Raw genomic sequence first — 451,819 nt, forward strand, 5'->3', positions numbered from 1 at the left:
GGGCCGAGGCCCTTGGGATACTGTTCGGTGGCGAAGGCGGGCACGCCGAGCAGCGCGGCGCCCTTCAACAGCGTCGCGGCGTTGCGCTCCACCCGCGCGGACTCGGCGATCGACGGCATCAGCTTTTCCTGGATATCGACCACCACCAGGACGGAGCGTTGGGAAGAAAGAAGCATCGCAGGACTGCCTTTTTTGATTGTCCGGTCCGGAGGGCGAAAATGGCCGCAGGAGCGTCCACAACCGCCGCAAGGGCCGGATTTCCGCGGTTTTTACGGCCTTTTCACAGCCTAGCCGAGCGGGCGCGACGCGCCAAGCGGCCCGTCCGGACACGCGCGATGCGCGATTCCATCACAAGGTCTATTGACAGCGCCCTTTGACTTCATATTCTGCCGCACCATCTACTCGTCGGGCCGTACCGGCACGATTTTCGCACTCCAGACAGAAACAGGTTGGATGCTCTTTTCGGAACTTGGGCTTGGACCTGACGTCCTGCGGGCAATCGAGGACAAAGGTTACACCCAGCCGACGCCAATTCAGGAACAGGCCATTCCCTGGGTCCTGCAAGGCCGCGACGTGCTCGGCTGCGCGCAAACCGGCACCGGGAAGACGGCCAGCTTCACCTTGCCGATGATCAGCATTCTGGCGTCGGGCCGGGCCCGGGCGCGCATGCCCCGGTCGCTCATCCTGGAGCCGACTCGCGAGCTGGCGGCGCAGGTCGCCGAAAGCTTCGAGACCTACGGCAAGCATCACAAGCTCAGCATGGCGCTCCTGATCGGCGGCGAGACCTTCACCGAGCAGGTGAAGCGGCTGGACCGCGGGGTGGACGTGCTGATCGCGACGCCGGGCCGTCTGATCGACCTGTTCGAGCGCGGCAACATCATGCTCAACGACATCAAGGTCTTCGTCATCGACGAGGCGGACCGGATGCTCGACATGGGCTTCATCCCGGACATCGAACGCATCGTCAGCAAGCTGCCGAAGCTGCGCCAGACGCTGTTCTTCTCCGCCACGATGCCGCCGGAAATCCGCCGTCTGGCCGACGCCTTCCTGTCGAACCCGAAGGAAGTGACCGTCGCACCGCCGGCTTCGCCGTCGGAGACGGTGACCCAGGCCATGGTCCTGGTGCACGAGGAGGACAAGCGCAAGGCGCTGCGTCACCTGCTGCGCACCGAGGACGTGAAGAACGCCTTCATCTTCTGCAACCGCAAGCGCGACGTCGCCATCCTGCAGAAGTCGCTGGAGAGCCACGGCTTCAACGCCGGCGCGCTGCACGGCGACATGGTGCAGTCGAAGCGGATGGAGACGCTGGACGCCTTCAAGAAGGGCGAGATCACGCTGCTCGTCTGTTCCGACGTGGCGGCGCGCGGCCTGGACGTGCAGGGGCTCAGCCACGTCTTCAACTTCGACGTGCCGATCAGCGCGGAGGACTACGTCCACCGCATCGGACGCACCGGCCGGGCCGGCCGCTCGGGTCGCGCCTTCACGCTGGCCAGCCCGCTGGACGGCAAGCAGGTTTCGGCCATCGGCCGCCTCATCAAGCGGGAGATTCCGTTGATCGCCATTGACGGGCTCGAGTCGGCCGAGTTCCTCAGCGAAGACGAGGCGCGCCGTGGCCGCAGCCGTGGCCGTGGCAAGGAGAAGGAGCGCGGCGACCGCGGCCCGTCCCGGGCCGAGCGCGCCGAGCGTCCCGACCGCGAGGAGCGGGCCCCCCGCGAGGAACGTCAGGCCCGCGAGGAGCGGCAACCGCGTGAGGAGCGGCCCAGCCGCGACGAGCGCCCGGTGCGTGAGGAACGGGTGCGCGAGGAACGGCAGCCCCGTGAGGAGCGACAGCCGCGCGAATCGCTGGCCGCCGCCGAGAGCCGCCGCCAGGAGCCGCGCCGGGATCGTGACCGCGACCGCCGCCGCCGCCGCGACGAGGACGAGGACGACACACCCGTGATCGGCTTCGGCGACCATATGCCGGCCTTCATGCTCCGCTCCGCGCGGCGCCCGGCGCCGGCCGAACCCGCCGAGCAATCCTCGCAGGAGGGCTGACCGCCATGCAGACCATCTTCGTCATGGTCAAGTGCGAGCTGGGCAAGGCTTATCAGGTGGCCGATCAGGCCGTTCAGGACATCGAGCAGGTGTCGGAGGTGCACTCCATCTCCGGCCAGTACGACCTGCTGATGAAGTGCTATCTGCCCCAGGATCTGGACATCGGCCGATTCGTGACCGAGAACATCCAGACCCTGACCGGGGTGCGCGACACCTTCACCCTCATCGCCTACAAGGCCTTCGCCTGAGGGGTGGGCGGCGGTCGCGCCGCCTCGGATAAGGCCGGAAAAAAGGGGACGTCCGCCTGTCGCGGCCGGTCCCCTTTTTCATGCCTCGCCCGGCCGGCAACAGACATCGGACAATTCGCGAAACATGCCGCGAAACCGTTGACTTGGCCGGTTGGTTACCTCAAACGTTCCGCATGTCCCAGCTCCCGTCCCGACATGCCCGGCGCGCCCGCGCCACCAGCCCGAAGATGCACCGCCCGTTGGACCGCCGGTCGCTGGTCCTGCGATCCGGCATCGTCGCCCTGATGGCCGCCTGCGGCATCGTCCTGGCCGATCTGGCCGACGCGCAGCAGCCTCCCGCTCCGGCGCCTCAGGCGAACGGCGCGCCGCCGATCGGGGCAGCGGACCAGGGTGGGCGGCTCGAAGTCGTCGTTCCCGCACCCCAGCCGGCCGCGGGCAAGCCGCAGGACCCCCCGGTCCTTCTGGGAGCGGATTCGGTCACCTTCGACGAGGCGAACAGCCTCGTGACGGCGTCGGGCAACGTGGAGCTGTCGCAGGGCGCGCGGACGGTCCATGCCGACACGATCACCTACAACCAGCAGACCAAGGTGGTGATCGCCTCCGGCAATGTCCGTCTGGTCGAGCCGTCGGGCGACATCCTGTTCTCCAGCTACGCGGAACTGACCGACGACATGCGCGACGCGTTCGTCGAGAACGTTCGCGTGCTGATGACCGACAACAGCCGCATGGCCGGCACCGAAGGCGAACGCCGCGGCGGGCGGCTGATCCGCCTGAACCGCGCCGTCTACAGCCCCTGCGAGCTGTGCAAGTCTGATCCGACCCGCGCCCCGGTCTGGCAGATCCGCGCCGCCCGCGTGGTGCAGGACAACGAGGACCACGAGGTCCGTTACCGCGACGCCTTCATGGAAATGTTCGGCGTTCCGTTCTTCTACACCCCGTATCTCTCCCACCCCGATCCGACGGTGGATCGGCGCTCCGGCTTCCTGACGCCCAGCTTTCGCAACAACTCGAATCTCGGCTTCGGCGCCATCACCCATTACTACTGGGACATCGCGCCGGATCAGGATGCGACGTTCGATCTCGGCGGCTATTCCGAACAGGGCCTGTTCCTGGGCGGCCAGTACCGCAAGCGCTTCGAGAACGGGCGGCTGCAGCTCGACGCGTCGGGAACGCAGGGTGAAATCCCCAACGGCACGCTGAAGGGCGCCGACGACCGGCGCTGGCGCGGCCACGCCTTCGCCAGCGGCCTGTTCGACATCGACGAGACGTGGCGCTGGGGCTTCAACCTGAAGCGGGCCAGCGACGAGCTGTATCTGCGCCGCTACTTCAACATCCGCGACGAGGTGCTGACCAGCCGCGCCTTCATCGAAGGCTTCAACGGCCGCAACTACGCGGCGGTCAACGCCTACAGCTTCCAGGACCTGCGCTGGGGCAACAGCGTGCAGGAGCCCTATGTGCTGCCCGAGGCGCGCTACAACGCGCTGGGCGAGCCGGGCAGCCTGATGGGCGGGCGCTGGTCCCTGGACAGCAGCCTCCTGGCCGTCGCCCGGCCGGGCAGCGGCGGTCCCGACACCCAGCGGCTGGCCGTCCAGCCGGGCTGGCAGCGGGACATCTACTCGAACCTGGGTTTCGTCACCACCATCGAAGGCAGCGTGCTGCTGGCCGGCTACACCGCCCAGCGGTTCGATCCGAACGATCCGGGCGGCGGGACCGGCAACGACAGCGTCCAGCGCCTGCGCTTCTTCCCGCAAGCCACGACCACGGTCCGCTACCCCTTCGTCCGCTATGGCGAGAGCAGTTTCCAGACCATCGAGCCCATCGGACAGGTCAGCTTGGCGCCGAATGTGGACAACGATCCGGCCTTCCCGAACGAGGACAGCCTCGACGTCGAGTTCGACGAGGTCAACCTGCTGATGCCCAACCGCTTCACCGGCATCGACCGGCTCGACGGCGGGCTTCGCGCCACCTATGGCCTGCGCACGACGTTCCAGGGCTACAAGACCGGGTCGGCCAGCCTGTTCGTCGGCCAGAGCTTCCGCGCCGACGATACGGAGAATTTCCGCGGCGGGTCGGGCCTCGACAAGAAGTCGTCGGATTACGTCGGTCGCCTCGATCTCCGTCCGGCCGATTGGCTTGATGTGAATTACGGCTTCCGCATCGACCACGACACGCTGAAGCCGCGCCGGCATTCGGTCAACGCATCGGCCGGCGTGCCGCTGCTGCGCGTTTCCGGCACCTACACCTATGTCGACCAGACGGAAAACCCCTACGTCGTCGAGCGTAACGAGGTGGAGCAGGCGGGCATCTCGGTGTCGTCGCAGTTTTCGCAACATTGGTCGATCGGCGTGTCCCATTCCCAAGCCTTCCGTCCCGATGCCGGGCCGCGCTCCAGCTCGGGCGTGCTGCGCTATCAGGACGAATGCCTGATCTTCGAAACCATCGCCCAGCGCGACTACACCGTCATCCAGAACGGCGAGCAGGAAGGAAACACCATCTTCTTCCGCTTCGTGTTCAAGAATGTCGGCGAGTTCCGCACGCCGGGCATCAGCGCCGGGTTCCTCGGCCCGTCCGGAGCCAGCAACTGACCTGAAAGGGCTTTTCCTGCCAAGGTCAAGGGGTTGCATCGGACGGCCGATCTGGGTAGCCATAGCTCCCTCCTCTTCCGCTCGGGTTTGCTGCACATGGCCTTGGGACGCTACGACTACGAACGCCGTTATCGCCGCCGCTTCTGGGCGGGGTTCGCGAAGTTCGGTCTGTTCGCCGCCGTTCTCCTCGGCGTCGGTCTGTTCGCCTACCAGATGGGCATCGAGCAGTTGAAGGGCCGCGACGTCACGCTGCGGGAGGAGATCTCCACACTGTCGCGTCAAAAGGCGGAACTGGAACTGCTGGCCAGCCAGATGCAGCACGCCGCACGCACGGCGGAGGCCCGCGCGACGGATCTGGAGGCCCGGCTCCAGCGCGAGGTGCCCTCGGGCGACCTCGCCCGCCTGGCCGGACTGGTGTCGGAGCGTCTGAAGGGCGGCATGGACCCCAACCGCCTCGCCTTCGTGATCGCCCAGGTCCAGGCGGTGCGCAACTGCCAGCCGGCGGAGACCAAGCGCTTCGCCCTGGCCACCCCGCTCCTGAAATCGGGCAACCGCAGCACCAGCTTCAACAACGGCGCGGTGACGGTCAGCGGTGAGGGCCAGTCGTCGCGCAACGCCCAGGGCAACGCCGAGAGCTGGTACGATCCGGCGCAGCCTGTGACCATCAAGATCTCCGGCATGGGCGGCAAGGAGACGGTCGCCAAGGGGGTCCTGCCGCTTCACCAGACGGTGGTGATCGACAGCACCGAATACCGCTTCACCTTCGCGCCCGGCGCTCGCTCCTTCGTGGACGTGACCGCCGACCGCTGCCCCTTCCCCTAACCTTCGTCCGGGACGGCGAACGGGCGGGGCGTCCACCCCGCCGCGTGGATGTCCCACATCGTCGCGTAGGCGCGCTCCAGGGCGCGGGCGAAACGGTCGGTGTCGAACAGCGGTGCGCGGCCCCGCTCCGCGGCGAGGCGGGCCTTCAACCGGGCGATTCCGTCCGGATCGCCGGCCAACCGCAACGCCGTGGCCTCGTAGTCGTCGAGCGAGCGCACCGCCAGTTCGGGCAGCCCGGCGGCGCGCAGCAGGCTCGCCCCGACGCGGGACGCGAACCCCTCCCCCAGGACCGTCAGGACCGGCACCCCCGCCCACAGCGCGTCGCTGGCCGTGGTGTGGGCGCCGACCGGGGTGGTGTCCAGGAACAGGTCGGCCAGACGGTAGCGCGCCAGATGCTCCGCCGGAGGCCGCCGGGGGGCGAAGACCAGCCGCTCCGCCGCCACGCCGCGGCGTGACGCCTCCCGCCGCAGGGTCGCGCTCGCCTCGGGATGGCTGTCGAGCAGCCACAGCACGCTGTCCGGCACCGCACGCAGCAGGCGGCACCACCGTTCGAAGAGGTCCGGTGTGATCTTGTAGGCGGCGTTGAAGCAGCAGAAGACCGTGCCCCGCTCCGGCAGGCCGCAGGCCGCGCGCGACGGCGTCGGGCCGATCGGCCGGCTGCGGTCGTTGGGCTGGTAGCAGACCGGAAGCTGAACGATGCGCTCCGCGTAGAAGGGCTGGTGATCGAACGGCGTGACCAGCGGATCGCCGATCACGTAGTCAATGAACCCGGCACCCGTCGTCCCCGGATAGCCCAGCCACTGCACCTGCACAGGGGCGGGGCGGTGGGCGGCGATCTCCGGCCGGGCGTGCTGGGTGTAGCCCTTGAGATCCACCAGGATGTCCACCCCGTCCGCCCGGATGCGCGCCGCCGCGTCGGCGTGGGAGCAGGCAGCGAGGTCCACGAATCGGTCGAAACCGGCGGACAGCCGGCGCCGCATCGGGCCGCCATCGTCGGGCCCATAGCTGTAGCCGACGACCTCAAGCCGGTTCCGGTCGTGCCGCTCGATCAGTTCCGCGATGAGGGCGGCGGTGGCGTGTTCGTGATAGTCGGCGGACAGATAGCCGACGCGCAGTCGGCCGCGCGGGCCGGAGCCGCGGCGGGCGGGCATGGCGGCGATGCCCTGCGTCCGCCAGTCTGCGTAGCGGCGGGCGCAGTCCTGTTCCGCCGCCGGGCCGGCCCCCTCGCCAAGGAAGATCCAGGGATGGACCTGCCGCGTCGCCCCGCCGCGCACCAGGGCGGCCAGTTGGGTGGACCGCTCCGCCAATCCGTCCCAGCGGCCGAGGTGCCGCATCTGCTGGACGAGTTGGGCGAGCACGCCGCCGGCGTCGGGCAGGCCGAGCGCCAGGGCGCGCTCGAAGGACGGCAGGCTGTCGGCAAGCCGCCCGGCCTCCTTCAGCAGCAGCCCGAGATTCGCGTGGGATTCGGCCAGATCGGGGCGCAGCGCCAGGGCGTTCCGGTAGCAACCGGCGGCGGCCTCCGCCGGGACGTGCCCTTGAAGCACCGCGCCGAGGTTGAGCCAGCCGGGAACCAGCGTGGGGTCGAGCGCCACGGCCCGGCGCAACGCCGCTTCCGCCGCCTCGCGCTGCCCGAGCGCGCGGAGCAGGACGCCCTGGTTGCACGGGGCCGGGGCGAAGCGCGGCATCAGCCGGGCGGCCTCGCCGTAGGCGTCCGCCGCCGCCGCGGTGCGGCCCAGCGCCTGGAGGGTCAGGCCCAGATTGAAATGGTTGCCGCCGAAATCGGGCAGCCAGGACAGGGCCGCGCGATGGTGCAATTCGGCCTCGGCCGCCCAACCCTGCCGCCGCAGCGCCTCGCCGAAAGCGGAGCGGGCCACCGCCTCCTCCGGCGTGCCAGGCTCGCCCAGCGCGTCGAGCGCGCCGAACAGCCCGGCCAGCGCCGCGGAATCGCCCGGCGCCGCGGCCAGGGCGGCGCGGCACGCCCCGATCCGGGCGCGGAGTTCGGCGATCCTGGGCGCCGTCATGGAACGGGCAGGCCTATTTGCGAACCCAACGCCCGCCCGACAGCACATACTGACCGGCGGGGGTCCGCTCGATCAGCTGCTTTCCGGCCAGCGCCTGGACCTGATCCACCGACGTGCCGTTGCTGCCGGCGATCTCGCGATAGCGGGCGATGCGCTGGGCGTTGACCTGCTCGGCGAGTTGGGCTGCGGCGGCCGGCGCACCGGGAACCGCCCCGACCAGCCCGTCCGGCCGCTCGCCGATCTGCCCGGCGGCCTTGGCGGCGCCCAGGGCGTCCTGGGCCGACGCCGTCGCGGGCCCCGACAGGGCGAGCGCCAGAACCAGCCCGGCGGCGGCAAACATGCGCTTCATGGCTTCTTCCCTCCCTTCGCGCCGCCCAGGCTGTCCTGGGACGGCGGCAGGCCGAACAGGGCCGGATCGTCCGCGATGGCCTTTTCCAGGTCGCGTTCGACCTTCACCCGGACTTCCTGTTCGATCCGGATGTTCAGGTTGATCTCGATGGGCCTGTCGGGCGCCTCGACCTTGACGGTCGGGGTGCAGGCGCCCAATCCGGCCACCAACCCGGCGAACAGTGCGGCGGTCGGGACGCGCCGGCTTCGAACCGTGTGTCTCATGGATTCTTTCGTTGAAACTCCGTCATGCGGTCGCGCACCGTCTCGGGGATGCGGTAGGTATCAAGGCTCTGCCGCAGGATCCGGTCGAGCGCGCCGCTCACCTTAAGATTAAGCGCGACCGGATAGCCATCGTAGAATGCCGGGTTGGAACCGCGGATGGCGATGCCGACCGCCAGCTCGCCGCCGGCCTGCCCATCGACCGTGGCGGTCAGCGTGTCGTAGCGGAAGTCGGTCAGCGCCCCCATCAGCAGGGCCGTCGGGCTGCCCTCCTCCCCCTTCAGGAAGCCGGGCGGGTTTTCCGGGTCGTAGCGCAGCGTGCCGGGGGCGTCGGCCTCCAGCAGCCCGCCGTCGAGATGGACGTTGTCGGCTCCGATGCGCACCGGCAGGCGCCCGCTGACCGTTCCGCTGGCCTCCAGCCCGTCCACCGCGACCATCGCCAGCATCGGGCCGAGATGCACGCGCTCCGCCCGCAGCGTGACCGTTCCCTGCGGCGCCACCGGGTCGATGGCGAAGGGGTCGGCCCGCAGCACCCCGCCGGCCCAATGCCATTCGGCGCGCTCCACGCTCAGCCGCCCTTTGGTGCCGTAGCCGAAGCGGAGGGTCCCGTCGGTCAGCGGCAACCCGACGTCAAGCAGCTTCACCGCCAGCGTCTGGCCGGGCGCCACCACCGGTGGGAACAGGCTGGGCAGCGACAGCACGCCGTTGATGCCGCTGGCCGACACCGGCCCGAACCGCCCGGCGAGATCGGCGAGCAGAAGGTCGCCCTGCGCCTTCAGCGCCGATCCGTCCCAGGTGAGGCGCGCCTTGGCGGTCAGGGTGCCCACCGTCTCGGCGATGGTGCCGGCGCCCGTCCAATGGGTCAGGACCGGCAGTCCCTTGGCCGAGGCGGTCAGGGTCGCCTGCCCGCGGTGCAGCGCGCCGTCGCGGGTCATGGTCAGGCGCAGCGTCCCGTTGGCCGTGCCCCGCGGAGTCGCCAGGGTCACCGCGGCATCGCCGAGCCGGATGGTGTCGATGGGGATCGCGAAGCTCTCGCCATCCGCGGCGCCGCGGTCGCCTCCCGCCGCTGGGGAGCCGGTCAAGGGATAACCGGCGATGCGCAGGCTGCCGTCCTTGGCCACGTCCAGCCTCAATCGGGCGCCCGAAAGATCCAGGCTTTCGATTCGCCCCTCTTGGAGGGCGTCCAGCGGGTGGCGCAGGGTGAGGGTAGCCCCGACCGCCCCCGGCCGGTCCAGCCGGACCACGGCGCGGGTCTGCTCCGCCGACAGCTCGGTCACCGCCACGGTGGCGTCCGGGAAGCCGGCGCGGCGCAGCGCCTGCGTGGCGGCGGTGCCGGCCAGATCGGTCCGGTGCTGGACGGCGAGGGCGACCACTCCACCGATCAGCGCCAGCTTCACCAGCACCAGCCATCGTCTCAACCGCCGCACGCTCTGCTGCCGCACGCCCCAACCCCCTTGCCATCGGTCACTTTCGGGTATGAACACCCCGAAGGCAGTCTATCGTCCATCCCAGGCCGGGCGCGACCGTGCAGCGTTGGGACAATGATGAGGCGGCGGCGGAGGTGGCACCGGAGGGCGCCGATGAAGGCAGCCCCGCAGGGCGTCTTTGCATCCGCGCCGGTTTCCCCTATGGTCGCGTCCGCGGAATCGGCACATCGGAGTGTTTCGCATGTTGCGGTGGACGCGCATTCTCATGGTGGCCCTGTTCGCCACTTTCTTTTTCGCTCAGGGGGAGGCCAAGGCCTTGGATCCGGAAAACACCCTCTACCTCGACCTCAAGGACGGCCGCGTGGTCATTGAACTGCGCCCCGACCTGGCACCGAACCACGTCGCCCGCATCAAGGAGCTGACCCGTCAGGGCTTCTACAACGGCGTCGTCTTCCACCGTGTGATCGACGGCTTCATGGCCCAGACCGGCGACCCGACCGGCACCGGCACCGGCGGTTCCGGCAAGAAGCTGAAGGCCGAATTCAGCAACGAGCCGCACGTCCGCGGCACGCTGTCGATGGCCCGCACGCCGGACCCGGACAGCGCCGACAGCCAGTTCTTCATCTGCTTCGCCCCGGCCTCGTTCCTGGACAAGCAGTACACCGTCTGGGGCAAGGTCGTCGAAGGCATGGAATTCGTCGACAAGATCAAGAAGGGCAGCCAGTCCCGCAACGGTCAGGTCAGCGACCCGGACAAGATCGTCAAGATGCAGGTTGCCGCCGACGCCAAGTAACGGCGTCAAGCAACGGGGCCGGGCCAGGATCGTCCGTTACGGCGATCCTGTCAGGTGTTCCTGTTCAGGTGGCTCTGTCCAGGTGACTGGGGCGGTGAAACCGCGCACCGCCCCGTTTCCGGCCGCACGCCCCCGGATGCTCAACCGGGCGCTCAGGGCCCGTTCAACGCCGCGGTCAGCGCCACCAGGAGATCCCGCATGCTGCGGGGACGGTCCTGCCAGCGCATCGACAAACCGCTCAACAGCACCTTCTCGAATCCCGGCGGCACGGTCGCGCCGCTTTCGGCCAGACGGGGCACCCGGTCGTTCATGAAGCGGCTGGTGGCGTCGGGCGGGGTCTTGCCGGTCAGTGCGTAATGGATGGTCGCGCACAGCGCGTAGACGTCCGTCCAAGGCCCCTGCTTGCCATCCGGCGCGTATTGCTCGGGCGGCGCGTAGCCCGGCTTCAGGATCACCGTCAGATCGGCGCTCTTCCCCGCCGCGTGGCGGGCGGCCCCGAAATCCAGCAGTTTGCGCTCACCGCCGCTCGTCAGGAAAATGTTGTCGGGGCTGATGTCCCGGTGAATGAGCCCCTGCTCGTGCACGGCGTACAGCGCCTTGATGATCGGCGACAGCAGGGTCAGCGTCGGGCGCGCCGCGATCCGCCCACCGTTTTCGGAGACGTGCCGCTTCAGGGTCCGTCCGTCGAGAAGCTCCATCACGAGGTAGGCGGTCTCGTTCTCCTCGAAGAAGTCCTGAACGCTGACGATCTCCTTCACCTCGCGCAGGCGGGCGAGCATGCGCGCCTCCTCCAGGAACTTCGCCAGCCCGGCCGAGAAGCCCCGCGCGTGGTCGTCGGAGAAGGGGACGACTCCCGACGATCCGGCCCCCCGGGACACCAGATTGGCCGGGTAGAACTCCTTCACCGCGACCTTGATCTGAAGCCGCTCGTCCCAGCCGAGATAGGTGGCGCCGAACCCCCCCTGCCCCAGGACCCGGCCCACCAGATAGCGGCCCAGCAGCTTCGTCCCGGGAAGCAGGTGGACACCGACGCGGTTCTGGACGCGGACCGGATAGCCGCACTCCCGGCACGCCTCGCGCGGCGCCTTCGGCACGAAACAGGCCGGGCACAGCCCCGGCGCGGCACTGACGGCGGGAGCCTCCACCGTCACGGCGGCCGTCACGGCGGCGAGGCTGGCCGGCACAGCGATGCCGCGCACCGGCGGCGCCACCACGGTCGGCAGCGCCGTCGCGCCGCAGGGTTCGAAGGACGCCCCGGTGCCGACCGGCGCGGCCGCCGGTGCCGGCTTGGCCGATGGCAGCGGCATCTGGCTCAGCCGGTCGAGCAACTCATAGAGACGGCGGACCTCCGCCTGGGCGATGTCGTCGCCCTGGGACCCGGCCAGTTCGGTCTGGAACGCCGGTTGGCGGACCGTTTCCAGAATGTGCTGGCGCAGCACCGAAATCGCCCCGTCATCGCCGACCAAGCCGGAGCAGGCCAGCTCGGCCAGCCGGATGATCCGGCGGCGCGGCAGCGGCTCGATCTGGCGCAGCCGCTGGACGAGGCGGCCCCGGCGGGCGAACTCGTCGACCACCGAAGCCGCGCGGGCGGCGATCCGTTCGCGGTCGTGCTCCGCCAGGGCCGAACCGCGGATGGCCTCCACAGCACCGGTCAGGGCCTGCCGCACCAGCGCCGTGTCCGGCGTCTGGAGCACCATGTTCTCCACCAGAAGCTCGTTCTTCAGCGCGGCATCCAGCGCGTCGACGATTTCGCCCATGTGCCGCTCCGCGGCGGGCACCGCGGAGACGGCCGCCAGATAATGGATCCGGCAGATCAGGTCCGGCTGGGTTTCGCTGAGCCCGACGATGGACCGCCGGTAGGCGCTCGCCCCGCCCTGCTCCAGGCGACGGGAATAGCGGACGGTCAGGGCGTCGGCCATGGCGGCCCCGCCGGTCAGCCCCACCGGGGACAGCAGATGCCCCGTCAAGGTCCGCAACAGCTCCGATTCCTGATCCGCCGTGCCGCGCCCGAGCGGCTGCGGCGCGCGGAGCTGGCGCCGGATGCGCTCCAGCACCATGGCGCGGGCGGCGGGCAGACGGCCCTGGCGGAACAGGCCGTTGAGGACGCCCAGCCGGTTCGGCCCGAAGGCGTCCATCGGCACGCGCCCGAACAGGAGGTTGCACAGCATGACCAGCGGCGCCCCGCCGGCCGGCGTGCTGCCGAACAGTTCCTGGGTGGCGGCGGGCGAGGCCAGCACATCGCCGATCACCTCGTCGAGCGCCGCGCACAGCGCGTCCTGCCGCTCCGCCGGGAACAGCTGAATCAGCGCGTCGAGCTTCGACGTCCAGGTGCGGCATTCCTCCAGTTCCATGGAGAGCGCCACGCGCAGGTCGAACCCGGCGTCGCCGGTCGGCGACTTCCCCGGCGCGCCGCGCAGGATGGACTCGATCAGGCTGCGCCCCTGCGCCGCGCCGGAAAAGGCGGTGTGGGCGGCGCGCGCCTTCGCCGTGGTTTCCGACACCGCATTGTCCAGCGCGCGGCGGCGGGCCTTCACCTCCTGGCCGGGAAGGCGGGCCTGCACCGTGGCGATCCGGCCCAGGGCGGCCTCCATCAGCGTGGTCTTGGCCTGGAGCGCCTTCAGATGCCGGCTGTTGTGGATCAGCTCCGTCGGGGTCAGCACGAGGCCGTCGAGATGCTGGCGCAGGACGATGCCGACGACCATCCGCGCCGGTCCGCCATGGTGATCGGCGAGCGTGTGGCACAGCGCCGCCTCGTCGAGCGCGCCGGCGGGGCCGGGCGCCCCTGCGGGAGCGGGTGTCCTGGAGGCGGGCATTGACACGGGTGGCCTTCGGGCGGAATCGGCGCGGCGCGCGGATGGCGTGGACGGTGCATCATCCGGGCGATCCGGTAAACAGCCGGTATACAGGGGCCAAAATGACTGATCGGCCCGGTTGCGCAACACACTGAGCCGTTTGCGCAAAGGTGTTGCAAGAGGCCATAGGGCTTGGCCCATGGCACACCTTTGCGCGCAGCCCTGCCCTTCCCTTCCCCTGCGGGCTGTGCGATACCCGAACGATACCGGCGTCCAACCACCGCCGGCAGGAGGTCCGGATGCAGCAGGTCGAGTTCGACCAGGGAATCGGCGCCCACACCCTAACCTTGAATCGCAGCGCTGCGAACGGTTCTTTGGAGTGCACACTGTGCCCGGAGCGGGGCGGCGTCGTGACCCGCCTCGCTTGGCACGGGGCGGACGGCACCATCGACCTGCTTCGTCCGGCTTCCGATTGGGCGCTGCGCCACGGTTCGGCCACCGACATGGGCTGTTTTCCGCTGGTGCCCTTCTCCAACCGCATCGCCGGCGGGGAGTTCACCATCGACGGTCGGCGGGTCCGGCTTCCGCTCGACGGGGACGGCAACCCGCACGTCATCCATGGCCATGGCTGGCGGGCCGGCTGGACGGTGGAGGACGCCACCGCTTCGGCCGCGCGCATGGTCTTCCGGCACCGCGCCGACGCTTGGCCCTGGCGCTACCGCGCGACGCAGACCGTGGTGCTGGAGGAGGATGGAGCCAGCCTGACCCTCTCGCTGGTCAACGAGGACGACCAGCCGATGCCCGCCGGGATCGGACTGCACCCCTATTTCCCGAAGCCTCCGGGCACCCGGCTGACCGCCCGGGTCCATGGTGTCTGGCTGAACGGCCCGACGATCCTCCCGGTGGAGCATGTCGCGGTGCCGCCCCGCTGGGCCTTCACGGATGGGATCGTCATGGACCGGACCGTCCTCGACAACGGCTTCACCGGCTGGGACGGGGTGGCGGCGCTGGACTGGCCGACGCTCGGCCGGCGGCTGTCGATGGAGACGGAGGGGCCGTTCGGTCATCTCATCGTCTACGCGCCGCCGGACGCGGACTATCTCTGCGTCGAGCCGGTCTCCCACATGACCGACGCGGTCAACCGGCCGGAGGAGCCCGGCAATGGTCTGCGCCGTCTGGAGCCGGGCGAGGAGCTGAGCGGCACCCTGCGCCTGCGCCTGGAACCGCTCGCCCGCTGAGCGCCAGTCATCTGAAGAACGACCGTCTGAAGAACGGTCCGCAGGGTCAGCGGCAGCGGACGAAGGTGGCGCCGAAGGCCGGCGGGTCGAGCGTCAGGAACAGCCGGTCCAGCCGCGGCGCCTCGGCGGTGTCCAGCCGCAGGACGCCTTCCGGCAGCCCCTCCTCCCCGCCGAAGGTCAGCCCGTCCGCCAGATCGCCCTCGCCGGGCGCCAGAGGGCCTTCCAGCGGAAAGGCGGCGATGCGCGGGTCGTGCAGGCTGAAGCCGCCATCGCCGGTGATCTCCAGATAGGAGGTCCGGCAATCATCGATGGGCGTCCGGGTTGCCGGGTCGGCCTTGGCCCAGCGGCCGGTCAGGGCCGGCAGGTCCGCCGAGCGCTTCACCGGGCCCGGTTTCGGCTGGCCCTGAGTGACGGCGGCAACCGGGCGCGGCGGGGCGGACGCTGAAACGGTCAGCGGCTCGTCGGCCACCGGGGCGCGGCGGGCGGCCAGTTCGGTTTCCAGCGCCTTGGTCCGCTCGGCCATCTGGCGCGCCAGACAGGCGGCGCGGTCCTTGCCCTTCTTCGCATCGGCCAGATCGGCCTCCGCGACCGGGCAGGCGGCGTCCCGCCGCTGGATCCAGGCGCGCTGGCCTGCGGCCACCGCCTCCTCTCCGGCCTTCCCCGCCTCGTCGGACAGCGCCCGCAGCGCCGACTCGAGCTTCTCGGCAGCGGTGGCGAGCGTCGCGTCTCGGCAGAGGAGAAGCGCCACCGGCGCGTCCCCGGCGCAGTCCGCGGGCTTGGCGGCCTCCCCGCTGGTGTCCGCCGCCATGGCCGTTCCGGCCATCAGCATGCCCGCCAGAAGAATCGCTGCCCGCATCGCACAAAATCCCTTACGCCGGAAACGCTTCCAGGACGGCCTTCACCTGCCGCTGGAAATCCTGGTCGCTGCGATAGCGCGTCAGGACCGTCTTGTCACGCTGAACGAGGAAAAAGATGTCCTCGCGGCTGGGCAGCGAGCGCGGGTTGGGCTTGTCCAGAAGTTCCCCGTTCCAGCCGATCCGCGCCATGAAATAGACAGCGCGCGAGTTCAGCATGAACAGCTTGTTGTCCGGCGTCAGCTTCTCCCGGCGCAGCAGCGCGTAGAGGTAATAGTTGCGCCCATGGAAGTAGTTGACGTAGATCGCCTGCAGCGCGGCAAAGCGCTCGTCGGGGCTGGTGTATTTCTTGATCTGCCGTTCCAGCTTGAAACCGGCGAAAAAATACTCCCGGGCTTCGTTCTCGAAGGAAAAGGCGGAGCCGCGGATCTGGGTAAGCTGCTCTCCATACTTGCGCAGGACGCGCCCCATCAACAGTTCGAGGAAGCGCCGCTCCGCCGCGAGATCATCGGGGGGCTGCAGAATCATCTCGAAGACGTGGCGGAGATGATAGGGGTGCCGGACCACGATGACCGGAGCGCTCGACGCGGGACGCTTTTCCCGCTCCCCCAGCATGGTCGTCGCCGGCGACACCGAGGCGATCACCGAGGAGATGGTGTCCTGGATCTTCCAGCGCTGCTTCACCTGCGCGGACTGCTTACCGATGTGGAAACGCGCGAGCCGGCGCTGCCAACGGCTGCGCCACGTCTCCTTCGGCGCCTTGTGTGTCGGCAGGTTGGCAACGACCAGCGGGTTGCCCAGCACGTCCGGCGGCGGCGGCAGCGGGTTGAAGTTGAAGTATTTGCCGGTGACGACGCCGCGCGTGCCGCCGCCGGGCGCCCCGTCGCCCGCCGAAGCACCGCCACCCATGGACAGGCCCGCCAGCGTCGCCATTTCCGATTCACACTCTGCCTGGGTCGCTCCCGCCCGGCGGACAGGGCCGACGGTCAGGGATCGGGTCTTTATAAAGCGGGCGGAGCGGTGATGAAAGACGCAACCGATCCACTCTGACATTGCATGTTTTTTGTGCAACCAGTTCGTGCCGCGTCTGCGAAGCCACTCTGGTCTGCGCGAACTCTTCGATGGTACTATGCCCTTGACCGTGCGGCGGAGAGCCGCAGGGGACCGGCCAGCGCAGACAACGGGTGGAACTTCATGGCGATCCACGTCGCTCTCAACCACAAGACCGTCTACCGTTACGACCGTTTGGTCAATCTGGGGCCACAGATCATCCGGCTCCGCCCGGCCCCCCACTGCCGCACCCCGATCCTCAGCTATTCGCTGCGCGTCACCCCGAAGCATCATTTCCTGAACTGGCAGCAGGACCCGCAGTCCAACTATCAGGCCCGTTTCGTCTTCCCGGAGAAGACCCGCGAATTTGTGATCGAAGTCGATCTCGTTGCGGAGATCGCGGCGATCAACCCGTTCGACTTCTTCCTTGAGGAGAAGGCCCAGACCATCCCCTTCGCCTACGAACCCTGGCTGGAGCGCGAGCTGCGCCCCTATCTGGAGGTCGAGGAGCCGGGGCCGCTGCTGGCCGACTACATGACCGGCATTTCGCGGGAGCCGGCGGCGTCGATCAATTTTCTGGTCGACATCAACCAGCGGCTCCAGAAGGACATCGGCTACGTCATCCGCCTGGAGCCCGGCATCCAGACCTGCGAGGAGACGCTGGGCAAGCGCACCGGCTCCTGCCGCGATTCGGCGTGGCTGCTGGTGCAGATCCTGCGCAACCTCGGTCTCGCCGCGCGGTTCGTCTCCGGCTACCTGATCCAGCTCACCGCCGACCAGAAGGCGCTCGACGGACCGTCCGGTCCCGAAGAGGACTTCACCGACCTGCACGCCTGGACCGAGGTGTTCCTGCCCGGCGCCGGCTGGGTCGGCCTCGACCCCACCTCGGGCCTGCTGGCCGGCGAGGGCCACATCCCGCTGGCCTGCACGCCGGACGCCTCCTCGGCCGCCCCGATCTCCGGCCTCATCGACGAGTGCGAGGTGGAGTTCGGACACGAGATGTCGGTCACCCGCATCTACGAGGCACCGCGCGTCACCAAGCCCTACACCCCCAAGCAGTGGGCGGGCATCGAGGCGCTGGGCCACCGCATCGACGAGGAGCTGACCGCCGGCGACGTGCGCCTGACCATGGGCGGCGAGCCGACCTTCGTGTCGATCGACGACATGGACGGGGCGGAGTGGAACACCACCGCGCTCGGGCCCAACAAGCGCAAGATGGCCGCCGACCTCGTGCACCGGCTGGCCAACCGCTTTGCGCCGGGCGGGCTGCTGCATTTCGGCCAAGGCAAATGGTATCCCGGCGAATCGCTGCCGCGCTGGGCGATGACCGTTTACTGGCGCCGCGACGGCGAGGCGCTGTGGGCGAACAGCGACCTGCTGGCCCGCGAGGACACCGACTACGGCCACACGGCGGAGGACGCCGGCGCCTTCCTGGTCACGCTGGCCAAGAAGCTGGGGCTCGACCCGGCGCTGGTGCTCGCCGCCTATGAGGACCCCTGGCACTACCTGCGCCGCGAATCGCTGCTGCCGGTCAACGTCGATCCGCTGGACAGCAAGCTGGAGGACAAGGAGGAGCGCGCGCGCCTCGCCCACGTCTTCACCCGTGGGCTGAACGAGCCGGTGGGTTTCGCCCTGCCGATCAACCGCAAGATGACTCAGCAGGGGCCGGTGTGGCTGTCCAGCGCGTGGCCGCTGCGCCAGGAACGGCTGCTGCTGATGCCGGGCGACAGCCCGGTCGGCTACCGCCTGCCGCTCGGCTCGCTGCCCTGGGTATCGCCGCAGGACTATCCCTACTCCTGGGAGACCGACCCGTTCGAGGAGCGGGCGCCGCTGCCGCCCAACCGGGTGCCGCTGCGCCAGCACGCGCTGCGCGAGGAGGCCGGGCGCCAGGACGCCTCCCGGCGGAACGAGCGCGTCCAGCGCGCCATGGCCGAGGTGCGCAGCGAAATGCCGGAGCACGGCAAGTCCGCCTGGTGGGTGGTCCGCACCGCCCTGACCTGCGAGGCGCGCAACGGCCGCATCCACCTGTTCCTGCCGCCGATGAACACGCTGGAGGACTATCTGGCGATGCTGGCGGAAATCGAGGCGACGGCGCTCGAACTGGACATGCCGGTGGTGATCGAGGGCTACCAGCCGCCGAAGGACCCGCGCCTGAACTCGCTGGCCGTCACCCCCGACCCCGGCGTGATCGAGGTGAACATCCACCCCTCGCACAACTGGGACGAGCTGGTCCGCAACACGCTGGAGCTTTACGAGGACGCCCGCCAGTCGCGGCTGGGCGCCGAGAAGTTCATGATCGACGGGCGCCACTGCGGCACCGGCGGCGGCAACCACGTGGTGATGGGCGGCGCCACCGCGGCGGACAGCCCCTTCCTGCGGCGGCCCGACATGCTGCGCAGCCTGATCACCTTCTGGCAGAACCACCCGTCGCTGTCCTACGCCTTCTCCGGCCTGTTCATCGGCCCGACCAGCCAGGCGCCGCGCGTGGACGAGGCCCGCGACGACGCGCTCTACGAGCTGGAAATCGCCTTCAACCAGATCGACAAGGCCGCCGCGACCGGCGATTGCCCGCCCTGGATGGTCGACCGCGTGCTGCGCAACCTGCTGACCGATGTGCAGGGCAACACCCACCGGGCCGAGTTCTGCATCGACAAGCTCTACTCCCCGGACAGCTCCACCGGGCGGCTCGGGCTGGTCGAGTTCCGCGCTTTCGAGATGCCGCCGCACGCGGAGATGAGCCTGACCCAGCAGCTTCTGCTGCGCGCCCTGGTCGCGCGCTTCTGGAAGGCGCCTTACAAGGGCAAGCTGGTGCGCTGGGGCACGGAGCTGCACGACCGCTTCATGCTGCCCTACTTCGTGCAGCAGGATCTGGCGGACGTCGTCGCCGATCTGCGCGACCATGGCTATCCCATCGAGGAGCGCTGGTTCGACCCGCACATGAACTTCCGCTTCCCGGTCTACGGCCACGTCAACCAGCGCGGCATCGCGCTGGAACTGCGCATGGCGCTGGAGCCGTGGAACGTCCTGGGCGAGGAGCCGGGCGGCGGCGGCACCGTGCGCTACGTCGACAGCTCGGTCGAACGGGTGCAGGTGCGGGTCACCGGCCTGACCGACGCGCGCTACGCCATCACCTGCAACGGCCGCCGCGTGCCGCTGATCCCCACCGGGACGGAGGGCGAGTTCGTCGCCGGCGTGCGGTACCGGGCGTGGCAGCCGCCCTCCTGCCTGCACCCGACCATTCCGGTGCACACGCCGCTGGTCTTCGACATCCTGGACCTGTGGGCGGGTCGCTCCATCGGCGGCTGCACCTACCACGTCATGCATCCGGGCGGGCGCAACTACGACACCTTCCCGGTCAACGCCAACGAGGCGGAAGGGCGGCGCCTCGCCCGCTTCTTCCCCTTCGGCCACACCCCCGGCCCGATGGACAGCCCGGCGGAGGAGCGCAACCCGCAGTTCCCGATGACCCTGGATCTGCGGCGCGGCTGATCGGTCCTCCCCTTCCCCCGGCCGGAATACGCCTTTCGGCCGGGGTCCGCCGATGCGCCGCTTGCATCGGCGGGGGCGGGCGTTCACACTTGCTGCGCATTGCACCGCCGTGAACGTACGATCCGAACCTTGGCCGACCGCGAATCCCCCTTTCTTGACCCCAGCGCGCCCCCTCCTCCGGGGCTGCGGCCGGTGCCGTTCCTCCAGGGGTCGCTGTTCGGCGAGGCCGACGCCATGGGTTACGGCCGCGGCGAGGTCTATGACGAGATGGTCACCGGCCAGGGGCGCCTGCGCCCGCACTGGCAGACCTTCATGGGCACGCTGGGCCCCCTCGACCCGGAGCTGATGGCCGAGCGCTGGGAGGAGGCGCGGCGCCTGCTCCACCAGAACGGCGTCACTTACAACATCTATGGCGATCCCAAGGGGATGGAGCGGCCCTGGCCGCTCGACATGGTGCCGCTGCTGATCCCCTCCCACGAGTGGAAGGCGGTCGAATCGGGCCTGATCCAGCGCGCCACGCTGCTGAACGCGGTGCTGGCCGACATCTACGGGCCGCAGACCCTGACGCGCAGCGGGCGGCTGTCCCCGTCGGTGATCCACGCCGACCCCGGATTCCGCCGCGCCGTGCACGGCATCCCGGTGCCCAACGACATCCACCTGCATTTCTACGCCGCGGACCTCGCCCGCGCGCCGGACGGGCGCTGGTGGGTGCTGTCCGACCGCACCCAGGCGCCGAGCGGCAGCGGCTACGCGCTGGAGAACCGGGCGGTGCTGGCGAAGGTGCTGCCGGACAGCTTCCGCCACTGCCAGGTGGAACACCTCACGCCCTTCTTCGAGGCGTACAAGGAAACGCTGCTGTCGCTGAGCCCGCGCCGCGACCAGCCGCGGATCGTCCTGCTGACGCCCGGCCCTTACAACGAAACCTATTTCGAGCACGTCTATCTGGCCCGCTACCTCGGCATCACGCTGGTGGAGGGGGCAGACCTGACCGTGCGCGACCGTCAGGTCTATCTGAAGACCCTGTCGGGGCTGGAGCCGGTGGACGTCATCCTGCGCCGCCTGGACGCCGACTTCGCCGATCCGCTGGAGCTGCGCGCCGACAGCTCGCTGGGCGTGGCCGGTCTGATCGAGGCGGTGCGCGCCGGCAACGTCGTCGTGGCCAATTCCCTCGGCTCCGGCTTCCTGGAATCCATGGCGGTCAAGCCGTCGCTGCCCATGCTCTGCCGCCATCTTCTGGGCGAGGAGCTGAAGATGCCCGGCGTCGCCGTCTGGTGGTGCGGCAACGACGATGAGCGCGCCTACGTCATCGAGCATCTGGACGGGCTGGTGGTGAAGCCGGCCTTCCCGTCCCTGTCCTTCGAGCCGATCTTCGGCGCCGACCTGTCGTCGGCGGAGCGCGCCGCCCTGGTCGAGCGCATCAAGGCCCGCCCCTGGTGCTACGTCGCGCAGGAGCGGCTGGCCCTGTCCACCGCACCGCTCTGGCAGGGCGGACGGCTGCAGCCGCGCCCGCTCGTGCTGCGCGTCTTCCTCTGCGCCCGGCCGGACGGCAGCTACACCGTCATGCCCGGCGGCCTCACCCGCGTGTCCACCGAATCCGGGAAGCTGGTCGTCTCCATGCAGCGGGGCGGCGGCAGCAAGGACACCTGGATCCTCTCCGGGCGCCGGGCCGAGGCCACACCGGCGACGCCGCGCCCGCAGCCGGCCCAGGAACCGCAGCCGGTGCCCAAGGCGGCCTCCGCCGACCTGCCCAGCCGGGTGGCCGACAGCCTCTACTGGCTGGGCCGCTACGCGGAGCGGTCGGAGGGCACGGTGCGCCTGCTCCGTTCCACCCATTCCCGCCTGACCGACGGCAACGTGCCGGGGGCGTCGCTCCAGCTCCGCCCGCTGCTCCATCTGATGGCCTGGGAGGGCATGATCCCCTGGGACCTGACGCGGGTCACGTCGCTCGGCGGCGGACGAGCGCTGCGGACGGCGCTCTACAGCTCGGTCGTCGATCCGGACCATCCAAACAGCCTGCGCGCCCAGGTGCAGCGGGTGCACCGCACCGCCTATTCGGTGCGCGACCGCCTGTCGCTCGACATGTGGCGGGTGGTGACGATGCTGGAGCGGCAGAGCCAGCCGCCTGCGCACAAGCTCGACGCCGCCGCCATGCTGCTGCGGCTGGACGACCTGATGACCTGCCTTGCCGCCATCGCCGGGCTGGAGCAGGAGAGCATGACGCGCGGCCAGGGCTGGCGTTTCCTCGACATCGGCCGGCGCATCGAACGGGCGCTCCACATCATTTCGGTGATGCGCGGCATTCCGGTCCACACGCTCGACCGCCAGGATGAGCCGGTCCAGGTGGCGACGCTGAGCGTGCTGTTGGAACTGGGGGAAAGCGTGATGACCTACCGGTCCCGCTACCTGACCAGCGTGCGCCGCCGCCCGGTTCTGGAATTGCTGCTGGCCGACGAGTCCAACCCGCGCGCGCTGGATTTCCAGTTGGCGGCGCTGGAACGGCACGTCGCCGCCCTGCCCAGCGGGTCGCAGGCCGTGCCGGGCGACACGGCGGCCTCGGCCCGCTCGATCCTCGGCGCCGCCCGCGCCTCGCTGCGTGCGCCGGACGCGCTGGAGTCGGGGACCGCCCTGCACACGCTGCTGGACACGCTCGCCTTGTCGCTGCCCGAGATTTCCAACCTCCTGACCCACGCCTATTTCAGCCATGCCTTTGCCCGACCGGCCTGACCTCTCCCCGACCGTGGCCGGCGCGGCCCCCGCTGACGATCACTCCGGCGACGGATTCGGCGTGTGCTTTCGCGTGCGCCACACGACCCGCTACGACTATGCGGAGGACGTGTCGGTGTCGCACCATCTGCTGCACCTGACCGCCCGTCCGCACCCGCGCCAGCGCGTCCACCACAGCGCGCTGACCATCGTGCCGGCGCCGGCGGTGCAGTCGTCCCACACCGACTATTTCGGAAACACCGTCACCTACGTCGCGATGCAGGAGCCGCACCGGCACCTGATCGTCACCGCGGAGAGTGAAGTGGAGGTCGGCCCGCCGCCGCCGCTGGACGCCGCCGCGACGCCATCCTGGGAAAGCGTGCGGGACTCGCTGGGCGGCCTGAGCGGGCCGGAGGACGGGGCGGAGGTGGTTCAGTACCGCTTCGACAGCACACTGGCGGCGGCCAGCCCGACGCTGCACGACTACGCCGCCCAGTCCTTCACGCCCGGCCGGCCGTCCGCGGAGGCCGCGCTGGACCTGATGCGGCGCATCCACGACGACTTCACCTTCGATCCGGCTGCGACGACGATCGCCACCCCGCTGGCCGAGGTGATGCGGCACCGCCGCGGAGTCTGCCAGGACTTCGCCCACATCGTGGTCGGCTGCGTGCGCGCCATGGGGTTGCCCGCCCGCTACGTCTCCGGTTATTTGCGCACCCTGCCGCCGCCGGGCCGGCCGCGTCTGGTCGGCGCCGACGTCAGCCACGCCTGGGCGTCCGTCTGGTGCGGCGCCGAGGCCGGTTGGATCGACGTCTGCCCAACCAACGCGCGCCGCGCCGACCAGGACTTCATCACCATCGCCTGGGGCCGCGACTACGACGACGTCAGCCCCGCCCGCGGTGTCCTGATGGGGGCCGCCGGCCACACGCTGTCCGTCAGCGTCGATGTGGAACCGCTGAACGGGCTCGGGGCGCCCTGATGTCCTTTCAACCCTCTCCCCACCGGGGAGAGGGTGGCCCGGAGGGCCGGTGAGGGGGTTGCGCTTTTGCCGGACGTACTGCCACGCGCAACCCCCTCACCCTAACCCTCTCCCCAGAGGAGAGAGGGGATTTGCGATGAACCCCAATGCTTGGCGGTCACTCCGCCGGCTGCGGGTGCGCGCCTGTGGGCGGATGGCCGGTCGGGTGGCTGGCGGAGCCGTCCACCGCCGGGAGGGGCTTCTTCTTGGCGATGTAGCTGTAGACCGTCGGCACCACGAACAGCGTCAGGAAGGTGCCCAGCAGCATGCCGCCGACGATCACCGCGCCGATGGCCTGCCGGCTCTCCGCGCCGGCCCCATGGGCGTTGGCGAGCGGCACGGCGCCCAGCACCATGGCGCCCGTGGTCATCAGGATCGGGCGAAGGCGCAGCACGGCGGCCTCCTCCACCGCCTTGCGGATGTCCACCCCCTCGCGCTGGAGCTGGTTGGCGAACTCCACGATCAGGATGCCGTGCTTGGTGATGAGGCCAACGAGGGTCACCAAGCCGATCTGGCTGTAGACGTTCATCGTCCCGCCGGTGAAATGCAGGGCGGCCAGCGCGCCGGTCATCGACAGCGGCACCGTCAGCATGATCACGAAGGGGTCGATGAAGCTTTCGAATTGCGCCGCCAGCACCAGATAGATGAAGGCCAGCGCCAGGATGAAGACGAAGTACAGGCCCGTCGCCGATTCCCGGAACTCGCGGCTCTGCCCCGCATAGTCGGTCTGGGCGGTGGCCGGCAGCACGCGGTTCGCCGCCTCTTGGAGATAGCCCAGCGCCTCGCCCAGCGAGGTGCCCGGCGCCAATGTGGCGGTGATGGTGACGGAGCGCAGCTTGTTGAAGTGGTTCAGCTCCTTGGGCGCCACCCGCTCCTCGATGCGGACGAGGTTGGCGAGCGAGATCATCGCCCCGGTGCTGGTGGCGACCCCGGCCTCCGCCGCCATGGTCGGCGTGCCGCGGACGTAGATGGAGGCGATGTCGTCCGGGTTGCGGCGGTCGACGTCGCCGACCTGCACCACGACGTCGTACTGCTTGCCCTCCTTCTTGAAGCGGGTGACCTGCCGCCCGCCCAGCAGGGTTTCCAGCGTCCGGCCCACCGTCTCCACATCCACTCCGAGGTCGGCGGCCTTGTCGCGGTCGATGGTGATGCGCAGCTCCGGCTTGTTCAGCTTGAGGTCGGTGTCGAGGTTGGTCAGGCCGGGGAACTTCCGCGCTTCGGCCATCAGCCCGTCGACCATCTTCTGAAGCTCGTCGTAGGGAAGCGAGCTTTGGATGACGAAGTTGACCGGCTTGTCCACCGGGCTCTGGCCCAGCGAGGGCGGGTTGGTGACGAAGGCGAGGATGCCGGGGATGCCGAACATCTTGGGGAAAAGCTGGGCGGTGATCGCCTGCTGCTTCACGTCGCGCTCGTCCCAGTCGATCAGGCGGACGAAGGATATGCCTTGATTGACCACCGGGAAGCCGACCACGACGAAGAACTTCTCGACGATGGGGATCTGGCGGAACAGGTCCTCCATCCGCTTGGCGTAGCTCTCCGTGTAGTCGAGCGTCGAGCCCTCCGGCGCGATGGCGATGCCGACGATGGTGCCGCGGTCCTCGACCGGCGCCAGTTCCGACTTCAGCCCGGTGAACAGCGTGTAGCTGAGCCCCGCCACCACCGCGCCGACCAGCAGCACCAGCGGGCGCGCCTTCAACGACACGCGGAGGATGGACCGGTAGCCGTTGGTCAGCCCGTTCAGCAGCCGCTCGATGGCGTTGTAGAGCGCGTTGTGCTTGGTCTGGTGCTTCAGCAGCTTGGAGCACATCATCGGCGACAGCGTCAGGGCCACGAATCCCGACACGATCACCGCCCCCGCCAGGGTCAGGGCGAATTCGGAGAAGAGACGGCCGGTGCGCCCGGTCATGAAGCCGATGGGCGCGTAGACCGCGGCCAGCGTGATGGTCATCGCGATGACCGCGAAGCCGATCTCCCGCGACCCCTGCAAGGCCGCCTGGAAGGGCGGCACGCCTTCCTCGATGTGGCGGTAGATGTTTTCCAGCATCACGATGGCGTCGTCGACGACGAGGCCGATGGCCAGCACCATGGACAGCAGCGTCAGCGTGTTGACCGAGAAGCCGAAGGCGTACATCAGCGCGAAGCCGCCGATCAGCGACACCGGGATGGTCACCAGCGGCACCAGCGTGGCGCGGAAGCTGCGCAGGAACACGAAGATGACCAGCACGACCAGGACGATGGCCTCGAAGATCGTGCTGAACACCGCGTCGATGGACTTGGCGATGAAGACGGAGCTGTCATAGCCGACATCCACCCCCATGCCGTCGGGCAGGGCGGCGCGGATCTTCGGCAGCGCCTCGTTCACCGCCTTGGAGACGTCCAGCGGGTTGGCGGTGGACTGCTTGACCACGCCGATGGCGACGGCGCCGCGCCCGTTGAAGCGGGCGCTGACCCGCTCGTCCCGCGCCCCCAACTCGGCCCGGCCGACGTCCTTCAGCCGGACCAGATAGCCGCCGTCGTCGCGCAGGATGATGCGGTCGAACTCCTCCGGTGTGCGCAGGTCGGTCTCGGAGACGACGGTGAACTCCCGCGCCTTGCTCTCGACGCGGCCCGCCGGAATCTCGACGTTCTGCTTGCGCAGCGCGTTCTCCACATCCTGCGGAGTGACCCGGTAGGCGGCCATGCGCTGCGGGTCGAGCCACAGCCGCATGGCGAAGCGCCGCTCGCCGAAGATGCGCACCTGGGCGACGCCGGGCAGATTCTGCAGCCGGTCCTTGACGTAGCGGTCGGCGAAGTCCGTCACGTCCAGCGGCGAATGGCGGTCGGAGGAGAAGGCCAGATAGATGATCGGCTGCGCGTCGGCCTCCACCTTCGCGATGACCGGCTCGTCGATCTCGTTGGGAAGCTGGGCGCGCACGCGGCCGACGCGGTCGCGCACGTCGCTGGCCGCCGTGTCGACGTTGCGGTCCAGGCGGAAGCGCAGGGTGATCTGGCTCTTCTCGGCGCGGCTGATCGAGGACATCACGTCGATGCCCTCGATGCCCGACAGCGAGTCCTCCAGGATCTGGGTGACCTGGCTTTCGATGATCTCGGCCGACGCGCCCTTGTAGGTGGTCTCCACCGTGACGACGGGCTCGTCGATCTTCGGGTATTCGCGCACCGACAGGCGCTGGTACGACACAATGCCGATCAGCATGAGCGCGAGGCTCATGACCGTCGCCAGGACGGGCCGGCGGATGGAGATGTCGGAGAGGACCATCGGCTCAGCTCCCCGCCGGCTTGTTGTTGACGACCATCACCGGGGCGCCGTCGCGGATCTTCAGCTGACCGGCGGTCACCACCACGTCGCCGGGCTGCAGGCCCGCGGTGATCTCCACCTCGGCGTTGCGGCGCTCGCCCAGCGTGACGGTGGTCTGCACCGCCTTGCCCTCCACCACCTTGAAGACGAACTGTTTGTTGCCGAAGGCGCTGACCGCCTGCTCGGGCACCAGCACGGCGTTTGGGGTCTGGTCCAGCGTCAGGGCCACCCGGGCGAACAGGCCGGGGCGCAGGGCGCCGTCGCTGTTGGGGACGCGGGCACGGATCACCACGGCGCGGCCGTTCACGTCAACCAGCGGGTCGATGGCGTAGACCGTGCCGTCGAAGGTCCGCCCACCGAAGGAGTCCACGGCGACCTTCAGAGTCTGGCCGGTGCGGACGGTCGGCAGATACAGCTCCGGCACCCGGAAATCGAGCTTCAGGATCTCGATGGCCTCCAAGTTCACGATGTCCTTGCCCGCCGCCACGACGTCGCCCACCGAGACCTTGCGCAGGCCCAGCACGCCGTCGAATGGGGCGGTCAGGGTCAGCTTCTCCAACTGCGCCTTGGCGAGTTGGACCGCCGCCTCGTCGGACTGGAGCTTGGCGAGCGCCTGCTCGCGGTTGCGGGCTGGGCCGGTGCGCTGGCGGTACAGCTCGTCGGCGCGGGCCAGCTCGGCACGGGAAAAGGCGATGCTCGCCTGCGCCTGGGCCAGCGTGGCGCGGGCGATGGAGTCGTCGAGCCGGATCAGCACCGCGCCCTTCTTCACCGCCTGCCCTTCCAGGAAGGCGATCTCGGAGACCTTGCCTGCCACCTCGGGCCGGATGACCACCGATTCGCTGGACAGCAGCGAGCCGACCGCGGTGACCTGACGCGACACGGTGCCAATCTTGACCGGCAGTGCCTCCACCGGCATCGGCGGCGCGCCGCCCGGCGGTCCGCCCGCCGCCGGACCCGCGGAGGCGCCGCCGGGGGACGGAACCTTGCCGGCAAGCAGCGTGTTGATGGTTCCGCCCTGCTTGACGAAGTACCAGTAGGCGCCGCCGCCGAGTGCGACCAGAACCAGAAGGGCGACGATGCGAAGCGTGTGGCGCATGGATACGGAACCCGCACAGGCCCGCCGGCCCGCCAGGCGGGCGCGCGGGGCGTTTCGTGTCAACCGGGCCGCTGTGAGGGGCGGACGGTAAACTAAACTATATCGTTCAGTTCAGTTCCGGAGTCGAGACGGTTGCAAGGGTTCAGGCGCGGGAGTGCGGAGGATCGGGTTGCACAACCCGGCCCTTCTCCATCTCCAACCGCGCGCCATCGGGAAGAATCACCGTCAAATCAGCGGGTTGACCGGGGCCGACCGCGGTGCAGCCACCGCGCGGGAGAACCGGCCCGCCATCGAGGCACAGGCCGGGCGCGCAACAGGGCGCCTCGCCCGCCGGTAGAACCGCACGAATCCGATCGCCTTCGATGCGAACATCGGCCAGCAGGGCGCCGTCCGCTCCGGGTGGCGGGGCGCCCTCGCCGAGGTCCGGGGAGGCGATGCGGGCGCGCTTCAGCCAGAACTTCCCGGACGCCAGCAACCGTGCGAGCAGGCAGGAGGAGGTGGACGCGCTCATTCCCCGATCCGATGCTGTGGCGGCGATACGGTCGTTCGGCCGATGGCTCAGCCTGTCACGGAAGCGTAAAGGAAGTTTTGCTCCGGTTGGACTCTTGAAGACATCCGGGAAATCGGCGATGTGACAATCCTTGGTCCTCCGACCCTCGCGTCCCCAGGGGTGCCCGATGCTGATCGCCCAGATGTCCGACCTGCATGTCACGGCCCCCGGCACCGCCCCGACGACCGGTTACGACACCAACACCCGGCTCGCTGCCGCGGTGGCCCACCTCAACGCGCTGGTGCCGCGCCCCGACCTCGTCCTGATCACCGGCGACCTCGTCAACGGGCCGAAACCCGGCGAGTACGAGACGCTGTCCGCTCTGCTGGAACCGCTCGCCATTCCCTTCCGCGTGCTGCCAGGCAACCACGACGACCGCGCGGAACTGCGCCGGACCTTCGCCGGCCGCGGCTGGATGCCCATGGAGGGTCCCTTCCTCCATTATGCCATCGAGGAGTTTCCGGTCCGCATCCTGATGCTCGACTCGGTCGTTGCCGGATCGGCGGTGGGCGGCCTGTGCGCCGACCGGCTGTCCTGGCTGGCGGAGCGTCTGGCCGAGCAGCCGGAGCGGCCGACGGTGCTGGCGCTGCACCACCCACCCTTCGACACCGGGCTGGCCTTCCTGGACACGCTGCGCTGCCTGGAGGGCGCGGAGGAGTTGGGGCGGCTGGTGCGCAGCCATCCGAACATCCGGGCCGCCCTGTGCGGCCACACCCATCGCCAGACCGCGGTCGCCTGGAACGGAGCGCACGGTTATGTCGCGCCGTCGGTGGCCTACCAGATCGCCCTGGACCTCGCGCCGGAGCCGCCCTACCGCTGGACGGACGAGCCGTCCGCGCTCGCCCTCCACCTGTTCCGTCCGGACGGATCGGTGGTCACGCATCTCAGCGTGATCGGCGACTACCCCGGCCGGGAGTTTTCCCGCAAAGCCAGGAACTCCTGAAAATTGGCGCAGCGTCCGGCGGCCTGCGCGGCCATGTAGGCGGCGTTCAGGGCGCGCTTGGCGCCCAGGGCGGCGGCGAAGCGGTGGCGCAGCGCGGCGTCGGCGATCCGCAAGCCGTCGGCGGACAGACGGTCGAGCACGTGGCGATAGCAGAGTTCGGCCCGCGTCCCGCTGTCGGCGGAACAGGTGATCGACCCCTCCCGCTGGCGGTATTCGTAGAGCGGCTCCAGCACGAGCGGCAGTCGGCCCACCCGGTCGAGGACCTGGATGTTGAAGACCACGTCGTCGCAGAAATCCACCCCCTCCTCCCAGCCGGGGACAAGGTCGCGGCGGACCACGAAGAACATCGGGACGGAGGTTTCCAGGAAGGCCGCCGCGTCCAGCGTGGCGGTTCCTGTCCCGGATGGGAACAGGGTGGAGAGCGGCGCACCGTCGCCGTCGCGCACCACCGCCACGTTGTCCGCCGCCGCCCCCTGCGCCGCCGCCAGCGGGGCCAGCCGCGCCAGCCGGTCCGGTTCGAACCGGTCGTCGGCGTCCAGCGGGGCGATCAGGGCCAAGCGCGCGCGGCGCAGCCCGGCGTTGCGCGCCGCCGGGGCGCCGGACCCGACGCGGCCGGTTCCGGTGAAGGTCAGGCGCGAGTCGGTGATGCCGGCGGCTTCCAGGACCGCGCGGTAGTCGGCGCCGTCGTCGCTGACCACCACCGCTTGCCAGTGGGAAAAGCTCTGCGCCAGAAGGCTGGACACGGCGCGGGCGATGGTGAATTGCGCCCGGTAGGCCGGAATGATGACCGAGACGCCGCCACCGCTGTCCCTTTCCATGCACCGCCCCCGATTGTGCAAGTGGCAGTGTGCCTCTCCTTCCCGATGGTCGGCAAGCGGCGATCCGCACCGATGCGGCCAGCCTGAGCGCGACTATGACGATCCGGGGGTGGGATTTGGCGTCGCGGCCCGTTGAACAAGGAACCGATACGGGCTATGTGGAGAAACGAGTGGCGTGGTTCGGTCCCCATCCGACATCCCAGGCCCCCGCAAGCCAAAGCCCCCCGGTAGACACGCCGACCTCAGGGAGTTCAAAAACGATGGCGCAAGACGGATACACCCGCTTCGACGACGAACCCGAGCAGGAGCCGGACGAGAAGTCGAAGGAAAGCGCCCCGCCGCCGTTCGCTGCCGTGCAGTCGAACCTGTTCAAGGCGCGCACGGTGCTGATCTTCGGGCAGATCGACATGAAGCTGGCGCAGGCCGTCTCGGCCCAGCTGCTGGCTCTGTCCCACGAGAGCAACGACGACATCACGGTCGTGGTGAACTCCCCCGGCGGCCACGTCGAGGCGGGCGACACCATTCACGACATGATCCGCTTCGTGAAGCCGCGCGTGAAGATGCTGGGCACCGGCTGGGTTGCCAGCGCCGGCTGCCACATCTTCCTGGCCGCGAAGAAGGAAGACCGCTACTGCCTCCCGAACACCCGCTTCCTAATCCACCAGCCGCTGGGCGGCACCGGTGGCCGGGCGACGGACATCGCCATCGAGGCGAAGGAAATCATCCGCATGCGTGAGCGGCTGAACCGCATCATCGCGCGCGAGACCGGCCAGCCGGTGGAGAAGGTGTCGAAGGACACCGATCGGAACTACTGGATGCTGGCCGACGAAGCCCGCGAGTACGGCATCGTCAGCCACGTCATCGACACCTTCGACGAGCTGAAGTAAGCGGTCCTCCGGAACGCACGAAGCCCCTCTCCAGCGAGAGGGGCTTTTTTTATGGCCGCGGCGTGGCTGGAACGATCGAGCCCGTCGGCTCAGCCGCTCACACGACGATGTTGAGATTCTGCCCGCGCGTGGCCGTGACGTTCCCGCCGGCCGACGCGCCGTCCGAGCCGCCCTGGAGCAGCGTGGCGATCGCTTGGTCCTGCTGCTGCGCGGTCTGGTTCAGCGTCTTAACGCCGAAGTCGATCTGGCCCTGCGCCTGCCGCAAGCCGACCGCGGCACCCAGGGTGGAGGAGGAGATGTCGAGACCCATCGGAGGATGCCTTCACAGAAAACAGGCGGCCCAAGGAAACAGGCGAACGGCGCCCTGTTGTCCGCATCGCGCCGGTCAGATGACCACGTTTACGGAACCGGCCCCCGCCGAGGGAGCGGCCGCCGCGTGGGCCACCATCGGGGTCGAGGCTACCACCGGCGAGGCGTGCGCGGAAGTCCCCTGTGACGGGCTGGTGCGGCCTCCGCCGGCCCCGGAGTGGCCCGCAGCCCAACGGTGCACGGGCGAGCCGTTGGCGGAGGCTCCGCCCTGGCCCGCGCCGTTCGGCTGGTCCTGGCCGTCCGAACCGCCAACCAGAAGCTCAAGCGACGCCTTGCCGCTCTTCCGGTCCTTCTGCGCCTCGCGGTACTGGCGCAGCGCCGCCTCGGTCGGGATCTGGTCGAGGGTCGCGCCGTCCTCCGGGCTGCGGAACAGCAGCACCAGCCGCGACGCGTCGGCATCGTAGCGGTAGGCGGTCTTCGTGTAGCGTCCGGACAGCAAGGTTTCGGACTGCCCGGTGGCCGGGTCCCCCCTAGAGGGAGTCCCGGTGTCGGCCGCGTTATCAACAGCGTCGCTGTTGCGGGCCGTCATGAAGGCCAACGGCCTTGCAGCCGTTGCGGTGGCGAGGGCCACGTTCATGACATTACACCGATGGTTGGACAATCCAGATCATATATTGCAGCCGCACTCGTGCATTGTAAAGGGTTCGTTCACCTTTTTTCCGGCTAGTCCGAAGGGCGGGCGCCCACAGGCTGTTTGCAGCACCAAGGTTTCGCATTCCAGGACCATCGGGACCGCTCCCCACCCTTTCTCACAGCCGTGACACTTGCGGAGGGGCGCCGGGGTGCTTAAGCCTGTAGGCATGGTTACGATCGCGGAAGCGCTGGCGCTCGCCCTGGAGCATCACCTGGCCGGCAGGCTGGCCGAGGCCCAGCAGCTCTACCACCGCATCCTGGATGTGGACCCGGACCAGCCGGACGCCCTGCATTTCCTGGGGGTTCTGGCCGGACAGGTGGGGGAGCAGGCGCTCGGCCTGCAACTCATCGCCCGCGCCATCGCCCAGCGGCCCGAGGCGTCGGACATGCACGCCAACAGCGGCAACATCCGCCGCTCCTCGGGACAACCGGAGGCGGCGGTGGAGGATTACCGGCACGCCGTCGCCCTCCAGCCGGATTTCGCCGAGGCCTGGACCGACATGGCAAACGCCCTGCGCAGCCTGGGCCGCTCCGCCGGAGCCATCATGGCGCTGGAACGCGCCGTCGCGTCCGCTCCCGGCCTTGCCATCGCGGTGGAACGCCTGGGCGCGCTGCGTCACGAGGAGGGGCGTCTGCTGGTCGAGCAGGGGCGCGGCACCGAATCCCTGCCGCCGCTGGCCCGCGCCGCGGAACTGTTGCCGCTGGATGCCGACATCGCCTTTCTCTACGGCAACGCGCTGTTCGCCATGGGTTTGCGGGAGGATTCCACCCTCGCCTACCGCAACGCCCTGGCCATCACCCCGGATTTTCCGTCCGCCGCCGTCAATCTGGGGATCGCCCTGGGGGTCGTGGGCCGGCTGGAGGACTCCGCCCGCGCGCTGGAGCGGACCGCCCGTCTGGATCCTCGTCATCTCGACGCCATAGATCGGCTGGTCGTCGCCCTCGCCTTCCTCGGCCGGGACGACGAGGCCGCGGAATGGGGGGAGCGCGCGCTGGACCTGAAGGATCGGACGGCCATCGACACGGCCCCCACCCTGCCCCCGCTGCCCGCCCAGCCGCGCGGCGTGGAGCGACGGCACCGCAACGTCATCGCCTTCAGCCTGTGGAGCAGCCAGCCGGCCGGTGCCCACGATCCGGTCGAGATTCTGCGGCGGACCGTCGCGCTGTATCCGGGTTGGACCTGCCAAGTCTATCACGACGACGGTCTGGCCGACGACCGGTTGGCCGAGCTGGCCGCGACGGGGGCCGACCTCGTGGCGGTGACGCCCACCGCGCCGACCGGCGGCCCTTATTGGCGGCTGGCCGCCGCCGACGACCCGACGGTGGCGCGTTTCCTCTGCCGGGACTGGGACGCCCTGCCGTCCGCCGACGGAAAGGCGGCCGTCGATGCCTGGATCGCCTCCGGCCAGCCCTTCCACGTCCTGCGCGACGGGGTGCTGCACACCGAGGTGATGGCGGGCGGTCATTGGGGCGGCGTCGCCGGGCTGCTGCCCGACCTGCTGCCGCTGGCCGAGCGGCACGCCGCCGCCGAGCCGGACCGGACGCAGGATCACCGGTTCCTGCGCCGCATCGTCTGGCCGATGATCCGCGACCGCGCCCTGGTCCACGACCGGACCCACCCCCGGCACGGCCGGCCCTTTCCCACGCCGTGAGCGGCTACAGCACCTGCTTCGGCAGGGACAGCAGCTCCTTGCGGATCTGGCCCATGCTCGGCCGGTTGTCGGGACCGAAGGCGATGGGGCGGCACAGATGCATGGCGGTCAGACCGACCCGCGCGGTCAGCAGGCCGTTGATCACTCCCTGCCCCATGCGGGTGGAAATGGCCGCGGCGATGGAGCCGCCCAGCGCCTCGACGGCGACGTGGTGGGCGCTTTCCGCCACCCCGGCGACGGCGAGGTTGGCGAGCATCCGCCGCAACAGCCGCAGCGACCCGACGTAACCGGGCCGCGCGCCGTAGAGCGCCGCGATCTCGCGCACCAGTTTCAGGTTGCGCCACAGCACCACCGCGAGGTCGACGACCGCCGCCGGGCTGAGCGCCGTCGCCACCGCCGTGTCGCGCGAGGCGCGCAGGACGGTCTGGTAGGCGCGACGGTCCAGCGGCCCCATCACCTCGCGGTCGAGCAGGCGCAGGATTTCCGCGTCGTCGTGGGCGTCGGTCACATGGTCGCGCACCCGCTCCAGCGCGGGCGTCAGATCGGGACGGCCTTCGTAGAGGCGGGTCAGCGACCCGGCGAAGCGCTCGGCGTGGCCGGGCTCCCCGGCCTTGGTCACGATCTCCGTGGACAGACGCCCCGCCTCGCCGCGCAACTCCTCGATCTTGCGCAGGCGGCGCAGCGCGCGCAGTTCGCGCAGCAGCATCGCCAGCGCCGCCCCGCCCGCCACCGCCACGGCGGCGGCCACCAGCACGCCCAGCGCGGCGCTGGTGGCGAAGGCGCGGTTGAACAGGTCCCAGGTGTCGAAGCCCAGCGCGATCAGCACCAGCGCCGCGACCGACCCGGCCAGCCAGCGGCCGAACCGGCTGCGCGGCCGGTCCTCCGCCAGCAGCGCGGGCAGACGCTCCGCCGCTGAACCGGACAGGGGGCCGGCCAGGGGGCCGGCGATGATCGCCTCCTCCTCCGCCGCAGGCACGGCGGCGGCGCGGGTGGGGTCCAGCTCCATCGGCGGGACCCAGTGGCGGTCGCGCGTGCGCTCGCTCATTCCAGATAATCCCCCAGCAGGAACTGCATGGCCTGATCCAGGCGGATGTGCGGCAGACCGCGCGCCTCGCGGGCGAGGTCGGCCGGCGGCTGGAAAGCCATGAAGTTGTACGGCCGCTCCTGCCCCGGCGGAAAGTCGGCGTCCTCGGGAATCTCGCCGGGGAACAGCACGGTCGGACGGTCGCGACCGAGCGGGACGCCGCGCACGCAGCGCAGTTGCCGTCCTTCGTGCTCGGTCACCACCGTCTCGGTCGACTTCAGGGCGGCGATGGCCATGGTCTCCACCCGCGCCCCTTCGAAGCGGATGCCGGCGCGGGCGTCGGACACCAGCCGGTCCAGCAGGTGGCGCAGGCTGTTGTGCTGGTGCGAGGCGACATGGTCGGCCTTGGTCGCGGCGAACAGCACACGGTCGATCTTGCGGCCCAGCAGCCAGTCCAACCAACTGCTGGACCCGTGGCGGAAGGGCTCCAGGCTCAGTTCCAGGGCGCGCTTCATGTCCGCCATGCCGGCCGGGCCGGAGTTCAGAGCCCCCAGCACGTCGATGAGGACGATCTGGCGGTCGAGCCGGGCGAAATGCTCGGCGAAGAAGCGACGGACGACCTTGGACTTGTAGGCCTCGTAACGGTCCTCCATCAACGCCCACAGGCTGCCGCGGGTGCGCGGACGGTCGCCCGGCAGCGGGCAGAAGGTCAGCAGCGGCGCGTTCGCCATGTCCCCCGGCTCGACGAAGCGCCCCGGCTGGATCAGGCTCAGCAGATTGTCGGAGCGGCGGCAGGCGTGCAGATAGTCGGTGAACAGCGCCGCACCACGCCGCGCCTGCTCCTCCTCCGCCGGGGCCGCCGTGTCGATGGTGGCGAGCCAGCCGCGCCAGGACACCGACAGCTCGTCGCGCGGTGCCCGGCCGGCCAGCTCCAGGGTCAGCGCGCTCCATTCCGCGAAGGACTGGTGCAGCAGCGGCAGGTCGAGCAGCCATTCGCCGGGATAGTCGACGATGTCGAGATTCAGCGTGGCGACCGGCTGCACCGTGCGCTTCAGCACCGCGTTCGGGCGGTAACGCATCGACAGGCGGAGCTGGCTGATGCCCTGGGTTTCCTTGGGCCAGCGGGGAATGGGCCCGGTCAGCTCGGCCAGCCGCTGCTCGACCTCGAAACGGGGCACCTGGGCGTCGGGCTGGGGGCGCAGGCGCGACGCCTGGAAGCGCCCGGACGATACCACGTCGAGGAAGGGAAGCCGCCCGGCCTTCAGCAGGTTGTCGACCAGCGAGGTGACGAACACGGTCTTGCCGGCCCGCCGCAGACCGGTGACGCCGAGACGGACGTCCTGCTCCAGGATGCCGCCGGAAACGAGATCGCCGGCCCGCCCCAACAGGCGCGAGCCGGCGTCGTACAGGTCGTTGAAAATGGGCACGCGCACGGTCAGCCGGTCAGTGGATGGAAGGGCGCCCTTCTATATGGGGGACCGTCCGTCCACGCCTATACCCTGACCGGCGCTTTAGGAGGCCCCGAAGTCGAGGTTCCAGGCCTCGTAGCGCTCCGGATCGTTCTCCCAGTCCTCGCGCACCTTGACGAACAGCATCAGGTGGACGCGCTGCTCCAGCATCTCCTCCAGCTCGGTCCGGGCGGCCTGCCCGAGCGCCTTGATGCGGGTGCCCTGCTTGCCGAGCACGATGGCCTTCTGGCTGTCGCGCTGGACATAGACGACCTGGGAGATCTTGACCGACCCGTTCTCGAACTCCTCCCACTGCTCGGTCTCGACCGTCGCCGCGTAGGGGAGTTCCTGGTGAAGCTGCTGGAACAGCTTCTCGCGGGTGATCTCCGCCGCCAGCAGGCGCATCGGCATGTCGGAGATCTGGTCCTCCGGGTAGTGCCAGGGGCCTTCCGGCATGCGGGCGGCCAGGAAGCCGCGCAGATGCTCCACCCCGTCGCCGGTCGAGGCGGACAGCATGAAGATGTCGGTGAAGATGCCTTCCTGGTTGAAGCTGTCGGCAAGGCCCAGCAGCTTCTCGCGCGGCACGAGGTCGATCTTGTTCAGGATCAGGATGGCCTTGCGCCCCTGCTCCTTAAGGCGGGCGATGATGCCCTGGGTGTCCTGGTCGATGCCGCGGCGCGACACGTCGAACAGCAAGCCGACCAGATCGGCGTCCTCCGCCCCCTGCCAGGCCGCCGCCACCATGGCGCGGTCCAGCCGGCGCTTCGGCTTGAAGATGCCGGGGGTGTCGACGAAGATGATCTGGCTGTCGCCGGCGATGGTGATGCCGAGCACGCGCGTGCGGGTGGTCTGCACCTTGGAGCTGACGATCGACACCTTGGAGCCGACCATCGCGTTCAGCAGGGTCGACTTGCCGGCGTTGGGCGCGCCGACCAGGGCAACGAAGCCGCAGCGCGGGTTCTCGGGCACATAGACGGCCTCTTCGGCGACGGCCTCTTCGGCGCCTTCTTCAGCACCGCTGTCGGCACCCTCATCCACGCTCTCGCTCACGCCCTCGTCCTTATCGTCGAAATCGTCGTCTTCAAACTTGTCGCGGCCGTCAGTCATCGACCTGCACTCCCAATTGGCGCAGCAAGGCGCTGGCCGCTTTCCGTTCGGCGACCCGCTTGGACGGGCCGGTGGCCGTCACCGGTTCCATGCCCTTCAGCCGGACCGCGATGCGGAACACCGGCTCGTGCGCCGGGCCGCTCTGCTCGATCAGTTCATAGGTGGGGATGGGACGCTTGTTGCCCTGCGCCCATTCCTGCAACGCCGTCTTGGAATCCAACGGCGGCGGGTCCGCGCGGTCGATCTGTCCGGCCCAGGCCCCGCGGATGAAGTCCCGCGCCTTGTCCATGCCGCCGTCCAGATAGAGCGCCCCGATCACCGCCTCGCAGGCGTCGGCCAGGATGGTGCGGTTGCTGCGCCCGCCGCCCTGCGCCTCCGCCGGGGACAGGCGCAGGTAGCGCCCGAGTTGCAGCGTGTCGGCGACGCGGCTCAGCGCCTCCCGCCGGACCAGCGAGACGTGCCGCTTGGCGAGCGCGCCCTCGCGTTCGTTGGGGAAGCGCTCCAGCAACCATTCGGCGATGACGAGGCCGAGCACCCGGTCGCCCAGGAACTCCAGCCGCTCATAGGCGAGGCCGGGTCCCTGCTCGGGCCGCCCGCCGTGGGCGTTGCGCTCCAGCCCCATCAGGCTGGGATGGGTGACCGCGTCGGCCAACCGCTGCGGGTCGGCGAAGCGATGGCCGACGGCCGCGGCCAGCTCCGCTAGGTCGGCGGAATCGGCGCTCACGTCCGGATCGGACGCCATGGGGGTCCCCCGTTCTTCAGGGCTCACAATAACAAATCTCCGCGCCCCAGTGCTCGACGGGGCTCACTTCACAGCGTTGAACAGGCGGCTGAACCGCAGGTCCGCCGGCCAACGCCACACTTCGAAGAAGCGGGTCCCATCCTCCAACGAGAAGAACAGGAATTCGGCGCGCCCGACCAGATTCTCCATCGGGACATACCCCACCTGCGACGGGACGCGGCTGTCCAGCGAGTTGTCGCGGTTGTCGCCCATCATGAACAGATGGTTCGCCGGCACCTTGAAGGCCGGAGTGTTGTCGAGCGGACCGTTGTCCGACTCCTCGATGATGCGGTGGCTGCGCCCGCCCGGCAGGGTTTCCACATACTGGGCAATGCGGACCTCGCGGCCCAGCGCGTCGCGAGACACATAGTCCTCGATGCGCTCGCGCTTCACCGGCTGGCCGTTGATGTGCAGGACGCCGCCGGTCACCTGGACGGTGTCGCCCGGAAGGCCGATGACGCGCTTGATGTAGTCGGTCTTGTTGTCGCGCGGCAGCTTGAACACGGCGACGTCGCCGCGCTCCGGCGCGTGGCCCAGGATGCGGCCCTCGAACAGCGGCAACCCGAAGCCGACCGTGTACTTGCTGTATCCGTAGGAGAACTTGGACACGAACAGGTAGTCGCCGATCAGCAGCGTCGGGATCATCGACCCAGACGGGATGTTGAAGGGCTCGAAGGCAAAGGTCCGCACGCCGAAGGCGATGATGACCGCGTAGAAGACCGTCTTCACCGTCTCGGCAAAGCCGCCTGTCTCTTTGGATTTGCCGGTCAAGGCGGTCTCTCTGTTCATGGTCATGCGGAGGGTGCCGTGGAGGTGGTGATGGGGGTATCGGCGGAAGCGTCGGCCGGTTCGGCGCTGATGATGACGAAGGCCTCGGCCATCGGATACTCGTCGGTCAGCGTCACGTGGATGCGCGCCTGCATGCCCGGCGGGGTCATCGCCTGCAGCCGCTCCAGCGCGCCGCCGGTCAGGCGCATGGTCGGCTGGCCGGAGGGCAGGTTCACCACCCCCATGTCGCGCCAGAACACGCCGTCGCGGAATCCGGTGCCCAGCGCCTTGGAGCAGGCCTCCTTGGCGGCGAAGCGCTTGGCGTAGGTCGCGGCCCGGGCGCTGTGCTTGCCGGCGGCGCCGGCGCGGCGCTCCGACTTGGCGCGCTCCACGTCGGTGAAGATGCGGGCGATGAAGCGGTCCCCGAAACGGTCCAGCGACTGCTCGATCCGGCGGATGTCGATCAGGTCGTTCCCGATGCCAAGGATCATGAGACGCCTCCGCTTGCCAAACGGGCGTCCTTCATGACGGCGCGCATGCGCTGGAGCGTGTTGCCCAGCCCGACGAAGATCGCCTCGCCGATCAGGAAATGGCCGATGTTCAGCTCGACGATGGTCGGTATGGCGGCGACCGCGCCGACCGTCTCGTAGCTCAGCCCATGGCCGGCGTGGCACTCCAGCCCGATGGCCTCGGCGTGAGCCGCCGCCCGGACGATCCGCTCCAGCTCCGCCGCGCGCTCCGCCCCGGCGGGCGCGTCGCAGTAGGCGCCGGTGTGCAGTTCCACCACCGGCGCGCCCAAGGCCTTCGCTGCGTCGAGTTGCGCCGGTTCCGGGTCGATGAACAGCGAGACGCGGATGCCTGCGGCGCCGAGTTCGCCGACGAAGCGCTTGAGGGTGCCCATCTGCCCGGCGACGTCCAGCCCGCCTTCGGTGGTGACCTCGGTGCGCTTCTCCGGGACGAGGCAGCAGGCGTGCGGCCTGTGGCGCAGCGCGATGCCGAGCATCTCGTCCGTCGCCGCCATCTCCAGATTCAGCGGCAACCGGATCTCCGCCATCAGCCGTTCGATGTCGGAATCGATGATGTGGCGGCGGTCTTCGCGCAGATGGGCGGTGATGCCGTCGGCCCCGGCCTCGGCGGCGAGCTTCGCCGCGCGCACGGGATCGGGGTGACGCCCGCCCCGCGCGTTGCGGACGGTCGCCACATGGTCGATGTTCACGCCGAGGCGCAGAGGGCGGGGCATAGGCTCGAAACTCCGGTGTCGCGCCGGTCCCGCATCCTGCATCCGGCGGGCACCGGTTCTCCCTGCTATATAGCGGCGGTGCAGCGTCGCGTCACGCCGTCATTCGACGACGTGATGCGCGACGATCCGCTCGGCGAGCGCCTTCAGCTCCTCGATGGGCGGGTCATGGCGCGGCCAGACCAGATCGGCGCCGTCGTTCTGATAGCGCGGCACCACATGCACGTGGATGTGCGGCGCCGTCTGCCAGCCCGCCGGTTTGTTGGTCTGGAGAATCGTGACCCCCTCCGGCGAAAAGGCCGCCTGGACGGCGCGGGCGACCTTGTGGACGGTGCGGAACAGGGCCGCCGCCTCGTCCTCCGTCACGTCCAGAATGGTCGGGGCCGGGCGCTTCAGCGCCACCAGCACATGGCCGGGATTGACCTGACCGGCGTCCATGAAGGCGAAGGTCTCCGCATCCTCGTACACCACCGCGCAGGGCAGCTCCCCGGCGATCAGGCGGCTGAAGATGGTCGGACTGGACATGCTTCCCTCGCTTCCGATGGGCGCGACCGGGCGGGCGCCCTCACCGCCCCCGCGCCCGCTCCACCGCGTTGATGGCGGGGGTGGCGCGCAGGGCCGCCATGATGTTGGTCAGATGCTTGGCGTCCTTCACGTCGATGTCGATCAGCAGCTCGAAGAAGTCGGTGTTGCGGCTGGTGATCTTCAGGTTCGTGATGTTGCCGCCGTTCTTGCCGATGACCGTGGACAGCGTGCCGAGAGAGCCCGGCTCGTTGTTGACCACCAGCGAGATGCGCCCGACATGCTCCTCGGGGCTGTCCGGTCCGATGTCCCAGGCGACGTCGATCCAGCGCTCCGGCGACTCGTGGAAGCTCTCCAGCGTCTCGCAGTCGATGGTGTGGATGGTCACGCCCTTGCCGGTGGTCACGATGCCGACGATGCGGTCGCCCGGCAGCGGGTGGCAGCAGCGGGCGTAATGGACCGCCATGCCGGGGATCAGACCGCGGATCGGCAGCGGCGCGTTGTGGCCCTTTACCTTCGGCTTGGGCTTCGGAACCGTGATGGCGTTCTTGTCGTCGCCTTCCTTCGTCGTCGCCACATGCGGCTTGTGGCCGGGGAAGACGGCGTGGAAGACCTCGCGGCCCGAATGCAGCCCCGACCCGACGCTGGCCAGCAGATCGTCGGCGCTCGGCTGCTGGAAGATCTTGATGACGCCTTCCAGCGCCTTTTCCGAGAACTCGTAGCCTTCCGACTTGAACTGGCGCTGCAGGATGGCGCGGCCCAGCTCGATGTACTGGGTGCGCTGCTGGGTGCGCAGGAACTTGCGGATGCGCGCCCGCGCCTTGCCGGTGACGACGAAGCGCTCCCAGCCCGGAACCGGGGTCTGGGCTTTGGAGGTGATGATGTCGACCTGATCGCCGTTCTGCAGCTGCGTGCGCAGCGGCAGCATCCGCCCGTTGATCTTGGCGCCGACGCAGTGGTCGCCGACCTCCGAGTGGACGGCGTAGGCGAAGTCCACCGGGGTGGCGCCGCGCGGCAGCGCGATCAGATCGCCCTTCGGCGTGAAGCAGAAGACCTGGTCCTGGAACAGCTCCAGCTTGGTGTGCTCCAGGAACTCCTCGGGCTTCTGGGCGTGCTCCAGGATGTCCAGGAGCTCGCGCAGCCAGCGGTACTCGCGCCCCTGCTGGGTGCGCGGCTCGCCCTGCTTGTAGGCCCAGTGGGCGGCGACGCCGAGTTCGCAGATCTCGTGCATGTCGCTGGTGCGGATCTGCACCTCGATCCGGTTGCGCTCCGGACCGATCACCCCGGTGTGGAGCGAGCGGTAGCCGTTGGGCTTGGGCGTCGAGATGTAGTCCTTGAAGCGTCCCGGAACGACCGGGTAATGGGCGTGTATGACGCCCAGCGCTTGGTAGCATTCCGGCACCGTGTCCACCATGATCCGGAAGGCCATGATGTCGGACAGCTGTTCGAAGCTGACATTCTTGCGCTGCAGCTTGCGCCAGATCGAGTAGGCGGTCTTCTCGCGCCCGGTGACTCCGGCGTTGGGCAGCCCCTCCTCCGCCAGCGTGCCGCGGAGTTCCTGGATGATCCGCTGGACGCGGTTCTCGCCTTCGGTGCGCAGGCGGGAGAGCTGGGCCAGGATGCTGTCGCGGGCGTCCGGATTCAGCTCCGCGAAGGAGAGATCCTCCAGTTCGTCCTTGACCTGGTGCATGCCGATGCGCTCGGCGAGCGGCGCGTAGATCTCGATCGTTTCGCGGGCGATGCGCTTGCGCTTGTCCGGATTCTTCAGATGGAACAGCGTGCGCATGTTGTGCAGCCGGTCGGCCAGCTTCACGAGGAGGACGCGGATGTCCTCCGACATGGCGAGCACCAGCTTGCGGAAATTCTCGGCTTGCTTGGCCTGCTCGCTGTGCAGTTCCAGGCGCGACAGCTTGGTCACGCCGTCGACCAGACGGGCGATCTCCTTGCCGAAGTGCTTCTCGATGTCCTCCAGCGTGGCGACCGTGTCTTCGACCGTGTCGTGCAGCAGCGCCGTCGCGATGGTCCCGGCGTCCAGCTTGAGCTGGGTGAGGATGCCGGCGACCTCCAGCGGGTGGAGGAAATAAGGGTCGCCCGAGGCGCGGGTCTGCGAGCCGTGCGCCTTCATGGAGAAGACGTAGGCGCGGTTGAGCAACTCCTCGTCCGCCGAGGGGTCGTACGCCTTGACGCGTTCGACAAGCTCATATTGCCGGATCATGCCACCCGACCCGGCGCAGCGTGCGCCATGAAGTTTCGCAAATGATTGGTTTGTCGACGGAATAGGGGGCCGTCGGCCCCCAAGACCGGTCGCTGTCGGTCAGCGTCAGAGATCCCCGTCCGCATCGCGGCCGACGACATCGTCCTCGGTCTCGCCGAAGGCCGCCGCCGGATCGCTCTCCATGTCGGACATCAGATCGTCGCCTTCGCCGACCTCCTCCGCCTCGCTCATCCCGTCCTCGTCCTCCAGCGACGTGTCGCCGCGGGCGGCCCAGTCGTGCTCGCCGGCCATAAGCTCGACGATCTCCTCCTCGGGCTCGTCCGGCTCGACGTGCTTCTGGTGGCCCTTGATCAGGGCATTCTTCAGATGCTCCAGCATCACCGTCTCATCGGCGATCTCGCGCAGGGCAACGACCGGGTTCTTGTCGTTGTCGCGGTCGATCGACAGCGGGGCGCCGGACGCGATCTCACGCGCGCGCTGGGCCGCCATCATCACCAGCTCAAACCGGTTCGGAACCTTGAGGACGCAATCTTCGACGGTAACGCGGGCCATACCAAACCAACTCCGGGATCTGCGAAGGGAACCGAATATATTGATGCGTTCGCGCCGGCGCAAGCGCTTCGAGCCTCGTCGGGTCCACCCGCCGTACCCCGCCCGCAGAGGCCCCATGCCCGCGCGCCCCCTTGCTCGCGCGTAGACGAACCCCTACGTTACTTATCTGGTGAATCGCAATTTCGCGTATGCCTGAGATATAATTCAATCCATCGTGGAAGGATTACGAAATTGGATCGCAATACGACTTTGCCGAAAGATGTTACGAAGCTCTTTTATAAGGAAGAGCGTCTGGCGATGTTCATCGACGGAGCCAATTTGTACGCAGCCGCCCGGTCCCTGGGCTTCGATATCGACTACAAGCGCCTGCGCGACGGCTTCGCCTCGGAAGGAAGACTGGTGCGCGCCTTCTACTACACCGCGCTGGTGGAGGATCAGGAGTACTCGCCGATCCGGCCTCTGGTCGATTGGCTGGACTACAACGGCTACACCATGGTGACCAAGCCGACCAAGGAGTTCACCGACGCCTCGGGCCGCCGCAAGATCAAGGGCAACATGGACATAGAGCTGGCCATCGACGTCATGGAGATGGCTGAGCGGGTGGACCACATCCTGCTCTTCTCGGGCGACGGCGATTTCCGCCGGCTGGTCGAGGCGGTGCAGCGCAAGGGCGTGCGGGTCAGTGTCATCAGCACCGTGCGCTCCCAGCCGCCGATGGTCGCCGATGAGTTGCGCCGTCAGGCCGACAACTTCATCGAGCTCCAGGACCTCGCCCCGAGCATCGCCCGCGTCCATCACCACCGCGAGCCGATGGGCAATCCGGGTTCCCCGGGCTCCCCGGAAATCCCCAGCCAGGGCGGCCCCTACGCCAACTTCTGATAAGCACTATTCACCGCGGGGCGTGCCTGACCGGTCAGCGCCCCGCCACGGTGGGCTTGAGCGCGTTGGCCGGAAGCTGGAACATCATCAGATAGGTCCGTTGGAGCGGGCTACGGTTGTCGTCGGAAACGACGTAGACCAGCAGATCGCCGTCCGGGCCGGGGCGCACCGCCAGCCCTTCGAAATTGTCGGTCAGCAACGGCGGTTCCAGACGCGCCAGTTCCACACCATCCATCGTCGCACCGCCGCGCAGCGAATCCGCCGGCACATGGACGATGCGCGCCGCCCAGCCGCCCAGCAGGGATACCCGCCGTTCCAGCACCAAGACCCCGCCGTCCGGCAGGGGCGCCGCCGCCGTGGGGCGGAAGCGCGGCGCGGCGCGGTAGGTCAGCGGTTGCCAGTCCCCGCGCTTCTTCAGGTCGGTGGGAGCAATCCAGGCGTGGCGTTCCCGGACGCCGTTGTCGTCCCCTTCCTCGATGGCGAGAATGCGGCCGTCGGCCAGCGCCGCCAGAGCCTCGACCCCGCCGTTCGACGGCGCCGACTCCAGGCCGGGCGGAGTCGGGAGCTTGCGCGGCGGCCCCTCGGGTCGGGCGGCGCCCTCGTAACGGAGGATGCGGTGGTTGCGTTCGAACGGCACCAGCCAGCCGCCGTCCGGCAGGCGGGCAAGGTCTTCCGAATCATTGAGCCGGCCACGGTAGTCTGGGTCCTTGTCGAGGGCGAGCGGGCGGACATCATACTGTCCAGCGCCCGCCAGACGGCCCTGGGCGTCGTAGGACAGGCGTCCGGTGACGCTCTTGCCGAGGTCGGACACCGCGACGAAGCGGTCGCCCGAGTCGCTGACCCAGAGGCCGGACAGGCCGCCAACCCCCGCCCCAGCGGGCAGGCGGAGGGCGCCACGAAATCGCAGGGCGCCGACCTCCGAAAGATCGGGACGGTCGCGGTCGAGCGCAACCGGAACGGACGACTCGGCGGGCCCGCCGTTGCCGGCCACCGCGGCGCAGCCGCCGGCCACGGCCAGCAGGGCGCAGAAGGGAATCACCAAGGTTCTCAAACGCATGGCGGCACTCATGCCACGACGGGACGGCCAGGGGAACGCATTTTCCGGCTTGCCCCGCCTGCCCATGCTTCCGACCTTTCGTCCGCCGGCCGCATAAGCCCTGCCCCTCCGTCCGAACGTGGACGAACGAATTGGATATGCGCAGAGGGTTAATTCCTCAGAACCAATTCGGGAGTGGGTTCAAGCGCATAAATTGTTCTGTACCTAAGTAAAACATTGCCCAGCTTCAGCCGAGAATTGCGTGATGCCCAATCCCCTCCGGTCCCGGCCGGTCGCCCTGCCTGCTGATCGCCCCGCCACCGGTTCGGGAGCGCCGGAGGACCCAATCGCGGAACGCATCCGCGAGTTGGAGGCTGAACTGCGCGAGCTTCAGCACCGGGCCAAGAACAGCCTCCAGCTCGTCATCAGCCTGCTCAAGCTGCAGACGGGCCGCATCCGCGACCCGGACGCGCGCGCCGCCTACGAGCAGACGCTGGTGCGCATCGAAGCGCTGGCCATCCTCTACCGCCAGCTCCACGAGTCGGGCACCGGCACCCATGTGAATCTGGGCCGCTACATCGAATCGCTGGCCGACGCGGTGAAGCACGGGACGCCCGGCGGCCTCGCAAACGTGCCGATCGAGGTGAAGAGCGATCCCATCCAGATCGGCCTCTACGAGGCCATGCCGCTGGGACTGATCACCGCGGAGCTGATCACCAACAGCCTGCACCACGCCTATCCCGAACAGGGCTGGATCCGCGTGTCGATCACCCAGGAGCAGAACGGCCGCGCCCGCCTGATCGTCGAGGACAACGGGCGCGCCCTGCCCGCCGGCTTCGACACGACGGCGGAGGACGGGCTGATGCTCGCCGAGGCTCTGGCCGCCCAGCTCGGTGACACGCTGAACACGGAAAGCGACGCCGCCGGGACCACCGCCAGCGTGTCCTTTCCCGTCTGATGACGGCGGCGCCTGGATGATCTAGGCCGGCGTCCCGTGGCGCTCCTGCGGGGTGTCCCCGGGGCCGTGGTCGTGATGCTCGTGGGGATGCTCGGGCGACGGCGCGGTCTTGACGGCCCCCGCGAACCAGTCGCGGATCGCCTGCGCCGGGTCGCTCTCCAGCGTGGTCACCGGCTCGATGCCGCGGCGCTTCATGTGGTTGATGAAGCCCTCGCCGGAGGAGCCGGTGATCACCACCCGCACCGCGTCGATCGGATGGGGGCGGCCGTCGCCGGCGAGGTGGAGCACCTCATCCTCGGCCAGTTCGATCCGCGAGACCTCCACGGGCTCGCCGCCCGCCTCGGCTTCGAAGACCAGGAAGCGGCGGGTGCGTCCGCCATGGGTGGCGATGCTGCGGTAATCCTGCGTGCCGACGGCGAACCTCATCCCACATCCCCCTCAAAGCCCAGCAGCCTTACCGTGGCACGGCGTCCCGCCGCGCACACTGAGGGAGGTCAATGCGCGTCAGAGGATTTCCGTTTCGTCGGAGCGGATGACGTCCGTCCATTTGCGCTCCAGACGGCGCAGCGTGCGGTAGGTGACCTCGAAATCCTGGCTGTCGCCGTCGGTGCGGATCAGCCCGTCGGAGTGGACCGACGCCATGTGGCGCAGCCGCTCGCACAGCTCCAGCCCGCGGGGCGACAGCTTCAGCCGGGCGGCGCGCTTGTCGCGCGGCGAAGCGGAGCGGTCGACATAGCCGCTGTCCACCAGCTGCTTCAGGTTGTAGGAGGCGTTGGAGCCGAGGTAATAGCCGCGCTCGATCAGGTCGCGCACGCTGATCTCGCCGTTGGAGATGTTCAGCAGCATCATCACCTGCACCGGGCTGATGTCGTCGATGCCGATGCGGGACAGCTCGATTCGCAGAACGTCGAGAAACCGGCGGTGCATCCGTTCGATGATCCGCGCCACCTCATGGTACATCTGGGTGGCGGAGGCCTTGCGCTCAGCGTCGGTGCGCTCGGCATCTTCGGTCGGCTGGGGCTGAACGAGCGTCGTCATGGGCCTCGGTTCTGCGTGGGGATCGGGAAATATGGCCTGCCTTGCCCAACGCACCGTAGGGACCTAACTGTTTAATTTATATTAACTGTGATGGCGGCACGAAGGCGCACCGGACCTTTCCCAAAGGTTGGCACGCCTTCCGCCAAGGACTGGATAAGGTCAGATCCAGCTGTCGTCTCCACCGCCATCGCCGCCGCCGTCGTCGAACGAGGAGTCGTCGGCCTGATAGTCGACATTCTGGAGGTTGTTGTCCTCCGGCGGGAAGCCTTGGTCGGCCGCCTGATCCGCGGAGTCGCCGTAGTAGTTGTTGATGATCGTCTCGCCATGGCTGGCCGTCTGGCCCGCCGCCGCAGCAGCCTCGCCGAACGGTCCCGGCGAGTGGCTGAGCATCGAGGAGATGGCGCTGGCCGCCAGCATGCCGCCGGCCACGCCCGCCGCCGTCTGCGCGGCACCGCTCAGGAAGCCCCCGCCGCGCGGCGCATAGCCCTGCGGGGCGAATCCGGGCGGCGGGGCATAGCCGGGCTGGGGCGGATAGGCGGGCTGTCCATAACCAAGCTGGCCGCCGGTCTGCGGGGCGGCGCCCCACGGGCTGCGCGAGGGCGCGGCCGGGGACTGCATCGGTGCCGGAGCGGATGGCTCCGCCGGACGGTTGCCCCCGCCGGCCCACGGGCTGCGCCCCAGCCCCAGCGCGTTGGAGAGGAAGCTGCCGCCGGACGGCTGGGCCTGGGTCTGCTGGGCGCGGGATTGCGCCTCCTTCACCTGCCGCTCCAGATCCTCGATGCGCTGCTGGGCAGCGGTCAGCGCCTGCTGCTGCACTAGGACCGACTGCGCCATGTAGTAGGCGGCGGCAGGCTGGCCCTGGATCATCTGCTGGATGAAGCGTTCCGCCTCCGGATCGCGGGGTTGGTTCTCCACCTCGCGCAGGTGCGTGAACAGATCGGAAAGGAGGGTGCGTTCCTCGGGCGTCATGATCGTCTCCTGTGCGCGCTCCGTGCGGGCGCGCCATTGATGTGGCGCACCGCACCCCCGGTGCGCAAGGGGCCCGGCCCCTGCGGAGAACGCTACCCGGCCTTGCGCTCCACCGCCTCCGCGGAGGGCTCCGGCACCAGCGCCGCGCGGACGGCGTCGTCCACCCGCTCCAGCCAGACGAAGCTCAGCCGCTCGCGCACCGCCGCCGGGATGTCGTCGAAATCCTTGCGGTTGCGGGCGGGCAGCATGACCGTCTTCAGACCGGCGCGCTGGGCGGCCACCACCTTCTCGCGGATGCCGCCGACCGGCAGAACCAGACCGCGCAGGCTGATCTCCCCGGTCATCGCCGTGTCGGAGCGGATGCAGCGGCCGGACAGCAGCGACACCAGGGCCGTGAAGATCGCCACGCCGGCGGACGGCCCGTCCTTCGGGATGGCGCCGGCCGGGACGTGGATGTGGATGTCGAAACGGTCCAACCCCTCCGGGTCGAGGCCGAGGTCTTTCACCCGCGACTTGACGAGGCTGAGGGCGGCCTGGGCGCTCTCCTTCATCACCTCGCCCAGCTGGCCGGTCAGGATCAGCCGCCCCGAGCCGGAAAAGCGGCTGGCCTCGATGAACAGGATGTCGCCGCCGACCGGCGTCCAGGCGAGGCCGGTCGCCACGCCGGGCACGCTGGTGCGCATCGCCACGTCGTTCTCGAAGCGCGGCGGCCCGAGGATCGCCGTCAGGTCCGCCGGCTCCACCCGCATCCGCTCGACCTCGCCCTCGGCAATGCGGACGGCGGCGTAGCGCCCGACCGCGCCGATCAGCCGTTCCAGTTGGCGGTTCCCAGCCTCCCGCGTGTGGTCCCGGATGATCGCGCGCAGCGTGTCGTCGGGGATCTCCAGCTGCTCCGCCGTCAGCCCGTTCGCGGTGAGCTGACGGGCCAGCAGGTAGCGCCTGGCGATCTCCAGCTTCTCGTCCTCGGTGTAGCCGGACAGCTCGATCACCTCCATGCGGTCGCGCAGCGGGCCGGGGATGGTGTCCAGCATGTTGGCGGTGGCGATGAACATCACCTTCGACAGGTCGAAGGGCACGCCCAGGTAATGGTCGCGGAAAGTCGCGTTCTGCTCCGGGTCCAGCACCTCCAGCAGGGCGGCCGAGGGGTCGCCGTGGAAGCCCTGCCCCAGCTTGTCCATCTCGTCGAGCATCAGCACGCAGTCGCGCGTTCCGGCCTTGCGGATGGCCTGGACGATGTTGCCGGGAAGCGCCCCGACGTAGGTGCGGCGGTGGCCGCGGATCTCGCTCTCGTCGTGGACGCCGCCCAGCGAGACGCGGGCGAAGGCCCGCCCGGTCGCCCGCGCGATGCTCTGGCCGAGCGAGGTCTTGCCCACCCCCGGCGGGCCGACGAAACACAGGATGGGGCTGCGCCCCTCCGGGTTCAGCTTGCGCACCGCCAGGAATTCCAGGATGCGGCGCTTGACCTTCTCCAGCCCGTAATGGTCCTCGTCGAGGATGCGCCGGGCCTCGGCGATGTCGATCCGCGATTCCGACCGGCGGTCCCACGGCATCTCGATCAGCCAGTCCAGGTAGCTGCGCACCATCGAGTACTCCGCCGCCGCCTCCGGCATGCGCTCCAGCCGGCGCAGTTCCTTCTCGGCGTGCTCGCGGACGTCGGGCGGCATGCCGACCTTGGCGATGGCGTCCTGAAGCTCGCCGATCTCGGCCTGACGCCCCTCGTCGGCCTCGCCCAGCTCCTTCTGGATGGCGCGGAGCTGCTCGCGCAACAGGTATTCGCGCTGCCGCTCGTCCATCGCCTCGCGGGTGCGCTCGCGGAGGTCGCGCGACAGCCGCAGCACCTCGATCCGCCGGGCGAGCAGGCCGCCGACCTTGTCGAGCCGCTCCGGCAGGTCAACGGTCTCCAGCACCTCCTGTTTCTCGGTGGGCTTAAGGTCCATGTAGCTGGCGGTCATGTCGGCCAGCTCACCGGGGCTTTCGAGCGCCTGGACGGCGGCCAGCAGCTCCTGCGGGGCCTGGGGCAGCAGTTGCAGCGCCTCCACCGCCTCGTTGCGCAGGTTCAGGAAGCGGGCCATGACCTCCGGTGTGGCGGCGTCGCTCTCCTCGATCATCTCCACGCGGGCGGCCATGAAGGGATGGCCCGGCACCCACTCGACGATGCGGAAGCGCTGCTGCCCCTGGCACACCAGATGGTGGGAGCCGTCGGGCGTGGTGACGTAGCGCAGAATGCTGGCGGTCGTCCCGACGCGGTGCATGTCGGCGCCGGTCGGCTCCTCCACCGCCTCGTCGCGCTGGAGCAGGATGCCGACCGGCCGCTCGGTGCGGGCCGCCTCCTGCGCCGCGGCGACCGAGCGCGCCCGACCGACCGTCACCGGCAGCACCACTCCCGGAAACTGCACGAGGTTGCGCACCGGAATGACCGGGATCACGTCCTCCGGCAATCCTGAGATGGGCGGCGCGGCGGATGACGCCTGGGACGTTGGCGTCGCTTCGGCGGCATGTTCATCAGTCATTCCGACGTCCTTCATCCCATCTTGTCGAGCGTCAGGACAAGGCAGCCCGCCGACAGCTCGCGCCGTCCCATGCGGAAGGCCCCGGCGGGCAGCTCGATCCGCCGCTCGAAGCGGCCATGGGGAATCTCAAGCCGATGGATGATCCCATCGCAGCCCAGCGGCAGCGTCCGCTCCCCGGCAACCACCAGAACGCCGTCCTCGACGGCGACGTGAAGCTGCTCCGCGCCGACGCCGGGAAGGGCGACCACGATGGTCACCGCATCCTCGGTCTCGTAGACGTCGACGGGCGGAGTCCAGCAGGCGCGGCGCAAACCGGGCGGGGCCGGGCGGAAGAACTGGCGGTGCAGCCGCTCGGCGCGGTCCAGCAGTTCGACAGCCTCCGACCACATGAAGGACGCGGGATCACGGCGGGGCGGCATGGCGTCTCCTTGGGGAACGGGTGTGGCGGACGTCAGATGCCGGCGCCGGAATCCGCGGAGGCTCGGGCGGGAGTGCCGGGATCGGAGGCACCCGGATCGGGGCCTTCGTTCTTCGCCCGCTCATCCTCCTCCTGGAGTTCGCGGCAGGCGCGCTCCCAATGCTCGGCGCGGCGGCCTTCGGGGCGCCCCTCCTGCTCCCAGATCTCGTAGGCACGGTGGCGGATGCGGTGCTCGTCCATCGCGGCGTTCCCCTCCTTCCCGCCCCGGCCGCAGGCATGGCCCGTCCGGCCGCAAGAACCGGGGCTCCTTCGTCCCTTCAGCAACGGCGGGGAGTCGCAGGCGTTCCGCCGACCATGCGGACATCAGACGGAAGAAAGGCCAATGGCCCCTTTTGAGTTCTGGTTTTTTAAAGGCGGTCCGGCCCGTCCGTGGGGTCGGGACGGCCCGCCGCCTCGTCGTGGCCGCTGCGGTTGCTGAGGAAGACCAGGGCCATCAGCCCGATGGCGACGGCGCTGGTCAGCACGGCGCCGCCAACCAGGGCGAGCAGGCCCGGCAGGCTGAGGCCGAACAGGTCGAAGCCCGTTGCCGCCCAGGCGGCGAACAGCGCCGCCAGGACAATGGCGGGACAGGCGATCAGGAAGACGCGGAGCCAGGACATGCACGCTCTCCAGCCGGTGCCGGGACAACCTCTAGATGGCCGCCCGGCATGGCGGAGGAAAGCCCGCGACTCCTTTCCGTCTTCCGGACGGTGTCAGTGGGAGAGCAGCAGCGGCACCGGGCAGGTGCGCAGGACATGGCGCGTCCCGCCGCCGCGGTGCAGGAAGGGGAAGCCGTAATGGCCGTGCGCGCCCATCACCAGCAGGTCGGCACCGGAGTCGATGCTGCGGGCGAGAAGCGCGTCCATGGCGCCGATGTCGGTCACCGTAAAATGCGTCTGGTCGGCCGTCACGCCGTGCAGCGCCAGATGGTCGAGCAGGCCGATGCGCTGCGGCTCCGTCCCGGCCGGCGGGGCGGCCTGGGTCAGCACGGTGATGACCGTGACCTCGTCGGCGCCCTGGAGGAAGGGCATGGCGTCGGACAGGGCGCGGGCGGCCTCGCGCTCGGCGTTCCAGGCGACGGCGACGCGCTTGCCGATCACCGGGAAGGTGCCCGCGAAGGGCAGAACCAGCACCGGGCGGCCCGAATTCAGCACCACCTGCTCGTTCAGCTCCTCCGGCGCCACGCCGTCGGCGGGGGCGCTGCGGTCGAACTGGCCGAGCACCGTCAGGTCGGCGAAGCGCGACCAGATGATGACCTCGCGGATGACGTGGTTGTGCTCGCCATGGGTCAGGCCGTGCCACTGGCCCTGCAGGCCCGACGCCTGGAGCTTGTCGCGGAACATCGCCTCGCTGCGGGCGGCGGCCTGCTCCAGATGGTCGCTGGAGCGGCGGGCGATGACGCTGGTGGCGCTGCGGTCCGGCTGGGCGAACAGGCCGCGCAGGAAGGCGCCGCTGGTCTTCGCCAGGGCGATGGCCGCGTCGAGGCGCGTTTCCACCTGCGAGCCGGAATCGAGATGCACGAGGATGTGCTTGTAGGCCATGAAACTCCTCCCTTTGTTGTTGTCCGGGCCGTTGTTCTTGTTCGGGCGGGCGTGCCCGGAGGCGACGCACCGGCACCGATTGTTCCTCTTGCGGCGCCGCAACGCCAGCAGGAAAAAGCCCTCCGGAAGGATGGAACAAGCGTTTCCTCAGAAGCTCATCCGCAAGCGGGCGGTGAAGGCGTGGTTATGGCCGTCCGCCCCCGACAGTTCGCCGCGGTAGCCGACCGTGGCGCTGACCGCCTGCCAGAGCTGGGCCGACAGGCCGGCGCCGATCACCAGGGAGTCGCGGCCGTCGCCGCTGGGACTCACGCTGTTGGCCGCTCCGCCGGGAAGGCGGACGGTGACGGTGCGCGCGTCCTCGGCGAACTGGTGTTCCCAGGCGATGCCCAGACTGGGCTGGAGGATCGCGCGCCCGATCTCCACGACCGTGGAGGCTTCGGCCCCGACGCTGCTCTCCAGCGATTCGGCGCTCTGCCGCTCGACGCCGAGCGACAGCAGGCCGGCGCCGCTCTCCTGATAGCCGTCGATGCGCGTGTGGATGTAGCGCAGGCCCAGCCGCGGCCCCAGCGCCACCGGCCCGAGCTGCGCCGTGTAGCCCCCGGCAACCGACAGGGCGTAGGTCCGCCCGTCCGTGTCTGCCGAGGCGTTGGGGAACGGCGCGAAACCGGTGGTTCGGTCGATGTCGCCGTAGCGGTCGAAGGAGACGCTGCCCGCCACGGCCAGTTGGAAGCCCCGTGCCTCGGTCACCGCGTGCAGGCCGATGATGGTGCTGGTCATGTCCAGCGTGCCCGCCCCCTCGTCCAGCCGGGCGCGGCCACGCGACCCACCGACCGACAGGCCGATGCGCGAGGCCGGCCCGACCGGCAGTTCGGCGCCGACACCGCCCGACTGGGTGTTGAAGCGGAAGCCCTGGCGCTCCGGCGTGCCGCCGAGCCGGCCCCAGGCGGCGTCGCCGATCAGGAACGCCCTCAGTTCCCCGTTGCCGAGCGGCGCCTCCACCCGCGTCGCGGCGGGGCCGGCGATGGAGCCGAGCAGAGCGCGGTGCCAGCTCCGCGTCGCCTCGAAGGCCAGTTCCGGCTGCATCGCCACCGTCTCCGCCGCATCGTTCAGCGCGAGCAGGGCGCCCTGCATGTATTGCGCGATCAGCAGATGGGCGGCGCGGGTCGGGTGGATCTCGTCCCAATAGACGGTCTGGTCGGCCTGGGCCTCGGTCCCGCAGGCGCCGGTCGGCGCGTTGTTCGACAGGCAGGGCGTGACGGTGTTGGTGAAGCCGTAGGCCGTCGGGTTGGCCGCCACCGCGCGGTACAGCGCGTTGACGTCGGCCACCACGACGGTGACCCCCAGCCGCTTCTCCACGTCGGCCATTGCCTGCGACAGCAGCGTGTTGTGGGAGGCGGTGACGGCGTTCAGCACGGTGGCGCGGTCGGAATTGCGGGTGTCCGGAATCGTGCCGAGGTCCGGCAGGTTCGGCACCAGGAAGGTCTTCCCGCCGAGCGCCGCCAGACGTTCCACCGTGGTGACGATGTTGCCGACCGTCTGGGTGACGAGGCCGGACGGGTCCGACCCGGCGGAGACCCGGTTGAAGTAGTCGTTGCCGCCCGCCCAGACCGCGAACAGCCCGCTGTTGGTGCCGCCCGGGCGGCTGAGCAGAAACTGCCCGACCTGCCCCTGGATGCCAGGGACGCCGGTCTGCGACAGGGTGCCCGTCTCGGCACCGCCATAGGCGAAGTTGGTCTTCTGGTCGGGTTGGCTGCCGATCAGCGGGGCCAGCCGCTCGACCCAGACGGGTCCGTTGGAGAAACGCCCGTCGTAATAGGGCGGGCTCTGCGGAATGGCGCCGCGCGTCAGCTCATAGACCCGGCCGGTGTCGGACAGGCTGTCGCCAAAAACGAACACCCGGTCGAACGGCACCGCCCCGGCGGGCGCCGACGCCAGCAACGCAGCTCCCGCCGCCATACGAATCACCTTGCCCGTCACCGCTTCACCCTCCCCCGCTGGACAGCCGGAAAACAGGGGCGATGCGTCAAAGCGGGGGGCGGTACCGCCATTGCGTCGGGAAGAGAAGCCGCTTGGGCGGGTTCATCAGACCATGGGGGACCCGAGCATGGGTCCATCCATGGAGGAGGCAGGACCTCACCACTCGGCGGGCGGCGCTCACCGGCACTCCGGTGCCGGCGCCTCCCGCCCTTTTCTCAGCTCAGCGGTTTCCCCAGGGAAGCATGCGGCTCAGCGTCCCGTCCTTCAGCACATACTGGTGGACCAGGGCAGCGACCGCGTGCAGGCCGGCCAGCACGATGATGGCCGTGCCGAGAAGCTCGTGCAGCTTCTCCAGCGTGTCGCCGAAGGCATGGTTTTCCGCCACCAGCGTCGGCAGGGTGAACAGGCCGAAAAAGGCGACGGGATGGCCGTGGGCCTGGGTCATCGTCACGCCGGCCAGCGGTACGGCGATCATCAGGGCGTAAAGCGCCAGGTGCCCGGCCTTGGCCGCCAGCAGGAGCAGCGGCGCGGTGTCGGCGGGCATCGGCGGCGGCGGGCTGACGGCGCGCCAGACCATGCGCAGCGCCACCAGCGCCAGCACAAGGACACCGATCGAGCGATGGATATCCATCAGGGCGGTGCGCTCCGGCCCGCGGGGCACCAGCCCACGCCCCTGGGCGATGGCGAAGGCCACGAGAATCAGAAGGGCGACGCTCCAGTGCAGGAACAGCATCATCCCGTCGTACCGGGTCTTGACGGGGCGGGTCTTGACGGGCGGCCGGGCGGCGGCCTCGGAGTAAGCGTTGGACATCGGAGGTCCCCTCATCGGCAGAAATGGACAAGTCCTGCCGATCCTGTCCGGGGGCAACTGAACCGAAGCTGAACGGCGGAACCCAGGACTGAGATGGGGGCGCAGGGCTGGTCCGCGCCGGGGTCTCACGGATGACCCGGCGCACCAGCCGGGTCACCACCAACAGGGAGAAGCGCCGGTATACCGGCCTTGGCCGGACGGCGTCACACCGCCGCTTCGGATTCCGGTGCCAGCTCGGCGGCGGGCAGCAGCCGGCGGACGGTCAGGCAGACGATGTCGCCGGTCTGCCCGCCCACCCCCACATGAGCCTCCACCGCGCGCAGCAGCAGTTCGGAGCGGTCGCGTGCCGACAGGCCGCGGCCCTGGTGAAGGATTGCGGCCAGACGCTCCTCGCCGAACGGCTCGCGCTGGGCGTTCACCGCGCGCAGCACGCCCTCGGTGCACAGGAACAGCGTGTCCTCCTGCTCCAGCCGGGTCACCGCCTCGCCGTAGGGAATGCCCTTGCGCACGCCCAGCGCCGGACCGCCGGCGTCCGCCAGGGTCAGGACGCTGCCGTCCGCCCGGATGCGGCAGGGCGCGCGGTTGCCGGCGCTGGAATGGCTGAGCATTCCAGTCTCGCGGTCGTAGAGGGCGACGAAGGCGGTGGCGAAGCCGTCGAAGGGGCTCTGCCCGCACAGCCGGTCGTTGGCCGCCGCCAGGATGGCCGCGGGGGTCAGGCCCGGCCGGGCCGCCGCCTCGCGGATCGCGCCGCGCACCAGCAGCATCAGGAAGGCCGCCGGCACGCCCCAGCCGGACACGCCGGCCACCACCAGCAGGCAATGGCGCTCGTCCAGCTCGATCACGTCGTAGAAGTCGCCGCTGACCGCCGGGCCGGGCACCAGCAGGCCGAAGAACTGGCTGTCGCGCCCAGCGGGAAGCTGCTGCGGCAGCAGGTTCGCCTGCACGTCGCGGGCGGCGCGCTGCTCCTCCTCGATCAGGTGTTCGGCGGCGGCCAGCTTCTCGGTGCGGGTCTCCAACTCGGCCGTGCGCATCAGAAGCTGGGCGTCCAGCGTCTCCTCGCGGTAGGACGCCTCCAGCGCCATGCTGCGGAACACGCGGGCGAGGCGGCCCATCTCGTCGTTGCGCTCCATCGCCTCGTTCAGGGTGAACGGGTTGAAGCGCCCGGCCTCCACCGCGGCGACGGCCTCGCCCAGCCGCTCGATGGGGGCCATCTGGCTGCGCGCGAAGCGGACGGCGCCGTAGACGCCCAGCGCCAGGGCGAGCAACCCGACCACCACGCCGATCTTCACATGGCGGCCGACCACCGAGGACAGGTCCTCCGCCGGCAGGCGGACCACCGCGATGCCCGCCCCCTGCCCGGCTGCCCCCTGCCCGGCCACAGCCGGAACCGGGGCGAAGGCGGTGAGACGGTCGCCCTCGCGCAGCAGGCCGGTCTCGCCGGCCGCCGCCGCGGCCTTCGCCGCCTCCACCGCCCGCTCCGACAGCGGTCCGGCGCTGGGGCCGGTGGCGTGCGCGGCGAGACGCCCGTCGCGCTCCAGCAACCACGCGCCCTCCACCGTGCCGCCGGCCAGCAGGGAGGCCATCACGCCGTCCACCCCGGCCTTGCGGGCGATGTCGGCCAGCCGGCGCACGTCGGCGCCGACCTGGACGATGCGCGGCTTGTCGACGCCGGCCACGCCGGCGAACTTCATCAGCTTGCCACCTTCGGTGGCGGCGTCGGTCACCACCTTCTCCGGCGCGCGGTTCAGCAGGCCGTAATAGGGCGCCTGGCGCGGCTGCGCCCGCGCGTCGGGGCCGAAGGTGATGTCGGGGCCGGGGATATTGTGCAGATAGGCGCGGCCCCGGTTGTCGGTGACCCAGATCTCATCCGGCCCGCCGCCGTCCGCGACGGCCTTCAGCCGGTCGGTCACCGCCTTGGTCGGCGCCTTGCCCGCCTCCATCACCGCGACGAGATGGGCAGCGAGCGTCGCCTCCGACAGCAGACGGTCGCCCAGCAGCGCCTCGACGTCGCGCGGAACCTCGCGCGCCAGCGTGGCGCTGCGGGCCAACAGGGTCGCCGCACCGCGGCCGTCCGCTTCCACCCGCGTCTGGATCGCCGAATGGGTCGTCCAGGCCAGCAGAATCGTGACCAGCGCCACCGCCAGCGTCACCAGCCCGGAGATCAGGAGGACCAAACGCCCTTGAAAGGTCATGGAGGGGACCCGCCTTTTGTAGCCAACCGACCGCCGCGGGCGCTCCGCCGTCCCCGGACAAGCCTGGGGTTTGGGAAAATTGCCCGACCGCGCCCGTCGGTTCTACCCAGCCGGGCACCCCGAGTCCAGGAGTGGCGGACGCCGGCCCTGTAACCTCAGTACCAGTAGCCGCCGATCCGGTAGCGCGGGCGGCGCAGCGCCGCCGGCATGGCGAGGTGCGGCCGGGCGTGCAGAGGGTGGGCGTCGAGCCCAGGCAGGACCGGCGGCGGGGTGCGCAACGCCATCAGGCGGCGCACCCGCTCCTCGGTGTCCGGGTGGGTGCGCAGCAGGGACGGGATGTTCTGCGCCCGGCGGCGGCCAGGAAAGCGCAGCCCCTCCCACGGGCTGTGCTGAAGCCGCTCGATCCGGGCGAGCGCCGAGGCCACGCCCTCCGGGTCGCCGGTCAGGTGAGCGGCATCGAGGTCGGCGTCGAATTCCCGGGTGCGCGACAGGGCGAGTTGCAGAAGGACGCCGATCCAGGGTGCGGCGATAAGCAGCAGCACCAGCAGCCAGGGAACTCCCTCCTGCCACATCATCAGCAGGGGCAGGTTGAGAATCAGCAGGGCCATCCCGAAGACCGACATCAGCCGGGTCAGGCTGGTCACCGTGTCGGCCAGCCCCATCACGGTCAGGTCGTTGTTGCGCACGTGGCTGACCTCGTGGGCCAGCACACCGGCCAGTTCGCGCAGGCTGAGCGCGCGCAGCAGCCCGTCGGTGACCGCGATGGCCGACTGGTGGCGGCTGCCCACGGCGAAGGCGTTCAGCGCCGGGCTGGCGACGTACCACAGCTCCGGCACCGCGGGCAGTTCCGCCCGCCGGGCGATGACGGCCAGCGCGTCGAACAGGACCGGGGCCTCCGCATGGGTCAGGCGGCGGGCGCCGAACATGCCGAGCACCATGCGCGGCGACAGGCGCGGGCTGAACAGCAGGCTGACGGCGCCGCCGAGCAGCGCCCACAGCACCCCCTCCACCCCGGCCAGGATCATCCCGCACAGAGCCAGCAGCAGCACCATGCCGCCGAGCAGGAGGAGGGACTGGAGCACATTCGCGGTCTTGTGACGCCGCCGCAGGTCGGCGACGGCCTGGTCGGTGGGCATGAAGAACGGGTGCGTGCGCGGCATGTCGTGGGGTCCCTCCCTCACCAACTCCTTTTCGGGGCTCCTTTCGGGAACATTCAACCGGAAGCAAGTCCGGCCCGCACTATATTGGCGCTTTCGACCCGGTCGCCATCCCGGCCGCAAGCACAGGCACCGTGCGCCGTATGGATGGGCCGCCCTCTTGATTTGCGGGGAGGCCTTGTACACATACACGTCACACGTGCTCACCCTTTTGCCGCTGACCCCCGCTTTTCACTGACGGTCATCGCCATGAGCAATCCTTACGAGATTCTGGGCGTATCCCCCACCGCGTCGGACGACGAGATCCGCAAGGCCTACCGGAAGCTGGCCAAGAAGCACCACCCCGACCTCAACCCCGGCAAGGCGGAGGCCGAGCAGCGCTTCAAGGACATCAGCGCCGCCTACGGCCTGCTGTCGGATGCCGACAAGCGTGCCCGCTTCGACCGCGGAGAGATCGACGACTCCGGTCAGGAACGGCCGCAGCGCCACTATTACCGCGACTTCGCCGAAGGCCCGGCGGGCGCCCGCTACGCTCATGCCGAGGGCTTCGCGTCCGACGATCTCGAGCACATCTTCGCCGACCTGTTCGGCGCGCGCGGCGGCGCGCGTGGCGCCGCCATGCCGATGAAGGGCGGCAACCTCGGCATGGCGCTGACCGTCGACTTCCTGGCGGCGGCCAAGGGCGGCAAGCGCCGCGTCACCATGCCGGACGGCAAGACGCTGGAGATCGACCTGCCCGCCGGGCTGGAGGATGGCGGCACCATCCGCCTGAAGGGTCAGGGCTTGCCCGGCAGCAACGGCGGTCCGCCCGGCGACGCGCTGGTGACCGTCAAGGTCACCCCCCACCCCTGGTTCCGGCGCGACGGCGACGACATCCAGCTCGACCTGCCGGTGACCCTGGCCGAGGCGGTGCTGGGCGGCAAGGTGCGCGTGCCGACCATCGACGGGCCGGTGATGCTGACCGTTCCGAAAGGGGCGAACAACGGCACGCGGCTGCGGTTGAAGGGCAAGGGCCTTCCCGGAGCGAACGGGGCGCGCGGCGACCAGTATGTGACCCTGCGCATCGCCCTGCCCGACGCGCCCGACCCGGCGCTGGAGGCGTTCGTCCGGGATTGGAAGACCGACCACAACCCGAGACGGGATATGGAGGCCGCATGAGATGGACCGGAACGGCATGGACCAGGACGGCGTGGCATGGCGGACCGACGAAGTGCTGACGATCTGCCGGCGCGTCTCCTCCGCCCAATTGACGGTGTGGGTGGAGCGGCATTGGCTGCGGCCGCGTCACGAGGGGACCGGTTTCGTCTTCAGCGCGGCCGACATGGCCCGGCTGGAAATGATCTGCGATCTGCGGGAGGACTTGGCGCTCGACGACGAGGCGATGCCGGTGGTGCTGTCGCTGCTCGACACCGTCTATGGGCTGCGGCGGCGCCTGCGCGTGCTGGCCGAGGCCATCGGCGATCTGCCGCCAGAGGCCCGCTATCTGCTGCAGGACGAACTGCGGAAGCGGGAGGAAATGGAGGAGTAGGTCAGCTCCGGACGCCGAAGGCCCGTCCGCTCAGCGCGATGTCCTGGTTGAAGCCTTCCGCGACCCGGTCGTTGCCGCCGGACTGCATGCACAGCGTCACGTTGATGGCGCTGAGGATCGCGTGGTCGATCTGCTCCGGCTTGGCGTTGTGGCGTTTGATGGCTTGAAGCGCGCGGGTCACGGATTGGGCCATGGAGCAGGTTCCGTTCGTTCTGGCAGGCTGGCCGGGTTGATCGGGGGGTTGATCGATGACGGCATCATGCCGCCGTTTCGCTCATCCCGCTGTGCACCGGGCCACACCCGCCGCACGGACCGCCTCTCGCAATGGCGAGAGTCCTAAGGCCCAAATTCTTAATCAGGTGTAAACGTCCGGCCGAGCCCAAAAGGCATAACCCTTCATGCCTTTCCTGGAAGCTCCATCAAACCAAGAGCATAGCTCAAGCCATTGGTTTGGTATTACCATTCATTAATGTCAAATGCGACACTTTGCCCGGGACCGCTGGCCACTCGCCAGGGAGGCATCGTCCCTCAGAGGTCCCCGTCCTCCGCCAGGAGTCGGCGATGGATGGCGGTGGCGGCGATCGCGGCCTGTCCCATGGCGACCGAGATCTGGTTCAGCCCCTCCACGATGTCCCCCGCGGCGTAGAGCCCCTCGATCCCCGTCTGCTGGTGCCCGTCGGTGACCAGCCGTCCGCTCGGCCCGATGCGCACGCCCAGCCCCTTCACCGCCTCGTTGCGCGGGTGGCAGCCCAGGGCGGAATACAGAGTGTCGAAGGTCAGCCGCTCCCCGGACGCCGTGGTCAGGGCGGCGATCCGCCCGCCCTCGGTGTGGATTTCCACCACCGGCTCCTCGACGGCGCGCAGCCCGGCCTCGGCCATGCGGCGCTCCTCCGCCTCCTCCAGATTCATCGGCTCGCCGAGCGTCAGGACGGTGATGTCGCGGGAATAGGTGCGCAGGAACAGCGCCTCCCCCAGGGCTCCGGTGCCGTGGCCGATGACGCCGATGCGGTGGCCGGTCACCTCGAACCCGTCGCAGATCGGGCAATGGCGGACCAGCCCCCGCTGAACCGCCTGATACAGGTTGGGCAGTTCCGGCTCACGGTCAATCACGCCGGTGGCGGCCAGCACGGTGCGGGCGCGGAACAGCCGGCCGTCCTCCGTCCGCACGCGGTAGCCCTCGTCGCCGCGCTCCACCGCGGTCACCGTTCCCGGCACAATCCGGGCGCCGTAACGCTCCGCCTGGGCGCGCATGCGGGCCAGCAGCTCGTCGCCGGTCACCCCGTCCGGAAAGCCCGCGTGGTTGTGGGACAGCGGAATCCAGGAGGCGCGGCTCGCCCCGGAATCCACCACCAGGAAGCGGCGGCGGTAGCGCGCCAGATAGATCGCCGCGGTCAACCCGGCGGGGCCGCCGCCGACGATCAGGGTGTCCAGACTCTGTTCTTCGGGTGCGGCGGTCATCGCTCGGGCGTTCCAGCGGTCGTTGGCGACGTTGGGGAACAGGCTGCGCCTTCCCAGGTTCCGCGACCGGATGCTGCGGCGCCGAAGCGTCCATTCGTCGCGCCGGGCCCGGCTTGACCGGGTTGAATTGCCACACGCACTGTACGGCCATACCGTGTCCTGCCGGAAGCCGTCGCCGTGCCCCAGCCGCCGTCCAGCCAGCGCGAAGCGCACCCGGCAGACCTCCCGCCGTCCGACCGGGACATTCTCGATGTGGAGCCGATGCTGCGCAACTTCGGCGGCCCTGGCCCGACCGTCACGATGCTCTACGCCCTGTTCCTGGAAAACGCCGACGCGCTGTCACGCTCCTTGAAGGAGCGGCTGGCCGCCGGCGACCTGGATGGTGTCCGGCTGGCCGCCCATTCGGCGGCCGGCGCCGCCCGCAGCGCCGGGGCCGGGCGTCTCGCCGACCTGTTCGGCTCGGTGGAGGAGGCGGCCCTGCGCGGCGACGCGACGATCGCGCGGCGGGACGCGGCGGCCCTCGACCGCGCGCTGGCCGACGTGAAAATTTTGATTGCACGCATTTGAGTTTCTTTCGCGCTGATATATCATGCGGGCGTAACCCTTAGGGGTGTCCACGGGACGAAGCGCGAGGGTGGCCGTGTCGTTCAATTCGTGCGCGGTGCTGGTCGTTGAGGACGAGGTGGTGACCCGCAGCGTCTCGGTGCGGCTGCTGAAGCAGTTGGGTGTCGGCACGGTGATCGAGGCCGCCGACGGGGCGGAGGCGCTGGCCCGCTGCAACCGGGTCGATTTCGACGCGATCTTCTGCGACGTGGACATGGCGCCGATGGGCGGCCTAGCCTTTCTGCAGGCCTTGGACGGGCGGGCGCCGGTCATCATGCTGACCAAGCACGACGGGTCGGACGTCGTCCTGTCGGCCCTGCGCTCCGGTGCCACCGGCTATCTGGTGAAGCCGCTGACCCCGGTCGGCCTGCGCGAGAAACTGGAAAAAGCGCTGTCCGCGAAAGAGTAGAACCTTGACCGCGACATTATACTTTTCGTAACCACGGCGGAATTATTCTGTACACGGTGCATTGCTGCACCCTTGTGCGGATTGCCGGGAGATTCCGCATGCCCATGAACGTTCTGGAAGTGGCGATCTACGCCATGGTGCTCACCGCGTCGCAGCCGCGCCCCTATGAGTGCGTGGCGGTTCAGCCGGAGGGGGTGAACTGCACGAACGGCCTCGCCGTGGCGTCCGAGACGCCGAACGGCGTCATGGCCTTCAACACGGGCGTGCAGGTCATCAAGGACAACCAGGGCCGCGTGCGGCTGAGCAACGGAATCACCACCCATTTCGACGCCTCGGCCTGGGTGGCCTTCAAGAATCCCGGCGGGCAGACCCTGGTCAGCGTGCGCAAGACCGGGCCCTTCCGCTTCAAATTCTCCAACAGCTTCCAGTGCGAGATGATCGGGCCCAACCAGGACATGGCGCGCTGCTACAAGCCCTGACCCCGATCACCCCTCCCCTCATTCAAAAAGTCACCCCACCGCGTCACGGCCGTGCGGCGCGTCGAGGTCCAGCGCCGGCCCCTTCGGCACGATGCCGGTCGGGTTGATCATGGTGTGGCTGGCGTAATAGTGCCGCTTGATGTGGTGGAAATCGACCGTCTCCGCCACGCCGGGCACCTGATAGAGGTCGCGCAGATAGCCGGATAGGTTCGGATAGTCGGCGATGCGGCGCAGGTTGCACTTGAAGTGGCCGACATAGACGGCGTCGAAGCGCACCAGCGTGGTGAACAGGCGCCAATCGGCCTCGGTCTGCCGGTTCCCCAGCAGATAGCGCCGGTCGGCCAGCCGCTCGTTCAACTCGTCGAGCGCCGCGAAGAGGGCGTCGAACGCCTGCTCGTACTTCTCCTCACTGGTCGCGAAGCCGGCCTTGTAGACGCCGTTGTTGACACGGTCGTAGACGAAGGCGTTGAGGCGGTCGATCTCCTCCGCCAACTCCGCCGGGTAGAAGTCCAGCGAGGCGTCGCCGAAGGCGTCGAATTCCCGGTTCAGCATGCGGACGATCTCCGCGGACTCGTTGCTGACGATGGTCCCGGTCTTCCTGTCCCACAGCACCGGGACGGTGACGCGCCCCGAGTAGGTGGGATCGGCCTTGGTGTAGACCTCGTGCAGGCGGGTGGAGCCGGTGATCGGATCGGGCTCGGGGAAGGTCCAGCCCTCCTCGCGCATCAGGGGATCGACCACGGTGACGCCGATGGCGTCCTCCAGCCCCTTCAGCTTGCGCAGGATCAGCGTGCGGTGCGCCCAGGGGCAGGCCAGCGACACGAACAGGTGGTAGCGCCCGGCCTCCGGTTGGAACGGGGTCGAGCCGTCGGCCCGCACCCAATTGCGGAACTGGGTCTCCGGACGGACGAAGGCGCCGCCGCTGTTCTTGGTGTCGTACCACTGGTCGTGCCAGCGGCCGTCGATCAACAGGCCCATGCCCTGAACTCCCCTTCTTGCGGCCTCCCTCCCCCGCCCGGACGGCGGGAGAGGGTGCTCCGCCTCAACCGTGCAGCTTCTTGGCGATCTCCGCGACGTGACGCCCCTGGTAGCGGGCGCCGTCCAGTTCGACCGCGCTCGGCTGGCGGGAGCCGTCGCCACCGGCGATGGTGCTGGCGCCGTAGGGGCTGTTGCCCATCACCTCGTCCACGCCCATCTGGCCTTGGAAGCTGTAGGGCAGGCCGACGATCACCATGCCGTGGTGCAGAAGCACCGTGTGGGTGGTGAGGATCGTGCTCTCCTGCCCGCCGTGCTGGGTGGCCGAGGAGGAGAAGGCGGCGCCGACCTTGCCGACCAGCGCGCCCTTCGCCCACAGGCCGCCCGTCTGGTCGAGGAAGTTCTTCATCTGGCCCGGCATGTTGCCGTACCGCGTCGGCACGCCCAGGATGATGGCGTCGTAGTTGGCCAGCTCGTTCGGGTCGGCGATGGGAATGTTCGGCTCTTCCTTGAAGTGCGCCTTCTGCCGCACCTCCTCGGGGACCAGCTCCGGCACGCGCTTCACCGTCACCTCGGTTCCCGGAACCGAGCGGGCGCCCTCGGCCATCGCCTGCGCCATGGTGGAGATGTGGCCGTAGCTGCTGTAGTAGAGCACCAGAACCTTCGCCATGTCTCGTCTCCCCTCTGTCGTTGCGGCCGCGCCGGAGGCTGCGGCGTCCCAAAAGATAGCGCGTTGCCCCGTTTCGGCAAATCCAGGGCGCTGGAACTTCATTGTTCCCAGGTGTAGAACAATGGCATGGACCGCCTCGACGACATGATGGCCTTTATCAAGGTCGTGGACACCAAGAGCTTCACCACCGCGGCGGAGCGCCTGAACCTGTCCAAGTCCGTGGTTTCCCGCCGCATCGCGGAACTGGAGAACCGGCTGGGGGCGCGGCTGCTGAACCGCACCACGCGCAAGCTCAGCCTGACCGAGGTGGGACAAGCCTATTACGAGCGCTGCACCCGCATCATCGCCGACCTGGAGGAGGCGGAACAGGCCGTCGCCGACCTGCACGCCGCCCCGCGCGGGCGGCTGAAGGTCAACGCGCCGGTGTCCTTCGGACTGCTGCATCTGGCCAAGGCGGTGGCCGAGTTCCTTGAGCGCTATCCGTCCATCGAGATCGAGATGGACCTCAACGACCGTTACGTGGATCTGATCGACGAGGGCTACGATCTGGCGGTGCGCATCGGGCGGCTGCGCGACAGCTCGCTGATCGCCAAGCGGCTGGCCCCCAACCGGCAGGTGGTCTGCGCAAGCCCGGCTTATCTGGAGAAGCACGGCACTCCTCAGACGCCGGATGAGCTGTCCAATCACAACTGCCTGATTTACACCAATGTTCCGACTGCTGAGCAGTGGCAGTTCCGCGTTGGCGACGCCATGCGCTCCGTCCGGGTGTCGGGCTCGCTGCGCACCAACAACGGCGACCTGCTGCGCGAGTCCGCTATCGCCGGGGTCGGCATCATCGTGCTGCCCACCTTCCTGTGCGGCGAAGCGCTGTCCAAGGGGCAGCTCCAGTGCCTGCTGCTGGACTATTACATGGCGGAGTCGAACGTCTTCGCGGTCTACCCACAGAACCGGCATCTGTCGCCGAAGGTCCGCGTCTTCGTTGATTTCCTAGCTGAGCGTTTCGGCCCGCGCCCCTATTGGGACTGCGCCCTGCTCAGCCTGCAGCCGTTCCGGGCGGAGGCGTGACTCACACCCCCGTCCCGAGCGGCGTCTTTGTCAGTTTTCCGGCTTCTCCAATATAAAGAGCAGCCCCGGCACACCGACGCCCTTCTCCCGGCGGGGGGAGCAGGGCTCCATCAGCCGCACCGTCAGGCCCGCCGCCGCCGCCGTCTCGCGCAGATAGGCTTCGGTGTGGGCGTAGCGCCGCGACGGGCCGAGCGCATGGCCGGCGCCCGCCGCGTCCCCCTCCAGGCGCTCCACCGTCGCGGCGAAGCGGCCCGCCGGCCGCAGAGCCTTGGCGGCGCCGTCAAACAGCGCGGTCAGGTTGCCGAGATAGACCAGCACGTCAGCGGCGACCAGCAGGTCCCAGCTTCCCGGCGCCGGTGCCAGCGCCGCGACCACGTCGCCGACCGCCAACTCGTCATAGAGCGCGCGGGCGCGGGCCTTTTCGACCATGCGCGGGGCGAGATCGACCCCGGCGAGATACGCCGCCAAGGGGCGGAACGCCACGCCCGCCAAGCCGGTGCCGCAGCCGAGGTCCAGCACCCGCAACCCAGGTGCCCCAGGTTCGGAAGCCCCAGGTTCGGAAGCTCTAGGTTCGGAAGCTCTAGGTTCGGAAGCCGGCCCCAGCCGGTCCACCGCCTCGCGCAGCAGGGCCGGCGCGGAGTAGCCCAGCTTGCCCACCAGATCCTGGTCGAAGCGGTCGGCGTAACGGTCGAACAGGGCGCGCACATAGGCGGCCGACAGGTCCTCTCCCGCGCCGCCCTCCAGTGCGGAAATCAACGCCGCGCAGCCGAGTCGGCCGTCCGGGTCGAGGTGTTCGGCACGGCGCAGCGCGGTCAATGCCTTCGCCGGCTCCTGCAGCGCGATCCAGGCCCGCCCGATGGCGGCGTGCAGGTCCGCGTCCTCCGGGTCCCGGCGGGACAAGGGCTGCAGCAGTTCGACCGCGCCCAGCGCGTCGCCGGCCTCGACCAGCAGGGCGGCCAGTTCCAACGCCGCCTCGCGGTCGCCGGGGCGCAGAGCCACGGCCTCGCGGTACTCCTCCAGCGCGGCGTCCCGCCTGCCCGACGCCGCCAGGGCACGGGCGAGGCCGAGCCGGGCCGTTGCGGAATCCGGCCGTTCCGCCGTCAACACCCGCCCGGTGGCCACGGCCTCCTCGAACCGGCCAGCGGTCCGCAACGCCTCGGCCAGCGCGATCCGCCAGGGCCACACGCCGGGGTCGAGCGCCACCGCCCGCCCGCAGGCGGCCAGAGATCCAGCGGCCTCGCCCGCGTCCCGCGTGCTGTCGGCCAAGGCGCCCCAAGCCTCACCCGACGCCGGGTCGGCGGCGCAGGCAAGGCGGAAGGCACGCGCCGCCCCCACCGCGTCGGCGGCGTAGAGTCGGTCATAGCCAGTCTGGAACAACATGCCCGGAACGTCTCCGGGTTGGACGAGGGGGGCTGCCCCCTCCCGCTCGGCTTGAGCCGTTGAATCGCGATCCACGATCACTTCGCTATGGGAGATGCGCCGGCGCCGTCCCCCTCCGGGAGACTCCGGACTGCGAGAGACGACGTGAACTCCTGCACCAGCTTCGAGACGCGCGCAAGAGGCATCCGAAGGAGGTCATCCAACCACGAATCGAGCGTCAGACCGTCGCATTAGGCCGTTTGGAGGAAATTGTACGTCTTTTGCACAATCCACCACTTTCGGTTTTTCAAACGGCTTCGGAATCAGTGCCTTAATGGCTAAGTCCGAGGCGGGGAGTCGGCTTTTCCAACGGCCTTGTGACATCGTTCGAGCGAAAGGCGTGGTATTACCGGGCCGCAAATAGATTGACGCTGTATAAAATTTTTGGAAGTGTGGCTTCGGCGCCCGATGGTGGGCGCTGAACTTTCGGGTAGGAGGCGGTCACCGTAAGCGACTCGGTGACCGGTAATGGCGGCCCCGCGCGGGGGGCCAAAACGAAGCCGGATGACCCCGGCAACGAACGAGGGGACCGAGGATATGCAGGATCGAACTCAGCGCGTGCGACGCACGTATGGCGGCTGGATCGCTCTTGCACTGGGCTTAGCCGCCGCTCCGGTCCTCCTCGCCAAGCCCGCCGCCGCCCAGGACAGCAGCTGCGTCTCCCACGCCGTGGAGGCCGAGCGCAAGTTCAACATCCCCTCCGGCCTTCTCGTCGCCATCGCCCTGGTGGAAAGCGGGCAGGACGGCGCCCCGACCCCCTTCGCGATGAGCGTGGAAGGCCGTCCGGTCTACGCCCGCAACGCCAATGACGCCGCCCGGCACCTCCGCGACAAGCGCGGCCAGCTTCGGCAGAACGTCTATGTCGGCTGCATGCAGATCTCGCTGGGCACCCACCGTGGCGAGTTCCAGCCGGTGGAGCGGATCGTCGACCCCCGCGAGAACGTCAACTACGCCGGCCGCCTGCTGCTTCGCCTGCACGGCGAGCAGGGCAGCTGGAAGACCGCCGTCGCCCGCTACAACGGCGGCTCCACCCGTCAGGCCCAGAACTACGTCTGCAAGATCTGGCAGCACCTGAACGAGCTGGACCCGAAGAGCGCCAAGCTGCTGGAATCCGCCCGTTGCGGCGACTCCGAACCGGCCAGCATCGCGCCGAGCACCCGCCGCACCTTCCGCAACGCCCAGCAGGTCGCCTCCCTGGACTGATCCCGGCGTCGCGCCCGGCATCGTCATGACCCGCTCGCAGGGGATGGCGCGGAACGCCCCGATGGGCTAAATCCCTGCCCCATGAACTACCGTCACATTTTCCACGCCGGCAACCCCGCCGATGTGATGAAGCACGCCGTCCTGGCGCTGATCATCGATCATCTGCGCGCCAAGCCGGCGCCCTTCTGCGTGCTCGACGCCCACGCCGGCATCGGGCGCTACGACCTGGACTCCGAACCGGCGCGCAAGACGCTGGAGTTCCAGGGCGGAATCGGACGGCTGTTCGGCCGGCCGGCGCCGCACCCGGCGCTGCGGCCCTATCTCGACGCGGTGTCGGCTCTGAACCCGGACGGGCGGCTGCGCTGGTATCCCGGATCACCCCGGCTGGCCCGGGCGCTGCTGCGCGAGCAGGACCGGCTCCTCCTCAACGAGCTTCACCCCGACGACTGGCAGACCCTGAAGACGGAGTTCGCCGGGGACCGTCAGGTCTCGGTCTTCAAGACGGATGCCTATCAGGCGCTGAAGGCCCATCTGCCGCCGCGGGAAAAGCGCGGCCTCGCGCTGATCGACCCGCCCTTCGAGCAGCCGGACGAGTTCGCCCGCATGGCCGAGGGGCTGAAGGCCGCGCACAAGCGCTGGTCCACCGGCATTTACGCCCTGTGGTACCCGATCAAGGAGCGTGCCGCCGTCTGGCGCTTCCAGGAGGCGGTGGAGAACACCGGCATCCGCAAGATCCTGAGGGTCGAGCTGACCTGGCACCCGGAGGACACCCACCTCCGGCTGAACGGCTCCGGCCTTCTGATCGTCAACCCGCCCTGGACGCTGGACGACACGCTGCGCGACCTGCTGCCGGCGCTGCACGCCGCCCTGCCCTCCACCGGCGGTGGCTGCACGGTCGACTGGCTGGTTCCGGAAGGTTGAAACCGCAAATTTCAACGGGAAAGCGTCAACCGGTCACAGAGGTTGCCGTTGCAACCGCCCCGCCAATCGCCCTAGGCTGAACGGGATTACTCCGTTCCGGCAAGGCCACGATGTCCCGTTCCAACGAATTCGCCAGCAGCTTCATCAAGGCTCACGCCGACGCCGGGTTGGAGCGCGTCTCGATCGCCCACATCCTCCAGACCATCCAGAAGGACCCGGCCTTCCTGTTCAGCGAGGAGTTGCGGCGCGGCGGCGGCCAGTGCCCGATGCACGCAGCCCCCAACGCCGACGACGCGGACAAGGTGACGGTCAACACGCTGCTGGCCTACCTGTTCGAACGGCTGCGCGACCATGTGGCGTCCAAGCTGCCGCTGGACGAGCGCGGACAGGTGATGCTGCCGATCCCGCCGCGCTCCCCGCACGGCATCAACCCGGCCGACCGCGCCGCGATGGCGGCCGCGCCGCTCGACGTGATGGCCTCGGTCCTGCGCGACGCCACCTGTCACCTGCTGGACGGCCTCATCACCGGCTGGGCGGCCGACCTGCTGTCGGAGGAGGAGCATTACCGGGCGCAGGGCACGGGCGAAATCTCCGCCGCCGCCGCCGCCACCTTCATCCTGCGCACGACGCTGGAGGATTCGCCGCTCTACCAGCGCGCCGGCTACGACATGCTGTCGATCACCAAGACCGGCAGCCACACCGCCATCCACATCTGCTGGGCGATGGTCGAGGCCGCCCCCCTGCTGCTCCCGGACAAGGACGCGGCGGCTTACGACGACCTCGTGCGGCGCAGCCTGAAGCAGGTGGTGCCGCTGTCGATGGCCAGCCTGGGCATGCTGGTCCATTACATGGAGGCGTCGGGGATCGAACCCCACGACGGCCTCGCCATCCACCTGCTGCCCAAGGACCAGACGGCCTTCGTCCTCGACGAGGCCGGGCTGATCTGCCTGAACCCGGAGCCGATCACCCGCTTCGCCAAGCCCGACGAGCGGCACTACACCGGCTGCCCGGCCTTCTACACGCCCGGCTTCATCAAACTGTATCTCGACATCGTGGCCAGCATCGCCATGGACTACGGCGTCTACGACCGGCTTCGCGACCGCTGACCGTCCTCACCCACGAGATTGACGCCCCATCATGGCCCGCTCCAACGACTTCGCCCTGACCTATCTCGCCGCGCATGAGGAAGCCGGGATGACCCGGATCAACCTCGCGCCGATCCTGCACCGCATCACCGAGGACCCGAACTACCTCTTCACCGAGGAGCTTCAACGCCTCGCCGGCCAGTGCCCGGCCCACGCGGACACCCGCAAGGAGGATTACGAGAAGGTCGCGATCAACACGCTGCTGGCTTTCCTCTACAACGACCTGCGCGACCACATCACCAACCGCATGCCGCTGGACGCCGACGGCCATCTGCAATTGTGCAACCCGCCGGACTCGCCGCACGGGCTGGACGTCGCCGACGCCGCCGGGCTGGACGCCGCCTCGGCGGAGACGCTGATCGGCTTCCTGCGCGACAGCGTGTGCCACCTGCTGGACGCCATCATCAAGGACTGGGCGATCAAGGTGACCCTGGAGGAGGAGCGCTGCCGGGCGGAGGGCGCCATCACCCCGCTCGCCGCGGCCAGCTTCGTCCTCGCCAACACGCTGGAGGCGTCGGTGCTGCACGCGCCGTCCGGCTACGACATGCTGTCGATCACCAAGACGGGCAGCCACACCGCGCTCCACGTCTGCTGGAACCTGTGCGAGTCGGCGCCGATGCTGAAGCCCGGCCTGACCCCGGCCGAGTACGACGACCTGTCGCGCCGCAGCCTGAAGCAGGTGCTGCCGCTTGCTATGGGCAGCCTCGGCATGCTCTGCCAGTTCATGGGGGCCGGCCACATCGAGGCCGACGACCACCAGGCCATCCACCCCCTGCCCCGCCACCAGACCGCCTTCGTCTATGACGCGGAGGCGCCGGGCGGCATGATCGTCCTGAACGCCGACCTGATCGAGCCGACCGCGCAGGCGGGCGAGCGCCACTACACCGGCTGCCCGGCCTTCTACGCCAACGGCCTGATCAATCTCTACATGGAGATCGTGCTGTCGCTGGCCGCGCGGTACGACATCTACGGGCGCGTCCTGCGGGCCGGATGACCAAAGCGCCGCACAGCCCAGCGGTGCGGCGGCCTTGACGCCACGCAAAGTGTGCCTATCTTGGCGGCCTTGTCGATTTGGAGACTGCTGCGTGGCCACCACCCGGAAGATGTTGCGCCGTTACACGACCACCGCCCTGGCCGACGGGATCAAGCGGGCGCGCGGGCGCATGGTCTCCCCGCTGCAACGGGCGCTCGGGCATGTCGAAAGCGTGTTCATCGACCACGCCTGCTTCCGGCTGGTCTATTCGAACACCCACCGCATCTCCCCCAACATGTACCGGGCGAGCCAGCCCTCGCCCTCGCACATCCGGGAAGCGGCGCGGCACGGCGTGAAGACCATCCTGAACCTGCGCGGCGGCCGCGACTGCGCCTCCTACATCCTGGAGGCCGAGGCCTGCCGGGCGGCCGGGCTGACGCTGGTGGACTTTCCCGTCAACTCCCGCGACATGCCGAAGAAGGAGACGCTGCTGAAGGCCCGCGACCTGTTCGCGACCATGCAGTATCCGGCGCTTCTCCATTGCAAGTCGGGGGCGGACCGCGCCGGTTTCATGTCGGCGCTCTACCTCTTCATCCACGAGGGCGTGCCGCTGGAGCGGGCGACCAAGCAGCTCCATTGGAAGTACGGCCACTTCAAGCAGGCGAAGACCGGCATCCTCGACTATTTCTTCGAGCTGTACGCCGCCTACAACGAGAAGCGCCCGATCGCCTTCTGGGACTGGGTGGAGCGCGTTTACGACCCGGTGGAGGCCAAGGCCAGCTTCCGCTCCCGCGAGTGGGCCGACACGGTGGTCGACCGGGTCCTCGGCCGGGAGTGACCCGGCGGGCGCGTCACTTCGCGCCGACGAAGTGGCAGTAGGGGAAGTTCAGGAAGTCGAAGCGGCGCACCCGGATCGGTTCGTGGCGATTCAGCCAGTCGAGCACCGCGTAATGGGCCATCTGGTCCAGCATCCAATAGACCTCCGCTCCCGCCAGGAAATGCCCGATGTAGGCGCCGAGCAGCGACAGGAAGCGGTCGCCGCCCGGCGTGTTGTTGTAGACGTTGAAGCAGACGGTGATTTCCCGCGACGGCCCACGGCGGCGCCCGTCGATGAGGAACCCGACGTCATGGTCGGCCATGTCCTCCCGCAAGCTCCGCAGGTCCTGGGCGATCCGCGCGTCGGTGTCGATCACCATCAGCGGGCGGTCCAAGCGGCGCAGCCACTGCAAGGCGCGGAGGAAGCGGGCAGAGGCGTAATAGGTGACGCGCTTGATGTCGGTCCATCCGGCCATGTCCGGCCGGTCCAGCGAGAAGCCCACGCTCAATCGGCCATCCCGGCTCCAACGGGCCATGGCCTGCTCCGTCTCCGGCGAGGGCGCCACCACATGGACGGCGACCGTGGCGCCCGGCATCCGCTCCGCCAGCGACTCCAGCAGCGCCGGGGCGAACCGGCGGAAATAGACGTCGTCGCAGCAGAAGAAGACCGCCGGCTCCCCGGTGGGTCCCGGCACCGGGGCGATCCGGCAATCCAGGGGGGCCATGCCCTCCAGCACCGTTTCGACCGGCGGCAGGGCGCGGAAGAAGGCGTCGTCGGCGCGCAGCATGGTCCATAGGCCCAGCTCATGCTCCCGGGCGACCTCCGCCGCGGTGAAGCGCCGGCGGAAGCGCCGGCCCAGCCAGGAGGCGAGGACGAGCCGGTCCCGGCGGTAGGCGTGGAAGCCGATGACCGACGCCGCCACCGTGTCCTTGGGGTGGCGCCGCAGGCGGACCCAGGCGGCCCGCGCCCCGTCGCGCAGGACCGCGTCGGACGCCAGACCCACCTGCACCAGCGTCGCCACCGCGGCGACGTGCAGCCAGTCGGCCTCGTCATCGTCCGGGCGGGCGGCGACGGCCCGGCGCAAGGCGCCGATGGCCTCCTCGACCAGCGCCCGGTCGACGGCGAAGGGCTTGCCGTCCTGCACCCCCATCGCCCCGCTGCGCTCCAGCAGCAGGCGCCCCAGCAGCCGGTTGGCCCGGTGGTTCCCGTCATCGCGGTCCAGGGCGGTGCGCGCCATCGCTTCCGCCGTCGCCGGATCGCCGACCGTCACCAGGGACTCCGCCGCCGCAACCCGGGTTTCAGCGTCCGCCAAGGGGAGGCGCGCCGCGGCGCTCCGCCGCTCGGCCTCGTCCAGGCGCGCGCCCCACTGCTCACGCAACGCCGCCCGGTTGCCCGCCGCCCCGGCATGGCCGGGTTCAAGATTCAGGGTCCGCCGGTAGCTCCGCTCGGCGCCGGCCGCCTTCTCCTGCTGCTTCAAGCCGTTGCCGAGGTTGAACCAGGAGGCCGCGTGCGCCGGGTCGAGGGCCAGCGCCCGATGCAGGCAGCCGATGGCCTCCGCTCCCTGCCCGGCCAGACGCAGGGCGGCGGCGAGGTTGCTGTAGCCGGCGACGCCGCCGGGCTCCAACCGCAGGATGGTTCGGAAATGGCCGACGGCCTCGGCAGGACGCCCGGTCTGCACCAGAAGCATCGCCAGCATCTGCAGCGCGCCGCGATTCGCCGGCTCGCGCTCCAGCACGGCACGGTAAAGCGGCTCCGCCCCCGCGTGGTTGCCGGATTTGTGCAGGCGGATCGCATCGTCGAGGGAAGGTTCCATGAGGCGGGACCATAGACCGGATCGGCCCCGGCGCCAATTGCCGGCGGGGCATCCGGGGCCCCTTCCCTGGGCGGGTCGATGGATTCTCAACCGATTATTGTGTGGTATGATACAATCCGGTTTAGAGATGCCAAGCAACCGGTGACCCAGGGGTGGCCTGCGAAATGCCTCGGTACGTTCGGACCGGACACGTCTCCTTGATCGATGGCCCCGATAAAACCAAGCCGTTTCATGGACTTCGAGGGATGAGAGCGCGCGCTGCGGTGCCGTCCGGACCGCGAGGAACCACCCGCGACGAAGCCCCCCGCCGACTCGGTCGCTGTCCGCAAGCGATCCGACACCGGGTTGTGTTCGGACGCCGGCCGATTCGATGACCCCCAATCCGATGATGCCACCGCGGCCGACGGCTTGGCTGCGCCCGCAACGGGTCCGGGGCTGGCTCGTCCTGCTCGTCATGGCGGTCGCCGTGCCGCTGGTCCTCTTCTCGGTGTTCCTCCTCATCCGCAACGTCGACGCGCAGGCCCGGCAAACGGAACAGCTCGTCCTCGACCGGACGCGCCTGTTGGCGGAGGATGTGGAGCGCGAGGTGAGCCGCCTGATCGCCGCCGCCGAGGTGCTGTCCACAACGGAAAGCCTGACAACAGGCGATATGGCCGCTTTTTACCGGCAGGCCGCCGGCACGCGCGACCGGCTGGGCACCAACGTGGTTCTGCGCGATCCGCAGGGCCGGCAATGGGTCAACAGCCGGGTGCCCTGGGGCGAGGAGCTGCCGGACCGCACCGTGCTCGATGCCGATCAGCGGGTGATGGACACGGGAAGACCGCAGGTCACCGGACTGTTCATCGGCGGCGTAAGCCAGATGCCGCTTCTCGCGATCGTCGCCCCGGTGATCCGCGACGGCCAGATCCGCTACCTGCTGAGCCTCAACATTCCCCAGGACCGGATTCAGGCCATCGTGTCGCCGGAACGCATCCCGGCGGGCTGGCGGGCCGGGGTGATCGACCAGGACGGCGTCGTCATCGCCCGGTCGCACCAGACCGAGCAGTTCGTCGGCAAGCGCCTTCCCGACTCCTTGTGGACCGGGATGCAGCGGGTACCGGACGGCTTCCACAGCGCCGTCAATCTGGAGGGTGTGGAGGCGATCCAGACCTACAACCGATCCCGCAGCTTCGGCTGGGTGGTCGCGATGAGCGTCCCCACCGCCCTGGTGGCGACCCCGGCGCGCCACGCCCTCCTGCTCTTCACCGGCGGCGGCGTGGTCCTTCTGCTGATCGGGGTCGCGGCGGCGATCCTGCTTGGGCGGCGCCTGACGCGATCCGTCTCCCAACTGGCCGAAGCGGCCCAGGCCCTGGGCGCCGGACGCACCGTGCCGCCGCCCGGCGGCGGCGTGGCGGAGATCGAGGCGGTGGGCCGCGCCATCCGCGGCGCGGCGGATCTCATCCGGCGACGCGAGGCGGCGCTGGCGGAAAGCGAGGCACGCCACCGGGCCATCGTGCAGACCGCAGTGGACGCCATGCTGGTGATCGACGAGACCGGCACGATCCAGAGCTTCAACCCGGCGGCGGAGCGCATCTTCGGCTACGAGACCGGCGAAGCGGTCGGCCGGAACATCCGCATCCTCATGCCGGAGCCCTACCACTCCGCCCATGACGGCTATCTCCAGGCCTACCAGAATACGGGCGAGAGGAGGATTATCGGCATCGGGCGCGAGGTGGAGGGGCGGCACAAGGACGGTTCGATCTTCCCGATCGAACTGGCGGTCACCGAATGGACCGCCGGGGAACGCCGCTTCTTCACCGGGATCGTCCGCAACATCACCGAGCGCCGCCGCGCCGAGGATGCCCTGCGCGCCTCGAAGGCCGAGGCCGACCGCGCCAACGTCGCGAAGTCCAAGTTCCTCGCCGCCGCGAGCCACGACCTGCGGCAGCCGGTCCAGGCGATGATGCTGTTCCAGTCGGCGCTGGAGGAACGGCTGGGCGGGCACCCCGCCGCCCCTCTTCTCGATTCCATGGGGCTGGCCATGGACGGGCTGCGCATGCTGCTCGACAGCCTGCTCGACGTGTCCAAGCTGGACGCCGGGCTGATCGTGCCGCAACTGCAGGATCTGGCGATCGGCCCGATGATCGAACAGCTCGCCGCCGAGTATCACCCCCAGGCGCAGGCCAAGGGGCTGCGGTTGCGCGCGGTTCCCTGCGCCCTGACGATCCGCAGCGACCCGGCCCTGCTGATGCGAATCCTGCGCAACCTCGTGGAAAACGCGTTGCGCTACACCGAACGGGGCGGCCTGCTGATCGGTTGCCGACGCCGGGGCGACCGCCTGCGCATCGAGGTGATGGACTCAGGCATCGGCATCCGGTCCGACAAGCACGAGGAGATTTTCGAGGAGTTCTTCCAGGTCGCCAACCAGGAGCGGGACCGCAGCAAGGGGCTGGGGCTCGGCCTGGCGGTGGTGCGCCGCCTCGCCCGCCTGCTCGGCCACACGATCCATCTGCGCTCGCGGCCGGGACGAGGTTCCGCCTTCTGCATCGACGTGCCGTTGGTCACCCGCCAAGCCACCGGCGCCGCGCCGCCGGAAGCCCGTCTGGTGACGGGCGACGGGCGGGGCATGATCCTGGTGATCGACGACGAACCGCTGATCCGCCTAGGCCTGCAGGCGATGCTGGAGGGCTGGGGGTATCGGGTGCTGACGGCCGGCTCCATTGAGGACGCGGTCCGGCACGTCGAGAGCGGCGAATGGCCGAGCGCCATCCTGGCCGACTACCGCCTGCGCGATGGCAAGACCGGGTTGGACGCCATCCGGGCGGTCTGCGACCGGCTGCGGGCGCCGGTGCCGGCGACGATCATCACCGGCGACACCGCGCCGGAGCGGCTGGCGGAAGCCCGCGCGGGCGGCCACACCCTGCTGCACAAGCCCATCGCCGCCCAGGAGCTGCGCAACGCCGTGGTGGAGATGCTGCCCGCGGCGGAATGACCGCGGGCCGGCCACATTCCGACCCGCCCGTTCAGTTCACGGGGTCAGGGCGCCAGCAGGGCGGCCTCACCGTCCTCGCCGAACTGGAGCTTGCACAGGCGGGCGTAGGTGCCGTTCTGCGCGATCAGGGCGTCGTGGGTGCCCTGCTCCAGAATGCGCCCGCCCTCCATCACGACGATCCGGTCGGCGTTGCGCACGGTGGCCAGACGGTGCGCGATGACCAGCGTCGTGCGCCCCTGGGTCAGCCGCTCCAGCGCGCCCTGCACCAGCCGCTCGGACTCGCTGTCCAGCGCGCTCGTCGCCTCGTCGAGCAGAAGGATCGGCGCGTCCTTCAGGAAGGCGCGGGCGAGCGCGAGGCGCTGCCGCTCGCCGCCCGACAGCTTCACGCCGCGGTCGCCGATCACCGTGTCGTAGCCCTCCGGCAGCCGGGCGACGAAGTCGTGCGCGGCGGCGGCCTTCGCGGCGGCCACGATGTCGTCGAAGGGGGCGTCCAGCCGGCCGAAGGCGATGTTGGCCCGCACCGTGTCGTTGAACAGGACGGTGTCCTGGCTGACCAGCGAGATCACGCCGCGCAGGCTTTTCAGCGTCACCGCCCGCACGTCCTGCCCGTCGATCAGCACCTGCCCGCCGGTCGCGTCGTAGAGGCGCGGGATCAGGTTGAACACCGTGGACTTGCCGGCGCCGCTGCGCCCGACCAGGGCCACCGTGGCCCCCGCCGGAACCTCCAGGTCGATGCCCTTCAGCGTCTCCGTTCCCTCCTCGTAGGCGAAGCGGACGTCGCGCAGGGACACGGCGGCGCGTTCCACCGCCAGGGGCTTGGCGCCGGGCTGCTCGGTGATGGTCGGCTTCTCGTCCACCAGCTCGAAGATGCGTTGGGCGGCGGCCAGACCTTCCTGGAGCACGGCGTTCAGCGTGCCGATGGCCCGCACCGGCTGCGCCGCCATCAGGAGCGCGCCGACGAAGCCGGAGAAGGCGCCGACCGAGCCTTCGCCCACCGCCATGCGGTAGCCGGCGAAGGCGATCACCCCGGCCACCGCGGCGCCGCCCAGAACCTCCATCATCGGGTCGATGCGCGAGCGGGCGCGGGTCGCCTTCATGGTCAGGGCGAAGTTGTCCTCGAAGGCGCGGGCGGCGCGGGCGCGCTCGTACTCCTCCAGCGAGTAGGTCTTCACCATGCGGGCGCCGGCCAGGCTTTCCGTCAGCAGGGCGGTCATGTCGCCCATCTGCGCCTGGGTGTCGCGCGACACGCGCCGCAGCCGCTTGCCGATGTTCACGATGGGAATGGCGGCGATCGGGTAGATCAGGAAGACGATCAGCGACAGCACCCAGTCGAGATAGAACATCGACCCGACCAGCGCAATCACCGTCAGGATGTCGCGCACCAGCCCGGTCAGGGTCCGCGACAGGGCGTTGCGGATCAGGTCGACGTCGCTGATGAAGCGGGAGGTCAGCGTCCCGGTGGGGGCCGCGTGAAGCTGCGCGGTGTCGGACCGCAGCAGATGGTCGAACATCGACAGGCGCACGTCGGTGATGATCCGCTGCACGATGTCGGTGGTCACCACCGTCTGGGAATACATGGACAGCGCCTTGACCGCCGTGACCACGATGATCAGCAGCGGGATGACCAGCAGCATGCCGCGGTCCTGCTCGGAGAACATCGAATAGGCCTGGTCGATCAGCAGCGGATAGGCGCCGGTCGCCGCCGCCACCACGGCCATCAGCAGGAAGGACACCATCAGCTTGCCGGTGTAGGGGCGCACCCATTCCCGCAGCATGCGGCCGACCAGCCGTTCCGTCGCCGCGTCGAGGCGCAGCCGTTCTCCGCTCTTCTTGCTCACGTGCACGTCTTCCTGTAGCGCAATCGCGATGGCTTAGCCGATGGCGCCGGTGCTTGTCCACCGGGCCTTACTTCACCAGACCTTATCCGGCGGGCCTTGTCCGGCGGGGCGGAACCGATCAAGCTTCCTTAACCGGGCGGATGGCACGATACCGACCGGAACGCGCTCCACCCCGTGCAAAGGAGGCGCCATGGCGGCGGACGGCGGAAACGGACAGGGTCCCGGCAATCGCTACGGCCAGCACCATCACCGACCGCGCATCGGTCTGGCGCTGGGCGCCGGGGTGGCCCGCGGCTGGGCGCACATCGGCGTCCTGCGGGCGCTGGCGCGCTACGGGATCGAGGCGGACATCGTCTGCGGCAGTTCGGTGGGGGCGCTGGTCGGCGGTCTCCACCTCGCCGGCAAGCTCGACGCGCTGGAGGAGTGGACGCGCAGCCTGACCCGGATGAAGATCGTCGGCTATCTGGACCTGCGGCTGCGCCAGGGCGGCGGGCTGATCGGCGGTGACCGGCTGGTCGCCGAGATGCGTCACCATCTGGGCGACGTCCGGATCGAGGAGCTTCCCAACCCCTTCGCCGCCATCGCCACCGATCTGGTCACCGGGCACGAGGTGTGGATGCGCAACGGCCCGCTGGTGGACGCGTTGCGCGCCTCCTTCTCCCTGCCTGGGGTCTTTCCACCGGTGCGCTTCGAGGGGCGCTGGATGGTCGACGGCGCCCTGGTCAACCCGGTTCCGGTGTCGGCCTGCCGGGCCCTGGGCGCCCAGATGGTGATCGCCGTCAATCTGGCCGCCGACATCATCGGCAAATCGCGGCGCCCCGGCGCCGCCGTGCCGACCGCGGCGGGGTTCGATCTCCTGAAGCTGATCGACGAGGAGCAAGGGCCGGATGGCGAGTCCAAATCCCGCGCCGGCTTCCGCGTGCCCATCGGCGCGCTGAGCCGCCGCATCTTCCGGCGCGACTACGAGGGGCCGAGCCTGTTCGGCGTCATGGTCTCCTCGCTGGGCATCGTCACCGACCGCATCGCGCGGTCCCGTCTGGCGGGCGAGCCGCCGGACGTGCACATCACGCCGCGCCTCGGGCACATCGGCCTGTCGGAGTTCGACCGGGCGGACGACTGCATCCGCGAAGGCGAGGCGGCGGTCGAGCGCGTCCTCCCCGACCTTCAGGACGCGTTGAGGGTGTTCGGCTACGCGCCCCCGGTCTGAGCGGTGCCAAGCTATCAGGCGGTCAGGTCGACCGCGGCGCCGCGCCGGTCCTGCTCGCCGGTCAGTTGGCGCTTCAGTTCCTCGGCGATCTGCTTCTCGATGGCCGCCCGCTTTTCCGGCGGCATCTCCGCGAGGGACTGCTCGTCCAGCTTCATCCGGGCCAGCAACTGGTCGCGGATGCGCTGGGCCGGTGATTTCCGCGCCTCCTTGAGGAAGGCGTCGGCGGCGCTGACGCCGCCGCTCTCCTTCTCCGGTTCGGTCTTCTCGGTCTTCTCGGTCTTCACCGCGAACTTGGCGACGACGCGGGAGACCTCGGTTAAATAGCTGCCGATCTGCATGACGGTTTCTCGTGACCGATGGGTTGGAGATCCGACAAGCAAGTTTTGTGCAACCATAAATATGCTTGGCAATCAACCGCGTAAGTGGGATTCCTGATGGCCCCAATGTGCCGGTCGGCAAAATTGACCGGCCCATGATTTGCCGGCTTCCCCGCCCGGCCCCTTCCGCAGAGGCGATGAATGGACCCCATCACCACCGAGCGCCTGATCCTGAGACCCTTCCGGGACGGGGACGCGGCGGACCTGCTTGCCTACCTGCGCCATCCCCGGGCGAATTGTTTCCTCTCTCTCAAACTGGATGACCTCGACGCGGCGGCCGCGGAGGTGGACGCGCGCAGCCGCAGTGATGAACACGTCGCCGTGTGCCTGCGCAGCACCGGCCGGGTGATCGGCGACCTGTTCCAAATGCCCGAACCGCCGGACACCCATTCGGTCGGCTGGAACTTCAACGCGGAGTTCGCGGGAGCGGGATACGCCGCCGAGGCCGCGCGGGCCTTCTTCGATCAGCTGTTCGCCGCGAGGCAGGCGCGTCGTCTCTACGCCTATGTCGAGGACACCAACATCGCGTCGCAGCGCCTGTGCGAACGGCTCGGCATGAGGAAGGAGGGGCTGTTCGTGGAGTTCATCTCCTTCACGACGGACGGTGACGGGGTCCCGCTCTACGAGAACACCATGCAGTACGCCATCCTGCGGAAGGAATGGCGGGCCTGACAAAGCGAAAGCGCGCCGCACCGGATCGGTGCGACGCGCTTGTCGTCATCGGCAACGGACCCTGTCCGTTGCGTCCGGTCAGCGATCCAGGGCCGTGCCCAGGGCGGCGCCGCCCAGGCCACCGATGATCGCGCCACGCTTGCCGTCCACGGCGTAACCGCCCGCGGCGCCAGCCGTGCCACCCACCACGCCGCCGGTCGAACAGGCCGCGAGCGTCAACAGCGCAATGGCGGTCCCGATCAGGCGCAAACGAGACATGTCCAAACCCTCCTTGTGGTGCATCTCGCCCCTATAAACAGGCGAGAAGGCCATTTGCTTCCACGACACCGCGATTCCGTCGGGAAACCACCCTTGGATAAGGGCGAAAGAGGCATGTCGAGCCCATTCGGGCCAAGAATCAGAACAGAACGCGGGTCCCGACGCGCAGCATCGTGCTGTCCGACGGGTCACCGCCGTAGGTCATGGTGCCCAAATCGGCGGTGACGCTCACCTTCGGCGACATGCGGAAGCGCAGGCCTGTGGACCAGGCCTCCTGCGGAGCCTCGTTGCCGATCTGGCTGTGGGCCAGCCGCCCCATCACCGTCCAGCCGCGCAGCGGCGTGCCCTGCTCCAAATAGAGACCGGCGTTGAGCGTCCGCCGCGCCACGCCGTCGTCGGGCAGTTGCTCGCGATAGCCGGCACCGACCGTGACGCCGGGCAGCGTCACCTGACCACCGACCACCCAGGACCGGCGCGGCGTGCCGCGGTCCTTGGCGACGGCGGCCTTGCCCGCCCCCGCAGTGATCCGCAACCGGGCCTTGCCCAGCCGGCCGTCGTGCCGCACGACGCCCTCCACCACATGGCGGGCGAGCGGATCGGCCGCACCCAGCTCCGTCCGCACGGGTGTGTAGCCGAGACCGATGTTGAACCCATGCAGCCGCGGCGAATAATAGGTCGCCCGCGCGTCCGGCCCACCGAAGGCGCCGTCGTTCATGAAGACCGGGTCGGAGAACCATTGGTCGCGCACCGGCGTGGTCACCACCATCCGGCGCGACGCGCTCTCCGTCTGGCCGACCTCCAGGGCGCCCCAACCGCCAAGGTCGATGGCCTTCTTGTCGAACCGGATCGGCGTCGTGCCGCCGCCCGCCGCCGTGCGGTCCAGATCCGGCAAGGCCCCCGCCATCGCCGCGGCGGAAGAGGACAGAACAAGGATCAGGGCTGCGAGGGGTGGTGTCGGAATACGCCGTGTACGAAACATGAAATGCCCCCTCGCCCGTTGCATTAACCCGGAAGGATTGTAGCCCGCCGCAATGCTGCATTGCGGGAGACATTTCTGTATTATTTTAGGAACATTGGGAAATTTTGGCCGCTGCGTTGCACTCGTGCCCAAGAATTGCCAAAATCGGATGACCGCAAAGGCGGCATCATCCCCATTCCGGCGCGAGGACTATGGAGACGGCGAGCACCATCATCCTGATCGGATCGTCGCTGCTGATCGTCAGCATCCTGACCAGCTATCTGGCGCTGCGGATCGGCACGCCGCTGCTGCTGATCTTCCTGGGCGTCGGGCTGTTCGCCGGCGTCGACGGCGTCGGGGGCATCAGCTTCAACGACGCGGACAGCGCCTTTCTGATCGGCTCCATCGCGCTCGCCGTGATCCTTTTCGAAAGCGGCCTGGACACCAAGCTGTCGAGCTACCGCGCCGCCGCCTGGCCGGCGCTCAGCCTCGCCACCTTCGGGGTCGCCATCACCTCCGGGGTCATCGGCGTCGCCGCGCATGTTCTGCTGGGCCTGCCCTGGATCGAATCCTTCCTGGTCGGCGCGGCGGTCAGCTCCACGGACGCGGCGGCGGTGTTCTTCCTGCTGCGGGTCGGCGGCATCACCATCCGCGACCGCGTGCGCTCGACGCTGGAGATCGAGTCCGGCAGCAACGACCCGACGGCCATCCTGCTGACCGCGATGCTGGTGGAGGCGGCGCTGCACGGCTGGGGGACGCCGCTGGAACTGGCCGGCTTCCTGGTCAAGCAGATCGCCGGCGGAGCGGTCCTCGGCGTGCTGGGCGGGGCCGGGCTGGCCGCCTTCATCAACAAGGCCCGCCTCGACCCCGGCCTGAACCCGGTGGTCACCTTGGCCTTCGCCCTGTTCCTGTTCGCCGGCACGAACGAGCTGGGGGGCAGCGGCTTCCTCGCCGTCTACGCCGCCGGCCTCGTCGCCGGCAACGTGAAGCTGCGCGGGGCGCTGGGCCTGCGCCAGTTCCACTCGGGCCTGACCTGGCTCAGCCAGATCGTCATGTTCGTCATGCTGGGCCTGTTCGCCACCCCGCACGATTTCGGGGCGATCGCCCTGCCCGCCCTGGCGCTGGCTGTCCTGCTGATCCTGCTGGCGCGGCCGCTGGCGGTGTGGCTGTGCCTGCTGCCTTTCCGCTTCTCGGCCAACGAGAAGACCTTCATGGCCTGGGTCGGGCTGCGCGGCGCCGTCTCGATGCTGCTGGCGCTGGTGCCGATCCTGGGCGAGCTGCCGGGTGGTCAGGTGATCTTCAACACCGCCTTCCTGGTGGTGATCGTGTCGCTGGCCGTTCAGGGCTGGACCATCGGCCCGATGGCGCGCTGGCTGAAGCTGATTGTGCCGCCGCGGCGCGGCCCGGTCGAGCGGTTCGAGCTGGAGCTGCCCGGCGGGGCCGACCAGGAGATGGTCGCCTACACCGTTCACCCCAAGAGCCCCGCCGCCCGCGGTCAGCGCACGCCGCGTTTCGCCCGCCCGTCCCTGGTGATCCGCGACGGCCGCGTGGTGCCGCTGCACAAGGCGCGGACGCTCCAGGCCGGGGACATGGTCTATCTGTTCACCCCGCCCAGCCAACTGCCGCTGATCGACAAGCTGTTCGCCGAAAGCCGGCCGCTGGACCAGGACGACCGCGCCTTCTACGGCGATCTGGCGCTGAATCCCGACGCGACGGTGGAGCAGATCGCCGAGATGTACGGCCTGCCCCTGTCGCTGGCCAACGCCCAGCGCTCGCTGCGCGACCTGCTGCGCAACGAGTTCGGCGGCGCCTGCGAGTTGGGCGACCGGATGCGGATGGGCGGTGTCGAGCTGATCGTCCGCGACATGCAGGACGGGCAGATCACCTCGGTCGGCTTGGCACTGGAGCCGTCGGCGATGGACAAGCCCCGCGTGCCGCTGTTCCAGGGGCCTGAACGGCTCTGGCAGACGATCCTATCCTGGTGGTCGAAACGCTCCTTCCGCCGCTGGCAGCGCCGGGAAACCCGCCGCGAGCGCCTGCCCGCCCGCGCGATCGAGGCGCCCACCTTGGCCGGAAAAGAACCGGAACGGCTGGAGGGGTGATCCCCATCCAGCCTCTTCCGCCGGCTGGTCAGGCCATCGCGGGCTGTTGGGCGCGGATCATCGCCGCGAAGGCGTCGGGGGCGACGGGGCGGCCGAACAGGTAGCCCTGGAGCAGGTCGCAGCCCACCGACACCAGGAAGTCGCGCTGCTCCTCGGTCTCGACCCCTTCGGCGACGGTGACGAGGCCGAGGCCGTGCGCCATGCCGACCGCGGCGCGGACCAGCGCCCCGTTTTTCAGGTTGTCGGGGATGTCTTCCATGAAGGCGCGGTCGATTTTCAGCTTCGACACCGGAAGCTGCTGCACGTAGCTGAGCGACGAATAGCCCGAACCGAAATCGTCGATGGCCACCTGGACATCGATGGCCTCCAGTTCCGTCAGGGTCTGCACGGCGGCCTTCAGGTCGCGCACGGCCGCCTGCTCGGTGATCTCCAGCCCCAGGCAGCCGCGCAACTCCGGATGGCGGCCCAGCAGTTCCTCCAGACGGGCGCTGAGGTTGCCACGCAGGAACTGCGGCCCGGAAACGTTGATGAAGATCTGCTTGGGCAGGGTGCCGGCCTTCTCCCAAACGGCCATCTGCGCGACCACGGCGGTCAGCACCCAGTCGGTGATGGGGACGATCAGGCCGCTTTCCTCGGCGACCGGGATGAACTCGCCCGGGGAGACCGGCCCCAGCGTGTGCTGGTTCCAGCGCAGCAGCGCCTCCGCCCCGACGATCCGGCCGGAGCGGGCCTCGACGATCGGCTGGTAGGCCATGTGCAGCTCGTTCCGCTCGATGGCGTGGGCGAGATGCATGGTCAGGAACATGCGCCGGGTCGCCGCCGCGGCCATCTCCGGCGTGTAGAAGCAGACGGCGTTGCCGCCGTTGTGCTGGGCCGCCTGGAGCGCCAGCTTGGCCTTGGCGTTCAGCTCCTCCAGCGTGCGGATGTCGGCGTCCTGGACCGCGGCGCCGATCGACAGCCGCAGCCGCACCCAATGGCGGTCGGCGTAGATGGAGGCGGTCAGCCGGTCGTGCAGCAGATCGGCCAGGGTCTCCGCCTGCTCGGCGCTCTCAACGCGGGACAGGGCGGCGAACTCGTCGGCGGCGATGCGGCAGACGTAGGTCTGCTGCGGCAGCACCTCGGTCACCCGGCTGACCATCGCCTTCAGCGCCGCGTCGCCGACGTGGAAGCCGAACGCCTCGTTGATGTCGCTGAACTGGTCGACGTCGAGCGCGTAGAGCGCGAACAGGCCCCCTTCCTGGCCGGGGAACGGCGCGGACAGCACGGCCTCGCATTCCTCCAGAAAGGCGGTGCGGGTCAGAACGCCGGTGAGCGGGTCGTGCCGGGCGAGATAGGTCGCTTTCTGCTCCGCCGCCAGCCGTTCGGAGATATCGCGGATGATGCCGACGAACACGACCTCGCGCGCCAACTGGGCCTGCCCGACGCTGAGATGGATCGGGAACACCGCGCCGTCCTTGCGCCGTCCCAGCGCGTCGCGCCCGATGCCGATGATCTTGGCGCGCTCCGTCTCCAGATAGCTGCCGATGTACTTGTCGTGGTCGCGGGAGAAGGGCGGCGGCATCAGGACGGAGACGTTCCGCCCGATCAGCTCCTCCTCGTCATAGCCGAACAGCGTGCGGCAGGACCGGTTGACGGTGCGGATGATGCCGTGGCGGTCGGCCACCACCACCCCGTCCACCGCCGCGTCGAGCAGCGTGGTCACGAAGGGGTCGCGGCGCAGGACGAAATCGGCGATGCGGGCCGGGTCCGTCACATCCTGGAACAGCCCGAGAAAGCCATGGCCCCCGTCGCCGGTGCGGTGGGGAAGGACACAGCCGGTCAGCACGCCGCGACCGCCGTCCGCGCGCTCGACCTCGCAATCCACCGGAGCGGCCTCCCCGGTCTGGCCGGAGCGGTCCAGCGCCTGGACGACGGCGCGCGCCAGCGGATGGTCGAATTCGGCCAGGGTCCGCCCGGTCAAGGCAGCGGGCGCCGTCCGCAAGACGGCCGCGAAGCTTGGGTTGGCGAACAGGCAGCGCCCGTCGGCGTCGGCGTAAACCAGCGCGAAGGAAGCTTGATTCATAAGGCTTTCGGCCAGCGACGCCAGGAACGCCGACGTGGTCGGCATTGCCGGTGCGGACGGGCCGTCAGGCCCCTGATGCTCTGCCGGAGACACGTTGGACAAAACCGTACCCGCTCACCAAGGCGCCCGCGAACATCGAGACGTGGCCCGATACCCAGGGGTGCACAGAAACCGAGTTGTCATTATGACGGCTTGTGGACCGATTTCCAACAAATTGCGGCGAAATCACAACATCTGCTGCATCCAGGGCTCCCCGTACCACAACTTCAGGCAGGAGAACGGCGCGCCGCCTCACCCGGAGGAATGGCACCAAGGGCTGGCGCCAACCCTCCAGGAGATACGCCTTTCGATATACACCAGGGCAGAGCGCGAGGCAACGCGCCTCCCTTCAAGTCCCCCTCAAGCCGCTGCGGCGAGTTCCCGCACCCGCTGGGACAGCTTCTGGAAGGCGCGCTCCTCGATCTGGCGGATGCGTTCGCGGCTGACGTCGTAGACGGCGGCCAGATCCTCCAGAGTCTTCGGCGAAGGGCTGAGGCGGCGGGCGGTCAGGATGTCGCGCTCGCGGTCCTTCAACACCTCCATCGCGTCGCGCAGCAGGGCGCTGCGGTGCATCGCCTCGTCGCGCTCAAGCAGGCTGTCCTCGGCGTTCGGGCGCTCGTCGGGCAGGAAGTCCTGCATCTCCGCGGTTCCCTCCCCGGCGGAGAGCGGTGCGTTCAGCGAGGCGACCGGCTGGACGAAGCGTCGGTTCACCGCCACCACGTCGCTTTCCGGAACGTCGAGTTCCTGGGCGATGCGGGACACGCTCTCCGGCTTCAGGTCACCGTTGCCGAACTCGCCCAGCTTGCGCTTCAAGCGGGACAGGCCGAAGAAGAGCTTCTTCTGGGCGCCGGTCGTGCCCAGCTTCACGAGGCTCCAGGAGCGCAGGATGTAATCCTGGATCGACGCCTTGATCCACCACATCGCGTAGGTGGACAGGCGGAAGCCGCGGTCCGGCTCGAACTTGCGGACGGCCGTCATCAGACCGATGTTGCCCTCGCCGACCAGATCGGTCATCGGCAGGCCGTAGCCGCGGAAGCCGGTGGCGATCTTGACGACCAGACGCAGATGGCTGGTCACCAGCTTGCGGGCCGCCTCCATGTCGCCATGCTGGCGCCACGCGGTGGCCAACACATACTCCTCCTCCGCGCCCAGGACGGGGAAGCGGTGGACCTGCTCGATGTAGCGGGACAGCGACTCACCGGGAAACGGGGTGGTCAGTGCCAATGCGGTGCTCATGTCACATCCTCTTGAAAGCGATATGACCCAATCGACCGATCCCCGTGATGGGCGACCGGCACCTTCTTCGTGAAGGCGCCCCCAGTTTACGCGCACGGAACGCCAAGTCAACGCCGTGCGATCGCGGGTGCGGGGTGCCCTGACGGGGATGCATGGCCGTCCCCGCTCATAAACGGGACGTAAACCACCCCCGCCTTATTCAGATCGGAAAATCGCAAACCCGAACAATCGTCCAAGAGAGGGCAGGCTCCGATGGCAGACATCCTTGTCGTCGATGACGACCCGGTATCCCTCAGCATCGTCAGCAAAATCCTGGAAAAGGAAGGCAACAGCGTGACCGGCTGCACCGACGCGCGGGCGGCCATCGAATCGTTGACCTTCCATGAGTTCGACCTGCTGGTCACCGACCTCATCATGCCGGAGCATGACGGGTTCGAGGTCATCCAGGCGGCCAGAAGCCTTCGTCCGGACCTGCGGATCATCGTCCTGTCCGGAATCGACGAGCGGGTGCCGCCGGAGCTGACCATGCAGGCCCTGACCAAGCTGGGCGTCGCCCGGATGGTCCGCAAGCCGATCAAGCCGGCGGTCCTCGCTTCGGAGGTGCTCGCGGTTCTGATCGCCGGCTGACGGGCTTTTACCAGGGGACAATGGCTGGGCGGCGTATGGCTTCCTTGCGGTTGCGTCGGAACGGGGCTTCCCTCACCCTGCCCTCTCCGCCCGCCCTCCTCCCTGGGAAGCCCGCATGATCCGCACCGCGCTCGCCACCGCTGTCTCCGCAAGCCTCCTCGCGGGTGCCCTGTCCGTCGCCGGCCCCGCCGCGGCGGAGGCGCCGGCTTTCGCGCTGCCGCTCGCCTGCCAGGTCGGGGAGACCTGTTTCGTCCAGAACTACGTCGACGAGGACGCCGGCCCCGGCTGGCGCGACCACGCCTGCGGGCGGCTGAGCTACGACGCCCACGACGGAACCGACTTCCGTCTGCCCGACTACACGGCCATGGACAAGGGCGTCGCCGTGCTCGCCGCCGCCGCCGGCACCGTCCTGCGGGTGCGCGACGGCATGGAGGACGTGAACGTCAATGTCATCGGCCGCGACACGGTGATGAAGGTCGGGGGCGGCAACGCCGTCATCATCGATCATGGCGACGGCTGGCAGACCGCCTACCTGCACATGAAGCGCGGCAGCGTCGCGGTCACCCCCGGCCAGCGGGTGGAGGCCGGGCAACGGCTGGGCCAGGTCGGGCTGTCGGGACTGACCGAATTCCCCCACCTGCATTTCGGCGTGCGCCACAACGGCGCGGTCGTCGACCCCTTCGTCGGACAGCAGCCCTTCACCGCCTGCGGCCAGGCCATGGCGCCGTTGTGGAACGCCGCCACGGCCAAGGCCTTGGCCTACCGCCCGACCGCCGGCCTCGGCGCCGGCTTCGCCACCAGACGCGTCCCGGAGGCCGAGCCGGCCCGCCACGGCGAATTCGCCGGCGAGACGCTGACCCGGGATTCCCCCATGCTGGTTCTGTGGTCCGACATCATGGGCGTCCGCGACGGCGACACCCAGAGGATCCGCATCCTCGACGGCGACGGACGGCCCCTGTTCGACAACAGCAAGGGCATCACCGGCGACAAGGCCGTCTGGTTCTCCTACCAGGGGCTGAAGCGCCCGGCGGCGGGATGGCCGAAGGGACCCTACCAGGGCATCGTGACCCTGGCCCGTGACGGTAAGACGGTGGTCACACTGGAGCGCCGGCTGGAGGTTCGCTGACTCTCGCCCCCCCATCAGCGGGCCGACCCCGCCTTCATCGTGTCGGGAGCGCTCTGCGTCAGCAGCGTGGTCAGCCAGCGGAAGTTCGGGGCGTTTTCGGCCTGGAGCGCGCTCTGCACCACCTGCATCGCCTCCTCCGCGTTGGGCGCCGGCATGTCGGGTGTCTGTCCTTCGGCCTGACCGGCGGACGCCGTGCCGGCATCGCTCTGCGCGAAGACGCTGACGGCGCCGACGCCGAGCCGATGGGCGATCGCCGAGCTTCCCGTCACCGGACCCGCCGTGGAGGACGCCATCGGGCCCGCCGCGCCATCCTCGCCGCCGACGCCGTTCAGCTGCTCCAGCATCGCGGCGAACTGGCCGGCGAGTTCCCCCGCCTGCCGGGGCGCACCCGTGCCTTTGCGCTCCAGAAGCTCTTCAGCCCGGATGCGCATCAACTGGGAAGCGTCGGCGTTGGCCGGTATCGACATGGCGCGTGGACCCTGCGGCGTTCGGCTACCGGATCAGGGCAAGCAAGGGACGGGCCATCGTCGGACGATGCGGAAGGCCGGGTGGCGGGGCCCTCTCGCCACCCGCGCACCCGGCAAAAATTTCCGCCCCACCCGGCAAGAATGACCCGCCGCCCGGCAAGAACGGCCCCGTGGAGCCCTTGCCGCCGGTCAGTCGCGGAAGTTTCAGTCGCGGAAGTTCAGGTACTGCAGGGGCTGCTCGATCTTCAGCCCGCGCACCAGCGCGATGGCGTCCTGGAGGTCGTCGCGCTTCTTGCCGGTGACGCGCAACTCGTCGCCCTGGATGGAGACCTGGACCTTCATCTTGGCGTCCTTGATCGCCTTGACGATGGTCTTGCCGAGGTCCTGGGCGATGCCCTGCTTGACGGTGACGACCTGGCGCAGCGCGTCGCCCGCCGCCCGCTCCGGCGGCTTGGAATAGTCCAGGGCACCGGCGTCCAGCTTCCGCCGGGTGACGTAGACCCGCAGCAGTTCCTGCATCTGCTCCAGCTTGGGGCCATCGTCGGCCAGCAGGGTGATGTCGTTCTCGGTGCGCTCCACGGTGCAGCGCGAGCCCTTGAAGTCGAAACGGGTCTCGATCTCGCGGCGCATGCCGTTCAGCGCGTTGTCGATTTCGTGGATGTCGGTCTTGGACACGATGTCGAAGGACGGCATGGGACTCTCTTTGCTCAAGCGGGGTGATTCGCGGAACCGTAGACGAGGCCGCACCCCGCCTTCAAGGGGCCTTCACGGAGGCTGTGACGGAAAGCCGCCGGAAGGCCCCGCCAACCGACCACCGGTTGTCAGGTCGGCTGGCCGGGATGCTGGAACTCGATTCCCGGATTGCCGCCCGGTCCGCCGTTGCCGGGCGCGTTCTCATAGGGCTTGTCCGGCATCTTCGGCTGCGGCTGCGCGTAGAAGCGCGGTTCCCGGTCGTCCCAGGACCGCTCGAAGGGCAGGCGCATCATCGGGTTGGTGCCGTTGCGCTGGGCCTCGCGCTGGGCCTCCTGCAACTGCTCCGCCATGCGGCGGTCCCAGGGCAGGCGGTAGAGGTTGGGCGCCTGCTCCCAGAGCAGGGTGAGGTAGATCGCTTCGTTCTCCACCAGCGTGGCGCTCAGCACCTTGGCCTCGCGCACATTGGCCCCCATCCATTCCAGCGTGACCGGCTTCGCCCGGCCCAGCAGCGTCGCCGGCGCCGCGTAGGCGGCCGGCAGCAGCAGGGCGAACAGCAGCAGGATCACCACGCGGGCCATCGGGCTGCGCGTCCAGCGCAAAGCCGACAGCACGAGCAGCAGGGTGACGACGGCGACGAAGCCGAAGATGACGGTCAGGCTTTCCATGGCGCACTCCCGGTCCGGCGGGTCAATTCTTGGCCGAGCGCAGCGGCTTGAACACGGCGTTCAGGGACCCCGGCACCAGTTCGCCCCGCTCCGTCAGGGTGAAGCGGAAGGCGGTGATCTCCTGCCCCTCGTGGTCCAGCCGGACGCGCGTGGCGGCGATGGTGGCGGCCCCCGATTCATGCTCCGCCTTGACGCGGGCGACCACCCGGACCCAGATGGGAAAGACGTTCTCCAGATTGCGGAACATGTGCACGTTGACGGTGTATTCCCCCGGAGGAATGCCGCGGGAGTAGGAGGTCTCGAAATTGATCTCCGTGGGATCGGCGTAGGCCCCCAGATCGTCGCGCAGCAGGTTGAAGATCAGCCCCGACTTGTTCGAATAGCCGACCGGCACGTCGCCCGGCGCCTGCACCCACAGATCAACGTCGCTGCGCAGCTTGTCGTCCCAGCGTGCCTCGATGATGACGTTTCCCGGCGGCTCCATGCCCGCGGCTGCGGACGAGGAGGACTCGTTCTGCTGGTTGGCCTCGGTCTTCTTGGCCTCATTGATGAATGGGACCGCCAGAACCGCGCAGGCCACGAAGCCGCAGAGCAGCAGCGTCAGCAAGTCCCGCGCGACGAGCACACCGGTTTGGTCCTCGCCCAGGAAATCGTTCATGATGTGGCCTCACCGCCGAGCGCGCCGTAGGGGGCCGCCTGCGGCGCGGCGAAGTCCGGTGTCCCGGACCGCGACCCGGCTTGCGGAGCGATGCGCGAGCGGGCGTGGGCCTCGTCCATGATCAGCGCGCACAGCGACGCCGTCGCCCCGCGCAGGAGCTGCAGGTTGCAGGTCGTCCACAGGCACAGGGCGCCGCCCAGCATCGTGGCGTAGATCGCCACGCCCAGACCGCTGGCCAGCGTGGTCACCATGGCGCCGGCCGAGGCGGCGTTGCCCACCATGTCGGGCGTGATGTTCGCGGCGAACAGGCTGAAGCCCCAGGCCGTGCCGATCAGGCCGAGCATGCCCAGCGCGTTGGCGATGTGCTGAAGGTGCGAGATGCGGGAGAACAGGCGGATTTCCAGGGCGCGTTCGCTCTCGACCTTCATCAGCCGCCCGCCGCCGAGCTTGGCCTTGTCCAGCTCGCCGCCGATCTTCCACACCCGGTAGGCCGACATCACCAAGCCGACGACGAAGACGATCCCGATGATCGCGGTCGCCACGGCGATGTGCCCGGTCAGCACCCGGTCCAGCCACCCCTGCGCATAGAGAACGAAGACGAACGCCGAAATCGTCAAATTGAAGGCGACAAATTTCGCCTTGAGGAGCCACTGTTCTTCCATGGTTTTGACCCTGTGACGGTTGCGTGTGTCTCCGGATCGTCATGGTCAGGCGGCAATGGCGCGTAACGGCGGCGCCGCGGAAAGCCGGGCGGCGATGGCGGGATCAGGAGAGCGGAGGGCAATTCGGGACGGCGTGCGCTGGCGGTCCCGGCGCTGTCGGTCCGGGCGCGGGTGGCGGGACGGCTCCGTGTCGGCCATCGGTTCATCGGCGCACCTTCGCCGGAATTGCGCGACGACGGAGCCTTTCAGGAGTCATCCGTCACGTCATGAACCCCGGCCCCGGCCAAGAGTTCCCGACGCCCGGCGACGGCCGGGCCGGGGCAACGCGCGATGCGGGTTGATAAAACCCCGCTGTCGGACAGAACAAGGCAGCGCTCCGCGACATCCCGTGCCGTTGACCGGCGACGACGATCGCGTCGGGAGTCAGAGGTTTAGCGGATCGACCGCCCCGATCCTGGGAGGACGCGCACGGCCATGGCCGTCCTTCGAGAAATGGCCCTTTACCCCACGCCATTTTCCTTCAGGAAGGGGCCGTACTTCTTGTCGGTACCCTGGATGTGCTTGATCAGCCAGTTCTTCAGGAAGTTCATCACCTCCATGCTCAGCGTGGCGGTGGCGCCGGCGTGATACTTGCGCTGCACCTCCAGAACCTGATTGGACAGCGCGTCGTGCTCCGCCTTGTGGGCGTCGCGGTCCGGATAGCCGAGGCGGGCGAAATGCTCCTCCTCGTGGGTGAAGTGCGACTTGGTGTAGGCGACGAGGCTGTCGAGGATGCCGCCCAGCGCCTCCTTGCTGCGCCCCGCCTGGACGGCGTCGAACAGCTCGTTGACCAGGGCGACCAGTTGCTTGTGCTCCTCGTCAAACTGCGCGATTCCGACGCTCAGCTTCTCGTTCCACACCATCAGCGGCATTTCGTTCCGTCCCCTCGCGCTGGGCCCCTCATGACCGGCCGGGAAAACCCCAGCCCGCGGAAGGGTAACGCCTTCTGGATGAGGCTTCAACGACGCTTCAACCACCGGCACCGGTCGCCGGCACTGGTCAACCCCACCCATCTTCGGGAACCAATCCCCTGGGCGGGCTGTTCGACAACCGTTTCCAGCAAAAAGGAACATTTCATGAACGAGAAGCGCAGCAACGACCATGAGCGTCGCCCGCAGTCCCATCGTGAAGGCGCGCCGACTCCGGAGAGCAACCCGAAGACCGCGCCCGTTGGGGATGCCGATCACTCGAACCGAGAGAAGGACCCCGACGACTGGACCACGGGCGACGAGCCGATGACCGGCGCGCAAGCCTCCTACTTGAAGACGCTCAGCGAGGAGGCCGGCGAAGGCTTCGACGGGGACCTGACGAAGGCCGAAGCCTCCAAGCGCATCGACGCCCTGCAGGACAAGACCGGCCGCGGCGCCTGACGGGCGACGCCGCGGCCCCCTGGGCCTCAGCGGACCTCAGGCCATCTCTTCCGCGAAGTGGCAGGCGACCAGCCGTTCGTCCACGGGGCGCAGCGCCGGCACCTCGGTCGCGCAGCGCTCCGTGGCGTGGGGACAGCGCTTGTGGAACGGGCAGCCCGGCGGCGGGTTCAGCGGCGAGGGCAGTTCGCCCTTGGGGATCACCCGCTCCGCCCGCAGCGCCGGGTTCACCCGCGGCGTGGCGGCCATCAGGATGCGCGTGTAGGGGTGGCGCGGGCGGGAGTAGACCACGTCCTTCGGCCCGTGCTCCACCGGCCGGCCCAGATACATCACCATGACCGCGTCGGCGATGTGCCGGACCACGCTGAGGTCGTGGGAGATGAACAGGTAGGCGAGGTTCAGCTCCTCCTGCAGATCCATCATCAGGTTGAGCACCTGCGCCTGGATCGACACGTCGAGCGCCGACACCGGCTCGTCCGCCACGACCACCCGCGGATTCAGCATCAGCGCGCGCGCGATGGCGATGCGCTGGCGCTGGCCACCGGAGAACATGTGCGGGTAGCGGTCCACCTGATCGGGGCGCAGCCCGACCTTCGCCATCATGGCGACAGCCCGCTCCCGCCGCTCCTGCTTGCCCATCGGGGTGTTGATGACCAGCGGCTCCGACAGGATCGAGCCCACGGTTTTGCGCGGGTTCAGCGATCCGTAGGGGTTCTGGAAGACCATCTGGACGGTGCGCCGCAGCTCCTTCATCTCCGAGGCGGTGCGCCCGACCACGTCGCGCCCGTCGTAGAGGAGCTGTCCCGAGGACGGCGGCTCGATCATCGTGACGGAGCGCGCCAGCGTCGACTTGCCGCAGCCGGACTCGCCGACCACCGCCAGCGTCTTCCCGGCTTCGAGCTGGAAGGACACGCCGTCCAGCGCCTTGACGGTGGCCGCCGGCTTGAAGGCGCCACGCTTCACCGCGTAGTGCTTGCGCAGGTGGATGGCTTCCAGAACCACCGGGCCGGTGGCCGGCATGACGTCGGTGAGGATGTCAGTCATCACAGAACCTCCCCGGCGCCGACCGGAGCGTCGGCGAGCGGATAGAAGCAGCGCGCCTTGCCGGCATCCACGTCGAACAGGGCCGGCCGCTCGATGCGGCAGCGGTCGTTGGCGAAGCGGCAGCGCGGGTTGAACAGGCAGCCCTGCGGCCGGTCGCCGATGCCCGGCACCACGCCGGGAATCGTCGGCAGCCGGCGCTTGCCCAGCGCCCGCTCCGGCAGCGCGTCGAGCAATGCGCCGGTGTAGGGGTGGCGCGGCGCCTTGAACAGAGCGTCCACCGGGCGCGTCTCGGCGACTTGCCCGGCGTACATGACGACCACCCGCTGCGCCGTCTCCGCCACCACGCCCATGTCGTGGGTGATCAGGATCAGCGCCATGCCCCGCTCCTTCTGGAGGCGGACCAGCAGGTCGAGGATCTGCTTCTGGATGGTCACGTCCAGCGCCGTCGTCGGCTCGTCCGCGACCAGCAGGCGCGGGTTGCAGGCGATGGCGATGGCGATCATCACGCGCTGGTTCATGCCGCCGGAGAGCTGGTGCGGAAAGGCCGACAGGCGGCTTTCCGGGGCCGGGATGCCGACCTGCTCCAGCAGTTCGATGGCGCGGTTGCGCAGCGCCTTGCCGGACAGCCCCTCATGCACCTTCAGCGTCTCCATGATCTGGAAACCGACGGTGAAGCAGGGGTTCAGGCTGGTCATCGGCTCCTGGAAGACCATGGCCACGTCCTTGCCGGTGATCTTCCGGCGCTGCGACGGGCTCATCGCCAGCAGGTCCTTGCCGCCGAAGTGCATGCGGTCGGCGACCACCGTGCCGTTGGAGCCGAGCAGGCCCATCACGGCGAGCGAGGTCACGGACTTGCCGGACCCGGACTCGCCGACGATGCCCACCACCTCGCCCTCGTCGACGGTGAGGTCGATCCCGTCCACGGCGCGGAAGGTCCCGGCGCGCGTGGTGAACTCGACGGACAGGTTCTTGATGTCGAGAAGAGGCATGGCAGGCATCAGCGTTTCAGCTTGGGGTCGAGCGCGTCGCGCAGCCCGTCGCCCAGCAGGTTGAAGGCCAGCACCGTCACCAGGATGGCCACGCCGGGCCAGGTGACGACCCAGGGGGCGCGCTGGAGGAACTGGAGGGAGGAAGCCAGCATGGTGCCCCACTCCGGAGTCGGCGGCTGCGCGCCAAGGCCGAGGAAGCCCAGCGCCGCGGCGTCGAGGATCGCCGTGGAGAAGCCGAGCGTCGCCTGGACGATCAGCGGCGCCACGCAATTCGGCAGGATCACCACCAGCATCAGCCGCAGCGGCCCGGCCCCCGCCACGCGGGAGGCGACGACGTAGTCCTTGTTCGTCTCCGCCATCACAGCGGCGCGGGTCAGGCGGGCGTAGTGCGGGATGACCACGATGGACACGGCCAGCATGGCGTTGACCAGCCCCGGCCCGAGGATCGCCGCCACCACCACGGCCAGCAGCAGGCTGGGCAGCGACAGCAGAATGTCCATGAGGCGCATGACCAGCGCGTCGGTGACGCCGCCGAAGAATCCGGCGATCATGCCCAGCGCCAACCCGACCGCCAGCGACAGCGTGACGACGATCAGGCCGATCATCATCGACAGCCGCGCCCCGAAGATCAGCCGCGACAGCATGTCGCGCCCGATGTCGTCGGTGCCGAGAAGGAAGGCCCAGCGCCCGCCCTCCTGCCAGACCGGCGGCACCAGGATGGCGTCGCGGTACTGGATGTTGGGGTCGTGCGGCGCCACCAACTCGGCGAACAGCGCCACCACGGCGATCAGCAGGATCACGGCGAGGCCGGCCATGGCCCCCTTGTTCTGCCGGAAATGGTACCAGAACTCGACCAGCGGGTGCGGCGGCTGGGAAACCGGCGGAGAAGCGGCCGGAAGAGTCTCCGGAACGCCCGTCGTCGTAGGAGTCGTCATGGCTCACCTCACCGCGAATGGCGGATGCGGGGGTTCAGGACGCCGTACAGAACGTCCACCAGCAGGTTCACGGTCATCACCGTCGTCGCGATCAGCAGCACCCCGCCCTGGAGCGCCGGATAGTCGCGACGGTTGATGCTCTCGATCAGCCACTTGCCTACGCCGGGCCAGGAGAAGATGGTTTCGGTCAGGATCGCGCCGCCCAGCAGCGTGCCCACCTGGAGGCCGATCACGGTGACCACGGGGATCAGCGCGTTGCGCAGGGCGTGCATGCCGATCACCCGCTTGCCCGCCAGCCCTTTGGCCTTCGCGGTGCGGATGTAGTCCTCGCCCAGCACCTCCAGCATGGCGGAGCGCGTCATGCGTGCCACGACGGCCAGCGGAACGGTGCCGAGAACGATCATCGGCAGGATCAGATGGTGCAGCGCCGACCAGAAGGCGCCGTATTCGCCGGCCATCAGCGTGTCGATCAGCATGAAGCCGGTCACCGGCTCCACGTAATAGAGCAGGTCGAGCCGCCCGGACACCGGCGTCCAGCCCAGCCCCACCGAGAAGAACAGGATCAGCAGCAGGCCCCACCAGAAAATCGGCATGGAATAGCCGGTCAGGCTGATGCCCATCACGCCATGGTCGAAGATCGAGCCGCGCCGCACCGCCGCGATGATTCCCGCGGGCAGGCCGACCACGGTGGCGAACAGCATGGCCAGCGCCGCCAGTTCCAGCGTAGCCGGGAACAGCGTCACGAATTCGCTGAACACCGAATTGCGCGTCACCAGCGACACGCCGAGGTCACCCTGGAGGACGCCGCCGATGTAGTCGAGGAACTGGTGCCACAGCGGGCGGTCCAGCCCCAGCTCGTGCCGCAGTTCGAGAAGCCGTTCGGGGGGGATTCCGCGCTCACCGACGCGCACCTCGATGGGGTCGCCGGGGACAAGGCGGATCAACAGGAAGGTCAGGAAGGTGACGCCGAGAAAGGTCGGAATCACCAGGCTCACCCGAGTCAGGATGAAGCGTAGCATCGGATCGTCACCGGGGGCTCGAAACGAAAGCAAGGGGGCCGCGGCCCCCTTTTTTTACCTCTGCATCCGCAAAGGGAAGCCGGGGGTTTAATGCCCCGGCCACCGCTTTGTAAAGCCGCTTGCTACGCTGAGTTTATTGTTTCAAATCGACGCCGTAGAAGCGATGGATGCCGAACGGGTCCATCTTGTAATCGACCACATTCTTGCTCAGCGCCATGTGCACGACCGAGTGCGCGACGGTCAGCCACGGGGCCTCTTCCTTGAAGATGACCTGCGCCTGCTCGTACAGCTTGGTGCGGGCGGCGATGTCGGTGGTGCGCTTGGCCTGAACGACGAGGTCGTCGAACTCCTTGTAGCACCACTTGGCGATGTTCGACCCGCCCGGACGCGCGGCCTCGCAGCCGAGCAGCACGTGCAGGAAGTTGTCGGGGTCGCCGTTGTCGCCGGTCCAGCCCAGCATGCCCATCTGGTGCTCGCCGGCCTGGAGGCGCTTGCGGTACTCGCCCCACTCGTACTGCACGACCTTGGCCTTGATGCCGACCTTGGCGAGGTCTGCCTGCATCATCTCGGCCATGCGCTTGGCGTTGGGGTTGTAGGGGCGCTGCACCGGCATGGCCCACAGGTCGGTCTCGAAGCCGTCCGGGAAGCCGGCCTCGGCCAGCAGCTTCTTCGCGCGTTCCGGATCGTACGGGTAGTCCTCAATCTCCTTGTTGTACGACCACATGGTCGGCGGGATCGGGTTCTTCGCCGGGACGCCGGCGCCCTGGTACACCGCGTCGACCACGGCCTTCTTGTCGATGGCCATGTTCAGCGCGCGGCGGACGCGCACATCGTCGAAGGGCTTCTTGGTGACGTTGAAGGCGAGATAGCCGACGTTCAGGCCTTCCTGCTCCATCAGGGTGATGGCGCTGTCCTTCTTCATCGCCTCCAGATCGGCCGGGTTCGGGTACGGCACGATGTGGCACTCGCCGGCCTTCAGCTTGGCGTAGCGGACGGCGGCGTCCGGCGTGATGGCGAAGACGAGGTTGTCGAGTTGCGCCTTGCCGCCCCAGTACGGCTCGAACGCCTTGTAGCGGATGACCGCGTCCTTCTGATAGGCGACGAACTGGAAGGGACCCGTGCCGATCGGCGCCTGATCGATCTTGTCGATCTGGTTCTTCTTCTGCAGGGTCTCGGCGTACTCGGCGGACTGGATGGGCGCGAAGGGCATCGCCAGATTGGCGATGAAGGGCGCCTCAACCTTGTTCAGCGTGAACTTGACCGTGTAGTCGTCGACCTTCTCGATCGACTTCAGCAGGTCGGGCATCGCCATGTCGTTGAAGTAGTCATAGGCGCCGCCGGACACCTTGTGGAAGGGGTGATCCTTCTTCCACTGACGGTTGAACGACCACAGAACGTCGTCCGCGTTGGCGTCGCGCGTCGGCTTGAAGTCGTTGTTGCTGTGCCACTTCACGCCCTTGCGCAGGTGGAACGTGTAGGTCAGCCCGTCCTCCGACACCTCCCACTTCTCGGCGAGGCCGGGGACCACCTTGGTGCCGCCGTACTCGAACTGCACGAGGTTGTTGTACACGGGCAGCGAGACGTCGAAGCTCGTTCCGGTCGTGTTGACCATCGGGTTGAAGTTTTCGGGGCTGCCCTCGGAGCAATAGACGAGGGTCTTGGCGGCCTGGGCCGGCGCAGCGAGCGCCAAGGTGGCGGCAACGCCAAGCCCGGCACCCAGCAGGATGCGCTTCATTCCTAACAACCTCCCGTGTTCGGTCGAATGGCCGCCCGTTCTTTTCGGCGGCCGGTGATGCGGGTTCATTTGGCGCGTGGCCGAATCGTCTGTCAACACGCAACCAAGCGGCATCACGCAAGCTCCACGGCAGGCGTCAGGCCAAGCGGAATTTCAATCGCGGCCCGATCTCCGTGAAGCCCTCGCGCTGGTAGAATCGCAGAGAATCCGGCCATTCCGCGGCGGACGGCGCCCCCACCTCGACCCGCGACCAGCGATGGCGGCGGCCATGGTCAAGAACGGCCCGGATCAGCACCCGCCCCACCCCGGCGGAGCGCGACTCCGGTGTCACGTACAATTCCCGGATCGTCCCGAACCGGCCCAGGGCGGAGATACAGGCCCCTTCCGACAGGGTCGCGACGCCGAGCGGGCGCCCCGCCGCGTCCTCGGCCAGGAACACCGTGTAGGACTCGCCGGCGGCGTCCAACAGGGATTCGGCGACGGCCAGCATGACGGCGCGCGGCGTGTCGTTCTGCCCGGCAGACAGTTCCGACAGCAGCGCCGCGACGAGGCCGGTGACCACGCCCGCGTCGGCAAGACCAGCCTTTCGCACACGAACGTCATCCATCACCGGCCTCCCCCATCCTTTTTCTTGTGGTCAGCAAGCCTCCGCTTCGATGGTCAGGCTGTCCAGGAGAAAGCTGCCGTCCTCCAGGATGTCGAAGTGACAGCGCACCTCGTCGGAGGCGAGGTCCTGGAGGGCGCGGATGGCCTGGGCGCGCAGGTCGGGGGTGGAGGTGCGGGCGGTCCAGACGGCGAACTCCATGCGCAGGCGGCGCGGTGTCAGGCCGGTCACCGCGAAGCCGGCGCGCGACAGGGCGGCCATCCATTCCGCGGCGCTGTAGTTGCGGACGTGCGAGGTGTCGCGCAGCAGTTCCACGGCCTGGAGATGGGTGTCCAGCAGCGGATGCCCCGGCGACACGATGTCCACGAAGACCGCCCGCCCGCCGGGGGCCAGCACCCGCCGCGCCTCGCGCAGGCCGGCCTCGGCGTTCAGCCAGTGATGGGCGCTGAAGCGGCTCAGCACCACGTCGAAATGGCCGTCCGCGAAGGGCAGACGCTCGGCGGGGGCCTGGGTGGTGGTGATGTTGGTCAGGCCGCGCTCCGCCGCGGTGCGGGCCACCGCCTCCAGCATCGGGGCGGTGACGTCCACCGCCACCACCTCGGCGGCGTGGGGGGCGGCGCGGTAGGCGACATGGCCGCCGCCGCAGCCGAGATCCAGCACGCGGCCGGCGTTCCTCCCGCGCAGCGTATCCTCGATCTGGTCCAGGTCCGCGCCCGAGGCGTGGACGGCGCTGGTCACATAGGCGTCGGCGCGCTGGCCGTATTGCGCGGCGACGACGCCGTGGTGGCTGTTGGTCATGGTGGCGATTCCGTTTGTGCTTGTTGGGGCGTGTCCGTTGTGATGACCCAGCATCAGGCTTCCGGCAAACTGGTACAAGGCAAGCGCTTATCCTGGTATAAGCGCTGCCACCATGAGCTCCGACGACGACACGCGGCACCGGCTGGGCGCCTTCCTGCGCGCCCACCGGGAGCGGCTGACCCCGGCCGAGGCCGGCATCCCGCAGACCGGTTCCGCCCGCCGCCGCACGCCCGGCCTGCGGCGGGAGGAGGCCGCTCAGCTCTGCGGCCTCAGCCCGACTTGGTACACCTGGCTGGAACAGGGGCGCGAGGTCTCCGTCTCACCGCAGGCGCTGGCGCGCATCGCCGGGGCGCTGCGGCTGACCGCGGCGGAGCGCGCCTATCTGTTCGAGCTGTCGCGCAAACGCGACCCCGACGCCGACGCGACGGACGGATCGGACCAGCCGCCGGCTCCGCTGCTCGCGGCGCTGGAGTCGATGACGGCGCCGGCCTATCTGCTCGACCGCGTCTGGAACGCCCGCGGCTGGAACGCTCCCGCGGCGCATCTCTTCTCCGGCTGGCTGGGCGGGGCGGAGCGCAACCTGCTGCGCTACGTCTTCCTCGATCCCACCGCACGGGTTTTCATCGCGGACTGGGAGGACCGCGCCCGCCGGCTGCTCGCCGAGTTCCGCGCCGACACCGCCCGCCGCGCCGGAGATGCGGAGGTGACCGCCCTGGTCGATGGCCTGCGCGCGGCCTCGCCCCGCTTCGCCCGGCTGTGGGAGGACCAGGGCGTGCTGGAGCGGGAGGGCGGCACCCGCGGCTTCACCCATCCCCAGGACGGGACGCTGGTCTACGAACAAGTGACGTTGTGCCCCGCCGGACGATCCGACTACAAGCTGGTGATGCTGCTGGGGCCGCAGGCTCCGTAAGACGCCCACCGACACGCTCCGGACGCCCCATGGACCGCCAGCCGCGCAACGCCGTCTTCATAGCCTACAGCCTCTATCTGCTCTCCTCGGCCTTCTTCGCCTCCAACGTGGTGATCGGGCGGGCCGCGGCGGCCATCGTGCCGCCGGTCGGGCTGGCCTTCTGGCGCTGGGTGCTGGCCTTCCTGATGATCCTGCCGCTGGCCCTGCCCGGCCTGATCCAGCACCGCCACGTCCTGCGCGCCTCGTGGAAGCGCTTTCTTCTGCTGGGCGCGCTGGCCCAGGGCGTGTGCGGCGCCGTCGTCTACATGGGGCTGGAGCGCACCAGCGCCACCAACGCCGCCCTCATCTACGCCACCAGCCCGGTCATCATCCTGATGATCGCCGCCCTGTGGCTGCGCGAGAAGGTGACGCCGCGGCAGGCCGCGGGAATCGCCGTCGCGATGGCCGGCGTGCTGGTGATCCTGACCCGCGGCGACGCGCAGGCGCTGCTCCATCTGTCCTTCAACGCCGGCGACCTGCTGATCCTGGTGGGGTCGGCGACCTGGGCGGTCTACACGGTGCTGCTGCGCCAGACCCGCAGTTCGCTGCCGGTGGTGACGGTGTTCGCGGCGAACGCGCTGGCCGGTGTCGTCGTGCTCGCCCCCTTCTACGCGTGGGAGACGCTGGCCCTGCGCCCCGTCCCGCTGAGCCTGGACGCCGCCATCCGCATCGCCGGGGTGGCGCTGTTCGCCTCGGTCCTGGCCTTCCTGACCTATCAGAAGACGATCAACCTGATGGGGCCGGCGCGGGCCGGCACCTCGCTCTACGTCATGCCGCTGTGGGCGGCGGTGGCGGCCTGGGCGCTCCTGGGGGAGCAGCTCCAGATGTTCCACCTGCTCGGCGTCCTGCTGGTTCTGCCGGGGGTGGCGCTGGCGACCCTGCCGCCGCGCGCCGCCCCCGCAAAATCCATCAGCCGATCATCGGAAGCGTGAGCCCCTTCTCCTTCGCGCAGTCCTTCGCGATGTCGTAGCCGGCGTCGGCATGGCGCATCACGCCGGTGCCCGGATCGTTGGTCAGCACCCGCTCCAGCCGCTTGGCCGCGGCGTCCGTCCCGTCGGCGACGATGACCATGCCGGAATGCTGGCTGAAGCCCATGCCGACGCCGCCGCCATGGTGCAGCGATACCCAGGTCGCCCCCGAGGCGCAGTTCAGCAGCGCGTTCAGCAGGGGCCAGTCGGACACCGCGTCCGAGCCGTCGATCATCCCCTCCGTCTCGCGGTTCGGGCTGGCAACGGAGCCACTGTCCAGATGGTCGCGCCCGATGACGATGGGGGCCTTCAGCTCGCCCTTCGCCACCATCTCGTTGAAGGCGAGGCCGAGCCGTGCCCGGTCGCCCAACCCCACCCAGCAGATGCGCGCCGGCAGGCCCTGGAAGCGGATGCGCTCGCGCGCCATGTCGAGCCAGTTGTGCAGGTGCGGGTTGTCGGGGATCAGCTCCTTCACCTTGGCGTCGGTGCGGTAGATGTCCTCCGGATCGCCGGACAAGGCGGCCCAGCGGAAGGGGCCGATGCCGCGGCAGAACAGCGGCCGGATGTAGGCGGGCACGAAGCCGGGGAAGGCGAAGGCGTCGGCCACCCCCTCGTCCTTGGCGACCTGCCGGATGTTGTTGCCGTAGTCCAGCGTCGGCACGCCCATGGCGTGGAAGTCCAGCATGGCGCGGACATGGACCGCCATCGACGCCTTGGCCGCCGCGACCACCGCCGCCGGGTCGCTGCGGCGCTTCGTCTCGGCCTCCTCCATCGTCCAGCCGGCGGGCAGGTAGCCGTTCAGCGGGTCGTGGGCGCTGGTCTGGTCGGTGACCGCGTCGGGGCGGAAGCGCGGGTCGGTCTTGGCGCGGCGCACCAGCTCCGGGAACACCTCCGCCGCGTTGCCGAGCAGACCGACCGACACCGCCGTGCCCGCGGCCTGGGCCTCCCACAGGATCGCCATGGCCTCGTCGAGGCTGGTGGCGGAGCGGTCGAGATACTTGGTCTCCAGCCGACGCTCGATGCTGCGGGCGGAGCATTCCACGGCCAGCATGGACGCCCCGGCCATGGTCGCGGCCAGCGGCTGCGCGCCGCCCATGCCGCCCAGACCGCCGGTCAGGATCCAGCGACCCTTCAGGTCGCCGCCGTAATGCCGCCGCCCAACCTCGACGAAGGTCTCGTAAGTGCCCTGCACGATGCCCTGGCTGCCGATGTAGATCCAGGACCCGGCGGTCATCTGGCCGTACATCATCAGGCCCTTGGCGTCCAGCTCCCGAAAATGGTCCCAGGTCGCCCAGTGCGGCACGAGGTTGGAGTTGGCGATCAGCACGCGCGGCGCGTCGGCGTGGGTGCGGAAGACGCCGACCGGCTTGCCGGACTGGACCAGCAGCGTCTCGTCCTCGTTCAGGGTCTTCAGCGACGCCACGATGGCGTCGAAGCAGTCCCAGTTCCGCGCCGCCCGCCCGATGCCGCCATAGACCACCAGCTCGTCCGGGTTCTCCGCGACGTCGGGGTCGAGGTTGTTCATCAGCATGCGCAGCGGCGCTTCGGTCAGCCAGGACTTGGCGGACAGCTCCGTCCCGTGCGGTGCCCGGATGACGCGGCGGTTGGCCGGCGGCTTGGTGTCGGACATGTGACTCGTCCCTCTCGAATTTTGCTTGATGCGTTTGTTGTTTTCAGACGTGCACCGTGCCGCCACCGAGGAGGACGGTCAACGCCTCCCAAGGGGTGGAGCGGGTGCGGGCGCGCAGACGCTTGTCCAGCGTGACGAGCGGTGCGCCTCGCGCTTCGGCGAGCGCCAGATAAGCGCAGTCATACACGGGATGATCCAGTTGACGGGCGATGCGAAGCGCCTGTGACCATACGACGGTCGGCGGAACCAGTTCGGTCAAAGCGCGGGGAATGCGCTCCACGATGCCTTCGGCCTGCTCCGCCTGAATGCCGCCGCGTCGCGCGATCTTCCAGACGGCGTTGGCAACTTCGATCAAGATGAAGTCCGGAGCAATCAAGGGCCGGGATGACAAAAGAAGGGATTCCGCCGTTTCCGCCAGCGGGTCTTCGACCCCCCACAGCACCGCGACACTGGCATCCACCACCAGAGTCATCGCTCGCGTCCCTCGCGAATCACGGCCGCGACATCGATGGGGGCACCGGGTGGCGTCAACGCGCGGATTTGTCGAAACTCCTCGACCAGCGCGCTGCGGTCGGGAGGCGGCGCGGCCGTCGCTTCCTCGACAATCCTGCCAATTTCCTCTTCGACGGACCGACCGGCGATGCTGGCCCGCATCTTCAAGCGGTCGAGCACATCTTCCTCAATCCTGAGCGTGATCTCCCCCATCGCCGCCTCACCTCCGTCCGCGTTGCCCCGATGATATCTTACCCCTGGAGCGATTTCACCAGCCGCCCGTCCCGCACCACCGCCGAGCAGGGGTTGGCGCCCAGCCAGTAGCACAGCTCCGCCGGGTCGCCGACGTCCCACACCGCCAGATCGGCGGCCTTGCCGGGCTCCAGCGTTCCGTGGGTGGCGGCCATGCCCAGAGCCTGGGCGGCGTTGCGGGTGACACCGGCCAGCGCTTCCTGCGGGGTCAGGCGGAACAGGGTGCAGGCCATGTTCAGCATCAGCAGGAGCGACACGGCGGGCGAGGTGCCGGGGTTGCAGTCGGTGGACACCGCCATCGGAACGCCGTGGCGCCGGAACAGGTCGATGGGAGGCAGTTTGGTCTCGCGCAGCGTGTAGAAGGCGCCGGGCAGCAGCACCGCCACCGTCCCCGCGGTGGCCATCGCCCGAGCGCCCTCCTCGCCCGTGTGCTCCACATGGTCGGCGGACAGCGCGTTGTAGCGGGCGGCCAGCGCGGCCCCGCCGCCGTCCGACAGCTGGTCGGCGTGCAGCTTCACCGGCAGGCCGAGCCGCCGCGCGGTGTCGAAGACGCGGGCCGTCTGCTCCGTCGAGAAGGCGATCCGCTCGCAGAAGGCGTCGACCGCATCGAGCAGCCCCTCCGCAGCCAGGATGGGCAGGATGTCCTCGCAAACCAGCGCGATGTAATCGTCCGCCCGCCCGGCGAACTCCGGCGGCAGGGCGTGGGCAGCCAGCCCGGTCGTCCGCACCGTGACGGGGAATCGCTCACCCAACGCCCGCGCCGCACGCAGCATCCGCCGCTCCGTGGCGAGGTCGAGGCCGTAGCCGGACTTCACCTCCACCACCGTCACGCCCTCGGCCAGCAATGGTCGCAGGCGAACGGAGGCGCTGGCGATCAGACTTTCCTCGTCGGCAGCGCGGGTCGCGGCGACGGTCGAGGCGATGCCGCCCCCGGCGCGCGCGATCTCTTCGTAGGTCGCGCCCTCCAGCCGCATCTCGAACTCGCGGGCGCGGTTGCCGCCGAAGACCAGATGGGTGTGGCAGTCGATCAGCCCCGGCGTGACCCAGCGGCCACCCAGGTCATGCTCCTCGGCGGCGCGACCGGCGGGGCGGTCCTTGGCGGCGCCGATCCACGCGATCCGCCCGTCCTTTACGGCGATCACGGCGTCCCGCAAGACGCCTCCCGGAGCCATGGTGGCCGCATGACCGTTGAACCACAGGCTGTCCCACTCCATCATCCCCTCCCCGGCTTCGCGCCGCTGTCCGTCCCACCTTACCATCGCCATGGCCGACACCGACACCACCCCAGCCCCGCGTACCGCGCATCCGGTCCTGCTCTGCGCCGATGACTACGGCCTTGCGCCCGGCGTCAACGAGGCCATCCGCGACCTCATCGCCGCCGGACGCCTGACGGCGACCTCGGTCATGTCGCTCTGTCCTTATTGGGCGGAGGGCGCCGCGCCGTTGAAGGCGTTGGCCGACAAGGCGGACGTCGGGCTGCATTTCACCCTGACCGACCAGCCGCCGCTGGGTCCTCTGCCCAAGCTGGCGCCGGATGGGAAGCTGCCGCCGCTGGGGCGGCTGATGAAACTGGCCTACAGCGGTGGCCTCGATTCCAAGGAAATCCGGGAGGAACTGGCCCGCCAGCTCGACGCCTTCGCCGCGGCCTGGGGCGGCCCGCCCGCCTACATCGACGGCCACCAGCACATCCACCAGCTTCCCACCGTGCGCGACGTGGTGGCCGACGCCCTGGCCGCCCTGCCCGGCGCCTATGTCCGCCTGTGCGGGGAACCGGTCGGTGCCGTCCTGCGCCGCGGGGTGGCGGTTCCGAAGACGCTGCTGATCGGCGGGCTGGGCGGCGGGCTGGCGCGGCTGGCGCGGACGCGCGGCATTCCCGCCAACGACCGCTTCGCCGGGGTCTACGACTTCTCCGGACACCAGCCTTTCCCGGACCTGATGGCGCGCTTCCTCGACCGTCCCGCCGGGCGGCTGCTGGTGATGGTTCATCCCGGCATCCCCGACGAAGCCCTGCGCCGTGCCGACCCGCTGGTGGAGCAACGCCGGGTGGAGCACGACTATCTGAGGAGCCCGGCCTTCGCCGCCCTGCTCGCCGAGCGGAACATCCGGCTCGCCCGCTTCGCCGGGTTCCCGGCGCCCTGACACAACCTCCCGCTTCCCCGCCCCCTCCGGCGGCATAGTCCCGCCGGTCATTCTTGACCGCTGCGATTGTTCGCCCCTACCATCATTACGACACGGTCGGGTCGAGGGGGCTCTTCCTGGCGAAGAGACGAACAACAAAATCCCCTCGGCAAGAAACGGCCCACAAAAAGGGATGCGGGACATGCAGAACAACAGGGTGTCGTCCGGTTCACCGGGCGGCCAGGGTTCCAGCGGCTGGGTCGATTTCTGGAACCGGCCCAACGCCATCTACGCGAACCAGCGCAATCTGGAGGCGCATTTCGCCTGCCTGCAGAACGACCTCGACACCCATCTTCCGGAAGGGGGGACCGTTCTGGATTTCGGCTGCGGCGACGCACTGGCGGCGGAAGCCATGGCCAAGCGCTGCCGGAACGTCTGGCTCTACGACGCCGCGCCTGCGGTGCGGCAACGCCTGCGCGAGCGGCTGTCCGGCCATCCGCGGATCCGGATTCTCGACGACGACGATCTCGCCACTCTGCCGACGGGCAGCGTCGATCTGGTGCTGGCCGTCTCCGTGCTGCAATACATCCCGCGCGAGGAACTGGAAGGCGTCCTTCACCGCTGGCGCCACCTGATCGGCGCGCGGGGGCGCATCCTGATCGCCGACGTGGTGGAGCCCGACACGCCGATGCTGCGCGACATCGCCAGCCAGCTCAGCATGGCGCGCCGGCACGGCTTCCTGATGGCGGCGCTGATGGGGTTGGGGCGCATGGCCCTGTCCGACTACCGGCGCATCCGGCGCGAGGCCGGCTTCTCCACCTACACGCCCGCGGAGTTGCAGACCCGGCTGTCCGCCGCCGGGTTGCGGGGCGACCGCCTGGCGAAGAACATCGGCCCGACGCCGCACCGCCATTCCTTCGTCGCCCGGCTCCATGCTCAGGCGGCCGGCGATCCGTCCTTGAAGGTCCAGTAGCGGTTCGCACCGAAGCTCCACAGCATCACCAGCCCCGTGGCGGTGAGCTGGGCCAGCAGGTAATGCAGGCCCAGCCGCTGCGCCAGGGCCCACATGATGGCGCTGTTCACGCACAGCCCCACCGCCGCGACGGCCACGAACTTCGTGGCGGTGGGCAGATGATCCTGCTCGCTGCGGAAGACATGGCCGTAGTTCAGCAGGTAGCTGATGACGCCGCCGACGAGGAAACCCACCGCCGAGGCCAGGACCGGCGGCGCCGCCGCCAGCTCCGACAGGGCGATCAGCACGCCGTAATGGCCGACCGCCGCGGCGCAGCCGACCAGCGCGAAGAGCAGGAACTGCACCAGCGGCGGGTGCGCCGCCCGGTCCCCAGTGAATCTTCCCCCGGTCAATCCTCGTTCTCGACCCATTCCCTCTGCCGCAGCTTGTAGCGCTGGATCTTGCCCGTTTCCGTCCGCGGCAACTGCTCCAGGAACTCCACCGCGCGGGGGTACTTGTAGGGAGCGATCCGGTCCTTGACGTAGCATTGCAGCCGCTCCGCCAGATCGTCGCTGGGCCGCACGCCGTCGCGGGTGACGATGAAGGCCTTGGGGATGGAGCCGCGCAGCGGGTCGGGCGCCGCGATCACCGCGCACTCCTCCACCGCCTCGTGGCCGAGCAGGACGTCCTCGACCTCCAGGCCGGAGATCTTGTAGCCGGCGGAGACGATCAGGTCGTCGGTCCGCGCGTGATACCAGAAATAGCCGTCCTCATCCATGCGGAAGGCGTCGCCGGTCAGGTTCCAGCCGCCCTGCACGTAATTCTCCTGGCGCGGGTCGTCCAGGTAGATGCAGCCGGTCGGGCCGCGCACGGCCAGCCGCCCGATCTGGCCGGGGGGCAGCGGGGTCAGGCTGTCGTCGACCACGCGGGCCTCGTAGCCCGGAACCACCGTCCCGGTGGCGCCGGGCCGGACGGCGCCGGGCGGCGAATGCAGGACGGCGTTCAGCATCTCGGTGGTGCCAAAACTGTCGAGAATCTCCATCCCGGTCACCGCCTGCCAGCCTTCCAGCGTGGTCGCAGGCAGCGGTTCCCCCGCCGAGACGCAGGCGCGCAGCGTGCGCAGCCCCTCGGCCAGGGACGGCTCCTCCTCAATGCGCGCGGTCATGGCGCGGTAGACGGTCGGCACGGTGAACATCACCGTCGCCTTGTGCTTCGCGGTCACCTCCAGCAGCCGCTCCGGCGTCGCCCGGTCCAGCAACACGACCGACGCCCCCACCCGCAGCGGGAACAGCAGCATTCCCCCCTGCCCATAGGCGAAGGCAAGCGACGGGGTGCCGCAGAACACGTCATCGCCGCCGGTCTTCAGCAGCGATTGCGGCGACAGGTCGGCCACCGCCAGAAGGTCGCGGTGGAAATGGGCGGTCGCCTTGGGCTTGCCCGTGGTGCCGGAGGTGAAGGCGATCAGCGCCACGTCGTCGGCGGCGGTGTCCACCGCGGCGAAGCCGGTTTCGGTCTCCTCCAGCCGCCCTTCGAGGTCGCCGCCGTTGAAGGTCACGACGGGCATGCTCCCGTCCATCGATTCCGTCGCTGCGTTGAGATCCTTGGCGAAGCGCGCGTCGCACAGCGCCAGCGAGACGGCGGCGCGTTCGAGGATGCTTTCCAGTTCCGTCGCGCGCAGCAGCGGCATGGTCGGCACCACCACCGCGCCGGCCTTCAGCACCGCCAGCCAGCAGGCGGCGAGCATCGGCGTGTTGGTCCCGCGCACCAGAACCCGGTTGCCGGGAACGATGCCGAACCGCTCGGTCAGGAGGCGCGCGATGCGGTCCACCGTGTCGCGAAAGCGGCCATAGCTCCACACGTCGCCGTTTCCGATGACACAGGGGCGGTCGTCCCAGCCGCGCTCCCGCCAGACGTCCAGCAGGGCCGCCGCGGCGTTCAGACGGTCAGGATAGGTGAGTTCGGGGCGGTCGTAGGAGAAATCGGGCATCTGCTCCGGCGGCGGCAGCCGGTCGCGCGTGAAATTGTCGATATGACCGGACCGAATCATCCCCTGACGCCTCCGCCACGCACCGTGTTCTTGAGCTTTCCCAACAACCCCATCAGCTGGACCACATCGCCGTGGGGCATTCCCTCCGTCAGCTCGGTCAGCCAGCGGCGTTGCGCCGCCATGATGGCCTGCGCCAGGGCGCTGCCTTCGGGGGTGATCCGGACGAACTGCATGCGCCGGTCGTTCGACGCCGCGGCGCGCGTGACCAGCCCGTCCGCGGACAGCCGTTCTACAATGCCGGTGACGTTGCCGTTGGTGACCATCATGCGCTTCGACAGCTCGCCCATGGTCAGCCCTTCCGGCTGGCGGTCGAGCAGGCACAACAGGTCGAAACGCGGCTGGGTGGTGCTGAACTCGGCGCGCAAACGGCTGCGCAACCGGGCGCCGATCAGAACGGCGCACGCCGAAAGACGCAACCAGAGGCGCATCTCCGGGGAGGCGGCAAGGTCAGCCGCAGCCTCCACATCGACCGACACGTCCCCCTGCGCCTCGGCCGATGCGTCGGCCGCTGCGGTGGCGGGTCCCTTCACGGTCTGTCTCCACTCCCGATGGGAGGCATCCGCCGCAGCGCCGCCTCTTCTTCGTTCGAAGGCTTACTGTAGTTGGACGCTCGGCCTTTGAGCCATGCAAGGAAGGAATGCTTGATGCACAAGCAATAATCATCTGCGCAGAGATAAGGCGCTTTTTCCCTCAGCGCCGCGTCGGTTACTCGGCGCTGAGGTACAGATCGATTTCGCGCTGCTCCATGACGTGCGCGGTGCCGTGGATGATGCCGTTGGCGACCTGAATGATTCGATGGATCATCGCCACCGAGGTCTGGCAGTCCAGCCGCAGCTTGTCGCTCGCCCCATCTTGGATGTCGACGGACACGCGCTCCAGCGTGTGGCGGACCACCTGATGCGCCTGGGCGATGGTGTCCTCGAAAGGCCGTTTGAACTTGGCCGGAACGTGGCCGTACGCCTCGATGGCGAGATCCTTGTCCGAGAAACCGCTGTCGCGGAAATGCTCCGGGTAGCTCTTGGGCTGCCAGATCAGGCATTCCTCCAGCATGTCGGGCATGTCCGGAATCATCTCGATCAACATCACGATCTCGTTGAAGTGATTGAGATAATCAGTCGCCAGCAGGGTCTTGTCGGAAATGTTGGTGCCGACCACGCGCTGCCGCCAGGCGTGAAAATCCGCCAATTCATCCGGCGCGACATCGTCGGTCACCGAAGGATCGGAATCGGGCGGATGAGAGTCCGATGGGTCGAAGTCTGGTTCGGTCATTCGCGACTCTGGCATGCGCGGCCCTGGCATACACGGTTCGACAGGAACGGGTCTGGCGAGGCGGCGTGGACGGTTTCGACGCCGTTCCATCACCGGTGCGTGACGCCGGGGACAGTCAGTAATATCGCACTCATCCCTGTGCAAGCCCACGGGCGCGGTTTTTTTTGGTGCCGCGCAAAAAAACGCCGCCGGCGCGTCCTCGATGGGACAGGCGCTGCGGCGGCAGTGACTGGCGGTTCAGGGAGGAATCACACCATTGGCAATCCCAACACCCTCCCCTTGCCGATTGTTCCGTCACCACGCACATGCAGCGGACCGCGGGACGACGAAGCGCCCGGAAGGGCCCGGAGCCCAAGCGGACGAAGTATGACGTCGCCCGACCGGGGACCGGATTTAATCCGATCAAGCTATCCCGAATAACCCTTTCGTCATCACTCCCGATACGGCGCGAACTGCGCCATATGAACTTAACTTTGTAAGGGATCGGACGGGAACATTCGGCACAGTCCGGGAAACGCGGCAGGCAAGCCAGCGCCCCTTCGGCGGTCCGCACTGGCTGGAGGTACGGGGAAAAAGTCATGGATCAGAACACCCGCCACCTGATGGAACATCTGCCTTATCTGCGACGCTACGCGCGGGCCTTGACGGGAACGTCGACGCAGGGGGATGCCCTGGTGACGCGCACATTGGAATGGTATCTGGACGGGCCGGGTGGATCGGCGGCGGTCGACTCGTCGCGCGGCTCGCTCTACCGCTATCTGAACCAGCTGCAGGACAGTTCCGGCGCCCGGGCCGGCGCGCCCGGCGCCCATCCGGTCGAGGCGGCGCTGCACAGCCTGGACGAGATGGACCGCCGGCTTTACCTGCTGGTCAACCTGGAGGACCTGCCGGTCGCCGACGCCGCCACCGTTCTGGGCATCGCGCCGGAAGACGCGGTGGAGCGGTTGAACTTCGCGCGCGAGCGGGTACGGTCGAAGCTGACGGCGACCATCCTGATCGTCGAGGACGACGCCATCATCGCCTTCGATCTGGCGGAAACGGTGCGCGGCATGGGCCACACCGTCTGCGGCAACGCCGCCACCATGGACGAGGCGCTGACGCTGGCAGGCCGCCATGCGCCGACGCTGGCGCTGATGGACATCCGACTGGCCGAGGGCGACAACGGGATCGAGGTGGCGCGGGAGCTTCGCCGCCAGCGCTTCCTGCCGGTGATCTTCGTCACCGCCTTCCCCAATGAGCTGGCCAAGCAGGGGCTGGAGCATCTGGGCCCGGTGATTCCCAAGCCCTTCACCCGCGAGCAGATCGAACAGGCGATCACCCGCGCCGTCTTCACCCCCCACCCCGAGGAAGCCTCGCTCGCCATGAAGCACTGAGAGTCCGCGGGTGGAGGGCGAGCCGGCTTTGCCGGAAGACCGCCCTCCCTGACCAGCGCCTTACTTGAACCAGCGCCTTACTTGAAGACGACGGTGCGCCCGCCGTTCAGCAGGACGCGGTGTTCGACGTGGTAGCGGACCGCCCGAGCCAGCACGATGTTCTCGATGTCACGCCCGATGGCCACCAGGTCGTCGGGCGTCATCGTGTGGTCGACGCGCTCCGCCTCCTGCTCGATGATCGGCCCCTCGTCGAGGTTCGAGGTGACGTAATGGGCGGTGGCGCCGATCAGCTTCACGCCGCGGGCGTGCGCCTGATGGTACGGCTTGGCGCCCTTGAAGCTGGGCAGGAAGGAGTGGTGGATGTTGATGACCCGCCCGGCCATCCGCTCGCACAGGGCCGGGGACAGCACCTGCATGTAGCGGGCGAGCACGACCAGATCGATCTTTTCCTGCTCCGCGATCTCCAGCAGCCGGGCCTCCTGCTGGGCCTTGCTGTCGTTGTTCACCGGCAGGTAATGGAAGGGAATGTTGTGCCACGCCGCAAGCTGGTAGAAGTCGCGGTGGTTCGACACGATGGCCGGGATTTCGATCGGCAGATAGCCGGTCCGGTAGCGGTACAGCAGGTCGTTCAGGCAATGCCCGAATTTCGAGACCATGATGAGCACCCGCTGGCGCCGCCCGGCGTCGTGCAGCTTCCAGGTCATGCCAAAGCGCTCGGCCACCTGCTCGGCGAAGGCCGCCTGAAGCTCCGCCTGCGACGGCCCCGACGCCTCGGCGGAGAAATGGATGCGCAGGAAGAACAGATTGGTCCCGCGGTCGCCGAACTGCGCGCTGTCGATGATGTTGCACGACCGCTCGGCCAGGAAACCCGACACGGCGTAGACGATGCCCACGGCATCGGGGCACGAGACGGTGAGGATGTATTCAGAAGCGGTGCCGGACATGCGCGCCTACCGTTGCGACCTGGAATCGAGGGCGGATTCCCTAGCACGATCGTCCGCGGGATGCATCGTGCAATGTCGGAATACCGGAACGCCCATCCGGCAGCATTTGGTAAGGATTCCCATGCGACAATGCACCGTTTCGGCATTGGACCGACCGCGGAGGCGAGCCATGGGCATGGGCGGCAAGATCATCGGCGAATACGCCAAGGGCAAGGTTGACAAGCTGCTGACGCCGGAGGCGGCGGAAAGCACGTCGCGGCACCGGATCATGCACTTCCTGGAGAACATGGAAGCGGCGGTGCTGGAAGCGAACTGCGAGGTGATGGGGCGGGAACTGCCGAACCTCGACCAGACCGCCTTCCTGCGCATGGCCGTGCGGGTGGCGGAGCTGCGGGCCGACTATCTGCGCGCCGGGCTGAAGGTGGCGGATCACCGGCATCCCAACGCCGCCGCCATCGAGGAGCTGGCCCGTGTCCGCCGCGCCTACGAGGAGATGCAGGCGGTCTTCGAAGCGGCGGAGCGGGTGATCGAGCGGGGCTACGTGAAGCTGGGCTGAGAGAGCCTCCTTCCCAGCGTCACGGCCCGGTCGATGCCAAGGCATCAGGCGTCCATGCCGGGGTGGCGGTAGACCATCGGCCCCGGCCCGCCCTCCTCGCCGTTCTTCTCCGGAAGCTGCGGCTGCGGCAGGGCGTAGAATTTCGGCTTGTCGGGATCCAGCGTCTTCTCGAAGGGGAGCGTCATCGCCATGCCGGAGCGGTTCCTCTCCGCCTCGCGCATCGCCTGCTGGAGCTGTTCGGCCAGCTTCTGGTCCCAGGCCAGCTTGTAGTAGCGCGGCTCGGCCCCGCCCTCCAGCTGGAGCCACAGGTAGATCCCCTGCCCCTCCTTGATCTGGGCGCCCAGAATGGTGGCCTGGGCGGTGGCGCTCTGCGCCCATTCCATGCGGACCGGCTTGGGCTTGCTCAGCAGGTCGGCCATGCCGGCGTAGGCGACGGGCATGAAGCCGATGGAGACGGCGACCGCCGACACCTTCACCCACAGCCGGCGCGGTGCCCAGATGGCAATGGTGGCGAGCGTGGCGGCCAGCGCGACCGCGGCGACCTGGAAGTCGAGCAGTTGGGTCATGATTTCCTCCCGCTGCGCAGGGGCTTGTAGAGGCTGTGCACGCTGTCGCCGACCAGTTCGCCGGCCTCCGTCAGCTTGAAGCGGAAGACGGTCAGCTCCTGCCCTTCCCGGTCCAGCTGGACAGTGGTGGCGAGGAGCTGGCGCGCGTTGTCGCCGTCCGGCCGCTTGGCGCTGACCACCACGGTGACCGGGACCGGGAAGACCATCGCCTTGTTCCGGTAGAGATGCAGGTTCACCGCGTATTCGCCGGGCGGGATGCCGCGGCTGTAGCTGGCCTCGTAGTTCAGCTTCGTCGGATCGGCGTTGCGGCCGAGGTCGTCGCGCAGCAGGTTGAAGATCACGCCGGACTTGTTGGAATAGCCGACCGGCACGTCGCCCGGCGCCTCCACCCACAGATCGACATCGGCGTCCAGCTCGTCGGGCCAGCGGGCCTCGATCATCACGTTGCCGGGGGCTGCGACGCCCACCGCGTCGGCCTGCTTGGCCTCCGGCCGGATGTGGGGAAGCAGCAGGATGACCACCGCCACGAAGCCGCAGAGCGCCAGCGTGATGACGTCGCGGAAGACGGTGCCGGCGTCGTCCTCCTCGAACTGGTCAAGGGCCTGCATGGCGTTCCCCCACGGCGACGATCTCGGTGATCAGGTTCACCGTGGCGCCGGACAGCAGGCCGATGTTGATGTTCAGCCAGATGTTCAGGACGCCGCCGACCAGCGTGGTGTAGAGCGCCACGGCCATGCCCTCGATCAGCTTCGACACCATCGGGCCGATGGCGGCGACGTCGCCGGCCTTCTGCGGGTCCACACCCGACAGGGCCATGATGAAGCCGATGACCGTGCCGATCAGGCCGAGGATCACCAGGGTGGAGGAGATCTGCCGCACCGTGCCGATGCGCGCCGACATCTTGAATTTCAGGCACGACGCGGCGATCGACCGAGCCCCGGAATCCCGTCCGCGGACCTCCGCCAGATAGCGCGCGGCCCGCGACGGGATTGACGGGTCGAACTCCTTGGCGCGGTTCAGCTCGCGGCTGGTGCGCAGGATGCGCTGCGCCGACAGGCCCAGCCCGGCCAGGAAGACTAGAAAGATCAGCAGGCAGAGATGCGTGCTGTCGGTGGCGATGATGGGATCAATCAATCCTTCCGCCCAGGCGGCGGCGAGAAGCGTGAAGCCCACGGCGTTGACGACCGCGAAGCGCAGAAGCAGCAGGTAACGTTGCGACACCAGCGACAGGCCGGCGGTCAACTGGCCGCCACGGCGGCGGCGCACGGTGGGCACGAGGGAATGAACGGGGACGTTCTGGGCGTCATCGGCCATGGCGTCCGAAACAGCGTCCGACATCGGGCAGCCCTCCATCCAGGGAGCAGGGAGCGTTCGGACTGGCACTCCGCAACCGGCGTGCCAGCGGTTCGTCATCGGTCCCACCCAATCCCGCAGCCCGCCGCTCCGGCCCGTTCATGTGCTTGGCCGGATGGGATAAATCGCCCCTGTGACAAACAGGCTACTCCGGAAGTCTGTCCGCAGCGCTTGAACTCTCCATTGCTTTGGATCAATGGATTCCGCGATTTCGCGCGACGCGGTGATTAAATTGTAGTCAAGGTCCAGGACCCGGCCCATTCATTGCTTACGAAATAAGCAAAATTATGCTGCACCGCAGCATGGCAATGACACACGCGTTGCAGGCGACGCGACGCTCGCGCGAATACAGAAAACCCCTTTCCCGCCATTGCGGGAAAGGGGTTTGCGGATGGCATCGTTCGTATTCGTGCGATCAGGCGTCGCGGTAATGTTCCAGTTCGCGCCGCAGGTCGGTAACTTCGCGCTGCAACGCAACCACCCGGCCGACGTCGGGAGCCGTGCGGCGCTCTTCCTTTTCGAGTTCGTCTTCGACCTCGCGCTGCTCCTGCCGGATGATGTTGAACAAGGCTTTCCTCAACATCGCCACCTCCCGAGCTTATTTCTAAAATTTTAGCGCTTTCGACCATCATCATCAAGGAATTCTTGGAAAGAGTCGAATCTTCATAGGGTGGCGACGCCCTCCATGACGGCGTGGCCGCGACAATTGGCGGAGCTAACCCGGCCGACCTTGACAACCCTTTTGCGCGTCCCCATTGGTTAACGCTCACACCTTGGGCTCAACCTCAGGCCTCTCCAGGCCGGTCGCCGCCTTTCCGATCGCGCTCAGGACTTTTGGTTTCGGCGGCCCCAACTCCTTGCGGAATCAGGGGCGAATGGAACGCAGACGTCTTCTCCAGCTGGCGCTGACCCTCCCCCTCGCCGGGGCCGGCGCCTTGCTGCTCCCGCACACCGCGGGAGCCCAAACCAAGGCCCGCCCGGCGGCGCGCCCGCGCATGGTGGTGCTCGACCCCGGCCACGGCGGCATCGACCCGGGGGCCATCGGCGCGCGCGGCACCCGGGAAAAGGACATCACCCTGCACATCGCGCAGGAGGTCGGGCGCCTCCTGTCGCGCCAGCACAAGCTGGGGGTGACCCTGACCCGCGACGGTGACCGCTTCCTGGCGCTGGGCGAGCGGGTGGACGCCGCACGCGCGGCGCGCGCCGACCTGTTCGTGTCCATCCACGCCGACAGCGCGCCCAACCGCGAGGCCCGCGGTCTCTCCGCCTACACCCTGTCCGAGAAAAGCTCCGACTCCTTCGCGGCGGCGCTGGCGCACAAGGAGAACGCGGTGGACCGGCTGGGTGGCGTCGACGTGAAGGACGCCAAGAAGGCCGTGAAGGAAATCCTGCTCGACCTGACGGCGCGCCACACCAAGCACGCGGCGCTGGTGGCCCGCCACGCGATCGTGAAGGGCGCTGGGAAGGACATGCTGCTGCTGGACAACCCGATGCGCTCGGCCAACTTCGCGGTGCTCAAGGCGCCGGACATTCCGTCCGTCCTGCTGGAGACCGGCTTCCTGTCGAATCCGAAGGACGAGGCGATCCTGCGCGACTCCAAGGCGCGGCAGAAGATCGCCCGCGTTCTCGCGCGCGAAATCGCCGGGCTGGTGACGCGCGCGCCCTTCGCCTAGCCCGGATTCCTTCGCGCTCGCAGCGAGTGAAACATTCGTGCATCACCCCGGGACAAAACCACGATGAAGCCTGACACCACCAAGATTCCCCATTGCCAACGCACCTGCGGCATGACTTTTTCCGCCCGCCCGTTCTTTCGGCGGGCCGGGGATCGGAGGCAGAGCGTGTCGGGGTTTGGCCGCCTTTGGGCGCTGGTCGGGATGGCCGCTGTGGCGGGCCTTGCGTCTGGCTGCGCACCCGTCGTGCTGGGCGCCGCCGGGGGGACCGCCGTCGTCGCGGCCAGCGAGCACCGCGGCCTGTCCGGCTTCGCCTCGGACACCGAGATCAAGGCCCGCATCAACCACCTGTGGTTCCAGCACTCGCTGGAGATGCACAGCCGCATCGGGCTGACGGTCGACCAGGGCCGCGTGCTGCTGACCGGCCGCGCCACCGACGCGCAGATGCGCCTCGACGCCGTGCGCCTGTGCTGGCAGGTGGAAGGGGTCAAGGAAGTCATCAACGAGATCCAGGTGGACACCGACTCGGGCATCATGGACAGCGCCCGCGACACCTGGATCACCACGCAGCTGCGCACCAAGCTGACCTTCGATTCACAAATTCATAGCCAGAATTTCAGCATCGATACCGTCAACGGCGTCGTCTATCTCATGGGTCTGGCCACCCACCAGGGCGAGCTCGACCGCGTGATCGAGCACGCCCGCACGCTGCCGAACGTCCAGCGTGTCGTCAACTACGCCCGCGTCCTCTAGCGCACCAGGGTCTCCGCACCGCCATGGCCATCCTGCCCGCCTTCGCCCGCCGTCTTGCCGCCTCCGCCGCCATGAGCCTGCTCATGGCGCTGGCGGCGTTCACCGTGGCGGCGGGGGGCGCCGGCACCCCGGCGGCGGCACAGCAGCCGCAGCCCGACCAGGGGCCGGCCAACCGCCTGTTCGTCCAGGCGATGCAGATGATCCGGCAGGCGGACAACACCTACGACATCGCCGAGGAGAGCCGCTTCCTGAAGGAGGCGGACCGGCTGCTCAACGAGATCGTCGTCAAGTTTCCGGACAGCGCGCTGGCCGTCCAGCTCGTCACCAACCAGTTCGTCGGCGACTTCGACTTCTTCGAGTTCCGCTCGCGCATCCGCTCGCTGGTGTGCAACGAGCCGATGACCTCGCTGTGCTTCCTGCACCGGGTGGCGGAGATGCTGCCCCCGGTGGAGACGCCGATCACCGCCGCCCGGTGGGACTGGCTGTCGCTGGCCGTCGCCTACAACACCATCGGCGACACCGCGCGGGCCAAGGAGATCATCGCCCCCTTCGTCAGCGCGGTGCGCCGCGGGACGGCGGCCGACGGAGCCGGCCAGGACCTGTTCGTCGCCCGCGCGCTCGCCCTGATGGGGCAGAACCAGCTCGCGCTCGACATCACCCGGCAGATCCCGGAATGCTCGACCCGCATCTACAACCTCGCCGACATCGCCAAGGCGGCGGCGTGGCGCGGCGACATGGCGCTGGCGGGCCAGCTCGCCGAGGAGGCCAAGGCCTACGCCACCGCCCGCAACTGCAGCTGGGAGCTGGGCCTGGTCGCCCAGACGCTGCTGCGCGCCGGCAAGGAGGGCGCCGCCCGCACCCTCTTCCTGAACACGGTGGAGACGCAGTTCTCCAAGTTCCGCGAGACCAAGACCGATTGCTGCCCGCCGGAGCTGGCGGTCGCCGCGTCGGAGCTGGGCGACACCAATCTGGCGCTTGGCCTGCTGCGCACGGTGCAGGACGAAAATCCCTGGACGATCCCGGCGGTGCTGGGCCGCATCGCCCGCCGCTCCGACGCCTCGGTGGCGCTGTCCTACGCCGAGCAGGTGCAGGACCTCGACATCCGCGGCGAGGCTCTGGCCGAGCTGATCGAGGCGGCGCTGAAGCGCGGCGACCCGACCAGCGCGAACGAGCTGATGAAGCGGCTGACCCGTCTGGTGGATGATTCCGCCGGCCGCCGGCCCGGCCTGCTCGCCCAGAAGGCCAAGGCGGAGAAGGTGATGTACGGCGACGACCGCTGGCGCAAGAGCTTCCAGGGCTCGCTCAACGCCGCGGACCGCGCGAGCAACTTCGTGCGCCGCGACATCGGCGCCCCCCTGCTCGCCGCCCTGGTGCGGATCGAGACCGGCCTGCCGATGCTCGACTGAGACCGGCTTGCGGCCCCGTCAGGGCCGCGCCGCCAACACCACCAGCCCGGCCACCGGCGCGCCGCTCTCGTGGCGCAGCGTGTCCGGGGCGAAGCGTAGGACGATCAGACCCGCGGCGGTCAGGACGTCCCGCACATGGCCCTCCGTGTGGGCGTAGCGGCCGTGCGGGCCGACCCGCCAGGGCGCTTCGCCCTCCTCCAGCCGCTCCACCGTAAAGGCCAGCCGCCCCCCCGAACGCATCGCCGCGGCCGCCCGTGCCAACACCCCGTCCAGAGCACCGAAATAGCAGAGCACGTCCGCGGCCACGATCAGGTCGAAGGAGGCCGGGCGGGCGTCCAGGAAGGCGCCGAGTTCCGCCTCCTCCAGCGCGTCGTACAGGCCGCGGGCGGCGGCGCGCTCCAGCATGCCCGGCGACAGGTCCACCCCGATCAGACTCCGCGCCGCGCCGCGCAGGAAGGGACCGCACAGGCCGGTGCCGCAACCGGCGTCCAGCACGTCCAGAGCCCCGTCCGCCATGATCCCGGCATCGGTCACCGCCTCGGCGAGCAGCGCCGGGGCGCGGTAGCCCAGCTCGCCCAGCAGCTTGTCGTCGAATTCCCCGGCGAACAGGTCGAACACCTGCCGGACATAGGCGTCGGACGCCCGCTCCCCGGCGTCCAGCCCGGCGATGGCGGCGCCGATGTGGCGGGCCACCGGATGGTCGGGATGATCGCGCAGCCACAGCCGGGCGAAGCGCGCCGCCTCCTCGTTCCGCCCCGCCTCGTGAAGCAGGTAGAGGGCTCCGGACAGGTTGTCGTGCGCTTCGTCCCAGTCGGGCCGCAAGGCCAGAGCCCGGCGGTAGGCCATGGCGGACTCGGTCAGCCGGTCGCCGTCGCGCAGCAGGTTGGCGAAATTGTTGAACGCCTCGGCATAGGCCGGTTCCTCGGCCAACGCCCGGCGGAAATGCCGCTCGGCCGGCGCCGCGTCGCCCGCCGCCTTCAGGGCCGAGGCCAGATTGTAATGGACCAGCGGGTGGTCGAGGCCGCAGGCCAGCGCCTCGCGATAGGCTGCCACCGCCTCCTCCGCGCGGCCCAGCGCGCGCAGCACGTTGCCCAGGTTGTTGTGCGCCTCCGCGAAGCGCGGGTTCAGTCCCAACGTGCGGCGGTAGGCGGCCTCCGCCTCCACGGCCAGCCCCTCGGCGGCCATGGCGTTGGCCTCCGCGTAGAGTCGCATGGCCTGAGCGGCCAGACCGCCGAGCCTCCCCGCGCCACGGGCGAGCAGGCCCGGACGCGGCGACGGGGGGCGGGGCGGATCGCTCGGCTCGGACACGGAACGGCTCCTGAATGGGGCGTGGGCTGACAGCATCTTTCTAACAGCATCTTTACCGGGAACCGGTGAACATGGCACTCCCTTCCGGCAACAGTCCGGCGGCAACAGGCCGTCGGCAGGCCCAGCAACCCGGGGCCGGATCGGGCAGACGGAAAAGGCGAACCCCATGACCCAGCCCACCGACCAGGATTCGCCGACGACGCCCGACGCCCTCGCCGCCCGGCTCGGCCGCGCCGTCGACCACCATCGGGCGGGCCGGCTGGCCGATGCGGAGCGCGACTACCGCGCCGTCCTGGCGGCCGACCCGCGCCACCCCGACGCGCTGCACCTGCTGGGCGTGCTGGCGCTCCAGGCCGGGCATCCCGGCCCCGCCGTCGAGCTGATCGAAGAGGCCATCCGGCAGGCCGGCGGAATCGCCGACTACCACGACAATCTGGGAAGCGCGCTCGCCGCGCTGGACCGCCACGCCGAGGCGGCGCAGGCCCACCGCATGGCCGCCGCGCTGAATCCGCTGTCGGCCCGGCCGCGCCACAATCTGGGCAACGCCTTCCAGGCGCAGGCTCTGCCCGGGCTGGCGGCGCTGGCCTTCACCACGGCGGTGGAGCTTGAGCCGGGTTACGCGAAGGCCTGGTACAATCTCGGCAATGCGCTGCGCGCCCAGAAACGCCTGGGCGATGCCGTGCGCGCCTTCGCCCGCGCCGCGGTGCTGGCCCCCGCGATGGCCGAGGCCCACACCAACCTCAGCGACGCGCTGAGCGCCGCCGGGCGGCCCGACGAGGCGCTGGCCCAGGCCCGCGCCGCGCTGCGGCTGCGGCCGGACGATCCGAAGGCCCACCACAATCTCGGGGCCGCCCTGCAGCGCAAGGGCGCCTACGAGAGCGCGGAGATCGCCTACCGCGAGGCGCTGAAGCGCGCTCCCGACAGCCTGACGACGCTGATCGACCTGGGGGGCGTTCTGCTGACGCTGGGGCGCCCCGCACCGGCCGAGCAGTGCTTCCGCAAGGCGCTGAGCCGGGACCCCCACGCCGTGGAGGCCATCCATAACCTCGGCAAGGCGTTGCAGGCCCAGGGGCATTACACCAAGGCGGAGGCCTGCTACGAGGAGGCGCTGGCCCACGCCCCCAACCTCGCCGCCGCCAGCGACAGCCTCGCCATCATCGCTCTTCTGCACGGCCGGCTGGAGCGCGGCTGGGAGGGCCACGAGCGGCGTTTCGCCGCCGGCCGGGCCCGGCCGGACCGGCGGATCGACGCGCCGCGGTGGCGGGGCGAGGGGCTGCGCCGGCGCCGCCTGCTGGTCTGGCGGGAGCAGGGAGTGGGCGACGAGATCCTGTTCGCCTCCTGCTACGGCGATGTCATCGCCTGGGGCGGCGGGCCGGTGACCATCGAGACCGACCCGCGGCTGGTCAGCCTGTTCGCACGCTCCTTCCCGCGCGCGACGGTGCGGGCGGAGACCATCGATGCCGATGGACGGGAGACGGCGGTTCCCCTGGATGCCGACCTCCAGATTCCGGCGGGCAGCCTGCCCGGCCTGCTCCGGGGAACGCTGGCCGCCTTCGACCAGTTCGACGCGTGGCTGAAGCCCGATCCGGTCCGCACGGCCCTCTGGCGGGAGCGGCTGGACGCGCTGGCGCCGGGGCTGAGGGTCGGTGTCGCCTGGCGCAGCCATCGGACCACGCCCGAGCACAAGGGCGCCTACACCACGCTGGACCAATGGGCGCCCCTGTTCGCCCTGACCGGGGTGGTGTTCGTCAACCTTCAGTACGGCGACTGCGCCGAGGAGATCGCCGCGGCGGAGGCGCTCTTCGGCGTGACCATCCACCGCTGGGACGATCTTGACCTCAAGGACGATTTCGAGGGCGCGGCGGCGCTGACCGCCAACCTGGATCTCGTCATCACCCCGGCGACGGCGGCGGGCGAACTGGCCGGCGCCCTCGGCGTGCCGGTCTGGCGCTTCGGACACCGGAGCTGGAGTCAGCTCGGCACCGCGGTGCGCCCCTGGTTCCCGGCGATGCGCCTGTTCGAGCCGCGCCCCGGCGAGACCTTCGACCATGTCCTGACCGGCATGGCGGATCGCCTCGCCGCGTTGCGCCCCGCCCCGGCACGCCCGGCCGCGCCACCTCCGCTGCCACCGGTGACGGTGCCGACCACTCCGCCGGCCGATCCGGACGCCGTGCTGAACGACGCCATCGCCCTGCACCGCTCCGGGCGGTTGGACGCGGCCATGACGGCCTACCGCGCGGTCCTCGACCTGGAGCCACGGCACAGCGACGCGCTCCACCTTCTCGGCCTGATCCAGCATCAGCTCGGTCATCACGCCGAGGCGGAGGAGCACATCGCGGCAGCGCTCCGGATCGATCCCGAGTTTCCCACGGCCTGGAACCATCTCGGCCTCGTCCGGCAGACCCTGGACCGCCCCGAGCAAGCCCACGCCTGTTTCAGCCGCGCCATCGCGCTGCGTCCGGACTTCCCCGAGGCGATGACCCACATGGGGCTCAGCCTGAAACAGCCGGACCGGCTGGACGAAGCCAAGCGCTGGCACCGCCGGTCGATCCGCCTTGCCCCGGCCAACCCGGCTGCCCACACCAACCTCGGCTATGCGTGCGAGGTCGAAGGGCGCTTCGAGGCTGCGGCGGGCCATTACCGGCGGGCGCTGACCCTGCGGCCGGACTCCGCCGACACCCTGAACAACCTGGGCACGCTGGCCAAGATGGCGGACCGGCCGGCCCTCTGCCGGCATTTCCTCGACCGCGCCCTGCGGGTGTCCCCCGGCCTCCCCCTCGCCGCCTGGAACGTCGGACTTCTCGCCTTGGCGGACGGCGACCTCGCCACCGGCTGGGCCGGCTATGAGCGCCGCTTCTCCGCCCGCCAGCTTCAGCGGGCGCGCCGCATCGCGCTCCCGGTGTGGACCGGCGAGCCTCTGCGCGGGCGCCGCCTGCTGGTCTGGCCGGAGCAGGGGCTGGGCGATGAAATCCTGTTCGCCTCCGTCTTCGGCGATCTGAAGGACAGCGGCGGGACGGTGGTTCTGGAATGCGACCCGCGTCTGGTCACCCTGTACGCCCGCGCCTTCCCCTGGGCAACCGTGCGGGCGGAGTCCGTCGCCCCCGACGGGCGGGAGCGGTTCGACCCGCCGGACTGCGACCTGCAGATCGCCGCCGGCTCCCTGCCAGCTCTGCGGCGAGACCGGCTGGAGCGTTTCCCGCCCCGCCCCGCCTTCCTGACCGCCGATCCGGAGCGGGCCGCCGTCTGGCGGGCGCGGGTGGAGGCGCTCGGCCCCGGCCTGAAGGTCGGCATCAGCTGGCGCAGCCAGATCGTGACGGCGCACCGCGAGGGCGCCTACACCCGCATCACCGACTGGCTGCCGCTGCTGGAGGTGCCGGGAGTCCACGTCGTCAACCTGCAATATGGGGACTGCGCCGCCGAATTGGCCTCCATCGAGCCTAGGGGCGTCCGGCGCGTCCATCGCTGGGACGATCTGGACCTCAAGAACGACCTGGAGGGGGTGGCGGCCCTGATGGCGGCGCTCGACCTCGTCATCCTGCCCGCGACCGCCGCCGGGGAGCTGGCGGGCGCCCTGGGCGTGCCGGTCTGGCGGCTGGGGGGCCGGGACTGGACCTGGATGGGCAGTCGGGTGCGGCCTTGGTTCCCCACCCAAAGGCTGATCGCCCCATACCCTGCCGAGACCTCCGCCGACATGATCTGCCGGATCACCGGGATGCTGGCCCGGATGGCGCCGAACCCTATCCCCGACGGGGTATGACGACGCAAGAATGCGCAGACTTTCGGTCTAATCCCGCAACGAAAGGCACGGGGCAGGCCTATGCGGCGAATTGTCCTACCCCCCCATCGTAAGGGGCGGTCATTCCCCGTCTTTGGAGTACTAGGACAAAAGTTTGGGGTTGTTTGGCAGCACGGATGGGTGAACACTATGGTTTCCGGCCTGCCGGACTTGGCAGGAGCCGGTTCGATCTGACGGAGAGCAGCCCATGCACACTGATGCTCGCCTATCTTCCCTGCAGGAAAAGCACCTGCGTCTCGACCGCGCCATCCTCGACGAGGAGAAGCGTTCGTGGCCTGACGATAGTGCCATCAAGCGGATGAAGCTTGAGAAGCTCCACCTCAAGGAAGAAATTGATCGTTTGGCCAGAACCAGTCACAGGGTGAATTAACACCCTTCCGGATCGATCCGATTCGTAAAGTCGGGGGCGGCGGACGGTTCGCTCCCGGCTTTCTTTATGCGGCGCTGTCTATACTGGGCCTTGTTCATACTGGGCGAAGCGCGGCCAGACGGCGCGCGATCGTCGGCAAGGCACCGGACGCCGCCTCTCCCGCCGGCGCCGGGATCAGCGCCATGCTCGGGAACCAGGGGCGGACGCCGGTGCCCAGCGCCGTCCAGTCGCCCCGCGGCCCGAACCGCCAGACCGGCACCCCCAGCGCCCCCGCCAATTCCCCCACCGAACTCGCCGGGGTGACGACGAGGTCGAGGGCCGTCATCAGGGCGGCCACGCCATCCAGGTCGTCCTTGAGGTCCAGATCGTCCCAGCGGTGGAGGGTCACCCCGAAGCGCCGCTCCGCCTCGGCGATCTCGGCGGCGCAGTCCCCATATTGCAGCGTGACGAAGACCACGCCGGTCAGCGCGAACACCGGCCCCCAAACGTCCAGCGGCGCGTAGGCCCCGCGGCGTTCCGCGGTCATCAGCCCGCTGCGCCACGCGATTCCCACCTTGAGGCCGGGGCCGAGCGCCGTCACCCGCTCGCGCCAGCGGGCGGCCCGCTCCGGGTCGGCGGTCAGGAAGGACGGGCGCGACGGAAAGCGCTCGAAGCGGGGCCGCAGCCAACGCGGCAACGACCCCATGGCGACGTGACGGTCGATCCCGGCGCAGGGCGCGTCCGGGTGCGCCGGAGCCGGGCGCCAAGCCGCCTGGGGAAAGGACCGCGCGAACAGCGGCACCAGCCGCCGGTCGCACTCCACAACCACCGCGGCGGCCCGCGCGACCAGTTCGTCCAGGCAACCGGCAAACATTATCTCGTCACCGATCCCCTGCTCCGCCCAGACCAGCAGGCGCAGGCCGGCGGGATCCTCTCCCTCCCAGGCGGGCACAGGGACGACACGGGCGCCGCCGGACAACTCGCGGGCGCGGAAGCGGGCGTCATAGCCGCGCCACCCCGATTCCAGCCTGCCACGGGCCAGATCCAGAAGCCCGAGGTTGAACGCCGCCGCCGGCTGCCCCGGCTCAACCGCCAGGGCGCGCCGGCACCAGCGTTCCGCCGCCGCGGAATCGCCCCGGTCGCGCAGCAGACGCCCCAGATTGCCCAGCCCATCCCCAAGGGCCGGGACCAGGGCCAGCGCACGGATCAGCGCCCGCCCGGCCTCGTCCAACCGCCCCGCCCGGCGCAGCACCACCCCCAGATTCAGCCATCCATCCGCGCGGTCCGGAGCCAGGCGCAGCGCGTGGCGGTGGCGCTCCTCGGCCAAGCCCAGCGCACCGAGCCGGGTCAGTACCGCGCCCCAATTGTCGTGCGCCTCCGCCAGCGCCGGGTCGGCCAAGGTCGCCCGGCGGTGGGCCTCGGCGGCGGCGCTCAGGTCGTGCGCCGCCTCCAGCGCGTTGCCGAGATTGGTCAGGGCCGCGGCGGCGGCCGGTTGCAAGGCGAGCGCGAGACGAAAACGGCGCACCGCCTCCGGCGCGCGGCCCAGCGCCAGCAGCACGGTTCCCAGGCTCGAGTGGGCGGCGCCGTAGGCGGGCAGCACGTCCAGCGCACGGGCGATGCGCGCCGCCCCCGCGGCGGAATCGCCGGTTTGATGCGCCAGCAACCCCGACAGGTGCAGGGCGACCGGGTGGTCCGCCTTGACCGTCAGCACCCGCTCGTACAGGGGGGCCGCCTCGGCCAGCCGGCCGTCCCGGTGGTGGGCGGCGGCGGTCTCCAACAGCCTGTCCGGATCGTCCGGACCACCCTGCGGCAATCCGCCGGGCGGTGGGTCGTCGTCCGGGGGCATGAGCCGGCGCAGCGTGTTCGCCATCCGGCCCATGACGTCGGCCAGCCCTTCGCCGGGGCGGGGCTGGAACAGGCGCATGGACGGGAACCAGGGGCGCACCCCGGTGCCGAGCTGGGTCCAGTCGCGGTGCCCGATCCGCCACACCGGCACGCCGAGGGCGCCGGCCAGTTCGCCGGTGGAGATGGCGGGGGTGATGACGAGATCCAGATTGGCGGTCAGCGCCGCCGCGCCCTCGAAATCGTCCTTGAGGTCGAGATCGTCCCAGCGGTGGATGGTCACCCCGAAGCGCGCCTCCGCCGCGGCAATCTCCGCCGCACAGTCACCGTATTGAAGATTGACGAACACCACCCCCGGCAGAGCGAACAGCGGCACGAAGGCGTCAAGCGTGACGTAGGCGGCGCGGCGCTCGCCATCCATGATCTGGCTGCGCCACGCGATGCCGACCTTCAGCCCCGGTCCCAGAGCGGCCAGCCGGTCGCGCCAGCGGTCCAGGCGTCCGGGATCGGGCACCAGCCAGGGCTGGGCCGGGAACCGCTTCCTGTCGGACCGCAGCAGCCGCGGCAGGGACGCGGCGGCAACCTGCACATCCACGTCGCGCGGCTCCACGGTCGGCGCGCGAACCGTCGCGCCGGGGAAGGAGCGCGCGAACAGCGACACCAGACGGCGGTCGCATTCGACCACCAGATGCCCGGCGCGGCGCAGCAGATCGGGATAGCAGGAGGCGAAGAGGATCTCGTCGCCGACCCCCTGCTCCCGCCAGACCAGCAGGCGGGAGGACGCGATGTTCTCGCCACGCCAGGACCGTGCCGCGACGTGGCGTTTCTGGCCGTGGAACTGGGGGGTGTCGAACCGCCACTCATGCTCCAGCCATCCGGAGCGGAGTTCTCCCTGTTCCAGCAGCAGGAGCGACAGATTGTAATGGGCGGTCGGCAACGCCGGATTGAGCCGGATGGCTTGGCGGTAGGCGTCGATGGCCTCCGCCGGGCGCTGCCGCCGCGCCCAATGCAGGGCGAGGTTGGCCTGCGCCTCGGCCATCTCCGGCGCCCGGTCGACGGCCCGGCGGTGGCAGGCCAGCGCCTCTTCGACGCGGCCGAGCCGGTCGAGCGCGCTGCCACGGTGGCTCCAGGCCGCGGCGGAGTCCGGAGCGCTCGCGGCGGCACGGCGCAGCAACCGCTCCGCCTCCGCCGGTCGGTCGGTGCGCAGGCGGAAAGCGCCGAGGCTCACCAGCGCATCGGCGTCCGACGGCGCCAGGGCGAGCGCGCGTTGGTGACTCCGCTCCGCTCCCTCTCGGTCCTCACGCTCGGCGAGCAGGTGGCCCAGATGGGCGTGCGCCACGCCGAGCTGCGGGCGGGTCCGCAGGGCCCGCCGCGCGCAGGCCTCCGCTTCGGCCCCCTCGCCCGCCCCACGCAGCAGGGCGGCGCGGTTGAGCCAATGCTCCGCCGCGTCCGGGCGGAGCAGAATGGCGTTGCGTTGCGCCGCCCGTGCGGCGTCGTGCCGCCCCAGCGCCTGCCAGGCATCGGCCAGGGCCGCGTGCGCGGCGGCGTTGCCGGGGTCGGCCGTCACGGCAAGGGCCAGCATCGCCGCCGCACCTTCGGCGTCGCCCTGGCGAAGCCGAAGGATCCCCGACAGGTGAAGGGCGACGGAATGCTCCGGCACGGCGTCCAAGACCGCGCGGCACCGGTCTTCCGCGTCCTGCAAGGCTCCGGCGCGATAACGGGCGACGGCCTCGGCGATCAGCGGTTCGACGTCCGGCGCCGCCGCGGGCGCCACGGATGGGCTGCTCGCCGCGGCCTGGACCGGCCGCGCGAGATCGCTGAGGGTCCGGGCGACGCGCGCCATGACGGTCTCCAACGTCTCGCCGGCGCGCGGTTGGAAGAGGCGCATCGACGGATACCAGGGACGAACCCCGGCGCCCAGTTGGGTCCAGTCGCGGGCGCCGATGCGCCACGCCGGAACGCCCAGAGCCCCGGCCAGTTCGCCGGTGGACACGGCCGGGGCGATGACCAGATCGAGCGCGGCGGTCAGGGCCGCGGCGCCCTCGAAATCGTCCTTGAGATTCAGATCCTCCCAGCGGTGGATGGTCACGCCGAAGCGCGCCTCCGCCGCGGCGATCTCCGCCGCGCAGTCGCCGTACTGGAGGTTGACGAGACTCACCCCGGGGATTGTGAACAGGGGGGCGAACGCCTCCAGAGTGATGTAGGCGGCCTTTCGTTCGGTCGTCATCAGCTGGCTGCGCCAGGCGATGCCGATCCTCAAGCCAGGCCCCAGGGCGGCCAGCCGCTCGCGCCACAAGGCAAGGCGTTCCGGGTCGGGCACCAGCCAGGGACCGGTCGGAAAGCGCGCCAGATCCCGACGCAGAAGGCGCGGCAAGGCACCAGCGGCGATGTGGGCGTCGCAGTCGGCCGGGACCGGCGCCTTCGCCCCGTCGGCGGCGCTGGAGTCCGCCCGGACAGTGGCCCAGGGAAAGGAGCGGGCGAACAGGCTGACCAGCCGATGGTCGCACTCCAGGACAACCTGACCGATCCGCCCCGCCGCCACGCGATCCGCCAGGGTGGGATAGCAGGAGGCGAACATGATCTCGTCCCCCACCCCCTGCTCGCGCCAGACCAGGAGACGAGGCACGGCCGCTCCGTCGTCCTGCCAGAGCGGCGCGCCGATGGCGCGCTCGGGAAGGTCCTTGGCCTTGAAGCGGTCCTGATAGGCCGGCCAGCCCTCCCGCAGATTGCCCGTCGCGAGGCTGACCAGAGCGAAGTTCAGCCGTGCCGCGGCCAAGGTGGGGTCGGTGTGCAGGGCGCGGCGCAAAGTCCGCTCCGCTTCGGCCACGCGCATCGATTGCCATTGCAGCATGCCGAGGTTGGCGTAGGCCTCCGCATGAGCGACGTCGATGGACAGGGCGCGCCGATGCGCGGCTTCCGCCTCGCCGTTCCGTCCCAGCATGTTCAGGGCAAGGCCCAGGGTGGTCAGCGCGATGGCGCTCCGTGGCGCGAGACGCACCGCGCGCCGGTGAAGGCGCAGCGCGCCCGGCCAGTCGTCGCCGTCCTTGAGGACGTTGCCAAGGTTGGTGTAGCTGTCGGGATAGTCCGGCTGGACGATCAGCGCGCGCCGGTACAGCGCGGCGGCGGCCTCGGCCCGGCGCGCGACCCGGTGGGAGTTGCCCAGATTGTTCAGCGCCTTGCCATAGTCCGGCTGGATCGTCAGGGCCCGCTGGAAGACCCGCGCGGCCTCGGCGGGCCGGTCGATGCCGTCAAGGCCGGTGCCCAGGTTGTTGAAGGCCACCGCGTCGGTGGGATGCAGCGCGAGGCAGGTCCGCAGCGCCGCCACCGCGGCGGTGTGGTCCCCCAGGTCGAGCAGGGCGACGCCGAGATTGTTCCACCCCCCCGCCAGCAACGGGTCCTTGGACAGCGCATCACGGTAACGGGCCACCGCCTCCGCCAGCCGTCCCTCCCCCTGGAGCGCGCTGCCCAGATAGAAGATCAAACGGGCGTCCTGACCGGCGTCGGCCTCCACCGCCGGAGCCAGAACCGTCACGGCGTCGGCGAAGGCGCCCCGGCCGTTCAGAAGCGTTCCCAGGGCGCGCGCCACTTCGCGGTCGGTCGGGTCGTCGGCCAAGGCGCGGCGCAGGCACAATTCCGCGTCGGCATGGCCCAGGACCCACAGCACGAGCGCCAGGCTGCGCCACGCCTCCCTATGGTCCGGCCGCGCCTGGACGACGCGGTAGAAGGCCAGGGCGGCCTCGTCGAGACGGCCGAGGCGCCGATAGAGAACCGCCAGATCGAAGCGCGTCGCCGGACGTTCGGGATCGGCGCGCAACGCCTCTTCGTAAGCCGCGACGGCGTCGCCGATCCGCTCCTGGGCCTGAAGAAGAAGACCAAGATTGCCGAGCGCCTCGGCGTAGCCGTCCTGAAGCGCGATGGCGCGGCGGTAGGCGCGGCCGGCGTCGTCCGGACGGGCCCGGTCGGCGAGGAGGTTGCCCAGGCTGTTGTAGGCCGGGGCGAAGGACGGTTCGATCGCCAGGGTCAACCGAAAGCACGCCGCGGCCCGCTCAGGCTCGCCGGCCTGATAGGCGGCGATGCCCGACAGGTGACGGGCATCGGTATGATCCGGATCGGCGGACAGGATGCGGCGGTAGAGCTGCTGCGCCTCGTCCAGATTGCCCGCCCGGTGCCGGGCGACGGCGTCGGACAGAAGCGTGTCTGCGGATTGGCCGCCCCACCCCTCGACGGCGGCGTCGGTCACGGTGCCGGATCGGCCGCCGGGCTTTCCGCCGTCCCGTCCGGGGCGTTGGACGAGGCATCACCGCCCTTGAACATCTTCCGGCAGATTTTCAGCGCGCGGTAATAATTGCGGGCCTCCACGAGCCGTTCGATCTCGTCGAGATCATCGCGGCAATCAGGACGCGCGTCGCGCGTCTCGCCCAGTATCGAGGCGAAGCGCTGCAGGTTGAGCACCGCGTCTTCTGGAAAGATATAGATAAGCTGGATGACGAAGTAGAGTTTCTTCTCGATGCAATCGATCTGCTCTTCCTTCAACACCTCGCGCCCGCGGAGAAAGTTGGCGGTGTTGTAAAGAAAGAACGAGCCGGGACGGTCACCGGCCCCGATGACCGCACCGTTGATGATGACCTTTTCATTGGGGCGGAGAACGAACTTCAGAGGCATGAAACGGACCCGGTCCTTGTCTCGGCGGCGCGCGGAAGCGAAAAGCGCTTGCCGGAAAGCGCCGCACAAATGAAACGGGCGGCGGCTCGCGCCGCCGCCCGCCGGGCGTAATCCTACCCGAACTCTCAGGCTTAGAACAGACGCAGGATCGACTGCTGCGACTGGTTGGCCAGCGAGAGGGCGATGGTTCCGAGCTGCTGACGGGTCTGCAGCATCAGCAGGTTGGCGCCTTCCTCGTTCTGGTCGGCCAGCGTCAGCTTGCTCGCGCCTTCCGTCAGCACGTCGCTGAACTCCTTGGTGAAGTTCTCACGGGTCGTGATGACGTTCAGGTTGGTCGACAGCGTCTGCGAAGACGACCGCAGGTTCTGCTTCGCGTAGTCGATGCTCGCGACCGCCTTGTCGATGTCGGCGCGGTCGGTCCAATCGTTCTGCGCGTAGTCCAGACGCAGGCCCTGGCCGCTGGTGGTCAGGTTCTGGGCCTTCACCGTGATCGCGTTGGTGTTGCGCTCGTTGAGCTGCACCGTCAGATCGTTCGAGGTGTTGGCGTCGGTCACCTGCACCGAGACCAGGTTGGCCGCGGAGTTGGCCGCCGCCGCCTGCTTGATGTTCTTCTGGTCGACGTTGAAGCGCACCGTGCCGGTGTCGAACGCGTAGGCGTTCTCGCCGTCCGCCAGCTTGCCCTCGCCGCGCTTGGACATGCCGTCGCGGGTCACCGTGGCGCCGCTCAGGTTGCTGACCTGGATCTGGATGTCGACCTTCTTCTCGATGGTCGAGATGCCGTTGCCGTTGTTGGCGGCCTGCTCCAGAAGGTTGCGGTCCACCGTGAAGGACACGATGGTGCCCGACGCGAAGCTCTCGGAGATGCGCTTGGTCAGGGCGTTCTCGGACGTCGCCTTGACGGTCATCTCGCGAGCGGCGTTGGTCGTCGTCGCGCCCGACAGCGTGATCGTGCCGGTGGCGTTGGACGTGACGGTCTGGACGTCCTTGCCGCTGAGGCGGCCGTTGGCGCCCAGCGCGTTGTTGATCGACGCCTTCAGCTGGTTGGCGATGTTGACGCGGGCGGTCTGGCCCGTCGCCACGTCGCCGGCGGTGGCGGTGTAGGTGAAGGTCTGGTCTTCGACGGTGATGGTGAAGCTGTCGCCGGCCTCGATCGTGCCACCCATCGACACCTGGGTGATCTGCGCGGTGCCCGACTTGGCCGCGGTCGTCGTGTTGGCGGCGATCGTCTGGCTGTTGTCGAAGTAGGTGATCGTGCGCGACTCGTTGCCGTCCGTGACGATGAACGACCGCTCGCGGCCCTTGGCGCCGCGGACTTCGATCTGCACGTCGGAGAAGCTGCCCGCCGACGTCGACATCGTGCCGGAGAGCTTCAGGCCGACCAGGCCGTGGGCCATCTCAGCGCTGTTGATCTCGCCGGCCGCGCCCTCGATCGAGCCGTCGCCCTTGACGCGCACCGTGTAGGTGTCGGTCGACACGACGTTGGTGACGCGGGCGTTCTCGATGCCCTGGATGGTGTTGACGGCGCGGCGCGATTCGCTGGTGGAGTCCAGACGCAGGCCGTTGCCGGTCAGCAGGTTCTTGCCACCGTAGGAGGAGTCACCGGCCAGCTTGTCGATCTGCTCCTTCAGCGCGTTGAACTGGCCGGAGAGCGACTTGCGGGTGGCGACGGAGCCGGCGTCGGTGCCGAGCGCGGAATAGGCGGCGGTGGTCAGGCCGCGCGCCTGCTCGATCATGTCGTCGATCGAGGTCAGGCCCTTGTCGGCGGCCTTGATGGTGCTGATGGCCTGACCCATCGTGTCCTTCAGCGCGGTCAGGTCGCCGGCGCGCTGGGTCAGGTTCTTCGCGGCGAAGAACGACGTCGGGCCATCGAGCGCCGAGTTGATCTTGTTGCCGGTCGAAAGGATGTTCTGCTTCTTCGCGATCGAGTCCTGCACGCCCTGCAGCTGCAGCAGGTTCGTGCGCATCGACGACGAGAGGGAGATGTCGCTGGTAGCCATGGAGTCACTCCTTTTGGAGGATGTCGATCCGCACGACGGTGCGCGTACGGAGAGGGACTAATTCCCTCGGGCTACCGGTAGGCAATAAATGGGCCAGATCGAATTTGCCGCCTGAGTGAGGAAAATCCTGCCTCTGGGCAAATCAGGGGCCGGCAATTTTTGCCGGGCACTCGGCAAGATTTGCCCGCTCCCCGGCACCCTTTGCCGGTTGCGCATCCGGCCCGGCAGATTCTGCCGAGCTTGCAGGGAGCGTGATCACCTCGCAGACGGCGAGCGGGCCGGCGGTCAGCGCAACGCTTCCCCACGACCAGCCGACACCGAACCCCGAGAGCAGAAGGCGCAGCGCCCCCCCGTGCAGCGCCCCACCCAATTCCGACGCCAGCGCCAGGGGGATGGACGCCGAACTGGTGTTGCCGAACCCGGCGAGCCCGACCACCGTCTGCGCGGGAGTCGCCCCGAGCTTCTGCGCGAGGTGGCGGATCATCTGGGCGTTGGCCTGATGCAGCACCAGACGGTGCACCGTCTCCATCGCCCAGCCCGCGCGCTCCAGAACCGCGCGGATGTTGCCCGGCACCTCCCGCAGGGTGAAGGCGAAGACCTGGGTGCCGTCCATGAACAGGTGCGCCGGCTCGCCCGGCCGCCGCAGCCCACCGCCGGGAACGGCGAGGTAGGGGGCACCGGCGCCGTCGCTGCCCAGCGCGAAGACCATGGGCGGCGTCGCCTCCGCCCCCGCCTCCGCCGCCTCCAGCGCCGTCGCCGTCGCGGCGTCGCCGAACAGAGGCGCCACGGCGCGGTCGTCGGGGTCGATCACGCGCGATGTCGTGTCGCCGGCGACCAGCAGCGCCCGCCGCCCGCCCGCCGCCTTCAGCATCGCCGACGCAGTCCACAGACCATGGACGTAACCCGAGCAGCCGAGCGTCAGGTCGAGCACCGCGGCGCCCTTGCCCAGCCCCAGCCGTCGGTGGAGGAGATAGCCCGAGGCCGGCAGGATATGGTCGTGGGTCTGGGTGACCATGACCAGGAGATCGACGCTGTCAGCCGCCCAGCCCAGCCGGTCGAGCAGGCGCCGCGCCGCGGCCTCGCCCAGGTCGGAGGTGCATTGGTGCGGCGGCACGAGATGGCGGGCCTCGATGCCCGTCGCCTTGGCGATCCGGCGGGCGGCGTCCTCGCCGAAACGGGCGGCCAGATCCTCCACCGTCTCGCGTCCCTCCGGAACGCAGGCGACGAGTCCGGTCAGGGCGACGCCCTCGATCACGCTGGCCACCATGGGGCGTCTCCTTCCGTCAGCCGGTGATGCCGCCGTCCACGACGATGGTCTGGCCGGTCACGAAGCCCGCCCCGTCGCCCAGCAGGAACCGCACCACCGGAACGACGTCGGCCACCGCGCCCAGCCGGCCCAGCGGGGTGCGCCGCACGATCTGGTCGCGCTGCCCGTCGGCCAGCGAGCCGGACATCTCGGTGTCGAGATAGCCGGGCGCAACGGAGTTGACGGTGACCTGGAGCCGCCCGACCTCGCGGGCCAGCGCGCGGGTCAGCCCGTCCATTCCGGCCTTCGACGCCGAATAGGCGGACAGGCCGGTGTAGCCCCGCTGCCCGATGATGGAGGAGATGTTGACGATCCGCCCCGGCCCCCGCTTGACCAGCTTGGCGCGCAGGAAGGCGCGGGCGACCTGGATGGCGCCGGTCAGGTTGACCTGGACGACCTCCTCCACGTCGATCTCCGGGAAGGTCGCCAGCACGCCCTCGCGCGCGATCCCGGCGTTGTTGACCAGCCCCCAGAGCGGCGACGCGCCGCCCCATTCCAGCGCGGCGTCCGTGAAGGCGCGCACCTGCTCCCCGTCGCCGATCCGGCAGGCCTGCCAGAACAGGTCCGGCCCGGCCAGCCGCTCCAGCGCCGCGCTCGGCGCGCGGCTGCAGGTGGAAACCCGGTAGCCCTCGGCGAGCAGCGCCTCGACGATCCCCAGCCCGAGCCCGCGGCTGCCGCCGGTGACGATGACGTGCCGTTTGCCGCTCATGCCGTTCCCTTCCGCGTCTTCTTGCCCGCCGCCCCCAGGGCGATGCTCCCGGTCATGGTCACCAGACGGGGGCGCGCCGCGGGCGGCAGGTCGGCCACGGCGGCGCGGATCGCGGCGCGCAGGGCCGTTTCCTCCACCCCCGGCGCCGGGACCACCAGGGCGGTCAGGATGTGGCCGGTCACCGGGTTGGCCGCGGCCTCGACCAGGGCGTCCCGAACGCCCGGCACGTCCAGCAGAATCTGCTCCACCACCTCCGGGGAGACCTTGACGCCACCGACATTGATCCGCCCGTCGAGCCGCCCGGCGAACAGCGCGCGGTCGCCGCGCCGTTCCACGATGTCGCCGGTGGACAGCCAGCCGCCGCCATGGCCGACCTCACGGCCAATCTGAAGGCCGAGCATCGCGCGGGGGCTGTTCACCTCCAGCACGCCATCGCGGACACGCAAACCCACCCCGTCGACACCGCCGTCGAGCCAGGCGGCGGGGAAGCCCGCCTTGCCGTCGCCCACCGCGAAGAGGGACCCGGCCTCCGTCGAAGCGTAGATGTGCCGCAGCTTCGCGGTCGGGAACCGCTCGGCCAGCCGGTCGAGCAGCGGCTGGTCGGCCACCTCGCCGCCCAGCGTGATGGCGGCCAGCGGCGGCGCGGCGCCGTCGAGCGCCAGCAGGAAGGCGCGCCAGAAGCTGGGCGTCGCGCTGATGTGGGTGACCGCGTGCGCCACGGCGAGGCGCGCCAGGTCCGCCGCCCCGGCGCCGGGCGCCGACACCAGGGTCGCCCCCGCCACCAGCGCCGTCAGGATCACCTGCAGCCCGGCGAAGGCCGCCGGCTCATAGGCCAGCAGCCAGCGCGCGTCCGGATCGGCGGCCCCACGCAGGCGCCCGCGCAGGCGCTGGAAGTCGTGCCGGACCAGCTTCGGCGTGCCGGTGGTGCCGGAGGTCTCCAGCAACACGGCGAACCCCGGTTCGCCGGGCTCGCTCGCCGCGTCCGCAGGCATGGCACGGCGCGACAGATGCAGCTCCACCCCGGCCCGCTCGGCGGCGACCAGGGCGGCGACCAGGGCCGGCACGCCTTGCGGCGGCAGGACCACCCTCCCCCCCGAGGCGCGGAACGCCGCCTCGAAGGCGTCGGCCTGCGCGGCGATCCCCGCCCAGCCGACGCAACGCTCCGCCTCGATCAGACGAAGGCCGGGATGCAGCCAGGAGGGCGGCGGCTGGCTCATGCGGACCCGGCGGGCAGGCCCGGATGGTGAAGCGTCGGACGATAGAGGGCCGCAAGCTCCCCGACCGTGTGGAACTGGACGAAGCCGGCGCGGAACGGGTCCTGGCCGGTGCGCTGCTCCAGCACCACCAGAAGGGTGGCGAGGTCGAGGGAGTCGATCGGCAGATCCCCGCCCAGGAAGCGCGTGTCCGGGCCGAGCGTCGGCAGGGATTCCCCCTTCTCGGCGGCGATGCGGGCAAGCTCTTCGGCGATCAGCGCGAACATGGAGTCGGTCATTGGGGGGAATCGGTCATTGGGGGTCGCATGCGGAAAGAAAGTCGCGGAGTGTGGCCGTGACCGGGGTAGCCGCCTCACTATGCGGCAAGTGCCCGGCCTTGTCGAAGAGATGAAGCGGTGCGCCGGGGGGCAGGCGCTCGGCGCTCGGCACCGGGATGATGCGGTCCTCCCGTCCCCACAGGAGCTGGATGGGCATCGGAAACGCCGCCCAGTCCACCGGGCCGGGCGACCGGTGCGCCTCCGCGAAGGAGCCGGCGATGATCCGTTCCAGGGCGGCGCGGCGGCGCGGATCGGCGGCCTGGGCGTGCATCACCTCGCCGACACGGCCCGCCAGCAGCCAGGGCCGCGCGAACAGCCGCGCGGCACAATCCCGCCCCTCCTCCACCGTCTCAAGCGCGGCGACCCGCCGCAGGAACTCCAGGTCGAAGTCGGGGCCGAGACCGGCGCTGGCGACCAGCGACAGGCTCGCCACCCGCCCCGGGGCCAGACGGGCCAGTTCCAGCGCGACGTAGCCGCCCATCGAATGGCCGACCGCGTGGACCCGCGGAATCTCCAGCGTGTCCAGCAGGCGCAGCAGCCAGGGCGCGAAGGCACCGACCCGGCCGTCCCCGACCTCCAGGGTCGAGGCGCCGTGCCCCGGCAGGTCGACCGCCAGGACCCGGCGGTGGGCGGCCAGAGCCGCGGCGTTGAATTGCCAAGTCAGGGAATCCCCGGCGAAACCGTGCAGCAGCAACGCCGGAACGCCGCCCCGCCCCATCGACAGATAGGAGGCGGGACCGCCCTCGATGTCGGCCCGCCCGCGGCGCGGCGAACGCTCGACCTTTGCCGTCACCGGAACGTCAGGCCGTGACGGCGATGCCGGCCAGAGCGAGCAGGTCGTCCACCGTCTTCGCCTTGACCAGCTTCTCGCCCTCCACGACGTGGCCGAGCTTCTCGTCGACCAGCGCGATGAAGCTGATGACGGCCAGCGAGTCCCAGCTGTCGATCGAGTCGAGTTCTTCAGCGCCCGTCAGGGTGCCGGCGTCCAGCTCCAGCATCTCGTCGAGCGCGAGCAGGAAATCCTTGCGGTCCATGGTGGTGTCTCCGTTTCAGTGGAGCGTGTTCTGACGCACGCTGCCGTTCAGGTCGGCCCATTCAGGGTGGTCGCGCAGGACTTTGCAACAATCCTGCCAGCCGAAGTCGGGATTTTCGGGAAGCAGCGCCCCCAGCAGGCGACGCACCAGTTCCAGATCGGCCTCCTCGTCCACGCACCAGCGCTGGTCGATGACGCTGCCGTCCTCCGGCGCCAGGGGGGCGCCGACGCGGAACCGCTCCGGGCGGCGGTAGAGGTGGGCGGTGACGTGCTCGCGCTCCGCCGGCTCGGTGGCCCCGGCGGCCGCCGTGTCCAGCGCGGCGCGGGTGAGAACCTCCGCATCCAGCCCGCGCGGGAAGCGGGTGACGTCCAGGCTGAGATAGTCGAGCGGCGGCGCCGCGTCCAGGAAGGCGCTCACCACGCGGTCCACCAGCGCCGGGTCGATCAGCGGGCAGTCAGCGGTGACCCGAACCACCACGTCCGCCCCGGCCATGGCGGCGGCCCCGGCGAAGCGCCCGAGCACGTCCTGCTCGTCACCGCGGAAGACCGTCGCGCCGAGCGCCGCCGCCAGTTCCGCCACTGGGTCGTCGGTGCCGTTCACCGTGGTCGCCAGCACCAGCGCGTCGAGCGTCCGGCAGCGCGCCAGCCGGCCCAGATGATGCGCCAGCAGCGGCTTCCCCGCCGCCTCGATCAGGACCTTGCCGGGCAGGCGGGTCGAGGTCATGCGGGCCTGCGAGATGCAGACGACGCGCGGCTTGGCCGGGTTGGTGTCCATTCAATCCTCCGGGGCCAGCATGTCCCAGCGCAGCGGCTCGCCGCGCGTCAGCGCGCGGGCGGCGCGGCGGCCGAGGACGGCGGGGAGATGCTTCGGCTCCAGGCCGAAGCCGGGACGGATGGAGCGGACGCTGGCGGCGCTCAGCGCCTCACCCGCCGCCACGTCGGCGGTGACGTAGAGGGACCGGCGGTAGTCGCGCCCGCCCGCCTCGCTTGGCTTCACCCCGTAATGGACGCGGCCCAGCGCCGCCCAGGCGGTGCGGACGGACTCGGCCATCGCCTTGAACTCCGCCGGCTCCAGCGAGAAGGCGCTGTCCACCCCGCCGTCGGCACGGGACAGGGTGAAGTGCTTCTCGATCACCACCGCACCCAAGGCCGCCGCGGCGACCGGCACCGCCGTGCCGTGGGTGTGGTCGGACAGGCCGGCATCGACACCGAAGGCCTGCGCCAGATGCGGGATGGTGCGCAGGTTGCAGTCTTCGGGCGTCGTCGGATAGCCGCTGACGCAATGGAGCAGCACGAGCGGCGCGTCGCCCGCGGCCTCCACCGCCTCGCCGATCTCGCCCAGCGTGGCGAGGCCGGTGGAGAGGATCAGCGGCTTGCCCGAGCGGGCGGCCCGGCGGATCAGCGGCAGGTCGTTCAGCTCGAAGGAGGCGATCTTGAAGGCCGGGGCGTCCAGCCGCTCCAACAGGTCCACCGCCGTCTCGTCGAAGGGGGAGCTGAAGATGGTCAGGCCGAGGGCACGGGCGCGCTCGAACAGAGGGCCGTGCCACTCCCAGGGGGTGTGGGCCTCGCGGTAGAGGTCGTGCAGGGTGCGGCCCTTCCACAGCCCGCCCTCCAGCAGGAAGCCCGGCCCGTCATGGTCGATGGTCAGGGTGTCGGCGGTGTAGGTCTGCAGCTTCACCGCGTCGGCGCCGGCCTCCTTGGCGGCATCGACCAGGGCGAGCGCCCGGTTCAGGTCGCCCTTGTGGTTGCCCGACATCTCGGCGATCAGGTAGGGCGGATGGCCGGGGCCGATGGGGCGGCCGTTGATGATGACGTCGCGCGGCACGGAGGGCGGTCTCGCTGTGGTGGTCGGGCGTCACTCTGGCACGGAAGCGGACGGCGGGTCTTCCTTTTGTGCACCCGCCTTGGCCGCGGCGCGCAAAAGGTCCCGCGCCTCCTCGCCGTAGGCCAGCAGCCGTTCGGCGCAGCGATGGCGGTCGCCGACGGTCCGGAAGCGCGTGAGCGACAGCTCAACCTGCCGCTCGCGCAGCGCGGGGTCGGCGACCAGGGCGGCGGCGCGCTCCACATAGGCGGCGGCGTCCGGCACGGGAATGCCGGTCCCCGCCACGCTCGCCACATCGCCCCAGGCCAGCGTGACCACCGGCAGCCCCTCGGCGATGGCGTAGGCGGCGCTGCCGCCGCCCCCCTGGCGGGACGGGTTGAGGTAGGCGTGGCAGCGCCGGTAAAAGGCGCGGATGTCCTTGAGATGGCCCAGGCTGCGCATCCGCGCGCCGTTGCGCGCCGCCTTCAGCCGGGCCGGCAACCGCTCGACCTCCCCGGCGAAGACGATCACGGCGCCGGGGCAGCGGTCGAGGATGGCATCGGCGAGCGCGAGGAACTCCGCAGTCACCTCCAGGTCCAGGCGGGTGCCGACCACGGCGAAGACGAAGTCCGCATCGCCGAGGTCGAGCGTGCCCCCGACTCCCGCCGTGGGGGGTGGGGAGAAGCCCAGCGTGAAGGGCCGGAATCGCTGCGCGAAGGGGCCGCGGTAGAGCGCCGGCATGGCGTCCGTGTGGTTGCCCTCCTCATAGCCGAGGACGAGATGGGCCAGCGAGATGGTCATGCCGGAGGTGGTGGGCAGGCACACCACCGGCCGCGAGCCGCTCACCGCGAAGAGGTCGCCCACCACGTTGGCCCCGCCGAAGGTGACCAGCAGGTCGGGATCGTAGCCGTCGATGGCGCCGACGATGGTTTCCAGCTTCTCCTTCGAAAACGCCCGGTCGGTGAAGGACGCCATCTTCACCTGCCGACCGAACATCGTCAGCGCGAAGACGCCCTCGTAATCGGTGACCAGCTCCGCGATCATCGGCGGAACGAACAGGTTCTCGGCCCGCAGCGGCATGGTGTTGCAGTTGATGATGGCGACGTCGAGCCCGAACGCGTCCTGGAGCCGGCTGGCGTAATCGAAGCAGTCGCGCGAGGGCTGGTGCTGGTCGTTGGTGAACTGGTTGGTCAGAACGGCCACCCGGCGGATCGGCCCGTCGCGCGGCGCATGGCGCGGCGGAACGACGCCCCAGCGCCGCGCCACCGCCCGCACCAACTCCTCGTGGAAGCGGAACAGGTCGCAGGGGCCGAAGGCGGCCAGCTTCTCCGGCGCCGACGCCGCCAGGAAGAGCTGCCGGGCCATGCACCAGTAGGTGTAGTGCATCATCTGCGGTCCGACCCGCTCGCCGCCGAGCAGCAGGTAATGGAGAATCCGTTCGTAGTGGTAGAGGTCGCCGGTGAGCTGGAACAGCACGGAGTGGAGCAGCACCGTCTCGCCGGTCGGCGGATCGCGGCGCAGCTCCTCGGCGATGGACAGGCGGGCGTCCGGGTCCAGTTCGCGGCGCATGCGCTCGCAGTGGGCCGTCAGGGTGTTGAGCCGGTCGGCGTTGAACTGGCGCTCGGCCAGCAGGGCTTTCAGCGTGGCGGCCTGGTCCCCGGCGATGTCGGACATGCTGTTCCCCCAACCGGCGCCTGTGGTGCGCCTCGCCTCCTGATAGCCCCGACGTGGTTAAGGTTTCAAGAATGCGCGGCGGTTCGCTCCGCCAGCGCCGCCGCGGCCTCGGCGGCCACCGCGGCCCAATCGCCGGGCCGGGGCTGGCGGAACAGGCGGGCGGTCGGGTACCAGGGGCTGTCGGCGCGGTCGAGCAGCCAGCGCCAGTCCGGCGCGTGGGACAGCAGCACCCACACCGGCACCCCCAGCGCTCCGGCCAGATGAGCGGGAGCGGTGCAGGAGGACACCACCAGATCGAGCGACGCCATGATCGCCGCGGTGTCGGCGAAGGCGCTGATCTCCGGCGCCAGATCGGTGAAGGAGGCCGGCATCGCCCGCCCCGCCAGCTCGTCGTGGCCGGGGCCGAGTTGCAGCCCGAAGAAGCGGCAGCCCGGCACCGCCAGCAGCGGGGCCAGCGCCGCCAGCCCCGGCGACCGCTCGCGGTCCCCGGCGAATTGCGGGTTGCCGGCCCAGACCAGCCCGACCGTGAGCCCCTCAGCGGCCAGCCGTTCCCGCCACGCCGCGACGCGCGCCGGGTCGGCGGTCAGGTAGGGCACGGCGGCGGGGATGGTCTCCAGCCGGGTGGCGAAGGCCCGCGGCAGGCTGAGCAGTGGGCACTGCCAGTCGAACGCCGGCAAGGGCTCACCGCGCGCGACGACCCGCTCCACTCCCGGCAGACCGCGGAACAGCGGCACCAGATCGGCGCCGGTCTCCAGCAGCACGCGGGCACCGCGGGCAGCGACCAGGGGGGCGTAGCGGACGAACTGGATGGCGTCGCCGCGGCCCTGCTCCTCGTGCAGCAGGATGGTCTGCCCGGCGATGTCCTCGCCGCTCCACAGCGGTTGCGGCAGGCCGCGCGGCCTGGTCGGGAAATCGGCCACGCCCCAGCGCGCCTCGTAATCCTCCCACCCTCCGATCAGGTCGCCGGCCAGCAGCCGCGCCAACGCGCGGTTCCAGCGCGCCTCGGCGCTCGACGGCTCAAGGCGGACGGCCCGGTCGTGCAGGCGCAGCGACGCCGCGACCGCCCGCCGGTCCCGCAGACGGTTCGCCAGCCCGCTCAGCGCGCTGCGGTGATCGGGCCGGAGGACCAGCGCGCGGCGCAGCGGTTCCAGGGCGCCGGGCTCGGACAGGGAGAGCGCGTGCCAGCCGTTCGCCGAGTCCGGACGCAGCCGCAGGGAACGGCGCAGCACCCTCACCACACCGTCTTCCCCGACCGCCCTTCGCTGGGCGGCGGCGAGAAGCTCCAGCGCGCCGTCATTCGCCGGGTCGAGCGCCAACGCGCCGCGCAGGGCCGCAATGGCGGCCTCCCAACGCCCCGCGTCGTAATGGGCACGGCCAAGATTGAGCCGGACCGTCGCGTCCTCCGGCAGCAGGGCCGCAGCCTGGGCCAACGCCGTCGCCGCGTCCGGCTCCCTGGTCCGCTGGAGCGCCACGCCGAGATGGTGCCAAGCCTCGCCATGGCCGGGGCGCAGCCGGACGGCGCGGCGCAGGGCCGACGCCGCCTCGCTGGTCCGTCCCGCGTAGCGCAACAGGATTCCGGCCTGGGCCATCGGCTCGGCAAGGTCGGGCTGGATGAGGGTGGTGCGGCGGTAGGCCGCCAGTGCGAGCCCGCCATCCCCCGCCTGACGCGCTGCACCCGCCAGCGGGAAGGCGAGCGCCGCCGAATCGGGGCAAAGCCGCAGGGCGGTCCGGTATTCCTCCGCGGCGGCGGCGGGGTTGCCGCGGGCCTGATGCAACGCCGCGAGGTTGGCACGGTACTCGGTCTGGCCGGGACGCAGCGCCACCGCTTGGCCCAGCAGATCGGCCGCCTGCTCCAGCCGGCCGCTCTGGGCACAGAGAAGCCCATAGAGGTGAAGGGCGTTCGGTTCGTCCGGAACGGCGTCGAGGATGCGCCCGTAGAGGGTTTCCGCCTCCTCCGTCCGCCCGGCGGTGTGGAGGTCGAGCGCGATGGCCAGCGCCTCGTCCAGCGTCGCCACGGCGCCCGCTCCGCTCAGGTCTCGCGGCCGCCGATCACGCTGGCGGCGACCGCCAGACTCTCCGGCGTGCCCATGTCGATGAAGCGGGCCTTGGCGATGTGTCCGTGCAGGGTCCCCGGCGGCATCTTGTGCAGCACGTCGCGGGTCAGCGAGCTGGCCCCGGAGGCGGCGAGGCGGTCGAGGAAGGCCGCGGAGAACAGATACACCCCGGCGTTGATGACGCCGCGCCCCGGCGCCTTGTCGAGGAACTGGCGGACCCGGCTGTCCGGCCCGACCTCGACCCGGCCGAAGCGGGCGGCGTCCTCCACCTCCACGCACAGCACCGACGCCTCCGCCCCCGACAGGCGGTGCGAGGCGACGAAGGCGCGCAGGTCGGCGTCGAGGAAGGTGTCGCCGCTCATCACCAGGACGGTGCCGGCCTTCAGGTCCTTGCGGATGTAGGCGAGCGCCGCGGCGGAGCCCATCTGGCTCGGCTCGATCTGGCAGACGACGTCCAGCGACCGGTTGGTGTCCCCCTGGGCCAGCCAAGCCGTCACCCGGTCGGCCAGATGGCCCAGGCACAGCACCACCCGACGCGCGCCGTAGGCCGCCAGATGGTCCAGCAGATGTCCGAGAAAGGCGCGGCCCGCGATGGGAGCCAGCACCTTGGGCGTGTCGCCCGAGACGCCCCGCATGCGCGAGCCGAGACCACCGGCAAGCAGCGTGACGTCGATGTCCGTCAAGGCTTCCTCAGGCCGCACCGTGCTTCCCCTCATGCTCCCGGCGCCTCGGCGCCGCCCCCACCCCCGCCGCATACCGCGTCGGCGGTGGATTGGTCAAACATTCGGTGGGGGTGACGGCGAACTTTCCCGGCCGACCGCCCAACGTAAGCCCCCCGCCGCTTGGCCTATTCCGCGAAGGCGGCCAGCGTGGTTTCGCGCGGGAAGAGACGTATATGCCCCTCCCACTCGCTGCGCAGCGTTTCAAAGACATAGACGTCGTGAAAACGGCCATATTTGTGGACATGTTGCCGCAGCACGCCGACCTCACGTGTTTTCAGCACGCGTTGGATGCGGATGACCGTGTCGTTCCCTTCCATGAAATAATTGACGATCTTGTTCATCCCCATGCCGTAGTAGCAATAATCCATGATGAAATTGTGCAAAAAGCCAGCGAGCTTCCGGCGGTCCTTCTCCTCCGCGATGTAGGAACCGGAGGAGCAGCGCAGATGCACCCAGTCGATATCCGAATAGGAGAGATAGCCGATGGGGCGCCCCTCATGCTCGATGATGAAATGGCGGAAGTCCCGGCGCGCCTCGATCGCGGCCAGCCACGCCCGCTGCCGGTCCACGTCCGGGTTCTCCAGATCGGTGAACATGAAACGGGTGATCGACGGCTCGGTGCGCCAGCGCAGAAGCATCTCGGCGTCGTCGGCCGTTGGACGGCGGAATCGAAACATGAAGACCTACCCCTTGCGCTCGCGTGGTATCACTTCGCCAAATAGCCGCCGTCCACCGGCAGCGTCACCCCGTTGATCCAGCGGGCGGCGTCCGACAGCAGGAAGGCGATGGCCGACGCCACGTCCTCCGGCTTGCCGAAACCCATGGGGTGGGCGGCGCGGATGGCCTCGAACTGCTCCGCCGTCGTGGTCTGGCGGAACCGTTCCATCATTTCCGTCTCGACCATCGCCGGGGCGACGCAGTTGACCCGGATGCCGTCGCGCAGGAACTCCATGGCGAGCCCGCGGGTGGCCGAGACCAGCCCGCCCTTGGCCGCCGAATAGACCACGTTGCCCGGCTGCCCGATCTCCGCGGCGACGGAGGACACGAGGACCAGCGCCGCCCGATCGGCATGGCAGCCCTTTTGACGCAGGCCACGGGCCAGTGCCAGGGCGCTCAGAAGGTTGGCGTGCAGGATCGTGTCGAAGAAAGCCTGATCGACGCTGCGCACCGGCTTGCCGATCTGAACGCCCGCGCAATGCGCCAACCCGTCGATGGGACCGGCCTCCGCCGCCTGAAGCTTCACCCATCCCGGAATGGAATCGACGTCCGACAGGTCGAAGGCCGCGATCCGATGCCCGTGACCATCCAGCCGGGCCAAGGTTTCGGAAAGCCGCCCCTCGTCCCGCCCGTTGAGGGTGACCCGCGCGCCGAGGCTCGCGGCCGTGGCCGCCGTGGCCCGCCCGATCCCCGACGACGCGCCGGTCACCAGCACATGGCGCCCGGAAAGATCGCCCAGCGGCGTCATTCGTCGGCCATGCGGGCGAACCACGCCCGGTGGAAGGCCGCGATGCGCTCTTCGCAGGCGCCGAGGGCCGCGGGAACACGCACCTGCTTCAGCCCGCGATGAGCGGATTCGGCGACGATCCGGTCCTCATCGAGAACCTGGCGGTTGAACCCGCAAACGTTGGCTTCCACCGCCTTGCGCGTCGGGCCGCCGATGCTCTTCGGCTTCGACGTTTGACCAAGGAACAGCCGGAAATGCAGGTTGCTGCGCTCCGGTCCGACGGGATCGTAGGTCTGCACGCTCATCAGCGCGCCGTGAGTGACGCCGATGGCGAGATTGGGGAAGATCATGAAATGATCGTAGTTCCGCAGCGTCTCGCTGCGCGGCAGCCCCAGCCGCTCGATCACGCCGTCCCACCAGCGCGCGGAGGTGTCCGACAGATGGGTCGTGCCGCGCGAATGCTCCCCTTCATAGGAACAGATCCAAACCTTCTTGGCGAACTTCTTGAAGGTTTCCGGGTGGGTCGCATCGACGTGATAGACCTCCAGCGCGCTTTCCAGCGCCGCCTTCCAGTTCGCCTGCCAGGGAAGCACGTCCTCGTCGATCCGATCGGTGAACATCGCCGACAGATGGTCGAGAATCGCCCCATAGGCGCCAAGCTGCTCGTCCAGTCCGGGTCCGCCCGGCTCCAGCCGGACGAAGACGAAACGGCCCCGCACCGCCACCTCGAAACGCGGCAGGGCGAGACGCTTCTTGTCCGCGTCGTCGAATCCGAAATGCTCGCGGTTGCCGGGAATGCCGACCGGCACGCCGTCGCGGTTGAAGATCCAGCCATGATACGGGCAGACCGGCTTGCCGTTGCCGCAGGGCCGCAAGTGGATTTGCGCGTAGCGGTGGGTGCAGACGTTATGAAAGGCCCGCAGTTCGCCGTCGAAGTTCTGGACCAGCACCGACGTTCCGGCGATGTCCGCGGTGATGAAATCGTTGTCGTTCGTCAGATCATTGGCAAACCCAACGAACATCCATGACCGCCGGAAGATTTTGTCGACTTCTTCGGCAAAAGTCGCATCACCGGAATATCGCTGGGGCGGGATAACGGAGTCCGGAGGGTACGCGAGCTGTTTCACCTGAACCCGGTCATCCATGGCTGATCCCATTTATCGGTTCGTTAATCACTCGACCCTAGCGTTCTTTCGGTTAATAGTCTCCGAATTCGCCCAAGTCCAGGACGGACGGAAGGGCGGCGGAGGGAGGGAGCATCCGGTGAAGGCCATCATCGAGGGCGTGCGCATCGCGGGTTTCCGGGCCGCCGTTCCGCCGCACCGCCATTCCTTCCTGGAGGACCACTCCCTCTTCACGGCGGAGGAGGCGGAGAAGCTGCTCGCCACCACCGGCGTATACGAGCGGCGCATCGCCGCACCGCACATCTGCGCGTCGGACATGTGCGTGGCGGCGGCGGAAGGGCTGCTCGCCCAGCTCGGCTGGGACCCGGCCAGCGTCGACGTGCTGGTCTTCGTGTCGCAGGACCCGGACTACAACGTGCCGGCGACCTCCTGCGTCATGCAGAAGCGGCTGGGGCTGGCGACGGGGGCGGCCTGCTTCGACGTCAATCTGGGCTGCTCCGGCTTCGTCTACGGGCTGTGGATGGCCGGGCGCCTGCTTGGCGGGTCGACGGGCCGGCGGGCCATCGTGCTGTGCGGCGACACCAGCTCGCGCCACCTCGTGCCGGGCGACCGCTCCACCCTGCCGCTGTTCGGCGACGCGGGCGGGGCCGTGGCGCTGGAGGTCAGCCAGGGGGCGACGCCGATCCACGTCGTCGTCGGCACCGATGGCGGCGGGGCCAAGAACATCTGGGTCAAGGCCGGTGGCCGCCGCAACTCGCTGGTGCCGGGCCGCGAGCCCTGGCCGGCGGACAAACAGGAACAGATGTTCACCGACTCGCGCCTGTCGCTGAACGGGGCGGAGGTCTTCGCCTTCACGCTGCGCGCCGTGCCGCCGCTGATCCGCGAGACGCTGGAGTTCGCCGGGGTCGGGGTCGAGGACATCGACCTCTGCGTGATGCACCAGGCCAACGCCTTCATGCTGGAGCATCTGCGCAAGAAGACCAAGTTCCCGCCGGAAAAATTCCTCGTCGACATGCACGATTTCGGCAACACCAGCTCCGCCTCCATCCCGCTGGCGGTCAGCCACCGGCTTGGCGAGGCGCTGTCCACCGGCACGCGCAAGATGCTGCTGGCCGGCTTCGGCGTCGGCTGGTCCTGGGGCGCCGTGGTCGCCGACGTCGGGCCGATCCCCGCGCCGGAGGTGCAGGAAATCCCCGACGATTTCCCCCTGCTGACCCCCTGAGCCGCCGGACCATGCGCAACCCGCTCGACCTCACGGGACGGCGCCTGCTGGTGACCGGGGCCTCCGCCGACAGCGACATCGGTCGGGAGATCTGCCGGACGCTGGCCGGGCTGGGTGCCGCGCTGACGCTGGTCGGCCGGCGCGCCGACGCTCTGGAGGCCACCCGCGCCCTGCTGGACGGGCCGGAGCGGCACAGCGTCGCTCCCTTCGACCTGACCGACCTCGACGCCATTCCCGGCTGGATGAAGGGGCTGGCGGAGTCGGGCGGTCCCTTCGCCGGGCTGGTCCATTCCGCGTCGGAGCAGGGCTACTCCGTGCTGCGGCAGGTCAACCGGGCGCAGTTCGACCGCTATTTCACGCTGAACGTCGGGGCGTCGCTGATGCTGGCCCGCGCCTTCCACCAGAAGGGCGTCGTCGCGCCGGGCGGCGGGTCGATCGTCTATGTCGGGTCGGTCGCCGGGCTGAAGGGTCAGAAGGGCCGCTCGCTCTACGCCGCGAGCAAGGCGGCGCTGGTCTCGGTCGCGCAGTCCTTGGCGCTGGAACTGGCCGACAAGCGCATCCGCGTCAATGTGGTGGCCCCGGCGGTGGTGCTGGGCGCCAAGGCGGAGAAGCAGTTCGCCATGCTGCCGGCGGAGCAGAGCGCCGCGCTCGCCGCCGCCCACCCGCTGGGCTACGGCGCGCCGCAGGACGTGGCCGATGCCGTGGCCTATCTGCTGGCCGACAGCGGACGCTGGGTGACCGGGACGGTGCTGCCCGTGGACGGCGGCTTCACCGCGGGGTAAGAGCGCCGACTGTCATCGCCCTCGCCCCTCCGGGGAGAGGGAGGGGACCCGCGCCGCAGGCGTGGGGAGGGTGAGGGGGATGCCCGTGGCGGCACGTCCGGCAAAAGCGCATCCCCCTCACCCCCCCCTCTCCCCAGAGGGGAGAGGGTTAATGCGAGCGCCGGAGTTTATAACGGCCTCCGCCAGTGCCCGCGCGATGCGCAAGGCGCCCTGGCCATCGACGATCCCCGCCAGCTTGCCCGCCATGGTCCCCCGCCGCGCCGGATCGGCCCACAGCTCCAGCGCGACGTCCGCGATCCGCTCCGGAGCCCCCTCGGTCTGTCCGGGCACCAGGGCACACCAGCCCAGAGCCTCCGATTGGCGGGCGGCCTCCAACTGGTTGTCGGCGATGGTGACGAGCACGGCAGGCGTGCCGATGGCCGCAAGCTCCCCCGTCGTGGTGCCCGCCGCCGAGACGGCCAGCCCGGCCTGCGCCATCAACTGCCCCATGCGCGGCGTGTCGCGGTGCAGCCGCACGCTGTCTTTGAAACGCCCCGCTGCAGCCTCCACCGCAGCCGCGTCGCGCACCGCCCCGCCGATCGCCACGTCCAGCCAAACGCCGGGCGGCAGGCGGGGGGCGAGGCGTTCGATCACCGGAGCCGTCAGCCCCAACGGGTCGGAGCCGCCGAAGGTGACCAGCAAGCTGTGGCGTTCCTCCAACGGCGGCTTGGCGGCCGTCGCGGCCTCCCGCACCTCCCGCCGCAGCGGCGCGTGGGCGGGGCCGAGCAGCAGCCGGGCGTCGGGGTTGCCCTTGTGGTAGGGCAGCGACGCGGCGTCCGGCGCGGCGTTGACGATCAGCCCGGCGTGGATCGGCTCCCCCGTTCCGGCGTCGTCGAAGGCCAGGATGGGCAGCCCCGTTTCGGCCAGCCCGGCCCGCCAGCCGTCGGAGAATCCATAACCGTCCAGCACGATGGCCGTGGTACCGGCTTCCACCGCAATGGCGCGCGTCGCGGCAAGGTCGGCGGCGCTGCCGGGGGCCGCGTCGGTCCGGTGAACGGCCATGCCGGCAGCGCGCAGACGTTCCTCCAAAGCCGATGGCAGGCTCGCCGCGGCGAACAGGGCGTCGCCGCCCAGTTCCTGCACGGCCTCCGCCACGGCGAGGCAGCGCATGACGTGCCCGGCCCCGATGGAGGCCCCGGCGTCGGCGCGGAACAGCACCCTCACGGGCCGTTTCCCGGCCTTCAATGCAGGGTCGGCGCGTTCGGCCCGGTGGGGCGCAGCCGCGTGCGGGCCGAGGACAGGCAGAAGGCATGCCAGTAGAGCGCGACCAGGGCGCCCGGCATGCTGTCCAGCTCATGCCCCGGCAAAGCCGTGATGTTCGCCGCGTGGGCCATCGCGGCGTTGGCGGCGTTGAGGCTGTGCTGCGCCGCCGGACCGATCAGCGCCAGCGTCTCCGCCAGCGCGCGGGCGTCGAGGCGCAGGGTCGCCGGGGCGACGGTCACCTGGGCGGTCCCGTCGCGCAGGCGCCCGATGGCGATGTAAGCCTCCAGAAGGTCCGGCCGGTCCTCCGGGCGGATCACCGCGGCGACCACACGGTTGCCGGTCAGCGGGCCGGTGCCGTCGAACTCGAACACCACGGCGCGCTCGGCCTGCCGGGCCTCGGCCAGGGCGGCGGCGCGCTCCCCGGCGGACACTCCGGCCAGCCGCATCGCCTCCTCGAACATCTCCGGCCGCCCGCCGCCCTCGGCGTGGACGACCAGCGGCGCGTCCATCGTCGCGGCGATGGCGAGACGGCGCGCCATGATGTTCACCGCCTCCTCGGCCGCGTCCTCGGGCACCGTGCTCTGCAGCAGTTCCGCGCCCTTGCGCAGCATCACCTCGGCGAAGCTGATGTCCGGGGCGGTGTCTGGGGTCATGGCGCGGTCTCCGTCGGAAGGGGTCGGCTGTTGTACGCCAGGGGCAGGCTCCGGCTCAATGGCAGCCGCCATCAATGATAACCGATGGCGCCCGTCACCTTGCCGCGGAAAACCCAATAGCTGTAGGCGGTGTAGATCAGGATCGTCGGAATCAGGAAGGCCATGCCGATCAGCAGGAAGACCTGGGTCTCCGGCGGTGCCGCCGCCTGCCAGATGGTGATTCCCGGCGGGATCAGCACCGGCCAGAGGCTGATCGCCAGCCCCAGATAAGACAGGGCGAACAATCCCATGGCAAAAGCGAAGGGCAGCACCTCCCGCCCCTCGTCCAACGCCCGCCACAGGCCGAAGGCGAGGAAGCCGACCATCAGAGGCACTGGCGACAGCAGCAGGATGTTGGGAACCGAGAACCAGCGCGCGGCGATGGAGGCGTCGAGGAAGGGCGTCCATAGGCTGACCGCAGCGACCAGAAGCAGAACCACGATGAGGAGTCGCCGCGCCACGCGGAAGCACCAGTCCTGAAGAATGCCGATGGTCCGCCAGATCAGCCACGTGCTCCCCAGCAGCGCGTAGCCGGCGATAAGCGCCACGCCGCAGAACAGGCTGAAGGGGGTCAGCCAGTCCAGCATGGTCCCGGCGAAGTTGCGCCCCTCCACCTCAATCCCCTGGATGAAGGAGCCGAGAACCACCCCCTGCGCGAAGGTGGCGAGCAGCGAGCCCAGGAAGAAGGCCTTGTTCCACAGATGGAGGCTGCTCCGCGCCTTGAAGCGGAACTCAAAGGCGACGCCGCGGAAGACCAGCGCGATCAGCATGACCAGCAGCGGCAGATACATGGCCGGCAGGACGACGGCGTAGGCGATGGGAAAGGCCGCGAACAGCCCCGCCCCGCCGAGGATCAGCCACGTCTCGTTGAAGTCCCAGACCGGCGCCACCGAGTTCATCATGACGTCCCGCGCCTCCTCGCTGGGGGCGAAGGGGTAGAGGATGCCGATGCCGAGGTCGAAGCCGTCCATCAGCACATACATGAAGACGGCGAAACCGACGATGGCGACCCAGGCGAGGGTCAGCAGGCTGCCTTCCATGGGCGTCACTCCGCGGGTTCGATGGATTCGCCGGGCACCGACAGGGGCCGCTTCGGCTGGTGGCCCTGCGCCACCGCCGGGACCTCCAGATCCTCGTCGTTCAGCCGCGCCGGGCCGATGGTCAGCAGCCGGAACAGGTAATAGGTCCCGGCCCCGTAAATGATCGTGTAGACCACCATGAAAACGATCAGCGAGGTCAGCACCGCGCCGCCGGTCAGCGCCGGGGTCACCGCGTCCGCCGTGCGGATCATGCCGTAGACCACCCAGGGCTGGCGCCCGATCTCGGTGGTGAACCAGCCGGCCAGGATGGCGATGAAGCCCAGCGGCATGCAGCCGACCAGGAGCTTGTGGAACCAGTGCGGGCTGTAGAGCTTTCCGCGCACCCGCTGCACCAGATGGATCAGCGCCACCGCCAGCATGATCATGCCGATCCCCACCATGATGCGGAAGGTCCAGAACAGGATTTCCGGGTTGGGGCGGTCCGTCACCGGGAAGTTCTTCAGGCCGGGAACCACCCCGTCCCACTCGTGGGTCAGGATCAGGCTCGACAGGGCGGGAATGGCGATTTCGGCGTGGTTGGTCTCCGCCTCGTTGTCGGGGATGGCGAACAGGATCAGCGGCGCCCGCGCCCCACCCTCCCAATGGCCTTCCATCGCGGCGATCTTGGCCGGCTGGTGCTCCAGCGTGTTCAGCCCGTGCAGGTCGCCGAGGAAGATCTGCAAGGGCGCCAGGATGGTAATGAGCGCCAGCGACATGCTGAGGCCGACCCGCGCGTGCTCCAGGAAGCGGTTGCGCAGCAGGTAAAAGGCGCTGATGCCGGCCACCACGAACCCGGTGGTCAGGAACATCGCGGTCAGCATGTGGGCCAGCCGGTAGGGGAAGGAGGGGTTGAACACCACCGCCCACCAGTCGGTGACGAAGAACCGCCCGTCGCGCAGCTCCGCCCCCGCCGGGGTGTGCATCCAGCTGTTCGCCGACAGAATCCAGAAAGAGGACAGCACCGTGCCGGTCGCCACCAGAACCGCCGCCAGGAAATGGATGCCCCGCGGCACGCGGTCCCGCCCGAACAGGAGGATGCCGAGGAAGGCGGCCTCCAGGAAGAAGGCGGTCACCACCTCGTACTGGATCAGCGGACCCAGAACGTTGCCGACGATGTCGGACCAGCGGCTCCAGTTCGTGCCGAACTGGTAGGTCATCACGATTCCCGAGACCACGCCCATGCCGAAGGAAATGGCGAAGATCCGAGTCCAGAATTCCGACAGGCTGCGGTACAGCGCCTTGCCGGAGATCAGCCAACGCGCCTCCAGAACGGCGATCCAGCAGGCGAGCCCCACCGTAAAAGAGGGGAAAAGAATGTGAAAAGAAATCACGAAAGCGAACTGGATTCGTGACAGAAGCAGCGGATCGAGGTCCATGGGCGTGGCCCTCCGTTGGCGGTCACTGGGCCGATTCCGACCGGCCCGACCGACCCCCAACGCGGTCGTTCCGGGGGAGTTCCCGTTTTTCGGCTGCGGATACTTTCTTTCCCCCCACCCCTTGAACCGCGCCGGCGATCTCTTATTTCTAAGCTCTTGCCGACATCCACACAGTCACGGCCGGCCCTGGGCCACAGCCGATCCCACCCCGCTCCGATGGCCCCGCCGGCCAGCCGGGCCAGGGAGCATCGGTCCATTGCAGGGTGTTTCCCGAGGATGCCGGAATCAGGAGAAGCTCTTTGACGGAACTGGCAGTTTCTGGCGAACCCCTCACCCTCTTTCTAAAAGAAACCCGCAAGTACGACTACCTCACCCCCGAGCAGGAACGCGACCTCGCCATCCGCTGGCGGGAGCGGCAGGACCGCCGCGCCCTCGACAAGCTGATCGGCAGCCACCTCCGGCTCGTTTTCAAAATGGCCCGCGGCTATCAGGGCTACGGCCTGCCGCTGTCCGACCTCATCGCCGAGGGCAACGTCGGCGTCATGCAGGCGGCGCAGAAGTTCGACCCCGACAAGGGATTCCGCTTCGCCACTTACGCCTCCTGGTGGATCCGCGCGGCGATCCAGGAATATGTGCTGCACAACTGGTCGCTGGTGAAGATCGGCACCACGGCGGCCCAGAAGAAGCTGTTCTTCAGCCTGCGCCGCCTCAAGGCCCAGTTGCAGGACGCCGAGAACGGCACCTTCGGCGGCGACCTGTCGCCGGAAGCGGTGGAGAGCATCGCGACGACGCTGGACGTCTCCCAGGCCGACGTGATCGAGATGAACCGCCGGCTGGGTACCGACCGCTCGCTGAACGCCACCCTGGCCGAGGATGGCGACAGCGAATGGCTGGACCTGCTGGCCGACGAGGGCCCCGACCAGGAGGCGATCCTGGCCGGCGCGCAGGAGCGTAAGCGCCGCCAGCAGTTCCTCAAGCTGGGGCTGGGCGTTCTCGACGACCGCGAGCGGCAGATCCTGGTGGCCCGCCGCCTGCGCGACGAGCCGCTGACCCTGGAGGAGCTGAGCCAGCACTTCCATGTCTCGCGCGAGCGCGTGCGCCAGCTCGAGGTGCGCGCCTTCGAGAAGGTTCAGAAGGCGGTGATGGCCCAGGCCCGGCAGGTGCCGGGCACCACGGGCAAGGCGCTGCTGCCGGTGTAACCGGCGGCAGCCTCCCCATCGGCGTTAAGGCGTGACGAAGCGCGGCGGCTCCGGCAGCACGGAGGTCCGCCGCCGCACGCCGCGCAGCGCGTGCTCCACCGTCGCGATCTGCTCCTCCACCGAAATCAGGATCTGCGACGTCACCTCCAGCGAGCGGTCCTCGTAGACCCAGCCGTCGGGATGGCGGTCGCTCCAGGCGGCGACCGTGCGGTCGCGCTCCTCCAGCAGGCTGAGAATCTGCGGCCGGAACAGCCGCATCATCGCGGTGATCCAGCGGTTCGCCGGCCAGGACGGCCGGGCGTGGTCCACCGTGAAGCTATCGAGCATGCGGATCACGTCGTCCGCCGCGTACCAAGTCTCGCCGGTCACCCAGCGGTTCGTCGTGAACAGGCGGACCGGCTGCCCCGCCACGTCCATGGCGATCCCCACCAGATGGGACAGCGCGTCGTTGGGGTTGTCCGGCTCCTCGTAGTCCCGCAGCGGCAGCGGCACCATGCCCGGCGGCATGCCGAGCGGGCGCAGGAAGGTGTGGAAGTGCCCGTGCTCGCCGTCGGGCCGCTCGTCCTCGGGGTGGCAGTGGTAATAATACTGGGCGTGATACTCGGCGTCGTAGACGTCGCCCGGCGGGTAGTGGCGCCATTCGTAGAGCGTGCCGTGCCCGCGCAACAGCTCCCCCACCACCGTGTCGCCGGTCTTGGCGAGCACCCGCTGGCACAGCCGGACCTCCCGCGCTGCCTCCGACATCGCCTGCAATTCGTCGCGCGAAAGCTCCGAAAGCTCCATCATCGGATGCTCTGCCCCGTCAGCCCCTGCCCGTCCCACATCCCTATTACGTATGAGGCTTTGTACGCATAGCAAGCGCTTTCCTTAACGGGAGCCCGCCGAACGGCTACGGCCGGCCTCCGCACGGAACACTGCCTCGCCCCGCCGCAGCGTCCAATCCACCAAAGCGCCCTCAACCTGACCCAGCGCCGTGTTGAAAGCGGCGATCACGTCGGTGAAGTCCGCCCCGCGCACCGGGACCACGGCGTCGAAGGTCTCGCCCGCCTCGATGGTCCGATTGGGCATGGCGACCAGCTTGGCCGACAGCCGCACCCGCACCCGGTCCGGCGCCGTGGCGTTGGCGTCGCTGAACTCCGCCTGGAAATCGCGCAGTTCCGTCTTCAGCAGGAAATCGGAGCGCAGCCCCGCCGAATCCCGCCCGACCGAGACGATCCGCCGGCTGTCCTCGAAGGATTGGACGATCAGCCCCTGCACCATGTTCGGCGCCCGGTCGGCCCAGGATACCCCGGCGAAGTAGTCGAGCGCGGTGGCGGAGCGGGTGACCGCGATGCGCGGCGTGTCGATGCCGGCGCTGGCCGCAGGAGGCTCCACCAGCAACTGCCAGCTTACCGGCGGCGGCCCGGACTCCGCCACGGTTCCCGGCGTCAGCGTGTACAGGCTGGGTGCTGTCGGGTTCAGCGCCGCGCAGCCGCTCATCAGGCCGGCCGCCAGCAGCGCCGCCATCGCCTTCATCAAACGGCTCGTCACCAAACGGCTGGTCACCAAACGGCTCATCATCGTCCACGCACCTCCACGCCCTGGCGGGTTCCGCCGAACAGGAAGTTCGACGGGTCGTTCTCGATCCGCGTGACGACGCGGGACAATTGCCCCGACAGGTCGCGCAACTGCGAGATCAGCAAGGTCAGTTCATACAGCCCGCCGCCGGTGAAGTCGCGGACCGCCCCGCGATTCTCGCCGATCATGGCGTTGAGCTGGTTGGCGGTTTTGTTCAGCGACCCGGCCAGCGTGCTCAGATCGCCGGTCAGCGTCTTGGTGCCGCTCTCCACCGCGGCCAGCGTGCGCTGCGCTTGCTCCATCGTCTGGCCAAGCTGCGGCCCGACCGTCTCGAAGCCCTGGAGCGTGCGGTTGGCCTGGGCGAGCGTGGTGTCCAGCCCCTGGCTGGCGCGGGCCAACTCGCCGGTCAGCGTGCGGGTGTTGGCCAGGATCTCGGCGATGGCCGCCTGGTTCTGCGGGGTCAGCAGGTCGGCCACCCGGTTGGTCAGATCGAGCGCCCGGTTCAGAAGCTGCGGCGCGGCGTCGACGAACACCGTCAGCGACGACGGGCGCGACGGGATCACCGGGATGCCGCCGTCATGCGCTGTGCGCAGAAGCTCGCTCATCTCCGTGCCGCCGGAAATCTGGACGTAGGCGCCGCCGGTGATGCCCTGCACCTCCAGCGAGGCGATCGAGTCGGTCTTGATCGGCGTGCCTTCCTGCACCTCGATCCGCACGCGCACGCGGCTGACGTCGTTGGGGTCCAGGCGAATGTCGGTCGCCGTGCCCACGGGAATGCCGCGGTAGCGCACCGGGCTGCCCTCCTGAAGGCCGGTCACCGAGCCGGTGAAGTAGATGTAATAGGGCTGGCGCGTCTCCTCCAGCTGGATCTTGGCGACCCAGACCGTGAAGACGAAGAGGCCGGCGAGCAAGGCCAACACGAAGCTGCCCACGAGGATGTAGCTGGTGCGGGTTTCCATGGCGTCCGGTCAGCTTTCTGCATGGCGCGCGGCGCGGCCGCGCGGTCCGTGGAAATAGTCGTGAATCCAGGGATGCGGGTCGCGGAGATGCTCCTCCAGCGTGCCCACGCGAATCTTCTTGTCCACCAACACGGCGATGCGGTCGCAGATGGAGGTCAGACTGTCCAGGTCGTGGGTGACCATGAAGACGGTCAGCCCCAGGCTGCGCTGAAGGTTGCGGATGAGCTGGTCGAAGGCGGCGGCGCCGATGGGGTCCAGCCCGGCCGTCGGCTCGTCGAGGAACAGGATGTCGGGGTCGAGCGCCAGCGCGCGGGCCAGACCGGCGCGCTTGATCATGCCGCCCGACAGCTCCGACGGGAACTTGGTCCCGGCGTTGGCCGGCAGGCCGGACATGGCGATCTTCACCCGCGCGATCTCCGCCGACAGCGCCGCCGAGAGGTCGGTGTGCTCGCGCAGCGGAACCATGACGTTCTGCGCCACGGTCATGGAGCTGAACAGCGCGCCGTTCTGGAACAGCACGCCGGTGCGCGCCTGGAGCGCCACCCGCTCCGATTCCGGCAGGCCGGCGGTGTCACGGCCCAGCAGCTCGATCCGGCCGTCCGCCGGGCGGATCAGGCCGAGGATCTCCTTGAGCAGGACCGACTTGCCGGTGCCGGAGCCGCCGACCACGCCCAGCACCTCGCCCCGCCGCACGTCGAGGTCGAGCCCGTCATGGACCACCTGCGGGCCGAAGCGGGTGACCAGCCCGCGCACGCGGATCACCGCCTCCTGCGCACCGGTCCGTTGGTCATCGTCGAAAGGCGCCACGGTCCCTCACAGCCTGAGGAAGGAGAACAGGACGGAGAAGACCGCGTCCAGGACGATCACCAGGAAGATGGACTCGACCACCGACTTGGTGGTCAGCGTGCCCACGCTCTCGGCGCTGCCGGAAACCTTCAGACCCTCGTAACAGCCGACCATGGCGATCACCAGCGCGAAGACCGGCGCCTTCACCAGTCCAACCAGGAAATGCGGCAGCGTGACGGCGCCGTGAAGCTGGCGGATGAACTGCCCGAAGGTGATGTCCAGCGTCGCGTAGCTCATCACCGCACCGCCGAACAGCCCCATGATGTCCGCGTAGAAGGCCAGCAGCGGCAGGGTGATCATCAGGGCCAGCGCGCGCGGCACCACCAGAAGCTCCACCACGTCCAGACCCAGCGTGCTGATGGCGTCCACCTCCTGGTTCACCTTCATGGTGCCGATCTGCGCGGTGAAGGCGGAGCCGGAGCGCCCCGCCACGATGATGGCGGTCATCAGGATGCCGATCTCGCGCAGGATCGACACGCCCAGCAGATTGACCACGAACAGCTCCGCCCCGAAGCGGCGGAGCTGGTCCGCTCCCTGGAAGGCCAGAACCACGCCGATCAGGAAGGAGAGCAGCCCGAGGATCGGCAGGGCGTTCAGCCCGGTCTGCTCGATGTGGAACATCACCGAGCGGAAGCGCAGCCGCCGCGGATTCACGATCAGCCGTCCGAAGGTGATGGCGATCAGGCCGAGGAAGGACAGCAGGTCCCGCCCCTCGCGCAGCCCGTCGACGGCGGTGCGCCCGGTGCGCTCGAGCATGTCGAGGATGGGGCGGTGCGTCTGCGCCCGCTCGACCGGCGGGGGACCGACCTCGCGCACGGCGTCGAACAGGGCGGCGTGCTCCGGGCGGATGGCGGCCAGATCGACGCCGTGGCCCGCCGCCTTCAGCCGGTCGGACAGGGCGGACAGCAGATAGGCGCCAACCGTGTCCATGGCGTCCAGCCGCGACAGGTCGAGGCTGACCGCCCCGCCGCCGTCCAGCGCGAAGCCGTCGAGCGCGCCCGAGAGCCCGCCCGCGGCCTTCAGGTCCCAGTGGCCGAGAGCCGTCAGCCGCCATTCACCGTCGCCGGCGCGCGACGATTCCAACCACGCCCTTTCGCGCGCCATGCCCCGTCCTGCCCTTCCCTTCCGGTGCCGCGATGCGGCAATGCTCGTGCTTGTGGAGAGGAACTTGGCCGCAAGCCCCCCCGATGGTCAACCTCAAGCCGGGGAAAAACAGCCGCGCAGCGGCGGTTTGCACGCGGACCGCCGCCCCGATAGTATGGCGCCGCCGTTGCACAGGAACCTTTTCACCATGCCGAACCCCATCGATCTGAAGAACCACATCCGCGGCATCGCCGACTTCCCCAAGCCCGGCATCCTCTTCTACGACATCTCCCCGCTGCTGGCTCACGCCGAGGCGTGGAAGGAAGCGGTGGACCAGCTCGCCGAGGCGCTGCGCCCGCACAAGCCGGAGCTGCTGGTTGGCATCGAATCCCGCGGCTTCCTGATCGCCGCCCCGCTGGCCCTGGCGCTCGGCACCGGCTTCATCATGGTGCGCAAGCACGGCAAGCTGCCCGGCGACAAGGTCGCCCATTCCTACGACCTGGAGTACGGCACCGACACCATCGAGGTTCAGGCCGACGCCGTGAAGCCCGGCCAGCGTGTGGTCGTCCTGGACGATCTGCTGGCGACCGGCGGCACCATGGCCGCGGCGATCAGCCTGCTGCGCCGCGTCGGCGCCGACGTCCGCGCCGCCGCCTTCCTGGTCGAGCTGACCTTCCTCAACGGCCGCGACAAGCTGGACGTGCCCAGCGTCTCGCTGATGAGCTACGATTCGTAAAACCGCCTTCCGGAGAGGCGTCTGCCCATCGTTTAAGCATCCTCTCCCGCCCCGGGAGAGGGTGGCGCCGAAGGCGCCGGGTGAGGGTGCTGCCAAGGATCAGACACCAACCTGTTGCCGGTACCCTCACCCTTCCCGCGCGTTGCGCGGGCCCCTTCCCTCTCCCGGGGCGGGAGAGGGAACGTCGCGACGGCCATCCGCCGGTCATGGCACAGCGCTTGCGAGAGTTGCCGGTCACAGTTGCTCGGCAGGGCGCCCCATGACCCATATGGCCCCGGTGATTCTCGAACAGCCGCCTCTCCTGGCCGTCCGGCCGCCCGAAACCGTTTCCATGCGGACGCGCGACGGAGTGCGGCTGGACGCCGACCTCTACCGTCCCGACGGGGTCGGCCCCTGGCCGGTCCTGCTGCTGCGTCTGGCCTGCGGGCGGCGCACGGCGATGACCAGCCATTACGCGCACCCGCGCTGGTACGCCGCCCGCGGCTACGTCGTCGTGGTGCAGGATGTGCGCGGGCGGGGCACGTCGGAGGGCCGGTTCCGCCCCTTCGAGGCGGAGCGCGAGGACGGCGCCGACGCGGTGGCCTGGGCGGCCTCCCTGCCCGGTTCCAACGGCACGGTCGGCCTGTACGGCAGCGGCTACGCCGGGATGGCGCAGCTCCTGGCCCTGGCCGAGCGGCCCGCCGCTCTGCGCGCGGCGGTTCCGGCGCTGGCCGGCTGGGATGTCTTCACCGACTGGGCGACGGAGGGCGGCGCTTTCCGGCTGGCCGACGCGATGGGCTGGGCGTTGCACTGCGCGGCGGAGTCCGCCCGCCGGCTGGAGGATGGCGCGGCTTACCGCGCGCTCCTGGAGGCGATCCGCAGCCTGCCGCTCGACGACGAGATTCCGTCCCGTCCACGGGTGCTGCGGGACTATGCGCGCCACTGCCATTACGACGACTGGCTGACCACGCCCGGTCCGGGCGGAAGCTGGGACGATCTGTCCCCCCGCCACGCCCTGTCCGGGGGCGTCGGCGAGGTCTCGGTCCTTCAGATCGGCGGCTGGTACGACCCCCGCCTGACCGGCACGCTGGCGGCGCACGAGGCGCTGTCCGCCGGCGGCGACGGCACCGTCCGTCTGCTGGTCGGCCCGTGGGACCGCCATGGCGTGGCCGTCCATGCCGGGCTCGACAGCCCGAAGCCGACCGATCTCCCGTCCTTCGATGCCCTGCAACTCGGCTGGTTCGAGCGTTTCCTGAAGGGGGAGATGAACGGCGCCGACCGCGGCGGGCCGATCCGCCTGTTCGACGTTCTGGAGCGCCGCTGGCGCGACCTGCCGGCCCTGCCGCCCGCAGCGCAGCCGTTGCATCTGTCGAGCGACGGCCTCGCCGCGCGGCGCGGCGGCACCCTGTACGACGACGCCCCGGATGAGGCGTTCCTCGACGTGCTGGTCCATGACCCGCGCGACCCGGTGCCCACCGTGGGTGGCCACGCCGTGCCGGACGCCGGCCCGCACGACCGCGCCGCCACCGACGCCCGCCCCGATGTGGCGGTCTACGACACCGCCCCGCTCGCGGCGCCGCTGACGCTGGCCGGCCGCATTGCCCTGGAAGTCTGGGTGGAAGCCGACGCGCCGTCCTTCGACGTCAGCGCCGTCCTGTCCGCCGTGCTGCCCGACGGGCGCGTCCTGCCGCTCAGCCAGGGGCACGCGCGGGTGGAGCCGGGCGGCGAGCAGCGCCCCATGCCGGTGGCCCTGCGCGCCCTCTGCGCAACCCTGCCAGCCGGCGCGGCGCTGCGCCTCAGCCTCGCCGGGTCCTGCTTCCCGGCCTACCCCGTCAATCCGGGAACCGGAGCGGAGCCGGGCGAAACCCGCTTGGTCGACGCGCAGCCGATCACCCTGCTGATCCACGGCGGCGGTTCCCGCCCGTCGCGCCTGCTGCTGCCGGCCCGCGGCTGACGTCAGACGGCCTCAGGGGCGCCGGCCGTAACCGTCCTCGTAGCCGTCGTCAAGGGCGGCGCCGAGGCCGCCCTCGTCGTCATCGGCCGCTTCGAAATCGCGGAGGGCGCGGGCGGCGCTGCGCAGGCACAGGTTCAGGCTGCGGTCGAGCAGCCGCATCATCAGGTCGCGGAACGGCGTCTTGTCGCCCAGCGACCAGGCGCGCTCAACCATCGCGCCGTACATTTCGCGATCCTCGTCGGTCACCACCACCGGCGGGAAGCCGGCGCGGTTCAGGATCAGGTTGCACAGCAGAAGCGCGGTCGCGGCGTTGCCCTGGAAGAAGGGGCGGACGCTCATCAGCCGGTGATGCGCCTCGAAGGCGGCCTCCGGCCCCGCTTCCGTCCGGCGCAGCCAGCCCGACAGAGCCGACATCGACACCCGCACCTTCGCCGGATCGGGGGAGGCGCCGGCGTCGTCCTTCAGCGGGCCCTCCCGGTAACGCCCGGCGTTGGTGTCGATCCCCTGGTACAGCACGCCATGGAAGGCCGCGATGGTGCGCTCCGTCACCACGCCGCCGCCCTGGAAGGACAGGCGGGCCATCAGTTCCAGCGCGGAGCGGTGGTTGAGCACGAGGCGCTGCGGGTCGGCCGGACGGCTGCGCAGCACCGCGCCACGGTCCAGCACCATGCGGATGTCGTCCGGGGACAGTTCCACCCCCTCGACGAGGAGACAGGCGGTGGTCAGGCCGCGTTCGAAACGGTCGGCCAGATCGCGGACCACCGTCAGCGGCATCGGCCGGGCGTCGTCCAGAACCCGCTTCTTCTCCAGAATATCGTCCAGCAGCGCCATCGTCCCGAACTCCGCAGATCCCTTGCATTTTCATAATGCCTGGACGGCGCGCGGGGAAGCACATCCTTTGCCGGCCCACAAGGTCACAGGGTGCGGCGCAACCTCCGGCCTGCGGTTTTTTGCCGCTTGTGCCGCCGCGGTTGCCGGTTTTAACATCGCATCCCAAGATTTCCGCGCCCCCTATACTCGGCTGACCCGGCCCTCTGGAAGGATTGATCCGATGCAACATGTTGCCTGGGATAAATCGATGAGCGTCGGCGTCGAAGTTCTCGACGACGACCACAGAAAATTGCTCGACATGTTCAACCATCTACTCAGGGCCGGCATCGCGGAGAAGGACCGCTCCAGCCTGTCCGGGCTGCTGGGGGGCTTGCAGGAATACACGACCGTGCATTTCGCGCGGGAGGAGGCGCTGATGGAGCGGCAGGGCTATCCCGGCCTCGATGCCCACCGGGCCGCCCACCGCTACTTCATCGACGAGGTGCACAAGCTGTCGCTGGACAACGACGACGACAACGAGATGATGCTCCGCATCGACCTGATCCTGCTTTTGAAGGAATGGTTCATCGAGCACATCCAGTCGGTGGACAAGCAATACAGCCCTTTCATGGCCGAAGACGCCGGCAGCACCACCGCCCATTGACCGGACGCGCCAACGCCCCCGCGCTGGTCGGTGCGGGGGCGTTCCGGCGGCGCCTCGGTGGCGGACTCAGAAAGCCATGGTGCCGCCCGGTTCACGCAGGCGCAGGTTGTTCTGGACGTGGCGTACTCCGGAAATGGCGTCGGCCAAATCCTCAGCGCGGCGCTTCGCCATGCGGTCGTCCACCGTGCCGTCCAACGTGACCTCGCCGCCCGACACGGACACCGCGATGTCGCTGGCGTCGAGATAGGGGTCCTCGGTCAGCCGGTCGTTCAGATCGTCGCGGATCCGCTCGTCCGAGCGGGTGTAGCCCCGTGGGCCGCGCCCGCGGAACTGGGCGCGCCGCTCGTCCTCTTCGCGGCGGCGTTCGGCGTCGTCGTTGCCGAACCAAGAGGCGACCTCGTCACCGGCCTGCTCCCAGAAATTGCGTTCCCGAGCCATGCCGATGGGTTCGTCGCGGTAGCGGTCACCCTGTGTCCGGTCATCGCGCATCCGGTCATCGTGATGCCATCCACGCTCGGCGTGGCCCCAGTCGCTGCCCCAGCGGCGGCTGGGATCGCGCCCGCCGGAACCGCCACTTTCGTAGTCACTCCGGGGATAACCGCCTGCGCCGTAGGCGCCACGCCCAAATTCGTTGCGCTCGCGGACGTCGCGGCGGTCGTCCTCGTCCACGTTGCGGGCCTCGTCCTTCCACCGGTTCTCGTATTGAGCCATCGTGCCAGACTCCCGTTCGCCGTTGCCCGCCGCCCGTCCGGACGGCTCTTTGGCAACAGGGCGGCGGCGCTCTGCGTTCCTCTTTCGGCGCAACGCCGGCGTGTCCGCACAATCTGGCACGCGGATTGCTGCGCTGCACACAGTCATCCACGCAGCCTTGGCCCCGGTCTCCCCTTTGGACCGGGGCTTCTTTTTTCCGGAAGACCTCTCAGGCCGCGCTGACCCAGTGGCGGATCGGGCTGCGCGACAGGGCGGAATTGCTGTAGGCCGCCCGGTGCGTGACCTCCGCCCCCACCCAATCGGGAAGTGGGACGACCTGGTCGGCGTGGGACAATTCGACCTCGGCGATCACCAGACCGGCGTTCTCGCCGCCGAACACGTCGATTTCCCAGCAGAGACCATGATGGTGGACGAGGTAGCGGGTCTTCTCGATCAGGCCGCCGCGGCAACTGTGGCGCAGCAGGCCGAGGGCGAGGTCGAGGGGAAGCGGGTGTTCGACCTCGTCGCGGCACAGGCCGCGGCGGGGACCCTTGACGGTCAGGGTGGCGTCCGGGCCGGCGACCCGGACCCGCACCGTCCGGCCATCGTCGGAGGGCAGATAGCCCTGGATGATGGACAGGCCGTTTCGGCACAGGGGACGGATGTCCCTCCGCACCAGAAAGCGCCGTTCGATCTCAACCGCCATGACACCGGCCTTTCGGCATATCGGACACCGCCGAGGATAGTCGTCCGCCACGCTGCGGTGCAACCATGCCCCATACGCATGAAGTCCATCCCTGCGTTGCGGTATTACCATTTGGACACATCACCGAACAAGCGTCGAGGGCATGGCTCCCGCCGCTCCGTGGTGGGAGCGGCCACCCGTTTTGGGGTAGCATGCCGCCATGGCACAAGACCTTGCACCCTGGCTGATCCTGTTCGCCTTGTACGGCGCGCCTCTCCTTCACGTGATGCTGTCGCGGCGCGGTGGTCCGTGGCGTCCCCCGCCCGGCACGCGCTGCCCCTTCGGCCCGCGGGCCGGCTGGGTGGTGATGGTGCTGATTCTGGGGCCGATCGGCTGGCTGATGTTCGTCATGCGCAACGGGCGCCGTTCCCGTCCCGGCCGCAGCCCCGGAGCGTGACGCCCAGGGGCCGGTGGCGGAACGGGAACGGCGCCCGCGCCGGTAAGCCGGTGTGGCTTGCCCGTCAGATCCGGCCCATCAGCAGAAGCACGATCAGGACGATCAGCAGCACGCCGAGGATGCCGCTGGGGCCGTAACCCCAACCGCGGCTGTGCGGCCAAGCCGGAACCGCGCCGATCAGAACGAGAATCAAAATGATGAGCAGAATGGTGCCGATGGTCATGGCGTCCCCCTAAATGTGGAGCTTTCGCTGAGAAGAACGCGAGCTTGACCGGCTGGTTCCTGTACCCCGCCTGTTCTTTGGCGCCTGCCCCCTCCATTCGTGGCACCGACGCCCTATCCTTCCGGTCTTCCTGTAAATTCCATTTCCACCGGATCAGAAGGGCGGCCCGGCGCGGCGACTCGGGCGCTCCCAGACCTTCCCCAGCAGCGCCAGCTTGCTCCGCCCCGGCAGCCGCTCGTCGGACAGGGCTTCCAGGAAATCGGCCAGCCGCTTGGACCGCATCACGCTGAAGGCGATCAGCCCGACCGTCGCCAGCAGGACGAACAGGAAGAACAGTACGCGCGCCGGCAGCGGGTCGTCGGCCATGGCGAGCAGGTTCATGCCGAGGAAACCGGTGACCAGCGTGCCGATGGTGCTGACCACCGTCACCACGGTCAGCCGCAGCACCGTGTTGGCCTGCCGCCGCAGCCCGTCGCTGTCGAGGTAATCGGACATGTCCTGAACCTCGTCCCGCACCTCGGCGTAGAGACGGTCGGTGCCGAGATGCCCGGCCCACAGGCGGAACAGGTCGCGCAGCGGCCCCTGAATCGACAGCTCGTGGAACCAGTAGCGGTGGGTGAAGCGCAGGAAGATCTCGAACACTTGCCGGATGTCGCGCTTGAACCGCTTCACCGACTCCACGGTGCCAATGTCGAGTTGGCTGACCGCCAGCACCAGCCGGTCGGACAGCATCACCAGGGCCGCCCGGTGGAAATGCACGACCAGCCCCAGCAGGAAATACTGGTGCCGGAACTGGCCGAGCAGCCCGGTTTCCGCGTCGGTGAAGAAGGCGTCGCCCTCCGGCCCCACCATGACCAGTGAATGGCCGCAGCACAGGATGCGGCTGCGCGTCCAGGCGCCGGGTGCCCGCGGGTCCCAGTAGCGGTCGTAGCAGTAGCGTTGCTCGAACCCCTCCAGGAAGGCCGGGGCGAAGGGCATCGCCTCCCCCGGCCCCGGTCCCGGCCCCGATCCCGGCCCGGGCGACGTGGCGAAGCCCAGCCGCACCCAGTCGGCCCGCTCCAGCCGTTCCGGCTCGTCCAGCGACAGATAGGCCATGGCCGGCATCCGCTGATATTCAAGCTGGCGGTAGCGCAGCAGCCCGGTCTCCTCCGAATGGTGGTGGACCAGGGGGCGCAGAAGGAACGACCAGTGGGCGGCGATGCGCGGCGCCCGGTGGCGGCACACGAAGGACAGGTAATCGGCCTTCCGCTCGTAGTCGGAAACGGCGAGCACGGCGCCGTCGGCGCTGATCCATTCGACGCGGTGCGGGCATTGCGCCGCGCTGCCGTCCGGCTCCCAGGCGGGCGGATAGGTGCGGCCCAGCCGGAACAGCGTGTCCTGCACGCGGTCCAGCGGCAGGTCCTCGCCGAACAGTTCGACGACGAGGATCGCCACGTCGACGTCGTGGAAGAAATGCAGATCGACATGGGCGATGGTGAAGCGCAGCGGCGCCTGCCCCCGCCGCAGGGTGACCGCCAGCGCCGCCACGTCGCGCCGCCGGAAAACGCGGATCGGAGAACCGCCATAGCCGGGCCGATGGTCGCGCGATTCCCCCTCGCCATAGAGAAAGCGCTGCACATAGGGCAGGAAGGACACGAACTCGCTGTAATGGCGCTCGCTGAATTCGCCGGGGTCCTGGGTGAACTCGTCCGCGACCTCCTGCCAGGGGCAATCCGGCCCGCCCAGCCATTCCCAATGGTTCTGGATCTGTGCGCCCGCCTTCAGCGGCATCAACTGCACCGGCCACAGCAGGATTTCGCGAAACCGGCGCACGCGGATCGGGCTCTCGTCCATGGCGCCCCTCCCCCTTGTCCTTCTTTTCCCACATCCTAACAGAGTCCGGACCGGCGAGAACGCCGCACCGGGATTGGAGTGGCCGGACGTTCGCGCCATCCCGTTCGCCGCGGACCATTAACCAGGACGAAAGCCCGGCCCTGGTAGCGTCCCCTGTTCAGATCATGCGCCGGAGGAGGGTTGATGTGCCGATGACGCGCCGAATCGGGCTGTTTCTTCTGGTGGCCGGGCTGGGGACCGCCACACCCGCCCTGGCCGTGGAGGGTCCCGTCTCCGATGTCGTCTGCGCCGGTGAGGGCACCGGGCAGCGCTGCACCGTGTCCGCTGTCCAGCCCTTCGCCGACAACCGCGGCGGCCTCGGCGAGTTGAGCATCAGCGCGGTGCGCGACGCGGCCTGCACCTCCCTCTACATCCTGTTCGACGAGCCCATCGCGCTTTCCCGCCCCGTCACTCTGGCGGTCGACGGCGCCCCGCCGCAGCGCTTCTACACGCCACGCCAGCTGTCCGACCTCGCCAACGCGCTCGACGCCGACGCTCTCGACGCCGACGCTCTCGACGAGGGGCCGCAGACCGGCGCCGCGGCGGAGGCGGCTCCGCCCGAATTCGCCCGCTTCCTGGCCCAGGTCGCCGCGGGCACGATCGCCGACGAGGACGCCGGGACGGAGATGCTGAGGCGCTTCGCCGCGATCAAGGAGCCGCGGCGGATCGGCCTGACCTGCGGCCCGATGGAGCGCCTGATGCCGCTGGTCCGCTCCGACCGCCCGTTGCGGCTGGAGTTCCAGAAGCAGGCCGGCGGCGCGACCCAGCTCTATCACTGGCCGCGGCTCGACCGGCGAACCGTGGAGTTCCGGTTGGGCGGCCTGCTGGAGGCGCTGGACCGGGCCATGCCCGGCTCCTGACGCCACCGCCGAAGCGACGCCATCCGGAGTAACCATTCCGGCCCCTTGACGGCACCTCCTCTTTCCAGTCCGACTCGCCCCAATGGGATGAATTGGCGACGCCGGGCCGGGCAAGCGGGTGTGCGACTTGAGTGCGCGCGCCACCATCCCCATCCTGTCAAGGCAGGACCCACCCATCAAGGACGGAGGAGAGCGGAGCGTGTTCGGCTTTGCGCGCAAACTGTGGTCGGACCCGGAACCCGTCGCGAGCCATGTGCCGCGGGGCGTGCGCGTCTACGCGGTGGGCGACATCCACGGACGCCTGGATCTGCTCGACCAGCTGCTGGCGCAGATCGACCGCGACGCGACGAGCGGCGCCGACCTTGTCAAATATCTTGTCTTCCTCGGCGACTATGTGGACCGCGGGCCGGATTCCGCGATGGTCATCGAACGGCTGTGCCGCGAGCCCCTGCCCGGCTTCGGCGCCATCCACCTGCGCGGCAACCACGAGGCGGCGATGATGGACTTCATCGACAAGCCGGAGGCCGGGCCGGACTGGCTGGAGTATGGCGGGCGGGCGACGCTGGCCAGTTACGGCGTTCCGGCCCCCGTCGAGGACGCCCCGCCGGAGCATGTGGACGAAGCCCGCCAGCGCTTCGCCGCCGCCCTGCCGCCCCATCACCGGGCCTTCCTGGCCGGGCTGCGCTCCAGCGTCGCCATCGGCGACTATCTGTTCGTCCATGCCGGCATCCGTCCCGGCCTGCCGCTGCACCGCCAGCGCGACGAGGACCTGCTGTGGATCCGGCGGGAGTTCCTGACCTCCCACCTCGACCACGGCAAGCTCGTCGTGCACGGCCACACCATCGTCGAGCAGCCGGACATCCGCTCCAACCGCATCGGCATCGACACCGGGGCCTACGCCTCCAACCGGCTGACCGCGCTGGTCCTGGAGGGCGGGGAGCGCCGCTTCCTCTGCACCGTCTGACTCTCTACGGAGCGGCCTGACGGCGCCAGTCCTTGAGGAAGTCGAGAAAGGCGCGCAGCGCCGCCGGCGGCTGGCGGCGCGACGGGTAGTAGAGGAAGGGGCCGGGAAAGCCCTGGCTCCAGTCCTCCAGCACGGCAACGAGGCGGCCGGACGCGAGGTGATCGGCCACATAGCCGTCGAAGGTCAGCAGGAAGCCCAGCCCGTCCAGCGCCGCGCGGACCTGAACGCCGACATGGCCGGCGTGGAAGGGCCCGCCCGGCTGGACGCGCACCACGCGCCCGTCCCGCTCGAACTCCCAGGGCGGGTGGGCGCCGCTGGCGTAGACGACGGAGATGGTCGGCTTGCCCAGCAGGTCCTCCGGCTGTTGCGGCACTCCGAAACGCTCCAGAACCGACGGCGCCGCGCACAGCACGTAGCGTTGCGGCGAACCGAGCGACACCGCGATCATGTCCTGCGCCAGATGTTCCTCGTAGCGCACACCCGCGTCATAGCCCCGCGCCACGATGTCGATCAGCGCCATGTCTACGGTGATCTCCAGCTCCACCTCGGGGAAGCGGCGCAGGAAGGGCGTGACCATCGGGGCCAGCACCAGATCGGCCGCCGGGGCCGGAGCGTTGATGCGCAGCCGCCCCGCCGGTCGGCCCTGGCGCTCCCGCAGGTCGGACAGGGCGCCGGCCACCTCGCCCAGGGCCGGTTCCAGCCGGCGGAGAAGCTGCTCCCCGGCCTCGGTCGGGGCGACGCTGCGCGTCGTGCGGTTCAGCAGGCGGACGCCGAGATGCTCCTCCAGGTCCCGCATCCGCTGGCTGAGGCTGGAGACGGACACCCGCTGCTCCAGCGCCGCGCGGCGGAAGCTGCGAAGACGCGCCACGGCGGCGAAGGCGTGCAGGTCGCGCAGGTCGGTGTCGTCCATTTCCGCGGTCCGATTGTTCGAAGCAGCGAACAGCCCGTTCGGCATTGTCCATCTTATCGGATCAATGGCGCCGGGTCATCATCCAGGGCACGGCGCCACCGGACCGGCGCCGCGACGGACGGAGAGGATCTAAACCATGGAACAGCGCACGCTTGGGGCCGCCGGCCCCGTCAGTTCGGTCATCGGTCTCGGCTGCATGGGCATGTCGGACTTCTACGGCCCCGCCGACCAGGAGGAGAGCATCGCCACGATCCACGCGGCGCTCGACGCCGGGATCACGCTGCTCGACACCGGCGACTTCTACGGCATGGGGCACAACGAGCTGCTCATCCGCGACGCCCTGCGCGAACGCGACCGCGACGGGCTGCTGATCAGCGTGAAGTTCGGCGCCCTGCGCGATCCGCAGATGGGCTGGAACGGCTACGATTCCCGCCCGGTGGCGGTGAAGAACTTCCTGACCTATTCGCTGCGCCGGCTGGGGGTGGACCACATCGACATCTACCGACCGGCCCGCCTCGACCCCAGCGTGCCCATCGAGGACACGGTGGGCGCCATGGCCGACTTGGTGAAGGCCGGCTACATCCGCCACATCGGCCTGTCCGAGGTCGGACCGGACACCATCCGCCGCGCCGCCGCGGTGCACCCGATCAGCGACCTGCAGATCGAATACTCCCTGATCTCCCGCGGGATCGAGGAGGCCATCCTGCCGACCTGCCGGGAGCTTGGCATCGGCGTCACCGCCTATGGTGTGCTGTCGCGCGGCCTGATCAGCGGCCATTGGAGCAAGGACCGTGCGGGCCAGGATTTCCGCAGCCGCAGCCCGCGCTTCCAGGGCGAGAATCTGGACCGGAACCTGGCGCTGGTCGAGCGCCTGCGTGACATCGCCCAGCGCATCGGCGGCTCGGTGGCCCAGGTCGCCATCGCCTGGGTGGCGGCGCAGGGCCGCGACATCGTCCCGCTGGTCGGCGCCCGCCGCCGCGACCGTCTGGCCGAGGCGCTGGGCGCCCTCGACCTCACCCTGTCGGCGGAGGATCTGGCGCAACTGGCCGAAGCCCTGCCGCCGGGTGCTGCGGCGGGCGAGCGCTACCCGGCGGCGCAGCTCGCCCATATGGACAGCGAGACGTACAAGAAGCCGTAAGGTTTGCCCCCACCCCGGCCCTCCCCCGCTGTCGCAGGGGAGGGAGATAGGTCCCCTCCCCTGCGACAGCGGGGGAGGGTTAGGGAGGGGGCAACCGAACCGCCGCCCGCGCCTTACCCCTCGACCTGCACCACGCGCAGGTTGTTGGTGGTCCCCGCCTTGGCGAACGGAATGCCGGCCACCACGACCATCTGGTCGTTGGGCTTGGCGAAGCCCTCCTCCTTGGCGAAGCCGAGCGCCCGCTCGACCATCTCCTCGTAGGTGTGGATGTCGGCGGACAGGACGCTGTGCGCGCCCCAGAGCAGGGACAAGCGGCGCGACACCGCGGCGTGCGGCGTGATCGCCAGGATCGGCACCGCCGGGCGACGGCGGGCGATGCGGGCGGCCGTGGTGCCGCTGGAGGTGTAGGCGACGATGGTCGAGGCGTGGATCACCTCGGCCAGATCGGCCGCGGCGGCGGCCACGGCGTGCGGCGCGGTCTGCTCCTCGCCGGGGTCCGACGCGTCGATGATGGAACGGTAGAGCTTGTGCTGCTCGGTGCTGCGGATGATGCGGTCCATCATCTCCACGGCCTCGACCGGGAAGGCGCCGCTGGCCGATTCCGCCGACAGCATCACCGCGTCGGCGCCGTCATAGATGGCGGTCGCCACGTCCGACGCCTCGGCCCGCGTCGGGGTCGGCGCGTTGACCATGGAATCGAGCATCTGAGTCGCCACGATCACCGGCTTCACGGCGAGGCGGCAGGCGCGCACCAGCTCCTTCTGGCGGCCCGGCACCTCCTCGTGCGGGATCTCGACGCCCAGGTCGCCGCGGGCGACCATGACCGAGTCCGACAGGCGGATGATGTCGTCGATGCGGTCGAGCGCCGCCGGCTTCTCGATCTTCGACATCAGCCCGGCGCGGTCGCCGATCAGCCCGCGGGCCTCCAGCAGGTCGGCGGGCTTCTGCACGAAGGACATCGCCACCCAGTCGACACCCAGTTCCAGACCGAAGGCAAGATCGACGCGGTCCTTGGCGGTCAGCGGCGACAGCTCCAGCACCGTGTCGGGCAGGTTGACGCCCTTGCGGTTCGAGATGGTCCCGCCGATCACCACCTTGGCATCGATGTAGTCGTCGCCCAGCCCGGTCACGGCGACGCGCACGCGCCCGTCGTCGATCAGAAGATTGTGGCCCGGCATCACCGCGGCGAAGATTTCCGGATGGGGCAGCGGGATCGCCGTCTTGTCGCCGTCGGCGCCGGACAGGACGAAGCGGATCGATTCGCCGGCGGCGACGGTGATCTTGCCGTCACGGATGGTGCCGACGCGGATCTTCGGGCCCTGCAGGTCCTGAAGGATGCCGATGGGGCGGCCCATCTCGGCTTCCAGCGCGCGGATGGCGGCGTGGACCTTGGCGTGGTCCTCGTGCGTCCCATGGCTGAAATTCAGGCGGAAGGTATCGACGCCGGCCAGGAACAGCCGCTTCAGCATCTCAGGCGTGTTGCTGGCGGGACCGACCGTGGCAACGATCTTCGCGCGGCGGTGACGACGCATATAAATTCGGCCTCTAGGGCCGCCTCCTTGATGGAGTGTCGAACGGCGGGCATGCCGGGTGGGAACCGGGCGGTCCTGGAACCGCCCGGCTGCCGTTCACATTGGTGGATGAGCGCCCGCTGACAACCACCAGGGCCGCAATAAAGCCCCGCCTGTGGCACGGCCGCCGCCGGCGGGCCGCGCCCCGCGTCCGTTCGTACACCCAATCATCACCGATCCGTCACCGAACGGTCACGCAAGGCCGCTATCACTCGCGCCGGCTGAGCGCGCGCCGCGGATTCGACCGCCGCGCGCGCCGACCTCCTGCCCGCAAGACATTCTCGCCATCGACCGCGTCATCTCAGGGAGTGTGACCATGCCGACCCGCCAGGGGCTCTTGGCAACCACGGCGCTGCACGGCTGCGTGGGCCTTCTGCTGTTCGTGTCCAGCCCGGCGCTGGCCCAATTCGCGGTGACGGGCGGAAGCACGGTCACCGGGTCGCAAACCCTCTCCGGCAGCCAGACCGGCACCGTCGCCGCCGGCGGCACGCTGCAGACCTCCGGCGCTGCCGTCACGCAGAGCGGAACCGCCAGCAATGTGATTCTGGACAACGCCGGCACCATCCGCTCGACCGGCGGGCGCGGCTTCGACACCTCGGGCGGCAACACGGTGCGGACGCTGACCCTGACCAACCGGGCCGGCGCGCTGATCCAGTCGGACGCCAACGACGCGGTCCGCATCAACACCAACATCACCAGCGGCGGGGTCACCATCGACAACGCCGGCACCATCCGCGCCGCCGCCCCCACCGATCCGGCAAGCGCGGTGCAGGGCCAGGCGCTGGACCTGCGCACGATGAACACGGCGGGCGTTCCGCTGAGTGTCATCAACCGCGCCACCGGCGTGATCGAGGCGCTGAACGACGACGCCCTGCGGCCCGGCCTGAACGCCACCATCGACAATTCCGGAATCATCCGCAGCTTTGGCGCCAACACCAGCGGCGGCGCCAACGGCACCGCCGACGCCATCGACGCGGGCGGACGGACCGGCGTGACCGTGACCAACCGTTCGGGCGGCCTGATCTCCGGCGCGCGGCACGGCATCACCGCCGACACCGACATCACCGTGGTCAACGAGGCCGGCGGCACCATCGTCGGGCGCAACGGTTCGGGTGTCGGGTCCGACGGCAACGGCACGGTCATCAACCGCGGCCTGATCTCCGGCGACTACGCCGGCGCCGGCAACATCGTCAACAGCAGCGGCGCCGCCTCGACCAACGGCGATGGCGACGGCGTGGACATCGATTACATCGGCACCATCGTCAACGACGGGACGATCCGCGGCACCGGGGCCGGCGGCGTCGATTCCGGCGGGCGCCCGAACGGCGCGGACGGCATCGCCATGGGCGGCGGCACCATCACCAACGCCGCCGGCGGCGTCATCTCCGGCACCGGCCACGGCATCATGATCGACGACGGGGCGGAGGGGGCGGCCTATGGGGTCACCACCATCACCAACGCCGGGCGGATCGAAAGCCGCGACGGCCCGGCCATCACCCTGATCGGCCCCTACGCCAACACCATCACCAACTCCGGCACCATCACGGGCGGCGGCGGCGACCCCATCGCCATCGCCTTCGGCGCCGGCAACGACCGGCTGGTGATCCAGGGCGGCGCGATCCTTGGCAGGGTGCTGGGCGGCGGCGGCACCGACGCGCTGGAGGTCCAGCTCGGCAGCGGCGGGCGCTACGTCATCGGCGTGCGGGACGCCTACAGCGGCTTCGCCACCGCAACGGTCGGCCGCGGCACGCTGGTGGTCGACGGCCCGCTGGCGCTCGGCAGCGCCCTGACGGTCGCCTCCGGCGCCACGCTGGCCGGCACCGGCAGCATCACCGTCCCGGCGACCACCGTGGCCGGCACCGTGGCGCCGGGCACCGGCACGTCCGGCACGCTTGCGATAGCGGGCAATGTGTCCTTCGCCGCCGGCTCCCGCCTCCAGGTCGGCATCGACCCCGCCGGCACCGCGTCGAAGCTGGCGGTCGGCGGAACAGCCACGCTGTCGAACGGCGCCACCGTCCAGGTGACGGCGGCCGACGGGCTGTACCTGACCGGGCGCAGTTACGAGATCCTGACCGCCTCGGGCGGAGTCACCGGCCAGTTCGGCGCCGTCGAGCGGCTGAACCCGGCGCCGCTCGGCGCCGGCACCCTGGCGCTGAGCCAGACCGGCAATGCCATCCTGCTCCAGCTCAACCCCGGCAACCCGTTCAACGGGCAGCGCAACAGCGTCAACATCGCCAACATGGACGTCGGCTTCGCCATCGCCGGGGCGGGCAGCGGCGACAGCCTGACGCTGGAGGGCAACTCCACCGTCCGCGCCGACGTCACGAACCTCGCCCAGCTCCAGATCGGCACGAGCACCGGCACGGCAACCGGCGTCGCGCTGGCCTCCGGCACCCAATCGGTCGCCGCCACCACGGTGAAGGCGAACGCCCAGCTGGCGGTCAACACGCGCCTCGCCAGCCCGACCGTCACCGTGGAGCGCGGCGGCCTGCTGTCGGGCGACGGGCGGATCACCGGCGCGGTGAGCAACGGCGGCACGCTCAGCCCCGGCAACTCCCCGGGCGTCCTGACCGTGGAGGGCGCCGTCGCCAACGCCGCCGGATCGACCCTGCGCGTCGAGATCGACGGGCCGACCGCCGGGACCGGCGCCGGCTTCCACGATCAGCTGGCGGTCGCCGGCACGCCCGGCCTCTTCGCCGCCGGCGGTACACTGGTCCCGGTCACCCGTGGCATCAGTGGCGTCGCAACCAACGCCTTCACGCCGCGCCTCGGCCAGGGCTTCACCATCGTCACCGCCAGCGGCGGCGTGACCGGCGCCTTCGCCGGCATCGCCCAGCCCGCCGTCGGTCTGCCCGCCGGCACGCGGTTCGACACCGTCTACGGCCCGAATACGATCACCCTCACCGCCACACCGGCGAGCTACGCCCGGCTGGCGGCGGCGGACGTGCCGGCCACGGCCAACCAGTCGGCGGTCGGCGCCGCGCTGGACGCCGTCCGCCCGGCCGCCGGCACCCGCCCGTCCGACGCGGCCAAGCCGCTGTTCGACGCCCTCTACCCGCTGTCCGGCCAAGCCATCCCCGCGGCGCTCGACAGCCTGGGCGGCACCGTCCATGCGGAGGCGGTGACCGCCGCCCGCGACACCGCCCGCCTGTTCGGCGACGCGGTCCAGGGCCGCATGGCCGCGCTGCGCGCCGACGGCCTCGCCACCTCCATCGCCCCGCTGGCCATGCCGGAGGCAGAGCACGGGACGGCGCTCGGCCTGTGGGCGCGGGCACTGGGCCGCTTTGCCAACTCCGACGGCGACGGCAACGCCGCCGGCACCCGGCAGCGCAGCGGCGGCATCGCGCTGGGCGCCGACCGCGACCTTTCCGACACGATGACCGCCGGCGCCGCCTTCGGCTACCAGCGCACGGCGGTGGATGTGCGGACCAGCGGCGACCGGACGGACATCGACAGCTACAGCGCCGCGCTCTACGGCACCTACCGCGTCGGCGCCTGGTTCGTCGACGCCCAGGCCATGTACGGATTCGGCCAGTACGACAGCCGCCGCGTCCTCCGGATCGGCGCCCCGGGCGGAGTGGAGCACCGCGCCGATGGCGACAGCGACGGCCACGGCTTCGGGGCCGCCATCGGCACCGGCTACACCGTGACCTGGGAGGGCGCCCGCATCGAGCCCTTCGCCGGGCTCCGCTTCGACCGGGTGACCCGCGACGGTTTCACCGAGACCGGCGCCGGCGCGCTGGGCTTGGCGGTGGACGATACCGACCTGAGCACGCTGCGAACCAGCCTGGGCCTGCGGACGAGCTGGCGCCTGAAGGCCGGCGAGACGGCGCTGGAGCCCGAACTGCGCGCCCGCTGGGACCACGACGTCCTCGACGTGGCTGCGCGCAGCGGGGCGCGCCTGCTGGGCGCCTCCTACACGGTGTCCGGCGTCCAGCCGGGGCGCGACGCCGCGGTGCTGGGGGCGGGCCTGACGGCGGCGCTGGGCGAGCGGTTCCAGGCCTATGGCAGCTACGACGCCGACCTGCGCCGCGACGCCACCGGCCACACGCTGAGCGCCGGCCTGCGCTACCGCTGGTGACCGGTCAGACGTTGAGGTGGCGGCGCACCGCCAGGGCGGCCTGCAGGACGGCCCCGTGCGCGCGGTCGACCAGACGGGTTGCCGTGGCGAAGGAGTGGGGCAGCCCATCATAGACGGCGAGCCGGTGCGGAACCCCCGCCTCGGCCAGCCGCTCCGCCAGACGGAGCGTGTCATCGCGCAGGCAATCGAGGTCCGCGGCCAGCAGCAGCAGGGGCGGCAAGCCACGCAGGTCGGCGAGCAGCGGCGCCGCGCGCGGGTCGTCGGGGGAGGCGGCGCCGAGATACTGGTTCCAGTACCAGCGCATCCGCGCCGTCGTCAGCCCGTACCGCCCGTCGCCGAAACGGCGGTGCGACAGGGTGTCGAAGTCGTGGGCGAACATGCCGTAGAACAGCAGCCCAAAGGCCACCCGCGGTTCGCCCCGCCCGCGCGCGGCCAGGGCGAGGACGAGGGCGAGGTTTGCCCCCGCGGAATCACCGCCGACCGCGATCCGCTCCGGATCGATCCCGTGCGATGCGCCGGCGGCGGCAACCCAGCGCAGGGCGGCCAGCGCCTCCCCATGCTGGTACGGAAAGCGGCGCTCCGGCGCCAGGCTGTAGCGCACCGCGCAGACCACCGCGCCGCTGTGCCGGGCGAGCAGCCGCAGCAACCGGTCGTGGGTTTCCACGCTGTTCACGACGAAACCGCCGCCATGGAAATAGACCATGACGGGCAGCCGCTCCGTCCCGCGGCCCGCCGGGCGGTAGAGCCGCAACGGCACAGGACCGGCGGGGCCGGCCACCGTCGCCTCCGTCACCTCCGCGGCCAGCGGCGTGGCGCCGTTCAGGAAGGCGTGATAGCGCTCCGCCGCCGCGCGGGCCTCGGCGAGCGGGAGGCTCAAAGGATCGGCGGGGGCGGCGCCGAGGCGGGCGGCCGCCTCGTTCATCGCGATCACCTGCGGGTCCAGGCGGTCCGCCGCGGGCCGCAAAATGCTGTCCGGCATGACATCCTCCTTCTCAACCGAAGCGACGGCGCACAGCCGCGCGGACCGGGAGCGGTGCCGGTCAACCGGATGGGACCTCCGGATGCCGGATGGAAATCAACACTGGACGTCATGATAGACACAAAAATCTATCATGAAAATAGGCTTTATGAACATAAAATAACACTACAAAAATGTTTTTATTAAGCGGGGCTTTTCGTGAGGTGGCGGCGGGCGAGAGCGAGCGCGGCGTCCGCGCACTGGCTGCGCAGTTCGGGAACCGCGGTCATCTCCCAGAAGGGCGCGCGGCTGACCGGGCCGAGCGCGAAGAGACGGTCGGACACCGCCCCGCCCTCCCCGATCAGCGCCCCCTCCTCGGTGACGTCGAGGCCGAGACGCAGCGGGTCGGGCCGGGCCAACCCCTGTTGGAGCAGGGCGCGCATCAGCGGATGGCGGATGCGCCCGAAGTCGCATTCGGTGCCGGTCGCGTTGACGATGGCGCCGACCGTCCGCGTCCACTGTGCCTCGTCGGCACCCCGCGCGCGGATCGTCGCCTCCACCCCGTCGGGGGTCGCGGCCAGCGACTGGAGGCGGCCGGCGCGGACGGTCAGTTGCCCACTCGCCCGCAGGGCCTCGATGCGCGCGGCCACCTCCGGCGCCATGCGGTGGCGGTGCACCTCCCAATAGGGCCGGGCGTGGCGCAGGAAGCGCTGCCGCTCCTCCAGGGGCAGATGTTTCCAGATCAGCGGGTGGAAGGGCCGCAGGGAATCGAAGGCAGCACGCCAGTCCAGCCCCTCCTCCCGCGCGCGGCGGACGTCGGCCTTCAGGGCGATCAGCACGTCCAGCACCGTGCCGGGCAGCGTCTGGGGATGGACGAAGCTCTTGAAGGGCCGCGTCTCAAGATGGGTGGTGGGCAGCAGCCCGCGGCGCGACAGCGCCAGGATCGGGCCGCGGTGGCCCTGGTTCTCCAGGGACAGCACCACGTCGACCATCGTCAGCCCGGTGCCGAGGATCAGCACCGGCGTGTCCGGATCGATGGCGGCGACGGCCTCGCGGTTCCAGGGGTCGCCGACGAAGCGGTCCGACGCGAAGACCTCCGGCGCAGGGATCGACGGCGGCGAGGGCGGAAAATGCCCGACGCACAGCACCGCCCGGTCCACCGCGAGGCTTGTCCCGTCGGCAAGGCTCAACCGGACGCCGCCATCCACCGCCGCATCGACGACCTCCGCCCGCACCGTGTCGAGCGTCACATGGGCGGGGGCCTCCGCCTGGGCCTCGCGCAGCACGTCCTGGATGTACGCGCCGTACAGCCGGCGCGACACGAAGGCGTGGCCGCTGGGCGGCACCTCGCCGCCGAGGTCCTTCGCCCACAGCCAGCGCAGGAAATGGCGCGGGTCGTCGGGATAAGCGCTCATGTTGTAGGCCCGCACGTTCAGCAGATGCGCCGCGCTGTCCGTGGAATAGGCCAGCCCGGTGCCCAGCGTGCCGGCGCGTTCGATCAGGTGGATGCGCGTCGGCTCCTCCACCTTGCGCAGAAGGTGGGCCGCCAGGATACTGCCGGTGAAGCCGGCGCCGACGATGGCGATGCTGTGCGCGGTGTCGTGGGACGGCATGCTCGTCGTTCCTCTCCCTGTGTCCAGCACCCCGCGGGGCGCCCCCGAATTGCCATCATTAGAGCACCATGAATCCCTATTTAACAAGTTGGCTTTTGCTGTATCGCATGTGCTTTCATATGTCGTGCGCCAAAAACAACTCGTAGAATTTGTTGATTCCCCTCGACCAAAAGGACCCGAACCGCAGAATGACCATGGGCAAGCGTGCACCCTTCGTCGTCGGAATCACCGACCACATGATCCCCCCGCCGGACCTGGAGGCGGCGGTTCTCGACGGCTGTGCCGAGGTGGATTTCCTCGACACCCGCCGCGAGGAGGATCTGGACCCGGAGCGTCTGGCCCGGCTGGACGCGCTGCTGGTGTGGAGCACCCGCATCGGCCCGGCGACGGTGGCCAAGCTGCCGCGCTGCCGCGTCGTCGTGCGGTTCGGGGTCGGCTACGACAAGGTCGACGTGGCGGCGCTGGAGGCCGCCGGCATTCCCTTCTGCAACAACCCGGATTACGGGACGGAAGAGGTGGCCGACCACGCCGTCTCCCTGCTGCTCTCCCTGCAGCGCCGCCTGTGGGAGCATGACGCCCGCGCCCGCGGCTACAGCACGACGTGGCAGGCCAACACGCTGACCCCGCTGCGGCGCTCCAGCGCGGCGACGGTCGGCGTCGTCGGCGTGGGGCGGATCGGCACCGCGGTGGTGAACCGGCTGAAGCCGTTCGGCTACCGCATCCTCGGCTACGATCCGCAGCAGCCCGCCGGGCACGAGAAGGCGGTCGGCTACCGCCGCGTCCGCCGGCTGGACGAGTTGCTGGCCGAATCCGACATCGTGACCTTCCATTGTCCGCTGACGCCGGAAACCCGCGGCCTGATCGACGCGGAGTTCCTGGCGAAGCTGAAGCCCGGCGCCCTGCTGGTCAACACGGCGCGCGGCGAGATGTTCGCCGGCCTCGACCCGCTGGAAGCGGCGCTGCGCAGCGGCCAAGTCGCCGCGGTGGGGACGGACGTGCTGCCGACCGAACCGCCCGCCCCTCACCCGCTGCTGGACGCGTGGCGCCGCCGGGAGTCCTGGCTGGAAGGCCGTCTCGTGGTCACGCCGCACAACGCCTTCCATTCCGACGAGGCGGCGATCGAGATGCGCCGCAACGCCGCCGAGACCGCCCGGCTGTTCCTGGAGGACGGGGTTCTGCGCAACCGCATCCTGCCCTGACCTCAACCCGGTCAGGCCACCAGGAAGGCCGGAACGTCGAGGCCGAGCGCGCCCCCGATCCCATGCAGGGCGCGCACGGTGTCGGGGTCGAGCGCGATGCCGCGCTCCGCGGCCAGCGCCCGGCTCCGCCGCTCCGGCCCGCCGGGCACAAGCACGCCGTCACCGCCGGGTACCGGCGGGGTGTCCTGGATGTGGTCGAGCACCGCGTCGGTCAACGCCTGCCAGTTGCCATTCTCCACGTCGCCCCCAGACTCGGCCACCCGCGCCGGGTCGATCAGGAAGGCCAGCGCGTTGTTCACCACCCGCCCCGGACGCAGGTTCTCCGGCAGGGCCGGCAGCCCGCCGGCCAAGGCTCCGGCGAGGATCTCGCAGGCGAGCGCCAATCCGTAGCCCTTATGCCCGCCAAAGGGCAGGATGGCGCCGGTCGGGTCGCGGAACATCACGCCGGGGTCGCGGGTCGGCGCCCCCCGCTCGTCGATCAGCAGGCCGTCGGCGACCTCCTTCCCGGACGCGGCGGCGACACGGCACTTGTTGGCCGCCACGGCGCTGGTCGCGAAATCCAGCAGAAAGGGTGGATGGCCCGGCGTGGCGGGAACGGCGATGCAGATCGGGTTGGTGCCGAGCCGCGGCCGCCCGCCGCCATGGGGTGCGGCCAGCGGACGGCTGACCACGTTGACGAAGAAGACCCCGATCGCGCCGGCCGCGATGCACTGCTCGCCGTAGGAGCCGACCCGCCCGATGTGATGGGCGTTGCGCAGGGCGAGCACACAGGCCCCGCCGGCCTTGGCCCGCGCGATGGCGAGGTCCGTCGCCTCGCGCGCGATCACCTGCCCATAACCGACCTCCCCGTCCACCACCAGGAACGGCGCCTCGTCGCGGACGACGCGGGCGTGCCGGTTGGGTTGCAGATGACCCAGCTCCAGGCTCTTTGTGTAGACCGCGATCTGGCACACGCCGTGGCTGGCGTGGCCGGTCGCGTCGGAGTCCACGAGGTTGGCGGCGACGATGGCCGCCTCCTCCGCGCTGCTGCCAGACCGTTGCAGAATGGCGTCCACAAGGGCCACCAGACGGTCCGCCGCGTAAGGACCACTCATCCTCAGAACACCAAATAGTCGATGGGCTGGTGACGATCGAGCGTCCGGTGGACCGGCGGCAGCGAGTACTTCAGCCCGGTCGCGCAGTTGAACAGCACGGCGCGCTCGTCGCGGCCCACCCGCCCGTCGGCCAGCGCCTGCTTGTAGGCGGCGTAGGTCGCGGCGCCCTCCGGACACAGCAGGAAGCCCTCTTCCCGCGCCGCCTCGTCCAGGGCCGCCTGGATGGCCTCGTCGGGCACGGCGACGGCGAAGCCGCCGCTCTCCCGCACCGCGCGCAGGATCAGGAAGTCGCCGACCGCCTGCGGCACGCGGATGCCGGACGCGATGGTGTGGGCGTCCTGCCAGCGCGGCGCGTGCTCCTCCCCCGCCTCATAGGCGCGGACCATCGGGGCGCAGCCGGCGGCCTGCACGGCCACCATGCGCGGGCGCTTGGAGCCGATGAAGCCGATGGCCTCCAGCTCGGCGAAGGCCTTCCACATGCCGATCAGGCCGGTGCCGCCACCGGTCGGGTAGAAGATGACGTCCGGCACCTCCCAGCCGAGCTGCTCGGCCAGCTCCAGACCCATGGTCTTCTTGCCCTCGATGCGGTAGGGCTCCTTCAGGGTGGAGACGTCGAACCAGCCAGCCTTGGCCTTGCCCTCCCCCACGATCTTGCCGCAGTCGTCGATCAGCCCGTTGACGCGGTAGACCGTGGCGCCCTGGAGTTCGATCTCGGAGACGTTGACCTCCGGCGTGTCCTCCGGACAGAAGATCGTCGTCTTGATCCCCGCCCGCGTCGCGTAGGCGGCCAGCGCCGCTCCGGCGTTGCCGTTGGTCGGCATGGCCATGTGCGTGATGCCGAAAGCCTTCGCCATCGACACCGCCATGACCAGCCCGCGCGCCTTGAAGGAGCCGGTGGGCAGGCGCCCCTCGTCCTTCACCAGCAACTCGACGGCCCCCAGCTTGGCGGCGAGCTTGGGCAACGCGACCAGCGGGGTCACCGCCTCGCCCAGGCTGACGATGTCCTGCACCCGGCGCACCGGCAGCAGTTCGCGGTAGCGCCACAGATCCTGCGGGCGTTCGGCCAGCGCGTCCTTGGTCAGCGCGCCGCGCACCCCCTCCAGGTCGTAACGGACGAGCAGCGGCTTGCCCGCCTTGGACAGGTTGTGGACGGTGTCGGCCTCGTACCGCTCGCCGGTGTAGGCGCAGTCCAGATGCGTGACGAAGGTCGGGCGCTCGGTGGTCAGGTTGCTGTCGAAAGGCACGGATGGATTTCCTTGCTGAAGGCTCACGTCAATCCCCTCTCCCCTCCGGGGAGAGGGTTAGGGTGAGGGGGATGCGCGGTTTGGTGCGTTCGGCAAAAGCGCAACCCCCTCACCCGGCCCTTCGGGCCACCCTTTCCCCAGAGGGGAGAGGGCTTATCGGACCATTCCCCACTTGCGGACGGTGTGGGTCTCGATCCAGCGGAAGACGACGTTCTCGACGACGAGGCCGATCAGGATGACGGTGACGAGCCCGGCGAACACCTTGTCGATGTACAGCTCGTTGCGGTTCTGGAAGATGAACCAGCCCAGCCCGCCCTTGCCCGACGAGACGCCGAACACCAGCTCCGCCGCGATCAGCGTCCGCCAGGCGAAGGCCCAGCCGACCTTCAGCCCGGTCAGGATCGCCGGAAAGGCCGCCGGGATCAGCATGGTGACGACGTAGCGGATGCCGCTCAGCCCGTAATTCCGCCCGGCCATGCGCAGCGTCTCCGACACCGAGGTGAAGCCGGCGTGGGTGTTCAGCGCCAGCGGCCACAGCACCGCGTGGACCAGCACGAAGGTCAGGCTGACCGCCCCCAGCCCGAACCACAGCATGGCGATGGGCAGCAGCGCGATGGCCGGTAAGGGGTTGAACATGGAGGTCAGGGTGGACAGCACGTCGTTGCCGATGCGTGTGGACACCGCGAAGCTGGTCAGCACCACCGCCAGCACCACGGCGATGGCGTAGCCCTTCAGCAGGACCGACAGCGACACCCAGGCCATCGACAGCAGGTTCTCCCGCCAGATCGCCTCCCACAGCGCGGTGACGGTGGCGGTGAAGGTCGGGAACATCAGCGGGTTGTTCTGCCACGTCGAGGCGATCTGCCAGAGCAGCGCCACCGCGGCCAGCACGGCGAAGCGGCGAAGCGCGGTGATGTTGCCGATCCGCTCCCACAGGGACAGCGGACGGGCCACGTCGCCGATCGGGCCGGTGGTGGCGACCGTCCGCTCATACTCCGGGCGGACGGGCGGCACGCGGCGGCCCTGCGGAGCCAGGGACAGGCCGGTCATGAGCGCGGCCCCTTCACCGTTTCCACCTCGTCGGCGAACAGCATGGTGTGGATGCGCTGGGCGGTGTCCTGGAACGCCGGGCTGCCCATCGCGATATGGTCGTAGCCGTCGCAGTTCAGCTCCGCCTTCACCTGTCCGGGATGCGGCGACAGCACCAGGATGCGCGAGCCGACGACCAACGCCTCCTCGATGGAGTGGGTGACGAACAGCACGGTGAAGCGCAGATCGTCCCAGAGCTGGAGCAGTTCCTCCTGCATCTTGCGGCGGGTCAGCGCGTCGAGCGCGGCGAAGGGCTCGTCCATCAGCAGGATGTCCGGCTCCATCGCCATGGCGCGGGCGATGGCGACGCGCTGCTTCATCCCGCCCGACAGCATGTGCGGATGCACGTCGGCGAACTTGGACAGGTTCACCCGCGCGATGCAGTCCAGCGCCTTCTCCTCGGCCTCCCGGCGCGACGCCTTGCCGCTGGCGAGCAGTGGGAACATGACGTTCTGTTTCACCGTCTTCCAGGGCGGCAGCTGGTCGAACTCCTGGAACACCATCATGCGGTCCGGTCCCGGCCCGGTCACCGCGCGCCCGTTCAGGCGGATGGCGCCCTCCACCGGCGCCAGGAAGCCGCCCACCGCCTTCAGAAGCGAGGACTTGCCGCAACCGGACGGCCCCAGCAGGACGTAGCGTTCCGCCTGGAACACCTGGAAGTCGACGCGGTAGGTCGCGGTCACCAGATGGCGGCGCGTCTTGTACTGGAGCGTCACGCCGGACACGTCCAGCAGTGGGCGTTCGGACACGCCGGCGGTGCCCACGCCGTCGGTGTCCACGCTGGCGGGATAGGTGAAGGCGTTCATCGGCTCAGCCCCCGGTTTCGCCGTGCAGGTCTTCGAAGAACAGGTCCTTCCAGGAGGCCGGCTTGTTCTTCATGGCACCGACCTTGTGCATGAAGTCGGCGAAAGCGCCGACGCGGGCGGGGGCCACGGTGAACTGGTTGTCCGGGTCGTCGAGGATGCTGACGACGAAGGCCTTGTCGAGGTCGCCCCGGTTCTGCGCCAGATAGATGTCCGCCGCCGCGGAATGGTCGGCGTTGATGACGTCCATCGCCTCCTTCAGCGCGCCGAGGAAGGCCTGATAGGTCTTGGGATTCTTGGTCCGGAAGGCTTCCTTCGCCCAGATCAGGTTGAAGGTGTGCGGCCCGCCCAGCACGTCGTAGGAGCTGAAGACCTTGTGGATCTTCGGGTCGCGAAGCTGCTGGTACTGGAACGGCGGCCCGGAGATGTGGCCGGTGATCTCCGACGATCCGGACAGCAAGGCGGCGGTGGCATCGGGGTGTGGCAGCGAGACGGTCAGCTTGTCGAGCGCGTCGAACTTGCCCTCCCCGAACTCCTTCTCCACGGCCATCTGGAGCACGCGGGCCTGGACGCCGACCTTCACCGCCGGCAGGGCGATCCTGTCCTTGTCGGTGAAGTCCTTGAGCGTCTTGACGTTGGGGTTGGTGGTCGTCAGGAACAGCGGCATGCTGTTCAGGGCGGCGATGGCCTTGACGTTGGCGTTGCCCTTGGTGCGGTCCCAGATGGTCAGCAGCGGACCGACGCCCGCCGAGCCGAGATCAATGCTGTCGGACAGCAGCGCGTCGTTCATCGCCGCCCCGCCGGAGAGCTGCACCCACTCCACGGTGACGTCGAGACCCAACTCCTTGCCATGCTTCTCGATCAGCTTCTGGTGGCGCAGCACATGCAGCGGCAGATAGCCCAGCCCGTACTGTTCGGCGATCCGTATCCGGCCTTCCGCCGCCGCCGGACCGGCCAGCGCTGCGGCGGCGAGCCCCAGCCCGGCCAGGGCGCAAAGCGCGCGGCGGATGACACGTCCAGGCTTAACCATACGAACCTCCGATAAATTTTACCTAATCTCTAGTAGGAAAATGACATCATGATTCCACGAATGATTCAACTGAGAAAATCGGATCTATTAACAATTTACTTATGTAAAATTTGCATGTGCAAAGACGGGACCGGCATGGGGAACCGCGCCCCCACGCCGGTCCCGGCCAGACGATCAGGCGGCGATGCTCGGCTTGCGGCCGAGCACACGGGTCACGCTGGCGCGGCCGTCGACGCCGACCACCACATCGCCGGCCACCGTCGTCCGGCGGACGACGCGGGGTCGGCTGCCGTAGTCGTCGACGGCGCGGTGGATGGTGGCCCGGTTGTCCCAGATCGCCACGTCGCCCGGAGACCAGTGCCAGCGCACCGTGTTTTCGGGACGGGTGGCGTGGTCGGTGACGATGCCGATCAACCGGTTGGAGTCGGAGGTGCCGAATCCGATCAGCCGTTGCAGGAAATGCCCGACCAGCAGGGTGCGCTCACCGGTGACCGGATGGACGGAGACCAGCGGATGCTCCGTCTCGTAGACGGTCGAGGTGAAAACCTCGTTGAAGCGCTTCAGCCCGTCTTCGCGCACCGTCCCCCGGTCACCCGCGTAGTCGTACTGGTTGGTGTGGATCGCCCGCAGCTTGTCGGCCAGATCGCGCAACGGCTCCGGCAGTTCGGCGTAGGCCGCCGCCGTGTTGCCCCACAGCGTGTCGCCGCCGCGGTCCGGCAGCTCATGCGGGCGCAGGATGGTGATGCTGGGATAGGCGTCGAGGAAGGTGATGTCGGCGTGCCAGGAGCTGGCGCGCTCGCCGCGGGAGCCGTCCACGTCCAGGATGCCTTCGGTCCCGCTGAGCGACGGGACGGTCGGGTGACCGACCAGCCTGCCCCACAACCGCCCGAAGGCCTCCTGCCGGGCGTCGTCGAGGTGATGCTGGTCACGGACGAAGACCACCTTGTGCTCGTACACGGCGTCCTGGATCGCTTTCAGCACCGCCGGGTGCAGGTCGCCGGACAGGGCGACACCGCGCAGTTCGGCGCCGATGTTGCCGTTGATGGGCTTGATGTCGAAACCGCTGGGAAGGCTCATCGGACAGGCTCCTGTGGGAAGGGATGGACGGGCAGGCGGAGATGAAGGGCGGGGAGCGGCCGGCGTCAGGCCGCGTGGAACCAGGCGAGCAGCGCGACGGCGCCGAAGGCCAGCAGCACGAAGGCCCCCGACAGGGTGTGCAGACGCCCAAAGTCCAGCGGCGGATCGGTCTCGCCGGTGTCGGACATCAGCAGCCACAGCGCCATGGCCTCGGGAAACGGCAGGCAGATCAGTTCCACTGGCGGTTCACGGTCGCCGGGCATGGGTCAGCTCCCCGTTTCGTTGTGGAGAATCGGGAGGGTGTAGTCCTTCCACGAGGCCGGCTTGGTCTTGATCGAGCCGACGCGGTGCATGTAGTCGGCGATCACGCCGGTGTTCTGCGGGATCTGGGAGTAGCTGATGTCGGGGTTGTCGAGCAGCGCCACGACCTCGTCCCGGGTCAGCTTGCTGCGCTCCTCCGCCAGATAGATGCGGGCGGCCTCGGCCTTGTCGCGCTTGATCAGCGCGAAGCCGTCGCCCATCGCCTTCACCACGGCGGCGGTGAGCTTCGGGTTCTCGTCGTAAAACTTCTGCGTGGTGTAGCTCAGCACCAGCGTCGCCTCGCCGATGACGTCGCGCGAATTCAGGATGCGGTGGACGTTTGGGTAGGCGAGCTGCTGCGATCCATAGGTCGGGGTGGTGATGTGGCCGGTGATTTCCGTCTTGCCGGAGACGAGCGCCGCCGTGGCGTCCGGGGGGCTCAACGTCGTGGTCAGCGGCTCGAAGTCATACTGATGGCCGGGCCCGAACTCCTTCTCCGCGGCGATTTGGAGAATGACCGAGTTGATGGAAACCTTCACCGCCGGCACTGCGATGCGGTCCTTGTCGGTCAGGTCGCGGATGCTGCGGACGTTCGGATTGTTGCTGTTGATCCAGTAAGCCGAGGAATCCAGCCCGGAGATCGCCTTCACACCGAGGCCGCCGCGCGTCTTGTCCCAGACGGTCAGCAGCGGCGCGATACCGGCGGAGACGATTTGCGCGCTTCCGCTCAGCAGCGCGTCGTTGGCGGCCACACCGCCGTTCAACACCAGCCAATTGACCTTGACCGGCCCGATGCCCTGCGCCTCGGCATGTTTCTCGATCAGCCCCTGATTCTTGGCGATCATCAACGGCAGGTAGCCCAGCCCGTACTGGATGGCGATGGTCAAATCCGTCGCCTCGGCCCGCGCGCCGCCCGCGGGGACAAGGGCTACACCCGCCGCCAGGGTCAGGCCGAGAAAAGCCCGTCTTGCGGTGGAACCGATGCGTTTCGCATCCGCTGTCATTGAAGCCTCCCAAGAAAGCGCGCCGGAGTTGATCGACAACCCAATCACAGCAATTTTATGAGGCTTCGTCAATTATAATCTACTTAACAAGTAGATTTTTACGAGATGGTAATACAAAAAATTAATGCTTAATATCCATTCGGTTCGGCTTTGGCTGCTCCGCACGGCACAGGGCGGCCTTGTGTCTGTTGCGCTTTGAGCGAATGAAATTGGCGCGCTGGAGGGCGAAGCGGTGAGAAATCAAGGGGCTGGACAGCCCGAGTCCATCACGATGGCGGTTCGATGTGGGACCATTGCGTCGGCGTTGCTCATGGCGGCCTGCGCCAACCTCAGCCCACCGCCACAAGCCGCCCCGGAACCCGGCGCGGTGAGCGCGCTGAATCGGCTGAGTTCGAATTCGTGCAACCCGGTCGTGGCGTCATCCCTCGCCGGGGTGCGCATACCGGTGTCCGAGGTGCGTTATCTCGCTTACGGTCTGTATCGTGACATCCGGAGGGGCGAGATTGTCGGCTACGATGCGTGGATGGGGCTGAACAGCCAGCCGGGGGCCGTCGTGGTGCAACTCGATGCGCTTTGCGCACCTCAGCAGATCTATGCCCGCGGCGGCGCCCGGCTGCCAGATGCCCGGTGATCGACGTGGCGGGACAGATGCCGGAGGAGTCAGGCGCTCCGGGGCGCGGACCGCAAGGTCCAGAAACGAAAACGCCCAAGCAACTGAGTTGCTTGGGCTGAATTCGTGGCGGAGGGGATGGGATTCGAACCCACGATAGGGGTTTGAGCCCCTATAACGGTTTAGCAAACCGCCGCCTTCAGCCTCTCGGCCACCCCTCCTACCGGGGCGGCGCTCTGTGGCGCCGCCGGCGTGGGTGCGTTCTAACGATCCGGATGGGGCCTGTCAACGCTTACTCTCCAAAAATGTGATCGCGTGGAGAAAGATCGAAATCTGTATAAAATTTTATGTACTTTTTAGAAAATCAAAGGTAGCTTACCACCAGAACGCGATAGCAATCCTTGCTCGGGGGGACGCCATGAGCCTGTCACGCCGCTGCGCCGAAACGCTGATCGATCTGGTCGAGATCAAGCTGAGCTGTCTCGAGATCACCGACCGCGAGGATCTGCGCGAGAAGGAGCTGCTGTTGCGCTGCGTTCAGGAGCTGAAAGCCGAGGTGCAGGGTGAAAGCGGCGCCACGGCGGCCTTTGCCCCACCCAAGCGGCGCGGCCGCCGCCCCAAGCATCTGCAGTTCCAGGACCTTCACATCTGACGCGGCCCGCCGCCCGAACCGGCGAGTCCGTCAGACCGGGACCGCCGGCCCCGGCTCGGGCGATGGAACGGCCTCCGGGGCGGTTTCCCGCGCGACATGGCGCGGCAATCGCAGGGTGAATCCCGTGCCCTGCCCGGCCGCCGACCGCACCGCCACCGTCCCGCCCAGCACGCCCGTCACCGTGCTGTGCACGATGTGGAGACCAAGCCCCGAGCCGCCCTCGCCCCGTTTGGTCGTGAAGAAGGGCTCGAACACCTTCGTCAGATGATCGTCGGGAATGCCGAACCCATCGTCGGAAAAATCGATGACGACGTGATCGTCGCCATCGGCATGGGCCGCGATGCGGATGGTGCCCCGCTGGTCGTCGCCATAGGCGTGAATCAGCGCGTTGATCACGAGATTGGTCAGAACCTGGCTCAGCGCGCCCGGAAAGCTGTCCATCTCCAGCCCCTCCGGACAGTCCACCTCCACCGCCACCAGCGTGCGCTTCAGCCGGGGTCGCAGGGAGAACAGCACCTCGTCGACGTAGGTGCGCAGATCGAAGGAGCGCCGCTCGCCGGAGGTCTGGTCCACCGCCACCCGCTTGAAGCTCTGCACCAGCGCCGCCGCCCGGTTCATGTTCGACACCAGCAGGCGCGCGGCCTCCGTCACCGTGTCGAGATACTCGGCCAGATTCGTCTTCTTCAACTGACCCGAATCGAAACGGACGCGCAGATCGCGGGCCTGTTCGGCGATGTGGCTGGCGGCGGTGAGGCCGATGCCGATGGGCGTGTTGATCTCATGCGCGACCCCGGCGACGAGTTGCCCCAGCGAGGCCATGGCCTCCGCCTGGATCAGGCTTTCCTGGGCGGCGCGCAGGTCGGCAAGCGCGCGCTCCGCTTCGTCGCGGGCGGCGACCATGGCGGCCTCCGCCGCCTTGCGGTCGTTGATGTCGTAGAGCCAGGTCAGCAGCGCCGGCTCCCCGTCCATCTCGATCTCACCCCAGCTCGACAGCACCCAGACGATCGTCCCGTCCGGCTTGCGGAAACGCACCTCGGCGTCGCGGAAGGGCCCCTCCCGTTCGAAGCGGTCGATCAGAGCCTGACGGTCGGCCGGATCGGCGTACAGCCGCTCAGCCGGCATCGGCAACAGGTCGTCGCGCGACCGGCCAAGGATGATCTCGGACTGTGTGTTGCAGAACACCAGCAGGCCGTCGCGGCGCGTGATGTTCACGGCGATGGGGCTGGCCTCCAGGATGCGCAGCAGCCGTTCCTTGCCGGCGCGGACCTCCTCTTCCTGGCGGCGGCGCTCGGTGATGTCGGTCATGATGCCGACATAGCGCACCGCCTGTCCGGAAGCGTCGCGAATCGCCCGCCCCTGCGCGGCGATCCACATCCAGCCGCCATCGGCCCGGCGCAGCCGGTAATCATAGGCATAGGCCGCGGTCTCGCCGCGCAGATGGGCGTCGATGGTGGTCAGCACGCGCTGACGGTCGTCGGGATGCAGGCGCCGATCCCAGAAGTCGGCGGGCATCTCCGGCGGCTCGGCGTAGCCCAGCATGCGCGCGAAGCTGTCGGACCACCAGCAGGTCCCCCGCGGGATGTCGGTGTCCCACACCGCCGCCCCGGTGGCGTCCAGGGCCATTTCCAGACGGTCCGCCAGATCGCGGCGCACCGCGTCGGCCTTCTTCTGCTCCGTCAGGTCGTAGAACCAGCTGATGTGGCAGCGCTGCCCTTCGAACTCGATGACGGTCGAACTCAGCGAACCCATGCAGGTTTCGCCGTCGCCACGGCGCAGCAGCACCTCCTGCCCGTCGAAGCGCCCCTCGGCGTAGAGACGATCGATGGCCGCCCGGCGGTCCCCCGGGTCATGGTAGAGCGGCCACATGCCGTCGCGCTGCAGCTGCTCGCCGCTGACTTTGAAACAGGTGGCGGCGCTGGGGCTGTGGTAGAGATTGTCGCCGTCGCGCGTGTTGATGAGAACACCGATGGGAGCGGTGTCCAGGATGGCGCGCAGCCGGTCTTCCGTTGCCGCGGAGGAAGGGGTCGTCCTGTCGACCCGGAAGCGGCCCGCCACGCGCCGAGCCGCCAGCACGCCGGCGAGAAATCCGGCCAGGAGACCGGCGAACAGCGCGAACAGCGCCACCGTCAGCGAATTTGCAATCATCGGGCCTCCCGCCGGCTCCAATTGAAACCGACGGGAGAACAAAATCAATGGCTATGACGCCGCACCGTGTTCCGGCGCGGCATCACGGCCGTTGCCGATCAGCCCTTCAGCTTGGCCATCAGGATTTCGTTGACCAGGGCCGGATTGGCCTTGCCCTGCGTCGCCTTCATCACCTGACCGACGAAGAAGCCGAACAGCTTGTCCTTGCCCGAGCGGAACTCCGCCACCTTGTCGGCGTTGGCGGCCAGCACGGCGTCGATGGACGACTCGATGGCCCCGGTGTCGGTGACCTGGCGCAGGCCCTTCTTCTCGACGATGTCGGCCGGCCTCTCGCCGGTCTCGAACATCGCCTCGAACACCTCCTTGGCGATTCGGCCGGAGATGGTGTTGTCGGCGATCAGGTCGATCAGGCCACCGAGGTTTTCCGCCGAGACGGGGCTCTCCTCGATCTCCTTGCCGGCCTTGTTCAGGTAGCCGAACAGCTCGCCGGTGACCCAGTTGGCGGCCAGCTTCGGGTCGCGCCCCTTGGCCACGGCCTCGTAGAAATCGGCGCGGGCCTTCTCCGACACCAGCACGTTGGCGTCATAGGGCGACAGCTTGTACTCGCTGATGAAGCGGGCCTTCTTGTCGTCCGGCAGTTCCGGCAGGGTCTTCTTGATGTCCTCGACCCATTCGGCGTCCAGCTCCAGCGGCAGCAGGTCGGGATCGGGGAAGTAGCGGTAGTCGTGCGCCTCTTCCTTGGAGCGCATGGAGCGGGTCACGAACTTGGTCGTGTCCCACAGACGCGTCTCCTGGTCGATCTTGCCGCCCTCCTCGATGATCTCGATCTGGCGGCGCGCCTCGTACTCGATCGCCTGCATGACGAAGCGGATCGAGTTGACGTTCTTGATCTCGCAGCGCGTGCCGAAGGGCGCGCCCGGCTTGCGCACCGACACGTTGACGTCGCAGCGCATGGAGCCTTCCTCCATGTTGCCGTCGCAGGTGCCGAGGTAGCGCAGGATGGAGCGCAGCTTGCGCACATAGGCGCCGGCCTCCTCCGCGGTGCGCATGTCCGGCTCCGACACGATCTCCATCAGCGCCACGCCCGACCGGTTCAGGTCGATGTAGGTCTTGGCGGGGTGCTGGTCGTGCAGCGACTTGCCGGCGTCCTGCTCCAGATGCAGGCGCGTGACGCCGACCGTGCGGGAGGAGCCGTCCGGCAGGTCCAGCACGATCTCGCCCTTGCCGACGATGGGCTGCTGGAACTGGCTGATCTGATAGCCCTGCGGCAGGTCGGCGTAGAAGTAGTTCTTGCGGTCGAACACCGAGTGCAGGTTGATCTGCGCCTTCAGCCCCAGGCCGGTGCGCACCGCCTGCTCGATGCAATGCTCGTTGATGACGGGCAGCATGCCGGGAAAGGCGGCGTCGACGAAGCTGACCTGGCTGTTCGGCTCCGCGCCGAAGGCGGTGGCGGCGCCGGAGAACAGCTTGGCGTTCGAGATGACCTGGGCGTGGACCTCCAGCCCGATCACGATTTCCCAATCGCCCGTTTCGCCCTGAATGTACGACATCGGTCTCTTCTCTCGTCCGGCTCAGGCCATGAACGGCGGGGTGGCGGTGACGGCGGCGGCCTTCTCGATGACCTGACCGACGCGCAGGACGGTCTCCTCATCGAAGGGCCGGCCCAGGAGCTGGAGCCCCAGCGGCAGCCCGTCCGACCCGACCCCCGCCGGGACCGACATGCCCGGCAGGCCGGCCAGCGAGGCCGGGACCGTGAACACGTCGTTCAGGTACATCTGGATCGGGTCGTCCATCTTCTCGCCGATGGCGAAGGCGGTGCTCGGCGCGGTCGGCGTCAGGATGACGTCGCACTGCTTGAACGCCTCGTCGAAGTCCCACTTGATGCGCGTGCGCACCTGGCGGGCCTTGTTGTAGTAGGCGTCGTAATAGCCCGCCGACAGCACGTAGGTGCCGATCAGGATGCGGCGGCGGACCTCCTTGCCGAAGCCGGCGCCGCGGGTGTTCTCGTACATGTCCTTCAGGCTGGCGCCCTCGACCCGCAGGCCGTAGCGCAGGCCGTCGTAGCGCGCGAGGTTCGACGACGCCTCGGCCGGAGCGACGATGTAGTAGGTGGCCAGCGCGTACTTGGTGTGCGGCAGGCTGATCTCCACCGGCTCGGCGCCGGCCTGCTTCAGCCATTCGATGCCCTGGTCCCAGATCGCGGCGATCTCGGCGGGCATGCCCTCCACCCGGTACTCCTTCGGAATGCCGACCTTCAGGCCGCGGATGTCGCCGGTCAGCGCGGCGCGGAAGTCCGGCACCGCCATGTCGACCGACGTCGAATCCTTCGGATCGAAGCCGCACATCGAGCGCAGCATGATCGCCGCGTCCTCGACCGTGCGGGTCATCGGGCCGGCCTGATCCAGCGAGGAGGCGAAGGCGACCACGCCCCAGCGCGAGCAGCGGCCGTAGGTCGGCTTGATGCCGACGATGCCGGTGAAGGCGGCGGGCTGGCGGATCGAGCCGCCGGTGTCCGTGCCGGTGGCGCCCAGAGCGGCGCGCGCGGCCACCGCCGCGGCCGAGCCGCCCGACGAGCCGCCGGGGACGATCTGGCGCGACCAGTTGCCGACCTCGCCCGGGCTCCACGGGCTGATCACGTTGCCGTGGTGGGAGGTGATGTTGGCCGAGCCCATGGCGAACTCGTCCAGGTTCACCTTGCCCAGCATGACGGCGCCGTCGCGCCACAGGTTGCTGGTGACGGTGGACTCATACTCCGGCTTGAAGCCGTCGAGGATGTGGCTGGCCGCGGTGGTCAGCACGCCCTTGGTGCAGAACAGGTCCTTCACCGCGATGGGCAGACCCTCCATCGGACCGGCCTCGCCCTTGGCGCGGCGGGCGTCGGAGGCCTTGGCCATCGCCAGCGCCTGCTCCGGCGTCTCGGTGATGAAGGCGTTCAGGGGGCGGATCGTCTCCACCGCCTTGACGTGGGCCTCGGTCAGCTCGACCGCGGTGAATTCCTTCTTGGCGAGGCCGTCGAGGGCCGCCGCCATGGTCAGATGCGTAAGACCGGTCATCACTCGACCACCTTCGGAACGACGTAGAAGCCTTCGGCCGTCTCCGGGCCGTTGGAGAGGACGGCGTCGCGGTAACCGCCATCGGTCACCTCGTCCTTGCGGCGGCGCAGGGTTTGCGCGGCCACGCTGGTCATCGGCGGCACGTCCTGCGTGTCGACCTCGCCCAACTGTTCGACGAAGGTCAGGATTTGGCTCAGCTCACCCGCCAGGTGATCCAGTTCATCGTCCGGCACCTTGATGCGGGCCAGATGCGCGATCTTGGCCACGGTGGCCTTGTCGAGCGACATGCCTTCCACTCTCTTCCGAAACGTCTGGAAAAACGGCTTGGAAGCTATCACCCGAATTCTATTACCGCAATGATTCAGGGATATCCCTTCCACCGGCGCGCGCGCCGAGCGGCGGTGCAGAGGTGCAGGGAGACGGAGGCGCGGCAAAAGGCTTCCGCAGCCGACACCGCATGGTGCGGCGTCCGATTCCCTGTTAGATTGACCAACATACAAATCAAATTCGTGCCGAAGCCATTTCATCTCACTCAACCCGGCAGGCCTCCGATGACAGCATCACTGACGCTGGCGAAACGTCTTTTCCTCGGCTTCGGCATCGGCGTGGCGGGCTTCGCCGCCGTCGCGCTGTTCAACACCATCGCCATGACGCGGCTGAGCGATCTGCAGCAGGAGGGGATGCGGCGGGTCGCCGACGCCACGACGCTGACCGAACTCGCCGGTTATGACGGGCGCCTCTACAAGATCGTCGCCGACGCACAGATCAACGGCTACGCGCCGCAGCACGACGAACAGTGGAAGACCGTCCGCGGGAACGCCGAACTCTACATCCGCAGGACCGCCGAAGTGATGGACACGCCGGACGAGCGCGCTTGGGCGGACGAGGCCGAACGGCATTTCCGGGCCGCCGTGGACATCTTCGAGACGGAGATGCTGCCCATCCTGCGCAACGGACCCGCCGACGCGCGGACCCGCGCCATGGACGACCGCATCGACCGCGAGCTGGCCGCCATGTCTGACCTCTACGAGAAGATCAAGCTCTCCACCGCCCGCGAGGCCAGGGAAGCGGACGAGGAGTACGACACCACCGCCGACCGCTACGGCGCGATCGGGGTGGCGATCTCGCTGGGCATGACGGCGATCCTGCTGCTCACCGCTCTGCTGACCACCCGCGCAGTGGCCCGGCCGGTGCGCGCCATGACGGAGGCGATGCGCCGGCTGGCCGACGGCGATCTCTCCATCACCGTCCCCGCCCGGAACCGGCGCGACGAGATCGGCGCGATGGCCGGCGCCATGCTGGTCTTCAAGGACAGCCTCCAGCGCAACCGCGCCATGGAGGAGGAGGCCCGGCAGGCCGACCAGCGGGCCGCGGCGGACAAGCGGCGGCTGATGAATGAGCTGGCCGGCTCCTTCCAGACCGGCGTCCAGGGCATGGTCGGCGCGGTCGCCGCGGCGGCGGGCCAGCTCCAGAGCAGCGCGCGCAGCATGACGGCCATCGCCGAGCGGACGACGGCCCAGGCATCCTCCGTCGCCACGGTGACCGAGCAGGCGTCGGGCAACGTCCAGACCGTCGCCTCCGCCACCGACGAGTTGAGCGGCTCCATCGCCGAGATCGCCCAGCAGGTCGACGGCGCGGCGCGCACCAGCCGGACCGCGCTCGACGAGGCGCAGCGCACCAACGCCACGGTGGAAAGCCTGTCCGGCACGGCGGAGCGCATCGGCAGCGTGGTCCAGCTCATCCAGCAGATCGCCTCGCAGACCAACCTGCTGGCGCTGAACGCCACCATCGAGGCCGCCCGCGCCGGGGAGGCCGGCAAGGGCTTCGCCGTCGTCGCCAACGAGGTGAAGGGCCTCGCCAACCAGACCGCCCGCGCCACCGAGGAGATCGCCGCCCAGATCCAGGCGATCCAGGAGGAAACCCAGGACGCCGTGTCGGCGATCCGGGGCATCGCCGACACGGTGCGGCAGGTGAACGACATCGCCGGGTCCATCGCCCTGTCCGTGGAACGCCAGACCACGGCGACCGGGGCGATCGCGCGCAACGTCCAGCAGGCCGCCAAGGGGACCGCCGACGCCTCGCACAGCATCCGGCAGGTCAACGACGCCTCCCGCGAGGCCGGTCAGGCGGCGGCCGATGTGCTGCAGGCTGCCAACAGCCTCGGCGACCACGCCCAGGCCATGCGCCGGTCGGTGGACGAGTTCGTGCAGCGCATCCGCAATGCCTGAGGCGCCTCGCGCCCTGCGCCGCCGGGCTTGCCGTCCGGGCTTGCGGCTTCTATGGTTCGCGGCATGATCCACACGCTTCCCGAACTGGCCGCCCGCCTGGGCCGGGGCCAGCGCCTGCTCGGCCTCGACGTCGGCACCAAGACCGTCGGCATGGCCGTGTCCGACCCCAACTTCGTCGTCGCCTCGCCGATCGGCACGCTGAAGCGCACGAAGTTCACCCAGGACGCCCGCGAGCTGTCGCGGACGCTGCGCGATTACGGGATCGGCGGGCTGGTGATCGGCCTGCCACTGAACATGGACGGGTCGGAGGGGCCGCGCGCCGAGTCCACCCGTGCCTTCGCCAAGAACCTGATGGAGCGGTCCGACCTGCTGGGCTGGGACGCTGAGATCGCTTTCTGGGACGAGCGGCTGTCGACCTCCGCGGTGGAGCGTTTCATGATCGGCGAGGCCGACATGACCCGCAAGCGCCGGGACGAGGTCGTCGACAAGATGGCCGCCGCCTACATCCTGCAAGGCGCGCTGGACGCCCTGGCCCACATCCGCCGCATGGAGCGGGAGCAGCGGGAGCGCGACGAGTACGACAACGACATCGGCGGCGACATCGGCGGCGGCGACAGCAGCGGCGGGGACGCCTGACGACCCCATGCTGCCCATCGCCGGGGCGCTGGCTCCGATCTTCCTGCTGATCCTATTCGGCCAGGGGTTGCGCCGCCGCGCCGTGATCCCCGAGTCCGCTTGGCCGTCGCTCGACCGGTTGACCTATCTTCTCTTCTTTCCCTGCCTGATCGTGGACGAGCTGACGCGGAGCGATCTGCGCGCTCTGTCCATGGGCCCGATGGGCGGGACGATGGCGGCGGGGATCTTCGCCGGCGCCGTCCTGGCGCTTGCCGTCCGGCGCCCGATCGGGCTGGACGGTCCGGCCTTCACCTCGGTCTTTCAGGGGGCGATCCGGCCCAACACCTATGTGGGGCTGGCCGGGGCCGGCGCCCTCTACGGCTCCGCCGGGCTGACGCTGACGGCGGTGGGCATCGCCGTTGTGGTGCCGTTGGTCAACCTGCTCTGCGTCACGGCGATGGTGCGCTATGGACGGGTGGCGGACGGCGTGCCACAACGCAATGGCATGGGCGCGGTCGTCTCCGGCATCCTGCGCAACCCGATCATCATCGCCGTCGCCATCGGCGCCGTCCTGAACCTCAGCGGGATCGGCCGGATTCCAGTGATAGGCGACGTGGTGGGCATCCTGGCGCGGGCCGCCCTGCCCATGGGGCTGCTCTCGGTCGGCGCGGGGCTGGACCTTGCCGCGGCGCGCAGCGCCGGGCTCGGCGTGGCGCTGTCCAGCGTCCTGAAGCTGCTGCTGGTCCCCGCCGCGACGGCGCTTGCCGGGCTGTGGCTGGGCGTGGACGGGCTGCCGCTGACCATCGCGGTGCTGTTCAACGCCCTGCCCTGCTCGGCCAGTTCCTACGTCCTGGCCCGGCAGATGGGTGGCGACCATGCACTGGTGGCCGGCATCATCACCGTCCAGACTCTCGCCTCCGCCGCGACGCTGCCGCTGGTCGTCGCCCTGGCGGGCTGACGGTCCGTCGCCGTTCATAAGCGGCCATTCATGGTTCGTTAGGAATTGCCCGGAAACACTACTCTGGCTAGTTTTTCCTGGGAGTCGCACAGCCATGACCATCAGCCAGACGACAACTCACAGCCATACATTGTCGTCGGCGCCTCGGGAAGCGATCCTGGGCAAGCCCTTGGGAAGCATCTCGGTGGCGACGCGGTCCTCATCGGCCGAGCCTCCCGCCTCCGGACCGGTGGACACGGTCAGCCTGTCCGCCCAGGCTCAATTCCGGATGAGCGGCGCCACCCGAATGGCCGTGACCGCCGACTCGCTGGCTCAAGCGGCGGCGGCCGCCGAAACGGTGCCGGGACTGAACGCGGATGCGGAACTCTTCACACCCGAAGCGTTGGCGGCCCATGCCGATTGGCGGGAAAAGCACAACGAGTACCGGGGGAAGGTTCGCAGCCTCGTCGACCAGACCTTCGGCTTGAGCGCAGACGGGAACAGTTGGGCGGCGGGCGGAGCCGCGCTGACCGCCATAAAGAATCTCGCGGAAAAGAACGGGCTGGTCGAACCGGACATGCCCCCGGCCGTAGCCAAAATGCTGCAGACGACGGGCGAAAGCATGTGGACTGATAAAAGCGGCGTGTCCACCGGCATGTTCGACGTGACGTTCCTCCCGAAGGGCACGGAGAAAGGCGGGAACCTCCGCATCCTGTTCGACGGCGCCAGGAAACCCGACGCCGACACGTCCCTGGTCGATTTGAAGACGGGGGGCCTGAAGGCTCAAGCCGCCCTGTCGAGCATCCGGGCCTCGGCGCTGGGTGCGGCGCTGGACAGCGTGGGCGGCTGGACTCCGGGCAGCGCGGCCAACGCCTACGCCATCACGAACGGCACGGACAGACGCGGCGGGGTCGTTGGCATGGTGATCGCCAACGGCGTGGAAGATGAAGCCAGGGAGCGCTCCGCCACCATTCTCAAGACGCTTCAGAGCCTGATTCCGTAAGGCGGAGAACCCGACAGCCCGTTATCGCCTGATCAGCGCGAACACACCCCATCCCAGATGCTCACGCGTGTGGGTGGCGTAGCGCTCGGGCTCCGAGGTCAGTTTGTCCCGGACCTCCGGCGCAAGCCCGTCGTCGGGGTTGGCGTCGAGCCACCGGCGCATGGTCAGCCATTTGGCCGCCTCGTAGCGGTCCCAGCCGTCCTGGTCGGCGAGCATCATCTCGACGACGTCGAAGCCAAGCTCGCGGAAGGACGCGAGAAGGCCCGGCAGCGTGAGAAAGTCGGAAACCGCCCGGGCAAGACATCCCCGGGCGACGTCGTCGGTGGGCGGCAGGCGCCGCCAGTAGGGCTCGCCGACGAGGATGATGCCGCCGCGGCGCAGGCTGCGTTCCAGCAGGTCGATCGTGCCGGCGACCCCACCGCCAATCCAGGTGGCCCCGACGCAGGCCGCCACGCCGACCGTCTCGGCGGAGACATAGCCCGCGGCATCGCCATGCACGAACGATACCCGGTCGGCGACGCCGAGTTCCACGGCGCGGCGCTTCGCCTGCTCGGTGAACAGCCGGCTCATGTCGATGCCGGTGCCGACGATGCCGTGGTCGCGCGCCCAGGTGCACAGCATCTCCCCCGACCCGCTGCCGAGGTCGAGGACCCGCGTCCCGGGCTCCAGACGCAACGCCGCGCCGAGCGTGGCGAGCTTCTCCGGGGTGATCGGGTTGTGGATGCGGTGGGCGCTTTCCGTGATGTTGAAGATCCGCGGAATGTCCATCACCGTATCCCCCGAGAATGATGCGAATAATTCTTTCCAGAACCCGAATAGTCTTGGTGAAAACATCCGAGTGGAATCAGGCTAGCATGATTCCACGCTCGATAGCCGGAGTTTCAGGGCCAGCGCAATAATGTGCGACGACTTGTCCCGCCACTTATGGCGGCTCGGGAGCGCCCTGGGGGAAGCGCTCCAGACCGTCGTCGATGGTGTAATAGTCCGCCTTGTCCGCCACATGGATGTGCCGCAGCGTGGCGAGGCCGGTCGGCTGGTCCAGGCTGCCGGCGGCGACGTCGAACAGGTTGGACCCGTCGCCGTTCCAGAACAGCGAAGACCCGCAACGCGCGCAGAATCCGCGTTGCGCCTTCGCCGACGAGCGGTACCAGGACAGGGTGCCCTCCGCGTCGGACACCGCCACCGCCGTGCGGGGGACGGTGATGTAGGCGCCGAAGTGGCCGTGAAAACGCCGGCACTGGCCGCAATGGCAGTTCACCACCCCCATGGGCCGCTCGGTCACCGTGTAGCCCAAGGCGCCGCACAGGCATCCACCCGCCAGAACACCGCCCACCAGAACTCCGCCATCGCTCATCGGTCCGCTCCCGTCCGTTTCCCAGATGGAATTGCCTCAGCCCTGCCAGAAGGGCTTGTCGGCCTCGGTCACCGCGTCGGCGCGGGACAGGCCGATGTCCTGCAACAGATGATCCGGCAAAGCCTCCAACGCCCGCCGCTGCCGCCGCCGCTCGTTCCAGGTCGCCACCGTGTCGAACAGGGCGACCAGCGCACCGCCGATCCCCTGGCCGGGCCGCTCCTGGGCGTCGGTGCGGGTGTTCAAGCCGTCATTCATGCTCTGGGCCATGACCGCGTCTCCTCGTGTCTCCGGTGGTCGTTGGCGTCTGTCGCCCGACGTTCCGGACTGTGTTCCGTGACTGGAGGATGAGCCACCCGGTCCTTGCGCACAAACGACGCTTTCTCATAGTTTGGATTAGGAAAACTAATCCGAAGCCCGTGTCCCGGAGTCGCTCCATGGCCCGCCGCCTGCCGCCGCTGAACGCCCTGCGCGCCTTCGAATCCGCCGCGCGGCACCTGTCCTTCACCAAGGCGGCGGAGGAGCTTCACGTCACCCAGGCCGCCGTCAGCCACCAGATCAAGGGGCTGGAGGAATGGCTGGGCATGCCGCTGTTCCGCCGGATGAACCGCGCGCTGATCCTGACCGAGACCGGGCAGTCCTACCTGCCGCCGGTGCGCGACGCGCTCGACACGCTGTCGCACGCGACGGAGCGGCTGTTCCGCATGGACGGGTCCGGCGCGCTGACCATCTCGACCATGCCGAGCTTCGCCGCGAAGTGGCTGGTCATGAGGCTGGGCCGCTTCCAGGCCCGCCATCCGGAGCTGGAGGTGCGGCTGCACACCACCCCGCAGCTCGTGGATTTCACCCAGCAGGACGTGGACATCGGCATCCGCTTCGGCGCCGGCAACTGGCCCGGCCTGCGCTGCGAGCGGCTGATGACCGAGGACATCTACCCGGTGTGCAGTCCGTCGCTTCTCGACGGCCCCCGCCCCCTGTGCTGCCCGGAGGACCTGCGCCACCACACGCTGCTCCATGACGACTACTTCATCACCTGGGGCACCTGGGGCGAGGCCGCGGGCATCGGCGGGCTGGACCACGCCCGCGGCCCGCGCTTCGACGATTCGGCGCTGCTGCTCCAGGTCGCGGCGGAGGGCGGCGGCGTGGCTCTGGCCCGCGGCGTCCTGGTGGCGGACGATGTCGCCGCCGGGCGGCTGGTGCGGCTGTTCGACGTCCATCTGCCGGGCAACTACGCCTATTACGTCGCCGCCCCGCCCCATTACTTCTCGCGCCCGAAGGTGAAGGCGTTCCGCGACTGGCTGTTCGAGGAGGCCGCCGCCGATCCTACGGACGCTCACAGCCGGACCTTGTCCGCGGCGGAGTCCGCCACAACCTCTTCCCCAGACGCCTGAACAGACGCCTGACCGGGGAAAGGTTGCGCCATGACGCCCGCACGCCCACTCGCCCTCGCCACCCTGCTGTCCGCTTCGCTGGCCTGGCCCGCGGCCGCCCACCATGGCTGGGGCGGCTATGAAGCGGGACAGGAGATGACGCTGACCGGCACCGTGCAGCAGATCGCCTTCAACAACCCGCACGCCATGCTGAACCTCCAGGCCGACGGCAAGGCCTGGCACGTCGTGCTCGCCCCGCCCAGCCGGATGAGCACGCGCGGCCTGCCCGCCGATTCGATCAAGCCCGGCCAGACCGTGACGGTGGTCGGCTATCCCGCCAAGTCCGACCCGGCGGAGTTGCGGGCGGAGCGCATCACCGCCGCCGACAAGACCATCGAGCTGCGCTGACGGCGGCCCCCGCGCCCAGTCGCTCAGCATGGACCACGATCTCGCCCCCGCCGGCCCCGGCTGGCTCGTCGCGCTGGAGACGTCCGGGCTCGGCGAATCGCTGCGCCAGTCGATCTGGCTCTATCCGCTGGTCGAGATCACGCACATCCTCGGTTTCGCGCTTCTCGTCGGGTCCATCCTGGCCTTCGACCTGCGTCTGATCGGGGTCCGGGCGCCGCTGCTGCCGGCGGATGCGCTGGCGCGGCTGCTCCTGCCGGTGGCGGTGACCGGCTTCGCGCTGGCGGTGCCGACCGGCCTCCTCCTCTTCACGACGGAGGCGACGGCGCTGGCGGGCAACCCGGCCTTCCTGGCGAAGCTGGCGCTGATCGGGCTGGCCCTGCTCAACATCCTGGCCTTTCACCGGCTCGCCGGCCGTCGGATGGCGGAGTGGAGCCTTGCGGACCAGCCGCCACCGGGTGCCCGGTTCGCGGGCGCTGCCTCGCTCGCGCTGTGGGTCGGCGCCCTGGCCTGCGGGCGCCTCATCGCCTACCTTTAAAAAGGTCATAGGGCGCGCTTGCGGGCGTCCGGGACCGCTCCTATAGTCGCGGCCCATGACCGGATCGCCCCATTCCACGACGGTTTTCCCGCACCGCCACCTCCTTGGCATCGAGGGGCTGACGGCAGGCGAGATCACCACCATCCTCGACCTCGCCGACGGCTACGTCGAGCAGAACCGCCAGCCCACGAAGAAGTCGTCGCTTCTCGACGGCCGGACGATCGTCAACCTCTTCTTCGAGAATTCGACCCGCACCCGCACCAGCTTCGAGCTGGCCGGCAAGCGGCTCGGCGCCGACGTCATCAACATGTCGTCGGACGGCAGCTCGGTGAAGAAGGGCGAGACGCTGATCGACACGGCGATGACGCTGAACGCCATGCACCTCGACGCGCTGGTCGTTCGCCACGCCGATTCGGGGGCGGTGAAGCTGCTGGCCGACAAGGTCAACTGCTCGGTCATCAACGCAGGCGACGGCCATCACGAGCACCCGACGCAAGGGCTCCTGGACGCGCTGGCGATCCGCCGCCGCCTCGGCAGCCTCGAAGGGCTGATCGTGGCGATCTGCGGCGACATCCTGCACAGCCGCGTCGCGCGCTCCAACATCCATCTGCTGAACGCCATGGGTGCCCGCGTCCGCGTCGTGGCGCCGCCGACGCTGATCCCCTCGCAGATCGACCGGCTGGGCGTCGAGATCCACCACTCCATGGCGACCGGCCTGAAGGACGCCGACGTGGTGATGATGCTGCGTCTCCAGACCGAGCGGATGAGCGGCCAGTATGTCCCCTCGACCCGCGAATACTTCTACTTCTACGGCCTCGACTACGAGAAGCTGGCGGTGGCGAAGCCGCACGCGGTGGTCATGCACCCCGGCCCGATGAACCGCGGCGTCGAGATCGATTCGGAGGTCGCCGACGACCTCAAGCGCTCCATGATCCTCGATCAGGTGGAGCTGGGCGTGGCCGTCCGCATGGCCGTGCTCGACCTTCTCACCCGCGACCCTACTAAAAATGAAGGCCGGGGTTCCAATGCCTAATTCCAACGCACCCCGCGTCGCCTACCGCAACGCCCGCCTGCTCGACCCCGCCAGCGGCCTGGACCAGCGGGGCGACCTGCTGACCGAAGGCGCGAAGATCGCCGACTTCGGCCCGTCCCTGTTCGCCGACGGCGTGCCGGAGGGGATCGAGGTCGTCGACCTCCAGGGCCAGTGCCTCGCCCCGGGCCTCGTCGACATGCGCGTCCTGATCGGCGAGCCCGGCGAGGAGGAGAAGGACACCATCAAGAGCGCGTCGCGCGCCGCGGTGGCCGGCGGCATCACCGCCGTGGTCCTGCTGCCCAACACCGATCCGGTGACCGATGAGGTGGCGAGCCTGGAGTTCATCGCCCGGCGCGCCCGCGAGGTGCGTCTGGTCAAGGTCTTCGCCTACGCCGCCGCCACCCGCGGGACCGAGGGCAACGAGATCACCGAGATGGGCCTGCTGTCCCGCGCCGGGGCCGTGGCCTTCACCGACGGCACCAAGGCGATCGCCAGCGCCAAGGCGATGCGCCGCGCGCTCAGCTACGCCCGCACCTTCGACAAGCTGATCGTCCAGCATCCGGAGGAGCCGAGCCTCGCCAGCGGCGGCATGATGAATTCGGGCGAACGCGCCACCCGCCTCGGCCTCGTCGGCATCCCGCGGGAGGCCGAGATCATCATGATCGAGCGCGACCTGCGCCTGCTTGAACTTTCCGGCGGCCGGCTGCACTTCGCCCACGTCTCGACCGGCGAGTCGGTGGACCTGATCCGCCGCGCCAAGGCGCGCGGGCTGAAGGTCACCTGCGACACCGCCCCGCACTACTTCGCCCTGACCGAGACGGACGTCGGCGACTACCGCACCTTCGCCAAAGTGTCGCCGCCGCTGCGCGGCGAGATGGACCGGCGGGCCATCGTGGAAGGTCTGGCCGACGGCACCATCGACGCCATCGCGTCCGACCACACGCCGCAGGACCAGGACCAGAAGCGCCTGCCCTTCGCCCAGGCAGCCTGCGGCGTGATCGGGCTGGAGACGCTGTTCCCGCTGACGCTGGAGCTGGTGCACAAGGGCGCCATGCCGCTGCTGAAGGCGCTGGCCTGCGTGACCGTGAAGCCGGCCGAACTCCTCGGCCTGCCGCTCGGCCGCATCGCCAAGGGGGCGCCCGCCGACCTGATCGCCTTCGACCTGGACGTGCCGTGGAAGGTGGACGTGGCCGCCTTCAAGTCGAAGTCGAAGAACAGCCCCTTCGAGGACCGCCCCGTCCAGGGCCGTCCGCTGCGCACCGTGGTGGACGGGCGCACCGTCTGGCAGTTCGAGGGCTGATCCGGTGACCCTCCTGATCTCGGCCCTGCTCGGCTACCTGCTGGGTTCGATTCCCTTCGGCTTGGTGCTGACCCGGCTGGCCGGGCTGGGCGACATCCGCAAGATCGGCTCCGGCAACATCGGCGCCACCAACGTGCTGCGCACCGGCAACAAGCCGCTCGCCGCCGCCACCCTGATCCTGGACAGCGGCAAGGGCGCCATCGCCGCCCTGCTCGCCCTCGCCTGGGCGGGGCCGGAGGCCGCGGTCTTCGCGGCGGGCGGCGCCATGCTGGGCCACAGCTTCCCGGTCTGGCTCGGCTTCAAGGGCGGCAAGGGCGTGGCGACGGCGCTCGGCGTGCTGCTGGCGGTGTCCTGGCCGGTCGGCGTGATAGCCTGCGCGACGTGGCTCGCCATGGCCTTCCTGTTCAAAATTTCGTCGCTGTCAGCCCTGACCGCCCTTGGCCTCAGCCCGATCTTCGGCTGGATCTTCGGCGGGCCGCTGGTGGCGGGTCTGTGCCTGTTCATCGCCGTGCTGGTCGCCATCCGCCATTCCGCGAACATCAAACGCCTGCTGAAGGGCGAGGAGCCGAAGATCAGCTTCGGCAAGAAGAAGGCCTGACCACGTCCGGTCAGGTCTTCAGGAACACCTGATCCATCGCCGCCAGAAGTTCCCCCGCCAGGACGGGCTTGCGCAGGATCACCAGCGGTCCGCCCTCCCCGTCCTGCAAACCGGGGATTCCGTCCTCGGGCGGAGAGGCGGACAGCACGACGATGGGCAGGTCGGGCCAGTTGCGGCGCAACTGGCGGATCATCGCCTCGCCACCCAGGCGCGGCATGACCAGATCGGTGATGACGGCGTCGAAGCGGCCCTCGGCCAGGGCGCTCAGCCCGGCTTCGCCGTCCGTCACGGTGGTCACCGTGCAATGGGCCATTTCCAGCATGCGGGCCATCGCCATGGCGGTGAGCGAATCGTCCTCCACGAGAAGAATCTTGAGCGGCCTCGCGAAACGCACCGGTAACCTCCACGGGTGGCGAACGGGCCGACACATTCTACGAAGGCCGATGTCTTCGCTCCTGCAAAAAAGTGTGCCGGGGTGCGTTATTTAGGACGCCGGCTTTCCCGTTCCAGGGGATGGCGTCCGGCGGGCCGGTTTCGAAAAGGCCGTGACCGACCCCGCCCCTCGGCCCTTGCGGCGGCTCGACCAGCGGTATTGCGGGTCGTCGGCGATCAGGTGCAGGTGATCGGAGATGCGGTTGCGCTCCAGCCAGCCGAGGGCGGCCTCAAGCTCCGACAGGGTCATCTCCGACCGCGCCTTGTTCATGCAGCGCTTCAGCACGGCGTTGTAGGTGTGGTAGCTGACCGGCCCTTCGGCGACGAGGTTGTTGTCCTGGTCCTCGATCACCTGGGCCGCCACGATCTGGCCGATGCGCTGGCGCAAATGATGCTCAACCGCGCTGGGCACCTGCACCCCGTCCTTTGACGGGCGCTCGGCCGAGGGGCGGTCGGCGGAATCGCGCCCCGGCGGCGGGTTGCCGAAATCGGGGCCGGGCGCCACCACGGCGAAGCGCAGGGCCGTCGCGTTGGATTCCAGCGGGATGATCTCCGGCTCCGCCTCCACCGTGCGCTCGAAGGGCAGTTCGTGCTGGCGCCGCATCTTGACCATGGCACGCGTGCCCTGCTGGGTCTCGACCATCTGGCGGAACCGCTCGAACATCATGTCGGAGGGGTGGTAGATCACCGCCCGCTGCTGCTCGTAGGCGCCGGCGTGGGGATCGACGCGGGTGGCCCGCGCGATGGCCTGCTCCAGCCAGGGGCGGGAGCGGATGTGGGTCAGACAGGCGACGTGCGAGATGGCCGGCGCGTCCAGCCCCTCATAGGCCATGGCGACGGAGACCAGAACGGCGGGTTCGGGGCGCAGGCGGAAGGCGGCCACCACCTCCTGCGCGTCGCGCCGTTCGGAAATGGCGATCTGCGCCATCCGCGCCGCCTGCGCGCCGGGCATCCAGCCGCGCAGCGTGTCGAGGTAGTTGCGGGCGGTCTCCTGGTCCGGCGCGATCACCAGCAGCTTGCCCAACCCGGCGCCCTCATGCTCCGCCCCATTTGGACCGGTCGCCGCCGCGCGCCGCTTCGCCCGGTGCTCGCGGCAGGAGCGGTAGGCCTCGCGCAGCATGGCCTGGGCGAAGCCGGTGCGCAGCGCGGTGAACAGGGCGTCGCGGGTGTTCTCCCCGGCGCGGGACAGCGCGTCGACGCTGCGCGTCGTCCGCTCCGCGTCCAGCCATGTCGCGGTGCCGTCCATCGCGCCGAAGGTCACCGGAAGGATAGCCTTCTCGGCCAGCGCCTGCCGCCGCGAATAGCCGACGATGGCCCACCCCGGCGCCTTGAAATCGATCTCGCGCACCCGCCGAACCCCCTGCGGGGTGCGGTAGGGCAGCCAGAGGATGGGGCGCCCGTCCGCCCGCTCCAGGGTGCCGCTCATCAGCAGCCGGGCGGCGGCGCTTTCCAGAAGCGGCAGGATGGAGCGGCTCCAGGCGGTCTCGTCCTCCGCCGTGGACGCCGCACCGCTGTCGGCGACGGCGGGCAGGTGGTGCAATTCGTCCACGGCCAGCAGATAGCGGTGGCGGCGGAACTCCTGAAGGTGCAGGTCCGGGGCCGCCGCGACCGCCTGATAGGTGGTGACGTAGCCCTGGAGGCCGCGGCAGGGATCGCGCCCGTTCTCCGCCGCCCGCAGTGCGATCCCGTGACCCAGCGCCTCGCGCCAGCGCGGATCGGCGAAGGCCTCCTCCGCCTGCCGGCGCAGGCTGTCGCGCGGCACGATCCAGCAGATGCGGTCGATCAGCCCGGCGCGCATCAGCGCCGCCCCCATGATGACCGGCAGCAGCGACTTGCCTCCACCCGGCGTCACCGCGGCCAGCACGTCCCGCACGTCCGTCTGCCGCTGCGCGATGGCCGCGGCGACGCCGGCGACCATGGTCTGGTGGCTCCTCAACGCTGGCATGCCGGCCTGACGCCCCTCCCTGACGGTTTTGCGCGGTACGGACCGGCAAGGCTAAGCTGCGGGGAGTCATCGGGTCACGGATTCAATCGTAGGTAGACATCCTCCAAAGGAGGGGGGCTGCTCGCCAAAGGAGTCCGAAGGAAAGGCGCCGGATGCGCTTCGGTCTGGGCGCGGCTCGGGCTTCGTGGTACACGAATTGTTCTTTTGAAAAGTCCCCAACGAGACGAGCAACGAGGGCACCAGACGATGAGCACCCGTCCGCAGGCGGTTTCCACCCAGCATGTCGAGAACGAGCGCACCCGCGTCACCGAATGGCGTCTGGTGCCGGGGGCGGAAACCGGCGCCCATGTGCACGGCTACGACTATGTGATCGTTCCGGTGACGGCCGGCGCCTTCACCATCGTCGATCCGGACGGCAACGCCCGCCAGTTCCCGCTGGAACCGGGCCGTTCCTATTTCCGCAAGGCCGGCGTCAGCCACAACGTCATCAACGACGGCGACAGCGACATCGTCTTCGTCGAGGTCGAATTCCTCCAGCCCGGCTGACCCCTCACGCCCGATCCGACTGACCGATGCACCGCGGCTCCACCATGTTCGACTATGGCCAGGACGGCGACGAGCCGCTTCCCGACGCCGTCATCCGTTCCGGCGGGCCGCGGTCCGTCCAGCATTTGCTGCTCTCGCTGTCGCCCGAAAATCCGCTCTACCTCTACGCCGACGCGGCGGACGCCGGAGGCGGGGCCTATTACCGGGACTCCCGCGAGGTCTGGCAATCGCTGGCCGACGGGGAGGGGCAGCGCTGGCGCTGGTTCGTCGGCAGCCAGGGCCGCGTCGTCGAGGCCGCCCCCGGCGACGTCCATGGCCTGCGCCGCGCCGCACCGGTCGCCCTGACCATCACTTGGTACAGCCTGCCGGACCGCGAAAGCGTCGGGCGGGTGCGCAACGCCCTGCGCGCCATCGGCGCCACCTGCAGCCGCGGCCCGGCGGGCTGAGGGCGTGCCTCCATCGCGGACGCCTGTGAACGCATAGGGGCCATGTCATTTCGGAATCCCTCTTGATCAGGCCGGGATTGTGTGGGCGCGACTTCTGTCCTAGTGTTAGGAACCAGGAATCCGGGAGCAAACGACAGAGTGGCCGTCACCCAGGCACAGCCTTCGCGCGTTCTGACGCCCTGTGCCTCATCGCTCGTCCCGCGGTGACCGCCCATGATGGCCTCTTCCCACATGATCGTCGGCGGGGCGGCGTGGTTTTACGCCTCGGCGCGATTCGGCCTGCCCTTCGATGTGGTGGCCTTCGGGGCGGCGGTGGTCGGGTCCCTGGCACCGGACATCGACCATCCCAAATCGACGCTCGGCCAGTTGATGCGGCCCCTGTCGAACGTGATCTCCGCCGTCTTCGGGCATCGCGGCGTCACCCACTCCACACTGGCCATCGCGGGATGCTTCTGGGCCCTGCACGAGTACGCGGACTACTCGCACCTGATCCTGCCCTTCCTGATCGGTTATCTGACCCATCTGGCCGGCGACCTGCTGACTCCGGCGGGGCTGCCGCTGCTGTGGCCGATCAAGCGGCGGCGCAACTTCGCGCTGCCCATCCTGAAGACCGGCGGATTCTCGGAGCAGTTGGCGGTCACGCTGCTGGCCGGCTGGATGATTTCCGGCCTGTTCTCCGCCTCCTGGCCGGGCCTGCCTCTCGACCGCCTGCCTTTCGACAATTGGATCGCGATGGACCGCCCGTGGCGCTCCGCCGTCGTCGCGGCGCAAGGTTTCCTCGGAGAGGAGGGGCGGGAACGCAGCGCGCCCCCCATCCCCGCGCGCAAACCCGCCGAGCCGGCGAAGACCCGACCGCTGAAAGGCTGAGTCATGACCGCCCGGGTTGTGTTTTTAATGTAACGGTCAATGAGTCATCTTTGCTTTCTGTTTCATCAACCTTGTTACATTTCGTCATAGAGCCCGCGAAAATCTGTCTTTGTCACCGCTTAGTGATTCGTTAGGCTTTTTAGGCATATTCTAACAACCATATCCAATCGATCTTAGATTGAAATTCCACACGCATCGATGCGGATGGGTCCGACCATGGCAAAGCTCCGGATGTCGAAAGAGACGCAGGCAGCCGACGGCGCTCCGCCCGATGCGGTGACGGCGATGCCACCGCTGCACCTCTCGCTGTCCGGCCTGCCCGGCGGGCAGGACAAGAGTCTGAAGCGTGTGTCGGACGTGCTGGCCCCGCTGGACCATGGGCAGAAGCTCCAGCTCTACAAGATGATCCGCGACGGGTATCTGGAGGACATGGCCGAGCCGGTCGCCCAGATGCTGGTCACCATGCTGAACGGGCGGCGGTCGGAGCACGCGCGCCGCGTCTGGACCGGCCTGTTCGACGCGCTGATCCTGCGCGACGATTCGTTGCTGACCAGCGGGGTGCGGCTGGCCGGCGCCCTGCACCTGGCGGACGTCAGCGCCTGGTGGTTCGCCCTGGCCCCGCGCCTGGAGCCGGCGGTCGGCCGCGTCCAGGAGACGGTGGCGCGCCTCGCCAAGGACCAGCCGCTGAACGAGATCTTCGCCTCCGCCGAGGCGCAGGTCTGGGCCGACGAGCTGCGCCAGCGCAGCCTTGCCGTGCTGGCCCGCCTGCGCGCCACGCCCGCGGAGGCGACCGCCTTCCTGGCCGAGGTGTCGGGCTTCCGCGCGCAGATGTTGAAACGCCACGGCGTGCGCCAGCGCGAGGGTGTCGCCCGTGCGGAGCTGGAGCGGATGGAAACCATCCTTCTGGCGGCCCCGGCCTGGGCGGACCAGCCCCTGCCGTCGCTGCTGCACGGCGACCCGGTGCGTCTGGGGCGGGAGATGGTGCGCCGCGGCGACTGCACGCGCGAGGGGGCGGCCATGTTCGCGGTGGCCGGCCTGCACCGGCGCGACGACGCCGCCCTGGCGATCCGCCTGTTCGAAGCCTTCCCCGTCGCCGTCGCCAAGGACGCCATCATTGGCCGCCTTCTGGTCGCCGCGGAGGCGCTGAAGGCCACGCTGACCGGCAGCTTCCTCAGCAAGCCGGGCCTGCTGGTGGCGGACGCGGTCGACGACCGCGACCATCCCTCCGCCCAGCTGCAGCATTTCCTGGCCTGGTACGACGCCGTCCACGCGCTGGAGCTGGACACCACCGACCGCGAACGCAACATGGTCCATCAGGCGTTCCGCGAGCTGAGCAACGCCGTGCACGAGGACCTTGCCCCCGTCCTGGCGCGGCGGATCGAGGCGCTGACCATGCACAGCGTGCTCGACCCGCTGATCGAGCGCGTGCGCTTCGTCAACGAATTTCAGTCGCAGCTGGCGCGGCGCGGCATCGTGTCGTCGGGCAAGCCGTGGCGGGCGGAGGACGGCAACCACGTCGCCACGGTGTTCCGCCGCCTGTCCTCCACCGGCGCCGCCGAAGGGCTGCGGGCGCTGGGCCAGCTCGCCGATCTGGCGGACATGCTGAGCTACCCCATTGAGATCACCGCGCTCGACATCGCGCTGGCCGGGGTGATCGAGGCGGCCCTGCGGCAGCAGAAGACGTTCGGCGACTCGGAATCCCGCCTGATCGACCGCGTCATCGCCGTGTCGAGCGACGAGCGCAAGCGCTGCCGCTGGTGGGTCGCTCCGGAAGTCGTCACCCTGCTGGACGCCGCGGAGAAATCCGGCATCGCCGGCACCGCGAAGAAGTAACCGCGGACCACCGATCCCACACTTCCTCTGCCTGTTCCCAAATTGCGGGTGCGCCTGTTCACGGCCGGTTCGTTCCGGCTGCGGAACGGCGGTGCCAACCTCCTGTTGTCCGGACATGTGAAGTCGGCGCAGCCCGTTATCATGGCGGCGTCCGGCGCTCCCCCGCAGATCCGGAGTCTCCATGGCACCGCTCAAGGCCAGCCCGCGCCCGGCCGTCGTCCCGCCGCCCGCGCCGATTCCCGTCACATTGACCGTCAACGGGGTGGAGCGGACGCTCCATCTCGCTCCCTGGACGACCCTGCTCGACGCGCTGCGCCTGCATCTCGAGCTGACCGGCACCAAGAAAGGCTGCGACCATGGCCAGTGCGGGGCCTGCACCGTGCTTGTGGACGGGCGGCGCATCAACGCCTGCCTGACGCTGGCGGCGATGCAGGACGGCCGCAAGGTCACCACCATCGAGGGGTTGACCACCGGCGACTCGCTCCACCCGCTTCAGGACGCCTTCATCGAGCATGACGCCTTCCAGTGCGGCTACTGCACGCCGGGCCAGATCTGTTCGGCCGCCGGGCTGATCGCCGAAGGCAAGGCCACCACCGACGATGAGATCCGCGAGTTGATGAGCGGCAACCTGTGCCGCTGCGGGGCCTATCCCAACATCGTCGCGGCGATCCGGCAGGCCATGACCATCGCCGGCCCGAAGGCGGAGGGCGCGCCATGAGGTCCTTCACCTACGCCCGGGCCGACAGCGCGGCGGACGCCGTCGGGCGAGCCGGCGCCTCCGGGACGGCCTTCGTCGCCGGAGGAACCAACCTGCTCGACCTGATGAAGGCCGACGTGGCCCGGCCGGGCGGGCTGATCGACATTTCCCGCCTGCCGCTGGACCGGATCGAGGAGACGGCGGGGGGCGGCCTGCGGCTGGGCGCGCTGGCCCGCAACGCCGACACCGCCTACGACGAGCGCGTGCAGACCCGCTACCCCATGCTGTCCAAGGCGATCCTCGCCGGGGCCTCGGCGCAGCTCCGCAACATGGCGACCAACGGCGGCAACCTTCTGCAGCGGACCCGCTGCTACTACTTCTACGACACGGCCACCCCCTGCAACAAACGGGAGCCGGGGTCGGGTTGCGGCGCAATCGGCGGGGTAAACCGCATCCACGCCATCCTGGGCGCCAGTGACCAGTGCATCGCGGTTCACCCATCCGACCTCTGCGTCGCTTTGGCCGCCCTCGACGCGGTCGTCCAAGTGCGTGGGCCGGACGGCGAGCGCAGCATCCCCTTCGCCGAGTTCCACCGCCTGCCCGGCGACCGGCCGGAGATCGACACGACCCTGCGGCCGGGCGACCTCGTGACGTCCATCGACCTGCCGGCCAAGGGCTTCGCCGAGCATTCGACCTATCTGAAAATCCGCGACCGCGCCTCCTACGCCTTCGCGCTGGTGTCGGTGGCGGCGGGACTGGAGCTGGATGGCGGCACCGTCCGCGACGCCCGTCTGGCGCTGGGCGGGGTTGCCCACAAGCCCTGGCGCGACCCGGAGGCCGAAGCCGCCCTCATCGGCAAGCCCGCCGCGCCCGACAGCTTCCGCGCCGCCGCGCGCGTTCTGCTGCGCGACGCCAAGGGGCACGAGCACAACAGCTTCAAGATCGAACTCGCCGAGCGCGCCATCGTCCGCGCCTTGAGCGAAGCCGCCGACCGCAAGGGAGCGTCCCACCCATGACCGCCATTCCCAGCATTCCCGGCTTCCTGAAGGAGCCCAACGGCCCGATCGGTAAGCCCGTCAGCCGGGTGGACGGACGCAAGAAAGTGACCGGCGACGCCCACTACGCGGCCGAGTTCACCCTGCCGGACCTCGCCCACGGCTACATCGTCTCCAGTGCCATCGCGCGTGGTCGGATCACCCGGATCGATGCGTCCGCGGCGCTGGCCCTGCCCGGCGTCATCCACGTTTTCACCCACGAGAACCGGCCGAGCCTCGCTTGGTTCGACCGCAAATGGAAGGACGACGACGCGCCCAAGGGATCGCCCTTCCGCCCGCTCTACGACGCGGAAATCCACCACGCGCTCCAGCCGGTGGCGCTGGTGATCGCCGAGAGCTTCGAGCTGGCCCGCTACGCCGCCCGCCTCGTCCACATCGAGTATGAGGCGGCTCCCCACCAGACCGACCTGCGCGCCAACCGCGCGAACACCTTCACCCCCGGTAAGGACAAGGGCGGTTTCGAGCCCCCGCCGAAGCCCCGCGGCAACCCGGAGCAGGCCTTCCTGGACTCGCCCGTCCAGGTGGACGCGGAGTTCACCCAGGCGGCGGAATACCACAACCCGATGGAGATGCACGCCACCACCGTCCTGCACCACGACGACGGCACGCTGACCGTCCACGACAAGACCCAGGGCGCGCAGAACTGCCACACCTACATCTGCAACGTCTTCGGCTTGTCCAAATCCGCCGTGCGGGTGATGTCGCCCTTCGTCGGCGGCGCCTTCGGCTCCGGTTTGCGGCCGCAGCATCAGCTCTTCATGGCCATGCTGGCGGCGACGCAGTTGAAACGCTCCATCCGGGTGGAGCTGTCGCGTCCGCAGATGTTCAGCTTCGGCCACCGGCCCGAAACCATCCAGCGGGTGGCGCTGGGCGCCGAGCGCGACGGCACGCTGCGGGCGCTGATCCACGAGGCCGTGCAGGAAAGCTCCCAAAACGAGAACTATGTGGAGATCGTCGTCAACTGGTCGGGGCAGCAATACGCCTGCGACAACGTCCGCCTGGACTACAAACTGACGCGGCTGGACGTGCACACGCCGCTGGACCAGCGCGCGCCGGGGGCGGCGACCGGCGTCCCGGCCCTGGAAATCGCCATGGACGAGTTGGCCTTCAAGCTCGGCATGGACCCGCTGGAGCTTCGCCTGAAGAACTACGCGGAGACCGACCCCAACACCGGCACCCCCTTCTCCAGCAAGGAGCTGCGCGCCTGCTTCCGGCAGGGGGCGGAGCGGTTCGGCTGGGCGAAGCGCAGCCCCGCGCCGCGCTCCATGCGCGAGGGGCGGGAGTTGATCGGCTGGGGCATGGCGGCGGGGGTGTGGGACGCCATGCAGGGGCAGGCCGCCGCCAAGGCGGTGCTGGGCGTCGACGGCAAGCTGGTGGTGTCCAGCGCCACCGCCGACATCGGCACCGGCACCTACACCGTCATGACGCAGATCGCCGCCGACGTTCTGGGCCTGCCGATCGAGGAGGTGACCTTCTGCCTGGGCGATTCCTCGCTGCCCACCGCCCCCATCGAGGGCGGGTCCTGGACGGTCTCCACCGTCGGGTCGGCGGTGAAGGCGGTGTGCGACCGGGTGCGCTCACAGCTGTTCACGCTGGCCGGCAAGCTTGAGGACAACCCGCTGAAGGGCGTGGCGGAGGCGGATGTGCTTTTTGCCGATGGCCATCTGATCGTCCGGGACGACCGGTCGCGGCGGCTGTCCATCACCGACGTGATGCGCGGCTCCGGCACCCTCAGCATCGAGGAGGAGGCGCGCGCCCTGCCCTATCTGCTCGCGCGGGCACGGCACACCTTCGCCACCCATTCCGCCGTCTTCGTGGAGGTCCGGGTGGATGAGGATCTCGGCACCATCCGGGTGGCCCGCGTGGTCAGCGCCATCGCCGCCGGGCGCATCATCAACCCCAAGACGGCGCGCAGCCAGATTCAAGGCGCCGTGGTCTGGGGCATCGGCATGGGTCTGGAGGAGGAGGCCTTCACGGACCACCGGCTGGGCCGGGTGATGAACCACGATTACGCGGAGTACCATGTCCCTGTGAACGCCGACGTGCCGGACATCGACGTGCTGTTCGTCGAGGAGCACGACGACATGGTCAACGCGCTGGGCGCCAAGGGGGTCGGCGAGATCGGCATCGTCGGCGTTCCCGCCGCCATTGCCAACGCCATCCACCACGCGACCGGCGTGCGCGTGCGCGATTTCCCGATCACGTTGGACAAGGTGCTGGCGGGGCTGCGCTGACCGGATTGGGTGGTCGCGACGGGCTCCCACCCAATCCCCCCCGCTGACGCAGGGGAGGGCTTTTCTCCTCCCCCTGCGATAGCGGGGGGAGGCCGGGAGGGGGGCCCTACACGACCACCTCCCGTACCACTCCCCCTTACGCCGCCGCGACGGCCTCGACCGGCGCCATGCGGATCAGATAGTCGAAGGCCGACAGGGCGGCCTTCGAGCCCTCGCCCATGGCGATGATGATCTGCTTGTAGGGCACCGTCGTCGCGTCGCCCGCCGCGAAGACGCCGGGGATGGAGGTCTGGCCGCGGGCGTCCACCTCGATCTCGCCGCGCGGGCTCAGCGCCACCGAGCCCTTCAGCCATTCGGTGTTGGGCACGAGGCCGATCTGCACGAAGATGCCTTCCAGATCGATCCGGTGCACCTCGCCGGTGTTGCGGTTCTTGTAGCTGAGGCCGGTCACCTTGGTGCCGTCGCCATGCACCTCGGTCGTCAGGCCCGAGGTGATGACGCGCACGTTGGGCAGGCTGCGCAGCTTGCGCTGGAGCACCTCGTCGGCGCGGAGCTGGCTGTCGAACTCGATCAGCGTCACCTCGGCGACGATGCCAGCCAGATCGATGGCCGCTTCCACGCCGGAGTTGCCGCCGCCGATGACCGACACGCGCTTGCCCTTGAACAGGGGGCCGTCGCAGTGCGGGCAGTAGGCCACGCCCTTGTTGCGGTACTCGTCCTCGCCGGGGACGCCCATCTGCCGCCAGCGGGCGCCGGTCGACAGGATCACCGTCTTCGACTTCAGCGAGGCGCCGTTGGCGAGCTGGACCTCGATCAGGCCGCCCGGCCCCTCGGCGGGGATCAGCTTTTCCGCCCGCTGCAGGTTCATCACGTCGACCTCATACTCCTTGACGTGCTGCTCCAGCGCGGTGGCCAGCTTCGGCCCCTCGGTGTGGGAGACGGAGATGAAGTTCTCGATGGCCATGGTGTCGAGCACCTGACCGCCGAAGCGCTCCGCCGCAACGCCGGTGCGGATGCCCTTGCGCGCCGCGTAGATCGCCGCCGCGGCGCCGGCCGGGCCGCCGCCGATCACCAGCACGTCGAAGGCGTCCTTGGCCTTGATCTTCTCGGCGTCGCGCTGCGAGGCGCCGGTGTCGATCTTGGCGAGGATCTGCTCCAGCCCCATGCGGCCCTGTCCGAACGGCTCGCCGTTCAGGAAGATGGACGGCACGGCCATGATCTTGCGCGAGTCGACCTCCTGCTGGAACAGCGCGCCGTCGATGGCGACATGCTTGATCCGCGGGTTCAGGACGCTCATCAGGTTCAGGGCCTGCACCACGTCGGGGCAGTTCTGGCAGGACAGCGAGAAGTAGGTCTCGAAGCGATACTCACCCTCCAGCGCCTTCACCTGCTCGATGACCTCCGCCGACTCCTTGGAGGGGTGGCCGCCGACCTGCAGCAGGGCGAGGATGAGGGAATTGAATTCATGGCCCATCGGCAGGCCGGCGAAGCGGACGCCGATGTCGGTGCCGGTGCGCTTGATCGCGAAGGAGGGCTTGCGCGCGTCGTCGTCGGTGCGGACGAAGGTGATCTTGTCCGACAGGGACGCGATGTCCTGCAGCAGAGCCTGCATGTCCTGCGACTTGGCGCCGTCGTCCAGGGAGGCGGCCAGTTCGATGGGCTGCGTGATCTTATCGAAATAGGCCTTGAGCTGGCCTTTGACGTTGCTATCCAACACGGCGAGGGCTCCCGAAAGTGGTTTTTCGAAGCGAGCCCGGTGGCGCCAGGGCGGGTCCGGGCAGCAGAGTGTCTTTGAACAGACTTTTTTTGAACGGATGAAGGCCACTCGTGATCCGGGCCCGGAATCGATCCGGGCCCGAAACCGTGGCGCCGCGGCCAGCGTGGCCGCGGCCGAACCGTCCGGCCGCGGTAGCGGCCGGCGGTTCCCAGAGGATCAAGCCGGGGAGGCTTAGATCTTGCCGACGAGGTCGAGCGACGGGGCGAGCGTCTTCTCACCCTCTTCCCACTTGGCCGGGCAGACCTCGCCCGGATGCGAGGCGACGTACTGGGCGGCCTTCACCTTGCGGAGCAGCTCGCGGGCGTCGCGGCCGATGCCGCCGGCGGTGATCTCGACGATCTGGATCTTGCCGTCCGGGTCGACGACGAAGGTGCCGCGGTCGGCGAGGCCCTTCTCCTCGATCAGGATCTCGAAGTTGCGGCAGATCGTGGCGGTCGGGTCGCCGACCATGGTGTACTCGATCTTGCCGATGGCCGGCGAGGTGTCGTGCCAGGCCTTGTGGCAGAAGTGGGTGTCGGTCGAAACGCTGTAGATCTCAACGCCGAGCTTCTGGAACTCGCTGTAGTTATCGGCCAGGTCTTCCAGCTCGGTCGGGCACACGAAGGTGAAGTCCGCCGGGTAGAAGAAGACAACCGACCACTTGCCCTTCAGGTCGGCGTCGCTGACGTCGATGAACTTGCCGCCCTTGAAAGCGGTCGCCTTGAACGGCTTAATCTCGGTGTTGATCAAGGACATGATTTCTCCATCAGTCTGAATGATTGGAGCAAGCGTCACTCCGGTGTCCTGCCCGCTTGGCCCCGTCTTCCCAATGGTTTCCCATATGGGCTACCGGTGCCGCGGCATCCCTGCCGGAAGTCTGCTCCCCCCTCGTTGGTCGCTTGACACCAGGGAAGTTAGGGGCAATGGGTCAGCGATGGAAGCGAAAAATACCAATCGCTTTGATCGATAAAACCGATTATTGTGCAGTGCATGAAGCCCCTCCCCACCTTACGTCAGCTCCACTACCTCGTCGCCGTCGTCGATCGCTGCCATTTCGGCAAGGCGGCGGAGGCGTGCCTCGTCAGCCAGTCGACGCTCAGCGCCGGCATCCAGGAGTTGGAGAATCTGCTGGGCGCCCCGCTGCTGGAGCGCACGCGGCGCACCGTCCTGCCGACCCCGCTGGGCCGCGAGATTGCCGACCGCGCCCGCCTCGTCCTGAAGGGGGCGGAGGAGTTGGTGGACATGGCCCGCTCGGTGGAAGACCCGATGTCGGGGCCGCTCCATCTCGGCGTGATCCCGACCATCGGCCCCTTCCTGATCCCCCGCGTGATGCCGGCGCTGCGCGACAGCTTTCCCAAGCTGAAGCTGTTCCTGCGCGAGGACCAGACCGCCCGGCTGCTCGACCGGCTGGAATCGGGGGAGCTGGACGCGGCCATCCTCGCCCTGCCCTACCCCTCCGGCGACGTGGAATCCATCGACATCGCCGAAGACCGCTTCTCCGTGGTCTGCACGCCCGAGCACCGGTTGAGCGACGTCACCACGCCCCGCCCGTCCGACGTGGCGCTGGACGATCTGCTGCTGCTGGAGGACGGGCACTGCCTGCGCGACCACGCGCTGGCCGCCTGTTCCATGGAAGGGGCGCGGCAAAGCGCCGCGTTCCAGGGCACCAGCCTGCACACGCTGGTCCAGATGGTCGCCAACGGGCTGGGGGTGACGCTGCTGCCGCAGATGGCGCTCGACTCGGGGATTCTGCGCGGTTTGGATGTGGTGGTCCGCCCGCTGGGCGGGGAGCGGCCGTTCCGTCGGATCGGGCTGGTCTGGCGCCGCACCTCCGGCCGCAAGGAAACCTTCCGGCAACTCGCCGCCGCCCTGAAGACGGAGATGTCCCGCGACAGCGGTCCGCAGGCCCCCGCCAACGGCGACGCCAGCGTGCGGACCGCCGCCTGATCCAGGGCCAGAGAACGCCAGAATCAGAGAACGCCGGAATCAGAAGACGTAGGTCATCACGAGATACAACAGCGCCTCGCCGTCACCCACGTTGCGGTAGGCGTGGGGGGCGTCGGCGTCGAACTGGATCGTGTCGCCCTCCTCCAGCCGGTGGGTGCCGTCGCCGGTCTCGATCTCGACCACACCGCGCCCGACCAGGATGTTCTCCACGGTGCCGATGGTGTGGGCGTCGGCCCGCTCGTCGGTGCCGGGAGCGAGGCGCAGCTCGTAGAATTCGACCTGCCGCTCGCCGTGGAAGGGGAACAGCGCCCGTGAGCTGAAGCGTCCGTCGCGCGAGGCCAACGGCCGGCTGTCCGCCCGCCGGATCACCGTGGTCCCACCGCTGCCCCCACTGCTGAGCAGGCTGGAGAAGGGCACGTCGAGCGCGCGGGCGATGGTCCACAGGAAGTCGATGCTGGACGGCCCCCGCCCGGCTTCGATCGCCGTCAGCTCGGCCCGGCTGTTGCCCGACAGCTTGGCCAGCGCGTCGACGGACAGCCCCTGGCGGAGCCGGAAGTTGCGGATGTTCTCGGCGATCACGCCGGTCAGCGCGTTGGCATCGCCGTCCGCCGTCCGGGAGTCCGTGCTCCGGGGGGTCGATGTCGTGCTCATGGTGTTTGGCCCTCCCGTTCCATCACTGCGTGCTCTTGTCCTGGGCTTCAGCGGGGCGCCGACTGGAGCTGGTCAAACAGGGCGCCCTCCGCGAAGTGGGTCGACTGGGCCTTGCGCCAGCCGCCGAAGACGTCGTCCACGGTCACCAGCGCCACCGGGGAGAAGCGCCCGGCGTACTGCCGCGCCAGCTCGGGATGGCGGGGCCGGTAGAAATTCCGGGCGGCGATTTCCTGCCCTTCGCGGGTGTAGAGATACTGCACATAGGCTTCCGCCACCTTGCGGGTGCCCTTGCGGTCGACCACGCTGTCCACCACGGCCACCGGCGGCTCGGTGAGGATCGACAGGGACGGCACGACGATCTCGAACTGGTCGGCGCCGAACTCCTGAAGCGACAGGAAGGCCTCGTTCTCCCAGGCCAGAAGAACGTCGCCGACGCCCTTGCGGGTGAAGGTCAGCGCGGCCCCGCGGGCGCCGCTGTCCAGCACCGGGACGTGTTTGTAAAGGTCGGCGACGAATTGCCTGGCTTTTGCCTCGTCGTTGCCGTTGGTCTTCAGCGCATAAGCCCAGGCGGCAAGGTAGTTCCAGCGCGCGCCGCCCGAGGTCTTTGGATTCGGCGTGATCACCTCCACGTCCGGCTTTACCAGATCGTCCCAGTCCTTGATCTCCTTCGGGTTGCCCTTGCGGACCAGGAACACGATGGTGGAGGTGTAGGGGGAGCTGTTGTTTGGCAAGCGCTCCCGCCAATCCTTCGCGATCAGCCCGGCGTCGGCGATGGCGTCCACGTCGTAGCCAAGAGCCAGCGTCACCACGTCGGCGTCCAGACCGTCGATGACCGAGCGCGCCTGCGCGCCCGATCCGCCGTGCGACTGGTGAATGACCACCGTCTCCCCCGACGCCTCCGCCCAGGTGCGGGCGAAGGCTGGGTTGAACTCCTCGTACAGTTCCCGCGTCGGGTCGTAGGAGACGTTCAGGATCGTGCTGCGGCTCGCGGCGCTGGCGGTCGCCAGGGCGGCCAAGGTCACCAGCCCGACGGCGATGAGGCTCTGGCTGAAGCGCGACGGCATGAACGGTGTTCCCCAGGCTGACGGTCGATGGCGTGATGCCGGGGATTATTGAACACGGGCGATCCCTATCAGGCAAGTCGTCTTTTGCTGCTAGGTGTGTAATTCACATATGTCCGATTATCATTTATCGGAGTTTTAATGTGAAAATAGGTCGTCAAACGGTTGCGCCAGCCGAACGGCGCAACCGGACCGGTCAGGCCTGCTTGGCGTCGATGATGCCGCGGCGGATGGCGCGGGTCTTGGTGAAATGGTCCTGCAGCTGCTCCCCCTCGCCCCAGCGGATGGCGCGCTGGAGGGCGGTCAGGTCCTCGGTGAAGCGCTGGAGGATTTCCAGGACCGCTTCCCGGTTGTTCAGGAACACGTCGCGCCACATCACCGGGTCGCTGGCGGCGATGCGGGTGAAGTCGCGGAAACCGCCGGCCGAGAACTTGATGACCTCGGACTTGGTGTCGTCCTCCAAGTCGGACGCCGTGCCGACGATGGTGTAGGCGATCAGGTGCGGCAGGTGCGAGGTGATGGCCAGCACGCGGTCGTGATGGTTGGCGTCCATCAGTTCCACGGTGGAACCGATGCGGCGCCACATCGTGACTACCTTGTCCACCGCGCCCTCGTTGGCGCCGGGCGGCGGGGTGACGATGCACCAGCGGCCCTGGAACAGGGTGGCGAAGCCGGCCTCCGGCCCCGAATGCTCGGTGCCCGCCACCGGGTGGCCGGGAATCAGGTGCACGCCGTCCGGGATGTGAGGCCCGACGTCGCGCAGCACCGCCTGCTTCACCGAGCCGACGTCCGTCACGATCATGCCGGGCCGCAGCAGCGGCCCAAGCTGCTCCCCCACCTCGGCGAAGGCCCCGACGGGAGTCGCCAGGACCACCACGTCGGCACCCTCCAGGGCTTCCGCCAAATCGGTGGTGGCGCGCTCGCCGATGCCCAGTTCCATCGCCTTGGCGCAATGCTCCGGGCTGCGGTCCGCGCAGACGACCTGACGAGCCACCCCGTAATGCGTGAGCGCCCGCGCCAGGGACGAACCGATCAGACCCACGCCGACGATGGCGACGCGGTCGAACAGGGGGGCGGCCAAGGGGGCTGCGGTCTCGCTCATGATCTCAAGGCACCGGCTGCGGATGGGTTGCAGAACGCCCCGCTATAAAGCACCAAGGCGCCCTGTGACCAAGGGAAAGTTTGCCCGGCCGCTTCGTGAGGAAACGCGCGCAACGGCGCGCCCCCCTCTCCCGCCCCGGGAGAGGGTGGCCCGAAGGGCCGGGTGAGGGTAGCGCAAGGATCAAGGCGCTGATTCTTGTCTATACCCTCACCCTCCCACCGCTTCGCGGCGGGCCCCTCCCTCTCCCGGGGCGGGAGAGGGAAAACCACTCCGGCCTTACGCTGCCAGGAAGTCCTCCAGCGCCTGCACCACCTCGCGCATTTCGGCCTCCGTGCCGATGGTGACGCGCAGGCAGCTCGGCAGGCCGTAGGCGGGCATCTGGCGGACCAGGATGCCGCGGCCCTTCAGGAACAGGCGCGCCGCCTCGGCGTCGTCCTTCCCGGCGGTCTGGCCGGCGAAATCGACCAGGACGAAGTTCGTCACGCTGGGATGGGTCTTCAGGCCAAGGTCCTGAACCTGCTGGACGAACCACTCCCGCCATTCGATGTTGTGGCTGCGCGAGCGCTCCAGGAATTCGGTATCCTCCAGCGCCGCCACCCCGGCGATCTGCGCCGCGGAGGAGACGTTGAAGGGACCGCGCACGCGGTTAAGCACGTCGGCGATCCCCGCCGGGCAGTAGGCCCAGCCGAGCCGGACCGAGCCCAGCGCGAAGATCTTCGAGAAGGTGCGGGTCATCACCACGTTGGGGAAGCGGTCGACCAGCTCCTGCCCCGCCGAATAGTCGTTGTGGTTCATGTATTCGGCGTAGGCCGCGTCGATGACCAGGATGGCGTTCTCCGGCAGGCCGGCGTGCAGGCGGGCCATCTCGTCGGCGGTGATGTAGGTGCCGGTCGGGTTGTTCGGGTTGGCGACGAAGACCAGCCGGGTGCGCGGCGTGACGTGGGCCAGCAGCGAATCCACATCGGTGGTCAGGTTCGTCTCCGGCGCCTGGACCGGGGTGGCGCCGACCGACTTGGCGCCGATCGGGTACATCAGGAAGCCGTGCTGCGAGTACAGCACCTCGTCCCCCGGCCCGGCGTAGGCGCGGATCAGCAGGGCGATCAGCTCGTCGGAACCGGCGCCGCAGACCACGCGGTCGGCGTCCAGGCCGAAGCGCTCGGCGATGGCCTTGCGCAGCTTGGCGGAGCCGCCGTCCGGGTAGCGGTGCATCTCGCCTGCGGCGGCCTTGTAGGCCTCCACGGCGCGCGGGCTCGGGCCGAGCGCGCCTTCGTTGGAGGCGAGGCGGATGTGCCCCGCATGCTCGCCACCGACATAGGGGGCGATGTCGAGAATCCCCGGGCGGGGCGCCGGGCCGTTGTTCGGCTGGGTCATGTCAGGTCTCAGACCTTGCGGGCGTCGTGGGAGAAATGAAGCGGGACGGCGTAGCCGCCCACGATGTTGATCCGCACCGGGATCTCGCCCAGCCGGCCGGCGAAGGCAGCCAGGCGCGGGTCGGTGTGGTCGACGAAGTCGGCGACCTCGACCAGATGGATCGACGGGCCGGACGGGTCGCGGGCGTGCCAGGTGCAGAAATAGGTCGGGGCGAGGCCGCTCGTCTCCAGATGGTCCTTGAGCCGGCCGCGGCTGAGGTCATGCCCCAGCTCGATCCCCAGCAGGGTGCGGTCGTCGCCGGTCGGCTCGTGCGGAACCAGCGCGATGGCCAGCGCGTCGCGATCTTCGCCGCGGGCGTTGCCGCGCCCGGCGAAGGGCAGCCGCGCCACCACGCGCGGCGTGCGCGCGTCGGACGACACCAGGAAGCGCCACCAGGGGTCCGCGTCGTCCTCAGCCGGGTAGGGAACGACGCCGACGGTGGCCGTGCCCTCCGACACCGCGCGGATGGCCGCGGCGGGGGAGTTGACGGCGGTCATCGGGACGACGCTGCCGAAATGGTCGCGGGCCACGTCCCAGAATCCGCGGCGGTCCTCCGGCGCGTAGACCGCAACGGCGAAGGGGCCCTGGAGCCGGGTGAAGGCGGTGATCATTTCCCGCCACATGCGGGTGACGGCCATCGCCGGAAAGGAGCCGGCGTGGCGCGCCATCAGGCGGCGCAGGATGACCGCCTCGCGCGCCGGGCGCAGATAGATCGGGGTCTGGGGGTTCCCGCTGACCTGACCTTCCGCGGCCTCGATCTGGCTTTTCACGACGCCGACGCGCTCCACCACCGCGGCGCGGCGCATCAGCAGGTCGTGGATCGTATCGTCGATGTGATCGATCTCGCGGCGCAGATCGTCGAGCGGGGACTTGGGCGGAGGCATGGGGCGGGAAACCGTCAAATCCAGGGCGAATCCAAAGCCGGATAGTAGTAGTCCGCAAGCGGCACGAAATCAAAGAAAACGTTGACACTCCCAACCGCCGGTCCGTAGCTATGAACGTCCGTTTTCCGGAGGCTCCCGACCCGTCATGTCCGCGCCGAACCCCGCCGCCGCCGTGTCTGGCGCCGTCTCTGCCGCCGTGCCTGCCGAGCCCGCGACGATGCCCGGCCACCGGGTCACGCTCGGGGTGGAGCGGCCCATGCGGCTGGACAGCGGCGCGGAGCTGGGTCCCTTCGAGGTCGCCTATCAGACCTACGGCGCGCTGAACGCCGACCGGTCGAACGCCATCCTGATCTGCCACGCCCTGACCGGCGACCATTACGTGCTCGACCAGCATCCGGTGACCGGCAAGCCCGGCTGGTGGGAGATGCTGGTCGGACCCGGCAAGCCGGTCGACACCGACCGCTACTTCGTCATCTGCTCCAACGTCATCGGCGGTTGCATGGGCTCCACCGGCCCGAAGGAGACCGATCCGGCGACTGGCAAGCCCTACGGCCTCGGCTTCCCCGTCATCACCATCGGCGACATGGTGCGCGCGCAGAAGCTGCTGGTGGAGCATCTCGGGATCGACCAGCTCTTCTGCGTGATCGGCGGCTCGATGGGCGGCATGCAGGTGCTGCAATGGGCCGTCGCCTACCCGGAGTCGGTCTTCGCCGCGGTGCCGATCGCCACGGCCGCCCGCCACTCCGCGCAGAACATCGCCTTCCACGAGGTCGGCCGGCAGGCCATCATGGCCGACCCGGACTGGGCCGGCGGCAACTATCTGCTGGAGGGTACCCGCCCCCACCGCGGGCTGGCGGTGGCGCGCATGGCCGCGCACATCACCTACCTGTCGGAACCGGCGCTGCACCGCAAGTTCGGGCGCAATCTGCAGAACCGCCAGACCGTCACCTACGGCTTCGACGCCGATTTCCAGGTGGAAAGCTATCTGCGCCACCAGGGCATCACCTTCGTGGAGCGGTTCGACGCCAACTCCTACCTCTACATCACGCGGGCGATGGACTATTTCGACCTCGCCGCGGATTACGGGGGCGGCACCCTGTCCAACGCCTTCCGCAAGGACGGCAAGGGCACGCCGGTGCGCTTCTGCCTCGCCAGCTTCTCCAGCGACTGGCTGTTCCCGACCTCCGAATCGCGGGCCATCGTGCACGCGTTGAACGCGGTGGCCGCCAACGTCAGCTTCGTGGAGATCCGCACCGACAAGGGCCACGACTCCTTCCTGCTCGACGAGCCGGAATTCCATCAGGTGATCCGCGGCTTCCTCGACGGCTGCGCCGAACACCGCGGCCTGACGCGGGACTCCCGGCCATGAGCCCCCTCGACGACAAGCAAGCCGCCGCCCGCGCCGCCTCCGGCACCGGCATCCGCTCCGACCTGAAGCTGATCGCGGAGATGGTGGAGCCGGGCAGCCGCGTGCTCGACGTCGGCTGCGGCGACGGCGCCCTGCTCGCCTTCCTGTCCCGGCAGAAGGGGGTGGACGCGCGCGGGATCGAGCTGTCGATGGACGGCGTGCACCAGTGCGTGGCCCAGGGCCTGTCGGTCATCCAGGGCGACGCCGAAACCGATTTGAAGGACTACCCGCCGGGGGCCTTCGATTACGTGATCCTCAGCCAGACCCTGCAGGCGATGCGCGAGCCGCGGACGGTGCTGGAGACGATGACCCGCATCGGGCGGCGGGCCATCGTGTCGGTGCCCAACTTCGGCTATTGGCGCATCCGCGTGCAGCTCCTGCTGACCGGACGCATGCCGGTGACGGAGAAGCTGGGCTACCAGTGGTGGGAAACCCCCAACATCCATTTCTGCACGATCCGGGACTTCGTCGTCCTGGCGGAGGAGATGGGCATCCGCATCGAGCGCTGCATGATCGTGAACGGCGCCGGCCGGGTCACCGGCCACGCCCATTCCGGGCTCGCCAACCTGCTGGGCGAGCAGGGCGTCTTCCTGCTGCGCCGGGACTGACCGGACCCCGCCGGACGGCGGCGATGCAACCCCTGCCCCGCTGGCGCTGTTGAACAGGCAAAGTCCGTTCAACAACCGTCAGCGGGAGCTTCGCACCATGCGCCTCGTCCTCTCCTCCGTCCTGGCCGCATCGGCCGCCGCCCTGCTGTTGTCCGGCGCCGCATCGGCGCAAACGCCCCAGGCTCAGGCACCGCAGGCTTCACCGGACGCCGCGCGGCCCCCGCTGATGACGGCGCCGCGCCCGGACGACACCCCGGCCACCCCGCCCGCGGCCTCGCAGGAAGGGCTCGGCGGCGACGCGCCTTCCGACGAGATGAAGCGCGCCGCCCCCTCCGTCGCCGCGATTCCCCATCTGCTGACCCCGGAGGAGGCGCGGACCCTGATCGGCAAGGAGGTGCGGACCCGCGACGGCCAGCCCGGCGGCTCCATCAAGGACTTCACTCTGGACGGCAGCGCCGCTTCGATCGAGCGGATCGTGCTGGCCCCCGCGGAGGGCAGCGGGGCGGACGGCAAACTGCGGTCCCTGCCGGTCAGCATGCTGCGCACCGACATCGCGGGTGCCGCCCCCGGTGGCGATGGCGCGACGACGCCGACGCTGGACCTGCCGGCCGCTGAACTCGCGCGGGCGCCGGAATTCACCTATGGCGACGGGGTAAAAACGGTGAGCGGCCAGCCGCAGTGACGGCTCAGGCGCCGCTCTCCACCGCGCGCAGCAGGTCGAGGACGAGCCGCTCGCCGTCCGGCCAGGGGCCGTAGCCGGCGGCGGTGTTGATGTGGCCGAGGGCGCCGCCGTCGATGAAGTCGGCGCCCCACCCAACCGCGAAGGCGCAGGAGCGGGCGATCGCGGCGTAGGGGTCGTCGTGGCTGGCCAGCACCAGCGCGCGGAAGGGCAGCGGATCGGTGGGCACCGGGGCGAAGCCGTGGACCTCCGGCGGCGTGTGCTCCGCCGATTCGACGTCGGGCGGGGCAACCAGCAGGGCGGCGGCGACCTGGCCCACCGACGACCCGCTCCGCACGCCCCAATGGGCGACGGCCATGCAGCCCAGGCTGTGGGCGATCAGAACCACCGGCGCGGTGGCGGCAGCCACCGCATCCTCCAGCGAGCGAACCCAATCCTCCAAGTGCGGCGCGTCCCAGTCGGCCTGCTCGACACGCGTGAAGGACGGGTGGCGCCGCTGCAGCCAGCTTTGCCAATGGTCCGGGCCGGAATTGCCGAGTCCGGGCACGATGAGAACGCTCGCCTTCGTCATGGGGTCCGATCCGCTGCGGTGACCAGGGAGGTTACAAACCGCAACGGCCCCGGAGCAAGGCTTACGGCTCCTCCGACACCCGCCACGCGCCGGACCCGGCCGGACGGCGGGCCGGAGCGGCCCCGCCGGGAAGCGGAACGATCAGGCGGCGCTTGACCGGTTGCTGGGTCTTGCGCGACACCCCGGCGAAGATCTGCTTCGACGCCTCGATCATCGTCACCCCGGCGAAGGCTTTGAACCAGCGGCAGCCGACCTCCTCCCAGGCCGGAGCGGTCTTCATCAGGAAGCGGGAGCGCAGCGGCGGCAGGAACAGGGCATGCCCCGTGCGCTCCGGCACGAACATGGTGTCGCGCAGAACCTGCTTCAGTTGAGAAGCCGAATAGGGAAAACCATGGCCGAAGGGCGTCCAGTCGGCCCGCGCCCACAGGCCGCGGCGGTTCGGCACCACCACCAGCACCCGCCCGCCGCCGGCCAGCACACGCCAGATCTCGCGCATCATCGGGCGGAGCTGCTCCGTCCCCTCCAGCCCGTGGACGAGCAGCACGCGGTCCACCGACATGTCGGCCAGCGGCAGGTCCGCCTCGTCGCCCAGCGCCACCAGCCCCGGCCCGCCCGGCGGCCAGAAGGTCACGCCCTGGGTTGCCGGCATGATCGAGAACACCCGCTCCGCCTCGTCGCGGAAGGGCTGCAGGTACGGCGTCGTGTAGCCGACCCCCAGCACGATCTGGCCGCGCAGGTTGGGCCAGATGGTGCGGATGCGCCGGCGGATCATCCGCCGCGCCGCCTGACCAAGCCCGGACTCGTAGAATTCACGGAGATCGACGATATCGGTGTACATGGTCATCCCAGGCTATCACGTTTCGATCGAACGTCCATTCATGCGGGAGAGGGGCCCAAGCCCATGGACATCCACCTGATTCCGGCCTTCGCCGACAACTACATCTACCTCCTGCGCGATCCGGCCAGCGGCGCCGTCGGTGTCGTCGACCCCGGCGACGCGCAGCCCGTGCTGGCGGAGCTGGACCGGCGCGGCTGGACGCTGACGCACATCTTCAACACCCACCACCACAACGACCACATCGGCGGCAACCACGCGCTGAAGGCGCGCTATGGCGCCGATGTGATCGGCCCGCGCGCCGACGTCGCCCGCATTCCCGATATGGAGACGTGTCTGGGCGAAGGCGAGACCATTTCGTTCGGATCGCACACCGCCCAGGTGTTTTTCGTCCCCGGCCACACCTCCGGCCACATCGCCTTCTGGTTTCCGGAGGCCAAGGCGCTGTTCAGCGGCGACACGCTGTTCGCGCTCGGCTGCGGGCGGCTGTTCGAGGGCACGCCGGCCCAGATGTGGGCCTCGCTGGTCAAGCTGCGCGGCCTGCCGGACGACACGCGCGTCTATTGCGGCCACGAATACACCCTGTCCAACGCCCGTTTCGCCGTGACGGTGGAGCCGGCCAACGCCGCCCTCAAGACCCGCGCGGCGGAGATCGCCGCGCAGCGCGAACGCGGGGAGCCGACCATCCCCTCCACGCTGGGCGTCGAGAAGGCCACCAACCCCTTCCTGCGCGCCGACGTGCCGGAGGTCCAGGCCGCCCTCGGCATGGCAGGCGCCGACCCGGTGGCGGTCTTCGCCGAGATCCGCGGCCGCAAGGACCGCTTTTAAGACGGCGCGCCCTCGCGCTACCCTGACGCCCACAAAACGGGAGGAGAGATTCTGATGAAGCTGCGCTGGAGCCCGACCTCGCCCTACGTCCGCAAGGTCGCGATGGTCCTCATCGAATGCGGGCTGGAGTCGGCGGTCGAGAAGCAGGTGACCAACGCCTGGGCACCCGACACCGACCTGCCGGCGGACAACCCGCTGGGCAAGGTGCCGGCCCTGATCCTGGACGACGGCTCGACGCTCTACGACAGCCCGGTGATCGCCGAGTATCTGGACTCGCTGCACGACGGCCCGCGCCTGTTCCCGGCCGCCGGCCCGGCGCGCTGGACGGCGTTGCGCCAGCAGGCGCTGGCCGACGGCGTCTGCGACGCCGCCATCCTGCGCCGCCTGGAGCTTCAGCGGCCGGACGGCGAGCGTTCCGAGACCTGGGCGGACCGCCAGCGCCGCGCCGTCGCCCGCGCGCTCGACGTGCTGGAGGCGGAGGCGCCGGCCCTCGACAACACGCTGACCATCGGCACGCTGTCCATCCTGGTGGCGCTCGGCTACCTCGACTTCCGCTTCGGGCACGAGGACTGGCGGGCGGGCCGTCCGGAACTGGCGGCGTGGTTCGCCTCGGCCTCCGAGCTCGACAGCTTCCGCCGCACCGCACCGCCGCCGACGTGACAGCCGGCGTGAGAAAGGGTGACACCATGGAGTCCCTGACGCCCGAGCGCATCATCGCGACGCTGGGCATGCAGCCCCATCCGGAAGGCGGCCACTATGTGGAGACCTTCCGGGATGCCCCGCCGGGCGGCGGGCGCGGGGTCAAGACCGGCATCCACTACCTGCTCCAGGCGGGCGAACGCTCCCACTGGCACCGGGTGGACGCGGTCGAGATGTGGCACTGGCACGCCGGGGGACCGCTGGAGCTGTCCATCTCCGCCGACGGTCGGTCGGTGGAGCGGCTGGTGCTGGGGATGGACCTCGCGGGCGGCCAGCGCCCGCAGGGCGTCGTTCCGGCGCACGCGTGGCAGGCGGCGCGGCCGCTGGCGGGCTGGGTTCTGGTCGGCTGCACCGTCTCCCCCGCCTTCGAGTTCGCCGGCTTCGAGATGGCGCCGGAGGGGTGGGAGCCCGGCTGACATCCGGGCGGCTGGGCCGCCGGACACCCGCACGAAAAAAGGCGCCCCGGAAGCGGGGCGCCTTTTCATGGTCGGCCTTCGGAAATCAGCCTTCAGGACTGCTCAAGGTTGATCCGGCTCGGAAGCGGGTCGAGCTGGTCGCGGTACTTGGCGTCGGGGCGCGCGGCGTAGGGCTTAGAGGTCGGCGACATCAGCGTTTCGAAGCTGAGGGCGCAGATCCGCATGCCCGGGCGCAGCGCCAGCGGCAGCCGTCCGCAGTTGAAGAATTCCAGGGTGATGCGGCCGTTCCAGCCCGGATCGATGGTGTGCGCGGTGGCGTGCACCATCAGGCCCAGGCGGGCGAGGCTGCTGCGGCCGTCCAGGCGGCCGGCGATGTCGTTGGGCAGGCCGATGCGCTGCACGGTGATGCCGAGCACCAGCTCGCCCGGATGCAGGAAGAACGGCTCGCCGACGGGAACCTCGACGCGGTCCATCAGCTTGTCGGGAACCTGGCTGGGATGGCCCTCGGGCGGGGCGAGGTCGACGAAGGCCGCCTTGCCCGGCGGGAAGACCTGGAAGGCGCTTCCGAGCTGGAGGTCCACCGACATCGCGCCGATCTGGCTCTCCGCCGGCAACGGGTCGATCTCGATGCGTCCTTCGGCGAGGTATCGGCGAATATCGACGTCTGACAGCTTCATGCCTTCCGAACCTCCTGGCGAACCCGCAAACGGCGCGGCTCCGGTCGCTTCCCTGGCGCACTCTATAGCCGGATCGACGCCTCTCGACAACACAATCACCAGTCTTTTAGAAGGCACCAAGCCCCTTGGATGGGGCCGCATTGCACAAGGGGTGATGGGAATGGCGGTATCCTCGATCGACGCGGCGGCATCGGACCATCAGGCCGAGTTGCGGCACCTGTCCGTCATCCTGGGCGAGGTCCCGCCGGAGGGCGGACGGCCGGACCCGGTCGCGCTGTTCCGCAGCCGCGTCGCCCAGCATGGGGAGCGGGTCCGTGCCCTCAAGGCCTCGGTGTCGCCGCTGTTCGTCGAAAACAGCGACCTCGCCGCCTACGCCGCCACCGACGGCCCGCTGCCGGCGCTGATCCTGGTCGGCGACAATCCGGGGCGCCGGGAGTTCGAGCAGTCCGTCTACCTGTGCGTCCAGGGGCGCGCCGGGGCCATGGCCCACAGCTTCTTCGACGGCATCTTCGGCGCCGGCTCCTTCCGCGGCAAGGTGATGGTGCTGAACAAAAGCTCCTTCCACACGCCGCGCACGGTGGGACTGACGGAGGCGATGCGCGGCGATCCGGCGCTCGCCGAGGCCATCCGGCGCGACCAGGAGGAGAACGCCCGTCTGATCGCCGACTCGGTGGCCCTGCTCGGCGTTCCGGTCGTCACCATCGGCATGGAAAGCGGCGGGACGACCTTCCAAAGCTTCCGCAAAACGCTGGAAACCCGCTACCGCGCCCTCGGCAACCCGCCGGCCGTCTTCCAGGGAAAGCGCCTCTCCGGCCCCTTCCGCAAGGTGCCGCATTTCTCGCTGTCGAAGATCTTCTGCCGCAACGCCGATGCCGCCTGGAACGCCGGGCTGGACGGCTTCCTGGCCCGCCACGCGGCGGTTCCGGGCCTGCGGACGGAGAACGGCAACGTCTCGTCCAAGCTGCTGCTCGGGCTGGGCGATGGCCCCCTGCTCGCCGATTACCTGGACCGGGTGATCCTCGGCAACGGCGGCTGACCCCCGGCCGGCCTCAATGGCTCAGGGTCTGCAACGCCTTGCGGCAAGTGTCCTCGCAGGACCGGCAGGCTTCGGCGCAGATGCGGCAATGCTGGTGCATGGCGGCGTGCCCCTCGCACTCCTCGGCGCACAGGCGGCAGGCGGTGGCGCAGGCGTCGAGCATGGCGCGGATCACCGCCTCATTGGAGCCGCTGCGCCGGGTGGCGATGGCGCCGGTCGCCGCGCAGACGTCGGCGCAATCCATGTTCAGGCGGATGCACTGGACCAGGTCGGCCACCGCCTCCTCGCCCAGGCAGGCGTCGGCGCAGGTGGTGCAGGTCTGCGCGCAGTCGTAGCAGGCCTCGATGCAGCGGATGAGTGCGTCGTTGGGGTTTCCGCGCACGTGTGGGTGGGTGCTGATCATGTCGCGGGCGTGCATGGGCAATCTCCGTAAGGACGGGGTGATGGGAGTGGGCGTCGGCGCCCTGCCCTGCCAACAGCGCAGCACCTCCATGGTTCGGAAATTCTCCCCCTTTCCCTGGCCCCGCCAACGCCCGCCGGTTACAAGCGATCATCACGGCTTGGGGAAGTGCTGGTGTTCAACGAGACGGCCGGACTGACGGCGCTGATCCTGGTCATCGCCACGCTGTACGCCGCGGTCGGGCAGGCCGGAGCCTCGGGATATCTGGCGGTCATGGGCATCGTCGGGCTCGACCCGGCGACGATGAAGCCGACGGCGCTCGCCCTCAACCTTCTGGTGGCGACCATCGGCACCGTGCGCTTCGTCCGCGCCGGGCTGTTCACATGGCGGGCCTTCTACCCGTTCGGCGTGCTGGGGATGCCCTTCTCGTTCCTCGGCGGCACGCTGCACCTGCCGTCCCATCTCTACTACCCGCTGGTCGGGGCGATCCTCCTGCTGGCGGCGCTGGAACTGGCCCGCTCGACCTGGGTGGCGCGCGGCGCGCCGGAGAGGACGGCCGCCGTCGCCCCGCCCTTCCTGCCGGCGCTCGCCGCCGGGGCCGCCGTGGGCTTCCTGTCGGGGATGACCGGCACCGGCGGCGGCATCTTCCTGGCGCCGTTGATCCTGCTGATGGGCTGGGTCGAGACGCGCCGCGCTGCCGCTGTGTCGGCCGCCTACAACCTGCTGAACTCGGCGGCGGCGCTGGCCGGCACCTGGACGACCGTGACGACGCTGCCGGCCGCCCTGCCCTGGTGGCTGGTCGCCGCCGGGGTGGGCGGCGCGGTCGGCGCCTGGCTGGGCAGCCGCCATCTGCCGACCGCCACATTGCGCTATCTGCTGGCGGCGATCCTCGCCTTGTCCGGACTCAAGATGCTCACGGCCTGACCCTGGCACTCTCCCACGCCCGCCTTTCCCAGACCTGGGCGGGCAGGCGACTCATCAGGCCGATGGGCAGCAAGAACAGGGCGACGTTGGTCCAGCACAGGGCGCGGCGCCCTTCCCGGCCTTGGGGTGCCTGGGCTTCGGCCCGCTCCATCCAGCCGCCGCTCGCCTCGCGGTAATCCGGCATGGCCTCCAGAACGCCGCCGGAGGTGTCGTGGGCCGGGCGGTTGTCGAACATGTCGCGGTCCATCCGGTGGGCCATCCTGCGGTCCGCCAGCGCCGGCGCCACCGCGTGCGGCAGGGTGGCGGAGCGCCCCGCGGCGCCGACGAACAGCTCGGGCCGTGGGTTTTCGGCGAGGCGCAGGATGGCCTCGGCGACCTCCTCCGGCGGGTGCAGCGGTGTCATCGCCTTGACGGCGCGGCCGGTGTAGTTCGCGCCATGCTGCCACAGCGGCGTGTCGATGGGACCGGGCAGCAGGGTGCAGACCTGGATGCCGGGGTCCTCCACCAGCTCCTGCCGCAGCGTCTCTGAGAAACCGCGAACCGCGAACTTGCTGGCGGCGTAGGCGGCAGCGTAGCGCTGCCCGACGAGGGAAGCCAGCGAGGCGACGTTGATGACCGTGCCCTCCTCCCGCTCCAGGAAATGCGGCAGCACGGCGCGGCATCCGTTGGCGGTGCCGAAGAAGTTGGTGCGCATCACCTCCTCGAACACGTCCTGCGGGGTCTCCTCGAAACGCCCGAAGGCGATGACGCCGGCGTTGTTCACCCAGACGTCGATCCCCCCGAACACCTCGATGGCACGCTCGGCCAGACGGTTCATCTGCTCCTGGTCGCGCACGTCGGTGGGCACGACCATCGCCCGCCCGCCGGCGGCCACGCACTCCTCCGCGACCTCGTGCAGGGCGGCGTGGCGCCGCGCCGCCAGCACCACCGCGGCGCCGTGGCGCGCGAACTCCACCGCGGTCGCCCGGCCGATCCCGCTGGACGCCCCGGTGATGACCACCACCTTGTCGAAATGCCGACCGGCCATAAGCGTTGCTCCCGCATTGTTCGTTCGAATCCGTTTCTCTGGCTAACATTCCAGCCCGGCAAAGGTGCCCCGGCCCGCCGGGAGCGCCCAATTGCACGGAACGGCAATTCTGCCGGAATGGTGGAGACGGAGGCGGGAACCCGGTACAGTCGCGGCGTCCGGTGCCCATGCAGAAGAAGAGGTTACGTCCGTGGCGGCCAAGGAACTCGACGTGAAGGGGCTGCACTGCCCGCTGCCCATCCTGCGGACGCGCGCCCTGCTGGACAAAATGGCCGAGGGGGAGGAGGTGATCGTCTACGCCACCGACCCGGCGTCGATCATCGACTTCAAGCATTTCTGCAACACGACCGACAACGTGCTGCTGGCGCACGAGACGCGCGGGGAGGTGTTCGTGTACCACATCCGCCGCGGCGTCTCCGCCGTCTGACGTTCCTCTCCATTCCTGAAGGAGTCCGCCCCATGCCGACCCTGCGCCCCGCGGTTCCACCCCCGCTGCGTCCTGGTGCTGTGGTCCATGGCCCCGGCTCCATCGCCGTCGACGCGATGATCGACCGCTTCGTGATGGAGCTGCGGCGGCGCGGCTTCCGCGTCGGCGGCGTAATCCAGCGCAACACCGGCGCGCCCGGCGACTGCGCCGACCTGATGGAGCTGGTGGACGTCGCCACCGGCCAAGCCTACGACATCTCGCAGCATCTCGGCCGCGAATCGCAGTCCTGCCGCGTCGATCCCCAGGGGGTGGCCGAGGCCAGCCAGGCGCTGCGCCGTGCCATCGCCGAGCGCGCCGACCTGCTGGTGGTCAACAAGTTCGCCGGGCTGGAGGCGCATGGCGAGGGGCTGGCGGACGAGCTGCTGGCCGGCATCGCGGAGGGCATCCCGGTGCTGACCAGCGTCGGCAGCCGCTTCCTCAACGAGTGGCAGAGCTTCACCGGCGGCTTCACCTCCCTGATCTCGCCGCACGAGGACGCGCTGTGGCGCTGGTGGGGGGCGCACCGGCTCTACGACGACCTGCTGCACGGCGTGGAGGACGCCGAGGTCCGCGCCATCACCATCGGCGCCAAATGGATCATGGTGGAGACGGACGGCGCCGGGGGACCCGGCATCGGCTTGGCCGCCCGCCCGCAGTCGGCGCCGCCGCCCGATCCCGCGCGCTGGACCGGCGTCGGCCTCGCCGGGCTGGCCGCCCACGCCGCGCGCTCCTGGGACCCGCAGGAAACCGCGGTCGGCATGGCCGCGCTGAACGCCCATTACAACCGCCCCGACCTGACCGGCTCCGCGGCCAACGGGCTGGACCTGTTCACCGGGATGGAGGGGCGCGTGGTCGTCTTCGGGGCCTTCCCGCAGATTGCCCGGCGCCTGCCCAACGCCCATGTGGTCGAAATGAACCCCAGCGACGGGGAGTATCCGGAGGCCGCCGGGGAATGGCTGCTGCCGGGGGCGGAGGGCGCGGCGATCACCGCCTCCACCCTGACCAACCGCACCCTGCCCCGCCTGCTGTCGGTGGCCGAGGGAACCCGCGTCGCGCTGGTCGGGCCGGGGACGCCGCTGACCCCGCGGCTGTTCCGCTACGGCGTTGCCGCGCTGGCCGGCTTCGTGGTGGAGAACCGCGACGCCGTGGCCGAGGCGATCCTGGCCGGGGGCTCGTCCCAGAGCTTCCACCGCCATGGCCGCTTCGTCACGCTGCACAACGAACAGAATTGAGAGGGATTGGAATGGACGAGAAGACCCGCACCGAGTTGGAAGCCGCCGCGTTCCGCGGTCTGGTCGCGCATCTCCAGAAGCGCACCGACGTGCAGAACATCGACCTGATGAATCTGGCCGGCTTCTGCCGCAACTGCCTGTCCAAATGGTACGCCGCCGCCGCCCGGGAGCGGAACGTGCCGCTGACCGACGAGGAGGCCCGCACCGCCGTCTACGGCATGCCCTATTCGGAATGGAAGGCGAAGCACCAGAAGGACGCCACCCCCGAGCAGCAGAAGACCTTCGAGGACACCAAGCCCCTGCACGCCGAGATCAGCGGCCACATGCCGAAGAAGTAAGGACTCTCTCCCCTCTCCCGGGGACGGGAGAGGGATCGTCCGGCGCTCAGGCGAACAGCCCGGTGAAGGGCAGGAACTCCACCATGTCTCCGTCATGGATCGCCGTGGCGTCGGCCGGCATGTCGACCAGCCCGTCGGCCTCGACCATCGAGGTCAGGACGCCGGAACTGTCGCTGGGAAACTTGTGGGCGACCGGGCGGCCATCGGGTCCGGTCGCCAGACGGGCGCGCAGGAACTCGCGGCGTCCCGGCTTCTTCCTGAACTCGAAACCGGCAACGACGAGGCAGCGGGGGGCCGGCGCGCTCTCCGCCCCCGACAGGCGCAGCACCAGCGGGCGGCCCACCAGCATGAAGGTCACCATCGCCGAAACCGGGTTGCCCGGCAGGCCGAGGAAGGGCGTGGTGCCGATGCGCCCGAGCGCCAGCGGCTTGCCCGGCTTCAGGGCGAGCTTCCAAAGGTCGACGGAGCCCAGTTCCCCGACCACCCGCTTCACATGGTCCTCCTCCCCCACCGAGGCGCCGCCGGAGGTGACGACGAGGTCGGCGGTCGCCGCGGCGTCGGCCAGGGCGGCGCGGGTCACGTCCGGCTTGTCCGGCAGGATGCCGAGGTCGCGCACATCCGCCCCCAGCGCGTCGAGCTGGGCGGCCAGCGTGTAGCGGTTGGCGTCGTAGATCGCGCCTTCCGGCTTCTCCGTCCCCGGCTCGCGCAGCTCGTCGCCGGTGGAGAACAGGACGACGCGCAGGCGCTTGCGCACCGACAGGCGCGACCGCCCGACCGCGGCGGCCAGACCGACCTCCTGGGCGCGCAGCCGCAGGCCGGGAGTCAGCACGACCGATCCGGCCGTCATGTCCTCGCCGGCGTCGCGGATGTTGGCACCGCGCTTCAGGCCGGCGGGCACCAGCACCGCGCCATCCTCGGCCCGGCAGTCCTCCTGCATGGCCACGGTGTCCACCCCCGCCGGGATCGGCGCGCCGGTGAAGATGCGCACCGCCTCGCCCGGCCCGACCGTTCCGGCAAAGACCGAGCCGGCGGGCACGCGCCCGACCACGGCCAGCCGCAGGACATCGCCGTCCCCGCCCACGGCGCCCGCCTTGCCGTATCCCCAGCCATCCATCGCCGAGACGGCGACCGGCGGCACGTTCACGGTCGCCGTCACCGGTTCCGCCAGGATGCGCCCCAGCGCGGCGCGCAGCGGCACCTCCTCCGGCTCCGTCACCGCGCCGTAGGCGCGCTGCACGCGGGCCAGCGCCTCGTCCAGCGGCAGGGGGGCGGAGGGGGCGGGAGCGGCGAAGCAGTCCATGCGACAATCCTTCTCCATTGGGCCACCCTCAAGGGGGCGGCACCGCGTCGTATCACCCCGGATAGTCCGGTGCGCGGCCGTGTTCGACCTTGATCATCGTCAAGACGCGGCCCTGTGCAAGCGTCCGTTCGTCGACGCACCATTGCGGTTTAACATCACCACGGCGAATGCGCGGCAGGATTATTGGCCACACGTAGTAATTTTCGCAGCGCTGCGTTTTCCGTCTTGCGCATTTGGATCGATCCAAATAGGCTCCCCCAACATCCGGCGCCCGAGGCATCGCCACGACCCGCCGGACAACGAGAGGCCGACAACGAGAATCCCGCACAAGGGACTGTTCACCGAACGCGCACAGCGGTTCGGATGCGGCCGGCCCGGATGCGGAGGGAAAGCCCGTGAACTACACCTTCGATTTCAAGGCGGTCATCGACTCCTGGGACTATCTGCTCCAGGGCGCTTGGCTGACCGTGCAATTGTCGATCGGCGCCATGGTTCTCGGCCTGATCGTCGCGATTCTCTGTGCGCTCGGCAAGACGTCCGGGCCGAAGCCGGTCCGGTGGGTGATCAACGCCTACATCGAGGTGGTGCGCAACACGCCCTTCCTGGTGCAGATCTTCCTGATCTTCTTCGGCCTGCCGACCATGGGCATCCGCCTGTCGCCCGATCTCGCCGCGCTGATCGCCATGGTGGTCAACGTCGGCGCCTACGCGACGGAGATCATCCGGGCCGGCATCGAATCGATCCAAAAGGGCCAGATCGAAGCCGGGCTGGCGCTGGGGCTGAAGCCGCTGCAGGTCTTCCGCTACATCGTCATCAAACCGGCGCTGCGCACCGTCTACCCCGCGCTGACCAGCCAGTTCATCCTGCTGATGCTCAGTTCCAGCGTGGTCTCGGCGATCTCGGCGGACGAGCTGACCTCGGTCGCCAACAACATCCAGTCGCAGACCTTCCGCAGCTTCGAGATCTACATCGTGGTGACCGGCATCTATCTGATGCTGGCGATGATGTTCTCCGCGCTGTTCGCCGGCATCTACAAGCTGGCCTTCGCCTACGACACCGACCGGCGCTGAGGGAGGGCCGAACCATGATCCGCGCCTTCAGTTACAACGAGTTCCTCTTCCTCCTCAGCGCCGTGCAATGGACGCTGGCGCTGTCGGCCATCGCCTTCATCGGCGGGGCCACGGTCGGGCTGGTCATCGCGCTGGCCCGCACCTCGGACATCAAGGCGGTGCGGCTGGCCGCCACCGGCTACATCCAACTTTTCCAGGGCACGCCGCTGCTGATGCAGCTCTTCCTGGTGTTCTTCGGCGCCACGGTGATGGGGCTCGACCTCAACCCCTGGGCCGCCGCCGCTCTGGGCTTGACGCTGAACGCCAGCGCCTTCCTCGGCGAGATCTGGCGCGGCTGCATCCAGGCGGTGCCGCGCGGCCAGTGGGAGGCGGCCTCGGCGCTCGGCCTGCGCTATCCGGGGCTGATGCGCTACGTGATCCTGCCGCAGGCGGTGAAGGTCGCGGTGCCGCCGACCGTGGGCTTCCTGGTGCAGCTCATCAAGAGCACGTCGCTGGCCGCGATCATTGGCTTCACCGAGCTGACCCGTGCCGGGCAGATCGTCAACAACGCCACCTTCCAGCCCTTCCTGGTGTTCGGGATCGTGGCGGTGCTCTACTTCCTGATGTGCTGGCCGCTGTCGCTGCTCAGCGCCCGTCTGGAGCGGCGCTACGCCCTGGCCACCCGCTGATCCTGTTTTCATAAGAACCGTGAGGAAACCCCAATGACCCTGTCGATCACCCGCCGCCTCGCCGTCGCCGGCGCCATGATGGCGGCCGCCACTGTTGGCGCCGTCGCCCTGGCCGCTCCCGCCGCCGCCCAGACCGTCGACGAGATCAAGTCGAAGGGCAAGCTGACCATCGGCATGCTGGTGGACTTCCCGCCCTTCGGCATCACCACCGCCGACGGCAAGCCGGACGGCTACGACGCCGACGTCGCCAAGCTGCTGGGCAAGCACATGGGCGTCCCGGTGGAGATCGTTCCGGTCACCGGCCCGAACCGCATTCCCTACCTGCTGACCAACAAGGTCGACCTTTTGGTCGCCTCGCTGGGCATCACCCCGGCCCGCGCCGAGCAGGTGCAGTTCTCCGAGCCCTACGCCGCCATCGAGATCGGTCTGGTCGCCCCGGCCAACACCAAGATCAAGGAGGCCGCGGAGCTGTCCGGCAAGCGCGTCGGCGTCGCCCGCGCCAGCACCCAGGACAACGCCCTGACCGCCGTCGCCCCGAAGGACGCGCGCATCATGCGCTTCGACGACGACGCCAGCGCCGTGCAGGCCATGCTGTCCGGTCAGGTGGACGCGCTGGGCCTCAGCAACGTGGTCACCAAGGAAATCAAGAAGCTGGCCCCGCAGGCCAACTACGAGATGAAGTTCGTGTTGAACCGTCAGGTCCAGGGCATCGCCATGCGCAAGGGCCAGGACGCCCTGCTGAAGTGGGTCAACGAGTTCATCGAAACCGCGAAGTCGAACGGCGAACTGAACGAAGTCCACAAGAAGTGGCTGGGCACCGACCTGCCCCCGCTGACCAAGTCGTAAAGACTTAAACTCCCTCTCCCCTCTGGGGAGAGGGCTGGGGTGAGGGGGTTGCGCTTTTGCCGGACGCTCCGACAGGCGCATCCCCCTCACCCTCCCCTCTCCCCGGAGGGGAGAGGGTTTGGAAAAAGGAGGAGTCCCCCATGGCCTCGGCTTACGATACCACGGACGTCCCCGCGCCGCGGCCGGTCAGCGGCGAGGTCGTCATCCGGATGGCCGGCGTCCAGAAATGGTACGACAGCTTCCATGTGCTGAAGGACATCGAGCTGGAGGTCCACAAGGGCGAGCGGATCGTCATCTGCGGCCCCTCGGGCTCCGGCAAGTCCACGCTGATCCGCTGCATCAACCAGCTTGAGAAGCATCAGAAGGGCACGATCACCGTCAACGGCGTCACGATCGACGCCCACCACCGCCACCTCGATCAGGTGCGGCGCGACGTCGGGATGGTGTTCCAGCAGTTCAACCTGTTCCCGCACCTGACCGTGGTCGAGAACTGCATGCTGGCGCCCATGCGGGTGCGCGGCACCTCCAAGCAGGAGGCGCGCGACATCGCCATGAAGTATCTGGCCCGCGTGCGCATCCCGGAGCAGGCGGACAAGTACCCTGGCCAGCTTTCCGGCGGCCAGCAGCAGCGCGTCGCCATCGCCCGGTCGCTGTGCATGAACCCCAAGGTCATGCTGTTCGACGAGCCGACCTCGGCGCTCGACCCCGAGATGGTCAAGGAGGTTCTCGACACCATGATCGGGCTGGCCGAGGACGGCATGACCATGCTGTGCGTCACGCACGAGATGGGCTTCGCCAAGTCGGTCGCCGACCGCGTCATCTTCATGGACCGCGGCGAGATCGTCGAGCAGGCCACCCCGGCCGAGTTCTTCACGAATCCGAGGTCCGAGCGGACCCGCAACTTCCTCGGCCAGATCCTCACCCACTGAGTCTTCCCCATTAAGGACAGCCTTTGATGAAGCCGGAGATCCTCCTCGTCGAATCCATGATGCCGGACATCGAGGCGGCGCTGGACGCGGGCTACACCGTCCACCGCCTCGCCGGAGCGCCCGACCGCGACCGCTTGGTCGCCGAGGTGGGGCCGCGAGTCCGCGCCGTCGTCACCGGCGGCGGCACGGGCGTCAGCAACGCGATCATGGACGCCTGCACCAACCTGGGGATCGTCGCGATCAACGGCGTCGGCACCGACGCGGTGGACCTGAAGCACGCGGCCAGCCGCGGCGTCCGCGTCACCAACACGCCCGACGTGCTGACCGACGACGTGGCCGATCTCGCCATCGGGCTGATGATCGCCGGCTCGCGCCGCATGATGGTCGGTGACCGCTTCGTGCGCGCCGGGCGCTGGCCGAACGGCGGGCTGCCGCTGGCCCGCAAGGTCACCGGCAAGCGGCTGGGCATCCTGGGGCTGGGCCGGATCGGGATGGCCATCGCCCAGCGCGCCGCCGGCTTCGGCATGGACATCGCCTACACCAACCGCAAGCCGCGCGCCGATGTGCCCTACCGCTTCGTCGCCTCCCCGGTCGACCTGGCGCGGGAAAGCGACATCCTGATCGTCGCCGCCTCAGCCGGGCCGGACGCCCGCAACATGGTCAACCGCGCGGTGATCGAAGCGCTGGGGCCGGACGGGCTGCTGGTCAACGTCGCCCGCGGCGCCGTGGTGGACGAGCCGGAGCTGGTCGCCGCCCTGACCGACGGACGTCTCGGCGGGGCCGCGCTGGACGTCTTCGCCAACGAGCCGCACGCGCCGGAAGCCCTGTTCGGCCTGGACAACGTCGTCCTGCAGCCGCATCAGGCGAGCGCCACCGTGGAGACGCGCATGGCCATGGGCAATCTGGTGCTGGCGAACCTGTCGGCCTTCTTCGCCGGCCAGCCGCTGCCGACCGCCGTCGTCTGAATGGCGGCGTGAATGACCATCCTCGACGAGCGCGGCGGACCGGCCCGCATCACCCTGACGGAGGTGGCGCACCACGCCGGGGTGTCGCGGTCCACCGTCTCGCTCGTCCTGCGCGGCAGCCCGCTGGTCGCCGCCGAGACGCGGGAGCGCGTGCAGGCCGCCATCGCGGCATTGGGCTACGTCTATAACCGCGGCGCCGCGACGCTGCGCGCCGCCCGCACCGACACGGTCGGGCTGCTCGTCTGCGAGATCAACAACTCCTTCTACGGCGAGCTGACCGCCGGGGTGGATGACGTTCTCGGCGAGCAGGGGGTCGTCGCCTTCCTCGCCAACACCGCGGAATCGGGGGAGCGGCAGGACCGCTACCTTCAGCGCATGCGCGAGCAGAATGTGGATGGGGTGATCCTCTGCCCCGCCGCCGGCACGTCGCCGGCCCTGCTGGACCGGCTGCGCCAGTGGCACCTTCCCGTCGTCCAGGCCCTGCGCTTCCTCTCCGCCCGCGAAGGCGACTACGCCGGGGTGGATTATGAGTTCGGCATGGAGATGATGACCGAGCATCTGCTGCGGATCGGCCATCGCCGCATCGCCTTCGTCGGCGGCAACCTGTCCCACTCCGCCTTCGCCGGGCGCCGCGTCGGCTTCACCGCGGCGCTGCGCCGCCACGGCCTGACCCCGGACCTCGTCGTCCGTTGCCCGGCCACCCGCCGCGGCGGGCTGGACGCGGTGGGGCCGCTGATGGATCTTGCCGACCCGCCCACCGCGATGCTTTGTTACAACGATCTGGTCGCGTTCGGCGTGATGCTGGGGCTGGAGGCCCGCGGTCTGCGGGCAGGACGGGACATCGCGGTGACCGGTTTCGACGACCTGACCGAAGCGGCGATAAGCCGCCCCGCCCTGACCACCGTCGCCACCTCCGCCCGCCAGATCGGGCAGGAGGCCGCCCGCCTGCTGCTGCGCCGCATCGCCGACCCGCAGGGGGCGCCGGAGCGCGTGATCCTGCCCGCCCGGCTGGTCATCCGCGAGTCCTGCGGCGCCATGAGAGTCCAACCCGACAAGCACCAATAACCAAAGAAAAGCGAAGGCCCGATGACGATGTCCGAAGAGATGAACGAGTCCGCATTCCGCGATTCCGTTGACGCCCTGATCCAGGCGCGGAAGAGCCGCGACTGGCTGTCCGCCCTGCCGACCCGCCCGACCAGCGAGGCCGAGGCCTACGCCATCCAGGACGCCGTGGCCCGCCGCCTCGGCCCGGTGGTCGCCTGGAAGGTCGGCGCCCGCACGCCGGACACGGAGCCGTTCCGCGCCCCCATCCACGCCGACACGCTGTTCTTCGACACGACGACGCTTCCCGCCGCGGACTATCAGGTCATCGGCATGGAGGCCGAGATCGCCTACAAGTTCGCCAAGGACCTGCCGCCCCGCGCCGAGCCCTACAGCCGCGAGGAGGTCCTGGACGCCGTCGAGTCCGTCCACCCGGCCTTCGAGATTGTCGACACGCGCTTCGCCGGCTTCGGCTCGCAGGACGGGCTCAGCCACATGGCCGACCAGTTCAACCACGGCGCCCTGGTCGTCGGCCCGGCCATCGCCGACTGGCGTTCGCTGGAGCCGCTGAAGGAGCGGGTCGCCCTGGTCGTCGGCGGCGAGACGAAGGCCGATACGGTCGCCGGCAACTCGGCGGGCGAGCCGGTGCGGCTTCTGATGTGGATGGCCAACACCGGCGCGGTCAGCCTGGGCGGCCTGAAGGCCGGCGACGTGGTGACCACCGGCTCGCACGTCGGCACCGTCATGGTCCCGGCGGGCAGCACGTCCGTTGCCGTCTATGGGACGATGGGAACGTATGAACTGACGGTGAAGTGAGCGAGTTCCCCTTGGCCACACAAGAGTAGTCGCCGCTCGCCTTTATAAGCCCTCTCCCCTCTGGGGAGAGGGTGGCCCGAAGGGCCGGTGAGGGGGTTGCGCGTGGCGGTACGTCCGGCACAAGCGCAACCCCCTCACCCTAACCCTCTCCCCGCTTTCGGCGGACCAGAGGTCCGCCTGTCGCGTCAGCGCAAACTTCGTTTGCGCGTGAGCGGAGGGGAGAGGGAACCTGCATTGGAATCACCTCTCACCCGAACACCGACGCGCCGCCTTCGGCGCTGCCGACCGCCCGGCGGAACACGCCGAACAGCTCCCGTCCGCAGCCGACACCGGCATCCGCCGGCGCGTCCGCCAGCGGGCGCGCGGTCCATTCCGCGTCGTCCACCAACACCTCCAGCGTGCCGCGCTCGGCGTCCAACCGCAGCACGTCGCCGTCCCGCACCCGGCCCAGCGGACCGCCCGCCGCGGCTTCCGGCGTGACGTGGATCGCCGCCGGGACCTTGCCCGACGCCCCCGACATCCGCCCGTCCGTGACCAGCGCCACGCGGTAGCCAAGATCCTGAAGCACGCCCAGCGGCGGCGTCAGCTTGTGCAGTTCCGGCATGCCGTTGGCCTTCGGTCCCTGGAAGCGCACCACCACCACCACGTCGCGGTGCAACTCGCCGCGGCGGAACGCCGCCTGCACCGACTCCTGGTCGGTAAAGACGCGGGCCGGTGCCTCGATCACGCGGTGGTCCGGCTTCACGGCGGAGACCTTCACCACCGCGCGGCCCAGCGGCCCGCTCAGCACGCGCAAGCCCCCCTCGGCCGCCATGGCCGACGCGACCGGCGCCAGCACGGCGGGGTCGGCGCTCTCGCGGACGGCCACGCCGCGCACCAGTTCGCCCCCCTCCAGCCGCAGCGGACGGCGGTAGGCGGTGATGCCGTCGTCCTCCCACACCGTGGCGGCGTCGCCATGGAGAAGCCCGGCGTCGGCCAGCTCTCCGATCAGGAAGGCCATGCCGCCCGCCGCCTCGAAATGGTTCACGTCGGCGCTGCCGTTCGGGTAGACGCGGGCGAGCAGCGGCACGACCGCCGACAGCTCGGCGAAGTCCTCCCAGGTCAGGGCGATCCCCGCCGCTGCCGCGATGGCCGGCAGATGCAGCGTGTGGTTGGTCGAGCCGCCGGTCGCCAGCAGCCCGACCACCGCGTTGACGATGGCGCGCTCGTCGACGATCTCGCCGATGGGCGTGCGCAGGGCGACCACCCGCCGCGCAGCCGCGTCGGTCAGCGCGTCGCGCAACGCCGTGCCGGGGTTGGCGAAGCTCGCCCCCGGCAGGTGCAGCCCCATCATCTCGACCAGCATCTGGTTCGAGTTGGCGGTGCCGTAGAAGGTGCAGGTGCCCGGCGCGTGGTAGGACGCAGCCTCCGCCTCCAGAAGCGCGTCCTTGTCCAGCTTGCCCTCCGCGTACTGCTGGCGAATGCGCCCCTTGTCTTTGTTGGGCAAACCGGAGGGCATCGGCCCGGCGGGCACGAAGACGGTGGGCAGATGGCCGAAGGACAGCGCGCCGATCAGCAGGCCCGGAACGATCTTGTCGCAGACACCGAGGCACAGAACGCCGTCGAACGTGCCGTGCGACAGGGCGACCGCCGTCCCCATGGCGATGACCTCGCGGGAGAACAGCGACAGCTCCATCCCCGGCTCGCCCTGGGTCACGCCGTCGCACATGGCCGGCACGCCGCCCGCCACTTGCGCCACGCCGCCCGCCGCCCGCACCGCCGCCTTGAGCCGCTCCGGGTAGTCCCCGTAGGGCTGATGGGCGGACAGCATGTCGTTGTAGGAGGTGACGATGCCAATGGCCGGGGTCGAGCCGCCGCGCAGCGCCGCCTTGTCCTCCGCCGCGGTGCAGCCGGCGAAGCCGTGCGCCCGGTTGGCGCAGCCCAGCGCCAGGCGGCGCGGCCCCTGCGCCGCCGCGGCGCGCAGCCGCTCCAGATAGGCAGTTCGGGTGGCGTGGCTGCGCTCCCGGATGCGGCGGGTGACGGCGTCGAGGACGGGATGAAGACTCGTCATGGCGCGGTCCTTCCAGACGGCGGATTGTTCAGGCGGCGGAAGCGATCCGGGAGGAGACGCGGGCGGCGATCTCCGCCGGGCTGGCGTCGATGTCGCAGACGATGCCGAGTTCTCCGGCCTCCAGCGGCTCCAGCGCGGCGAACTGGCTGTCGAGCAGGGTGGTCGGCATGAAATGGCCGGCGCGCAGCGCCATGCGGGCGTGGATGGTGTCCCGGCTGCCGTCGAGATGAACGAACAGGACGCGCGTCCCGCCGGCGCTCAGCCGGTCGCGGTAGCGCCGCTTCAGCGCGGAGCAGGACACGACGATCGGCGCCTTCGCCTCCCGCGCCAGGACGATGTGGGCGGCGATGGTGTCCAGCCAGCCCCAGCGGTCCTCGTCCTGGAGCGGGATACCGGCGGACATCTTCGCGATGTTCTCCGGCGGGTGGAAGCCGTCGCCCTCCAGGAACTGCCAGCCGAGCCGCCGGGCCAGTTCCTCCCCCACCGAGGTCTTGCCGCAGCCCGCCACGCCCATCACCACGATCGCGTCCACGGCGCCGCTTATGTTAGCGGTAACATCGGGAGACGGAAGAGGGCTCATGCCGGTCGGTCCTCGAAACAGAATGGAGTGGGGAGAGGAGCGCATGTTACCGCTAACAAACGAGGCTTGTAAAGCCCAATCGGGCGCGGGATAATGGCCGCCGGACAACTGGAACGCCGATGACCGCCACCCCCCGCAAACCCCGATCCTCGCGCAGCGGACGCGCCACCATGGCCGACGTCGCCGCCGCCGCCGGGGTCAGCGCCATGACCGTGTCCCGCGCCCTGCGCCGGCCGGACACGGTCAGCGAGGAGGTGCGCGCCCGCGTCGAGGAGGCGAGCCGCCGCCTGGGCTTCGTGCCCAGCCGCGTGGCGTCGGCGCTGGCCTCGGCGCGGACGATGACGGTGGCGGTGCTGATCCCCTCCCTGACCAACGCCGTCTTCATCGACCTGCTGGCCGGCGTGCAGGAGACGCTGAGCCCGCAGGGCTACCAGCCGCTGGTCGGCATCACCGGATACGGCCCAGAGGCGGAGGAGCGCGTGCTGCGCACCCAGCTCGCCCACGATCCGGACGGGGTGATACTGACCGGGCTCGACCACACGCCGGGCACCTGGGATCTGCTGCGCGGCCTGACGATCCCGGTCATCCACACCATGGATCTGGCCGCGGAGGGTGAACACAGCGATTGCCCGGTGCAGACGGTCGGCTTCTCGCAGTACGACGCCGGTTACGCCGTCGGCGCGCATCTGGCGGCGCGGGGGCGGCGGCGGATCGGGTTGATCGCCGGGCAGCTCGACCCGCGGACGCGCCAGCGCTGCGACGGCTGGCGGCAGGCGCTGCGCGACGCCGGGCGGCACGATGCCGCTCTGGAACTGATGGTGCCGGACGCCACCTCCGTCGCGTTGGGCGCGGAGTTGCTGGAGCGCACGCTGGCCACCCACCCCGACACCGACGCGCTGTTCCTGTGCAACGACGATCTGGCGCAGGGCGCGCTGTTCCAATGCGCACGGCTCGGCATCCCGGTGCCGGAGCGGCTGGCCGTCGCCGGGTTCAACGATCTGGCGGGGGCGGCCTGGACCGTCCCGCCACTGACCACCGTCGCCACCCCCCGCCGCGCGATCGGCGTGGAGGCGGCCCGCCTGCTGATCGCGGGCATGGCGGACCGGACGCCGAAAAGCCGGGAAAATCCGCGCCGTGTGGATCTGGGCTTTCGCCTGATGGTCCGCGAGACCACTTGAGAGACCGCAACCGACCCCCGCGCCGCGGGGTGTCATCAAAGAGAATGTACGGGAGTTCGTCGTAATGGTGCAGGGCAACGCGACCGGGACCGGAGCGGAATTCGCTGCCGTCGGCTCGGCCGACATCGCCGTCCTCGGCCTGGGCGTGATGGGGCGCAACCTCGCCGCCAATCTGGCCGACCACGGGGCCGTGGTGGCGGGCTACGACCTGGACGAGGGGCGACGCGGCGCCTTCGCCGCCCAGGTGGGCAACGCCATCGCCTGCGCGTCGGTGGAGGCGTTGCTGGGCGCGCTCAAGGCGCCGCGCACGATCCTGATGATGGTGCCCGCCGGCGCCCCGGTGGACGAGTTGACGGCGGCCCTGCTGCCCCGCCTGTCGCCGGGCGATGTGCTGATCGACGGCGGCAACTCCCATTTCCGCGACACCAACCGCCGCGCAGCACTCGCCGCGACCGCGGGCGTGCGCTTCGTCGGGCTGGGCGTGTCGGGCGGCGAGGAAGGCGCGCGGCGCGGTCCCGCCCTGATGGCCGGCGGCGACGCCGAGGCGCTGGCCCCCGTCGCCCCGCTGCTGGCCGCCATCGCCGCCCGCGCCCCGGACGGCGAGTCCTGCTTCGCCCGCGTCGGGCCGGAGGGGGCGGGTCATTTCGTGAAGATGATCCACAACGGCATCGAATACGCCGACATGCAGCTGATCGCCGAGGCGTATCATCTTCTGCGCGAGATCGGCGGCTGCTCCTACGAGCGTCTGGCGGACATCTTCGCCGCGTGGAACGGCGGCGAGCTGGCCTCCTACCTGATGGAGATCACCACCGACATCCTGCGCACCAAGGACGGCGAGACCGGCGCCCCGATCCTGGAGGTGATCCGCGACGCCGCCGGCCAGAAGGGCACCGGCCATTGGGCGGCGACCACCGCGCTGGAGTTGGGCATGCCCGCCCCGACCATCGCCGAGGCCGTGCACGCCCGCTGCCTGTCCGCCCTGAAGGACGAGCGCGTGCGCGCCGCCGAGGCGCTGGCCATCCCGCACGCCCCCTCCACGGAGGATCTGGTCGCGTCCGTCGGCGACGCGCTGCTCAGCGGGCGGATCGCGGTCTACGCCCAGGGCTTCGCGGTGATCGCGGCGGGCAGCCGGCAATTCGGCTGGGACGTCGATCTGGCGGCGGTGGCGCGCATCTGGCGCGGCGGCTGCATCATCCGCGCCCGCCTGCTCGACCGCATCCTGACCGCGCTGAATCGCGCGCCGGAACTGCCGAACCTGATGCTGGACCCCGACATCGCCGGCCTGATGACCCGCGGCGACGCCGGCTTCCGCCGCGTGGTGGCCGCCGCGACCCTGGCCGCGGTGCCGGTCCCGGCGATGGCCTCGGCCCTGTCCTACTGGGACGGCTACCGCAGCGGCCGGCTGTGGGCCAACATGATCCAGGCCCAGCGCGACTATTTCGGCGCCCACGGCTACGAGCGCACCGACCGTCCGGGCATGGTGCACACGGAGTGGAAGGGGGCCTGAGGCCGCGGCACGGGCCCCCACCCTAACCCTCCCCCGCTGGGCGGGGGAGGGGATTAAGCTCCCTCCCCTGCCATAGCGGGGGAGGGCCGGGGTGGGGGCCCGTCGCGACCACTCACCCCTTTGGAAACACCGGCGCCCGCTTCTCGAAGAAGGCGGTCACGCCCTCCCCGGCCTCGTCGTGGAACAGCGACTCCACGAAGGCGTCGCGCTCGCGGTCGAGTTGCTCCGCCAGCCCGCCGTAAGCCACCTCCAGCAGCCCCTTGGCGCGGCCCAGCGCGGCGGTCGGGCCGGCAGCCAGCCGCTCCGCCCAGGCGGTCGCCTCGGCCAGCGCGCCGCCGGGGGCGGTCAGCCGATTGATCATGCCGAGCTGCGCCAGACGCGGCGCACCGACCCGCCCGCCCTCGAACAGGATCTCCGCGGCGAGCTGCGGCGGCAGCGCGCGGGCAAGCGACGCCGTGCCGCCGCCGTCGGAGGTCAGCGCGACCTTGATGTAGGACAGGGTGAAAACCGCATCCTCCGCCGCGACGATCAGGTCGCAGGCCAGCGCCAGCGGGAAGCCCGCCCCGCCCGCCGGCCCCTCGACCGCGGCGATCACCGGCTTCGGGCAGGCGCGCAGACTGCGGATCATGGCGTGGAAGCTCTCCACCCCCGCCCGCACTGACTCGCGGTCGCCGCCGCGCGCCTCCTTCAGCCATTTCAGATTGCCGCCGGAGCAGAAGGCCCCCTCGGCGCCGGTCAGCACCACGGCCCCGACGCTCGCGTCCGCCGCCGCCGCGTCGAAGGCGGCGCGGGCCGCCTCCATCAGCGCCGGGCCGATCGAGTTGCGGGTGGCCGGGTCGTTGATGGTCAGGCGCAGGACACGGCCGTCCTGCGCGATGTCCAGGCCAGTCTTCTTATCATTCGTGTCGGTCATCGGGGCGTTCCCTCCGGATTTTCGCTTCCGGGGGAATATTTGAACATTCCCTCGGCGGACGCCAGCAGCGCGCCGTCGTCCTTGCGCCGCACCTCGCCGCGGCAGCCGACGATCTTGCGCCCGCCGCCCAGCAGCGTCCCGCGCGCCACCACCGTGCCCTCCGCCACCGCGCCCAGGAAGCTGGAGGACAGCGACAGCGTGACCACCCGGCGGGAATGGCCGGGCACCGTGCAATGGGTCGCCGCGAATCCCATGACGGTGTCGAGCAGGGTCATCAGCGCGCCGCCGTGCAGGACGCCGCCCCGGTTGCGGTGCTGCGGAGCGATGGTCAGTTCCACCTCCGCCACGCCTTCCTCCCAGCGCACCAGCGTGTAGCCGAGCAGGGTCTGGAAGCCGGAGGCCGGTTCCCCCTTCATCAAGTCGTCCATAAAAGCGCTCTCCAACCCGTCTTCTTGGTTCTGGAGCGCCAGTGTCGCACAGAAGGGCGTGTCAGTGCCGCCGCGCCGCCTTCAAAAAACGCTCACGGTCGCTGGAGCCGACGCGCATGTCGAAGACGTCGCCCTCCCGCTCCATGGTCAGCGGCACGTCGACCCCCGCCGGGCCAAGCTTCCACAGGGCGCGGTAGAAGTCGGCCAGAGAGCCCACCGGCTGCCCGGCGACGGCGCGCACCACGTCGCCGGCCCGCAGCTCCGCCCGCTGCGCCGGCCCGTCGCCGGCCAGCCCGACCAGCACCACCCGCTCCCGCTCGTCCTGCGTGGCGTAGAGGCCGAGCCAGGGGCGCGGCGGGTCGCTGACCCTCCCGCGGGTCATCAGGTCGTCGAGGATCGGCTTCAGCAGGTCGATCGGCACGTTCATGTTCAGCGGCAGGACGCGCTCCTCCTCGGCCCGGTACTGGAGCTGGAGGGAGCCAATGCCCAGCAGTTCGCCCCCCGCCCCCAGCATCGCCGTGCCGCCCCAGTTCGGATGGGCCGGCAGGGTGAACAGGGCGTCGTCGATCATGTACTCCCAATAGCCGGCGAACTCCTGGCGGGCGACCACCCGCGCGGTGATGGACCGCTGACGCCCGCCGGCCCCGGCCACCACCACCGGGTCGCCCAACTGCACATGGCGCGACGAGCCGAGCATCAGCGCCGGCACGCCCAGCGGCGACAGCGCCTGCACCAGCCCGAACCCGCTGGTGTGGTCGTAGGCGACGACGTGAGCCTGCACCGCCCGCCCGTCGTTGGTGGTCAGCCAAATCTCCTCGGCCTCCGCGATCAGATAGCCGATGGTCAGGACCAGCCCGTCCTCGCGGATGACGGCGCCCTGCCCGGCGCGCTCCGTGCCCAGCACGCCGGCGGTGTAGGCGTCTTCGGGAACGCTGGCGCGCAGCCCGACCACGGCCGACAGCGCCCGGTCCAGGTCGTAGGCCAGATCATCCGGATCTGGCTGGAATTGCGGCGGAATCCGCCAGTCGTCGGACGGGTTCATCGGCGGCTCCTTTGCGCAGGGGGCGGTATGATCCGCTCCCCTTTCGGCGTGATTCTCTATGACGTTATTTGGGCTCCATGGCCTTATTTGGGAAGTCGAACGCGCCTGCTAAGCCCGGCGTTCCTACCCCCCTCCTCCGCGCGTGAAACCAGCGAGCCGCAGCGATGTTGTCCGGGATCGCTTCACCATGGCGACCAACCGAGGGAGGACATGATGGGCCTGTTCGATTTCTTCCGCCGCGATCACGGCGAAAAGGTCGGTGCCGCGGACACCCCGACCGCCGACGAGCTGAAATCCCACCTGACGCAGGTCGGCCTGCCGACCAACGGGCTGGACATCCAGGTCGCCGACGACACGGTGACCGTGCGCGGCAGCGCCGCCTCGCAGGAGGAGAAGGAGAAGATCGCGGTGGCGCTCGGCAACGTGAAGGGCGTGTCGCGGGTGGACGACCAGACCGCCGTCATCGCCAAGGACCAGGGTGCGGGCGGCCCGGACCAGCCGACCGTTCCGCCGACCGGGCAGCCGGCCAGCCAGACGCAGTTCCACACGGTGGAGAAGGGCGACACCCTGTCCGCCATCGCCAAGAAGGTCTACGGCGACCCCAACCGCTACAACGCCATCTTCGAGGCGAACAAGCCGATGCTGAAGGATCCGAACAAGATCTATCCCGGTCAGGTCCTGCGCATCCCGCCGCAGTGAGGGCACGCCATTCCGCGGCGGGAGGCTCCCGCCGCGGGATCGGTCCGCAAAGGTGCAGATCGCGCCGGACTCTCCCGTCATTCCGACCGATCTCGAATTGCTCCGCCCAAGCCGCTCCGGCAGGCTCCCCGCCACGAACCGGCAAGGAGGAGCAGGCCATGAAGATCATCGGATACCCGGACGACCTCATTCCGCGGGTGGCGTCGGCCAGCCTGGGGACGTACCGGACCCGGCAGGAATGCGCGGATCTGCTGGCCGGGATGGCCGACGCGGAAAAGGCGTTCGGCTCGATCACGTGGCACAAGGTGATGCTGCTCGCCCTCACCAAGCCGGAGCCGTTGGACGAGGACACCATCCACGTCTACGAGAGCGAGGTGGACAACGCCATCGCCCGCGTGTTCCGCAAGATGAAGATGCTCAACACGCTGGCCGCCGCGGCCTCCAAGGATCTCGGCGCCCTGGCGAAGGCGAATCCGAAGGACGCGGTGGCGAAGAAGGCCCTTGCCGCCACCAAGGCGGTGCCGGGCGTCACAGCCAAGCTGGTGAAGGTCCTTGAGGATGCCATTGACAAGGACCGCAAGGACATCAAAGCCCGTCTGGCCAAGGACGAGGCGGCCCATGAAAAGCAGCGCAAGGCGGCCGAAAAGGCGGCGCAGCAAAACAATGGCGGCCAGTTCGTGAACCCCTTCCAGGGCAAGAGCCTCGCGGACATCCTGAAGAGCAGCAAGCTGACGCTGCTGCTGCACGCCTGCGCCGAGAAGGAACACAACGGCGAGAACATCGAATTCCTGTCGATCACGCGCAAGGGCATCGACCAGCGGGGGGCGCTGAAGCTCTACAACCTGTTCATCGACCCGAACGGAGCGAAGAGCCTGAACATCACGGCCCAGCAACGCAACGATTTCTCCAACGGGATCGGCACGGGCACCTATGTGGCGGCCCTGAAGGACATTCGGGAGCATGTCGAGCTGGTCGTCAGCCGGGACACCCTGAAGCGCGCCCAGGAACTCGGCGAACCCGCCCTGCGCAAGCTCGGTTACAAGTGACCCTCAAACAGCATTGGGCCGCCAGCGGGTCAGGCGCGCCGCCAGCCGGTCGAATCCGGCGTCCAGCACCACCGCCAGGGCGGCGACGATCACGGCGCCCTGGATGACGTAGGCGGGGTTGGAGCCGTTCAGCCCGACGATGATCGGCAGGCCGAGCGTCTTCGCCCCGACCGTGGAGGCGATGGCCGCCGTGCCGAGGTTGACGACCGCCGCCGTCCGCACCCCGGCCAGGATCACCGGGGCGGCCAGCGGCAGTTCCACCCGCCACAGCAGCGCGCCCGGCCCCATGCCCATGCCGCGCGCCGCTTCGCGCACCGGCTCCGGCACCGACTCCAGGCCGGCCACGGTGTTCTCCACGATGGGCAGCAGCCCGTAGAGCGTCAGCGCGATCAGCGCGGGCGCCGGGCCAAAACCGAGGACGGGGACGGAGACGGCCAGCACCGCCACCGGCGGGAAGGTCTGGCCCATCGCCGCCACCGCGTCGAGGATGCCGCGGAACTCCCGGCCGAAGGGCCGGGTCACCGCGATGCCCGCCGCCCCGCCCAACAGCACCGCGATCAGGCTCGCCCCGCCGGCCAGCGCCAGATGGTCCAGCGTCAGGGCCAGGAAGCCGTCCGCCTCGTACAGCGGCCGGTCGAGCGCCGGGAAGGCGGCGGCGAACAGCGGCTTCAGCGCCGGCATCCCCAGCACCAGCGCCGCCAGGACGAGCAGCCCCAGCGCCAGCCGGTCGGTCAGCAGGCTCCGCAGGCGTCTCACGACCGGTCCGGCCCGCGCAGCAGGTCCGCGAGGTGCAGCGCGCCCATCGGGCGCCCCTGCCCGTCCGCCACGGGAAGCCGGTCGGTGCCGCGCGCCACCATCGCCGCCAGCGCCTGACGCAACGACGCCCCCGCCGCCAGGGGATCGCCCGGCGCCGTTTCGCCGGGGCGCGTCCGCTCCGCCACCGTTTCCACGGCCAGCCGCTTCAGCCCCCACTCCTCGCGCCCCACCAGATCGCGCACCCGGTCGTCGGCGGGATCGGTCAGGATGTCGAGCGGCGTGCCGCTCTGCACCAGCCGCCCGCGGTCCAGGATGGCGATCCGGCTGGCCAGGGCCAGCGCCTCGTCCATATCGTGGGTGACGAAGACGATGGTGGTCCCGGTCGCCGTGTGGATCGCCGCCATCTCCGCCTGCAGGGCGCCGCGGGTGATCGGGTCGAGCGCGCTGAACGGCTCGTCCATCAGCAGGATGTGCGGCTCCGCCGCCAGCGCGCGGGCGACGCCGACGCGCTGCTGCTGCCCGCCGGACAGTTCGTGCGGGTAGGCGCCGCGGTAGCGTTCCGGGTCGAGATTCAGCAGGGTCAGCAGCTCCGTCACCCGGTCGCGCACCCGCGCCCTGGGCCAGCCGAGCAGGTCCGGCACGGCGGCGATGTTGCGCTCCACCGTCCAATGCGGAAAAAGCCCGACGCTCTGGATCACGTAGCCCATGCGGCGGCGCAGCGTCTCCGGCTTCAGGCGGGCGATGTCCTCGCCCTCCACCCGGATCGTCCCGGCGTCCGGCGCGATCAGCCGGTTCATCATCCGCAGAACCGTGGATTTGCCGGAGCCGGATGGCCCGATCAGCACGCGGAACTCCCCGGCCGCCACGGTCAGCGACAGGTTATCGACGGCGGTCCAGGCGCCGAACCGCTTGGTCACCCCCTCGAAGGAGATCACGCCGCCGTCCTCCCCAGTCGCGACAGCGCCAGCGCCGAGGCCAGCTTCAGCGCCGCGTCGGCGGCTACGGCCAGCAGGATCACCGGCACCGCCCCCAGCAGCACGAGGTCCAGCGCGTTGGCGAACAGCCCCTGGAACATGATGGCTCCCAATCCGCCGGCGCCGATCAGCGCCGCCACGGCGGCCAGCCCGACCGCCTGGACGAGCGTGATGCGCAGCCCGGCCAGGAACACCGGCAGGGCCAGCGGCGCCTCGACCCGCCAGAAGATCTGGCGCGGCGTCATGCCGATGCCGCGCGCCGCCTCCCGCACCGGCTCCGGCACGCCGGCCAGCCCGGCGGCGGTGTTGCGCGCGATGGGCAGCAGAGAATAGAGCGTCAGCGCGATCACCGCCGGCACAGGCCCCACCCCGCCGATGCCCAGCCCCGGAAAGGCGGCGGCCAGCGCCGACAGCGGGGCCAGCAGCAGCCCGAACAGGGCGATGGACGGGATCGTCTGCACCACGTTCAGCACCGGAAAGACCAGCCGCCCCACGGCGGCGGAGCGCTGCGCCGCGATGCCCAGCGGCACGCCGATCAGCAAGGTCGGCGGCAGGGCCGCCGCGACCAAGGCGGCGTGGCGCAGCACGGCCCCGGCGAAGACGTCCCGCTGGTTGGCGTATTCCCTCATGATCGAGAGCTGGTCGAGATGCCCGGCGGCGAACTGCCCGCCGATCAGCGCCGCCGCCAGGACGCCCACGGCGACCCGCCCGGCGGGACCCAGCCCCAGCCGCCGCACCCCGTCCAAAACAGCGAGCAGAGCCGCCGCCTCCATCACCCAGAAGCCCGCCCCGAACGAGGTCCGCGCCGCCGGGCTGGCCACCGCAGCGAGCAAGGCGGCGTGCTGCCCAGCCAGCCAGACCAGCCCCGCCGCCGCCAGCACTCCCGCTCCAACATACAGGGCATTCACGGCCCGGCCCGGGCGCAGGAACGGCACGGCCAGCAGCAGGGCGACCGGCAGCAGCGCCGCCCCGCTCCACCCGGCGCCCGGCACCGCACCCAACGCGATGGCCTTTCCCGACAGCAGCCGGTTGGGCGCGAAACCAAGGAACGGCAGAGCCAGCGCCGCCGCCACGGTCATGGCGGCGAGCAGCAGGGCGACGCGGTTGTGGATCGGACGGAGGCGGGTCATCCCGTCGGTTCAGGCCGTCAGTTCAGGAAGCCTTTCGACTTCAAATACGTCGTGGAGACCGCCCGCGGGTCCTGCCCCTCCACCGAAATCTTGGCGTTCAGCCCGCGCAGGGTCTCGGTGTCCAGCGACTTGAAGACCGGGTCCAGCAGGTCGCGGATCTTCGGATGGGCGTCCAGCACGCCGTCGCGGATGGTCGGGGCCGGGGCATAGACCATCTGCGCGCTCTTGGTGTCCTTCATGACCACGAGGTCCAGCGCGGCGATGGCGCCATCCGTGCCGTAGACCATGGCGGTGTTGACCCCGGATGTGCCCTCCGCCGCCGCGCGGATGGTCGCCGCGGTGTCACCACCGGCCAGCACCAGGATCTGGTCGGGCTTCAGCGTGAAGCCGTAGGATTTCTGAAAGGAGGGCAGCGCCGCCGGGCTTTCCACGAACTCCGCCGAGGCGGCGAGCTTCGCCGTGCCGCCGCCACCGACCCAGCGGGAGAAATCCTCCATGGTGGCAAGATTGTTGGGCGCCGCCACGTCGCGACGCAGCGCGATGGCCCAGGTGTTGTTCGCCGGGGCCGGGGTCAGCCAGACGATGTTGTTCTTGTCGCGGTCGAGCTGCTTCACCGTCTCATAGCCGGCGGCAGCGTTCTTCCAGGCCGGATCGCTGTCGATGTTGAAGAAGAAGGCGCCGTTGCCGGTGTATTCCGGATAGACGTCGATCTCCCCGGCCAGCAGGGCGCTGCGCACGATCCGGGTGGGACCGAGCTGGATCTTGTTCTCCACCGGGATGCCGTTGGCCTCCAGCACCTGGAGGATCATCGTGCCGAGCAGGCCGCTTTCGGCGTCCAGCTTCGATCCGACACGGACCTTGTCCGCCGCCGCGGCGCTCCCCGCCGTCAACAGCGCTCCCAGCGCCAGGGCGGCCACCGCCCGAACCACACGCCGCATCCCCCGCATCCTCCCAACCATCGTCCAATTTGTCCGCCCGCCAGCATGGGGAACCCGGGCCGCCGCGGCAACCCACCCTTTCCGCCTGTGCGGTCCGGCCGGTCCCGTGGCCGGAAGAGGGTTACGCCGTGACGTGGTCTTCCGCGTCGCGGGCCGCACGCGTCCGGGCGCCGTCCACCCAGCCGCCCAGTTCGCGCTCGACGAGGTCGGCCAGGAAGATGACATGGTCGGGATGGTCGTTCAGGCAAGGAATGTAGGTGAAGCGCTCGCCGCCCGCCGCCATGAAGGCGTCCTTCACCTGGAACTGGATCTCCTCCAGCGTCTCCACGCAATCGGCGGAGAAGCCCGGCGCGATCACCGCGATCTTGGTCTTGCCGGCGCGGGCCAGTTCCTCGACCGTCTTGTCGGTGTAGGGCTTCAGCCACTCGGCCTTGCCGAAGCGCGACTGGAAGCTGTACTGCACGCGCCCCGGCTCCCAACCCAGCCGCTCGGCCAGCAGGCGCGCGGTCTTCACGCAGAAGCAGTGGTAGGGATCGCCGCGGTCGAGATAGACCTTCGGCAGGCCGTGGAAGCTCGCCAGCAGGACGTCCGGCGTGTGGTCCAGCGCCGCGATGTGCCGCACCACCGAGCGGGCCAGCGCCTCGATGTAGCCCGGCTCGTCGTGGTAGGCGGGGACGGTGCGCACCGCCGGCTGCCAGCGCATGGTCATCAGCTGGCGGAAAGCCTGATCGTTGGCCGTGGCCGTCGTCGTCGCCGAATATTGCGGGTAGAGCGGGAACAGCAGGATGCGATCGCAGCCCTGGTCCTTCAACCGCTGGATCGCCGGACCCACCGCCGGCTGGCCGTAGCGCATGGCCCAATCCACGACGACCGAGTCGCCGTGCCGCGCCGCCAACGCCGCCGCGACGCCCTCCGCCTGGGCGCGGGTGACGGTCTTCAGCGGGCTTTCGTTGCGCTCCTCGTTCCAGATGCTTTTGTAGGCATGGCCGCTCTTGCCCGGACGCACGGTCAGGATGATGCCGTTCAGCACCGGCCACCACACCGCCTTCGGCACCTCGATCACGCGGGGGTCCGACAGGAACTCCTTCAGATAGCGGCGCATCGACCAGTAGTCGGTCGCCTCCGGCGTTCCGAGATTCATCAGAAGCACACCGACGCGGCGCGCGGGAACCGGCGGATGGTCGGCGGGCTTGGAAATGGGCTGCATGATGTCGGTCACCTCGATGTCGCGGCGGGCAGCATAATAGCGAGCCGAACCCATCGGAAGCAGCCCTTTGTCCCTATGCGGTCGATAGGGCCGGGCTATCCTCCGGCCGTTCGGACAGGCTCTTACGTCGCGCCCTCCGGCCGATCCGCGAAAACGGATTTCAGATCGACCGCGCCGTCCGACCGCGCGTCGAGGTCGAGCTGCCGCTCCACCTCGTCGAGATGCTCCATCATCAGCCGCATCGCCGCGCCGGGCCGGCCGGACTCCAGCGCCTCGACGAAGCGCCGGTGCTCGGTGGCGGAGCAGGAGTGCGAGGACCGCCGCTCGAACGCCGCGATGGCGAGGCTGGAGCGGTCGATCAGGTCGGCCAGGATTCCGGCCAGGGTGGCGTTTCCGGCGAAGTCGGCGAGCAGCTGGTGGAACTGTCCGGACAGGCGGATCAGCGCCATGCGGTCGCCGGCCCGGTCGGCCTCCTCCTCCCGCGCCAGATGGGCGCGCAGCTTCGCCGCCATCTCGTCCGGCAGGGGGCGTGGGCTGCACTCCAGCGCCTCCACCACGGCGCGCTCGATCACGCGGCGGGCCTCGAACACCTCGCGCGCCTCCCGCGCGGTGGGTTTGGCGACGAAGGCGCCGCGGTTGGGGATCAGCGTCACCACGCGCCGCTGCGCCAGCAGGAGCAGCACTTTGCGCACCCGTTCCCGGCTGACGCCGAACACCTCGGCCAGGCTCTCCTCCGCCAGCTTGGTGCCGGGCGGCAGACGGCGGTCGGCGATGGCCTCGCCGATGCTGCGGACGATGCGGGCCTCCGCCCCCTCCCCCCGCCCGCGAACGGCGCGGCGGGGGGCGCTCAGGACAGTCTTCATGATGGCACGGGCGCTGTTCAATTCGTTGCCGCGGATTGTGCACAAACCGGACCAGCGAACAAACGCAACGGCCGCGCCCTGCCCATGCATCGGGCACAGCTCACCCATGCACAATTTCGCGCCACAGCGCTGAAATCCTGACCAGTCGCCGATTTCTGCCGCCGGAAAACCACGGAAATCTGCCATTCACACGCTGGCATGGAACTTGCGGACATATTCGACAGCCGCAGCGGGACCTGCGGATTGTGCACAAAATCGGAGAGGGCCATGACCGCCAGATCGACCGCAGCCGGATCGCCCGCCACCGGATCAACCGTCGAACTGGTGAAGCTGCGCAAGTTCTACGGCTCCACCGTCGCGGTGGACGGCATCGACCTGCGCATCGCCGCCGGGGCCTATTGCTGCCTGCTCGGCCCGAGCGGCTGCGGCAAGACCTCCACGCTGCGCATGATCGCCGGGCATGAGGACATTTCCGACGGCGACCTGCTGATCGGCGACACGGTGGTGAACGGGGAGCCGCCGGCCCGCCGCGGCACCGCCATGATGTTCCAGAGCTACGCCCTGTTCCCGCATTTGGACTGCACCGACAACGTCGCCTTCAGCTTGAAGATGAAAGGGGTCGCGAAGGAGGAGCGGCGCCGCCGCGCGCGGGAGATGCTGGACCTCGTCCACATGTCCCAGTACGCGGACCGGCTGCCCGCCCAGCTCTCCGGCGGCCAGCAGCAGCGCGTGGCTCTGGCCCGCGCGCTGATCACCCGGCCGGGCGTGCTCCTGCTCGACGAGCCGCTGTCGGCGCTCGATCCCTTCCTGCGCATCCGCATGCGGGAAGAGCTGAAGCGTCTGCACACGGAACTCGGCATCACCTTCGTCCACGTCACCCACAGCCAGACTGAGGCGATGGCGCTGGCCGACCTCGTGGTGGTGATGAACCAGGGCCGTATCGAGCAGGCCGGCCCGCCGCGCGAGGTCTTCAACCAGCCGCGCACCGCCTTCGTTGCCCGCTTCATCGGCGGCCACAACGTGGTGGAGGACGCCGCCGGCCGCCGGGCCGTGCGGGCCGACCGCATCCTGCTCGGCCAGCCGGCCAGTGCCGATCACGGCACCGACCACCAACTCGAAGGCACCGTCCGCGCGCTGGAGTATCACGGCGCGTCGGTCCACCTGACGCTCGACGTACCGGGTGCCGAGGACTTCGCCGTGGTGCTGGACGAATCCCGTTTCTACGACGCCCCGCTTGCCATCGGCGACCGCGTGACCGCGGCCTGGAAGGCGCGCGACGTCCACCCCCTGGTCGCCTGATTTCCCGATCCAATCCCCAGTTCCAATCCTCAAAGAACCGACCATACTGGAGGCACAGAGCATGACCGAGACGCGCACCGGCTCGCCCCTTTCCGCCGGAACCACCACGGGCGGGACCACCACGGGCGTCAGCCGCCGCACGCTGCTGAAGGGCACCGCCGCCGCCGCGGGTGTCGCCATCGGGTCGGGGGCGATCACCGGCTTCCCCACCATCTGGGCGCAGAACATCAAGAACGTCACGCTGCGCCAGTTCGGCACCGGCGTGTCGAACCTGAACGCCGTCGCCGACAAGGTGAAGGAGGATCTCGGCTTCACGCTGCAGATGACCGCGCTCGACAGCGACGCGGTGGCCCAGCGCGCGGTGACCCAGCCGAAGTCCTACGACATCGCCGACATCGAATACTGGATCTGCAAGAAGGTCTTCCCGGCCGGCGTGATGCAGCCGATGGACGTTTCCAAGATCAAGAACTTCGACAAGATCGTCCCGATCTTCGTCAACGGCAAGCTGACGCCGGAGAGCGCCGTCGCCCAGGGCACCGCCCCGCACACCGTCGGCTTCGTGGAGGGCAAGGACAGCATCAAGTTCGCCAAGTCGGCCACCCAGTGGATGACGCTGATCCCGACCATCTACAACGCCGACACGCTGGGCATCCGCCCCGATCTGGTCGGCCGCCCGATCAGCAGCTGGAAGGACCTGCTCGACCCGGCCTTCAAGGGCAAGGCGTCGATCCTGAACATCCCCTCCATCGGCATCATGGACGCCGCCATGGTCTGCGAGGCCATGGGCGAGGTGAAGTACGGCGACAAGGGCAACATGACCAAGGAGGAGATCGACAAGACCCTCAAGATCATGACCGACGCCAAGAAGGCTGGCCAGTTCCGCGCCTTCTGGAAGACCTTCGACGAGAGCGTCAACCTGATGTCGTCGGGCGAGGTCATCATCCAGTCCATGTGGTCGCCGGCCGTGGCCGCCGTGCGCGCCAAGGGCATCCAGTGCGTCTACCAGCCGCTGAAGGAAGGCTACCGCGCCTGGGGCGGCGGCCTCGGCATCGCCAAGCATCTGAGCGGGCTGGAGCTGGAGGCGGCCTACGAGTACATCAACTGGTACCTGTCGGGCTGGGTCGGCGCCTATCTGAACCGCCAGGGCTATTACTCCGCCGTGCTCGACACCGCGAAGGAGCACATGTCGCCGGACGAGTGGGCCTTCTGGATGGAGGGCCAGCCGGCCAAGACCGACATCCTCAGCCCCGAGGGCAAGGTGATGGAGAAGGCCGGCGCGGTGCGCGACGGCGGGTCGTTCCAGGACCGGATGGGCCGGGTCGCCTGCTGGAACGCGGTGATGGACGAGGACCGCTACATGGTCCGCAAGTGGAACGAGTTCGTCGCGGCGTAACAACCGGACTTGCGATGCCCCCTCCCTTCCCGCGGCGCTGCCGCGGGCCCCTTCCCTCCCCCGCTTCGCGGGAGAGGGGGTTCATCCCCTCCCTCGCCGAAGGCGGGGGAGGGCAAGGGAGGGGGCAGCGCAAACTTCTATCACCCCCCACGGCAACGGACCCCTGCGCCATGACCGTCTCCGCCGTCCCATCCGAAGCGTCCAGCGCGTCCGCGGCTCCGCGGGGCGGCGAGGTGCGCCGTTCCGTGCTGCGCCGGGTCGCTCCTTATCTGCAGGCCGGGCCGCTTGCGCTGACGCTGCTGGTCTTCCTGCTGATCCCCATCCTGACCATCGTCGCGGTCAGCTTCTGGGACTACGACAGCATCCGCATCTACCCGGATTTCGTGCTGACCAACTACGAGGAGCTGCTGACCTCTCCGGTCACCTGGAAGACCTACCTGAACACGGTGAAGTTCGCGGCGCTGACCTGGGTCATCACATTGCTGATTGGCTTCACGGTGGCCTATTTCCTGGCCTTCCACGTCCAGTCCACGACCTGGCAGATGGTGCTGTTCCTAGTCTGCACGATCCCCTTCTGGACCTCCAACATCATCCGCATGATTTCGTGGATTCCCTTCCTCGGGCGCAACGGGCTGCTGAATTCCGGGCTGATCTCCGCCGGGCTGATCGACCAGCCGCTGGAGTTCCTCCTGTTCTCGGACTTCGCGGTGGTGCTGGCCTTCGTGCACCTCTACGCGCTGTTCATGGTGGTGCCGATCTTCAATTCGATGATGCGCATCGACCGCGCCCTGGTCGAGGCGGCGCGCGACGGCGGCGCCAGCGCGGCGCAGGTGGTGTGGAACGTCATCCTGCCGCTGGCCAAGCCGGGCATCGCCATCGGCTCGATCTTCGTGGTCACGCTGGTGATGGGCGACTTCATCACCGTGCGCCTGATGAGCGGCGGGCAGAGCGCCTCCATCGGGCTGATGATCGCCAACGAGATTTCGCTGCTCCAATACCCCGCCGCCGCCGCGAACGCGGTCGTTCTGCTGGCCGTCGTCCTCATCATGGTCGTGGCGATGCTGCGCATCGTCGACATCCGGAAGGAGCTGTAAGCGATGACCGGCACCCGGCGCGGCCTGTCCTTCTACCTGCTCGCCGCCTTCTTCGGGCTGTTCGTCCTGTTCCTCTACGGGCCGATCGCCACCATCACCATCCTGTCCTTCCAGGGGCCGGAGGGCGGGCTGACCTTCCCGATGAACGGCGTCTCCATCCACTGGTTCAAGAACCTGTTCGAGCAACAGGCGGTCGGCGATTTCGGCGGCTCCTTCCGCCGCTCCATCGCGCTGGGGCTGACGGTGATGGTGCTGACGGTGCTGTTCTCGCTGCTCGCCGGCTTCGCCTTCCGCCGCCGCTTCCTGGGCAGCGGGGCGCTGTTCTATCTGGCGGTGGCGAGCCTGATCGTGCCGTCGATCCTGGTCAGCCTGGGCATCGGCCTGCTCTTCAACATCCTGGGCATCGAGCCGACCTGGTACGGCTCGGCGCTCGGCGCGCATCTGACCTGGACGCTGCCCTTCGGCCTGCTGATCGTCTTCGCCATCTTCAACCGCTTCAACCCGGCCTACGAGGAGGCGGCGCGCGACCTCGGCGCCACGCCCTGGCAGACGGTGCGCCATGTGGTGCTGCCGATCCTGCTGCCCAGCCTGATCGGCGTCGGGCTGTTCGGCTTCACCCTGTCCTACGACGAGTTCGCGCGCACGCTGATGACCGCGGGGTCCTTCAACACCCTGCCGCTGGAGATCTACGGCATGACCACCAACGTCACGACGCCGGTGCTCTACGCGCTGGGCACGCTGACGACGCTGTTCTCCTTCACCGTCATCGGCCTGTTCCTCGCCGGGGTGATGATCCTGCGCCGCCACCGGCTGCGGCGGACCGGCGCCGCCGGTTGACGGGAAAGGAACCAGCCATGCGCATCCTGGTCGTCAACCCGAACACCACCGCCTCGATGACCGCGAAGGCCGGGGACGCCGCCCGCACCGTCGCGGCGCCGGGAACGGAGATCGTCGCCGCCAACCCGGCCATGGGACCGGCCAGCATCGAGGGCTACTACGACGAGGCGCTCGCCGTCCCCGGCCTGCTGGAGGTGATCGCCGCCCACGGGCGCGCGGCACCCGGCATCGACGGCGTAGTGATCGCCTGCTTCGACGACGTCGGGCTGGACGCCGCGCGCTGCCTGTCCGCCGTCCCGGTGGTCGGCATCTGCGAGGCGGCGATGAAGACCGCCACCCTGCTCGGCGGGCGGTTCAGCGTGGTCACCACCATGCCGCGCTCCGTCCCGGCGCTGGAGCATCTGGCCGAACGCTACGGCGTGGCCGGGCGCTGCCGGGTGCGCGCCGCCGGCGTGCCGGTGCTGGCGCTGGAGGACCCGGCGTCGGGCGCCGTGGAGCGGGTGCGCGACACCATCCGCCACGCCATCGCGGAGGACGGGGCGGAGAGCGTCGTTCTGGGCTGCGCCGGCATGGCCGATCTGGCGCGCGCCCTGACCGCCGAAATGGGCGTACCGGTGGTGGACGGCGTCACCGCCGCGGTGAAGCTGGTGGAGGGGCTGGCCGCGCTGGGCTTGCGCACCGGCAAGACCGGCGGTTACGCTTTCCCCCTGCCCAAACCCTACGCCGGGGACATGGCGCGCTTCGCCCCCGCCCCGCAACCGTGACCCGGAGGGACGCCATGGAAGGCTACCGCGTACGCGTGATGAGCCGGGCCGAGCTGGATCTCGCCGTCGACTGGGCGCGGGCGGAGGGCTGGAACCCCGGGCTACACGACGCCGGGGCCTTCCACGCCGTGGACCCCGAAGGCTTTCTGATCGGGGAGCTGGACGGCGAGCCGGCGGCCTGCATCTCCGTCGTCCGCTATCCCGACAACTTCGGCTTCCTCGGCTTCTACATCGTGCGGCCCGAAATGCGCGGGCGCGGCCTCGGCTGGGACCTCTGGCGGGCCGGGCTGAAGCATCTGGAGGGCTGCACCGTCGGGCTGGACGGGGTGGTGGCGCAGCAGGACAATTACCGCAAGTCCGGCTTCGCGCTGGCCCACCGCAACATCCGCTACGGCGGCGCGCCGCCCGCCGGAACCTCCTCCGCCGCGGCGCTGGTGGACGCGCGGACGGTGCCCTTCGACCGGCTGCTGGACTGGGACCGCGCGCTGTTCCCGGCGCCGCGCGCCGGCTTCCTGTCCAACTGGATCACACTGCCCGGCGCCACCGCGCTGGCCGCCGTGGTGGGCGGCGAGTTGCACGGCTTCGGGGTGATCCGCCCCTGCCACAGCGGCAGCAAGATCGGCCCGCTCTACGCCGCCGACCGCGGCACGGCGCGCGATCTCGCTCTTGCGCTCGCCGCCACGGCGGGCGACGGCCCGATTTTCCTCGACGTTCCGGAGGTCAACCGCGACGCCGTGCTGCTGGCGGAGGAGCTGGGCCTGACCCCGCAGTTCGAAACCGCCCGCATGTATCTGGGCCCCGCCCCAACCATCGACACCGCGCGCCTGTTCGGCGTGACGACCTTCGAGCTGGGCTGAAGACGGGCAAGCGTTACCGTAACAGTCGGTTACCAAACAGGGGACCGCCGGACACACGCCGGCAACAGGGCGCGCGCAGCATCGGGGCATCGGGATCACGATCCCGGCCTGACGAGAAAAGGGACACCCCCATGTCGCGCACCCTGATCGCCGCCATGACCACCGCCTTGACCGCCGCCACCATGCTGGTCGGCCTGGGCACCCAGGACGCCTCCGCCGCCGGTTGGGGACCGGATCATCGCGAACCGCCGCGGATCGAACGGGACCACCGCGGCCCCAATGCGCATCGCCCGGAAGCCCATCGCCCGCCGCCGCCAGTCCACCACACGGCCCGGCATTGGAGGCCCGGCGACCGGCTGCCCGCCGCCTACGCGTCGCGGCGCCACGTCATCGACACGCCCGCCGCTTATCACCTGCACCGTCCGCCGCGCGGCCATCACTGGGTCCGCGCCGGGTCGGACGCCATTCTGGTGGCGTCCCGCTCGGGAATCATGGTCCGGATCGTTCCCGGCCTGTTCCGCTGAGAACCCGCCCTTCCTTCATGGACGAGGTCCGGTCCGGCGGTCTACTCTCCTCCGAGTTGCACCGCCCTTCCCCACGATGCCCGATCCCATGATGGACGCTCCATGACGGTCAGCCATACCCCCTCGCCTTCCCTCACCGATGCCCTGACCCTGCACAACGATGGCCGCGGCGACGAGGCGGAGCAGGCGTACCGCCAGATCCTGAAGCGCGAGCTGCGGAATCCCGACGCTTGGCATCTACTGGGCGTTCTGCTGTCCGAGCGGGGCGATCACGACGCGGGCATTGCCAGCATCCGCACCGCCCTGTCCATCCGGGACGCCTTGGAATACCACCTGAATCTCGGCTCCGCCCTGCTCGACGCCGGCCGCACGGACGAGGCGCTGGTCACCCTGATGGCGGCGCTGCGCCTCGGCCCGGAGCGGGCGGACATCCATTTCCGGCTGGGCAACCTGTTCCGCCGGCAGCGCCGGCCCAACGAAGCCGTCGCCGCCTACCGTCAGGCCATCGCGCTCCAGCCCGGTTTCGTGGAGGCGTTGAACAACCTCGGCTCCCTGTTCCTGGAGGTCGGGCAGACCGACGCCGCCGTCGCCGCCTTCACCGACGCCATCCAGGCGGCGCCGGCCAACGCCGAATCCCACGGCAACCTCGGCTACGCGCTGGACCTGCAGGACCGGCTGGGCGAGGCGGCGGCGGCCCACCGCGTCGCCCTGACCTTCCGGCCCGATTTCGCCCTGTCCTGGTCCAACCTCGGCAACGTCTTGAAAGGACAGGGGCATCTGGAGCAGGCCATGGCGGCCTACCGCTCGGCGTTGACGCACCGTCCGGATTTCCCGATGGCGCACAGCAACGTGCTGATGGCCCAGCATTACCTGCCGGAGTGCGGAAACGCCGACTTCCTCGCCGCCGCCCGCGGCTGGGCCGAACGAAACGGCGGCGGCGTCGCGGCGACCACTCCGGCGGCGCGCGACGACAGCCCCCGCCCGCTGCGCATCGGCTACGTCTCCAGCGACTTCAACAGCCATCCGGTCGGCTATTTCCTGGAAAGCGTCCTGCGGGCGCACGACCGCAAGGCGGTCACCGCCTTCGGCTACGCCAACAACGGCCGCACCGACGACGTGACGGAGAGCCTTCGCGCCGCCGCCGACGGATGGCGCCCGATCGTCGGCCTGGACGACGCGGCGGTGGCCGACCTGATCCGGCGGGACGGCATCGACATCCTCGTCGATCTCTCCGGCCATACGGGGAACAACCGCCTCACACTGTTCGCCCGGCGGCCCGCGCCCGTCCAGGCAAGCTGGCTCGGCTATTTCGGGACGACCGGCCTGCCGGCCATGGACTGGATCATCGCCGACCGCCATGTCCTGCCGCCGGGCGAGGAGCGCTTCTTCACCGAGAAGGTCTGGCGCCTGCCCGACAGCTATCTGTGCTTCACCCCGCCGGCGGAGGATGTGCCGGTCGGGCCGCTCCCGGCGCTCGGCGGCGGGCCGGTCACGCTCGGCGCCTTCCACAACCGGGCCAAGATCACCCGGCCGACCGTCGCGCTGTGGGCGCAGGTCCTGACCGCGCTGCCGCAGGCCCGCCTGCTGCTGAAGTCGCGGGAGTTCGGCGATTACAGCGTGCGGCAGGCGTTGCGCGACCAGTTCGCCGCCCACGGCATCGCGCCGAACCGCCTGCGCATGGAGGGCAAGACGCCACGGGCCGATTATTTCCGCAGCCACAACGGCATCGACCTCGCGCTGTCCCCCACCCCCTTCGGCGGCGGCACGACGACGGCCGAAAGCCTGTGGATGGGCGTGCCGGTGGTGACCCTGCGCGGCGACCGCTGGGCGGGGCGGATCGGGGTCAGCTTCCTGGAAACGCTCGGCCTCGCCGACCGGTTGGTGGCGGATGGCCCGGCGGACTACGTCGCCAAGACCGCCGCCCTGATCGGCGACCTGGACTCCCTGGCCACCTTGCGCGCCGGGTTGCGGGAGCGCGTGCGCCGCTCGCCGCTGTGCGACGCGCCGGCCTTCGCCCGGTCGCTGGAGGAGGCCTATCGGTCGATGTGGCGCGAACCGTAAGGGGGCCGTGGGCGTGCCAAAGGAAGTCCTTCCGATACGCCCTGGCACAACGGCGCGGACCATGCGTTGAAAGGACCGACGACGCAGCGGAAGCGAGGCCGAGACGCCGATGATGAAGGATCCCAAACAGATCGCGCGGGTTGCCCTGCAATCGGCCCGCGTCAATGTCGAGGTCTACGAGGCCTGCGGCCTGATCGACGCGCCCTCGGCGCACGGTCTGCGCTACAAGATCGCCGTGCAGGCCAGCGACGTGAACGGCGACGAGTGCCGCTTTCCCTCCTGCGCCTGCCCCTGGCCGGACTGCTCCCGCCAAGCGGAGGCGGAAGCGCAAGGCGATCAGCCCAGCGGGCCGACCGTCTCCACGTAACGCTCCATGGCGGCCACGCCCTCTTCGGTCAGTTCGATGAAGACGCGGCGGCCGTCCTTGTCGTCGGCGATGCGCCGGACCAGCCCGCGGTCGTGCAGGTCGGTGATGCGGCGCAACGCCGTCGTCTGGGCAACGCCGGAGGCGATGCACAGCGACGACACGGAAATCCGCCGCCCCTGGAGATGATTGATCATCAGGTCCAGCAGCATGTCCCAGCAGGGGTCCTCGAACAGGCCCTTGGGGAAGAACTTCTCGCGAGCGGCGCGCTTGCGCCGGATCGCCGTCAGGATGCCCAGGCTGTCCGGCACACCCGTTTCGGTCGCGTCGTCGCACAGCGACGGCACCCCGGCGGACGCCGCCACGGCCACGGCCGGCCCCATCGCTGCGACGGCTTGGCGTTGGACGGCGACGAAGGGCATCACGCGGGCCGCCGCGGCCTCTCCACGCAGGGCGCGCACCGTCTCGACCAGCGCCAGACCGTGGCGGTAGGCCTGCTCCAGCGCGTCGTCGCGGCTGTCCATGGCCACCGGCGAAAGATCCGGAGCCGAAGACGCGATCCCCTCCCCGCCATCGAGGACGCGGGCCAGCGCGCGTTCGATCTGCGCTTCGTCCTCCGGGTCGGTCACCACGTCGGCGGCCTCGAGCCGCAGGGCGCGCACCACGTCGTCCGCCTCGGGGTTGCGGGCGAAGAGGATGCAGGCGAGGCCGCGGTGGGTGCGGTGCAGCCGCTCCATCAGCGCCAGCCCGTCGAACCAGGGCGACCCGCCATCCACGAAGACGACGCCGACGCTGCGGTCGACGTCGAGCAGGCCGAGCGCCGAGATCACGTCGCGCGTGTCCTGCACCCGGTGGCCGAGCCGCAGCGCGCAGTCGCGAATGCCCGCGATGGCCGCGCTGTCGTTGCCGATGATCAGAATGGAAGGCGCCGCCGAGTACGCCGGTGCCGAGCAACCCGCCGCCGTTTGGCCGGCTGCCGTTTGACCGGCGGCCATGTGACCCGTCAGCGCGAGACGCTCCGCCGAACGCGAAACCAGGGACCGTTGCATGCCGCTCTCACCCGCATCAGATCGCGCGCCGGTTGGCCGGCGGCGGTGTCAGGCCCGGCGCGGCGACCCGATGCGGCGGAACGCTCCGCCACTTCCAGTTACCCCGCTTGGAACCGTCAATCATTCGTTGGGTGATGTATAGCATTACCCCGTTCGAACGCGTATCAACGGCCGTTGATACTTTTCGATCGGAGTAACATGCGGTTTATTATTGCATATTAATCATTATCGTCAAGATTCGTCGGATTCCAATGCATAACCAACCCCGCGAACGGTAACGATCGGCGAGGCGGCGCCGTCGTCCAGCCGCATCTTGCGGCGCAGGCGGGTGATGAGCGTGTCCACCGTATGCTCGCTGATGGAGCGCGGGTCGCGGTTGCTGATGACGTCCAGCAGATACTCACGGCTGACCGGGTTGGGCCGCATGGCCGCCAGCGCCGCCAGGATGTTGAACTCGCCGGTGGTCAGGGCGAGGTAGGAACCGTCGGGACGGAACAGCGCCCGGCGCACCAGATCCAGGCGCCATCCCCGGAAGGCCAGCGGCGCGTCGGGCGACGGCCCCGCCGCCCCCTCCCCGGATGCGGCCGGAACGGCAGACGCCCCGGAGCGGCGCAGCAGGTTGCGGATGCGGATCAGCAATTCCAGCAGATCGACCGGCTTGGTCACGTAATCGCCGCCATGGGACAGGCCGGCGATGCGGTCGGTCGGGCTGTCGCGCCCGGTCACGAAGATCAGCGGAACGGTTTCCCCCAGCCGCAGCCGCTCGGCCAGGGCCAGCCCGTCGCAATCCGGCAGGTTGATGTCCAGCAGCACGAGGTCCGGCCGGTCCCGCGCGACGCGCTCGGTCATCTCGGCGCCGTTCGCCGCCCGCAACACCCGCAACCCCTGGCTTTCCAGATAGGTGGCGATCAGATCCTGCGTTTCGGGAGAATCCTCGACCACCAGCACGGTCCGCCCGATCAGTTCCGATCCGACGCTCATGCCGCCCTGCCTGCCGCTGCCGCTGCCGCTGCCGCTGCCGCTGCCGCTGCCGCTGCCGCTGCCGCTGCCGCTGCCGGTCCTATCCCGTCAAACCCCGTCGCAACAACCGCTGTCGCAACCATCCTTGTCGCCGTCATGTCAGCCCCGCCTCCCCCTTTTCGATGGCGCGCAGGGCGGCATGAAGCCGATCCCGAAGCGCCGCCGCGTCCCCGTGCATGGAAGCGGCCCCCCCGCCTCCGCTTTCGACGGCTTGCGCCGTCCGCTCCAGCGCCCGCGCCGCGGCGCTCACCTCCGGAAAGCCATAGGTGCCGCCGCTGCCCTTCATGCGGTGGGCCGCGTCGACGACACGCCGGGGCGGCGAGTCCGCGTCATCGAGCACCGCCAGCACGTCCCGGCAGGCCTGGGCGAAGCGCTCCATCAGCCGGGCACGGTCGGCGCTCGACAGCCCGCCGGAGACGGGTGCCCCGGAAAGCAGCCCACCCTGGAGCGCGGCGGACGGAGCGGGCGCGCAGGAGCCGGACGGCGCGTGGCGGGCGAGCGCGTCCTGAAGCGCATCGGGGTCCACCGGCTTCGCCACCACCTCGTCCACGCCGGCGTCCAGATAGTCCGCCCGATCCTCCGGAGAGCTGTTGGCCGTCACCGCGATCACCGGCACCAGCGCCCGCTCGGCGTCCGGCAACGCGCGGATGCGCCGCGTCACCTCCACCCCGTCGATTCCCGGCAGCCGCATGTCGAGCAGCACAACGTCCATGGCGCGGCCGGCCAGCACGGCCAGGGCCTCCTCGCCGCTGTCCACATAGACGGCGCGGTGGCCGCCGGGCGCCAGATACTCGCGCAGGATCGCCTGGTTCTCCGGCGCGTCCTCGACCACCAGGATGTCCAGACTCCCCGGCGCCGGCATGGGCGCGGCCCGGCCCGGCGACGGATCGGCGACCGGAAGCGGGCGGGTCGGCAGCGAGACGGTGAAGAGGGAGCCGCCGCAGGCCCGGCCCTCCAGGCAGACGTCGCCCCCCATCAGGCGGACGAGCCCGTTCACGATGGCGAGGCCCAGCCCGGCACCGTCGCGGCGGTTGCCCTCGAACCGGGTCCCCTCCAGACGATGGAAGGGTTCGAAGATGATCGCCTGCGCCGCCCGCGGCACGCCGGGGCCGCTGTCCGCCACGGTCAGGCACAGAACGACCGTCCCGCTCGTCGCATCCGCCGACGCCGGCTTCGCGCTCAGGGTCACCTCGACCCCGCCGCGTTCGGTGAATTTCACGGCGTTGCTCAGCAGATTCAGGACGATCTGGCGCAGGCGCAATGGATCGATCCAAAAACGCGCCGCCCCCAGCCCGCTGACCGTCAGGGAGAGGTCGAGGCCCTTCTCCTCGGCGCCCGCGCGCATCAGCGCCACCGCGTCCTCGACCAGGGCGACCACGTCGGTGGGCTGGGGGTGCAACTCCATCCGGCCCGCCTCCAGCCGCGACAGGTCGAGGATGGTGTCGAGCATGGAGACGAGGTGCCGCCCCGCCTCGTCGGCGACGCGCAGCCGCTCGTCGAGCTGGCCGGTCGGGCCTTCGCGGCGGATCACCCGCACCATGCCCAGAACGGCGTTCAGCGGCGTCCGCACCTCGTGGCTGAGGTTGGCGAGGAAGCGTTCCAGGGTCGCGGACTTGTCCGACAGGGCGCGGGTGCGCTCGGCGATCTGACGCTCCAGCCCCTCGTTGAGCGCGGCCAGCTCCTGCGACAGCCGGCGCTCGTTGAGGAAGGCCGTCTCCACCCGCCGGCCCAGCACCAGCGCGTGGCTGAACAGGAACAGCAGCGCGCCGTAGGGCACGAGATCGACGCTCTCGAAGAAATGCGCGTACATCAGCGCGTCGTGCACCACCGACCCCAGGAAGGCCAGCGCCCCCGCCCCCAGAAGAAGCGCGCCGGGACGGCGGCGCAGGGCGGCCACCGTGAGGCGCCACGCGAAATACAGGGCCGACAGCACCAGCAGCAGGCTCGCCACATCGCGAAACTGCGTGAACTGCGCCGGTTCGGTCACCAGAACCAGGAACATGCCGGGCACCGCGACCGCCATCATGACGCGCCCGACCCCGCGGTGCAGGCATCCGGGAAACAGCTCGCGCAGCAGGTGGAAGTAGATCGGGTAGAACATGTAGATCGGCAGATATTCCAGCCGGTAGGCCCACACCTCCGACACGCCGGGGAAGAAGACGCGCAGCAGTTCGCTGGTGCAGATCAGCCGCATGGCGCAGGCCGCCAGCAGCATCACCAGGAACAGCGGGGCTGCCGACAGGCGGCGGCGCAGGAAGGCGCCGATGAACAGCGCCATCAGGGACAGCGACATCAGTGCCCCGGCGTTGGTCATCAGCTGCCGCTGCCACAGCCGCGACAGCCCGCCGTTGGCGTCGAGATAGATCGTGCGCCCGATCCCGCCCTCGAAATGGAAGTGGTTGGAGACCTCCACCGCCAGTTCGATCACCCGCTGGCCACCGTGCAGCGTGACGAAGCGGGAGACGGAGGAGGACTGCTCCTGCGCGGCGGCCAGGGCCGGAACCCCCGCCGCGGCGACCGAGCGGCCGTCCACCCACACCCGCATGGCCGAATTGACCGGCGGCATCTTCAGCGTCAGCGGCGGCATGCCCGGCGGCAGCAAAATCTTCAGGCGGAAGGTGGCGGCGCCGAACCCGCCCATCTCCTGCCCGTCCGGGCGCTCGGCGCCGTTCCAGATCGCCGGCAGGGTAAACGGCGTCCAGATTCGCCCGTCCGGCTCCGGCAAGGGATTCAGGGTTTCCTCGCCGGCCAGACGATCCCAGGACACCAACCAGTCGCCGTCCAGCGACACCGGCCCGTCGAGGTCGGCGTACCAGCCGCGCAGGTCGAGCACGCCGCGCTCCGCCTGCGGCAGGACGGTGGCCAGGGCTGAAACGGTGCCCGGAGCGGTGCAAAGAAGAGCGAGAAGCAGAACCGCGCCCAGCCGTCGGGCGGCAGAAGCAAGAATGGCGGTTACGGACGGCAGCATGACGGCAGGCGGCAGAGGCACCGGGGCACAGTTCCTTCGACAGGCGCATGGCACAGGCCTCGGCCCGACCCGCTGGTCGAATGGCCCCCAGCCAATCCCATCATGAGAGGTATCGCAAAACGATCGTTGCGGAAATACCGATGCACCCAGGCATTTAAAGCCAAAACCCCATGAAACCGAAACCGGCCACGCTGCGAAGTATAATCGGGCATCGACGCAACAACGACTCAGAAATTCACAACACGCTTCATCAATCGTAAATCCTATAGAAAATGTGGTTTTAACCTTTCAATCGAGGATACGGCCCATACTTGGCGCTGACCACCGAACGTGGCGATTTCAACAGAGTTCGCTAATAGGCAGAGCGTCCGGAACCGCCTGAACACAGGCGAACTTCCGGACGCTCTCAACCCTTTCAGCCGATGGCCCGCGAGGCCGCGGCGCTGAACGCGGTCAGGCCATGGCCTTCATCTGCTTGTCCATGCGGGCGAGCACGGCCATCACCTCCTTGCAACGGCCCTTCACATCGTCGTCGGTCTCCGGGAGGCCATCCTGGGAGGAGATGTTGCGCCAGTCCTTCAGGAAGGCCTTCAGCTCCGGCATCTTCGGCAGCTGGGTGCCGACGCCGCGGATGTCCTCCTTCCACAGGTCCTGGTAGTCGCTCACCGTCTTCGCCGTCTTCAGCTTCTTCGCCAGGGACAGCATGTACTTTTCCAGAATCTCCCGCCCCTTGGCCCGTACCTTGTCGGCCTTCTCGATGGCGTCCTTCATGCCCTCGTAGTCATCGACGATCTTGTCGCCGAGCGATGACTGGTTGAAGGCGACGAAGAGCTGGTCGGCGGCCTTGGCGACCTTCTCCGCGTGAGCGGTGGAATCCTTCGGAATCAGCTTGTTCGACTTGAACTTTTTGGCCGTCGCCTCGGCCAGGTCGCGGAGCTTCTGGAGCTGGGTGCGCAGCGGTTCGACCGAGCGCTTGTACTCCGCCCGCGCCTCCTCCAGAAGCGAGTCGAGATCGTCCAGCGTCGCGTTGCTGGGAGAGTTCATCGACACGCTCAGCTTCTTCCAGTCGATGGCGCCGTGCGCCTTGTCGACCGCCTTCATCGCGTCGCCGACGCCGGTCTTGCCGGCGATCTTGGCGATGGCGCCCTTCTTCTTGTCCCAGTCCTTCTGGGTCAGGATGTCCGGGATGTCGATGCGCTTCAGGGGACCACCCATGTCTCAGCTCCTCCGCTTAACCAAACATTCACCCTGTCGGCCTGCATGGTAGGAGGCGGGCGCGCCCCTCGGAATCGGCGATTGCTCCTCTCCCACCGCTACCGGAACCGAATGGGTCCAAAACGGCGGCTTCGCTCCCCGCCTCGCCTCAGCGGCCGCCCACCAGCTGCACCACGCCCTTGCAGACGGTGGCGAACTCCTTGATCAGGTCGGTGATCTGGCGGGCGGTGTAGTCGGGCGGCACGCGCATCGGCGGCCCGTCGCCGCCCTGCCCGGCCCACGGGGCCAGCTTCCGGCGGTAGAAGTCCGGATCGGCGCGCAGCCCGTCCAGCGCCTTCGCCGCGGCGAGCTGGGTGGCGAGATCGCGGGCCAGCGCCGGGAACAGCTCGTTGTAGGTGTCCGGCGTCGGCTTGGCCCGCACCTTGGCGACCCCGGCGGCGGCGCGGGCCAGCGCGCCGTTGATGTTCGCCTCCCACCGCTTCTGCGCCCGCTCCGACGCGGCGGCGTCCTTCTCGGCCTGGGCGGCCTGCGCCTTGAAGCGGTCGGCGTCCGCGCCGATGTCCGCCTCCAGCTCGGCGAGGTCCTTGGCGAGCGCCTTCATCGCCCGTTCGCAGGCCGCCGCCGCGGCCTTGTCGCCGCGGCTGGCCGCATCCTCGTCCAGCGCCTTCGCCAGCGCGGCCAGATAGGCCTTGCGCGCTTTCACGGCGTCCTTCCCGGCAGCGACGAGATCCTTCGCGGCCTCGTCACCGGCGGCGCCGGCGCGGTGGACGGCGTCGCCGGACTTCAGCGCCTTGACCAGCGCGGCGTCGCCGTTCAGCGCGGCGGCGACCGCCTTGGCGTCCTTCGGCCGGTGTTTCGCGGTCGCGGCCTCGAAGCGCTTGCGGGCCGCGGCCCAGCGCTGCTCATAGGGGACATGCGCCATCGCCGCCCGTCCGCTCCGACGCTACGCGACGGTCGGCTGGAGGCGATCCTCCAGCGAACGGATGGCGGCGCAGTCACGCTCGAACACGGCGCGGTCCGGATGGGCAAGATAGATCTTCGCCAGCACCTGCGTCAGGTCGAGGGTCGGCACCACATCGTCACCAACCCGCGGCACGAGGCCGTAGCCGCGCACGCTCGCCATCCCGTCGAGGATGGAAAGGTCCGGCAGCGCCGCCACCCGGCCCGACACCAGCACCGGCAGATAGAGGACCATCGCGTCGGCCTGGAACCGGTAATGGCCGTCGAGCAGCGGCCCGACCGCCGCCGCCCCGTCGAAGGCGTCGACCAGCAGATCCACCTGATCGTGCCCGGTGCCCGCCGCGATGGCGGTGGTCGAGCCGGCCGGCCCCATGGCGCGCGCCGCGATCTCCACCAGCGCCGGACCGCGGGCGGTCATCCGCACCTCGGCATGGCCGGCGCCGTCGGTGATCTCCAGCGCGTCGAGGACCCGGCGGATGTAGGCCATCAGCGCCTGCGCCACCGGCTCCTCCGGCGGCAGAAGCCGGTAGTAGTCGTAGACGAAGGGCGACCCGTTCAGCGCCCGCTTGGCCGACAGCAGCACGTCGCAGACATAGTGGCGCCCGCCGCGGCTGACCGTGTTGACGACGTATTCGAGCCCGTCGAGATAGGTCTGCACCAGCACCCGCTCGTTGGCCGAGCCGCAGAAGTCGCGGCTGCCCAGGATGGCCTCCACGGCGGCGCGCAGTTGCGCCGGGGTGTCGCAGAAATAGACATGGTCGGTGGAGGCGCTGGCCATCGGCTTCGCCACCACGGGCCAGCCCGCCTGCGCCGCCCACTCCACCGCCTCCGCGGTGCCGGTCGCCATGGTCTGGCGGGCGGTCAGCAGGCCGGCGGCGACCAGCCGCTCGATCATCATGAACTTGTTGCGGCGCGCGGCGGTCAGCTTCGGGCTGTTGCCCGGCGTGCCCAGGACGGCGCCCAGCGCGTCGGTCAGCTCCACCGCGGACTCGTTGCCCGGCAGGATGAAGGCCGGGGCCAGAGGCCGCAGCGTCCTCGCCAGCGCGTCGAGGTCGCCGTCATGGAGGATGTGCGCCGCGAAGTCGTCGGGCTGGTGGCTGCGCAGCAGCGACGGCGCGAGGTCCGGGCGGCTCTGCACCGCGACCACCTCGTAGCCCCGCGCGCGCAGGCGCGGCGCCAGAAGGATGCCGGTGGAATAGGGATCGACGACGACCGCCGTTTTGAGCGGAGCGCTCATGGCGTGACCTCCAGCGCGGCGTCCCGCGGCACGGCCGGCACCGCCTCCGCCGGGCGGGCGTAGGTGACCAGCGGCACGGAGCCGTCCAGCTCCACCGACCGCCCGATCCAGCCGGCCTCGATCACCGCCCGCTGCTCTTCCAGCTCCGGCACGGCGAAGACGCGCTCGCTGCCCGGCACCCAGGCGGGCGGCGCCGCTCCCAGGTCGCGGTGCAGCAGGTAGCGCAGCCGGCCGCTGGCGTGCATGACCAGCACCCGCCGCACCAGGAAGCCGCCGGCCAGCAGATTCGACAGGCTGCGCGGGTTGGACAGGGCGACGCGCGAGAACAGGTGCGGGCGCCCGGCCCCCAGCGCGTGGAGCGTGCGCAGAGTCACCAGCAGCCGTTGCAGCCCGTTGCCGCGGAAGTCCGGATGGACCATGCAGCTCGCCATGTGGGCGGTGGCGGTGACGGCGGGGCGAGAGCCCGGCAGGTCGTCCACGAAGGCCGGCATCCCGGGCTGCGGCAGGCCCAGGATGGCGCAGCCGATCAGCCGCCCCTCGGCCTCCAGCCCCAACGTCACGCCGCGCTCGCCCAGATGCAGACCGGCGAACTCCGGCGTCTCGGGGAAATAGGCGTCGATGTCCGGCAGCTGCCCGAAGATGTAGCCGCGGAACGCCTCCAGCGCCGGCAGGTCGGCGGGACCGAGGAAGCGGATGCGGTAGGGAACGCAGACCGGCTCGCCGCACCGGACGCGCAGCATGCCCGTGTGGACCGTCTGTTCGGGGGATAAGAGGACCGTCATGTCAGGCGTCCTGGACGATTTCGGCGATGTTGAGCAGGCGCATCGGCGGGTAGAGGTCCAGTTGCTTGGCCGCCCCGATGCGCAGCAGCAGGGAGAAGCGGTTCAGCGTCTCCACCGGAATGGTGTCGGCGGGCTTGGCCCCGGTCAGGATCTCCACCGCCTTCAGCCCGGCGAAGCGCCCGACGTTGACCGCCGGGCTGACCAGCCCCATCAGCAGGTTGGCCCGGCGGATCGGCAGCTCGGTGGAGCAGAAGGTGGCCAGCCGGTGGGCCAGCGCCTGCTCCGCCACCACCGCGTTGTTGTTGGAGGCGACCAGCGTGTCCGGCCCGATGTAGACCAGCTCCGCCCCGGCGCGCGCCGCGTCGGCAATCAGGTCGGGGATGGCGGCGGCCTGCGGCGCCCCGGCGGCGTCGCGCGGCAGCGCGGCGTCGTGGATCTCCACCCCCTGGCGGGCGGCCTCCTCCTTCAGGTCGCGCACGGCGACGACCATGTTGTCCTCGGCCGGGTTGTAGACCGCGGCGATCTTCTTCCAGCGCCGGTAGGACAGCATCGTCTTCATCTGCACCGCGGCCGGCGCGATGTGCCGCGTGCCGGTGACCGCGCGCCCCGGACGGTCGAGCGCGCGCACGACGCGCGACGCCACCGGGTCGGTGACCGAGGTGAAGACCACCGGCACGTCGGTCAGGAAGCGCGACGGGTCCGGATCGTCGTAGCGCCCGACCGTCCCCAGGGTCAGCGGCGTGAAGACCGTCACCACCAGATCGGGCTTGGAGGCCCGGATTTCCGGCAGCAGAGCCGGCATGGCGGAGGCCTGCGGCACCTCGCGCACCTCCACCGTGGCGGACAGGCCGCTCGACGCGATGAAGTCGCGCAGGCCCAGCACGTCGCCGACGTCCTTGCGCGGGGTCAGCACGACGATGCGCGCCGGCTTGGCCGCGGTGAAGGTCCTGGCCGCCGGGCCGAAGGTTGGCTGCGCGAAGGAGGGGGCGGCCCCGGCCAGCAGAGTTCCGGCGCTCAGGGCGCCCGTCAGGACGGTGCGGCGGGACAGGCTCATGCGGGGGTCCTCTGCGGAAGATCGGCGCCGGGCGGGCGCGGGCGGAACAGGGCGGTCAGCAGAAGCTGCACGGCGACGCAGGCCGCCAGCACCGCGCCGATGCCCTTCAGCGCCCCGGCGTATCCGTAGTGGGCCAGGAACAGTCCGGCCAGGAAGGGGGCGATGACGGAACCCAGCCGCTCGATCAGGCGGAACATGCCGATCACCGTGGTCTCGCCAAGCGCCGCCCGCTCCTTGACGCAGACATCGGCGAGCATGGCGAGCTGCGGCGCGCCGAGCATGGCGTGCGCCACCCCCAGCAGGGCGACCCCGGCCAGCGCCGTGCCAAGCGACCCCGGCATCGACAGCACCCAGGCCGCCCCGGCGGCGACCAGCCCGCCGACCACCAGGAAGCCGACGCGCTGGCCCGAGCGGTCCGACAGCCTCGCGGCCATCGGCGACACCACGATCATCAGCAGCCAGTAGAGCAGCAGCACGCGGCCGATCCAGGACTGGCTGACCCCCTGGTCGTCCAGCGCCAGCGGCAGCAGGAAGAACAGCAGCGCCGTCAGCCCCAGCTTGGCCGGAACCGCGCTGAAGACGGCCAGCCCGACGAAGCGCGGGTTGCGCAGGCACAGCACGGCGTCGGCCAGACGCAGGCCGCGGCTGGATTTCCCCTGCGCGGCGCGCACCCGCGGCAGAACCTGCCACGCCATGAAGGCGGCCAGCAGCGCCAGCCCGGCGGAGATCAGGAAGGTCGTGCGGAAGCCCACCTGCCCGGCGATCACGCCGCCGATGGCCGGGCCGCAGACGCCGGCGCTGAGGATGCCGCCGGCGTACATGGCGATGGCCTGGGCGCGCTGCTTGGGGTCGGTGGCGTCGATGACGAAGCCCTGCGCGGCGATGAAGACGCTGGCGTAGCCGATGGCGGTCAGGCAGCGCGCGACGATGAGCTGGATGAGGTCGGTGGCGAGGCCGGAGCCGACCAGACCGACGAAGGAGAGTAGCGCCCCGCCGAGGAACACCGCCCGCCGCCCGCGCCGCTCCGACACGCTGCCGGCGATCGGCTGGCTGACCGCCCAGAGCAGCATGAACAGGGCGATGGGCGCGCCGATGACCATCTCCATCGACAGGCCGGGCACCGGCTCGAACAGCTGCTTGATGTAGACGGACAGGAAGGTGCGGGTCAGCTCCTCCGCCAGGGAGAAGATGAAGATGGCGAAGCGCAGCTCGACCACCCGCTGCATCATGCCGATCTTGGTCATCGCCTGCTCGGAGGCGGTCATGTCGGCCTTGTGCTGCACGCTGTCCAGCGCCCAGTCGACGGCGCGCGACAACTCGCCCACCTCGTCGCGGTTGCGCAGGGCGACGCGCACGCCGAGATGCCCGTCGGCGGCCTGCTTCATCACCGCCGTCACCCGGCGCAGCGGCGCCGCGACGGAGGTGCCGACGACCAGCAGCAGGATCTCGACGTTCAGCAGGATAGCGACGATCAGCACCGAGCCGAGGTCGAACACCACCTCGTTCATGGCCGAGCGGACATAGCCGGAATCGACGCCGATGTGCAGTCGCGCCTCCCCGTTCCCCTCCAGCGCCAGGACGGTGTCGAGGAACTGCGGGGAGTCGCCCTCCGGCAGCGGGTCGGCGACGGTCAGGCGGTTGCCCGCCCGCGCCTCCTCGGTTCCTGAGAAGGCGTGGAGGCGGTCGCCGATCTCCAGCGCCAGATACTTGACGTCCGGGTTGGCGGCCAGCGCATCGGAGAGCAGCTCGTCCACACCGACCAGCTTGTCCAGCTCGAAACCGAGCGCCACCGCGCGGTCGATCTGCGCTACCACGTAGGAGCCGACGACCTCGGCCTTGCGGGCCAGTTCCGGCTCGATCAGCGGGCGGAACAGCGTGTTGACGTGGTTGGTCTGGACGGCGAGGCTGACCAGCATCAGGACGGACACGACGCCCGTCAGCATCCAGTTCAGGCGGCGGATGAAGGACAGCTTCATGGCGTGACTCCCGCCGGACGCGCGGCCTCGACGTCGGAGGCGGCGGGACGAGGGTGGTCCTCCTCCGCGCCGTGCTGCTGCTGTTCCAGGATGCGGTCGGCGAAATCCTTCAGGCCGGGGGCGAAGGCCACCAGCTCCGGGGTCAGGTTGGGCGGCTCGCCCATGCCCAGCGTGTTGATGCTGGCGGTCATCTCGCGCAACCGCCGCTGGATCGGGCGCAGCAGCAGCCAGACCGCGACCATGGTGACGAGAAGCCCGGTCACCAGATTGATGCCGCCGGACAGCAGCAGGTCCGGGATGGTGCCGCGGATGCCCGCCTGCACCTCGCCCAGCGAATAGGTCAGGGCGACGCCGCCGGCGACACCGCCGAAGGCGTTGCGGATGCCGAGCAGAAGCGCCTGGCTGTCGCCATCGGCGACGGCCGCCACGCGGTCGGACTTGCCGTCGCGCGCGAAGGCCCCCTTCCAACCGGCGGGAATCGTCCCGACCGGTCCGCCGTGTCCCGCCCCCCGGCCCGCCGCCGCCAGAACCTCGCCCGTGTCGGTGAACAGAACCAGCCCGGTGATCCGATCGTCCCGCGCCATCGAGCGCTGGATCAGCGCGTCGAGATTGCGCAGGGCGGTGATGGAGACGCCGAGGCTGACGGCGCCTTCGACCTCGCCGGCCAACCCGCGCAGGGCGACGGTGAAGCGGGACGCCACGGTGTCCTCCACCATCCGCTCCATCTTCAGGTAGGACAGGGCGGCGGTGGAAAGCAGCGCGAAGCAGAGCGCCACCTGCAGCAGCAAAATGATCTTCGTCGTCAGGGTCAGGCGCATGGGTCCGGTGCCGGCAAGGGGTACGGGCACCTTACGCGCATCGCCCGCGCCGCCGTTTCCGAGACGGGTCCAGTCTGGAGAAGACCCCGGCGACATGGCTCCGCTCCGGCCCGACCCTTCCGGGCGCGCCGCTGCGCACACCGCACTGCAACCGCAAGGCGCTTTGCGCCTATGCGTGCTTATAAAATGAAGAACAGAATGCGCCTCGATCCGCCTGGACTATGCCTTTTCGCCTAACCCGTCGAAATTTTGCGGAATTTTGAGACATTTTTTGATCGCTCTATTTTGGACCATGATTGCATCCATGATGGTTTGCTTTGCGTGGTAATCCATAAGCACAGCATTCCATGCACCCAACGGGGGAAGGGCTTCGATGCGGATCGAGTTGGAGCGACCCTTGGCGTGGCCGGTGCGTCCGGTCCAGACCAGCGCCGGCCTTCATGTTTCGGCGACGTCCATCCTGATCGCCTGCGCGGACCGTGCGCTGGGCATCGGCATGCACGACGCCTTCGAACGCAACGGCCACCGCATCCATGTGACCCACGACCCCATCGCGGCGCTCGACACGCTGGAGGCCGACGGCAGCATCGGCATCGTGGCGGTCGAACTGGCCCTGCCCCACTTCGACGGACTGGCGCTGGTCGAGCGCATGCGCAAGAGCGTGCAGCGACACCTCCAGGTCATCGTCGTGGCGCCCAACGCCACCGCGGCGGACGTCGTCCGCGCCATGCATCTGCGCGCGGCGGATTTCATCAGCGACCCGCAGGACGGCAGCCAGCTCCATGGCGCGCTCGCCCGCGCTTTGGCCGCCCATCAGGCGGCGGCCCCGCTGCCCCCCGCTGCCCCGTCCGCACCCGCCGGCAACGGCGAGTTGCATGGGGCGCTGGAGGACGCCTACCGCCACGGCCTCGCCCTCATCGAAGCGGTGAAGGCGCTGCGCGAGGGGCAGCCGAAGCCGGCCGTTCCGGCCCCCACCCCCACCGCTCCGCCGTCCATCCCTGCGGCGGGGGAGAACCGGCGTCTGGCGGTGCTGCGGACGCTCCAGCAATCCCGCGTCGCCCGCGACAAGTATTTTCCCAAGGGTCTGTTCGAGGACCCCTGCTGGGACATGCTGCTGGACCTGATGGCGAACCATCTGCGCGGGCGGCGGATTTCCGTGTCGTCGCTGTGCATGGCCTCCGGCGTCGCCCAGACCACGGCGCTGCGCCGCATCACCGAACTGCACGACCGCGGGCTGGTGCGCCGGATCGCCGACGACAAGGACGGCCGCCGCGTCTTCATCGAACTGACCGAGCAGGGCATCGCCGCCCTGTCCGGCTATGTCGAGCACATCCAGGACCTGACCTGACCCGACCGGGCCGGATCGGCGCGAATTGGCCCGGTCCGGCGGGTTTCCCCACCCAGACTGCTTCAACCGGGACCTGTCCCGGATCGACAGCGTGCCCTGAAAGCGGCGAGCATCGCGGCAAGGAACGCCCTGCGCGCAGGACGGCGGAGACCCGATGGCCGACCAGAAACTGAAGGATGTGATCGTCGTCGCGACCCCCACGGAGGGGCTCGGTTCGACATCCTCCCTGCCCACGCGGCCGGCATCGCCCAGCGAGGAGCCCGACCGCCAGCGCATGGCCGAACGGCTGCGCGCCCAGGGCTGGAGCTACCGCCGCATCGCGGAGGAGCTTCAGGTGTCCTACATCCTGGTGTCGCGCTGGCTGGGCGGCGACGGCGCCACGCTCGGCGGCCCGCGCACGGCGCCCGCCGCAGCCCCCTCGCCACCGCCGCCCGCGACCGGCGGGCCGCGAACGACCAAGGCGGCCAAGGCGACCAAGGCCGCGAAGGCGGTCGCCAGCGCGGCGGCGGCCAACGCCGACGAGGACGTCCTGGCGATCCAGTTCCGCGCCTTCGAACAGTATGTGCGCGAGGTCATCGACACGCTGGAGACACGGCACGAGTCGCTGCTCCAGCGCCAGGAGGACCTGATCCAGGCGCTCGACACCGAGCGCGCCGCCGCCCGCGCGCGGGAGGAGGAACTGCTCGCCACCCTCGACCAGGAGCGCCAGCGCTGGAGCGAAGCGGAAGACCGCTTCCGCGAGGAGTTGGAACGCTTCAAGGGAGAGATGCGCCGCAGCCAGGCGACGGCGGGCGCCACCGTCGTTGCGGCAACGGCCCTCGGCGCCGCCTCCGATGACGACGACGAGAGCGACGACGGGGACTCCTCCGATTTCTCCGCCTTCAGTTTCGACGATGATGAGGAGGAGGAGAAGGACGGCGACAAGGCCAAGGACGACGGTGAGGCGGGCGGCGACGACGCCTTCAGCTTCGATGATGACGAGGACGAGAGCGATCCCTTCAGCTTCGACACCGACGACACGGAGGAAGCGAGCGACGGCGAAACGTCTGAAGCCACCGCTTCGGCCGACGATTCCGATGACTCCGACCCCTTCAGCTTCGACGATGACGATGCTGAGGAGACGCTTGGGGAGGCTCCCGCGCAGCCGGACGAGGAACCGGACGGGGACCCGTTCTCCTTCGACATGGATGACGAGCCGGACGAACCCAACGCCGACGCCGGAACTGAGATCGGCACCGCAAAGGCCGATGCCAAGAACGACCCCTTCTCCTTCGACGACGAACCGGAACCGGAGCCGGAGCCTGAACCGGAGGCTCCGCCGAAGAAGAAGGGCCTCTTCGGCTTCTGGCGCAAATGACGGCCGCGCCGCAGGCCTGAGACGGCGGGCCGCGCACACGTTTGCGTGTTGATCGCCGCGCGTTTTCGGTTGTATGACATGACGCATGACTCAACCGCGCCGCCCCTTGTCCGCCGCCGAACGGTTCGACTGGCTCCGCCTGATCCGGTCGGAGAATGTCGGGCCGATCACCTTCCACCGCCTGCTGGAACGGTTCGGCGGCGCCGGCGCCGCGCTGGAGGCCTTGCCCGACCTCGCCAAGCGGGGCGGACGGACCAAGCCGCTGCGCATCGCCCCGAAGGCGGACATCGACCGCGAGTTGGCCGCCAACGACCGCATCGGCGCCCGCCTGCTCTTCTCCTGCGAGCCCGACTACCCGGAACCCTTGGCCGCGCTGGACGACGCGCCCCCGGTGGTGTCGGTCCTCGGCCACCCGCACCTGCTGCGGCGTCGGGCGGTGGCCCTGGTCGGGGCGCGCAACGCCTCGATGAACGGCAAGAAATTCGCCGAGCGGCTGGCGCGGGATTTGGGCGAGGCCGGCCTTCTGGTCGTCTCCGGCATGGCGCGGGGGATCGACACGGCGGCCCATGCCGGGGCGCTCGGCAGCGGAACGGCGGCAGTGGTGGCGGGCGGCGCCGACGTCGTCTACCCGCCGGAGAACGAGGCGCTCTACCGCGACATAGTGCAGCAGGGCGTGGTGATCGCGGAAAGTCCGGTCGGCACCACCCCGCAGGCCCGCCATTTCCCGCGCCGCAACCGCCTGATCTCCGGCCTGTCGCTGGGGGTTCTGGTGGTGGAGGCGGCCCTGCGCTCCGGCTCCCTCATCACCGCGCGCATGGCCTTGGAACAGGGGCGGGAGGTGATGGCCGTTCCCGGCTCGCCGCTCGACCCGCGCTGCCAGGGCACCAACAACCTGCTGCGTCAGGGGGCGGCCCTGGTGGAGGGGGTGGACGACGTGTTGCGGGCTCTGGAAAACCTGTCGCCACCGGTCTTGCGGGAGCGCCAGGGAGACCTGTTCGCCCAGGCCCGCCCGGCCCCGCCATCCGATTCGGAGCTGGAAGCGGCGCGCGCCGTCATCCTGGAAAACCTCGGCCACACGCCGGTTGCCATTGACGAACTGGTCCGCGGGTGCCAATTGTCCGCTCCGGTGGTGTTGACCGTGGTGCTGGAACTTGAGCTTGCGGGCCGTGTCCAGCGCCAGCCGGGGAACCAGGTGAACCTGATCTGATCCCGATCCGCACCGCCAGCGTTTGGTAAAGGCACTTTCAGGGGCGCGGACTCTTGCCGGGCAGCAACGTCGTCATCGTCGAATCGCCGGCCAAGGCGAAAACGATCAACAAATACCTTGGCTCGGACTACACCGTGGTGGCCAGCTTCGGCCATGTGCGCGACCTTCCGGCGCGCGACGGATCGGTGCGTCCGGACGAGGACTTCGCCATGGACTGGGAGTTGGGCGACCGCTCCAAGCGCCACATCGACGAGATCGCCAAGGCGGTCAAGGGGGCCGAACGCGTCTATCTCGCAACCGACCCGGATCGCGAAGGGGAAGCCATCGCCTGGCATCTGTCGGAGCTGCTGCGCGAAAAGCGGCTGATCGACGACTCCAAGGTCCAGCGCATCACCTTCAACGAAATCACGAAGACCGCCGTACAGGCCGCGCTGGAGGCCCCGCGCGACGTGTCGCGGGAGCTGGTGGACGCCTATCTGGCCCGCCGCGCCCTCGATTATCTGGTGGGCTTCACCCTGTCGCCGGTGCTGTGGCGCAAGCTGCCGGGCTCCCGCTCGGCGGGCCGCGTGCAGTCGGTGGCGCTGCGCCTGATCTGCGAGCGCGAGTCGGAGATCGAGGTCTTCAAGCCGCAGGAATACTGGACCATCGAGGTGGGCTTCGCCACGCCGGGCGGCGCCTCCTTCACGGCCCAGCTCACCCAGCTCGACGGCAAGCGGCTCGACAAGTTCGCCCTGCCCGCCCGCGAGGCGGCCGAGGCCGCGGTGGCGCGCATCAGCCCGCAGGCCTTCTCGGTCGCGACGGTGGAGCGCAAGCAGAGCCGCCGCAACCCCTCCCCGCCCTTCACCACCTCGACCCTGCAGCAGGAGGCCTCGCGCAAGCTGGGCTTCGGCGCCACCCGCACCATGCGCACCGCGCAGCGGCTGTATGAGGGCGTGGACATCGGCGGTGAGACGGTCGGCCTGATCACCTACATGCGAACCGACGGCGTCAGCCTGTCGCAGGAGGCCATCGAGGGCGCCCGCAACCTGATCGGCTCCCATTGGGGCGAGCGCTACGTTCCGGCGCAGCCGCGCGTCTACAAGACCGCCGCCAAGAACGCCCAGGAAGCGCACGAGGCCATCCGCCCGACCGATCTGTTCCGCCGCCCCGAGGAGGTTTCGACCTACTTGGAAGGCGACGAGCTGCGTCTGTACGAGCTGATCTGGAAGCGCACGCTGGCCAGCCAGATGGAAAGCGCGGTGCTGGATCAGGTGGCGGTGGACATCGCCTCGCCGTCCAAGGACGTCGTGCTGCGGGCCACCGGCTCGGTCGTCGTGTTCGACGGCTTCCTGAAGGTCTATCAGGAGGACCGCGACGACGGCGCCGCCGACGACGACCAGGAGCGCCGCCTGCCCGCCATGGAGCAGGGCGACGCCCTCGCCCGCGGCGACATCAGCCCGGAACAGCATTTCACCCAGCCGCCGCCCCGCTACACCGAGGCGAGCCTGGTCAAGAAGCTGGAGGAGCTGGGCATCGGCCGCCCGTCCACCTACGCCTCGATCCTCCAGGTGCTCCAGGACCGCAACTACGTGCGGCTGGACAAGCGGCGCTTCATTCCGGAGGACCGCGGCCGTCTGGTCACCGCCTTCCTGAAGAACTTCTTCAACCGCTACGTCGAGTACAACTTCACCGCCGACCTGGAGAACAAGCTCGACGAGATTTCCGACGGGCGGATCGACTGGAAGACCGTGCTGCGCGACTTCTGGCGCGCCTTCCACGTCGCGGTGGACGGAACCAAGGACCTGACCATCACCCAGGTCCTCACCACGTTGGACGAGGAGCTGGGGCCGCACTTCTTCCCGACCAACGCCAACAGCGACTCGCCGGGCCACGACCCGCGCGTCTGCCCGGTGTGCAGCCAGGGTCGGCTGGGGCTGAAGCTCGGCAAGATGGGCGCCTTCATCGGCTGCTCGCGCTACCCGGACTGCCGCTACACCCGCCCGCTCGCCGTCGCCAACGACGAGAACGGCGAGGCGCAGGAAGGCCCGCGCGAGCTGGGCAACGACCCCGAAACCAGCCTGCCGGTGACCGTGCGGCGCGGCCCCTACGGCGCCTACATCCAGCTCGGCCCGCCCCCGGTGGCCGCCGCCCCGGCCGAGGCCGTGGTGGAGGAAGCCCCCGCCGACGGCAAGAAGACCAAGGGCAAGAAGAAGGTCAAGGTCGAGGCGCCGAAGCCCAAGCGCGTCTCCCTGCCCAAAGGCATGGCCGCCGCCGACGTGGACCTCGACACCGCGTTGAAGCTGCTCGCCCTGCCGCGCAGCATCGGCAACCACCCGGAAACGGGCGAGGACATCAGCGCCGGCATCGGCCGCTTCGGCCCCTACCTGAAGCACGGCAGCGTCTACAAGTCGCTGACGCCCGACGACGACGTGCTGACCATCGGCATCAACCGCGCGGTCGACCTGCTGGCCGGCGCCGCCAAGAAGGCGTCGGCGCCCGCCAAGACGCTGGGCGACCACCCGAAGACCGGCAAGCCGGTGACCACCGGCGCGGGCCGCTTCGGTCCCTACGTCAAGCACGGTTCCGTCTACGCCTCCATCCCCAAGGGCACGGAGCCGGACAGCGTGACGCTGGAGCAGGCGCTGGAGCTTCTGGAGGCCAAGGCCGCCAAGGACGCCGCCAAGAAGGGCAAGGCCCCGAAGGACGCCGAACCGGCGGCCGACGGTGCCGAGGCGCCCGCCAAGGCCGAAAAGACGACCAAGGCCAAGGCGACCGCCGCCAAGAAGGACGCGGCGAAGAAGGCCGCTCCGAAGAAGGCGGCCGCCAAGAAGTCCGACAGCGCCGAAGCCGACAAGACCGACGCCGGCGAGGACAAGCCCGCCGCCCGCAAGCGGGCTTAATTTCTCCTTATTATCGGCAACGCTGTTTTAACCCTCTCCCCTCCGGGGAGAGGGGATAACTGCCGCCCCACCCCCTACCGCAGCCAGCGCATGACGCCGCCCTCGAACGGGGTCCAGGCGCCTACGGTCACGCCGGCGGCGCGCAGGGCCTTGCCGGTCCATTCGTTGCAGGTCTCGACCGGGCTGTAATGGCCGACCGCCTCGTAAAACAGGTCGGTCGTGCCATAGCCGCTGCCCGGCAGGGGCATCACCTTCCCCGCTCCGTCCCGGCGGAAGCTGCGGCGCACGAAGGCGGCCAGGGCACCGTACTGCCCCTCGTCCAGCACCAGCACCCCGCAATCCGGGCTCCCCGCCGGGCGATGCAGCGCGTAGACATGCATCACCGACGGCCCGCGGCCGAACAGGGCGGACAGCGCCGTGGCTGGCCGCAGATCCGACCATTGGCGGGTTTCCAGATAGAAGGCGCGGTCGCCCCAGCCGAACGAGCGATGGCTCGCCTCGGGACCGGCACCGGGAAAATTGCCGCCCGGCAGGTCGATGGTCCAGTCCACGGCCTCCGTGACGGCGGGAAGCACCAGATCGGTGTGGATTCCGTTGCTGCAGACGAAGACCTCCACGCCCTCCCGCGCCGCGGGCTGGTCGTTCACAGCAAGGCGGGACAGCACGGCAGCGGCCAGCAAATAGGCTCCGGCCGCAAGCGCCGGAACGGCCAAAACCAGCAGCACCCCGTTCCGCACGATCCTCATGGATGCGCCCCCGCCACGCCCGGCACGGTTCTGGCGCGTCTTTGTGGCGGAGCCATGGCGCGGCGGTTGGATTCGCCGCGCCCAGGGCTTACTTAAGCGGTCCACTCTCCACGGCACGGATTCCCTTGACCGACACCTCCCGCCGCTCCGGCAGCTTTCCCGATAAGGACACGGTCCTCTCCTTCATCCGCAACAGCGCGACTCCGGTCGGCAAGCGCGAGATCGCACGCGCCTTCAAGCTGTCGGGCAGCGACGACCGCGAGAGGCTGAAGGACCTTTTGAAGGAGTTGGAGGCCGACGGCGCCGTCGAGCGCGGGCGCAACAAGCGCGTCGCCCCGCCGCAGTCGCTGCCGGAGGTCGCCGTGCTGGAGGTGACCGGCGTCGATGCGGACGGCGAGGTCACCGCCCGCCCGGTCACCTGGACCGACGAGGGCAACCCGCCGCGCATCTTCCTGATGCCGGAGAGGAAGGGCCACCCCACGCTGGGAACCGGCGACCGCGTGCTGGCGAAGCTCAGCCGCGTCAACGACCGGCTCTATGAGGCCCGCACCATCCGCCGGCTGGACGGGACGGTGGGGCGCGTTCTCGGCGTCTATTACCCCGCGGCGGACGGTGGGCGCATCGTCCCCACCGACAAGCGCAACAAGACCGAACTGCTGGTCCTGCCGGCCAACCGCAACAACGCCGAGCCGGGCGAGCTGGTGCTGGCCGACTTGCTGCCGGCCTCCCGGATGGGCCTGCCGCAGGCCCGCGTCGCCGAGCGGCTGGGCCACAGGGCGGAACCGCGCGCCGTCAGCCTGATCGCCATCCACAGTCACGGGCTGCCCACCGACTTCCCGCCCGCCGCCATTCGCGAGGCGACGCACGCCGCCGTGCCCTCCCTGACCGGACGGACCGACCTGCGCGATCTGCCGCTGGTGACCATCGACGGCGCCGACGCCCGCGACTTCGACGACGCGGTGTGGGCGGAGCCGGACTCCGACCCGGCGAACGAAGGCGGCTGGCACCTGCTGGTCGCCATCGCCGACGTGGCCTTCTACGTCCGCCCCAATTCGGCGCTGGACCGCGCCGCCTACGAGCGCGGCAACTCCGTCTATTTCCCCAACCGCGTCGTGCCGATGCTACCGGAGGCGCTGTCCAACGACCTCTGCTCGCTCCGCCCCCACGAGGACCGCGCCTGCGTCGCAGCGCATCTGTGGATCGACCGCAACGGCGCGCTGCTGCGGCACCGCTTCGTGCGCGGCCTGATGCGCTCCGCCGCGCGGTTGACCTACGAGCAGGTGCAGGCGGCCCGCGACGGCGCCCCGGACGAGGCGACGGCGCCGCTGCTGGAGACGGTCATCGCTCCGCTCTACGGCGCCTACGCCCGCCTGTGGGCGGCCCGGCAGCGCCGCGGCACGCTGGAACTGGACCTGCCGGAACGGCGCGTCCGGCTGGACGAGCGCGGGCGGGTGGCGGAGATCGCGCCGCGCGAGCGCCTCGACAGCCACCGGCTGATCGAGGAGTTCATGATCTGCGCCAACGTCGCCGCGGCCGACAGCCTGGAGCGGGCGGGCATGCCCGGCCTGTTCCGCGTGCACGACCAGCCGTCGCTCGACAAGCAGGAGACGCTGCGCGAGTTCCTGACCGGCATCGGCTACACGCTGCCGCGGGTGCCCCGGCTGACCCCGGCCCATTTCACCGCGATCCTCGACCGCGCTGCCGGCACCACGGAATCGCAACTGGTCAGCGAGGTGATCCTGCGCAGCCAGTCGCAGGCCGAATACAGCCCGGAGAACATCGGCCATTTCGGCCTGTCGCTCGACCGCTACGCCCACTTCACCTCGCCGATCCGCCGCTACGCCGACCTGATCGTCCACCGGGCGCTGATCCGCGCGCACGGGCTGGGGCCGGGCGGGCTGGACGACGCGGCCATGGCCGGGCTGGCCGACATCGGCGAGCACATCTCGATGACCGAACGCCGCGCCGCCACCGCCGAGCGCGACGCCATCGACCGCTTCACCACCGCCTTCCTGGCCGACCGCGTCGGCGCCCTGTTCACCGGGCGGATTTCCGGGGTCACCCGCTTCGGCCTGTTCATCCGGCTGGACGAGAACGGGGCCGACGGGCTGATCCCCGCCAGCACCCTGCCCGACGACCAGTACGAGCATGACGAGCGCGCCCACGCCCTGGTCGGCCAGCGCACCGGCCGCAGCTACCGGCTGGGCGCCGCGGTCAGGGTGGTGCTGATCGAGGCCGATCCGCTGACCGGAAGCACCCTGTTCGCCCTGCCCCGCGCCGACGGCGATGCTGGCGGGGATTCCGTTGGGCATACCGATCATCCGTTGCAATCCGGCCACCCTGGTCACCCCCCGCGGAGCGCCCGTTTCGCGGGCCGCGCAACCCAGAAGCAACGGAAACGTGGCCGCTGAGTCACAGTGGTGGACATTCCACGACAAAGAGTCCGGCCCCCGTCTTTTGTCCCGCCAGCCCTCATTTCTGAAGTGCTATTCCTTATCCGTTCGAATCCGGTGGGCAACCATCCGGGTCCGCCTGTGGGAAAGGAGGCCGCGTACGGCGCGCCATGGGCATACGGAAACGAGGATTTTCGCCGCGCGGGCGTCTGTCGGTCCCGCTCGCGGCCGCCATGTTCGCGGTTGGCCTCGGAAGCCTCGGCGGGACGCTGCCCCGTCCGGCCGCTGCCGCGACCGAAGCCGCCTTCATCAGCGAGCAGGTCTTCGCCGTCGCGTACGGCAAGATCGCCGAAGTGTATCTCCAACAGGTTGATTTCGGCCGCCTCGGGCTGGACGGTCTGAAGGGTCTTGCGACCATCGACCCGACCGCCCGCGCCGAACGCCAGGGCAACACCGTACGCCTGTACGTCTCCGGAAGCGTGATCGGGGAGTACGCCGCCCCGTCCCTGTCCGACGCCGCCGGCTGGGCCGCCTTGACCACCAAGGCGGTGGAGCGGGCCCGCCTCTACTCCCCCACCCTCTACCAGGCGGTGCCCGAGCGGGTCTATCAGGTCGTCCTCGACTCCGTGATGTCGGACTTGGACGGCTACTCCCGCTACACCGGCACCCAGCGCGCCACCAGCGAGCGCGCCCAGCGCGAGGGCTATGGCGGGATCGGCCTGTCGCTGGAGACGGCGAACGGCCGCACCCTGATCCGCAACGTGCTGCCGCGCAGCCCGGCCGACCGCGCCGGCATCCGCGGCGGCGACCAGCTTCTCGCCATCGACGGCGACCTGACCGCCCGCCTCAGCGAGTCGGACATGCGCGACCGTCTGCGCGGCCCGACCGGGACCATGGTCCTGCTGACCGTGGCGCGCGACAACAACCCGCCGCGCCGCGCGCCCCTCCGGCGCGAGCGCGTGGTTCCCAACACCGTGAACTCCAGCGTGTCCGAGCAGGTCGGCGTGCTGAAGGTGGACCGTTTCAACGCCGCCACCGCCTCCAACCTGCGCGACGCCGTGCTGTCCACGCGGCAGAGCGTGGGCAAGGGCCTGCGCGGTTTCGTGCTCGACCTGCGCGGCAACCCTGGCGGCCTGCTCGATCAGGCGGTCGCGGTGGCTGACCTGTTCATCGCCCAGGGCAAGATCATCACGACCGAGGGGCGTCACCCCGACAGCCGCCAGCGCTTCGAGGCCGGCCCCGACGACATCGCCGAGGGCTTGCCGCTGGTTGTCCTGGTCGACGGACGGTCCGCTTCCTCCGCCGAGGTGGTGGCGGCCGCCCTCCAGGACTCGGGCCGCGCGGTGGTGGTCGGCGCGTCCTCCTACGGCAAGGGCAGCGTCCAGACGGTGACCCGCCTGCCCAACGACGGCGAGCTGTTCCTGACCTGGAGCCGCATCTACACACCGGCCGGCTACACCCTGCACCGCCAGGGCGTGCAGCCCACGGTCTGCACCAGCCGCACCGGCCAGGACGACCCCGTCGCCCTGCTGTCCGACCTGCGCGACGGCCGGGCGCGCCCGATGACCCAGTTCGCCGGCTGGCGCGCCCGCGCCGCCGACGACGAGGAGGCGCTGGCCCGCCTGCGCGAGGCCTGCCCCTGGAAGGAGCATGAGCCTGAGTTGGACGTGAAGGTGGCGCTGCGCCTCCTCGCCGATCCCGCGCTGTACCAGCGCGCGGTCGCCCTGTCCTCCACCAACACCGTGGCCGAGCGCTGAGTCGTTTTCCGCCCGGAATTGCGGGCGGAAAAAGGACTCGGATCGGCCCTTCTTGGCACTTTACAAAGGCTTGACATCGCGGCTGTAGCGGGTATCTTCCCCCGCTACGACGCCGCCCCGCCGGGCTGGCGGGTCACGGATTTTTAGTCGGGATTGAGATCATGGCGAAGCAGAACACCGTCCTCATCAAGCTGGTGAGCACGGCCGACACCGGCTTCTTCTACGTGAAGAAGAAGAACCCGAAGAAGACCACCGAGAAGCTGTCGTTCCGCAAGTACGACCCGGTGGCTCGCAAGCACGTCGAGTTCAAGGAAGCCAAGATCAAGTAAGGTTTCCCCGGGACCACCGGAATCGAAAAGGCCGCCTTCCGGCGGCCTTTTGCTTGTGCGGAGAGCCCCCGGAGACACCGGCGGGGATCGGCCCAGAGCCGTTCAGGGCGCCAGAGCCGTTCAGGGCGTATGCAGGGCGCGGGCGCGCGGGTCGACGATGCTGCGGTTGCGCCCGGCCCGCTTGGCCTCGTAGAGCGCATCGTCGGCCCGGCGGATCAGCCCTTCGGCGGTGTCACCGAGACGGCCGCCGACCGCGACGCCGATGGACACGGTGACCGGAATCTCGCCGGCATCGGCGCTCACCTTGAACAGCGTGTCGGCGATGCGCGTGCGCAGCCGCTCCGCCACCGTCAGCGCCGCCTCGGCGTCGGTGTCCGGCAGGATCACCACGAACTCCTCGCCGCCGAGCCGCGCCACCAGATCGAAGGTGCGCAGATTGCGGCTGGCGCGGCTGGACACCTCCTTCAGCACCTCGTCGCCCGCGGTGTGGCCGTAGCTGTCGTTGACGACCTTGAAATGGTCGATGTCGAACAGCAGGACCGCCACCGGCTTGTGGTTGTCGATCGCCCGCTCCAACAGCCGCGGCAGGTGGGCGTTGATGTAGCGGCGGTTGAAGACGCCCGTCAGGCTGTCGGTCAGGGCCATGGACAGGCTCTGCTCGTAGTTCGCGCGCAGCCGCTCCTGATAGCGCTTGCGGCGGATCTGGGTGCGGGCCCGGGCCAGCAGCTCGTTCCGGTCGATCGGCTTGATGACGTAGTCGTTGGCGCCCAGTTCCAGGCCCTTGGCGACGCGGTTCAGGTCGCCCTCGTCCACCACCAGCAGGATCGGCACCTGCCGTGTGCGCTCGTGCGAGCGCAACTGGGAACACAGGCGCAGGCCGTCCTCATTCATCAGCGTCAGGCTGATCACCACGAGGTCCAGGTCGTCGCCCAGCGCCCGCTCCAGCGCCGCGGCGCAGGTCTCGGCGGACATGACGTGACCATGGTCGCGCTGCAGCGTCTCGGCGATCTTGGCCAGATCGAGCCGCGAATCCTCCAGCACCAGGATGCGGGCGCCCTCGAAGGACTCGCTGCGCAGAGTGCCGGTGGGCTCCAACACCCCGAACTGGCCGGAGGTGGTCTCGCGCAGCCGCCACTCGTCCATCATCATCTTCAGGCGGACGAGCGAACGCACCCGCGCGAACAGGGCCACGTCGTTGACCGGCTTGGTCAGGAAATCATCGGCCCCGGCCTCCAGCCCGCGCACACGGTCGGCGCCGTCGGACAGGGCGGTGACCATCACCACCGGGATGTGCATGGTCGCGGGGTCGGAGCGGATCTTTTCGCAGACCTCGAACCCGTCCATGCCCGGCATCATGACGTCGAGCAGAACGATGTCCGGCGACTCGCGGCGGACCACCTCCAGCGCCTCGGGACCATTGCTGGCGGTGATGACGTTGAAATACTCGCGCGTCAGCTTCGCCGCGAGCAGCTTCACGTTCGGAAGGACATCGTCGACGACGAGGACGCGAGCGGACATGGAACGTGCGACCGATCCCGTAAAAGGTTAACGAAGGAACTTCTGAACGGCTTGCAGGAACTTGGTCACCGAGATCGGCTTGGCGATGTAGTCCTCGCAGCCGCCCTCCCGGATCTTCTCCTCGTCCCCCTTCATCGCGAAGGCAGTCACCGCGATGATCGGAATGCCCGCCAGTTCCGGATCGTCCTTGATCCAGCGCGTGACCTCCAGCCCTGACACTTCCGGCAGTTGGATGTCCATCAGGATCAGGTCCGGCCGATGCTCCCGCGCGATGGACAGGGCGTCCATCCCGTTGCGGGTCTGAAGCGTCGCGTAGCCGTGCGCTTCCAGCAAATCGTGGAAGAGCTTCATGTTCAGCTCGTTGTCCTCGACGATCAGGACACGCTTCACGGTTCGGTCGTCCATCGGCGCCTTCTTGGGGCTGTTCGGTTTTGCGGGCGTCGTGCAACCCGCGCTTCTGCTTGCAGCGACCACACCCGGAGAGACCGGTATATCCCGTTCACTGTCCCGCCGCGACGGTTAAATTGTCGTTAGCAATGCCCTGCCTGACCCCGCAGAGGCCGAGAAGTCCTGACGATTCCACGGATTGCGTCATGCGATCACCCGCTCCGGCGGGAAATGCAGCTCGATCCGCGTGCCCTGCCCCGGGGCGCTGGAAAGGGCCAGCCGCCCGCCATGGGCCTCCACCAGGGACCGCACGATGGGCAGCCCCAGCCCGGTTCCGGCGCCGCCGCGGATGCGCTCCCCCGGCACCTGCCGGAAGGGTTCCAGGACGATGGGATGGTGCTCCTCCGGAATGCCGATCCCGGTGTCGATCACGGCGATGCGCAGCCCCGCCCCGGCCTCCTCCCCCAGGCGAGTCACGTCGATGGTGACGCGCCCCCCCGCCGGGGTGAACTTGACGGCGTTGGACAGCAGGTTCAGCAGAATCTGCCGCAACGACCGCCGATCGGCGCGCAGGCGCGGCAGCGGCCGGGGGAACAGCGCGTCGAAGGTCAGCCCGGCCGACGCCAAGGTCAGTTCCTGCAGCGCGTAGACCTCGCCCACGACGACGGCGACGTCCACGTCCTCGTCGTTCAGATCGACATGCCCGGCTTCGATCTTCGACAGGTCCAGCACATCGTTGATGAGTTCGAGGAGATGCGTGCCGGAGGCGCGGATGTTGCCGAGATAGTCGCGCTGCCGCTCGGTCAGCGGGCCGGAGCCGGGGTGCAGCAGGAAGTCCGAATAGCCGATGATGACGTTGAGCGGGGTGCGCAACTCGTGGCTCATCCCCGTCAGGAAGTCGGACTTGGCCCGGTTCACCTCCGCCTGCCGCGCCGCGAGGGCGGCCCGGCGCTCCCGTTCCGCGGTGCGTTCGGCGGCGTCGAGCATCAGGCCGAGCGCGTCGGCGGCCATGGCGGCCAGCATCCGGACGGCCGGCGGCACCGCGTGGGGTTGGCGGCGGTGGCCGGAGATCACCCCCCACGGCCGGCCGCCCTGGACGATCGGCACGGTCAGGGCCGCCCCGGCCCCCATGCGCCGCAGGAACTCCCGGCGCGGCGCGGGCGGGCTGCGCAGATGCGCATGGGCCAGATCGGGCGGCGGAACCGCCGTGTCGGCGCGCAGGAGCGGAACCGGGTCCGCCGCATGGTCGAGGACCACGCGCAACCGCGGGGTCCCGTCCGGCCCGCGGTCGAACACGCCCGCCGGGAGGGCCGCGCCGGGCCGAAGCTCCGAAGCGGCGTGGCCCCAATCCGGCGCCTCGTCCCTCGCCACCACCTCGCCGTTGCCGGCGGCGTCGAAGCGGCAGACGATCACCCGGTCCATGCCGGTGAGACGACGGACGGTCTGGGCGGTGTGGGCGGCCATGGCCTGCAGCCCCGCGGCTCCGCGCAGGGAAGCGATCCCCGGCGGCGGGCCGGCCGGCGGCGGCGAGGCGGCCCAGTGCTCCGCCCCGGCGAGCGGCCCTTCCACCTCGAGGATCACCCGTCCGCCATGCTCGTGGAGAAAGGCCGGGAGCGGCCGGCCCCCCGGCGGTGTCACGGACGCGTGCAGGCCCGCCGACCGCTGGTCCGCCGGCAGGGCGCGCAGCCGCGCCAGCAGATCGGCAAGCTCGGGAAGGGCGAGCGCCTCCGCCGCGCGGCCCAGCAGCCGGTCCGGCGCCAAGCCGAGAAACTCCGCGGTGTTCGCGCTGCAGGCCAGGATCGTCCCGCCATCACCGTCCAGCGCCACCAGGGCGCCGTGCGGCTGTATCCCCTCCGCGTCGCCCGTGGTCGGTCGGTCGGCCATGGGCAGGGGCGAGGGACGGGTCCGACGATCCGAAGACGTGTTCAGGACAGGCACCTTTGCGACGGAAAGGTGCAGATGCTGCGGCGGGATCATCCGCCCGGTCAAGCCCGGTCTGAGGGGTGCGACAGGCTGCCCGAGCCGCCCGTGGCGCGGCGGCGGCGCAATCAGCGAGAGGCCAGCGAGAGGCCAGCGGAAGGTCAGCCGGAGGTCAGCCGGTTCGCCGCGCGCTGCCCGGCCGGAGTCCCGGTCTTGCGACCCGCCGGGCGTGGCCGGCGGCCGGCCTTGTCGCGGTACATGCGGGAATCGGCGAGACGGACCACCTCCTCCTCCCGGTCGTCGGCGCCGTAGGGCTGCACCCCGAAGGAGAAGCGGATCGGCAGATCGGCGTCGTTCCAGCGCACGCAGCGGCGGCCCGCCGCGACCGCGATCTGCCGGGCGCGGAGGTCGCCGCAGGCCGCATCGGTCTTGGTCAGCAGCACCGCGAACTCGTCACCACCCAGCCGGGCCACCACATCCTCCTCGCGGACCGATCCGACGAGCAGGCGGGCGACCTGCCGCAGATAGGCGTCGCCGGCCATGTGCCCATGGGTGTCGTTGATCCGCTTGAAGCCGTCCAGATCGATGATGACCAGCACCCCGCCGCCCGTTCCCTGTCCCTTGCTGACGTTCCCCTTGGCGCCGTTTCCCTTGGCGCGTTGCCGCCGCGCGGCGGCGATCTCGCGGCGGAAATGGCTGAAGAAGCCGCGGCGGTTCAGCAGGCCGGTCAGCTCGTCCGTCATGGACAGGCTTTCCAGATAGGCGATCCGGTCACGCTGTTCGGCGATGGTCGCGCGGGCCTCGGCAAGTTGCTGTTCGAGGGCCGACGCCTCGGCGGTCGCGATCACCGCCGGATGGGCAATGCGGGGGCCGCGCAAGGGGGGCATCCGCAGCAGCCGGTCGTGGGTCCCGCGGTCGAAAGGCAGTCCGTCGTGATGGTCGGCGGCGATAACGTCCGGGTCCTGGGTGTTCACGACGGCGCTCATGGGCTTTCTCCACATGATCGGCACTGGCTGCCCCCAAACGAAAGCAATCGCCATGCCATATGCGGAACTCCCGAAGACTAGGCCTTTCGTCCCGGCAATTTCTGCCGGGCAAGGCCGCCCCCAGGCAGAATTTGCCGGGAGAACGGCCGATTACGGAAAATTTTATCTATTTTTGATTTATTTTCTTTTTTGAACCGTTTTCGAACAAAGGCACTGTCGGCCTCCCGACAGGGACTCTGCAACGGCCTCACACCACGCGGTCGGGCGGCGCCGCGCCGGCAAAGAAGGCGTCCAGGTTGTCGAGCGCCTTGAAGCCCATGGCGTTGCGGGTCTCCACCGTGGCGCTGCCCAGATGCGGCAGCAGGAAGGCGTTCTCCAACCCGCGGTAGCCGGCGTGCAGGTTCGGCTCGTTCTCGAACACGTCCAGCCCCGCGGCGGCCAGCCGTCCGCAGGCCAGGGCGGCGATCAGCGCCTCATCGTCGACGACCGAACCGCGGGCGGTGTTGACGACAATGGCCCCCGGCGGCAGGCGCTCGATCCGCTCCGCGTTCAGCCAGTGGGTGGTTTCCGGAGTCGCCGGGAAATGCAGCGACAGCACGTCGCAAACCGCCAGCATCGCCTCGGGGTCGGCGTGGTAGACCGCCCCGGCCTCCTGCTCCGCGGGCAGGCGCCGCCGGTTGGAATAGTGGATGGTCATGCCGAAGGCCCGAGCCCGCTGCGCCACCGCCTGCCCGATTCGACCCATGCCGATGATGCCCAGCCGCTTGCCGCCCAGATGGGTGCCGAGAAGCTGGGTCGGCGTCCAGCCGTTCCAGGCCCCGGCGCGGATCATCCGCTCGCCCTCCGAGGCGCGCCGCGCCGCGCCGAGCATCAGCAGCAGCGCGATGTCGGCGGTCGCGTCGGTCAGCACGTCCGGGGTGTTGGTGACGATCAGGCCGCGGGCCTTGGCCGCGTTCAGATCGATGTGGTCGGTGCCGACGGAGAAGGTGGCGACGATGCGCACGCCCTTGGGCAGCGCCTCGATGGCCGCGGCGTCCAGCCGGTCCCCGGCGGTGCAGAGGATGCCCTGGGCGCCGGTCTCCGCCGCCAGGGCGGCGATGTCGGCGCCGGACAGCGCGCGGTCCTGCGGGTTCAGCCGGGCGTCGAAAGCGCGCGCGGCGCGGGCCTCCACCGCGTCGGGCAGGCGCCGGGTCACCAGGAGAACGGGCCGTGATGCCTGGGTGTCACTGCGCATGTTTCTGTCCTCAGCCTTCCGTTTATTCGGGGGGTCGGGCCTTCCGCTCCGACGCCGAAACACCCATAATCCATCCGACGCTGCCAATCACCTGTGGATGTCGCTTTGCAGAACCGCCGCTCCGCCGCCCGCTTCGCCCTTTGCGCGACCTTCGGCGCGTTCCTGGTGTCCGTGACCGCCCTTCCCGCCGCCGGCCCGGCCCAGGCGGCCCCGGCCAACGCGGCCGGCGCGGCGGTGGGGGCGGCGGCCGGTGCCGCGGCGAACATCCTGCCGCACCGCGCCGTCTACAAGATGTCGCTGCTGTCCGCCCGCAACAGCTCCAAGGTCAGCGACGTGCGGGGCCGCATGCTGTTCGAATGGGCCGACGCCTGCGACGGCTGGACGACGGAGCAGCGCTTCCAGCTCCGCTTCGTCTACGCCGAGGGCGACGAGATGGCGATGACCACCAACTACACCACGTGGGAGGCCAAGGACGGGCAGCGCTACCGCTTCAACGTCCGCAAGCTGATCAACGGCGAGGAGGACGAGGAGGTGCGCGGCGACGCCCGGCTGGCCAAGGACGGCACCGGCACCGCCGCCTTCTCCAAGCCCGAGCCCCAGGACATGGAGTTGCCCCCCAACACCATGTTCCCGACCGCCCACACCCTGGCGGTGCTCGACCACGCCGGCGCCGGCGAGACCTTCTTCAACCGGGTCGTTTTCGACGGCGCCGATTCCGAGGGAGCGACCGAGGTGTCCACGGTCATCGGCTCGGCGGTCCAGACCAAGGAGGACGGCGCCGACCCGCTGCTCAAGGGCAAGAAGGCGTGGCCGGTGCGCATGGCCTTCTTCCCGCTGAAGAGCGATTCGGCCCAGCCCGAGTACGAGATGAGCCTGCGCCTGCTGCAAAACGGCGTCGCCGAATCCATGCAGATCGACTATGGCGATTTCACCGTGAACGCCATCCTGGAGAAGGTTGAGGCGCTGCCGAAGTCGGGGTGTTGACCACCGGACGAAAAAGGTCACAGCCTTTGCCGCAAATCGTTACAATTCAATTTGCCATATTTTGAGGAAACTGGCCTAAGCTGTGCATGGTGCATTCGCGCCTCCACGGAGTCGTGGCGTGCACCGACAGCAGGATGAGGGTTTCCCTATGGCCAAGAAGCAGGTTTTGGTGGGACAGGTGTTCCAGACCGTTGGAGCGACCAACGGGCGGTCCTGGCGCGTGCGGGAGACCGTGACCCTGTTCGGCATCCCACATGCCCGCGTGGTCAGCACGGAAGACGAGGGCGACGCCAAGACGTTGAGCTGCTTCGTCCTCGTCGACTCCAACTATTACCGCATGATCGGCTCCGGCACCGTCGCGGCCTGACGCCCTTCCGGTTTCCCGAACAAGAAAGCCCCCCGGCCTCGCGGACGGGGGGCTTTCTGTTGAGCGCATGTCCGTTGGCCGCCCCTCCCTCCCCGCCGGGGCGGGAAGGAAGGGACGGTCCCGGATCGTCAGGTGGCCGCCTTCGGCGCCTCGGCGGCGACCTTCGGCTTCGGCAGGTCCAGCTTCAGATGCAGCTCGCGCAGGCGCGACTGGTCAACCGGGGCCGGGGCCTGCATCAGCAGGTCTTCCGCGCGCTGGTTCAGCGGGAAGGCGATGACCTCGCGGATGTTCGGCTCGTCGGCCAGCAGCATCACGATGCGGTCGATGCCCGGGGCCGAACCGCCGTGCGGCGGGGCGCCCAGCTTGAAGGCGCTGAGCATGCCGCCGAAGCGGGCTTCCAGCTCCTCGGGCGGGTAGCCGGCGATCTCGAACGCCTTGTACATCAGTTCCGGCAGATGGTTCCGGATGGCGCCCGACGACAGTTCCACGCCGTTGCAGACGATGTCGTACTGGTACGCCTTGATGTCCAGCGGGTTCATCGTGTTCAGCGCCTCCAGGCCGCCCTGCGGCATGGAGAAGGGGTTGTGGCTGAAGATGACCTTGTTGGTCTCCTCGTCCAGTTCATACATCGGGAAGTCGACGATCCAGCAGAAGCGGAAGGCGTTCTTCTCGATCAGGTCCAGCTCCTCGCCGATCTTCGTGCGGGCGAAGCCGGCCAGCTTGGCCGCCGGGCCGGGCTGGTCGCAGACGAAGAAGACCGCGTCGCCGTCCTCCACGCCCGCCGCCGTGCGCAGCTCGGCCTGGGCGGCCTCCGGCACGAACTTGGCGATCGGGCCCTTGCCGCCCGCCGCCTCGAAGATGATGTAGCCGAGGCCCGGAGCGCCGAGGCCGCGCGCCCAGTCGTTCAGCTTGTCGAAGAAGCTGCGCGGCTTGTCGGACACCTTCGGGGCGCGGATGGCACGGACCACGCCGCCCTTCTCCAGCGTCTGCTTGAAGGCGCGGAACTCCACGTCGTCGCGCTTGAAGACGGCGGTGACGTCGGTGATCTCCAGCGGGTTGCGCAGGTCCGGCTTGTCGTTGCCGTACTTCAGCATCGACTCCGCGAAGGAGATGCGGCGGAAGGGCGGCTTGTCGATGGCCGGCGGCGTCTCGCGGCGGAAGCCGCCGAACTCGTCGAAGATGCCGTGCAGCACCGGCTCGATGGCGGCGAACACGTCCTCCTGGGTGACGAAGGACATCTCGAAGTCGAGCTGGTAGAACTCGCCCGGGCTGCGGTCGGCGCGGGCGTCCTCGTCGCGGAAGCAGGGGGCGATCTGGAAGTAGCGGTCGAACCCGGCGACCATCAGCAGCTGCTTGAACTGCTGCGGCGCCTGGGGCAGCGCGTAGAACTTGCCCGGATGGTTGCGGCTGGGCACCAGATAATCGCGGGCCCCCTCCGGCGAGGAGGCGGTCAGGATCGGCGTCTGGAACTCGGTGAAGCCCTGGTCGATCATGCGGCGGCGCGCCGACGCGATGACGCGCGAGCGCAGCAGGATGTTCTCGTGGATGCGCTCGCGGCGCAGGTCGAGGAAGCGGTAGCGCAGGCGCACATCCTCGCCCGCGTCGGTGTCCTGGTTGACCTGCAGCGGGATCTGCTCCGCCTCGCCCTGCACCGACAGCTCGGCGATCTGCACCTCGATGCGGCCGGTCGGCAGGCGGTCGTTGATGGTCTCCGCCGTGCGCTTGACCACCTTGCCGGTCACGGTGATGACCGATTCCAGCTTCAGCCGCTCCGCCGCCTGGAAGGCCGGGTTGGAGGTGTCGACCACGCACTGCGTCAGGCCGTAATGGTCGCGCAGGTCGATGAACAGGAGCTGTCCATGGTCGCGCTTGCGGTTGATCCAGCCCGACAGGCGGACAATCTGACCGGCGTTCTCTTCGCGAAGCTGGCCGCAGGTGTGCGTGCGGTAGGGGTGCATGGGTCGAAACACCTTGGAAAAGGTCGGAATCCTGCGCGGAAAGGCGGCCCGACACACCACACCGACAGCGCGGGAATGTCAAGTCGCCATCCGCGTCCGCTGCACGCTGGGAGAGTTGCCGAAGGGCGAGCTTTCGCGCGGTCGCGCGCTCGTGTATGAAGCGGCTATGACACTGATCACGACCACCGAAGACCTTGACGCCTTCTGCCGCTCGCTGGCCGGGGCGGAGTACATCACCGTCGACACCGAATTCCTGCGCGAGAAGACCTATTGGCCGCAGCTCTGCCTCGTGCAGGTCGGCGGGCCGAACGGCGCGGTCGCCATCGACCCGCTAGCCGAAGGGATCGACCTCGCGCCGCTGTTCCGCGTGATGGTGGACCCGGCCATCCTCAAGGTCTTCCATGCCGCCCGGCAGGACGTGGAGATCTTCTGGCACCTGTCCGGCCAGATCCCCCACCCGCTGTTCGACACCCAGGTCGCGGCGATGGTCTGCGGCTTCGGCGAGAGCGTCGGGTACGAGACGCTGGTCACCAAGCTGGCCGGCGCGCGCATCGACAAGTCCAGCCGCTTCACCGACTGGTCGCAGCGCCCGCTGACCGAGCGGCAGCTGACCTACGCGCTGTCCGACGTGATCCACCTGCGCCCGGCCTACGAGAAGCTGAAGCGCCGCCTCGTCCGCTCCGGCCGCGCCCACTGGCTGGAAGAGGAGATGGCCGTCCTGACCGACCCGGCCACCTATCAGGTGGACCCGGACAGCTCCTGGCTGCGCTTGAAGGTGCGGACCAACAAGCCACGCTTCATGGCCGTTCTGAAGGAGTTGGCGGCGTGGCGGGAGCGCGAGGCGCAGCGCCGCGACCTGCCCCGCTCGCGCGTGCTGCGCGACGAGGCGCTGCTGGAGATCGCCGCCCACGCCCCGACCAGCGTGGACGACCTCGCCCGCACGCGCGGCATGGGCCGCGGCTTCGCCGAGGGCCGGCAGGGCGCCGAGGTGCTGGCCTGCGTGCAGAAGGGGCTGGATATCCCGGACTCCGACCTGCCCCGCGTCGAGCCGCGCGAAGAGCCGCCCCCCGGACTGCAACCCATCGTTGAATTGCTCCGCGTGCTTCTGAAGATGAAGTGCGAAGAGAACAACGTGGCCTCCAAGCTGATCGCCTCCGCCGCCGATCTGGAGGCGATCGCCGCCGACGACGCGGCCGATGTGCCGGCGATGCAGGGCTGGCGCCGGGAACTGTTCGGCGACGACGCGCTGGCGCTGAAGCATGGCCGCATCGGTCTGGCGGTGCTCGACCGCCGTGTCCGCATCGTTCCGGCCGGCACTGGAGAGAGGTCATAAAACGGCCCCATCCAGAATCGTTCCAGAGTGGCGCAAGAGTCGGCCCGGCACGGTACAGGTTCGGGGAGCTTCGCGACGTTTAGCCAAAATTATGAAACAATTCATCGCAATTAACAGCGCTTTAAGGCATTGTTAAAAAAACTAAGGGCTAATAAGTCACGGGCTCCGTATCCATGCCGTGTGGCGGCGGGGTGTGGTTCGCGGGGGAATTCTCGCCTTTAAGGTGCGCACAAGCCCTATGCGCACACCCAGGGGATTTCGCGTATGAGCAGGTTCGGCGGCAAACCACCCATGGGACGCGACCGCGTCCGCCTCTCCACCACGGAGAAGCAGGCCGCCGTCGCCGCCGCGAAGGACCAGAAGCCCGAATTCGACAACGACAAGCTGCTGAATCTGCTCCGCTCCGCGAAGTCCGAACTGCAGGGCATGCGGCTGATCCACATGCATCTGTCGCTGCTGCGGGACAAGGACCCGTCGAGCCAGATGATCGTCCGCACGATCATCCAGGAGCTGGCGAACAAGGCCTCCTACCTCCAGTCCTTCAACATCTCCAACGGCGACGTCATCATCCTCTACAAGGGGCTGAAGCTGACCGGCGTCACCGACGTCTGCCAGAAGGTGGAGCAGATCTTCCTGGCCAAGACGACGCTGATCGGGGCCAACCCCTACAAGGAATTCTCGCTCTACTCGATCATGGAACTGGCGTTGAACTTCATCAACGTCATCCGTTTCATCGAGGAGCTGCAGGCCAACGAGACCGGCGACCACTCCAACGAGACGAAACCGCCGATCACGCTGGAGGAGATGGCCAAGCTCGAACGCTCCATGCAGATGTTCGACCTGTCGCCCTTCCTGTTCAATCAGGCCATCGCCAACATCGGCCGCAACGCCGAAGAGGACATGGCCTATTTCGAACTCTACATCTCGATCAAGCTGCTCCAGGAGCGGCTCTGCCCGGACTACGACATCACGGCCAACAAATGGCTGTTCAACTATTTCACGGCCAACCTCGACCAGTCGGTGCTGCGCGCGCTGAACCACGGGCTCAGCTTCATGCGGGGCCGGCGCATCGGCATCAACATCAACCTGTCCACGGTCATCTCCACCGGCTTCGTGAAGTTCGACGAGCGGCTTCCCGTCGATTTCCGCGGGCAGGTGGTGCTGGAGATCTCCAAGGGCGATCTGATCGAGAACCTGTCGCTCTTCAACGAGGTGGTGGAGTTCGCCCAGGATCGCCGCTACCAGATCGCGGTGGACGGGCTGAACCCCTTCTGGGTGACGAACTTCGACCTGGAGTACCTGAACGCCGACTACGCGAAGATCTTCTGGTCCAACGACATGCTGGAGATGGACCCGACCTTCGAGAAGTATTTCATGGAGCGCATCCAGGAGCAGGACCGCTGCAAGTTCATCCTGGCGCGCTGCGACAGCGTGTCGAGCCTCGTCTACGCCCAGAAGGTCGGCATCACGATGGTGCAGGGCCGCGCCGTCGATAACATCCTGCGCAAGGGCGTGAGCGTCCGCGAAGCCATCGCCCACGCCAAGGTGGCGTGAAGGCTTTTCCCGTCTGATCCCCTCTCCCGGAGAGGGGTAAAAACCTCTACTCCGCCGCTTGCGGCCGAGCCGGCGGGACGATCTCGCCCTTGCGGTTCAACGCCTTCGCCAGAGCGTCCAGGCGCCGCTGCACCGTCTCGCCGGCCGGCACGCTGAAATCGTCCGGCAGGGTCAGCACCAGCCGCTCCCCCGACACCTTCAGCGCCGTGCGCTGCAGCAGCGCGGTGGCTCCGCCGGTCAGCGTGTGGGCCAGCCGCAGCGCCAGCCCCAGCACCAGCGCCTTGCGCGCCTGGGCGTCGCTGAGCAGCGACCGCGGCCCCGCGGTGACCGCGTTGGGCATGCCCGGACCGTCGATGGAACCGGCGTAGCGGGCGTAGACGGCCAGCGCCAGGAAGGCCCGCTCGTCATGGTCGATGCCGGGGAAGGGATAGCGCAGGATGCGCAGGCAGGCGTGCTCCGCCCGGTAATCGGGATGCTCGGCCCAGCCCACGTCGCTCAACAGGCAGGCGGCTTGCCGCAGCCTCAGCGCCGCGTCGTCCTCCCCGGCGAAGAGGTTGCCGGTCCAGGACACCAGCAGGGCCGGATCGCCGATGCGGACGAAGCGCTGCGCCCAATCCTCCACCGCGGCGATCAGCGGGTCCTGCCGCTGCGCCTCGGGATCGAGCAGCGCGTAGAGGTGCCCTTCCCGCAGCCCAAAGGCCGAGAACACCACGCTGGACGGCTGGACCATCCGCAGCAGCCGCTCGAAGACCAGCGCCGCGTAGGGCAGCGTGTCGACCCGGCGGCGCGACCCGGACATCTTCTCCAGCGAGGACCGGCTCTGCTTGGCGATGAGCCCGGCGAAGTCCCGCGCCTCGGCGAAGGGGACCGTGTAGTGGTGGATGATGTGCAGCGGGTGCTTCACATGCTCCATGTGCAGCTTGGCCAGCGCCCGCCAGCCGCCGCCCACCGGAAAGAAGGGCTTGCCGCGCATCTGGGCCAGCCAGTCCAGCTTCTCCAGATGCTGGTCGATGGCGCGGACCAGCCCGTTCGGCTTGGCCGGGTTCAGCTCCATCAGGCGCAACGGCCCCAGCGGCATCGTCAGATGCTCGCCGATCACGCCGCGCTCCAGACGCACCAGCTCCAGGCTGCCGCCGCCGAGGTCGCCGACCAGCCCGTCCGCGGCGGGGGTGCCGGACAGCACGCCCATGGCGGACAGCCGCGCCTCTTCCTCGCCGCTGATGACGCTGACGTCGAGGCCGGTGCGGTCCTTCACCCGCTGGATGAAGGCCGGACCGTCCGTGGCGTCGCGCACCGCCGCGGTGGCGATGACGTCCAGACGCCCGACGCGCATGCCGGCGACCAGAAGGGCGAAGCGTTCCAGGGCCTCAAGGCCCTGGATCACCCCGTCCGGGTTCAGGCAGCCGGTCTTCTCCACCCCGCGGCCGAGCCCGCACAGGACCTTCTCGTTGAAGACCGGCAGAGGCGACCGCTTCAGAGCGTCATAGACGACGAGCCGGATCGAGTTGGACCCGATGTCGATCACGGCGATCCGCTCGCCCTTCTCGACCACCCTCTCGACGGCCCTGGTAGCGACCGTGTGTTCCTGCGCCGGCGTCATAAGCAACCGATGTCCTCAATCAGATGACCGTACGCAGCTTCAACCGCGGCGGCGTCTTTTTGCTGCTGAGCGCGCTGCCGCGGCCCGACAGGCTGGGGTTCGTCATGAAATAGTTATGGGCGCTGAACGCGTCCGGACCAGCCTCCACCCGATGATAAACGCCATCGGGGCCGAGTTTCCAGGTGTTCGCCTCATCCTTCAGGTTGGCGACCATGATCTGGTCCAAAACCTGCTCGTGCACCGTCGGGTTCTCGATGGGCACCAGCGTCTCGATGCGGCGGTCCAGGTTGCGCGTCATCCAGTCGGCGGAGGAGATGTAGAGCTTGGCCTGCGGGCTGGGCAGCGCCTGACCGTTGGCGAAGCAGATGACGCGCCCGTGCTCCAGGAAGCGGCCGACGATGCTGCGCACCCGGATGTTCTCCGACAGGCCCTTCACGCCGGGGCGCAGGCAGCAGATGCCGCGGATCACCATGTCGATCTGCACGCCCTTCTGCGACGCCTTGTAGAGCCGGTCAATGATCTCCGAATCGACCAGCGAGTTCAGCTTCACCCAGATGTGGGCGGGCTTGCCGGCGGCGGCGTTGGCGACCTCCGCGTCGATCAGCTGGCCCAGCTTCTGGCGCAGCGTGATCGGGGCGATGGCGATCTTCTCCAGCAGCTTCGGCGTGGCGTAGCCGGTCATGTAGTTGAACATCACCGCCGCGTCGTGGCAGAGCGCCGGGTCGCAGGTGAAGAAGGACAGGTCGGTGTAGACCTTCGCCGTGATCGGATGGTAGTTGCCCGTCCCGAAATGCACGTAGCTGCGCAGCGCCTTGTTCTCGCGCCGCACCACCAGCGACACCTTGGCGTGCGTCTTCAGGTCGACGAAGCCGTAGACCACCTGGGCGCCGGCGCGTTCCAGATCGCGCGCCCAGCGGATGTTGGCCTCCTCGTCGAAGCGGGCCTTCAGCTCGACCAGGGCGGTCACCGACTTGCCGGCCTCCGCCGCCTCGATCAGCGCGGCGACGATCGGGCTGTCCTTGCTGGTGCGGTAGAGCGTCTGCTTGATGGCGACCACCTGCGGGTCGCGCGCCGCCTGCCGGATGAACTGCACCACCACGTCGAAGCTCTCGTACGGGTGGTGGACGACGATGTCCTTGTCGCGGATGGCCGCGAAGCAGTCGCCGCCGAAGTCGCGGATGCGCTCCGGGAAGCGGGCGTTGAAGGGGCGGAAGACCAGATCGGGCCGCTCGTCGACGATGAGCTGGCGGGTGTCCGACAGGCCGATCAGCCCGTCGAGGATGAACACGTCGTCGTTCGAGACGCGCAGCTCGTGGCGCAGGAACTCGCGCAGGTCGGCGGCCATGCCGGCGTCGGTGGCCAGCCGGATGACGCTGCCGCGGCGGCGCCGCTTCAGCGCACTTTCGAAGGTGCGGACCAGATCCTCCGCCTCCTCCTCGATCTCCATCTCGCTGTCGCGCAGGACGCGGAAGACGCCGTGGGCCTTCACCTGGAACGGCGGGAAGAGCCGGTCGATGAACAGCATCACCAGCTTTTCCAGCTGGATGAAGCGGATCTCCGAGCCCGGCAGGCGGATGAAGCGGTCGAGCTGCGCCGGCAGCGGGACCAGCGCGTCGAGGTGCCGCCCCTTCACCGGCTCGTGCAGTTGCAGCGCCAGCGAGAAGCCCAGGTTGGGCAGGAAGGGGAACGGGTGCGCCGGGTCCACCGCGATGGGGGTCAGGATGGGGAAGATGTCGTCGAGGAACTTGGCCTCCAGCCAGTCCTTCTCCCCGTCGGTCAGGTCCTCGGCGCCGGCCACCATGATGCCGGCCTCGCGCAGGTCCTGCTTCAGGCTGCGCCACATGGTCTGCTGCGCGTTCATCAGCTCGACGATGCGCTGGTTCACCGCGGTGAGCTGCTGGGCCGGGGTCAGGTTCTCGGCGCTGGGGGTCTTCACCCCCGCGGCCACCTGCCCCTTCAGGCCGGCGACGCGGACCATGTAGAATTCGTCGAGGTTGCTGGACGAAATCGACAGGAACCTCAGCCGCTCCAGCAGCGGGTGATTCGGGTTGGACGCCTCATCCAGGACGCGCTGGTTGAAGGCCAGCCACGACAGTTCGCGGTTGATGAAGCGCTCCGGCGCGTCCGCTTCGATGCAGGTCGCTTCCAGGTCCTGAAGTTCGGTCACAGCAGCCTCGGGCTTTTGCGTGATGGGTGGTGCCGCTACAGTCCGGTCGGGCCGAACCGCCCCGCCGCGGTCGACGGGCCAGGCAACCTACCCCAACTACGTTACGGTTTTGGGTCAGACAGCATAATACTGCCGTCACGATAATACCGCTGCGAAAACAGTCGCACCCCCGGCGCATCCCGCCGGAGGCCGATTCGGAAGGAAGGGACTCCCGCGATGAAGACGCTCTATCTCATGCGCCACGGCAAGTCGGCGTGGGACGATCCCTCCCTGGACGATCACGACCGCCCGCTGGCGCCGCGGGGGAAGAAGGCGGCCCGGCTGGTCGGCCACGAACTGAAGGAGCGGGGGGCGCGCATCGGGCTGGTGCTGTGCTCCACCGCCCGGCGCGCGGCGGACACCGCCGACCGGCTGCTGGAGGTGATGGACGCGCCTGACATCCCGGTGGAGCGCGAGCACGGCCTCTACCTGTGCGGGGCGCGCGTCCTCCTGGAGCGGCTGCACGACGCCCCCGACTCCGCCTCGTCGCTGATGCTGGTCGCCCACAACCCGGACCTCCACGACCTCGCCCGCGACCTGGCCGGACGCGGCGAGGAGCGGCACCGCGCGGCACTGGCGGAGAAGTTCCCGACCGGCGCCTGCGCCGTGTTCCTGTTCGAGGGCGCCCGCTGGGCCGACCTGGACAGCGGGTCGGGACGGCTGGCCGATTTCATCCTGCCGCGGAAACTCTCTTAACGCCCTTCTGCCAATTGGGGTATTTCAACCCTGAACCGAGCAGGCCCGGAACCGAGCAGGAGTCGCCCCCCGTGTCTTCCGCGCCCCAGAACAACGCGCCCCCGGGTGCACCCGCCGCGGCGTCCGCCACGGTGTCGGCCGTGCGCGAGGTGGAGATGAAGCTCCATCTCGATCCGCGCGACCTCCCCCGCGTTGCGGACCTAGCGGCGCTGAAGGAGAAGGCGGAAGGCGCGCCAGCCGTCCGCGCCCTGCGCACCGTCTATTACGACACGCCGGACCGCCGTCTGTTCCTGGGGGGCGTGGCCCTGCGGGTGCGGCAGGACGGCGACCGGTTCGTGCAGACGCTGAAGACCATCAACGCCGCCACCCCCGGCGATTCGGCCGCGGTGGCCATCCGCAAGAAATGGGACTGGGCCATTCCCACGGCCGCCCCCGACATGACGCCTCTCGACGCCGAGGGCGTGGCCGCCCTGGTGCCGGAAGACGCGCGGGCGGCGCTGGCTCCACAGTTCACGACGGAGTTTCGGCGCACCACCCTGCTCGTCCGCCCGGACGCCCTGACCTCCATCGAGGTGGCGGTGGACGACGGCCAGATCACCGCCGGCAACGCCTGCGCCCGCATCAGCGAGGTCGAGCTTGAGCTGAAGTCGGGCCGCATCGGACGCCTGTTCGATCTCGCCCTGGCCCTCCAGCGCCGCGTCCCGGTTCGCATCGGGACGGAGAGCAAGGCGGAAATCGGCGACCGCCTCGTCACCGGGCGCCTGCCCGCCCCCGTCCTGCCGGAACCGCTGGGCCTGACCCCGGTCACCACGGTGGCCGAGGCCTACCGCCACATCATCCGCCACGGGCTGCGCCTGCTGCTCGCCAACGAGGCCTGTGCCCTGGCCGGCGGCGACGTGGAGGGGCTGCACCAGATGCGCGTCGCGCTGCGCCGCCTGCGCACGGCCATCCGCCTGTTCCGCCCCCTCGCCGGGGTGCCGGAGGCCTGCCGCGCCGGGAACGACATCCGCTGGTTCTCCCGCCAGCTCGGCCCGGCGCGCGATTGGGATGTGCTGCTGTCCCACGGGATCGCGCCCTTCTCGGCAACGGAAAAGGCCACCGCCGACGCGCTCGCCGCGCTGACGGCCGCGGTGCGTGAGGCCCGTCGGGCGCCCGCGCTGGCCGCGGTGGAGGCGATCCAATCGCCACGCTGCACCGGGCTGATCCTGGCGCTCGGCGCTTGGCTGGAGGACGGGGCGTGGCAGTCCGGTGCCGCGCCGGAGGTCCGCGCCCAGCTCGACCGCCCGATGGCCGAGCTGTCCGGCCCCTGGCTGGCCGCCCAGCACGCCAAGGCCCTGAAGGCGGGACGCGACATTGAGGGGGCTGACGCCACGGCGCGCGACCGGCTGCGCCGCCGTCTGCGCAAGCTCCGCCACACGGCGGAGTTCTTCCGCGGCCTCTGCGCTGAAACCGCGACGGTGCCCTTCATCGCCGCACTCGACGCCGTGCTGGATGCGCTGGACGCCGAGCACGACGCCGCGGTGGCCGGCGACCTTCTGCGCGGCCTGTCGGCGGACCGGCCGGAGCAGCGGCCCACCGCCGAAGCGACCGCCCGCTGGCTCGCCAAGCAGGCCGACAAGCGCCGCAAGGCACTGCCGGGGTTGTGGAAGGCCTTCCGCGACGGGCCGGTGTTCTGGTGACGGTCCTGCCCCCACCCTAACCGTCCCCCGCTTCGGCGGACCGAAGGTCCGCCTGCCGCGTCAGCGCAAACTATGTTTGCGCGAGAGCTTCGCAGGGGCGGGGATGGATGCCGCGTCGAGGACGTTGCGTGGACAGCACCACCCCTGGCTGGCCGCCAACTACACAGCCATCGAGACGTTCGCGACCGCGTTGCGCAGCCACAGGTGCCCGGGATCGCCGCCGCGCCGTTCATGCCAAACCTGAACGAAGGGAAATGGCGGTATCGGAAACGGCGGCTCGAAAACGACGACGGCCGGGTCATGCTCACAGAGCGCAAGGGCTTTCCGGGCCACCGTCAGAACGAGGTCCGTTCCTTGGATCAACCGTGGCGCGTTTCCCCAATGCGGCAGCGTGACGGCGATGCGGCGCGTGTGGCCGACGGCGCGCAAGGCCGTGTCGATCTCGGTGTTTGCTTCGTCCTTCATCGCAACGAGCACGTGTGGCCGGTCAAGATAGGCCCCGATATCCAGGCGGTCATGGCCCCCCAGCCCCTCCCGATCCGCAAGGCAAGCGAAGCGCTCGGCGAAAAGCTGCTCTGATTCGATCCGTTCGGGACGATCGGGAAACACACCAATTGCCAGATCGCAGTCCCCATCCAACACCTGCCGGAGCATCGTTTCCCGGTTCGATTGGGTGATCACCAGATCTATTCCCGGCGCTTCGAGGCGCAGCATCTTCAGCAGACCCGGGAGGACGACAGCGGAGCCGTAATCCGACATCGCAAGGCGGAACGTCCGTTTTTCCCTGGCCGGGTCGAAGCCTCCCGGTCCGAGGACCTCCCGCACCTGTCGCAGGGCTTCGGTCAACGCCGGAGCGACTTCAAGCGCCCTTGCGCTCAGAACCAGTTGCCCGTCGCGGCGTATCAACAGGGGGTCGTCGAACAGATGGCGAAGACGCCCGAGCGCATGGCTGACCGCGGGCTGACTCATGTTCAGCCGGGATGCGGTGCGCGACACATGCCGCTCGGCCAGCAGTGCATCGAGGACCACCAGCAGGTTGAGGTCGATGCCGCGAAGGGTATTCATGTCGTGCATGATCGAGATATTACATCAGAATTTCCATCCATGGCATGAATGCGGCATCTGGTGATGCATGGAGGCTCAACCATGCAAACCAATGCCCTGCTTCTCATCCTGGCCGCGATCATCACCGGTGCGGTTGTTCCGTTTCAGGCCGGGGCCAACGCCGTCCTGGGACGGACGCTCGGCCATCCGCTGTGGGGGACGGCCGTATCCCTGTGCGTCAGCTTCGCCTGCATCCTGCCCGTCATGGCCCTGGCGCGGGTGGAGGCGCCGACCCTTTCGAATCTGGCGCAAGCCCCCCGCTGGGTGTGGATCGGTGGTGTCGTCGGCGTCGTCTACATCACCGGCGCGCTCATGCTGGCGCCGAAACTCGGCGCCGCCGGCTTCATCACGGCGGTCATCGCCGGGCAAATGCTGGCATCGATCATCATCGACCAATGGGGGCTTGTCGGCCTCCCGCGAAAGCCCGTCTCGCTGTCCCGTCTCGCCGGTCTTGGCCTGATCTTCCTCGGGCTGATCGTGATGCAGGTGCCCGCGCTCGGCGTGAAGCCGCCCGCCGGTTCGTGACGGCACGACGCTCTCGCCGACCTTTCAAGAAAGATCACCCATGAACCTGCTTCACATCGACTCCAGCATTCTCGGTGAGCAATCCGTAAGCCGTATGCTGTCCAAAGCCATCGTCCAGCGATTGAAGGACCACAATCCCGAGATCGACATCGTCCATCGTGATCTGGCCGCTGTTCCCGTTCCCCATCTCACCGGCGACCATCTGGCGGCCTCCCCGGCGGTGATGGAGGACATCGCGTTTGGTGAAAAGCTTCTGGACGAGTTCCTCAACGCCGATGTCATCGTCATCGGCGTCGCGCTCTACAACCTGACCATTTCCAGCCAACTCCGGACATGGATCGACCGGATTGTCATCGCGGGGAAGACGTTCCGCTACACGGAGAACGGCCCGGAAGGATTGGCGCAGAACAAGCGGGTGGTCCTTGCCGTGGCGCGGGGCGGTCAATATCGACAGGGCACGGCCCTGGCGTCGTCCGAACACGCCGAGGCCTACCTTCGGTCGATGTTCGCGTTCATCGGCGTGACGAGGCTCGATGTGATCGCCGCGGAAGGTCTCGCCATCAGCGAAGCACACCGGGAAAGCGGCATGCAGGCCGCGTTCGAGGCGATATCAGCCCTCGATCCATGTTGCGATTTCCAGTAGGCGCTCCGCCAGGTCCTGTCCGATGGCCCTTGGAATGGTGGTCGGACAGGACCCGGCTCAAGTCTCAACCAGCCGCTTACAGCGTCCCCGCGTAGGCGCCGCCGTCCAGCAGGACGTTTTGCCCGGTCATGAAACCGGCGTGGGCCGAGCAGAGGAAGGCGCAGGCCGCGCCGAACTCCGCCGGATCGCCGAAGCGGCCGGACGGGTTGCCGGCGCGGCGGAGGTCCATCTCCTCGTCCAGGCTGCGGTTGTTGGCCTTGGCCCCGCCCTCCATGGTGGCGCGCAGGCGGTCGGTCTCGAAGGGGCCGGGCAGCAGGTTGTTGATCGTCACGTTGTGCCGCACGGTCTGGCGCGACAGTCCCGCGACGAAGCCGGTCAGCCCGGCCCGCGCCCCGTTGGACAGGCCGAGGATCGGGATCGGCGCCTTCACCGCCGCCGAGGTGACGTTGACGATCCGCCCGAAGCGGCGCCCGATCATGCCGTCCACCGTCGCCTTGATGAGGAAGATCGGGGCCAGCATGTTGGCCTCGACGGCGCGGACCCAATCGTCGCGTTCCCAGTCGCGGAAGTCGCCCGGCGGCGGGCCGCCCGCGTTGTTGATGAGGATGTCCGGCTCCGGACAGGCGGCGAGGGCCGCGGCGCGCCCCTCCTCCGTCGCGATGTCGCCCACGGCGGTGGTCACGGTGGCGCCGGTCTCCTTGCGGATCTCCTCAGCGGCGGCCTCCAGCAGGTCGCGGCCGCGCGCGGTGATGGTGACCGCCACCCCCTCGCGCGCCAGCGCCAGGGCGCAGGCCTTACCCAGTCCCTTGCTGGCTGCGCACACGATGGCGCGGCGTCCGGCGATTCCCAGATCCATCCTCGTCTCCTCCCTTCCCGGCCTCCAGACCGGCCAGCACCTCGCGGGCCAGCGGCACGGTCAGGGGACGGTGCGCGGCCAGCGAGGCGCGGTCAAGCGCCGCGACCACCCGCCCCGCCGCCTCCAGCGAGCGCTCCATCCGGGTCAGCAGGTAGGTGATGAGGTCCATGCCCGGCCGCAGCTGGCGGTCGGCAAACAGCTTGACCAGCACGGCGGCGAGCAGGGCGTCGTCCGGCGCCTCCACCCCCACCGCGGGCGCCGCCTTGATGCGGGAGCGCAGGTCGGCCAGCTTCATCCGCCAGCGCGACGGCGGGCGGCGCGACAGCAGGAGCAGATGCCCGCCCGAGTCGCGGGCGAGGTTGTAGAGGTGGAACAACGCCTCCTCGCGCTCCGGGGCGCCGGCCACCCGGTCCGCGTCCTCCACCACCACGGCGTTGGCGCGGGCCAGCAGGGCGTGCGGGTCGATCCGGTCGAGCGCCTCGCCCAAGGCGATGGGGGCGTGGCTGCGCGCCCGCCAGACATGGCCCAGATGGGTCTTGCCGCAACCGTCCGGCCCGTACAGCGTCAGGGCCGGCGCCGGCCAGGACGGCCAGCGGTCGAGCCACGCCACCGCCTCGGCGTTGCTGGGCGCCACGAGGAAGTCCTCGCAGCCCATGGCGGCGCGGTGTCCGAGGTCGAGCGGGATCTGGGCCGCGAGTGTCATGGGGCGGAGGTCATGGAACAGGGGTCATGAGGCGGAGGCCATCAGGAAGGGGTACCGCGGTAGTAGGGGCTGTCAAGATAGCGCCCCAACGCGAAGCGTGTCAGCACCCCGATCACCGCCGCCACCGGAACCGCCAGCAGAACCCCGACGAAACCGAACAGCGACCCGCCGGCCAGCAGGGCGAAGATCACCCAGACCGCGTGCAGCCCGACCTTCTCGCCGACCAGCTTCGGGGTCAGGACGTTGCCCTCCACCGCCTGCCCGAACAGGAAGATCGCAATGACGATGGCGATTCGCCACGGGTCGTCGAACTGCAGCAGGGCCAGCCCGGTGCTCGACACGAATCCGAACAGCGAGCCGACATAGGGGATGAAGGACAGGAGCCCCGCCATCAGCCCGATCACCAGCCCGAAATCCAGCCCCGCCAGCGACAGCGCCACCGCGTAGAACACGCCCAGCACGAGGCAGACCAGCGCCTGCCCGCGGACGAATCCGGCCAGAGTCTCGTCGACCTCGCGCGCCTGCTCGCGAATCGTCGCGGCGTGGTGCAGCGGCAGCCAGCCGTTCACCTTGGCGACCAGGATGTCCCAGTCGCGCATCAGGTAGAAGGCCACGATCGGCGTGATGAACATCACCGACAGCACGTCGAACAGCGCCAGCCCGCTCGACAGGATGTGCTTCAGAACCTTGCCGACCCAGCCGACCACGTCCCCGGCGTAATTGCCGGCGGCACCGCGCAGCCGCTCCACATCCTCCGGCGACAGGCGGTGGACCAGCCGGTCAAGCATCGGCATCAGCCGGTCCCGCGCGGCGTTGGCGTAGTTTGGCAGCACCTCGATCAGGTGGGACACCTGCGACTGCACCAGCGGCAGCAGCAGCAGGACCATCAGCACCAGCACCAGGACGAAGGACAGCAGAACCAGCGTCGTCGCCAGCCAGCGCGGCAGGCGCCAGCGCTCCACCCGGTCGACCACCGGGTCCAGCAGGTAGGCGACCGCCAGCCCGACCACGAAGGGCAGCAGCATGCCCGACAGCAGCCACAGCGCCAGGACGAACAGGCCGAGCCCGATCAGCCAGAAGCGGATCTGCTTGCCCGCCGTCACGGCACCCCTCCATGCCGGCTGAACAGAAGCCCGCCGCGGTAGATGTAGGCCAGCCCCGACAGCACCGTGGTTCCGGCGCAGACCCAGATCAGCAGCGGCACCAGCTCCCGCCCGAACAGATGGAAGTCCGGCAGCCCCAGCCCCGCCGGAGCCAGCACGGCCGCGGCGAGGGCGAGCTGCACCGCCGTGTTGATCTTGCTGACATAGAGCGGCTGCATGGCCAGCGACTCCTTCAGCGTGTAGAGCAGCATCACCCCGCCGATGATCATCAGGTCGCGGAACACCACCAGGATGACCAGCCACAGCGGCAGCACGCCGATGTGGCCCAGCGAGACGTAGACGCTGACCAGCAGCGCCTTGTCGGCGATCGGGTCGAGATAGGCGCCCAGCACTGTACGGGCGCGGAACATGCGGGCCACCGCACCGTCGACGGCGTCGGACACCCCCGCCCCGACGAACAGCCAGAAGGCGACCCCCAACTCCCCGGCCAGGATGAAATAGACGGCGACCGGCACCACCAGGATGCGGCCGAAGGTGATGATGTTCGGAATGCTCACCGCGGTGCCTTCTGCCGTTGTCCTTACCGCCGCCGTCCCCGCAAGGGCCGATCCCGGCCCGTCTGTAACGCCGGGAGGCCGTTCGCCGTCACGCCCTTTCGATCATGGGCGCGCCGTCCCGGCCGGCAGCGTGCCCAGGATGCGCGGCGGCGCCCCCGGCGCGGCCGTCGGAGCGCCGACCGGGGCCGGAACCGCGCTGGGATAGGCCGACGGCGCGGCGGTGGCCGGCGAAAAGGCCGAGGGAGACGCCGGGACGGACGCCGGCGAAACGGCGGCGGGCTGCGCCAGGGCCGCCCCGGCGCCCCTCGCCAGCACCTGGAGCTGCCATTCCGGCGTCGGCGCGACCGGCGGAAGCGGCTGGCCCGGAACGGGGACCGGCACCGGTGCCGCGACCGCCCCGGTGCGGGCGAGGCCGAGGTCGCGGCGGGCCAGCGCCTGGCGCAGCCGCTCGACGTCGCCGCGGTGGGTCAGCGCGACCAGCGCCTCGTAGCGGCTGATCGACAGCACGTCGGTCCGGGTAACGGCGTTGACCATGCCCAGCCGCTTGCGCGTCTCCACCCAATCGTTGAGGCTGGCCAGCGGCACCCGCACCAGGGTCGCCTGCTCCGGCCCGCTCGCCACCGTGTTGTCGCGGCGGTAGGATTCGTCGATGGCGGCCGACACGAAGGTCGTCGCGCGGGTCAGGAAGTCGCCGGCCCGGTCGGCCATGTCGGCCTTCACGTTGACCGTCTGCGTGTCCCGCGCGCCGTCGGGGGTGTAGTGGGTCACCTCGACCGCCAGCGGACGGCCGAGATCCAGCCCGCCGGCCGGAAGCTCGGTCTTGGCGACGATCACGCCGCCGGCGTTGTAGCGCTGGGCGATGCGGGCCAGCGCCTCGGGGTCGCCGGACAGCGCCTCGTTCACGCCGATGGCGGAGATGTCGGCCAGTTCGCCGTCCGGAACGACCAGCGGAACCAGCGAGGCGCCGGCTTGCCGGCCCTCCCAGGCCTCGCGCCAGTCGGTGCGGTCCTCCCACAGCACGGGGCGCCCGTCGACGACGGTGACCGGCAGGATCACATAGGGCCGGGCCGGCGGCTCGACATACTGCTGGCCGCCGCCGGCCAGCGTCTCGCGCACCGGGTTGGGGCGGAAGCGCACGGTGATGCTGCCGACATAGCGGGTCGCCGACACCTTCTCGTCGTCGATCTCGAAGCCCTGGACCAGACGGGCGAGCTCGATGTCCGACACCCGCGGAACCGTGGTGGCCGAGGGGACGAGGCGCTTGTACAGCTCCGCCCAGGCCTTCACCTGCGCGTCGCGGATCGCCTGGTCGCGGGCGGCGTTGGCGTTGGCGGCGCTGACGTCCACCTTCACGCCCGACACGGTGAAGGGGTCCGCCGCCGGAACCGCCGCGGGGGCCGTCCCAGGGACAGCCGGGGCCGCCACCGCGGGTGGCGCGGCGCCGGGCACCTGCGCGTCCACGGGGCCGGCCGGAACGGCCAGGGCCACGGTGATGGCGGCGAAGCCCGCAAACAGCGGCGCATGGCGGCGGTGGAGCATTGCAAAGCCTTCCGATTCGAGTATGTTCGGCCCGTTCCCTATTGACCCGGCCCAAATTGACCCGGTTCAGGTGGCCCAGGTATATAGCTCAGCCCAAGCGAGGATACCATCAGCACCCAGTCTAATAACACGTCCGACGCCTACAAGCAGGCCGGCGTGGACATTGATGCGGGCAACGCGCTCGTTGACGCGATCAAGCCGCTCGCCCGTTCCACCGCGCGCCCGGGCTCCGACGCCGGGCTGGGCGGGTTCGGCGCCCTGTTCGACCTGCGCGCGGCCGGGTATCACGACCCGCTGCTCGTCGCCACCACGGACGGCGTCGGCACCAAGCTGAAGGTCGCCATCCTGGCGAACCGTCACGACACGGTGGGCATCGACCTCGTGGCGATGTGCGTCAACGACCTCGTCGTCCAGGGCGCGGAGCCGCTGCTGTTCCTCGACTATTACGCCACGGGCAAGCTGGACGTCGCCGCGGGCCGCGCCATCGTCGCCGGCATCGCGGAAGGCTGCCGTCAGGCCGGCTGCGCTCTGGTCGGCGGCGAGACGGCGGAGATGCCGGGCATGTACGCCGACGGCGACTACGACCTCGCCGGCTTCTCGGTCGGTGCGGTGGAGCGCAAGGACGCGCTGACCGGCGCCACGGTTCAGGACGGCGACGTCGTGCTCGGCCTCGCCTCCTCCGGGGTGCATTCCAACGGCTATTCGCTGGTCCGCAAGCTGGTGGAGAAATCCGGCCTCGGCTACGACTCGCCCTGCCCCTGGGACGCCGGGAAGACGCTGGGCGAGGCGCTGCTGACCCCGACCCGCATCTATGTGAAGAGCACGCTGGCCGCGGTGCGCGCCGGCACGGTGCGGGCGATGGCCCACATCACCGGCGGCGGCCTGATCGAGAACATCCCGCGCGTCCTGCCGGACGGGCTGGGCGTCACGCTCGACGCCTCCGCGTGGCCGCTGCCGCCGGTTTTCCACTGGCTGATGAAGACGGGCGGGCTGACCCCGCTGGACATGGCGCGCACCTTCAACACCGGCCTCGGCATGGTCGTCGTGGTCCCGGCGGACAAGGCGCAGCAGGCGGCCGAAATCCTGGCCCAGGGCGGCGAGACGGTCTTCACCGTCGGCACCGTCCACGCGGTCAAGGACGGCGACGCCCGCGTCACCGTGACCGGCATGGACACGGCATGGTCGGCCTGACCTCCAACGCCCTGAAGGTTGGAGTCCTGATCTCCGGGCGCGGCAGCAATCTGCAGGCGTTGATCGACGCCTGCGCCGCCCCGGACTTTCCGGCGGAGATCGCCCTGGTGCTCTCCAACAAGGCCGACGCCTACGGGTTGGAGCGCGCCGCATCCGCCGGAGTGCCCGTCGCCGTGGTCAGCCACCGCGACTTTCCCGGCGACAAGCGCGCCTTCGAAGAGGCCATGGACGCGCGGCTGCGCGCGGCGGGCGTCGAACTGGTCTGTCTGGCCGGCTTCATGCGGCTGCTGTCGCCCTGGTTCGTCGAGCGCTGGCACGATCGGATGATCAACATCCACCCGTCGCTCCTGCCCTCCTTCAAGGGGCTGGACACCCACCAGCGGGCGCTGGACGCCGGGGTGCGCTTTCACGGCTGCACGGTGCATTACGTGCGTTCGGAGATGGACGAGGGGCCGATCATCGCCCAGGCCGCGGTTCCGGTGCTGCCCGGCGACGACGCCGACCGGCTGTCCGCCCGCGTGCTGGAGGCCGAGCACCGGCTCTATCCCCAGGCGCTGCGCCTGATCGCCGAGGGCCGCGCCCGCGTCGAGGACGGCCGGGTGACCCTGTCAGGCCCGGCGGCGGACCTTCAGACGCTCATCAACCCGCCGGCCTGAGTCGCTCCAAAGCGCCCATCGGCCAAGCGGGGCCCTTGCCGCAACCGTCCGCACCCCCCACATTCTCCGCCGGAACCATAACAGGGGAGGCAAAGGGCGATGGCGGTTACCGATCACGGCCACAATCCGGTCAGCGAGGATGTCGTCCGCCGCCATGAAGCGGGCTGGCACGCCTTCACCCGCTTCATGACGCTGGCAACCGCGGGCGTGATCGCCGTGCTGGTCTTCATGGCGATCTTCCTGGTCTGACGGCCTTCCCGGTCTGACGGCCCGTTCAAGCGGCCAACCGGAAGCCTGCCAACCGAAACGCCGTGGCGGGGCGCTTACGCCCCGTCCGGCAGACGGCCCAGCAGCAGGTCGCGCATCTCGCCGACCAGCGCGTCCACCTGCTGCTCCCACGCCTCGGTGCCGCCCTGGATGGCGTGCATGACGTGGGTCGCGAGGTGGATCAGCGCGGCGCGCACGCAATCCTCGGCCGGGAAATCCAGCCCCACCGTGTCCTGAAGGAACTGGCCGAGCTGGTCGGGGGCGTTCCAGGGATGGACGACCACCGTGTCGAAGCCGCTGGTCCCCAGGAACACCGCGTTCAGCGCCGTCGCCTGCGCGTTGATCGCGTCGATGGCCGCGTCCTGTTCGACGTTGCCGCGCAGCACCTCCTGGAAGGCCGCCAAGCACTGGTCGACGTATCCGCGCACCAGCAGCTCCACCACGCCCGGATCGCTCAGGTCGTTCCTGCCCTTCACGAGGGACGGCAGCGGCTCCAGCAGGGCCGCGACGATCGGCTTGACGTCGGGATTTTCCATGGCGGGGGTACTCCTAGCGGTAGAATCCCCGAATACTCGACTTCGCCACGCCTGTCCACGACGCCGTGACCCGGTGCGGGCGACAAGTTGCGGGCGGCCAGCCCGAAGCGCAAGGTCCTGAATCGAAAAGGGCCGCCCCGATTGGGACGGCCCTTCGCGCAAGACTGCGATGCGGAAGACCCGCGATCAGCCCACCAGCTCGATGCCGGCGAAGAAGAAGGCGATTTCCTGGGCGGCGGTCTCCGGAGCGTCCGAGCCGTGCACCGAGTTGGCTTCGATCGACTCGGCGAACTCCTTGCGGATGGTGCCCTCGGCGGCGTTGGCCGGGTTGGTGGCGCCCATGATCTCGCGGTTGCGGGCGATGGCGTTCTCGCCTTCCAGGACCTGGAGCACGACCGGGCCGGAGATCATGAAGGAAACGAGGTCGTTGAAGAACGGACGCTCGCGATGCACGCCGTAGAACTGCTCGGCCTGGGCCTTGGACAGCTGGACGCGCTTCTGCGCGACGATGCGCAGGCCGCCGTCCTCGAACTTGGCGTTGATCTTGCCGGTCAGGTTGCGGCGGGTGGCATCGGGCTTGATGATCGAGAGGGTGCGTTCGACGGCCATGGCGGTGGGCTCCTGCTGGAAATGCGTTATGGGCGCCGCTGGTTTGGCCGGGGCGCCGATTGCGCGGGGTTATATAGGCGCTTTTCGGCCACGGCAACCGCTTCGTGAGGCCGGTTCGTGAGGCCGCGCCGCGTCGCTTCGCGCGGCTGCCATGAAGGGTTGCCCCGCGGGTCCCGCTTCAAATCGCGGTTTCCCCGTGGTAAACCGGCGCCGATATGCTGCACATCAACGACCTGACGTTCCGCTACGGCGGACGTGTGCTGTTCGACCGCGCCACCGCGGTCGTGTCGAAGGGCCACCGCGTGGCGCTGGTCGGCCGCAACGGCACTGGAAAATCCACCCTCCTCAAGCTCATCGCCGGCCAACTCCAGACGGACGCCGGAGCCATCGGCGTGCCGACCGGCACCAAGATCGGCATGGTGGCGCAGGAGGCCCCGAGCGGCGCCACCACGCTGATCGACGCCGTCCTGGCCGCCGACACGGAGCGCACCGCCCTGCTGGCCGAGGCCGAGACGGCCACCGACCCCATGCGCATCGGCGAGATCCACGCCCGGCTGGCCGACATCGAGGCGCATTCGGCGCCGTCGCGCGCCGCCCAGGTGCTCTCCGGGCTGGGCTTCGACGCCGACGCGCAGGCCCGGCCCTGCTCCGATTTCTCGGGCGGCTGGCGGATGCGCGTGGCGCTGGCCGGCGTGCTGTTCGCCCGGCCCGACCTGCTGCTGCTCGATGAGCCGACCAACCACCTCGATCTGGAGGCGACCATCTGGCTTGAGGGGTACCTCAAGAACTACCCCCACACGATCCTGCTGGTCAGCCACGACCGCGACCTCTTGAACTCGGTCCCCACGACGACCATCCATGTGGACCAGGGCCGGCTGGTGACCTACGCCGGCAACTACGACCAGTTCCTCAAGCAGCGCCGCGCCAACATGGAGCGGTTGCAGGCCATGGCGACCAAGCAGGAGGCCAAGCGCAAGCACATGATGGCCTTCGTCGAACGCTTCCGCTACAAGGCGACCAAGGCCCGGCAGGCGCAGAGCCGCCTGAAGGCCCTGGAGAAGCTGGAGACCATCACGCTGATGGAGGACGACGCCGAGGTCGTCTTCAACTTCCCCCAGCCGGACGAGATGGCCCCGCCGCTGATCGCGCTGGACGGGGTGACCATCGGCTACGGTGACCGCGCCATCCTGCGCCGCGTCAACCTGCGCATCGACATGGACGACCGCATCGCCCTGCTCGGCGCCAACGGCAACGGCAAGTCCACGCTGGTGAAGCTGCTGGCCGGGCGGCTGGAGGCGATGGCCGGCGAGGTGAAGCGGCCGACCAAGCTGCGCGTCGGCTATTTCGCCCAGCACCAGCAGGACGAACTGGACCTGTCGCTGACCCCGATCCAGCAGACCCAGCGCATCATGCCGCTGGCGCCGGAGGAGAAGGTCCGCGCCCATCTCGGCCGCTTCGGCTTCCAGCAGAGCAAGGCGGAAACCCGCATCTCCGACCTGTCCGGCGGCGAGAAGGCCCGGCTGCTGCTGGCGCTGATGAGCCGCGAGACTCCGCACATCCTGATGCTCGACGAACCGACCAACCACCTCGACGTGGACAGCCGCGAGGCGCTGATCGAGGCGATCAACGGATTCGAGGGCGCGGTGATCCTCATCAGCCACGACCCGCACCTGATCGAGCTGACCGCCGACCGGCTGCTGCTGGTCGCCGACGGCACGGTGCAGCCATACGACGGCGACCTGGACGACTACCGCCGCTTCCTGCTCGACCGCGCGCGGGCCGAGCGCGCCGCCGCCAAGGGCGGCGAGCCGGCGGACGCCGGGGCCAGCCGCAAGGACCAGCGCCGCGCCGCGGCGGAGGCCCGCGCCACCCTGGCCCCGCTGAAAAAGAAGGCCACCGACGCGGAGTCGCAGGTCAACAAGCTGACCGAGGAGAAGCGCAAGATCGAGGCGAAGCTGGCCGATCCCGCCCTCTACAGCGGTCCCAGCGACAAGCTGCAGAAGCTCCAGATCGATCTCGGCGTCGTGGACAAGAAGCTGTCCGCCGCCGAGGAGGCGTGGCTGGAGCATCTCGAAGCCTATGAGTCGGCGGCGGCGGAGGCCGGCGTATGAGCGTGCCGCGCAACGTGGCTTTCACCGGAACGGGCTCGCTCCCCGCGACCGTCGCCCGCCGTGGACGGCAGGACCATGGGGAGGAGCGGACCTCCGACGTCCTGGCGGCCTTCCGCGCCAACCTGCCGGACGGGCGGGTGTCGCTGGGCGACCTGATCCAGGCGCTGGGCGACCGCTCGCTGGGCACCATCCTGCTGGCCCTGTCGCTGCCCACCATCGCGCCGGTGCCGCTGGGCGTGTCCTGCCTGTTCGACCTGCCGATCCTGCTCTTCTCCGCCCAGATGGCCTTCGGCAAGCGCGGCGCCGCCCTGCCCGGCTGGATTCTGCGCCGCTCGGTCAGCCGGTCGCTTGCCGCCCGCATGATCGACAAGGCGATGCCGCGGCTGACCGCCATCGAGCGGATGCTGAAGCCACGCCACAGCCGCTTCGCCAGCATCGACGGGGAGCGCTGGTTCGGCGTGCTGGTGCTGCTGCTGTCGCTGACCTGCGTGGTGCCGCTGCCGCTGACCGGCTGGCTGCCCGGCTTCGCCCTGGTCCTGCTGTCCCTGGGCCTGATCGAGCGCGACGGCGCCGCGGTCGCGGTCAGCCTCGCCCTTACCGTGGCCGCCCTGGTCTTCTTCGCGCTGGTCGCCAGCAGCCTGTCCTACGCCGGCCAGACCCTGTTGTCCCTCACGTCATATCCCGCGTTCATGGCATAGCTCCCGCCGCTGCGGCCGGTTGCGGGGGAACCCCGGATGCGACATAAGTGCGCTCTGGGATTGTTAGGTTCGGGACCCCCTGAGGCTCCAGCTTGTTTAGCCCCGGGGTAAAACGCTCAACAGCCAACGGCGAAAGGCCGATCATGACACCAACGGAAATCACCGTCGCGGAGAAGCAGAAAAGCGGCAAGACGCCGCCGGCCGCGTGGCTTTTCTTCCAGCGTTGGTTGGCAAATCCCCTTTCCATGGGTTCCGTTACACCATCCTCGGGCGCGCTCTGCCGGCTGATTGGCGAACAGGTGCTGTGCGGGCCGGACCAGGTCGTCGTGGAGTTCGGCGGCGGCACCGGCGCCATCACCAAGGCCCTGCTCCAGCGCGGCATTCCGGGCAACCGCATCTTCACCTTCGAGATCGACGACCACCTGTCGCGCTTCCTGCGCGGCCATTACCCGGACGTCAACGTCGTCCATGACGACTGCCGCAAGGCCGCCGATATCCTCGGCCCGGAGCTGGTCGGCAAGGTCGGCACGGTGGTGATCGGCATCCCCATGCTGAACCTGCCGATGCGCGCCCAGAAGGAGGTCGTCGAGGCCTGCTTCCGCATCCTGCCCGAGGGCGGGCGCTTCGTTCTCTACACCTACGGCCTCGTGTCGCCGCTGAACCAGCGCGCGCTGGGCGTCAAGGGCAAGCGGCTGGGCTTCACCCCGCTGAACGTCCCGCCGGCCTCCGTCTGGGGCTATTGGAAAGCCCAGCCCTAATCCCCCATCACCCCTTGCCCATCACCCTTTACGGGGCGCCTGCCGCAGCAGGACATCCGTCAAGCCCACCGGCAGAGCCGCCATCAGCCACACCGCGGCGGCCATCGGCCAGGGGAAGGCGATGCGCGCCCGGTTGTGGGCCAGCCCGCTCTTGATGACCTGGGCGGCGCGGTCCGCCTCCATCAGGAAGGGCATGGGGAAGCGGTTCACCGCGGTCATCCGGCTTTTCACGAAGCCCGGACAGATCACCGTCACGCCGATCCCCTGCCCCGCCAGATCGCCGCGCAGCGACTCGCCGTAGACCCGCACCGCCGCCTTGCTGGCGCAATAGGCGGGCGCGCCGGGCATGCCGCGGAATCCGGCCAACGAGGCCATCAGGGCGATCTGCCCGCGCCGCCGCGCCTGCATGCCGGGCAGCAGCGGGTGGACGCTGTTCAGCACGCCGTCCACATTCACCTGGAAGATGCGCCGCGCCTGCTCGGCGCTCTCCACGCCGCCCCCGGTGCCGGCGGAGATTCCGGCGTTGGCGATGACCAGATCGACCGGCGCGCGGGCGTCCAGCGCGCTCAGCCACCCCGCCATCGCCGCGCGGTCGGCCGCATCGACCAGCGCGGTTTCCACCGCCGCCCCGGCGGCGCGGCAGCGCTCCGCCACCGTCTCCAGCCTTGCGGAATCGCGCCCGCTCAGGGCCAGCGTGACGCCGGGCGCCGCGTAGACGCGGGCCAGTTCCTCCCCGATGCCGCTGGACGCCCCGGTGATGACGATCGAGCGCGGATCGCGCATGCCCCTGTCCCCCCTTCCTTGTCCTATGTCCCTGACGCTTGTTGCCTTGGCCGCCCGACGCTATAACGTGAGCCTCCCAATCACACAAAGACTCGTCGAGGCCGCTTTGCCCGCCCAACGCTCCGCCGTATCCAGCATGACCGGTTTCGCACGCGTGGACGGGCATGCCGACGGCTACAGTTGGACCTTCGAGGTGAAGAGCGTCAACGGGCGCAACCTCGACATCCGCTGCCGCCAGCCCGCCGGCTTCGACACGCTGGAGGCCGCCGCCCGCGCCGAGATCCCCAAGCGGCTGGCCCGCGGCAGCGTCAACCTGAACCTGACCGTCACCCGCAGCCAGTCGGTGTCGCAGCTCCGCATCAACCGCGAGCTTCTCGCCCAGGTTCTGGAGCTGGCGCGCGAGATCGAGGGCGCCGGGGCCGCCGCGCCGCGGATCGACTCGCTGCTGTCCGTCCGCGGCATCATCGAACCGGTGGAGGAGGACGAGGGCGACGCGCGGGAGCGGGTCGAAGCGGCGCTGAAGGCCGACCTCGGCCGGCTGATCGGCGAGCTGGTCACCGCCCGCCTGTCGGAAGGGGCGCGTCTGGTCACCGTCCTGAACGGCCATCTCGACGAGATCGAGCGGCTGATCACCGCCGCCGCCGCCTGCGCCAGCACCCAGCCGGAGGCTTTGCGCGAACGGCTGCGCAGCCAGGTCGCCGCCCTGCTCGACGCCGCCCCGGCCCTGCCGGAGGAGCGGCTCGCCCAGGAGGCCGCCATCCTGATCGCCAAGGCCGACGTGCGCGAGGAGATGGACCGGCTGCGCGCCCACATCCAGGCCGCCCGCGACATGCTGGCGGAGGGGGGCGCCATCGGCCGCCGCTTCGACTTCCTGTGCCAGGAATTCAACCGCGAAGCCAACACCCTGTGCTCCAAGTCCGCCGACGTGGAGCTGACCCGCATCGGCCTGTCGCTGAAAGCCTCCATCGAGCAGCTTCGCGAGCAGGTCCAGAACATCGAGTGATACCCGCCTCATGCCCGAGACCATGAACACGAAGATCGCCCGGCGCGGCCTGATGCTCGTGCTGTCCTCCCCCTCCGGGGCGGGCAAGACCACCATTTCGCGCCGCCTGCTGGACCGCGACCCCGGCATCACCCTGTCGGTGTCCGTCACCACCCGGCCGATGCGCCCCGGCGAGCAGCCGGGCGTCCATTACTACTTTGTCGACATGCCGGAGTTCGACCGCATGGCCGGCCAGGGTGAGTTGCTGGAGCACGCCCGCGTGTTCGGCAACTGCTACGGCACGCCGCGCCACGCCGTGGAGACCGCGCTGAGCGCCGGGCGCGACGTGCTGTTCGACATCGACTGGCAGGGCATGCAGCAGCTGGCGGCCAACGCCCGCGCCGATCTGGTCAGCGTCTTCGTCCTGCCGCCCTCGGGCACCGAGTTGGAGCGCCGCCTGCACGCCCGCGGGCAGGACTCGGCGGAGGTGATCGCCCAGCGCATGGCCAAGGCGTCGGACGAGATCAGCCACTGGGGCGAGTATGATTACGTGATCGTCAACAACGATGTGGACGAGAGCGTCACCGCGGTCCAGGCCATCCTGCGCGCCGAGCGGCTGCGCCGGGCGCGGCAGGTCGGGATGCCGGCGTTTGTGGAGAGCGTGCAGGCGGCGCTGTAAGGCGGCGGCCCCCTCCCACCCCACTTCGTGGGTCCCCTCCCTCCCCCGCTTCGCGGGAGAGGGCACTCATCCCCTCCACCGCGAAGCGGGGGAGGGTTAGGGAGGGGGCAAGGACCTACTTCCCCCGAAACGCCCGCGCCAGCGCGGCGAACCCCGCCACATCCACCTCCTCCGCCCTTGCGGTCGGCTCGATGCCGGCGGCGGCCAGCAGCGCCTCCGCGTTCCCCAGGCTCTTCAGGCTCTGGCGCAGCATCTTGCGGCGCTGGCCGAAGGCGGCGGCGGTCACCTGCTCCAGCGCCTTCCACTCCGCCGGCTCCGGGTTGGCGCGCGGGGTCAGGTGGACGATGGTGGACTCCACCTTGGGCGGCGGGGTGAAGGCCTTGGCCGGCAGGTTGAACAGCACCCGCGCGTCCGACCGCCATTGCGTGATCACCGAAAGGCGGCCGTAGGCCTTGCTGCCCGGCTTGGCGACCAGACGGTCCGCGACCTCCTTCTGGAACATCAGCGTCAGGCTGACGAACTCCTCGATCCGCCCCAGCCAGCCGATCAGCAGCGGCGTCGCCACGTTGTAGGGCAGGTTCGCCACGATGGCCCTCGGTGCCGGAGCGATCGCGATGGGATCGACCTCCAGCGCGTCGCCCTCGACGATGGACAGCCGCCCGTCCGCCGCCTGGATCACGTCCTGCAACGCCTCGATGAAGCGGTGGTCGCGCTCGATGGCGATGACCCGCTTCGCCTTGGTCGCCAGAAGGGCACGGGTCAGCCCGCCCGGACCAGGACCGATCTCCACGACCGTCACGCCGGCCATGTCGCCCGCCGAGCGCGCGATGCGGCCCGTCAGGTTGAGGTCGAGCAGAAAGTTCTGCCCGAGCGCCTTGCGGGCATCCAGCCCGAAACGGGCGATCACCTCGCGCAACGGCGGCAGGGCCTGCGGGTCGAAAGCGGTGGGCATGGGGCCAGACATGGGGGCGGGATCGGGCGTGGCGTCGGTCATGGCCGCACTTATAGGACGGCGCGGGCCCGCCGTCATCTGCCGCGCGTCGTTCCTACCCGTCGCTCTTGAGCGCGATGTTCTCCGGCGTGGCGTCGAGACGGCCCGTGCAGGTGATGCGTCGCCCGTCGTCGAAAGCCTGGGACGGCTTCGGCCCGACGGTCACCTGCAGAACCACGCGGTCGGCCATCTGGTCGCCGAGGTCCTGGGGCCGGTCGCCGCCCTGGGAATCGTGGCTGAACACGCTCTCCAGATACCAGGCCGCCCCGCCCGCCCCCTGCGGCCCGCCGCGGACCAGCGCGCCGGCCAGACGGGTGTAGAGGTCCTTGCACACCTCCTCGGTCCGGTTGCGCGGCAGATCGACGAAGTTGGCGTAGGCGACGATCCGCCGGTCCTGGAAGCGGTAGAAGACGCCGCTGCGCGACACCTCCGTCCGCAGATCGCGGGACAGCCCGTCCACCGTGTCGTGCAGGTCGCCGCGCAGCCGGGTCATCCCCCAGTCGAGCAGGGTCACCGGCTCCCGCGCCAGCCAGTCCAGAGCGTCACGGGCCTGAACCGGTCCTGAGACGAAGGACAACAACAGGACGAGCGCGGCGAAACCCCTCATGGCGTCGGGCCTCCGGACCATCGTTGCGGCGCAACCGTATTGGCGATGCTATGCCAGGAGCACGGTCATCGCCAGCCGGATTCCGGGCCGCATGCCGCACCCAAGCCGGGGTACCCCCGTCAGCCCTCCAGCAGGAAGTCGCGCACCGCGGCGATCTGGTCCCCGGTCATCAGCGCCGGGGCGTGGCCGGTGTGGGCGAACTCCACCAGACGAGCCTTCGGGCCGCGGCGGGTCATCTCCTCCGCGGTCTCCGCCGGAAGGATGTCCGAGGTGGCGCCGCGAAGCACCAGAACCGGGCAGCGGATGCGGTCCCAGACGGCCCACAGGTCCACATCCTCCATCGGCTGCGCCTTGAAGGCCTCGGCGATGGCCGGATCGTAGGCGAGGCCGTAGCAGCCGTCCGGGCGCAGTCGGGCGCTGTGCTCTGCCATGTGGCGCCACGCCTCGTCGGGCAGCCGCCCGAAGCCCATCAGGACGAAGCGCAGGTAGGACTCCACCGCCGCCAGATCCTCGAACACCGGGTCCTTGCCGACGTAATCGGCGATGCGCTGCAAGCCCGCCTTCGGGATGAAGGGGCCGATGTCGTTGACCACCAGACGGCGGATCGGGCTGTCGGGCTGGGCGGCCAGCAGCATGCCGATCAGCCCGCCCATGGACGTACCGACCCAATCCACCTCTTCCACCCCCAGCCGGGCGATCAGCGCCGCCATGTCGGCGCAGTATTGCGGGTAACCGTAGAGCGTCGGGTTGGCCAGCCGGCCGCTCTTGCCACGCCCCACCACATCCGGGCAGGCGACGCGGTAGCGGTCGGCCAGATCGAGCGCCAGCGCGTCGAAATCGCGGCCGTTGCGGGTCAGACCATGCACGCAGACGGCGGTGCGGGCGGCGTCCTCGCGCCCCCACTGGGTGTAGGCGACGCGGTGGAACCCCGCCGCGCTGAGGCCGAGAAAGCTGCGTTCGGACATCGGCACGGGCGCGCCCTCCCCTGTTGATTCGTTCTCAGCCCTTGCCGGGCTTCGCCAGCTCCGCCGCCTGCCGGACGACCATCGGCGACGGTTCCGCCGCCGCCGCGTCGAAAGGATGGCGCGGCGCATCGTACAGGCGGCGGATGGCGCGCACGTAGTTCCGCGTCTCCTCGTAGGGCGGAACGCCCCGGTAGCGGTCCACGGCCCGCTCCCCCGCGTTGTAGCCGGCCAGGGCCAGCGTAACGTCCCCCTGGAAATAGGCCAAGAGCCAGCGCAGATAGCGCACGCCGCCGCGGATGTTCTGGGCGGGGTCGAAGACGTCGGACACGCCGAACCGCTCCGCCGTGTCGGGGATGAGCTGCATCAGACCGGCGGCCTCCTTCGGCGACACCGCGTCGGAGCGGAAGGCGCTCTCCACCCGGATCACCGCCATGACCAGCGCCGGGTCCAGCCCGTACTGCGGCGCGGTCTTGTGGACCAGTGCGATGATCTCCGGCGGCGGGGGCAGCGCCTCGCGCAGCGGAGCCGCGCCGGGGCGGCACCAGGGGCGGACATGGCCCATGCGGCCCGGCACATAGGCGACCAGCCGCCGCGCCTCCTTGTGGCCGCGCGACGCCGCGGCGCGCAGCCACGCCGTGCCGACCCGCTGGTCGCGCTTCACCCCGACGCCGAACAGGAAACGCCGCGCCATGCGGTAGGACGCCTCCGGATCGCCCTTCTCCGCCGCCTCGCAGTCGGCCATGCGCGACTCGCGCGAGGAGACGGAGCCGGACTTGCCCGCGGCGAGGGCGGAGGGGGCCGCCAAGGCGACGAAAAGGGCGAACATCAGAGGGAGGAAACGCACGGGTTGGCCTTGGAGCGGTCTGCAAAACCGCATTGATATGAGGCTGCCCGCAGGACACGGCAAGCGCAGGGCAGGGTTACCCTCTTTTCGACACAGCGCGCAGGCGGTCGCGCAGCGACCGCGCCCAGCCGCGGATCACCGCCAGCGCCGGGCGGATTGCCGCGCGTACCCGCCCCACCAACCGCTTGGCGGCCTGCCAGGGCGGCAGGGCGGTCAGCCAGGCCAGCCAGCGCACCACCCGGACATAGCACCAGGCGAAGGCCGGGATGGTCAGCAGCTTGTCCTTGCCGATGTGGAACAGCCGCTCGACCAACGTGACCTTGACCAGTTCCACGGCCCCCAGAAGCAAGGCGCCCTGGACCGCGTGCCCGGTGCCCATCAGGTACAGGCCGACCGGCTTCAGCGGCTCCAGAATCACCAGCGGAATCACGAACAGCGCCAGCGTCGGATAGGGGCCGAGCCGGCGGATGCGCGCCGCCAGCCGTTCGGCGAAACGTTGCCGTCCGATCCAGGCGGCCAGCGGGCGCAACGCCTCCAGCGCCACCGCGTCGATCAGGAAATAGACCAGCGCCGCGACGGTCAGCAGGGGGCGCAGCACGAAGCGGCGCAACAGCCCACCCAGCCTCCGCCCCAAGCTCCGATCCAAAGTCCGAGAGGAGGAATTTCCGTTCGAGGTAGCCATTAGGTCTTTCGTCAGGCGTACAGGGGCGTTTCGCCGGCTTGGGTTCGCCGCGGATTTCCACTATCTAACGTTTCTGCCATTGCGCGTCCGTCCCCTCGTCCACTCTCGGTGCGCCCCATCGTGCTCGGCCATTACGATCCTTACCTCGTTGCGCTGTCCGTTGTCGTGGCCTCTTTCGGCGGCTATGTGGCTCTGGACCTCGCCTCCCACGCGCGGGATGCCGGGCGGGGACGGAACGGCTGGCTGGGCGCCGCGGCGCTCGCACTCGGGGCGGGGATCTGGTCGATGCACTTCATCGGCATGATGGCGATGCGCATGCCCGTGCCGGTGTCCTACGACATCCTGCTGACCGCGTTATCCTTTCTGCTGGCGGTCGGGGTGTCGGGGACCGGCCTCTTCGCCGTGGCGCACGGCGGGGGCGGCCGGACGACCCTGGCGGCGGCGGGCCTGCTGACCGGTTTCGGGATCGTCTCCATGCATTACGTCGGCATGGCCGGCATGCGGCTGCCGGTGCCGCTGGTCTACGACACGGTTCTGGTCGTCGCATCGGTGGCAATCGCCGTTGCCGCCTCCACCGCCGCGCTCTGGCTCGCCTTCCGCACGGCCAGCCCCCTGCAGCGCCTGTCCGGTGCGCTGGTGCTCGGCGCCGCGGTGGTCAGCATGCATTACGTCGGCATGGCCGCCGCCAGCGCCGCAGAGGACGCCGCCGGGAACGCCGCCGGGAACGCCGCCGGGAACGCCATGGGCCACGCCATCGGTGTGGGGGCCGTCCCGGCCGTCGACGATCTCGGCCTCGTGCTGTCCACGCCGTCCCTGGCGGTGGGGACCGGAATCGGGACGCTGCTGATCCTCTCGCTGGGGCTGCTCTCCGTCCTGATCGACCGGCGCCGCTCGGCGGAGCGTGCGGCGGGGCAGGAGGCGCGCTACCGCGCCGTCGTCGACTCCGCCGTGGACCCCATCGTGGTGATCGACGAGACCGGCACCATCCAGTCCTTCAACCGGGCGGCCGAGACGACCTTCGGCTACGGCGCGGAGGAGGCCGTCGGCGCCAACGTCCGCATCCTGATGGCGGAGCCCCACCGCTCCGCCCACGACGGCTACATGACCCATTTCCGCGAGACGGGCGAGCGGCGGATCATCGGCATCGGGCGCGAGGTCGAGGGCCGGCGCAAGGACGGTTCCCTCTTCCCGCTGGAGCTGTCGGTGGCCGAATGGCACGACGGGCGGCAGCGCCTGTTCACCGGCATCATGCGCGACATCACCGCCCGCAAGGCGGCGGAGGACGCCCTGCACCGCGCCAAGGCGGAGGCGGAGCGCGCCCGCGAGGAGGCGCTGGCCGCCCGCGACAACGCCGAACGGGCGGACATGGCCAAGACCAAGTTCCTCGCCGCGGCCAGCCACGACCTGCGCCAGCCCGTGCAATCGCTGTTCTTCTTCGCCCATGCCCTGTCCGACCGGCTCGACGGCCACCCGGCCTCCCCCCTGCTGGCGAGCATGAGCGAGTCGCTGAACGGCCTGCGCACGCTGCTGGACAGCCTGCTGGACGTGTCGCGGCTGGACGCCGGTGTGGTAACCCCGGCGGTGACGGAATTCGCGCTGGGCCCCCTGTTGCAGCGTCTGGCCGAGGAGTACCGGGGCCGCGCGGCGGAGGTCGGCATCGCCCTGCGCCTCGTCCCCACCGACGGCTGGACGCGCAGCGACCCGGCGCTGGTCGAGCGCATCCTGCGCAACCTCGTGGAGAACGCCATCCGCTACACCGAGAGCGGTCGGATCCTGATCGGCTGCCGCCGCACCTCCGGCGGCCTGCGGATCGAGATCCTGGACACCGGCATCGGCATCCCCGAGGACAAGCGCGACGAGGTGTTCGTCGAGTTCGCCCAGCTCGCCAACCCGGAGCGCGACCGCCGCAAGGGGCTGGGGCTGGGGCTCGCCATCGTGCGGCGGCTGGCCGGGCTGCTCGGCCATGAGGTCACCCTGCGCTCCGAGCCGGGACGTGGCAGCGCCTTCGGCCTGACCGTGCCGTCGGTCGCGCCGCGCCGGGTGATGAAGACCTGCCGACCGGCTCCCCAGTCCGGCGCCCAGCCCCCCGCCAACGGCGGCAAGGGTCTGGTCGTGGTGGTCGAGGACGACGCCATCATCCTGCTCTCCATGCGGACCATGCTGGAGGAGTGGGGGTATGAGGTGGTCGCCGCCGTCTCCGCCGACGAGGCGATCGGCACGCTGACCAGCCTCGGCCAGCGCCCCGACATGATTGTCGCCGACTACCGCCTGCGCGAGGGACGGACCGGGCTTCAGGCCATCCGCGACATCTACGGCGTCTGCGGTGTGCGGGTGCCCGCGCTAGTGCTGACCGGCGACACCGACCCCGCGCGCATCGCCGAGGTCCAGCAGAGCGGCCACCGTCTCCTGCACAAGCCCGTGGCACCCGAGGTGCTGCGCAACGCCCTGACCTCCGCGGCCTAGACGCGTTTTCCCCGGCCGCTCCCGGCCGAGACCCGAGTGTGGTTGAAAGCGCGCTCCGCCCCGCTTATGGTCTTGGAAAAAGGCGCGTTTGCGCCGAAACCAGAATCAGGTTCCAGGAGCGCCCCCCATGAAAGCCATGCTGCTCGGCTTCGCCGCCGCCATCGTCATCGCCGTCGGCGCGTCGGTCGCGCTGACCTCCATCGACCACAGCTCGGCCAGCCGCTTCTCCAGCAGCTCGGTCCGCCTCTGACGCTTACCCCCGGCGACGGTCAGGCGCGGCGGCGGGCGGCCATGGCCTCCGCCGTCGCCAGGGCGGCGATCAGGCTCGACGCCCCGGCCTTGCCGGTGCCGGCGATGTCCAGCGCCGTCCCATGATCCGGCGAGGTGCGGACGAAGGGCAGCCCCAGCGTGATGTTGACCCCCGTGTCGAAGTCGATGGTCTTCAGCGGGATCAGCGCCTGGTCGTGGTACATGCACAGCGCCGCGTCGTAGCCGCGCCGCGCCACCGCGTGGAACAGCGTGTCGGCGGGCTTCGGCCCCACCGCGTCGATGCCCTCCGCCCGCAGGTCAGCGACCGCCGGGGCGATGATGTCGATCTCCTCCCGCCCCATGGCGCCGCCCTCCCCCGCGTGGGGATTCAGGGCCGCGACGGCCAGCCGGGGCCGGGCGATGCCGAAGTCGCGGGCCAGCGCCGCCGCGGTGACCTGCCCGGCGTGGAGGATCGCCTCCCGCGTCACCAGCGGCACGGCGTCGCGGACGGAGACATGGATGGTCACCGGCACGACGCGCAGATCCTGCGCGGCCAGCATCATCACCGGCTCTTCGGTGAGCCCCGCCAGATGGGCCAGATACTCGGTGTGTCCGGGATGGCGGAAACCGGCTGCGTAGAGCGCCGACTTCTGGATCGGGTTGGTGACGACCGCCGCCGCTTCCCCGCGGCGGACCAGCTCGACCGCCCGGTCGATGCTGGCGATCACCGCCGCCCCGTTGGCCGGATCGGGCCGGCCCGGCGTGACCGGGACCGCCAGCGGCTGGGGCAGCACCGGCAACGCCGCGCCGAACAGCGCAGCACCCTCGGCCATGCTGCCCACCGCCCTCACCGGGACCGGCAGACCGAGCCGGGCGGCGAGCGCCTCCAGGCGGGCGGGATCGTCCAGAAGGACGAAGGGCGGCACCGCGCCGTCCGCGCGGGCCGCCCCGGCCTTCGCCCGAGCGTCCGCCCAGGCCTTCAGTGCGATCTCCCCGCCGATCCCCGCCGGCTCGCCCATGGTCAGGGCGAGCGGCGGCCGGACGCCGGACGTGGTCATCAGTTGCGGATCTCCACGAAGGCGGTGCGGCGCAGGTCGCGCAGGTAGCGGCGGGCCAGCAGGTCGGCGCGCTCGTTGATCAGGTCGCGCTCGATCTCCTCGCGCGGCGGCATCTTGATGTCCTTCGGATCGATCGGCGGCGGGGCCGGGGCGGCCACCGGCTGCGGCTCGGCCTCGGGCGGCGGCTCGATCATCGGCACGTCGCGCTTGCAGACGATCAGGATCACGGCGCCGCCCGGGCTCATCAGCACCGGGCTGGGCTGGCCGAGCGGGATGCCGACGGCGAGCTGCTGGAGGCCCGGCGCGAGGTCCTTGACCCGCAGCGTGCCCATGTCGCCCGATTCCGGAATGCCCATGGCGCGGGCCTTCTCGTCGAAGTCGGTGCAGCTCTTGATCGACTTGCGCAGCTTCTCCGCCTGCGCCTGGACCGCCTTCAGCTCCTCCTTCGAGGGGGCCGGGATGACGATCTGCTTCATGTTGACCTTGGCCTTGGCCAGATCGGGCTTCGGCTGGGCGCGCGGGCGCGGCGGCGGGGCCGGCGGCGGAGCGGTGGAGGCGTTGCTGCCGAAGGGCCGCTGGTCGCGGACCAGCAGGACGTGATAGCCGGTCGCCGTGCGGACCGGCGAGGAGAGCTGGCCGGCGCGCATGGTGGACAGGGTCTTGTCCAGCTCGGCGTTCAGCTCGCCCGTGCGCACCCAGCCCATGTCGCCGCCCGAGGCGGCGCCGGCGGACTGCGAGAACTGGCGGGCCAGCGCGGCGAAGTTGCCGCCGCGGCGCACCTCCTCGACCAGCCGTTCGGCGTTGCGGCGCACCTCCTCGTCCTGGTCGGGGCTGTCCACCGCCAGGAAGATCTCGGCCACCAGATACTCCGGCTTGCCGATGTTGGCCTTGATGCGCTGCATCACGGCGTCGATCTCCTCGTCGCCGATCACCACCTCCTGCCGGATGCGGCGCTGCATCACCCGCTGCCAGGACAGCAGCGCCCGCACCTGCTCGCGCAGGGTGGAGACCGGGACGTTCTGGGCCTTCAGCATGGCTTCGAGCTGCGGGCGGCCCATGCGGTTCTGTTCGGCGATGCGGCCGATCGCCTCGTCGATGTCCTTCGACGGGACCGAGACGCCGAGACGCTTGGCCTCCTGGAGCTGGAGCCGCTCGTCGACGAGCTGGCGAAGCACCTGCGGGGTCAGGCGCTGGCGCGTCTCCGCGCTGTCCTGGGCGCCGGCGTTCAGCAGAGCGAGGCGGATGCGCGCGTGCACGTCGGACAGCGAGATGACCTCGTCGTTGACGACGGCGGCGATGCGTTCCGCGGGGCCTTGCGTTCCCGCCGGGCTGTTCGGAGCGTTGGGAGCCCGCGTCTGGGCCGCGGCGGGCGATCCGGCGGCAAGAAGGGCGCAGGCGGTCGCCACGGCGAAGGCAGACCGGACGGCTCGCAAACTCTGCATGGTGCTCCAGACTCCAGAGGTGGTTGCCGTTTAATACGGCCCCCCCGGGCGCGTGTAAACGGAATCGTGGGACGCATCCTGCAACGGAATTGTGTCCAAAGACCGGGCGGGCGGTGTCGGGCCCGCTCCGGATCCGGCGTCAGCCGTCCTCCAGATGCAGCAGCGCTGCGGTGCCCAGAAGCACGCTGACGCAGGCCGGGCTCCAGGCCGCCATGGCCAGCGGGATGGTCTCGGAGATGCCGAAGGTGCGGATCACGTCGGTCATCACGAACAGGACGAATCCGGTCAGCACGCCGCCTGACACCATCGTCATGGTGCCGCCGCGCCGCGGCAGCCGCAGCGAGAAGGCCGCGGCGAACAGCACCATCGCCACATAGAGCACGGGCTGCGACAGCAGCGACTGGTAGTGCAGCCGGTGCCGCACCGCCGGGAAGCCGGTGGCCTCCAGCGTGCGGATGAACTGCGGCAGCTCCCAGAAGGAGATCGTCTCCGGCGCGGCGAAGCTCTCCTCGATGGTGGTCCGGTTCAGCTCCGTCGGGATGACGTAGGCCGGGACCGTCTCCGATTCCTTCTTGCCGAGGTTGATCGTCGCGTCCTGCAGCTCCCACTTCCGGTCGCGCAGCACGGCGCGCGGCGCGTCCACCCGGCCGATGTAGGTCATGTTGGTGTCGAAGCGCAGAACGATGACCTGCGACATCTCGAAGGTCAGCGGGTTCACCCCGTCGGCGTGGATGAAATACTGCTCCCCCGCCTCCTGCTGGCGCAGCCAGAGGCCGCTGCGCGAGACGTCGAAACTGCTCGACTTCAGTTTCAGGTAGCGGTCCTGAAGCTGGTTGTACTTGGCGATGAAGACCGCGCCGACCGGGTTGATCATCGTCACCTTCACGGCGCCGATCATCAGTGCTGCGATCAGCACCGGGGTCAGGAACTGCCACGCCGACACGCCGACTGCGCGGGCCACCACCAGCTCCGCGCTGCGCGTCAGCCGCCAGAAGGTGAACATGCCGCTGAACAGGATCACGAAGGGGAAGATCTGCTGGCCGATCTCCGGCAGCTTCAGCAGGGCCATGCGCAGGACCAGCCAGAAGGTGATGTCCGGCTTGGTTCCGGCGCGGCGCAGCAGCTCCACGACGTCGAGCAGCAGGATGATCGACAGCAGGATGCCGAGCAGCAGCAGGAACCAGGTGACGAACTGGCGCCCGATGTAGCGCGACAGCGTGGCGGATGAATACATGGGCTCCGGCCTCCCCGGCCGATCGACGGGCGGTACGCGGCGCGCCGGGGGCTTCCACCACGGCGTGACGGGGCTATGTACTGCGGACGGGCGCGGGAAACAACCGGTCCGCGCCTTGACAGGGCGCACGGGAAGGTCTTTATCCCAGGGTGGTTGCGGATCGATCCCACCCGCCCCGGCGCCCGCGCGCCGGCCGTCCCAGCCGAGAGGAGCCCGAGAGGAGCCGATGAAGTTCGCCTTTGCGAAGCCCGCGCTGCCCAAGTCCGGCACCGTCGCCGTCACCATCGCCACCGATCGCGCGCTCGGCGCCGCGGGGCAGGATCTCGACCAGAGGACGGGCGGCTCGCTGTCCCGCGCCATGAAGGCCAGCCGCTTCACCGGCAAGCGGGAGGAAACTCTGGCGATCCTCGCGCCCGCCGGGGTGGAGTTCGACCGCATCCTCCTGGTCGGCATCGGCAAGGGCGAGGATCTGTCCGAGGCCACGCTCCAGGCCGTCGGCGGCGCCATCGTCGCCGCCCTGGAAAAGTCCGGCGAGACCGAGGTCTCGGTCCTGCTCGACCTGCCGGACGGCGGCACCGTGGCCCCCGACGCGGCGGCGGCGGAGCTGGCCTTCGGCGCGCAGCTCCGCTCCTACCGCTTCGACAAGTATCGGACGACCGAGAAGAAGGAGGCCAAGCCCTCCCTCAAGAAGATCATCGTCCTGACCGCCGAGCCGGACACCGCCAAGCGCGCCTATGGCCGCCTGGAGCCGCTGGCCGAGTCCGTCGCCTACACCCGCGATCTGGTGTCGGAGCCGGCCAACGTCCTGAACCCGGAAAGCCTCGCCGACCGTTGCCGGGACCTGACCGAGGTCGGCCTGCAGGTCGAGGTTCTGGACCTCAAGAAGCTGAGGAAGCTCGGCATGGGCGCGCTGATCGGCGTCGCCCAGGGCAGCGCCTTCGAGCCGCGCGTCGTCGTGATGCGCTGGGACGGCGCCCCCGACGCCGAGGATCGCCGCCCGCTCGCCTTCATCGGCAAGGGCGTGACCTTCGACACCGGCGGCATCTCCATCAAGCCCGCCGCCGGGATGGAGGACATGAAGTGGGACATGGGCGGCGCCGCGGTGGTCATCGGCACCATGCGCGCGCTGGCCGCCCGCAAGGCGAAGGTCAACGCCGTCGGCATCGTCGGCCTGGTCGAGAACATGCCGTCAGGCACCGCGCAGCGCCCCGGCGACGTGGTGACCTCGCTGTCCGGCCAGACCATCGAGGTGATCAACACCGACGCGGAAGGCCGCCTCGTCCTGGCCGACTGCCTGACCTACGCGCAGGAGACCTTCAAGCCGCGCCTGCTGGTCGACCTCGCCACCCTGACCGGTGCGGTCATCATCGCGCTGGGCCATGAGCACGCCGGCCTGTTCGCCAACGACGACTGGCTGGCCGAGAACCTGCTGGCCTCCGGCAAGTCGGTGGGCGAGCCGCTGTGGCGCCTGCCGATGGGCGACGCCTACGACAAGGACATCAACTCCGACATCGCCGACATGAAGAACGTCGGGTCGGGCCGCGGCGCCGGCAGCATCGTCGGCGCGCAGTTCCTCAAGCGCTTCGTCGAGGATCTGCCCTGGGCGCACATCGACATCGCCGGCGTCGCCTGGTCGAAGAAGGACACGGCCACCGTGCCGAAGGGCGGCACCGGCTTCGGCGTCCGCCTGCTCGACCGCTTCGTGGCGAGCTATCACGAAGGCAAGTGAGGTCTTCGTCCGGCGGGGCGCCGCCCTGCCGGACGCATTCACGGACCGCAGGACTTCCGGACGATGAGGCCATGACCGAGGTCCGTTTCTATCACCTCCAGCGGCGCACGCTCGAACAGGCATTGCCGAAGATCCTGGAAAAGGTTCTGGAGCGCGGCTGGCGCGCCGTCGTCCTGGCCGGCTCGCCGGAGCGGGTGGACGCGCTCAATCAGCATTTGTGGACCTACGATCCCTCCTCCTTCCTGCCGCACGGCGCGGCGCGCGACGGCTTCGCCACCGACCAGCCGGTCTGGCTGACCGCCGAGGAAGAGAACCCCAACGGGGCCACCGTCCTGATCCTGGTGGACGGGGTGACCAGCGGCGCCATGGAGTCCTTCGACCTCGTCTGCGACCTGTTCGACGGCAACGACGGCGAGGCGGTGCTGGCGGCGCGCGAGCGCTGGAAGGTCTGCAAGGCCGCCGGCCATGCCCTCACCTACTGGCAACAGAACGACCGCGGCGGCTGGGAAAAGCGCGCCTAAAACCGACTAATTTTATATGCTTTAAAGCATTCTTCGAGTGATACCGCTAACGCGGTGTAATATTGCATTCATTTGTCTCAACCGTTCTTGACGGGCCTCCTGTGCGCAAGGTTAATCTAAAACCCGTAAAATCCCGCGGGGCGGCGCACAGGTGGAGGGCAGTATGCAAAGGTGCGTCCATAGGACCGGGACGGCTCCGCCATGACCCGGAGCGCTCTCAACCCGACCTTGGCGCGGGACGTCAAGGACGCCGCCATCCTGATCGTCGACGACAACGCGTCGAACGTCGAGCTGGTTCGCGACATCCTGATCCACGAGGGCTACACCGCCGTGCGGGGGGAAACCGATCCGCGCCGGGTCCCCGCCCTCTGCGAGGCGCAGCGCTTCGACCTTCTGCTGATCGACATCCGCATGCCGCACATGAGCGGCTTCGACCTGATGGAGCGCATCAACGCCCTGTATGGCGACGATGTCGTTCCCATCCTCGTGCTGACCGCCCACACCGACCAGGAGACTCGGCGGCGCTCGCTGGAGCTGGGCGCCAACGATTTCCTCACCAAGCCCTTCATCGCCTGGGAGCTGCTGCACAGGGTGCGCAGCGTGCTGGAAATCCGCAAGCTCTACCAGCGCGCCGCCGAGCAGAACCGTGGTCTGGAACGCCGCGTGTCGGAACGGACCGCGGAACTCAGCGCCGCCCTGGAGGCCGCACGCCACGCCGACCGGGCCAAGCTCGACTTCCTCTCGGTGACCAGCCATGAGTTGCGGACCCCGCTGAACGCCATCATCGGCTTTGCCGAGGTGCTGTCCAGCGAGGCGCACGGGCCGCTCGGCCACGACGACTACATGGATTACGTCCGGCTGATCGAGGAGAGCGGCAAGGCGCTGCTCGGCATGGTCAACAACATCCTGGACTTCACACGGGGGTCCGGCGGAATCGACCTTGCTGAATCGACCATCGACCTGCCCGCCCTGCTGATCCGCTGCATCGACCTGCTCGGCCCCAAGGCGCAGGCCAAGGCGCAGACCATCACGCTCCAGCCCGGCCCGCCCGTCACCTTGCGCGCCGACCAGCGCCGGCTGGGGGAGATGATCGTCCATCTGCTGGACAACGCGGTGAAGTTCGGCCACCGGGGCGGGGGGGTCACGCTGCGGATCGCGCTTCAGGGCGGGATGGTCGCCATCGCGGTCGCCGACGACGGCCCCGGCATCCCGCCGGAAATGGTCGACCACGTCTTCCGCCCTTTCATCCAGGGCGAATGCTCGCTGGTCCGCCAACATGAAGGGATCGGGCTGGGCCTGCCCATCGTCCGCCGCTTCGCCGAATTGCACGGTGGCAACGTCGAATTGGAAAGCGCGCCGGGGCGCGGCACCACCGTGACCATCCTGTTGCCCGCCGCCCGCCTGACGGCCCCGCCCATCGCCGGCCTCCGGGAATCCCGGGCTTTGTGAGGGCGGCCGAGGCCGGGCGGGCCGGGTGCCGGGTTTCCCGATCACTCGGCCCAATCACTTGGCCCGATCACCGGACCCTCAATCACTCGGCGAGGCTGGGTTCCTCCAACGGTCCCGCCCCGGCTTCGGCCGGGTTGGCCGGCGCGGTTTCCGGCAGGCCCAGGAACAGGGCGGCCAGCGCGATCAACGCCATCGCCCCCGCCGTCAGGAAGGCGGCGGAATAGCCGAAGCGGTCGACGATCACGCCGGTAACGAAGCCGCTGGTCGCCGCACCCACCCCCTGCATCGTGGCGACCGCGCCGAAGGCGAGGTTGTAGCGCCCGGTGCCGCGCATCAGGTCGGCGATCACCAGCGGCGTCAGGGCGGTGAAGATGCCGGCGCCGACCCCGTCGAGAAGCTGGACGCCGATCAGCCAGGCGCTGTTGTCCGACAGGGTGTAAAGGAGGGCCCGCAAGGGCAGGATGGCGAAGCCGACCAGCAGGATCGGCTTGCGGCCCCATTGGTCCGCCGTCCGTCCGACCAGGACAGCGATGGGCAGCATGACGAGTTGGGCGGCGATGATGCAGGACGACATCATGACCGTCGCCCATTCCGGGTGCGCCGCGGCCAGCTTTTGCCCGACCAGCGGCAGCAGGGGCGCGTTGGCGAAATGGAACAGCAGGGCGCAGATGCCGAAGATCAGCAGCGGCCGGCAATGGACCAGGATGCCCATGCCCGACACCGTCTCCCCGTCGCCCACCCCGTCGCCCACCCCGTCGGCGGCGGAGGCCTCCACCCCACGCGCCCGGCGCTGGTCGATGGCGGCGGCCGGAATCGACAGGACGGCCAGCGACGACAGGACGGCGAACACCGGCACCAGCAGGAACACCGCCTGCTGGGAGAACAGCCAGCCGACCAGCCCGGCGAGCGCCGCCACGGCCACGTTGCCCGCATGGTCGAAGGCGGCGTTGCGCCCCATCCGCCGGGCGAGCAGGCGCTGTGGGACAAGGCCGAGGGTCAGCGCCGCCACCGCCGGGCCGAAGACGTCCCCGACCACCGCGATCAGCGTGTTGGCGATCAGGACCGGCCAGAAGTTGGGGAACAGGTAGATGCACAGCGCTCCGGCGCCCAGCACGGCCAGGGCCAGGACGATGGCCTCGCGCTTGCGGTGCGTGGCATCGATGGCCGCACCGATCGGCGTCTGCACGGCAAGCCCGAGCCAGCCGGCGAGGCTGGTCACCAGCCCGACCTCCGACTGGCTCCAATGCTGTTGGGTCACCAGAAAGACGTTGAGATAGGGGCCGAGCGCCCCTCTTACGTCCGCCAGCAGGAAGTTCACGGCGTCCAGCGACGCCGGACGGAAGCCCCGGCCGGTTTCGCCCGAAGGCGCCGACACCCGTTCAATGCTGTCAGCAGGCAACGCGCTCTCCTTCCCAAGGATCTGGCAAAAAGACCGCGGCCAGACGCAAGGGTTAGGAACAGCGGGCGCCGCAAAATGGCACCATGGAACGGCCCGCTCAAGGTGATCGTGACCGGGCGGTCAGATCACCTCAAGGCTTTGACAAATGAAAGGTTGCCGATAGAACTTATCATCGCAACCGAAAACTGCGCATTAGGCAATTTTCGGAGTCTCTGGCGTTATTTCGTTTCCACGCGCATGAGATCGCCCAGCTTGTCGAGCAGGTAGTCCAGATCCTCCGCCGCCAGATCCTCATACTGGGTCAGGATGCGCTCGATCACCCGGCGGCGGTGGCGCTCGATGTCGTGCGGCTCGCCGTCGTAGGGGGTTTCCTTCAGCACGTCCAGGGCGATCCGGCAGGCCGGCAGCAGGGCCGGCGGCTGCTTCGCCTTGTCGTAAATGGACTTCAGACCCAGCCGCCCGGCGTCGTGGATCAGCAGGCGGGCGTTGGTGAGCGGCACGTTGGCGAGGTGGGACAGCGCCGTCTCGAAAAAGGCGGCGTCGCCCATGCACAGCGCCCGCACCATCAGCGACGGAGTCAGGCGGCCGCTGCGCGAGAGCTGCGCGACCAGCCGCTCCAGCGCGCCCTCGTCGCTCTCGCCGGAGAAGAGGGAAACGGTGGCGCGTTCACGGCTTTGCAGGATCAGGTCGGCGGCGACCTTGGCCGGGAGGTCGTGGTTGGCCACCAGATGCTGCTGCAGCTTCTCCGAAACCACGGCGACCAGCCGTTCGGCGATGGTGATCGGCAGGCGGGCGCGCTGGACCAGCGGCTCCTGCACCGTTTCGCTGTCGGCGAAGCGCTCGATGACCCTGCCGAGCGTGCCCTCGCCGAGGTCCGCGCTCTCGTTGGCGACCAGCACCGCCACCGCCCCTTCCGATGCGGTGTCGATCAGCGCGTCGGCGACGCTGGCCGACAGGGCCGGGCGCTGCGCGATGGCGGTGTGCTTGGCGTCCGTGCCGGTCCGCACCAGCTCGACGAGGTCGGCGTCGGTCAGCACGGTGGAGACGCTGAGCACCGGGATCGCCACGGCCTCGACATCGCGCGCCAGCATCAGCGCGACGTCGCGCGGCAGCGCCGGGTTGGCCTTCAGATTCTCGGCCAGCGACTGGCGGACGCGCACCACGGCGTCGCGAGCCATGAAGCGTATGATGTCCTCGGCGAGCCGGCGCTCGCTCTCCGACAGGCTGGTCGCGGAGAATTGCTTGGCGATCTTGACCGCCAGTTCGGAACGGCTGTTCGGCGACGGGTCCGACAGCAGCCGGGACACGTCGTCCTTGGTGAGTTGGTCGCTCATGGGTCCCTGACCCTTTCCTGCCCTGTATCGCCCCCGTGTCCTGGATTCGTGCATCAGCGGGAGCGAATGTATTCAGGTCATGATCGGACCAAAGCATTGAGCCTTTGTTAACGACGATTTCCGGTGAGGGACCGGCCCCGGCCGTTCCTCACCAGCCGCCCCTTCCCGAGCCGCCATGCCGGTGATGATGGCGGGGGCCGCCATGATGCCCACCGCGATATCCCCCGTAATAGCCGCCATAGTAGGGGCGGCCGTAGACGACGGGGGGCGGTGCGTAATGGCGGTACTGCGGGCGCTCGTAATAGCCGTAGCCATAGGACCGATGTCCGTAGCCGTAGACGGGCCCGGGAGTCCCGGCGGCGACATAGCAGCCGGACAGCAGAAGGGCGGCGAAGGACAGAAGAGACAGCGAGCGGAGCGTCGACATGGGCGTTCCTGTCAGGGATCGCGGCCCGGCGGGCGGGCCGTACTGACAGGATGAACGCCGGCGGCCGGGATATTATTCCCGAGCCGGCTCCGCCCTTCCGTCAGCGCCGCCCGCGTCGTCCCTGTTTCTTCGGGGCGCCCTCGGGGATGCCGCGGCCCTGGCGGGCAGAGCTGATGCCGATGCTGCCCGGCTGCTCCAGCCCGAGGTCCATCGCCTCCAGGCGGCGCAGCTCGTCGCGCAGGCGGGCGGCCTCCTCGAACTCCAGATCGGCGGCGGCGGCCTTCATGCGCTTTTCCATGTCGGCCATCACGGACTTCAGATTGTGGCCGACCAGTTCCGACGCGTTCAGGCCGGTCTTCACGGTGACGTGGTCGCCGCGCTCGTAGACGCTCTCCAGGATGTCGCCGATGGCCTTCTTCACGGATTCCGGCGTGATGCCGTGCTCCAGATTGTAGGCCCGCTGCTTCTCGCGGCGGCGCGCCGTCTCGTCGATGGCGTACTGCATGCTGCCGGTGATCTTGTCGGCGTAGAGGATCGCCCGCCCCTCGACGTTGCGGGCGGCGCGGCCGATGGTCTGGATCAGCGAAGTCTTGGAGCGCAGATAGCCTTCCTTGTCGGCGTCCAGGATGGCGACCAGCGAGCATTCGGGAATATCCAGCCCCTCGCGCAGCAGGTTGATGCCGACCAGCACGTCGTAGGCGCCGAGCCGCAGGTCGCGGATGATCTCGATGCGCTCCAGCGTCTCCACGTCGGAGTGGATGTAGCGCACGCGCAGCCCCGCCTCGTGCATGTATTCGGTCAGCGCCTCGGCCATCTTCTTGGTGAGCGTGGTGACCAGCACGCGGTTGCCCTTCGCCACCACCTCCTTGCACTCGTGGATCAGGTCGTCCACCTGCGTCTCGGTGGGACGGATGATCACCTCCGGGTCGATCAGGCCGGTCGGGCGGACCACCTGCTCGGCGAAGACGCCGCCAGTGCGCTCCATCTCCCAGGGGCCGGGGGTGGCCGAGACGAAGACCGTCTGCGGGCGCATGCCCTCCCACTCCTCGAACTTCAACGGGCGGTTGTCCATGGCGCTGGGCAGCCGGAAGCCGTATTCGGACAGCGTCTCCTTGCGCATCCGGTCGCCACGGTACATGCCGCCGATCTGCGGCACCATGACGTGGCTCTCGTCGACGATCAGCAGCGCGTCGCCCGGCAGATACTCGAACAGCGTCGGCGGCGGCTCGCCCGCCGCGCGGCCGGTCAGGTAGCGGGAGTAGTTCTCGATGCCGGCGCAGGCGCCGGTGGCCGCCATCATCTCGATGTCGAAGGTCGTGCGCTGCTCCAGCCGCTGCGCCTCCAGCAGCTTGCCCTGGGCGTTGAACTCCTCCAGCCGGAGCTTCAGCTCGCGCTTGATCTGCTCGATGGCCTGATTGAGCGTCGGCTTGGGCGTCACATAGTGGCTGTTGGGATAGATGCGCACGGCCTCCAGCGAGGCGATCTTCTCGCCGGTCAGCGGATCGATCTCGTGGATGCCCTCGATCTCGTCGCCGAACAGCGAGATGCGCCAAGCGCGGTCCTCCATGTGGGCGGGGAACAGCTCCACCGTGTCGCCGCGCACCCGGAACAGGCCGCGCCCGAAGGCCGCGTCGTTGCGCTTGTACTGAAGCTCCGTCAGCTTGCGCAGCAGATCGGGCTGGGCGACCACCTGTCCCTTGCGCAGGTCGACGGTCATCTCCGAATAGGTCTCGACCGAACCGATGCCGTAGATGCAGGAGACCGACGCCACGATGATGACGTCGTCGCGCTCCAGCAGCGCCCGCGTCGCCGAGTGGCGCATGCGGTCGATCTGCTCGTTGATCGAGGACTCCTTCTCGATGAAGGTGTCGGTGCGCGGCACGTAGGCTTCCGGCTGGTAGTAGTCGTAGTAGGAGACGAAGTATTCCACCGCGTTGTTCGGGAAGAAGGACTTCATCTCGCCATAGAGCTGTGCCGCCAGCGTCTTGTTCGGGGCGAGCACCAGGGTGGGGCGCTGGACGTGCTGGATGACGTGCGCCATGGTGAAGGTCTTGCCCGACCCGGTGACGCCGAGCAGCACCTGATCCTTCTCGCCCGCGCGCAGCCCCTCGGTCAGCTCCCCGATGGCGCGCGGCTGATCGCCGGAGGGTTTGAACTCCGACACCAGTTCGAACTTCTTGCCCGCCTCCAGCTTGGGCAGGGACTTCTGCGGGAGGGCGGTCAGGACGGGATGGGACATGGGGCAGCGCTCGCGCCAGGGGTACGGAACGGGAACCGATTATATAGTCCGGTCGCCCCGCGATTGCCACACGTGCACGCGGATCGGCCGAGACTATCACCACAACAAGCCAGCCAAGCCGTGCGTCCACCATTCCCAATCACGAACGCGATGTGAAATATTTCAGAGAAGAAATAAAGCAATGAATATCATTGTATGTAGAATTCTAAGGTATTGAGAAAAATGAATTAATGATGTTTCCAATAGTATCCGGATTGGATATTTGTATTGACTAAACGATCCGATGGGCTAACGTTTTTCCGCCCGATATCAGGGAGGAAATCATGATGAGGATGATCGCCGGCATTGCCTTGATTGCGTTAGGGTGCCTGTCAGCGCAAGCCGCCAGAGCCGAGTTCACCATGAGTGTTCCGGAAACACCCCCGGAATCAATGGACACGGAAATTCTCGGTGGATATCCGGCCAAACCCGAGAAGTGGCCGGCAACGCTTCGCTTCTCCACAAAAGCGGGCTTTTGCACCAGCACCGCCATTGGCTCTCAAACAATCCTCACCGCGGCGCACTGTGTCGGTCATGAAGAGAAAGGCACGGTTCAGATCGGCGGATACACGGCCTCGGTGACCTGCACCCATCATCCGCGCTACACCGCCAACGACAAGGACCCGAACACCGCGTTCGACGTGGCCCTGTGTTTCGCGGAGACGCCAATCGCCCTTCCCGGCAATGGCAGGTATGAGAACATCAACATCAACCCGGCGCGCCCGCAAATCGGCACCGTCCTGGAGCTTGTTGGCTACGGATGCCGGCAAAGCGACGGCAAGGGCCCCTCGGGCTACCTTTACGAAGGGCTATCCGCCGTCGTGGCGTCGAGCTGGATCGACACTTACATTGAAACACTGGGCGGAGCGGCGGTGTGCTACGGCGACAGCGGCGGAGCCGCATACATCAACGTCAATCAATATCGCCGTGTGATCGCCGGCGTGAATTCGCGCGGGGATATCAGCACCCGCTCCTACATCACGCCGATCGCCAACAAGATCGTTCTCGACTTCATCGAGGCTTGGGCCAAAGCCCACAACACGACGATCTGCGGCCTGACCGAGCCGACGGCGCACTGCCATGCGTAGGCGTCCGGCGTTGGTGCGGGCGCGCCTGCACACCGCCGAGGCGGTTGCGGCATTCCTGCTGACCGTGGGACCGGCGTCCGCCAAGGACCAGGTCACGAGCTATCTGAACATCCAGGCTCCCACTCAGGTTGCCCCCGATCTGGTGGCGACCGTCGCTCGGATCGGCGTTCCGGAAAGCATCGACCTCAAAGCGGGCGCGTCGATCCAGGAGGTGGTCACCCGCCGATGTGGAGGCGCCGACCCGCTGTATTTGAAACTCCTTCTGGAGGCCAACTCCGGGCTGGATATTGATGACGTCGTCGAGCTTCGTTCCTCCCGCTCCGTGCTGTTTCCCGCCTGCGCCACCCTACCGGCCGCGCGGGCACAGCCGATCCAGTCGGGCGACAGCATCGCGACCATCGCCAAAGCCAGCCAGATTCCTCTCAACCTCGATCGCATCGAGGCGGCGGCAAAACGACCGCCATCGGAACCGTCCACGATCAAAGCCCCGCCCCCTCCCACCGTCGCGATGCCGCCGGGCGGGACAAACGCTCTCAAAACAATTCAATATGAAAAGACCAAGGAAATTATCCTAAAAACCCAAACGGGAGATAAAGCGTCACAGAAATACATGCAGGAGCTGTCAAAAAACTATTACAGCGCGGTCAACACGCAGGCCTTCATCGACGCCAACAAGGCATCCGATCCCCGCCGCCTGCAACCGGGACAGACGATCACTCTGCCCGGCGCCGAACCGACCTGGAGCACCATCCGGCTGCGCCCCGGCATCGCACCGGAAGCCGCGATCCAAGCAGTCAGCGACGCCATCGCCGCGACGGGCGTTTCGCCCGCCGATCGCGTGGAACCGGCAAAGCTGGCGTCCCTGATCGCACCCGTGGACAAGGATGTGGATGCCTTCTGCGCCGCCCCGGTTCCTCCCTCATCCTCCTGGCCTTTGAAGATTTCCGAACTTGTGGAGGTTCTGGCCAGCAACAAGGAAGAGATGGCCCAGCGCAAGGTGGAGCAGAAGACTCAGAAAGCGACGATTCTGATCCTGGACAGCGGGTTCGACTTTTTTGACAACCCGGGCATGGCCTTCTCCAGCGGCTATCTGGTGCGGGTGAAGGGTCAGGATCTTCCCAAAGGGGGCGGCCCGACTCCGGCCAACTACAATGGCGTCAACCTCAACACCAAACAGAACACGCCTGTCAGCCTCCAGGGATTTCCAGACCGTTGGCACGGGTTGGGGGTGGCCGGGGTCGCGGTCGGCGGCCGCCCCTTGGAACCGCTGCGCCGGTTTGCACCGCTGCCGATCGGCGTCGCCTTCGCCAACGTCGTGAGGCGAACGGAAAACCGGTACGAGATCAGCCCCGATACCCTGTTCCAAGCCGTCGAGTTCGCTGCGAAAAACGACATTCCCATCATCAACGTCAGCCTGAGCATCGACCAGCGGAGCGCGGCGCTGGAAATGGCCCTGAAGCGGCGCGGGGAGGAGATCCTGCTGGTGTCCGCGGCCGGCAACGATGGCCGCCGAATGGAACCCGATGCCCTTTGGCCCGCGGCGCTCGGCGGGAACACGGAAAATGGTGACGGCGCTACGATCGTGACGGTGGGCGCCCATGACGGGCAGGGGAACCGCGCGACCTTTTCCCGCTACAGCGCGAAAACAGTCGACCTCCTGGCCCCAGGCTGCCGTGTGCCGACTTACACCGGCGAAGAGGTGGATGGCGGAAAGCTGCGAATACGGCCCGCATCGCTGACCGGGACGTCCTTCGCAGCGCCGGTGGTAAGCTTCGTCGCCGCGCTGCTCCATAACGAAGGGTTAAGTGTCCGTGAGATCAAGGCCCGATTGCTGACCTCCGTGGACGCGCATGATGGCTTCGACAAAGTCGTCTTTTCCCGCGGCGTCCTGAACGCCACCAAAGCGTTGGCCGTCTGGCACGACCTTGTCGAGGTCCGGGTCGGCGACCGGACCGAAATCCGGCTCGGGCAGGTGCAGAACAAGGACGCCCTGCTCACGCTCTGCGAGGAGGATTTCCGGCTGTCGGAGGTGCGGAAGCTCGCCTTCACGGCCAAGGACGGCCAGCCGCCGGATCTCCACCTCTGGAAGGCCGGTTCCAATCCGACCATCCCTGCCGCGATGGAGCGTTGGAACCTGTGCCCCGCGAAGGATGTGGGCAATCAGTCCATCACCTTCACCGATTCGCGGACCGGCGACACCGAAGAGATCAGGCTTTCGACCCTCGTCGATTACGTGCCGGCCTGGTATCCACGTTGACGCACGGCATACCGCCATCGCCCTGTGAACCGCATGTTGGAAGCGGTTCACAGGGCGAGGCGCAACGGCCTATCCGCGCACCAGCGCGTCGTAGTCCTTCACCAGCGTCTCGCAGACGCGGCCCGGCGTGAAGCGGTAATCGCCGATCTGGCCGACCGGAGTCACTTCCGCGGCGGTGCCGGTCAGGAAGACCTCCTGGGTGTTGGCCAGTTCGTCGGGCTGGATGTGGCGTTCGATCACCTCGATCCCGCGGGCCTTGGCGAGGTCGATCACCGTGCGGCGGGTGATGCCATCCAGGAAGCAGTCGGGCTTCGGCGTGTGGATCTTGCCGTCCATGACCAGGAACAGGTTCGCTCCCGTCGCCTCGGCCAGATAACCGCGGTAGTCGAGCATCAGCGCGTCCTGGTAGCCCTCGGCCTCCGCCGCGTGCTTGGACAGCGTGCAGATCATGTAGAGGCCCGCCGCCTTCGAGGCGGTCGGCGCGGTGTCGGGGGCCGGGCGGCGCCAAGGCGCCCAGGTCAGCTTGATGCCGGCCATCTTCGCCTCGGGGCTGAAGTAGCTCGGCCACTGCCAGACGGCGATGGCGACGTGGATGCGGCTGTCCTGCGCCGCCACGCCCATCATCTCGCTGCCGCGCCACGCCACCGGGCGGACATAGGCGTCGGTGAAGCCCATCGCCTTCACCGTCTCGTTGGTCGCCGCGTCGATCTCCGCAACGGAATAGGGAAGCTCGAAGCCCAGGATGCGGGCGGAGGCGGCCAGACGCTCGCTGTGCTCGGTCAGCTTGAACACCGTGCCGTTGTAGACGCGCTCGCCCTCGAACACACAGCTCGCGTAATGGAGGCCGTGCGACAGGACGTGCAGATTCGCGTCGCGCCACGGCACCAGCGCGCCGTCGTACCAGATCACGCCGTCGCGGTCGTCGAAGGGAAGGATGGACATGGCGGTTCCCACCTTGGTCTTTGGCCCGTTGCTCGGGACTTGGAATGGAATTGTTGAAAGCCGCGCTTGTCTCGCGCGCTTTGTTCGTTTATGTCTGGCTTATTGACCCATTTGTAACGAATCGCACCGATCACGTCAACATGGCTGACATAAAAGCGGGCGTGAACCAGCTTTTCCTGCGCGAAGAGGAACTTCGCACGGGCATGGAGCTGCTGTTCTACGCCTATCGGGAATTCACCGCGGAGCCGGACGAGATCCTGGCGCAGATCGGCTTCGGCCGGGCGCACCACCGCGTCATCTATTTTGTCGGGCGCTACCCGAAGATCACCGTGTCGGAGCTTCTGGCGATCCTGAAGATCACCAAGCAGAGCCTGTCGCGCGTGCTGGGGGAACTGGTCCGGCAGGAATTCATCCAGCAGCAGACGGGCGTGCGGGACCGGCGGCAACGTCTGCTGGAACTGACCGAAAAAGGCGTGGAGCTGGAGCGCCAGCTCTCCGAAACGCAACGGCAGCGGATCGCCCGCGCCTACCGCATGGCCGGGGCGGAGGCCGTCGAGGGCTTCCGCAAGGTGATGCTGGGCATGATGGACGAAGAGGACCGGGTGAAGTTCGCGCCCCCGGTGCCGGCCCGGCTCGCCGCCGTGAAGCGGTAGGAACCGGACCGGGAAACCGGTCGGGCCGGCCTTCGGTCAGCTGTCCTTGGCCGGGGTCGCTTCCGGGGCGGCGGCGGGGGCCGCATCCGCCGGCGGGGTGCCGGCCGTGCCCTCCGCCCCGTCCTTGCCCGCGGCGTTCGCGGCGCCGCGGCGGCGGAAGGACGTGCGCTTGTACACCACGCTGTCCGAAGACCCCGGCGGGCACTGAACGATTTTACCCCCCTTCGCAAGAAACTCGCGGGTCATGGAGTCGAGATCATTCCGATCCGCGCTGCGGTTATCGGATGCCATGCATGCCTCCTGTGATCGTCATCGTGCCCCATGGCACCCTCCGGGCGCTCCCGGCGGTCCATGGAGCATGCGTTTCTTTTGTGAAGCGGCTGTTACAGGATTGGGGGCAACCGGTTTCTGAACAGGCGGCCCCTGAACGGGCGGCTCCGGCAAAAAGCGGAGCGGAAAATCACGCCTCCTTCAGGTTGGCCGCGGCGCTCTTGCCCTTCTTGGGGTCGCGCTGGAGTTCGTAGGACAGCTTCTGGCCTTCATGAATGTTGATGCCCGACCGCTCAACGGCGGAGATGTGGACGAACACGTCGGCCGTCCCGTCATCCGGCTGGATGAAGCCGTAGCCCTTGGTGGTGTTGAACCATTTCACGGTTCCAGTAGCCATCTGGTAGTTCCTTGAACGAGGTTTCCCACGGCGCGCGTGCCGCGGGTTCACATCAAATCACCGAGGGGAAGGACCAGACGCAGCGTTCTGCAAGCGGACCGAAGACCCAAAGAAATTCGACTCTTTTCATGTGGGGATCGAAAGGCCGGGATGCAACCCGAGCCCTTCGGCCAAAGCCCCGCGCACTTGATTCGCCTCCCGACTCTTGCCTCGTTCGTCGGTGCCGGCCCTGCCCTTCGGCGGAGTTGTCCCCGGCTTGTTGCTTAGCCCATAGTTTTGACGACCCGATTCTTTTGTCTTAGCTGTCTTGAAGGAGCCGGCGGCATGCAGCGTGCCCATCTCGTGGCCGCTTTCCTGACCTTTGCCGCCCTGTGCGTCGGCGTCTCCGCCCTGTCGGTGTCGCGCGACCGCCACGCCACGCTGGACCAGGCCAGCCGCGAGTTCACCGCGACCGCCCATCTTCTCGACGAACACGCCAGCCGCGCCCTCGAAGCGGGTGACACCCAGCTGCGCATGCTGCTCGACGCGCTGGAGCGCTGGGACCGCCGCGACCCCGCCGAAGGGCAGCGCATCCAGGCCGCGATGCGCGCCCGTGCGGAACGCCTGCCGCAGATCGGCGGGGTCTGGGCGCTCGACGCGCAGGGACGGCTGCTTCTCGACAGCGCGGAACACCCGCCGCCGCCCCGCGACCTGTCGGAGCGGGACTACGCCCAGGCCCATCTGGGCGCGGCGCCGGGACCGCCGCCGGGCCTCCATGTCGGCTCCCATCTGCCCGGCGCCGGAGTCAGCCAGGGGCGCTTTACCATCAGCCGCGCCCTGCGCGACGAGGAGGGAACCGTCCAGGCGATCGCGGTGGCCGGCATTCAGAACACCTACTTCTCGCAAATGTACGGCGAGGCCGGCTGGGGCGAGGGCGCCCGGCTGGCCCTGTTCACCAGCGGCAAGGAGAAGCTGGCGGAATGGCCGCCCGACAGCGCCGTCGCCCCGCCGTCGGCCGCCTGGCCCCAGCCCTGGGACCCTCCCGGCGGCCCGGCGATCGTCGAAGGCTCGCAGATCACCGCCGCGCGGACGCTGACCGGCTTCCCGATCGTGGTGGTGGCGAGCCGCCCCCTGGCCGAGGTGCTGGCCCCATGGCGGGAGCGCGCCCTGTGGACCACGGCGGTCAGCGGCGGCATCCTGACCGGGGCGTCCGTGCTGTTCGTCTTCGCCCTGGCCGGCGCCCGGCGGGAGGAGGCGGTGCGGGCGGAGCTTCTGCGCGCCAACCAGAGCCTGGACGAACGGGTTCGCCAGCGCACCGCGGACCTGGAGAAGGCCCTGCGCAGCGCGGAGATGGCCAGCCTCGCCAAGATGAAGGTTCTGGCGACCGTCAGCCACGACCTGCGCCAACCCCTGCAAGGCCTCGCAGCCTTCCACGAGCTGCTGTTGAAGGAGGCGCCGAACCCGACGCTCCAGCAGCTCGGCGGCATGGCCTCGGCGTCGCTCCAGGCCGGGCAGCGGCTGCTCGACGATCTGCTGACCCTGTCGCGCCTGGAGGCCGGGGTGGTGCCGGTGGAGATCGCCACCTTCCCGCTCGCCCCGCTGCTCGACCAGCTCGCCGCCGAGCTGCGGGGGGAGGCCGAAGGCAAGGGCCTGCGGCTGATCGTGGTGCCCACCAGGGCCTGGGTGCGCAGCGACCCGGCGCGGCTCCAGCCGATCCTGCGCAACCTGTTGTCCAACGCCGTCAAATACACGGCGCACGGCGGGGTGGTCGTCGGCGCCCGGCCGCGCGGCGGCGACCTGCGGGTGGAGGTCTGGGACAGCGGCCGCGGCATTGCCAAGACGGAGCTGGGCACGATCTGGGAGGAGTTCTACCAGATCGGCAACCCGGCCCGCGACGGGTCGCACGGCGCCGGCCTCGGCCTGTCCATCGCGGAGCGCACCGCCCGGCTGCTCGGCCATCCGCTGGAGGTCCGGTCGCGGGTCGGGCGCGGGTCCGTTTTCTCGGTCACCCTGCCCCATGTCCCACCCCCCGCCTCTGCCCTCGCCTCTGCCCCCGCCGCACCGCATCCGGAAACGGCCTTCCCCCCGGCGGACGCCGCCCCGCCGGCCGGCCCCGCCGGCTCTTCCCCCGGGCGCCTGTCCGGGCGGCGGGTCCTGGTGGTCGAGGACGACCCGTTGCAGCGCAGTTCCCTGACCCTGCTGCTGGAGCAGGCCGGAGCCGGGGTGATGGCCGCGGACAATTTCGATTCCGCCCTCGCCGCCGCCCAGGCGACCCTCCAGGCGCCCTCGGCGATCCTCAGCGACTACCGGCTGCCCGGCGGCACCGACGGGTTGAGCGGCATCCAGACCCTGCGCGGGGTGCTGGGACGCGACGTCCCGGCCATCCTGCTGACCGGGGAGCTGTCCGCCGATCTCGTGCGCGCCGCCAAGGAGGCGGGCTGCCTCGTGCTGACCAAGCCCGCAGCGCCCAACCGCATCCTGTCCACCCTGGCGGAGCTGACCGCGGGCGCCGACGCGGCCGCCTGAAACGGGCCCTGACGTGCGGCCCGATGCCCCGGCCGGCGGCCGCCGCTTCCCTTGGTGCGCGGCGCCCGCTTGCGCTACAGTCGCGCCATGACCGAAGAAGACCAGCCCCACATCCTGGTCGTCGATGACGACACCCGCCTGCGCGAGCTGCTGCGCAAGTACCTCGCCGGCAACGGTTTCCTGGTGGCGACCGCGAAGGACGCCGCGGAGGCGCGGGCCAAGCTGGCCGGGCTCGCCTTCGATCTGCTGGTGCTCGACATCATGATGCCGGGCGAGACCGGGCTGGAGCTGACCGAATCGCTGCGGCGGGAGCGCGACCTGCCCATCCTGCTGCTGACCGCGCGGGGTGAGCCGGACGACCGCATCGCCGGGCTGGAGGCCGGGGCCGACGACTACCTCGCCAAGCCCTTCAACCCGCGCGAGCTGCTGCTGCGCATCAATTCGATCCTGCGCCGCCAGGCCAGCCGCCCGGCCGACCCGGCGCCGCCGCAGCCGGTGAAGCTCGGTTCGATGATCTACCTGCCCGACCGCGACGAGCTGCGGGCGGGCGACGAGGTGGTCCGGCTGACCACGGCCGAGGCCGGGCTGCTGCGCGTGCTCGCCGCTTCGCCCGGCACCATCTTCTCGCGCGAGGAGCTGACGGAGCGCAGCAAGGTTGCCGGCAACGCCCGCACCATCGACGTGCAGGTGACCCGCCTGCGCCGCAAGATCGAACCCGACCCGCGGGAGCCGCGTTACCTCCACACCGTGCGCGGCGAGGGCTATGTGTTGAGGCCGGACCCGTAACCGGGACCGCCGGAAAGCCAGGACCAGAACCGGGACCAGGACCATGACCACCGACACCGCCGCCGCACCGATGCCGATGCCGCGCCGCTCGCAGACGGGGCTGCTGAAGCGGTTCCTGCCGCGCACACTGTTCGGCCGCTCGCTGCTGATCATCGTGACGCCGGTCATCCTGGCCCAGGCGGTGGCCACCTGGATCTTCTACGACCGGCATTGGGACACCATGACGAACCGGCTGGCCTTCGCGGTGGCCGGCGACATCGCCATGGTCATCGGCATGCTGGAGCACGACCCGACCCCGGAGGGCCGCAACTGGACGCTGGCCGCCACCGCGCGCAGCACCGACCTGATCGTGACGCTGGAACCCGGCAGCACGCTGCCCGAGCATCCGCAGAAGCTGCGCGGCATGCTGGAGAACACGCTCAGCAAGGCGCTGCACGAGCGGGTGCGGCGGCCCTTCGCCATCAACACCCGCATCACCCGCGAATGGTACGAGATCCGTGTGCAGATGCCCGACGGCGTACTGTCGGTGATGTCGCCGGAGCGCCGCCTGTTCAGCCCGACCAGCTACATCTTCATCCTCTGGATGGTCGGCTCGGCCCTGGTGCTGTTCACCGTCGCCATCATCTTCATGCGCAACCAGATCCGCCCCATCAAGCGGCTGGCGGCCGCCGCCGACGCGCTGGGCAAGGGCCGCGACGTGCGCAACTTCAAGCCGGAGGGGGCGACCGAGGTCCGGCAGGCCGCCGTCGCCTTCATGCGCATGCGCGAGCGCATCCACCGCCAGATCACCCAGCGGACGGAGATGCTGGCCGGCGTCAGCCACGACCTGCGCACGCCGCTGACCCGCATGAAGCTGGCGCTCGACATGATGGGCGACGGGCCGGAGGTCGACGAGCTGCTGACCGACGTCACCGAGATGGAGACGATGATCGAGGGCTATCTGGCCTTCGCCCGCGGCGAGGGGACGGAGGCCGTCCAGCCGACCGACCTGACCCGCATCCTCAACGAGGTGGTCTCCGGCGTCCGCCGCGAGGGGGCGGAGGTCGCCCTGGCCGCACCGGACGGGCTGACCCTGCCGCTGCGCCCCAACGCGACGCGGCGCTGCCTCGCCAACCTGCTGTCCAACGCCCGGCGCCACGGGGACCGCATCTGGGTGCGGGCGGAGCGCGAGGACGGTTTCATCGACATCCTGGTCGACGACGACGGGCCGGGCATCCCGCAGGCGTCCCGCGACGACGTGTTCAAGCCCTTCTTCCGGCTGGACAGTTCGCGCAACCAGGCGACCGGCGGCGCCGGGCTGGGGCTGACCATCGCCCGCGACGTCGCCCGCAGCCACGGCGGCGACATCACGCTCAGCGACAGCCCCTACGGCGGCCTGCGCGTGCTGATCCGCCTGCCGGTGTGAGCCTCGCAGGAGCCCCCACCCTGGAGAACCGGCCATGCCCGTCAGCCCCGACGAATACCGCCTCATGGACGTCCAGCAGGGCGGGTGCTGTTTCTACTGCGGGGAGCCGGTGGGGGCCAAGGCAACCTTCGACCACCTGATCCCGCTGGCCTACGGCGGCCTCGACGCGGCGCCGAACGTCGTGCTGGCGCACCGCCGCTGCAACCAGCGCAAGGCCGACCGCCTGCCGATCCCGGAGGAGATCGAGCGCTTCGTCACCCAGCGCCGCCGCAGCCAACTGGGCGTGTGGCCGCCGCTGCTGGCGCTGCGCGATGCCGAGCCGGGCGACGAGTGGATGACCGTCGCCCGCGCCATCGCCGGGCTGTGAGCGGCCGCTTCAGCAAGGTCCCTTGACATCAAGGTCCCTTGACGGCGGCCCCGCCTTCTGGCCCGATCACCGGAACGATAAACAAGGTTAATTCGGGAGCGTTCGATGGCGGATCGGTACGACGTCGTGATCGTCGGCGGTGGTGTGATGGGCTGCGCGGTCGCCTATTTCCTGGCGAACGACCCCAGCTTCGGCGGCAGCGTGGCGGTGGTGGAGCGGGACCCGACCTACCAGCGCGCCTCGTCCGCCCTGTCGGCCAGCTCGATCCGGCAGCAGTTCTCGACGCCGGCGAACATCGCCCTGTCGCAGTTCGGCCTGTCCTTCATCCGCAACGCGACGGACCATCTGTCGGTGGACGGCGACCCGGTGGATCTGGGCCTGCGCGAGCCGGGCTATCTCTATCTGGCGACCGGGGCCGGGGCGGACATCCTGCGCCGGAACAACGCCATCCAGCTCTCCTGCGGCGCCGACGTCGCCCTGCTGTCGCCGGAGGAGCTGACCGCCCGCTTCCCCTGGCTGTCGGTGGACGGGATCGCGCTCGGCTCCCTCGGCCTGTCCGGAGAGGGCTGGTTCGACGGCTACAGCCTGATGCAGGCCTTCCGCCGCAAGGCCAAGGCGTTGGGCGTCGCCATGATCGCGGGAGAGGTGGCGGGCATCGACACCGCCGAGGGCAAGGTCACCGCGGTGCGTCTGGCCGACGGGCGGCGGCTGTCCTGCGGGGTGGCGGTCAACGCGGCCGGTCCGCAGGCCCGCCGCGTCGCCGCCCTGGCCGGGGTGGACCTGCCGGTGGCGGCGCGCAAGCGCTGCGTCTTCGTGTTCGACTGCCGCGACGAGCTTCCCGGCTGCCCTCTGGTCATCGACCCGTCGGGCGTGTGGTTCCGGCCCGAGGGCAAGCAGTTCATCTGCGGCGCCCCGCCGCCCGCCGACCGCGATCCGGACACCGACGACCTGACGGTGGAGCACGACCTGTTCGAGGAGATGATGTGGCCGGCGCTGGCCGGGCGCGTCCCCGCCTTCGAGGCGATCAAGGTCACCAACGCCTGGGCGGGCTTCTACGAATACAACGAGATCGACCAGAACGCGATCATCGGGCCGCATCCGGAACTCCGCAACTTCCTGTTCTGCAACGGCTTCAGCGGCCACGGGCTGCAACAGGCGCCGGGCGCCGGGCGCGGGCTGGCCGAATTGATCGCCACCGGCGCCTACCGCAGCCTGAACCTGTCGGCCTTCGCCTATGAGCGTCTGGCGGAGAACCGCCCCCTGCTGGAGACGAATGTCATCTGAGGGAACGGGCGCGAGCCCGGCCGGTTGATGGGGTGACCATTCCGAACGGAGCATGAGGCCCCGCCATGAAGCAGCCCCACACCGAAGAGACCGTCAAGCACACCGACGACCAGCAGAACACCGGCAACCACAAGAAGCCGGACGCCCCCGACGCCAAGGGCGCCGACCGCTTCGGCGGGACCCGCAAGGGCGCGGAGAATGTGGAGCCGACCAAGGACTGAGCTGGTGATTGAGGCTGGTGACTGACGCCGGCCCGAAGGGCTTGCACCGGCGGGGGTGGACGTGCCAAACCCCCTGGCGCGTCCACCCCCCACAGGCCCGGAGCCCCTCCCATGGCTCACGCCATGTTCAAACGCTACAAGGTTCTGTTCACCCGTCCCCTGCCCGGCCTGCGCCCTGGCCGGCCCGAACGCGACGCCATGGTGGAGCGGCTCAAGCGCTTCGCCAGCCAGAACGGCATGGCCGGCGACCTGCACGCGATCGCGCCCAACGCCGGCTTCGGCATCCTGGAAATCCAGTGCACGGACAAGCTGGCCCGCCGCCTGAGCGACCTGTCCGATGTCGAATCCGTCCTGGAGGCGTAAGCGCCTCTACCTCCCGTTCAGTTGACGGGGCATCGGCTTGCGGCGGCGGCACAACGGGCCATTTTCAGTGTTTTAAAGCACAGATGCCGTCAGGAGCGTGCCTTCATGAATCCCCGGTTGCTCGCCGAGGTGCTGGAACCCGTGCTGAACGCCGCGGAGAAGGACGACGCGGCGATGCTCGACGCCGTGAATCTGTCGGCGGAGGCGCTGGCCGCGCTCGGCGCGGTCATCCTCGACCGCGACGGGCGCCCGGCCGACGGTGTGTCCGATGAACGCGCGGTGGTCGCCGCGCTCAACACCCACGCCCACTCGCTGATGCAGTGCGGGCGGCTCGACGACGTGGTCGAGGCGCTGCAACTGGCCGAACGGATCGGCCGGCTGGGACGCCTGCCCCACCATCCGCGCATGTCCGACGGCTAGCCACCTACGGTTAGGCGGGAGGAACACCGCACCGCCCCGGTTGTTGTGCGAGCCGTGCCGCCCAACAGGGGAGACGTGTCTTGTCGACAGCGCCCAAATCGAACGCTTTTTCCGGCCCCATCGAGGGCGAGGCCCTGTCCCTGCTCCAGGACGAACTGCTTCCCGGCTTCCTGACCGGACGGCGCTGGTACGCCGCGAAGGACGCCGGCACGCCCACCGTGCGCATCGTCGATGCGCTGCCCCTCCCTCTGGCCTCCGGCGCCGCCCAGCTCTGCCTGCTGCGGGTGGAGGCACCGGGGCGCGAGCCGCAGCTCTACCAGCTTCCCCTGGTGCTCAACCGCGACGGCAAGGCCGATGCCGCTGATCCCTTTTCCATCGCCGGGCCGGAGGCGCTCCCCTGGTCGGGCAGCCTGCGCGACGGCTACGGCGACGAGGAGGTGGTGCGCGCCCTGCTCGACGGCATCCGCAAGGGCGGCGAGAGCGGCGGTCTGCGCTTCGGACAAAGCCGCGCCCTCGACGCCGTGAAGGACGCGCTCGGCAAGGGCGCACCGCTGCGCTGGGCCGGGGTTGAGCAGTCCAACACCTCCGTCCGCGTCGGCGACGCGGCGATCCTGAAGGGGCTGCGCAAGCTGGAATCCGGCACCCATCCCGAACTGGAGGTCGGGCGCTTCCTGACCGAGGTCGCCAAGTTCCGCAACACCCCGGCCCTGCTCGGCTGGGTGGAGCGCACGGGAGACGGCGAGGCCGCCACCCTGTGCATCCTGCAGGAACTGGTCCCCGACGCCCACGACGCCTGGAGCCATGTCACCGCCGCCCTGGCGGAGCGCGTCGAACGCTTCGACGACGATACGGCGGACGACGTTGCCCTGATGGCTTTCATGCGCCGGCTGGGCCGCCGCACGGCGGAGATGCACCGGGCGCTCGCCACCCCCGGCGGCGACGACGCCTTCACGCCGGAACCGGTGACCCCGGCCATGCTGACGGGTTGGGCGGACGGGGTGCGCAGCCTTGCCCGCCGCGTGCTGGGCCAGCTGCGCGAGGCCGCCCCGCGGCTGAACGCCGACATCGCCCCCTACGCCGCCTCCCTGGCCGACAGCGAGGCGACGGTGATGCGGCAGATCGAGACGCTGACGCCGCCGCGCGGCACCTTCCACGCCATGCGTCTGCACGGCGACTATCACCTGGGGCAGGTGCTGGCCGGCAAGGACGACCTGTTCATCGTCGATTTCGAGGGCGAGCCGATGCGCCCGCTGGCCGAACGGCGGGCCAAGCACTGCATCCTGCGCGACGTGGCGGGGATGCTGCGCTCCATCACCTACGCCGCCGCCGGGGCACGGGCCGCCCTGCCCGACGCCCTCGACGAGACGGCGCGCGGCGCCCGCACCGCTTGGCTGAACTGGTGGGAGGGAGAGGCGGCGGCCGCCTTCGTCGCCGGCTACCGCGAGGCCATCGGCGATTGCCCCGGCTGGCCCGCCGACGCGACCACCGCCACGCAGCTTTTGAAACTCTTCCTGCTGGAAAAGGCGCTTTACGAGATCGGCTACGAGCTGGCGAACCGGCCCGACTGGCTGGCCATCCCGCTGGCCGGGGCCATCGGCATCCTGGGCGCCGACGCCGGGCCGGAGGTGGCCGACCGCGCGTCCGGCCCCGTTGGGCTGGCCGCCCCCGGCGCCACCCACCTCGGCGAAGCGCGCGCCCACGCCATGCCCTTCGGCGCCCAAGTGCAGCCCGACGGCTCCGTCCGCTTCGCCCTGTGGGCGCCGGGAACCGAGCAGGTGTCGCTGTGGCTGGAGGACACCCAGGCCCTGCTGCCCATGGTGCGGCGGGCCGACGGCTGGTTCGAATGGTCCACCGCCCAGGCACAGGCGGGCAGCCGCTACCAGTTCGAGCTGCCGGACGGGCTGCGCGTGCCCGACCCGGCCTCCCGCCACCAGCCGGAGGATGTGCACGGGCCGAGCGAGGTGATTGACCCCACCGTCTTTCGCTGGTCCGACGTCGCCTGGACCGGCCGCCCCTGGCACGAGACGGTGCTGTACGAGCTGCATGTCGGCACCTTCACCGAGGAAGGCACCTTCCGCGCCGCCATCGACAAGCTCGACCACCTCGTGGAGCTGGGCGTCACCGCCATCGAGCTGCTGCCGGTCGCCGATTTCCCCGGCGCCCGCAACTGGGGCTACGACGGGGTGCTGCCCTACGCCCCGGACGCCGCCTACGGCCGGCCGGAGGACCTGAAGGCGCTGGTGGACGCCGCCCACGCCAAGGGGCTGATGGTCTTTCTCGACGTCGTCTACAACCATTTCGGCCCGGACGGGAACTACCTCCACGCCTACGCCAAGGCCTTTTTCACCGACCGGCACAAGACGCCCTGGGGCGACGCCATCAACGTGGACGGGCCGCGCAACGCCACGGTGCGCGACTACTTCATCCACAATGCGCTCTATTGGATCGAGGAGTTCCACATGGACGGGCTGCGTTTCGACGCGGTCCACGCCATCCTCGACGACAGCGACAAGCTGTTCCTTCAGGAGCTGGCGGAGCGCGTGCAGGACGCCGTGCGCTGCCGCCGCCACGTCCATCTCGTTCTGGAGAACGACGAGAACGAAGCCCACCTGCTGGAGCGCCACCCGGAGGGCGACCCGCGCTGGCACACCGCGCAGTGGAACGACGACCTGCACCACTGCCTGCACGTCTGGGCCTCCGGCGAGGACGCCGGCTATTACGCCGACTACGCCGGGGATGCGGCGAAGCTGGCCCGCGCCATGGCCGAGGGCTTCGCCTTCCAGGGCCACGCCTCCTCCTACCGCGGCGGCGAGGCGCGCGGCGAGCCGTCGGCGCATCTGCCGCCGACCGCCTTCGTCACCTTCATCCAGAACCACGACCAGATCGGCAACCGCGCCTTCGGGGACCGCATCACCCGCTTCTCGCGGCCCGAGGCGGTGCGGGCGGCGAGTTCCCTCTATCTGCTGGGGCCGGGCATCCCGATGCTGTTCATGGGCGAGGAATGGGCGTCCGACCGTCCCTTCCCCTTCTTCTGCGACTTCGCCGACGAACTGGCCGAGGCGGTGCGCAACGGCCGGCGGGAGGAGTTCGCCAAGTTCCCCGAATTCCAGGACCCGAAGGTGCGCGACCGCATCCCCGACCCGACCGCGCCGGAGACCTTCCAGTCGGCCAAGCTCGACTGGGACGACCGCGGCAAGGGCGAGCATAAGGAGTGGCTGGACTGGTACCGCCGCATCCTGGCGGTGCGCCGCACGGAGATCGCGCCGCGGCTCGAGAACGCGCCCGGCGGGGCGGCCGCCCACGAGGTCATCGACGGGCGCGGCATCCGCGTCTCCTGGCGGCTCGGCGACGGCAGCCGCCTGCATCTGCTCGCCAACCTGTCCGACGCCCCCGTGACGGGCATGGGCGAGGCCGTGGGCCGCGTGCTGTGGACCGAGGGCAAGGGCCTCGATGCCGGAACCATGGCGCCGCTGTCCGTCCTGTGGACCATCGAGGAGACCACCGCGCTCGACCGGCTCGGCGAGCGGATGGGCATCGAGACGCACTACACCGGTGCGTCGGGCGAGACCGTCCAGGCGTCGGAGGGCACCATCCGCGCCCTGCTCGCCGCCATGGAAGTGGACGCCGACGACCCGGAGGAGGCGCTGGCGGCGCTGGAGCGGCGCGAGCTGGCCCGCCCCCTGCCCCCGGTGGCGGTGCTGCGCGTCGACCGCCCGCCTTTCTCGGTCACCGTCACCCTGCCGGACGGCAGCGGGGCGCTGCGCTGGACCCTGACCCTGGAGGAGGGAGGAGAGCGCAGCGGCGAGGCCGATTTCGCCGACCTGCCGCTGGTCCGCAAGGCGGGCGCCGCGGGGCAGCGCTTCGAGGTGCGCCGCCTCGACCTCGGCGCGGCTCCGGCGCCCGGCTATCACCGGCTGCGGCTGGACGTCGACGGCCTGCGGGCGGAGCATCCAGGCCTGGAAACGACGGTCATCGCCGCCCCCGCCACCTGCCACCTCCCCGCCCCGCTCCAGATGGGCGAGCGGATCTGGGGCCTGTCGGTCCAGCTCTACGCCCTGCGCTGCGCCGGGGATTGGGGGATCGGCGACTTCGGCGACCTCGTCAGCGTCGCGGAGATGGCGGCGGCGCGCGGCGCGGGCATCGTCGGGCTGAACCCGCTGCACGCCCTGTTCCTCGACCAGCCCGATCAGGCCAGCCCCTATTCTCCGGCCAGCCGCCTGTTCCTCAACCCGCTCTACATCGACGTGCTGGCGGTGCCGGAACTGATGGGCTGCGCCGAGGCCCGCGACCGGATCGCGGACGCGGCGTTTCTGCGCGACGTCAAGGCGACCGAGACCGATCCGCTGGTCGATTACGCCGCCGTGGCGGCGCTGAAGCTGCCGGTCCTGGAGCGGCTGTTCGCCCATTTCCAGACCGACGGCAGCGAGGAGCGGCGGCGGGCGTTCGCCACCTTCCGGTCCGAGCTGGGCGAGGGGCTGGAGCGCTTCTGCACCTTCCAGGCCCTGCGCGAGCGCTTCGCCAAGGACGGCACGCCCGACTGGCGCCGCTGGCCGGAGGAGTATCGGGACGCCGCCTCCCCCGCCGTCCGCCGCTTCGCCGAGGAGCAGCGGGAGCGCATCGACTTCTTCGTCTGGCTGCAATGGCTGGCCGACAGCCAGTTGCAGGCGGCGGCGGAGCGGGCGCGGGAGCGCGGCATGGCCGTCGGCTTCTTCCGCGACCTCGCGGTCGGGGCGGACAGCGGCGGTGCGGAGACCTGGGCCGACCCGCATGTCGTGGTGGCGCAGGCCCATGTCGGCGCCCCGCCCGACCTGTTCAACCCGGCCGGCCAGGACTGGGGCCTGCCGCCCTTCCACCCCCACGCGCTGCGCGAGGGTGGCTACGCCCGCTTCATCGAGTTGCTGCGCGCCAACATGCGCCACGCCGGGGCGCTGCGCATCGACCACGCCATGGCGCTCCAGCACGTCTACTGGATACCGGAGGGGCACCCGCCCTCCGAAGGGGCCTATGTCGCCTACCCGATGGACGACCTCCTCGGAATCCTGGCCCTGGAGAGCCAACGCAACCGTTGCCTCGTCGTCGGCGAGGATCTGGGCACCGTGCCCGAGGGATTCCGCGAGCGCATGGCGGAGGCGGGTGTCCTGAGCTACCGGGTGATGTTCTTCGAATGGACCGAGGACGGCGGATTCCGCGGTCCCGACGACTACCCCTACGCGGCGCTCGCCACGGTGGGCAGCCACGACCTCGCCACGCTGCGCGGCTGGTGGGAGGGGCACGACATCACGCTGAAGGAGGAGCGCGGGCTCTACCCCGCCGAAGGCGAGGCGGAGCGCCAGCGCGACCGCCGCATGGCCGAACGCGCCCGCCTGCTGGAGGCGCTCGCCGACGCCTACCTGCCGCTGCCCGCCAGCTTCGGCCCCGACAGCCCTTACAGCGAGGCGCTCGGCCACGCGGTGCACGCCTTCCTCGCCCGCACCGGCTCGGCCATCGCCATGGTCCAGATGGACGACCTGACCGCCGAGCTGGAGCAGGTGAACCTGCCCGGCACGGTGGACCAGTACCCCAACTGGCGCCGCAAGCTGCGCCTCGCGCTGGAGGACATGGCCGACTGCCCGCAGGCCGGTGCCATCGCCGCCATCATGGCCGCCGCCCGGCCGGCCGCGGTGGCCGATGGGAGGCGCAACGATAACCCCCTCTCCCCACTGGGGAGAGGGTTGGGGTGAGGGGGATGCGCGTGTCGGAGCGTCCGGCAAAAGCACAACCCCCTCACCCTCCCCTCTCCCCGGAGGGGAGAGGGAACCCCTTCACAGGGAACACCCATCAGGAGACCAACCCATGGCGGCGGACGCCGAAAAGCCGATTCCCCAGGCCACCTACCGCGTGCAGCTGCGCGCCGAGTTCGGCTTCGACCGCACCGCCGGAATCGCCGATTACATGGCGCGGCTGGGTGTCAGCCACCTCTACGCCTCGCCCTACATGAAGGCGCGGCCGGGCAGCACCCACGGCTACGACATCGTCGACCACAACGCCCTGAACCCGGAGTTGGGCAGCGAGGAGTCCTTCCACGCCATGGTCGAGGCGCTGAAGCGCAACGGGCTGGGCCAGATCCTCGACTTCGTGCCCAACCACATGGGCGTCGGCGGGTCGGACAACGGCTGGTGGCTGGACGTGCTGGAATGGGGACCGGACAGCCCCTACGCCGGCTATTTCGACATTGAGTGGGAGCCCGACCGCCGCTACCTGCACGGCAAGGTGCTGGTGCCGCTGCTCGGCGACCAGTTCGGCGCGGTGCTGGAATCCGGCGGGCTTGAGCTGCGCTTCGACAAGGAGGCGGGCGGCTTCGCCGTCTGGGCCTACGACACCCACAAGCTGCCCATCCGGCCGGCCGACTATGGCACGATCCTCGGCGACGACCAGCCGGACCTGGAGCGCATCGGCGACGCCTTCCGCCATCTCGATCAGGTGCGCCCTCACCAGATCCGCCGCGCCAACGCCCTCAAGGCGGAGCTGGCCGCGCTGGTCTCCGAGAAGCCCGACGTCGCCGAGGCCGTGGAGCGCCGGCTGACGCGCTTCCGCGGCGCGGAGGGCGAGCCGGAGAGCTGGCGCCGCCTGACCGACCTGATCGCCGCCCAGAACTGGCGCGCCGCCTACTTCAAGGTGGCGGCGGACGACATCAACTACCGCCGCTTTTTCAACATCAACGAACTGGCCGGCCTGCGCATGGAGGAGCGGGAGCTGTTCGACGTCGCCCACCGGCTGGCCTTCAAGCTGGTCGACGACGGCACGCTGGACGGGCTGCGCATCGACCACATCGACGGCCTCTACGACCCCAAGGGTTATTGCGAGCGGCTGGCCCAGGCGACGGAGCGGCCCTTCTATCTGGTGGTCGAGAAAATCCTCGCCCGCCACGAGCGGCTGCGCGAGGACTGGCCGATCGACGGCACCACCGGCTACGAGTTCGCCAACCTGATGGGCGGCCTGTTCGTCGACCCGAAGGGGGAGGAGGCGTTCACCCGCCTCTACGCCGACTTCACCGGGCGGCGCGAGAGCTTCGACGAGGTGGTGCGGACCAGCAAGATCCGCATCATGGAAAGCGAGATGGCCAGCGAGCTGCACGTGCTGGCCCGGCAGGCCTCGCGCATCGCCCGCGCCAACCCTCGCACCGCCGACTTCACCGCCAACATCCTGCATCAGGCGCTGAAGGAGACCATCGCCCGCTTCCCGGTCTACCGCACCTATGTGGACTGGCGCGGCGTCAGCGAGCTGGACCGGCGGAGCATCGACTGGGCGATCACCCAGGCGCGCAAGGCCGATCCGAACACCGACGGCTCCGCCTACGACTTCCTGCACAGGCTGCTGACCACCGATCTGGTGGCCCAGCCGCGCAGCGGCTACAGCCGCCAGCAGGTGCTGCGCTTCGCCATGCGCTTCCAGCAGTACAGCGGGCCGGTGATGGCCAAGGGGCTGGAGGACACCGCCTTCTACCGCTACAACCGGCTGGCCGCGCTGAACGAGGTGGGTGGGCACCCGGAGCATTTCGGGGTCGGCACAACCAACTTCCACCACGCCAACGCCGAGCGGGCGGAACGCTGGCCCCACGCCATGCTGGGCAGCACCACCCACGACACCAAGCGCGGCGAGGACACCCGCGCCCGCCTCTACGCCCTGTCGGAGATGCCGGAGGAGTGGGAGCGGCAGATCCAGACCTGGAGCCGCCTGCTCCGTGCCCGCCGCGGCGACGTGGAGGGCACCGCCCCGCCCGACCGCAACGACGAGTATCTGTTCTACCAGCTCCTCGTCGGCGCCTGGCCGGCGGAGCTGACCGGCGCGGACCCCGCCAGCCTCGACCCGCAGGCGATGACCGAGTTCGCGGAGCGCCTCGCCGGCGCCATGACCAAGTCGATGCGCGAGGCCAAGGTGCACAGCACCTGGGCCGCCCCCGACGAAGCGTACGAAAGCGCCATGACCAGCTTCGTCCACGACGCGCTGGACGTGTCGCGCAGCACCGCCTTCTTCGACGCCTTCCTGCCCTTCCAGGCACGGCTCGCCCGCATCGGCATGGTCAACGGGCTGACCCAGACCCTGCTGAAGCTGACCAGCCCCGGCGTGCCGGACATCTACCAGGGCTGCGAGCTGTGGAACTTCAGCCTCGTCGATCCCGACAACCGGCGCCCGGTGGACTACGACGCCCGCCGCCGCCTGCTCGACGAGGTCGAGGGGGCGGAGATCGGCAGCCTGCTGAACCGCTGGCAGGACGGCGCTGTGAAGCTGTCGCTGACCCGGCGCGCCCTGGCCCTGCGGACGGCCATGCCCGACCTCTTCGCCAAGGGCGAGTACCTGCCGCTGGAAGCGACGGGCGAGCGGGCGGAGCATGTGGTGGCCTTCGCCCGGCGCCTCGGCGACGACACCGTCGTGGTCGCCGCCCCGCGGCTGGTGGGGGCGCTGGGCGAGGCTCCGGACTGGGGTGACACCTCCGTCCCGCTGCCGCGCGGGCAGCGCTGGCGCAACGCGCTGACCGACGGGACGCTGGAGGCCGCCGACGCGGTGACCGCCGCCGACCTGTTCCGGGACTTCCCCGTCGCCCTGCTGGTGCGGGAGGGGTGAGTTCCATGGACCGCAACCTGCCGCCGCGCCGGACGCTCGTCCCCATCGACCAGAGGCTGATCGGGAGCGATCCCGGCAAGCCCGCCGTCTTCGGGACCGTGCTGTCCGGCGACCCTCAGGAAACGTTCCTGAACCTCTACGACGGCAGCGGGGGGCGGTTCGCCTGTGGGGTCTGGCAATGCACGCCGGGCACCATCGCCATGGCCGACTGGCCCTATGAGGAGTTCTGCGTCCTGCTGGCCGGGCGGGTGGTCATCACCGCCCGGGACGGCGCGCCGCAGGAGCATGGAGAGGGCGACGCCTTCGTCATCCCACGGGGCTTCACCGGCGTCTGGGAGGTGCGGGAGACGATCCGCAAGTATTACGCGATCGAGAAGCCGCTCGGCCCCCGCGCCGCCGTCCGCCAGATGTTGCGTACCCCGCTGTCGCTGGCCCGCCGGCTGTTGCGGCGCGGCGAACCGGCGCTGGCCCGCGGCGGTTTCTGAAAGGGCTCTCCCTGAGAGGGTTGCCTCACAAAATACCCGATTTCTTCGCTCGGGATTGATCGAATCCCTTCGCCACGCGTTATTCCGATGGACAGGTGCCCGAACCGGCAAACGAGAGGCACCTCATCGGACCATTCCTGCACGACGGCCTGCACCACGGGACGCGACCACAGACGGACGGGAGACAAGTCATGAGCGATCATCGCCAGTGGGTCGAGCTGGACCCCAGCAACGGCTCCGAAACCACCAAGCCGCAGGACGGTCAGTCCGTCGCGGCGCCCGCGCAGAATTCCGCCCAGCCGGCGGAAGCCCCCGCGCCGAGCGGTCCGGAAGGCACTCCGGACCGCTGACGGTCACTGCGCAAGATCACGGATTCGAAACAGCGGAAAAACGGCAGGGCGGGGCCTCAGGGTCTCAGCCCTGCCGCCGCATGGGCTGCTGCACGGGTTGCGGCGACGATTGGGGTGCCGATCCCGGAGCGGCGGACAGGCGCTCGGGCCGCCCGAACAGTTCGAGCGCCGGCGGGATGGAGGACGGGCGCAGGCCCGCCAGGATTTCCCCGACGGCGCCGACCGCGTCGACCAGAGCGTCGGGCATCACCGGCTTGCGCAGCAGGCCGACCGCGAAATCGCGCGCCTCCTCGCCGCGGTGGTCGAAACCGGTGATCAGCAGGGAGGGGATGTTGTGTTCCTCCCACAGCTTGCGGGCCAGCGTCAGCCCGTTCTCACCTCCGGCCAGATAGACGTCCACCAGGGCAAGATCCGGCTGTTCCCGGACCCCCAGCCGCGTCGCCTTGGCGGCGTCGCGCAGGGGGCCGACGACCGTGTATCCGGCATTCTCCATCACGGCCTTGATGGCGGGCCCGATCAACGGATCGTCTTCGACGACGAGCAACTTCACGGCATCTGTTCCTTGTTGGCGGACGGCGCGGACCGACGTGGCCCGCAGCGCCCATGTTTGTCGATGCGGTGCATCAATCAAGGGGCTGATTGCGCGCAATAAGCGAACCGGTGCGGGACCGAACGGGCAGTGCCATCCGGAGATGCGAACCCGCCGCCCTCTTTGCGTGTTGGAGACAGTCCAAGCGTGATGCAACCTCCGTGGGAGTCCTGCATGAAGTTCATCGAATTTACCGACCACACCGGGGCGCCGGTTCTGATCAACGCCACGGGCGTCCTGTACCTGCGCGGCACCGAAGGGGAGCGGACCGAGATCACCTTCGCCGGGCGCTCCGAACCGCTGGTGGTCGCCGCCCCACTGGATGAGGTGGCCAGGACGCTGGAAGACGCCACGCCGATGCCGCCCGACCCCACCCTGGCGCTCGTCTCGTGACGGGCCGGCCCTACACGTCGTAGATCGGGCCGGGAGTGGCTTTGTTGGCGCCGCCGCGCTTCTGCTCCTCCTTCTCGGTCAGTTCGGCTTCGCCGCCCCGGTCGGGCTTGACCGTACCCTCCTGGGCCTCGTCGATCCGGTCGTCCTTGCGCTGGGGCTGGGTGGCGGGAGTCCGGTCGTCGCTCATGACGGTCCTCATGCTGATTGTCGGTTCACCGTATTCAACATTTCGGGGGCCGCGACGTTGCGCCCGTCGCCTGCCCCTTCCGGAGGGCTGATGCGCGCGCGGCGCGGGTTGCCTGGAGCCGCGCGCTCCATCACTTTTCGGGGCGCAGACAAACCGGAAGGACCGCCATGATCGACCTTCATTACTGGCCGACCCCCAACGGGCACAAGATCACCCTGTTCCTTGAGGAAGCCGGGCTGGACTACACCGTCCATCCCGTGGACATCTCGGCCGGGGACCAGTTCAAGCCGGACTTCCTGGCGATGTCCCCGAACAACCGCATGCCGGCGATCGTCGACCGCGCCCCGGCCGACGGCGGGGAGCCGGTGTCGGTCTTCGAATCGGGCGCGATCCTGACCTATCTGGCGGAGAAGACCGGCAAATTCCTGCCCGCCGACCTGCGGGGGCGCAAGACGGTTCTGGAGTGGCTGTTCTGGCAGGTGGGAGGCCTCGGCCCGATGGCCGGGCAGAACCACCATTTCGTGCAGTACGCGCCCGAACAGATCCCTTACGCCATCGACCGCTATGTGAAGGAAACCAACCGGCTCTACGGCGTCCTGAACAAGCGTCTGGCCGGCCGCGCCTTCATCGCCGGGGACGAGCTGACCATCGCCGACATGGCCTGCTACCCGTGGATCGTCCCGCACGAGCGGCAGCGCCAGACCCTCGCCGACTTCCCCGAGTTGAAGCGCTGGTTCGAGGCGATCCAGGCGCGCCCGGCGACCGTCCGCGCCTATGAGAAGGGCGCGGAACTGGCCAAGCGTCCGTCGGTCACCGACGAGGGGAAGAGGATTCTGTTCGGCCAGACCGCCGCCAACGTCCAGAAGTAGGGTCCGGTCGGTATCCGCGAACCGGAGCGGGTCAAGGGCTCCGTGCCCTACTCGGCGTCCTTGACCTGGATGCGCCCCTCGACGGCCGGCGTGCCCGTTCCGTCGGCCCGGAGCAGCACCGCCTCGGCCGACGCGGGAAAGACGCCGGTCAGGGCGGTCACGACCACCTGATGGGTGACCAGCACGACCGGGCCGCCATCGGCCGGCAGCCCGGCCAGGAACCGGCGCAGCGTCGCGATCTGCGCCTCCTGCTCCTGCCGCCGCTCGAAGAAGGAGTTGAGCGCCGGAAGCTCCTGCACCGGCCCGGCGCCGAGAAGCCGGGCCGTCTCCAGGCAGCGGCACCACTGGCTCGAATGAACGGCGGTCGGCCGGCCGGCGGCGATCCTGCGCAGCAGGTCCCCGGTGCGGCGGGCCTGCTCGCGGCCGTTGGCGTCCAAATTGCGCTGGGTCGCGCAGTCGCGGAGCTGGAAGTTCGGCGGATCGCCGACTCCGGGCGCCTCCGCGTGCCTCATCAGGAGGATCAGCCCCTTCGGATCGATCCTGTCCGGAGGCGCCGCCCACCCCGGCGGAGCGGAGCGGACGATCGCCACGGCGGCGAGCGCGGCGACCAGCGACCTGCGGCGGACAACCCTCGGCATCGGACCACGGCGGTTGGTGACGGGACGACAGCGATATTGATCGCGCAGGCCGAAGGCCAAGCCCGCCTTACGGCCGGGTACGGCGCTCAACACCCGGCCAGCTGCCCCACCCCGTCACCGCCCGTTCCCACCGTGACCGTCCGGTCGTGATGCGCCGGCAGGCTGGACCGGTGGCCGACGCTGACCACCGTCGTGCCCGGCAGGCGCTCGGCCAGCAGCCCGTAGAGCCGCGCCTCCGTCGCCGGATCGCAGGCGGACGTCGCCTCGTCCAGGAACAGCCAGCCGGGCCGGTGCAGCAGGGCGCGGGCGAAGGCGACGCGCTGCTGCTCGCCGCCGGACAGACGCTGCGCCCAATGGTCCTCCTCGTCCAGGCGTTCGGCGAAGGCGCTCATCCCCACGGCGTCCAGGGCGGCGCGCACCGCCTCCGCCTCGAACGCCTCCGGCGCCGAGGGGTAGGCGACGGCGGCGCGCAGGCTGCCGATGGGCATGTAAGGCTTCTGCGGCAGGTGCATGGAGTCGACCCCGACAGGCAGGCCGATGCGCCCGCGCCCGAACGGCCAGAGACCGGCCAGCGCGCGGAACAGCGTGCTCTTGCCCGAACCGGACGGACCGTTGATCAGCACCCGCTCCCCCGGCCGGATCGTCAGGTCGGCGCGCAGCAGCGGCGCCCCGCCCCACGGCAGGGCCAACTCCACCCCCTCCACCCGCAGGGCGCCGTCCGGCCCGACGGAGCGGTCGATCCGCGGGGTCGCCTGAGCCGACTGCCGGACCTCCCGCACCGCCTCGTGGAAGCCGACGAGGCGGCTGGTCGTGGCGTGCCAGTCGGTCAGATTCACATAGGCGTCGATGAACCAGGACAGGGCGCCCTGCACCTGCCCGAAGGCCTGCGCGGTCTGCATCAGGGCGCCCAGCGGAACCGCCCCGGAGAAGTAGCGCGGCGCGGCGACCAGCAGCGGAAAGATGATCGCCACCTGCTCATAGGCGGAAGTGAACCACACCAGCCGCTTCTGCGTGCGCATGATCGCCCACCAATTGTCCACCACGCGGGCGAAGCGGCGGGCGAAGCCGCGCTGCTCCTGCGTCTCGCCACCCTGCAGAGCCACACTTTCCGCGTTCTCGCGCAAGCGGACGAGCGCGAAGCGGAAGTCGGCCTCGTATTTCTGCTGGTCGAAGCTCAGCCGGGCGAGCGGGCGGCCGATCCGGTGGGTCAGCCACGTCCCGACCACCGCGTAGGCCAGCGCCACCCACACCATGTAGCCGGGGATCGTCAGCTCCACGCCGAACACAGCCACGGTCATCGTCCCCGACAGGCTCCACAGCATCGCCAGGAAGGACGCCAGCGTGACGAGGTTGGTCAGGAAGCCCAGCGACAGGCTCAGCGTCAATTGGACGAAGCCGCGCAGATCCTCGGCGATGCGCTGGTCCGGGTTGTCGGCCGGGGTGGCGGCGAACTGGAGCCGGTAATAGGTCCGCCCCTCCATCCAGTCGCCCAGGCAGCGCTCGGTCAGCCAGCGCCGCCAGCGGATCTGCAGCATCTGGTTCAGGTAGAGCCGGTAGACGGCGACCGCGATGTAGATCAGCGCCAGCCCGCCGAACAGCAGGAGTTGGTCGACGAAGGCGCCCTGGTCCTTGTCCTGGAGCGCGGTGAAGATGGCGCCGTTGACCTCGGTCAGCTCGACGGTGATGAACACCACGCCCAGATTCAGCGCGACGATGGCGGCCAGCAGCCCCCGCGCCGCCCAGCGCTCTTCCGACGACCAGTAGGGACGGGTCAGCGTCCAGACGTCCCGCAGGAAGCGGAACAGCGCGGCGGCACGAATCGAAGCGGCCTGAGTTGGATTGCCCTGGATCGGCATGGCGGGATGGTCCGGCAAGGAAGGAACCGCCCTTGCCGAATAGCACCGCGCCGCATGAAAAGCCTATGAATTCGCTGTCACCGGCCGGGCACGGTTGCCCTAGCGGTCGCCGCGCAGGACGTCGCGGCTGGCCAGCACGGCGCCGCCCATGATCAGCGCGCAGGCGGCCCAGACGGTCCAGCCTCCCGCCGCCTGCCCGAACAGGATCAGCAGCAGCGTGGAGGCCAGCGGCGTGGCGTAGGACAGCACGCCCAGCGCCCGGATGTCGCCGCGCTTCACCCCATGGTCCCACACGAAGAAGGCCGCGCCGACCGGGCCGATCCCCATGGCGAGCACCGCCAGCCACTCGCCGCCGGACGGCGCCACCGTCGTCTCGAACATCAAGTGCGACAGCCCGGCCAGCACCGCCGTGGCGAGGCAGAAGCCGCCGACCGCCTCGGTCGGGACATCGCCGAAGCGGCGCGACAGCACCGAATAGGACGCCCAGAGCACCGCCGCGGCCATCGCCGACAGGTAACCCGGCGTATCCCCGGCGTCGAGCGACAGGCCGCGCCCGCCGCCGGTCACGATCAGCACCGTTCCGGCCAACCCGCACAGCGCGCCCATCACATGGCCGCGCTTCAGACGCTCCCCCGGCAGCAGGGCGGAGAACAGGACGATCAGCAGCGGCCAGAGATAGTTCAGCAGATTGACTTCGACCGCCGCCCCAGGAGCGAGACGGAAGGCCAGGAAATAGAAGAAATGGTAGCCGAACAGCCCAGCGACGCCGAGCAGCCAGACCCGCCAGGGCTGGCGCAGCACGCCGATCACGTCCTTGCCCCGCGCCGCGCCCGCCGCCGTCCCGACGATGAAGGCGACGCCGAAGGACATCGCCACCAGTTGGAACGGCGGGATGGTCCCCGACAGCGCGGTCAGCAGCGCCAGCGTGGACCACATCACGATGGCCAGTCCGCCAATGGCGGTGGCGCGGCGGACGGCCGCCGGAGCGGGCGCCGCGGCGGTCGGACGGCTCTGGGCCGGAGAATTCTGGGCCGGAAGGCTATCGGTCGACATGGCGAACGCTTAGCGCAAAGAAGGACGCTGGGCAATTGACCTGTCCGGCACCGAACCTGTGCGTGTATCCTGCCGTCCCTCCGTCCGCATCGTCCACTCCCCCGACCACGGTTTTCCCCTCTTGCCCACCGAAGCCCTTCTCGCCGTCCTGGCCGGCGCCCTCCTCCATGCCGGCTGGAACACCGCGCTGAAGGCCGGCGGCGGCAGCGCGTCCGACGCGGTCCTGGTCGTCGCCGGGTCCGCCTTCATCGCCCTGCTGATGCTTCCCGTCGTTCCGGCGCCGTCGCTCGCCAGCGCGCCCTATCTCTGCGTGACGGCGGTGCTGCACGTCGCCTACTTCCGGCTGCTCGCCGCCGCCTACCGCAGCGGGGCGATGAGCCACGCCTATCCGTTGATGCGCGGCACGCCGCCGCTGCTCGTGGCGATGTGCAGCGGCGTGCTGCTGGGCGAGGGGCTGTCGACCGGCGCCTGGATGGGAACGCTGCTGGTCTGCGGCGGAATCCTCGGGCTGACCCTGCTGGGGCGGGGATCGGGCCCGTCGGGCGCGTCAAGCTCGTGGCGGGGCACCGCCTGCGCACTCGCCAACGCGCTGGTGATCGCCGCCTATACGGTGGTGGACGGCATCGGCGTGCGGCTGTCCGGGTCGGCGGCGGGCTACACGCTGTGGTGCTTCCTGCTGTTGAGCGTGCCCATGGTGGGCGGGGCTCTGCTGCGCGACGCCCGGGGGTTCCTGAGCCACGCCCGCCGGCGCTGGATAGTCGCGCTGGCCGGCGGGGCGGCCAGCATCGCCTCCTACGGGCTCGCGCTCTGGGCGATGACCCTGGCGCCGGTCGCCGTGGTGGCGGCGCTGCGCGAAACCTCGATCCTGTTCGCCATGGCGCTGGCCGCCCTGGTGCTCAAGGAGCGGGTCGGCCCGGTGCGCCTCGCCTCCGGCGTGGTCATCGTGCTTGGCGCCGCATCGCTGCGCCTCGCCGCCTGATGGTCGTCAGACGGTGGCCCTATTGGCGGATGGCGAGGAAGTTCTGGTACGCAAAGATCTCGTCGAATTCGGAATAGCCGGACAGCCGGTACAGCCCGTCCTTGACGATCTTGCAGACGGCGAAGCCGTGCAATCTACTCCAGAAGTCGCGCAGGAAGGTGCGGGAGTCGAGGTTGCAGCCGCCGAACTCGAATTGGACGAAGTCCACGGCGCGCCGCTCCAGCAGGCCGCGCGCGCCGTCCAGAACGGCGATCTCGTGCCCCTCCACGTCGATCTTGAGGAAATGGATGCGGTCGATGCCGGCCTCCGTGCAGAACCCGTCCAGGGTCGCCAGACGAACGGCTTCGCCGTTGCCGTCGCGAAACTCCTCGATCGGACGGACGTGGAGGGACGCCAGGGTCGAGCCGGGCTTGTCGGCGCGCAGGGTCGCCGCGCCCGCCCGCTCGGACAGGCCGAGGTTCACGGGCCGGCACCGGCCGGGATAACGCGCGGCCGTCCCTTGCAGCGCGCGGAAGGCCGTCGGCGACGGTTCGAAGGACCAGACGGTCGCGGCCGGGAAGCGGTCGAGCGCCGCCGCCGTGTAGACGCCGACGTTGGCGCCGGCGTCGACGATCACGACGTCTGAGTCCGCGACGCCGCGCCGCGACAGCTCGCCCTGGATGTAGCGGAGGACACCGGCCTCACCCGTGGCCTGGATGTCGGCGTCGTTGACCAGACCCATCCCCTTCAGGGCCTGCCGATGGATCGCCCGGAAGAAATCCTGCTGGCCGGCCTTTCCCTGATGCTCCGCGACATAGTCGGCGACGGCGCGGAACAGCTCTTCAGGCGTCATGGCGGTGTGGTCTCCGGAACCGGCGGACCGGCAGTGTAGCGGCCGCCGGCCTCTCGCGCCTCAGAAAAGCCCGTTCAGCAGAGACCCGCGCCCGCTGTAGCCGCTGCTTCCCCCGGTGAGGATGCCCAGCGCCCCGGAACTGGTCGTCGTGCCACCGGTCAGCAGGGAGGTCAGGCGCTGGAGTTGCGGCGTCTGCTGGAGCGGGTTGTCGCCCTTGGCCGGCTGCTTGGCGATGGTGTCGTAGTCCTTGCTGTAGTCGCCCATGCGAAGCTGGAGGCCGTAGTTCTTTTCCTCCTTGGCCGCCACGCCCTTGTCGCGCGAGACGCGCAGCGTGTAGTCGCCACGGTCGAGCGACAGGGTGCCCGCCTCGAACTTCTTGTAGGTGTCGTAGGTGGCGCCGGCCTCGCTGTTGCTGTCGGCGACGATCTTTCCCTGCTTGTCCATCAGCTGGACGCGCACGCCGGTGTCGCCGACACGGCCGAGGGCGACCTCGCCGGGCGTCGCCAGGTTGAATTTGTAGAAGTCCGCCGGATCGTTGGCGGCCAGCGTGCTCAGCACGTTGAGGCGGCTGGTGTCCTTCACCAGCGTGCCGACGTTGGTGGCGAAAGGCGCGGCGTTCAGGGCCGACTTGCGGACGGTCTGCTCATACTCCTGGACATTGCCGCTGGGCTTGGCGTCGGTCGCCTGCTTGGCCTGCTCCTGGACGCGCTTCATCGCCGCGTCGATGGACGTCTGGATGCTCTGCGCCAAGCCGCTGATATCGCTCATTCCAACCATGGCACGCCTCTCCGACCGGCATTCTTCGTGTTTGTCGGGCCGGTCCTTGCAGACGGCGGGCCAAAAGGCTTTTCATGATTTTCAAAGGGTTGAGCTGCTGCCCCCGCCGAAGGGGCCGGCAAGATCCGCACCCCGTCCGGCAGGAATTGCCGGGGTCACGCTTCGACCAGCGCGAATGTGTCGACGTCCACCATCCCGCGATCGGTGATCTTCAGGTGCGGGATCACCGGCAGCGGCAGGAAGGCCAGTTGCAGGAAGGGCTCGGCCAGCGGGCAACCCATCTCCTTCACCGAGGCGCGCAGGCTGCGCAGATGGCGCTCCACCGTCTCGAAGGGCTCCAGGCTCATCAGCCCGGCCAGCGGCAGGGCCAGTTCACCCACGACCTTGCCATTGCGCACCGCGACGAAGCCGCCCTGAAGCTCGATCAGGCGGTTGACGGCGATCGCCATGTCCTCGTCCGACGCCCCGACCACGCAGATGTTGTGGCTGTCGTGCCCGACCGAGGAGGCCAGCGCGCCCTCGCGGAACTGGAAGCCGCTGGCGAAGCCGCGCCCGACATTCTGGTTGGTGCCGTGGCGGGCGAAGACGCAGATCTTCAGGATGTCACGGTCGGGGTCGGCCACCAGCTTGCCGTTCCTGGCCGGCACCTCCAGCCGCAGATGGGCGGTGATGATCTTGCCGGGCAGAACCCCGATCACCGACTGGACGGAACCGCGGGCGGGCACCGCGAAATCCGCCGCCGTCACCGGATGGAGCTTGACCGAGCGCAGCCCCACCGGGCTGACCGCCGGACGCCCGGAGAAGGTTTCCGGGGTCACCACCCGCCCGTTGCGGATGACCCGGTTGACCGCACAGTCCTCCAGATCGTCCAGCAGGACGAGATCGGCGCGCTGCCCCGGCGCGATCAGCCCGCGGTCGAACAGGCCGAAGCCGCGCGCCGCCGACCATGTGGCGGCGCGGTAGACATGGGCCATCGGGGCGCCGAGCCGGATCGCGCTGCGGATCAGATGGTCCATGTGCCCCTCCTCGGCGATGTCGAGGGGGTTGCGGTCGTCGGTGCAGAAGCCGAGGAAGGGCGAGGTTTCCGGCTGGATCACCGGGGCCAGCGCGTGCACGTCCTTCGACACCGACCCGTCGCGGATCAGCACCTGCATGCCCTTGCGCAGCTTCTCCATCGCCTCCGGGGCGCTGGTCGTCTCGTGGCAGTTGCGGATGCCGCAGGACAGATAGGCGTTCAGCTCCCGCCCGCTGAGCAGCGGGGCGTGGCCGTCGATGTGGCGCCCGTCGAAGGCGGCCAGCTTGTCGAGCACCCCGTCCACCTTGTGGAAGACGCCGGGGAAGTTCATGAACTCGGCCAGCCCCAGCACCTTCGGGTGGTCCTTGTGGCGCAGCAGGTCCGCCGCTTCCAGCCGCGCGCCGGATGTTTCCAGCTCGGTTGCCGGCACGCAGGAGGACAGCTGCACCCGCAGGTCCAGCGCCGTGCCCTCGGCGCAGTCGAGGAAGTAGCGGAGCCCCTTCTCGCCCAGCACGTTGCAGATCTCGTGCGGGTCGCAGATGGCCGTGGTGGTGCCGCGCGGCAGAACGCAGCGGTCGAACTCCATCGGCGTGACGCAGGTGGATTCGCAATGGACGTGGGTGTCGATGAAGCCCGGCACGACGGTCAGTCCGGAGCCGTCGATCTCCTCCGCCCCGTCGTACGATTCATAGGTGCCGACGATCCGGTCGCCGCACAGGGCGATGTCGCCCGCGGCGGTCTCACCGGTGACGACGTTGAGGAATCGGGTGTTCTTGATGACCAGATCGGCCTTGGTCTCGCCCAGGGCCTGACCGATGCGCGTCTTCAGTTCGTCCCGGGTCACCGCCATCGCTCCGCCTCGTCCTGCCCGTTCCACGTTATCTTTAGGTAAACGGCCGGACGGGGCCCTTCAATCGGATTTTCCGTAACGCCGAACCGCGCGGTCAGTCGCCCGGACGACTCGCCAGTTCGATCGCCGGCCCGGTGCCGCGGTAGTCCGGGTAGTTCCAGTAGCTGCGCGGCTCCAGCCGGTAGGCCGGAAAGCCGAGGCCCAGCGAATAGACCGGCCCGCTTCCGCCGTAGCCGACCGCGTAGCCGTTCCCTTGCGGAGCGGCGCCATCGCCACAGCCGGCCAGAGCCAGAAGAAGAGCGGCAAGGGAAAATCGCGTGATCGTTCCGATGAGGGCTGCGATGGGTTTCATGATCCGCCACCCCGGTCCGACGCGTTGCGCCTCTTCAAAGACAAACACACCGGAGCCTTTACTATTCCGCTGAAAATTTGTTCGTTAGAAAAACAATATGCGTTTCGTCCAGTACTGACCAAAGGTTGAGCTGGCCCATTAGCTGGCGCGGCAACGTGTCATAGAACAATTTAACGCTTCGGAAACCAATGGGTGCCTCATTATCAAAGGACGCAGAGGCGGCAAAAGACCGCCGTAATAGGGACGTCCAGGCATGCTGAAAACGCTTAGAAATCTAAGGATCGGACCGAAGGTCTATCTTCTCGTCGGGCTGCAGGCGGCGGTGGCCGCGGTGACCGGCCTGATGGGGCTGGCCGCCATGCAGGATCTGTCCGGCAAGTCCGAGTCCATCGAACGGGCGTCGGACCGCCAGGTGTTGGGCGAGCAGCTCAACGGCCTCGTCCTGGCCGTCGTCATGGACTCGCGCGGCGTCTACATGGCCCGCGACCGCGCCGAGGTGGACAAGTTCGGCAAGCCCCTGCTGGACAATCTGAACACCCTCGGCGAGCGGCTCGGCACCCTGAAGCGCCTCACCCCGGCGGAGGGACAGGCCACGCTGACCCCGGTGGCGACGAAGGCCGAGGAGTTCATCCGCTTCCGCACCGAAACGGTCCGCCTCGCCCGCGAGAAGAGCCCGGCGGACGCCCGGGCCTACGGCGACAACGACGCCAACCGCAGCAACCGGCAGGCGCTCAACGCCGCGATCCAGACGCTCAGCGCCGATCAGGACGCCATGATCGACCGCCTGCACGACGAATTGGAGTCGGCCCGGAGCCACTGGACCACCCTGATGCTCGCCATCGGCGTCGGCGGCGTGCTCTTCGGCATCCTGCTGGCCGTCCTGGTCGCCCGCGACATGATCGCGCGCCCCATCGCCCGCATGACCGCGGCGATGAAGACCATCGCCGCCGGCAACACCGGGGCCGAGGTGCCCGGCACCGGCCAGGGCGACGAGGTCGGCGACATGGCCGAGGCCGTGCTGGTCTTCCGCGACGGGCTGCGCCGCGCCAACGATCTGGCCGAGCAGGAACGCCGCGAGATCGACGTGCGCCGCCAGCGCCAGGAACAGCTGGAGGCCCTGACCCACGGCTTCACCCAGAAGATCGAGGGGCTGTGCCGCACCCTGAACGGCGAGGCCGACAGCATCCGCAGCAGCGCCGAATCGCTGACACATTCGGCCGCTGACGCCTCGCGCCGCAGCTCGACCGTCGCCGCGGCGGCGGAGCAGGCCACCGGCAACGTCCAGACCGTGGCCGCCGCGACCGAGGAGCTGTCCACCTCCATCGGCTCGATCAGCCAGCGCCTCGGCGAGGCCGCCCGCATCGCCAGCGAGGCGGAGCGGGAGGCCCAGCGCACCAACAGCACCATCCAGGGCCTCGCCCAGGCGGCGGAGAAGATCGGCGCGGTGGTCAACCTCATCACCGAGATCGCCAGCCAGACCAACCTGCTGGCGCTGAACGCGACCATCGAGGCGGCGCGCGCCGGCGAGGCGGGCAAGGGTTTCGCCGTGGTGGCCCAGGAGGTGAAGAGCCTCGCCAACCAGACCGCCCGGGCCACGGAGGAGATCTCCGCCCAAATCGTCGCCATCCAGAACGAGACCCAGCAGGCGGTCGGCGCGATCAGCGGCATCGTCGGCACCATCGAGCGGATCAGCGACATCAGCACCAACGTCGCCGCCGCGGTGGAGCAGCAGGGTTCCGCCACCCAGGAAATCGCCCGCAACGTGCAGGAAGCCGCGATCGGCACGCAGGAAGTCTCCTCGACCATCTCCGGCGTGTCGCAGTCGGCCGACCACACCGGCGAGGCGGCCGGCGGCCTGCTGAGCGCCGCCAAGGGCCTGTCGGTGCACGCGCGCACCCTGCAGAGCGACGTGGACGACTTCACCCGCCAGATGAAGGCGGTCTGACCCTTCCCCCTCCTCCCCGGATTTCGTGCCGGGGAGGAGGCTTTTCCCGACGCATCCTTTCCACGAATGCGCCCAGGGCGTTCGAAGCTTACCCGCAAGTTACCCCATTTGATGTAGATCAATGCCGCGCCCGCATCGAAACTGGTGCAATGCCGGCGAGCGTTTCGCGCCCAAATACCCCTACAATCGATAGGGATTACGCCGTGCCGTGGGTTTCCCGCTTCGGGTTTCCCAGGACGCGCCGTGGCGTGCTGCGCATCCGGCGTCCGGCAACCGGGCGGCCAGCGGATCAATGCAAAAGGGTCTTTGGGGGAAATCATGCCCGACGGACATGTGGATCTCGACGCCGAGCACATCGGCGATCTCGACGAGTATGAGGGTGCGCTGGCCGGCCTGTCCCGCCGGGAATTCCTCGCCTACTGCACGGGCGTGGCCGCCACGCTGGGCCTCTCCCCCGCCTTCGGCGTGAAGATCGCCAACGCCGCCGTGGCAGCACCACGCCCGACGGTGATCTGGCTGTCGGGCCAGGCCTGCACCGGCTGCACCGAATCGCTGCTGCGCACCCACCACCCGTCGCTCGAGACGCTGATCCTCGACACCATCTCGCTGGACTACAACGAGACGCTGATGACCGGTTCCGGCCACCAGGCCGAGAACTGGAAGCAGCAGGCGATGAAGGACAATTGGGGCAAGTACCTGATGGTCACCGACGGCTCCATCCCGACGAAGGACGGGGGCGTCTACTGCAAGGTCGCCGGCAAGACCTACAAGGACGCCGTGCTGGAGTGCGCCAAGGGTGCCGCCGCGGTCATCTCCATGGGGTCCTGCTCCTCCTGGGGCGGCTGGCCGTCGACCGGCGTCAACCCCACGGGCGCCGTCGGGCTGAACGAGATCATCAAGGACAAGCCGGTCGTCTCCGTCCCCGGCTGCCCGCCCAACCCCTACAATTTCCTGTCGCTGGTCCTGCATTTCGTCGCCTTCGGCAAGCTGCCGGAGCTGGACGACAAGATGCGCCCGAAGTTCGCCTTCGGCCGGCTGATTCACGAGAACTGCGAGCGCCGCCCGCATTTCGACGCCGGGCGCTTCGCCATGGAGTTCGGCGACTACGGCCACCGCCAGGGCTACTGCCTCTACAAGCTCGGCTGCAAGGGGCCGGAGACCTACGCGAACTGTCCGTCCATCGGCTTCAACGACGTCGGCCAGGGCACCTGGCCGGTGGGCACCGGGCATCCCTGCTTCGGCTGCACCGAGAAGGGCGTCGGCTTCACCAAGAGCATCCACGAGTTGGCCTCGCTGAAGTCGGTGGCGCCGCCCAACACCTACCCGGCGGTCGCCGTCGAGAAGGGCGAGGGCATGTCGGCCGGGGCCGCGGCGGTGGTCGCCGGCATCGCCGGCGCGGCGGTCGGCGCCGGCGCCGTCATCTCCAGCCGGCTCGGCAAGCACGACGCGAAGACCGAATCCTCCTCCACCGCCGCCGAGTGAGGTGACGCCATGTCGAAAAGCATGATGTCAAAGAACAAGACATCGGTCTCGCGGCGCGGCTTCCTGCGCAACGCGGTCAAGGGCAGCGCTGCGGCGGCCGCGGCCGCCTGCACCACCGTGGTCGCCGCCCCGCCGGAGGCCAACGCGCTGCAGCGCCCGCCCAAGCCGCTGCCGCCCGACGCGGTCGGCCTGCTCTACGACAGCACGCTGTGCATCGGCTGCAAGGCCTGCGTGACCGCCTGCAAGGAGGTCAACCACATGCCGCCCGACGTCGGCCCGGCCCAGCAGGGCTGGAACGCCGGCGGCGGTGACAAGCCGATCTACGACAGCCCGGTGGAGCTGTCGGCCAGGACGCTGAACGTCATCAAGGCCTACAGCCACGGCACCGGCGCCACCAAGGACGCGGCGGAGAACGGCTTCGCCTTCATCAAGCGGCAGTGCCTGCACTGCGCCGATCCGTCCTGCGTGTCGGTCTGCCCGGTGTCGGCAATGACCAAGGACGCCAAGACCGGCATCGTGAACCACGACCCGAGCGCCTGCATCGGCTGCCGCTACTGCGTGCTGTCCTGCCCGTTCGGCGTGCCGAAGTACGACTACAACGACGCCTTCGGCGAAATCAAAAAGTGCCAGCTCTGCAAGCAGCAGCTCGCCAAGAACGAGCTTCCGGGCTGCGCCGACGTCTGCCCCACCGGGGCGACCCTGTTCGGCCGCACGGAGGACCTCAAGGCGGAGGCCAAGCGCCGCACCGCGCTGAAGGTGGGCGAGCACACCCACTACCCGCGCGGCGACATCGCCGGCAAGGTCGGCGGCCCGCGCTCCGGCCATGAGAAGCTCGTCGAGGCGGCCTATCAGACGCACATCTACGGCGAGAAGGAGCTGGGCGGCACCCAGTGCCTCGCGGTGTCCGCCGTGCCGTTCGACAAGCTGAACCTGCCCACCAACGTGCCGGAGAACGGCTATCCGACCCTGTCGGAAGGCATCCAGCACACGCTCTACGCGGGCATGATCGCCCCCGCCACGGTGTTCGCCGGTCTCGCCTATCTGGCGCACCGCAACACCAAGAACCACACCGACGAGTGAGGGGGCCACGCCATGTCTTCGCAAGCTCATGAGCATCAACCGCTTGGCGGCCGGGTCCTCACCCTTCCTTTCCTGATCTGCGCCGCGCTGGTCGCCGTCGCCGGCGTCATCCTGTTCCAGCGCTACACGCAGGGACTGGCCGCCGCGTCGAACCTGAACGACGGCTATCCCTGGGGCATCTGGGTGGCCATCGACGTGGTGATCGGCTCGGCCTTCGGCTGCGCCGGCTACGTCATCGCGCTGCTCTGCTACATCCTGAACCGCGGCGAGTATCACCCGCTGGTCCGGCCGGCGGTGCTGGCCAGCCTGTTCGGCTACGGCCTCGCCGGTCTGGCGGTGCTGGTCGATCTCGGCCGCTACTGGAATTTCTACCACATGATGCTGCCGTGGTACGCGCAGCCCAACTCGGTGATGCTGGAGGTCGGCCTGTGCGTGGCGACCTACACGCTGGTGCTGGTGGTGGAGTTCGCCCCGGCCTTCCTGGAGCGGTTCGGCATCGAGGGGCTGCGCGCCAAGCTGAACCGGGTGCTGTGGGTCTTCATCGCGCTGGGCGTCCTGCTTCCGACGATGCACCAGTCGTCGCTCGGCACCATGATGGTCATCGTCGGGCACAAGCTGTCGCCGCTGTGGCAGTCGCAGATGCTACCGGTCTTCTTCCTGCTGACCGCCATCCTGATGGGCTTCGCCATCGTGGTCTGGGAATCGGTGATGGCCTCGCTGAACTTCCGCCGCCCGATGGAGACGCCGGTGCTGTCGAAGCTGGCCGGGCTGATGCTGGTCGTCGCCTCGCTGTTCGTCGTGCTGCGCTTCGTCGACCTGATCGTCCGCGGCCAGATCGGCCAGATCTTCGGCGGGCCGCAGTCCGGCTGGTTCGTGGCGGAGATGGCGCTGATGATCTCCGGCCTTGCGCTGCTGATCCCCAAGGCCAACCGCAACCGGTCGCGGGCGCTGTTCCTGTCGGCCTCGCTCCTGCTGGCGGCGGGCATCCTCTACCGCCTGAACGTCTATCTCATCGGCTTCACGCCGGCGGTCGGTCCTTGGCACTACTTCCCCTCGGTCAAGGAAATCATGGTCACCGTCGGCGTCTTCGCGCTGGAGATCGCGCTGTATCTCCTCTTCGTGAAGAAGCTGCCCGTCATGCACGCCGTCCATCCCGAGCACGGCTGAGTTTAGGAGAGTTTCATTATGGCTCAGCGAGTTGTTGTAGATCCGGTCACCCGCATCGAGGGTCACCTGCGGGTCGATTGTGAAGTGGACGGCGGCAAGGTCACCAACGCCTGGGCGTCGGGCCAGATGTGGCGCGGCATCGAGCTGATCCTTCAGGGCAAGGACCCGCGCGACGCCTGGGTCTTCGCCCAGCGCATCTGCGGCGTCTGCACCACGGTGCACGCCATCACCTCCGTCCGCGCGGTGGAGAACGCGCTGAAGCTGGAGGTGCCGCTCAACGCCCAGTACATCCGCAACATGATCCAGGGCGCCCACAACGTCCACGATCACATCGTCCATTTCTATCACCTGTCCGCGCTCGACTTCGTGGACATCGTCTCGGCGCTGAAGGCTGATCCGGCGGCGACCGCGAAGCTGGCCCAGTCGATCTCCGGCTGGCCGCGGAACAGCACGCAGGAGTTCGCCACCGCGCAGAAGAAGCTGCAGGCCTTCATCAACTCTGGCCAGCTCGGCATCTTCGGCTCGGGCTACTGGGGCCATCCGGCGATGAAGCTGACGCCGGAAGCCAACCTGATGGCGGCGTCCCACTACCTCCAGGCGCTCGACTACCAGCGGCGCATGAACAAGGTGGTGGCGATCCTCGGCTCCAAGACCCCGCACATCCAGAACATGGCGGTGGGCGGCGTCACCAACCCGATCAACATGGACAGCCAGTCCACCCTGACGCTCGAAAAGCTGATGTACATCAAGCAGCTGATCGACGAGGTGGGCGACTTCATCACCCAGGTCTACATCCCCGACGTGGCGGCCATCGGCGCCTTCTACGCCGACTGGACGCAGTATGGCCGCGGCGTGGTGAACTATCTGTCCATCCCGGACATGCCGCTGGACACCAAGGGCACCACCTTCGCCCTGCCCGCCGGCTACATCGACGGCGGCGACCTCGCCAAGTTCACGCCGATCAAGGACTTCCACGACCCGTACTTCGAGAAGGGCGTGAAGGAGAGCGTGAAGCACAGCTGGTACCAGGGCGGCAAGGGTCCCCTGCACCCCTACGACGGCGAGACGATCCCGAACTTCACCGACTGGCAGGACGACGGCAAGTACAGCTGGATCAAGTCGCCGACCTTCTACGACAAGCGCGCCCAGGTCGGCCCGCTGGCCAACGTGCTGGGCATGTACGCCTCGGGCCACCAGCGCACGCAGTTCTGGGTCAACGCGGTGCTCGACGCGGTGTCGGGCCATCTCGGCAGCAAGGTCGGCGTCGACGCGCTGCACTCCACCATCGGCCGCCACGCCGCCCGCGCGGTGCGCTGCGTGGTCCTGCACGAGGAGTTGCAGAACCAGTGGAAACTGCTGATGGAGAACATCGCGAAGGGCGACACCAAGACCTTCAACAAGCCGGTGTTCCCGAAGGGCGAGATCCGCGGCTTCGGCTTCCACGAGGCGCCGCGCGGCATGCTCTCGCACTGGGTCGTGATCGAGAACGGCAAGATCAAGAACTACCAGGCGGTCGTGCCGACCACCTGGAACGCCGGCCCGCGCGACGAGGACGGGAACATCTCCGCCTATGAGGCGGCCCTGATCGACAACCCGGTGGCGGTGGCCGACCAGCCGCTGGAGATCATCCGCACCCTGCACAGCTTCGACCCGTGCCTGGCCTGCGCCGTGCACCTGACCGACACGGAAACGAAGTCGCACTATCAGGTGAAGGTCGTTTGATCCAAGCCTTCTGACCGGCCGAAAGCCCCTCTTCCCCGCGGAGGAGGGGCTTTTCGCGTCCCCCACGCCGGGTGATTGATCCAGTTCACGGCGCCCGGCGCCGGTCCCGTTTCATCCTGCTGTTTCAAAATCCCTTCTGTTTCAAAATCGTCGAACGGAGCGCATGTCCCATGTCCATCCTCGTCCTCGGCCTCGGCAACATCCTCCTGATGGACGAAGGGGTGGGCGTGCGCGCCATGGAGGCGTTCGACGCCGCCTGGAGCGTGCCCGATCACGTCAGCGTCGTCGACGGCGGCACCTGCGGCATGGACATGCTGGACCTGATCGCCAGCCACAAGCACCTGATCGCGGTGGACGCGGTGAAGACCGGCGCGCCGCCGGCCAGCCTGACCGTGCTGCGCGGCGATGAGGTTCCGGCCTATTTCAAGGGCAAGCTGTCGCCCCACCAACTCGGCCTCAGCGACCTGCTGGCCTCGCTGCGCCTGCAGGACGAGGCGCCGGAGAGCGTGACGGTGGTCGGCTGCGTGCCGATGGCGCTGGGCACCGGCCTGATGATGTCGCCGGAGATCGAGGCGGTGATCCCGCAGATGGTGACGATGATCGTCGAGGAACTGGCCCGCCTCGGCGTGACCGCCACGCCCCGAAACTGAGCGTGGCGGCGCCGTTCACATCACGTCAGCGGTCGGCGCGGATCGGCCCGAACTCCACCGGGACCCAGGCGTAGCCCTTACCCTCGGTCCGGACATGGCCGATGCCGGGGAAAGGCAGATGGGCGCCAGCCACCCACAGCTTCTGCGCCGCGGCGTCGGCGAAGAGCTTCTTGCGGGAGGCGACGGCCTGCTCCTTGTCGGCGTCGAACTCGATGACGACCTCCGGGCGGGCGAACTGCACGGAATGGCTGTGCACGACGTCGCCCCACATCAGGATGCTGCGCTCCCCCGATGTGAACAGATAGCCGCTGTGGCCGGGCGTGTGGCCATAGGCCGCCACCGATTCCACGCCGGGAACCAGGCTGTCACCGGGCTGGTAGGGCTTCAGCTTGCCCGCCGCCGCGTAGGGCGCCACCGCCGCGCGGGCCATGGCGAAGAAGGGCTGGCTGTCCGCCGGAGCCTTGGCCGCCACCTCCTCGCTCAGCCAGAAGTCGGCGTCGGCCTTGGCGACCTGGACCGTGGCGTTGGGGAACAGCATGGCGCCGTCCGGACGCAGCAGGCCGTTGGCGTGGTCCGGGTGCAGGTGGGTCAGCAGCACCGTGTCGATCTGCTCCGGGCTGTAGCCGGCGGCGCGGATGTTGTCGGCGATGAAGCCCAGCGCCGGACCGAAGGCCTTGGCCGTTCCGGTGTCCACCAGGACGAGGTTCGCGCCGGTGTGCACGAGGAAGGCGTTCACCGCCGTCTGGACGCCCGGCGTGTCGGCCAGGAACATCCGGGCGAGCAGGCTCTGGATGTCGTCCGCGCTGGCGCCGCTGAGGATCTTGCGGTCGAGGTCGATGAAGCCGTCATACAGCGCGGTGACCTCGAAATCGCCGATGGCCATGCGGTAGAAACCCGGCGCCTGGGTCCGCTGCTGGCCCGGCACCTCCGCCAAGGCCGGCGCCGCCGGCACCAGGGCGGCGCCGACGGGAAGGGCGACGGTCAAGGCAAGCAGGGCGTTGCGCAGAGAGGCGAAGATCGGCGGTGTCATCGGCGTGGTTCCCCTTCAGGACGGTCGGCGCCCAGCATGGCCGTCCTGAACGCGCCGGGGAAGCGTCCCGGGAGAGATGCGCCAACCGATTGGAATAATTGTGGAATTCTGCGACTGGCACACACGCGCAAGCGGCCCGGTGGAGTATCCCGCGGAGCCTTGACGCCGAATCGGGCCGCTCAGCGGTCGCTGCGGATCGGACCGAACTCCACGGGAACCCAGGCGTAGCCGTCCCCTTCGGTGCGGACATGGCCAATGCCGGGGAAGGGCAGATGGGCGCCGCCCACCCACAGCTTCTGCGCCGCCGCCTCGGCCAGCAGCCGTCGGCGCGAGGCGATGGTCTCGTCCTTGTCGACGTCGAACTCGATGACGACCTCCGGACGGGCGAACTGAAGGGCGTGGCTGTGCACGGTGTCGCCCCACAGCAGAATGCTCTGCTCCTTCGAGCGGAACAGGTAGCCGCTGTGCCCCGGTGTATGGCCGTAAGCTGCCACCGACTCCACGCCGGGCAGAAGGCCGTCGCCGGGCTGGTAGGGCTTCAGCTTGCCCGCCGCCTCGTAAGGGGCCACCGCCGCGTGGGCCATGGCGAAGAAGGGTTTGAGCGGCGCCGGGGCCTTGGCCACCGCCTCCCCGCCCAGCCAGAAATCGAATTCGGCCTTGGCGACCCGAACCTCGGCGTTGGGAAACAGGATGGTTCCGTCCGGGCGCAGCAGGCCGTTGGCGTGGTCCGGATGCAGATGGGTCATCAGGATCGTGTCGACCTGCTCCGGGCTGTAGCCGGCGGCGCGGATGTTGTCGGCGATGAAGCCGAGCGTCGGCCCCAGCGACTTGGCCGCTCCGGCGTCCACCAGGACCAGATTTGCGCCGGTGTGCACCAGATAGGCGTTCACCGCCGTCTGGATTTCCGGCCGCTCCGCCAGGAACATGCTGTTGAGCAGACCGATGATGTCCTCGGATTTGGCGCCGACGAAATACTTGCGGTCGCGGTCGATGAAGCCGTCGAACAGCGCGGTGATCTCGAAATCGCCGATGGCCATGCGGTAGAAGCCCGGCGCCTGGGTCCGCTGCTGTCCCGGCACCTCCGCCAGCGCCGGGGCCGCCGGAAGCAGGGCGGCGCCGACAGGAAGGGCGAGGGCCAGCGCGCGGAGGGCGTTGCGCAGGGTGGCAAAGGTTGGCGGGATCATCGGCAACGCACGACTCCTGATTGGAATTCCGCCAAAACCGGCAACCAAATATAGGAGCGGCGGCAAAACAGAGCAGCAGGAAAAAAGCGTATTTTCGTTAAATTTTCCAAAACCCATAAAAAAGGCCCGGCGAACCGCGTCGCCGAGCCTTCCCATGGGAATGGCCGCCCAGCCACCCCCCTCTCATTTTTTCGACGATCAGCCCAGCGCGAGCAGCGCCACGCCGGCCAGACCGACCACCGCACCCGTGCCGCGCAGCGCCAGGGCGCCCTTGCGGCCCTCGACCAGACGACGCAGCGACAGGGCGGCGCCGATGCCGGCACCGTGCAGCAGGGCGGTGGACAGGGCAAAGCCCAGGCCGTAGAGCAGCGGCTGCGCCGCCTCCGGCATCTCGGCGCCGTGGGCGTGGCCGTGGAACACGGCGAACAGGGCGACCACGCCGGCGGAGGCCAGCAGCGGCAGGCGGGACTGCAGGGCGATCAGGGCGCCCAGGGCGACCACGGACAGGACGATGCCAAGCTCGACCTGCGGCAGGCCGATGCCGGCCAGGCCCAGCAGGCCGCCGCCGATCATCGCGCCGACGAAGGCCATCGGCAGCGCCCACAGGGCCTTGCCGCCGCGCTGCGCGGCCCACAGGCCGACGGCGACCATCGCCAGCAGGTGATCCCAGCCGCCGACCGGGTGCAGGAAACCATGGACGAGGCCGGCGTCGTGGGCGCCGAAGGTGTGGGCGAGCGCCGCGTTGGGCAGAGCGGCCAGAACTGCCGCCGCGGTGGCCGACGCGAGAGCGAAACGTTTCATCCGTGAAAACCCCTGCTGTATCGTTGAGCGGCGCACGACCGACCCCTACCCCATCGCGCGCGAAGCGGTCGCCACTTTAGCAGAACCGCTCCGATTGGAAATGGCGGAGCGCAATGAAACTACGCCGGACCGCATGTTTGACGCACATCAATGTGCGGTTTCACCCCCCGGTCAAGATGACGCAGTTGCACTGATCGTTTCACGCCGGCCGCCTCGCGACGACCGGGTTCCCCGGGTGAGGGCGCGCGCATGTGTCTCGGCATTCCGATGCGGGTCCTGGAGACCGACGGCTTCACCGCGCGATGCGCCGGCCGCGGCGAGGAACGGCGCGTCAACGTCATGCTGATCGATGAGGTGCCGGAAGGCGGCTGGGTGCTGGTCCATCTCGACCGCGCCGTCCGCACTCTGGAAGCGGAGGAGGTTGAGCCGCTGAACCGTGCGCTCGACGCCATCCTGCTGGCCGCGCGCGGGGAGAATGTGGACCACCTGTTCACCGACCTCATCGAAAAGGCCAGCGCATGACCTCCGGCGCCCCCGAGGCGGGCTTCGCCGCCGACGCGCGCCCCTCCTGCGGGGCCTGCGGCGCCGTCTACGACCCGGCGGCGGGCGATCCGGGACGGGAGGTGCCGCCGGGAACACCCTTCGGGGGGTTGCCGGACTATTGGCGCTGCCCGGGTTGCGGCGGCCCCCAGCACGGCTTCACCGTCGTCGCGCCGCCGGGCGGCGACGCCATGGCGGCGCGGGTCGCCGCCCTGACCGCCAGCTACCGCCTGATCGCGGAGCGCGACATGGCCGACGTTCCCATCTGCAACGCCGCACTGGCGGTGGAGGCGGTGGGCTTCCGCGCCCACGGGCCGGGCTGGATCGGCTGCGTCATCGCCCCCTGGTTCCTGAACGCCGTGCTGATCCCGCGCGATCCCGCCCTGTGGGCGGACCGGCGCGACGGCGACAAGACGGAGATCGCCCTGCCCTCCGGCGCCTACCGCTTCACCGCGGCGCGGGTGGGCGTCCTGGGAACGCTGGCGGTGATCCCGCTCGCCTCGGCGATGAACGTGTTTGTCGACCAGGGGGAGGCCCGCGCCGCCGCCGTCCTGGGGCTCGACCATCTGATGCGGGAGGCTGAGCAGCCGGCGCCACGGACCGATCCGCCATCGGCGAGCGATGCGGACCCGCCCAAGCCCGCTTTGTCCCGCCGCTCTCTGTTCGGGAGGGCGCGGCGATGAGCGGGACGGGCGCCGGGCTGGAAGGCACTGGGCTGGAGGGCAGCGTGTCGGTGCGGCTGACGGCCGCCGCCGGGCGGGTGCGCGCCGTGTCGGTGCAGGTCCGCCGCCCCGCCGCCGCCCGCGCCCTGTGCGGACGCACGCCCGACGAGGCGATGCGCCTCGTGCCGCTGCTGTTCAGCCTGTGCGGCACCGCCCAGTCGCTGGCCGCGGTGGGGGCGTTGGAGGACGCGCTCGGCCTCGACGCCCGGCCGCACGCCGCCGCACGCGCCCTGCTGGCCGACGCGGAAGCCGCGACGAACCACGCGTGGCAGATCCTGATGGACTGGCCGGCGCGGCTGGGCGAGGCGCCGCAGCCCAGGGAACTGGCGGGCCTGCGCGCCGCGGCGGCGGCGATTCATCCCGCGCTCTACCCGGCCCGCGACGGGCTGCGTCCGGGCGGTGGCTCCCTGCAACCCGACCGTGCCGCCCTGGCCGCCGCTGTCGCGGCCCTGCGCGACGGGCTGGAACGCGCCGTCTTCGCCGCCCCTCCCCCCGCCGACGCCGTGGAGTTGGAGCGCTGGACCGTCGTCGGTGCAACCCCGGCGGCGCGGCTGATGCGGCTCCTGCTGGCGCCGGGCATGGCGGGCTTCGGCGCCTGCGGCGTGCCGGCGCTGGAGCCGCATCCGGCCCGCTGGTTCGGCGAGCGGCTGGCCGTAGATGCGGCCTTTTCCGAAACCCCCCGGCAGGACGGCGCCCCCGCCCACACCGGCCCGCTGGCCCGCCAAGGCGCGCACCCTCTGGTCGCCGCGCTGCTGTCCGCCCACGGTTCCGGCCTCGCCGCCCACGCCGCCGCCCGGCTCGCGGAGTTGGCGGAGTTGGCGGGGAGGCTGGCGTCCCGGGCCGACCGCCTGGAAGACGCCGAACCGGTTCAGGGCCCCTGCGGCGGACTGCCCGGCGCGGGAAGCGGCGCCGCCGAGACGGCCCGCGGGCGCCTCGCCCACTGGCTGCGGCTTGAAAACGGCCGCGTCGCCGATTGCCGCATCGTCGCGCCGACCGAATGGAACTTCGCCGCGGACGGGCCGCTGGCCCAGGGCTTGGCCGGCGCCGCGTCCGACGCGGGTCTGGCCGAGCGCGCCGGCCTGCTGGTGGCCGCGCTCGACCCCTGCGTGGCCTCCTCCATTACGATCCAGGACGAGGACTGACCCATGCACGAGCTGGCGCTCAGCCAAGGCATCATCGACGTGATCCGCGATCAGGCAGCGGCCCGGGGATTCACCAGGGTGAAGACGGTGCGGCTGGTCATCGGCACCCTGTCGCATGTCGAACCGCAGGCCATCGCCTTCGGCTTCGACGCGGTCAGCCGCGGCACCATCGCGGAGGGCGCGGTGCTGGACATCGAACGCCCGCCGGGTCAGGCCTTCTGCCTGACCTGCGAGAAGCCGGTCCCGCTGCCCGAGCGGTCGGACCCCTGCCCCGAATGCGACGGCCACCAGCTCATGGTGACCGGCGGCGAGGAAATGCGCGTCAAGGAATTGGAGGTGGAGTGATGTGCACGGTCTGCGGTTGCGCCAACGGCGAAACGAAAATCGAGGCCGGCCATGGGCACGGCCATCATCACCACCATGGTCACGACGATCATCATCACGACCATGATCATGACCACCACCATGATCATCACAGCCACGAGCATGTCGGACCGGACGGCAAGGTCTACCGCCACACCCACGGCGACGATCATGGGCATCATCGCGGGCACGGGCACGGGCACGAGCATGGCCACGACCATGGGCATGACCACGGCACCATCGACCTCGGCCGCGGCCCGGCGGGAACCGAGGTGCCGGGCATGTCCCAGACCCGGCTGATCGCCATCGAACAGGACATTCTCGCCAAGAACGACAGCTTCGCCGCGGTGAACCGCCAGTTCTTCGCGGCGAAGGGCGTGTTCGTGCTGAACCTGATGTCCAGCCCCGGGTCGGGCAAGACGACCCTGCTGACCCGCACGCTGACCGACCTGAAGGGCCGCTTCCCGATGGCGGTGATCGAGGGCGACCAGCAAACCAGCTTCGACGCCGACCGCATCCGCGCCACCGGCACGCCGGCCATCCAGGTCAACACCGGCAAGGGCTGCCATCTCGACGCCCAGATGGTCACCCAGGCGGTCGGGCGCCTGCCGGTGGCGACGGGCAGCGTGCTGTTCATCGAGAATGTCGGCAACCTCGTCTGCCCGGCCGGCTTCGACCTCGGCGAGGCGCACAAGGTCGTCGTGCTCTCGGTGACGGAGGGGGAGGACAAGCCCCTGAAATACCCGGCGATGTTCGCCGGCGCCGACCTGCTGCTGGTCAACAAGGTGGACCTGCTGCCGCACCTGACCTTCGACGTGGCGCGCATGATCGCCTACGCACGGCAACTCAAGCCCAACCTGCGCGTGATCGAGGTGTCCGCGACCACCGGCCAGGGGCTTGAGGACTGGTACGGCTGGATCGAGGAGGGGCTTGCGAAGGCGGTCGCCACGCGGTGAGGCGGCTTCGCGTCCGGGTCCGCGGGCAGGTGCAGGGGGTCGGCTTCCGGCCCTTCCTGTATGGCTTGGCGCACCGCCTCGCCCTGACCGGCTGGGTGCTCAACGACGGGGACGGCGTGCTGGCGGAGGTGCAGGGCGATGCCCTTGAGCGCTTTCTGACCGCGCTCGCGGAGGAGGCCCCGCCGCTGGCGCGGATCGACGCAATCGAAACAGACGCGGTTCCTGTCCAGCCCGGCGAGGCGGGCTTCGCCATCCTGGCCTCGCAGCGCGGCGCGGTGACCACCGGGATCGCCCCCGACGCCGCCGTCTGCCCGGCCTGTCTGGCCGAGCTGTTCAATCCGAAGGACCGGCGCTACCGCTATCCGTTCCTCAACTGCACCCATTGCGGACCGCGCTTCACCATCACGCGCGCCCTGCCCTACGACCGGCCGCAGACCGCCATGGCGGGCTTTCCCCTCTGCCCGGACTGCGCCGCCGAATACGCCGACCCCGCCGATCGCCGCTTCCACGCCCAGCCGACCGCCTGCCCGGCCTGCGGTCCGCGCCTGTCCCACCCCATCGAGGAGGTGCTGGACGCGCTGCGCGGCGGCCGGATCGTCGCCATCAAGGGGCTGGGCGGCTTCCATCTCGCCTGTGACGCGTTCGACGCGGCGGCGGTGGAACGGCTGCGCGCCCGCAAGCAGCGCAACGGCAAGCCCTTCGCCCTGATGGTTGCCAACACCGCGTCCGCCGATCGGTTTGGGGCGGTCGGAGCGGCGGAGCGGGCACTGTTGGAGGGGGTGGCCCGGCCGGTGGTGCTGTTGCGGCGGCGGGACGACGCCCCCACCCTTCCCGACGCCATCGCCCCCGGTCTCGCCTGGTTGGGCATGATGCTGCCCTACACGCCGATCCATCATCTGCTGTTCCACGAGGCCGCCGGACGGCCCGACGGCACGGCTTGGCTGGAGCGGCCGCAGGACCTCACCCTGGTCATGACCTCCGCCAACCCCGGTGGCGAACCGCTCGCCATCGGCAACGCCGAAGCGCGGCGACGGCTGGACGGCATCGCCGACCTGATCGTCGACCACGACCGCGACATCCTGATCCGCGCCGACGACAGCGTGATGCGGGTGGTGGCGGGGGCGCCGGCTTTCCTGCGGCGGGGGCGCGGCCATGCGCCGGCCTCCATCCGCCTGCCGCGCTCCGGCCCGCCGGTGCTGGCGGTCGGCGCGCACCAGAAGGCCACCGTCTGTCTGACCCGCGGCAACGAAGCCTTCCTCAGCCAGCACATCGGCGATCTCGACAACGCCGCGACCCTGGAATTCCTGGAGGAGAGCGTCGCCCATCTGCGCCGCATCCTGGCGGTGGAGCCGGTGGCCGTCGCCCACGACCTCCACCCCGATTTCCAGAGCACCCGCTTCGCCGAATCGCTCGGCCTGCCGACGCTGCCGATGCAGCACCACCACGCCCACATCGCGGCGGTGCTGGCCGAACAGGGCGAGGCCGGGCCGCCGCTTGGCCCGACGCTCGGACTGGCGCTGGACGGCTTCGGGCTGGGGGCGGACGGCGGGTCCTGGGGCGGGGAGATGCTGCTGGTGGACGGCACCGGCTTCACCCGCCTCGGCCATCTGGCGCCGCTGGCCCAGCCGGGCGGCGACGTGGCGGCGCGCCAGCCCTGGCGCATGGCGGCGGCGGCGCTGGCCCGCATGGGCCGCGGCGCGGAGATCGCGGAGCGCTTCGCCGGCTGCGGCCCGGCGGACGGCGTGCGGCGGATGATCGAGGCCGGTATCAACGCACCGCCCACCAGTTCCTGCGGGCGCTGGTTCGACGCCGCCTGCGGGCTGCTCGGAGTCCGTGCCTTCAGCCCCGGAGGCGCCGGCTTCGAGGGCGAAGCGCCGATGGCCCTGGAATCGCTGGTCCGCCACCCCACGGTGCTGGAGGGCGGCTGGCGGATCGACGGCGGCGTGCTGGACCTCACCCCCCTTCTCGAAAGCTTGTTGCAGATCAATGCGCGGGAGGGAGCGGAGCGGTTCCATGGAACCCTGGCGGCGGCGCTGGTCGCATGGGCCCTGCCGGAGCTGGCGGCGCGCGGGCTCGACCGCGTCGTCCTGTCCGGCGGCTGCCTGATGAACGCCGTCCTGGCCGAAGGGCTGAGCGCCGGGTTCGCGGCGCGCGGCGTCACCGCCCTGCTGCCCCGCCGGGCGCCGGCCAATGACGGCGGGCTCAGCCTGGGACAGGCCTGGATCGCCGTGCAGAGTTTGCTTCAGGAAGGACCGCCCCCATGTGCCTCGCCGTTCCCGCCCGCGTGATCGAGCTTCTGGAAGAGGACCGCGCCACCGTCAGCCTGGGCGGGGTGAAGGTCGCCTGTTCCCTGGCGCTGGTGGAGGGGGTGGCGGTGGGCGACTACGTCATCGTGCATGTCGGCTACGCCCTGTCCAAGCTCGACCCGGAGGAGGCGGAGCGCACGCTCGCCCTGCTCGCCGAAACCGGCACCCTGACTCCCGCCGCCTGATCCGCCGCCCGACCTTGTGGACCCCGCCATGACCGACCGCCGTCTCTTCACCCGCAAGCTCGACCTCGCCCGCGGCGCCGTGGACATGAGCCACGGGTCGGGCGGCAAGGCCATGGCCCAGCTGGTGCGGGAGCTGTTCGCCGCCGCCTTCGCCAACCCGCTGCTCGACCAGGGCAACGATCAGGCGGCCTTCGACGCGCCCGCCGGGCGCATGGTGGTGACGACCGACGGTTTCGTCGTCTCGCCCCTGTTCTTTCCCGGCGGCGACATCGGGTCGCTGGCCGTGCACGGCACGGTGAACGACGTCGCCATGGCCGGGGCCGTGCCCCTCTACCTGACCGCCGGCTTCATCCTGGAGGAAGGCTTCCCGCTGGCCGACCTGAAGCGGCTGGTCGACAGCATGGCCCGCGCCGCGCGCGAGGCCGGCGTGTCCATCGTCACCGGCGACACCAAGGTGGTGGAGCGCGGCAAGGGCGACGGCGTCTTCATCACCACCACCGGCATCGGCGTGGTGCCCCCCGGCGTCGCCCCGTCCGGCGAGCGGGCGCGGCCCGGCGACGCGATCCTGGTCAGCGGCACCATGGGCGACCACGGCGTCGCCATCATGTCCACCCGCGAGAATCTCAGCTTCGAGACCGACATCCGCTCGGACAGCGCGGCATTGCACGGGCTGGTCGCCGGCATGGTCGCGGCGGTGCCGGACGTGCACGTCCTGCGCGACCCGACCCGCGGCGGTCTGGCGACGACCCTGAACGAGATCGCCCACCAGTCGGGGGTCGGCATGCTGCTGCGCGAGGCCGACATCCCGCTGCGGGCGGAGGTCGCGGCGGCCTGCGAACTGCTCGGGCTCGACCCGCTCTACGTCGCCAACGAGGGCAAGCTGATCGCCATCTGCGCGGCGGAGGACGCCGACCGCCTGCTGGCGGCCATGCGCGCCCATCCGCTGGGGGCCGAAGCGGCCGTCGTCGGCACGGTGGTCGAGGATTCCCACCGTTTCGTGCAGATGGAGACGCGCTTCGGCGGCAAGCGCATCGTCGACTGGCTGTCCGGCGAGCAGCTTCCCCGCATCTGCTGAGCCCGCGCTTCCACCGGAAGTGGCACCCCGTTGGCCCCGCCATCGCCGGCCGGCGTACCGCGATGGAACTGCGGCGGATCATCCCGGCCGGGGGACCCCGGACGCGCCTCACGCGTTGCCTCCCCCGGAAGGCGGTCGTGTTTCCGCCAGCCGAATTGTGAGTACGGGGGATCGATGGGTATTCCGCAGTCCATCCAGTTGGGTGCTGCACCGCTGGAACCGGCGACGCTCGCCGGCACGGCGTCCGCCGCGGAACTGGTCGCGCGCTTGCCGGCCATGGAACCGCTGCACCGCAACCGGGTGAAACGGGCCTTCGACCTCGTCGGTGCGGTCGGGCTGATTCTGTTCTTCGGGCCGCTGATGCTGATCGTCGGGCTGCTCATCACCTTGGACGGCGGCCCCGCGGTGTTCGGCCATCGGCGCATCGGGACCGAGGGCCGGGACTTCACCTGCTTGAAATTCCGCTCGATGGTCGTCAACGCGCCGGAGGTTTTCGAGAAGCACATCGAGTCCGACCCGGAGGCCCGCGCCGAGTGGGAGGCCACGCGCAAGCTGCGCAACGATCCCCGCATCACCTGGATCGGCCGCTTCCTGCGCCGCACCAGCCTGGACGAGTTGCCGCAGCTCTTCAACGTCCTGACCGGCGACATGAGCCTGGTCGGCCCGCGCCCCATCGTGCAGGAGGAGGTGGCGCGCTATCACGTCTGTTTCCCCTTCTACACGCTCTGCCGCCCCGGCCTGACCGGGCTGTGGCAGGTCAGCGGCCGCAACGACGTGGACTATGGTCAGCGCGTCCAGCTCGACACCGCTTATCTGCTGGGTTGGAGCTTCTGGGGCGATTTCCGCATCCTGCTGCGGACGGTCGGCGTGATGCTCAGCGGAAAAGGTGCCTATTAAGGCGTAGAATCCCCGCGCCGGCCCTCTCCCCCGCCCGGAGAGTGGCGGCGCGACGGGTGGAGACATATATCCTATCCTGAGCGGGGCGATGGGTCCCGCGGCACCAGGGGGCAGGATTTGAGATTGCCCGGTCAACGTGCTAGGTTGCGAATGGAAGACCGGCGGGACCGGCCGGAAGGCCATGTTCCGCTGCACAGACGCACACATGCACCGGCCTTGGGCGTCCGGCAGGCGAAACCCCTGGTACAATAAGGCTTGCAGTCGCGTTGATGGCTTTGATTCCGCCGGCCGGGCCGGTCAGTCAAGAGGGGCGCAGGATGGCGAAACTGCTGGCGGCGCTGTTGCTGCTGATGGTGGCGATGGGACCCGCCTGCGCGGTGGTGCCCGCCTCCCGTGCCGACACCAGCATCGCGCTGGACCATTACCGGCAGGAGTTCGCGAAGGCCAAGGGCACCTCTTCCCTCCCGTCCCCGGCGGACCGCAACTACCTCCTCTTCTCCGACGTCCTGCGCCGCGTGCTGGCCGAGCATGTGAAGCCGGGCACGCCGCAGGCGCTGGTCGAAAAGGCCGTCGCCGGCCTCCAGAAGAAGAAGAAGGAGGAGCCGGGGGCCACCGACCGGGTCCTGACCGAGGCGGCGCTGGATGCGATGCTGACCTCCCTCGACCCCTATTCGGCCTTCCTCGATTCGGAGCATTTCCGCTACATGCGGGAGCAGACCCAGGGGGAGTTCGGCGGGCTTGGGATCGAGGTGACGATGGACGACGACAGCGGCCTGATCCGCGTCGTGTCCCCCATCGACGGCTCCCCCGCCGCCCGCGCCGGGCTGCGCACCGGCGACCTGATCGCCCGCATCGACGAGGCCCAGGTCAAGGGCATGAACCTGCGCGATGCGGTGGCCCGCATGCGCGGTCCGGTCGGCACCTCCGTCGCCCTGACCATGCGCCGCAACGGCGGGACCAACGGAAACGGCGGCCCCGACGCTCCGTTCCGCGTGTCGCTGACCCGCGCCATCGTGAAGATCCAGCCCGTCCGCTACCGGCTGGAGGGCGACGTCGCCTACATCCGCATCGCCGCCTTCAACCAGCAGACCTCCCACGCGCTGGACGAGGCGGTGGAGGAAATGCGCCGGCAGGCCCACGGCCGGCTGGCCGGCGCGGTGCTGGACCTGCGCAACAACCCCGGCGGCCTGCTCGATCAGGCGGTGAACGTCGCCGACCGCTTCCTGGAGGCGGTGGACATCGTGTCGGTGCGCGGCCGTGATCCGGACGAGAACCGCCGCTACACCGGCACGCCGGGCGACCTGCTGGCCGGGCTGCCCATCGTCCTGCTGATCAACAGCGGGTCGGCCTCGGCGTCGGAGATCGTCGCGGGCGCCCTGCAGGACCACAGCCGGGCGCTGCTGTTCGGCACGCGCAGCTACGGCAAGGGATCGGTGCAGACCATCTCGTCGCTGTCCGGCGACATCGGCATCCGCCTGACCACGGCGCGTTACTTCCGCCCGTCGGGCGGGCTGGTCGACTGCTTCGGCGTGTCGCCGAACCTGGAGATCAAGCCGGCCAACGACAACAGCGAGGAAACGCATCCGGACCCGGCGACCTGCGACCCGCACGCCACCCCGCCGCCACCGCCGCGCGCTTGGCGGATCGAGGACCTCTGCCCGGACGTCGCCGCCGCCCCGTCGAAGCCGGACGCCGACCGCCCGCTGGACTGCGCCGTCGCGGCCATCCGCACCCGCCTGATGGGCACGCTGATCGGGCGGCCGTAACAAACCGCCCTTTCCCCAGGATCAGGCAAAGCGGGATCAAACAAAAAAGCCCGCCGTTCCAATGGAACGGCGGGCTTTTTCTTTGTGCCCCGCGCACCGTTTCAGACCCTATGGGTGGATCGTGACGGTGATGGGAATGGTGCTGCTTCCGCGACCGGGTGTGTGGGGATGGGTCCGCCCCGCCCCCTCACAGCCGGCTGTTCGACGTCAGACCACTTCGACGCGCTGCGCTTCCGGACCCTTGACGCCCTGGCGGACGGTCACCCGCACCTGCTCGCCGTCGGCGAGCACGTCCAGGCCCGAACGCTCCAGAGCGCGGATGTGGACGAAGATGTCCTTGCCACCGGTCGACGGGGCGATGAAGCCGAAGCCCTTCGACACGTTGAACCACTTCACGGTGCCATCGACCGTCTCCTCGGCGCCGCCGGCGCCACCGCCGTAGCTGCTGCCGCCGCCGTAGCCGCCGCCATAGCTGTCGCTGCGCGGAGCGCGCGCCGCCGGGCGCGGGGACTCGCTGGCGGTCGAGGTGTCGACGTCGTGGATGGTGGCAACCTGCGGGCCCTTCGGGCCGCGGGACAGGTCACAGGTGATGGTGGCACCTTCGGGCAGGCTGTCGTGTCCGCAGAACTGCAGAACCGTGGAATGCAGGAAGGCATCCGGCGAGCCGTCTTCGGGCGTGACGAAGCCGAAGCCCTTGGTCGCGTTGAACCACTTGACGGTGGCGCGGATGTTGCGCTGGGTGATCTCGGGAGCGCGGAAGCTGTTGCGCTGCGGACGGTCGAACATACGTGGTCTCATCTGTCGTGATAGGCCATGCCCCAACCGGCGGAACATGGCCCCCCGAAGATGATCCGTTCCGCCGCGCTTTTCAATTGAGAACGCGCGTGGCGGAAAGAAAGATTCGGCCAAAACCCGGCCGAACGCCGCCCGGCGGTCACCGGGCGACCAAAAATATCGCAATTGCTGCGAGAATCGGCGGATTGCCGGTCAGGAACAGCCCCTCAAGACCGCATCTGGAGCGGGCCGTCAGGCCGCTCCGCAGCACTTCTTGTACTTCTTGCCGCTGCCGCAGGTGCAGGGATCGTTCCGGCCGACCTTGGGGCCGCTGCGCGGGCGGGCGCCCAGCGTGCCGTCCACATAGTACCAGCGGCCGTCCCGCTTGGCGAAGCGGCTGGTCTCGTGGTGCTTCTGCGGCTTGCCGTTCATGGTGAAGTGGGCGACGAACTCGACCACGCCCTCCTCGTCCTCCGCCCGGCCGGCCTCGGTGGCGCGGACTTCCAGGCCGGTCCACTGGCTGTTGGCGGCCCAGGTCTCGATCTCCTTGCGGTCGAAGTCCTCGCGGGTCTCCGGCAGCAGCGTCTCCTGGAGATAGTCGATCTTCCCGCAGGCGAAGGCCGAATAGCGCGACCGCATCAGCGCTTCGGCGGTGGGCGCCGGCGCGCTGCCGTCCAGATAGGGGCCGCAGCAGGCGTCCAGGGGCTTGCCGGAACGGCAGGGGCATTCGGTGGTGGCGGTGGTGGTCATGACTTCCGGCCTCTCGATTTGAGGGCGCCATGCATAGCGCAGCCGGCGCGCCCCGCCAAGCCTCACGGCCAACCCCTTGACCACGTGGATTGATCTCGCGACGGGGCGACGCGAATTGGCCGCCGCAAATTCGCCTGAACCGGAGCGGCATTCGCGCTAATCTCCATGGAACGCGGCCGGCCGGCCCGGAGCGATGGAACCGGTGATGACCAGACGCGGACCCGACCTTCCCACGCGGCGCATCGCCGCCGACACCGTGCTGATCCGCCAGGGCGAGGCCGGGGACTGCGCATGGCTGATCCAGTCGGGCGAGCTTGAGGTCCTGCTGGACGGCCCGGATGGCCCGCGCCGCCTGGGCACCGTCGGCGCCAATGCGATCGTCGGCGAGATGGCGCTGCTGGACGACGGGCTGCGCAGCGCCACGGTGCGCGCCCTCACCGCGGTCGAGGCGGTGGAACTGTCGCGCGACACCTTCCGCGCGCTGCGCGGGCGCTGCCCGCCGCTGGCCTCCTATCTGCTGGAGAGCCTCGTCGCCGCAATCCGCCGCAGCTATGGCCTGTGCCAGCCGGAACGGCAGGAAGGGGGGGCCGCGATCCGCTCCTCCGATTCCTTCGCCACGGTGGCGGACCGCCGCATGTTCCGCAACGGCCACAGTTTCTTCCGCCAGGGGGATGAGGGAACGGCGGCTTACCTGATCCAGTCCGGCTCGGTCGGTGTTCGTCGCGACGGGACCGACCTCGGCGTGCTGGGGCCGGGGCGCATCTTCGGCGAATTGGCCCTCCTCGCCCACCGGCCGCGCGCCGCCACGGTCGTTGCGCTGGAGGCCACGGTCTGCGAAATCATCCGCAAGGACCAGTTCGCCAAAGCCATCGAGACGATGCCGCCCATCCTGCGCTCGCTGACGCGCATCTACATCGAGCAGCTGTCCGGCGGACGGCTCCTGCCCCACCACGCCGAACCCGCAAGAACCGACTCCCCATGACGTCCAAGACCACCACCAAAGCCGTCCGCGTCAAAGTCCCCCGCCCGCAGCCCGATCTGTCCTTCGAAATCGCCTTGGGCCAGGGGCGGCTGGTCTGCGGCATCGACGAGGTCGGGCGCGGCCCGCTCGCCGGCCCGGTGGTCACCGCCGCCGTTGTGCTGCCGGCCGGCGGCCTGCCCGACGCGCTGGCCCGCGCCATCAACGACAGCAAGGCGCTGAGCCTGCGCGCCCGCGAGGCGCTGGAGCCGGAGATCCGCGCCCACGCCCTGGCCGTCGCGCTCGCCGAGGCGTCCGCGGCGGAGATCGACGCGCTCAACATCCACAGGGCCACGCTGCTGGCCATGAAGCGCGCCTACGAGGCGCTGCCCGGCGAGCCGCCCGCGGTCGCGCTGATCGACGGCAAGTTCAAGCCCGCCCTGTCCTGCCTGATGGAGGCCATCGTCAAGGGCGACGGGCGCAGCCAGTCGATCGCCGCCGCCTCCATCGTCGCCAAGGTGGCGCGCGACCGCGAGATGATGCGGCTGGCCGAGCTTCACCCGGAATACGGCTGGGACCGCAACGCCGGCTACCCGACGCCGGAGCATCTGGAGGCGCTGCGCCGCCACGGCGTGACGCCCCACCACCGAGTCACTTTTGCACCAGTCCGCGCCCAAATCGAACGGGCCGGCTGACCGCCGCGATTCCGGCGCAAGAAATCAGTTGACGGCGACTCGGCGGCGAATCATTGTCCCAACGACTGATTCGCTGTTTTGGTTTCGTCAATGCTCCCCCTGAACAAAATTCTCGTGGGCGATTGCATCGCCCTCATGAATGAAATGCCGGCTGAATCGGTGGACCTTGTCTTTGCCGATCCGCCTTATAACCTCCAGCTGGGGGGCGAACTCTTGCGCCCGAACCACTCGCGTGTTGACGGAGTGGAAGAAGACTGGGACAAGTTCGAAGATTTCGAGACCTACGACCGCTTCACGCGGGACTGGCTCGCCGCGGCCCGCCGCATCCTGAAGCCCGAGGGTTCGTTGTGGGTGATCGGCAGCTACCACAACATCTTCCGTGTCGGCGCCACGCTGCAGAATCTGGGCTTCTGGATTCTGAACGACATCGTGTGGCGCAAGACCAACCCGATGCCGAACTTCCGCGGCACGCGCTTCGCCAACGCGCATGAGACCATGATCTGGGCCTCGCGCGAGAAGGACGCCCGCTACCGCTTCAACTACGACGCCATGAAGGCGCTGAACGACGACCTGCAGATGCGCAGCGACTGGCTGCTGCCGATCTGCAACGGCGCGGAGCGCCTGCGCGACGAGGACGGCCGCAAGGCCCACCCGACGCAGAAGCCGGAATCGCTTCTGTACCGCGTCATCCTGTCTTCCTCCCGCCCCGGCGACACGGTGCTGGACCCCTTCTTCGGCACCGGCACCACGGGTGCGGTGGCGAAGCGGCTCGGTCGCAACTGGATCGGGCTGGAGCGCGACGCGACCTACGCCAAGGCGGCCACCGCCCGCATCGAGGCGGTGGAGGAGGCGCCCGACGCCGCCGTCCTCGACACGCCGCCGAAGCGGTCGGCCCCGCGCATCCCCTTCGGTTGGGTGGTGGAGCGCGGCCTGCTGCGCCCGGGCACGTCGCTGTTCGACCTGCGCCGCCGGGTGGTCGCCCGCGTGCGCGCCGACGGCACGCTGATCGGGGCCGGCCCGCGCGGCGAGCATCGCGGCTCCATCCATCAGGTGGGCGCCGCCATGGCCGGGCTGCCGGCCTGCAACGGCTGGACCTTCTGGCACTATGAGGACGGTGGCGACCTGCGTCCCATCGACGTGCTGCGCGAGCGCATCCGGTCCGAAGGGTCCGCCTGACGCCTCCCGCCGGATGCGGCACGGGGCGGCCGTGGACGCCGCCCCGATCCCGCCAATCCGGCATTGAAGCCCTTCACCGATCGCCGCCCGCATGCCTTGGCAGGACGGGGACGGCGTGATAGGCGTGTGCGCCATGAACAAGCTCTTCGCCACCGTCACCGCTCCGGCGCCCCGCTCGGCCCCGGCGGCGCTTTCCACCCGTTGCTTCGTGCGCGATCTGGTCATGGATGCGCTGATCGGCGTCTATGCCCACGAACGGATCAAGCCGCAGCGCATCCGCCTGAGCCTCGACCTGGACGTCGCCGCCCCCGGCGTCACCGGCGAGGACATGGCGGCGGTGGTGAAAGGGCTGGTCAGCCAGGGTCACGTCACCCTGATCGAGACGCTGGCCGAACGGATCGCCGAACGCTGCCTGTCCGACGAGCGGATCGCCAGCGTCAAGGTGCGGGTGGAAAAGCTGGACGTGTTCCCGGACGCCGCCAGCGTCGGCGTCGAGATCGAGCGCGCCCGGGCCTGACCGGTCAGGCGGGCACCGTCTCCGCCACCGCGACGCGGCCGGCGGCGATGGCCGACGGCGCCATGGGTGACGCGGTCAGCGGCAGATGGATGGTGAAGCGGCAACCGGCCCCCGGCTGCGACGCCACGGCGATGCGCCCGCCAAGAATTTCCGTGACGATGTTGTGGACGATGTGCAGGCCGAGCCCGCTGCCGCCTTCGGCGCGGCGCGTGGTGAAGAAGGGCTCGAAGATGCGCCCGATGTGGTCGGGCGGAACGCCGCGGCCGTCGTCGGCGATGTCCAGCACGACGCCCGCGGCACCGGCGGAGAACGGACCGTCGGCGCGCACCGCGATGGCGATGGTGCCCGGCACGCCGGGCCGGAAGGCGTGCAGCAGCGCGTTGATCACCAGATTGGACACCACCTGCGACAAGGCTCCGGGATAGCTGTCCATCATCAGCCCGTCCGGACACTCCAGCGTGACCCGATGCCCGCCGCCTTTCATCTGCGGGGCGAGGCTGCCCAGCACGCCCTCCAGATAGCCGCGCAGTTCGAAGGGCCGCCGCGCCTCCGACGTCTGGTCGACGGCCACCTGCTTGAAACTCTGCACCAGCGTGCAGGCCCGCTCCAGGTTGCCGAGAATCAGGGAAGCGCCTTCATCGACCCGGTCCACGAACTCTTCCAGTTCCCGGCGGCGCAACGGTCCGCCGGCCGCGTCAGCCTTGAACTGCCGCGCCTGCTCGGACAGATGGCTGGCGGCGGTCACGCCGATTCCCACGGGCGTGCTGATCTCGTGGGCCACGCCGGCGACCAGCGCCCCCAGCGACGCCAGCTTCTCCGCCTGGACAAGACTCCTCTGGGCCTGACGGAGGTCGCGGCGTGTGCGGTCCGCCTCCTCCATCGCGGCCAGCAGTGCCTTTTCGGCGTATTTGCGCGCGGAGATGTCACGAAGAGCCAGGAACAGCGCCTCGACTCCGTCGTGATCCATCGCCATCGCCGACAGCGCTCCCCAAAAGGGGCGCCCCTCCGCGGTTCTCAGGCGCGCCTCGGCGTCCGGGCGCCGCCCGGTGCGCAACAGAGCGTCGGCAATCCCCTCCCAATCGGCCGCGGCCTCCAGGAAATCCGGCAGCGTGCGTTCCAGCAGAGCGGAGACGCTGGTCTCCAGAAGCTCCGCGGCGGGGCCGTTCGCGAACAGGATGCGGCCGTCGCCGCTCCGCGCGATGACGATGGGGAAAGGCGAGGATCGCAGAATGGCGTTCAGCCGCCCCTCGCTCGCCTGCAAAGCCGCATTCTGATGGCGCAACGCGGCCATCATTCCGGCAAACCGCCCCACCGCGGTGCCGAGGCCCTCGACCTCCTGCAGCGCCGCGGGCGGCAGGGCCACCGCCTGCGGCTGTTCCGGCAAGGCGCACAGCGCGTCGCCGACCCGCAGCACCGGACCCACCACATGGCGGCGCAGCAGCGCCATCACGATCGCCACCAGCAGGACGCCCGCGGCGAGCCCGGCCATCCCGACCCACAAGCCACGCCGGCCGTCCGCGACGATGCGGTCCGTCATCAGCAGACCCGGCGTGGCGGCATCGCCGGACAGGCCGTCGGCCAGCGTTCTCAGGTGGCGATAGGCGGGATCGCCGTCCTGGGGGACCTGGGCCAGCACGGACAGACGCCCGCGCTGCAGGTCGACCACCGCGCGCGCCGCCGTAAAGCGATCCAGAAGGATGGCGAGGCGGTTGGGCTGGACCGCCGGTCCGGTCCTCATGCTGGACAGGCTGTCCAGCAGGGCCTGCTGGTTGCGCAGCAGCCCGACGATCTCGCCGTCGACCAGCGCGAGCCGCTCCGGCGTTTCGCTGGCCGTGGCCTGCCCGTAAAGCTGGCGCAAATGGAACAGGTTGCTGAGAAAGGCATAGTCCTGGACCGCCTTGTCGGGCTCGGCCAGCAGCGCGGTGGCGCCGGACAGCGCATCGTCCACCCCGGCCAGATGCTCACGGATGCTGGCGGACAGCGCGTCGAGCAGATCGGCATGGTGGTTGTCGCGCCGCAAGGCGTTCAGCGCGCTTTCGAATCCCTGCAGAACGCCGGCATCCGGCCGTTGGGCGAACCGGGTGACCAGCGCCTCCGCCTCGTCCAGGGCGGCGACGCGGCGGGCCCGGTCGCGGCTGTTGAGGACGACCTCGGCCAGCCGCTCCAGGTCTGCGGCGGCCAGGGCGCCCCGGTGCCGGGCGTCGAGGAGCGGCAGGGTGGTGGTCCGCGCCTCCTCGGCGATCCCGATGATGCCGAGAAAGGTCGATCCGACCGCCGCGGTCAGCGCCCCCAGCGCCAGGACCGCAACGATGGCCAGCGCCATCGCCACAGTCTGCAGGCTCGGCTTCCACGCGCGGCGGCCGGCCGCCGAGGGAAGGACGGGTGTCGATGGAAGATCGGAAGGGGACACCACAGTCTGGGCAACGGCCTTCCCGGCGACCGCGGCACCGGCCGCCGCCACGATGTCCGCAACCGCGATGTCGCCCGGCCCCGCCGACTTCCGATCGTCCATCCCACCGTTCCGCAACACGAATCAGGATGCAGGGAACGCCCGAAAACATCCGGAGCGGACACAATCCCCATCCCTCTGCACGCAAGGGTAAGGTAGCCCCTCCCGGCCTCATTTCACCAGACGATTTTCCAAAATTCGGGGCCGCCGGGCGACGGCGCTCAAAAGTTAGCTGCGGTGATAACTGAACCCGGCGCAGGAAGAATGGCGATCTCCTGAATGAGCTTCTGGCGGAGCGCTTCGACGAAACTGCCGCGGTCCATCGCCGTCTTCACGAAGCAATTCATCCCGCCGACGATATTCTCCTGATAATACTCTTCCAGCCAGGGGAATTCGTCGAGAATGGCCAGGGCGTTGATGGTGATTCCCTGCCGCTCGACCCGGTCGCGGACGCCCGCGGGGTCCGGGCCGCTGTTGGAGAAGCCGTTCGACACGATGTCGATGACCTTGCGTCCAGCGTCGAAGCCGTTGCCGGCGAACAGCTTCGCCGATTCCTCGATGGCGCTGCCCAGCGCCGTGGAATCGCCCTGGAAACCACGCGGCGCCTTGTCGATCCGGTCCGCGAAGGCGGCCACCTCCTCCGCGTTGGTCAGGGCCGTCCAGGGCACCAGGACACGCAGGTTGTGCGGGCCTGAGAAGACCACCAGGGTCGCCGCGGCGCCACCCGCGACGACCGCGTCGCGGACGTCCGGATCGCGGAAGGCCGCGGCGTGACCTTGCAGTTGAAATTCCAGGTCCCCGTCGGTGATGGAAGCCGACCCGTCGACGGCCAGGACCAGTTCCAGGGCGACGCGGCGCCCGGCGGGAACCGGGGCTGGCCCTTTCTTCGCCTTGGGTTCCGCCCGCTGGGACGGCTCCGCCCGCAAGGACCCGGCAAGCCACGCGCCGGCCAGGAAGGCCGGCAGCGCCAAAATCGTCCGCCGCCTCATCTCGCTCCGTCCACCGTCCGTTTTCGCGTGCCGTTTACGCGTGCGCCCCGTCTATGCGTGAGCCAGGGCGTGACGCACCACCTTCATCATGACGGACGGGAGGGCCTGCCCGCCCAGCCGGTCCACCGGAACCCACAGCCCCTCGGCCATCCGCCAGCCGTCGCCGGCCTTGGCCGCGACGACCTCAAGTTCGAGGTGAAAATGGCTGAAAGTATGGCGGACCACGCCCGGCAGCCGGCGCCAGGACACGTCCAGCGGGGCCGCCGCCGCGATTTCCGCCTCGGTCGGCGCGTGGCCGGCCCAGGGGGTGGAGGGCACCTCGGTCATGCCGCCCAGCAGTCCCTCCTCCGCCCGGCGGCGCAGCAGAACGGCCCCCTCCGGGTTCAGCAGCCAGAAGGCGACGCCGCGCCGGGTCGGCTTGTCCGCCTTGGCGGCCTTGCGGGGAAGCTGCTCCTGGATGCCGGCGGCGCGGGCGGCGCACCAGTCCGACCAGGGGCAAAGCATGCATTTCGGCTTGCGCGGCGTGCACACCGTGGCGCCGAGGTCCATCATCGCCTGGGCGTAGTCGCCGGGCCGTTCGTCCGGCGTCAGCAGGGCGGCCAGCGCGCGCAGCTTGGGCTTCACGCCGGGAAGCGGTTCCTCGACGGCGAACACGCGGGAGACCACCCGCTCCACGTTGCCGTCCACCACCGTCGCCTTGTGGCCGAAGGCGATGGCGGTGATCGCCGCCGCGGTGTAGGCGCCGATGCCCGGCAGGTCCAGCAGAGCCACCTCCTTGTCGGGGAAGCGCCCGTCCCGCTCCGCCGCCACAACCTGCGCGCATTTGTACAGGTTGCGCGCCCGCGCGTAGTAACCGAGCCCGGCCCAGGCCACCAGAACGTCGTCCAGCGGCGCCGCCGCGAGGTCGCGCACCGTCGGCCAGCGCTCCGTGAAGGCGCGGAAGTAGGGTGCCGCGGCGGGCACCGTGGTCTGCTGCAGCATGATCTCCGACAGCCAGACCCGGTAGGGGTCGGCGACCTCCCCCGGCTTGGCGCGCCAGGGCAGGTCGCGGCGGTTGTGATCGTACCAGGAGAGCAGCCGTGGGGCGGCGTCGCCGGGGGCGCTCTTTGGGGCGGTGTGGGGAGGCGTCGTCATGGCGGCAAGACATAGGGCGAACCCAGACACCGATAAAGGGCCGCCGATAAAGGCCTGCCGAGAAAGGGGCACCCGCGGGGGCGCTGGCGAAGTCCGGCCCGCTTGCGCTAGGGTGCGCGGACGATCACCAGGAAGCCCAGACCAGGAAGCCTTGACATGAACGGACCGCGGCGTATCGGCCAGACCGTCCCCGAGGTGGCCGGAAAGGCGCTGGGCAAGCGCGGGCTGGCCTTCGGCTCGCTCATCAACGACTGGCCGTCCATCGTCGGCCACCAGCTGAGCCTGCGCACCGCCCCCGACAAGCTGAGCTTTCCCCGCGGCAAGCGGGAGGACGCCGTCCTGCACATCCGCGCCATGGGCGCCATCGCGCTGGAGCTTCAACATCTGGAACCGCAGATCGTGGAGCGGATCAACAGCTTCTTCGGCTACCGCGCGGTGGCGAAGATCAAGCTGATCCACGCCGCCCCGCTGACCATACAGAAGCCGGTGGTGCGCCCGCGCGACCTGACCATGGACGAGGAGCTGTCGGTGATGACCACCACCGCGACGGTGGAGGACGAGGAATTGCGGGCCACGCTGGAGCGCTTCGGACGCTCGCTGCTGGCCCGCCCGCGTCCGGCGCCCCGGCGCCGCTGAACACTATCCGATGCCCCTGGGGCGGGAGCCGGCTCGGGCTGGGCCATACTCTTGCCGCAAAAGGGGAGTTTCGATTATACCATCAACATCTGGTAGGGATGAGGCCAAAGTGAACCGCAACCTTTTGGGCATCGTTGCTCTGATCGCGGTCGGCATGACGCTGATCATCGGGCTCGCCGTTGCCGGCTCCCGGCCGTCGAACGGGCAGACTCTGCCGGTGCAGCCGCCCGTGCAGATGGCGCAGGCGCCCTCGACCGCCGACCTGCTGGCCGACCGGGTGCTCGGCAACCCCAACGCGCCGGTGACGATCCTCGACTATTCGTCGATGACCTGCCCGCACTGCGCCGCCTTCCACACCGAGACGCTGCCGAAGATCAAGGAAGCCTACATCGACACCGGCAAGGCGAAGCTGATCTTCCGCGACTTCCCGTTCGATCAGGCGGCGCTGCGCGCCTCCATGCTGGCCCGCTGCGCCCCGGCGGAGCGCTACTACCCGCTGCTCGACGTGCTGTTCAAGAGCCAGGGCCAGTGGAGCCGCGCCGCCGACCCGGTCAAGGCGCTGGCCCAGTACGGCAAGCTCGCCGGGATGAGCGAGCAGGTCATCAACGCCTGCATGGCCAACCAGGCGCTGGCCGACGGCATCCTGCAGAGCCGGCTGGTCGGCCAGGACAAGTACAAGGTGGAGGCCACCCCGACCTTCGTCCTCAACGAGGGCGCGGCCACCATCAGCGGCGCGCAGTCCTTCGAGACCTTCGCCGCCGCCATCGACAAGCTGGTGAAGTAAGGACCGGGCAGAAGGCTTCGATCCCGTGCACTTCACGCGCCTCCGCCTGTCCGGCTTCAAGTCGTTCGTCGACGCCACCGATCTGGTGATCGAGCCGGGCATGACCGGCATCGTCGGCCCCAACGGCTGCGGCAAGTCAAATCTGGTGGAGGCGCTGCGCTGGGTGATGGGGGAAACCTCCGCCAAGCGCATGCGCGGCGACGACATGGACGACGTCATCTTCGGCGGCACGGCCAATCGTCCGGCGCGCAATCTGGGCGAGGTCGCCCTCCTCATCGACAACCGCACGCGCACCGCCCCCGCCGGCTTCAACGAGCACGACGAACTGGAGGTGACGCGCCGGATCGAGCGCGGCAACGGCTCCGACTACCGCATCAACGGCAAGCTGGTGCGCGCCCGCGACGTCCAGCTCCTCTTCGCCGACAACGCCTCGGGCGCCGCCTCCCCGGCGCTGGTCAGCCAGGGCAAGGTCGGCCAGATCATCAACGCCAAGCCGCAGGACCGCCGCATGCTGCTGGAGGAGGCGGCGGGCATCACCGGCCTGCACTCCCGCCGGCACGAGGCGGAGTTGCGGCTGAAGGCGGCCGAAGCCAACCTCATGCGCCTCGACGACGTGATCGGGGCCATGGACACCCAGCTTCAGAGCCTGAAGAAGCAGGCGCGGCAGGCCGCCCGCTACCGCAACCTCTCCGAACAGATCCGCAAGGCGGAGGCGGTGCTCTGGCACCTCCGCTGGATCGCCCATGAAGGCGAGTTGGCCCGCGCCCGCGGCGCCTTCGCCAAGGCCGAGGGCGCGGTGCGGGAGTTGATGCTGGCGGTCACCCAGCTGACCACCCGCCGCACCGACGACGCCGCCGGGCTGCCGGAAAAGCGTCAGGCGGAAGCGGCCGCGGCTGCCGGCCTGCAACGGCTGGTCATCGCCAAGGAACAGCTCGACGCCGAGGAAAAGCGGGTCGCCGAACAGCAGCGCGGCCTGCTCTCCCGCCTGCAGCAGATCGCCGGCGACCTCGGCCGCGAGGAGGCTCTGGCCGCCGATGCCGGCGACGCCCTGGCCCGGCTGGAGGCCGAGCGCGACCGGCTTCTCGAAGCCCAGGCCGACGAGGAGATGCTGGAGGAGGCCGCGCGCGAGGCGCTGGCCGACGCGCGGGAGGCGGTGGACGCGCTCGACCGCGATCTGACCCGCCTGACCGAGCAGACCGCCGCCGACGAGGCCCGCCGCGCCGCCACCCAGCGGCAGGTCGCTGATTTTGAAACACGGGCCTCCGGGCTCGCCAAGCGCCTCGCCGAACAGCAGGCGCAGCGCGACGCGCTGGAGCGCGAGACCGCCGCCCGCGCCGACGTGGCCGAGTCCGAACTGGCCGTCGAGCTGGCCGAACAGCGGCTGGAGGACGCCCGCGAGGCCGCCGAACGGGCCGAGCGCGCCAAGACCGACGCCGAACCCGCCCAGGCCCGCGCCCGCGAGGCCCTGCAAACCGCCGAATCCGCCCGCGCCAAGCTGAAGGCGGAGGAGAAGGCGCTGGCCGAGCTGCTCTCCGCCGGGGCGGGCGACCTGTTCCCGCCGCTGGTCGATGCGGTGACCGTCGCTCCGGGCTACGAGGGCGCCCTGGCGGCAGCGCTGGGCGACGCGCTGACCGCTCCGCTGGACGAGGCCGCCCCGGTCCATTGGCGTAACCTGCCGCCCTACCCGGCCGCCGCCGCCCTGCCCGCCGGGGCTGAGCCGCTGGCCGACCGCGTGCAGGGACCGGACGCCGCCGCCCGCGCCCTGTCGCACATCGGCGTTGTCGCCGACGACGCGGCGGGCGCGGCCCTGGCCGCCGGCCTCGCCCCCGGCCAGACCCTGGTCAGCCGCGACGGCGGGGCATGGCGCTGGGACGGGTTGACCGTTCAAGCGGGCGCGCCAACCGCCGCCGCCGTCCGCCTGAAGCAGCGCAACCGCCTGAACGAGCTGCGCGGCGAACTGGACCTCGCCGACGAGCGGCTGGAGGTCGCCCGCGACGCCCTGGACGAGGCCAAGCGCGCCGTCGAGGAGGCCGCGCAGGCCGACCGCCGCGCCCGCGACGCGGTGCGCGACGCCTTCGCCGGGGTGACCACCGCCCGCGACCGCCACGCCAAGCTGGCCCGCGAGGCCGACGCCGCCGCGTCGAAGCTGGCGGCTGTGGTCGATGGCATCGCGCGGCTGGAGACCGACCGGCAGGAGGCCGAAGCCGCTCTGGAGGAGGCGCGGGAGCTGCTGGACGCCCTGCCCGACCCGCGCGAGGGACGAGACGCCGTCAACGACCGCCGCGCCACGCTCGCCGAGCATCGCGCCGTCCTCGCCGAGAAGCAGAACGCGCTCGACCGCCTGACCCGCGAGGCGCAGTCCCGCCGCCAGCGCTTGTCCGCCATCCAGCAGGACGTCGCCTCCTGGGGCACCCGCTCCGCCGGGGCGGGCGGGCGCGTGGCCGAGTTGAAGGAGCGCGCCGCCGCCGCCGAAACCGACCTCGCCCAGTTGCAAAGCCGCCCGGCGGCGATCGAGGCCGACCGTCAGTCCCTGCTCGGCCGGATCAGCGAGGCAGAACGCGCTCGCAAGCGCGCCGCCGACGCCCTGGCCGAGGCGGAAAACCGGTTGGCCGAGACCGAAAAGCTGCTGAAACAGGCCGAGTCCGGCTTGGCCGACGCCCGCGAGGCCCGCGCCCACGCCGAGGCCGCCGTCTCCGCCGCCCTGCAGAACGGCCAGACCCTGACGGAGCGCATCGCCGAGCGGTTGAACTGCCGCCCCGAGCAGACCCGCGCCGCCGCCGATCTTCCCCCCGACGAGGCAATGCCCGACGTGGCCGTCGTGGAGTCGCGCCTCGACAAGCTGACCCGCGAGCGGGAGAACATGGGGCCGGTCAATCTGCGCGCCGAGATCGAGGCGGCGGAGCTGGAAACCCAGATCGGCACGCTGCAGACCGAGCGCGAAGATCTGGTCAGCGCCATCGCCCGCCTCCGTCAGGGCATCGCCAGCCTGAACCGCGAGGCGCGGGAGCGTCTGGTCGCCTCCTTCGACACCGTGAACCGCAATTTCCAGGAGCTGTTCATCCGCCTGTTCGGCGGCGGCAAGGCGCATCTGGAGCTGGTCAACGCCGAGGACCCGCTGCAGGCCGGGCTGGAGATCTACGCCAGCCCGCCGGGCAAGAAGCTGCAGGTGCTGTCGCTGCTGTCCGGCGGCGAGCAGGCCCTGACCGCGCTGTCGCTTCTGTTCGCCGTCTTCCGCTCCAACCCCGCGCCGATCTGCGTGCTGGACGAGGTCGACGCACCGCTGGACGAGGCCAATGTCGGCCGCTTTTGCGATCTGGTCGAGGACATCGCCCGGGAGGGCAACACCCGCTTCCTCATCATCACCCACCACCGCCTGACCATGGCCCGGGTGGACCGGCTGTTCGGCGTGACCATGGTCGAACGCGGCGTCTCGCAACTGGTCAGCGTGGACCTGCAGAAGGCCGAGGAGCTGCGCGGGGCGGCCTGACGGGCGCCGTTGCGCCAGCCATGCCGCTTTCGCGGCTTCATTCGGCTTTTCCCAACGCCTAAGATGCGTGTCGGACCATCGGGCCGGCACAGCTACCGGCAAGGGAGAGTGGACGTGGAACGGGTGGATTTCCTGATCGTCGGCGGCGGCATGGCCGGCGCCTCGGCGGCCTATGAGCTGGCGGCGCATGGCAGCGTCATCGTGCTGGAGCGCGAGAGCCAACCCGGCTACCACTCCACCGGCCGCTCCGCGGCGCTCTACACACAGACCTACGGGCACCCGGTGGTCCGCGCGCTGACGGTGGCGAGCTGGGATTTCTACACCAACCCGCCGCAGGGCTTTTCGGAACATCCTCTGCTGACTCCGCGCGGCGTCCTGCTGATCGGACGCGCCGACCAGACCGCGGCGCTCGACCGCGACTTCGCCGAGGGCCGCCGGCTGACCCCGACCGTCGAGCGCCTCGACCGCGCCCAGACGCTGGCCCGCGCGCCCTTCCTGAACGCCGATTCCGTGGCGGGCGCGGTGTGGGAGCCGGCGGCGATGGACATGGACGTCCATGCCATTCACGGCGGTTATCTGCGCGGGCTGAAGGCGCGTGGCGGCCGGCTGGTGACCGACGCCGGGGTGGCCGCGCTGGAGCGGCGCGACGGGCTGTGGATCGCCACCACCCCGGCGGGCGTGTTCGCCGCCCCGGTGCTGGTCAACGCGGCGGGCGCCTGGGCCGACGTCCTGGCGGGAATGGCCGGCGCGCGCCCCGTCGGGCTGGTGCCGAAGCGGCGCACCGCCATCACCTTCGATCCGGTGTTCGCCGATCCGGCCGACGCGGCGGGACTCGCCGGCTGGCCGATGACCATCGATGTGGACGAACAGTTCTACATGAAGCCGGAATCCGGCCGGCTGCTGCTCTCCCCCGCCGACGAGACGCCGGTGGAGCCCTGCGACGTGCAACCGGAGGAGATGGACATCGCCGTCGCCATCGACCGCATGGAACAGGCGGTGCGCTTCTCTGTTCGACGGATCACGCACAAATGGGCAGGCCTGCGCAGTTTCGTCGCCGACAAGGTGATGGTGGTGGGCTACGACGAGTCCGCGGACGGCTTCTTCTGGCTGGCCGGCCAGGGCGGCTACGGCATCCAGACGGCGCCGGCCATGGGCCGCACCGCCGCCGCGCTGGCCACCGGACGCGGCCTGCCGCCGGAGGTCGCGGCGCTCGGCGTGCGTGTGGATGATCTGGCGCCGGCCCGGCTGCGGCGCCCCTGACGGGAGACACGGCGATGCGCGGAACGACGACGAGGACCGGTTTCGGTGCGCTTCTTCTGGTTGGCGGCCTTCTGGGCGGCTGCGCCAATCCGGCCGCCGACCAGGCGATGGTGGCGCAGAACGCGCTGATCGGCATGCCGAAGCAGACGCTGCTGTCCTGTGCCGGCGTTCCCGAACGGCAGGCCACCGCCGGGGACCTGGAATTTTTCACCTACCGCAGCAACCGGCTGTATTCCTACCCGTCCTGGGGCGGTTACGGCGGCTACTGGGGCTATCCCTACGGCGGATGGGGCGGCTACGGCTACGACGTGAGCAGCGTCGACTGCGAGGCGACCTTCACGCTGCGCCACGGCGCGGTGGAGCGCATCGTCTATGGCGGGTCGTCCAGCGGCGGAAGCCGACTCGGCCAGTGCTACGTGATCGTACAGAACTGCCTGGGGCAAGTCCCTTCCCAGTCTCCACAACCGTCCATGGCCCCAGCGCGGTAAGAGTTCCAGTCCATGCGACAACTCGTCGCTGTTGCAGAGCCGCCTCACTATGACGTTTTGGTTGAGGCGGCATAGCAACCCTAGAAAAACTCTGGTAATACATCTCCAGGCATTAAGCCAAAAAAACGACATCAGCTAATTCTGCCCTGGAGCGAATCCCATGACTTTCCTGAAGCGCGCCGCCGCCGCCCTGCTGGCGACCACGGCTCTTGCCGCCGTTTCCTCCCCGTCGCTGGCCCAGGATTTCAAGGGCAAGTCCGCCGGTGACATCCTGGTGCGCGCGCGCGCCCTGGCCGTGATCCCGCAGGAGTCGGGCGACCTGATCCACCAGGGCGCCACCAACATCGGCGAGCCGCGGATCAACAACGACTACATCCCGGAACTCGACTTCTCCTACTTCTTCACGGACAACATCGCCGTCGAGCTGATCGCCGGCACCAGCCGCCACACCGTCAAGGGCTCGATCCTGCCGGGCCTCGGCGGTTCCGTGGACGTGGGCAAGGTGTCGCTGCTGCCGCCGACCCTGACGGCGCAGTACCACTTCTTCCCGAAGGAGCGCGTCAGCCCGTATGTCGGCGCCGGCGTGAACTACACCCTGTTCTACCGCGAGGACGCCGCCAACAAGGCGAACGGCATCGGCCTGCGCATCGTCGACACCGACTATGAGAACCGCTTCGGCTGGGCCCTGCAGGCCGGTGTGGACGTCGCCCTGACCGGCAACTGGTCGCTGAACCTCGACGTGAAGAAGATCTTCCTGAAGACCGACGTCACGGCGCAGACCAACCTGGGCACCACCGTCCGTTCGGACGTCAAGATCGACCCGTGGCTGGTCGGCCTGGGCATCGGCTACCGCTTCTGATCGGCGCCTCCGGGGCCTCCCATGGGGGCCCCGCGAGGACAGGGCATCAGGCCGGTTACTCCGAAAGGAGTATCCGGCCTGTTCCTTTTTGCGACTTCCTCAAGCGACGTCGGTGGGTGAGCATTCCCTTTCGTGAATCCGCGCGGGAGGAAGCACAACCATGCACATTGCCGCCGTCTTGAAGAGGAAGGGCACGGAGATCATCACCGCCAATCCGGACGACCGGATCGACGCGGTCGCCCGCAAGCTCGCCCACCACAAAATCGGCGCCGTCCTGGTGATGCGGGAGGATGGCCGCCCCGCCGGAATCCTGTCGGAACGCGACATCGTGCGCGCCGTGGCCGCGGATGGCGCCGCCGCCCTGGCGCGCCCCGTCGGCGATCTGATGACCCGGGACCTCGTCACCGGAAGCCCGGCCGACACGGTGTCCCAGATCATGGGCGTCATGACGCAGCGCCGCATCCGCCATCTGCCGATCCTGGAGGACGGCGAACTCGTCGGGCTGGTCAGCATCGGCGACATCGTGAAGGCGCGGCTGGACGACGCGGAACTGGAGGTCGAATCCCTGCGCGGCTACGTCGCCGGGATGGGCTGAGCCGCCCCGCCGCCCCACGAACGAAAACGCCCGCGGATGTTTCCGCGGGCGTTCTCAAAGGTCGGACAGCCCTTCGAGCGGTCCGGTCAGGCGGTCTGGTCGGTCAGGCGGAGTGCGACTGCGGGAAAGCCATGGCGGCCTGGGTGCGGTTGCGCACGCCCAGCGACTTGAAGATCGCCGTCATGTGAATTTTCACCGTGCCTTCGGACAGGCCCAGTTCGTGGGCGATCTGCTTGTTGGATTTGCCTTCGCGCAGGCGGTCCAGAACCTCGCGCTGACGCTGGGTCAGCAGATGATCGAGCTGCGGGTCGCTGGGCGGGATGGCGCCGACGCGCACCTCGGTTTCCCCAGACTCGCGCAGCACGGTCGGCGGCACATAGACGCCGCCGGAGAAGATGAGGTCCAGCGCGCTCAGCATGATCTTCACGCTGGACGATTTCGGGATGTAGCCTGCGGCGCCATGCTCCAGTGCGTCACGCACGTCGTGATGCGCTTCGGACGCCGAGACGACGACGACCTTGGAGTCGGGCTGCTTTCCCCGCAGGTCTTGGATGCCGGAGAAGCCGGGCCAACCGGGCATGCGCAGATCGGTCAGGACGAGGTCGTAAGTCTCGCCCTTGCCAGCCTTTTCCAGAAGCTCATCAAAGTTGCTGGCTTCCTCAAAGCTGGCGCCCTCCTTCAGCTGCTCCAGCAGCCTGCGCAATCCCTCCCGGAAAAGCACATGGTCGTCTCCGATCAGGATTTTCATCTGGTGGTGCCCCCGTACTCAGTGCTTTCAATGGTCCGAACGTACAGCCCTGACACAAGGCCAGTGTTCCGACCCTCAGTTTCGGAAAAAATGCAGGTCATTTTCAAGCATCATATGACCCAATTCCAAAAGGTATAGAAAGTCCTTATGCAGGGTAATGTCACATCAGATGTACCACGATTCGGTGGGGTTGGACAACCCGAATTTAACCTTTGTCTCATTGAAGGCTCTGAGCAATGGCATTGCCGCGCTACAGCAATATCCATTTCGCTCATCAGCCGCCCATGACGAAAGTGAGCACGAATGTATCAAGCCGTAAGCCTGTTCATGATAAAGGACCGTCCTTTTCGTACTTTCTATCTTTCGCATCTCTGGAAGCGAAAAAGCCGGAACCGATGCAGCTTACACCGATCCCGGCCCAAAGACATAGACCCCGTAAGGCTGATCCTCAGAAGGCGGCCTCCTCCATCTCCATCAGGGTTTTGGACCCGGCCATGATGGTGATGAACAGGGCGTTGGTCTGCGGCAGCAGTTTCGCCGTGTAGAAACGGGCCGTCCTGATCTTGGCTTCGAGGAAGGCCGCGTTGCCCTCCCCCGCCGCCAGTTTGGCCCGGGCGGCCTTGACCATCCGCAGCCACATCCAGCCGAGCGCCACCAGACCGAACAGCCGCAGATAGTCGGTCGCCGCGGCCCCGGCCTCCTCCGGGTCCTTCAGCCCCTTTTGCGCGATGATGGCGGTCGCCTGCTGCAGCTTGGCGAAGGCTTTGGCGAGGGGCAGGACGAACTCGGCCAACTCCTCGTTCTCCATGTCGGCCTCGATCTCGGCGCCGACGGGGTGGAAGAAGCGGCGCAGCAGCCGGCCCATGTCCTGCGGCAGCTTGCGTCCCACAAGGTCCAGCGCCTGGATGCCGTTGGTGCCCTCGTAGATCTGGCAGATCCGGGCGTCGCGGACATACTGCTCCACCCCGGTTTCCCAGATGAAGCCATGCCCGCCATGCACCTGCACCGCGATGTTGGCCGACTCGAAGCCGATGTCGGTGAACAGCGCCTTGACGATCGGCGTCATGAGCTGGACGAACTCGTCCGCCTCCTTGCGCGTCTTTTCGTCGGCGTGCTTCTCCGCCACATCCAACTTGTAGCCGACCAGCGCGCCGAGCGCGCGGGCGCCTTCGGTGTAGGCGCGGGCGGTCAGCAGGTTCCGCCGCACGTCGGGATGCACGATGATCGGGTCGGCGGGCTTGTCAGGGTGCGCCGTGCCCTTCAGCGAGCGGCCCTGGAGCCGTTCCCGGGCGTAGGCCACCGCGTTTTGATAGCTGACCTCGGCCACCCCCAGCCCTTGGATGCCGACGGCGAGGCGGGCCGCGTTCATCATCACGAACATCGCCCGCATGCCCTTGTGCGGCTCGCCGACCAGCCAGCCGGTGGCGTCCTCGAAGTTCATCACGCAGGTCGCCGACGCCTTGATGCCCATCTTGTGCTCAATGGAGCCGCAGGCGACACCGTTGCGCGGGCCGACCGTGCCGTCCCCGTTGGGCAGGAACTTCGGCACCAGGAACAGGCTGATGCCGCGCGTCCCGGCCGGTGCGTCGGGCAGGCGCGCCAGCACCAGATGCAGGATGTTCTCGGTCAGGTCATGCTCGCCGGCGGAGATGAAGATCTTCGTGCCGGTGATTCTGTGGCTGCCGTCCTCCTGGGGGACCGCCCTGGTGCGGATCAGCCCCAGGTCGGTGCCGCAATGCGGCTCGGTCAGGCACATGGTGCCCGCCCAGGTGCCGTCGACCAGCCGACCGAGGAAGCGCTGCTTCAGCTCCTCCGACCCATAGGTGGAGAGCGCGTTGTAGGCGCCCAGCGACAGGCCGGGATACATACCGAAGCTGAGGTTGGCGGAGCAGATGAACTCCTCCAGCATGGTGTTGACCAGCTTGGGCAGCCCCTGCCCACCATAGGCCGGGTCGCAGGACAGCCCTTGCCAGCCCGCCTCGATGTACGTGCCATACGCCTCTTTGAAACCCTTGGGCGTGCGCACCACGCCGTTCTCGAAGGTGCAGCCCTCGCCGTCGCCCGACTGGTTCAGCGGGAACAGCACCTCTTCGCACAGCTTGGCGCCCTCCTCCAGGACCTGGGCGATCAGGTCGGGGGTGGCGTCCTCGTAACCCGGCAGTTCGGCCAGCTTGCCCGCCCCGACGATCTCGTCGAGGACGAAGCGGACATCCTCCAGCGGAGCCTTGTAGATCGGCATTGCTCAGTCCTCCCCCATCAGTTCCGCAGCGGCTTGCCGGTGGTCAGCATATGCTCCACCCGGTCGATGGTGCCCTCGGTCCGCACCAGTTCCATGAAGGCCCGGCGTTCCAGCGCCAGCATCTGGTCCTCGGTCACCGGCTGGGTGACGTCGGCCTTCGGCCCGCCGGTCAGGATGCCGGCCAGCTTGCCGCAGACGACCATGTCGTGCGGCGTCGCCTTGCCCTGGAGCGCGAAGCCTTCGAGGAACAGCTCCAGCGCCGCCCGCCCGTTGGGGCCGGGGAGCGTGTAGGTGACCTTTTCCGGCGGGGTGTAGTCGACGGCCAGTTCCAGCGCCTTGGCCTTGGCGTCGGCCAGCAGGCGGTCGCGGTTCATGGTGATGCCGTCGCTCGCGCGCAGGTACAGCAGGTCCTTGGCTTCCGCCGCCGACTTGGCGACCTTGGCCAAGCTGATGGTCTCGAAGGCCCCGGCGATGGGCGGCATCGGCCCCTTCGGGGTCCGCGGGTTGGCGGCGTGGCGGGCCAGCATCTCGGTGCAGCCGCCCCAGCCGGGGATCAGCCCGACGCCGACCTCGACCAGCCCCATATAGGTCTCGGCGTGGGCCTGGACGTGGTCGGAATGCAGCAGGATCTCACAGCCGCCGCCCAGCGCCATGCCGCTGGGCGCCGACACCACCGGGAAGGGTGCGTGTTTCAGGGCGCGGTAGGCGCGCTGCCCGCCCTCCACCAGCTCCTCGATCTGCGGCCACAGCCCGACGTTCAGCGCGAACAGCGCGAGGCCGAGGTTGGCGCCGACCGAGAAGTTGTCGGCCTCGTTGTGGATGACCAGCGCCTTCCAATCGCCTTTTCCGTCGCCGATCAGCGTCATCGCCTTGCCGTAGGCGGCCATGACGTCGCCGTCCAGCGCGTTCATCTTGCTGGTGAACTCGACGCACAACACGCCGTCGCCGATGTCCCACAGGCTGGCCGAGCCGTTCTTCCACACCGGCTTCGACGCCCGCTTGATGTCCGACAGCAGCAGAACGCCGTCGGGACGCACCACCGTGTCGTAGAGGCCGGCGGTGCTCAGGTGCTGGAGCTTGCCGTCCTCCACCCGGTAGAAGGGCCGCCCGGCGGCCTGCTCGACCAGCGGCGGGACGGGGATGCCCTCGCTGCGGCAGAGGTCGGCGAACCATTCGGTGCCCAGCCGGTCGATCAGCTCGAACGGACCCTGCTTCCAGTTGTAGCCGAGCCGCATGCCCTCATCGACCGCGACGATGCTGTCGGCGATCTCCGGCACCAGCGACGCAGCATAAGACAATGTGTGGGCCAGCACCCGGCGGGCGTACTGCCCGGTCCTGTCGGGGAAGTCGGCCAGCGCCCGCAGGTCGCGCCCGGCGGCCGACACGCTCTCCAGCCTCGGCTTGTCGGAGCGGCGGTAGGCGCCGGTGGACAGGTCGATGGCCTCCTTGACCTTGGCGCCGCCGTCGCGGTTCAGGCGGTAGAAGCCGCCCTTGCCCTTGCGGCCCGTGTAGCCCTCCGCGATCATTTTGGTGATGACCGGATGCTCGCGGAAGGCGGCGCGGTAGGGGTCGTTCTCCGGCAGGGTCGCCAGCAGGCTCGCGGATATGTGCGGCATCAGGTCGAGGCCGACGAGATCGACCAGACCGAACACGCCGGTCTTCGGGATGCCCATGGGGCGGCCGACGATGGCGTCGGCCTCCTCAACCGTCAGGCCGAGATCGACGGCGGCGTTGATCGCCGTCTGAATCCAGTAGACGCCGATGCGGTTGGCGATGAAGCCCGGCGTGTCCTTGCAGCGCACCACGCCCTTGCCCAGCGCGCGGTCGCCGACGTCGGCGACGGCGGCCAGCGCGTCGGGCCGGGTGGCCTCGCCGCCGACGATCTCCAGCAGCCGCATGTAGCGCGGCGGGTTGAAGAAGTGGGTGATCAGGAAATCGCGCTTGAAGGCGTCCGACTGCCCTTCGACCAGCACGCCCAGCGGGATGGTCGAGGTGTTGGAGGACACCACGGAGCCTGCCTTTCGCACCGGGTCGATGCGGCGGTAGAGGTCGGCCTTGACCGCCGGATTCTCGACGATGGCCTCGACGATCCAGTCGACGTCGGCCAGCAGGGCGAGGTCGTCCTCCAGATTGCCCGGAGTCACCAGCTTGGCGTTCTTCGGATGCATGAAGGGCGCGGGGTCGGTCTTCAGGAGCCTCTGGACGGCCCCCTTGGCGATGGCGCTGCGGTCGTCACCCTCCTTGGCGGGGATGTCGAGCAGGACGACGGGGATGCCGGCGTTGGCGAAATGGGCGGCGATGCCGCTGCCCATCACGCCGGAGCCGATCACGGCGGCGCGTTTGATCTGCATGGTTGGTGCCTCCCTGTCCCGCCGCCGTCAGACCGCTTCCAGAACCGTGGCGATGCCCTGGCCGCCGCCGATGCACTGGGTGGCGAGCGCGAACTGCTTGCCCTCGCGCTTCAGCAGGGCCGCGGCCTTGCCGGTGATGCGGGCGCCGGTGGCGCCGAGCGGATGGCCGAGCGCGATGGCCCCGCCGTCCAGGTTCACCTTGGCCGGGTCGATGTCGAGGTCGCGCATGCAGGCGATGGCCTGGGCGGCGAAGGCTTCGTTCAGCTCGATCACGTCGATGTCCCGGATCGTCAGGCCGGCGCGCGCCAGCGCCTTCTGCGCCGCCGGGACCGGGCCGAGCCCCATCACCTCCGGCGCGCAGCCGGCCACCGCGACGGAGCGGATGCGGGCGAGGATCGGCAGGCCGTTGGCCTTGGCGTAGGCCTCCGTCGTCACCAGCACCGCCGAGGCGCCGTCCGTCAGCGGGGAGGAGGTGCCGGCGGTGACCGAGCCGCCGGCCAGGAAGGCGGGCTTCAGGCCGCTCAGCGTCTCGCCGCTGGTGCCGGGGCGGATGCAGCCGTCGCGCTCCACAAGGCCGGCGGCGGTCTGGATGGCGACGATCTCCTCGGCGAGGCGGCCGGCCTGCTGCGCCGCGGCGGCCTTGGCGTGGGACTCGGCGGCCATCGCCTCCTGGTCCGCGCGGGAGATCCCGTAGCGGCGGGCGACATTCTCCGCCGTGATTCCCATCGAGCAGTAGGCCTCCGGATAATGGTCCTTCAGGCCCGGATGGGGCAGCGGGTTGTAGCCCATCATCGGCACGCGGCTCATCGACTCGATGCCGCCGCACAGGAAGACCTCGCCCGCCCCCATCTGGATGGCGCCCGCCGCCTGATGGATCGCCTGCATGGAGGAGCCGCAATAGCGGTTGATCGTGGTGGCCCCGGCGGTCAGGGGCAGCTTCGCCAGGAAGGACACGGTGCGGGCGATGTTCATGCCCTGCTCGCCCTCGGGGAAGGCGCAGCCGACGACCACATCCTCGATGTCCTGCGGGTTGACGCCCGTGCGCTCGACCAGCGCCGCGACGACATGGGCCAGCAGGTCGTCGGGACGGATTTTCGCCAGCTCGCCCTTGTTGGCGAAGGCGAAGGGGGAACGGGCGTAGCCGGCGATGACGACCGGATTGGCGGGCGTGGTCAAAGGCGCCGAGGTCATGGTTGCGTGTCCTCCGGGGTGTGCGTCTCCGTGATTCCGTTCTTGCGGAAATGGTCGGAGATCTGGGTGTCGATGATGCGCAGCTCGCCCAGCGTCTGCTGGACGTCCTGAAGCTGCCGTTCGAGGTCGGCGATGCGGCGGCGGGCGATGCGCTGCATGAAGCGCATCTGCTCCTTCTGGATTTCGTCCGCGTCGTAGAGGGTGAGGAATTCCTTGATCTCGGCGAGGCTGAAGCCCAGCCGCTTGCCCCGGCAGATCAGCGCGAGGCGCGCGCGGTCGCGGTGGCCGTAGACGCGGGCGGTGCCGTCGCGCTGCGGCGCCAGCAGCCCTTCGTCCTCGTAATGGCGGATGGTGCGGTGGGTCAGCCCGAACTCGTCGGCCAGTTCACCGATGGCGAAGGAGCGTCCGGCACCATCGGCGCCGGGGTCCAGCCCAATGTCCAGCCCGACGTCGGCGCGCGTGCCCAGCCCCATCAACCTTGCGGGTTGCGACATTCCCCACCCTTCCCTGGATCGTCATTGCCCTTAATTGTCATGGGTTGACGTTTACGTAAAGGTAAGGCGCTTGCCATTTGCTGTCAAGCGGGCAGCCCGCTCCCATTCGGGCGCCCTCCCGATGGCCATCCGGGGTGCGGCGCGGGCGCGCTGTGACAGCATGCCACGGGCGGTGTGCCTACCCAGCTATGGCAGGCTCGGGGCACTCAATGAACAAAGCCGCCGGCGGAACCGGGCCAGACATGGCCCGGCGCAACGGCCGGTCACAGGGCAGGACAAACCGGAGTCACGGCAAACAGGGTTGGGACAGCCGATGTCGTCGCGCGCCATCGTATCGCTGGGCGTCTGGATACTCGCCATGGTGCTGATCGGCACCTTGACGGTCGGGGTCGCGTTGCTGTTCTACGTGGCGCTGACCGCCTTCTTCGCGGTCGTGGTGGCCATCCTGATGCTCGTCACCCGCCAGCGCGACGACGAGCACAAGACGAGCGCCTGAGACCGGCATCTGGCGCGGCCAGTGCCGGAACGGCCCATTTCAAAAAGCAAAAGCCCCATCGTCTTGCCATGCGGCGGACGATGGGGCTTTTCCGTTTGGGCCGCCTACTCCGGCAGGACGCGCAGGCGCGACGCCGCGGTGCGGGCCGACTGGTGCGGGCGGTAGAGGTCTTCCACCGTCGCGCCGGGCTGGGCGTAGTCGCCGGGCGTCACCGCGCGCACCAGATAGACCAGCCGGAAGCGCGGCGCCTGCTTCGTCATGTCGAGCGCGGCGACGAAGCGGTCGTCGCGGTAATCGACGGCGCGCGGCGCGGTCAGCTCGCCCAGCCAGGACAGGTCGCCCAGCGGCGCCCCGCCCCCGGCGAAGCGGGCGGCCTCGATCTCGAAGCCGGCGGGCAGCGGATCGGACACCAGAACCTGCCGGTCCACCGGATCGGAGGCGCTGCCTTCCAGGATCACCACCAGCCGGTCGTTCGGGCGGACGGCGCCCGGATCGGCGGGGCGGCCGGTCATATCGAACAGGCTGCGGGTGACGGTCATGCCCTGCTCCTCCGCCCCCGGCGCCGCGTCGGCGATGCCGGACACCGACAGGATCTGGCGCAGCGGCTCGCCCCCGGCGTTGCGGATGGCCGGCGGGGCCGCCGGGTCGATGCGCTGGAACAGCGGCTTGACGCCCTCGGCAACCTGATCGGCCCCTTGCTGGTCCTTCTGGGCGATCCTCATCGACGGCGCCCGGTCGATCAGCGCCCTGGCCGCCTGGAGAAGCCACGCCTGCTCCTGCACGCCGGTGGTGCGGACGGCGGCGTAGGTCTTGGACAGGCGTTCGGTCGCCTGGGCCAGGCGGTCCCGCTCAACCACGCCGCTCTCGCCCATCAGTGCCACCACGCCGGCCTCGTCGCGCAGGGACGAGCCGTAGTCGCGCAGGCTGGCCGACACGACGCGGGCGCCGGACAGCCGCCCGAAGGCTTCGGCAGCGCGGTCCTTGTCGCCCAGCGCGGCGATGGCCGTGGCGACCTGGGCGCGGGCGAAGTCGGTCTGCAGCTTGTCCCAGAAGGTCTCCTGGAAGTAGCGGACCGCACCGGCGTCGATCATCTTGGCGCGGGCCAGCACATAGAGCGCGTAGGCGCGGGCCGGCTGCTCGTCGGCCTCCACCCAGGCGTTGTCGAGCGCGCCGCGCAGCCCGTCGAGTCCCTTGCGATACGGCCCCTCCGGCACACGGTAGCCGGCGGCCTTGGCGCGGCCCAGGAAGTCGAGCGCGTAGGCGGTCAGCCAGGAATCGGCCTCCCCCTTCGGCGACCAGGCGGCGAAGGCGCCGTCCATCCGCTGGAAGGTCAGCACGCGATCGACCGACCGCTGCACCCGCGCCTTCACCCGCTCGTCCGAGGCGACGCCCAGCGCCACCGCCACATCGCCCAGCGACAGCAGGGGCAGCGCGCGGCTGGCCGTCATCTCCAGCCCGCCGGGGCCGCCGCGCTCCAGCGCGGTCAGCAGGCCGGGGATGTCGAGGTCCGGCAGGTTGCCGAGCGACAGGGCCGCCGTCGCGGTCTCCGGACGCAGGCCGTTCAGCAGGTCGGCGGGCAGTTCGACGCTGCGCTCCGGGGCCAGCATGGAGGTGGTGCGGCGGGTGACCAGCGGCGAGGCCGGCCGCACCGGGATTTCCCACTGGCGCGTGATGCGCAGGCCGTCCGGACCGGTCACGTCCAGCGCGATGTGGCCGGTACCGACGCCGTTGGCGGTCAGGACCCGCCCGGCGGTGGCCCGCTTGCCCTTGCCCAGCTCCGGCACGGCGATGTTGCCCTCGCTGAGCGACACCGCGCCGCTGGCGATCAGGGAAATGGTGTAGGCGCCCGCCGGGCCGGCGACGTTGTCGAGAGTCACTGGAACCACCGCCCGGTCCCCCGGCGCCAGGAAGCGCGGCAGGCCCAGATCGGCCAGCACCGGATCGGCGACCAGCATGGAGGATTCGGAACGGCCCAGCTTGTCCCCGCTCCACGCCACCGCCATCAGGCGCAGCCGGCCCTGGAAGTCGGGGACGTCCAGCGGCACCGCCACCTTGCCCTCCGGCCCCACGGTCAGCACGCCGGAGAACAGGGAGACGACGCGTTCCGACTTCTGCGGAACGGTGACGCCGACCTGGCGCAGCCGGGGCGCCGCGCCGGGGCGCGTGCGGGCGGCGTCGAGGACCGCCGGATCAATCAGCCGCCCGAAGGAATCGCGCAATTCCACGCCGAGGCGACGCTTGCCCAGATAATGGTCGATCGGGTTCGGCGAATGCTGGTCGGTGAGCTGGAGCACGGCGTCGTCCACCGCGGCGACCGTCACATAGGCCGGCTGGCCCTCCGGCGCACCCTCCACCACCACCTCGGCGGTGACGGAGCGGCGGGGCTCGGTCTGCGCCGGGGCGGCGACGCGCACGTCCAGCGCCCGCTCCTCCCCGTCCACCGCCAGCCAGGACAGGCCGACGGCGCGGCGCGCCACGCCCTTCGACGGGCCGCCCGCGGCGTCGGGCGCGCCGAAGGCGGTCGCCAGCACATAGACGCCGCCGGTCCAGGTCGGATCGACGGGGATTTCCAGGAACGCCCCCTCCGGCCCGATGCGGCGGGTCGAGGCATCGCGGATCTTGCGGTCGGCGACGGTGATCAGCACCTCGCTGTCGTAGGGCGGCTTGACGTAGACCCAGGCGGTGTCGCCGCCCTTGTAGGCGGGCAGCATGACGGTCACGTCCACCTGATCGGGACGCTCGCCGGCGGTCGGGGTCATCCACCAGCCGGCGGCGAAGCGCAGGCTGCTCGCCACGCCGGTCTTGGGATCGAACACCTCCAGCCGGTAACGGCCGGCGCCCACCGGAGCCTCCACCGACCCCGGCTTGGCCGCCTGGGCGGCGAGCGTTCCGCCGGTCACCCGCTGGTCGCGCACCGTGACCTTGTAGTCCCAGCGCCCGTTGGCCTCGAACCACGCGTAGTCGTACTCCTCCTCGAACAGTTCGTAGGAGAGGTCCTCCTTGTCCATCGGCTGGCCGTCCGGCCCGACCGCCACCACGTCGAAGCCGGCGGTGGCGCCTTCCGGCACCCCGTCGCCCTCGAAGCGCGGGCGGATGCCGACGGCGAAGGGCTGGTGGCGCACCGGCAGGACCAGATCGCGGCTGACCGAGCGGCCCCCGATGTCGAGCAGGGTGGCGCGGACCACCGCCTCCAGCGGCTTGGTGCTCTCCGGCGCCTTGGGCAGCGCGAGGTCGGCCTTGGCCTGCCCGTTGCGGTTGGTCGTGAAGCCCGGCAGGTCGCTGCGCAGCGGCTTCACCTCCTCCTGCGTGAGGCCGAAGCGGTAGCCGGGCAGGTTCGGGTAGGGATTCGCCGCGGCGCGCAGCGTCACCGCCAGCTCGCCCGGCAGGCCCGCCGCCGGAGCGCCGTAGAGGAAATGCCCGTCGACGGTCAGGGTCGTCTTGCCATCCGCCGGCAGCTCCGCCGCCTCGGCGGCCAGGGCAACCTCGAGGCGCGGCGGCACGAAGTCCTCGACAAGGAATTCGGCGCGGCCCAGCACCGGGCCCATGGTGTTCGGCTGGGCGCCCGCGTCCGGCTCGCCGTGGGCGGTGACGGCCCAGGTGCCGGTCATGGCGTTGGCCGGAATCTCGACGCGGGCGGCGAAGCTGCCGCCGCCGGATTCGGCGAGCGGACGGCGGTCCACCTCGAAGCCGTCCGGACGCTGGATCTTCAGCGTGACGGGACGGCCGGTGACCGGCTTGGCGTCGGCGTCGCGCAGCAGCGCCGCCAGATGCACCGTCTCGCCGGGGCGGTAGATGCCGCGCTCGGTGTAGAGGAAGGCGTCGGGCTGGCCGGGGGCCGGGCGCGCCGGGACCACCGCCGCCACACCGCCCGGCGCCGCGTTGGGCGCCCCGGCCGCCGGCGGCGCGTTGGCCAACGTCGGCGTCACGAGGTCGAGGAAGCCGAAGTCCCCCGCCCCGCGGTAGGCGAACAGCGCCTGCACCGGTTCCCGCCCGGCGGCGCGCAGGGCGGTGAGGTCGAAGCGCGCCAGCCCGTCCGCACCGGTCAGGGCCTTCCCCAGCTCCTCGTTGTTGCGGGCGAGCAGGCGCAGCTCGACGCCGGCCTCGGGCGTTGCGCCCTTGACGGAACGGGCGAAGACGACCAGCGCGTCCTCGCCGGTGATGGCGTTCAGGCCGAGGTCGGAGACGACGAACCATTGGGTCGCCTTGTGGTCCCAGCCGCCGGGCTTGATGTCCTCGGTGCTGGCGACGGCGATGTAGACGCCGGGCTCCAGCCGGCCCAGCACGGCGTCGATCGGAAAGGGCGTCACCACCGCCTGGTTGCGGCTGTTGCTGATCGCCATTTCCCCGCGCCACACCTCCTGGCCGGAGCGGTCGAGGATCTCGCCGACCTCGTGGTCGGACATCTGCTGGCCGATGCGGCCGAAGTAGATCTTCTCCACCAGGCTGCGGTCGTTGATCCGCAGCACCTGGAGCTTCGCCCGGTCGAGGTTGATGGAGCGCAGCGGCAGCCCATCGGCGCCGATGCGCGGCAGGATGTAGCCCGCCCCGCGGAAGGCCAGCGCCGGCTTGCGGTTCGGCACCTCGATGTCGCGCGCGTCGGGGTTGGGCAGGCGCTTCCCGTCGCTGCCCGGCAGCCCGTCGCGCAGGGTGATGCGGTAGCTCTGCCCGTGCTTCAGCCCCTCGACGCAGAGCGTACGGTCGCGCGCCACGGCGGTCCCGTCGAAGGCCGCTCCATTGCCCGCCGGCGTCACCTCCACGTAGTCGCGGTAGTTCACCGCGCGCGACTTCTCCAGCCGGTCGGTGAAGGTGAAGCAGGCCTGCGGCACGTCGCGCTCCGCCACCACCTCGGCGGAGGACACGCCGAAGGGCACCGGCTCGGGCGGCGCGTCGGCGGCGATGACGGGGGTTGAGGACGCGACGAGGACGGCACAGACACGCGCCACTGCACGCAACATTCGATCTTCCCTGGACCAGCCGCCCGGCGCAACGCGCGGGCCTATGCGAAAACTTGGGGCCTGCGAAAACACCGTTTTCGGCAAACCGGCGCGGAGTATGCCGAAGCGCCCCTGGTTTCGCCACGGCTTTGCGGCCCAGCCCGGAAAATCCCGCAGCGCGGATGAAGGGGTGAATGAGGGGTGGATCGGGCGCGGATCAGCCGGCGAAGTCCAGCGTGAACTGGCTGCCCTCGCCGGGCCGGCTGTCGATGCGCAGGCGCCCGCCATGGGCCTCCATCAGCGACCGGACGATGGCCAGCCCCAGCCCGCTGCCCTGCCCCGGCAGCGCCACATGCACCGCGGCCTGACCGAAGGGCTCCGCCGCCTGATGGAGCTGCTCCGGCGTCATGCCGATGCCGTTGTCGGTCACCCGGACGCGGCACCCTCCGTCCGCTCCGCCGCCGACCGTCACCAGGATGCGCCCGCCGTCCGGCGTGAAGGTGACGGCGTTGGCCAGCAGGTTCAGGAGCATCTGCTTCAGGGCGCGCTCGTCCGCCGAAACGCTGTGGTGCCCCGGCTCGACGTTCATGTCCAGCCGGATGCCCTTGGCGTCGGCCTGTGCCGCCACCATGCGGAAGGCCCACTCCACGATCGGCGCGACGTCGAGGTCCTCCGGATGCAGCGGCAGAGCCCCGGCCTGGAGCCTCGACAGGTCCATGATGTCGTTGATCAGCCCCAGCAGATGCCGCCCCGACTCATGGATGTCGCGGGCATAGTCGGCGTAGCGCGCCCCGGCCTGCGGACCCAGCATCTGGTCGCGGATGACCTCCGAGAAGCCGAGGACGGCGTTCAGCGGCGTGCGCAGCTCGTGGCTGACGCGGGCGAGGAAATTGCGGTTCAGCGCCAGGGCGGCGCGCAGCCGCTCCGCCGTGCGATGCTGAAGCAGCAGGAACAGCGCCACCAGCAGAACGGATGCGGTCAGGATCGCCGCCAGCAGAAACAGCGTGTTCCTCAGGTCGGCCACCGCCGCCTCGATGTCCGTCCGCGCGATCCCCACCGTGGCGACCAGCGGGTAGTTCTCCACCACGCGGTAGGCGAAGGCGCGCAGGACACCGTCGGTCTGGGATTCCTGCCAGTAGATTCCGGAGAGCGACCGGCTCATCTCCTCCCACAGGCGGGACTGGGGGATGGCGAGGCCGACCGCCTCGACGCCCCGCGAGGCGCCGCGGGCGCGGATCACCTTGTCCATTCCGATCAGGGTCACCGCCCCCTGCGGCCCCAGATTGGCCTGCTGGTAGAACTCGCCCAGGACGTCGGGATCGACGTTGGCGACCACGATGCCCGCGAAGCCGCCGTCCTCGTCGGTCAGCCGCCGGCTGAGGCGCAGCAGCGGTCCGCCGCCGGTCGTTCCGGGAAAGGGCGTGCCGATGTGCATCAGGTCGCGGCCGGTGCCCTGGTGGAAGGCGAAGGCCGCATCGTCCCGCTCGTTCGCCTGCCCGCCCGGCCCTTCGCTGCGCAACAGCACGGCCCCGTCGGCGTCGAGAACGGTGAAGTGGTGGATCAGCGTCGGATCGTAGAGCGTCTGGTCGAGGAAGTTGCGGACGCCGGGCAGGCCGGCCTCGCCGAACTCCAGCGCCAGGGAGCGCAGCGTGATGTCCACCTCGTGCACCGCACGGTGGGTGCTCTTGGCGAAAGCCCGGACCATGGTCTCGGCCTTCTCCACCGCCTCGCGCGTCTGGCCGTCCAGAAGTTCGCGCACCACCTGCGCGTAGGCGCCCCAGACCACCGTGATCGCGATGGCGGCGATGGCGAACACGCACCAGCGGAACGAGATCGGCAGGCGCATCCCGGCTCTTCCACAGGCGGTCCACCGCGGCCGGTCCGGACAGTGATCCGTTCCGGCCCGGCATCGACCCAAGAGCACAAGGGGTATCACGCTATGGAAGCGGCGGGCAAGCCCCTCCATCGCGCGTTGCTGTGGAGCGCGCGCCGATCATCGACGCGCGAAATAGGCCGAAAGCCGCTCAACCGCGCCATCGAGGATCTCGTCCCTTTTGGAGAAGCAGAAGCGGATGAAGCTGCGCGGCGCATCCTCGACGAAGAAGGCGCCGACCGGGATGGCCGTCACCCCGGCCTCGGCGGTCAGGCGGCGGCAGAAATCCTCGTCGTTTCCGTCGAAGCCGAAAGGCGACACGTCGGCCACGACGAAGTAGGTGCCGGCGGACGGCAGCACTTCGAACCCCACGGAACGCAGCCCGTCGGCCAGCCGGTCGCGCTTGGCCTGCAACCCGCCGGCCAGAGCGGTGAAGTAGGCCTCGTCCTTGCCCAGCCCATAGGCGACCGCCGCCTGGAGGTTGGGCGGCGTCGTGAAGGTGATGTACTGGTGCGCCTTGACGACCGGCTGGAGCAGGTGCGGCGCGCCGGTGACGTAGCCGACCTTCCAACCGGTCAGCGAGAAGGTCTTGCCGGCCGAGCCGATCTTCAGGCAGCGGTCGCGCATGCCCGGCAGGGTCATCAGCGGGATGTGCGCAAGCCCGTCGAAGATGATGTGCTCGTACACCTCGTCGCAGACGGCGAAGGCGTCGAAGCGCTGGACGAATTCCGCCAGCAGCTCAAGCTCCGCGCGGGTGAAGACCTTGGCGGCGGGATTCAACGGATCGTTGATGAGGACGAGCTTGGTCTTGGGCGAGAAGACCGCCTCCAGATCGGCACGCGTGAAGCTCCAGTCCGGGGCCTTCAGGCTGACGAAGCGCGGCACGCCGCCGGCCAGCCGGACGATCGGCAGGTAGCTGTCGTACATGGGCTGGAACAGCACGACCTCGTCGCCCGGATTGATGAGGCCGAGCAGGCTGGCGGTCAGCGCCTCGGTGGCGCCGGAGGTCACCATCACCTCGGTCTTCCAGTCGATGTCCAGCCCGTAGAAGCGCTTGCCGTGCGCGGCCACCGCCTGCCGCAGTTCGGGCGTGCCCATCATCGGCGGATACTGGTTCCAACCCTCCAGGATGGCCTTGGCCGCCACGTCCAGCACGTCGGCGGGGCCGCGCTCGTCGGGAAAGCCCTGGCCGAGATTGATCGCCTTGTGCTCGTCCGACAGGCGGGACATCACCTCGAAGATCGTCGTGCCGTAGCTCGACAGGATTGCGTTGCCGGACTTCACCTTGAGCCTCCTGACCACCGAAGCGGACAGGAATGCCGCAGCGGCCGTGCGCTGTCCAGCGTCCCGTCCGCAGAGCGGCCCGGCGGCAATGGCGGAGACCGGGCCGCTCAGGCGGTTGCGGCGGCCTTGGCCCTGGCGGCTTTGCGGCGGTGGCGCAGCTTGATGCGGATACGCTCGACGGGGCTGAGCAGCCGGGGGTGGCGGCGCTTCAGCCGCACGAACAGGCGGCGGGCGTCCGCGGAGTTGCGCAGCAGGATCACCCCGCCGGCCAGCGCCACCGGAAAGCCGAACGGCCCCGGCAACGGCGACATCAGGGCGCCCAGACCAATCAGGCTCCACCCCGTGCCGATCAGAGCGAGTTGCCGGACCCGGGCAAGCGTGGGCCTGGCGAGCAGCGAGCGGGGGATGGCGGCGCGACGATGCATCGGGGCTCCTCCTCCTGTGCCTGCAGCCATATGGGAGCATAAGGGCACAGGGGAAGAGGCCGGACGATGTGACTTTTCGGGGGAGGCCGTGGGGAAAAGGGTGGAGAAAGGGGCGTGTCAGTGCAACGGCGCGGCGCTGGCGGGCGGCCCGAGGACGAACAGCGCGGCGGTCACCTCGGCCGGCGCCGGCGCCCATTCGAAGTCGCGCATCAGTTCGCTGCGGGCGGCGTCGGCGCGTTTCGCCAGGGCATTGCCATTGCCGCCGGTGCGCCGGGCCGGCTTGCGGCCGCGCCGGTCGGCGCAGCTTTCCAGCATCAGGCGGATCATCCGCTCCCGCTTGGCGGCGTCGACGAAGCCCGACTGGTCGAAATACAGTTTGGTGAAGGCGACCTCGGTCACCGTTGGCGTGGCGCCCTGCTTGCCGACCAGCACCGCCGCCACCAGTTCAACGCAGCGGCCGGCGTAGTCGGGGATCGGCGCCGTGCCGTCGTCGGCGCGGTCGTATTGGCGGCTCGGCAGTTCGACCAGCCGCCCGGTCGGCTCCTTCACGAGGTAACGGCGCCACACCGGCATATCCGCCTCCCGTCTGGTTTCCCCATGGGCTGAAAAAAGGGTACACCAGACCGCACCGCGACGGAACAGCCCCTTTCCGGCTTCGGCCGGAACCGGACAGCACTCACCGGAGGAGAGGCGCGGCTCAACCTTCGGGAACGGGAAGGGTTTAGCCTGATGAAACTTCTGCGATTCGGCCCGCCGGGCCATGAGCGTCCGGGTCTTCTGGACCGCAACGGCGTGATCCGCGACCTGTCGGGCGTGGTGTCGGACATCGGTCCGGCCGCCCTGACCGAGGATGGGCTGGCCCATCTGCGCACGCTCGACACCGACCGACTGGCCCAGGTGCCGGACGGGACCCGGCTCGGCCCCTGCGTCGCCGGCGTGTCCAAGGTGGTCTGCGTCGGGCTGAACTACCGCGCCCACGCCGCCGAGTCCGGCCTGCCCGAGCCGGCGGAGCCGGTGCTGTTCATGAAGGCGACTACCTCCATCTGCGGCCCCAACGACCCGGTCCAGATGCCGCGCGGCGCCACCAAGCTCGACTGGGAGGTCGAGCTCGGCATCGTCATCGGCCGCACCGCCCGCTACGTCGATCAGGCCGACGCCTTCGACCACATCGCCGGCTATTGCGTGCTCAACGACGTGTCGGAGCGCGCTTTCCAGACCGAGAGCACCGGCCAGTGGGTGAAGGGCAAGAGCGCCGACAGCTTCTGCCCGATCGGTCCCTGGATGGTCACCCGCGACGAGGTGCCCGACCCGCAGGCGCTGCGCCTGTGGCTGGAGGTCGACGGCCAGCCGATGCAGGACAGCAGCACCGCCGACATGATCTTCGGCGTCGCCGAGATCGTGTCCTACATCAGCCGCTTCATGACCCTGCTGCCGGGCGACGTCATCGCCACCGGCACGCCGCAGGGCGTGGCGCTGGGCCGCGGGCCGAACCACCCCTGGCTCCAGCCCGGCCAGACCATGCGCCTGGGCGTCGAGGGGCTGGGCGAGCAGCGCCAGTCCGTCCGCGCCTTCGAAGGCTGAGCGGCGCCGGGACCGGAATGGGAGTGTCTTCGATGAAGCGAAAAAGCCGTCTGGCCGCGTGGCTGCTCGCCGCCGGTGTCGGCACCCTGGCGGTGTCCAACGCAGCCAGAGCCGAGGATGGCGCGGCGGCGCTGGCCGGGAAGACCTGCGGCACGCTGGAATCGCGTGTGGCGGAGATTCCCGGCTCCGGCCCGGTGTTCCTGCGCAGCTACGACAGCAGCTTCGGCATCGGCCAGACGTCGGAGCTGCCGCTGCGCGAGGCCGCCTTCACCTACGACAACGCGCTGGCGGTCATCGCCCTGGTCGCCTGCGGCAAGACGGAACCGGCGCTGCGCATCGGCGAATCGCTGCTCTCCGCCGCCACGCTGGACCGCGCGCGGCGCCAGGGGCGGCTGCGCAACACCTACCGCGCCGGCGCCCAGACCCAGAAGCCGATCCCGCCCAACGGCTGGTGGGACGTCACCGCCAACCGCTGGTTCGAGGACGCTTATCAGATCGGCTCCGCCACCGGCAACGTCGCCTGGGCGGGCTTGGCCCTGATGACCCTGGGCCAGGCGACCGGCGAGCAACGCTTCCGCAACGGTGCGGCGGAGCTGGCGCGCTGGGTGGTGGCCAACACCGCCGACCCGCGCGGACCGGGCGGCTTCAACGGCGGCGTCCAGGGCTTCGACGACAAGCCGCAGGCCCTGACCTGGAAGGCGACCGAGCACAACACCGACCTCGTCGCCCTGTTCGGCTGGCTGGAGCGCAGCGGCACCCCCAGGGAGGGGGGCGGCGACTGGGCCGGGCCGGAGAAGACCGCGCGCGGCTTCCTCGACCGCATGTGGGCGGACGGCGGCGGGCATTTCCCCACCGGGACGGCGCCGGACGGGGTGACGGTCAACCGGGCCACCTCCGGCCTCGACGCCCAGCTCTGGCCGCTGCTGCTGCGCGGCGCGCCGGAGGCGTGGCGGGCGGCGCTGGATTATGCGGAGAAGGCCCACGGGGTCGACGGCGGTTTCGACTTCAACGACGACCGCGACGGCATGTGGGTGGAGGGCACGGCGCAGGCCGCGCTGGTCTACCGCCTGCTGGGCCGGTCGGACGAGGCGCAGCGGCTTCTGGCCGAGGTCGGCAAGGAGGTCAGCCGCGGCGGCCATGTCTGGGCGACGCGCGAGGACAGCATCACCACCGGCCTCGCCATCGGGCCGGACAGCACCACGGACGATTTCCGCTACTACCGCCGCCCCCACCTGGCGGTGACGGCCTGGACGGTCCTGGCCGCCGTGGGCTGGAACCCGTTCACGGGTGAGCGGGTGAAGTGACGGATGAAAAGCCCCTCTCCCGCCCCGGGAGAGGGTGCCCGCGTCAGCGGGCGGGTGAGGGTCGTGCAAGGATCAAGAGGCTGATTCTTGGTGTTACCCTCACCCTTCCCGCGCGTCGCGCCGGCCCCTTCCCTCTCCCGGGGCGGGAGAGGGAGGTTCAAAGCCTTACTTGCGGACCTTGTTGATCTCGCCCTGCAGCTCGTTCAGCAGGTCGGCGCCGCCGTCGGCGGCGAACTTGTCCATGGCCGGCTTGACCATCTCACGCATGCGGCCCAGCTCGGCGTCGCTCAGCTCGTTGATCTGCATGCCCTTGTCCTTGAGGTAGGCGATGCTCTGCTTCGACGCCTCGCGGCTGTCCTTGCGCTCGAAGTCGCGCGAGGCGACGGCGGCCTCGTTGATGATCTTGCGCTCGTCGGCGGACAGGCCGTCGTACCAGCGCTTGGAGGCCAGGACGATCCACGGGCTGTAGACGTGCTTGGAAATGGTCAGGTACTTCTGGACCTCGTAAAACTTCGAGGACTGGATGGTGGTGACCGGGTTCTCCTGGCCGTCCACGGTGCCCGTCTCCATGGCGGTGAACAGCTCGGAGAAGGACAGCGGCACGGCGTTGGCGCCGAAGCCGTTGAACATGTCGATGTAGACCGGGTTCTGCATGACGCGCAGCTTGATGCCCTTCAGGTCCTCGACCTTGGTGACCGGGCGCTTGCTGTTGGTCAGGTTGCGGAAACCATTCTCCCAGTAGACGAGGCCGACGAGGCCCTTGTCGTTCAGCTTGGCCGCCAGCTTCTGGCCGAACGGGCCGTCGAACACGGCGTCGGCCTCCTGCTCGTTGTTGAACAGGAAGGGCAGATCGAAGACCGCGAAGTCCTTGACGATGCCGACCAGCGTGGCGGTCGAGCCGACCATCATCTCCTGCGCGCCGCCGATCAGGGCGTTCTGCATCTGGATGTCGCTGCCCAGGCTGGCATCGGCGAAGCCCTTGACCTTCAGCTTGCCGCCGGAGCGCTTGGACATCTCCTCGACGAAGAACTTCACGGCGCGGCCCTGGTTGCTGCTCTCCGACAGGCCGTAGCCGAAGCGGATCAGGCGCGGCTTGATGTCCTGGGCGGAGGCGGCGACGGGGGCGAGGATGGCGGCGGCGAGGCCGGTCGCCAGAAGGACGGAACGGAGCAGCTTCATGGGTCGGTTCTTCCCTGTGAGCGTTTGTGATTAATGGCGGAAAAGGGTCAGCGGCGCCGTGACGATCTCCGGAACGGCGATCAGCAGGCACAGCAGAAGCAGATAGGTCAGCAGGAACGGCCAGATGCCGCGCGTGGCGCTTTCCAGCGAGATGCGGGCGACGCCGCACACCACGTTCAGCACCGTGCAGACCGGCGGATGGATCAGGCCCAGCGTGCCGGTCAGGACGAACATCACGCCGAAATAGGTCGGGTCGATGCCCGCCGCCGCGGCCAGCGGGGTCAGCACCGGGCCGAGCACCAGGATCGTCGGCGTCAGGTCCATCACCGTGCCGACGGCGAGCAGCAGCAGCGTGATGGCGACCATCAGCAGCTTCGGCTCGTGCAGCAGCGGGGCCAGCATCTCGTTCATCTGCTGCGGCAGGTCGGCCAGGGTCACCATGTAGGACGACACCAGCGCCGCCGCGCACAGGAACATCACCGTGCTGGTGGTGCGCGCGGCCTGGACCAGCAGCGGCACCAGATCCTTCAGCGTCACCTGCCGGTAGACGAACAGCGCCACGACCAGCGAGTAGACGGCGGCGACCACCGCGGCCTCGGTCGGGGTGAAGATGCCGCCGCGCAGGCCGCCGATGATGATGACCGGCAGGGCCAGCGCCCAGACGCCCTCGACCAGCGCGGTGCGGCGCTCGCCCCAGCTCGCCTTGGGCTGCAGCTTCACGGTCATGCCGCGCACCACGAACATCCAAGTGATGACCAGACCGGCGCCCATCAGCAGGCCGGGCACGATGCCGGCCATGAACAGGCCGCTGATCGAGGTGTTGGTGGTCACGCCGAAGATGATGAAGGGCATGCTGGGCGGGATGATCGGGGCGATGATGCCGCCCGACGCGATCAGGCCGGCGGAGCGCGGCACCGGGTAGCCGTTGTCGCGCATCATCGGGATCAGCAGCGTGGCGAGCGCCGCCGTGTCGGCGATGGCCGAACCGGACAGGCTGGCCAGCATCACCGACGCGCCGATGGTCACGTAGCCCAGGCCGCCGCGGATGTGCCCGACGAGGCTGACCGCGAGGTTGATGATGCGCTGCGAGATGCCGCCGGCGTTCATCAGCTCGCCGGCCAGGATGAAGAAGGGCACCGCCATCAGCGGGTAGTTGTCGGCGCCGCTCAGCATGTTCTGGGCGACGAGCTGGGCGTCGAAGAAGTCGAGATGCAGCATCAGCGCCACGCCCGTCAGCATCAGGGCGAAGGCGATGGGCATGCCGAGCAGCATCAGGCCGAACAGCGAGGAGAGGAAGACCGCAAGGGCCATGGAACGGGCTCCGCTTTCAGAAGGCCGGACGGAATCAATGCTCGGCGATGGCGCCGCCCTGCGGGGCGGTGACGCCGTGGGGGTCGCCGTTGCCGGGGATGTGCGCCGTCGCGTCGCCCGACAGGATTTTCCAGAGGTTGGCGATGATCGTCAGCGCCATGGCGATCGCCGGGAAGAATCCCGCGGCGGCGTAGAAGGCCATGGGGAAGCTGAGCACCGTGGAGCGCGTCTCCATCCCGATCAGAAGCTGGAACCAGCTCCCCTGGATGAACAGCCACAGCGCGTAGATCATCAGCAGGTGGCTGATCACCGCGCAGACCCGGCGGACGCGGGCCGGCAGGCGGGCCTGGAGGATGTCCAGCCCCAGATGCTGGTGGCGGCGCAGCGCCAGCGTCGCGCCCAGGAAGACCAGCCAGACGAACATCAGGCGGGCCAGCTCCTCGGCGGCGACGATGCCGCTGTTGAAGCCGTACCGCAGAACCACGTTGCCGAAGACCAGCGCCACCATCACGGCGAGCATCAGCGCCATGATCCATTCGGTGACCATCTCCAGCGCTTCCACCATGCGCTTCATGCACACTCCTCGGCCCGCCTCGCGGCGGGGCTCACCCAAACGGAAAGGGCGGCGGCAGGGGACGGACGCGGGAAGGAGACGGCACGGAAGGGAACGGGCGGCGCGGCGCACCGGCAGCGGGGCCGGGCGGCGGGTCGGGGTTCCTCCCATTTGGTCTCTTGCCGGGGTCTCTTGCCGGGACCTTGAATTTTCTGTGTCGGAAAATAGAGGAGTCCCGCAACCGAGTGAAGAAGATTTTCTTCATAACGGCACCAAAACCGCCAGACGATCGGCATAGCGACGAAAATTATCTTCACAAGGCGCCCTCCCACGCATAGCTTGGGTCCCAGGGAAAGCGGCGCGACGACCCGGCCGCGCGGGCCAGGGCAGGCTATGCCGCTCGCGGCGGCGGTGGTACGGTCCCGCCGCCCACCGACGCCCGGAGCCGAGAAGGCCGGGACCCAAGAACGCTTTTAGGGATGGACGGTCCGTTTCGATGCTCCAGCCGGTGAACATCCTCGATCACATCCGCGGCCGTCTGCCGGAGTTGAAGCGTTCCGAAGCCCAGGTCGCCGAGATGGTGCTGGTCGAGCCGCAGAAGGTCCTGGGGCAGAGCATCACCGTGCTGGCCCAGGCCGCCGGGGTCAGCGAGGCGACCGTCGTCCGCTTCTGCCGCAGCATCGGCTGCGCCGGCTTCCCCGATTTCAAGCTGCGGCTGGCCGAGGGGCAGGCCCGCGGCACCCCCTTCGTCAGCCAGGACGTGGCGCCGGACGACGAGACTCCGACCGTCGCGCGAAAAATCTTTTCATCCGCCGCCGCCGCTCTGAACGACGCGGCCGGCGCGCTCGACATGGCGGCCGTCTCCCGCGCCGTGGAACTGCTGGCCGACGCCTCCAGCATCCTGTGCATCGGCACCGGCGCCTCGGCGGTGGTGGCGGAGGACGCGGCGCACAAGTTCATGCGCTTCGGCATGGCGGCGCAGGCCAGCGCCGATCCGATGATGGTCCGCATGCTGGCGGTCAATCTGGGAGCGCGCGGCGTCCTGCTGGCGATCTCCAACACCGGGCGCACCGTGATGGTGACGGAGCTGGCGCAGATGGCCCGCGACCTGGGCATCCCGGTCATTGCGATCACCGCGCCGGGCTCGCCGCTGGCCGCGGTGTCGTCGGTCGCCATCGGCCACACCCCGGTCGAGGACGCGGAAATCTACACGCCGATGGCCTCCCGCCTCGTCCATCTGGCGATCATCGACGTGCTGTCCACCGGCGTGGCGCTGAAGCTCGGCGCCGAGGCGCGGCACCATCTGGCGAAGGTGAAGGCCGTGCTGTCCGGCACCCGCTCCTCTCACGGCAAGCCCGCCCGCGGTCGCCAGCGGGCGTGATTTTATCCCCTCTCCCCTCTGGGGAGAGGGTTAGGGTGAGGGGGTTGCGGGTGTTGGTGCGTTCGGCACAAGCGCACCCCCCTCACCGGCCCTGCGGGCCACCCTCTCCCCGGGGGGAAAGGGCTGGTAATCCAAGGCGGCAAAACCACCTCCCCCCTTGCCATCCGGGCCGGCTTGGTCCAATTGGTGCGCCGCCGTTCCCAATTCACAGACAGTTCCCGCCCATGCCCGCCATTGCCCTCAGCGTCGCCCCGATGATGGAGCTAACGGACCGTCATTGCCGAAGCTTCCATCGCCTGCTGTCGAAGAACACGCTGCTCTACACCGAGATGGTCACCACCGGCGCCGTGCTGCACGGCGACCGCGAGCGGCTGCTCGGCTACGACGCGGCGGAGCATCCGGTGGCGCTCCAGCTCGGCGGGTCGGACCCGGCGGAGTTGGCGGCCTGCGCCCGCATCGCCGAGGAATGGGGCTATGACGAAGTCAACCTGAACGTCGGCTGCCCGAGCGACCGCGTGCAGTCGGGCCGCTTCGGCGCCTGCCTGATGGCCGAGCCCGATCTGGTCGCCCGGCTGGTCGGCGCCATGCGCGAGGCGGTGTCGATCCCCGTCACCGTGAAGTCGCGGATCGCCATCGACGAGATGGAGGAATGGCCGACACTGGACCAGTTCGTGCGCACCGTGTCCGCCGCCGGCTGCACCCACTTCATCGTGCACGCCCGCAAGGCGTGGCTGAAGGGCCTCAGCCCCAAGGAGAACCGGGACATCCCGCCGCTGCGCTACGACCTCGTCCACCGGCTGAAGCAGGAGAATCCGCAGCTCACCATCGCCATCAACGGCGGCATCCGGACCTTGGACGAGGCGGAGGGGCATCTCGCCACACTGGACAGCGTGATGATCGGGCGCGCCGCCTACGAGACGCCCTACATCCTGGCCGACGCCGACCGCCGCCTGTTCGGCGGGGAGCCCGGTCCCGACCGCTACGCGGTGGTCGAGGCCATGGCGGCCTACGCCGAGGAGCGGATGCGCCAGGGCGCGCCGCTGTCGGCGATCACCCGGCACATGCTGGGGCTGTTCCAGGGCCTGCCCGGCGCCCGCGCGTGGCGCCGCCACATCAGCGAGAACGCCCATCTCCCCGGCGCCGGGCCGGAGGTGCTGCTGAGGGCCGCGGCGCTGGTGCCCCACCGGGAAGCGGTCACCCAGCCAGCGGAATGAGTGCTGCGAGCGTCAGGCAGACGACGACGGTCAGGCGCGTCCGCAGCGTGCCGAACCAGCGGGGATAACGTCCGTCCGCCGCCGCGCTGCGGTCCACCGCCCAGGCGAGCAGGAAGGTCAGGATCAGCGCCGGCACCGTCAGGCCGGACGGCAGCAGGGTGGCACCCCACCCCAGCAGCGACGGCGCCACTCCCCAGGCCAGCCACGCCGGCCCGCTCGTCTCGCCGTCCCGCCCGGAAAGGATGCGGCCCCAGTGGATGGCGCCGATGAAGGACAGGATCGACACCGCGTAGACGACGACCGCCCGGACCACGGCGGCCCGTACGTCGCCCTCCGCCATCCAGGCCAGCGCGGCGCCGCCGACGAAGGGGATCAGCCCGCCGTAGGACAGCAGCCGGACGACCGAGGCCCGGCGGTCCTCGAAGGACAGCGCGTCCATGCGGTTACCGCTTCGCGGCGGGCTGGGCCAGCGCCTTGTCCACTGCCGCGGTCAGCGTGGCGGACTCCGGCGTGACCGAACTGCCGAACCATTCCACCAGCCGCCCGTCGCGGCCGATCAGGATCTTGTGGAAGTTCCAGCGCGGCACGCCCTGCGGCCCGGTGACCGCCGCCGCCCAGCGGTAGAGCGGGTGGGCCTGCGGTCCGGTGACGGCCTGCTTCTCCATCAGGGGAAAATCGACGCCGTAGTTGAGTTCGCAGAAGGACGCGACCTGGGCGTTGCTGCCGGGCTCCTGCCCACCGAAATCGTTGCTCGGCACCCCCAGGACGACCAGCCCGCGGTCGCGCCGCCCGGCCCAGAGCTTTTGCAGCCCCTCATACTGCCCGGTGTAGCCGCATTGCGACGCCGTGTTGACCAGCAGCACCGCCTTGCCCCGGAAGGCATCGGGCGCGAGCGTGCCGCCGTCGATGGCCGGCAGGGGCAGCGCCGCCCAATCGAGCGCGTCGGCCGCCGCCGCCGCACCGGGGACGGCCGCGGACAGCGTCAGGACGGCGGACAGAATCCCGGCGGCGGTTCGGGCGGCATTACGGATCGTTGGCATGGCGGTCTCCCGGTCGGCGGCGCTGGTCTGCAGGGCCTTGCTCTATACGGCGGTCGAGGCCTGTCGGATCATGCACGCGCATGGGTGCCATGGCCATCTTGCCGTGCGACGGACGGCCGCACCTGCTTTAGGGTTGTCCCCCCGCCCGCCCCAGACCATAGACCGGCCGACGCCTCCCATGCGCCTTCTCATCCTGATGCTCGGCCTCGCCGGTTTCGCGAGTGCCTTTTCGCTGCGCACCACCGACCCGATGCTGACCGTCATCGCGTCGGACCTCGGCATCGGCGTGGCCGAAGCGGCCCTGCTCTCCTCCGCCTACACGCTGCCCTACGCCGCGATGCAGCTGATCCTGGGACCGGTCGGCGACGCCATCGGCAAGACGCGGCTGATCCGCCTGTCGCTGGTCGTCCTGACCATCGGCGTGGCGCTGTCGGCGGTGGCGCCCGGCTATTACAGCGTTCTGGGCTCGCGGATGCTCGCCGGCGCCTTCGCCGGGGGGATCATCCCGGCCTCCATGGCGCTGATCGGCGACCGGGTGGTCTACACGGAGCGGCAGTTCGCCATCAGCCGCTTTCTGCTGGCGGTGATCCTCGGCCAGATGTCCGGTTCCGCGGTGGCCGGCGCCCTGTCGGAGGTGGCGGGCTGGCGCACCGTCTTCGCCCTGGCCGCCGTGGTGACCGGCCTGATCGCCCTGACCGCCGCCCTCCTCCTGAAGGGCGAGCGGGAGGAGCGGCATCCCCTGTCCGTGGCCGACGCGCGGGCGCGCTACGCCTCCGTCCTGGCGAATCCGGTGTCGGTCTGGGTGTTCGCGACGGTGGCGGCGGAAGGGCTGCTGATCTTCGGCGTCTTCCCCTTCGTCGCCCCCATGCTGTCCCGCCACGGGGCGGAGGGCGCGTTCGAGGCCGGGGTGACGCTCGCCGCCTTCGCCATTGGCGGAGTCGTCTACAGCTTCATCGTGCGGCGCCTGCTCGCCACGCTCGGCCAATGGGGGATGATGGGGGCCGGTGGCTTGGTGGCCGGAGGGGCCTATCTGGCGATGCTTGCCCCGGTGCCCTGGCCGGTGGTGTCGCTGCTGTTCCTGGTCGCCGGCTTCGGCTTCTACATGCTGCACAACACCATGCAGACCCAGGCGACGGAGCTGTCGGCGACGGCGCGCGGGTCGGCGCTCGCCCTCTTCGCCTCCTCCTTCTTCCTGGGGCAGGGAATCGGGCCGGTGGTCTACGGGGCCGTCGCCCATCAGGTCGGGCTGCCCGCCCTGTTCCTGTTCGGCGGCGCGCTGACCATGCTGCTGGGCGTCGGAGCGGTGCGGCTGATCCGCCGTCCAACCTGAGAGGGCCGGCCTGACTGATATGTCAATATTTCGGATATCCCCAGATTCTGTGGATAACTCTGTTGGCGAATCGAGGGGTAACCGAAGGGAGAGGCGGCCCCTCAAGGGGTCCGGCGCAAATGCCTGAAATTTGGGCACATTAGAAAACCGCGCCGATCAAGGAGTTTTCGCGCCCGGCGCTCCGTTTCCGCCCTGGTCCGCGGCCTGCCCCGCCCCGCAACGGGAGTCAAGCGAAGGATGCGCGCGCCTGTGAACAACTTTCCTTGACAGGGTTTGCGGGCCACGGCAAAGGGCTGTTTCCGGCGCCGGGAGGGCTTGCGCGCCTTTGGTCCGCGGGGCACTCTGGCGCCATGTTCACCGTCAGCGAGAGCGAAGCCGAAACGATCCGCCGGGCCTTCCACGACCGCGGCGAATGGTCCGCCGTGGTGGAGTTGCGCCGGCTGTTCCCGGTCTTTGCCAACAACCCGGAAGCGCTGCGCTGCGTGCGCGCCATCGCCGGCTGGCAACCCCTTCCCGAGTCCGCGGCGCTCCCGCCCAAAGTGACTCCGCTTCGGCGCCGCAAGCCGGCGGAGCCACCGCTCTGACGACACTCTGCGGGCCGCCCCGTCAGGTGGCGGTGCGCGGCCCGCGGTCGCTGAGCGTGTCGGCCAGCGGCACGACCTTGCCGCTGTCGGCGACCACCTGAAGCTCCGGCACGCCGCTGCCCTGGGCGCGGCGCTCGGCCAGGAGGACCTCCAGCATCGCCTCGACCTTCGGCATGTGGACGGTCTGCTGGTCGAAAGGCATCTGGATGCCCTGCTCGCGGAACTGCTCCAGGATGCGCATGCGCAGCTCGTTGCGCACCGGGATGATGTGCTCGGTGTTGGCGACGAAGCAGCGCAGCTCGAACTCCGGCCCGCTCGGCCCGAAGTCGCGGAACATCACCACCGGCTCCGGGTTGCGCAGCACCTGGGCGTGGCCGTAGCCGATCCTCAGCAGCAGCGCGTAGACCTGCCGGGCGTCGGTGTCATAGGTGATGCGGACCTTGATCTCAATGCGGGTGGTCTTGTCCTTCAGCGTCCAGTTGACCACCGACTTGGAGATGAACTCCGAGTTCGGGATGATGACGGAAGCGCGCTGGAAGGTCTGGATCTCCGTCGCGCGCACGCTGATCCGGCGCACGGTGCCCTCCAGCCCGTTCACCACCACCCAGTCGCCCACCTTCACCGGTCGCTCGACCAGCATGATCAGGCCGGAGATGAAGTTGCTGACGACGTTCTGCAGGCCGAAACCGATACCGACCGACAGGGCGGACGCGATCATCGCGAGGCTGGACAGGTCGAGCCCCAGCGTGCCGACCGACATCAGCACCGCCATGGTGGTGCCGAGATAGCCGACACCCATGCGGATCGAGTTGCGCACGCCGTCGTCCATGTTGACGCGGCCGAGGATGCGCTCGTCGAGCTGGCGCTGGATGAAGCGGGTCACCGCGACGACGACGCCCAGCACCATCAACGCCGACATGATGTCGCCCGGCGCGATGCGCACGCCGCCCACCGTGACGCCGCTGAGGAAGCCGTCGGCCAGCCCCTTCATCTCCGACAGGGTCATGCCGGTCAGCGGCAGCAGGAAGAAGGCCGCCACGGTCAGCAGCAGCCCGTCGATCACCGTCCGCCCGGCCTGCCCCAGCATCCGCCGGCCGCGGTCGGTGGCGATGACGATGTCGCGCACCTCGGCCACCTGCCCGCTGCCGCGTTCAAGCAGGACGCACAGCAGCTCGCGCAGGACGCCGCGCGCCACCAGCAGGACGCCGCCGATGATGAGGGTGGTCAGCATCAGCTTTGACGCGTAGATCGCGCCGACCAGATAGCCGGAGCCTGCGGCGACCAGCGAGGCGAGCGCCACCGCCCCGATCAGCAGCCGCAGGCGCAGCCCAACGACCCGCGGACGGGCCGGCGGCTCCTCCGCGGCCTCCGCCTCGCTGGGCGCGGCGGCCGGCGGCAGGGTGACGTCCAGTCCGGCCCCGGGCGTCGGCTCCGGGCAGCCGCAATCGTCGGTCGCCTCGGCCTCCGGCGGCGGGGCGGCCAGCCAGAGGTGGTCGGGGTAGAGGAACAGCAGCGACACGGCGATCAGCGCCATGGTGCCGAAGCCGGTGATCGAGCGCAGCTCCGGCGGGGTGAACATGCCCTCCGACAGGGCGATGCCGGTGCCGGCCAGGGCCAGCCCGATCATGACGAGCGGGATGCGGCGGACCAGACGCCGCGCGCTGTCCGGGTCGAGGTTGGCGAGCTGCCAGGACGGATGGTCGGGCGCCAGGGTGGCGCGGGCGACGCCGGTCACCAGGAAATAGGCGGTCAGGCCGCCCGACACCCCGACCACCAGCGCGGTCAGCGGCCCGGCGTCCGCCGCGTCGCGCAGCAGCCCGACCAGGGCGCCGCTCAGCACCAGCGTCGGCACCAGCGGCACCAGGCAGCGGGCCAGCGCCTCCACCGCCATCGCCACCACGCGCTGGCGGTAGCTGGGCCGCTCCTCCAGGTCGCGGTGGCCGTAGCGGCGCAGCAGCACCCGGCGCACCGGCCAGGCGACCAGAAACAGGATGGCGGCCAGCGCGCCCAGACCGTACAGGCGGCCGCGCCACTCGTCGTCGCCCATCACGATGCCGAAGGCCCGCGCCATGCGCTCCTGCACATAGGCCGTCTGCTCGGGCAGGGCGGCCCAGGTGGCCGGCAGCAGAGGCACCGGGCCGCGCCGGACGATCTGCTCGGTGAGCTGGGTCATGCGCTGGTCGGCGGCGGTGCGCAGCAGGATGTCGGCGCGGGTGACGATCAACTCGGTCTGCTTGGTCCGCCCCTCCGCCTCGCCGATGGTCTGGGACAGGCGCTTGCGTTCCGCGGCGATCCCGGCCTCCTCCGGCGGGGCGCCCTGGGCCGGCGGCGGCCCCAGCGCGTCGAGCATGCGCTGCGCGGTGTCGCGGGCGGCGGCGGCCGCCGCCCCGGCCTCCCTGACCTCGTGCTGGATCTTCGCCAGATCGGCGCGCAGGGTCTCGTATTCGGTGTTCGCCAGATCACCACCCGCGATGCGGTTGGCCGCCCGCTCCAACGCGTTCTGCCATTGCGGGAGCTTCGTCTTGAAGTCCGCCGCGGCCTCCGCCGCCGGAGCAGCGGTCTGGGCGAAGGCTGACGGCGCGGCGGTGCCCGCGGCAAGCGCGCCGCACAGCACCAGGGCTGCCAGGAGCCGGCCGACCCGGCGACGGAAGGCGGAGGGGATCTGGATCACCGTTCGAAATCTCGTGTTGGCGAAAGGCGGCCACCCCGGCGGACCGGGAAAAGGGATACCTATACTCTTCGTCGTCACGGCAAAAGTATGGCACGCCGTGTCACCAGGATGTGACAGGGAGCGGTGGCGGGGCACATCCCACGCAGGGACCGGCAACGCCCGCCCGGTCTCCGCGGTTTCATGCGGCTGCCTTCCGATTGGGCATGGCGTGGTTGCGCGTCTTGATGATAGAGGTTGCGCATCGTCGCTTCACACGCACGTCATCATCATGGCCGGTTTGACCGACATCGACCGCACCCTGCTCCGCACCGCGCTGAAGGCCGCCAAGCGCAACGACGTCCCCTCCGTCGGGATGCCGACCGGGACGCTGGAACGGCTTCTGGAGTATC

At 69.5% G+C, this 451,819-nt stretch carries 415 protein-coding genes and 1 tRNA gene (2 of these 416 cut by a window edge); 187 read left to right on the forward strand and 229 right to left on the reverse strand.

The features are described 5' to 3' along the window. On the reverse strand, positions 1-176 hold the start of the coding sequence (locus tag FBZ83_RS00790) for a hydrolase (protein ID WP_145680647.1). It extends 367 nt beyond the left edge of the window; the window shows 176 of its 543 coding nt (coding positions 1-176); the start codon lies at positions 174-176; the stop codon falls past the left edge of the window. Positions 177-453: 277 nt separating this feature from the next. Here FBZ83_RS00790 and FBZ83_RS00795 point away from each other — a divergent pair, with 277 nt between their 5' ends. The 4 genes from FBZ83_RS00795 (at position 454) to FBZ83_RS00810 (ending at position 5,689) form a co-directional block, all read left to right on the forward strand. Next, on the forward strand, positions 454-2,034 hold the full coding sequence (locus FBZ83_RS00795; protein WP_145680648.1) for a DEAD/DEAH box helicase: 1,581 nt from the start codon (positions 454-456) through the stop codon (positions 2,032-2,034). Between the two features lie 5 nt (positions 2,035-2,039). Continuing rightward, positions 2,040-2,282, forward strand: coding sequence for an Lrp/AsnC ligand binding domain-containing protein (locus FBZ83_RS00800; protein WP_014198771.1), 243 nt, complete (start codon positions 2,040-2,042; stop codon positions 2,280-2,282). 173 nt (positions 2,283-2,455) lie between these two features. After that, complete coding sequence (locus tag FBZ83_RS00805; protein ID WP_145680649.1) at positions 2,456-4,867, forward strand: LPS-assembly protein LptD; 2,412 nt, start codon at positions 2,456-2,458, stop codon at positions 4,865-4,867. 96 nt (positions 4,868-4,963) lie between these two features. Next, positions 4,964-5,689 (forward strand): hypothetical protein, encoded by a 726-nt coding sequence (locus FBZ83_RS00810; RefSeq protein WP_145672047.1) that lies wholly within the window; start codon positions 4,964-4,966, stop codon positions 5,687-5,689. On the opposite strand, the gene FBZ83_RS00815 is transcribed toward FBZ83_RS00810, so the two are convergent. Genes FBZ83_RS00815 through FBZ83_RS00830 form a run of 4 tightly spaced genes read right to left on the reverse strand, consistent with a single transcriptional unit; the run spans position 5,686 to position 9,761 of the window. Then, the gene (locus tag FBZ83_RS00815; RefSeq protein WP_145680650.1) at positions 5,686-7,710 is read right to left on the reverse strand and encodes a glycosyltransferase; all 2,025 of its coding nucleotides are present in this window, start codon (positions 7,708-7,710) and stop codon (positions 5,686-5,688) included. The genes FBZ83_RS00810 and FBZ83_RS00815 overlap by 4 nt on opposite strands. A gap of 13 nt (positions 7,711-7,723) precedes the next feature. Beyond that, positions 7,724-8,059 carry a YdbL family protein gene (locus tag FBZ83_RS00820; protein WP_145680651.1) on the reverse strand — a complete coding sequence of 112 codons (336 nt, stop codon included), beginning with the start codon at positions 8,057-8,059 and terminating at the stop codon, positions 7,724-7,726. Then, the gene (locus FBZ83_RS00825; RefSeq protein ID WP_145672053.1) at positions 8,056-8,322 is read right to left on the reverse strand and encodes a YnbE family lipoprotein; all 267 of its coding nucleotides are present in this window, start codon (positions 8,320-8,322) and stop codon (positions 8,056-8,058) included. Before FBZ83_RS00825 ends, FBZ83_RS00820 begins: the two co-directional genes overlap by 4 nt. Further along, positions 8,319-9,761: a YdbH domain-containing protein gene (locus FBZ83_RS00830; RefSeq protein ID WP_145680652.1), complete on the reverse strand. Its 1,443-nt coding sequence runs from the start codon at positions 9,759-9,761 to the stop codon at positions 8,319-8,321. Before FBZ83_RS00830 ends, FBZ83_RS00825 begins: the two co-directional genes overlap by 4 nt. A 226-nt stretch (positions 9,762-9,987) precedes the next feature. On the opposite strand from FBZ83_RS00830, the gene FBZ83_RS00835 reads away from it, so the two are divergent. Further along, a complete protein-coding gene (locus tag FBZ83_RS00835; RefSeq protein WP_145680653.1) occupies positions 9,988-10,539 on the forward strand; it encodes a peptidylprolyl isomerase in 552 nt (183 codons plus the stop codon). Between the two features lie 152 nt (positions 10,540-10,691). Here the strand turns inward: FBZ83_RS00835 and FBZ83_RS00840 are convergent, their stop codons facing one another. Then, complete coding sequence (locus FBZ83_RS00840; protein WP_145680654.1) at positions 10,692-13,352, reverse strand: serine/threonine-protein kinase; 2,661 nt, start codon at positions 13,350-13,352, stop codon at positions 10,692-10,694. Positions 13,353-13,630: 278 nt separating this feature from the next. Between FBZ83_RS00840 and FBZ83_RS00845 the strand changes: the two genes are divergently transcribed. After that, a complete protein-coding gene (locus FBZ83_RS00845) occupies positions 13,631-14,569 on the forward strand; it encodes an aldose 1-epimerase (RefSeq protein ID WP_145680655.1) in 939 nt (312 codons plus the stop codon). Positions 14,570-14,615: 46 nt separating this feature from the next. On the opposite strand, the gene FBZ83_RS00850 is transcribed toward FBZ83_RS00845, so the two are convergent. Both FBZ83_RS00850 and FBZ83_RS00855 read right to left on the reverse strand, forming a co-directional pair. After that, on the reverse strand, positions 14,616-15,425 hold the full coding sequence (locus FBZ83_RS00850; RefSeq protein WP_145680656.1) for a lysozyme inhibitor LprI family protein: 810 nt from the start codon (positions 15,423-15,425) through the stop codon (positions 14,616-14,618). Between the two features lie 13 nt (positions 15,426-15,438). Further along, positions 15,439-16,356, reverse strand: a complete 918-nt coding sequence (locus FBZ83_RS00855) for a hypothetical protein (protein WP_145680657.1) — start codon at positions 16,354-16,356, stop codon at positions 15,439-15,441. Positions 16,357-16,617: 261 nt separating this feature from the next. Here FBZ83_RS00855 and FBZ83_RS00860 point away from each other — a divergent pair, with 261 nt between their 5' ends. The 3 genes from FBZ83_RS00860 (at position 16,618) to FBZ83_RS00870 (ending at position 23,644) form a co-directional block, all read left to right on the forward strand. Beyond that, on the forward strand, positions 16,618-19,962 hold the full coding sequence (locus tag FBZ83_RS00860) for a DUF2126 domain-containing protein (RefSeq protein ID WP_145680658.1): 3,345 nt from the start codon (positions 16,618-16,620) through the stop codon (positions 19,960-19,962). A gap of 192 nt (positions 19,963-20,154) precedes the next feature. Further along, entirely contained in the window at positions 20,155-22,686 is a 2,532-nt protein-coding gene (locus tag FBZ83_RS00865; RefSeq protein ID WP_145680659.1) for a circularly permuted type 2 ATP-grasp protein, read from the forward strand. Between the two features lie 73 nt (positions 22,687-22,759). Further along, positions 22,760-23,644, forward strand: a complete 885-nt coding sequence (locus FBZ83_RS00870) for a transglutaminase family protein (protein ID WP_307833702.1) — start codon at positions 22,760-22,762, stop codon at positions 23,642-23,644. A 157-nt stretch (positions 23,645-23,801) separates the two neighbouring features. On the opposite strand, the gene FBZ83_RS00875 is transcribed toward FBZ83_RS00870, so the two are convergent. The 3 genes from FBZ83_RS00875 to FBZ83_RS31275 all read right to left on the reverse strand — a co-directional run bounded on the left by FBZ83_RS00875 (position 23,802) and on the right by FBZ83_RS31275 (position 28,585). After that, positions 23,802-26,939, reverse strand: coding sequence for an efflux RND transporter permease subunit (locus FBZ83_RS00875; protein ID WP_145680660.1), 3,138 nt, complete (start codon positions 26,937-26,939; stop codon positions 23,802-23,804). A gap of 4 nt (positions 26,940-26,943) precedes the next feature. Further along, positions 26,944-28,074, reverse strand: a complete 1,131-nt coding sequence (locus FBZ83_RS00880; protein WP_145680661.1) for an efflux RND transporter periplasmic adaptor subunit — start codon at positions 28,072-28,074, stop codon at positions 26,944-26,946. Between the two features lie 142 nt (positions 28,075-28,216). Further along, complete coding sequence (locus tag FBZ83_RS31275) at positions 28,217-28,585, reverse strand: hypothetical protein (protein ID WP_186465943.1); 369 nt, start codon at positions 28,583-28,585, stop codon at positions 28,217-28,219. A 166-nt stretch (positions 28,586-28,751) separates the two neighbouring features. Between FBZ83_RS31275 and FBZ83_RS00885 the strand changes: the two genes are divergently transcribed. Next, entirely contained in the window at positions 28,752-29,567 is an 816-nt protein-coding gene (locus FBZ83_RS00885; protein ID WP_145680662.1) for a phosphodiesterase, read from the forward strand. On the opposite strand, the gene FBZ83_RS00890 is transcribed toward FBZ83_RS00885, so the two are convergent. Beyond that, positions 29,525-30,385: a glycosyltransferase family 2 protein gene (locus FBZ83_RS00890; RefSeq protein ID WP_145680663.1), complete on the reverse strand. Its 861-nt coding sequence runs from the start codon at positions 30,383-30,385 to the stop codon at positions 29,525-29,527. The two genes, FBZ83_RS00885 and FBZ83_RS00890, sit on opposite strands and share 43 nt — an antisense overlap. Before the next feature lie 260 nt (positions 30,386-30,645). Between FBZ83_RS00890 and FBZ83_RS00895 the strand changes: the two genes are divergently transcribed. After that, a complete protein-coding gene (locus FBZ83_RS00895) occupies positions 30,646-31,272 on the forward strand; it encodes an ATP-dependent Clp protease proteolytic subunit (RefSeq protein WP_114859990.1) in 627 nt (208 codons plus the stop codon). A 97-nt stretch (positions 31,273-31,369) separates the two neighbouring features. Here the strand turns inward: FBZ83_RS00895 and FBZ83_RS31280 are convergent, their stop codons facing one another. Both FBZ83_RS31280 and FBZ83_RS00905 read right to left on the reverse strand, forming a co-directional pair. Beyond that, entirely contained in the window at positions 31,370-31,582 is a 213-nt protein-coding gene (locus FBZ83_RS31280; protein WP_186465944.1) for a hypothetical protein, read from the reverse strand. Positions 31,583-31,657: 75 nt separating this feature from the next. Then, positions 31,658-32,080 carry a hypothetical protein gene (locus FBZ83_RS00905; RefSeq protein WP_247888079.1) on the reverse strand — a complete coding sequence of 141 codons (423 nt, stop codon included), beginning with the start codon at positions 32,078-32,080 and terminating at the stop codon, positions 31,658-31,660. Positions 32,081-32,441: 361 nt separating this feature from the next. Here FBZ83_RS00905 and FBZ83_RS00910 point away from each other — a divergent pair, with 361 nt between their 5' ends. Then, positions 32,442-33,926, forward strand: a complete 1,485-nt coding sequence (locus FBZ83_RS00910; protein WP_145680665.1) for a tetratricopeptide repeat protein — start codon at positions 32,442-32,444, stop codon at positions 33,924-33,926. A gap of 4 nt (positions 33,927-33,930) precedes the next feature. On the opposite strand, the gene FBZ83_RS00915 is transcribed toward FBZ83_RS00910, so the two are convergent. From FBZ83_RS00915 to rpoZ, 10 genes are all read right to left on the reverse strand, one after another. Beyond that, a complete protein-coding gene (locus FBZ83_RS00915; protein ID WP_145680666.1) occupies positions 33,931-34,971 on the reverse strand; it encodes a YcjF family protein in 1,041 nt (346 codons plus the stop codon). Further along, positions 34,968-36,383 carry a YcjX family protein gene (locus FBZ83_RS00920; protein WP_145672087.1) on the reverse strand — a complete coding sequence of 472 codons (1,416 nt, stop codon included), beginning with the start codon at positions 36,381-36,383 and terminating at the stop codon, positions 34,968-34,970. Before FBZ83_RS00920 ends, FBZ83_RS00915 begins: the two co-directional genes overlap by 4 nt. Before the next feature lie 78 nt (positions 36,384-36,461). Beyond that, positions 36,462-37,505 (reverse strand): GTPase Era, encoded by a 1,044-nt coding sequence (era, locus tag FBZ83_RS00925; protein ID WP_145680667.1) that lies wholly within the window; start codon positions 37,503-37,505, stop codon positions 36,462-36,464. Further along, complete coding sequence (gene rnc, locus FBZ83_RS00930; RefSeq protein WP_145680668.1) at positions 37,498-38,247, reverse strand: ribonuclease III; 750 nt, start codon at positions 38,245-38,247, stop codon at positions 37,498-37,500. Before rnc ends, era begins: the two co-directional genes overlap by 8 nt. Positions 38,248-38,310: 63 nt before the next feature. Continuing rightward, entirely contained in the window at positions 38,311-39,081 is a 771-nt protein-coding gene (gene lepB / locus FBZ83_RS00935) for a signal peptidase I (protein WP_014198741.1), read from the reverse strand. After that, positions 39,078-39,545 carry a holo-ACP synthase gene (gene acpS / locus FBZ83_RS00940; RefSeq protein WP_145680669.1) on the reverse strand — a complete coding sequence of 156 codons (468 nt, stop codon included), beginning with the start codon at positions 39,543-39,545 and terminating at the stop codon, positions 39,078-39,080. The genes lepB and acpS overlap by 4 nt, the downstream gene beginning before the upstream one ends. Beyond that, positions 39,542-40,294 (reverse strand): pyridoxine 5'-phosphate synthase, encoded by a 753-nt coding sequence (locus FBZ83_RS00945; protein ID WP_145680670.1) that lies wholly within the window; start codon positions 40,292-40,294, stop codon positions 39,542-39,544. The genes acpS and FBZ83_RS00945 overlap by 4 nt, the downstream gene beginning before the upstream one ends. 99 nt (positions 40,295-40,393) lie before the next feature. After that, entirely contained in the window at positions 40,394-40,816 is a 423-nt protein-coding gene (locus tag FBZ83_RS00950; protein ID WP_145680671.1) for an HIT family protein, read from the reverse strand. A 40-nt stretch (positions 40,817-40,856) separates the two neighbouring features. Then, positions 40,857-43,028: a RelA/SpoT family protein gene (locus FBZ83_RS00955; protein ID WP_145680672.1), complete on the reverse strand. Its 2,172-nt coding sequence runs from the start codon at positions 43,026-43,028 to the stop codon at positions 40,857-40,859. Between the two features lie 105 nt (positions 43,029-43,133). Then, positions 43,134-43,580 (reverse strand): DNA-directed RNA polymerase subunit omega, encoded by a 447-nt coding sequence (gene rpoZ / locus FBZ83_RS00960; protein ID WP_145672097.1) that lies wholly within the window; start codon positions 43,578-43,580, stop codon positions 43,134-43,136. Between the two features lie 297 nt (positions 43,581-43,877). On the opposite strand from rpoZ, the gene FBZ83_RS00965 reads away from it, so the two are divergent. Next, positions 43,878-44,459 carry an NYN domain-containing protein gene (locus FBZ83_RS00965; RefSeq protein ID WP_145680673.1) on the forward strand — a complete coding sequence of 194 codons (582 nt, stop codon included), beginning with the start codon at positions 43,878-43,880 and terminating at the stop codon, positions 44,457-44,459. 34 nt (positions 44,460-44,493) lie between these two features. Here the strand turns inward: FBZ83_RS00965 and FBZ83_RS00970 are convergent, their stop codons facing one another. Next, the gene (locus FBZ83_RS00970; protein WP_145680674.1) at positions 44,494-45,516 is read right to left on the reverse strand and encodes an esterase-like activity of phytase family protein; all 1,023 of its coding nucleotides are present in this window, start codon (positions 45,514-45,516) and stop codon (positions 44,494-44,496) included. 244 nt (positions 45,517-45,760) lie between these two features. Between FBZ83_RS00970 and FBZ83_RS00975 the strand changes: the two genes are divergently transcribed. After that, on the forward strand, positions 45,761-46,453 hold the full coding sequence (locus FBZ83_RS00975; RefSeq protein ID WP_145680675.1) for a sensor histidine kinase: 693 nt from the start codon (positions 45,761-45,763) through the stop codon (positions 46,451-46,453). Between the two features lie 21 nt (positions 46,454-46,474). Here FBZ83_RS00975 and FBZ83_RS00980 read toward each other — a convergent pair whose 3' ends face one another. The 12 genes from FBZ83_RS00980 to FBZ83_RS01035 form a co-directional block, all read right to left on the reverse strand. Continuing rightward, on the reverse strand, positions 46,475-46,879 hold the full coding sequence (locus tag FBZ83_RS00980; RefSeq protein ID WP_145680676.1) for a NifB/NifX family molybdenum-iron cluster-binding protein: 405 nt from the start codon (positions 46,877-46,879) through the stop codon (positions 46,475-46,477). Between the two features lie 78 nt (positions 46,880-46,957). Further along, positions 46,958-47,491: a MarR family transcriptional regulator gene (locus FBZ83_RS00985; protein ID WP_145680677.1), complete on the reverse strand. Its 534-nt coding sequence runs from the start codon at positions 47,489-47,491 to the stop codon at positions 46,958-46,960. A 159-nt stretch (positions 47,492-47,650) separates the two neighbouring features. After that, a complete protein-coding gene (locus FBZ83_RS00990; RefSeq protein WP_145680678.1) occupies positions 47,651-48,460 on the reverse strand; it encodes a DUF2076 domain-containing protein in 810 nt (269 codons plus the stop codon). 92 nt (positions 48,461-48,552) lie between these two features. Then, positions 48,553-50,970 (reverse strand): endopeptidase La, encoded by a 2,418-nt coding sequence (lon, locus tag FBZ83_RS00995; protein ID WP_247888080.1) that lies wholly within the window; start codon positions 50,968-50,970, stop codon positions 48,553-48,555. An 11-nt stretch (positions 50,971-50,981) separates the two neighbouring features. After that, a complete protein-coding gene (locus tag FBZ83_RS01000; protein ID WP_145680680.1) occupies positions 50,982-51,389 on the reverse strand; it encodes an Hsp20/alpha crystallin family protein in 408 nt (135 codons plus the stop codon). Positions 51,390-51,421: 32 nt separating this feature from the next. Then, positions 51,422-51,628, reverse strand: a complete 207-nt coding sequence (locus FBZ83_RS01005; RefSeq protein WP_145680681.1) for a DUF2934 domain-containing protein — start codon at positions 51,626-51,628, stop codon at positions 51,422-51,424. A 167-nt stretch (positions 51,629-51,795) separates the two neighbouring features. Then, on the reverse strand, positions 51,796-52,047 hold the full coding sequence (locus FBZ83_RS01010; RefSeq protein WP_145680682.1) for a hypothetical protein: 252 nt from the start codon (positions 52,045-52,047) through the stop codon (positions 51,796-51,798). A gap of 93 nt (positions 52,048-52,140) precedes the next feature. Next, the gene (locus FBZ83_RS01015; RefSeq protein ID WP_145680683.1) at positions 52,141-52,968 is read right to left on the reverse strand and encodes a universal stress protein; all 828 of its coding nucleotides are present in this window, start codon (positions 52,966-52,968) and stop codon (positions 52,141-52,143) included. A gap of 147 nt (positions 52,969-53,115) precedes the next feature. After that, on the reverse strand, positions 53,116-54,924 hold the full coding sequence (locus FBZ83_RS31725; protein WP_247888081.1) for an autotransporter domain-containing protein: 1,809 nt from the start codon (positions 54,922-54,924) through the stop codon (positions 53,116-53,118). A 241-nt stretch (positions 54,925-55,165) separates the two neighbouring features. After that, positions 55,166-55,756 carry a cytochrome b gene (locus FBZ83_RS01025; protein ID WP_145680684.1) on the reverse strand — a complete coding sequence of 197 codons (591 nt, stop codon included), beginning with the start codon at positions 55,754-55,756 and terminating at the stop codon, positions 55,166-55,168. 203 nt (positions 55,757-55,959) lie between these two features. Further along, the gene (locus FBZ83_RS01030; RefSeq protein WP_145680685.1) at positions 55,960-57,948 is read right to left on the reverse strand and encodes a PP2C family protein-serine/threonine phosphatase; all 1,989 of its coding nucleotides are present in this window, start codon (positions 57,946-57,948) and stop codon (positions 55,960-55,962) included. A gap of 155 nt (positions 57,949-58,103) precedes the next feature. Then, on the reverse strand, positions 58,104-59,108 hold the full coding sequence (locus FBZ83_RS01035; RefSeq protein WP_145680686.1) for a zinc metalloprotease HtpX: 1,005 nt from the start codon (positions 59,106-59,108) through the stop codon (positions 58,104-58,106). Positions 59,109-59,354: 246 nt separating this feature from the next. Between FBZ83_RS01035 and FBZ83_RS01040 the strand changes: the two genes are divergently transcribed. Together FBZ83_RS01040 and FBZ83_RS01045 are read left to right on the forward strand one after the other, a co-directional pair. Further along, the gene (locus FBZ83_RS01040) at positions 59,355-60,263 is read left to right on the forward strand and encodes a DnaJ C-terminal domain-containing protein (RefSeq protein WP_145680687.1); all 909 of its coding nucleotides are present in this window, start codon (positions 59,355-59,357) and stop codon (positions 60,261-60,263) included. A 1-nt stretch (position 60,264) separates the two neighbouring features. Continuing rightward, the gene (locus FBZ83_RS01045) at positions 60,265-60,633 is read left to right on the forward strand and encodes a chaperone modulator CbpM (RefSeq protein ID WP_145680688.1); all 369 of its coding nucleotides are present in this window, start codon (positions 60,265-60,267) and stop codon (positions 60,631-60,633) included. A gap of 1 nt (position 60,634) precedes the next feature. Here FBZ83_RS01045 and FBZ83_RS01050 read toward each other — a convergent pair whose 3' ends face one another. Further along, positions 60,635-60,826 (reverse strand): hypothetical protein, encoded by a 192-nt coding sequence (locus FBZ83_RS01050; protein ID WP_014198714.1) that lies wholly within the window; start codon positions 60,824-60,826, stop codon positions 60,635-60,637. Between the two features lie 335 nt (positions 60,827-61,161). Continuing rightward, on the reverse strand, positions 61,162-62,091 hold the full coding sequence (locus FBZ83_RS01055; RefSeq protein ID WP_145680689.1) for an NAD(P)/FAD-dependent oxidoreductase: 930 nt from the start codon (positions 62,089-62,091) through the stop codon (positions 61,162-61,164). Positions 62,092-62,268: 177 nt separating this feature from the next. On the opposite strand from FBZ83_RS01055, the gene FBZ83_RS01060 reads away from it, so the two are divergent. From FBZ83_RS01060 to FBZ83_RS01070, 3 genes are all read left to right on the forward strand, one after another. Then, the gene (locus FBZ83_RS01060; protein WP_145680690.1) at positions 62,269-62,658 is read left to right on the forward strand and encodes an Hpt domain-containing protein; all 390 of its coding nucleotides are present in this window, start codon (positions 62,269-62,271) and stop codon (positions 62,656-62,658) included. Between the two features lie 73 nt (positions 62,659-62,731). Further along, positions 62,732-63,103, forward strand: a complete 372-nt coding sequence (locus FBZ83_RS01065) for a response regulator (RefSeq protein WP_247888082.1) — start codon at positions 62,732-62,734, stop codon at positions 63,101-63,103. Between the two features lie 98 nt (positions 63,104-63,201). After that, positions 63,202-63,582 (forward strand): hypothetical protein, encoded by a 381-nt coding sequence (locus FBZ83_RS01070; RefSeq protein WP_145672131.1) that lies wholly within the window; start codon positions 63,202-63,204, stop codon positions 63,580-63,582. Positions 63,583-63,612: 30 nt separating this feature from the next. Here FBZ83_RS01070 and FBZ83_RS01075 read toward each other — a convergent pair whose 3' ends face one another. Beyond that, positions 63,613-64,560, reverse strand: a complete 948-nt coding sequence (locus tag FBZ83_RS01075) for a glutathione S-transferase family protein (protein ID WP_145680692.1) — start codon at positions 64,558-64,560, stop codon at positions 63,613-63,615. A gap of 64 nt (positions 64,561-64,624) precedes the next feature. Then, positions 64,625-65,227: an NAD(P)H:quinone oxidoreductase gene (gene wrbA, locus FBZ83_RS01080; RefSeq protein ID WP_145680693.1), complete on the reverse strand. Its 603-nt coding sequence runs from the start codon at positions 65,225-65,227 to the stop codon at positions 64,625-64,627. A gap of 126 nt (positions 65,228-65,353) precedes the next feature. On the opposite strand from wrbA, the gene FBZ83_RS01085 reads away from it, so the two are divergent. Continuing rightward, entirely contained in the window at positions 65,354-66,292 is a 939-nt protein-coding gene (locus tag FBZ83_RS01085) for a LysR family transcriptional regulator (RefSeq protein ID WP_145680694.1), read from the forward strand. 30 nt (positions 66,293-66,322) lie between these two features. Here FBZ83_RS01085 and FBZ83_RS01090 read toward each other — a convergent pair whose 3' ends face one another. Continuing rightward, positions 66,323-67,672: a tetratricopeptide repeat protein gene (locus tag FBZ83_RS01090; RefSeq protein WP_247888083.1), complete on the reverse strand. Its 1,350-nt coding sequence runs from the start codon at positions 67,670-67,672 to the stop codon at positions 66,323-66,325. Positions 67,673-68,269: 597 nt separating this feature from the next. Here FBZ83_RS01090 and FBZ83_RS01095 point away from each other — a divergent pair. From FBZ83_RS01095 to FBZ83_RS01115, 5 genes are all read left to right on the forward strand, one after another. Further along, positions 68,270-68,914: a transglycosylase SLT domain-containing protein gene (locus FBZ83_RS01095; RefSeq protein ID WP_247882931.1), complete on the forward strand. Its 645-nt coding sequence runs from the start codon at positions 68,270-68,272 to the stop codon at positions 68,912-68,914. Between the two features lie 81 nt (positions 68,915-68,995). Further along, positions 68,996-69,835, forward strand: a complete 840-nt coding sequence (locus FBZ83_RS01100; protein ID WP_145680696.1) for a 23S rRNA (adenine(2030)-N(6))-methyltransferase RlmJ — start codon at positions 68,996-68,998, stop codon at positions 69,833-69,835. Between the two features lie 110 nt (positions 69,836-69,945). Further along, positions 69,946-70,941 (forward strand): hypothetical protein, encoded by a 996-nt coding sequence (locus FBZ83_RS01105; protein WP_145680697.1) that lies wholly within the window; start codon positions 69,946-69,948, stop codon positions 70,939-70,941. Positions 70,942-70,972: 31 nt separating this feature from the next. After that, on the forward strand, positions 70,973-71,974 hold the full coding sequence (locus tag FBZ83_RS01110) for a hypothetical protein (protein ID WP_145680698.1): 1,002 nt from the start codon (positions 70,973-70,975) through the stop codon (positions 71,972-71,974). 91 nt (positions 71,975-72,065) lie between these two features. Next, positions 72,066-72,791 (forward strand): fused DSP-PTPase phosphatase/NAD kinase-like protein, encoded by a 726-nt coding sequence (locus tag FBZ83_RS01115; protein WP_247888084.1) that lies wholly within the window; start codon positions 72,066-72,068, stop codon positions 72,789-72,791. Positions 72,792-72,804: 13 nt separating this feature from the next. Here FBZ83_RS01115 and FBZ83_RS01120 read toward each other — a convergent pair whose 3' ends face one another. Continuing rightward, entirely contained in the window at positions 72,805-74,583 is a 1,779-nt protein-coding gene (locus FBZ83_RS01120) for a tetratricopeptide repeat protein (protein ID WP_186465945.1), read from the reverse strand. Positions 74,584-74,968: 385 nt separating this feature from the next. Here FBZ83_RS01120 and FBZ83_RS01125 point away from each other — a divergent pair, with 385 nt between their 5' ends. After that, positions 74,969-77,554: a PAS domain S-box protein gene (locus FBZ83_RS01125; RefSeq protein ID WP_247888085.1), complete on the forward strand. Its 2,586-nt coding sequence runs from the start codon at positions 74,969-74,971 to the stop codon at positions 77,552-77,554. A gap of 44 nt (positions 77,555-77,598) precedes the next feature. Here the strand turns inward: FBZ83_RS01125 and FBZ83_RS01130 are convergent, their stop codons facing one another. Next, positions 77,599-79,392 carry an ABC transporter ATP-binding protein gene (locus FBZ83_RS01130; RefSeq protein WP_145680701.1) on the reverse strand — a complete coding sequence of 598 codons (1,794 nt, stop codon included), beginning with the start codon at positions 79,390-79,392 and terminating at the stop codon, positions 77,599-77,601. Between the two features lie 190 nt (positions 79,393-79,582). Between FBZ83_RS01130 and FBZ83_RS01135 the strand changes: the two genes are divergently transcribed. Next, positions 79,583-80,599 (forward strand): patatin-like phospholipase family protein, encoded by a 1,017-nt coding sequence (locus FBZ83_RS01135; RefSeq protein ID WP_145680702.1) that lies wholly within the window; start codon positions 79,583-79,585, stop codon positions 80,597-80,599. 14 nt (positions 80,600-80,613) lie between these two features. On the opposite strand, the gene FBZ83_RS01140 is transcribed toward FBZ83_RS01135, so the two are convergent. Beyond that, positions 80,614-80,937 (reverse strand): hypothetical protein, encoded by a 324-nt coding sequence (locus FBZ83_RS01140; protein ID WP_145680703.1) that lies wholly within the window; start codon positions 80,935-80,937, stop codon positions 80,614-80,616. Between the two features lie 180 nt (positions 80,938-81,117). Between FBZ83_RS01140 and FBZ83_RS01145 the strand changes: the two genes are divergently transcribed. Next, positions 81,118-81,648, forward strand: coding sequence for a GNAT family N-acetyltransferase (locus tag FBZ83_RS01145; RefSeq protein ID WP_145680704.1), 531 nt, complete (start codon positions 81,118-81,120; stop codon positions 81,646-81,648). Positions 81,649-81,726: 78 nt separating this feature from the next. On the opposite strand, the gene FBZ83_RS01150 is transcribed toward FBZ83_RS01145, so the two are convergent. Then, positions 81,727-81,906 carry a hypothetical protein gene (locus FBZ83_RS01150; protein WP_014198692.1) on the reverse strand — a complete coding sequence of 60 codons (180 nt, stop codon included), beginning with the start codon at positions 81,904-81,906 and terminating at the stop codon, positions 81,727-81,729. Between the two features lie 139 nt (positions 81,907-82,045). Further along, on the reverse strand, positions 82,046-82,798 hold the full coding sequence (locus FBZ83_RS01155) for a porin (protein WP_247888086.1): 753 nt from the start codon (positions 82,796-82,798) through the stop codon (positions 82,046-82,048). A 278-nt stretch (positions 82,799-83,076) separates the two neighbouring features. On the opposite strand from FBZ83_RS01155, the gene FBZ83_RS01160 reads away from it, so the two are divergent. Then, entirely contained in the window at positions 83,077-84,966 is a 1,890-nt protein-coding gene (locus FBZ83_RS01160; RefSeq protein ID WP_145680706.1) for a potassium/proton antiporter, read from the forward strand. A gap of 28 nt (positions 84,967-84,994) precedes the next feature. Here the strand turns inward: FBZ83_RS01160 and FBZ83_RS01165 are convergent, their stop codons facing one another. Further along, on the reverse strand, positions 84,995-87,028 hold the full coding sequence (locus FBZ83_RS01165) for a putative bifunctional diguanylate cyclase/phosphodiesterase (RefSeq protein ID WP_247888087.1): 2,034 nt from the start codon (positions 87,026-87,028) through the stop codon (positions 84,995-84,997). A 399-nt stretch (positions 87,029-87,427) separates the two neighbouring features. After that, on the reverse strand, positions 87,428-88,303 hold the full coding sequence (gene rpoH / locus FBZ83_RS01170; RefSeq protein ID WP_145680708.1) for an RNA polymerase sigma factor RpoH: 876 nt from the start codon (positions 88,301-88,303) through the stop codon (positions 87,428-87,430). 252 nt (positions 88,304-88,555) lie between these two features. Between rpoH (FBZ83_RS01170) and FBZ83_RS01175 the strand changes: the two genes are divergently transcribed. Further along, entirely contained in the window at positions 88,556-88,930 is a 375-nt protein-coding gene (locus tag FBZ83_RS01175) for a response regulator (RefSeq protein ID WP_145680709.1), read from the forward strand. A gap of 115 nt (positions 88,931-89,045) precedes the next feature. Continuing rightward, positions 89,046-90,056 carry a M23 family metallopeptidase gene (locus FBZ83_RS01180; protein WP_145680710.1) on the forward strand — a complete coding sequence of 337 codons (1,011 nt, stop codon included), beginning with the start codon at positions 89,046-89,048 and terminating at the stop codon, positions 90,054-90,056. A gap of 14 nt (positions 90,057-90,070) precedes the next feature. Here the strand turns inward: FBZ83_RS01180 and FBZ83_RS01185 are convergent, their stop codons facing one another. The 6 genes from FBZ83_RS01185 to FBZ83_RS01210 all read right to left on the reverse strand — a co-directional run bounded on the left by FBZ83_RS01185 (position 90,071) and on the right by FBZ83_RS01210 (position 94,112). Next, on the reverse strand, positions 90,071-90,523 hold the full coding sequence (locus FBZ83_RS01185) for a hypothetical protein (RefSeq protein ID WP_145680711.1): 453 nt from the start codon (positions 90,521-90,523) through the stop codon (positions 90,071-90,073). A 204-nt stretch (positions 90,524-90,727) separates the two neighbouring features. Continuing rightward, the gene (locus tag FBZ83_RS01190) at positions 90,728-91,216 is read right to left on the reverse strand and encodes a YajQ family cyclic di-GMP-binding protein (RefSeq protein ID WP_145672163.1); all 489 of its coding nucleotides are present in this window, start codon (positions 91,214-91,216) and stop codon (positions 90,728-90,730) included. A 128-nt stretch (positions 91,217-91,344) separates the two neighbouring features. Continuing rightward, a complete protein-coding gene (locus FBZ83_RS01195; protein ID WP_137140886.1) occupies positions 91,345-91,881 on the reverse strand; it encodes a hypothetical protein in 537 nt (178 codons plus the stop codon). A 22-nt stretch (positions 91,882-91,903) separates the two neighbouring features. After that, on the reverse strand, positions 91,904-92,539 hold the full coding sequence (locus tag FBZ83_RS01200) for a hypothetical protein (protein WP_014198682.1): 636 nt from the start codon (positions 92,537-92,539) through the stop codon (positions 91,904-91,906). Further along, the gene (locus FBZ83_RS01205) at positions 92,536-93,201 is read right to left on the reverse strand and encodes a MotA/TolQ/ExbB proton channel family protein (protein WP_145680712.1); all 666 of its coding nucleotides are present in this window, start codon (positions 93,199-93,201) and stop codon (positions 92,536-92,538) included. The genes FBZ83_RS01200 and FBZ83_RS01205 overlap by 4 nt, the downstream gene beginning before the upstream one ends. A gap of 500 nt (positions 93,202-93,701) precedes the next feature. Beyond that, positions 93,702-94,112 (reverse strand): bacteriohemerythrin, encoded by a 411-nt coding sequence (locus tag FBZ83_RS01210; RefSeq protein WP_145680713.1) that lies wholly within the window; start codon positions 94,110-94,112, stop codon positions 93,702-93,704. Positions 94,113-94,316: 204 nt separating this feature from the next. Here FBZ83_RS01210 and FBZ83_RS01215 point away from each other — a divergent pair, with 204 nt between their 5' ends. Next, on the forward strand, positions 94,317-94,610 hold the full coding sequence (locus tag FBZ83_RS01215) for a DUF3072 domain-containing protein (RefSeq protein WP_145680714.1): 294 nt from the start codon (positions 94,317-94,319) through the stop codon (positions 94,608-94,610). A gap of 36 nt (positions 94,611-94,646) precedes the next feature. Here the strand turns inward: FBZ83_RS01215 and FBZ83_RS01220 are convergent, their stop codons facing one another. From FBZ83_RS01220 to FBZ83_RS01250, 7 genes are all read right to left on the reverse strand, one after another. After that, on the reverse strand, positions 94,647-95,651 hold the full coding sequence (locus FBZ83_RS01220) for a peptide ABC transporter ATP-binding protein (RefSeq protein WP_079284970.1): 1,005 nt from the start codon (positions 95,649-95,651) through the stop codon (positions 94,647-94,649). After that, positions 95,651-96,640, reverse strand: coding sequence for an ABC transporter ATP-binding protein (locus tag FBZ83_RS01225; protein ID WP_145680715.1), 990 nt, complete (start codon positions 96,638-96,640; stop codon positions 95,651-95,653). The genes FBZ83_RS01220 and FBZ83_RS01225 overlap by 1 nt, the downstream gene beginning before the upstream one ends. Before the next feature lie 8 nt (positions 96,641-96,648). Next, positions 96,649-97,575, reverse strand: coding sequence for an ABC transporter permease subunit (locus tag FBZ83_RS01230; RefSeq protein WP_059399254.1), 927 nt, complete (start codon positions 97,573-97,575; stop codon positions 96,649-96,651). Between the two features lie 8 nt (positions 97,576-97,583). Next, positions 97,584-98,594 carry an ABC transporter permease subunit gene (locus FBZ83_RS01235; RefSeq protein ID WP_035679052.1) on the reverse strand — a complete coding sequence of 337 codons (1,011 nt, stop codon included), beginning with the start codon at positions 98,592-98,594 and terminating at the stop codon, positions 97,584-97,586. A gap of 133 nt (positions 98,595-98,727) precedes the next feature. After that, positions 98,728-100,329, reverse strand: a complete 1,602-nt coding sequence (locus tag FBZ83_RS01240) for an ABC transporter substrate-binding protein (protein WP_145680716.1) — start codon at positions 100,327-100,329, stop codon at positions 98,728-98,730. A 136-nt stretch (positions 100,330-100,465) separates the two neighbouring features. Then, positions 100,466-100,936 carry a GNAT family N-acetyltransferase gene (locus FBZ83_RS01245; RefSeq protein ID WP_145680717.1) on the reverse strand — a complete coding sequence of 157 codons (471 nt, stop codon included), beginning with the start codon at positions 100,934-100,936 and terminating at the stop codon, positions 100,466-100,468. Between the two features lie 30 nt (positions 100,937-100,966). Beyond that, positions 100,967-101,731, reverse strand: a complete 765-nt coding sequence (locus FBZ83_RS01250; RefSeq protein ID WP_145680718.1) for a class I SAM-dependent methyltransferase — start codon at positions 101,729-101,731, stop codon at positions 100,967-100,969. 112 nt (positions 101,732-101,843) lie between these two features. On the opposite strand from FBZ83_RS01250, the gene FBZ83_RS01255 reads away from it, so the two are divergent. Both FBZ83_RS01255 and FBZ83_RS01260 read left to right on the forward strand, forming a co-directional pair. Continuing rightward, positions 101,844-102,641, forward strand: a complete 798-nt coding sequence (locus FBZ83_RS01255) for a helix-turn-helix transcriptional regulator (RefSeq protein WP_145680719.1) — start codon at positions 101,844-101,846, stop codon at positions 102,639-102,641. A gap of 29 nt (positions 102,642-102,670) precedes the next feature. Continuing rightward, entirely contained in the window at positions 102,671-103,612 is a 942-nt protein-coding gene (locus FBZ83_RS01260) for a DMT family transporter (RefSeq protein ID WP_145680720.1), read from the forward strand. Here FBZ83_RS01260 and hutU read toward each other — a convergent pair. The 4 genes from hutU to hutI are packed head-to-tail and all read right to left on the reverse strand — an operon-like array spanning position 103,590 to position 107,281. Next, positions 103,590-105,278 (reverse strand): urocanate hydratase, encoded by a 1,689-nt coding sequence (hutU, locus tag FBZ83_RS01265; RefSeq protein ID WP_145680721.1) that lies wholly within the window; start codon positions 105,276-105,278, stop codon positions 103,590-103,592. The two genes, FBZ83_RS01260 and hutU, sit on opposite strands and share 23 nt — an antisense overlap. Positions 105,279-105,321: 43 nt before the next feature. After that, a complete protein-coding gene (locus FBZ83_RS01270; RefSeq protein ID WP_145680722.1) occupies positions 105,322-105,750 on the reverse strand; it encodes a type II toxin-antitoxin system VapC family toxin in 429 nt (142 codons plus the stop codon). Next, positions 105,747-105,983, reverse strand: coding sequence for a FitA-like ribbon-helix-helix domain-containing protein (locus FBZ83_RS01275; RefSeq protein WP_145680723.1), 237 nt, complete (start codon positions 105,981-105,983; stop codon positions 105,747-105,749). Before FBZ83_RS01275 ends, FBZ83_RS01270 begins: the two co-directional genes overlap by 4 nt. 38 nt (positions 105,984-106,021) lie before the next feature. Then, positions 106,022-107,281: an imidazolonepropionase gene (hutI, locus tag FBZ83_RS01280; protein ID WP_432612485.1), complete on the reverse strand. Its 1,260-nt coding sequence runs from the start codon at positions 107,279-107,281 to the stop codon at positions 106,022-106,024. A 4-nt stretch (positions 107,282-107,285) separates the two neighbouring features. On the opposite strand from hutI, the gene FBZ83_RS01285 reads away from it, so the two are divergent. Both FBZ83_RS01285 and FBZ83_RS01290 read left to right on the forward strand, forming a co-directional pair. Continuing rightward, positions 107,286-108,161: a ChbG/HpnK family deacetylase gene (locus FBZ83_RS01285; RefSeq protein WP_145680724.1), complete on the forward strand. Its 876-nt coding sequence runs from the start codon at positions 107,286-107,288 to the stop codon at positions 108,159-108,161. Between the two features lie 181 nt (positions 108,162-108,342). Beyond that, positions 108,343-109,113 carry a class I SAM-dependent methyltransferase gene (locus FBZ83_RS01290; RefSeq protein WP_145680725.1) on the forward strand — a complete coding sequence of 257 codons (771 nt, stop codon included), beginning with the start codon at positions 108,343-108,345 and terminating at the stop codon, positions 109,111-109,113. On the opposite strand, the gene FBZ83_RS01295 is transcribed toward FBZ83_RS01290, so the two are convergent. The 4 genes from FBZ83_RS01295 to FBZ83_RS01310 form a co-directional block, all read right to left on the reverse strand. After that, positions 109,077-109,505, reverse strand: a complete 429-nt coding sequence (locus FBZ83_RS01295; protein WP_247888088.1) for a GtrA family protein — start codon at positions 109,503-109,505, stop codon at positions 109,077-109,079. The genes FBZ83_RS01290 and FBZ83_RS01295 overlap by 37 nt on opposite strands. Beyond that, entirely contained in the window at positions 109,502-111,139 is a 1,638-nt protein-coding gene (locus FBZ83_RS01300; protein WP_145680727.1) for an AMP-binding protein, read from the reverse strand. The genes FBZ83_RS01295 and FBZ83_RS01300 overlap by 4 nt, the downstream gene beginning before the upstream one ends. Further along, positions 111,136-111,669 carry a MarR family winged helix-turn-helix transcriptional regulator gene (locus FBZ83_RS01305; protein ID WP_145680728.1) on the reverse strand — a complete coding sequence of 178 codons (534 nt, stop codon included), beginning with the start codon at positions 111,667-111,669 and terminating at the stop codon, positions 111,136-111,138. The genes FBZ83_RS01300 and FBZ83_RS01305 overlap by 4 nt, the downstream gene beginning before the upstream one ends. Before the next feature lie 175 nt (positions 111,670-111,844). Beyond that, positions 111,845-112,408, reverse strand: a complete 564-nt coding sequence (locus FBZ83_RS01310; RefSeq protein ID WP_145680729.1) for a hypothetical protein — start codon at positions 112,406-112,408, stop codon at positions 111,845-111,847. Between the two features lie 578 nt (positions 112,409-112,986). Between FBZ83_RS01310 and FBZ83_RS01315 the strand changes: the two genes are divergently transcribed. Further along, on the forward strand, positions 112,987-113,781 hold the full coding sequence (locus tag FBZ83_RS01315) for a response regulator (RefSeq protein ID WP_145680730.1): 795 nt from the start codon (positions 112,987-112,989) through the stop codon (positions 113,779-113,781). A 77-nt stretch (positions 113,782-113,858) separates the two neighbouring features. Here the strand turns inward: FBZ83_RS01315 and purU are convergent, their stop codons facing one another. Continuing rightward, a complete protein-coding gene (purU, locus tag FBZ83_RS01320) occupies positions 113,859-114,725 on the reverse strand; it encodes a formyltetrahydrofolate deformylase (protein ID WP_040134208.1) in 867 nt (288 codons plus the stop codon). A 169-nt stretch (positions 114,726-114,894) separates the two neighbouring features. On the opposite strand from purU, the gene FBZ83_RS01325 reads away from it, so the two are divergent. Then, on the forward strand, positions 114,895-115,281 hold the full coding sequence (locus FBZ83_RS01325; RefSeq protein WP_145680731.1) for a hypothetical protein: 387 nt from the start codon (positions 114,895-114,897) through the stop codon (positions 115,279-115,281). 44 nt (positions 115,282-115,325) lie between these two features. Here FBZ83_RS01325 and FBZ83_RS01330 read toward each other — a convergent pair whose 3' ends face one another. The 4 genes from FBZ83_RS01330 to FBZ83_RS31285 form a co-directional block, all read right to left on the reverse strand. After that, positions 115,326-115,847 carry a hypothetical protein gene (locus FBZ83_RS01330; RefSeq protein WP_040134209.1) on the reverse strand — a complete coding sequence of 174 codons (522 nt, stop codon included), beginning with the start codon at positions 115,845-115,847 and terminating at the stop codon, positions 115,326-115,328. Continuing rightward, the gene (locus tag FBZ83_RS01335; RefSeq protein WP_145680732.1) at positions 115,844-116,455 is read right to left on the reverse strand and encodes a hypothetical protein; all 612 of its coding nucleotides are present in this window, start codon (positions 116,453-116,455) and stop codon (positions 115,844-115,846) included. Before FBZ83_RS01335 ends, FBZ83_RS01330 begins: the two co-directional genes overlap by 4 nt. Further along, positions 116,442-117,185: a MotA/TolQ/ExbB proton channel family protein gene (locus tag FBZ83_RS01340; protein ID WP_186465946.1), complete on the reverse strand. Its 744-nt coding sequence runs from the start codon at positions 117,183-117,185 to the stop codon at positions 116,442-116,444. Before FBZ83_RS01340 ends, FBZ83_RS01335 begins: the two co-directional genes overlap by 14 nt. 430 nt (positions 117,186-117,615) lie before the next feature. Next, positions 117,616-117,768 carry a hypothetical protein gene (locus FBZ83_RS31285; protein WP_162473411.1) on the reverse strand — a complete coding sequence of 51 codons (153 nt, stop codon included), beginning with the start codon at positions 117,766-117,768 and terminating at the stop codon, positions 117,616-117,618. A gap of 307 nt (positions 117,769-118,075) precedes the next feature. On the opposite strand from FBZ83_RS31285, the gene FBZ83_RS01345 reads away from it, so the two are divergent. The 3 genes from FBZ83_RS01345 to FBZ83_RS01355 all read left to right on the forward strand — a co-directional run bounded on the left by FBZ83_RS01345 (position 118,076) and on the right by FBZ83_RS01355 (position 121,029). After that, positions 118,076-118,873, forward strand: a complete 798-nt coding sequence (locus FBZ83_RS01345) for an N-acetylmuramoyl-L-alanine amidase family protein (protein WP_145680734.1) — start codon at positions 118,076-118,078, stop codon at positions 118,871-118,873. A gap of 165 nt (positions 118,874-119,038) precedes the next feature. Beyond that, complete coding sequence (locus FBZ83_RS01350; RefSeq protein WP_035679005.1) at positions 119,039-119,623, forward strand: BON domain-containing protein; 585 nt, start codon at positions 119,039-119,041, stop codon at positions 119,621-119,623. 23 nt (positions 119,624-119,646) lie between these two features. Continuing rightward, positions 119,647-121,029 carry a hypothetical protein gene (locus tag FBZ83_RS01355; RefSeq protein ID WP_145680735.1) on the forward strand — a complete coding sequence of 461 codons (1,383 nt, stop codon included), beginning with the start codon at positions 119,647-119,649 and terminating at the stop codon, positions 121,027-121,029. Positions 121,030-121,047: 18 nt separating this feature from the next. On the opposite strand, the gene FBZ83_RS01360 is transcribed toward FBZ83_RS01355, so the two are convergent. Then, positions 121,048-122,337 carry a tetratricopeptide repeat protein gene (locus FBZ83_RS01360; protein WP_145680736.1) on the reverse strand — a complete coding sequence of 430 codons (1,290 nt, stop codon included), beginning with the start codon at positions 122,335-122,337 and terminating at the stop codon, positions 121,048-121,050. Positions 122,338-122,503: 166 nt separating this feature from the next. On the opposite strand from FBZ83_RS01360, the gene FBZ83_RS01365 reads away from it, so the two are divergent. Next, complete coding sequence (locus tag FBZ83_RS01365; protein WP_145680737.1) at positions 122,504-126,094, forward strand: tetratricopeptide repeat protein; 3,591 nt, start codon at positions 122,504-122,506, stop codon at positions 126,092-126,094. Positions 126,095-126,320: 226 nt separating this feature from the next. After that, on the forward strand, positions 126,321-126,503 hold the full coding sequence (locus FBZ83_RS01370) for a YdcH family protein (RefSeq protein WP_040134215.1): 183 nt from the start codon (positions 126,321-126,323) through the stop codon (positions 126,501-126,503). A gap of 94 nt (positions 126,504-126,597) precedes the next feature. Here the strand turns inward: FBZ83_RS01370 and FBZ83_RS01375 are convergent, their stop codons facing one another. The 17 genes from FBZ83_RS01375 to FBZ83_RS01460 all read right to left on the reverse strand — a co-directional run bounded on the left by FBZ83_RS01375 (position 126,598) and on the right by FBZ83_RS01460 (position 148,402). Further along, entirely contained in the window at positions 126,598-132,564 is a 5,967-nt protein-coding gene (locus tag FBZ83_RS01375; RefSeq protein WP_247888089.1) for a tetratricopeptide repeat protein, read from the reverse strand. Next, positions 132,561-132,986 carry a flagellar biosynthesis repressor FlbT gene (locus tag FBZ83_RS01385; protein WP_145680738.1) on the reverse strand — a complete coding sequence of 142 codons (426 nt, stop codon included), beginning with the start codon at positions 132,984-132,986 and terminating at the stop codon, positions 132,561-132,563. Before FBZ83_RS01385 ends, FBZ83_RS01375 begins: the two co-directional genes overlap by 4 nt. A 131-nt stretch (positions 132,987-133,117) precedes the next feature. Beyond that, positions 133,118-134,983 carry a flagellin gene (locus FBZ83_RS01390; protein ID WP_145680739.1) on the reverse strand — a complete coding sequence of 622 codons (1,866 nt, stop codon included), beginning with the start codon at positions 134,981-134,983 and terminating at the stop codon, positions 133,118-133,120. Positions 134,984-135,125: 142 nt separating this feature from the next. After that, complete coding sequence (locus FBZ83_RS01395) at positions 135,126-136,250, reverse strand: ketoacyl-ACP synthase III (protein ID WP_145680740.1); 1,125 nt, start codon at positions 136,248-136,250, stop codon at positions 135,126-135,128. Positions 136,251-136,266: 16 nt separating this feature from the next. Further along, positions 136,267-136,998: an SDR family NAD(P)-dependent oxidoreductase gene (locus tag FBZ83_RS01400; RefSeq protein ID WP_145680741.1), complete on the reverse strand. Its 732-nt coding sequence runs from the start codon at positions 136,996-136,998 to the stop codon at positions 136,267-136,269. Beyond that, complete coding sequence (locus FBZ83_RS01405; RefSeq protein ID WP_145680742.1) at positions 136,995-138,215, reverse strand: ANL family adenylate-forming protein; 1,221 nt, start codon at positions 138,213-138,215, stop codon at positions 136,995-136,997. Before FBZ83_RS01405 ends, FBZ83_RS01400 begins: the two co-directional genes overlap by 4 nt. After that, a complete protein-coding gene (locus FBZ83_RS01410) occupies positions 138,212-138,490 on the reverse strand; it encodes an acyl carrier protein (protein WP_145680743.1) in 279 nt (92 codons plus the stop codon). The genes FBZ83_RS01405 and FBZ83_RS01410 overlap by 4 nt, the downstream gene beginning before the upstream one ends. Positions 138,491-138,503: 13 nt before the next feature. Then, on the reverse strand, positions 138,504-139,322 hold the full coding sequence (locus FBZ83_RS01415; protein WP_145680744.1) for an alpha/beta fold hydrolase: 819 nt from the start codon (positions 139,320-139,322) through the stop codon (positions 138,504-138,506). A 7-nt stretch (positions 139,323-139,329) separates the two neighbouring features. Further along, positions 139,330-139,563 (reverse strand): acyl carrier protein, encoded by a 234-nt coding sequence (locus tag FBZ83_RS01420; RefSeq protein ID WP_145672226.1) that lies wholly within the window; start codon positions 139,561-139,563, stop codon positions 139,330-139,332. A gap of 15 nt (positions 139,564-139,578) precedes the next feature. Beyond that, positions 139,579-140,337, reverse strand: coding sequence for a cytidylyltransferase domain-containing protein (locus FBZ83_RS01425; RefSeq protein WP_145680745.1), 759 nt, complete (start codon positions 140,335-140,337; stop codon positions 139,579-139,581). Continuing rightward, positions 140,338-141,387, reverse strand: coding sequence for a pseudaminic acid synthase (pseI, locus tag FBZ83_RS01430; protein WP_145680746.1), 1,050 nt, complete (start codon positions 141,385-141,387; stop codon positions 140,338-140,340). A gap of 30 nt (positions 141,388-141,417) precedes the next feature. Then, on the reverse strand, positions 141,418-143,037 hold the full coding sequence (locus FBZ83_RS01435) for a glycosyltransferase (protein WP_145680747.1): 1,620 nt from the start codon (positions 143,035-143,037) through the stop codon (positions 141,418-141,420). A 65-nt stretch (positions 143,038-143,102) separates the two neighbouring features. Continuing rightward, positions 143,103-145,052 (reverse strand): tetratricopeptide repeat protein, encoded by a 1,950-nt coding sequence (locus FBZ83_RS01440; protein ID WP_145680748.1) that lies wholly within the window; start codon positions 145,050-145,052, stop codon positions 143,103-143,105. Positions 145,053-145,066: 14 nt separating this feature from the next. Then, positions 145,067-145,774, reverse strand: a complete 708-nt coding sequence (locus tag FBZ83_RS01445; RefSeq protein ID WP_247874697.1) for a sugar phosphate nucleotidyltransferase — start codon at positions 145,772-145,774, stop codon at positions 145,067-145,069. A 164-nt stretch (positions 145,775-145,938) separates the two neighbouring features. Beyond that, on the reverse strand, positions 145,939-146,490 hold the full coding sequence (locus FBZ83_RS01450) for a GNAT family N-acetyltransferase (protein WP_145672236.1): 552 nt from the start codon (positions 146,488-146,490) through the stop codon (positions 145,939-145,941). 29 nt (positions 146,491-146,519) lie between these two features. Next, positions 146,520-147,278, reverse strand: a complete 759-nt coding sequence (locus FBZ83_RS01455; protein ID WP_145680749.1) for an SDR family NAD(P)-dependent oxidoreductase — start codon at positions 147,276-147,278, stop codon at positions 146,520-146,522. Beyond that, positions 147,275-148,402, reverse strand: coding sequence for an aromatic ring-hydroxylating oxygenase subunit alpha (locus tag FBZ83_RS01460; protein ID WP_145680750.1), 1,128 nt, complete (start codon positions 148,400-148,402; stop codon positions 147,275-147,277). The genes FBZ83_RS01455 and FBZ83_RS01460 overlap by 4 nt, the downstream gene beginning before the upstream one ends. A 118-nt stretch (positions 148,403-148,520) precedes the next feature. Here FBZ83_RS01460 and FBZ83_RS01465 point away from each other — a divergent pair, with 118 nt between their 5' ends. Further along, on the forward strand, positions 148,521-149,603 hold the full coding sequence (locus FBZ83_RS01465) for a 3-oxoacyl-ACP synthase III family protein (protein WP_145680751.1): 1,083 nt from the start codon (positions 148,521-148,523) through the stop codon (positions 149,601-149,603). Positions 149,604-149,614: 11 nt separating this feature from the next. After that, entirely contained in the window at positions 149,615-150,385 is a 771-nt protein-coding gene (locus tag FBZ83_RS01470) for an SDR family NAD(P)-dependent oxidoreductase (protein WP_145680752.1), read from the forward strand. A 117-nt stretch (positions 150,386-150,502) separates the two neighbouring features. On the opposite strand, the gene pseG is transcribed toward FBZ83_RS01470, so the two are convergent. The 4 genes from pseG to FBZ83_RS01490 form a co-directional block, all read right to left on the reverse strand. Then, positions 150,503-151,588, reverse strand: coding sequence for a UDP-2,4-diacetamido-2,4,6-trideoxy-beta-L-altropyranose hydrolase (pseG, locus tag FBZ83_RS01475; RefSeq protein WP_145680753.1), 1,086 nt, complete (start codon positions 151,586-151,588; stop codon positions 150,503-150,505). A gap of 17 nt (positions 151,589-151,605) precedes the next feature. Further along, the gene (locus FBZ83_RS01480; RefSeq protein WP_145680754.1) at positions 151,606-152,280 is read right to left on the reverse strand and encodes a hypothetical protein; all 675 of its coding nucleotides are present in this window, start codon (positions 152,278-152,280) and stop codon (positions 151,606-151,608) included. A gap of 71 nt (positions 152,281-152,351) precedes the next feature. Beyond that, on the reverse strand, positions 152,352-153,359 hold the full coding sequence (cydB, locus tag FBZ83_RS01485) for a cytochrome d ubiquinol oxidase subunit II (protein WP_145680755.1): 1,008 nt from the start codon (positions 153,357-153,359) through the stop codon (positions 152,352-152,354). 5 nt (positions 153,360-153,364) lie between these two features. Beyond that, the gene (locus tag FBZ83_RS01490) at positions 153,365-154,774 is read right to left on the reverse strand and encodes a cytochrome ubiquinol oxidase subunit I (RefSeq protein WP_145680756.1); all 1,410 of its coding nucleotides are present in this window, start codon (positions 154,772-154,774) and stop codon (positions 153,365-153,367) included. A gap of 299 nt (positions 154,775-155,073) precedes the next feature. On the opposite strand from FBZ83_RS01490, the gene rpoH (FBZ83_RS01495) reads away from it, so the two are divergent. Next, the gene (gene rpoH / locus FBZ83_RS01495; RefSeq protein WP_040134236.1) at positions 155,074-155,973 is read left to right on the forward strand and encodes an RNA polymerase sigma factor RpoH; all 900 of its coding nucleotides are present in this window, start codon (positions 155,074-155,076) and stop codon (positions 155,971-155,973) included. Between the two features lie 24 nt (positions 155,974-155,997). Here rpoH (FBZ83_RS01495) and FBZ83_RS01500 read toward each other — a convergent pair whose 3' ends face one another. The 5 genes from FBZ83_RS01500 to FBZ83_RS01520 all read right to left on the reverse strand — a co-directional run bounded on the left by FBZ83_RS01500 (position 155,998) and on the right by FBZ83_RS01520 (position 160,439). Then, entirely contained in the window at positions 155,998-156,759 is a 762-nt protein-coding gene (locus FBZ83_RS01500; protein WP_145680757.1) for a DUF6969 family protein, read from the reverse strand. 81 nt (positions 156,760-156,840) lie between these two features. Beyond that, entirely contained in the window at positions 156,841-157,533 is a 693-nt protein-coding gene (locus FBZ83_RS01505) for an ABC-type transport auxiliary lipoprotein family protein (RefSeq protein ID WP_247888090.1), read from the reverse strand. Then, the gene (locus FBZ83_RS01510; RefSeq protein ID WP_145672264.1) at positions 157,530-158,489 is read right to left on the reverse strand and encodes an MlaD family protein; all 960 of its coding nucleotides are present in this window, start codon (positions 158,487-158,489) and stop codon (positions 157,530-157,532) included. Before FBZ83_RS01510 ends, FBZ83_RS01505 begins: the two co-directional genes overlap by 4 nt. A 9-nt stretch (positions 158,490-158,498) precedes the next feature. Further along, entirely contained in the window at positions 158,499-159,296 is a 798-nt protein-coding gene (locus tag FBZ83_RS01515) for an ABC transporter ATP-binding protein (protein ID WP_145680758.1), read from the reverse strand. A gap of 6 nt (positions 159,297-159,302) precedes the next feature. Then, positions 159,303-160,439, reverse strand: coding sequence for an ABC transporter permease (locus tag FBZ83_RS01520; RefSeq protein ID WP_145680759.1), 1,137 nt, complete (start codon positions 160,437-160,439; stop codon positions 159,303-159,305). A 199-nt stretch (positions 160,440-160,638) separates the two neighbouring features. On the opposite strand from FBZ83_RS01520, the gene FBZ83_RS01525 reads away from it, so the two are divergent. Continuing rightward, positions 160,639-161,154 carry an adenine phosphoribosyltransferase gene (locus tag FBZ83_RS01525; RefSeq protein ID WP_035678983.1) on the forward strand — a complete coding sequence of 172 codons (516 nt, stop codon included), beginning with the start codon at positions 160,639-160,641 and terminating at the stop codon, positions 161,152-161,154. A 331-nt stretch (positions 161,155-161,485) separates the two neighbouring features. Further along, positions 161,486-163,087 (forward strand): CocE/NonD family hydrolase, encoded by a 1,602-nt coding sequence (locus FBZ83_RS01530; RefSeq protein ID WP_247888091.1) that lies wholly within the window; start codon positions 161,486-161,488, stop codon positions 163,085-163,087. A 12-nt stretch (positions 163,088-163,099) separates the two neighbouring features. Here FBZ83_RS01530 and FBZ83_RS01535 read toward each other — a convergent pair whose 3' ends face one another. Beyond that, positions 163,100-163,918 carry a Fic family protein gene (locus FBZ83_RS01535; protein ID WP_145680761.1) on the reverse strand — a complete coding sequence of 273 codons (819 nt, stop codon included), beginning with the start codon at positions 163,916-163,918 and terminating at the stop codon, positions 163,100-163,102. A gap of 220 nt (positions 163,919-164,138) precedes the next feature. Here FBZ83_RS01535 and FBZ83_RS01540 point away from each other — a divergent pair, with 220 nt between their 5' ends. Next, positions 164,139-164,561, forward strand: coding sequence for a bacteriohemerythrin (locus FBZ83_RS01540; protein ID WP_145680762.1), 423 nt, complete (start codon positions 164,139-164,141; stop codon positions 164,559-164,561). A 66-nt stretch (positions 164,562-164,627) separates the two neighbouring features. Here the strand turns inward: FBZ83_RS01540 and FBZ83_RS01545 are convergent, their stop codons facing one another. Together FBZ83_RS01545 and FBZ83_RS01550 are read right to left on the reverse strand one after the other, a co-directional pair. After that, positions 164,628-165,272 carry a BON domain-containing protein gene (locus tag FBZ83_RS01545; protein WP_145680763.1) on the reverse strand — a complete coding sequence of 215 codons (645 nt, stop codon included), beginning with the start codon at positions 165,270-165,272 and terminating at the stop codon, positions 164,628-164,630. A 208-nt stretch (positions 165,273-165,480) separates the two neighbouring features. Next, positions 165,481-165,957 (reverse strand): CYTH domain-containing protein, encoded by a 477-nt coding sequence (locus tag FBZ83_RS01550; RefSeq protein WP_145672281.1) that lies wholly within the window; start codon positions 165,955-165,957, stop codon positions 165,481-165,483. Between the two features lie 199 nt (positions 165,958-166,156). On the opposite strand from FBZ83_RS01550, the gene FBZ83_RS01555 reads away from it, so the two are divergent. Beyond that, the gene (locus tag FBZ83_RS01555; protein WP_109071676.1) at positions 166,157-166,393 is read left to right on the forward strand and encodes a hypothetical protein; all 237 of its coding nucleotides are present in this window, start codon (positions 166,157-166,159) and stop codon (positions 166,391-166,393) included. Between the two features lie 64 nt (positions 166,394-166,457). Here FBZ83_RS01555 and FBZ83_RS01560 read toward each other — a convergent pair whose 3' ends face one another. Together FBZ83_RS01560 and FBZ83_RS01565 are read right to left on the reverse strand one after the other, a co-directional pair. Then, positions 166,458-166,616: a DUF3309 family protein gene (locus tag FBZ83_RS01560; RefSeq protein ID WP_145680764.1), complete on the reverse strand. Its 159-nt coding sequence runs from the start codon at positions 166,614-166,616 to the stop codon at positions 166,458-166,460. Positions 166,617-166,769: 153 nt separating this feature from the next. Beyond that, positions 166,770-168,449 (reverse strand): CorA family divalent cation transporter, encoded by a 1,680-nt coding sequence (locus FBZ83_RS01565; RefSeq protein WP_145680765.1) that lies wholly within the window; start codon positions 168,447-168,449, stop codon positions 166,770-166,772. 191 nt (positions 168,450-168,640) lie between these two features. On the opposite strand from FBZ83_RS01565, the gene FBZ83_RS01570 reads away from it, so the two are divergent. Next, the gene (locus FBZ83_RS01570) at positions 168,641-169,348 is read left to right on the forward strand and encodes a hypothetical protein (RefSeq protein WP_145680766.1); all 708 of its coding nucleotides are present in this window, start codon (positions 168,641-168,643) and stop codon (positions 169,346-169,348) included. Between the two features lie 199 nt (positions 169,349-169,547). Then, a complete protein-coding gene (locus tag FBZ83_RS01575; protein ID WP_145680767.1) occupies positions 169,548-170,312 on the forward strand; it encodes a metallophosphoesterase family protein in 765 nt (254 codons plus the stop codon). 4 nt (positions 170,313-170,316) lie between these two features. Here FBZ83_RS01575 and FBZ83_RS01580 read toward each other — a convergent pair whose 3' ends face one another. Beyond that, the gene (locus FBZ83_RS01580; protein WP_145680768.1) at positions 170,317-171,222 is read right to left on the reverse strand and encodes a LysR family transcriptional regulator; all 906 of its coding nucleotides are present in this window, start codon (positions 171,220-171,222) and stop codon (positions 170,317-170,319) included. A gap of 136 nt (positions 171,223-171,358) precedes the next feature. On the opposite strand from FBZ83_RS01580, the gene FBZ83_RS01585 reads away from it, so the two are divergent. Continuing rightward, the gene (locus FBZ83_RS01585; RefSeq protein WP_145680769.1) at positions 171,359-172,360 is read left to right on the forward strand and encodes an aldo/keto reductase; all 1,002 of its coding nucleotides are present in this window, start codon (positions 171,359-171,361) and stop codon (positions 172,358-172,360) included. A gap of 113 nt (positions 172,361-172,473) precedes the next feature. Here FBZ83_RS01585 and pyk read toward each other — a convergent pair whose 3' ends face one another. Further along, entirely contained in the window at positions 172,474-173,892 is a 1,419-nt protein-coding gene (gene pyk, locus FBZ83_RS01590; protein WP_014198596.1) for a pyruvate kinase, read from the reverse strand. Positions 173,893-174,247: 355 nt separating this feature from the next. Between pyk and FBZ83_RS01595 the strand changes: the two genes are divergently transcribed. Beyond that, the gene (locus FBZ83_RS01595) at positions 174,248-178,012 is read left to right on the forward strand and encodes an autotransporter outer membrane beta-barrel domain-containing protein (protein WP_145680770.1); all 3,765 of its coding nucleotides are present in this window, start codon (positions 174,248-174,250) and stop codon (positions 178,010-178,012) included. 4 nt (positions 178,013-178,016) lie between these two features. Here the strand turns inward: FBZ83_RS01595 and FBZ83_RS01600 are convergent, their stop codons facing one another. Continuing rightward, positions 178,017-178,991, reverse strand: a complete 975-nt coding sequence (locus FBZ83_RS01600) for an alpha/beta hydrolase (protein ID WP_145680771.1) — start codon at positions 178,989-178,991, stop codon at positions 178,017-178,019. A gap of 182 nt (positions 178,992-179,173) precedes the next feature. Beyond that, the gene (locus tag FBZ83_RS01605; protein WP_145680772.1) at positions 179,174-180,583 is read right to left on the reverse strand and encodes an FAD/NAD(P)-binding protein; all 1,410 of its coding nucleotides are present in this window, start codon (positions 180,581-180,583) and stop codon (positions 179,174-179,176) included. 194 nt (positions 180,584-180,777) lie between these two features. Here FBZ83_RS01605 and FBZ83_RS01610 point away from each other — a divergent pair, with 194 nt between their 5' ends. Next, the gene (locus FBZ83_RS01610) at positions 180,778-181,782 is read left to right on the forward strand and encodes a C-terminal binding protein (RefSeq protein ID WP_145681159.1); all 1,005 of its coding nucleotides are present in this window, start codon (positions 180,778-180,780) and stop codon (positions 181,780-181,782) included. Between the two features lie 11 nt (positions 181,783-181,793). On the opposite strand, the gene FBZ83_RS01615 is transcribed toward FBZ83_RS01610, so the two are convergent. The 8 genes from FBZ83_RS01615 to FBZ83_RS01650 all read right to left on the reverse strand — a co-directional run bounded on the left by FBZ83_RS01615 (position 181,794) and on the right by FBZ83_RS01650 (position 189,423). Then, positions 181,794-182,876, reverse strand: coding sequence for a malate/lactate/ureidoglycolate dehydrogenase (locus tag FBZ83_RS01615; RefSeq protein ID WP_145680773.1), 1,083 nt, complete (start codon positions 182,874-182,876; stop codon positions 181,794-181,796). A gap of 2 nt (positions 182,877-182,878) precedes the next feature. Further along, a complete protein-coding gene (locus FBZ83_RS01620) occupies positions 182,879-184,120 on the reverse strand; it encodes a threonine synthase (protein ID WP_145680774.1) in 1,242 nt (413 codons plus the stop codon). A gap of 153 nt (positions 184,121-184,273) precedes the next feature. Then, positions 184,274-185,170, reverse strand: a complete 897-nt coding sequence (locus tag FBZ83_RS01625) for an ABC transporter permease (RefSeq protein ID WP_145680775.1) — start codon at positions 185,168-185,170, stop codon at positions 184,274-184,276. Beyond that, on the reverse strand, positions 185,167-186,015 hold the full coding sequence (locus tag FBZ83_RS01630) for an ABC transporter ATP-binding protein (RefSeq protein ID WP_211101610.1): 849 nt from the start codon (positions 186,013-186,015) through the stop codon (positions 185,167-185,169). The genes FBZ83_RS01625 and FBZ83_RS01630 overlap by 4 nt, the downstream gene beginning before the upstream one ends. Positions 186,016-186,019: 4 nt before the next feature. Beyond that, a complete protein-coding gene (locus FBZ83_RS01635; RefSeq protein WP_145680776.1) occupies positions 186,020-187,042 on the reverse strand; it encodes an ABC transporter substrate-binding protein in 1,023 nt (340 codons plus the stop codon). A gap of 174 nt (positions 187,043-187,216) precedes the next feature. Then, positions 187,217-188,119: a TauD/TfdA dioxygenase family protein gene (locus tag FBZ83_RS01640; protein ID WP_145680777.1), complete on the reverse strand. Its 903-nt coding sequence runs from the start codon at positions 188,117-188,119 to the stop codon at positions 187,217-187,219. A 65-nt stretch (positions 188,120-188,184) separates the two neighbouring features. Next, complete coding sequence (locus FBZ83_RS01645) at positions 188,185-188,382, reverse strand: hypothetical protein (protein ID WP_145680778.1); 198 nt, start codon at positions 188,380-188,382, stop codon at positions 188,185-188,187. A 3-nt stretch (positions 188,383-188,385) separates the two neighbouring features. Then, the gene (locus tag FBZ83_RS01650; RefSeq protein WP_145680779.1) at positions 188,386-189,423 is read right to left on the reverse strand and encodes an ABC transporter substrate-binding protein; all 1,038 of its coding nucleotides are present in this window, start codon (positions 189,421-189,423) and stop codon (positions 188,386-188,388) included. A gap of 367 nt (positions 189,424-189,790) precedes the next feature. On the opposite strand from FBZ83_RS01650, the gene FBZ83_RS01655 reads away from it, so the two are divergent. Then, positions 189,791-190,054 carry a hypothetical protein gene (locus tag FBZ83_RS01655; protein ID WP_247888093.1) on the forward strand — a complete coding sequence of 88 codons (264 nt, stop codon included), beginning with the start codon at positions 189,791-189,793 and terminating at the stop codon, positions 190,052-190,054. A 106-nt stretch (positions 190,055-190,160) separates the two neighbouring features. On the opposite strand, the gene FBZ83_RS01660 is transcribed toward FBZ83_RS01655, so the two are convergent. Continuing rightward, a tRNA-Ser gene (locus FBZ83_RS01660) sits at positions 190,161-190,254 on the reverse strand. Positions 190,255-190,451: 197 nt separating this feature from the next. Between FBZ83_RS01660 and FBZ83_RS01665 the strand changes: the two genes are divergently transcribed. After that, on the forward strand, positions 190,452-190,685 hold the full coding sequence (locus tag FBZ83_RS01665) for a hypothetical protein (protein WP_145680781.1): 234 nt from the start codon (positions 190,452-190,454) through the stop codon (positions 190,683-190,685). Between the two features lie 30 nt (positions 190,686-190,715). On the opposite strand, the gene FBZ83_RS01670 is transcribed toward FBZ83_RS01665, so the two are convergent. The 4 genes from FBZ83_RS01670 to gatC form a co-directional block, all read right to left on the reverse strand. Continuing rightward, positions 190,716-192,830 carry a PAS domain S-box protein gene (locus tag FBZ83_RS01670; protein ID WP_145680782.1) on the reverse strand — a complete coding sequence of 705 codons (2,115 nt, stop codon included), beginning with the start codon at positions 192,828-192,830 and terminating at the stop codon, positions 190,716-190,718. Positions 192,831-192,928: 98 nt separating this feature from the next. Beyond that, the gene (gene gatB, locus FBZ83_RS01675) at positions 192,929-194,380 is read right to left on the reverse strand and encodes an Asp-tRNA(Asn)/Glu-tRNA(Gln) amidotransferase subunit GatB (protein ID WP_145680783.1); all 1,452 of its coding nucleotides are present in this window, start codon (positions 194,378-194,380) and stop codon (positions 192,929-192,931) included. Positions 194,381-194,401: 21 nt separating this feature from the next. Further along, positions 194,402-195,883 (reverse strand): Asp-tRNA(Asn)/Glu-tRNA(Gln) amidotransferase subunit GatA, encoded by a 1,482-nt coding sequence (gatA, locus tag FBZ83_RS01680; RefSeq protein ID WP_145680784.1) that lies wholly within the window; start codon positions 195,881-195,883, stop codon positions 194,402-194,404. Next, positions 195,883-196,170: an Asp-tRNA(Asn)/Glu-tRNA(Gln) amidotransferase subunit GatC gene (gene gatC / locus FBZ83_RS01685; protein ID WP_014198426.1), complete on the reverse strand. Its 288-nt coding sequence runs from the start codon at positions 196,168-196,170 to the stop codon at positions 195,883-195,885. The genes gatA and gatC overlap by 1 nt, the downstream gene beginning before the upstream one ends. Before the next feature lie 264 nt (positions 196,171-196,434). Here gatC and FBZ83_RS01690 point away from each other — a divergent pair, with 264 nt between their 5' ends. From FBZ83_RS01690 to FBZ83_RS01705, 4 genes are all read left to right on the forward strand, one after another. Beyond that, positions 196,435-198,111, forward strand: a complete 1,677-nt coding sequence (locus FBZ83_RS01690; protein ID WP_145680785.1) for a methyl-accepting chemotaxis protein — start codon at positions 196,435-196,437, stop codon at positions 198,109-198,111. A gap of 63 nt (positions 198,112-198,174) precedes the next feature. Further along, on the forward strand, positions 198,175-198,747 hold the full coding sequence (gene ruvX / locus FBZ83_RS01695; protein ID WP_145680786.1) for a Holliday junction resolvase RuvX: 573 nt from the start codon (positions 198,175-198,177) through the stop codon (positions 198,745-198,747). 7 nt (positions 198,748-198,754) lie between these two features. Beyond that, complete coding sequence (locus FBZ83_RS01700; RefSeq protein ID WP_145680787.1) at positions 198,755-199,684, forward strand: AEC family transporter; 930 nt, start codon at positions 198,755-198,757, stop codon at positions 199,682-199,684. Positions 199,685-199,778: 94 nt separating this feature from the next. Beyond that, a complete protein-coding gene (locus FBZ83_RS01705; RefSeq protein WP_145680788.1) occupies positions 199,779-200,666 on the forward strand; it encodes a hypothetical protein in 888 nt (295 codons plus the stop codon). A gap of 21 nt (positions 200,667-200,687) precedes the next feature. On the opposite strand, the gene FBZ83_RS01710 is transcribed toward FBZ83_RS01705, so the two are convergent. The 3 genes from FBZ83_RS01710 to FBZ83_RS01720 all read right to left on the reverse strand — a co-directional run bounded on the left by FBZ83_RS01710 (position 200,688) and on the right by FBZ83_RS01720 (position 202,287). Further along, positions 200,688-201,434 (reverse strand): SAM-dependent methyltransferase, encoded by a 747-nt coding sequence (locus FBZ83_RS01710; RefSeq protein WP_145680789.1) that lies wholly within the window; start codon positions 201,432-201,434, stop codon positions 200,688-200,690. A 154-nt stretch (positions 201,435-201,588) separates the two neighbouring features. Next, positions 201,589-202,020 carry a GFA family protein gene (locus tag FBZ83_RS01715; RefSeq protein ID WP_145680790.1) on the reverse strand — a complete coding sequence of 144 codons (432 nt, stop codon included), beginning with the start codon at positions 202,018-202,020 and terminating at the stop codon, positions 201,589-201,591. A 36-nt stretch (positions 202,021-202,056) separates the two neighbouring features. Beyond that, a complete protein-coding gene (locus FBZ83_RS01720) occupies positions 202,057-202,287 on the reverse strand; it encodes a DUF1127 domain-containing protein (RefSeq protein ID WP_145680791.1) in 231 nt (76 codons plus the stop codon). A gap of 167 nt (positions 202,288-202,454) precedes the next feature. Between FBZ83_RS01720 and FBZ83_RS01725 the strand changes: the two genes are divergently transcribed. From FBZ83_RS01725 to plsY, 6 genes are read left to right on the forward strand one after another with little or no spacing between them, the layout of a single operon-like run. Then, complete coding sequence (locus tag FBZ83_RS01725; RefSeq protein ID WP_145680792.1) at positions 202,455-203,408, forward strand: transcriptional regulator GcvA; 954 nt, start codon at positions 202,455-202,457, stop codon at positions 203,406-203,408. 30 nt (positions 203,409-203,438) lie between these two features. Then, complete coding sequence (locus FBZ83_RS01730) at positions 203,439-203,795, forward strand: DUF6152 family protein (RefSeq protein ID WP_145680793.1); 357 nt, start codon at positions 203,439-203,441, stop codon at positions 203,793-203,795. 28 nt (positions 203,796-203,823) lie between these two features. Continuing rightward, positions 203,824-204,330, forward strand: coding sequence for a hypothetical protein (locus FBZ83_RS01735; protein ID WP_145680794.1), 507 nt, complete (start codon positions 203,824-203,826; stop codon positions 204,328-204,330). Positions 204,331-204,385: 55 nt separating this feature from the next. Then, positions 204,386-205,363, forward strand: coding sequence for an aspartate carbamoyltransferase catalytic subunit (locus tag FBZ83_RS01740; protein ID WP_145680795.1), 978 nt, complete (start codon positions 204,386-204,388; stop codon positions 205,361-205,363). Then, positions 205,356-206,663, forward strand: a complete 1,308-nt coding sequence (locus FBZ83_RS01745; protein ID WP_145680796.1) for a dihydroorotase — start codon at positions 205,356-205,358, stop codon at positions 206,661-206,663. Before FBZ83_RS01740 ends, FBZ83_RS01745 begins: the two co-directional genes overlap by 8 nt. A 4-nt stretch (positions 206,664-206,667) precedes the next feature. Then, a complete protein-coding gene (gene plsY / locus FBZ83_RS01750) occupies positions 206,668-207,261 on the forward strand; it encodes a glycerol-3-phosphate 1-O-acyltransferase PlsY (RefSeq protein ID WP_145623934.1) in 594 nt (197 codons plus the stop codon). Between the two features lie 10 nt (positions 207,262-207,271). On the opposite strand, the gene FBZ83_RS01755 is transcribed toward plsY, so the two are convergent. Then, the gene (locus FBZ83_RS01755; RefSeq protein WP_145680797.1) at positions 207,272-207,655 is read right to left on the reverse strand and encodes a response regulator; all 384 of its coding nucleotides are present in this window, start codon (positions 207,653-207,655) and stop codon (positions 207,272-207,274) included. A gap of 90 nt (positions 207,656-207,745) precedes the next feature. Then, positions 207,746-209,638: a DEAD/DEAH box helicase gene (locus FBZ83_RS01760; RefSeq protein WP_145680798.1), complete on the reverse strand. Its 1,893-nt coding sequence runs from the start codon at positions 209,636-209,638 to the stop codon at positions 207,746-207,748. Positions 209,639-209,884: 246 nt separating this feature from the next. Here FBZ83_RS01760 and FBZ83_RS01765 point away from each other — a divergent pair, with 246 nt between their 5' ends. The 7 genes from FBZ83_RS01765 (at position 209,885) to FBZ83_RS01795 (ending at position 217,316) form a co-directional block, all read left to right on the forward strand. Next, positions 209,885-210,184 carry a cupin domain-containing protein gene (locus FBZ83_RS01765; RefSeq protein ID WP_014198409.1) on the forward strand — a complete coding sequence of 100 codons (300 nt, stop codon included), beginning with the start codon at positions 209,885-209,887 and terminating at the stop codon, positions 210,182-210,184. Between the two features lie 26 nt (positions 210,185-210,210). Beyond that, positions 210,211-210,630, forward strand: a complete 420-nt coding sequence (locus FBZ83_RS01770) for a hypothetical protein (protein ID WP_014198408.1) — start codon at positions 210,211-210,213, stop codon at positions 210,628-210,630. 213 nt (positions 210,631-210,843) lie between these two features. Beyond that, positions 210,844-211,497, forward strand: coding sequence for a metal-dependent hydrolase (locus tag FBZ83_RS01775; RefSeq protein WP_145680799.1), 654 nt, complete (start codon positions 210,844-210,846; stop codon positions 211,495-211,497). A 216-nt stretch (positions 211,498-211,713) separates the two neighbouring features. After that, complete coding sequence (locus FBZ83_RS01780) at positions 211,714-213,330, forward strand: hypothetical protein (protein WP_145680800.1); 1,617 nt, start codon at positions 211,714-211,716, stop codon at positions 213,328-213,330. Between the two features lie 181 nt (positions 213,331-213,511). Further along, entirely contained in the window at positions 213,512-214,048 is a 537-nt protein-coding gene (locus tag FBZ83_RS01785; RefSeq protein ID WP_145680801.1) for a (2Fe-2S)-binding protein, read from the forward strand. After that, on the forward strand, positions 214,045-215,043 hold the full coding sequence (locus FBZ83_RS01790; protein WP_145680802.1) for an FAD binding domain-containing protein: 999 nt from the start codon (positions 214,045-214,047) through the stop codon (positions 215,041-215,043). Before FBZ83_RS01785 ends, FBZ83_RS01790 begins: the two co-directional genes overlap by 4 nt. Next, on the forward strand, positions 215,040-217,316 hold the full coding sequence (locus FBZ83_RS01795) for a xanthine dehydrogenase family protein molybdopterin-binding subunit (protein WP_145680803.1): 2,277 nt from the start codon (positions 215,040-215,042) through the stop codon (positions 217,314-217,316). Before FBZ83_RS01790 ends, FBZ83_RS01795 begins: the two co-directional genes overlap by 4 nt. Positions 217,317-217,452: 136 nt before the next feature. On the opposite strand, the gene ahpF is transcribed toward FBZ83_RS01795, so the two are convergent. Both ahpF and ahpC read right to left on the reverse strand, forming a co-directional pair. Next, positions 217,453-219,033, reverse strand: a complete 1,581-nt coding sequence (ahpF, locus tag FBZ83_RS01800) for an alkyl hydroperoxide reductase subunit F (protein ID WP_040134338.1) — start codon at positions 219,031-219,033, stop codon at positions 217,453-217,455. Positions 219,034-219,264: 231 nt separating this feature from the next. Next, on the reverse strand, positions 219,265-219,828 hold the full coding sequence (ahpC, locus tag FBZ83_RS01805; RefSeq protein ID WP_145680804.1) for an alkyl hydroperoxide reductase subunit C: 564 nt from the start codon (positions 219,826-219,828) through the stop codon (positions 219,265-219,267). A 234-nt stretch (positions 219,829-220,062) separates the two neighbouring features. On the opposite strand from ahpC, the gene FBZ83_RS01810 reads away from it, so the two are divergent. Continuing rightward, positions 220,063-221,019, forward strand: a complete 957-nt coding sequence (locus FBZ83_RS01810) for a hydrogen peroxide-inducible genes activator (protein WP_035678724.1) — start codon at positions 220,063-220,065, stop codon at positions 221,017-221,019. A 39-nt stretch (positions 221,020-221,058) separates the two neighbouring features. On the opposite strand, the gene FBZ83_RS01815 is transcribed toward FBZ83_RS01810, so the two are convergent. The 5 genes from FBZ83_RS01815 to FBZ83_RS01840 all read right to left on the reverse strand — a co-directional run bounded on the left by FBZ83_RS01815 (position 221,059) and on the right by FBZ83_RS01840 (position 226,127). Then, positions 221,059-221,670: a helix-turn-helix domain-containing protein gene (locus tag FBZ83_RS01815; protein WP_145680805.1), complete on the reverse strand. Its 612-nt coding sequence runs from the start codon at positions 221,668-221,670 to the stop codon at positions 221,059-221,061. Positions 221,671-221,717: 47 nt separating this feature from the next. Then, a complete protein-coding gene (locus tag FBZ83_RS01820) occupies positions 221,718-222,734 on the reverse strand; it encodes a sulfate ABC transporter substrate-binding protein (RefSeq protein ID WP_145680806.1) in 1,017 nt (338 codons plus the stop codon). Between the two features lie 193 nt (positions 222,735-222,927). Continuing rightward, positions 222,928-223,833 carry a prephenate/arogenate dehydrogenase family protein gene (locus FBZ83_RS01825; protein WP_145680807.1) on the reverse strand — a complete coding sequence of 302 codons (906 nt, stop codon included), beginning with the start codon at positions 223,831-223,833 and terminating at the stop codon, positions 222,928-222,930. A gap of 276 nt (positions 223,834-224,109) precedes the next feature. After that, complete coding sequence (gene hisC / locus FBZ83_RS01835) at positions 224,110-225,204, reverse strand: histidinol-phosphate transaminase (protein WP_145680809.1); 1,095 nt, start codon at positions 225,202-225,204, stop codon at positions 224,110-224,112. A gap of 8 nt (positions 225,205-225,212) precedes the next feature. Continuing rightward, positions 225,213-226,127, reverse strand: a complete 915-nt coding sequence (locus FBZ83_RS01840; protein WP_137104967.1) for a chorismate mutase — start codon at positions 226,125-226,127, stop codon at positions 225,213-225,215. A 145-nt stretch (positions 226,128-226,272) separates the two neighbouring features. Here FBZ83_RS01840 and metX point away from each other — a divergent pair, with 145 nt between their 5' ends. The 3 genes from metX (at position 226,273) to FBZ83_RS01855 (ending at position 228,825) form a co-directional block, all read left to right on the forward strand. Next, on the forward strand, positions 226,273-227,496 hold the full coding sequence (gene metX, locus FBZ83_RS01845) for a homoserine O-acetyltransferase MetX (RefSeq protein WP_186465947.1): 1,224 nt from the start codon (positions 226,273-226,275) through the stop codon (positions 227,494-227,496). Beyond that, positions 227,493-228,143, forward strand: a complete 651-nt coding sequence (gene metW, locus FBZ83_RS01850) for a methionine biosynthesis protein MetW (protein WP_145680810.1) — start codon at positions 227,493-227,495, stop codon at positions 228,141-228,143. The genes metX and metW overlap by 4 nt, the downstream gene beginning before the upstream one ends. 97 nt (positions 228,144-228,240) lie before the next feature. Then, positions 228,241-228,825, forward strand: coding sequence for a PRC-barrel domain-containing protein (locus FBZ83_RS01855; protein WP_145680811.1), 585 nt, complete (start codon positions 228,241-228,243; stop codon positions 228,823-228,825). Positions 228,826-228,829: 4 nt separating this feature from the next. On the opposite strand, the gene FBZ83_RS01860 is transcribed toward FBZ83_RS01855, so the two are convergent. Both FBZ83_RS01860 and FBZ83_RS01865 read right to left on the reverse strand, forming a co-directional pair. Beyond that, a complete protein-coding gene (locus tag FBZ83_RS01860; protein ID WP_145680812.1) occupies positions 228,830-229,393 on the reverse strand; it encodes an RBBP9/YdeN family alpha/beta hydrolase in 564 nt (187 codons plus the stop codon). Positions 229,394-229,454: 61 nt separating this feature from the next. Next, positions 229,455-230,231, reverse strand: a complete 777-nt coding sequence (locus FBZ83_RS01865) for a class I SAM-dependent methyltransferase (protein ID WP_186465964.1) — start codon at positions 230,229-230,231, stop codon at positions 229,455-229,457. Between the two features lie 63 nt (positions 230,232-230,294). On the opposite strand from FBZ83_RS01865, the gene gloB reads away from it, so the two are divergent. Genes gloB through FBZ83_RS01880 form a run of 3 tightly spaced genes read left to right on the forward strand, consistent with a single transcriptional unit; the run spans position 230,295 to position 232,171 of the window. Then, a complete protein-coding gene (gene gloB, locus FBZ83_RS01870) occupies positions 230,295-231,056 on the forward strand; it encodes a hydroxyacylglutathione hydrolase (protein ID WP_145680814.1) in 762 nt (253 codons plus the stop codon). Between the two features lie 54 nt (positions 231,057-231,110). Beyond that, positions 231,111-231,716, forward strand: coding sequence for a glutathione S-transferase N-terminal domain-containing protein (locus tag FBZ83_RS01875; protein WP_145680815.1), 606 nt, complete (start codon positions 231,111-231,113; stop codon positions 231,714-231,716). A gap of 26 nt (positions 231,717-231,742) precedes the next feature. Further along, positions 231,743-232,171, forward strand: a complete 429-nt coding sequence (locus tag FBZ83_RS01880) for a cupin domain-containing protein (protein WP_145680816.1) — start codon at positions 231,743-231,745, stop codon at positions 232,169-232,171. 92 nt (positions 232,172-232,263) lie between these two features. On the opposite strand, the gene dcd is transcribed toward FBZ83_RS01880, so the two are convergent. Then, positions 232,264-232,848 carry a dCTP deaminase gene (dcd, locus tag FBZ83_RS01885; protein WP_145623733.1) on the reverse strand — a complete coding sequence of 195 codons (585 nt, stop codon included), beginning with the start codon at positions 232,846-232,848 and terminating at the stop codon, positions 232,264-232,266. Positions 232,849-233,008: 160 nt separating this feature from the next. On the opposite strand from dcd, the gene FBZ83_RS01890 reads away from it, so the two are divergent. After that, positions 233,009-233,884 (forward strand): hypothetical protein, encoded by an 876-nt coding sequence (locus FBZ83_RS01890; RefSeq protein ID WP_145680817.1) that lies wholly within the window; start codon positions 233,009-233,011, stop codon positions 233,882-233,884. 13 nt (positions 233,885-233,897) lie between these two features. Here the strand turns inward: FBZ83_RS01890 and FBZ83_RS01895 are convergent, their stop codons facing one another. Continuing rightward, the gene (locus FBZ83_RS01895) at positions 233,898-234,302 is read right to left on the reverse strand and encodes a four-helix bundle copper-binding protein (protein ID WP_145680818.1); all 405 of its coding nucleotides are present in this window, start codon (positions 234,300-234,302) and stop codon (positions 233,898-233,900) included. A gap of 156 nt (positions 234,303-234,458) precedes the next feature. On the opposite strand from FBZ83_RS01895, the gene FBZ83_RS01900 reads away from it, so the two are divergent. Further along, positions 234,459-235,208: a sulfite exporter TauE/SafE family protein gene (locus FBZ83_RS01900; protein WP_145680819.1), complete on the forward strand. Its 750-nt coding sequence runs from the start codon at positions 234,459-234,461 to the stop codon at positions 235,206-235,208. Here FBZ83_RS01900 and FBZ83_RS01905 read toward each other — a convergent pair. Then, complete coding sequence (locus tag FBZ83_RS01905; protein ID WP_145680820.1) at positions 235,198-236,235, reverse strand: SDR family oxidoreductase; 1,038 nt, start codon at positions 236,233-236,235, stop codon at positions 235,198-235,200. The two genes, FBZ83_RS01900 and FBZ83_RS01905, sit on opposite strands and share 11 nt — an antisense overlap. Before the next feature lie 190 nt (positions 236,236-236,425). On the opposite strand from FBZ83_RS01905, the gene FBZ83_RS01910 reads away from it, so the two are divergent. Genes FBZ83_RS01910 through FBZ83_RS01920 form a run of 3 tightly spaced genes read left to right on the forward strand, consistent with a single transcriptional unit; the run spans position 236,426 to position 238,271 of the window. Next, the gene (locus FBZ83_RS01910) at positions 236,426-236,662 is read left to right on the forward strand and encodes a sulfurtransferase TusA family protein (RefSeq protein WP_145680821.1); all 237 of its coding nucleotides are present in this window, start codon (positions 236,426-236,428) and stop codon (positions 236,660-236,662) included. Between the two features lie 32 nt (positions 236,663-236,694). Then, a complete protein-coding gene (locus tag FBZ83_RS01915) occupies positions 236,695-237,933 on the forward strand; it encodes a DUF2478 domain-containing protein (RefSeq protein WP_145680822.1) in 1,239 nt (412 codons plus the stop codon). A gap of 11 nt (positions 237,934-237,944) precedes the next feature. Further along, complete coding sequence (locus FBZ83_RS01920) at positions 237,945-238,271, forward strand: DUF1244 domain-containing protein (protein ID WP_145680823.1); 327 nt, start codon at positions 237,945-237,947, stop codon at positions 238,269-238,271. A gap of 46 nt (positions 238,272-238,317) precedes the next feature. Here FBZ83_RS01920 and FBZ83_RS01925 read toward each other — a convergent pair whose 3' ends face one another. Beyond that, positions 238,318-239,571, reverse strand: coding sequence for a molybdopterin molybdotransferase MoeA (locus FBZ83_RS01925; RefSeq protein WP_145680824.1), 1,254 nt, complete (start codon positions 239,569-239,571; stop codon positions 238,318-238,320). A gap of 395 nt (positions 239,572-239,966) precedes the next feature. On the opposite strand from FBZ83_RS01925, the gene FBZ83_RS01930 reads away from it, so the two are divergent. The 7 genes from FBZ83_RS01930 (at position 239,967) to FBZ83_RS01965 (ending at position 245,906) form a co-directional block, all read left to right on the forward strand. Continuing rightward, positions 239,967-240,641 carry an amino acid ABC transporter permease gene (locus tag FBZ83_RS01930; RefSeq protein ID WP_145672398.1) on the forward strand — a complete coding sequence of 225 codons (675 nt, stop codon included), beginning with the start codon at positions 239,967-239,969 and terminating at the stop codon, positions 240,639-240,641. A 14-nt stretch (positions 240,642-240,655) separates the two neighbouring features. Next, complete coding sequence (locus FBZ83_RS01935) at positions 240,656-241,309, forward strand: amino acid ABC transporter permease (protein ID WP_014197338.1); 654 nt, start codon at positions 240,656-240,658, stop codon at positions 241,307-241,309. Between the two features lie 33 nt (positions 241,310-241,342). After that, entirely contained in the window at positions 241,343-242,155 is an 813-nt protein-coding gene (locus FBZ83_RS01940; RefSeq protein WP_145680825.1) for a transporter substrate-binding domain-containing protein, read from the forward strand. Between the two features lie 140 nt (positions 242,156-242,295). Next, positions 242,296-243,084: an amino acid ABC transporter ATP-binding protein gene (locus FBZ83_RS01950; protein WP_059399204.1), complete on the forward strand. Its 789-nt coding sequence runs from the start codon at positions 242,296-242,298 to the stop codon at positions 243,082-243,084. Positions 243,085-243,110: 26 nt separating this feature from the next. Then, complete coding sequence (locus FBZ83_RS01955) at positions 243,111-244,049, forward strand: 2-hydroxyacid dehydrogenase (RefSeq protein WP_145680826.1); 939 nt, start codon at positions 243,111-243,113, stop codon at positions 244,047-244,049. A 12-nt stretch (positions 244,050-244,061) separates the two neighbouring features. Beyond that, entirely contained in the window at positions 244,062-245,114 is a 1,053-nt protein-coding gene (locus tag FBZ83_RS01960) for a LacI family DNA-binding transcriptional regulator (protein WP_145680827.1), read from the forward strand. 21 nt (positions 245,115-245,135) lie between these two features. Then, positions 245,136-245,906, forward strand: coding sequence for a 2-keto-4-pentenoate hydratase (locus FBZ83_RS01965; protein WP_348982492.1), 771 nt, complete (start codon positions 245,136-245,138; stop codon positions 245,904-245,906). A gap of 247 nt (positions 245,907-246,153) precedes the next feature. Here the strand turns inward: FBZ83_RS01965 and edd are convergent, their stop codons facing one another. Continuing rightward, on the reverse strand, positions 246,154-247,956 hold the full coding sequence (edd, locus tag FBZ83_RS01975; protein WP_145680828.1) for a phosphogluconate dehydratase: 1,803 nt from the start codon (positions 247,954-247,956) through the stop codon (positions 246,154-246,156). Positions 247,957-247,984: 28 nt separating this feature from the next. After that, positions 247,985-248,488 (reverse strand): gluconokinase, encoded by a 504-nt coding sequence (locus tag FBZ83_RS01980; RefSeq protein ID WP_200479908.1) that lies wholly within the window; start codon positions 248,486-248,488, stop codon positions 247,985-247,987. 167 nt (positions 248,489-248,655) lie between these two features. Here FBZ83_RS01980 and FBZ83_RS01985 point away from each other — a divergent pair, with 167 nt between their 5' ends. Together FBZ83_RS01985 and gndA are read left to right on the forward strand one after the other, a co-directional pair. After that, positions 248,656-249,714, forward strand: coding sequence for a LacI family DNA-binding transcriptional regulator (locus FBZ83_RS01985; RefSeq protein ID WP_247888094.1), 1,059 nt, complete (start codon positions 248,656-248,658; stop codon positions 249,712-249,714). A gap of 64 nt (positions 249,715-249,778) precedes the next feature. Next, positions 249,779-251,221: an NADP-dependent phosphogluconate dehydrogenase gene (gndA, locus tag FBZ83_RS01990; RefSeq protein ID WP_145680830.1), complete on the forward strand. Its 1,443-nt coding sequence runs from the start codon at positions 249,779-249,781 to the stop codon at positions 251,219-251,221. 112 nt (positions 251,222-251,333) lie between these two features. Here the strand turns inward: gndA and FBZ83_RS01995 are convergent, their stop codons facing one another. The 3 genes from FBZ83_RS01995 to FBZ83_RS02005 all read right to left on the reverse strand — a co-directional run bounded on the left by FBZ83_RS01995 (position 251,334) and on the right by FBZ83_RS02005 (position 253,604). After that, positions 251,334-252,134 carry an oxepin-CoA hydrolase, alternative type gene (locus FBZ83_RS01995; RefSeq protein WP_145680831.1) on the reverse strand — a complete coding sequence of 267 codons (801 nt, stop codon included), beginning with the start codon at positions 252,132-252,134 and terminating at the stop codon, positions 251,334-251,336. Continuing rightward, the gene (locus FBZ83_RS02000) at positions 252,131-252,562 is read right to left on the reverse strand and encodes a PaaI family thioesterase (RefSeq protein ID WP_145680832.1); all 432 of its coding nucleotides are present in this window, start codon (positions 252,560-252,562) and stop codon (positions 252,131-252,133) included. Before FBZ83_RS02000 ends, FBZ83_RS01995 begins: the two co-directional genes overlap by 4 nt. Before the next feature lie 61 nt (positions 252,563-252,623). Continuing rightward, positions 252,624-253,604: a S1C family serine protease gene (locus FBZ83_RS02005; RefSeq protein WP_145680833.1), complete on the reverse strand. Its 981-nt coding sequence runs from the start codon at positions 253,602-253,604 to the stop codon at positions 252,624-252,626. A 213-nt stretch (positions 253,605-253,817) separates the two neighbouring features. Here FBZ83_RS02005 and lysM point away from each other — a divergent pair, with 213 nt between their 5' ends. Beyond that, a complete protein-coding gene (gene lysM, locus FBZ83_RS02010) occupies positions 253,818-254,303 on the forward strand; it encodes a peptidoglycan-binding protein LysM (protein WP_145672947.1) in 486 nt (161 codons plus the stop codon). Between the two features lie 158 nt (positions 254,304-254,461). After that, complete coding sequence (locus FBZ83_RS02015; protein WP_137116075.1) at positions 254,462-255,349, forward strand: hypothetical protein; 888 nt, start codon at positions 254,462-254,464, stop codon at positions 255,347-255,349. A gap of 3 nt (positions 255,350-255,352) precedes the next feature. Here FBZ83_RS02015 and FBZ83_RS02020 read toward each other — a convergent pair whose 3' ends face one another. The 6 genes from FBZ83_RS02020 to FBZ83_RS02045 all read right to left on the reverse strand — a co-directional run bounded on the left by FBZ83_RS02020 (position 255,353) and on the right by FBZ83_RS02045 (position 261,217). Continuing rightward, entirely contained in the window at positions 255,353-256,105 is a 753-nt protein-coding gene (locus tag FBZ83_RS02020) for an ABC transporter permease (protein WP_282186882.1), read from the reverse strand. Continuing rightward, the gene (locus FBZ83_RS02025; protein ID WP_145680834.1) at positions 256,102-257,040 is read right to left on the reverse strand and encodes an ABC transporter ATP-binding protein; all 939 of its coding nucleotides are present in this window, start codon (positions 257,038-257,040) and stop codon (positions 256,102-256,104) included. The genes FBZ83_RS02020 and FBZ83_RS02025 overlap by 4 nt, the downstream gene beginning before the upstream one ends. After that, positions 257,037-258,209, reverse strand: coding sequence for an ABC transporter permease (locus FBZ83_RS02030; protein ID WP_145680835.1), 1,173 nt, complete (start codon positions 258,207-258,209; stop codon positions 257,037-257,039). Before FBZ83_RS02030 ends, FBZ83_RS02025 begins: the two co-directional genes overlap by 4 nt. 17 nt (positions 258,210-258,226) lie before the next feature. Beyond that, the gene (gene osmF, locus FBZ83_RS02035; RefSeq protein ID WP_145680836.1) at positions 258,227-259,147 is read right to left on the reverse strand and encodes a glycine betaine ABC transporter substrate-binding protein OsmF; all 921 of its coding nucleotides are present in this window, start codon (positions 259,145-259,147) and stop codon (positions 258,227-258,229) included. 121 nt (positions 259,148-259,268) lie between these two features. Further along, positions 259,269-260,408, reverse strand: coding sequence for a ferrochelatase (hemH, locus tag FBZ83_RS02040; RefSeq protein ID WP_145680837.1), 1,140 nt, complete (start codon positions 260,406-260,408; stop codon positions 259,269-259,271). A gap of 68 nt (positions 260,409-260,476) precedes the next feature. Beyond that, on the reverse strand, positions 260,477-261,217 hold the full coding sequence (locus FBZ83_RS02045) for a GntR family transcriptional regulator (protein WP_247888095.1): 741 nt from the start codon (positions 261,215-261,217) through the stop codon (positions 260,477-260,479). A gap of 267 nt (positions 261,218-261,484) precedes the next feature. Between FBZ83_RS02045 and FBZ83_RS02050 the strand changes: the two genes are divergently transcribed. From FBZ83_RS02050 to FBZ83_RS02090, 9 genes are all read left to right on the forward strand, one after another. Then, positions 261,485-262,516: an ABC transporter ATP-binding protein gene (locus FBZ83_RS02050; RefSeq protein ID WP_145680838.1), complete on the forward strand. Its 1,032-nt coding sequence runs from the start codon at positions 261,485-261,487 to the stop codon at positions 262,514-262,516. Between the two features lie 61 nt (positions 262,517-262,577). Continuing rightward, positions 262,578-263,909 (forward strand): ABC transporter substrate-binding protein, encoded by a 1,332-nt coding sequence (locus tag FBZ83_RS02055; protein WP_145680839.1) that lies wholly within the window; start codon positions 262,578-262,580, stop codon positions 263,907-263,909. A gap of 170 nt (positions 263,910-264,079) precedes the next feature. Next, positions 264,080-265,003 carry an ABC transporter permease gene (locus FBZ83_RS02060; RefSeq protein ID WP_145680840.1) on the forward strand — a complete coding sequence of 308 codons (924 nt, stop codon included), beginning with the start codon at positions 264,080-264,082 and terminating at the stop codon, positions 265,001-265,003. 3 nt (positions 265,004-265,006) lie between these two features. After that, positions 265,007-265,840 carry an ABC transporter permease gene (locus FBZ83_RS02065; protein ID WP_145680841.1) on the forward strand — a complete coding sequence of 278 codons (834 nt, stop codon included), beginning with the start codon at positions 265,007-265,009 and terminating at the stop codon, positions 265,838-265,840. A gap of 17 nt (positions 265,841-265,857) precedes the next feature. Continuing rightward, positions 265,858-266,604, forward strand: a complete 747-nt coding sequence (locus tag FBZ83_RS02070; RefSeq protein ID WP_145680842.1) for an aspartate/glutamate racemase family protein — start codon at positions 265,858-265,860, stop codon at positions 266,602-266,604. Between the two features lie 14 nt (positions 266,605-266,618). Beyond that, positions 266,619-267,461: a GNAT family N-acetyltransferase gene (locus FBZ83_RS02075; protein ID WP_145680843.1), complete on the forward strand. Its 843-nt coding sequence runs from the start codon at positions 266,619-266,621 to the stop codon at positions 267,459-267,461. Between the two features lie 131 nt (positions 267,462-267,592). Further along, the gene (locus tag FBZ83_RS02080) at positions 267,593-267,985 is read left to right on the forward strand and encodes an RcnB family protein (RefSeq protein WP_145680844.1); all 393 of its coding nucleotides are present in this window, start codon (positions 267,593-267,595) and stop codon (positions 267,983-267,985) included. Positions 267,986-268,087: 102 nt separating this feature from the next. Next, positions 268,088-270,046 carry a tetratricopeptide repeat protein gene (locus FBZ83_RS02085; protein WP_145680845.1) on the forward strand — a complete coding sequence of 653 codons (1,959 nt, stop codon included), beginning with the start codon at positions 268,088-268,090 and terminating at the stop codon, positions 270,044-270,046. Positions 270,047-270,158: 112 nt separating this feature from the next. After that, positions 270,159-270,413, forward strand: coding sequence for a hypothetical protein (locus tag FBZ83_RS02090; protein ID WP_247888096.1), 255 nt, complete (start codon positions 270,159-270,161; stop codon positions 270,411-270,413). Here the strand turns inward: FBZ83_RS02090 and FBZ83_RS02095 are convergent. From FBZ83_RS02095 to FBZ83_RS02145, 10 genes are all read right to left on the reverse strand, one after another. Then, on the reverse strand, positions 270,383-271,459 hold the full coding sequence (locus FBZ83_RS02095) for a response regulator (RefSeq protein WP_145680847.1): 1,077 nt from the start codon (positions 271,457-271,459) through the stop codon (positions 270,383-270,385). The genes FBZ83_RS02090 and FBZ83_RS02095 overlap by 31 nt on opposite strands. Positions 271,460-271,690: 231 nt before the next feature. Beyond that, on the reverse strand, positions 271,691-272,440 hold the full coding sequence (locus FBZ83_RS02100; RefSeq protein ID WP_145680848.1) for a response regulator transcription factor: 750 nt from the start codon (positions 272,438-272,440) through the stop codon (positions 271,691-271,693). Between the two features lie 133 nt (positions 272,441-272,573). After that, positions 272,574-275,468, reverse strand: coding sequence for a response regulator (locus tag FBZ83_RS02105; protein ID WP_145680849.1), 2,895 nt, complete (start codon positions 275,466-275,468; stop codon positions 272,574-272,576). A gap of 432 nt (positions 275,469-275,900) precedes the next feature. Beyond that, positions 275,901-276,662: a hypothetical protein gene (locus FBZ83_RS02115; RefSeq protein ID WP_145680851.1), complete on the reverse strand. Its 762-nt coding sequence runs from the start codon at positions 276,660-276,662 to the stop codon at positions 275,901-275,903. 148 nt (positions 276,663-276,810) lie between these two features. Next, on the reverse strand, positions 276,811-277,584 hold the full coding sequence (locus FBZ83_RS02120; protein WP_145680852.1) for a hypothetical protein: 774 nt from the start codon (positions 277,582-277,584) through the stop codon (positions 276,811-276,813). A 21-nt stretch (positions 277,585-277,605) separates the two neighbouring features. Continuing rightward, positions 277,606-278,859, reverse strand: coding sequence for an ATP-grasp domain-containing protein (locus FBZ83_RS02125; RefSeq protein ID WP_145680853.1), 1,254 nt, complete (start codon positions 278,857-278,859; stop codon positions 277,606-277,608). Then, positions 278,856-279,641, reverse strand: coding sequence for a GNAT family N-acetyltransferase (locus FBZ83_RS02130; RefSeq protein WP_186465948.1), 786 nt, complete (start codon positions 279,639-279,641; stop codon positions 278,856-278,858). The genes FBZ83_RS02125 and FBZ83_RS02130 overlap by 4 nt, the downstream gene beginning before the upstream one ends. Position 279,642: 1 nt before the next feature. Further along, positions 279,643-280,695 (reverse strand): ABC transporter substrate binding protein, encoded by a 1,053-nt coding sequence (locus FBZ83_RS02135; protein ID WP_145680854.1) that lies wholly within the window; start codon positions 280,693-280,695, stop codon positions 279,643-279,645. After that, entirely contained in the window at positions 280,692-282,671 is a 1,980-nt protein-coding gene (locus FBZ83_RS02140) for an MFS transporter (RefSeq protein ID WP_145680855.1), read from the reverse strand. The genes FBZ83_RS02135 and FBZ83_RS02140 overlap by 4 nt, the downstream gene beginning before the upstream one ends. Then, positions 282,668-283,519, reverse strand: a complete 852-nt coding sequence (locus FBZ83_RS02145; protein WP_247888097.1) for a hypothetical protein — start codon at positions 283,517-283,519, stop codon at positions 282,668-282,670. Before FBZ83_RS02145 ends, FBZ83_RS02140 begins: the two co-directional genes overlap by 4 nt. Positions 283,520-283,862: 343 nt before the next feature. Between FBZ83_RS02145 and FBZ83_RS02150 the strand changes: the two genes are divergently transcribed. From FBZ83_RS02150 to topA, 4 genes are all read left to right on the forward strand, one after another. Continuing rightward, positions 283,863-284,837 (forward strand): response regulator transcription factor, encoded by a 975-nt coding sequence (locus tag FBZ83_RS02150; RefSeq protein WP_145680856.1) that lies wholly within the window; start codon positions 283,863-283,865, stop codon positions 284,835-284,837. A 154-nt stretch (positions 284,838-284,991) separates the two neighbouring features. Beyond that, complete coding sequence (locus FBZ83_RS02155; RefSeq protein WP_145680857.1) at positions 284,992-286,194, forward strand: helix-turn-helix domain-containing protein; 1,203 nt, start codon at positions 284,992-284,994, stop codon at positions 286,192-286,194. Positions 286,195-286,279: 85 nt separating this feature from the next. Then, complete coding sequence (gene dprA / locus FBZ83_RS02160; RefSeq protein ID WP_145680858.1) at positions 286,280-287,401, forward strand: DNA-processing protein DprA; 1,122 nt, start codon at positions 286,280-286,282, stop codon at positions 287,399-287,401. Positions 287,402-287,454: 53 nt separating this feature from the next. Beyond that, positions 287,455-290,280 (forward strand): type I DNA topoisomerase, encoded by a 2,826-nt coding sequence (gene topA / locus FBZ83_RS02165; RefSeq protein ID WP_145680859.1) that lies wholly within the window; start codon positions 287,455-287,457, stop codon positions 290,278-290,280. Between the two features lie 74 nt (positions 290,281-290,354). Here topA and FBZ83_RS02170 read toward each other — a convergent pair whose 3' ends face one another. Further along, positions 290,355-291,026 carry a TIGR02117 family protein gene (locus FBZ83_RS02170; RefSeq protein ID WP_145680860.1) on the reverse strand — a complete coding sequence of 224 codons (672 nt, stop codon included), beginning with the start codon at positions 291,024-291,026 and terminating at the stop codon, positions 290,355-290,357. Positions 291,027-291,151: 125 nt separating this feature from the next. Between FBZ83_RS02170 and rnr the strand changes: the two genes are divergently transcribed. The 3 genes from rnr (at position 291,152) to rpmG (ending at position 295,505) form a co-directional block, all read left to right on the forward strand. Next, positions 291,152-293,437: a ribonuclease R gene (gene rnr / locus FBZ83_RS02175; protein ID WP_145680861.1), complete on the forward strand. Its 2,286-nt coding sequence runs from the start codon at positions 291,152-291,154 to the stop codon at positions 293,435-293,437. Positions 293,438-293,652: 215 nt separating this feature from the next. Further along, entirely contained in the window at positions 293,653-295,176 is a 1,524-nt protein-coding gene (locus FBZ83_RS02180) for a S41 family peptidase (protein ID WP_145680862.1), read from the forward strand. Between the two features lie 161 nt (positions 295,177-295,337). After that, on the forward strand, positions 295,338-295,505 hold the full coding sequence (rpmG, locus tag FBZ83_RS02185; RefSeq protein WP_012974790.1) for a 50S ribosomal protein L33: 168 nt from the start codon (positions 295,338-295,340) through the stop codon (positions 295,503-295,505). A 120-nt stretch (positions 295,506-295,625) separates the two neighbouring features. Here the strand turns inward: rpmG and FBZ83_RS02190 are convergent, their stop codons facing one another. The 5 genes from FBZ83_RS02190 to FBZ83_RS02210 form a co-directional block, all read right to left on the reverse strand. Beyond that, positions 295,626-297,023 (reverse strand): PleD family two-component system response regulator, encoded by a 1,398-nt coding sequence (locus FBZ83_RS02190; RefSeq protein WP_145680863.1) that lies wholly within the window; start codon positions 297,021-297,023, stop codon positions 295,626-295,628. A 27-nt stretch (positions 297,024-297,050) separates the two neighbouring features. After that, a complete protein-coding gene (locus FBZ83_RS02195) occupies positions 297,051-297,428 on the reverse strand; it encodes a response regulator (RefSeq protein ID WP_145672476.1) in 378 nt (125 codons plus the stop codon). A 186-nt stretch (positions 297,429-297,614) separates the two neighbouring features. Further along, positions 297,615-299,294, reverse strand: coding sequence for a sensor histidine kinase (locus FBZ83_RS02200; protein ID WP_247888098.1), 1,680 nt, complete (start codon positions 299,292-299,294; stop codon positions 297,615-297,617). A 197-nt stretch (positions 299,295-299,491) separates the two neighbouring features. After that, positions 299,492-300,316: a GGDEF domain-containing protein gene (locus tag FBZ83_RS02205; protein ID WP_145680865.1), complete on the reverse strand. Its 825-nt coding sequence runs from the start codon at positions 300,314-300,316 to the stop codon at positions 299,492-299,494. Positions 300,317-300,563: 247 nt separating this feature from the next. Beyond that, a complete protein-coding gene (locus FBZ83_RS02210) occupies positions 300,564-301,550 on the reverse strand; it encodes a 2-hydroxyacid dehydrogenase (protein ID WP_145680866.1) in 987 nt (328 codons plus the stop codon). Between the two features lie 105 nt (positions 301,551-301,655). On the opposite strand from FBZ83_RS02210, the gene FBZ83_RS02215 reads away from it, so the two are divergent. Both FBZ83_RS02215 and FBZ83_RS02220 read left to right on the forward strand, forming a co-directional pair. After that, positions 301,656-302,534: a cell envelope integrity EipB family protein gene (locus FBZ83_RS02215; protein ID WP_211111416.1), complete on the forward strand. Its 879-nt coding sequence runs from the start codon at positions 301,656-301,658 to the stop codon at positions 302,532-302,534. Between the two features lie 148 nt (positions 302,535-302,682). Beyond that, entirely contained in the window at positions 302,683-302,901 is a 219-nt protein-coding gene (locus FBZ83_RS02220; RefSeq protein ID WP_145672482.1) for a hypothetical protein, read from the forward strand. Between the two features lie 128 nt (positions 302,902-303,029). On the opposite strand, the gene aspS is transcribed toward FBZ83_RS02220, so the two are convergent. Continuing rightward, positions 303,030-304,859, reverse strand: a complete 1,830-nt coding sequence (gene aspS / locus FBZ83_RS02225) for an aspartate--tRNA ligase (RefSeq protein WP_145680868.1) — start codon at positions 304,857-304,859, stop codon at positions 303,030-303,032. Positions 304,860-305,025: 166 nt separating this feature from the next. On the opposite strand from aspS, the gene rnd reads away from it, so the two are divergent. After that, complete coding sequence (gene rnd, locus FBZ83_RS02230; protein WP_145680869.1) at positions 305,026-306,192, forward strand: ribonuclease D; 1,167 nt, start codon at positions 305,026-305,028, stop codon at positions 306,190-306,192. A 264-nt stretch (positions 306,193-306,456) separates the two neighbouring features. Continuing rightward, positions 306,457-307,746, forward strand: coding sequence for a hypothetical protein (locus tag FBZ83_RS02235; RefSeq protein ID WP_186464724.1), 1,290 nt, complete (start codon positions 306,457-306,459; stop codon positions 307,744-307,746). 46 nt (positions 307,747-307,792) lie between these two features. On the opposite strand, the gene FBZ83_RS02240 is transcribed toward FBZ83_RS02235, so the two are convergent. Continuing rightward, positions 307,793-309,346 carry a Ppx/GppA family phosphatase gene (locus tag FBZ83_RS02240; RefSeq protein ID WP_145680870.1) on the reverse strand — a complete coding sequence of 518 codons (1,554 nt, stop codon included), beginning with the start codon at positions 309,344-309,346 and terminating at the stop codon, positions 307,793-307,795. A 19-nt stretch (positions 309,347-309,365) separates the two neighbouring features. Continuing rightward, positions 309,366-311,513, reverse strand: coding sequence for an RNA degradosome polyphosphate kinase (locus FBZ83_RS02245; protein WP_145680871.1), 2,148 nt, complete (start codon positions 311,511-311,513; stop codon positions 309,366-309,368). A gap of 216 nt (positions 311,514-311,729) precedes the next feature. On the opposite strand from FBZ83_RS02245, the gene FBZ83_RS02250 reads away from it, so the two are divergent. Then, positions 311,730-312,248 (forward strand): SixA phosphatase family protein, encoded by a 519-nt coding sequence (locus FBZ83_RS02250; protein WP_145680872.1) that lies wholly within the window; start codon positions 311,730-311,732, stop codon positions 312,246-312,248. A 71-nt stretch (positions 312,249-312,319) separates the two neighbouring features. Further along, on the forward strand, positions 312,320-313,927 hold the full coding sequence (locus tag FBZ83_RS02255; protein ID WP_247888099.1) for a CYTH and CHAD domain-containing protein: 1,608 nt from the start codon (positions 312,320-312,322) through the stop codon (positions 313,925-313,927). Positions 313,928-314,086: 159 nt separating this feature from the next. Here the strand turns inward: FBZ83_RS02255 and FBZ83_RS02260 are convergent, their stop codons facing one another. After that, complete coding sequence (locus FBZ83_RS02260; RefSeq protein WP_145680873.1) at positions 314,087-315,001, reverse strand: LysR family transcriptional regulator; 915 nt, start codon at positions 314,999-315,001, stop codon at positions 314,087-314,089. 72 nt (positions 315,002-315,073) lie between these two features. On the opposite strand from FBZ83_RS02260, the gene FBZ83_RS02265 reads away from it, so the two are divergent. Then, complete coding sequence (locus tag FBZ83_RS02265; protein ID WP_145680874.1) at positions 315,074-315,556, forward strand: DMT family transporter; 483 nt, start codon at positions 315,074-315,076, stop codon at positions 315,554-315,556. A gap of 40 nt (positions 315,557-315,596) precedes the next feature. After that, positions 315,597-316,199 carry an FMN-dependent NADH-azoreductase gene (locus FBZ83_RS02270; RefSeq protein ID WP_145680875.1) on the forward strand — a complete coding sequence of 201 codons (603 nt, stop codon included), beginning with the start codon at positions 315,597-315,599 and terminating at the stop codon, positions 316,197-316,199. A 76-nt stretch (positions 316,200-316,275) separates the two neighbouring features. Here the strand turns inward: FBZ83_RS02270 and FBZ83_RS02275 are convergent, their stop codons facing one another. The 5 genes from FBZ83_RS02275 to FBZ83_RS32240 all read right to left on the reverse strand — a co-directional run bounded on the left by FBZ83_RS02275 (position 316,276) and on the right by FBZ83_RS32240 (position 320,957). Further along, positions 316,276-317,055 (reverse strand): SDR family oxidoreductase, encoded by a 780-nt coding sequence (locus tag FBZ83_RS02275; protein ID WP_145680876.1) that lies wholly within the window; start codon positions 317,053-317,055, stop codon positions 316,276-316,278. Next, positions 316,994-317,758, reverse strand: coding sequence for an HdaA/DnaA family protein (locus tag FBZ83_RS02280; RefSeq protein ID WP_247888100.1), 765 nt, complete (start codon positions 317,756-317,758; stop codon positions 316,994-316,996). Before FBZ83_RS02280 ends, FBZ83_RS02275 begins: the two co-directional genes overlap by 62 nt. 41 nt (positions 317,759-317,799) lie before the next feature. Next, complete coding sequence (locus tag FBZ83_RS02285) at positions 317,800-318,861, reverse strand: AI-2E family transporter (protein WP_145680877.1); 1,062 nt, start codon at positions 318,859-318,861, stop codon at positions 317,800-317,802. After that, the gene (locus FBZ83_RS02290; protein WP_145680878.1) at positions 318,858-319,418 is read right to left on the reverse strand and encodes a CDP-alcohol phosphatidyltransferase family protein; all 561 of its coding nucleotides are present in this window, start codon (positions 319,416-319,418) and stop codon (positions 318,858-318,860) included. Before FBZ83_RS02290 ends, FBZ83_RS02285 begins: the two co-directional genes overlap by 4 nt. Before the next feature lie 102 nt (positions 319,419-319,520). Next, the gene (locus FBZ83_RS32240; protein WP_145680879.1) at positions 319,521-320,957 is read right to left on the reverse strand and encodes a DUF2066 domain-containing protein; all 1,437 of its coding nucleotides are present in this window, start codon (positions 320,955-320,957) and stop codon (positions 319,521-319,523) included. 156 nt (positions 320,958-321,113) lie between these two features. Between FBZ83_RS32240 and purM the strand changes: the two genes are divergently transcribed. The 3 genes from purM to FBZ83_RS02310 all read left to right on the forward strand — a co-directional run bounded on the left by purM (position 321,114) and on the right by FBZ83_RS02310 (position 323,053). Next, complete coding sequence (gene purM / locus FBZ83_RS02300) at positions 321,114-322,148, forward strand: phosphoribosylformylglycinamidine cyclo-ligase (protein ID WP_432612483.1); 1,035 nt, start codon at positions 321,114-321,116, stop codon at positions 322,146-322,148. Next, complete coding sequence (purN, locus tag FBZ83_RS02305) at positions 322,136-322,804, forward strand: phosphoribosylglycinamide formyltransferase (protein WP_145680881.1); 669 nt, start codon at positions 322,136-322,138, stop codon at positions 322,802-322,804. The genes purM and purN overlap by 13 nt, the downstream gene beginning before the upstream one ends. 99 nt (positions 322,805-322,903) lie before the next feature. Beyond that, positions 322,904-323,053 (forward strand): aa3-type cytochrome c oxidase subunit IV, encoded by a 150-nt coding sequence (locus FBZ83_RS02310; RefSeq protein WP_109072472.1) that lies wholly within the window; start codon positions 322,904-322,906, stop codon positions 323,051-323,053. 74 nt (positions 323,054-323,127) lie between these two features. On the opposite strand, the gene FBZ83_RS02315 is transcribed toward FBZ83_RS02310, so the two are convergent. Both FBZ83_RS02315 and ndk read right to left on the reverse strand, forming a co-directional pair. After that, positions 323,128-323,607, reverse strand: a complete 480-nt coding sequence (locus FBZ83_RS02315; RefSeq protein ID WP_145680882.1) for a hypothetical protein — start codon at positions 323,605-323,607, stop codon at positions 323,128-323,130. A 186-nt stretch (positions 323,608-323,793) separates the two neighbouring features. Continuing rightward, positions 323,794-324,216 carry a nucleoside-diphosphate kinase gene (gene ndk / locus FBZ83_RS02320; protein WP_014197473.1) on the reverse strand — a complete coding sequence of 141 codons (423 nt, stop codon included), beginning with the start codon at positions 324,214-324,216 and terminating at the stop codon, positions 323,794-323,796. 215 nt (positions 324,217-324,431) lie between these two features. Between ndk and FBZ83_RS02325 the strand changes: the two genes are divergently transcribed. The 3 genes from FBZ83_RS02325 to FBZ83_RS02335 all read left to right on the forward strand — a co-directional run bounded on the left by FBZ83_RS02325 (position 324,432) and on the right by FBZ83_RS02335 (position 327,783). Next, positions 324,432-326,327, forward strand: a complete 1,896-nt coding sequence (locus FBZ83_RS02325; RefSeq protein WP_145680883.1) for an ABC-F family ATP-binding cassette domain-containing protein — start codon at positions 324,432-324,434, stop codon at positions 326,325-326,327. After that, positions 326,324-327,025, forward strand: a complete 702-nt coding sequence (locus FBZ83_RS02330; RefSeq protein ID WP_145680884.1) for an exopolysaccharide biosynthesis protein — start codon at positions 326,324-326,326, stop codon at positions 327,023-327,025. The genes FBZ83_RS02325 and FBZ83_RS02330 overlap by 4 nt, the downstream gene beginning before the upstream one ends. A 245-nt stretch (positions 327,026-327,270) precedes the next feature. Further along, positions 327,271-327,783 carry a class I SAM-dependent methyltransferase gene (locus FBZ83_RS02335; RefSeq protein WP_247882954.1) on the forward strand — a complete coding sequence of 171 codons (513 nt, stop codon included), beginning with the start codon at positions 327,271-327,273 and terminating at the stop codon, positions 327,781-327,783. A gap of 21 nt (positions 327,784-327,804) precedes the next feature. Here FBZ83_RS02335 and FBZ83_RS02340 read toward each other — a convergent pair whose 3' ends face one another. Next, on the reverse strand, positions 327,805-328,566 hold the full coding sequence (locus FBZ83_RS02340; RefSeq protein WP_145680885.1) for an SDR family NAD(P)-dependent oxidoreductase: 762 nt from the start codon (positions 328,564-328,566) through the stop codon (positions 327,805-327,807). Between the two features lie 136 nt (positions 328,567-328,702). Here FBZ83_RS02340 and FBZ83_RS02345 point away from each other — a divergent pair, with 136 nt between their 5' ends. Together FBZ83_RS02345 and gmk are read left to right on the forward strand one after the other, a co-directional pair. Further along, a complete protein-coding gene (locus tag FBZ83_RS02345; RefSeq protein WP_145680886.1) occupies positions 328,703-329,569 on the forward strand; it encodes a YicC/YloC family endoribonuclease in 867 nt (288 codons plus the stop codon). A 10-nt stretch (positions 329,570-329,579) separates the two neighbouring features. Next, positions 329,580-330,227 (forward strand): guanylate kinase, encoded by a 648-nt coding sequence (gene gmk / locus FBZ83_RS02350; protein WP_145680887.1) that lies wholly within the window; start codon positions 329,580-329,582, stop codon positions 330,225-330,227. Positions 330,228-330,342: 115 nt separating this feature from the next. Here the strand turns inward: gmk and rsmA are convergent, their stop codons facing one another. The 5 genes from rsmA to FBZ83_RS02375 form a co-directional block, all read right to left on the reverse strand. Next, a complete protein-coding gene (gene rsmA, locus FBZ83_RS02355; RefSeq protein WP_186465965.1) occupies positions 330,343-331,191 on the reverse strand; it encodes a 16S rRNA (adenine(1518)-N(6)/adenine(1519)-N(6))-dimethyltransferase RsmA in 849 nt (282 codons plus the stop codon). Between the two features lie 82 nt (positions 331,192-331,273). Then, positions 331,274-331,825, reverse strand: a complete 552-nt coding sequence (locus FBZ83_RS02360; RefSeq protein WP_145680889.1) for a hypothetical protein — start codon at positions 331,823-331,825, stop codon at positions 331,274-331,276. Between the two features lie 119 nt (positions 331,826-331,944). Continuing rightward, positions 331,945-332,796, reverse strand: coding sequence for an alpha/beta fold hydrolase (locus tag FBZ83_RS02365; RefSeq protein WP_145680890.1), 852 nt, complete (start codon positions 332,794-332,796; stop codon positions 331,945-331,947). 28 nt (positions 332,797-332,824) lie between these two features. Next, complete coding sequence (locus FBZ83_RS02370) at positions 332,825-333,634, reverse strand: lytic transglycosylase domain-containing protein (protein WP_145680891.1); 810 nt, start codon at positions 333,632-333,634, stop codon at positions 332,825-332,827. A gap of 76 nt (positions 333,635-333,710) precedes the next feature. Then, complete coding sequence (locus FBZ83_RS02375; protein ID WP_145680892.1) at positions 333,711-334,268, reverse strand: hypothetical protein; 558 nt, start codon at positions 334,266-334,268, stop codon at positions 333,711-333,713. 168 nt (positions 334,269-334,436) lie between these two features. Here FBZ83_RS02375 and FBZ83_RS02380 point away from each other — a divergent pair, with 168 nt between their 5' ends. Further along, complete coding sequence (locus FBZ83_RS02380) at positions 334,437-336,779, forward strand: hybrid sensor histidine kinase/response regulator (protein WP_145680893.1); 2,343 nt, start codon at positions 334,437-334,439, stop codon at positions 336,777-336,779. 127 nt (positions 336,780-336,906) lie between these two features. Continuing rightward, entirely contained in the window at positions 336,907-337,029 is a 123-nt protein-coding gene (locus FBZ83_RS32245) for a hypothetical protein (protein ID WP_257722160.1), read from the forward strand. A 19-nt stretch (positions 337,030-337,048) separates the two neighbouring features. On the opposite strand, the gene pdxA is transcribed toward FBZ83_RS32245, so the two are convergent. The 3 genes from pdxA to lptG form a co-directional block, all read right to left on the reverse strand. After that, on the reverse strand, positions 337,049-338,086 hold the full coding sequence (pdxA, locus tag FBZ83_RS02385; protein ID WP_145680894.1) for a 4-hydroxythreonine-4-phosphate dehydrogenase PdxA: 1,038 nt from the start codon (positions 338,084-338,086) through the stop codon (positions 337,049-337,051). Then, positions 338,086-339,528 carry a peptidylprolyl isomerase gene (locus FBZ83_RS02390; protein WP_145680895.1) on the reverse strand — a complete coding sequence of 481 codons (1,443 nt, stop codon included), beginning with the start codon at positions 339,526-339,528 and terminating at the stop codon, positions 338,086-338,088. Before FBZ83_RS02390 ends, pdxA begins: the two co-directional genes overlap by 1 nt. A gap of 139 nt (positions 339,529-339,667) precedes the next feature. Further along, complete coding sequence (gene lptG / locus FBZ83_RS02395) at positions 339,668-340,762, reverse strand: LPS export ABC transporter permease LptG (RefSeq protein WP_145680896.1); 1,095 nt, start codon at positions 340,760-340,762, stop codon at positions 339,668-339,670. Positions 340,763-340,988: 226 nt separating this feature from the next. Between lptG and FBZ83_RS02400 the strand changes: the two genes are divergently transcribed. The 3 genes from FBZ83_RS02400 (at position 340,989) to FBZ83_RS02410 (ending at position 344,461) form a co-directional block, all read left to right on the forward strand. Next, positions 340,989-342,491, forward strand: coding sequence for a leucyl aminopeptidase (locus tag FBZ83_RS02400; protein ID WP_145680897.1), 1,503 nt, complete (start codon positions 340,989-340,991; stop codon positions 342,489-342,491). Between the two features lie 71 nt (positions 342,492-342,562). After that, positions 342,563-343,012 carry a DNA polymerase III subunit chi gene (locus FBZ83_RS02405; protein WP_145680898.1) on the forward strand — a complete coding sequence of 150 codons (450 nt, stop codon included), beginning with the start codon at positions 342,563-342,565 and terminating at the stop codon, positions 343,010-343,012. A gap of 201 nt (positions 343,013-343,213) precedes the next feature. Further along, positions 343,214-344,461: an ATP-binding response regulator gene (locus FBZ83_RS02410; protein WP_145680899.1), complete on the forward strand. Its 1,248-nt coding sequence runs from the start codon at positions 343,214-343,216 to the stop codon at positions 344,459-344,461. An 82-nt stretch (positions 344,462-344,543) separates the two neighbouring features. Here FBZ83_RS02410 and FBZ83_RS02415 read toward each other — a convergent pair whose 3' ends face one another. The 4 genes from FBZ83_RS02415 to uvrB all read right to left on the reverse strand — a co-directional run bounded on the left by FBZ83_RS02415 (position 344,544) and on the right by uvrB (position 349,860). Further along, the gene (locus FBZ83_RS02415) at positions 344,544-345,860 is read right to left on the reverse strand and encodes an MFS transporter (RefSeq protein WP_211101611.1); all 1,317 of its coding nucleotides are present in this window, start codon (positions 345,858-345,860) and stop codon (positions 344,544-344,546) included. Positions 345,861-346,078: 218 nt separating this feature from the next. Continuing rightward, positions 346,079-347,194, reverse strand: coding sequence for a DUF2336 domain-containing protein (locus FBZ83_RS02420; RefSeq protein WP_145680900.1), 1,116 nt, complete (start codon positions 347,192-347,194; stop codon positions 346,079-346,081). A 148-nt stretch (positions 347,195-347,342) separates the two neighbouring features. Then, positions 347,343-347,621, reverse strand: a complete 279-nt coding sequence (locus FBZ83_RS02425) for a neuropeptide-like protein 29 (RefSeq protein ID WP_145680901.1) — start codon at positions 347,619-347,621, stop codon at positions 347,343-347,345. 100 nt (positions 347,622-347,721) lie between these two features. Then, positions 347,722-349,860: an excinuclease ABC subunit UvrB gene (gene uvrB / locus FBZ83_RS02430; protein ID WP_109138712.1), complete on the reverse strand. Its 2,139-nt coding sequence runs from the start codon at positions 349,858-349,860 to the stop codon at positions 347,722-347,724. Positions 349,861-350,183: 323 nt separating this feature from the next. Between uvrB and FBZ83_RS02435 the strand changes: the two genes are divergently transcribed. Both FBZ83_RS02435 and FBZ83_RS02440 read left to right on the forward strand, forming a co-directional pair. Continuing rightward, the gene (locus FBZ83_RS02435) at positions 350,184-350,987 is read left to right on the forward strand and encodes a S1 family peptidase (protein WP_145680902.1); all 804 of its coding nucleotides are present in this window, start codon (positions 350,184-350,186) and stop codon (positions 350,985-350,987) included. Between the two features lie 13 nt (positions 350,988-351,000). Continuing rightward, entirely contained in the window at positions 351,001-353,244 is a 2,244-nt protein-coding gene (locus FBZ83_RS02440; RefSeq protein WP_211101612.1) for a S8/S53 family peptidase, read from the forward strand. Positions 353,245-353,313: 69 nt separating this feature from the next. Here FBZ83_RS02440 and FBZ83_RS02445 read toward each other — a convergent pair whose 3' ends face one another. Then, complete coding sequence (locus tag FBZ83_RS02445) at positions 353,314-354,186, reverse strand: branched-chain amino acid aminotransferase (protein ID WP_145680904.1); 873 nt, start codon at positions 354,184-354,186, stop codon at positions 353,314-353,316. A gap of 140 nt (positions 354,187-354,326) precedes the next feature. Between FBZ83_RS02445 and FBZ83_RS02450 the strand changes: the two genes are divergently transcribed. After that, positions 354,327-354,839, forward strand: a complete 513-nt coding sequence (locus tag FBZ83_RS02450) for a MarR family winged helix-turn-helix transcriptional regulator (RefSeq protein ID WP_035676767.1) — start codon at positions 354,327-354,329, stop codon at positions 354,837-354,839. 36 nt (positions 354,840-354,875) lie between these two features. Here the strand turns inward: FBZ83_RS02450 and FBZ83_RS02455 are convergent, their stop codons facing one another. Together FBZ83_RS02455 and FBZ83_RS02460 are read right to left on the reverse strand one after the other, a co-directional pair. After that, on the reverse strand, positions 354,876-355,130 hold the full coding sequence (locus FBZ83_RS02455) for a hypothetical protein (RefSeq protein ID WP_145680905.1): 255 nt from the start codon (positions 355,128-355,130) through the stop codon (positions 354,876-354,878). Between the two features lie 169 nt (positions 355,131-355,299). After that, a complete protein-coding gene (locus FBZ83_RS02460) occupies positions 355,300-355,506 on the reverse strand; it encodes a cold-shock protein (RefSeq protein ID WP_014197503.1) in 207 nt (68 codons plus the stop codon). Between the two features lie 324 nt (positions 355,507-355,830). Between FBZ83_RS02460 and FBZ83_RS02465 the strand changes: the two genes are divergently transcribed. The 12 genes from FBZ83_RS02465 (at position 355,831) to FBZ83_RS31295 (ending at position 372,293) form a co-directional block, all read left to right on the forward strand. Beyond that, positions 355,831-358,011 (forward strand): hybrid sensor histidine kinase/response regulator, encoded by a 2,181-nt coding sequence (locus tag FBZ83_RS02465; RefSeq protein ID WP_145680906.1) that lies wholly within the window; start codon positions 355,831-355,833, stop codon positions 358,009-358,011. 87 nt (positions 358,012-358,098) lie between these two features. Further along, a complete protein-coding gene (locus FBZ83_RS02470; RefSeq protein WP_145672531.1) occupies positions 358,099-358,797 on the forward strand; it encodes a response regulator in 699 nt (232 codons plus the stop codon). A gap of 43 nt (positions 358,798-358,840) precedes the next feature. Beyond that, complete coding sequence (locus FBZ83_RS02475; RefSeq protein ID WP_145680907.1) at positions 358,841-360,202, forward strand: ATP-binding protein; 1,362 nt, start codon at positions 358,841-358,843, stop codon at positions 360,200-360,202. 34 nt (positions 360,203-360,236) lie between these two features. Continuing rightward, positions 360,237-360,569 carry an HNH endonuclease gene (locus FBZ83_RS02480; RefSeq protein WP_145680908.1) on the forward strand — a complete coding sequence of 111 codons (333 nt, stop codon included), beginning with the start codon at positions 360,237-360,239 and terminating at the stop codon, positions 360,567-360,569. Between the two features lie 105 nt (positions 360,570-360,674). Then, positions 360,675-361,853 (forward strand): NAD(P)/FAD-dependent oxidoreductase, encoded by a 1,179-nt coding sequence (locus FBZ83_RS02485; RefSeq protein WP_145680909.1) that lies wholly within the window; start codon positions 360,675-360,677, stop codon positions 361,851-361,853. A 65-nt stretch (positions 361,854-361,918) separates the two neighbouring features. After that, positions 361,919-362,074 carry a hypothetical protein gene (locus tag FBZ83_RS31290; protein ID WP_014197509.1) on the forward strand — a complete coding sequence of 52 codons (156 nt, stop codon included), beginning with the start codon at positions 361,919-361,921 and terminating at the stop codon, positions 362,072-362,074. Positions 362,075-362,185: 111 nt separating this feature from the next. Continuing rightward, positions 362,186-362,437 (forward strand): hypothetical protein, encoded by a 252-nt coding sequence (locus FBZ83_RS02490; RefSeq protein ID WP_145680910.1) that lies wholly within the window; start codon positions 362,186-362,188, stop codon positions 362,435-362,437. 105 nt (positions 362,438-362,542) lie between these two features. Next, positions 362,543-362,857, forward strand: a complete 315-nt coding sequence (locus FBZ83_RS02495; RefSeq protein ID WP_145680911.1) for a hypothetical protein — start codon at positions 362,543-362,545, stop codon at positions 362,855-362,857. Positions 362,858-362,937: 80 nt separating this feature from the next. Then, positions 362,938-368,577 carry a malto-oligosyltrehalose trehalohydrolase gene (gene treZ / locus FBZ83_RS02500; RefSeq protein ID WP_145680912.1) on the forward strand — a complete coding sequence of 1,880 codons (5,640 nt, stop codon included), beginning with the start codon at positions 362,938-362,940 and terminating at the stop codon, positions 368,575-368,577. Between the two features lie 112 nt (positions 368,578-368,689). Beyond that, positions 368,690-371,458 (forward strand): malto-oligosyltrehalose synthase, encoded by a 2,769-nt coding sequence (gene treY, locus FBZ83_RS02505; protein WP_145680913.1) that lies wholly within the window; start codon positions 368,690-368,692, stop codon positions 371,456-371,458. 5 nt (positions 371,459-371,463) lie between these two features. Further along, a complete protein-coding gene (locus FBZ83_RS02510) occupies positions 371,464-371,943 on the forward strand; it encodes a cupin domain-containing protein (protein WP_247888101.1) in 480 nt (159 codons plus the stop codon). 191 nt (positions 371,944-372,134) lie between these two features. Further along, positions 372,135-372,293: a hypothetical protein gene (locus FBZ83_RS31295; protein ID WP_186465949.1), complete on the forward strand. Its 159-nt coding sequence runs from the start codon at positions 372,135-372,137 to the stop codon at positions 372,291-372,293. Positions 372,294-372,357: 64 nt separating this feature from the next. Here the strand turns inward: FBZ83_RS31295 and FBZ83_RS02515 are convergent, their stop codons facing one another. Beyond that, positions 372,358-372,843: a response regulator gene (locus FBZ83_RS02515; protein ID WP_145680915.1), complete on the reverse strand. Its 486-nt coding sequence runs from the start codon at positions 372,841-372,843 to the stop codon at positions 372,358-372,360. A gap of 213 nt (positions 372,844-373,056) precedes the next feature. Between FBZ83_RS02515 and FBZ83_RS02520 the strand changes: the two genes are divergently transcribed. Continuing rightward, complete coding sequence (locus FBZ83_RS02520; RefSeq protein WP_145680916.1) at positions 373,057-373,275, forward strand: hypothetical protein; 219 nt, start codon at positions 373,057-373,059, stop codon at positions 373,273-373,275. Positions 373,276-373,285: 10 nt separating this feature from the next. On the opposite strand, the gene FBZ83_RS31300 is transcribed toward FBZ83_RS02520, so the two are convergent. Next, entirely contained in the window at positions 373,286-373,462 is a 177-nt protein-coding gene (locus FBZ83_RS31300) for a hypothetical protein (protein ID WP_186465950.1), read from the reverse strand. 167 nt (positions 373,463-373,629) lie between these two features. Here FBZ83_RS31300 and FBZ83_RS02525 point away from each other — a divergent pair, with 167 nt between their 5' ends. Beyond that, a complete protein-coding gene (locus FBZ83_RS02525) occupies positions 373,630-374,331 on the forward strand; it encodes a glutathione binding-like protein (RefSeq protein WP_145680917.1) in 702 nt (233 codons plus the stop codon). Positions 374,332-374,378: 47 nt separating this feature from the next. On the opposite strand, the gene FBZ83_RS02530 is transcribed toward FBZ83_RS02525, so the two are convergent. The 3 genes from FBZ83_RS02530 to yddG all read right to left on the reverse strand — a co-directional run bounded on the left by FBZ83_RS02530 (position 374,379) and on the right by yddG (position 377,878). After that, positions 374,379-374,969, reverse strand: a complete 591-nt coding sequence (locus tag FBZ83_RS02530) for a histidine phosphatase family protein (protein WP_145680918.1) — start codon at positions 374,967-374,969, stop codon at positions 374,379-374,381. A gap of 86 nt (positions 374,970-375,055) precedes the next feature. Beyond that, positions 375,056-376,843, reverse strand: coding sequence for an ABC transporter ATP-binding protein/permease (locus tag FBZ83_RS02535; protein WP_348982493.1), 1,788 nt, complete (start codon positions 376,841-376,843; stop codon positions 375,056-375,058). A gap of 81 nt (positions 376,844-376,924) precedes the next feature. After that, positions 376,925-377,878: an aromatic amino acid exporter YddG gene (gene yddG / locus FBZ83_RS02540; RefSeq protein ID WP_145680919.1), complete on the reverse strand. Its 954-nt coding sequence runs from the start codon at positions 377,876-377,878 to the stop codon at positions 376,925-376,927. A gap of 121 nt (positions 377,879-377,999) precedes the next feature. Here yddG and FBZ83_RS02545 point away from each other — a divergent pair, with 121 nt between their 5' ends. After that, a complete protein-coding gene (locus FBZ83_RS02545) occupies positions 378,000-378,857 on the forward strand; it encodes a DMT family transporter (protein ID WP_145680920.1) in 858 nt (285 codons plus the stop codon). A gap of 19 nt (positions 378,858-378,876) precedes the next feature. Here the strand turns inward: FBZ83_RS02545 and FBZ83_RS02550 are convergent, their stop codons facing one another. The 4 genes from FBZ83_RS02550 to FBZ83_RS02565 all read right to left on the reverse strand — a co-directional run bounded on the left by FBZ83_RS02550 (position 378,877) and on the right by FBZ83_RS02565 (position 382,683). Further along, positions 378,877-379,689, reverse strand: a complete 813-nt coding sequence (locus FBZ83_RS02550; protein ID WP_145680921.1) for an FkbM family methyltransferase — start codon at positions 379,687-379,689, stop codon at positions 378,877-378,879. Positions 379,690-379,749: 60 nt separating this feature from the next. Next, a complete protein-coding gene (locus FBZ83_RS02555; RefSeq protein WP_247888102.1) occupies positions 379,750-380,457 on the reverse strand; it encodes a hypothetical protein in 708 nt (235 codons plus the stop codon). A 164-nt stretch (positions 380,458-380,621) separates the two neighbouring features. Beyond that, complete coding sequence (gene ade, locus FBZ83_RS02560) at positions 380,622-382,331, reverse strand: adenine deaminase (protein WP_145680923.1); 1,710 nt, start codon at positions 382,329-382,331, stop codon at positions 380,622-380,624. Positions 382,332-382,425: 94 nt separating this feature from the next. Continuing rightward, entirely contained in the window at positions 382,426-382,683 is a 258-nt protein-coding gene (locus tag FBZ83_RS02565; RefSeq protein WP_145680924.1) for a hypothetical protein, read from the reverse strand. A gap of 253 nt (positions 382,684-382,936) precedes the next feature. Here FBZ83_RS02565 and FBZ83_RS02570 point away from each other — a divergent pair, with 253 nt between their 5' ends. The 6 genes from FBZ83_RS02570 (at position 382,937) to FBZ83_RS02595 (ending at position 390,729) form a co-directional block, all read left to right on the forward strand. Then, positions 382,937-384,628 (forward strand): methyl-accepting chemotaxis protein, encoded by a 1,692-nt coding sequence (locus FBZ83_RS02570; RefSeq protein WP_145680925.1) that lies wholly within the window; start codon positions 382,937-382,939, stop codon positions 384,626-384,628. Between the two features lie 318 nt (positions 384,629-384,946). Beyond that, positions 384,947-386,110: a hydrogenase small subunit gene (locus tag FBZ83_RS02575; protein WP_186465951.1), complete on the forward strand. Its 1,164-nt coding sequence runs from the start codon at positions 384,947-384,949 to the stop codon at positions 386,108-386,110. A gap of 24 nt (positions 386,111-386,134) precedes the next feature. Continuing rightward, positions 386,135-387,190: a hydrogenase 2 operon protein HybA gene (hybA, locus tag FBZ83_RS02580; RefSeq protein ID WP_247888103.1), complete on the forward strand. Its 1,056-nt coding sequence runs from the start codon at positions 386,135-386,137 to the stop codon at positions 387,188-387,190. A 12-nt stretch (positions 387,191-387,202) separates the two neighbouring features. Continuing rightward, complete coding sequence (gene hybB, locus FBZ83_RS02585; RefSeq protein ID WP_145680927.1) at positions 387,203-388,357, forward strand: Ni/Fe-hydrogenase cytochrome b subunit; 1,155 nt, start codon at positions 387,203-387,205, stop codon at positions 388,355-388,357. 18 nt (positions 388,358-388,375) lie between these two features. Then, positions 388,376-390,079 carry a nickel-dependent hydrogenase large subunit gene (locus FBZ83_RS02590; RefSeq protein WP_145680928.1) on the forward strand — a complete coding sequence of 568 codons (1,704 nt, stop codon included), beginning with the start codon at positions 388,376-388,378 and terminating at the stop codon, positions 390,077-390,079. A 170-nt stretch (positions 390,080-390,249) separates the two neighbouring features. Continuing rightward, positions 390,250-390,729 (forward strand): HyaD/HybD family hydrogenase maturation endopeptidase, encoded by a 480-nt coding sequence (locus FBZ83_RS02595; RefSeq protein ID WP_145680929.1) that lies wholly within the window; start codon positions 390,250-390,252, stop codon positions 390,727-390,729. A 25-nt stretch (positions 390,730-390,754) separates the two neighbouring features. Here FBZ83_RS02595 and FBZ83_RS02600 read toward each other — a convergent pair whose 3' ends face one another. From FBZ83_RS02600 to FBZ83_RS02610, 3 genes are all read right to left on the reverse strand, one after another. Beyond that, positions 390,755-391,759, reverse strand: coding sequence for an MBL fold metallo-hydrolase (locus FBZ83_RS02600; protein WP_145680931.1), 1,005 nt, complete (start codon positions 391,757-391,759; stop codon positions 390,755-390,757). Positions 391,760-391,938: 179 nt separating this feature from the next. Further along, on the reverse strand, positions 391,939-392,943 hold the full coding sequence (locus FBZ83_RS02605; RefSeq protein ID WP_145680932.1) for an MBL fold metallo-hydrolase: 1,005 nt from the start codon (positions 392,941-392,943) through the stop codon (positions 391,939-391,941). A gap of 198 nt (positions 392,944-393,141) precedes the next feature. Further along, positions 393,142-393,744 (reverse strand): HupE/UreJ family protein, encoded by a 603-nt coding sequence (locus FBZ83_RS02610; RefSeq protein WP_145680933.1) that lies wholly within the window; start codon positions 393,742-393,744, stop codon positions 393,142-393,144. A 249-nt stretch (positions 393,745-393,993) separates the two neighbouring features. Between FBZ83_RS02610 and FBZ83_RS02620 the strand changes: the two genes are divergently transcribed. The 10 genes from FBZ83_RS02620 to FBZ83_RS02665 all read left to right on the forward strand — a co-directional run bounded on the left by FBZ83_RS02620 (position 393,994) and on the right by FBZ83_RS02665 (position 403,696). Continuing rightward, on the forward strand, positions 393,994-394,266 hold the full coding sequence (locus FBZ83_RS02620; protein ID WP_145680934.1) for a HypC/HybG/HupF family hydrogenase formation chaperone: 273 nt from the start codon (positions 393,994-393,996) through the stop codon (positions 394,264-394,266). Next, a complete protein-coding gene (gene hybE / locus FBZ83_RS02625; protein ID WP_145680936.1) occupies positions 394,263-394,967 on the forward strand; it encodes a [NiFe]-hydrogenase assembly chaperone HybE in 705 nt (234 codons plus the stop codon). Before FBZ83_RS02620 ends, hybE begins: the two co-directional genes overlap by 4 nt. Continuing rightward, positions 394,964-396,148 carry a nickel-dependent hydrogenase large subunit gene (locus tag FBZ83_RS02630; protein ID WP_145680937.1) on the forward strand — a complete coding sequence of 395 codons (1,185 nt, stop codon included), beginning with the start codon at positions 394,964-394,966 and terminating at the stop codon, positions 396,146-396,148. The genes hybE and FBZ83_RS02630 overlap by 4 nt, the downstream gene beginning before the upstream one ends. 3 nt (positions 396,149-396,151) lie before the next feature. After that, complete coding sequence (hypA, locus tag FBZ83_RS02635) at positions 396,152-396,493, forward strand: hydrogenase maturation nickel metallochaperone HypA (RefSeq protein ID WP_145680939.1); 342 nt, start codon at positions 396,152-396,154, stop codon at positions 396,491-396,493. Beyond that, a complete protein-coding gene (gene hypB / locus FBZ83_RS02640; protein WP_145680942.1) occupies positions 396,493-397,467 on the forward strand; it encodes a hydrogenase nickel incorporation protein HypB in 975 nt (324 codons plus the stop codon). Before hypA ends, hypB begins: the two co-directional genes overlap by 1 nt. Continuing rightward, entirely contained in the window at positions 397,464-399,755 is a 2,292-nt protein-coding gene (gene hypF / locus FBZ83_RS02645; RefSeq protein WP_145680943.1) for a carbamoyltransferase HypF, read from the forward strand. The genes hypB and hypF overlap by 4 nt, the downstream gene beginning before the upstream one ends. Beyond that, a complete protein-coding gene (locus tag FBZ83_RS02650) occupies positions 399,728-399,958 on the forward strand; it encodes a HypC/HybG/HupF family hydrogenase formation chaperone (protein ID WP_145680945.1) in 231 nt (76 codons plus the stop codon). The genes hypF and FBZ83_RS02650 overlap by 28 nt, the downstream gene beginning before the upstream one ends. Before the next feature lie 28 nt (positions 399,959-399,986). Beyond that, positions 399,987-401,033, forward strand: coding sequence for a hydrogenase expression/formation protein HypE (hypE, locus tag FBZ83_RS02655; protein ID WP_145680948.1), 1,047 nt, complete (start codon positions 399,987-399,989; stop codon positions 401,031-401,033). A gap of 174 nt (positions 401,034-401,207) precedes the next feature. After that, on the forward strand, positions 401,208-401,930 hold the full coding sequence (locus FBZ83_RS02660; protein ID WP_145680950.1) for a sugar transferase: 723 nt from the start codon (positions 401,208-401,210) through the stop codon (positions 401,928-401,930). Between the two features lie 317 nt (positions 401,931-402,247). After that, positions 402,248-403,696 carry a S41 family peptidase gene (locus FBZ83_RS02665; protein WP_145672587.1) on the forward strand — a complete coding sequence of 483 codons (1,449 nt, stop codon included), beginning with the start codon at positions 402,248-402,250 and terminating at the stop codon, positions 403,694-403,696. A gap of 207 nt (positions 403,697-403,903) precedes the next feature. Here FBZ83_RS02665 and FBZ83_RS02670 read toward each other — a convergent pair whose 3' ends face one another. Continuing rightward, the gene (locus FBZ83_RS02670; protein ID WP_014198362.1) at positions 403,904-404,482 is read right to left on the reverse strand and encodes a cold-shock protein; all 579 of its coding nucleotides are present in this window, start codon (positions 404,480-404,482) and stop codon (positions 403,904-403,906) included. A 240-nt stretch (positions 404,483-404,722) separates the two neighbouring features. After that, a complete protein-coding gene (locus FBZ83_RS02675; protein WP_145680951.1) occupies positions 404,723-405,220 on the reverse strand; it encodes a YchJ family protein in 498 nt (165 codons plus the stop codon). Positions 405,221-405,425: 205 nt separating this feature from the next. Here FBZ83_RS02675 and FBZ83_RS02680 point away from each other — a divergent pair, with 205 nt between their 5' ends. The 4 genes from FBZ83_RS02680 to FBZ83_RS02695 all read left to right on the forward strand — a co-directional run bounded on the left by FBZ83_RS02680 (position 405,426) and on the right by FBZ83_RS02695 (position 408,566). After that, positions 405,426-406,202: a cyclic nucleotide-binding domain-containing protein gene (locus FBZ83_RS02680; RefSeq protein WP_247888104.1), complete on the forward strand. Its 777-nt coding sequence runs from the start codon at positions 405,426-405,428 to the stop codon at positions 406,200-406,202. Then, a complete protein-coding gene (locus tag FBZ83_RS02685; protein ID WP_145680953.1) occupies positions 406,199-406,873 on the forward strand; it encodes a ribonuclease HII in 675 nt (224 codons plus the stop codon). The genes FBZ83_RS02680 and FBZ83_RS02685 overlap by 4 nt, the downstream gene beginning before the upstream one ends. 90 nt (positions 406,874-406,963) lie before the next feature. Then, a complete protein-coding gene (locus FBZ83_RS02690) occupies positions 406,964-408,049 on the forward strand; it encodes a site-specific DNA-methyltransferase (RefSeq protein WP_145680954.1) in 1,086 nt (361 codons plus the stop codon). Between the two features lie 133 nt (positions 408,050-408,182). After that, positions 408,183-408,566 carry a dihydroneopterin aldolase gene (locus FBZ83_RS02695; protein WP_246653798.1) on the forward strand — a complete coding sequence of 128 codons (384 nt, stop codon included), beginning with the start codon at positions 408,183-408,185 and terminating at the stop codon, positions 408,564-408,566. A gap of 4 nt (positions 408,567-408,570) precedes the next feature. Here FBZ83_RS02695 and FBZ83_RS02700 read toward each other — a convergent pair whose 3' ends face one another. The 3 genes from FBZ83_RS02700 to mutY all read right to left on the reverse strand — a co-directional run bounded on the left by FBZ83_RS02700 (position 408,571) and on the right by mutY (position 413,138). After that, entirely contained in the window at positions 408,571-411,078 is a 2,508-nt protein-coding gene (locus FBZ83_RS02700; RefSeq protein ID WP_145680956.1) for a PAS domain-containing sensor histidine kinase, read from the reverse strand. A gap of 158 nt (positions 411,079-411,236) precedes the next feature. After that, a complete protein-coding gene (locus FBZ83_RS02705) occupies positions 411,237-412,004 on the reverse strand; it encodes a DUF1194 domain-containing protein (protein WP_145680958.1) in 768 nt (255 codons plus the stop codon). A gap of 51 nt (positions 412,005-412,055) precedes the next feature. Next, positions 412,056-413,138 carry an A/G-specific adenine glycosylase gene (gene mutY, locus FBZ83_RS02710; protein ID WP_145680959.1) on the reverse strand — a complete coding sequence of 361 codons (1,083 nt, stop codon included), beginning with the start codon at positions 413,136-413,138 and terminating at the stop codon, positions 412,056-412,058. Positions 413,139-413,294: 156 nt separating this feature from the next. Here mutY and FBZ83_RS02715 point away from each other — a divergent pair, with 156 nt between their 5' ends. The 7 genes from FBZ83_RS02715 (at position 413,295) to FBZ83_RS02745 (ending at position 421,247) form a co-directional block, all read left to right on the forward strand. Then, positions 413,295-413,774, forward strand: coding sequence for a DUF721 domain-containing protein (locus FBZ83_RS02715; RefSeq protein ID WP_137141900.1), 480 nt, complete (start codon positions 413,295-413,297; stop codon positions 413,772-413,774). Between the two features lie 109 nt (positions 413,775-413,883). Further along, complete coding sequence (locus tag FBZ83_RS02720; protein ID WP_247888105.1) at positions 413,884-414,558, forward strand: DsbA family protein; 675 nt, start codon at positions 413,884-413,886, stop codon at positions 414,556-414,558. 25 nt (positions 414,559-414,583) lie between these two features. After that, positions 414,584-418,045, forward strand: a complete 3,462-nt coding sequence (locus tag FBZ83_RS02725) for a chromosome segregation SMC family protein (protein ID WP_145680960.1) — start codon at positions 414,584-414,586, stop codon at positions 418,043-418,045. Between the two features lie 114 nt (positions 418,046-418,159). Continuing rightward, positions 418,160-419,305, forward strand: a complete 1,146-nt coding sequence (locus tag FBZ83_RS02730) for an NAD(P)/FAD-dependent oxidoreductase (protein WP_145680961.1) — start codon at positions 418,160-418,162, stop codon at positions 419,303-419,305. 14 nt (positions 419,306-419,319) lie between these two features. Continuing rightward, positions 419,320-419,793 carry a hypothetical protein gene (locus FBZ83_RS02735; RefSeq protein WP_145680962.1) on the forward strand — a complete coding sequence of 158 codons (474 nt, stop codon included), beginning with the start codon at positions 419,320-419,322 and terminating at the stop codon, positions 419,791-419,793. Positions 419,794-419,953: 160 nt separating this feature from the next. Further along, a complete protein-coding gene (locus FBZ83_RS02740) occupies positions 419,954-420,652 on the forward strand; it encodes an OmpW/AlkL family protein (protein WP_145680963.1) in 699 nt (232 codons plus the stop codon). A gap of 160 nt (positions 420,653-420,812) precedes the next feature. Further along, positions 420,813-421,247: a CBS domain-containing protein gene (locus FBZ83_RS02745; RefSeq protein WP_145680964.1), complete on the forward strand. Its 435-nt coding sequence runs from the start codon at positions 420,813-420,815 to the stop codon at positions 421,245-421,247. A gap of 103 nt (positions 421,248-421,350) precedes the next feature. On the opposite strand, the gene FBZ83_RS02750 is transcribed toward FBZ83_RS02745, so the two are convergent. The 5 genes from FBZ83_RS02750 to FBZ83_RS02770 form a co-directional block, all read right to left on the reverse strand. Beyond that, positions 421,351-421,995, reverse strand: coding sequence for a response regulator (locus FBZ83_RS02750; RefSeq protein WP_035678594.1), 645 nt, complete (start codon positions 421,993-421,995; stop codon positions 421,351-421,353). A 448-nt stretch (positions 421,996-422,443) separates the two neighbouring features. Continuing rightward, the gene (locus FBZ83_RS02755) at positions 422,444-424,234 is read right to left on the reverse strand and encodes an acyl-CoA dehydrogenase C-terminal domain-containing protein (protein ID WP_145680965.1); all 1,791 of its coding nucleotides are present in this window, start codon (positions 424,232-424,234) and stop codon (positions 422,444-422,446) included. A gap of 17 nt (positions 424,235-424,251) precedes the next feature. After that, positions 424,252-426,585 (reverse strand): 3-hydroxyacyl-CoA dehydrogenase/enoyl-CoA hydratase family protein, encoded by a 2,334-nt coding sequence (locus tag FBZ83_RS02760; protein WP_145680966.1) that lies wholly within the window; start codon positions 426,583-426,585, stop codon positions 424,252-424,254. 27 nt (positions 426,586-426,612) lie between these two features. After that, positions 426,613-427,776 (reverse strand): thiolase family protein, encoded by a 1,164-nt coding sequence (locus FBZ83_RS02765; RefSeq protein ID WP_145680967.1) that lies wholly within the window; start codon positions 427,774-427,776, stop codon positions 426,613-426,615. Continuing rightward, entirely contained in the window at positions 427,773-428,270 is a 498-nt protein-coding gene (locus FBZ83_RS02770) for a MerR family transcriptional regulator (protein ID WP_145680968.1), read from the reverse strand. Before FBZ83_RS02770 ends, FBZ83_RS02765 begins: the two co-directional genes overlap by 4 nt. Positions 428,271-428,583: 313 nt before the next feature. Here FBZ83_RS02770 and FBZ83_RS02775 point away from each other — a divergent pair, with 313 nt between their 5' ends. Beyond that, positions 428,584-428,766 carry a hypothetical protein gene (locus FBZ83_RS02775; protein WP_145680969.1) on the forward strand — a complete coding sequence of 61 codons (183 nt, stop codon included), beginning with the start codon at positions 428,584-428,586 and terminating at the stop codon, positions 428,764-428,766. 104 nt (positions 428,767-428,870) lie between these two features. Here the strand turns inward: FBZ83_RS02775 and FBZ83_RS02780 are convergent, their stop codons facing one another. From FBZ83_RS02780 to FBZ83_RS02800, 5 genes are all read right to left on the reverse strand, one after another. Continuing rightward, a complete protein-coding gene (locus FBZ83_RS02780) occupies positions 428,871-433,721 on the reverse strand; it encodes an alpha-2-macroglobulin family protein (RefSeq protein ID WP_145680970.1) in 4,851 nt (1,616 codons plus the stop codon). Between the two features lie 196 nt (positions 433,722-433,917). Next, positions 433,918-435,546 carry a sensor histidine kinase gene (locus tag FBZ83_RS02785; protein ID WP_145680971.1) on the reverse strand — a complete coding sequence of 543 codons (1,629 nt, stop codon included), beginning with the start codon at positions 435,544-435,546 and terminating at the stop codon, positions 433,918-433,920. A 147-nt stretch (positions 435,547-435,693) separates the two neighbouring features. Then, positions 435,694-436,857, reverse strand: a complete 1,164-nt coding sequence (locus FBZ83_RS02790; RefSeq protein ID WP_145680972.1) for an aminotransferase — start codon at positions 436,855-436,857, stop codon at positions 435,694-435,696. A gap of 107 nt (positions 436,858-436,964) precedes the next feature. Continuing rightward, positions 436,965-437,282: a hypothetical protein gene (locus FBZ83_RS02795; RefSeq protein ID WP_145680973.1), complete on the reverse strand. Its 318-nt coding sequence runs from the start codon at positions 437,280-437,282 to the stop codon at positions 436,965-436,967. 117 nt (positions 437,283-437,399) lie between these two features. Further along, positions 437,400-437,855, reverse strand: a complete 456-nt coding sequence (locus tag FBZ83_RS02800) for a hypothetical protein (RefSeq protein WP_145680974.1) — start codon at positions 437,853-437,855, stop codon at positions 437,400-437,402. 156 nt (positions 437,856-438,011) lie between these two features. Here FBZ83_RS02800 and FBZ83_RS02805 point away from each other — a divergent pair, with 156 nt between their 5' ends. Then, positions 438,012-438,863, forward strand: a complete 852-nt coding sequence (locus FBZ83_RS02805) for a fumarylacetoacetate hydrolase family protein (protein ID WP_145680975.1) — start codon at positions 438,012-438,014, stop codon at positions 438,861-438,863. Between the two features lie 32 nt (positions 438,864-438,895). Further along, the gene (locus FBZ83_RS02810; protein ID WP_145680976.1) at positions 438,896-440,167 is read left to right on the forward strand and encodes a hypothetical protein; all 1,272 of its coding nucleotides are present in this window, start codon (positions 438,896-438,898) and stop codon (positions 440,165-440,167) included. Between the two features lie 165 nt (positions 440,168-440,332). On the opposite strand, the gene FBZ83_RS02815 is transcribed toward FBZ83_RS02810, so the two are convergent. From FBZ83_RS02815 to FBZ83_RS02825, 3 genes are read right to left on the reverse strand one after another with little or no spacing between them, the layout of a single operon-like run. Then, the gene (locus FBZ83_RS02815; RefSeq protein ID WP_145680977.1) at positions 440,333-441,346 is read right to left on the reverse strand and encodes a TRAP transporter substrate-binding protein; all 1,014 of its coding nucleotides are present in this window, start codon (positions 441,344-441,346) and stop codon (positions 440,333-440,335) included. Between the two features lie 30 nt (positions 441,347-441,376). Then, positions 441,377-442,657, reverse strand: a complete 1,281-nt coding sequence (locus FBZ83_RS02820; protein ID WP_145680978.1) for a TRAP transporter large permease — start codon at positions 442,655-442,657, stop codon at positions 441,377-441,379. 34 nt (positions 442,658-442,691) lie between these two features. Next, the gene (locus tag FBZ83_RS02825; protein ID WP_145680979.1) at positions 442,692-443,231 is read right to left on the reverse strand and encodes a TRAP transporter small permease; all 540 of its coding nucleotides are present in this window, start codon (positions 443,229-443,231) and stop codon (positions 442,692-442,694) included. A 475-nt stretch (positions 443,232-443,706) separates the two neighbouring features. Between FBZ83_RS02825 and hexR the strand changes: the two genes are divergently transcribed. Both hexR and dusA read left to right on the forward strand, forming a co-directional pair. Continuing rightward, positions 443,707-444,591 (forward strand): transcriptional regulator HexR, encoded by an 885-nt coding sequence (gene hexR, locus FBZ83_RS02830; RefSeq protein WP_014197391.1) that lies wholly within the window; start codon positions 443,707-443,709, stop codon positions 444,589-444,591. Positions 444,592-444,815: 224 nt separating this feature from the next. After that, on the forward strand, positions 444,816-445,805 hold the full coding sequence (dusA, locus tag FBZ83_RS02835; RefSeq protein WP_145680980.1) for a tRNA dihydrouridine(20/20a) synthase DusA: 990 nt from the start codon (positions 444,816-444,818) through the stop codon (positions 445,803-445,805). Here dusA and FBZ83_RS02840 read toward each other — a convergent pair. Further along, a complete protein-coding gene (locus FBZ83_RS02840) occupies positions 445,786-446,244 on the reverse strand; it encodes a DUF3429 domain-containing protein (protein ID WP_145680981.1) in 459 nt (152 codons plus the stop codon). The genes dusA and FBZ83_RS02840 overlap by 20 nt on opposite strands. Positions 446,245-446,248: 4 nt before the next feature. Continuing rightward, the gene (locus tag FBZ83_RS02845; protein WP_145680982.1) at positions 446,249-446,845 is read right to left on the reverse strand and encodes a glutathione peroxidase; all 597 of its coding nucleotides are present in this window, start codon (positions 446,843-446,845) and stop codon (positions 446,249-446,251) included. Between the two features lie 178 nt (positions 446,846-447,023). Here FBZ83_RS02845 and FBZ83_RS02850 point away from each other — a divergent pair, with 178 nt between their 5' ends. Both FBZ83_RS02850 and FBZ83_RS02855 read left to right on the forward strand, forming a co-directional pair. Beyond that, positions 447,024-448,175, forward strand: coding sequence for an MFS transporter (locus tag FBZ83_RS02850; protein WP_145680983.1), 1,152 nt, complete (start codon positions 447,024-447,026; stop codon positions 448,173-448,175). A gap of 350 nt (positions 448,176-448,525) precedes the next feature. Next, entirely contained in the window at positions 448,526-448,759 is a 234-nt protein-coding gene (locus FBZ83_RS02855; RefSeq protein WP_145680984.1) for a hypothetical protein, read from the forward strand. 22 nt (positions 448,760-448,781) lie between these two features. On the opposite strand, the gene FBZ83_RS02860 is transcribed toward FBZ83_RS02855, so the two are convergent. Next, positions 448,782-451,430, reverse strand: coding sequence for a DUF3772 domain-containing protein (locus tag FBZ83_RS02860; RefSeq protein WP_247888106.1), 2,649 nt, complete (start codon positions 451,428-451,430; stop codon positions 448,782-448,784). Between the two features lie 268 nt (positions 451,431-451,698). Between FBZ83_RS02860 and FBZ83_RS02865 the strand changes: the two genes are divergently transcribed. Further along, positions 451,699-451,819, forward strand: partial view of a hypothetical protein gene (locus FBZ83_RS02865; protein ID WP_145680985.1) — the 5' portion only. The gene runs 62 nt beyond the window's last position; 121 of the gene's 183 nt are visible here — the first part of the coding sequence; the start codon lies at positions 451,699-451,701; its stop codon lies off the right edge, out of view.

The sequence above is a fragment of the Azospirillum brasilense genome (assembly GCF_007827815.1).
GTDB lineage: Bacteria > Pseudomonadota > Alphaproteobacteria > Azospirillales > Azospirillaceae > Azospirillum > Azospirillum brasilense_C.

Excerpts from the sequence above, each read along its gene's own strand:
- FBZ83_RS00795 (WP_145680648.1), top strand. The coding sequence starts at position 454 with ATGCTCTTTTCGGAACTTGGGCTTGGACCTGACGTCCTGCGGGCAATC.
- FBZ83_RS00800 (WP_014198771.1), top strand. The coding sequence starts at position 2,040 with ATGCAGACCATCTTCGTCATGGTCAAGTGCGAGCTGGGCAAGGCTTAT.
- FBZ83_RS00805 (WP_145680649.1), top strand. The coding sequence starts at position 2,456 with ATGTCCCAGCTCCCGTCCCGACATGCCCGGCGCGCCCGCGCCACCAGC.
- FBZ83_RS00810 (WP_145672047.1), top strand. The coding sequence starts at position 4,964 with ATGGCCTTGGGACGCTACGACTACGAACGCCGTTATCGCCGCCGCTTC.
- FBZ83_RS00815 (WP_145680650.1), bottom strand. The coding sequence starts at position 7,710 with ATGACGGCGCCCAGGATCGCCGAACTCCGCGCCCGGATCGGGGCGTGC.
- FBZ83_RS00820 (WP_145680651.1), bottom strand. The coding sequence starts at position 8,059 with ATGAAGCGCATGTTTGCCGCCGCCGGGCTGGTTCTGGCGCTCGCCCTG.
- FBZ83_RS00825 (WP_145672053.1), bottom strand. The coding sequence starts at position 8,322 with ATGAGACACACGGTTCGAAGCCGGCGCGTCCCGACCGCCGCACTGTTC.
- FBZ83_RS00835 (WP_145680653.1), top strand. The coding sequence starts at position 9,988 with ATGTTGCGGTGGACGCGCATTCTCATGGTGGCCCTGTTCGCCACTTTC.
- FBZ83_RS00840 (WP_145680654.1), bottom strand. The coding sequence starts at position 13,352 with ATGCCCGCCTCCAGGACACCCGCTCCCGCAGGGGCGCCCGGCCCCGCC.
- FBZ83_RS00845 (WP_145680655.1), top strand. The coding sequence starts at position 13,631 with ATGCAGCAGGTCGAGTTCGACCAGGGAATCGGCGCCCACACCCTAACC.
- FBZ83_RS00850 (WP_145680656.1), bottom strand. The coding sequence starts at position 15,425 with ATGCGGGCAGCGATTCTTCTGGCGGGCATGCTGATGGCCGGAACGGCC.
- FBZ83_RS00855 (WP_145680657.1), bottom strand. The coding sequence starts at position 16,356 with ATGGCGACGCTGGCGGGCCTGTCCATGGGTGGCGGTGCTTCGGCGGGC.
- FBZ83_RS00860 (WP_145680658.1), top strand. The coding sequence starts at position 16,618 with ATGGCGATCCACGTCGCTCTCAACCACAAGACCGTCTACCGTTACGAC.
- FBZ83_RS00875 (WP_145680660.1), bottom strand. The coding sequence starts at position 26,939 with ATGGTCCTCTCCGACATCTCCATCCGCCGGCCCGTCCTGGCGACGGTC.
- FBZ83_RS00880 (WP_145680661.1), bottom strand. The coding sequence starts at position 28,074 with ATGCGCCACACGCTTCGCATCGTCGCCCTTCTGGTTCTGGTCGCACTC.
- FBZ83_RS31275 (WP_186465943.1), bottom strand. The coding sequence starts at position 28,585 with ATGAGCGCGTCCACCTCCTCCTGCCTGCTCGCACGGTTGCTGGCGTCC.
- FBZ83_RS00885 (WP_145680662.1), top strand. The coding sequence starts at position 28,752 with ATGCTGATCGCCCAGATGTCCGACCTGCATGTCACGGCCCCCGGCACC.
- FBZ83_RS00890 (WP_145680663.1), bottom strand. The coding sequence starts at position 30,385 with ATGGAAAGGGACAGCGGTGGCGGCGTCTCGGTCATCATTCCGGCCTAC.
- FBZ83_RS00895 (WP_114859990.1), top strand. The coding sequence starts at position 30,646 with ATGGCGCAAGACGGATACACCCGCTTCGACGACGAACCCGAGCAGGAG.
- FBZ83_RS31280 (WP_186465944.1), bottom strand. The coding sequence starts at position 31,582 with ATGGGTCTCGACATCTCCTCCTCCACCCTGGGTGCCGCGGTCGGCTTG.
- FBZ83_RS00910 (WP_145680665.1), top strand. The coding sequence starts at position 32,442 with ATGGTTACGATCGCGGAAGCGCTGGCGCTCGCCCTGGAGCATCACCTG.
- FBZ83_RS00915 (WP_145680666.1), bottom strand. The coding sequence starts at position 34,971 with ATGAGCGAGCGCACGCGCGACCGCCACTGGGTCCCGCCGATGGAGCTG.
- era (WP_145680667.1), bottom strand. The coding sequence starts at position 37,505 with ATGACTGACGGCCGCGACAAGTTTGAAGACGACGATTTCGACGATAAG.
- rnc (WP_145680668.1), bottom strand. The coding sequence starts at position 38,247 with ATGGCGTCCGATCCGGACGTGAGCGCCGATTCCGCCGACCTAGCGGAG.
- lepB (WP_014198741.1), bottom strand. The coding sequence starts at position 39,081 with ATGACCATGAACAGAGAGACCGCCTTGACCGGCAAATCCAAAGAGACA.
- acpS (WP_145680669.1), bottom strand. The coding sequence starts at position 39,545 with ATGATCCTTGGCATCGGGAACGACCTGATCGACATCCGCCGGATCGAG.
- FBZ83_RS00945 (WP_145680670.1), bottom strand. The coding sequence starts at position 40,294 with ATGCCCCGCCCTCTGCGCCTCGGCGTGAACATCGACCATGTGGCGACC.
- FBZ83_RS00950 (WP_145680671.1), bottom strand. The coding sequence starts at position 40,816 with ATGTCCAGTCCGACCATCTTCAGCCGCCTGATCGCCGGGGAGCTGCCC.
- FBZ83_RS00955 (WP_145680672.1), bottom strand. The coding sequence starts at position 43,028 with ATGATCCGGCAATATGAGCTTGTCGAACGCGTCAAGGCGTACGACCCC.
- rpoZ (WP_145672097.1), bottom strand. The coding sequence starts at position 43,580 with ATGGCCCGCGTTACCGTCGAAGATTGCGTCCTCAAGGTTCCGAACCGG.
- FBZ83_RS00965 (WP_145680673.1), top strand. The coding sequence starts at position 43,878 with ATGTTCATCGACGGAGCCAATTTGTACGCAGCCGCCCGGTCCCTGGGC.
- FBZ83_RS00970 (WP_145680674.1), bottom strand. The coding sequence starts at position 45,516 with ATGCGTTTGAGAACCTTGGTGATTCCCTTCTGCGCCCTGCTGGCCGTG.
- FBZ83_RS00975 (WP_145680675.1), top strand. The coding sequence starts at position 45,761 with ATGCCCAATCCCCTCCGGTCCCGGCCGGTCGCCCTGCCTGCTGATCGC.
- FBZ83_RS00980 (WP_145680676.1), bottom strand. The coding sequence starts at position 46,879 with ATGAGGTTCGCCGTCGGCACGCAGGATTACCGCAGCATCGCCACCCAT.
- FBZ83_RS00985 (WP_145680677.1), bottom strand. The coding sequence starts at position 47,491 with ATGACGACGCTCGTTCAGCCCCAGCCGACCGAAGATGCCGAGCGCACC.
- FBZ83_RS00990 (WP_145680678.1), bottom strand. The coding sequence starts at position 48,460 with ATGACGCCCGAGGAACGCACCCTCCTTTCCGATCTGTTCACGCACCTG.
- lon (WP_247888080.1), bottom strand. The coding sequence starts at position 50,970 with ATGACTGATGAACATGCCGCCGAAGCGACGCCAACGTCCCAGGCGTCA.
- FBZ83_RS01000 (WP_145680680.1), bottom strand. The coding sequence starts at position 51,389 with ATGCCGCCCCGCCGTGATCCCGCGTCCTTCATGTGGTCGGAGGCTGTC.
- FBZ83_RS01005 (WP_145680681.1), bottom strand. The coding sequence starts at position 51,628 with ATGGACGAGCACCGCATCCGCCACCGTGCCTACGAGATCTGGGAGCAG.
- FBZ83_RS01010 (WP_145680682.1), bottom strand. The coding sequence starts at position 52,047 with ATGTCCTGGCTCCGCGTCTTCCTGATCGCCTGTCCCGCCATTGTCCTG.
- FBZ83_RS01015 (WP_145680683.1), bottom strand. The coding sequence starts at position 52,968 with ATGGCCTACAAGCACATCCTCGTGCATCTCGATTCCGGCTCGCAGGTG.
- FBZ83_RS31725 (WP_247888081.1), bottom strand. The coding sequence starts at position 54,924 with ATGGCGGCGGGAGCTGCGTTGCTGGCGTCGGCGCCCGCCGGGGCGGTG.
- FBZ83_RS01025 (WP_145680684.1), bottom strand. The coding sequence starts at position 55,756 with ATGTCCAACGCTTACTCCGAGGCCGCCGCCCGGCCGCCCGTCAAGACC.
- FBZ83_RS01030 (WP_145680685.1), bottom strand. The coding sequence starts at position 57,948 with ATGACCTTTCAAGGGCGTTTGGTCCTCCTGATCTCCGGGCTGGTGACG.
- FBZ83_RS01035 (WP_145680686.1), bottom strand. The coding sequence starts at position 59,108 with ATGCCGCGCACGCACCCGTTCTTCATGCCCACCGACCAGGCCGTCGCC.
- FBZ83_RS01040 (WP_145680687.1), top strand. The coding sequence starts at position 59,355 with ATGAGCAATCCTTACGAGATTCTGGGCGTATCCCCCACCGCGTCGGAC.
- FBZ83_RS01045 (WP_145680688.1), top strand. The coding sequence starts at position 60,265 with ATGGACCGGAACGGCATGGACCAGGACGGCGTGGCATGGCGGACCGAC.
- FBZ83_RS01050 (WP_014198714.1), bottom strand. The coding sequence starts at position 60,826 with ATGGCCCAATCCGTGACCCGCGCGCTTCAAGCCATCAAACGCCACAAC.
- FBZ83_RS01055 (WP_145680689.1), bottom strand. The coding sequence starts at position 62,091 with ATGACCGCCGCACCCGAAGAACAGAGTCTGGACACCCTGATCGTCGGC.
- FBZ83_RS01070 (WP_145672131.1), top strand. The coding sequence starts at position 63,202 with ATGCCCATGAACGTTCTGGAAGTGGCGATCTACGCCATGGTGCTCACC.
- FBZ83_RS01075 (WP_145680692.1), bottom strand. The coding sequence starts at position 64,560 with ATGGGCCTGTTGATCGACGGCCGCTGGCACGACCAGTGGTACGACACC.
- wrbA (WP_145680693.1), bottom strand. The coding sequence starts at position 65,227 with ATGGCGAAGGTTCTGGTGCTCTACTACAGCAGCTACGGCCACATCTCC.
- FBZ83_RS01085 (WP_145680694.1), top strand. The coding sequence starts at position 65,354 with ATGGACCGCCTCGACGACATGATGGCCTTTATCAAGGTCGTGGACACC.
- FBZ83_RS01090 (WP_247888083.1), bottom strand. The coding sequence starts at position 67,672 with ATGTTGTTCCAGACTGGCTATGACCGACTCTACGCCGCCGACGCGGTG.
- FBZ83_RS01100 (WP_145680696.1), top strand. The coding sequence starts at position 68,996 with ATGAACTACCGTCACATTTTCCACGCCGGCAACCCCGCCGATGTGATG.
- FBZ83_RS01105 (WP_145680697.1), top strand. The coding sequence starts at position 69,946 with ATGTCCCGTTCCAACGAATTCGCCAGCAGCTTCATCAAGGCTCACGCC.
- FBZ83_RS01110 (WP_145680698.1), top strand. The coding sequence starts at position 70,973 with ATGGCCCGCTCCAACGACTTCGCCCTGACCTATCTCGCCGCGCATGAG.
- FBZ83_RS01120 (WP_186465945.1), bottom strand. The coding sequence starts at position 74,583 with ATGGAACCTTCCCTCGACGATGCGATCCGCCTGCACAAATCCGGCAAC.
- FBZ83_RS01125 (WP_247888085.1), top strand. The coding sequence starts at position 74,969 with ATGATGCCACCGCGGCCGACGGCTTGGCTGCGCCCGCAACGGGTCCGG.
- FBZ83_RS01135 (WP_145680702.1), top strand. The coding sequence starts at position 79,583 with ATGGCGGCGGACGGCGGAAACGGACAGGGTCCCGGCAATCGCTACGGC.
- FBZ83_RS01140 (WP_145680703.1), bottom strand. The coding sequence starts at position 80,937 with ATGCAGATCGGCAGCTATTTAACCGAGGTCTCCCGCGTCGTCGCCAAG.
- FBZ83_RS01145 (WP_145680704.1), top strand. The coding sequence starts at position 81,118 with ATGGACCCCATCACCACCGAGCGCCTGATCCTGAGACCCTTCCGGGAC.
- FBZ83_RS01150 (WP_014198692.1), bottom strand. The coding sequence starts at position 81,906 with ATGTCTCGTTTGCGCCTGATCGGGACCGCCATTGCGCTGTTGACGCTC.
- FBZ83_RS01160 (WP_145680706.1), top strand. The coding sequence starts at position 83,077 with ATGGAGACGGCGAGCACCATCATCCTGATCGGATCGTCGCTGCTGATC.
- FBZ83_RS01165 (WP_247888087.1), bottom strand. The coding sequence starts at position 87,028 with ATGAATCAAGCTTCCTTCGCGCTGGTTTACGCCGACGCCGACGGGCGC.
- rpoH (WP_145680708.1), bottom strand. The coding sequence starts at position 88,303 with ATGAGCACCGCATTGGCACTGACCACCCCGTTTCCCGGTGAGTCGCTG.
- FBZ83_RS01175 (WP_145680709.1), top strand. The coding sequence starts at position 88,556 with ATGGCAGACATCCTTGTCGTCGATGACGACCCGGTATCCCTCAGCATC.
- FBZ83_RS01180 (WP_145680710.1), top strand. The coding sequence starts at position 89,046 with ATGATCCGCACCGCGCTCGCCACCGCTGTCTCCGCAAGCCTCCTCGCG.
- FBZ83_RS01185 (WP_145680711.1), bottom strand. The coding sequence starts at position 90,523 with ATGTCGATACCGGCCAACGCCGACGCTTCCCAGTTGATGCGCATCCGG.
- FBZ83_RS01190 (WP_145672163.1), bottom strand. The coding sequence starts at position 91,216 with ATGCCGTCCTTCGACATCGTGTCCAAGACCGACATCCACGAAATCGAC.
- FBZ83_RS01195 (WP_137140886.1), bottom strand. The coding sequence starts at position 91,881 with ATGGAAAGCCTGACCGTCATCTTCGGCTTCGTCGCCGTCGTCACCCTG.
- FBZ83_RS01200 (WP_014198682.1), bottom strand. The coding sequence starts at position 92,539 with ATGAACGATTTCCTGGGCGAGGACCAAACCGGTGTGCTCGTCGCGCGG.
- FBZ83_RS01205 (WP_145680712.1), bottom strand. The coding sequence starts at position 93,201 with ATGGAAGAACAGTGGCTCCTCAAGGCGAAATTTGTCGCCTTCAATTTG.
- FBZ83_RS01210 (WP_145680713.1), bottom strand. The coding sequence starts at position 94,112 with ATGCCGCTGATGGTGTGGAACGAGAAGCTGAGCGTCGGAATCGCGCAG.
- FBZ83_RS01215 (WP_145680714.1), top strand. The coding sequence starts at position 94,317 with ATGAACGAGAAGCGCAGCAACGACCATGAGCGTCGCCCGCAGTCCCAT.
- FBZ83_RS01220 (WP_079284970.1), bottom strand. The coding sequence starts at position 95,651 with ATGACTGACATCCTCACCGACGTCATGCCGGCCACCGGCCCGGTGGTT.
- FBZ83_RS01225 (WP_145680715.1), bottom strand. The coding sequence starts at position 96,640 with ATGCCTCTTCTCGACATCAAGAACCTGTCCGTCGAGTTCACCACGCGC.
- FBZ83_RS01230 (WP_059399254.1), bottom strand. The coding sequence starts at position 97,575 with ATGACGACTCCTACGACGACGGGCGTTCCGGAGACTCTTCCGGCCGCT.
- FBZ83_RS01235 (WP_035679052.1), bottom strand. The coding sequence starts at position 98,594 with ATGCTACGCTTCATCCTGACTCGGGTGAGCCTGGTGATTCCGACCTTT.
- FBZ83_RS01240 (WP_145680716.1), bottom strand. The coding sequence starts at position 100,329 with ATGAAGCGCATCCTGCTGGGTGCCGGGCTTGGCGTTGCCGCCACCTTG.
- FBZ83_RS01245 (WP_145680717.1), bottom strand. The coding sequence starts at position 100,936 with ATGGATGACGTTCGTGTGCGAAAGGCTGGTCTTGCCGACGCGGGCGTG.
- FBZ83_RS01250 (WP_145680718.1), bottom strand. The coding sequence starts at position 101,731 with ATGACCAACAGCCACCACGGCGTCGTCGCCGCGCAATACGGCCAGCGC.
- FBZ83_RS01255 (WP_145680719.1), top strand. The coding sequence starts at position 101,844 with ATGAGCTCCGACGACGACACGCGGCACCGGCTGGGCGCCTTCCTGCGC.
- FBZ83_RS01260 (WP_145680720.1), top strand. The coding sequence starts at position 102,671 with ATGGACCGCCAGCCGCGCAACGCCGTCTTCATAGCCTACAGCCTCTAT.
- hutU (WP_145680721.1), bottom strand. The coding sequence starts at position 105,278 with ATGTCCGACACCAAGCCGCCGGCCAACCGCCGCGTCATCCGGGCACCG.
- FBZ83_RS01270 (WP_145680722.1), bottom strand. The coding sequence starts at position 105,750 with ATGACTCTGGTGGTGGATGCCAGTGTCGCGGTGCTGTGGGGGGTCGAA.
- FBZ83_RS01275 (WP_145680723.1), bottom strand. The coding sequence starts at position 105,983 with ATGGGGGAGATCACGCTCAGGATTGAGGAAGATGTGCTCGACCGCTTG.
- hutI (WP_432612485.1), bottom strand. The coding sequence starts at position 107,281 with ATGGTAAGGTGGGACGGACAGCGGCGCGAAGCCGGGGAGGGGATGATG.
- FBZ83_RS01285 (WP_145680724.1), top strand. The coding sequence starts at position 107,286 with ATGGCCGACACCGACACCACCCCAGCCCCGCGTACCGCGCATCCGGTC.
- FBZ83_RS01290 (WP_145680725.1), top strand. The coding sequence starts at position 108,343 with ATGCAGAACAACAGGGTGTCGTCCGGTTCACCGGGCGGCCAGGGTTCC.
- FBZ83_RS01300 (WP_145680727.1), bottom strand. The coding sequence starts at position 111,139 with ATGATTCGGTCCGGTCATATCGACAATTTCACGCGCGACCGGCTGCCG.
- FBZ83_RS01310 (WP_145680729.1), bottom strand. The coding sequence starts at position 112,408 with ATGACCGAACCAGACTTCGACCCATCGGACTCTCATCCGCCCGATTCC.
- FBZ83_RS01315 (WP_145680730.1), top strand. The coding sequence starts at position 112,987 with ATGGATCAGAACACCCGCCACCTGATGGAACATCTGCCTTATCTGCGA.
- purU (WP_040134208.1), bottom strand. The coding sequence starts at position 114,725 with ATGTCCGGCACCGCTTCTGAATACATCCTCACCGTCTCGTGCCCCGAT.
- FBZ83_RS01325 (WP_145680731.1), top strand. The coding sequence starts at position 114,895 with ATGGGCATGGGCGGCAAGATCATCGGCGAATACGCCAAGGGCAAGGTT.
- FBZ83_RS01330 (WP_040134209.1), bottom strand. The coding sequence starts at position 115,847 with ATGACCCAACTGCTCGACTTCCAGGTCGCCGCGGTCGCGCTGGCCGCC.
- FBZ83_RS01335 (WP_145680732.1), bottom strand. The coding sequence starts at position 116,455 with ATGCAGGCCCTTGACCAGTTCGAGGAGGACGACGCCGGCACCGTCTTC.
- FBZ83_RS01340 (WP_186465946.1), bottom strand. The coding sequence starts at position 117,185 with ATGTCGGACGCTGTTTCGGACGCCATGGCCGATGACGCCCAGAACGTC.
- FBZ83_RS01345 (WP_145680734.1), top strand. The coding sequence starts at position 118,076 with ATGGAACGCAGACGTCTTCTCCAGCTGGCGCTGACCCTCCCCCTCGCC.
- FBZ83_RS01355 (WP_145680735.1), top strand. The coding sequence starts at position 119,647 with ATGGCCATCCTGCCCGCCTTCGCCCGCCGTCTTGCCGCCTCCGCCGCC.
- FBZ83_RS01365 (WP_145680737.1), top strand. The coding sequence starts at position 122,504 with ATGACCCAGCCCACCGACCAGGATTCGCCGACGACGCCCGACGCCCTC.
- FBZ83_RS01370 (WP_040134215.1), top strand. The coding sequence starts at position 126,321 with ATGCACACTGATGCTCGCCTATCTTCCCTGCAGGAAAAGCACCTGCGT.
- FBZ83_RS01385 (WP_145680738.1), bottom strand. The coding sequence starts at position 132,986 with ATGCCTCTGAAGTTCGTTCTCCGCCCCAATGAAAAGGTCATCATCAAC.
- FBZ83_RS01390 (WP_145680739.1), bottom strand. The coding sequence starts at position 134,983 with ATGGCTACCAGCGACATCTCCCTCTCGTCGTCGATGCGCACGAACCTG.
- FBZ83_RS01395 (WP_145680740.1), bottom strand. The coding sequence starts at position 136,250 with ATGGTGGCCAGCGTGATCGAGGGCGTCGCCCTGACCGGACTCGTCGCC.
- FBZ83_RS01400 (WP_145680741.1), bottom strand. The coding sequence starts at position 136,998 with ATGAGCGGCAAACGGCACGTCATCGTCACCGGCGGCAGCCGCGGGCTC.
- FBZ83_RS01405 (WP_145680742.1), bottom strand. The coding sequence starts at position 138,215 with ATGAGCCAGCCGCCGCCCTCCTGGCTGCATCCCGGCCTTCGTCTGATC.
- FBZ83_RS01410 (WP_145680743.1), bottom strand. The coding sequence starts at position 138,490 with ATGACCGACTCCATGTTCGCGCTGATCGCCGAAGAGCTTGCCCGCATC.
- FBZ83_RS01420 (WP_145672226.1), bottom strand. The coding sequence starts at position 139,563 with ATGGACCGCAAGGATTTCCTGCTCGCGCTCGACGAGATGCTGGAGCTG.
- FBZ83_RS01425 (WP_145680745.1), bottom strand. The coding sequence starts at position 140,337 with ATGGACACCAACCCGGCCAAGCCGCGCGTCGTCTGCATCTCGCAGGCC.
- FBZ83_RS01435 (WP_145680747.1), bottom strand. The coding sequence starts at position 143,037 with ATGTCCGACATCGCCGGGGACCAGGCCGCCACGCTGAAAGCCCTGCTG.
- FBZ83_RS01450 (WP_145672236.1), bottom strand. The coding sequence starts at position 146,490 with ATGTTTCGATTCCGCCGTCCAACGGCCGACGACGCCGAGATGCTTCTG.
- FBZ83_RS01455 (WP_145680749.1), bottom strand. The coding sequence starts at position 147,278 with ATGACGCCGCTGGGCGATCTTTCCGGGCGCCATGTGCTGGTGACCGGC.
- FBZ83_RS01460 (WP_145680750.1), bottom strand. The coding sequence starts at position 148,402 with ATGGATGACCGGGTTCAGGTGAAACAGCTCGCGTACCCTCCGGACTCC.
- FBZ83_RS01470 (WP_145680752.1), top strand. The coding sequence starts at position 149,615 with ATGCGCAACCCGCTCGACCTCACGGGACGGCGCCTGCTGGTGACCGGG.
- FBZ83_RS01480 (WP_145680754.1), bottom strand. The coding sequence starts at position 152,280 with ATGACCCCAGACACCGCCCCGGACATCAGCTTCGCCGAGGTGATGCTG.
- cydB (WP_145680755.1), bottom strand. The coding sequence starts at position 153,359 with ATGGAAGGCAGCCTGCTGACCCTCGCCTGGGTCGCCATCGTCGGTTTC.
- FBZ83_RS01490 (WP_145680756.1), bottom strand. The coding sequence starts at position 154,774 with ATGGACCTCGATCCGCTGCTTCTGTCACGAATCCAGTTCGCTTTCGTG.
- FBZ83_RS01500 (WP_145680757.1), bottom strand. The coding sequence starts at position 156,759 with ATGATGGAGCTTTCGGAGCTTTCGCGCGACGAATTGCAGGCGATGTCG.
- FBZ83_RS01505 (WP_247888090.1), bottom strand. The coding sequence starts at position 157,533 with ATGATGAGCCGTTTGGTGACCAGCCGTTTGGTGACGAGCCGTTTGATG.
- FBZ83_RS01510 (WP_145672264.1), bottom strand. The coding sequence starts at position 158,489 with ATGGAAACCCGCACCAGCTACATCCTCGTGGGCAGCTTCGTGTTGGCC.
- FBZ83_RS01520 (WP_145680759.1), bottom strand. The coding sequence starts at position 160,439 with ATGGCGCGCGAAAGGGCGTGGTTGGAATCGTCGCGCGCCGGCGACGGT.
- FBZ83_RS01530 (WP_247888091.1), top strand. The coding sequence starts at position 161,486 with ATGCGGACGCGCGACGGAGTGCGGCTGGACGCCGACCTCTACCGTCCC.
- FBZ83_RS01535 (WP_145680761.1), bottom strand. The coding sequence starts at position 163,918 with ATGGCGCTGCTGGACGATATTCTGGAGAAGAAGCGGGTTCTGGACGAC.
- FBZ83_RS01540 (WP_145680762.1), top strand. The coding sequence starts at position 164,139 with ATGCAACATGTTGCCTGGGATAAATCGATGAGCGTCGGCGTCGAAGTT.
- FBZ83_RS01545 (WP_145680763.1), bottom strand. The coding sequence starts at position 165,272 with ATGGCTCAATACGAGAACCGGTGGAAGGACGAGGCCCGCAACGTGGAC.
- FBZ83_RS01550 (WP_145672281.1), bottom strand. The coding sequence starts at position 165,957 with ATGGCGGTTGAGATCGAACGGCGCTTTCTGGTGCGGAGGGACATCCGT.
- FBZ83_RS01555 (WP_109071676.1), top strand. The coding sequence starts at position 166,157 with ATGGCACAAGACCTTGCACCCTGGCTGATCCTGTTCGCCTTGTACGGC.
- FBZ83_RS01560 (WP_145680764.1), bottom strand. The coding sequence starts at position 166,616 with ATGACCATCGGCACCATTCTGCTCATCATTTTGATTCTCGTTCTGATC.
- FBZ83_RS01565 (WP_145680765.1), bottom strand. The coding sequence starts at position 168,449 with ATGGACGAGAGCCCGATCCGCGTGCGCCGGTTTCGCGAAATCCTGCTG.
- FBZ83_RS01570 (WP_145680766.1), top strand. The coding sequence starts at position 168,641 with ATGACGCGCCGAATCGGGCTGTTTCTTCTGGTGGCCGGGCTGGGGACC.
- FBZ83_RS01580 (WP_145680768.1), bottom strand. The coding sequence starts at position 171,222 with ATGGACGACACCGACCTGCGCGACCTGCACGCCTTCGCCGCCGTGGCG.
- FBZ83_RS01585 (WP_145680769.1), top strand. The coding sequence starts at position 171,359 with ATGGAACAGCGCACGCTTGGGGCCGCCGGCCCCGTCAGTTCGGTCATC.
- pyk (WP_014198596.1), bottom strand. The coding sequence starts at position 173,892 with ATGCGTCGTCACCGCCGCGCGAAGATCGTTGCCACGGTCGGTCCCGCC.
- FBZ83_RS01595 (WP_145680770.1), top strand. The coding sequence starts at position 174,248 with ATGCCGACCCGCCAGGGGCTCTTGGCAACCACGGCGCTGCACGGCTGC.
- FBZ83_RS01600 (WP_145680771.1), bottom strand. The coding sequence starts at position 178,991 with ATGCCGGACAGCATTTTGCGGCCCGCGGCGGACCGCCTGGACCCGCAG.
- FBZ83_RS01605 (WP_145680772.1), bottom strand. The coding sequence starts at position 180,583 with ATGCCGTCCCACGACACCGCGCACAGCATCGCCATCGTCGGCGCCGGC.
- FBZ83_RS01610 (WP_145681159.1), top strand. The coding sequence starts at position 180,778 with ATGGGCAAGCGTGCACCCTTCGTCGTCGGAATCACCGACCACATGATC.
- FBZ83_RS01615 (WP_145680773.1), bottom strand. The coding sequence starts at position 182,876 with ATGAGTGGTCCTTACGCGGCGGACCGTCTGGTGGCCCTTGTGGACGCC.
- FBZ83_RS01625 (WP_145680775.1), bottom strand. The coding sequence starts at position 185,170 with ATGACCGGCCTGTCCCTGGCTCCGCAGGGCCGCCGCGTGCCGCCCGTC.
- FBZ83_RS01630 (WP_211101610.1), bottom strand. The coding sequence starts at position 186,015 with ATGAACGCCTTCACCTATCCCGCCAGCGTGGACACCGACGGCGTGGGC.
- FBZ83_RS01635 (WP_145680776.1), bottom strand. The coding sequence starts at position 187,042 with ATGGTTAAGCCTGGACGTGTCATCCGCCGCGCGCTTTGCGCCCTGGCC.
- FBZ83_RS01640 (WP_145680777.1), bottom strand. The coding sequence starts at position 188,119 with ATGAGCCTTCCCAGCGGTTTCGACATCAAGCCCATCAACGGCAACATC.
- FBZ83_RS01645 (WP_145680778.1), bottom strand. The coding sequence starts at position 188,382 with ATGCCCGGCGACCGTGAACCGCCAGTGGAACTGATCTGCCTGCCGTTT.
- FBZ83_RS01650 (WP_145680779.1), bottom strand. The coding sequence starts at position 189,423 with ATGACAGCGGATGCGAAACGCATCGGTTCCACCGCAAGACGGGCTTTT.
- FBZ83_RS01665 (WP_145680781.1), top strand. The coding sequence starts at position 190,452 with ATGAGCCTGTCACGCCGCTGCGCCGAAACGCTGATCGATCTGGTCGAG.
- FBZ83_RS01670 (WP_145680782.1), bottom strand. The coding sequence starts at position 192,830 with ATGATTGCAAATTCGCTGACGGTGGCGCTGTTCGCGCTGTTCGCCGGT.
- gatB (WP_145680783.1), bottom strand. The coding sequence starts at position 194,380 with ATGTCGTACATTCAGGGCGAAACGGGCGATTGGGAAATCGTGATCGGG.
- gatA (WP_145680784.1), bottom strand. The coding sequence starts at position 195,883 with ATGACCGGTCTTACGCATCTGACCATGGCGGCGGCCCTCGACGGCCTC.
- gatC (WP_014198426.1), bottom strand. The coding sequence starts at position 196,170 with ATGTCGCTCGACAAGGCCACCGTGGCCAAGATCGCGCATCTGGCCCGC.
- FBZ83_RS01690 (WP_145680785.1), top strand. The coding sequence starts at position 196,435 with ATGACAGCATCACTGACGCTGGCGAAACGTCTTTTCCTCGGCTTCGGC.
- ruvX (WP_145680786.1), top strand. The coding sequence starts at position 198,175 with ATGATCCACACGCTTCCCGAACTGGCCGCCCGCCTGGGCCGGGGCCAG.
- FBZ83_RS01700 (WP_145680787.1), top strand. The coding sequence starts at position 198,755 with ATGCTGCCCATCGCCGGGGCGCTGGCTCCGATCTTCCTGCTGATCCTA.
- FBZ83_RS01705 (WP_145680788.1), top strand. The coding sequence starts at position 199,779 with ATGACCATCAGCCAGACGACAACTCACAGCCATACATTGTCGTCGGCG.
- FBZ83_RS01710 (WP_145680789.1), bottom strand. The coding sequence starts at position 201,434 with ATGGACATTCCGCGGATCTTCAACATCACGGAAAGCGCCCACCGCATC.
- FBZ83_RS01715 (WP_145680790.1), bottom strand. The coding sequence starts at position 202,020 with ATGAGCGATGGCGGAGTTCTGGTGGGCGGTGTTCTGGCGGGTGGATGC.
- FBZ83_RS01720 (WP_145680791.1), bottom strand. The coding sequence starts at position 202,287 with ATGGCCCAGAGCATGAATGACGGCTTGAACACCCGCACCGACGCCCAG.
- FBZ83_RS01725 (WP_145680792.1), top strand. The coding sequence starts at position 202,455 with ATGGCCCGCCGCCTGCCGCCGCTGAACGCCCTGCGCGCCTTCGAATCC.
- FBZ83_RS01730 (WP_145680793.1), top strand. The coding sequence starts at position 203,439 with ATGACGCCCGCACGCCCACTCGCCCTCGCCACCCTGCTGTCCGCTTCG.
- FBZ83_RS01735 (WP_145680794.1), top strand. The coding sequence starts at position 203,824 with ATGGACCACGATCTCGCCCCCGCCGGCCCCGGCTGGCTCGTCGCGCTG.
- FBZ83_RS01740 (WP_145680795.1), top strand. The coding sequence starts at position 204,386 with ATGACCGGATCGCCCCATTCCACGACGGTTTTCCCGCACCGCCACCTC.
- FBZ83_RS01745 (WP_145680796.1), top strand. The coding sequence starts at position 205,356 with ATGCCTAATTCCAACGCACCCCGCGTCGCCTACCGCAACGCCCGCCTG.
- FBZ83_RS01760 (WP_145680798.1), bottom strand. The coding sequence starts at position 209,638 with ATGCCAGCGTTGAGGAGCCACCAGACCATGGTCGCCGGCGTCGCCGCG.
- FBZ83_RS01765 (WP_014198409.1), top strand. The coding sequence starts at position 209,885 with ATGAGCACCCGTCCGCAGGCGGTTTCCACCCAGCATGTCGAGAACGAG.
- FBZ83_RS01770 (WP_014198408.1), top strand. The coding sequence starts at position 210,211 with ATGCACCGCGGCTCCACCATGTTCGACTATGGCCAGGACGGCGACGAG.
- FBZ83_RS01775 (WP_145680799.1), top strand. The coding sequence starts at position 210,844 with ATGATGGCCTCTTCCCACATGATCGTCGGCGGGGCGGCGTGGTTTTAC.
- FBZ83_RS01780 (WP_145680800.1), top strand. The coding sequence starts at position 211,714 with ATGGCAAAGCTCCGGATGTCGAAAGAGACGCAGGCAGCCGACGGCGCT.
- FBZ83_RS01785 (WP_145680801.1), top strand. The coding sequence starts at position 213,512 with ATGGCACCGCTCAAGGCCAGCCCGCGCCCGGCCGTCGTCCCGCCGCCC.
- FBZ83_RS01790 (WP_145680802.1), top strand. The coding sequence starts at position 214,045 with ATGAGGTCCTTCACCTACGCCCGGGCCGACAGCGCGGCGGACGCCGTC.
- FBZ83_RS01795 (WP_145680803.1), top strand. The coding sequence starts at position 215,040 with ATGACCGCCATTCCCAGCATTCCCGGCTTCCTGAAGGAGCCCAACGGC.
- ahpC (WP_145680804.1), bottom strand. The coding sequence starts at position 219,828 with ATGTCCTTGATCAACACCGAGATTAAGCCGTTCAAGGCGACCGCTTTC.
- FBZ83_RS01810 (WP_035678724.1), top strand. The coding sequence starts at position 220,063 with ATGAAGCCCCTCCCCACCTTACGTCAGCTCCACTACCTCGTCGCCGTC.
- FBZ83_RS01815 (WP_145680805.1), bottom strand. The coding sequence starts at position 221,670 with ATGAGCACGACATCGACCCCCCGGAGCACGGACTCCCGGACGGCGGAC.
- FBZ83_RS01820 (WP_145680806.1), bottom strand. The coding sequence starts at position 222,734 with ATGCCGTCGCGCTTCAGCCAGAGCCTCATCGCCGTCGGGCTGGTGACC.
- FBZ83_RS01825 (WP_145680807.1), bottom strand. The coding sequence starts at position 223,833 with ATGAGCGAGACCGCAGCCCCCTTGGCCGCCCCCCTGTTCGACCGCGTC.
- hisC (WP_145680809.1), bottom strand. The coding sequence starts at position 225,204 with ATGACCCAGCCGAACAACGGCCCGGCGCCCCGCCCGGGGATTCTCGAC.
- FBZ83_RS01840 (WP_137104967.1), bottom strand. The coding sequence starts at position 226,127 with ATGCCTCCGCCCAAGTCCCCGCTCGACGATCTGCGCCGCGAGATCGAT.
- metX (WP_186465947.1), top strand. The coding sequence starts at position 226,273 with ATGTCCGCGCCGAACCCCGCCGCCGCCGTGTCTGGCGCCGTCTCTGCC.
- metW (WP_145680810.1), top strand. The coding sequence starts at position 227,493 with ATGAGCCCCCTCGACGACAAGCAAGCCGCCGCCCGCGCCGCCTCCGGC.
- FBZ83_RS01855 (WP_145680811.1), top strand. The coding sequence starts at position 228,241 with ATGCGCCTCGTCCTCTCCTCCGTCCTGGCCGCATCGGCCGCCGCCCTG.
- FBZ83_RS01860 (WP_145680812.1), bottom strand. The coding sequence starts at position 229,393 with ATGACGAAGGCGAGCGTTCTCATCGTGCCCGGACTCGGCAATTCCGGC.
- FBZ83_RS01865 (WP_186465964.1), bottom strand. The coding sequence starts at position 230,231 with ATGTACACCGATATCGTCGATCTCCGTGAATTCTACGAGTCCGGGCTT.
- gloB (WP_145680814.1), top strand. The coding sequence starts at position 230,295 with ATGGACATCCACCTGATTCCGGCCTTCGCCGACAACTACATCTACCTC.
- FBZ83_RS01875 (WP_145680815.1), top strand. The coding sequence starts at position 231,111 with ATGAAGCTGCGCTGGAGCCCGACCTCGCCCTACGTCCGCAAGGTCGCG.
- FBZ83_RS01880 (WP_145680816.1), top strand. The coding sequence starts at position 231,743 with ATGGAGTCCCTGACGCCCGAGCGCATCATCGCGACGCTGGGCATGCAG.
- dcd (WP_145623733.1), bottom strand. The coding sequence starts at position 232,848 with ATGAAGCTGTCAGACGTCGATATTCGCCGATACCTCGCCGAAGGACGC.
- FBZ83_RS01890 (WP_145680817.1), top strand. The coding sequence starts at position 233,009 with ATGGCGGTATCCTCGATCGACGCGGCGGCATCGGACCATCAGGCCGAG.
- FBZ83_RS01895 (WP_145680818.1), bottom strand. The coding sequence starts at position 234,302 with ATGCACGCCCGCGACATGATCAGCACCCACCCACACGTGCGCGGAAAC.
- FBZ83_RS01905 (WP_145680820.1), bottom strand. The coding sequence starts at position 236,235 with ATGGCCGGTCGGCATTTCGACAAGGTGGTGGTCATCACCGGGGCGTCC.
- FBZ83_RS01915 (WP_145680822.1), top strand. The coding sequence starts at position 236,695 with ATGCCGACCCTGCGCCCCGCGGTTCCACCCCCGCTGCGTCCTGGTGCT.
- FBZ83_RS01920 (WP_145680823.1), top strand. The coding sequence starts at position 237,945 with ATGGACGAGAAGACCCGCACCGAGTTGGAAGCCGCCGCGTTCCGCGGT.
- FBZ83_RS01925 (WP_145680824.1), bottom strand. The coding sequence starts at position 239,571 with ATGGACTGCTTCGCCGCTCCCGCCCCCTCCGCCCCCCTGCCGCTGGAC.
- FBZ83_RS01935 (WP_014197338.1), top strand. The coding sequence starts at position 240,656 with ATGATCCGCGCCTTCAGTTACAACGAGTTCCTCTTCCTCCTCAGCGCC.
- FBZ83_RS01940 (WP_145680825.1), top strand. The coding sequence starts at position 241,343 with ATGACCCTGTCGATCACCCGCCGCCTCGCCGTCGCCGGCGCCATGATG.
- FBZ83_RS01950 (WP_059399204.1), top strand. The coding sequence starts at position 242,296 with ATGGCCTCGGCTTACGATACCACGGACGTCCCCGCGCCGCGGCCGGTC.
- FBZ83_RS01955 (WP_145680826.1), top strand. The coding sequence starts at position 243,111 with ATGAAGCCGGAGATCCTCCTCGTCGAATCCATGATGCCGGACATCGAG.
- FBZ83_RS01960 (WP_145680827.1), top strand. The coding sequence starts at position 244,062 with ATGACCATCCTCGACGAGCGCGGCGGACCGGCCCGCATCACCCTGACG.
- FBZ83_RS01965 (WP_348982492.1), top strand. The coding sequence starts at position 245,136 with ATGACGATGTCCGAAGAGATGAACGAGTCCGCATTCCGCGATTCCGTT.
- edd (WP_145680828.1), bottom strand. The coding sequence starts at position 247,956 with ATGACGAGTCTTCATCCCGTCCTCGACGCCGTCACCCGCCGCATCCGG.
- FBZ83_RS01985 (WP_247888094.1), top strand. The coding sequence starts at position 248,656 with ATGACCGCCACCCCCCGCAAACCCCGATCCTCGCGCAGCGGACGCGCC.
- gndA (WP_145680830.1), top strand. The coding sequence starts at position 249,779 with ATGGTGCAGGGCAACGCGACCGGGACCGGAGCGGAATTCGCTGCCGTC.
- FBZ83_RS01995 (WP_145680831.1), bottom strand. The coding sequence starts at position 252,134 with ATGACCGACACGAATGATAAGAAGACTGGCCTGGACATCGCGCAGGAC.
- FBZ83_RS02000 (WP_145680832.1), bottom strand. The coding sequence starts at position 252,562 with ATGGACGACTTGATGAAGGGGGAACCGGCCTCCGGCTTCCAGACCCTG.
- FBZ83_RS02005 (WP_145680833.1), bottom strand. The coding sequence starts at position 253,604 with ATGAACCCGTCCGACGACTGGCGGATTCCGCCGCAATTCCAGCCAGAT.
- lysM (WP_145672947.1), top strand. The coding sequence starts at position 253,818 with ATGGGCCTGTTCGATTTCTTCCGCCGCGATCACGGCGAAAAGGTCGGT.
- FBZ83_RS02015 (WP_137116075.1), top strand. The coding sequence starts at position 254,462 with ATGAAGATCATCGGATACCCGGACGACCTCATTCCGCGGGTGGCGTCG.
- FBZ83_RS02030 (WP_145680835.1), bottom strand. The coding sequence starts at position 258,209 with ATGACCCGCCTCCGTCCGATCCACAACCGCGTCGCCCTGCTGCTCGCC.
- osmF (WP_145680836.1), bottom strand. The coding sequence starts at position 259,147 with ATGCGGCGTGTGGTTCGGGCGGTGGCCGCCCTGGCGCTGGGAGCGCTG.
- hemH (WP_145680837.1), bottom strand. The coding sequence starts at position 260,408 with ATGGGTTCGGCTCGCTATTATGCTGCCCGCCGCGACATCGAGGTGACC.
- FBZ83_RS02045 (WP_247888095.1), bottom strand. The coding sequence starts at position 261,217 with ATGAAGACTGTCCTGAGCGCCCCCCGCCGCGCCGTTCGCGGGCGGGGG.
- FBZ83_RS02050 (WP_145680838.1), top strand. The coding sequence starts at position 261,485 with ATGACCGCCAGATCGACCGCAGCCGGATCGCCCGCCACCGGATCAACC.
- FBZ83_RS02055 (WP_145680839.1), top strand. The coding sequence starts at position 262,578 with ATGACCGAGACGCGCACCGGCTCGCCCCTTTCCGCCGGAACCACCACG.
- FBZ83_RS02060 (WP_145680840.1), top strand. The coding sequence starts at position 264,080 with ATGACCGTCTCCGCCGTCCCATCCGAAGCGTCCAGCGCGTCCGCGGCT.
- FBZ83_RS02065 (WP_145680841.1), top strand. The coding sequence starts at position 265,007 with ATGACCGGCACCCGGCGCGGCCTGTCCTTCTACCTGCTCGCCGCCTTC.
- FBZ83_RS02070 (WP_145680842.1), top strand. The coding sequence starts at position 265,858 with ATGCGCATCCTGGTCGTCAACCCGAACACCACCGCCTCGATGACCGCG.
- FBZ83_RS02075 (WP_145680843.1), top strand. The coding sequence starts at position 266,619 with ATGGAAGGCTACCGCGTACGCGTGATGAGCCGGGCCGAGCTGGATCTC.
- FBZ83_RS02080 (WP_145680844.1), top strand. The coding sequence starts at position 267,593 with ATGTCGCGCACCCTGATCGCCGCCATGACCACCGCCTTGACCGCCGCC.
- FBZ83_RS02085 (WP_145680845.1), top strand. The coding sequence starts at position 268,088 with ATGACGGTCAGCCATACCCCCTCGCCTTCCCTCACCGATGCCCTGACC.
- FBZ83_RS02090 (WP_247888096.1), top strand. The coding sequence starts at position 270,159 with ATGAAGGATCCCAAACAGATCGCGCGGGTTGCCCTGCAATCGGCCCGC.
- FBZ83_RS02095 (WP_145680847.1), bottom strand. The coding sequence starts at position 271,459 with ATGCAACGGTCCCTGGTTTCGCGTTCGGCGGAGCGTCTCGCGCTGACG.
- FBZ83_RS02100 (WP_145680848.1), bottom strand. The coding sequence starts at position 272,440 with ATGAGCGTCGGATCGGAACTGATCGGGCGGACCGTGCTGGTGGTCGAG.
- FBZ83_RS02115 (WP_145680851.1), bottom strand. The coding sequence starts at position 276,662 with ATGGGTGGTCCCCTGAAGCGCATCGACATCCCGGACATCCTGACCCAG.
- FBZ83_RS02120 (WP_145680852.1), bottom strand. The coding sequence starts at position 277,584 with ATGGCGCATGTCCCCTATGAGCAGCGCTGGGCCGCGGCCCGCAAGCGC.
- FBZ83_RS02125 (WP_145680853.1), bottom strand. The coding sequence starts at position 278,859 with ATGAGCGCTCCGCTCAAAACGGCGGTCGTCGTCGATCCCTATTCCACC.
- FBZ83_RS02130 (WP_186465948.1), bottom strand. The coding sequence starts at position 279,641 with ATGACGGTCCTCTTATCCCCCGAACAGACGGTCCACACGGGCATGCTG.
- FBZ83_RS02135 (WP_145680854.1), bottom strand. The coding sequence starts at position 280,695 with ATGAGCCTGTCCCGCCGCACCGTCCTGACGGGCGCCCTGAGCGCCGGA.
- FBZ83_RS02140 (WP_145680855.1), bottom strand. The coding sequence starts at position 282,671 with ATGAAGCTGTCCTTCATCCGCCGCCTGAACTGGATGCTGACGGGCGTC.
- FBZ83_RS02150 (WP_145680856.1), top strand. The coding sequence starts at position 283,863 with ATGCGGATCGAGTTGGAGCGACCCTTGGCGTGGCCGGTGCGTCCGGTC.
- FBZ83_RS02155 (WP_145680857.1), top strand. The coding sequence starts at position 284,992 with ATGGCCGACCAGAAACTGAAGGATGTGATCGTCGTCGCGACCCCCACG.
- dprA (WP_145680858.1), top strand. The coding sequence starts at position 286,280 with ATGACTCAACCGCGCCGCCCCTTGTCCGCCGCCGAACGGTTCGACTGG.
- FBZ83_RS02170 (WP_145680860.1), bottom strand. The coding sequence starts at position 291,026 with ATGAGGATCGTGCGGAACGGGGTGCTGCTGGTTTTGGCCGTTCCGGCG.
- FBZ83_RS02180 (WP_145680862.1), top strand. The coding sequence starts at position 293,653 with ATGTTCGCGGTTGGCCTCGGAAGCCTCGGCGGGACGCTGCCCCGTCCG.
- rpmG (WP_012974790.1), top strand. The coding sequence starts at position 295,338 with ATGGCGAAGCAGAACACCGTCCTCATCAAGCTGGTGAGCACGGCCGAC.
- FBZ83_RS02190 (WP_145680863.1), bottom strand. The coding sequence starts at position 297,023 with ATGTCCGCTCGCGTCCTCGTCGTCGACGATGTCCTTCCGAACGTGAAG.
- FBZ83_RS02195 (WP_145672476.1), bottom strand. The coding sequence starts at position 297,428 with ATGGACGACCGAACCGTGAAGCGTGTCCTGATCGTCGAGGACAACGAG.
- FBZ83_RS02200 (WP_247888098.1), bottom strand. The coding sequence starts at position 299,294 with ATGGCCGACCGACCGACCACGGGCGACGCGGAGGGGATACAGCCGCAC.
- FBZ83_RS02205 (WP_145680865.1), bottom strand. The coding sequence starts at position 300,316 with ATGAGCGCCGTCGTGAACACCCAGGACCCGGACGTTATCGCCGCCGAC.
- FBZ83_RS02210 (WP_145680866.1), bottom strand. The coding sequence starts at position 301,550 with ATGCGCAGTGACACCCAGGCATCACGGCCCGTTCTCCTGGTGACCCGG.
- FBZ83_RS02220 (WP_145672482.1), top strand. The coding sequence starts at position 302,683 with ATGGCCAAGAAGCAGGTTTTGGTGGGACAGGTGTTCCAGACCGTTGGA.
- aspS (WP_145680868.1), bottom strand. The coding sequence starts at position 304,859 with ATGCACCCCTACCGCACGCACACCTGCGGCCAGCTTCGCGAAGAGAAC.
- rnd (WP_145680869.1), top strand. The coding sequence starts at position 305,026 with ATGACACTGATCACGACCACCGAAGACCTTGACGCCTTCTGCCGCTCG.
- FBZ83_RS02235 (WP_186464724.1), top strand. The coding sequence starts at position 306,457 with ATGAGCAGGTTCGGCGGCAAACCACCCATGGGACGCGACCGCGTCCGC.
- FBZ83_RS02240 (WP_145680870.1), bottom strand. The coding sequence starts at position 309,346 with ATGACGCCGGCGCAGGAACACACGGTCGCTACCAGGGCCGTCGAGAGG.
- FBZ83_RS02250 (WP_145680872.1), top strand. The coding sequence starts at position 311,730 with ATGAAGACGCTCTATCTCATGCGCCACGGCAAGTCGGCGTGGGACGAT.
- FBZ83_RS02260 (WP_145680873.1), bottom strand. The coding sequence starts at position 315,001 with ATGCACGACATGAATACCCTTCGCGGCATCGACCTCAACCTGCTGGTG.
- FBZ83_RS02265 (WP_145680874.1), top strand. The coding sequence starts at position 315,074 with ATGCAAACCAATGCCCTGCTTCTCATCCTGGCCGCGATCATCACCGGT.
- FBZ83_RS02270 (WP_145680875.1), top strand. The coding sequence starts at position 315,597 with ATGAACCTGCTTCACATCGACTCCAGCATTCTCGGTGAGCAATCCGTA.
- FBZ83_RS02275 (WP_145680876.1), bottom strand. The coding sequence starts at position 317,055 with ATGGATCTGGGAATCGCCGGACGCCGCGCCATCGTGTGCGCAGCCAGC.
- FBZ83_RS02280 (WP_247888100.1), bottom strand. The coding sequence starts at position 317,758 with ATGACACTCGCGGCCCAGATCCCGCTCGACCTCGGACACCGCGCCGCC.
- FBZ83_RS32240 (WP_145680879.1), bottom strand. The coding sequence starts at position 320,957 with ATGCTCCACCGCCGCCATGCGCCGCTGTTTGCGGGCTTCGCCGCCATC.
- purN (WP_145680881.1), top strand. The coding sequence starts at position 322,136 with ATGGTCGGCCTGACCTCCAACGCCCTGAAGGTTGGAGTCCTGATCTCC.
- FBZ83_RS02310 (WP_109072472.1), top strand. The coding sequence starts at position 322,904 with ATGGCGGTTACCGATCACGGCCACAATCCGGTCAGCGAGGATGTCGTC.
- FBZ83_RS02315 (WP_145680882.1), bottom strand. The coding sequence starts at position 323,607 with ATGGAAAATCCCGACGTCAAGCCGATCGTCGCGGCCCTGCTGGAGCCG.
- ndk (WP_014197473.1), bottom strand. The coding sequence starts at position 324,216 with ATGGCCGTCGAACGCACCCTCTCGATCATCAAGCCCGATGCCACCCGC.
- FBZ83_RS02325 (WP_145680883.1), top strand. The coding sequence starts at position 324,432 with ATGCTGCACATCAACGACCTGACGTTCCGCTACGGCGGACGTGTGCTG.
- FBZ83_RS02330 (WP_145680884.1), top strand. The coding sequence starts at position 326,324 with ATGAGCGTGCCGCGCAACGTGGCTTTCACCGGAACGGGCTCGCTCCCC.
- FBZ83_RS02335 (WP_247882954.1), top strand. The coding sequence starts at position 327,271 with ATGGGTTCCGTTACACCATCCTCGGGCGCGCTCTGCCGGCTGATTGGC.
- FBZ83_RS02340 (WP_145680885.1), bottom strand. The coding sequence starts at position 328,566 with ATGCGCGATCCGCGCTCGATCGTCATCACCGGGGCGTCCAGCGGCATC.
- FBZ83_RS02345 (WP_145680886.1), top strand. The coding sequence starts at position 328,703 with ATGACCGGTTTCGCACGCGTGGACGGGCATGCCGACGGCTACAGTTGG.
- gmk (WP_145680887.1), top strand. The coding sequence starts at position 329,580 with ATGCCCGAGACCATGAACACGAAGATCGCCCGGCGCGGCCTGATGCTC.
- rsmA (WP_186465965.1), bottom strand. The coding sequence starts at position 331,191 with ATGTCTGGCCCCATGCCCACCGCTTTCGACCCGCAGGCCCTGCCGCCG.
- FBZ83_RS02360 (WP_145680889.1), bottom strand. The coding sequence starts at position 331,825 with ATGAGGGGTTTCGCCGCGCTCGTCCTGTTGTTGTCCTTCGTCTCAGGA.
- FBZ83_RS32245 (WP_257722160.1), top strand. The coding sequence starts at position 336,907 with ATGAAAGCCATGCTGCTCGGCTTCGCCGCCGCCATCGTCATCGCCGTC.
- pdxA (WP_145680894.1), bottom strand. The coding sequence starts at position 338,086 with ATGACCACGTCCGGCGTCCGGCCGCCGCTCGCCCTGACCATGGGCGAG.
- FBZ83_RS02390 (WP_145680895.1), bottom strand. The coding sequence starts at position 339,528 with ATGCAGAGTTTGCGAGCCGTCCGGTCTGCCTTCGCCGTGGCGACCGCC.
- lptG (WP_145680896.1), bottom strand. The coding sequence starts at position 340,762 with ATGTATTCATCCGCCACGCTGTCGCGCTACATCGGGCGCCAGTTCGTC.
- FBZ83_RS02400 (WP_145680897.1), top strand. The coding sequence starts at position 340,989 with ATGAAGTTCGCCTTTGCGAAGCCCGCGCTGCCCAAGTCCGGCACCGTC.
- FBZ83_RS02405 (WP_145680898.1), top strand. The coding sequence starts at position 342,563 with ATGACCGAGGTCCGTTTCTATCACCTCCAGCGGCGCACGCTCGAACAG.
- FBZ83_RS02410 (WP_145680899.1), top strand. The coding sequence starts at position 343,214 with ATGACCCGGAGCGCTCTCAACCCGACCTTGGCGCGGGACGTCAAGGAC.
- FBZ83_RS02420 (WP_145680900.1), bottom strand. The coding sequence starts at position 347,194 with ATGAGCGACCAACTCACCAAGGACGACGTGTCCCGGCTGCTGTCGGAC.
- FBZ83_RS02425 (WP_145680901.1), bottom strand. The coding sequence starts at position 347,621 with ATGTCGACGCTCCGCTCGCTGTCTCTTCTGTCCTTCGCCGCCCTTCTG.
- uvrB (WP_109138712.1), bottom strand. The coding sequence starts at position 349,860 with ATGTCCCATCCCGTCCTGACCGCCCTCCCGCAGAAGTCCCTGCCCAAG.
- FBZ83_RS02435 (WP_145680902.1), top strand. The coding sequence starts at position 350,184 with ATGATGAGGATGATCGCCGGCATTGCCTTGATTGCGTTAGGGTGCCTG.
- FBZ83_RS02445 (WP_145680904.1), bottom strand. The coding sequence starts at position 354,186 with ATGTCCATCCTTCCCTTCGACGACCGCGACGGCGTGATCTGGTACGAC.
- FBZ83_RS02450 (WP_035676767.1), top strand. The coding sequence starts at position 354,327 with ATGGCTGACATAAAAGCGGGCGTGAACCAGCTTTTCCTGCGCGAAGAG.
- FBZ83_RS02455 (WP_145680905.1), bottom strand. The coding sequence starts at position 355,130 with ATGGCATCCGATAACCGCAGCGCGGATCGGAATGATCTCGACTCCATG.
- FBZ83_RS02460 (WP_014197503.1), bottom strand. The coding sequence starts at position 355,506 with ATGGCTACTGGAACCGTGAAATGGTTCAACACCACCAAGGGCTACGGC.
- FBZ83_RS02465 (WP_145680906.1), top strand. The coding sequence starts at position 355,831 with ATGCAGCGTGCCCATCTCGTGGCCGCTTTCCTGACCTTTGCCGCCCTG.
- FBZ83_RS02470 (WP_145672531.1), top strand. The coding sequence starts at position 358,099 with ATGACCGAAGAAGACCAGCCCCACATCCTGGTCGTCGATGACGACACC.
- FBZ83_RS02475 (WP_145680907.1), top strand. The coding sequence starts at position 358,841 with ATGACCACCGACACCGCCGCCGCACCGATGCCGATGCCGCGCCGCTCG.
- FBZ83_RS02480 (WP_145680908.1), top strand. The coding sequence starts at position 360,237 with ATGCCCGTCAGCCCCGACGAATACCGCCTCATGGACGTCCAGCAGGGC.
- FBZ83_RS02485 (WP_145680909.1), top strand. The coding sequence starts at position 360,675 with ATGGCGGATCGGTACGACGTCGTGATCGTCGGCGGTGGTGTGATGGGC.
- FBZ83_RS31290 (WP_014197509.1), top strand. The coding sequence starts at position 361,919 with ATGAAGCAGCCCCACACCGAAGAGACCGTCAAGCACACCGACGACCAG.
- FBZ83_RS02490 (WP_145680910.1), top strand. The coding sequence starts at position 362,186 with ATGGCTCACGCCATGTTCAAACGCTACAAGGTTCTGTTCACCCGTCCC.
- FBZ83_RS02495 (WP_145680911.1), top strand. The coding sequence starts at position 362,543 with ATGAATCCCCGGTTGCTCGCCGAGGTGCTGGAACCCGTGCTGAACGCC.
- treY (WP_145680913.1), top strand. The coding sequence starts at position 368,690 with ATGGCGGCGGACGCCGAAAAGCCGATTCCCCAGGCCACCTACCGCGTG.
- FBZ83_RS02510 (WP_247888101.1), top strand. The coding sequence starts at position 371,464 with ATGGACCGCAACCTGCCGCCGCGCCGGACGCTCGTCCCCATCGACCAG.
- FBZ83_RS31295 (WP_186465949.1), top strand. The coding sequence starts at position 372,135 with ATGAGCGATCATCGCCAGTGGGTCGAGCTGGACCCCAGCAACGGCTCC.
- FBZ83_RS02520 (WP_145680916.1), top strand. The coding sequence starts at position 373,057 with ATGAAGTTCATCGAATTTACCGACCACACCGGGGCGCCGGTTCTGATC.
- FBZ83_RS31300 (WP_186465950.1), bottom strand. The coding sequence starts at position 373,462 with ATGAGCGACGACCGGACTCCCGCCACCCAGCCCCAGCGCAAGGACGAC.
- FBZ83_RS02525 (WP_145680917.1), top strand. The coding sequence starts at position 373,630 with ATGATCGACCTTCATTACTGGCCGACCCCCAACGGGCACAAGATCACC.
- FBZ83_RS02530 (WP_145680918.1), bottom strand. The coding sequence starts at position 374,969 with ATGCCGAGGGTTGTCCGCCGCAGGTCGCTGGTCGCCGCGCTCGCCGCC.
- yddG (WP_145680919.1), bottom strand. The coding sequence starts at position 377,878 with ATGTCGACCGATAGCCTTCCGGCCCAGAATTCTCCGGCCCAGAGCCGT.
- FBZ83_RS02550 (WP_145680921.1), bottom strand. The coding sequence starts at position 379,689 with ATGACGCCTGAAGAGCTGTTCCGCGCCGTCGCCGACTATGTCGCGGAG.
- FBZ83_RS02555 (WP_247888102.1), bottom strand. The coding sequence starts at position 380,457 with ATGAGCGATATCAGCGGCTTGGCGCAGAGCATCCAGACGTCCATCGAC.
- ade (WP_145680923.1), bottom strand. The coding sequence starts at position 382,331 with ATGGCGGTGACCCGGGACGAACTGAAGACGCGCATCGGTCAGGCCCTG.
- FBZ83_RS02565 (WP_145680924.1), bottom strand. The coding sequence starts at position 382,683 with ATGAAACCCATCGCAGCCCTCATCGGAACGATCACGCGATTTTCCCTT.
- FBZ83_RS02570 (WP_145680925.1), top strand. The coding sequence starts at position 382,937 with ATGCTGAAAACGCTTAGAAATCTAAGGATCGGACCGAAGGTCTATCTT.
- FBZ83_RS02575 (WP_186465951.1), top strand. The coding sequence starts at position 384,947 with ATGCCCGACGGACATGTGGATCTCGACGCCGAGCACATCGGCGATCTC.
- hybA (WP_247888103.1), top strand. The coding sequence starts at position 386,135 with ATGTCAAAGAACAAGACATCGGTCTCGCGGCGCGGCTTCCTGCGCAAC.
- hybB (WP_145680927.1), top strand. The coding sequence starts at position 387,203 with ATGTCTTCGCAAGCTCATGAGCATCAACCGCTTGGCGGCCGGGTCCTC.
- FBZ83_RS02590 (WP_145680928.1), top strand. The coding sequence starts at position 388,376 with ATGGCTCAGCGAGTTGTTGTAGATCCGGTCACCCGCATCGAGGGTCAC.
- FBZ83_RS02595 (WP_145680929.1), top strand. The coding sequence starts at position 390,250 with ATGTCCATCCTCGTCCTCGGCCTCGGCAACATCCTCCTGATGGACGAA.
- FBZ83_RS02600 (WP_145680931.1), bottom strand. The coding sequence starts at position 391,759 with ATGACACCGCCGATCTTCGCCTCTCTGCGCAACGCCCTGCTTGCCTTG.
- FBZ83_RS02605 (WP_145680932.1), bottom strand. The coding sequence starts at position 392,943 with ATGATCCCGCCAACCTTTGCCACCCTGCGCAACGCCCTCCGCGCGCTG.
- FBZ83_RS02610 (WP_145680933.1), bottom strand. The coding sequence starts at position 393,744 with ATGAAACGTTTCGCTCTCGCGTCGGCCACCGCGGCGGCAGTTCTGGCC.
- FBZ83_RS02620 (WP_145680934.1), top strand. The coding sequence starts at position 393,994 with ATGTGTCTCGGCATTCCGATGCGGGTCCTGGAGACCGACGGCTTCACC.
- hybE (WP_145680936.1), top strand. The coding sequence starts at position 394,263 with ATGACCTCCGGCGCCCCCGAGGCGGGCTTCGCCGCCGACGCGCGCCCC.
- FBZ83_RS02630 (WP_145680937.1), top strand. The coding sequence starts at position 394,964 with ATGAGCGGGACGGGCGCCGGGCTGGAAGGCACTGGGCTGGAGGGCAGC.
- hypA (WP_145680939.1), top strand. The coding sequence starts at position 396,152 with ATGCACGAGCTGGCGCTCAGCCAAGGCATCATCGACGTGATCCGCGAT.
- hypB (WP_145680942.1), top strand. The coding sequence starts at position 396,493 with ATGTGCACGGTCTGCGGTTGCGCCAACGGCGAAACGAAAATCGAGGCC.
- FBZ83_RS02650 (WP_145680945.1), top strand. The coding sequence starts at position 399,728 with ATGTGCCTCGCCGTTCCCGCCCGCGTGATCGAGCTTCTGGAAGAGGAC.
- hypE (WP_145680948.1), top strand. The coding sequence starts at position 399,987 with ATGACCGACCGCCGTCTCTTCACCCGCAAGCTCGACCTCGCCCGCGGC.
- FBZ83_RS02660 (WP_145680950.1), top strand. The coding sequence starts at position 401,208 with ATGGGTATTCCGCAGTCCATCCAGTTGGGTGCTGCACCGCTGGAACCG.
- FBZ83_RS02665 (WP_145672587.1), top strand. The coding sequence starts at position 402,248 with ATGGCGAAACTGCTGGCGGCGCTGTTGCTGCTGATGGTGGCGATGGGA.
- FBZ83_RS02670 (WP_014198362.1), bottom strand. The coding sequence starts at position 404,482 with ATGTTCGACCGTCCGCAGCGCAACAGCTTCCGCGCTCCCGAGATCACC.
- FBZ83_RS02675 (WP_145680951.1), bottom strand. The coding sequence starts at position 405,220 with ATGACCACCACCGCCACCACCGAATGCCCCTGCCGTTCCGGCAAGCCC.
- FBZ83_RS02680 (WP_247888104.1), top strand. The coding sequence starts at position 405,426 with ATGACCAGACGCGGACCCGACCTTCCCACGCGGCGCATCGCCGCCGAC.
- FBZ83_RS02685 (WP_145680953.1), top strand. The coding sequence starts at position 406,199 with ATGACGTCCAAGACCACCACCAAAGCCGTCCGCGTCAAAGTCCCCCGC.
- FBZ83_RS02690 (WP_145680954.1), top strand. The coding sequence starts at position 406,964 with ATGCTCCCCCTGAACAAAATTCTCGTGGGCGATTGCATCGCCCTCATG.
- FBZ83_RS02695 (WP_246653798.1), top strand. The coding sequence starts at position 408,183 with ATGAACAAGCTCTTCGCCACCGTCACCGCTCCGGCGCCCCGCTCGGCC.
- FBZ83_RS02700 (WP_145680956.1), bottom strand. The coding sequence starts at position 411,078 with ATGGACGATCGGAAGTCGGCGGGGCCGGGCGACATCGCGGTTGCGGAC.
- FBZ83_RS02705 (WP_145680958.1), bottom strand. The coding sequence starts at position 412,004 with ATGAGGCGGCGGACGATTTTGGCGCTGCCGGCCTTCCTGGCCGGCGCG.
- mutY (WP_145680959.1), bottom strand. The coding sequence starts at position 413,138 with ATGACGACGCCTCCCCACACCGCCCCAAAGAGCGCCCCCGGCGACGCC.
- FBZ83_RS02715 (WP_137141900.1), top strand. The coding sequence starts at position 413,295 with ATGAACGGACCGCGGCGTATCGGCCAGACCGTCCCCGAGGTGGCCGGA.
- FBZ83_RS02735 (WP_145680962.1), top strand. The coding sequence starts at position 419,320 with ATGCGCGGAACGACGACGAGGACCGGTTTCGGTGCGCTTCTTCTGGTT.
- FBZ83_RS02740 (WP_145680963.1), top strand. The coding sequence starts at position 419,954 with ATGACTTTCCTGAAGCGCGCCGCCGCCGCCCTGCTGGCGACCACGGCT.
- FBZ83_RS02745 (WP_145680964.1), top strand. The coding sequence starts at position 420,813 with ATGCACATTGCCGCCGTCTTGAAGAGGAAGGGCACGGAGATCATCACC.
- FBZ83_RS02750 (WP_035678594.1), bottom strand. The coding sequence starts at position 421,995 with ATGAAAATCCTGATCGGAGACGACCATGTGCTTTTCCGGGAGGGATTG.
- FBZ83_RS02755 (WP_145680965.1), bottom strand. The coding sequence starts at position 424,234 with ATGCCGATCTACAAGGCTCCGCTGGAGGATGTCCGCTTCGTCCTCGAC.
- FBZ83_RS02760 (WP_145680966.1), bottom strand. The coding sequence starts at position 426,585 with ATGCAGATCAAACGCGCCGCCGTGATCGGCTCCGGCGTGATGGGCAGC.
- FBZ83_RS02765 (WP_145680967.1), bottom strand. The coding sequence starts at position 427,776 with ATGACCTCGGCGCCTTTGACCACGCCCGCCAATCCGGTCGTCATCGCC.
- FBZ83_RS02770 (WP_145680968.1), bottom strand. The coding sequence starts at position 428,270 with ATGTCGCAACCCGCAAGGTTGATGGGGCTGGGCACGCGCGCCGACGTC.
- FBZ83_RS02775 (WP_145680969.1), top strand. The coding sequence starts at position 428,584 with ATGTCGTCGCGCGCCATCGTATCGCTGGGCGTCTGGATACTCGCCATG.
- FBZ83_RS02780 (WP_145680970.1), bottom strand. The coding sequence starts at position 433,721 with ATGTTGCGTGCAGTGGCGCGTGTCTGTGCCGTCCTCGTCGCGTCCTCA.
- FBZ83_RS02785 (WP_145680971.1), bottom strand. The coding sequence starts at position 435,546 with ATGCGCCTGCCGATCTCGTTCCGCTGGTGCGTGTTCGCCATCGCCGCC.
- FBZ83_RS02795 (WP_145680973.1), bottom strand. The coding sequence starts at position 437,282 with ATGCATCGTCGCGCCGCCATCCCCCGCTCGCTGCTCGCCAGGCCCACG.
- FBZ83_RS02800 (WP_145680974.1), bottom strand. The coding sequence starts at position 437,855 with ATGCCGGTGTGGCGCCGTTACCTCGTGAAGGAGCCGACCGGGCGGCTG.
- FBZ83_RS02805 (WP_145680975.1), top strand. The coding sequence starts at position 438,012 with ATGAAACTTCTGCGATTCGGCCCGCCGGGCCATGAGCGTCCGGGTCTT.
- FBZ83_RS02810 (WP_145680976.1), top strand. The coding sequence starts at position 438,896 with ATGAAGCGAAAAAGCCGTCTGGCCGCGTGGCTGCTCGCCGCCGGTGTC.
- FBZ83_RS02815 (WP_145680977.1), bottom strand. The coding sequence starts at position 441,346 with ATGAAGCTGCTCCGTTCCGTCCTTCTGGCGACCGGCCTCGCCGCCGCC.
- FBZ83_RS02820 (WP_145680978.1), bottom strand. The coding sequence starts at position 442,657 with ATGGCCCTTGCGGTCTTCCTCTCCTCGCTGTTCGGCCTGATGCTGCTC.
- FBZ83_RS02825 (WP_145680979.1), bottom strand. The coding sequence starts at position 443,231 with ATGAAGCGCATGGTGGAAGCGCTGGAGATGGTCACCGAATGGATCATG.
- hexR (WP_014197391.1), top strand. The coding sequence starts at position 443,707 with ATGCTCCAGCCGGTGAACATCCTCGATCACATCCGCGGCCGTCTGCCG.
- dusA (WP_145680980.1), top strand. The coding sequence starts at position 444,816 with ATGCCCGCCATTGCCCTCAGCGTCGCCCCGATGATGGAGCTAACGGAC.
- FBZ83_RS02840 (WP_145680981.1), bottom strand. The coding sequence starts at position 446,244 with ATGGACGCGCTGTCCTTCGAGGACCGCCGGGCCTCGGTCGTCCGGCTG.
- FBZ83_RS02845 (WP_145680982.1), bottom strand. The coding sequence starts at position 446,845 with ATGCCAACGATCCGTAATGCCGCCCGAACCGCCGCCGGGATTCTGTCC.
- FBZ83_RS02850 (WP_145680983.1), top strand. The coding sequence starts at position 447,024 with ATGCGCCTTCTCATCCTGATGCTCGGCCTCGCCGGTTTCGCGAGTGCC.
- FBZ83_RS02855 (WP_145680984.1), top strand. The coding sequence starts at position 448,526 with ATGTTCACCGTCAGCGAGAGCGAAGCCGAAACGATCCGCCGGGCCTTC.